We start from the raw sequence: 450,255 nt of genomic DNA, 5'->3' as shown, positions 1-450,255 counted from the left end.
GCCATGACGGTGGACAACACAACCGCGCAGACGATCAGCGCGTCGCGCGACACCATGGTGACGACCAGCCACAGCGGCAGTTGCCCGATGAAGCCCATGACGACGAACACCGAAACCAGCAACAGCTTGTCGGCCACCGGGTCGAGATAGGCGCCGAGCGTGGACTGCTGGTTGAAACGGCGGGCGATGAAGCCGTCGACGCCATCGGAAATGCCGGCGACGAGGAACCCGGCAAAGGCCCAGTCCCAGCGCGCCTGCAGCATCGCCAGCACCACCGCTGGCACCAGAACAAGGCGCAGGATGGTGATCAGATTGGGGATGGTCAACGCAATGTCCCGTTGCTTCTGTTCTGCTGATACATGATGGAGACTGGGGCCGGGTGCAACAGAGACGCGCCAACAGCCGGCCATCTCAGGCCGCGGACGCCTCAAGGATGGAAATGGGTCCTCGGGTCTGAATCACCCGTTCAAGGCGCAGCCCAGCGGCTTCGAACAAGTTTGCATATTGGACCTGCGTTCTCTCCAGACCGCCGGTAACGGCGAGCATGACCACGTCGATACCCTTGATCAGGTTCGGCTCGTCACCCGGCGGCACGAGCGTCTCGGCCACAAGCACCTTCCCGTTCGGCAGCATTGCCTTGCGGCAGTTTCGCAATATCACCACGGCACGCCCATCATCCCAATCGTGAACGACCTTCTTGATGACGTAGGCATCACCGGTGGGAACGCTTTCAAAAAAATCGCCGGCGACAAATTCGGTGCGCGGCAGGTCGCCCCCGGCACCCTGGCGTGCCGCCCCAACGCCCGAAGGCAGATCGAAAAGCACGCCGCTCAAATGAGGGTTGCTGGCCAGAATCGCCGAGAGAAGCTGACCATGCCCGCCGCCAACGTCGACGACACGCGTGAACGGCTTGAAATCATAAGCTTCGGCAACAGCCTCGTTGCTGCCTTGGCTCAAGGCGACCATGGCACGCTGAAACAAGGCAGCCTGCACCGGGTGTTCCGACAGCCAGTCAAACCTTGGGCTCCCGAACACCTTGTCGAAGGCCGGCTTTCCGGTGCGCACAGAATGCAGCAGCTGCTCGAAGGCAAGATAGGCCTCGCTGTTGATCATACGGACGAAGTCGCGGGGACCCGGCCGATCGGAGCGCAGCACGGCGCCAACCTCCGTCAACTCAAAATGACGGGGCAGTACTTCCCTAAAGACCCCTTCAGGCGCGAGAAGTCGCATTACACGATAAAGCGAGTCAGCATCAGATTGAGTGGCAGCCGCTAGTTCATCTACCGACCGCTCGCTGGCAGCCAGGAGATCGGGGATGCCGAGTTCGATAATGACGCGCAGTGCCTGTGACACGGCGAATCCGAATCCCAGCCTCATGATCTGTTGCGACGGATTGAGCATGGCTTGTCCCCCGATGCCTGATGCGTGGCAGCAGAGCACCAACAACAGCTAGACACAAGGATGCAAAGGATGAGAGCGAAGATGGAGGCGCGAGGTTTCGCCTCCGGTAAAAGTGAGGACAGGGGTTTGCACAAGGGGCGCCACCGCCGCCGAAAAACCACCGCCCACGCTTTTATCGGGGGCAAAAGCCCACCATTCCGCCGTTATCCTTGCGAGGCGAGGCCGTTCATGCGAAGAGCCCGCAAACGAGTGGAAACAGCGATGAGCAAGCGCCAGAAATGAGCAAGCGCAAGAACGGGCTCACCTATGCCGAAGCCGGCGTCGATATCGATGCCGGCAATCTCATGGTCGAGAAGATCAAGCCGCTGGTGCGCGCGACGCGCCGGCCGGGCGCCGATGGCGAGATCGGCGGTTTCGGCGGCCTGTTCGACCTCAAGGCCGCCGGTTTCACCGATCCGGTGCTCGTCGCGGCCAATGACGGCGTCGGGACCAAGCTCAAGATCGCCATCGATGCCGGCAAGCACGACACGATCGGCATCGATCTCGTCGCCATGTGCGTCAACGACCTCGTCGTGCAGGGTGCCGAGCCGCTGTTCTTCCTCGACTATTTCGCCACCGGCAAGCTCGATCCCGACCAGGGTGCCGCGATCGTCGGCGGCATTGCCGAGGGCTGCCGCCAGGCCGGCTGCGCGCTGATCGGCGGCGAAACGGCCGAAATGCCCGGCATGTATCACGGCAACGACTACGACCTTGCCGGCTTTGCGGTGGGCGCAGCCGAACGCGGCCAGCTCTTGCCCACCGACGACATCGTCGAAGGCGATGTGCTGCTGGGCCTGGCTTCCTCGGGCCTGCATTCGAACGGATTTTCACTGGTGCGCCGCATCGTCGCCGTCAGCGGCCTGGCGTGGGGCGATCCGGCGCCGTTCAACGACGAGGCGACGCTCGCTGAGGCGCTGCTCGAGCCGACCCGCATCTACGTCAAGTCGATCCTCAAGGCTATCCGCAACACGCATGGCATCAAGGCGCTGGCCCACATCACCGGCGGCGGCTTCCCGGAAAACATTCCGCGCGTGCTGCCCAAGGATTTTTCGGCCGAACTCGACCTCGAGGCGATCGACGTCCCTCCCGTGTTCTCGTGGCTGGCCAAGACCGGCGGTGTCGCGCCAGAAGAGATGATGCGCACCTTCAATTGCGGCATCGGCATGATTTTGGTGGTCGCGTCCGGCCAGGCAGCGCAGGTCGCCGCCGTGCTGCAAGAAGCCGGCGAGACGGTGACGCCGATCGGCCGCATCGTGCCGCGCCGCGACGCCGGCGTCATCTATCGGGGCTCGATCGGCCTATGAGCACGCAGAGGAAACGCACCGTCGTCCTGATCTCGGGGCGCGGCTCCAACATGACCGCGCTGATCGCGGCGGCCAGCGACCCGGCTTTCCCGGCCGAGATCGTCGGCGTCATTTCCGACAAGGCCGACGCCGCCGGCCTCGGCATAGCCAAGGCGCGCGGCATCGCCACACAGGTCATCTCGCGCGCCGACCATGGCAGCAAGCAGGCACATGACGCCGCGATCGACGCAGCGCTCGTGGCGTTCAAGGCCGAGATCGTGGCGCTGGCCGGCTATATGCGTATCCTCACCCCCGGCTTTGTCCAGAAATGGCAGGGCCGCATGATCAACATCCACCCTGCCCTGCTGCCGGCGTTCAAGGGGCTCGACACGCATGCACGCGCGCTTGCCGCCGGCATCCGCATCCACGGCTGCACCGTGCATTTCGTCACCTCCGAGATGGATGACGGCCCGATCATCGCCCAGGCGGCCGTGCCGGTGATGGTCGGTGATAATGCGGATGCATTGGCTGCCCGTGTGCTGAAGACCGAACACCGGCTCTATCCGTTGGCGCTGGGGCTGGTCGCCGAAGGCAAGGCGCGCATGGAGGCCGGCCGCACCGTGCTTGCCCACTTTGCCGACGATGCCGACAACAGCACATCGGTGGTGATGGCGCCCGATCCGCTGCGCGAGGAAACCGACCTCGAGCACTTGGCGCGCATCACACCGTGAGCCTTGCCATTGAAAACGGTAGCAATATTTGCTACCGTTTTGGTAAGGAGACAGGTCGATGGCAACAGTCGAGAAAGTCAGCGTGGCGCTTTCCCCGGAACTGCTTGATATGGTCAAGGGAGCCGTGGCTAGCGGGCAATACGGATCGGCGAGCGAAGTGATCCGCGAAGCCTTGCGAGAGTGGCGGCTGCGGCAGCCCTTGCGCGAAGCCGAAGCGGAACGGCTGCGGAAAGCCTGGACGGAAGGCATGGAGAGTGGCCCGTTCGCGCCTTTCGACATCGAGGCCATCAAGCGGAAGGCCCGTAATCGACTCGGCGGCGCAAAGTAGCGGTGGATGGCCGGCATCCCGATTGTCCGCAGTCCGGCGGCCGAGAACGACCTGATCGACATATGGCTCGCTATCGCCAACGACAGCCCGCTCGCGGCAGACCGATTTCTGGGGGCTATTGCCGATCGTATCCTGCAATTGGCGGCCTTCCCCGAATCCGGCGCGCGAAGGCCAGACATCGCCACCGAGGCACGAGCGCTAACGATGGGCAACTATCTCGCGATCTATCGTGTCACCGAGAAGCATGTCGAGATCATCCGTGTCGTGCACGGCGCGCGCGACGTGTCGACATTGTTTTGATGCTTGTCGATCTCCTGGCACGACATTCCCTTGGATTGAATAAGCCGATGAAACAGCTGTTTCTCCTGCGCCACGCCAAATCGAGCTGGGATGACCCTGGTCTCGATGATTTCGACCGTCCCTTGTCCGAACGCGGATTGAAGGCAGCGCGTTTGATGGGTCGCGAGCTTGTAGCGCGCGACTGGCTGCCGGACCTGGTGCTGGTGTCGTCGGCGCTGCGCACCCGCGACACCTGGCGGCTGGTGGCAGCGGAGCTGCCCACGCATCCCCGGGTCGCGCTCACCGAGGCGCTCTATGATGCTTCAGCGGCGGATATTCTGAGCCAGATACGTCAGGCCGACGCTTCGAGTGGCAGCTTGCTGGTGGTCGGCCACAATCCCGGCCTGGAAGATCTGGCCAAACAGCTTGCCGGGCCAAGCTCGGAGGCCAAGGCGCACAAGAGGCTCGAGGAAAAGTTCCCGACGGCAGCCCTTGCGCGTTTCGTCTTCGAGGGCGATTGGTCGGGCGTGTCTTCAGCCCGGCTGACGCATTGTCTGCGGCCGAAGGATCTGGGCTAGAATCCAGGTGCGACAGGCCCGCGCCCTCCGATTTTGTTCCTGGACGCGGAGTGTTTTTTGCCGACTGCGAAGATCGTGGCTCAAGCCGACGGCGCCGGCTGGTGCCTATTCCTCTGCGCAAAAAACAAGAGCGGCGGGCCAAGCCCACCGCTCTTTGTAATGTAATCAAGGCCTGTGTTGATCAGCGGCCCCAGATGCCCTGGCCCGACTGAGCCGGCACCTTGGCATTGGCGTCGCCCTGTGCCTTCGAGGACTTCAGGATCGAGCCGGTGTGCGAGGTGTCGAGGTTGAAAGTCGACTGGCTCGTAACCGACTGGTTCGGAACCGGCTGGTTGGCATTGTAAGAGCCATAGTTGTCGCTGCCGGCAAAGGCGCTGCCCGTGGCAACGAGGATGGCGGCGGCGGTGAGTGCGATCTTGGTCATTTTAAGTACTCCTGAATTCAAGATTGGGTCGGCAGTCGCGATTAACGGCCGAAGAGATTGCGGTCAGCACCCTGCGAAGCGGGGGCCTGGACGGTCTGCGTCGACTTCGAGGTCGAAGCGGTGACCGACTGGTCGACAGCCGCGGCGGGCTGATTGGCGTTGGCCGAGCCATAGTTGTCGCTGCCGGCAAAAGCAGTGCCCGTGGCGACGAGGATGGCGGCGGCGGTAAGAGCGATCTTGGTCATTTTATTTACTCCAGTGTTTGTTCTGTCCGTCTAGTGGCGTGCCCTTGGGAGGAATTTCGCGTCGCTCGGACCACCCCGAGATGGGTTTGCCCTGCCGTGGTACGAAGATGTTCCTCCGCAGCCCGAATCCAGGCCTTGAAATTTGCCGCAGGGCCTCGGCGGTAAGATTTTTATTAGTCAAAATCAGATGGTTATAAGAAACCGCCCAGTGCATGACGCCGTCAGTCATTGAGCCGACGTTCACCAAACATGGACGGTCCGTCAATCATAATCGAACCGAACGGTTCGGTTTTATCGAACGTGGGCGAATTCAGGCTGCTCAAAGGCGGTGGCAGCAGGCTAGTCCGCTATTTGCCTTGCGGCTGGATCGATACTATCGGTTGTTCCTGAGTATGCATTTGTACGCTGCTAGCCGCATCCTCCATGCGAGATGGCAGCCTCCCAGGACAGCGATAGAAATGCGGCTGCTGCTCGTCGAAGACAATCGCGAACTGGCCGACTGGCTGGGCAAGACCTTGCGCCAGGCGAACTATGTCGTCGACATCGTCCATGACGGCGAAGATGTGGAGCATGCACTGGCGGCCGGCGACCACGCGCTTGTCATACTCGACCTGGCGCTGCCGCGCATGGGCGGGTTGGAAGTGTTGCGCATGCTGCGGGCGCGCGGCAATGCGGTGCCGGTGATCGTATTGACCGCAAATGCCAGCCTCGATGGCCGGGTCAAGGGCCTCAATGAAGGCGCCGACGACTATCTGGCAAAGCCGTTCCAGATCGAGGAACTGGAGGCGCGCATCCGCGTGCAACTGCGCCGCGCCAATGACCGCACGCGCCTGTCGTTGCCTGCGGCGACCTCGTCTTCGACACCAACACGCGGCTGTTTTCGCTCGCCGGCGAAACGCTGGCGCTGACACCGCGCGAGCATGCCGTGCTTGAACAATTAATGGTCAAGGCCGGACGCACTGTGAGCAAGGCGGCACTGTCGGCGGCAATCTACGATTTCGAGACCGACGCCGACCCCAGCGCCATCGAGATCTATGTACACCGTGTGCGCAAGAAGCTCGAAGGGTCGCGGGTCCAGATCGCCACCTTGCGTGGTCTTGGCTATCTCTTGCGCCATGAGGATTAGCAGCCTCCGCCTGCAGTTGCTGGCCTGGGTGGTGTTGCCGCTTGCCGGGCTCGCCACCATCAACCTGTGGACCAGCCACCGCAGCGCGCAGGCGACCGCCGATCTGGTCACCGACCGGATGCTGCTGGGTTCGGCACGCGCGATTGCCGAACATGTCGCCATAGTGGATGGCGTGCTCGATGCCACGGTGCCACCGGCGGCTATCGAGATGTTCGACACCGGTGATCGCGACAGCGTCTATTATCATGTCGAGACGGCTGGCGGGCGTTTGCTGACCGGCTACCCCGACCTACCCGAGGGTCCGAGGCAGCCGAGCATGGAAGCGGTCTATCGCGACCAAGCGCTGCGGCTGCTTACATTCAGTCATGCGGTGGTCGGCGCCGGTAGCGACTCGCCAATATCCGTCACCGTTGGTGTCACGCTGGCCGGGCATGATGCGATGGTGAAACGGCTGTGGCTCAGCGCCTTTGCCCAGCAACTGGCGCTGGTGGCCATTGCCGGCATCTTCGTGCTGCTCGGCCTGCGTCGCGGCCTGGCACCGCTGATCCGGCTGCGCGACGCGGTGCGCTCGCCAAGCCGCAGTGACCTCGATCCCGTCGAAGTGCCGGGGGCGCAAAGCGAGATCCAGCCGCTGATCGATGCGCTGAACGCCTATATTGAGCGGGTGCGAGCGCAGATGGCGGCGCAGCGCCGTTTCATCGCCAATGCGGCGCACCAGTTGCGCACACCGCTGGCGCTGCTGTCGACACAGGCAAGCTACGCGCTTCGCGAAAATGCTGCCGAGGCGCGCCAGGAAGCCCTCGTGGCGCTGCAGGCAAGTACCGGCAAGCTGGCAAGGCTGGCCGAACAGCTGCTAACCCTATCGCGAGCCGAACCCGGCAGCCGGCGGCCGCGCGCCGACCGCATCGACCTGACTGACGCCGCCCGTCATGTGCTGGAGGCCCAGGCGCCGGCGGCACTCTCGCGCAATATCGATCTCGGTCTCGACGAAGCCGGCCCCGTGCCGGTCATCGGCGACGGCACCATGCTGCGCGAGATGATCGTCAACCTTGTCGACAATGCGCTTCGCTATTCCCGGGCCGGCGGCAGCGTCACGGTGAAGCTGGCGGCCATCGACGGCGAAGCCGTGCTGACAGTCGCCGATGATGGGCCCGGCATTCCGGCGGACGAGCGGGACCATGTGTTCGAGCGCTTCTACCGCATTGCCGGTTCGACCGAGGAAGGCAGCGGGCTTGGCCTCGCCATCGTGCGCGAGGTCGTCGAAAATGCCGGCGGCCGCGTCACCCTTGGAGATGGCGCGACCGGTGGTCTGATGGTTGAGGTAAGATTGCCTCTGGCCTGATCGCAGCTTGCCGAATCAGAAGCAGGAGTCACGTCCCCTGCTCGTTGAACGGCGCCGGCCGCCATTTGACGACATAGTTCTCGAAGCGAGTGATGATGAACTCCACCACCAGCGCCATCACCGCCAGGATGATCATGGCGGCAAAGACGCCATTGGCGTTGAAGGCGCCCTGCGCGGTCGAGATCAGCAAGCCCATGCCTTGCTTGGCGCCAAGGAATTCGCCGACCACCGCGCCAACCAGGGCAAAGCCGAAGCTGACATGCAGGCTGGCCAGGATCCAGCTCATCGCCGACGGGATGATGACGGTGCGTGTGATCTGGAACGGCGAAGCACCGAGAATCTGGGCGTTGGCGATCATCGCCCGGTCGGCTTCGCGCACGCCCTGGAAGGCATTGGCGAAGACGACGAAGAACACCATCACCACGGCGAGCGCCACCTTGGAAGCCATGCCGAGGCCAAGTGCGATGATGAACACGGAACCCAGCACGACACGCGGCACCGAATTGGCGATCTTGATGTAGATGGAAAAGACGTCCGCCAGCAGCCGGTTGCGGCCGAGGATGATGCCTGCGGCGATGCCGCCGACGGCGCCGATGACGAAGCCGAGGAATGTTTCCTCGAGCGTCACATAGATCTGCACCCAAAGCGGACCTTGCGACGTGCCTTCGGTGATCCACACCCAGATCTGGTCCCAGATGCCGGACGGGCTGGCGAAGAAGAACGGATCGATGATGTTGTAGTCAGCACCGAGTTCCCATAGGCCGAGGAAGACGACCAGGATAGCCAGGCGCAGGCCCGATGACCAGCGCATGACGGCGGCGCAGCCGCGCCTTCGCCCGGCCTTCGGCAACGGCGATGGAGGCATCGCGGACGGCGGCCTGGGAAGTGGTGGCGGGAGAGATGGCAGTCATGGCGGCGTCTCCTCTCAATGGCCGGTTTGCAAGGTGCGGCTTTGGCCGAGCTTCACTTCCTCGCGCAGGTCGTTCCAGATCACCTTGGCGATCTCGACGAATTTCGGGTCGTAGCGAATGTCGGCCATGACGCGCGGACGCGACAGGTCGATGCGGTAGACGCTCTTGACCGTGCCCGGTCCCGCCGTCAGCACATAGACCTTGTCGGCCAGCGCCACCGCCTCCTCCAGGTCGTGGGTGACGAAGACGACGGAAGACTTCTGCTCCGACCACAGACCCAGCAGCTCGTCCTGCATGGCGGTGCGCGTCTGCATGTCGAGCGCACTGAACGGCTCGTCCATCAGCAGGATCTTGGGCTGGTTGATGAAGGTCTGGGCGAGCGCGACGCGCTTGCGCATGCCGCCGGAGAGCTGATGCGGATAGTGCTTTTCGAAGCGCCCCAGGCCGACGCGGCCGATCCAGTCACGCGCCCGCTCATAGGCCTGCGCCTTGGGCGTGCCGCGATAGAGCGGACCGGCGGCGACATTGTCGATGACGCTGCGCCACGAAAACAGCGCGTCGGCCTGAAAGACGAAGCCGATGTCGCGGCTGATGTCGGTGACCGGATTGCCCATGACCCGGACATTGCCTGTCGTCGGCCGCAACAGGCCGGTGACGAGGTTGAGCGTCGTCGACTTGCCGCAGCCGGTCGGCCCGACGACGCAAGCGAATTCGCCACGCGCCACGGTCATGGTGAAATCGCGGATCGCCGTCATCACGTGGCCGTCCGGCGTGACGAAGCGCAGTGTCACATCGTCGATGGCGATTGCGGCATCGGCTGGCGGCGCGGCCTGAGACAGTCTCTCGGCCGCCATGGGTTGCAGTTGCATGGCACACTCCTGTCGCAATGGGGCAAGGGAGCCCACAGCGCGGCCGCGGGTCTCCAGGTGGTTCGGCAAGGGCTGTGCCGCTGCCGGTTTGATTCAAGCAAGCGGCGTAAGCCGTTGTTCTTCGATGGGCGAAGACGGGAAGCCTGTACCCATCGGGGCGAGGCTATTTGGCGGCGTCGACGAACGCCGTCGTGTAGGTCTTCGATAGGTCGATCTGCTTGCCCTGCAGGCTCTTGGAGAATGTCGAGAGGACCTTGAGCACGGTCGGTGGGCCGTCGGCCGGCATGCGGCCGTCCGGCGTGAACATCGCCTTGCCGCCGGCCAAACCCTGCACGTAGAGATCCCTGTTGCCGGCGTAATAGTCCTTCGGCATCTTGTCGGCGATCTCCTCGGCCGAGTGGGTGGCGATGAACTTCATCGTCATGACGAAGGCATTGGCGAGCTTCTGTGCCTCGTCCTTGTGGTCTTCGAGCCAGGCGGACTGGACGTAGAAGGACGCCGCCGGATAGGGGCCGCCCAGCGCTTCCTTGGTCTTTTCAGGGGTGCGCATGTCGACCAGGACACTGGCCTCGCCGGTCTTGAGCAGTTGGGCAATCGTCGGCTCGGTGGTCATGCCGGCCTGGATCTGATCCTGCTTGACGGCGGCGATGAAGGTGTTGCCGGCGCCGACTGGCAGCAGCGTATAGTCGCCGGGCTTCAGGCCGTTGCGCACGGCCAGATATTGGCTGAGGAAATCGGTCGACGAGCCGAGGCCGGTGACGCCAAGCGTGGCGCCCTTGAAGTCGGCTGGCGACTTGATTTCGGGATGCTTGGCGGAGACCAGTTCGACCTCGCCCGGCGCCTGGCTGAACTGGACGATCGACTGGATGTATTTGCCTTTCGACTGCAGGTCGACGGTGTGGTCGTAAAAACCGACGACGCCCTGCACGGCGCCGGCCAGCAGTTCATTCTCGGCCTCGACGCCGGCGCGCGAGTTGACCAGTTCGACATCGAGCCCCTGGTCCTTGAAGTAGCCGAGCTGCTGGGTGAGCACGGCCGGCAGATAGATCTGCTTTTCCATACCGCCGACGATGATGGTGATCTTGTCGGCCGCCGATGCCGCAGTGGCACCCGTTGCGGCGATAGCCAACGCCAGCGCCGCCGAGCGCAAGGCGCACTTCGAGATGATACCTGTCATGAAACTTCCTCCACCTGGGGCGGCGCGCCGACAGGCTGCGCCGCATTTCCTCCTCACCGGCCACCAAGGACCGGTCACGCGGTGAACACCGCGGCACCGTCATGGCATGCCCAAGCTTTCAGCTGGCTTTCAGCCGTTCGATGAGAGGAATAGCCGAAATCAGGCGGGATTGCGCATCACGAGGCGTTGAACCCCAGCACGTCGCGCATGTCGTATTCGCCGGGCGGGCGTCCCGCCACCCAGAGTGCGGCGGCAATGGCGCCGCGGGCGAACATGACGCGGTCGCCGGCTGCATGCGACAAGGTCACGGTCTCGCCCTCGGCGCAGAAGCTGACGCTGTGTTCGCCGATGATGCTGCCGCCGCGCACCACAGCAAAGCCGATCTCGCCGGCCGGCCGCGCGCCGATGACGCCGTCGCGTGCACGCCTTGCGACCGTGTCCAGGTCGATGCCGCGCCCGCCGGCTGCGGCTTGCCCCAGCATCAGCGCCGTCCCCGACGGCGCGTCGATCTTGTGGCTATGATGCGCCTCGACAATCTCGACATCCCAGTCGTCGGGATCAAGCGCTCTCGCCGCCTGCTCGACCAATCCGACCAACATGTTGAGCCCCAGCGAAAAGCTGCCGGAGCGCACGATGGGAACCGTTTTCGCGGCGTCGGCGATAGCAGCCAACTCGGCGGCATCGAAGCCGGTCGAGCCTATAACCAGGGCTGGACCGCCGCGTTCGGCGCAAACCCTGGCCAGGTCAGTCGATGCTGCCGGCGTGGTAAAGTCGATGATCACGTCGGCCATGGCAAGCGCCTGGTCGCGGCTCACCAGACCTTCGCCTACGATGCCCGGCCGATGGAAGCGGGCGGTGAGCGCCAGCCGCGCATCGGCCTGCACGGCGTCCGCCATCTGGCGGCCCATGCGGCCCAGCGCGCCCGAGAGGCCGATCCTGATCGGTGGTTGGGGCATTGCGCCGACCCCTGAGACTATTTCCACATGCCGCGCATGCGCGCACCGATGTCGACGCGCACCTCCGGCCGGGCCGCCCTGCCCTGTGCCGCCTGCGCGCTTGGCCACGACACCTGCTGGAACGCGGCGAGGATCGAGGCCGGGATGAAGCGGGTGCGCGAGGCATAGAGATGGCGGTCGCCGCGCGCCGCCTGGCCGTGCGGAAAGAAGCGCTGCGGCATGACCAGGTTGAGATTGTCCTTGGCCCGCGTCATCGCCACGTAGAGCAGCCGGCGCTCCTCATCGATGTCCTCCTTGGTGCCGACGCCGAGATCGGCCGGGATGCAGCCGTCGACCGTGTTGAGCACGAAGACATTCTTCCATTCCTGGCCCTTGGCCGAGTGGATGGTCGACAGGATCAGATAATCCTCGTCACGATGTGGCGGCCCGGCCTGGTCGCTGGTGGCGTCCGGCGGATCGAGCGTCAGTTCGGTGAGGAAGCGCTCGCGCGAAGCATAGCCCGAGCCGATCTGCTCGAGCTGCAAAAGGTCGGCTCGGCGCGTCGTCGCATCCTCGTGGATGCGTTCCAGATGCGGCTCGTACCACAGCCTGATCTGTTCGAGATCGGCCGGCCATTTGGCGCCGGCCCGCAGACCGGAATAGAGCGAGACGAAGCCCGGCCAGTCATCCGCCGCGCGTTGCGGCGGGCGCCAGCCGGCCAGCCCCATGGCCTCGTCCAGCGCCGTCGTCATCGTCTCGACAATCTGCGCGGCGGCCGAAGGGCCGATACCCGGCATCAGTTGCAGCACGCGGAATCCCGCGACACGGTCGCGCGGGTTTTGGGCAAAACGCAGCACCGCCAGCACGTCCTTGACATGAGCGGCATCGAGAAACTTCAGGCCACCGAACTTGACGAAGGGAATATTGCGCCGCGTGAGCTCGATCTCCAGCGGGCCGCTATGATGCGAGGCGCGAAACAGCACCGCCTGGGATTTCAGTGCCGTGCCGGCCTCGCGCTCGGCCAGGATGGTATCGCAGACGAAATTGGCCTGCTCGACCTCGTCGCGCACGGTCACCAGCCTTGGCTTGTCGGTGGATTTGCGCTCCGACCACAGGTCCTTGGTGAAGCGCTCCGAGGCTTCGCCGATCACCGCATTGGCGGCGGCAAGAATGGTTTCGGTCGAGCGATAATTGCGCTCCAGCATCACCACATCGGCGGCTTGCGCGAACTGGTTTGGAAAGTCGAGGATGTTGCGCACCTCGGCGGCGCGGAACGAATAGATCGACTGCGCGTCGTCGCCGACGACCGTCAGCCCGGCGCCGTCGGGTTTCAGCGCCAGCAGGATCGAGGACTGCAAGCGGTTTGTGTCCTGGTATTCATCGACCAGCACATGGTCGAAACGCCCACCCAAGTGCTCAGCTATTTCAGGCTCGGCCGCCATCTGCGCCCAATAGAGCAGCAAATCGTCGTAATCGAGCACGTTTTGCGCCTGCTTCGCTTCGACGTAACCGGCGAACAATTGCTTCAATTGCTCGGCCCAGCCGGCGCACCAGGGAAAGGCAGAACCCAATACCTCGTTAAGCGGCGCCTGTGCGTTGACGGCGCGCGAATAGATGGCAAGGCAGGTTCCCTTGGTGGGGAAACGCGCTTCCGTCTTCGAGAAGCCGAACTCGTGGCGGACCAGGTTCATCAGGTCGGCGGAATCCTCACGGTCATGGATGGTGAAGGCCGGGTCGAGGCCGATCTCCAGCGCATAGTCGCGCAACAGCCGCGCGCCGATGCCGTGAAAGGTACCGGCCCAGGTCAGCGCATCGGTGATCACAGCGGCATCGCGGCCGAGCACTTCGCCGGCGATGCGCTCGACGCGCCTCGCCATTTCGGCCGCGGCACGCCGAGAAAAAGTCATCAGCAGGATGCGGCGCGGGTCAGCCCCCTTGACGATCAGATGGGCGACGCGATGCGCCAGCGTGTTGGTCTTGCCCGAACCGGCGCCGGCAATGACCAGCAGCGGGCCGGCAATTTGGCCGTCGCCATGTTCGACGGCCTGACGTTGGGCGTCGTTCAGCCGGGCGAGATAGGCAGGCTGGGCGGTCGGGTCCCGAAAGGTCGAATCAGCGGTGGCGAGGTTCATCGCCCATCAAGCATCGTTTCTGCTTTGTTCGCAACGCCGATGCGAGGCAGACTTAGCCTTCCGCAGACCTAGGGGGCAAAACGAGGGAACGGATCGCGCCTAGTGTTGCGGATCGACACCCATGGCGGCTGACTGCCGGCGCAAGGTCTCACGATCATATTGCGAAGGCGGCAGCTGCAGCGGGTCGACTGAATCAGGCACGTTATCGATCATCTGCCGGGCCATGCGGTACGTGACATAGGCCAAAGCGCCGGCGATAAGCAGACGGAACATGGTTGCATACTCCATTGGAGCAGAACCAACCCGAGGGGACGGCATTTGGTTCCCTCCCCGACTATCAGGGTATGTGATCGAGAGCCGCGATCGCTTCCGCTAGCGCTCAGCCCGCTCCGGTATTTCGGCGATGCATTCCTCGAGACGCTCCAGGCGGAACTTGGCATTGCGGAGTTCGTGTCCTGCCTCATGCCGCCTATGGCGGCCCTGCGGAGAGGTCGCCATCAGGTCGCGCTCCAGTTCAGCAATGTGCGCACGCACCTGCCGGGCCTCGTCCTGACGCAACGCCTTGATCCATCCACGCCCGCGCATCGGTCTTCCTGCCAGCACCCCGAAAGGCACGCCAGACCTATGCCGGAAAGACCCTAATTCCAGGCAAGCCCGAACGCTCTAAATTTAACTTTCGCTAATTTAGCATCGGCAGGGAGGGCGATTGGAGAAGAAGGCCGGCGCCGCTTGGGAGGAGGAATGAAGCGCCGGCCAAGCGGATAATTAGGTCCGCCGCACAGCAGAACTTAGCTGAGTCTTTCCCTCGCGTCATCGGGCGATTGTCTTCGTTAAAAGCGTACCCTCGCCGCCCGTCACCCATGTGTCTTGACCATCATCCCGGCAATCTCCTTGAGGAGTTTTGCCGCCACGCCGGCGGTCAGGTTGGCGATGTCACGAGAGGGATTTAACTCAACGATATCAGCCGCCACGATCGGCTGGTTGACCGACTGAATCAGGTTGATGACCTGACGGGTGGTCAGGCCGCCGGGTTCGCGGTGTGAGACCCCTGGCGCAAAAGCCGGGTCGATCCCACCGAGATCCATCGAGATATAGACCGGCGTCGTGAGGTCGAGCCGCAGATCATCGCTGAACCGCGCGGCCTCGATGACCTCGACGCCGAACCGCTCGAACTGGTCACGATGATGGTCGTTGACTGTGCGCAATCCGACCTGGATCAGGCGGTCGGCAAGCCGCTCTTCCATGATGCGGGCAAAGGGCGAGGTGTGGGAGCGCGGATTGCCCTGATAGGCATCATACATGTCGGGATGCGCGTCGATGTGCAGAATGGTCAGGCTGGAGTGCCGGCGGCGCACCGCGCGCAGCACCGGCCAGGAGATGGCATGGTCGCCGCCGAGGCAGATCAGCGGATCGCCGGTTTCCAGCACGCGTCCAACCTCGCCTTCGATCAGATCCCATGGATCAGTGGCGGCGTCGAAACGGATGTCGCCATGATCGACCAGCCTGTCGGTCAGGTCGAAACCGGTTTCGCTCCACATGCTGTAGGCATCGCAGAACAATTCGGGACGGATATGGGCGGGTGCTTGCGCCGGCCCCTTGGCGAAGGACGAATTGTCGTCGTTGGGAATTCCCAGAAGCGAAATCCTGATCATCGGCGTGCGATCTCCGTCAATGGGAGTTCAACAAAAACTGGGGGAATTCAATAAACCCCGGTGCTGGCTGGCAATAGCAGCGGTGTTTGGGCCAGCGGCGAGCGCGGTCCGGCGATCAAAACGCGATCATCTTCCCGCCTCGCCACCCAGTCTTTGCCTGACCACGGCGACATGGAAATTCGTGCCGAACAACAGCCCGTCATCGTTGAAGTCGTAGCTGGAATTGTGCAGCGGCGCGGAAGCTTCGCCGTTGCCGAGGAAGACGAAGCAGCCTGGCACGTGATCGAGGAAGCGAGCGAAATCCTCCGAGGCGGTCATCGGCTCGCGGGCGACAGCGATGTTGCCGGGCTCGAAGACGCCTCTCGCGGCAGCGAACGCGGCATCGACCAGTTCGGCATCGTTGCGCAGCGGCACGAACTCCCTGCTGTAATTGACCTCGGCGGTGACATTGTAGGCGGCAGCTGTGCCCTCGGCGATGATGCGCATCTGCCGCTCGATCTCCGCGCTAACCTCGGGGCGGAAGCTGCGCGCATCGCCGAGAATGCGGGCAAGGCCTGGCAGTGCGTTGCGGGTGCCGTCGGTGATCAGCTCGGTCACCGAAACCACCGATATGTCGGCCGGGCTCAGCCGGCGCGAGACGATGGTCTGCAGATTGGTGACCAGCGCACAGGCGGCGACCAGCGTCTCATTTCCCGCATGCGGCCGCGCGGCATGGCCACCGAGCCCTTTAAGCACGATCTCGAAGATATCCTCGGCCGACATGACCGGGCCGGCGCGGGTCTCGAAATGCCCGATGGGCAGGCCGGGCATGTTGTGCAGGCCAAATATCTCATCGAAGGGAAAGCGCTGCAGCAGCCCATCGTCGAGCATGGCGAGCGCGCCCCTGCCCCATTCCTCGGCCGGCTGGAAGACGAAGCGCACGGTGCCGTCGAAACCACCCTCGCCGGCCAGCAGCTTTGCCGCGGCGAGCAGCATGGTGGTGTGGCCGTCATGGCCGCAGGCATGCATGATGCCGGGATTGCCTGAACGATAGGGTGCGTCCGACTGCTCGGTGATGCGCAACGCATCCATGTCGGCCCTGAGCGCAATGGCCCGGTTGCCGCGGCCGCGCTTCAGCGTGCCAACGACGCCGGTGCCGCCGACGCCCTCGGTGACATCGTCGAGGCCGAACTCACGCAATTTGGCGGCGACGAAGGCGGCTGTACGCTTCTCCTCGAAGCCGAATTCGGGGTGCGCATGCAAATCGCGCCGCCAGAGAATCATTTCCTGCTTCAGCGCCTCGCGATCGAGTTCAGACATTCTTCTGCCCCTCCTGACCTACTTTGCCAGTTGCGCGGCCACATCAAGCAGGATGTTGGCGCCGGCAACAAGCTCGGCATCGTCGGTGTGCTCGCGCGGATTGTGGCTGATGCCGTCGGCGCTCGGCACGAAGATCATCGCTGCCGGGGCAATACGCGCCAGCATCTGTGCGTCATGGCCGGCGCCTGATGTCATGCGCCTGACGCCGAGACCACGGGTCCTCGCGGCGGCCTCGATTCGTTCGACGATGCCGAGGTCGAAGATCACCGGCTCGAAGCGGGCCAGCTGCTCGACCGAGATCGTCACGTTCTCGGTGGCGGCAAGCTCGAGATAGGCGGCAAGTGCCGCCTCCGCTGCCTGCAGGCGCCGTTCGTCGGGATCGCGCAGATCGATGGTGAAGACGGCGCGCGAGGGAATGACGTTGATGGCATTCGGCTCGAAGCGGATCGTGCCGACGGTGGCGACGGTCGGCGCGTTCGAGGCTTTGGTCCGGTCGAGCAGAAAGGTGATGACCCGGGCGGCGGCGTGGCCGGCATCGTTGCGCATCGACATCGGCGTGGTGCCGGCATGGTTGGCGACGCCGTCGATGGTGACGCGTTGCCAGGAGATGCCTTGCAGATTCTCCACCGCGCCGATCGGCAAACCTTCGCGTTCCAGCACCGGCCCCTGTTCGATATGCAGTTCGAGATAGGCATGCGGCTTGAGGAAGCCGGGTTCCCGGTCGCCGGCATAGCCGATGCGGGCGAGTTCTTGCCCCAGCACGCTGCCGTCGGTGCCGACAGCCGCCAGCACCGTTTCGGCACTGACCCCGCCGGCATGGACCAGCGAGCCCATCATGTCGGGGGTGTAGCGCACGCCCTCCTCATTGGTGAAAGCGGCGACCGCGACCGGGCGCGACGGCGAAAAGCCGGATGCCTTGAGCGTCTCGATCACTTCCAGCCCGGCAAGCACGCCGTAGCAGCCGTCATAAATGCCGGCATCGATGACGGTGTCGATATGCGAACCGATGAGCAGCGGCGCCTGCCCGGTATTTTCCGGGCTTTGCCAGATGCCGAATATGTTGCCGACCCGGTCGATGGCAACATCGAGCGCGGCCTGTCGCAGCCAGCCGACGAAGAGATCGCGGCCCTGCCTGTCGGTGTCGGAGGCGGCCAGCCGGATCAGCCTGCCCTCGCTGTCCCGGCCAACAGCACCGAGTTCGCGGATACGGCCAAGCAGGCGCTGCCCATCGATGGCGATCATGCCGTTGCCTCGGCTGTCATCTTGCCGGCCAGCACATCGGCCGGGCTCATGCCAACCAGTTCGGCATAGCGATGCGGATCGGTGGCGCCTTCGGTGTTGATCACCAGCACCCGCGATTTGCCATCGAGTTGAAGCTCGGCCCGGTTGTCGGCCATCGCCCTGATCAGGCCAGCAAGGCCGACGCCACCGCTTTCGCCGGCAACGATCACAGGATCGCCGGCGGCCGGCCGCGCCAGCCGCCGCATCACCGCGACGGCGTCGGCCTCATCCACCGTCATGAAGGCGTCGGCGGCGCGTGCCAGCACCCGCCAGGCGACCGGCGAGGCCTCGTAGCATTCGAGCATGGCCATCACCGTCGGCTGGCCATGCGCGACCTTGACCGGGCGCCCGACCTGGGCGGCTGCAAAAACACAGGCGGCACGCGCCGGCTCGACCACGGTGAAGGTCGGCCTGGCATCACCGAGGACGATGGCCAGATGGCCGGCCAGCGCGGCGGCAATACCACCGACACCGGCCTGCACGAAGACATGGGTTGGCGTCCGAGGGAGCTGATTCAAGGCTTCGCGCGCGATCGCCGTATAGCCCTGCATGACCAGGCCGGGAATGCGTTCGTAGCCCGGCCACGAGGTATCGGACACGACGGTCCAGCCCTTCTCGGCCGAAACCTGGGCAGCTTGCCTGACAGAATCATCATAATTGCCGTCGACGCGGATCATCTCGGAGCCATAGCGGGCTATTGCCGCTATGCGCTCCTCGCTGACGCCGGCGTGGACGAAGATCGCCGCCCGCGCACCGACGAGTTGCGCGCCTTGCGCGACCGAGCGGCCATGATTGCCGTCGGTCGCACAGGCAAATGTCATCGCCGCGGCGACAGCCCGCACATCAGGCTGATCGAGATCGGCCACATCGACGGGTCGGCCAAGCCGGCTGCCTGCCTCCTCCAGCACCAGGCGAAAGACGGCATAGGCGCCGCCAAGCGCCTTGAAGCTGCCTAAGCCGAGGCGAAAGCCTTCATCCTTGATGTGGGTGGCGCCAAGTCCGAATTCGCTGGCGAGCGCCGGCAGCGCATGCAGCGGCGTCATCCGGTGATTGTCGCGGTGGGCAAGAAAACGCTCGACCGTGTCGGCGCCGGCCACGCCAAGGGTATCGGCGTCGGCCGGATCGAGTGGCAGGCGATGCAAGGCATTACGGTTGAGCAGGAACACTGGCGGCCTCCTTCAGCGAGAATATATTGCAGGATCGGCGCAAGGGGCGCTGTAATATGGCCTCCCAAATGCAAGTTTGTTTCGCCAGGGATATCTCCATTGCCTGTATTGCCATCCTCGCTCGACAGTTTCGATCTCGCCATCCTTGCCATCCTGCAGCGGGACAACACGACGCCGCAGCGGCTGATCGGCGAAGCGGTGAACCTGTCGGCGCCAGCGGTGCAGCGCCGCATCAAGCGCATGGAGCAGACCGGCGTCATTGCCGGCAATGTCGCGGTCGTCGAGCCGACGGCGGTCGGCCAGCCCATCACCATCTTCGTCGAGGTGGAACTCGAGAGCGAACGCGCCGAACTGATCGACGCGGCCAAGCGGCAATTCTCGGCAACCCCTGAAGTCCAGCAATGCTATTATGTCACCGGCGAGGCCGATTTCATCCTGGTCATCACGGTAGCCGACATGGGCGCGTATGAGGCGCTGACGCGAAGACTGTTCTTCGACAGCAACAATGTTCGGAAGTTCCGAACTTTTGTAGCCATGGACCGGGTCAAGGTCGGACTGACGGTGCCCTTGCCCGGCTGAGCGTTGCTGGCGGCCGAAATCCTGCACGGCCTGATCTGGCGCGAGACGAGCGGAGTTCTCGCCGGCCTCAACCTGCCGCGCGCAGCCAGACCTTGTTGTCGTGGAAGGCAGCACCGCCATAGGGCGCCGGCGCATCGGCGCCGGTCAGAACGTTGATGCCTTCGCCGCGTTCATGCGCGCTGTTTGGCCAGATGCCCTCGGCGATGACGACGCCGCGCTTGATCCCGTCAAACAGCTTTGCATGCAGCACGACTTCGCCGCGCGTGTTGCCGACCTCGACACGATCGCCGTCGGCCAGGCCAAGTGCCGCGGCATCATCGGGATGCAACAGGAGTTCCGGCCGGCCCTCCCTGGCCTTCGACACCGGCGTCTCGGAAAAGGTCGAGTTGAGGAAATTGCGCGCCGGCGATGTCGTCAGCCGGAACGGGTGCGCCTCGTCGGCGACCTCGATCAAGTCGACATGGTCGGGGAATTCCGGCAGCCGCGCCACCGGCCCGAACAGGCCCATGCTTTTCGGCGGCCGGTTGGGCGCCGCCTGCCCGGTCCAGTCGGCGCGGAAGCGGAATTTTCCATCCGCATGGCCAAATCCCTTGATGAAATGCGCGCTATCGAAATCCGGCTGCAGGTCGACCCACTTGTCTTCCTTCAAGCTGTCGAAGCTGCCCAACCCGCGCTTGCCCAGGATGATGTCGATATGCTGCTGCTCGGTCAGACCAAAACCCGGGCGGTCGGCAACGCCGAGGCGCTCAGCCAATTCCTCGATGACGAAATGGTTGGTGCGCGGCCCTTCCGGCGGCTCGATCAGCTTCGGGCCAAGCGTTATGTGCTGGTTGCCGCCGCCCTTGTAGACGTCGTCGTGTTCCAGGAACATCGTCGCCGGCAGCACGACATCGGCAAGCTTGGCCGTGTCGGTCATGAACTGCTCATGCACGCAGGTGAACAGATCGTCGCGCAGGAAGCCCTGGGTGACCAGCCGCTGCTCCGGCGCGACATTCACCGGGTTGGTGTTCTGGATCAGCATCGCCGTCACCGGCGGGCCGCCATAGAGCGCGTCGCTGGCTCCGGTCAGCACCGGGCCGATGCGCGAATGGTCGAGATGGCGGATCGAGGGATCGCGCATCTTGGTGCCTTCCAGCACATCCTGGTTGAGCTTGAAGATGCCGGAATTGGAATGGAAGGCGCCACCACCCTCATATTGCCAGCTGCCGGTGACAGCCGCGATGCAAGATGCGGCGTGCATGTTGACGGCGCCATTGCGCTGGCGCGCGAAACCATAGCCGAGGCGGAAATAGGTCTTCTTGGTCGTGCCGACGAGCCGGGCGAAAGCCTCGATCTCGGCGACCGTCAGGCCGGTGATCCCAGCTGCCCACTCCGGCGTGCGCGTCACGAGATGCGCTTCAAGCCCTTTCGGGTCGTCGGAGTATTTTTCGAGATAGGCGCGGTCGGCCATGCCTTCCCTGAACAACACATGCATAACCGCGCAGGCCAGCGCGCCGTCAGTGCCCGGCATCAGCACCAGGCCGAGATCGGCCTGCTTCATCGTCGCGTTCTCGTAAACGTCGATGACCACGATCCTGGCGCCGCGCTCCTTGCGCGCCTTGATGGCGTGGGTCATGACGTTGACCTGGGTGACCACCGCATTGGTGCCCCAGATCACCACGCAATCGGATTTCGCCATCTCGCGCGGATCGGGACCGCGCAAGGCGCCGGCGCCCATCATCCAGCCGGTCCAGGCCAGATTGGTGCAGATCGAACCGAAGAAGCCCGAATATTTCTTGGCATGGCGCAGCCGGTCGATGCCGTCACGCTGCACCAGCCCCATCGTTCCGGCATAGTAGTAGGGCCAGACCGTCTCCGAGCCGTATTTCACTTCAGCCGCAATGAATTTTTCGGCGACGAGGTCAAGCGCGGCCTCCCAACTCGCTTCCTTCCAGGCGCCGTCGCCCTTGGCACCGGCGCGGATCAGCGGCTTCAGCAAACGGTCGGGGTGGTGGACGCGGTCGGCATAACGCGCGACCTTGGCGCAGACGACACCGGCCGTATAGCTGTTGGCCTTGGCGCCATGGACGCGGCCGATGCGATTGCCGTCGAGCAACTCGACCTCAAGCGCGCAGGTCGACGGGCAATCATGCGGACAGGCCGAATGGCCGATTCTGAGGTTCGCGTGCTGGTTCATGGGGCGACACTAACGGGTTCAGAACACCGCGTGTAGGGCCAGATGTGGCGCACCGCTTTACCTCGGTGAGCAAGGCCCTTGCCTTCTCCTCTGTGGAAGAAGGCGGGGCACTGCAAAGCCGATCGGCCACTCCACACTGAGGCAGTCATTGCTTCAGGAGGCTTCCGCCCGGGGCACGCCTTCCAGGCAGAGCCATTTGTGCTTCCTGTTGGGCCAATGGAGAATTGCCGGAGCCGGGAATTCCAGGTCCTCCAGACAGCCGACAGATACCGACAGCGCTTCCGTCAGGCCCTCTGCACGCATGAAGACGATCGACCCGCATGAGGTACAAAATGTCTGCTCTAGCCATTGCCCTGACGAGCCGTTTCGTCGCCAGGATTTCGTCTCGCCTTTCTGGGCGACTATGGCGGAGTCGGCATAGATGGCTCGGTATGAGAACGCTGCCCCGGTGCATCTCTGGCATTCCAGGCAACTGCAGGCATAGACGCGCCGAGGCTCCCCGGTAAGAACCAGTTCCACGCCGCGACACGAGCAGGTCGCCCTTCGCTCGGTCTTGCCATCACGCATTCTCAGGCTCCCTGCCCTGAAGCGGCGAGCCATTTCTAAACAGGGGGAAGAGAGATGCAAAATCATCATCCGCGCGCCCGCGAGAAAGCGCCTGCTTAAAAATCCCGTCCATTGCGCGCGGCATAGCCGCGTCAAGACCTCGCTCCTGGCATGCTTCGAGCAGATGCCGGAAGGCGCTGTAATGGGCTCCCAATGAGGCGAGCGTTGCGTCGTCGCCGGCAAAACGGCGCGCCTTCGTCCGGTCAACCGCATCAAACAAGGCAGCATCCACAACCGGCTTGAATGCGGACAGATGGCTCCTGAACGTCTCCAGATCGAGCCCCTCGGCCTCCGCGACAGCCATGCCCTGGAGCGCGCCAAACAGCCCGCCCCACATCTGGGTGAGCAGCGCGGTGTCAAGCGCGGAGGCCTGGCCAGGCACCTCGCCGACATAACTCGTGCCGCCACCAAGGGCAAAAAGCAGAGTCTTGTTCGCTTCGTAGACGGCGCGGGATCCAGAATAGAGCAATGCGGTGTCCGGCTTGCCAATAAAATCCGGAGTCGCCAGGATCGCGCCGTCCAGATAGCCGGCGCCTTGCGCTTCTATCCAGCGCGCCTCCTCCCGCGCCAAACGCGCTGAGCCGGAGGTGAGTTGTATGACGGCTTTGCCGGCCAGCGCCGAAGCGACGTTGCCCTGTTTGAGCAGCGCATCGCTGGCGGCATAATCCAGAACGTTTATGATCAAGACATCGGCTGACCGGATCCCGGCCTCTACTGAAGAGACCAACCTCGCGCCAAGAGCAGCCAGGGGCTGGCACTTGGCGGCAGTACGATTCCACACGGATGTTGGATAATTCCGGTCGAGCAACGTTCGAACGATAGACGAGCCCATGCGGCCCGCGCCGAGCACGCAGACATTGGATTTCATGGTGATTTCTCCGATAGCCCTCTCGACGAGGGATTGGTTTGTGTTTGGCGCGCTTATCCAAAGATATATATTCTTGCTGCGTTGAGAAGTACGCACCTTGAGGTAAGCTATTGGAATCATGTCAGGAGTTGTCACATGAGGAGCAAGGAACCAGACAGTTGCGGCTTTGCCGCCGCGATGCAGGCAATCGGCGGAAAGTGGAAAACCTCGCTATTGTGGGAATTGCACCTGCGGCCGCACCGCTTCGCCGAACTGCACCGGCGGTTACCTGGAATCAGTGAGAAGATGCTTGCGCAACAATTGCGACAAATGGAGGCCGACGGACTCGTCAGCCGGCGCGCCTATGACGAGGTACCGCCACGCGTGGAATACTCGGTCACGACCCTGGGTATTAGTCTGAACGATGCGGTGACCGCGATGTCGGCATGGGGGAAGCGGCACGAGACATGGAAAGTTGAGCGAAAAGCCGCGTGAAAAAAGCAGGAACTCGTGCATGGTCGCGGAAGGGTTTGTGATCCGCTCCAGCCGGATCGCGGTCCGCTTCTAAACGCGGAAGGCGGCAATAGATGCCGGGCAGCGTCGTCCGGTCGAGTAAGACAAGCCGCAGCAAGTGCATCTGTGCCACAGGCCTTCAGCCATCTGCCGGATCCGCCGCTGCTCTGCACCGTCCCGGCGTTCGCAGGCAATTCATCGTGCGGCTGGCACGGTGAATTCGCTTGCGCATAGCCGGCTGCTTACTCCGCCGTGCCTTCCTCATATTCGGCCGACATGGTCAGCCACTTTTCCTCGTGGCCGGCCAGCGTCTGGGCCAGTTGCGAACGCTCCTTGGCCAGCCGTGTCGCGGTCGAGGGATCCTTCTCGTAGACCGCCGGATTGGACAGTTCGTCCTCGATGCCGTCGATGCGCTTGCGGATGCGGTCCATCAGCGCTTCAGTGGCGCGGATCTCCTTGGCCAGCGGCTCGAAGGCGGCGCGGCGTGCCGCCGCATCCCGGCGGCGATCGGCCTTTGAGGCCTTGTCGGCCTCGCGCTTGCCGCGGCGGTCGCCGGACACGCCGGTGACCAGCGTCTTGTAATCTTCCAGGTCGCCATCATACGGGTTGACCGCGCCGTCCTTGACCAGCCACAGCCGGTCGGCGGTCGCCTCGAGGAGATGGCGATCGTGCGAGATCAGGATGACGGCGCCAGGGAATTCGTTCAGCGCATGGATCAGCGACTCGCGGCTGTCGATGTCGAGATGGTTGGTCGGTTCGTCGAGGATGAACAGGTTTGGGCCCTCGAAGGCCGACAGGCCCATCAACAGCCGCGCCTTCTCGCCACCCGACAGATCCTTGGCGGCGGTGTTCATCTTCTCGGTCGTGAGACCGAATTGGGCGACGCGGCCGCGCACCTTCGATTCCGGCGCCTCGGGCATCAGCCGGCGGACATGCTCATAGGCGTTCTCCTCCGGCCGGAGATCATCGAGCTGATGCTGGGCGAAGATCGCTACCTTCAACCCGGGCGCCACCGTCATGGTGCCATTCTCCTGCTTGAGCCGGCCGGACAGCAATTTGGCGAAGGTCGACTTGCCGTTGCCGTTGGCGCCAAGCAGCGCGATGCGGTCGTCGGCGTCGATGCGCAACGTCATCTTCTTGAGGATCGGCTGCCCGTCGGTGTAGCCGACATTGACGTTGTTCAGCGCCACGATCGGCGAGGCCACCGTCTTCACCGGTTCGGGGAACGAGAACGGCCGCACCGAATCGTTCACGATGGCCGCGATCGGCTTCATCTTCTCCAGCGCCTTGATGCGCGACTGTGCCTGTCTCGCCTTGGAGGCCTTGGCGCGGAAGCGTTCGACAAAGGATTCCATATGCTTGCGGGCGGCGTCCTGCTTGACCCGGCCCTTCTCCTGCAATTCCTTCTGCTCGGTATATTGACGCTCGAACTGGTCGTAGCCGCCGCGCCAGAAGGTCAGCTTCTTCTGGTCGAGGTGAACGATCGAGTTGACGGCACGGTTGAGCAGGTCGCGATCGTGCGAGATCAAGAGCACTGTGTGGGGGTACTTCGACACATAGTTTTCCAGCCACAGCGTGCCTTCGAGATCGAGATAGTTGGTCGGCTCGTCGAGCAGCAGGAGGTCGGGCTCGGCAAACAGCACCGCGGCGAGCGCCACGCGCATGCGCCAGCCGCCGGAGAAGGACGAGGCCGGACGCCGCTGCGCAGCATCATCGAAGCCGAGGCCGGCGAGAATGGTGGCGGCGCGGGATTCGGCTGAGTGCGCGTCGATGTCGGCCAGCCGCATGTGGATATCGGCAATGCGGTGCGGATCGGTCGCCGTCTTTTCCTCTTCGAGCAGCGCCGTGCGTTCGAGATCAGCCTTGAGCACGATCTCGATCAGCGGGTCCTCGGTGCCTGGCGCTTCCTGCGCCACCTGGCCGATGCGGGTGCTCTTCGGCAGACTGATCGAGCCTGTCTCGGACGGGAAATCGCCGGTGATGGCCTTGAACAGCGTCGTTTTGCCGGTGCCGTTGCGGCCGACAAGGCCGGCCTTGGTGCCGGCCGGCAAGGTCAGCGAGGCATGGTCGAGAAGCAGGCGTCCGGCCATGCGGAGCGATAGGTCGTTGATGATCAGCATGGCCGCGCTTTTGCACCGGACATCAACGCTTCGCAAGACCTTGTGAGCCAGTTGGCCGCACAAGGTCTCGAAACGACGCCCGCGAGGGCGTCGTCAAAGCAGCCGATCAGCGGCTTGCCTACCGGCCGGCAGCGCTCAGGCAGTCGCCTTGCGCTTCGTCGCCTTGGCCACTGCGGCCGGCGCTGCTGCCGGCTTGCGGCCAAGTCCTGTCGACTTTGCCAGCGCCGATCGTGTCGCCGAGTAGTTTGGCGCAACCATCGGATAGTCCGGCGGCAAGCCCCACTTGGCCCGGTAGTCGTCCGGGCTCAGGCCATAGTCGGTCCGCAGGTGCCGCTTGAGCGACTTGAACTTCTTCCCGTCGTCAAGGCAGATGATGTAGTCGGGAAACACCGACTTCTTCGGATTGACTGCCGGAACCAGGTTTGGGGTTTCCGCGACAACTGCACCAGCGAGCTTGCGAACCGAAGCGCTGACGCTGGCAATCAACTCGGGCAGACCGGAAGCCGGAAGCGGATTGTTGCCTACATAGGCCGAGACAATATCGGCAGTCAGCTCGATAACGGTCTTATCATCGATATTTGACAATTCTTTCACCTTATTTGCGATAAAGTCATCCACCCCAGCGAAGACTTATATCGATGTATCTCTTTAACCGCGTCCCCCAACGGACTGCCAAGTCTCAAAAAGAATCAAGACTCGCCACAAATATTTGGCATGGAAAATCGACACCGTGCAAATTAGAAAATCTAATACTTTGAACTAGCAGACTTCACGGCATGGCTATCGGCTAATATCTCCAGAATACGTTTCCAGCGGGCACAACGCCCGAAATCCTTCTGCTCTATCGCCTTTTCGGCCTTCATCGCGGCGTAAAGCGGCGCCTCGGCGCCAAATTCCTTGATCAGCCAATGCGCTTCCTGAATGGCCAGACGTTCATTTTCGTCAAACATGGTTTTCGGCCTCCGAACGTTCCACCCCGACCGCGGCGCAACTGCCGATGACGAGGACAGCTCCGGCAATGGCCGTCATCGTCAGCCGCTCGCCGGACAGGGTCAACAGCAGGGTCGAAGCGATTGGCGTGAGATAGGCGACGACCGCGACCTTGCCACTGCCTTCCAGCTTCAGGGCGCGCGACCAGAAATAGTAGCCCAACCCCATCGGGCCGGCGCCGAGATAGAGGCCGAGAGCCAGGTCCATACCGACGGGCCAGGCGCCGCCATCGCGAGCGCACCACAGAAACGTCAAAGCGACGCCGATCAACGACGACGGCAGCAACAGGCGATCCGGAGAGGTGGCAACCCGTCCCACCATGATCGAATAGAAAGCCATGCACAGCGCAGAGCCGAATGCGGCGAGATAGCCGACGAGATCGCCCTGGAGCCAGGATTGGTTACGCCCTCCCGAAATCACCAGTGCAACGCCGACGAAGCCCACTACCGCGGCGAGGCCCAATAGTGCCGGGCGCCGCGGATTTTCCAAGGCGATGACCGCCGCCGCGACCATCAACGGCCACGTGTAGGCCATCAGATTGGCCTCGATCACCGGCATCGATGCGAAGGCGATGTATTGCAGCACCATGGTGCCGACCAGACCGATGAAGCCGACCGCAAGAGAGATTAGCGCGGCCCCGGCCATGACAGGTGCTACTCTTTCGCGGCTCATCAGCCGGATGACGGCAAAGACGAGCGCAGCGCCTGTGAATTGCAGGAACTGCACCTGCGACACCGGGTGGCTGGCCAACAGGGATTTGCCGACCAGCGCATTGGTCGACCACAATGCAACCGCGCCGGCAGCGAAAACCATCGCGGTCATCGAGCCTGATCCATGCCGAAACAACCGGCGTGGAGCTCTATTTTGCTGTTCGACCATGATCCTGTCCGAAAGCCGGTTCCCACTTTTCGGGATCATGGTTCATTACCATGATTCCCTGGCTCCGCCCGGAACCGGCGCATCGACGGGGGTGGGCACCGGATGCTCTGCCTCGAACCGGCGATAGGCCGGCAGCTGGTTGGCCCAGACATCTTCGGCCAGTTCGTTGACCCATTCGCGGTCATGGTCGTTGTCGGCGGCGAGATAGAACATGCGGTTGTCGTCGACATAGGGTTTTGCCACCGAGCGCTGGTTGAGCACCAGCGTGACGCGCTCGCCGAACCGGATCGGGGCGGTGCGATGCAGGACGCCCAGGAACTGCCCCAGCGTCGCGTAGTTCATCTTGTGATCGATGCGCATGACTTGGTTGCGCGGAATCTCGCGGCCGGATTCGAGGATGGCGCGGCCGGTTTCCGAATCGTCGCAGTAGATTTCGAGATGGCCGCCGACCAGCGGATTGCTGATTGATAGCGGAATGAGCTCGGTGACCGGAACGCCATCGCAATGCCATTCCACGGCGCCATCCTTGGGGTTCATGAAAGTCACTGTCGAGCCGACGATCGACAGGGGATAGGGCTCCAGCTTTGTGCCCATCATGTCCGACAGCCGCTCCAGGCGCAGCTTGTCATGCAGCAATTCCTTGATCTCGGGGATGAAGCGGTCGGCCCCGGTGATGAAAGTCAGGTCGAGGTGCTTGTGCACGGCGTGGCTGGCCTTGAGCTTCAGAGCAGCCTCCTCGATCGCGGCAAGCAGAGCCGGGTCATAGCCGTGCAGATACTGGGCGACGCCGAAACTGGACACTTTCCAGGCTGTCTCATGGCCGATGATGGCTTCACGGCTCATCGCATAGCGCAGTTCGGGAATGGTATGGGCGTTCATTGTACTTCTCCAGGATGGGGGCAACACTTGGTAAACAGTCGATTAATTCACCCACCCCTGTAAAATTAGGAATGCTGGTGCTAGTGTAAGCCCAGCTTAAGGTCGAAACCGTGCGTCTGCTCAGTCAGGTCAACCTCAATTCGCTGAAAATCGTGGAGAGTGCTGCGAGGCACGGGAATTTCACGCGCGCCGGCGAAGAACAGTTTATCACCGCTTCAGCGGTCAGCCAGCGCGTGAAAAGCTTGGAGGATCAGCTGCGCTTCAAGATCTTCCAACGCGGGGGCAATGCGGTGTCGCTGACGCCGGAGGGCGAGACCTATGTCTCGCGCGTTCGCGAGGCGCTGGAGCGAATCGTCGCCGCCAGCATGGAAGCGACCGGGCAATCGCAGGAACACGTGTTGAAGATATCGGTGCTGCCGACCTTTGCGGCACGCTGGCTGTTTCCGCGCCTGCCGCTGTTCCAGCAGCAATATCCCGATATCGTGATGCGGGTCTCGACGTCCTATGCGACGCATGAGTTCACGACTTCCGAGTTCGATCTCGAAATCCGCTATGGCGACGGTCACTTTCACGGACTGCAAGCCAATCTGCTGTTTCGGGAAGACCTGACGCCGGTGTGCAGCCGCAAGCTGTTCCATGAAGTTCTCGGCGATAGGCCACTATCGAAGGTGACACCGGACGACCTCAAGCTCTTCACCCTGCTGCATTCCGATACCTGCACCCAGAACTGGCAGTCCTGGCTTGGTTTCGCCGGCGCCAGCTTCGTGCTCAGCGAGACCAAGAGCATCTATTTCGACTCGTGCATGATGTCCTACGAGGCAGCCAATTCCGGGATGGGTTTTGCGGTGGCCAACCGTGCCTATATGGCGAGCGACATCCGCGCCGAAAGGCTGGTGGCTCCATTCGCCGTCCACCATCCGAATACGGCGGGGTGGTATTTTGTCTCTCCCCCAAAGAGCCTTGCCGCACGCAAGGTGCTGCTGTTCAAGCAATGGGTGATGGCGGAAGCGGCTCTGACGCAGTGCCAGCTGGACAGCGAAATCAGGAGCGAGGCTTCGGCCGCCGTCTGAATTTCGGGCAAGCATTTGGTTGTCTGCCGATGAGGTTCGACCGGCACGTAGCAAGTTGAGGGCCACCGGTTAATGGACGTCCAATCCATGCAGCCCGCCTTGGTCGGAGAGATCGTTGAGCTCACGCCGCTTCAGCAGGAACATTCGTCGGGGCTTCTGGGCGCGGCGGCGGATGGCGAGTTGTGGAACTTGAAGGCTACCGTGGTCCCCGGGCCGGGTACGATCGATGGATATATAGCCAGCGCCCTGGCCGGACGACAGGCCGGCAGTGTCATGCCTTATGCAATCGTCACGCGCAGCACGGGACTGATCTGCGGAAGTACGCGGTTTTGGAAGATCGATCGAACGAATAGAAAGTTGGAGATTGGGCATACCTGGCTCAGCAGTTCGGCTCAGCGCTCTGGCGTCAATACCGAGGCGAAATATCTCCTCCTGACCCATGCCTTCGAGGTGATGGGGTGTGTTCGTGTTCAATTCACCACGGACTAACTGAACGACGCGTCAAGGGCAGCCATTCTGCGAATAGGGGCAAAGCAAGAGGGGATCGTTCGCAACGAGCGGATCATGCCGGACGGCCGGAAGCGCAATTCCGTCCGGTTCAGCATCATCGATTCCGAGTGGCTGGACGTAAAGGCGATGCTGCAGCACAAAATGCAGCGATAGTCCGCGCTGGCCCCTCAATCTTCGGGCTTACAACGGCAAAACGTCACGGATCAGGCGAAAGCCCTGCCTTCCTCGGTGCGCTGGAAGAGCATCAGATCCAACCCCAGGCTTGGCCGTCCCAGGATGGTCAGAATCGTATGCGCCTGGCCACGATGGTGAGTCTGGTGGTTGAAGACATGATCCAGCGCCGGCGCCAGCCTTTGCGAGACCGTGCGCATGTCCGAGACGGTCATGTAGGTGAAGCGACCCGTCAAAGCCTTGTCGCTGAGGCCGCCGACCCAATCGATGATCCTCCTGTCCTCGGCCTCACGCGCCATCCGCAGGCCGGGCAAGCCCCGATGCAGGATGGCGTCCAGTGTCGTCGGCGCGTCGCCCTCGCTGGTGAAGCGCTTCATCCAGATGCGGTCGGCCGTCAGCAGGTGGTTAAGCGTGCCCATCATCGAGCTGAAGAAGGCACCGACGTTGCGGTTGAATTCCTCTTCGTCGAGCTCGGCGGCGGCATCATAGATGCGGCCATTGGCCCATTGATTATAGGCCGCAAACATCATGAAATGCTGTCTCATGGTTTCCCCTCGGCTCGCGTCGATGCGAGGCCTACCTAACCCGCAGGAACGCCGCCGCCAATGACCATTCTGCTCTATGACCTCGTCGGACGCGACACCACACGTCCATTCAGCCCGCACTGCTGGAAGGTGGCGATGGCGCTTGCCCACAAGGGGCTCGACACATCTACCGCGCCGACGCGCTTTCTCGAGGTGCCCGCTGTCGAGGGCGGCGTTTCGAAAACCGTTCCGGTGATCCGGGACGGTGAGAGGGTCATCGCGGATTCCTTCGCCATCGCGCTTTATCTGGATGAAGCCTATCCGGACCGGTCGACACTGTTTGGCGGTGAAGGCGGCAAGGCGATGGCGCGCTTCATCGAACGCTGGTCGCAACTAACCATCCATCCCTATGTGACCACCGCGGCGATCATGGACCTTCATGCCATGCAGGACGCGGAAAACGCCGCCTATTTCCGCCAGAACCGGGAGCAGCGTCTGGGCAAGCAGCTGGAAGACGTGATGGCCGCCCGAGAGGCCGGGCTCGGCACCTTCAGGGCCTCGCTGGAACCATTGCGTTCAATGCTCTTCTATCAGCCATTCATTGGCGGCGCGTCGCCGCTGTTTGCCGACTATATCGTCTTCGGCGCGCTGCAGTGGGCACGCATAGCCTCGCCTTACCAACTGCTGGACGACGGCGACGTGGTGGCGCAGTGGTTTGCCCGCTGCCTCGACCTGCATGGCGGGCTGGGACGAAAGGTGGCCGCGGCAGCGTGACGCCGCAACGCCTGCCCTTGCCGCAAGGCAGCATGAGGGCCGTCAATGTCCTGCGAAAAAGGTCAGCAGCGAGGAGATAGCTGGGCCTTACTTGGCCGCCGCCTTCTTTGGCTTGCTGGCCTTCGTGGCAGCCTTTGCTTCCTTGGGGGCGGCTTTTGCCTTGCCGGCGCCAGATGCCTTCGTGGTTGGCTTTTTGGCTGCCGACTTGCCCGCAGCATCCTCCTGGTCGACATCGGCTGCCGCCTGATGCCAATGGCGCTCATGGTGTCCAGCCGGCTGTCCCTCTTGCAGCCAGATCTGATGCGCGCGGTTGCGAATGCGTTCCTGACGATCGTCTGCCATGGTCGTGTTGTCTCCATGCGGGCCGACATCAGCGCGGCGCCGACACGCGAGTATAGCAAGCAATGCGTTGCTGTGTAGCCGTCTGATCTCGGCTGGTGCTCTACCTCATCAGCGCCGGCTCTCGGCGCAGAAACGCACACTGATCCGGCCCTTCGCTCTCGCTCCCTGCCCTTCGGGCGTTCAAACCCTTTGAAAGGTCCACTGGACCTTTCAATCCGCTCGAAGGCGGACCGGGCTTTCACCGTTCGTCACTCGGAAAGCCAAGCAATTGGCTTTCCGTCCGCTTCGCGGACCGTTCCTCACCTCTGTCGTTCCTCACCTCTGTCGTTCCTCACCTCTTGGCAATGGGCCGGGCGGCTTGTATAGAGCCCGCCACTCTCAATTCCATTCTCAGACAAGGACGACCCATGGCGCTCGAACGCACATTTTCCATGATCAAGCCGGACGCAACCCGGCGCAATCTCACCGGCGCAATCACCGGGATGCTGGAAGAGGCCGGCCTGCGCGTCATCGCCTCGCGCCGGGTCTGGATGAGCCGCCGCGAAGCTGAAGGCTTTTATGCCGTCCACAAGGACCGCCCGTTCTTCGGCGAGCTGGTGGAATTCATGTCGTCGGCACCGACAATCGTGCAGGTGCTGGAAGGCGAGAACGCCATTGCGCGCAACCGCGAAGTGATGGGCGCCACCAACCCGGCCAACGCCGCCGAAGGCACCATCCGCAAGGTGCATGCGCTGTCGATCGGCGAAAACTCGGTGCACGGCTCCGATGCGCCGGAGACCGCCGCAGAAGAGATCAAGTACTGGTTCTCGGACACCGAGATCGTCGGCTGAGCCGATAGTCCAAACCTTTGGATCACGTAAAAAAGGCCGGCGTTTTGCCGGCCTTTTTCATGGCCGAACTATCGGGCCTCGCGTGCGAACCGCATGTACTAGGGTGAGATATGGAGCGTATATAGCCGACAATGGAGCCTCCGCATGACCAGTGCCATTCCGGGTTTCTTCCAAGGCACAGAGATGCCGAACAGCGGCTGGTGGGAGGCGCTGTGGCCCGACCCCGCCGCCGTGCTTTCGGCAACGGGGATCAAGCCAGGCATGGAGGTGATCGATCTCTGCTGCGGCGACGGCTGGTTCACGCTGCCGATCGCCAGGGTGGCTCGTCATGTCGTGGCCATCGATATCGATGCCGATCTGCTCGAAGCCGCCAGACACAGGTTGGTCGAAAGTGGCGCGACGAATTGCGACTTTGTCGCGGGCGACGCCTATGAGCTTGCAGGACTGGTGACTCAACCCGCCGACTTCATCTTCATGGCCAACGCCTTTCACGGCGTTCCGGACCGGCCGCGTTTAGCGCGCGCGGTGCGGGCGGCACTCGGTCCGGGCGGGCGTTTCGCCATCGTCAACTGGCACCAGCGTCCGCGCGAAACAACGATCGTCCAGGGCGAGCCTCGCGGACCGAAGACCGAATTGAGGCTGTCGCCGGAACAGACCACGGCGGACGCCGAGGCGGGTGGCCTCAGGCTTGCCGAACTGGTCGAGGTGCCGCCCTATCACTACGGCGCCGTGTTCGAACAGGCCGAATGAGAGCGTCTGTTTCGGTCCGGCACCAGCGTGCCGAGATCCATGGTCAGGCCATGCGCCCAACCATCAGAATGCCTCAGCTTGCAGCGCTCAAGCGCAGGATCTCGCGGCCGTCCTTGTCTGATATGACGAGCTTGCCGGCATCGACACTGTATGACGCAGCCTTGGCCAATGCATCGAACAGCGCCTTTTCCTCGGCCATCACCTCGGGCGCGCAGGCCTTGTAGGTCGAGCCTATGTCGCTGATCGCGATCGCCTGGCCATCGACCTTGGCGGTGGCGAAATAGGTGTTGCAGGGGCCGCTGCCGCCTGCCTTGCCGGCCTCGCTGACCCTGAACGTCGCTTGCGGGGCGGTGATGGCGCCGATGCCGTCGACAAAGTCGACCAGCCAGAGCTGGTCAAAGACGGAAACCGTCGGCTCGGCGCTCGGCGTGACCATCTTCAGCACGATGGTCTGCGGCACGTCGGTCAGCGGATCGACCTGATGGCGCATGTCGGAGATGAACAGAAGCTTGTTATCAACGGTAATGCGGGCTTGCAACGCGTAAGTCATCTGCGACCGGATGACGGAGGGGTCGAACTTGATCTCGAAGCTGATCGGCACCTGGCCGGCCGGCTTCACTTTCTGCTCGCCGATGATGGTGGCCGGCGCATCGGCCAGCGACACATCGGCAAGCTGGACAGAGAGCACGGCACTGGGCGGCAAGGCGATGCGCTCGCGATAGATCACCTCGCCTCTCACGGAATTTTCGGCGGCAACAGACAGCTCCGGCACGGCCAATATGCCGACGACCAGAGGCACTAAACCGAAGACGAAGAACTCCGCGATCCTGTCCAGCATGACCATCTCCCTCGCCCTGGGCTGCCAATGCCCAAGCTGACCAACCGCGGTCAGTTGGCCAAAGGATTGCGGTCAATGCATGGCTGCGGCAGAATTTTATTCGGACGGTTTCCAGCGTTGTGCGGCCTGGTCGTCAGCCTCCTTGGCCTCGACCCAGCCGCCCTCGGAGCCGTCGATGCGATGCTCCTTCTTCCAGAAGGGTGCGCGCGATTTGAGATAGTCCATGAGAAAGTTCGCCGCCTCGAACGCAGCCTGGCGATGCGCCGAGGCGGCCACCACCAGCACGATGTTGTCGCCGGGTGCGATCTTGCCATGGCGGTGGATGGCCGTGAGACCTTGCAACGGCCAGCGCTCGACCGCCTCAGCAGCGATACGGGCGATTTCTGCTTCGGCCATGCCGGGATAGTGCTCGAGCTCAAGCGCCGACAAGGTGCCCTGCTCGTCCCGGCAAAGGCCGGAGAAAGAAACCACGGCGCCGATATCGGCGCGGCCTTGCGTCAGTCTGGCGATCTCGGCGGCGACGTCGAAATCCTGCGCCTGAATGCGCACGACAGGTACGACGGCGCCGGTCATGTCAGCCCCCGGTCATCGGCGGGAACAGTGCAATCTCGCGCGCGCCTGCGATCTTCTCGCGGTGCTCGACATGTTCCTGGTTGATGGCGACGCGGATCACGTCGGGATATTGCAGCGCGTGCTCGTAGCCCTCGCCGCGCGATTTCAACCAACGCAGGAGATCAGCCACCGTCTCGATGCCAGCAGGCAGGTTGACGTCTTCCTCAGGCACGCCGATGCGTTCACGCACCCAGGCAAAATAGATGAGCCGGGTTGTCATCTCACTCGTCCATGATGTGCTTGAGGCCGGCGCGGAAATAATCGTAGCCGGTGTAGAGCGTAACCAACGCCGCGATCCATAGCAGCACCAGCCCGGTCTGCGTCGTCAGCGGGAAGATCTTGTCGCCGGCCGGCCCGGCCAGCAGGAAGGCGATGGCGACCATCTGGATGGCGGTCTTCCATTTTGCCAGCTGCGTCACCGGCACCGAAACCTTGAGCGCCGCCAGATACTCGCGCAGTCCCGAGACGAGGATTTCGCGGCACAGGATGATGATCGCCGCCCACAGTGACCATCCGGCGATGCCGGCATGACGGTCGGTGTCTGCGGCCAGCAGCAGCAGGCAGGTGGCGACCAGCAATTTGTCGGCGATCGGATCGAGCATCTTGCCGATGTTGGAGGTCTGCTGCCAGGCGCGCGCCAAATAGCCGTCCAGATAGTCGGTGATCGAGGCGAGCAGGAAGATGATCAGCGCCGACCAGCGGGCGAAGTCGCTCGACTTCAGATGTCCTTCGAGAAAAAAGCACAGCACCACCAGCGGCACCGCGACGATGCGGGCGTAGGTGAGCATGTTGGGCAGGTTGAACGCGCGCTTGGCCATATCCGGGGGACTCTTTCTGCCTGCCTACTCAAATCAGATACGAATGTGGGGGGTCAACAGGCCAGAATCGATTGGCCAGCCGAAAATACCCGAATCCATCAGCTCTCATGGAAATGATTGTAGACCAGTTTGGCGACCTGTTCGGAAATGCCGTCGACTTTCCTCAAATCCTCGATTGCGGCACGGCTGACCGCCTTGGCGGTGCCGAAATGCATGAGCAGCGCCCGTTTGCGGCCGGGACCGATACCGCTGATCTCGTCGAGCGGGCTCTTGACCATCTCCTTCTTGCGGCGCGCACGGTGCGAACCGATGGCGAAACGGTGGACCTCGTCGCGCAGGCGCTGGACGAAATAGAGCACGGGATCGCGAACCGGCAGCGAAAACGAGTCCCTGCCCTTGACGAAAAAACGCTCGCGGCCGGCGTCGCGGTCCTGGCCCTTGGCGATGCCGATGGCCACCACGCGATCCTCGATGCCGAGATCCGAGAGGATCTTGCGCACCGCCGTCATCTGGCCCTGGCCACCGTCGATCAAGATGACGTCGGGCCAGGCCGGGAAGCTGCCGGAGATGTCGTCCTCGATATCATCGCCCGCCTGAGCTGCCACCGCATCGTCGGCCACGGCAACATCGCCATGTTCCCTGAGCAGCCGCGAAAACCGCCGCTCCATCACCTCGCGCATCATGCCGAAATCGTCGCCCGGCGTGATATCGGTCGAGCGGATGTTGAATTTTCTGTACTGGTTCTTCACAAAACCTTCCGGCCCGGCGACGACCATGGCGCCGACGGCATTGGTGCCCATGATGTGCGAGTTGTCATAGACCTCGATGCGCACCGGCGGCTTCGACAAGCCGAAGGTCTCGGCGAAACCGGTGAGCAGCCGGCCTTGCGTCGAGGTTTCGGCCAGCCGGCGGCCGAGCGCCTCACGGGCGTTCTGCAGGGCGTTGTCGGTCAGGTCTTTCTTTTCGCCGCGCTGCGGCACAGAGATCGCGACCTTGCGGCCGGCGCGGGTGGAGAGCGCCTCGGCCAGCAGTTCCTGATCCTCGACGCCATGCGACAGAAGAATGTTCCGCGGCGTCGGCTTGTCGTCATAGAACTGCGCCAGGAACGAACCCAACACCTCCGCCGCTTCCAACGCCGGATCGGCTTTGGGGAAATAAGCGCGGTTGCCCCAGTTCTGGCCGGTGCGAAAGAAGAACACCTGGATACAGACCTGGCCGCCTTCCTGATGGATGGCAAAAACATCAGCCTCGTCGACGGTCGCCGGATTGATGCCCTGGTGGCTCTGCACATGCGACAGGGCCGCAAGTCGATCGCGATAGATGGCGGCGCGCTCGAAATCGAGAGCTTCAGACGCTTGCTGCATGGCGGCCGAGATTTCCGTCTTCACCTTCTGGCTGCGGCCGGACAAAAAGTCCTTCGCTTCGCCGACCAGCTCGGCATAGTCCTGGTGCGATACCTCTCCGGTGCAGGGGCCGGCGCAGCGCTTGATCTGATAAAGCAGACACGGCCGTGTGCGGTTCTCGTAAAAAGAGTTGGTGCAACTGCGTAGCAGGAAGGCGCGCTGCAGCGAGTTGATGGTGCGGCCGACGGCACCGGCCGAAGCGAAGGGGCCGAAATAATCGCCTTTGCGCGAGCGCGCGCCGCGATGTTTGTAGATGCCCGGTGAGACATGGTCGCCGGTCAAGAGGATATAGGGAAACGACTTGTCGTCGCGCATCAGCACATTGAATCGCGGCCGCAAGCGCTTGATAAGATTGGCTTCGAGCAGCAGCGCTTCGATCTCGGTGCGGGTGACGACGAACTCCATCGTCGATGTCTCGCGCACCATGCGGCCGATGCGGGTGGTGTGGAAGCGGCCTTGCGCATAGTTGGTGACGCGCTTCTTCAGGCTGCGCGCCTTGCCGACATAAAGCACATCGCCGGCAGCGTTCATCATGCGGTAGACGCCGGGCGCGTTAGGCAGCCGCTTGACCAGCGTCTGGATCACCTCGGCGCCGACCATGCCTTCGGCGTCGCCGGCATGCGGCGTCCAATCGATAGCGGTGAAGGCGACGTCGGGACCGGCAGGTGTGACGATCTCCTCGACCGCCTCGTCCTCGAGGTCGATATCGGGGGGCAGATCGTCGGCGCCGCCGCGCGGCTTGTTTTTGTGATCCAAAGGACTCATTCCGCCATGCCTGTCACATCGGGCGTCTGCCATGCAAGATGCTGGCCGCCATCGAGCGCGATCATCTGGCCGGTGACCGAGCGCGCTTCCCAGAGATAGCGGATCGTGGCGCCGAATTCCGGCAATTCCGGGCCGCGCTTGAGGATCAAGCCATCGACCTGGGCGGCAAAATCGCTGTCGTCCTGGCGCGCGTTCTTCAGGGTAGGTCCCGGGCCGATGGCATTGACGCGGATGCGAGGGCCGAGCGATTGCGCCATCATCTGGGTGGCCGTCCACAGTGTCGACTTGGACAGAGCGTAGGAGAAATAGCGCGGCGTCGGTCGCCAGACGCGCTGATCGATCATATTGACGATTAGGCCCTCCTGCCCTTCCGGCAACGCCCGGGCGAAGTTCTGCACCAGCAGCGCCGGCGCCTTCACATGAACGGCAAAGTGCCGATCCCAGGCCCGCCAGTCGAAATCCAGAACCGAATCGTCCTCGAACAGCGACGCATTGTTGACCAGCAGCGAGACCGGTCCTAGCGCTGCTTGCGCCTGGCCGACGAGGTCGCTGACGGCGTCCATATCGGTCAGGTCGGCGACAACCACGGCGGCGCGACCACCGCTGGCGATGATTGCGGCGGCCAACGCCTCGGCCGCGACATGCGAGCGGTGGCAATGGATGGCGACGGCAAAACCGTGGGCGACGAGATCCTCGACGATTGCCCGACCGATCCGTTTCGCCCCGCCCGTCACCAGCGCCGTGGCGGTGGCCTTGCTCATGGTGTCAATCCTCTATTTCGGCCCCGAAAACATGACGCCGGCGAAATATGGCCGGGCAGGCGTTAAATGGCGTTCGCACCTTAGGCAGCATTGTGGCGAAACAGCCTTTCGGCGTCCCGACTCGCCTTTGACTCGAAGCCGCCCGAGCGGAATATAGGACGCTGGACTCCTTGCACCAAGCGGTGTGCAGCGCAGCATGGAACGGCTCCTGCCATTTCGCTGTTGCGAAGATGCAACGTCAAGGTTCCGCCTCATTCGCGCCGGGGAATGACCCAAGTTCAGGTTCGCTTCAGCCGCATTTTGACACGACATTTGGAACCGACGAACGCCAGATCCGTTTCACCCCCCGGACGGGTAGATGGCGATCGTGAGAAACAAGCCTGTGTCCTGTGGCTTAAGGAGTAACGAACAATGCAAGCCAATCTCAAATTCGCACGGCCGCTGGCCGTGGCGCTCGGGCTCTTCGCCCTCAGCGGAACTGCCTATGCTGCTGACGTGGTTTCGGAAGAGCCGCCGGCACCTGCGCCGATCGCTGAACTTCCGGTCGCTTCGTGGGCCGGCCCGTACGCCGGTCTCAACGTCGGCTATGGCTTCAGCGGCCGGACCAAGGAAAAGGATTTCGACGTTGAAACCGATACCAAAGGTTTCGTCGGCAGTGTCTTCGGCGGCTATCAGTGGCAGCAGGAGAACTTCGTCTACGGCGCTGAAGCCGAGCTCGGCTACAACGGCGTCAAGGGTGACGACAACGGCATCCACTCCAAGGGCGGCTTCGAAGGCTCGCTGCGTGCTCGTCTCGGCTATGCTGTGACCCCGGAAATCCTGCTCTATGGCACCGGCGGTCTCGCCGGCAGAAGCCTGAAGGTGGAGGACTCTGTCATTCCCGCCAGCGATACCGCAACGATGCTCGGCTGGACCGCCGGTCTCGGCACCGACATCAAGCTGACCGACAATGTCTTCGGCCGTGTCGAGTACCGCTACACCGACTTCGGCAGCAAGAGCTTCGATGGTATCGGCAAGGTCAAGGCCACCGACAACCGCGTCACCTTCGGCGTCGGTATGAAGTTCTAAGTCGTTCAAGCCACGACACGAAAGAGCCGGGCCTCGTGCCCGGCTTTTTTATGCCCGAGGGATCACGCGAGAGATCGACTCGATCAACCGGGTTAATCGGGCCGATCAACCGGGAATGCACGGCCTCAACTCTGGAAACTTCTCGTCGAAGCGCGCTGCCCACCGCGTCAGCCGGGCGCGACCCTTCTCCCATTTTCCGGCAAAGCGAAGTGAGAGATAACCAAGGCAGGCGCGCAGTGCCATTTGGCCGGCGGTGATCTTCTTCGGCAGCTTCGGCGGGTTGGCGTTGAGCAGATCAAGTGCCGCCGTGATCTTTCCCCATTGGCGATCTAGCCAGGGTTGGTAGACCATCTCCTCAGGCCGCGTGCGCCGTTCGTAGACCATCGACAGCGCGCAGTCGCAAATGCCGTCCGCCAACGCTTCCAGCACTTCCGCCTCGAGCCGCTTGTCGGGATTGCGCGGGAAAAGCGCGCTCTTCGACACCCGGTTGAGGTGCTGGGTAATGGCGCGGCTGTCATGGATGGAGCGGCCGTCGTCGAGCACCAGAACCGGGATCTTGCCGAGCGGGTTGGCGATCATCAAATCGGCTGGCTTTTCCTCGGTCTTGATCGGCACCAGATCGACGGCGATGCCGGCATAGGCGGCTGCCATGCGCACTTTGGAACTGTAGGGAGAAGACGACGCATAGAGCAGTCTGGGCATGGCAGGGTTCCTGTTTTGCAGGCGGGCAGTGTTGACCGATCAGGCGCAATCGAGCAATGGCCAGAAGCGGAAAACCCAGCCGCCAGCGAGCGACTGGTTCGGCAAGTCGGCGCCTGCATCAGCGTCGTTGACCGGGGCCGTTTAGCGAGCGCTCCATGATGACGGTGCGTTCATCGCCATGGTAGCTGACACCGCCCGCATGCGCCGCTTCCTCGACCTCTGCCATAAGTCGTTTGCCGATACCACGACCTTGCAGTTCAGGATCCACAAAGACGGATCGAACAACACTTCCATCGAGGCTGGCTGTCCAACGACCCTGCCACGCACAACCGCGACAGAAACCCTCCGCTTCCTCAAAAGCGCAGAGACAGCGGATGGGCTGAAGCTCTGCTCCACACGAGCGATGATGTCTTGCGAATAGTCTTTCGCATTGGTCTGTCGCAGAGCTGCCAGGATCACGCGGCTCACGGCTTGCGCATCGTCCTCGTTTGCTCTGCGAATCGTGAGCTCCAAAGTCACTTCACCACCAAGCAGCCGACCCGAATTCCTTGCGGCGCAGACAGCGGCGGCACGCGGATCACCGGTCGACACCAAGACTGAAAAAGCTTCGCGCCGAGATTTGATCCGCCATCGTTGACGCGGACGAAGCCCCACCGGACTTCGCCCTATGGCGAAGTCCTGGGAGCTGCGAAAAGATATCCTCCGTCCGCCTCTGTTCTCGCCCTCCAAGTGACCAAGCAGCAAGTGGGGCGCCTGTCAGGCACCCGCCCTTGACTGTCTCGGCACGGCCCCCGGCGAGGGAAGACGCGATTACTTCTTGCCGGCCTTCGCGGGTGCTGCCTTCGGCTTGGCCGCGGGTGCCGCTTTCTTCACCGGTGCTGAAGACTTCGCTGCCGCCGCCTTCTTTGCCGGTGCAGCCTTCGCTGCCGGTTTCTTGGCAGGTGCAGCTTTCGCAGCCGGCTTCTTGGCCGATGCCGCCTTCGCAGCCGGCTTTGCAGCTGCCTTGGCAGGTGCTGCCTTCTTCACTGCCGGTTTTGCCGCAGCCTTTGCAGCCGGCTTCTTGGCCGGTGCCGCCTTCGCAGCCGGCTTTGCAGGTGCTGCCTTCTTCACTGCCGGTTTTGCCGCGGCCTTTGCTGCCGGCTTCTTGGCCGGCGCTGCTTTTGCCTTGGCCGCTGCGGCCTTCGGCTTGGCAGCAGGTGCTGCTTTCTTCACTGCAGCTGCGACCTTCGCCGTCGCTGCTTTTACGGGTGCTTTCTTTGCCGGTGCCTTGGACGCCGGCGCTTTGGATGACTGCTTAGCCATGCGATGCCCCTTCCGTTGTGCCGATGGCCGTAATGACCCGGCGCGCTCATGCATATCTGACTCGCGGCTTGCTAGCCAGCGAAGCAACAGACTGATTTCTGCAGCTTAAATTTTGGTTACGGATCGCACACGATCGTGCCGATCGTCGCAAAAATCCGCTGCTGATCTTCAACCATTGCCTAGAGTGTACCGTCGACATTCTCTACATCCTGCGAGACCGTTCCTCTCGTGAAGCTCTGAAGATCAGTCAGCAGCTTGCGCATCGATCTTCGGTCTCTGACATCATGACCCGCTACCTCAGCGGTGCGATCATCTCGTGCAAGCAGACGATCTACACTGCAATGGGATGGCCGATCGCTGCATAACCTTGTCAAGCATGATCGCGCCGCCCGCTTGCGCGTAGATTGACAGACGACTCTACAACACAGAGTATTCTGCGTGGGAAAGGGAACGCTTCAATGTCGATCGCACAGGAGCAAGCGGCGCTGTCGCTGTTCGAGATTGCCGAGCCCCACGGCGGCGGCCTTGGCCGCATCGGAGCTGACCGATGAGTGCCGATGAAATCATCCACCAGAGCACACGGCTCAGGATCATGGCCGCCCTGAATATGCTGGAAAGGCGGCAAACGCTGGACTTCAGCCAGTTGAAGGCCATCATGGACGTCACCGACGGCAATCTCGGCGCGCATCTCGATACGCTGGACAGGGCCGGCTATGTCGAGATCGAAAAGCTGTTCGTCGGGCGCCGGCCGCAGACGCGCGTCAGGGCGACGACGAGCGGACGGCGCGCGTTCCGCGGCCACGCCGCGTTCCTGCGCAAAATCCTCGATCAGGCTGAGGCGGCGCCGCGCGGAAAATAGCGCGGGCGATCGGGCGAAATCTCAGCGCGTGGCGAACCGGCGCTGTTGGTGTGCCTGCTGCCCGTGCCGGCGGGTGACGCGCATTTTCGTCACGACTGATAGCCGAGGCAGATGGCGCCGAGCGCGACAATGGCGCAGGCGCCGACCCGCCGCGGCGTCAGCATCTCGCCCAGGAACAGGCGTCCGATGAAGGCCGCGAAGACGACGCTGGTTTCGCGGATCGCGGTGATCGGACCGGCCGGTCCAAGCGCGAAGGCCGCGACCACGACGCCGTAGGCCAAAAGTGCGAACAGGCCGCCGCCCAGCGCCTTCCAGGTTTCCGGCGCCCGCAGGTCGACGATGAGCCGGCCACGACAGACGACGAAGGTCGCCGGCAGCAAGGCGCCGTAGATCAGCAGGACCCAGGCGGTGTAGGCGCCGGCATTACCCGCCGCGCGAACGCCGATCGCATCGACGGTCGCATAGGCGGCGATGATCGCTCCCGTTGCCAGCGCATAGAGTATCGATGTCGTGGCGGCCCTTCCCCTTCCGAGCGAGAGACCCATGATGCCACCGGCGACCAGCGCGACACCGACGGTCTGCGGCAGGGTGAGCTGCTGGTTGGCCAGGAAAAATCCACCGAGCGTGACCAGCAGCGGCACGCTGCCGCGAACGATCGGATAGACCTGTCCCAGTTCGCCATATCTGTAGGCGGCCACCAGAAACACGCTATAGCCGACCTGCAGGCATGCCGAGAGCCCGATATAGAACCAGGCCGGCGCGGCCGGAAGGGCGTGGAAGACGGCGAACGAAATGGCAAGCGCCGTGCTGGAAAAGCTCATGACGGTGACGGTCCACAACCTGTCGGTCCCGGTTCGCAGAAAGGCGTTCCAGGTCGCATGCAGGATCGCGGCAAACAGCGCGAGCCCGATGACCAACGGGCTCATTGCGGCCTGCGCGAAGCAGCGACGATGCCCAGGGCCGCCTTGCGGGCGTCGCGAATGGCGGTGTCCGCCTGCCCCATCTGCGCCAGCAAGGTCGCACCTTCGATCAGCATGAGCAGTGCCGCCGCGACACTCCCGGCACGGCCGCGCGGCATCACCTCTTCGAGAATCGACTGCATGCGCCGCTTGAGGCCGTTCTTCTGCCTGGCGGCAGCCTTGAACACCGAATGCTCCGGATTGCCAAACTCGGCCAGCGCATGCGCGAACAGGCAGCCATGGAAATCCGGGCTGCGGAACCAGCGTTCATGCCAATCGAAGATTTTTCCGATTTTCTGCTCTGGCGTGATGCCCTCTTCGGCGAGGTGGTCGAGCTGGCCTTCAAAACGCCTGGCGCGATAGTCGAGCACCTCGACGATCAGTTCGTCCTTGCTGGGGAAGTGGCGATACATCGTCATCTTGGCCACCTCGGCCTCGGCGATGATCCGGTCGATGCCGGTGGCATGGAAACCGGCGCGCTTGAACAGCGCGTAGGCCGTTTCAACGACGTGCTGGCGTTTGTCGAAAGCAGGCGATGATGTCATGACACTACCAGTGGTGAGATAGGTCTGTATCATAGCTATGCGACAGACCGCACCTTCTGTCAACGCGGTACAGAAAAGCGCCCGCAGCCGATCAAGCCGCAGGCGCGAAAAGAGATAGGAACGGAAGCCGGGTTTAGCGCAGGACGCGGCAGCGGCCGTTGTAGACCATCCAGCGGTCGAAGCCCGAGACGCAGAATTCGACATTGTCGCCGATCGAGGCAAAACCCTGGCCTTCCTCGATCAGGTACCAGATGGTGCGGTCACGGCCGTCGGAAAGACTGACTGTGGCGCCGCAATAGCGGCGGCCGATCGGCCAGGTGTCGTTGGCCGGCAGATAGCGGTGCTGGTGGATGCGCTGGAAATCGGTGATCTGAACGTCCGGCAGATGCGGCACGTGATGCACCTGGTAGGAGAAGCGGCTGGTGATCTTGTTCAGCACCCAGGCTTCGCCGCAGACGCCGCTGTCCTCATCGGAATAGACTGTAAGATCGGCCGCCTGCACGGCCTGGGTGACGCCGAGAGGCGCGGCAAGCGGAGTGCAAAGCGAAATCAGGGCGGCAAGTGCGGATTTGGCGAAGCGAGTCATGGCAGCCTCTCAAGGTCGATTGCGCGCACTGTGCGGATTCGCTTGGCGGCGGTCAAGCGGTTGCGTCAACGATGGTTTCCCAGTTGGGAACTGCGTTGGCCAAAGCCGGTCTTGCGCGAGCCCCTGGTCGCTAAAAAGCCCGCTTTCCTCACCCTTCCGGAACGCGGGCTTTTCGCGCCTGGCGCCGAACGGCGAGATCCGAAGTCCTCCCCGTCAAGCCTATTCCCCGGCCAGCCATTCCAGCGACCAGTGGGCCGGCCTCCCCACCGCAAGCAATCTGTGCAAAGCCGGCAGCAATGCGCGCAGTTCGCCTTCCAGCGTGAAAGGCGGATTGACCACCAGCAGGCCGCTGCCGTCGAGGCTGGGCTCCGAAGAGGCCGGCCTGATCTCGAATTCTATGTCGAGCAACTTCGGGATGCCGGATTGCTTCAGCGCCTTGCGGAAGGCGATGATCGCCTTGCGGTCCTTGATCGGATACCACAGCGCATAGATGCCGCCGGGCCACCGCTTGTGCGCCCTCATGAGCCCGTCGACGAGGCGCTCGAACTCGCCCGCTTCCTCGAATGGCGGATCGATGAGAACCAGGCCGCGCTTTTCCTTCGGCGGCAGATGCGCGCCGAGCGCCAGCCAGCCATCGAGTTCGATGATCCTGGCCTGGAAATCACCGGCAAAGAGCGTCCTCAGCTTCGCGACATCCTTGGAGTGCAGCTCGATCGCTGTCAGCCGGTCCTGCTTGCGCATCAGATGACGCGCGATCAGCGGTGAGCCCGGATATTTCTGGATGCCACCCTCGGGGTTGAGTGAGCGCACCGTGTCCAGATAAGGCGCAAGCAGTGCCGCCACCGGTGCTGCAAACGGGGCATCGATCAGCCTGCCGATGCCGCCTTGCCACTCACCGGTCTTCTGCGCTTCGATCGACGACAGATCGTAGCGGCCGATGCCGGCATGCGTGTCGATGACGCGAAACGCCTTGTCCTTCTGCTTCAGATACTCGAGCAATCGCGTCAGCACGACATGCTTGACGACGTCGGCGAAATTCCCGGCATGATAGGCGTGGCGGTAGTTCACGTGGAGCCCCTGCCCCAACGCGGCGGTGGCGGCTGCGAGTTCGGATTCTCCGGCCGGCCGCCGCCAGAGCGTAGGCTCAGCAAAAACCCGATCAAGCCGATCGCCATCAGCGAGAAGCCGACCGGCCGTGCACGGCTGTCGATCTCGCCGACACCGGAGCGCAAGATGAGATCGACCGCTCGCATCGGTATGTCGTCGGCATCACCCGGTCCGACGGTGAAGATATAGGGGCCCGGGCTGACGGTCGCGATCACGCCGGCCTCATCGCGAAAAATCTTGTCGGGCAGCTGCGGGCTGGCCTGGCGCGGGTTGTCGGAATGGTTGAACTGCAGCGTCGAGGCGAGCACCGTGCGGCCATTGCTGGCGGCGGTCAGCGTCAGCACGGTGCGCTGCTGCGAGACGATGCGCTCGGCTCTTGCGGTCAGGTCGAGCAACACCCGCACCGGTGCGTCGCGGGCGGCGAGCGGTACCGTGACCGGCTTGAAGCGGCCCTGCTCATAGGCCCGCCAGGTGCCAATCTCATGGCCGGAGAAATTGCTCATCGCCCAGGGATAGATGACACCGATGCCGGTGCCGGCGAGCAAGATCAGGACAAACAGAAAGCGCATTCAGATCACCACAGCGTATCGTGACCTTGCCAATAGCGCCCTGACGATCAAAAGGCGATGGCCAGTTGCCGCAGCTACCCAGGAGGTGGATCATGCGGGTGCGGGAGCAACCAGATTGGTGACGCGGCCGCCCGACAATGCAGACAAGGTTCTACCTATGCGCTCAAAAGCCATCGCTAAAATGAGCGGTATTCCACTAAGAAATGAACGTCCATGTGCGCGTTCCGACGAAATGGGACCATTGACTTGCGCCTTGCAAATGAGTGGCCTTGATGTACAAATATTACGGTCAGCATCATGAAGAGAAGATGAAATAAAAATTGGCAATTGCAAACCAATTTGTCTACAAATCTTTGCCAATTAGCTTTCTCCCCATGCTGCCGAGCTGCGGTGCGACTGCTGTAGGCCAAGCCATCTCGTATGAATACTCATATCCGGATGTTTATATCTGCAACCCGAGCGGGTTTTGGTAACAATCTCATTGCGTTCTGAAAATTTGACTGTCACTCAGATCGTAAAATTCCGTTTTTCGGCTGAATGTTCCCAGGCTGGTGCCCCGAATTGCGCCACATGCTCATTCTTAGCGCCTCCTCGCCTCCAGCTTTGATTCTGCCTTGAGAACAGCTTGTAGCGTCCGACTACATATTTTCGAGGGCCGAGCCAATACGCTGATTCATAACGAGGATCGGCCTGGGCCACCCGCAGCTCAGCCTTGAGGAGCCGACGCGATCACATGATTAACATTCGCAAACGGATGTAGTTAAGAAAATGCTAATTTAGTTGACTATAATTTCCACAGGTATATTTTCGATGCGTTGGGATGTGCAATTTGGGCGAGCAATCGACGATGATGGCATCAGGCGTATGATCGCGGTTTCGGGGCGCAGAAAAGTGCTGAACGGCTACACATAGGTCGTGTCGTAGCACCAATTCCGCGAACCCAAAGAACAATTAACGCACATCAGTGATGGCGATTCCGCAGATGCGGAGGTTTGCCACGTTCTCAAGGACGTGGCCGGGCGATGCTTTGTCCCGGCCCGGCGGTGGCGTGTGCGTGCGAGGTAAGCATGGGTAAGCTTGTCAAGGTTCTGAAACTGGAATCCGGCAGCCAAAGGGGCGCCAACCAAAACCGAAGCCGCGCCCTGGTCGCCGGAGGCGCGGGATTTTTAGGATCGCATCTGTGCGAACGTCTTTTGCGGGACGGATACGAGGTTGTCGTGCTCGACAATTTCCACACCGGCAAGAGATACAATCTCAATGCCCTTCTGCGTAATCCGAGATTCACGTGCATCGAGCACGATATCGTCGATGGACTGCCTTCGGGCCTTCAGTGCGATGAGATCTACAATCTCGCCTGCCCAGCCTCTCCGCCGCACTACCAGGCAGACCCGATCCATACCTTCAAGACAAGCGTGCTTGGTTCGCTGAACCTTCTGGAGCTCGCGCGACAGAACAAGGCCAAGATATTCCAGGCCTCGACGTCCGAAGTCTATGGCGACCCCTTCGTGCACCCACAGCCTGAGAGCTACTTCGGCAACGTCAATACGCACGGACCGCGGTCCTGCTACGATGAAGGCAAGCGCTCGGCCGAAACCCTGTTCTTCGACTATTCGAGAACCTATGGCCTCGATATCCGCGTCGCGCGCATTTTCAACACCTACGGCCGCCGCATGCAGCCCGATGACGGGCGCGTGGTTTCGAACTTCATCGTCCAGGCGTTGCGCGGCAAAGACCTGACCGTCTACGGCAGCGGCCTGCAGACGCGCTCCTTCTGCTATGCCGACGACCTGATCGAGGGCTTTATCCGGCTGATGAACGCGCCGAGCACGCCCGCGCACCCGGTTAACCTCGGCAACCCTGCCGAGTTCACCATCATGGAACTGGCGACGCTGGTCGTCGATTACACCAACGCCCGATCGAAGATCGTGCATCGGCCGCTGCCGGTCGACGACCCCAGACAGCGCAAGCCGGACATTTCCTTTGCCAAGGCCAATCTCGGCTGGGAGCCGAAAGTCAGCCTGCGCCAGGGGCTCGCGCGTACCGTCGAGTATTTTGACACCCTGCTCTACGGAGGTCAGAGCGCCAAAGGAGCCGCGGCTTCATGACCCAGCCGGCAATCCTGGTGACGGGAGGGGCCGGCTTCATCGGCAGCCACACCTGCAAGCTGCTGGCCGCGGCCGGCTATTTGCCGGTGGTTTTCGACAATCTGAGCCGCGGCAACGAGAAGTCCGTCGCCTGGGGCCCGCTTGTCGTCGGCGATACCCGGAACCAGAATGCGCTGCAGGCGGCGATGAAGACGTATCGACCGACGGCAGTCATCCACTTTGCGGCGCTGGCCTATGTTGGCGAGTCCGTTCGCGAGCCGGCCGAATATTACTCGACCAATGTAACAGGCACCATCGCGGTGCTCGACGCGGCGCGCGCGAGTTCCATCGAGAACATCATCTTCTCCAGCAGCTGCGCAACCTACGGCGTGCCGGAAGCGTTGCCCGTGCGCGAGACCTCCGCGCAAAATCCGATCAGCCCTTACGGGCGCACCAAGCTGATGGGCGAACAGATCATCGGCGACTATGCGTCCGCATATGGAATGAAATTCGCGATCCTGCGCTATTTCAACGCTTGCGGCGCCGATCCCGACGGCGAGCTAGGTGAGTGGCATTCGCCGGAGACGCACCTGGTTCCCAGAGTGCTCATGGCCGCATCAGGCATCATCGACGAGATCGAGGTTTTCGGCACGGACTACGATACGTCGGACGGCACCTGCGTACGCGACTATATCCATGTCAGCGATCTGGCCCGCGCCCATCTGAAAGCCCTCATGCATCTTGAGGGCGGCGGACAAAGCCTGGCGGTCAACCTTGGCACCGGGCGGGGCATATCCATCAAGGAGATTGTCCAGGCGGTCAGCCGAATGACGTCAAGATCGGTTCCGGCCGTCTTCAGGAGCCGGCGCCCGGGCGACCCGGCGGCACTCTACGCCGATCCGGGAAGCGCACGCGAACAGCTTGGCTTTGTGCCGGAGCTTTCCGACATCGACACGATCGTCAGGACGGCTGCCCCATTCTTTGGGCTGGCGACGAAGCCGACGAAACTGCCGCCAACCGAGGCGGCAGCGTCTGTCGCCGCTCGACAGATCAGAGATAGCGGGGGCGGCAGCTCGCGCGTTGGCCAAACCCGCTAGGGCTGCAGATATAAGGCGAACCGCCCAGGGACGTGCCGCCATCGCCCGGATTGAAAGAGACTTTCACCGGCGCCGGCGTGCGGACTTTGATCCGCTGCGGCGATGCAAAGGCGTAATCTCTTTCAGCTTCAGCCGTGCGCACTGTGCTGGTCATCTGGATCGTCGGCTCGGCTCTGAGCGAACGCACGAAGAATCCAGCTTGTACCGGCTGGACCGCGGGCCGGCTGCGGACCGCGTGGACCACAGGCTTGATGAGGACCGAATTGGTTTCGGTCGCATCCATACCCTGACAGCCTGCAACCGCAGAGATCATCGCTACAGCACCAACAATAGATATGATATTTTTGCTTGAGCGAAATGCGCCCATTGCGGAATTATTCATCATGTGTCCCTTGTTATCAAGTATAAGCCATGGGCGCGTTGCGACATACTATGCTTTCGTCGCTTTCACGCCGCATGAGTAACCACTCGCACATCACGCGGGAACATTAGACATCACTAATTATTAAATTTCATGAAAACCTGTGGGAGGCCCACCGTCTCGTCGTTCTGTCAGATACATCTCGTCGTTCTGTCAGATACATCTCGTCGTTCTGTCAGATACAATTGAATGCGATCAATCGGCGGCCGGCGCGCGGACCGCTCCAGCCGAACCGCTTGATGCTTCACCATAAGCGATTCGCCGGTTCCTTGACAGGCGTCCGGAGGGGGATCGCGAAAATCGCTGGCTGTGTCATGGCTCATGCCGGCAATGCTTGCTGAAACACGGCCTAGATCTTGGAATCGACCAGCTTGCGGGTTTCCTCGAACTGCGCGCGCTTTGTGTCGCCTGTTTCGAATTTCCTGTGTTCGTCGGAAGTATCCTCGGGAGATCGCTTGAAACTGTACCATTCCCCGTCCGGGTCCTTGCGTTGCTCGATGTTCCCGCCCTGGATGCGATGGCTGTAGCAGGTGCGATGCTGCTCGCCGGTGTAGCTCTTCGACCGCCAGGCGAGTTCCATGCACATCTTGCCGTCCTTGGTCACCAGCCATCTGCCCTCCGCGACAGACGCCGTGTCCTGCCCCGACGTCCAGGCCTCGAGGCGTCGATTGGCCTGCGCGAAATAAGCCGCTCCGTTTTTCCATACCCATGTGCGGTCGGCATAAAGAAGCTGCAACTCGTAGGCAGTTGGAACAGGAGCGGTATCCGCTTTCGCAGGTCCGCTGTCTTTGGCGGCGGCCGCGTGCGCCGTTCCCGAAAGGGCCGTCTGACCGCAGAGGGCCAGGAGAAACATAAGCTGCGTGCAACTTGCGAACCGACGTTCCTTGCGTTGCCGACAGTCGACACCAAGCGGTGGCAATCTGGTCAGAGCTGTCGGTACAATTGGCGTTCGCATGCCTGGTTGGCCCAAGGTAGCACTATCAGCGCTCTGACAGCCGTACGTACTATTTAACAGTCGCGAGAACAGTGATGTCAACCTTTGCGAAGCGGACGGACAACAACTATTCGAGACGCGCGCGCGGCCTGCAATCGTCAAAATTAAGAATTGCGTCGTATAGTCCTCCACCTCTGACAATCGCGCACAAAAGCAACATCCGCAGACGTCAGGGAGGACGCGGTTTCAAATGACGGACGACCCGGAGTTGAATCAAGCCGAAGGTCAGCAATACCTGCAGCAGTCGACCGACCGGGGCATGGCTGCTCGCAACTACCTGAGCCCCAACACGGCGATCTTGCTGGGAATCCTGTCCATTGCAGTCGTGTTCAGGTTCCACAACATCACCTTGCCGCTGGTCGATGCCTTCAGCTGGCGCGAGACAAGCACGGCCATGATGGCCGACAATTTCCAGCAGCGCAGCTGGAACATCTTCTTCCCCGAGGTCAGCTGGACCGGACCAGGGCCAAGCTATCAGGGCCGCGAGTTCCAGATCGTCAGCTATCTGACCGCCCTGCTCTATCAACTCTTCGGCTGGCACGACTGGTTCGGCCGTATGGTTGCGGCCTTCTTCGGTCTGGTGACGGTCTTTTCGCTGCACCGGCTGACAGCCCTGTGCTGGGGCGAAACACACGCGCATGTCGCAGCTCTGGCCTACGCGCTGATGCCCGCGACAATCATGATCGACAGTTCGTTTCTTCCCGACCCCTCGATGCTGGCTCTGGTAACCTTGGGCGTCTGGCTTTTCACGAAATACTGGGTGGGAGGCAGTGAGTGGCTACTCCCTCTCGCCACAGCCAGCTTTTCCCTTGGCGTGCTTGCAAAACCACCGGGTTTGGCTGCCGGAGGTGTCATATTCTATCTGATGGTTTGCTGGCTTCTACAAAATCGGCGGAGGCAGACGGCCAAAGTATTCATAAGCGGACTGGTCAGCCTGGCCGTCATCGCTGCTTACTACAGCTGGGCCATTTATCTCGGGCGCACCTATCCGCCGTTTCATGTCGCGGGCAGCGGATACATCTGGGATTCCGGATTCTGGGCGTTTTTCAAGAACGATTTCTATTTCAAATCCGTTTGGAATACGTCGGTCTGGTGGTTTTACGGCTATCCGTTCATGATTTTGATGGCGGTAGGATTCTGGATGCCACCCCAGCCCGTCGCGGAACCGAAAGAGCGCTTGCTTTCGGCGATACCTTTCGTGTGGCTAGCTGCGGCTTTCGTGGTTTATCTCGCAGCGGCACGTGAGATCACGAACAATCCGTGGAACTACCATATATTCCACGTGCCATTTGCGATGTTTTGCGGCCGTGGCGCGCTCGTCCTGGCTACGCTTGGAGCCAAAACCATTTTGTCTCCTGGGGTCGTTGTTCGATCAGTTTGCATCGTCGCCGCTACGCTTATCTGGTCTACTTTTCCTCTTGTCGAGACGATGAAGACGCCCTTCGCCATGAATGGAAAGTTGCTTGGCGACGAGTTGGCGCGCAGGGCCCGGCCTGGCGATCTTGTCGTGGCCATCGCTCCGGAGGTGGGAGATCCTGTCGCTGTCTATTACAGCAGGGCGCGCGGGTGGGTATTTCCGCCCGGTGGCGGCGATGTCGAGTGGTCCAGGTTCGTCGAGGACGATGCCATCGCGATAGCACAACTTGAGGAACTTCGCACGCAAGGCGCGGATTGGTTTGGTGTGGCAAAGGATGCCGAAGACAGCCAAAAACGGCCGTTCCTCGAGCATCATGACGGGGTGATCGACTATCTCAACAAGATCGGGACCAAGCAGGTGGATTCAGACAACCTCCTGATTTATGAAATCAGCCGGCCTTGATCTGGTCAGGCCGTTGGGCTTATGGGCTGGGGATCAGGCAAACGTTGGAAATTCGGCGACGGTCAGTGACCTTGCGAATCCGCCCTCGCCTGCCCAATGCAGCCAGCTAAGCGAGACAAGCCGGCCAGCAAGGTCCAAGATCTCTACGCGGCTGGCGGAATTCGACGGTTGCGACCGGAGGAATTGTTGAAACGAGCGATTTCGATCATTGTGACACTGGCTTTGCTGGCCTGGCTGGCCAGCGACTCGCGCTGGCGGATGGTCGGCGACGCCTTCGACCGCGTCACGCTCGGCACGTTCGCGGTGGCGACGATCGCGTTCTTCGTCACCTATGTCTTGCGTGCGCTGCGCGTCTGCGACGAGTTCCGCGACGAGGTGCATGGCCGTTTCGGCGCCTGCCTGCGCGTCATTCTGATCCACAATGCGATGATCAACGTCGTACCCTTCCGCGGCGGCGAGACGGCCTTTCCCCTGCTCCTGCGTCAGGTCTTCGGCGTACCGATCATGCGCGCCAGCGCCTCGCTGCTGTGGTTCAGGCTGCAGGACGCCTTCGTCGTCGGCGTGCTGGCCTTGGCGGTGTGGCCGGGGCTGCATCCGGCGATAAGGGTCGCTGGCGTGGCCGCCTTGATCGCCGCCGCCTGGTACCTGCCGCGCTGGGCGCGCGCTCCGCATGACTGGGCCGGGCGCAGCAGGATCGTGGCGAAGCTCGGCCTGCTTCGCGATATCTTCACCGAGGCGACCGGGCGCTCGCGCTACGGCTGGTGGTGGACGATCGCCAACTGGTCACTGAAGCTCGCCGTGCAGGGATGGCTGCTGGCGCTGATGCTGGGGACATCGTTCACCACCGCCTTTCCAGGCGTCGTCGGGGCCGAAGGCGCCGCAATACTGCCGGTGCAAGGCGTCGCTGGCTTCGGCACCTATGAAGCGGGAGCGGCGGCGGCGCTGCTCACCTCCGGCATCGCGATGAAGAGTGGCCTGCAGGCGGCGCTGGCGCTGCATCTGTTCATCTTCTGCTCGGCTATCGCCACGGGCGCGATCGCCTGGCTGTTTCCCTCGAAATCGACGCTGCCGGGGAACCCGGCTGTCGGACCTGCAAGGAAGCCATCCCAATGAACATATTGCCGATCCCTGCTTCGGGACTGCCTGACGGCGCGGTGATGCCGAACCATACGCTGTCCATCGTCGTACCCATGTACAACGAAGCCGAAAACGTCGAGCCGCTGCTGGCGCGGATTCACCAGGCGATGGAACGCTACAGCCAGCCGTGGGAGGTCGTGCTGGTCGATGACGGCAGCACCGACGCGACGGTGAGCGAGATCAGGCGCCTGGCAGCGCATTACGGCCCGCATGTGCATGCGGTCGAGCTCGTGCGTAACTACAAGCAGACCGCCGCGATGCAGGCCGGCATCGACGCCGCGCGCGGCGACGTCATCGCCACGATCGACGGCGACCTGCAGAATGATCCCTTCGACATCCCGCGCATGGTCTACCGCCTGCTGAGCGAGGATCTCGACCTCGTGGTCGGCTGGCGCAAGGACCGCCAGGAAGGTTTTTTCATGCGCAGACTCCCCTCGCGTATCGCCAACGCGCTGATCGCGCGCGTCACCGGCGTCCGCCTCAAGGACTATGGCTGCAGCCTCAAGGTCTATCGCGGCGACGTCATCCGCAGCGTCAAGCTCTATGGCGAGATGCACCGCTTCATCCCTGCATGGCTGGCCACGGTGACGACCCCGAGACGCATCGCGCAGGAGGTGGTGACGCATCATGCCCGCATCCACGGCCAGTCCAAATACGGCATTTCGCGCACCTTCAGGGTCGTGCTCGATCTGGTGTTCATGTATTTCTTCATGCGCTATCGCACCCGGCCCGGGCATTTCTTCGGCGGCATCGGTATCGTGCTTGGGGCGCTGGGTTCGCTGATCCTTGCCTACCTGCTTTGCCTGAAGCTGTTTTTCGAAGAAGACATCGGAACACGCCCGATGCTGTTCACCGGCTTCTTCCTGCTCATCGCCGGGGTGCAGATGGTGACGTCGGGCGTGCTGGCGGAAATGCTGGCACGCGTCTATCACGAGGCGAACGGAGCATCGGCCTATGTCGCGCGGCCGCGGCCGGCGCCCGGTGACAATGACGGCTGGCACCGCCTCAGCCAGCCATCGTGACCTGACTGGAACGCCATGGAGGTTCTGCGCCCATGGTGACTGAGCAGCAGGCTTCATCGGCAGCGCACTGGAGAGGGATTTCGGTTTCAGGCGGAAGGTGCCAATCGAGGGCAAGGTTCGTCGACTGGTATCGCCAGGAATGGCGGCCGGAGGGCAAGAGGTAAGGCGCAACGTCTGCGCCAACCTCTCGCCCTCGACTCGCGCCCCCGGCGAAGACCAGAGCGGCGGACTCTTCAGTCAAATCGCGCCGCCCTTTTGGGTCTGATGTTCTAGTAACGCGAACGGCAGCTGGCGCGCTGGCCGAAACCGCTCGGGCCACAAATCCAGGGCGAACGACCCAGGAACGGGCCGCCATTGCCCAGGCGGTAGGAAACTTTCACCGGCGCCGGCCTGCCGACACGCTGCGGCCGCACGAAGGCCGCATAGGCCTCCTCCCTCGTGCGCGTCACGCTGGTCATCTGCGTGAGCGGTTTGCGGTTGATCAGATGCAGCCGCTTCTTCTTGACGTAGTGCACCTTCTTGCCGAGCGTATGCACCGCGGACTTTGTGCCGATCGAGCTGGTCTTGGTCGCGTCCATGCTCTGGCAACCGGACACTATCGAGATCAATGCAACAGCGGCAAATGCACATGCATATTTCTTGCCAATCCTTGCCCCTCGTTCCATAATTTTGTTCATCGCCATCCCCTGCCACGAATACAAGTCGCTGGAGCGCGGAGATCTATTTGCTCTTGTTTGCTTTCCGCGCCACGCGAGTAGCCCATCGCCACTCACATCATGGATTGTATATTAGGGGGGACTTATTAAAGATCATGCAAACGACATGATGAGCGCGGTCTTTCGGCGCTCGATCGGATATTATTAAAATTTGATCTTTTGAACTCGTGCCTGGCGTTGCCGCGGGTTGCCGGCCGGCTATCAAGGCAAATGCAGTTCAGGGAGCTGTTTGCGCACGGACGCCTTTTCGGCGTCAGCGTGGCGAATCCCAGCCGGGGTCAAAATGGAATGTGCGGGTTCCGATCCCGCCACGGCCGGCCCCAGAAACCGGATAGGCCACGCTGACGATGCGCACACTGCCTGCACCCTGCTGCAGCCCATATATGCCTTCCAGGCCGCGGTCATAAAACGCAGCGCCCGGGACGGAGAGCGCGACACCGGCGAGCGAGGCCTGCAAGGCGAGTTTCGCAACATTGCGCCGCAACGAAATTCTGTTCTCCATGAGGTGTCTGGCGATGATCACGACCACAAGCAACCCGTAGACGAACGCATTGAAGGCAGCGAGCCAGTAGAAGCCGGTGGCGTCCGAGGCGTGATCCACAAGAAGGACCGGCAGCGAAGCTCCGATTGCAAGCGCCACATAGGGAACGATGACGCGGGCAGGCAGCAGGTTTTTCGGGCCGCTGCCCTTGGGGGTAACGCGAAAATCGACGAACGACTTGGTCAGATAATCACGGATCGACGACAGCGTGCCCGCCAGCACCCACGGCCAACGCGCGAAGAACGAAAACAGCATTCCTTCCCAACTGATCGTCTTGGCGGTAAGCGGGCGCGACAGGCCGAAGGCCTTCAACAGCATCACCAGCATAATCAGGGAAATAGAGTTTGGCGCATAGTATAAAATGAAGTTGATATACGTCACATTGGCAAAGTTCTGCCCCATAAGAAGCGCGTATATCGGCATGGCGTACATGAAAAGCGAGAATACGGCGAACAGCGGATACCAGAGCTGGCGAAACAGGAACTGGAATTTCAGCCGTGGCGATACCTTGGAAAGGTATATGGGCGAGTATTCGAGCATGATCGTCATCAGGCTCCGCGACCATTGGAACTCCTGCGTGACGAGATCGGCGAAGGTTTGCGGGCCGTCGCCATGGGCAATGGCGTCTATCGCATGCACGCCGCGCCATCCAGCCGCAATGAACAGCATGGACGTCGAGTGATCTTCGGCCAATTCGGGGCCAAGGCCGCCGACTTGCTTCAGCGCGGCGGTTCGCACAGCATAATGCGAGCCGATGCAGAGCGGCGTTCCGTCGCCCGTGTGGCCGGACTGTAAGGGTCCGTGGAACATCCCTTCCGGAAACAGCCGGCCGCGCGCCGACCAGCTTTCCGCGGCATTGTTGTCGCAAATGCTCGGCGCCGAGACATAGCCAACCGCTGGGTCGGCAAAGGCAGCCAGGATTTCCCTGAGATAGGTTGGTGTCGGGACGTGGTCCGCATCCATCTGAGCGACGAAGTGGTAGCGTTCATAACCATAGTGGTCGTAGAAGAACGCCAGGTTCCCCTCCTTGCAGCGCGTCCGGCGCGGCCACACCTTGCGGTGATAGTCTTCCCGCCCGCGCCGCGTCGAAATCATGACGTTGTGGGCATCGCACCAGGCAACCGTTTCCTCGGAGGGGTCCTCGTCGGCCAGCCAGGTATCATGCGGATAGTCCTGCGCCAGCATTGCCTCGAGGGTTCGCGCAACCACGGAAAACGGCTCGGACGGGGCCTTGGTCACCACCATCGCGACCCGCGAATGCTTTGCGATCGCGTGAAGCCTGGACGGCTTTTTCATCGCATGCACGTTCAAGAGAAAATACATCGGCATGAACGTCAGCCATACGAGCGTGAGTGTTGCCAACATGTATGGAACGACGTGTTCGATGTGCTCGGGCTGCAGCCACCAGAACCAGAAAAATCCGAAGGTGACTGACCAGCAAGCAAGTCCCAGCCTCCAGATCTGCTGCTGGGTGGCCGACAGGACGGGCACCAGAAAAGGTGCCTTCTCCGCCGCCTTGCCCAGAGCCGCCCCATGCCGCCGTGTCGGCCTGGTCTTACTGCTGATGATTCTTACGTCCGCGGAAACACTCATACCGTACCGCCGCCATCCTGAGCAGCCGAACGACGGCTGACAAGCCTTCGAAACCCGGCCGTAGAATCCACTTACCTTTTCTTAGAGTCAACTAAATTAAGCGTTGCTTAACTATGCTTCTTAAGAGCTGGTTAACCCAACACCTTGAATCGCGAGGGCAATTCCGTGGAACATCGCCACCGACCAGCGCACTGGAATGACGAGCCGGCAAATTTTCAGCGTTGAAGAATTCGCCGATTGGGGCCAAGGCTGTCCTGTGGGGATCCGGCTCGAGGCAGCGTTACCATGTTGCGGGTGTCAGGGTTAATCAACCGTTAATTGTACTTGACTCTTGGCCGCGACAGGCTCTTAAATTAGCTAGGGATGATATATCGGAATGTTGGCGCGAATTTGTGAGTATCGCGGCGATACTTCTCTCTGTAGCTCCTCGGTGTTGGTGCCTTGAGAGATAATTTTGGGTGGGCTCCGTGCGAACGCTCGCATACCCGCCAATGGTCGCTCCGAAATCCCCGCAGATTCCGCCAATAGGGCCGATTGGTTTTGGACAGTCGTGTCGATCGAACATCGATGCGTACGGGCGAAGCTTTAACTTCCACAGGGAAGTTTAGGCCATGGGAGGTCGACATGAAGCACTCTGCAGCAAATGCACTTGCAATCGCGCTGGTATTGGGCGGGAGCGCCGCGTTCCCCACTGCAGGAGGCGCTGGCTCCGTAACCGCGACGGACCCCGTTCAGACGAGCAGCGCCGCTTCAGCGTTCGGATCCTATGATCCCTACGGGGACTTCAGCGCCGACAAGACTGCCAGTATCGAAGAGTTGTTCCTGCCTTGGGAAGACGTCGATCTGGCGACGCTGCCACTGGCCGACGCCTATGCGCTGCAACGCGGCCGTTCGCTGCTGATCACGGTCGAGCCGTGGACCTGGTCGAAGGACTGGCGCATCACCCCGCCCGAATTGCGCGACGGCATATTGAGCGGCAAATATGACGCCAACATGCAGGCAATCTGCGACCTGGTGGGACAGATGAAGAGCCCGGTGACCATTCGCTGGGCGCAGGAAATGGAGGACGACAACGGCCGCTTCACCTGGGCCAACTGGGCTCCCAAGGACTGGATCTCCGCTTACAAGCGCGAAGTCGATATCTGCCGCAAGGCTGCCCCCGCTGCCAAGTACATGTGGTCGCCCAAAGGCGAAGAGGGTCTGGAAAAATATTACCCCGGCGACGACTACGTCGACGTCATCGGCCTGTCTGTATTCGGTCTGCAAAAAAAGGATAATGACGAGGCCGGTCGTGACCGCACGTTCGCTGAGATGCTGAAGCCCGGCTATGACCGCGTCGCGGGTTTCAACAAGCCGATCGTGGTGGCGGAGCTCGGCTATGTCGGAAAGCAGGACTATGTGTCGAAGTGGCAGGACGATACCCGCAAGTCCTATGCGGAGTTCCCGGCGCTGACTTCGGTCGTCTATTTCAACCAGAAGGAAGTGTGGCCGTGGCTGGGTGGCTATGGTCTGCCCGACTGGAGGGTGACCCAGAACGTGCTGCCGTAGACGCATCGTGCTGATCCATCCCGAAGCGATCGGGATGGATCTCCAATCTCCTTGTGTGATCGTGGCCCATCCCGAACCAGTGGTCCGGGATGATGGCTGAGGCGTGGCGTAGATCAGTCTGTGGAGGAGTTTCGTGAAACGCGTAGTGGGAAATTGTCTCGGAGCGGCATTCGCCTGCTCCGTTCTTGTTCTTGCCTTCCAGGACCCTGCGACAGCCAAGGCGGTAACGAAAGTCGCCGAGCAGGCGCAAAAGGCCGCCGTGGTTCCTGACGACGGAGTCTACCAGATCTATCAGAACCATTCGTGGCTGTGGGGCAAGAAGGGCGCCGGGTTCTTTGCCGTCAAGCAGCGGCAGTTCGACGCCTGGACCCACGACAAAGGCAAGTCGGGCTATGGCGACGGCATGTGGTTCATTCCCGGCGGCGGCAAGCTGTGCTGGCGCGCGCAATGGCACGGCTCCTGGGGTGTGAAGGGCTCGATGACCTGCTTCGAGCATCGCCAGGTGGGAAAGGTTATCTACAAGCGTAAATCGCCTGATGGCGAATGGTACGTTTTCAAGAGCTCGCATCGCAACCGGTCGGACGAGTCGATGAAATTGAAATACGGCGACTACGTCACAAGGAAAATGAACCGCATCAAGGCAAAGCAGTAGATACTGTCTTCTGTGACAAGCCACTCGTCTAAAGCGGGTCGACTGAACGGTTCAGGCGACCTGCTTTAGATTTTTGTTTTTATGATTCCGTTCTCCCAAAACCGAGGTCACTTTGGGCGACATGCATTAGGCCTTGCGCTCCCAGCGGCGGTCTTGTGTCTGCTGCCAGTAGGTGACGGCATGGCCGGCGTCCTTCATCACCTTCCAGTGTCCCCGCGCCGCTTCGACCTGCGCGGCGTCGTGGCCGTCGAACAGGAACACGGCACGCTCGTAACCGCCAAGGTCGGGCGGCACCGCGCCGTCAACGAGGAACCTTATTTTAGCCTGGTTGGGATTACCGTCACCGGTGGTCAAGAGGATCGGCTGTTCGCCGGGATGAGCTTCACGATCGGTCGCGTGCGCGAGGAACGAATCGTCGCGGAAGGTCCAAAGATGCTGGTCGAGCGCATCGCGGCGTTCCTCGGTGCCGGTCTGCACCACGGCGCGCCAGCCACGGTCGACGCTGCGCTCCAGGAGGCCTGGCAGCGCATCCTCCAGCGTCGATTCGGTCAGGTGGTAGAACAGGACGTCGGCCATCGCTTCAGTCTATAGTAATTGAATTCGGTCACTGCTCATAATTGTCGCGCACCAGCCGGTCGAGCAGCCTGACGCCGAAACCCGATCCCCAGGACTGGTTGATCTCGTTCGACGGCGAGCCCATTGCCGTGCCGGCAATGTCGAGATGCGCCCAAGGCGTCTCCTTGACGAAGCGCAGCAGGAACTGCGCTGCGATGATGGCGCCGCCATAGCGGCCGCCGATGTTCTTCATGTCGGCGTTCTTGGAATCGATCAGCTTGTCGTATTCGGCACCGAGCGGCATGCGCCACAGCCGCTCCTGCGTTGCCTGCCCCGCCGCCGTCAGCTTTTCGGCCAATTCGTCATTGTTGGAAAACAGCCCGGCATAATGCTGGCCGAGCGCGACCATGACGGCGCCGGTCAGCGTCGCCAGGTTGACCATGAATTTCGGCTGGAAGCGGTCGTTACAGTACCACAGTGCATCGGCCAGCACGAGGCGGCCCTCCGCGTCGGTGTTGAGCACCTCGATGGTCTGGCCCGACATCGAGGTGACGATGTCGCCGGGACGCTGGGCATGGCCATCGACGGCGTTCTCGACCAGACCGATGATGCCGACGACATTGGCCTTTGCCTTGCGCGCGGCCAGCGCATGCATCAGGCCGGTGACCGCGGCGGCACCACCCATGTCGCCCTTCATGTCCTCCATGCCAGAGGCCGGCTTTATCGAATTACCGCCGGTGTCAAAAGTAACGCCCTTGCCGACGAAGGCGATCGGGCTGTCCTTTGGCTTGCCGCCGTTCCACTGCATGATCGCCATGCGGGCGCCGCGCGGCGAGCCTTGCGCGACACCGAGCAGCGAGCCCATGCCGAGCTTCTTCATCTCCTTCTCGGCGAGGATCTCGACCTTGACGCCGAGCGTCTCGAGTTCCTTGGCTCGGGCGGCGAATTCGACCGGCCCGAGCACGTTTGCCGGTTCGTTGACGAGGTCGCGCGCCAGAAGCACGCCATCGATCACCGCCTCGGCATCCGTGAAGGCTTTTTTGGCGGCAGCCGGATCGGCGGTGTGGATGGTCACCTTGACCGGCTTTTTCGGCTCGGCCTTGCCGTCGTCCTTGTCCTTCCTGGTCTTGTATTTGTCGAAGGAATAGCTGCGCAGAAGAATGCCCGCGGCAAGGCTTGCCGCATCCTTGCCGCTTGGTGACGCGCCGGCGAGATCGAGCACCACCGCGACATCGGTCGCCTTGCGCAGCGACGCGGCAATGGTGCCGCCAAGCTTCAGCCACCCATAGTCGTCGAGCCCCGACACCTTGCCTGCGCCTATCGCCACCAGCCTGTCGAGCGACGCGCCCTGCGGCGCCAGAACTTCCACTGTGCTGGCGAACTTGCCCGTGAACTCGACCACCGGAAAGGCCCGCTCCAGTGTCTTGCCGGGATCACAAGCTTTGGCAGCGTCGCTCAGACCGCCTTCATCCGCCAACAACACGAAGACTGTGCCCTTCTTGTTCGCCGCGGTCTGGGTTGCGGAAAATTTGGCGAAGGCGATCGACGGTCTTGGATTCATCATGTCCTGCTTTCAGAGAATGCGCAGCTTTTGGGGAAGCGGTTCGAAACGATGCGCGACATTTGGTCGTTTTCCGGCATTTGGCAAGACTTTGCCAAATTCACACCCCATATACCGATGGAATCGATGATGATTCTTCGCGGCACGGCCCCGCTTTTTTGCCGCAACCTGTTGTTAACCATCGATGTTCTCCCTTTCTTATCCATTCCCGCCGACACTCCGACCCGCCGGGGGGCGTGATGTGGGACGGAACCCGGATCGACCATCTGATGGAGCCAGTTGTGCAGGCGCTGCCGGACAGCTACCTTGTTCGGTGGCATGATGCCGTTCGAGAAAATCGAGAAAAGCCTTCATGAAGGTCGTTGAACGCTACATCATGCGCCGCGCGTTCGTGGTCTTCTTGGCAGCGCTCGTCTGGACGCTGGCCATCGTGTGGACGACGCAGGTGCTGGCAAAGATCGACCTGGTCACCGACAGCGGCCAGTCGGCGCTGACCTTCTTCGAAGTCGCTGCCCTCATTCTTCCGTCCATCATCCCGATCGTCGTGCCTTTTGCTCTTGTGGTGGCGGTCGCACAGACGCTCAGTGTCATGAATTCGGATTCCGAGCTCGCCGTCGTCAACGCCGCGGGCGCCTCGCGCTGGACGATCGTGCGGCCAATCATGCTTCTTGCGCTCGCAGCCGCCGTCTTTTCCTTTGCCGTCGACAACGGCATCGACCCTTATGCGCGGCAGAAAAACCGGGCCCTGGTGGCGTCATCGCGCGCGGATCTGTTGTCGCTGATCATCCAGGAAGGCACCTTCCGCAAGATCGAGGACGGGCTGTTCCTGCAGATCGGCGAGCGGCTTCCCGACAACCGGCTGGGCGGCATCTTCGTCGCCGATTCGCGCGAAGAAGGCGTCAACCTCGTCTACTACGCCAAGACCGGCAGCATCGTCGAACGCGGCGGCGAAAAGGTGCTGATGATGAATGACGGCGTCATCCATCGCAAAACGCTGACCGGCGATCTCTCCGTCATCCGGTTCACCTCGTATGCCTTCGACATGTCGGCCTTCATGGCGGCGGCTTCGGAGGTGACGCTCCTGCCGAAGGACCAGACGACCCAATACCTGCTCAACCCAAGCGCCAACGACAAGAATTATCAACAGACCCCCTATCAATACAAGGCCGAGGTCGACCAGCGGTTTTCGGAATGGACGTATTCCATGGTCTTCGCGCTCATCGCACTGGCGGTCGCCGGAGACGCGCGGTCGCACCGCGAGGCGCGCGTCAATCCGCTGATCACGGCCATCGCGATATCGCTGTTCGTGCGTTGGCTGGGCTTCTTTGCCGCCAGCAAGGCCGATGAGGTCCCGCAATATGCCTATATGGTCTATGGCGTGCCGATCGTGGCTTCCGCGGTGGCGATCTGGTTCATCGTCTCCAACCGGACCATGGAACTCCCGGTGGCCTGGGCCGACTGGATGACAAACTTCGCCACGCGCATCGGTGACAGCTGGAACGCTCTCAAACTGCGTTTCTCGAGACGCGGCACTTCAGGGCAAGGGGTCAGCTGATGGGCTGGACGCTGGGCCGCTATTTCTTCTTTCGCTATGTGACGATCACCATCTGGTTCTTCATTGGCCTTCTTGCGCTGGTGTTCCTGATCGATTTCACCGAACTATCCGGCCGCACCACCGGCCTGCCCGGCTTCACCTACGGAACGGCAGTGGCCATTTCGGGGCTCCGAATGCCGATGATCATGCTGCAGACGGTGCCGTTTGTCGGTCTGTTCTCTGCGATGGCGACGCTGGTGTCGCTCAACCGGCGCTACGAACTGGTCATCGCGCGTTCCGCGGGCGTTTCCGCCTGGCAGTTCCTGTTGCCCTGCTGCATCGGAGCCTTGCTGTTCGGCGTCCTGTCGGTTGGCGTCATCAATCCGCTCGCCGCCCACGCATTCTCCTGGTCCGAGCAGATCGAAACCCAGCTGCGTTCCGGCAAATCGAACACGGTTTCGGCCGACGCCGCGCCCTGGATTCGGCAGAAAACCAGTTCGGGGGACACCATCATCGGTGCACGGGCCATCCTGAACCAGGGCCTGGAGATGGCCGATGTCGTCTTTTTCATTCTCGACCCGCAAGGCAACATCGTCGAGCGCAAGGACGCAGCGCGCGCCTTCCTGCGCGACGGCTATTGGGAATTGCAGGACGTCAAGACGTTCCAGAACGGCACGATCCAGGCATCGGCAAGCGATCGCGTGCCGACCAATCTGAAGCCCGAATTCGTGCAAGAGCGGCTGGCGCGCCCCGAAACCATCCCTTTCTATGACCTGCCCGGAAAGATCGAGGTTGCCCGCTCTTTCGGCCTCAAGGCAAATGCCTTTGCCATGCAGTTTGATTCGCTGGTGGCGTTGCCGTTCCTTCTCGTCGCCATGACGCTGATTGCGGCAACGGTTTCAATGCGATTTGCTAGGATGGGGCAGTCGGCAACGATGATTCTGGGTGGCATCATCGCTGGCTTTCTGCTTTATGTCGTTTCGGTGCTGGTGAAGGCATTCGGCGTGGCGGGATTCGTGCCGACTGTCGTAGCCGCATGGGTGCCGGTCGTAGTGGCTATGTTCTTCGGGGTGACTTTCCTGCTATACAAGGAAGACGGCTAGTGAGGGAGGCGTTTTTGCCCAGCAACAGGCAGGCTCGTTTGGCGCGCCTCTATGCGGCGACCGCCTTGGCATGCGTGCTTGCCTGCGCCGTCCCGATGCCGGCGTTCGCGCAGGATGTCGGCGACATGGCGACATCGGTTCCGTCCGGCTCGCAGATGCTGCTGGCGGCCGATACGCTGGTCTACAACAATGACAACCAGACGGTGACCGCAGTCGGTGGTGTGCAGATCGATTATGGTGGCAATCGCCTTGTCGCCCAGCGGGTCGAATATAACCGCAACACCAAGCGGATGGTCGCGAGCGGCAACGTCGAAGTTATCAACAGCGACGGCACCAAGATCAATTCGGAACATATCGACATCACCGATGATTTCGCCGACGGTTTCGTCAACGCGTTGCGCGTCGAAACCATCGACAAGGCTTATTTCGCCGCCGAAAGTGCCGAGCGCATGGGCGGCGTGCTGACCACGTTCCACAATGGCGTCTACACCGCCTGCGAACCGTGCGAGGACAAGCCCGACAAAGCGCCGACCTGGCGCGTCAAGGCCAAGAAGATCATCTGGAACGGCGAGAAGAAGACGGTTCGCTTCGAGAATGCGAATTTCGAGTTCTTCGGTTTCCCGCTCGCCTATCTGCCTGCATTCGAAATTGCCGACCCGACGGTGAAGCGCAAGAGCGGCTTCCTGATTCCCAGCATCGTCTACAACGACGATCTCGGCGTCGGCGTGAAAATTCCCTATTATTTCGCATTGTCGCCGACCTATGACCTGACCGTCACCGGCACCGGCTACACCAAGCAGGGCTTCCTCGGTGAGGCCGAGTGGCGCCAGCGCTTCAACAACGGCCAGTACAGTTTGAAGATCGCCGGAATCCATCAGCAGGATCCCGATGCCTTCCTCGACACGACTGCTTTCCCCAGCACCGGTGGCCACAATGTCAATTCGGGTTCGGCGGGCGATCCCAACAAATTCCGCGGCATGATGGGAACCCAAGGCCAGTTCGCCATCAATCCGCGCTGGAATTTCGGCTGGGATGTGCTGCTGCAGACCGACAAGAACTTCTCGAACACCTACAACATCGACAAGTACAATAGCAGCGTCCACCAGTCGTCGGTCTATTTGACGGGCCTCAACGGCCGCAACTATTTCGACGTGCGTGCCATGCACTTCGATGTGCAGGAAGATACACCCGACGACAACATCTCCGCGCGAAGCGGACAACAGCCCTGGGTGCTGCCGTCGCTCGACTACGCCTATATTCCCGACGTATCGGTGGCCGGCGGCCAGCTGTCGCTCAATGTCAACGCGCGGGTCATCCGCCGCGAGGATCTCGATCAGGCTTTCTCAACCCCCTACGACTCAAGCACACTAACTCAGCGTGTCAGAGGTATAGAAGGCGAATCGGGGCGTCTCACCGCCGAGGCGGAGTGGAAGCGGAGCTTCGTCACCGATAGCGGGCTGGTGCTGACGCCGTTGCTCGCACTACAGGGCGACGTGGATTATCTCAGAGCTTCGTCGGCTTCGCTTGCCGCCATCCAAGAAATGGCAACGAATCCTGAGATAAACGCCAACGATGATATGCGCTCGTCATTTGCCCGGTACATGGCAACCGCGGGCCTCGAGATGCGTTGGCCGGTGCTGTTTTCCATGGCGAGCGGATCCAGCCACGTGATCGAGCCGATGGCGCAGGTTTTCATGCGGCCGAACGAGCAGTATGTCGGCGGTCTGGCCGTTCCCAACGAAGACGCCCAAAGCATGGTCTTCGACGCGACCACATTGTTCGAACGCGACAAGTTCTCCGGTTATGACCGCGTCGAAGGCGGTTCGCGCGCCAATGTCGGCTTCCGCTATTCCGGCTCGTACAACAATGGCTGGGGCACCAATGCGATCTTCGGCCAGTCCTATCAGATCGGCGGCGAGAACTCCTTCGCCGCGCCGGATCTGGTCAATGTCGGCGCCTATTCCGGTCTCGACACGACCAAGTCCGACTATGTCGGTCTGTTCGGCGTCAGCAGCCCCAACGGCTTCGCGGCCTCGGTCAGCGGCCGTTTCGACGAACAGAGCTTTGAAATCCGCCGCGCCGAGGTGAAGGCCGCCTATTCCGGCCTGCCGGTGTCGCTGAGCGCCAAGTATGCCTTCATCCAGGCGCAGCCACTGTACGGTTTCACGACCGACCGCCACGAGGTCACACTTGGTGCATCGACGCATCTCGCCGAGAACTGGCGCGTCTTCGGCACCGGAACCTACGACCTCGAGGAAAGCCTGCTGGTCAAGGATGGTGTCGGCTTCGCCTACAACGATTCCTGCTTCACCTATTTGATGACCTACTCGCAGTCGCGCGACATAAACACCAGGGAAGTGTCGCAGACCATCGGCTTCAATCTGTCGTTCCGCACCCTTGGCGATTTCGGCTCGTCGAGCAGTGCCATCGACACGATCCAGTAACAATCGGCGACATCGTTTCGCCGCATAGGGCTGGCACGGATTTCGCGCACCTGAAAAGATAAAAATTGGGCGGAGCCGGGATAGAATTGGGATGCCAACGATGAGGAAATACCTCTTTTCAGCAGGTTTTGCGCTGCTTGTGGCGGCGACGTGCGTGTCGATCACCGTGATGACGCCACCGGCTTTCGCCAGCGAGATCAAATACGTCGTCAACGACATTCCAGTCACCACCGGCGACATCGCCCATCGCGCCGCTTTCTTGAAGCTGCAGCGCAAGAAGGGTGATGCCGGCCAGGAAATGATCGACCAGACGTTGCGCATGGCCGAGGCCAAGCGGCTTGGTATCCGCATCAGCGACGCGCAGGTCGAGGCGGCGTATCAGCGCTTTGCGTCGAGCAACAAGATGCAGCTCAGCCAGCTCGATGGCGTCATGGAGAAGTCTGGCGTCAGCAAGGCTCACTTCAAGGAATTCATCCGCGCCCAGATGGCCTGGAACCAGGCCTTGAGCGCGCGCTACCGTTCCGGCGACGGCACCGGTGTCGTCAGCGAACAGGATCTTGTCAGGAAGATGCTCGAAAAGGGCGGCTCCAAGCCGAGCGCCACCGAGTACATGCTGCAGCAGGTCATCTTCGTGGTGCCAGCCGCCGAACGCAGCGCAACGCTGGGCAAGCGCAAGCGTGAGGCTGACGCCATGCGTGCCCGCTTCGCCGGCTGCAACACGACGCGCGAATTCGCCAAGGGCCTGATCGACGTCACCGTTCGCGATCTGGGCCGGGTGCTGGCGCCGCAACTGCCGCCGGACTGGGCCGAGCAGATCAAGGCTACCAAGGTCGGCGGCGCCACCGTCACGCGCGAGACCGAACGCGGTGTCGAATTCATCGGCATCTGCTCGTCGCGCGAAGTGTCCGACGACAAGGTCGCCCAGATGGTGTTCCAGAACGAAGGCTCCGGCGACAAGAACGCCGACGAGCTCAGCAAGAAATACGTCGATGAGCTGAAGGCGAAAGCCCGCATCGTCAAGCGCTGACGTGGACAGCAAAGTGATTGCGCTCGCGTTGAGCGCCGGCGATCCATCCGGCATCGGGCCGGAGATCGCCATCGCCGCCTTCATGGCGCGCGAGGCTGCCGCTTTGCCTCCCTTCTATCTGCTCGCCGACCCGGCGCTGATCATCTCCCGGGCGCGTCTCCTCGGCATTTCGCTGCCGGTCGTCGAAACGACACCGGCACAAGCGGCGCAAGTCTTTGCCCACGCCTTGCCGATCGTTCCGCTGGCCGCCAGCTGCATCGACAGCCCCGGCCGACCGGACCCGGCCAATGCGGCCGCCACCATCGAGGCCATCGACCGCGCCGTCGCCGCCTGCCTTGCCGGCGATGCTTCGGCTGTCGTCACCTGCCCCATCGCCAAGAAGCCGCTCTACGATGCCGGCTTTCGCTTTCCCGGCCACACCGAATATCTGGCCCATCTGGCGGCTCGGCACAGCGGCGTCGAGGCGATGCCGGTGATGATGCTGGCAGGCCCCGACCTGCGCACCGTTCCCGTCACCATCCATATCGCACTGGCGGAGGTGCCGAAGGCACTGACCACCGAACTGATCGTCGCCACCGCGCGCATCACCGCCGCTGATCTCACCGGCCGCTTCGGCATCGACAGGCCACGGCTCGCCATTGCCGGGCTCAATCCACATGCGGGCGAAGGCGGCGCCATGGGCCTCGAGGACGAGCGGATCGTGCGCCCGGCGGTGGACATCCTGCGTGCCGAAGGCATCGATGCTTTCGGCCCGCTGCCGGCCGACACGTTGTTCCATGCCCGGGCGCGGGCCGGCTACGACGTGGCCCTTTGCATGTATCATGACCAAGCGCTGATCCCGGCCAAGGCGCTGGCTTTCGACGAGGCGGTCAATGTCACGCTCGGCCTGCCCTTCATCCGCACCTCGCCCGACCACGGCACCGCCTTCGACATCGCCGGCAAGGGCGTGGCGCGGCCCGACAGCTTGATGGCGGCATTGAAGCTTGCCCGGCGGCTGGCCGACACAGACACGAGGCCGGTTGCCGCATGAGACCGCAGGCATGAGCATCGACGGGCTGCCGCCGCTGCGCGAGGTGATCGAGCGTCATGGGCTGCAGGCAAAGAAGGCGCTCGGCCAGAATTTTCTGCTCGACCTCAACCTCACCGGCAAGATCGCCCGCACCGCTGGCGACTTGTCGAATGCGACCGTGATCGAGGTCGGTCCCGGCCCCGGCGGGCTGACCCGCGCCTTGCTCGCCAACGGAGCGCGTCACGTCATTGCCATCGAGCGTGACGAACGCTGCCTGGCTGCCCTTGCCGAAGTCTCCGATCACTATCCCGGCCGGCTGGAAATTGTGTCAGGCGATGCGCTGAAGACGGATTTCACAGCCCTTGCCAGTCGAGCGGCCGGGGGCTCGGTAAAGATCGTGGCCAACCTGCCCTACAACATCGGCACGGAGCTGCTGGTGCGCTGGTTGACGGTCGGCGATTGGCCACCCTTCTACACCTCGATGACTTTGATGTTCCAGCGCGAGGTGGCCGAGCGCATCGTCGCGCCCGCCGGCAGCGACAGCTACGGCCGGCTGGGGGTTCTTGCCGGCTGGCGGACGGAGGCGAGGATCGCCTTCGATGTGCCGCCACAGGCATTCACGCCGCCGCCAAAGGTCACCTCCTCGGTGGTACATCTGGTGCCGCGCCTGACGCCCCTGCCCGCCGAGGTGAAAAAACTCGGCCGCGTCACCGAAGCCGCCTTCGGCCAACGTCGCAAGATGCTGAGGCAGAGCGTCAAAAGCCTGGGCGGCGAAGCCCTGCTGACCCGCGCCGGCATCGATCCGACAAGGCGCGCGGAAACCTTGAGCGTCGAGGAGTTCGTGCGGCTGACCAACGCAGTGTGATGCCCCAGCCGTGTCAGGCAGGGCTGCCACGCCCCGACCTCACCGCGTGGACGAGGCTGAGCATAGTCTCTATCGATTCCTCTTCTGACAGCTCCTGAGTCTCGACGAGCGATTGCCACGTCGTGAAGTCCAACGCGTGACCGATCGCGGCGACAAGGAGCCGGTCGGTTTTGACATCCGCTCCAGGCCAGGCCTCCGCAAGGATGGCAATCCCCTTGGCCAGGACTTCCCGACGGCGGACGAGTGCCGCGGCCACCACGGGCACCTCGGCGTCACGATAGAGATTGGCGAGAAGCTGCCGCTTGCGGCTGTAGTAACCGTAGAGCTGGAGCAACGCCGTCTGCAGCCGGGGCTCCGGTTCGGCGACTGAGCGCCAGGCCTCCGGGTTGGGAGGCGGGTCCTCGGCGAAGGAGTAAGCTGTGCAGGCCGAGAAGATTGCATCCTGGTCGGGAAAGTGCCTGTAGACCGTCAGCCGCTGCACGCCCGCCTTCTCGGCGATGGCGCTGACAGTCGTTCGCGCCGGGCCGATCGAACTGTGCAGGTCGAAAGCCGCGCGAGCGAGGACGAGATGGGTCTCGGCCTGCCTCGCGGCGCGGCGCTGCAATCGATAGGGGCGTTTTTTCTCTTTCAATGAACTCATGTGATCACCGATATTGACATGGGTCTCGACATCATCTAGAAATGAATGAACGTCTGTGTACACTCATTTCCGGGAGGATGAAATGGTACGCGCATTGTCCAGTTCGACTGTTGGAGCCACCAACGTTGGCGAGGTGAATGTCGCCACCATCCTGCCGCCTTCGACGCCAGCCCCGTATTCCGCTCCGGTGGTCATTCCACCCGGGGCCGGCGTCCGCGCCAACCTCGGCGGTTTCGGCATCAACTGGAAGATAGATGGCGTCCATACGGACCGGCGCTTCTCCGTCATCCAGCATCCATTGGCACCGCGCGCACTGGCGGCGCCGTTGCACCGTCACCACCTCGAGGATGAGTATTCCTTCGTGCTGACCGGAACACTCGGCGCGTTGCTCGGCGACGACGTCGTTATCGCCGAACCGGGCACATGGGTGTTCAAACCGCGCGGCCAGTGGCACACCTATTGGAACGCGGGCGACGTGCCATGCGAAATCATCGAGGTGTATTCGCCGGCCGGTTTCGAGGATTACTTCCGCGAATTGGCTCCGATCTGGCCGGACAGTACGAAATCCGCCGAGCTGCTGCGGAAATACCAGCTGGACCTGGACTTCGACAGCGTCCCTGGCCTCTGCGCACGTTTTGGCCTGACCTCCGCCCGTCCTAACTAGGTCGTGAACCCATAAACCGGAAACGGTCTAGATGGGTGGTTTGCGGTCGTTGGATTGGCTGGATCGGCCTCCGTAGGTCGGGCAGAGCTTCACCCCAAGGTCGGGGAATAAGGCGCGAGGTTTCGATCTTGATGTCCACGCGCCTGTGGCTCCGCGCTTATGAGTTTACGGCCCAGAGTATCGACGCCAAAGGCCGCTTGTCGCGTCCTGCAATCCCCGGACGAATGCTTCAATCCGTCTTCTCATCCAACAGTCCCGAGACGAAATCGAACAGGCCGGGCCGGCGATCGCGTCTTAACCGCTCGGCGACGACGATGCCGCGCACTTCGGCGAAGGCACGGTCGAGGTCGTCATTGATGATGACGAAATCATATTCCTTCCAGTGCTCGATCTCGTTGCGGGCGTTTTTCAGCCGCGTCTCGATCACCGCCTCCTGGTCTTCGGCGCGGCGCTTCAGCCGCGCCTTCAATTCCTTCATCGACGGCGGCAGGATGAAGATCGAGACGATGTCGGCGCGCATCTTCTCCTTGAGCTGCTGGGCGCCTTGCCAGTCGATGTCGAACAGCATGTCGCGCCCTTGAGCCAACGCCAGTTCGGCCGGTTCGCGCGGTGTCGCGTAGCAATTGCCGTGCACCTCGGCCCATTCGAGCAGCGAGTCGGAATCGCGCAGCCGCTCGAACTCGCGCATCGTCCGAAAATGGTAGTGGACGCCCTCGATCTCGCTGCCACGGCGCGGTCTGGTGGTGACCGAGACCGACAGTTCGAGGCTGGAATCGCTTTCCAGAAGATTGCGCGCGATCGTCGACTTGCCGGCGCCGGATGGCGACGACAGGACGAGCATCAGGCCCCGGCGGCGAATGCGGGACCCCAAATCCTTGGCAACCATCGGCTACTCCAGATTCTGGATCTGTTCACGAAACTGGTCGACCACCGCCTTCAGCTCCAGCCCGATCGCGGTGATGGCGGCGGCATTCGACTTCGAACACAGCGTATTCGATTCGCGGTTAAATTCCTGTGCCAGAAAATCGAGCTTGCGGCCGACCGCGCCGCCGCCCTCGAGCAGTGCCCGACCGGATGCGACATGCGTTTTCAGCCGGTCGATCTCTTCGCGAATATCGGCCTTGGTGGCCAGGAATGCCGCCTCCATGTGCAGCCGGGTGGCGTCGAGATTGGCGGAAGCATCCATCAGAAGCCTGACCTGCTCGGCGATGCGTTCGCGGATCGCCACCGTCTCGCGTGACGGATCCGCCTCTGCCCGCAGCGTCAGCGCCTCGATTATGTCGATATGACCCGACAGCAGCATAGCCAGCGCGCCACCCTCGCTTTGTCGTGCCTGTTCGAGCCCTTTCAAGGCCACCTCGAGCGCGGCCATGATCGCGGCATCGAGCGCGGCCCTCGCCTCTTCGGTTTCGACAGTTTCGGGAATGTCGAGCACGCCGCGCAGCGAAAGCAATCCGTCTGATGTCGCGGGCGCAACGCCGAATTGCTCCTGCAGCCGCTTGGCGAGCCCGGCCAGGTCCTTCAGGAAAGCTTCGTTGACGACCGGCTGCGCCTGCGCTCCGGCGGCACGGCCGATGGTCAGCGTCGCTTGGAAATTGCCGCGCGCAAAACGCTTCTGGAGTATCTGCCTGACGGCTGGCTCCAGCCGCTCGAAGCCTTGCGGCAGTCGCAGCCGTACCTCGACGCTCTTGCCGTTGACGGATTTGACCTCCCAGGCGATCGAGGTGCCCTCATGCTCGGCGACGGCACGTGCAAAACCGGTCATGCTCTGCAAATTCATATTGCCCACACGTCCCTGGCGCATCACCCCGAAGCCGGCTTTCCGGAGAGGAGCAAGTGCGGCTTGAAAATGACTGCGCCCCCCAGGCGCGTCGAAATCGGACACGCGGCGCTCTTCCAAATCTCAGGCGTCGCCTGGTGGGCAACGCATTTCTTCTATTCTACTGGGCAGCGCCTGCATCGCCGCCGCTGTCGTCGCCACCGTCAGCCGGCCCACCCTCAACTGGCCCACTGTCAGCCGGCCCAGTGTCAGCCGGTTTGTCGGCATTGCTGTCGCTGGCGCCAGTGGTATTGCCGGCCTTGGCAGCCTTGGCGGCGTCATCGGCCTGCTTCTTCTGCAAGGCGCGATAGCGGGCGACATTCTCATTGTGCTCGTCCAGCGTCGCGGCAAAGACGTGCCCACCGGTGCCGTCGGCGACGAAATAGAGGTCGTCGGTCTTCGACGGATTGGCCACCGCCTCCAGCGCTGCGCGACCCGGATTGGCGATCGGCGTTGGTGGCAGGCCGCTGATCACATAGGTGTTGTAGGGCGTCTGCTTCTGGATGTCCGACTGGTAGATCGGCCGGTCCGCCGGCTTGCCCTTGCCGCCGAACAGACCGTAGATAATGGTTGGATCGGATTGCAGACGCATGCCCTTGGCGAGTCGGTTCAGGAAGACGGCGGCGACCCGTGAACGCTCGTCACCCTTACCCGTTTCCTTCTCGACGATCGAGGCCAGCGTGACGAACTCTTCGACGTCGGCCAGCGGCAGGTCCGGCGCACGCCGCTGCCAGACATCCTCGACCAGCTTCCTCTGATCCGCCAGCAGCTTGTCGACCATCTGCTGGCGCGTCGCGCCACGCGTGAAACGCAGTGTGTCGGTGGCGAGGCTACCCTCTGGAGGCGTGGTCGTCGGCATGTCGCCGCTCAACGCAGGCTCCTCGGCGATGCGCTGCAGCGCCTGCTCGACCGTCAGCCCTTCGGGAACGGTCAGCGAATACATCACCGACTTGCCGCTCTTCAAAAGCTCCATGATGTCGCGCATGGAAGCCCTGGGCTTGATCTCGTACTCGCCGGCCTTCAGCGCCGAATCATTGCCGAAGGCGCGAACGCCAAGGCGGAACACCCGGGCATCGCTGATCAGTCCGCGGCGTTCGAGCTGGTCGGCAATGTCCTGGACGCCGGTGTTCGGCTTGACCAGGAAGGTGTCGCCATTGGCCGAGGGGCCGGCTTCGGTGAATTCCTGCTTGCCGAAATAGACCGCGACGCCGGCCGCCAGAACCATCAGCATCACCGAGGAGATGACGAAGTTCATGAACACGACGACCTGGCTGCGTGACGCACGCGAGCGCTTCGGCGGCGGCGTGCCGGCCTCCGGCCGCAACGCCTCGCTGGCCGTTTTCGGCACGATCGGACCCGGCCGTTGCCCGAATTCTCCGTTGCCTGCCGGATTTGTGTTCATTTCGCCCTACCGTTTGATCGCCCAACGAATCCCCAGCGGCAGAGTAGGCGCGAATATGGCAAAATTGACGGCACGCCAAAGCGTCGCCCGGCAGCCGGACGATCAGCCATTGTAGCGCTGGAAGACCAGCGACGCGTTGGTACCGCCAAAGCCGAAGGAATTGGACAGCGCCACGTCGATCTGGCGGGCACGCGGCTTGTTCGGTACCAGGTCGATCGCGGTTTCGCGCTCCGGGTTGTCGAGGTTGATGGTCGCCGGCGCGACATTGTCTCTGATAGCAAGGATCGAAAAGATCGCTTCGGCAGCACCCGCCGCCCCCAGCAGATGGCCGATCGACGACTTGGTCGACGACATCGAAATCTTCGACGCGGCATTGCCGACAAGCCGCTCGACGGCGCCGAGCTCAATCGTGTCGGCCATGGTCGAGGTGCCGTGGGCGTTGATGTAGTCAACATCGGCAGGCGTCAGCTTGGCCCGATTCAGTGCCGCCGTCATGCAACGGAAGGCACCGTCGCCATCCTCGGCGGGAGCTGTGATGTGATAGGCGTCGCCGGTGAGGCCGTAACCGGTCACCTCTGCGTAGATCTTGGCGCCGCGCGCCTTGGCGTGTTCGAGTTCTTCAAGCACGACGACACCGGCACCCTCGCCCATGACGAAGCCGTCGCGGTCGCGGTCATAGGGGCGCGACGCCGTTTGCGGCGCATCGTTGCGATCGGTCGACAGCGCCCGGCATGCGGCGAAGCCGGCGATCGACAGCCGCGTCACCGGCGCTTCGGCGCCACCGGCGACCATCACGTCGGCATCGCCCCATATGATCAAACGGGCAGCATCGCCAATGGCGTGCGCGCCGGTCGAACAGGCCGTGACGACGGCATGGTTCGGGCCTTTCAGCCCGTGCCGGATCGAAACCTGCCCGGAGACGAGATTGATGATCTGGCCCGGGATGAAGAAAGGACTGATGCGGCGCGGGCCGCGTTCCTTGAGGATCAGCGCGTTCTCGGCGATGCCTTCAATACCGCCAATGCCGGAGCCGATCATGACGCCGGTGGCGCATTGCTCGGCATGCGTCTTTGGTTCCCAGCCGGAATCCTTCAGCGCCTCGTCGGCGGCGGCAATCCCGTACAGGATGAAGTCGCCGATCTTGCGCAATTCCTTCGGCTCGAGCACGGCCTCGGGATTGAAGGTGGCATTGCTGCCATCGCCACGCGGAATGACGTGGGCGATCTTGCAAGCAAGATCCTCCACCTCGAACTCGGTGATGCGCTTGGCAGCGCTGCGGCCGGTCAGAAGTTCCTTCCAGCTGTGCTCGAAGCCCATGCCGAACGGCGACAGCAACCCAAGGCCCGTGACGACGACACGTCTCATCGCAGGTCCTCCCCGGTGGTGACTGCGGAAAGCGTCAGGCCGAAGCCTTGTCGATGTACTTCACGGCATCGCCGACCGTCAGGATGGTCTCGGCCGCATCATCGGGAATCTCGACGCCGAATTCTTCTTCGAACGCCATGACGAGTTCGACCGTGTCGAGGCTGTCGGCGCCCAGATCATCGATGAAGCTCGCCTGCTCCGTCACTTTGTCGGCATCGACGCCAAGGTGCTCGATGACGATCTTCTTGACGCGCTCTGCGGTGTCACTCATTTGGGCATCCTCGTCTTTTGTTTGTCTGTCTTCGTTAGCGGGCAGAATGCCGCTAATCAAGCTGAAAGATGGTCCTGCCGGAAACGCAACGGCTACGGACCGGTTTTTGCCCGAACCGCCGGGTTGCGGGCCGCATTACACGAAAAATAGCTGAGGTCCAAGCCGAAATGGTCTCTTTTCACAACCCTCCGGACCTTGTTCAGAATTCGCCCTGCCGAGTTATATGGTGCGGTTTTCGAGAACCGGAGCGGAGCGTACTTTCAGTTCGCGTGCGCCGGAAGCGCAGATAACCGCGGCAGATAGCCGGCGGGTAGAATTATCAACAAGGTCCGTCAGATCATCGCCATGCCGCCATTCACATGGATGGTCTGGCCGGTGACATAGGCGGCTTCGTTGGAGGCGAGATAGGCAGCAGCGGATGCGACTTCAACGGTGGTACCCATGCGGCGTGTCGGGATCGCCGCCATGATCGCCTCTTTCTGCTTGTCGTTGAGCTTGTCGGTCATCGCCGATTCGATGAAGCCCGGAGCGACGCAGTTGACGGTGATGTTGCGGGTGGCGATCTCCTGTGCCAGCGACTTGGAAAAGCCGATCATGCCGGCCTTGGAGGCGCAGTAATTGGTCTGGCCGGGATTGCCGGTGACGCCGACCACCGAGGTGATGTTGATGATGCGGCCGTGGCGGCGGCGCATCATCGGATGGGTGAGTTCGCGGGTCAGCCTGAACACGGCGGTCAGGTTGACCTCGAGCACGGTGTCCCAGTCGGCATCCGACATGCGCACGAACAGCCCGTCCTTGGTGATGCCAGCATTGTTGACCAGGATGTCGACGCCTTCGAGATCGGCCTCCGCCTTCTGGCCGAGCGCCTTGACCTCGTCGCGGCTCGACAAATTGGCCGGGAACAGCTTGACCCGGTCGCCAAGCTCGGTGGCCAGCGCTTCCAGTTTCTCGACGCGGGTGCCGTGCAGGCCGACGATCGCGCCTTGCGCATGCAGCATCCGGGCGATTGCCTCGCCGATGCCCCCCGATGCGCCGGTGACGAGTGCCTTGCGGCCAGTCAATTCGAACATGTCTTAATCCTCTTCTCAAATCGGACAGCCCGCGAATTGGCTATCTGTAAACGTCGCCGCGATGGCCTATCGTCACCACCAGAATTACGAGCCGGCTGTCCTGCACATCACAGATAATTCGGTAATCCCCAACCCGATACCTCCAAAAGGTCGCAAGTGGACCCTTCAGCGACTTGCCAGCCTCCCGTGGATTGTCGAGAGCGGCGATACGGTTCTCGATGAAGTCGCGAATTCGATTGCGTGTCTGCGGATCCAGCTTTTCGACGAATTTGCGCGCCGAGCGGGCATATTCAAGCGTCCAGGCCACGCCAGAAGTCCTCGGGCTTCACGACATCCTCCTCACCGCTTCTGATCCGCTCCAGGACCTCGGCCGCGAGATAATAGTCCTCCATGTCCTCAAGACCGCGTTCGATAAGCTCACGCAGATAGTAAGCTTTGCTCCGGCCGGTCTTGGTCGCGAGGAAATCCAGGCGTTCTTCGATTTCGGGAGCAAGTCGGATCGAGGTCGGCATACCACTCTCCTTGTGAATACATGTATTCATGTATCGTGATGATGTCGGGATTTCAAGCCCGGTGCGCGTAGGTCAACCCAACGCCGCCAATGCCGCCTCAACCTCAGCCGCGGAGCCGACCGACGCGGTAGCGATGTCGCGGTTGATACGCCGTGCCAATCCCGAAAGCACCTTGCCGGCGCCGATTTCGTAAAGCGTGGTGACGCCGTTTGCACCGAACCATTCCACCGTCTCGCGCCAGCGCACGCGGCCGATCACCTGCTCAACCAGACGCCGCGCAATCTCGTCCGGATCGCTCGAAGGCGCCACCGACACGTTGGAGACGACCGGGACGACCGGTGCGTTCTTTGTCACACCGGCGAGGGCTTCGCGCATGACGTTTGCTGCCGGCGCCATAAGCGCCGAATGGAAGGGCGCCGACACCTGCAGCATCAGGGCGCGCTTGGCGCCTTTTTCCGTGCAAAGCTTTGCCGCCAATTCGACCGCTGCTTTGGCGCCGGAAATGACCAACTGGCCGCCACCATTGTCGTTGGCGATCTGGCAGACCGAGCCTTTACCAACCTCTTGGGCAGCCTCGGCGCAGGCGGCTTCGACATCGGCCTGCTCCAGTCCGATGATCGCCGCCATCGCGCCCTCGCCAGCCGGCACCGCCGCCTGCATGGCATTGCCACGGATGCGCAGCAGCCGGGCGGCATCGGCGACCGAAATAAATCCGGCGGCCGCGAGCGCCGAATACTCGCCCAGCGAATGACCGGCGACATAGGCGACCTTGTCCTTCAGCGAGAAGCCGCGCGCTTCCAGCGCCCGGATCGCGGCCAGCGACACCGCCATCAGCGCCGGCTGCGCGTTGGCGGTCAGCGTCAACGTCTCTTCCGGACCTTCCCAGATCAGCTTCGACAGGTTTTCGCCCAGCGCGTCGTCGACCTCCTGGAAGATCCTGCGCGCCTCGGGAAAGGCGTCGGCGAGATCCTTGCCCATGCCGACTGCCTGGCTGCCTTGTCCAGGAAAGGTGAATGCAACGGCCATGCGAGGGCTCCCAAGGGCTGGTTTTGCTTGCCTGATAGACGAGTTTTTCTTGCCTGTGACGCAAGGCAGGCCGCCAAGTCAAGCCCGGTTCGACCTTACCCGGCGGCGACTGTGTCTGCCGAGTGCCTGTTCCGAAAGGCTTTTTGGCGATCACTCCTGATGAAAACCGCTCACGATTCGTTTGCTGGCTCTTCTTATTTTCGCTACAGGCGCTAGCTTTGCGTGACAATTCTATGACAATCGAGTGACGTGTTGTCGCTGGGTGGGGAAGTTAAAGTGGCAAAGAGTTACAAACGCGCCGGCAAGGCCGCGCCACAGTTCCTGGAAGACGACCCCTCCACCGGCTATCTGCCGGGCAGGAGATGGCCGGTCGTGCGCTATGGGCTGATCAGCCTAGCGATCGCTGCCGTTCTGGTGTTTGCCATCGAACTGATCGTGCGGGGCGACTTTGCCGGCACGGTCTCCTTCTTCCTGCAGCCGCTCAAGCCGGGCTGGACCACCATCGTGGTGTTTGCGCTGATCCTGATCGGCCTCGATGCGGTGCTCGGCCGCAGCCATCAGAGCCTGATGATCGTCGCGCCGCTGACGCTTTCCCTTGCCTTCGTCGGCCACCAGAAGTCGCACTATCTCGGCGATCCGCTCTATCCGACCGATTTCCTCTATGCCCGGCAGATCTTCGCGCTGCTGCCGCTCCTGGTGCGCGAGCGGCCTATGACCGCTCTGGCCATGGTCGTCGGTATCGTCGGGGGCCTGTCGCTGCTCGTCTATGGCTGGCGGCTGTGGCGCCGCAAGGTTCCCGCGCTCAGCCGCAAGGGCCGGCTTGCCCGGCTGACGCTGGCGGTGCCGCTGCTCGCCTTCTTCGTTTCGATCATGGACTATGCCACCTTCTCCTGGACCAGGGACCGGCTGCAGATCATCCCGATCATGTGGGACCAGAAGGAAAACTATGCCTCCAACGGCTTTGCGCTGGCATTTGCCCTGAACGTGCCGATGGCGCATGTCTCGGCGCCGCCCGGATATTCGGACAAGGCAATCGCTGCGATCGGCAGGCCGGATGTGACCGCCTCGGTGCCGGCCGAGAAGCCTGACATCATCATCGTCATGAGCGAATCCTTCTGGGATCCGACCAAGCTGCCAGGCGTCACCATCACGCCCGATCCGATCCCCAATGTGCGAGCGCTGCGCTCGGGCTCAATGTTCTCGCCGGAGTTCGGCGGCATGACCGCCAACATCGAGTTCGAGGCGCTGACCGGCTTTTCCAACGCGTTCCTGCCGGTCGGCAGCATCCCCTATCAGCAATATGTGCGCACGCCGACGCCTTCGCTGGCAACCTTCCTCAAGAGCCAGGGTTACCGGGCGCGCGCCATCCATCCCGGCACCAACTGGTTCTGGAACCGTGGCGCGGTCTACGCCGATTTCGGCTTCAACGACTTCAAGTCGGAAGAAACGCTGCCGCCCATGCAAAAGCGCGGGCCGCTGGCATCGGATGCGGCGATGACCGACGAGATCATCAGCGAGGCCGACGCCAGCGATGAGCCGGTGTTCTTCTTTGCGGTCAGCCTGCAAAACCACGGTCCCTACGAGCCGAACCGCTATTACAATCCGACGCACACGGTGCAGGCGCCGATCAGCCAGTGGGCGCGCGAATCTCTGCTTAGCTACGCCGAGGGCTCAGCCGATGCCGATCGTGGCCTTGAACGCCTCGTCGAATGGGCGAAGAAACGCTCCCGCCCCACCGTGATCGCCTTCTTCGGCGACCATCTGCCGCCGCTTGGGCCGGTCTATGTCGAAACCGGTTTCCTGAAGGACAATGTCGCGCCACGCAAGGAAGCGTCGCCCGAGGCTGCCCTCGAACACCACGAGACGCCGCTGGTCATCTGGTCGAACCGCACCGGACCGGCTGAAGACATGGGCGCCGTCAGCCCGGCCTTCCTGCCCTATCATATCCTGAAGACGGCCGGCATCAGCCATCCCTACTACACCGGATTTCTGGGCGAGATGAGCGAACGCTACCGCGTCGTCGACCGCAACCTGTTGCTGACGCCGGCGGGCGAGGCCACGCCCGATTGGGCGCGGCAGAAAGACATCGACCCGGCGATCCGCGATTTCCGTCTGTTGCAGTACGACATGATGTTCGGCAAACGCCACGCGGCGCCCGACTTCTTCCCCGAAACGGTCGACAAGGTTGTCGCCCATACGAGTTGAACAGACTGGTCTATCCGGATCCCGGTTCGACATCTCGGGTCGCGCGTTCAATTCGTCAATTGCAGCTTCGTGAACTTGTTGGCGATCTGCAGGAACACGTTGGGCAGTTTGGTCGGATCGTTGACGGCATAATAGTCGCTCGGATTCGAAGCGCAGGCGCTGTAAAGCGCGCGGTTGGCGGCGGTGTCGGACTGCAGCACCATGGTGTAGATTTGCACACCCTCGTCCTTTAACTGCGTACAAACGCTTTTGGTCCAGCCGTCGACATTGCGCGCCGCGGTCGTCTGGTTGTCCGATCCGAAACGGCCGCCGGCCAGGTAGCCATACGATGTGTAGTCGGACTTCGTCGGCTGGTTACTGGCGCCATAGACGACGTTTTCGCCATCGGTGAGCAACAGGACGATCTTGGTGATGCCGGGCGTCTTCCATGGCGCGCCGCCAGTGTAGGGCGCGCCTGGCGATAGTACACGCATGCCCCACGACAGGCCTTCGGAGACATTGGTGCCAGAGCCGTTCCACTCGGTCATCTCGCTGGCCGCCTTGCGCAGCTTGTCGAAATCGTCGGTCAGGGGAACGACGGGAGTCGGGCAGGACCGATTGGGGCCAACAGTGATGGGGGTGGCGGTCTCGGTGATCAGCTTGTTGGCGGGCGCGACATATTTGGCGATCTTTTCGAGGTCTGCCCCGAGCAGCAGGCTGACGACCGATTCAAGCAGCCCGCTCAGGTCAATGCCGAGAATATTGACGCCCGACTGGGCAAGCTTGGTCTTGTCGCTGATGTCGTCGAGATAGGAATTGTTGTAACCGGTGGCGGAGTTGCCGTAGGAGCCCGACGGCTTCGTGGCGTTCGCCGGATCGTCGGGCGCGAAGTATGGCACGAACAGCGTGTCGGGCCTGGTCGGATCGGGCGGCGTGTCCGAAATGTTGTAGGTGCCCGGCCGCGCTTCGACGCAGCCTTTCCATCCAGTGCCATTCCAGCCTGTCCGTTTGCCGACGGAAACATCCTGCTGAAGCTGTTTGAACAGCGCCATGTGGTTCGGCCGCTTGCCGTCGATGACAGGGAAATTGATGCCGTTGGTGGACGACTTGCCGTCCATATCGATCCAGGACGGGTCGAATTCGTCACCGTCGACATTGACGGCCGTAACGAATGGAACCAGCGAGGCGCGGATCTGGCGCGTCGGCGACTTTGTCGATTCGAGCGTGTCGAGCAATGATTTGGTCGCTGTCCTTAGCGCCGTCATGCGGGCGCCCGCCATCGAGCCGGTGTTGTCCAGCACCAGCACGACTTCGAGCTGGTTGTTCGATTCAACGGCGGAGGCATCGACCTCGATGTGCTTGTCCTTGCCGAACAGAAAGGCGAAGTTGAGATTGACGTCCGCCGAGGCAACCGCCTTTGTCTTGACGAAGTTGACGCCCTTGTCGACGGTCAACGTCGCCTTGGCATTGCTGAGTTCGCCATGGCCGACGAGGTTGGCTTGGAAATAACGGTCGAAGGCGTCATTGCGGGTGATCTCGAGATCGCCAAGATGTGAAGAGGCAAGGTTTGCCGCGTCGAGGGCATTCTGCAGATTTGTCTTTGCCCGCATGAGGGTGGAGACATCGGTTGCGAAAGCGACGGCCGTCAGGATGGCCGGCAAGGCCAGTCCCAGCACGAGTGCGAAATTGCCGCTCGTCGAGCGCCAGAATTTGTTGAGAAGCATCCTTACCCCCAGAAATGCTTTGGCGCGTTATGTGCGCGGATTATCCTGGCTTCTGCGCCTCCCATGATGAATCGACCGTTGACGGAGGGGCCTCAACCCCACACAACCTGACATTGTAGTTAAGGCCTGGTTTCGGGAAACCCCAAAGCATGGCCGTTGTTGCCGCTTGATTTTTCCGCCGCCCGCGACACAGAGAACGTCGTCTGCGCTTGCTTTGCAGTCGGATTGCTGTATAGACGCCCGCAATCTGCCGGTCCCAGCTGGGGGCTGAACGGAGGGCCGGAGGTTTTTTCGAAAACTTTCGTGTGAAGCCAGAAGTGCTTCCGCCTCCCGTGTCTCCGCTCTCGACCGTCTCGTCATGCTCCTTTCTTCCCCGTGCCCTTCGAGGTTTGCGGGTCAGAGAAGTTGCAGAGGCTTTTGCCGCCGGGAACCGGGAGAGAAACGAAGAAAGGCACTGAACCATAATGGCTCTTTACGAACATGTGTTTCTTGCCCGGCAGGACCTCTCGCAGCAGCAGGTCGATGCGCTTGTCGAACAGTACAAGGGTGTCATCTCCGCGAATGGCGGGTCCGTCGGCCGGGTCGAGAACTGGGGACTGAAGTCCCTCACCTACCGGGTCAACAAGAACCGGAAGGCTTACTACACGCTGATGGATCTGAACTGCCCGGCGGCCGCGCTCAACGAGATGGAGCGCCAGATGGGCCTGTCCGAAGACGTGCTGCGTTTCCTGACTATCAAGGTCGAGGCGCATGAGGAAGGCCCGTCGGCCATGATGCAGAAGCGCGAAGAGCGCTCGGAACGCGGCGGCTTCGGCGACCGCGACCGTGGCGATCGTGGTCCGCGCTCGTTCGGCGACCGTGATCGTGGCGACCGTGGCGATCGTCCGCCGCGCTCGTTCGGCGACGCCGGTGCCGATCGTGGTCCGCGCCGTCCGCGCGAAGGCTTTGAAGGGGGTGCAGAATAATGGTCGACATCAATCAGATCCCGACCCGGCGCCCGTTCCATCGCCGCCGCAAGACCTGCCCGTTCTCCGGTGCCAACGCGCCCAAGATCGACTACAAGGACGTGCGTCTCCTGCAGCGCTACATTTCAGAGCGCGGCAAGATCGTGCCGTCGCGCATCACCGCCGTCAGCCAGAAGAAGCAGCGCGAACTCGCCAAGGCGATCAAGCGCGCCCGCTTCCTCGGCCTGCTGCCCTACGTGGTTCGCTAAGGCCTTTTGATTTGACCATGATCTTTTCCGAAAACCGGTATCCACTTTTCGAGATCATGGTCTAGCGGGCGGTTCGCCGCCCGCTCATCTCCCACGGCGACGGGCGCCGCAGGGTTGAACATCAAATCCCGGGTTGAGGTCAAAAACCTCTAACTGCCGCGACAGGCAGGACAGCGACACCAGCGCCCCAGGCGCTCAAGCTTCCTGACCTGTTCCAGAGACATTCGGCGTCGATCTCATCCAATGATTGGCGCGCAACCGAAGGAACAAAACCATGGAAGTCATTCTTCTCGAACGCGTTTCCCGCCTCGGCCAGATGGGCGATACCGTCAAGGTCAAGGACGGCTTTGCCCGTAACTTCCTGCTGCCGCAGGGCAAGGCGCTGCGCGCCAACGAAGCCAACAAGAAGAAGTTCGAAGGCCAGCGCGCCCAGCTTGAAGCCCGCAACCTCGAGCGCAAGTCGGAAGCCAGCCAGGTCGCCGAAAAGCTCGACGGCAAGAGCTTCATCGCCGTTCGCTCCGCCGGTGAAACCGGGCAGCTCTACGGTTCCGTTTCGACCCGCGACATCGCCGATCTGCTGACGGCGGAAGGTTTTTCGATCAACCGCAACCAGATCCTGCTCAACCAGCCGATCAAGACCATCGGCGTCACTAATGTGGCGATCGCGCTGCATCCGGAAGTCGAGGTCACCGTCACGCTCAATATCGCCCGCACGGCCGACGAAGCCGAACGTCAGGCCAAGGGCGAGACGCTGACCACTGCCGAAGCCATCTATGGCGACGACATCAACGACAATGCCCGGCCGGAAAACTTCTTCGACCCGAACACCGAGTTCGAGGGCGGCGAAGACAACGCCTGATCATACGCCGCAAGGCGATTGGAGCTACGCTTCGATCACGATTAGAGCTGTGCTCTGATCTCGATTGGAGCTGTGCTCCGATCACTTTGCCGGCATCCAGCCATACTGGACCAATGCCCGGGCCTCTCGCCCGGGCTTTTTTATGCCAAATGGAACTTTTCGAACCCCTATATATTGTTGCAGACTACAGCGTCGCGCGGCCTTCGGCCGCGCAAATGACGCTGTGGAGCTTTGGTTCGGCCGATGAAAATCGATTCCGATTTTCGGGTCACGCGCCAAGACAGCCTGTCTGGCCGAGAGGGGACATTTGGTCATGAATATTCTGTTGAAGCGCGTTCTCGACCGCCTGGTGCGCACCGGCAATCTCAAGGTGACCGGTCCCAAGGGCGCGACAGTGGTTTTCGGCGATGGCAGCGGCGAACCGGTGCACATGCACATCAAGACCGCGCATGCCGAGCGCGCCATCACCTTCGATCCGATGCTGGCGGTTCCGGAATCCTACATGGACGGCGAACTCGACATCCTCGAAGGTGGCGTGCTGGGCGTGATGCGCATCGCCTTCCAGAACATGGGCAGCGGCGGCATCGACGCCACCTGGTCGAAGGCCATCGAAGGGCTGCGCCACGCCTTCCGCCGCTTGCAGCAGATCAACACCGCCTCGCGCTCGCGCCGCAACGTGCAGCGCCACTACGACCTGTCGGGTGATCTCTACCGGCTCTTCCTCGACGAGGACATGCAATATTCCTGCGCCTATTTCGAGCAGCCGGATATGACGCTCGACGAAGCGCAGGCCGCCAAGAAGCGCCACATCGCCGCCAAGCTCCGGCTGAAGGCCGGCCAGACGGTGCTCGACATCGGCTCCGGCTGGGGCGGGCTCGGCCTCTATCTCGCCAAGGCGTTCGATGTCGACGTGCAGGGCGTGACATTGTCGACCGAGCAGCACGGGGTCGCCACCGACCGTGCGCACGCGCAAGGGCTGGAAAGCCGCGTGCATTTCGAGCTCAAGGACTACCGCGAACTCAACGAGCGTTTCGACCGCATCGTATCGGTCGGCATGTTCGAACATGTCGGCGTCAACCATTACCGCACCTTCTTCGACAAGAGCGCGACGCTGCTCAAGCCGGACGGCGTCATGCTGTTGCACACGATCGGCCGCTCCGGCGTGCCGTGGGCAACCAGCGCCTTCATCCGCAAATACATCTTCCCGGGCGGCTACATCCCCGCGCTCTCGGAAGTCATGCCGGCAATCGAGAAGTCGGGTCTGGTCGTCACCGACGTCGAGATTCTCAGGCTCCACTACGCCGACACGCTGAAGCACTGGGGCGAGCGCTTCGCCGCCAACCGTGACAAGGCCAAGGCGATCTATGACGAACGCTTCTGCCGCATGTGGGAATTCTACCTGGCCGCCTCGGAAGCCGCCTTCCGCTGGCAGGACCTGGTCATCTTCCAGATCCAGATCGCCAAGAAGAACGACACGCTGCCCATGTCGCGCGACTACATGGCCAAGTGCGAAAAGGCGCTTGAGATGCGCGATATGGGGCATCGTGAAACGGCTCCGGTCAAAAAGAGCCCTGCGGCCAGGCCAGCCCGCCGCCGCAAAGTTGCGGACCAGGAATAAGCATTGCCACTTGCCATTGCCGGCTCCTGCACTGAAAAAGGTCCCGTGATCGTCTCGGGACCTTTTTCATGACGTACGTGCTCTATGCCGCTGCCGCCCTGGCCGAGATTGCCGGTTGCTTTTCGTTCTGGGCCTGGTGGCGGCTGGAGAAGTCGCTGCTGTGGCTACTCCCCGGCCTCGCCTCGCTCGCCCTGTTCGGCTTCTTGCTGGCGCTGGTCGACACAAGCGCCGCCGGACGCGCCTACGCAGCCTATGGCGGCATCTACATCGTGGCGTCGCTTGGCTGGCTGTGGCTGGTGGAGGACGTGCGCCCCGACCGCTGGGATTTTGCCGGCGCCGCGCTCTGCATTGCCGGCGCTTCGGTGATCCTTCTCGTCCCGCGGGGCGCGTGAGATGGAGTTGCCAGCGTCCCTTCGCCAAGGTGTCGAGCGCGTGCTCGAAAACGTTCCGCTGGCGACGCTGAAGCAAGCGGCAAAAACGCTGTCCGACCGTTACCGTGCCGAGTTGCGCGACGGCCGTTTGCACATGGCCGAGGACCTGGCGGTGAAGGCCTATCTGGCGACGCGGCTGCCGGCGACCTATGCCGCGATCCGAGCTAGCCTCGACGCGCTGAGCGATGCCAAGCCCGCCTTCCAACCCAAGAGCCTGCTCGATGTCGGCGCCGGCCCTGGTACGGTGCTTTGGGCCACGACCGACCTGTGGCCCTATCTCGAACAGGCGGTGTTGTTCGAAGCCAGTGCGGCAGTACGCAAGGTCGGCGAGACACTTGCCGCCGGCGCGATTGCCGCCCAGACCAGATGGCTGGCGGGTGATGCCACCGTCGACCTCGCCGACCTCAAGTCGGCCGATCTGGTCACTTGCGCCTATGTGCTGGACGAAATTGCCCCGGCGTCTCTGCCGAAGCTCATCGACCGGCTCTGGCAACTCACTGGCGACACGCTGCTGATCGTCGAGCCGGGTACGCCGGCCGGCTGGCAGCGCATCCTTGCCGTGCGACGGCAGCTGATCGAGGCGGGCGCGCATGTGCTTGCGCCTTGCCCGCATCACGCGCCCTGCCCGCTCACCGCGCCCGACTGGTGCCATTTTTCCCGCCGCGTCGCCCGCTCGCGCCTGCACCGGCTGGCCAAGGACGCCGACGTGCCGTGGGAAGACGAGAAGTTCATCTATGTCGCAGCGTCCCGAGAACTGCCCACTTCGCACCAGGCACGGGTTCTTGCGCCGCCGAAATCCGGTTCCGGCAAGGTTCTGCTCAAGCTTTGCAGGGAAGACGGCACTGCCGCCGAGCGCTTGTTCACCAAGCGCGACGGCGCCGACTTCAAGCTCGCCCGGCGGCTGGACTGGGGCGACAGGCTGGCTTCCGAATAGGCCTCAGCGGCGGTTCGGACCGCACCGAAGAAAAATTTCGGAGCGATGTCGAATCCAGGCCGTGCCGTTCGACCATTGGCGTTCTCGGACCTTTCGAGACGCCAAGAGTGTCAAACGGCATCAGCCAACAGGAGAAACGCAATGAGCTATATCGCAGGATTTGTCGCCGCGGTACCCGCCGCCAACAAGGAAGCCTATCGCAGGCATGTCGCCAAGGCGGCAGCGGTGCTGAGGGAGTTCGGCACCACCCGCATGGTCGAAGGATGGGGCGACGACGTGCCCGGCGGCAACATCACCGACTTCAGAGGCGCCGTGAAGGCAAAGCCGGATGAAGTCATCACCTTTTCGTGGCACGAATATGCGGACAAGGCGGCGGCGGATAGCGCCTACCAGACGATGATGAGCGATCCCCGCATGGCGGATATCGGCGCGTCCATGCCCTTTGACGGCAAGCGCATGATCATCGGCGGCTTCACGCCGTTCATCGACCTGAACACGACCGGCAAAACCGGCTATATCGATGGCTCGCTGGTGCCGGTGCCGGCCGCCAACAAGCAAGCCTACCTTGCCGTAGCGACGAAGCAGGCTGCGGTGATCAAGGAACACGGCGCAACCCGCGTCGTCGAAGCGTGGGGCGACGATGTTCCCGACGGCGAGGTCACCGACTACCGTGGCGCCGTGAAAGCGACAGGCGACGAGGTTGTCGTCTACGCCTGGGTCGAATGGCCGTCGAAGCAGGTGCGCGACGAAGCCTGGAAGAAGGTGATTGCCGATCCGCGCATGTATGCCGACACCATGCCCTACGACAACCAGCGCCGGGTCCATGGCGGCTTCGCGCCGATCCTCGACGCCTGATCCCAAGAATCAAGATCAAGATAAGGAACCCACCATGCGTTATGCCTGTCTCATCTACTACCACCCCAAGACGCTGTTCGGCGGCAGCCCGCAAGCCAACGCCGTGCTGGCCGAATGCGCCGGATATGACGAGGTGCTCAAAGCCAGCGGCCACTTCGTAACCGCCGAGGCCTTGGTGTTGCCGGAAGAGGCGATGACCGTGCAGGTCCGCGACGGCAAGATGTCGTCGGTCGACGGTCCATTCATGGAGACCAAGGAGATCCTGGGCGGCATCATCGTCATCGAAGCCCGCGATCTCAATGAAGCGGTGCGGGTGGCGAGCGGCCATCCGCTGGCAACGATCGGCTTTATCGAAGTCCGTCCGGTCGTCGACTTCAGCCAGCCGCCGCCGGTCCTGTGAGCACCGCCGGCCCGCGCGATGCCCTGGAGGCGGCCTACCGCACCGAGGCGCGGCGCGTGCTGGCGACGTTGATCCGCCTGCTCGGCGGTTTCGACGCGGCGGAGGAGGCCTTGCATGAGGCCTTCACTGCTGCCGCCGAACAATGGCCGCGCCAGGGTGTGCCGGCCAATCCCTATTCCTGGCTGGTCTCGGCCGGCCGCTTCAGGACCATCGACCGCTGGCGCCGGGAAGCACGGCTGGCCGGGGCTCTGCCCGAGCTCACGGCTCTGGCCGAGCCGACACCGGAGCCGGCCATGCCGGAGGACATCCAGGACGATGAATTGCGGCTCATCTTCGTCTGCTGCCATCCGGCGCTGGCGCCGGATGCACGCATCGCCCTGACCCTGCGCGAAGTGGGTGGTCTGACCACCGAAGAGATCGCCCGCGCCTATCTGACGCCGGCACCGACCATTGCGCAACGCATCGTGCGGGCCAAGGCGAAGATCCGGGACGAGGCCATCCCCTACGAAGTGCCCGACCGCGGCGACCTGCCGGCGCGTCTCGAGAGTGCGCTGCAGGTGATCTACCTGATCTTCAACGAGGGTTATGCGGCAACCGAGGGGCCAAATCTGACGCGGGCCGATCTGTGCGCCGAGGCGATCCGGCTCGGCCGGCTGATGGTCGAGTTGCTCGACCAGCCGGAGGCGCAAGGGCTGCTTGCCCTGATGCTTCTGCACGAGGCGCGGCGCGCGACGCGGGTCGATGCCAGCGGCGACCTTGTCCTGCTGGAGGATCAGGACCGCACGCTGTGGGACCGTTCGCTGATCGCCGAGGCCGACGGCCTGATCGGTCGGGCGATCGCCTCGCGCCGCATCGGACCGTATATCCTGCAGGCGGCGATTGCTTCCGTCCACGCCGAGGCGGCAGGCACGGCGGAGACCGACTGGGTACAGATCGTCGCGCTTTACGATGTGCTCGGCCGCGTCGACCCCTCGCCGGTCGTGGCACTCAACCGCGCCGCGGCCATAGGCATGCGCGACGGCCCGCAGGCCGGACTGGCGGCAATCGAGGCGGTCATGGGACAGGGCGGGCTGGACGGCTACCATCTGGCCCATGCCGCGCGGGCAGACATGCAACGCAGGCTTGGCTTGACCGAAGCGGCAAGGACCTCCTACCGGCGGGCGCTCGAGTTGACCCGGCAACCGGCGGAACGCCGGTTCATCAAGGGGCGACTCGGTCAGCTTTGAGCGGGATGGCTGCACAGGGCACCATTCTTGTTTTCCCGTTTTGTTCTCCCTATAGATGCGCTACATTCGTTCTTTCGATTCGAGTCAATTGTGATTCTTTCCACCGAAAAAACTCGGCTGTGAATCGCGGGTATCAAAGCTGATTGGACAGGCACTGGTGCAGATAAGTCAGCATGGACTTGTCACGTTCTGATATCGAGAAGCCGGGATCGCAATCGGGGACATCATGGCAGAAGCAGCGCGTAAATTCGGCGTGGCGGAAACACCGCTTTATCGTGAAGCGCCAAATAACATCGAGGCCGAGCAGGCGCTGCTCGGCGCCATCCTCGTCAACAACGACGCCTTCTACCGCGTCTCGGATTTCCTCAAGGCCAGCCATTTCTACGAGCCGCTGCATCGCAAGATCTTTGAGGTGGCGTCCGAGTTCATACGCATGGGCAAGGTCGCGACGCCGATAACGCTAAAAACCTTCCTGCCGGCCGACGAGAAGGTCGGCGACATGACGATGGCGCAATATGTCGTGCGGTTGGCGGTGGAGGCCGTGACCGTCGTCAACGCCACCGACTATGGCCGCGCCATCTATGACCTCGCCACGCGCCGCGCGCTGATCACCGTCGGCGAGGACATGGTCAACATCGCCTATGATGCGCCGGTCGACATGGCGCCCGGCGAACAGATCGAGGATGCCGAGCGGCGGCTGTTCGAGCTGGCCGAAAACGGCCGCTACGATGGCGGTTTCGAGAGTTTTTCCGATGCGTTGAAGAACGCCGTCGACATGGCCAGTGCCGCCTATATGCGCGATGGCCACCTGTCCGGCATTGCCACCGGCCTGCGCGATCTCGACCACCGCATGGGCGGCCTGCAGCCGTCGGATTTGATCATCATCGCCGGCCGCCCGGGCATGGGCAAGACCTCGCTGGCCACCAACATCGCCTACAACATCGCTGCCGCCTATGAGCCTGCCCAACAGGCCGACGGCTCCGTCAAGGCGGCCAATGGCGGCGTCGTCGGCTTCTTCTCGCTCGAAATGTCGTCCGAGCAGCTGGCCACCCGCATCATCTCCGAGCAGACCGAGATCCCATCGTCGAAAATCAGGCGTGGCGACCTGACCGAAGCCGATTTCGGCAAGCTCGTCGCGTACACGCAGGAGAACCACAAGCGGCCGCTGTACATCGACCAGACGGGCGGTATTTCGATTGCCCAGCTCGCGGCTCGCGCCCGCCGCCTCAAGCGCCAGCGCGGGCTGGACCTGATGGTCATCGACTATATCCAGCTGATGCAGGGTTCATCCGCCAAGGCGTCGCAGAACCGCGTCCAGGAAATCACCGAAATCACCACCGGACTGAAGGCGCTCGGCAAGGAACTTGGCGTGCCGATCATCGCGCTCTCACAGCTCTCGCGCCAAGTCGAAAGCCGCGACGACAAACATCCGCAGCTGTCCGACCTGCGCGAATCGGGTTCGATCGAGCAGGACGCCGACGTCGTGCTGTTCGTGTACCGCGAGGAATATTACATCAAGAACAAGGAGCCGGAGAAAGGCACGCCCGAGCACCTTGCCTGGGAGACAAAGATGGTCGAGGTCCAGGGCAAGGCCGAAGTGATCATAGCCAAGCAGCGCCATGGACCGACCGGCACCGTCAGCCTTGCCTTCCAGGGCGAGTTCACCCGCTTCTCCGACCTTGCCGAGGAGCATCACCTGCCGGAAAGGTTCGAGTGACCTATTGAGACAGGTCTCGTTCCTTGGCGCCCCCCTCTGTCCTGCCGGACATCTCCCCCTCCAGGGGGGAGATCGGATGTCATCGACCCTTTCGCCAATTTTTGGCGCTGAAAGGAAGGCGCAAGCGCTGAAGCTGCAAATCTCCCCCCTTGAGGGGGAGATGGCCGGCAGGCCAGAGGGGGGCGCTGCCCCGCTGACCTGTCACCACGTGGCGTTCCTCTGATGGCCAAGTCGCGCGTTCAATTCATCTGCCAGAGTTGCGGATCGGTGCATCAGCGCTGGGCCGGCAAATGCGATGCCTGCGGCGAGTGGAACACGCTGGTCGAGGAAGGCACATCCGGCGGCATCGGCTCGGGTCCGGCCAACACGCGCAACGCCCGCAAGGGCCGCGCGGTGGTGCTGACCACGCTGTCCGGCGATATCGAGGATGCGCCGCGCATCATCTCGGGCATCGGCGAACTCGATCGCGCCACCGGCGGTGGTTTCGTGCGCGGCTCGGCGCTACTGGTCGGCGGTGATCCCGGTATCGGCAAATCGACGCTGCTTACCCAGGCGGCCGCGGCACTGGCGTCAAAAGGCCACCGCATCGTCTATGTCTCGGGCGAAGAGGCGGTCGCGCAGATCAGGCTGCGCGCGCAGCGGCTTGGCGTCGCCTCCTCTCCGGTGGAACTTGCCGCCGAGACCAATGTCGAGGACATCCTTGCCACGATAGCCGACGGCAAGCGGCCAGACCTCGTCATCCTCGATTCGATCCAGACGCTGTGGACCGACCTTGCCGATTCGGCGCCGGGCACCGTCACCCAGGTGCGAGCCGCCGCCCAGGCGATGATCCGTTATGCGAAATCCACAGGGGCGGCGATCGTGCTGGTCGGCCATGTCACCAAGGAAGGCCAGATCGCCGGGCCGCGCGTCGTCGAGCATATGGTCGACGCCGTACTCTACTTCGAAGGCGAAGGCGGCCATCACTATCGCATCCTGCGCACGGTTAAGAACCGTTTTGGTCCGACAGACGAGATCGGCGTCTTCGAAATGTCGGACAAGGGCCTGCGCGAGGTTGCCAATCCGTCCGAGCTTTTCCTTGGCGAGCGACATGCGAAATCGCCAGGCGCCGCGGTTTTCGCCGGCATGGAAGGGACAAGGCCGGTGCTGGTCGAGATCCAGGCGCTGGTCGCGCCGTCGTCGCTCGGCACGCCACGCCGCGCCGTCGTCGGCTGGGACGGCGCCCGGCTGTCGATGATCCTGGCGGTTCTCGAAGCCCATTGCGGCGTGCGCTTCGGCAGCCACGATGTCTATCTCAACGTCGCCGGCGGCTACCGCATCTCGGAGCCCGCGGCCGATCTGGCGGTAGCGGCGGCCCTGGTTTCCTCGCTCACCGGTCTTGCCCTTCCCGCCGATTGCGTCTATTTCGGCGAAATCAGCCTTTCGGGCGCCGTGAGGCCGGTTGCGCATGCGCAACAGCGCCTCAAAGAAGCCGAAAAGCTGGGTTTTGGAAGTGCGGTTCTGCCCTCGGGCAGCGGGGAACTGGCCGGCGGGATCGGGGCCGGTTCTTTCCAGCCGACCGAGCTTGCCGACCTCGTGGCACGCATAGCCGGCTCACGCCGAAGCCGCGTGGACGTAGAAGACTAGAGCATCGGATCCTAAAGGCGGGAACCGGTTTTGGGAAAACCCGATGCTCCGCGCTATAATGCGGCTCATGGAGTGGGGCGAAAGACATGCCGATTACGCTGCTTGACGGAATTCTCGTCGGCTTCACTCTGGTCTCGGCGATGCTCGCCATGGTTCGCGGCTTCTCGCGCGAAGTCCTGTCCGTCGTCTCCTGGGCAGCGGCGGCAGCGGCGGCGTTCTTCTTCTACAAGCCGGTTGTGCCTTACCTCGCGCCCTACATCGAGAATGAAAAGGTCGCCATGGCGGCCGCCGCCGGCGTCGTCTTCATCGTCGCGCTGATCGTCGTCTCGGTCATCACCATGAAGCTCGCCGACTGGATCATCGATTCCCGGATCGGCGCGCTCGACCGTACGCTGGGTTTCCTCTACGGCGCCGCGCGCGGCATCCTGGTCGTTGCCGTCGCACTGCTGTTCTTCAACTGGCTGGCTGGCGCCAAGGCACCGGCCTGGGTCACGGAGGCCAAGTCGCGGCCGCTGCTCGAACAGATCGGCGCCAAGCTCGAAAGCCTGCTGCCCGAGGATCCGGAAAACGCCATCCTCAAGAAGCTCAATCCGAATCAGCCGGCCGCAGAGACCCCCGCGGCTCCGGACGCCCCGGCGGCGGATGCTCCCGCGGGTGGCGACGATGCCAACACGCCGGCGCCCGACGACAATGACGCCGCGACACCGCCGGCGGACAATGCCCCGGCCAATCCGGCGCCCGCGGCACCGGCAAACTGAGTAGTGGTGGGAGGCGATAGGTCCAGAACGTCGGATCAAGCTCCCGACTGGTCCTCAGGATCGTCGTCCCAGACGTCGTCGTCGTCATCAGCCCAATCGAGGAGCGTCCCTGCTCTAGACGCAAGCAGGGGCGCTATCGTTGCGGCATCCGCGGGGCCGCCGATCGTGAACTCCTCGTGTTCCTCGCCTCGGACCATTGCCGCAGCCACTTCCTTCCAACGCAAGCCAAAAGCACGGGCGGCGGCACGCGGCGTGCGGTCCGATCCGTACGGTATGTAATCGCTTGGGAGATCACCAGAGATCGCCCACCAACCGATCCACTCAGGTCGACTGACGCTCTCGATGGCCCAAATGGCAACATACGGATAGACGTGCCAAGCGGGCCATTCTCCAACCCTTCCGTGTTGCAAGTGCTCGCGGGCCAGATAGTCAATCACATACTGCCGTTGTGATTCGCACCAAGCCTCTTCTTCGGCTTCGGTGGGCTCTTCGGCTTGGTCGGGTATACTGCCCATCCGCAACGTCCTCTTTTGGAGCGAAACGCTACCGGACAGTTGATACTGCTCGCAAGCCGGCGTTCTGATTTCCAGTGGCATTGCAGGCTCGACTGCACTATATGACGCCTTTCCGCAGCGAGGCTCGAACAGATGGCAGACGCAAACGACGTGCTTTCCGCCGAGGCCGACGACCATTTCCACGACGAATGTGGCGTGTTCGGCATTTTCGGCCGGCAGGACGCGGCAGCCATCGTCACACTGGGCCTGCATGCGCTGCAGCATCGCGGCCAGGAAGCGGCCGGCATCGTTTCCTATGACGGCACCCAGTTCCATGTCGAACGCCATGTCGGCTTGATCGGCGACACCTTCACCAAGCAGCGCGTCATCGACAGCCTGCAAGGCAACCGCGCCATTGGCCACACCCGCTACGCCACGACTGGCGGTGCCGGCATGCGCAACATCCAGCCGTTTTTCGCCGAACTCGCCGATGGCGGCTTCGCCGTCGCCCACAACGGCAATCTGACCAACGCCATGACCGTGCAGCGCGCGCTGCAGAAGCAAGGCGCGATCTTCTCCTCCACCTCCGATACCGAGACGCTTTTGCACCTTGTCGCCACCAGCAAGGAGCGCGATTTGAACTCGCGTTTCATCGATGCGGTACGGCAGGTCGAGGGTGCCTTCTCGCTGGTGGCGATGACGGCCAAGAAGATGATCGGCTGCCGCGACCCGCTTGGCATCCGCCCGCTGGTGCTCGGCGATCTCGACGGCGCCTGGATCCTGGCCTCCGAGACCTGCGCGCTCGACATTATCGGTGCGCGTTTCGTGCGTGACCTGAAGCCCGGCGAGATGGTCGTCGTCACGTCCAAGGGCATTGAAAGCCTGTTCCCCTTCGAGCCGCAGAAGACCCGCTTCTGCATCTTCGAGTATGTCTATTTCGCGCGGCCGGATTCTTCGGTCGAAGGCCGCAACGTCTATGAGGTGCGCAAGCGCATCGGCGCCGAGTTGGCGGTCGAAAGCCCAGTCGAGGCCGACATCGTCGTGCCGGTGCCCGATTCGGGCACGCCGGCGGCGCTCGGCTTCAGCCAGGCGGCCGGCATTCCCTTCGAGCTCGGCATCATCCGCAACCATTATGTCGGCCGTACCTTCATCCAGCCCGGCGATTCGATCCGCCACATGGGCGTCAAACTGAAGCACAATGCCAACCGCCGCATGATCGAAGGCAAGCGCGTGGTGCTGGTCGACGACAGTATCGTGCGCGGCACCACCAGCCAGAAGATCGTGCAGATGGTGCGCGACGCCGGTGCCAAGGAAGTGCATATGCGCATCGCCTCGCCACCGACACGCGCCTCCTGCTTCTACGGCGTCGACACGCCGGAGAAGTCGAAGCTTCTGGCATCGCGCATGTCGGTGGAAGAAATGGCCGAGTTCATCCGTGTCGATTCGCTCGGCTTCCTCTCCATCGACGGGCTCTACCGCGCCGTCGGCGAGGCCAGCCGCGACAACGACCAACCGCAATTTTGCGACGCCTGCTTCACCGGCCAGTACCCGACCCGACTGCTCGACTTCGAAGGCCACGACAATGTGCGCACGCTGTCGCTGCTGGCGACGAGCGGGGCGTAGGATTGCCGGTTTATCATTTGCCTTCGCCAGTTTACCCCCCTCTGTCCTGCCGGACATCTCCCCCTCAAGGGGGGAGATCGGCTGAACTTCCGACTTTCGCCAATCGCCAAGGCTGCGAAGCCAGAGCCAACTTCGGCGGAGTCCAATCTCCCCCCTTGAGGGGGAGATGCCCGGCAGGGCAGAGGGGGGTGTTTCACGCCGACCTTACGGAAATTCTCGCATGACCCTCGACCTTACCGGCCGCGTTGCGGTCGTTACCGGCGCCTCGCGCGGCATCGGCTACTTTATCGCCAAGGAATTGGCTGCCGCCGGCGCGCATGTCGTCGCGGTGGCGCGCACCGTCGGCGGCCTGGAAGAGCTTGACGACCAGATCAAGGCAGCTGGCGGCCAGGCGACACTGGTGCCGCTCGACCTCGCCGACATGGCCGGCATCGACCGGCTGGGCGGCGCCATCCACGACCGCTGGGGCAAGCTCGACATCCTCGTCGCCAATGCAGGCGTGCTTGGCGTCATCTCGCCGATCGGCCATGTGGAAGCAAAAACCTTCGAGAAGGTGATGACCATCAACGTCACCTCGACATGGCGGCTGATCCGCTCGGTCGACCCGTTGCTGCGGCTCTCCGACGCCGGCCGCGCGATCATCCTGTCTTCCAACGCAGCGCATTCAGCGCGCGCCTTCTGGGCGCCCTATGCGGCATCCAAGGCGGCGGTGGAGACCATGATGCGCTCCTGGGCACATGAGACGCAGAGCCTGCCGTTGCGCGTCAACGCCGCCGACCCCGGCGCCACCCGCACCGCCATGCGTGCCCAGGCGGTGCCTGGCGAGGATCCCGAGACGCTGCCGCACCCCTCGGAGATCGCCAAACGCATCGTGCCGCTGGCCAGCCCGGAGCTGAAAGAAACCGGATTGATCTTCCAGGCTAAGCACAATCGCTTCGTCGCCTACAGGCAACCGGAATAAAACTTGACTGCGAGACGGATTAAATAGGCCTCCGGAAACGTTTCTTCTGACGTAACCATTCGAACCGGAGGATCGACATGCGCAGACTTCTTCTCGTTGCCGCCACCGCCATCACGGCCGCCTTCGCCGCCACCGCCGGCGCAGCCCTCTCGCAAGAGGCCACGATGAGCTTCTTCGTCACCAGTGCCGGTTCCGGCAAGGGCGCCGATCTCGGCGGCCTCAAGGGTGCCGACGCGCATTGCGCCTCGCTGGCGGAAGCCGCCGGCGTCACCGGCAAGACCTGGGCCGCCTATCTCTCGACCAGCGACACCGACGCGCGCGACCGCATCGGCAAGGGACCTTGGGTGAACGCCAAGGGCGTCAAGATCGCCGACGACGTCGCCTCCTTGCACAGTGACGCCAACGGCATCACAAAGCAGACCGCTCTGAACGAGAAGGGGGAAGAGGTGAACGGCCGCGGCGACACGCCCAACCGCCACGACGTGCTGACCGGCTCCAAGCCCGACGGCACCAAGATCGCCGACCAGACCTGCGGCGACTGGACGATGAGCGGGGCCGAGGGGGCCGCGATGACGGGTCATCACGACCGTACCGGCCTCGACGAATCGGCTGCCGCCAAATCCTGGAACTCCTCGCATGCCTCGCGCGGCGGCTGCAGTCAGGAGGCGCTGAAGGGCACCGGCGGCGACGGCCTGTTCTATTGTTTTGCCACCAACTGAGGCGATTAGGCTTCAAGAATTGGGGCTAGAACCCACCGTCACATCACACGGCTGTGATGTGACGGTGGGAGGGGGTCATGCTTTCGTCAATTCCGCGGAGTTCATAGGACCGCAGCGACTCCCCACAACAAGCGCCCAACTGGCAGAACAAGGAAATCCCCATGGCAACGACCGCAGCGCTGGTCTGGTATCTGGTAATCGCCGGCCCCCAGGGCGGCATGGTCGTGCTGCCAAGCACCTTCGACAAGCGTGAACAGTGCACCGCCGCGATCACCGAATATCAGAAGCAGCCGACACCAGCCGGCTGGTCGGTGCAATGCGTACCGAGCGCCTCTCCCTTTGCCGACGAGGGCGATGCCGAAGAACCGGCGGCACAGTAATGGGCGTGGATCTCCCCCTTTGAGTGGAGATGTCGCCGAAGGCGACAGAGGGGGTCGGCACGACGGGACGCCAGCCTTCATCTGCCGCAGGAGGCCGCATCCGGTCGAACCGACCCCCTCTGGCCTGCCGGCCATCTCCCCCTCGAGGGGGGAGATCGTCAGCGCCGAGCGCTCACCGTCAGCTCCGGCTTCTGGCTGATGGTCTGGAACACAACGCAATAGCGCTCGGTCAGCTTCAGCAGCGAATCTATCCGCTCCTGCGGCTCGTCGGTGTCGAGGTTGAAATTGAGCCGGATGGCGCGAAAGCCGACCGGCGCATCCTTGGCGACACCGAGTGTGCCGCGAAAATCGAGATCGCCTTCGGCTTCAACCGTGGCGGCGCCAAGCTTGAACTCGAGCGCCGTCGCCACCGCCTTCAGCGTCACCCCGGCGCAGGCCACCAAGGCCTCGAGCAGCATGTCGCCCGAGCAGAGCTCAAGGCCTGAGCCGCCTGTTGCCGGATGCAACCCGGCGATGGCAAGCGCCCTGCCCGTCTCCACTTTGCAGGCAACCGACTGATCGTCGATCGAGCCCTTGGCGCGAAGCGTGATTAGAGCCTGCGAAGCGTCATCGCGATAGGCCTGCTTCAGCGGCGCCTGCATGGCCTTCAATTCGGTCGCATCCATCCGCTGTCCCCTTTCGTCGGCTGTTTCCGCCACCGGCCTGACGCCGTCCGGCCGAGATTTGCGCCGATCGCCATGGAAGGCAATGCCATTCCGCAATACGGGCCAGCCGCCGCCGGCGCACAAAAACCTATATCCCAAATGGGACATTGACGGACAAGGCCCCAAAAACGTCTGATCCGGGCAAGTCGTCACTCCATTTCCGGTGATCCCCAGATGCCCCTTACCCTTTCGACAACGCCGAAACAGGATGGGTTTCGCGCGCCTGGCGAATTCGAACCCAAATCAGGCTGCTGGCTGATCTGGCCGGAGCGACCGGACACCTGGCGTCTCGGCGCCAAGCCCGCGCAGAAACTGTTCGTCGATGTTGCCGCGGCGATCGCGCAAAGCGAGCCGGTGACCGTGGCGGCATCCGCTCGCCAATGGCAGAATGCCAGAGCGCGTTTGCCTGGCCATGTGCGCGTCGTGGAGATGTCCACCAATGATTCCTGGCTGCGCGACAGCGGCCCCAATTTCGTCGTCAACGATCAAGGCGGCGTGCGTGGCGTCGATTGGATCTTCAACGCCTATGGCGGTTTCGACGGCGGCCTCTATTCGCCATGGGACCTGGATGATTTGGCGGCGCAGAAAGTGCTCGAAATCGAGAACATGGATCGCTACCGCGCGCCGCTGATCGCCGAGGGCGGCGGGTTGCAATGCGACGGTCAGGGCACGCTCATCACGACGGAGCAATGCCTGCTCAACCGAAATCGCAACGCCCATCTCGGCAAGGCCGAGGTGGAACGCCAGCTTGGCGACTATCTCGGTGTCGACACCGTCATCTGGCTGCCACGCGGCTTTGCCTTCGACGAGACCGACGGCCATATCGACGACGTCTGCTGCTTCGTGCGTCCCGGCGTGGTCGTGCTGAGCTGGACCGACAATCGGGAAGACCCGCAATACGAGATCGTGCGGGAAGCCGAGGAGTTGCTGCGTTCGGCCCGTGATGCGCGTGGCCGCGCGCTTGAGGTCCACCGGCTGCCGCATCCCTTGCCGATCGAGATGACGCTTGAAGAAAGCGACAGCGTGGACCGGCTCGCTTCGACCTGGGCGCGACCGGCCGGGAATCGGATCGCGGCGAGCTACATCAACTACTATCCGGGCAACAGCATCGTGGTCGTGCCGCAGTTCGGCTGCGATCTCGACGTGACGGCCAAGCAAAAGCTGGCCGCGCTGTTTCCCGATCACCGAATAATCGGCATCGAAAACTCGCGCGAGATCCTGCTGGGCGGCGGCAATGTCGCCTGCATCACCTTGCCGGTCTATGCCCCGCAACGGCGTTGAGGGTCGACGCATCCCGAAAACCGGCAACAGTAGCGAAAACGGAGGACACTCATGCGCGATCTGATCTTCTCAACCCTGCTTGCCGGGCTTGCCTGCGGCATCTGCGCCAGCACGGCCTCGGCGGACGAGGAAAAAGTCGTCAACGTCTACAACTGGTCCGACTACATCGCACCGGACACGGCCGAGAAATTCGAGAAGGAGACGGGCATCAAGGTTCGCTACGATGTCTATGACGGCAACGAGGTGCTCGAAACGAAGCTGCTCACCGGCGGCTCGGGATATGACGTGGTCTATCCTTCAGCCTATCCGTTCCTGAAGAACCAGGTGAAGGCGGGGGCTTTCCTGGAACTCGACAAGGCGAAGCTTGCGAACCATTCGAAGATCGATCCGCAAGCCCTGGCGCTGATCGCGGGCGCCGACCCGCAGAACCTGCATGCCGTGCCCTATATGGCGGTCACCGACGGCATTGGCTACAACGTCGCCGCGATCAAGCAGCGGCTACCGGACGCGCCCACGGATTCCTTCGCCATGGTCTTCGACGTCGAAATGGTCAAGAAGCTCTCCGATTGCGGCGTGGCCATGATCGATGCGCCGGCTGAAGTCATCCCGATGGCGATGAACTATCTTCACATCAACCCCAAATCGACCAGTCCCGACGATCTCGCCAAGGTCGAGGACCTGATGGGCAAGGTGCGACCCTACATCCGCTATTTCCACTCGTCGAAATACATCAACGACCTCGCCAACGGCGACATCTGTGTGGTGCTGGGCTGGTCGGGCGACATCCTCCAGGCAAGAACCCGCGCGGCGGAATCCACGAGCAAGCTGGAGATCGCCTATTCCATCCCGAAAGAAGGCACGCTCATCAACTTCGATACGATGGCGGTGCCGAAGGATGCACCGCATCCCGACAACGCCCAGGCCTGGATCAACTTCAATCTGCGGCCCGATATCGCCGCAGCCAATTCCAGCTATGTCTCCTACGCCAATGCGATACCGGAGTCCCTACCGCTGATGGACAAGGCGATAGCCAGCGATCCGGGCGTCTTCCCGCCCGATGCCGTGAAGGCCAGGCTGTTCGTGGTCGACAACAACGACGCGAAGCTGCTGCGATCGCAAAACCGCATGTGGACGCGCATCGTGACGGGACAATAGAGCAATTCCAGGAAAAGTGCGCAGCGGTTTTCCGTCCGGAATTGCGTCAAAACAAAAAGATAGAGCCGCGCGGAGACCGTCAATCCCGAGCGACGTCGCGGAGGGTCGCCAGCAGCTCGACCTGGGAGTGCACGCCGAGCTTGCGATAGATCTGCTTGATGTGGTTGCGGACGGTGCCGGGCGAGATGGCGAGGCTTCGCGAAATGGTCTTGGCATTGCCCCCATCGACCAGGTGCCGTGCGATCTCGGTCTCGCGCCTGCTCAACCGCGAGCGGGCGTCACCGATTGCGGCGCCCTTGTCCCGGGAGCGGCACAGATGAAGCAATCTTTGCAGAATGAGCCTTGTGGCGCTGCTTGCCGCGCAAGCCATCGCCAGATCCTGATCGCCAAAGGCCGGTGCCCCGTTTCGCCGCAGGAAGGTGACATAGCCGGCGGTCAGCCTGTCGAGATTGAACACGCCGGTTATCTCGTCGAAGCTGTCGGAGGGGCCATAGAAGTCGCGATAATAGGGTGTGCGCCGGAAGTCGCCATTGCGCAGAGCCGATAGCGGCAACAGGAAATCCTGCCTTGTGCTGGCGAACCTCTGGAAGAAGGGATCCTGGCGATAGATGTGGGCGTCGTAGTCGCGGTTCCAGCGATCGGGGCCTGCATCGTCGATGGTCAGGGACGTGATATCGCGGTGGTAGAAGCCGACATAGACGCGGTCGGAGCCAAGCAGCCCGCTCGCCGCCACCGTGAAGCGAGCCGACAATTCTTCGGGTGTCGCAGCCACCGCCGCAGCGGCGACACCACCGCTCCAGCGCCCAAACTGATCAAGGGAAACGTTCGACTGCATTCCGGCTCACACTAGCGCAAGCCGTTGCAAGTTCAAAACAGCCATTTCCTTTGACTTCGATCATCTCGGCCATACCTATGCGGGAGTCGTTCTCGCGGAGTCATCATGCCGGTCAAGCTGAAACTGATCTTCCTTATCCTGCCGATGCTTGCCGCCCTGGCGCAGCCCGTCCTGGCTGAAACGGCGGAGCGGCCGGCCCCCTCGGGCGGCGTGTTGTCCCTGCTGCCGCCGCCGCAGACCACCAATCATTCGATCACGCTGGCCGGGCGCAAGCTGGATTATCAGGCAAAGGCCGCCACCCTGTCGCTGCTTTCCGGCAAGGGCGACGTCACGGCGGAGATCTTCTATGTCGCTTACACGCTGGAGCCACCGGCAAGCGTGGCCAAAGACCCGCAGCGGCCGATCACCTTCGTGTTCAATGGCGGCCCTGGAGCAGCGTCCGCCTATCTGCATATCGGCGCGCTCGGTCCGCGTATAATCGCAACGGGAGCCGACGGCGAATTCCTACCCTCACCGCAAAGACTCATCGACAATCCGGACAGCTGGCTCGACATGACCGATCTCGTCTTCGTCGATCCGGTCGGAACCGGATATAGCCGCGAGGCACCGGGCCAGGACACGCGCGACTTCTGGGGCGTCAACCAGGATGCCAGCTCGATAGGCGCCTTCATCCGGCTCTACCTCGCGCAGAACGGCCGCACCGGGTCGCCACTGTTCCTCGCCGGCGAAAGCTATGGCGGGTTCCGCGCGGCGCTGCTCGCCAGGACATTGCAGGAAGATATCGGCATCAGTCCGAACGGCATCGTGCTGATCTCGCCGGCGCTGGAATTCACGCTGGTGCAGCCCGACGAATTCGAGCCGCTGCATTGGGCACTCGAACTGCCTTCACTGGCGGCGGTGCGCCTACGCACCGAAGGCGTCAGCGGCGATGCGTTGCGGGAGAAGCTGGCCGAAGTCGAACATTATGCGCTGGGCGATTACCTTACCGCGCTCACCAGCGGACTGGAGCAAGGCAAGCGACTGGCGAGCCAACGCGTGGCTGACATCACCGGCCTGCCGCTCGACCTCGTGCAGCGGAACTCCGCCCGCATCCCGACCGGCCTGTTCGCAAGGGAGTTCGCCCGTGCCAGCGGCAAAGTGCTCAGCCCGTATGACGCCATGATCGGCACGGCCGACATCGCGCCCGAGAGCGCCCGCATCGCCGGCCCGGATCCAGTGCTCGACCGCAGCGTGCCGGCGTTGACGTCGGCTTTCGTCGGCTATATCAGTGACGAACTGAATTTCCGCACCGATGTCAGCTATCGGCTGCTCAATGGCGAAATCAGCCACAATTGGGATTACGGGACCAGCGCCTCACGACAAGGCTATGCCGGGGTGATGGACGATCTGCAGCGCGCACGCTCGCTGAACCCTTCGCTCGGCGTCGTGATCGTCAACGGCTACACCGATCTGGTCACGCCTTACCTGGCCTCGCGCTACCTGGTGAACCAGGTCCCGTCGCTCGCCAATGCCAAACCTATCCGTCTCGATGTCGTCGAGGGCGGGCACATGATGTATTTCCGATCCGATGGCCGGCGCGCCCTGAAAGAGGCCGCTTCGGAGCTTTACCAGGCGACGCAGTAAGCGTTGCGACAGTGCGGCCCGCCACGGAACCCTGCCTCAACATAAGCACGGGGCTGGCGCTGCGCTGTACCGACTTTCGCCCGTATAGCTTGGTGCCGAGGGAGCTGAATTCCCAGGTCCCTCGTGTCGCTCCTCGCAGCATTTCTGCCGCTCCGGCAATTTTGGTCCCACGCGCCTTATGGCCGATATCGCCATTCTCGAAACACGCGAGCGGGTTCTTGCCGGCATCCTGCTGACCGGTGCGGCCTATCTCCTGTTTTCGACGCAGGATGCTTCGATCAAGCTGCTGGTCGTTGGCATGAGCGTCTGGCAGATCATGTTCTTCCGCAGCATCACCATTCTCGGTGCCTGCGCAGCGATCGGCGGGCGACAGCTGTTTGCCGACACGGTGCGCTCGCCGATCGTGCGGCCGATGCTGGTGCGCAGCGCCTTCACGCTTGCCGCCTGGCTCTGTTACTACAATGCCGCGCGCAGCCTGCAGCTCGCCGAACTGACCACCGTCTATTATGCGGCGCCAATCATCGTTACCGTGCTTTCGGTGGTGATGTTCGGCGAAAAGGTGCCGATGCTGCGCTGGCTGGCGGTGCTGATCGGCTTTGCCGGCGTGTTCGTCGCTGGCGACCCGACCCATCTCGGCCTGTCCGTACCGGTGCTGCTGGTGCTGGCGGCCGCCTTTTTGTGGGGCATCGCCATCGTGCTCTTGCGCAAGACCGCCCTTGCCGAGCGCTCGATGATCCAGCTCCTGCTCAACAATTTCTATTTTCTGCTGTTTTCGGCGGTGCCGGCGTTGCTCTGGTGGCGGACACCGGACGGGGTTCAGTTGCTACTCCTTGCCAGCGTCGGCGCGCTCGGCGGCCTCGCGCAATACCTCCTCTTCGAAGGCATGAAGCGCACACCGGCCTCGGTCCTGGCGCCGCTGGAATACACCTCGCTGTTGTGGGCATTCGCGCTCGGCTTTGCGATCTGGGGCGACGTGCCGCGCCGCGAAGTCTTCCTGGGTGCTGCGCTTATCGTCGCCGCCGGCCTGTTGATCGTCGGCACCGAGCATTTCCGCAAACGGCTATGATGTGGATTACCGTCACTGCTGACACTACGATGTCAGCACGGAACGACGTAGGCTGGTGGCATGACTGAGATTGCAGCCGCCATCGACACCGCCGCAGAGCGTACACTCGGCATCATCCTGGTGTCGTCCTCGGCGGCTGTGTTTGGCCTGACCGGCGTTCTTACCAAGTCGATCCATGCCGACCCGCTGACCATCATCTGCTGGCGCGGCTTTGTCGGGGCGATCCTGATCAGCCTGTATGTGCTGTGGCGGCGTCACCGTTCCGGGAAGCGCGAAACGCTGCGGCTTGGCTGGCGCGGCTGGCTGCTGGCGCTAGAAGGCGCGCTGGCCAGCATCGCCTTCATCTCGGCGTTCAAGTTCACCTTCGTCGCCAATGTCGCCGTCATCTACGCCACCGCGCCCTTCGTTACCGCGCTGCTGGCTTGGGTTCTGACGCGCGAACCGTTCCGACTGCAGACCATGGTCGCCGCCGCCGTGTCGCTGTGCGGCGTGGCGATCATGGTCTGGTCCGGCTTCGGCACCGGCAATCTGTTCGGCGACGGACTGGCACTGCTGATGACCATCGGCAGTGGCCTCTACATGATCATGGTGCGCGCCTTCCGCGACACGCCCGTAGTGTGGGCCGGTGCGGTTTCGGCCTTCCTGTTGTTCGTGCTCGGCTGGTTCGTCACCGATCCGCTGGCGGTTTCGCCAAGGGATGCCGTTCTGCTCGCCACGTTCGGCGCGTCCTTCGCACTGTCCTCGATCCTGTGGACGGAGGGCGCGCGGCTCATCCCGCCGGCCGAATCCGGGCTGCTTGGCTCGGCGGAAGTGCCGTTCGCGATCCTGTTTGCCTTCCTGTTCCTGGGCGAGATTGCACCGGTCGCCAGCATGATCGGCGGCGCCATCGTGTTGTGTGCGGTGTTTGCCCATGCGGGGCGGGATTGGCTGATGACCCGCTCGCAACGCATGGCGTCAAATATTTCTTAAAAAAGCGACACAGTCACGGAACCATCATCCGGGTCAGGCATTATTGGTGCGACGGGCCATCCCCAAGTCCCCCCAAACCCCTCGGCCCGTCCTACCTCCAAGCCGACCGCAAGGTCGGCTTTTTCTTTGCCACCCAGCCGACCGGAAGGTCGGCTTTGCCTTTGCCACGCGGCGACCACAAGGTCGGCTTTTTCTTTGGGCATTCAGCCGGCCGACAAGGCAAGGTTGCCGCTGAGCAGGGTTGCCAGGTCGGCTGCCGAACCATCGGCACCGGCACGCAGCCGGATGGCGAACTCAGCCATCGGAACCTGCGGCAGGCCAAGCTCGCGCGGCGCCTCGACAATGCCGGAATGGGCAAAGCGGGCCGTTCGCAGCGTCAGCGCGACACCGGCGTTCACCGCGGTGCGCACGCCGGCCAGACTGGCACTGCCGGCAGCGATGCGGTAGCGGCGGCCGGCGGCATCGAGTGCGGCAAGTGCTGCTTCGCGAAACCCGCAATACGGATCGAGCAGCGCCAGCGGCAATTCCTCTTGCCGCGAGGCCAGCCCTTTTTGTGAGCAAAGCCATATCATCGGCTCGCGCAGCACGCCCACTTCGTCCGTCGCTGCCGCCTGGCGCATGACGATCGCCAGATCGAGGCCGCCAGATTGCAGCGCCTGCGCCAGTTCGGCGGAACGGCCGACCCGCAATTCGATCCTGACGCGCGGATGACTGACGGCGAAGGCCCGCAGCAGTTCCGGCAGGCCTCTGTCGGCGAAATCCTGTGTCGTGCCGATGGCGACGCGTCCGGCAGCGCGCGCGCCCTTCAACGCCAGCCAGGCCTCGCGATGGGCGGCAAGGATGCGCCTGGCATGGCCGACGAGGTCCTCACCCGCCGGCGTGAGGCCGCGCCCCCGCCCTTGCGGTGCCAGCAGCGGCTCGCCGACGATTTCCTCCAGCCGCTGCATCTGGGTCGTCACCGCCGAGGGCGAACGGCCGACGCTTGCAGCCGCCTGGGCCAGCGAGCCGCTGTCGACGAAAGCGAGGAAGGTCCTGAGCAGATCGGGATCGAGCGTTTCCATACTTCGATAATATCGAACCTTAAGTTAAAAACAATTCGATTTTTTTGTTTCGACGACGATGACATGGTTCTTCCAACGGCGATCAGACGCCGCTCGAACCAAGGAGAAGAGAAATGCCCATCATCACCGTCAGCGTCACCGGCAAGCCTGACGCGGCTCTTTCCGCCAGCATCGCAAAGGAGGTCACTGAAATCACCGCGACGCAGCTGCGCAAGGATCCGACGATCACAGCCGTTGCCGTGTCCTATATCGATCCGCAGCACTGGTTCGCCGGTGGCAAGTCTTTGGCCGAGCATGGCACCAACACGTTCTGGCTGGACATCAAAGTGGTCGACGGCACCAACACCAAAATTGAGCTGGAAGCCTATCTGAAGGCGATCTTTACAGCCTTCGGCCGCCTGCTGGGTGGTGTGCACGAGGAAAGCTACGCCTTCGTGCATGAAGTGCCGGCCGCTGCTTACGGCTATGGCGGCAAGACGCAGGAGTTCCGTTTCATCAGCGGACGGTTGAAGGCGGCGTGAACAGTGGTCTTTGCCTCCCCCGCGAGGGGAAGCAGAAGCTCCGCATTGACCTTGCTCCCACATCGTCTAGGTTCTGGCCGAAGCGGCCGCAAGAGCCGATATGCTAAGAACGTTGGGAGAGACGCGGCATGATCCTGACACTGGCGCTGCTTGCGGGTCTTGTTCTGGCCTGGCTGCTGATCGGCGTGGTGGAAAAATTCCGCCTCGGCCTGCGCTTCACACAGGCGCTGCTCTATGTGCCGTTCAAGCTCGCCTACCGGATCGCCGACAACCGTATCAGGATCGCCCGCAAGGCGCAGGCTCCGGTCATCTACGTCGTCTCGCATCAATCGCGCTTCGAGCCGGCGCTGATGCTGTCGCTCCTGCCGGACGACACACTGCATATTCTCGACGAGGTCTCGGCGCGGTCGCCATGGCTCGAACCGTGGCGAGAGCTTGGCCGCACCATCGCGTTCAATGCCGAACATGTCTTCGTCAGCCGCCGGCTGGTGCGCGTGCTGAAGGGCAAGGGCCGGCTCGCCGTCTATCTGCCGGATGCGGTCGAGCCTGACGTCAAGACGTTCCGGCTGTTTCGCGCCGTCACCCGCATCGCCATGCAGGCCGACGCCAGCATCGTGCCGATCTTCGTCGGCGGCGCGCGCAGCCTGCCGGTGTCGTTGGCGCCGGCGGACAAGGCACCACGGCACTGGTTTCCGCAGTTGTCGATCAGCGTGCTGGAGCCGATGACCATCGCCGAACTGGTGGCGCGCAACCCCGACCAGGCCTCGAACACCAATGCGCTGTTCGACCGTGTCGCCGAGGCCCGGCTTTTCGGCACCGACCTCGATCGTGGCCTGTTCCTGGCCATGCGCGATGCCGCTGACCGCGTCGGCGCTTCGCACACGATCATCGAGGACGTCATCTCGGGTGCGTTGAGCTACCGCAAGATGTTCATCGGCGCCCGCGTCCTGGGCAGGCGCTTCGAGGCCGTCACGGCGCCGGGCGAAGCGGTCGGTGTGATGCTGCCCAACGCCAATGGCGTCGTGCTGTCGCTCACTGGCCTTCTGTCGGCCGGCCGGGTGGCGGCGATGATCAACTACACGGCCGGGCCGGCGAGCGTCACCGCGGCCGTGCGCACGGCGGTGATAAGGACCGTGATTTCCTCCCGCGCGTTCGTCGAGAAGGCCGATCTCGCCGATATCGTCGCGGCGGTCGAAAAGGGCGGCGCCAAGCTGCTGTGGCTGGAGGATGTGCGGGAGAGCGTCACCGCGCTGGACAAGCTTGCCGCCGCCTTGCTGTGGCGCTGGCCGCTGCAGCGGCAGGATGCGGCCAAGCCCGCGGTGATCCTGTTCACCTCCGGCTCGGAAGGCACGCCGAAGGCGGTCGTTCTGTCGCACAAGAACCTGCTTGCCAATGCCATGCAGGCCGAGGCGCGCATCACCATCTCGCCCGCCGACATCCTGCTCAACGTGCTGCCGGTGTTCCATTCCTTCGGCCTGACGGGTGGCACCATCCTGCCGCTGGTTACCGGGGTAAAACTGTTCCTCTACCCCTCGCCGCTACACTACAAGCTCATCCCCGAAGTCGCGCGCAAGGTGAAACCGACCGTCATGTTCGGCACCGACACGTTCCTCGCCAACTATGCGCGCACCGCCAAGGACGGCGATTTTTCCAGCCTGCGCTTCGTCGTCGCCGGCGCCGAGGCGGTAAAGCCGGAAACCCGCCGCGTCTATCGCGAGCGCTTCCAGGCCGAGATCATCGAAGGTTTCGGGCTGACCGAGGCGGCACCGGTGGTTGCCGTCAATACGGCAATCCATGGCCGCGATGGCACGGTCGGCCGGCTGCTGCCGGCCATGCGCATGAAGCTGGAGCCGGTCGAGGGCATCTCCGACGCCGGCCAACTGTGGCTCGACGGACCGAACCTGATGATGGGCTACATGACATCAGACCGCCCCGGTGAGTTGCAGCCGCTGACCGGCTGGCACGATACCGGCGACATCGTCGCCGTCGACCGCGAGGGCTTCATCACCATTCGCGGCCGCGCCAAGCGCTTCGCCAAGATCGCCGGCGAGATGGTGTCGCTGGGGGCGGTCGAGATGCTGGTGCAGTCGCTGTGGCCGGAAGAGCGCCACGCCGCGGTGGCGGTGCCGGACAAGAGACGCGGCGAGCGCATCGTGCTGGTCACCACCGCCGACGATGCCAATCCCGACGAGCTGCGCAAGTTCGGCAAACAAGCGGGTGCCGCCGAACTGATGGTGCCGAACGACATCGTCAAGGTCGAGGAAATCCCGGTGCTGGGTTCCGGCAAGACCGACTACGTTTCGACGAGGAAACTGGCGATCGACAGGCTGGGGCTCGGCGTCGCGGCATAGCGTAATCTCCCTCCTTGAGGGGGAGATGGCCGCGAAGCGGCCAGAGGGGGTCCCGCGCGTGAAGTGCCAGCCTCCATATGTAAGGAGGTCGAGCCTGGTCGTACCGACCCCCTCTGTCGCCTTTGGCGACATCTCCCCCTCAAGGGGGGAGATAACCCCCTACCCTATATCGGAGGGCGGCACCTTCTCACCCTCGCGCTTGGCGCGCTTGGAGTAGGCGCGCACGCTGAATGGCAGGAAGATCAGGTAGCCGGCGACCGAAGCGGTCAGCGTGTACCAGGGATAGGTCATCAGCAGGAGCACGTAGAGCACGACACCAAGGATGATCGGCAACACCCTGTCGCCCGGGATTCTCAGACTCTTGCCGGAATAGACCGGCAGCCGGCTGACCAGCAGGAAGGCGACCAGGATGGTGAAGCCGGTGGCGACGAAGGCCGCTGGACGACTGGGCTCCAGCCCTGTGCGCAGGAAATAGAGATAGAGCGGCAGCATCACCAGCACGGCGCCCGCCGGAGCCGGCACGCCGACGAAATATTCGGACTGCCATATGGGGCGATCGCCCTTCTCGTCGTCGAGCACGTTGAAACGGGCGAGGCGCAGCCCACAGGCGATCGCAAACAGGAGTGCTGCGATCCAGCCCGGCGAGCCGGCACGGTCGAGCAGGAAGGCATAGAGAACCAAAGCCGGGGCCACGCCGAAATTGACGATGTCGGCCAGCGAATCCATCTGAGCGCCGAATTTGGAGGTCGCCTTCAGCATCCGTGCCAGGCGGCCGTCAATGCCGTCGAGGAAAGCCGCGAGCAGCACCATCACCACCGCCGGCTCGAAACGGCCTTCGAAGCCGAAGCGGATGCCGGACAGGCCGGCGCAGATGGCAAGCACGGTCACGAGGTTGGGCAGCACCATGCGCATAGGGATCTCGCGGATACGCGGACCGCCGCTGGCATGAGCCTCGAATTTTTTGTATTGCGTGCCCACCGGTCAGGAAATCCGCACGAGGGGGGTGCCGGCGACACCGCCGAATTCGGCCAGCACGGTTTCGCCGCCGACCGCCGTCTGGCCAACGGCGACACGCGGCGTGGCGGTCAGCGGCAGGAAGACATCGACACGCGAACCGAAGCGGATCAGGCCGAAACGCTCGCCGATGGCGATCGAGCCGCCGGCCTCGGCCCAGCAGACGATGCGCCGCGCCACCAGGCCGGCGATCTGGACAGCGGCGACCGTGCCGTTGGGGCTGTCGATGACCAGGCCGTTGCGCTCGTTCTCGGTGCTTGCCTTGTCGAGTTCGGCATTGAGGAATTTCCCCGGCCGATGTTCGATTTTCGCAATACGGCCGCGCACCGGGGCGCGGTTCATATGGCAGGAAAAGACGTTCATGAACACCGAGATACGCGTCATCTCGACATTGCCGAGGCCAAGTTCGCGCGGCGGCACGGCGGGTCCGACCGCCGAGATGATGCCGTCGGCAGGGCTGACCACCAGGCGGTCGTCGACCGGCGTGACGCGCTCGGGATCACGGAAGAAATAGACGCACCAGGCGGTCAGGATAAGGCCGATCCAGAACAGGATCGAAGAGAAATAGCCAAGGAAAAGCGTTGCCGCGCCAAAGGCCGCAATGAAGGGATAGCCTTCGCGATGGATCGGTACGAACGCGTTCTTGACCGTATCGACAAGGCTCATCTGCTGTAAACGGGCTCCGTTTCAAGTCCGGCCTCAATAGCCGAAAGCCCCCCTCGCCGCAACGCAACAATCGGCAGGGCCACATTGACCGCACTGGCAAGAGTGGCGATGTGCTTGCCTGTCGGCATCATTCTCGCCAGAATTCGGGGCACCTCCGGTTCAAAGCGGGGAAAAGGCCGATTGTCCATGATCCGGAACCCGAGCAAGGCGAACCTCAACGCCAGACGATGGGCAGTCTCGGGTATCGCTCTGGTCGCATTACTGGCCTCGAACGGCAGCGCATTCGCGCAAGCCAAGCCGTCCTTCGACTGCGCCAAGGCCGCCAGCGTGGCGGAAAAGGCCATCTGCGCCGATCCTGCCCTGGCGCAAGCCGATGCCGATGTGGCGAAGACCTATGATGCATTGCTGAAGAGGCTCGATCCCCGTGCCGGCAAGGCATTGCGGGACGACCAAGGCGATTTCATTGGATATCGCGACCAGATCGCCGGCTTCAACGAGAACACGCCCAAGGACCAGCAGACTTTCGATCTCGGTGAGTTCCTGCGCGACCGCGCCACCTTCCTCGCCAGCATCCGCAAGCCGGCTGACAGCGGTTTCGTCGGCACCTGGAGCAGCAGCCGCGGCTCGGTCGAGATCAAGGCCGCAGGCGCCGGCAGGCTCGAGGTTTCAGAAGAGGTTGCCAACCCCGTCTCGGGCAGCGGCTCGTGCGAGATCGGTGGCACAGTCAAGATCGGCAAGGAATTGCGGTTGGTCGATACCGACGATAACGACAAGCCGACCGGATTTGTCTTCACCTTTCGCCGCAATGGTGATGCGCTCGTTGTCGAACAAAGCGGCACCGGCAAGGACGGCCGTTCGGAACCGCCATCATGCGGCGCCAACGGCCATGCCGATGGAACGTTCTTCCTGAGCGAAAGGCAATAAAGCTGCTGTCGGGAAACCTCCCCCTCGCCCGTCCTTGGTGAGACAGCGCTTCGATACGCCGCCAGGGGCAGATGAAGCGCGCAACGCGGAGGTGCCCGATCATGCAGACATCATCAGGCAACAAAGCTCGCGTCGTCACGGAAGGTCTCGCCTTCGGGGAATCGCCGCGCTGGCATGACGGACGCCTGTGGCTCTGCAACTGGGGCACGGGCGAGATCGTCGCCGTCGATGCCGACGGCAACAAGGAGATCGTGCTCACGGTGCCGGCTGTCCTGCCCTACTCCATCGACTGGCTGCCGGATGGCCGGTTGCTTGTCGTCTCGGGCCGCGAAGGCTTGTTGCTAAGGCAGGAAGCCGATGGGCGGCTCGTCACCCACACCGATCTGCGCAGCCTCTCGAAAAGCCCTTGGAACGAGATCGTCGTCGACGGGCGCGGCAACATCTATGTCAATGGCGGCGGCCCGGCGCCGGCGCCGGGCGAGCATTTCGGCCCCGGCACCATCGTGCTGGTCACGCCGGACAGTGCGATCCGGCAAGTGGCCGAGGACATAGCCTTTGCCAATGGCATGGCGGTGAGTCCCGACAACAAGACGCTGATCGTCGCGGAATCCCATGCCAACCGGCTGACGGTCTTCGACATCGCCGCCGACGGCAGCCTTGCCAACCGACGGGTCTGGGCCGATCTCGACGGCTATCCCGACGGCATTTGCCTCGATGCCGAGGGGGCGGTCTGGTACGCGGATGTGCCCAACAAGCACTGCGTGCGGGTGCGCGAAGGCGGTGAGGTGTTGCAGACGGTCACTGTCGATCGCGGCTGCTTTGCCTGCATGCTGGGCGGCACCGACAGGAAAACGCTTCATCCTCGCCGCCGAATGGCGTGGGTTCGAGCACATGGTCAGCGACGCCCACACCGGCCAGGTGTTCAGCGTGGAAGCGCCGGCACCTGGCGTCGGCTGGCCGTAGCAGCCTTTACCCGGGGACCCGCTGATAATTGGCGATGTCGGCGCGCACGCCGAGCCGGGCTATCGTCTCCTGCGGGTTGAAGGCGATGCGCTCGTGCGCGGCCTTGACGATCGGCACGACGTTGTCGACGGCCGCCTGGCTTTCCCATTCGACGATCGTCACAAGGTTGAATTCGCCCGGCCCCGAGAATTGCTCGAGCAGGAAATCCTGCACGAAGCCTTGTTGCAGGCGTAGCAATTCATGCGTTGTCCGGACCTTGGTAAGTATCTCCTCGCGAGCGGCGGCCGGGACCACGAATTTGTCCACCCTGAACACGCTACCACCGTTAACATTCTGATTTATGTCGTTCATTTCAATTGTTCCGTTCCTGCATGGTGTTGTGGGCTCCAGGAACGGCCTACAATCTCAACTTAAGTTGAGGTCAAGCGGAACTTCGATTGATTTGTAGAAGGGCTCGGATGGCGACGTTGCCAATCTCCCCCCTCGTGGGGGAGATTGGCACTCCATCGCCTATGACACCTCCGAGGTCCGCCGGCGAACGACGACGCCGAGCTCGTCGCCCTCGCGGGCGATGCGCAGCCGTTCCTCGGCTTCGGTCGCCTCGCGCTGGCGGTCCCACATCGAGGCGTAGAGGCCATGCTTGCGCATCAACTCGGCATGGGTGCCGCGCTCGGCGATCTGGCCGTCCTGCAGCACGATGATCTCATCGGCCGTAATCACCGTCGACAGGCGGTGGGCGATGACGATGGTGGTGCGGCCGCGGCTGACCAGATCGAGTGCCGCCTGGATCTCCTGCTCGGTATGGCTGTCGAGCGCCGAAGTCGCTTCGTCGAGCATCAGGATCGGCGGCGCCTTCAAGATGGTGCGGGCGATCGCCACGCGCTGCTTTTCGCCGCCCGAAAGCTTCAGCCCGCGCTCGCCGACCATCGACTTGTAGCCGTCGGGCAACCGCTCGATGAAGGGGCCGATCTGGGCGAGTTCGGCAGCCTTCTGCATATCCTCCTCGCTGGCGCCGATGCGGCCGTAGCGGATGTTGTAGGCGATGGTGTCGTTGAACAGCACTGTGTCCTGCGGCACCATGCCGATTGCCCCGCGCAGGCTCTCCTGCGTCACGTCCCTGATATCCTGGCCGTCGATCAGCACCTGGCCGCCCTGCACGTCGTAAAAGCGGAACAGAAGCCGCGAGATGGTCGACTTGCCGGCGCCCGAGGGCCCGACAATGGCGACGGTCTTGCCGGCCGGCACCTCGAAGCTGATGCCTTTCAGGATCTTGCGGTTCGGGTCATAGGAAAAATGCACGTCGCGGAACTCGTCCTTGCCGGCGCTGACCGCGAGCGGCTTGGCATCCGGCTTGTCGACGATCTCCTGTGGAACATCCAGCAGATCGAACATCTGCTCGATATCGGTCAGCCCCTGGCGGATTTCGCGGTAGATGAAGCCGATGAAATTGAGCGGCACCGACAGCTGCATCAGCATGGCGTTGATGAAGACGAAATCGCCGACCGTCTGCGTGCCGGCCTGCACTTCTAGCGCCGACATGCACATGACGATGACGGTGCCGAGACCGAAGATGATGCCCTGGCCGAAATTCAGCCAGCCGAGCGAGGTCCAGATCCGGGTCGCGGCGACCTCGTAGCGCGCCATCGAGCGGTCGAAGCGCTCGGCCTCCATGCCTTCATTGTTGAAATATTTGACCGTTTCGTAATTGAGCAGCGAGTCGATCGCCTTGGTGTTGGCGTCGGTGTCGCTGTCGTTCATGTCGCGGCGGATCGAGATGCGCCAGTCGCTCGCCCGCACCGTGAACCAGACATAGACCCAGACGGTGACCGCGACGACGACCACGTACTTCCAGCCATAGGTGTAGGCGAAGATGCCGGTTGTCAGCGCGAATTCGAGAATGGTCGGCGCCGTGTTGAGCATGATGAAGCGCACGATCGTCTCGATGCCCTTGGTGCCGCGCTCGATGATGCGAGACAGGCCGCCGGTGCGGCGCTCCAAGTGAAAGCGCAGCGACAGTTGGTGCATGTGAACGAAAGTGCGGAAAGCGAGCTGGCGTACCGCGTACTGACCGACGCGGGCAAACAGCGCATCGCGCAGCTGATTGAAGCCAAGCTGCACCAGCCGCACGACATTGTAGGCGACGACCAGCATCACGGGGGCCAGCAGAAAGGTCGGCAGAGGCGGCACCGATTTGGCGTCACCGGCCAGCGCGTCGGTCGCCCATTTGAAGAAATAGGGACCGGCGACCAGCGTCAGCTTGGCGACGACCAGCAACAGCGTCGCCCACGTGACCCGGGCCCTGAGATCGGCGCGGTCCGCCGGCCACATGTAGGGCCACAGGTTGAGCAGCGTCTTGAAGGTCGAGGAGTCGGAGACGGTTTTTTCGGCCATTTTTGTGCCCTTCTTTTTATCTTTCAGCGGCCGGAGCAGCAGGAATCGACGAGCGCGGTCAGCGACGCCGAGACGTCGGCGAGCGCGGCGTGGTCGATCGCGTAGCGCGAGCGCTGGCGATCAGGCTCGAATCGGACCAGCCCGGCTTCGACCAGTATCTTCAGGTGTTGTGACACGGTGGACTGCGCCAGATCGAAACGATCGACGACTTCGCGGCAGCAACAGGAGTTGCTGGCCGACAGGTGTTTCAGGATTTCGATCCGTGCCGGATGCGAAAGCGCGGCAAGCCTGGCGGCAACGGCGCGGCTGTCCGGGCTGCAGCCGGGTGCGTTTGTTTCCATGAGGGATTCTGTCATCGTTCATCGGCGATAGACGATGAGCGTGCACGGGGCAAGCTACCCCGATGGGTAGAGCGACCTAATCTCCCCCCTTGAGGGGGAGATGTCACCAAAGGTGACAGAGGGGGTCGGTACGTCCTGACGCGACGTCGATTGGAGAAAAGAGAAGGTCGGCGCTTCACGCGCGACGACCCCCTCTGGCCTGCCGGCCATCTCCCCCTCGAGGGGGGAGATCGGCGCTCAAACCCTACTTCGCCTTGGCTGGCGCCGTCGTCGCCTGCTCGCCCATCGCCTTGAGGTCGGCTGCCTCGCCTTCCTTCGACCTTTCCGGGACCTTGAACACCTGCCCCGGCCAGATGCGATCGGGATCGCTGATCTGGTCCTGGTTGGCGAGGTAGATGGTCGAGAAGCGCACGCCATGGCCGTAGACGCGCCGCGAGATCCGCCACAGCGTGTCGTTGCGGCGGATGATGACGGCGCCGTCGGCATGCTCGAGTTTGGGCGCCACCGTCTCGGGCACATCGCCTGGCGGCGTTGCCGCTGCAACGGCCGGACCCTCGGTGGCGGGAGCAGTCGTCGTGGGCGGTGCCGTCTCGGCCGGTGCCGCGGCAACGGCCGGCGCCTCGGCAGCCGGGGGCGCTTCGGCGGCAGCAGGTGCGGCCGGCTTCGGTTCGGCCGGTTTTGCTTCGGCGGGCTTGGGCTCGGCAGGCGCCACGGCGGCGATCGCTTCGCCCGGCTCGCGTTCGAACGGCACGGCGGCGCGGGCCACCACTTTCACGCCGTCGGCATCGAGACCGTCGACATGGATGGTGTAGCTGCCGACCGGAATGTCGCGCGTCGCCTCGACGAGGAAGTGGCCGTCCGGCGACGTCTGCGCGTCCCCGAGCAGGATGTCGTTGGCGTAGGCGCGCACCTTGCGGCCGGCATCGGCGAGGCCGGCGACGAAGATCTTGTTGCCGTCGATCTCGACCGCCTCGACGACGATCTTGGGTTCGGCCATGGGCGCGGCGGGCGGCGTTGCCGGTGCCGCCGGTGCCGGTGCTGCTTCGACGACGGCCGGTGCCGCCGGTGCGGCTGGTGCCGGAGCTGTGGCCGCAGGAGCAGCCGGAGCGGCAGCCTGGTCGCCGGCAGCCGGTGCGGCCGGCTTTGTCTCGGGCGCGGGAACGGTGAGCAATTCAGCCGGCTTGCCCGGCTCCTCGACCATGGCCAGCACCTGGCCGGTCGCATCCTTGGGAACCGAGACGACAGCGGTCTGCACCGAAGGCGTTACGACATCACCGGTGGTCGCGCGCAGCGCAATTGTATAGTCGCCAGGCTTCAGCGGGTCGTCGAGAATGATGACAAAGGCGCCATCGGGACCAGCGACCGTCGAGCCAAGCACAGTCGTGCCGTTGAGGATCTCGACCTTCGCGTTGGGTGCCGCATTGCCGGCAATGACGATAGAGCCATTGCTCTCGACGCGCACGACATCGAAGGACGGTGCGATCGGACCGGCCGCAGCCGGCGCTGCCGGCGCTGCCGGAGTCGCCGCATCCGTTGCCGGTGCGGCCGGGGCTGTTGCCTGGGGCACCGCGGCGGGAGCGGCCGGGACCTCCGCTGGAGGCAGCCGCGCTTCCGTGCCGGGATCAGCCGGTTTCGGCGCAGCGGGCGGCGTCAGCGCCGCCACTTCCGCCGGCGGCGTGGGATTGAGATACGGGTCAAGTGCGCCCGATACATAGGCGGTTCCCGCGGCCGCAACGGTCCCACCCGCCACGAACAGGAACGCCTTCAATGGATTAATCGCCATATTTCCCTACCCCTTAGCCACCTAACGCCGGTCTAGCCTGTTTTGCCAATACCGACAAGAAAAAGCCCGGGTTTGTTAACCCTTGGGGCTTGACCGCGCTTTCAGACCCAATCACCAATCATCGGCATGAACACGATTCGATCCGTCTGCGTCTATTGCGGCTCGTCTCCGGGCCGCGATGAAATCTATATCAAGGCCGGACACCTGCTCGGGCGCTCGATTGCCAAAGCGGGACTGCGGCTGGTCTATGGTGGCGGCACCAAAGGCATCATGGGCGCCGTCGCCGAAGGCGCGCTCAAGGCCGGCGGCAAGGTGACGGGCATCATTCCGCGCTTCCTGATCAACAAGGAGGCGACCGAAACCGCGCTTGACCGGCTCGATGAACTCTTGATCACCGACAACATGCACGAGCGCAAACACAAGATGTTCGAGAAATCCGACGCCTTTGTGGCGCTGCCGGGCGGCATCGGTACGGTCGAGGAGATCGTCGAGGTCATGACCTGGGGACAACTCGGCCATCACCGCAAGCCGATTGTCTTCGGCAATGTCGGAGGATTCTGGGATCCTATGCTGGCATTGCTCGATCACATGGCCGCCGAGGGCTTCATCCACACCGCGCAGCGGGTCAAGCCGCTGGTCGTCGACGACCCCGAAGCGATCGTCGCCGCCATCATGGTCGCTGGATCCTCCGTCGACGCCCCGACCGAAGGGGTGCAGTCGGTGATCGACAAGCTATAGGGGAATAAGGGAGTAGGGCAGTAAGGCAGTATGTGAATTGCCTGGAGTGCCTTGCCCTACTGCCCTACTGCCCTACTGCCCTACTGCCCTACTGCCCTACTGCCCTACTGCCCTACTGCCCTACTGCCCTACTGCCCTACTGCCCTACTGCGGTCTTATGTAGCAAAAGCACCAAACCTCGACGACAGGAGGGGACCGTGAGCTAGGCGGCGCGCCGTGTGGGCGCGGGCGGCGTTGGCCGCAATCATCCTAGTGGCGTTGGGTTCAAGTTGTAACGCCACCAGAAACTGGAAAATTCTCGAACACGAGATGACTGGGCGGGATTGGCTGACTGTCTACAGGCAGAGCACCACCCGGCCCGATGTTTCCCTTCAGGAGCACCGTATAGACGCGCATGGTCTGTGCGAGCTGGTGAGTGAACGGTATCTGATAGTCGATGCAGACAATCAACACGGGGACCATGATCGGAATAACGGGAAGACCTCCTCCCGGGACGACGCCTTTCAGTTGACTCCGATCGATCTTGAACGAACGCCGTTCGATTTTTTCCTCTCCGGGGAGTTGCGTAGCTTCTATAAACTTATGGTTGTTACGCATTTCAAGGACCCTGGAAATTTCTTCGAGAATGGCCCCAGAGCCAAGACTGTTCACCAATACGGCCTTAACATAAACGCCCTGTGCCGGCGTTTTGCCGATATTACTAATGTCCAGCGCGATCTCCGTTTTTACGCCTTTTTGATCGAAGGTTATTGGCGCAACGAAGGTTGGCACCACGAGAAGCCAAGGGCGCTGGTCGGCAATCAGTTGTTGTCTGGCGGTCTCGACAGCCTCATGGGAAGCAAGCAGCGATTTGCGGACGTAGAAAATACCAATGCCGGTTACTATCAAGCTGCCGCAAGAAGCGAGGAACGTGCAAAGAGCCCAAAAGCCCATATCCTTTTGAGCTTGCAGATCTTGATTGGTGGCTTGCTGTCGGTCGTAGGTTTCAAGCTTGTCGGACACGCATTTCGTGAAGGCAGGCAGATCCATCCCGAAGCAGGACTCGGCTATTACCTTCTGGGTATTGTGGCGATCCTGCTCGGCCTTTTCCTGATATCTGGAATAGGCCTCATGTACCTTGGCGTATTGGTCTAAGGTGATGGCGGATACAATCCCGACCATAAAAATCAGGACGGTTGCTGCCGCCAGCGTGAGCATAACATTCGCGTCGCGCAAAAATCGCACTGCAATCCCCCCAGAATGCACAGGCATTCATCTTGCGGGAGAAGTGGCGACTCCACAACCTGAAGGATTCCTGCTTACCTGCCGCCTATGGGGAGCATCGTCTTTAAACGACTTGCGAGTTTTGTCGTCGCAGCTGGCGGGTGGATGCTCCTTGGCGTTCGGACTGCGCTTGATTTGGTTGGCTGGTCAACTGCTCCCGATGACGTTGGCGTGGCGATGACCAGGCTAGATCAAATCCTCTCTTGGATTATCGGTCTGCCGTGGGGAGTGCCGTGGGGCTTCGCATTGATCTCGACAATGTGGTTGATGTGGGTTTCGTGGCCACGTGCAGCGCCAGCCGTAGGAACAAAGAGAGGGGCTAGCAATCAACCGACTATTGAGCCAGCGTCACGCCAATATAACGAAGACGGGTCTTATCCGAACTATTTCTTTGATCACGCCGCGCATGAGAGCCTTACTAATTTCGCCGTCGAAAAGGTGATCCCCGCGGGCTATGCGCAGGAATTGTTGCAGCGGACGATTATTGAAAAGCTTACAGACAATCCAGTCCTACAAGATTATGCTGCGCGCGGTCTATTGTATCATTATTCCTACGAGCGGACCCAGTTTCGCGACGGGTTTTCCGAGCTATCGGCCCGCCTAGCTGGCAGTCCCATGGAGTATGTCCCGTTTCAAGAACTGGTGGATTGCGTCGATCAGATCGAAAAAGGCTATAAGGACTTTTGTCGCCAAACGGTTGAGTTGGCGAAATCTTCAAAGATAAATTTGCTGGAAGATCAGTCAGTGTCTGACCCGAAAAGAAGTTGGGTGATATCAGCGGCTTGTGATTCAGTCGGTGTTGCGAAGCATCGACGGAGAATCCCATGTGGACCGATATCACCCGAGCCAAGCATGCCCGCAAAGGGCTGCGGTATTCAAGCGATTTGACGGATATGGAGTGGGCGGTTCTTGATCCGGTGATTCCGCCCCGGTCCCGACTTGGGCGCCCGCCGAAATGGTCGCGGCGCGAGATCATGAATGGACTGTTCTACGTGCTGCGCAGTGGCTTGCCATGGCGGATGCTGCCCAGGGACTTGCCGCCGGTGTCGACGCTGCAGCGCTACTTCTACGCTTGGCGCGACTGCGGCCTTTGGAGCACCATCAATCATCTGCTGCTGATGAGCGTGCGTCTGGCCACCGGTCGCCAAGCCTCACCCAGCGCCGGCGTGATCGACAGTCAAAGCGTGAAAACCACGGAGAGCGGCGGGCCTTGCGGTTACGATGCCGGCAAGAAGATCAAAGGCCGCAAGCGCCATATCCTCACCGACACCCTGGGTTTGCTCGTCGGCGCGGTCATCCATACCGCCGATATCCAGGACCGCGACGGCGCTCCCGACGTTCTGGCCTCCATTCGAGCCAGCTTTCCTTGGCTGCGCCACGTCTTCGCCGACGGCGCTTACGCCGGTGAGAAGCTTGAGACCGCCCTTCATGGGAAAGGCGACTGGACGCTCGAAATCATCAAACGATCCGACACCGCCAAGGGCTTCGAAGTGCTTCCACGTCGATGGGTCGTCGAGCGCACCTTTGCATGGTTCGGACGAAACCGACGCCTGGCCAAGGACTTCGAGGCCACGATCGAAAGTTCCACCGCATGGCTCTTGCTGGCCTCCGCTCAGCTCATGACGCGCAGGCTGGCAAACCATTGATCCGCTTCAAAAACATTATGAGTCAGACTCTCAGTTCGTGAAGCGTGGGAAGAATGGCGCGATGCGCACAACACGCTTGTTAGTGAATATGATCAAGTCAAGCGTGAATCGAAATACGGCAGGCTATATAGGCCGCAAAAACCCAGCCGATGGGGCGGTATAATCAATCTGTCTCCGAAAGATGAACCGTTGCCGTTCCTATTGCCGCCAGACATTGCAGAAGAAAAGCAGCGGTAAACCCGCCACGGCTGATTTTGTTATTCAGATTCCGTTCCGTCTCTTGGATGCCGATAATGGACAACCTATCGGCGAGTTGGCCGTAGGTAACTCCCTTCCGCTTCAATTCGGCTTTCAAGAGGTTCTTGGCCTTCGTCTCATATTCGACCGTTGCCGGGTCGTCCTTACGTGCCATCGGGTAGCCTCAAAATATCATCACATTCGATGATATAGGCCCTTGTATTTGGCGATACAAGTCCGCATATACGGTGAACAATATCACCGGATATGATGACAATGGCACAGCACTTCCTCCTTTCCGCCGAAAGCCGCACCCTCTCCCTCAAGGAGATTTACAAGGGTGGCGAGGAAAAGGCTTACGACACGTTCAAGCGCCTTCGCTGGGCTTCGACCCAAGGCGAGCCTGTTTGCCCGAAATGCGGGTGCCTGGATCATTACGACATTCCGACCCGTCGCAAGTTCAAGTGCGCCGCTTGCGGTGCGCAGTTCTCCGTCACGTCCGACTCCATCTTCGCTTCGCGCAAGCTGTCGTTCACCGATTTGCTGGCCGCGATCTGCCTGTTCGTCAACGGCTCTAAGGGCATGTCGTCGGTCCAGTTCTCCCGCGATCTGGACGTGCAGTACAAGACCGCCTTCGTGTTGTCGCACAAGCTGCGCGAAGCCCTGTCGGCTGAAACCAAGAACGAAATGCTGGAAGGCGAGGTGGAGATTGACGGCGCGTACTTCGGTGGCGTGGTGCGCCCTGAGAACCGTGTAGAGGACCGCAAGGACCGTCGCATGAAGGAACACCAGTCAGACCGCCGCCGCGTTGTCATCGCCCTGCGCGAGCGCGCTGGCCGCACTCTGACTTTCATCCGCCATAGTGAAGCCGAAGGCGTCGAAATCGCCCGCGCTCGCATGTTGGCCGGTTCCAAGCTGTTCGCTGACGAGGCGAGCCATTGGGACGCGCTAGAAGCCGATTACGCTTCTACCCGCATCAACCATTCGGAAAGCTACAGCGACGGCCACGGCAAGCATACGAACATTTCAGCCGCTTGCGTCGCATGGTCGTCGGCCAGCATCACCACGTGTCACACAAGTACCTGTACCAGTATGCTAACCACGCTGCATGGCTTGAAGACCACCGTCGCCGCTCGAATGGTGGCAACGCTTATGCGATCCTTGGCGGCGCCCTCAATCATTCCGTGAGCCGCGTTTGGGCAGGATACTGGCAGAGGGCGCTTGTGGTTTAGAGTGAGTTTAGGTAGTTATAGCGGATTCTTGCTATAAATGGATAAATTGCGAATATGGATCCCGTCCGAAATCCCTACGCGCCCGGTGCCGGTAGCCCCCCGCCGGAATTGGCTGGAAGGAAAGATGTTATTGAGAACGCGCAAATTGCGCTGCGCCGAGTGGCAATCGGTCGTCCATCACAAAGCCCGATCCTCGTGGGTTTGAGAGGGGTCGGCAAGACGGTTCTTCTAGTCCGCATCAAGCATCTTGCGGAAGCAGATAAAATCAGGACAATTTATATTGAAGCACATGAAGGCAAAACCCTTCCTGAGTTGCTTGTCCCAGGTATACGTCAAACACTTTTCGCTCTGAGCGCAATTGCCAATGCCAAAGATAAGGCGCGTCGAGGCTTAATGGTACTCAAAAGCTTCATGAGCGGACTCAAAGTGACTATTAATGACATCGAGATTGGAATCGACGCTGAAGCTGGCACGGCAGACAGCGGGGATATCGAGGCCGACCTACCAGAATTGATGTTGGCCTTGGCGGAAGCGGCGTCAGCGTCAAAGACGACTGTTGCGATTTTGATCGATGAGATGCAGTACCTCTCCGAGAAGGAATTTAGTTCCTTAATCATGTCGATACACAGGATCAACCAAAACGCTCTCCCTATAATCATGATCGGAGCAGGGTTGCCGCAGATACTTGGGCTTGCGGGGAACTCAAAATCCTACGCAGAGCGACTATTTACCTACCCTAAAATTGGAGCTTTGTCGGAGAGGGATGCAATCAACGCGATAGTCAATCCCGCTAAGTCAGAGGGGGTGCGTTTTGAAATAGGTGCCGTAAATCAAATCCTAAAGGTGACAAAAAGCTACCCGTACTTCCTTCAGCAATGGGCGTACGAGGCGTGGAATATTGCGGAAAATGACATCATAAAAGCGAGAGACGTGTTCGCTGCGCACAATAACGCTTTATCTACGCTGGACGAAAGCTTCTTTAAGGTTCGATTTGAACGTTGCACACCATCCGAGAAGAAGTATATGCGCGCTCTTGCAGAGCTTGGAAGTGGATCATTCCGGTCGGGCGATATCGCTGAGGTCTTAGGAGTGAAAACCACAAGCGTTGCCCCAACGCGTGGAAATCTCATAAAGAAGGGAATGATCTATTCTCCCGCTCACGGGGACACCGAATTCACCGTCCCGATGTTTGATGAATATATGAAGCGGGCAATGCCGAACTACAAGTTTCGTGATTAGCGGTCTGCTTCGGCCCCTCCGTGCCACCTCTTCGCGCCTTTGACACTATCCGTCACCTTGTCGGCCAGTTCGCGGTCGGCGGCATTCCAGCCCTTCACGGCCATCAGGCGTAGGGCGATTTCCCGGTTCGCGCCTTGGCCACCGTCCCTGCGCAGTAGCCTCGCCAGTTCGTTGCGCTTGAACAGCCTGTTGGCCGCCCGCCTGGGCTTGATGTCGTCCGGCGAGCGCGCATAGCCGAAGATCGCCAGCGCTTCGTCAATGGTCTGTAGCTGCGCCTTCAGGACGGCTTTCTGCCGGTCCAAGTCGAGAACCTGGCCGGCGAGTTCCGCCCGCTTGGCGACCAATGCGTGAATGACGATAGGCTCTCCCATGCACCGGATTTTATGGGAACCCACCCAAAAGGGCGCGCGGGAAGTTGGTGCGTTTGCTACATAAGACCGCCCTACTGCCCTACTGCCCTACTGCCCTACCCTCTTTCCCAGCAGCTTGCCGCAAGCCGGCGATCACCGCGCGGCGGTCATGACGCCGCCAGGTGAGATAGATGGAAACCGTGCGTTCGAACCACGGCAGGTCGCGAAACACGATCCGCGGCGGCGCGGCGGCACGCAGGCTGGCCTGCACCGTCGCCAGGCCAAGACCGGCGCTGACCAGGCCGAGCGAGGTCAACGGGTCGGCCGTCTCATAGGCAATGTCGGGCAGAAAGCCGGCTTTGGCGCATGCCGCAAGGAACTGCCCGCGATTGGTGTCGTCGGGCTGGCGCACGACCGTGATCCAGGTGCGACCGTCGAGGTGATGCGGTCCGATCTCTGATAGCTGGACAAGCGGATCATCTTCGGGGATCGCCAGCACCAGCGGTTCATGCCGCAGCGCCATGGCGGCGACATCCGGGTCGTCGTCGGCTGGCGGCGAATAGACAAAGCCCAGATCGAGCGCCCGTTGCCGTAGCCCTTCCAACTGCGCCGCCGAACGCAGGCTTCGCAATTGGAGGTGAAAATCCGGCCGCTCGCGGCGGAACTGGCGCAGCATCCCGGCGACAAGCCCGGCATGCACGGCCCCTTCGACATAGCCGATGGCGAGACGGCCGACGGCGCCGCTGGCCAGGTTGCGGCCGAACTCCTCCAGTCGTCGCGCATTGGACAGTAGCGAGCGGGCCTCGGTGAGGAAGGCGCGACCCTCGGCGTTGAGGTGGACCCGCTGTTTTGCCCGTTCGAACAGAGCGACGCCAAGCTGCTCCTCGAGCTGCATGATCTGCCGGCTGAGCGGCGACTGCGAAATATGCAGCATTTCGGCGGCGCGCCCGACATTGCCGGTTTCGGCAACGGTGACGAAATACCTGATCTGGCGCAGGTCGAACATTTTGTCTCCGGGGCTCCAAGTCCTTCCAGGTCTCAACTTTAGCCTAATCAGTCTTGGACAGTCTGACCAGCCAAGAGCGATAATCGGCCATCCCAACCAAAGGAGACCGCCATGCAGTTCTTTGCCCTTCTCACCCGCAACACCGCTGAGTTTACCGATGCCGATTTCGCCCCGCTTCTGCCCGGCGAAGCCGAGCAGCGGCGCACACTCTACGCCGAGGGCGCGGTGCGTCAGGTCTGGAACCGAGGCGACATCCCGGGCAGCGGCATGATGTTCGAGGCAGCCGATGATACAGAGGTTCGCGACCATCTCGCCACCTTGCCGCTGGTCAAGGCCGGCATGATGGACATTGCTGCAATCGTGCCGCTCAACCCCTACCCAGGCTTCGGCCCGAAGCACTGACAGGGCACAATCCGGGGGTGGCTAAGGCGTCACCACCGGATTGACGTGGGTGGTCGACAGACTGTGATCGGATGTCAAGAAACCGTCACACGAAATCGGGTTCGCTCGTGCTAGAAATCAAGCTCAGGCGGCCGCTATGCGGCGCCATGTTCGAAATCTGCATCTGGCACCGCGTCCATGGATATCGCTCTCGCCCCGGAAGGCACCGACCTGTCGCCTTACCTGCCCGACGAGCACGGGTTGTTTTTCATCTACCACTTTACCACCGAAGGCGTGAGAACTAGGGACGCTGCCGCCGCGCACTGGACATGGCGCAGCTACCAGCTCTCCGACATGCGCGCTCGCCATGAGATCGGCGCCGATCAAGCGTTGCCGGCACCGGTACGCGAAGCCTTTCTGTCCGCCAGCCATGGCTGCCACATCGACCTCGAGGATGACTGGCTCTTTGGCGACCTGCCGGATCTGCGCCACGACTATTCGGCGGAAGCAGGCGGCCTTGGCCATTTCCGCTTCGCTCTCAACGACACGATGCTGGTCGGCGCCCGCAAGCAGCCGCTGCAGTCGGTCGACAACATCCGCAAGGCGATCGAGAACGGATCGCGCAAGTTCCGCTCGCCGGCCGAACTGATCGAGGCTGTCGTCGGCCAGTCGTTCGACGGCATGGTGGCGGAACTTGCGGCACTCGGTGACAGTCTCGACGGCATCGAGGATCGCATCGTCTGCGACGCATGGCACAATGAGCGGCAATCCCTCGTCGATGCGCGCCGGCATCTGGTGGTGATCCACAGGCAGATGGCGACGCTGACCAATCTGTTTCGCCATCTCGACCACTCGCACCGCAACGACCTGCCCGATTCGATCAACGACATGGCGGCACGGCTGTCGCACCGGGCGCAGACGCTGCACTATGATGGCGAGCAATTGCAGGCACGCGCCCGGCTGTTGCAGGACGAGCTGATGGCCAAGCTGACGACGCAGTCGAACCGGCTGCTGTACGTGCTGTCGGTGATGACAGCGGTGCTGTTGCCGATGACCATCATCTCCGGCCTGTTCGGCATGAATGTAGGCGGCCTGCCGCTGGTCGACACGCCAATGGGTTTTTGGGTAGTGACGGCGGTGTCGATGGTGATCGCGGGAGCGACCTATTTCTTTGTCAGGCGGCTCGGACAGATGTAGCGGCTGCCTGGCGACTTTTATGCCGAGGCGCGAAAATCCTCGATGATCGTGCCGGCGGCGGCGATTTCCGCTTCGTGGTCGGGATCGCGCCAGGTCTCGGCAAGGCCCGCAGCGTACCATTCGCGCATCGCCGGCAAGGCAAGCAGTTGGTCCGGATAGGCGCCCGCTGCTCCTTCGAAAGAGAGCCCATAGGACTGCGCCCGAAACGCCACCGGGGCAAAGAAAGCGTCGACGGCGGTGAAATGAGCACCGGCCAGAAACGGCCCGCCGAAACGGGCAAGGCCATCATTCCAGAGATCGCCGAGGCGAAAGAGGTCCTGTTTCAGCGCGTCGGACATTGGGAACGGCTTCACCCGAACGCCGCAACTCATCGGACATGCCCCGCGCAGTGCGGTGAAGCTCGAATGCATTTCGGAGGCGGCCGAGCGCGCCCAGGCGCGCGCCCTGGCCTCGACAGGCCACACGCCATGGTGGCGCTCCGCCAGATATTCGGTGATCGCGAGCGAGTCCCAGACCGCCCAACCGTCGTCGATCAGGCATGGCACCCGGCCGTTGGGCGAGAACTGCCGGTAGAGGCTCCAACTCGATCCGGGCGGGAACGGCGTCAGCCGCTCCTCGAATGGGATATCCAGCGCGCGCATCAGCAGCCAGGGCCGCAGCGACCATGAGGAATAATTCTTGTTGGCGATATGCAGCAGGTACATCCGAAATCCCTTACCGTGTGGGCGCGGCCCTACGCGCTGTCGTCAACATCGACCAGGAATAGATCGCCAGGGCCGCCCAGATCAGCGCGAACGCAACCGCCTGGGTGGTGCCGAAAGGCTCGTCGAAGATCAAAACGGCGATCAGGAACACCATGGTCGGCGCGATATATTGCATGATGCCGATGGTTGACAGACGCAGCAGTTTGGCGCCGAAGGCGAACAGCAACAACGGCACCGATGTGACCGGACCGCAGCCGATCAGCAGCGCCGTATCGGCACCGCTGCTGGATACGATGTGATCCTGCCCGGTTGCGATGAGATAGACGATGTAGCCAAGCGCCGGCACCGACAGCAGAAGGACTTCGAGCAGAAAGCCCTGGCTCGGTCCGATCGGCAGCGTCTTGCGGAAGAAGCCGTAGGCAGCGAAGGAAAAGGCCAACGCCAGCGACACCCAGGGCAGCTTGCCGCCCTCTATGGTCAGCACGGCGACTGCGACGGCCGCCAGCACCACCGCCGCGATCTGCAGCCGGTCGAGCCGCTCGCCAAGCAGCAGCGCGCCGACGACGACGCTGACCAGCGGGTTGATATAATAGCCGAGCGCTGTTTCGACCGTGCGGTCGACGGCGATCGCCCAGACATAGATGCCCCAATTGACCGAGATCAGCGCCGCCGTCAGCGCGGCCATGGCGATGGTGCGCGGCGAACGCAGTGCCGCCTTGAAATCCGCCGTGCGGCCGGCCCAGACCAGAACGGCGGCGGCGATCGGCACCGACCAGACGATGCGATGGGCAATGACTTCGGCGAGCGGCAGATGAGCGACCGCCTTCATGTAGAAGGGCAGCAGCCCCCATAGCAGATAGGCGCCGAGTGCCAGCAGGAAGCCGCGACGGGCCTTTGAATCGGCATCCGGGATAATTGCTTCAGTGGCCATGGGCGATGCTATGGCCCACCAATCCTGGCAAGACCATCGCAAACTTCTGATGGATCAATGGACTTTCGCTGATGGTTCAAGGGGCTTGAAGAGGTTCAGAGCAACAAACGTCTCGTTTCTTCACACCCCCCTCTGTCCTGCCGGACATCTCCCCCGCAAGGGGGGAGATCGGATATCCCTTCGGCTTTCGCCAATCTTCAACGTTAATAAAAAGCGCCGTCAACGAAGCTGCCAATCTCCCCCCTTGCGGGGGAGATGTCCGGCAGGACAGAGGGGGGTGGGCGGGAACTCAGCCTCCGCTATTTCTCGCCCTACTCCGCCGCGACCAGCCCCGCCATTTCGCGGTTCTTCATCAGCTTGTAGACGATGGAATCCATCAGCGCCTGGAACGAGGCGTCGATGATGTTTTCGGAAACGCCGACCGTCCACCAGCGCGCGCCGGTGCCATCGTGCGATTCGATCAGAACGCGGGTGATCGCCTCAGTGCCACCATTGAGGATACGCACCTTGAAGTCGGCCAACTCCATGTCGGCGATCTCGCCCTGGAATTTGCCGAGGTCCTTGCGCAGCGCGATGTCGAGTGCGTTGACCGGGCCATGCCCCTCGGCGACCGACATCTTCTCCTCGCCGTCGACCACGACCTTGACGATCGCTTCGGACACCGTCTTCAGCTGGCCGTTGGCGTCGAAGCGGCGCTCGACCATGCAGCGGAACGAGGTGACGTTGAAGAATTCCGGCAGGCCGTGCAGCATCTTGCGCGCCAGGAGTTCGAAGCTGGCATCGGCGCCCTCATAGGCGTAGCCCTCGGCCTCGCGCTCCTTGACCACTGATATCAGCGCGTCGAGCCGATGATCGTCCTTCGGCACGTCGATGCCGCGCCGCTTCAGTTCGGCGAGGAAATTGGCCTTGCCGCCCTGGTCGGAAACCATGACGCGGCGGCGGTTGCCGACCGTTTCCGGAGGCACATGCTCATAGGTCGCCGGCTCCTTGGCCAGTGCAGAGGCATGGATGCCGGCCTTGGTGGCGAAGGCGGAAGCGCCGACATAGGGCGCCTGCGCTTCCGGCGCACGGTTCAAGAGTTCATCGAAAGCGCGCGACAGGCGCGAAATGCCGGTCAGCGCTTCAGTCGAAATGCCCGTCTCGAAACGATCGGCGAAGGCCGGCTTCAGCGCCAGGGTCGGCACGATCGAGATCAGGTTGGCGTTGCCGCAGCGCTCGCCGATGCCGTTGAGCGTGCCCTGGATCTGGCGCACGCCGGCCTCGACAGCGGCCAGCGAATTGGCGACCGCCTGGCCGGTGTCGTCATGGGCATGGATGCCGAGATGATCGCCTGAAATACCGGACGAAATAACCTTTTCGACGATGGCGCGGACTTCCGACGGCTGCGTGCCGCCATTGGTGTCGCACAGCACCACCCAGCGCGCGCCGGCATCATAGGCGGTCCTGGCGCAGGCCAGCGCATAGTCGGGATTGGCTTTGAAGCCGTCGAAGAAATGCTCGCAGTCGACCAATGCCTCCTTGCCGGCACCAATCGCCGCCTCGACGGAGGCCTTGATGGCGTCGAGGTTCTCTTCGTTGGTGCAGCCGAGCGCGACACGGACGTGATAGTCCCAGCTCTTGGCGACGAAACAGATGGCATCCGACCTCGATTGCACGAGTGACGCAAGACCGGGATCGTTGGACGCCGATACCCCTGCCCGCTTGGTCATGCCGAAGGCGACGAATTTGGCGCGCGCCGTTCGCTTTTCCTGGAAGAAGGCGGTGTCGGTCGGATTGGCGCCGGGATAGCCGCCTTCGACATAGTCGAGGCCGAAAGCATCGAGCAGCTTCGCGATGGCGATCTTGTCCTCGACGGAAAAGTCGATGCCCGGCGTCTGCTGGCCATCGCGCAATGTGGTGTCGAAGAGATAAAGGCGCTGTTTTGTCATTGTTGTGTGGGCGCTTGAACACCCCCCTCTGGCCTGCCGGCCATCTCCCCCTCAAGGGGGAGATTGGCAGTTCGGGGGCCCCGCCATCTCTTGCGAGGCCGAAATTATGCGAAAGCCAAGATGAAGGCCAATCTCCCCCCTTGAGGGGGAGATGTCCGGCAGGACAGAGGGGGGTGGGACTTGGCATCATTGTTTCCCCGCAAATCCATCCGTCGCGCGGATCAGCCGGTCCAAAATCCCCGGCTCCGAATAGGCGTGGCCGGCACCCTCGATCAGGTGGAAATCCGCCTTTGGCCAAGCCTTGTGCAGCGCCCAGGCATAGCGCGCCGGGCACGGCATGTCGTAGCGGCCATGGACGATGGTGCCGGGAATGTCACTCAGCTTGTGCGCGTCGCGCAGCAGCTGCCTTTCCTCAAGCCAGCCGGCATGGACGAAATAGTGGTTCTCGATGCGGGCAAAGGCGATGGCATAGTCGTCCTGCCCGAAAGGTCCGCTGGTTTCGGGCTCAGGCAAAAGCGTGATCGTCTCGCCTTCCCACAGGCTCCAGGCGCGAGCGGCCTCGATCTGCGCCTTGCGATCCGTGCCGACCAGCCGCTTGCGGTAGGCGGCCATCATGTCGCCGCGCTCGGCCTCCGGGATTGGCGCCAGGAACCGCTCCCATTTGTCCGGAAACATTTCCGAGACGCCGAACTGATAGTACCATTCGAGTTCCGCACGCGTCAGCGTGTAGATGCCACGCACCACCAGCTCACTGACGCGCTCAGGATGCGTCTCGGCATAGGCGAGCGCCAGCGTGGAGCCCCAGGAGCCGCCGAATACCAGCCATTGGTCGAAGCCGGCCATTTCGCGCAGGCGTTCGATGTCGGCGACCAGGTGCCAGGTGGTGTTGGCTTCGAGCGAGGCATTGGGCGTCGATTTTCCGCAGCCGCGCTGATCGAACAGGATGACGTCGTAGAGCTTCGGGTCGAACAGCCGCCGGTGTTTTGGCGAAATGGTGCCGCCCGGCCCGCCATGCAGAAACACCGCCGGTTTGGCGCCTTTGGTGCCGGAGCGTTCCCAATAGACCTGATGGCCGTCGCCGACATCGAGCATGCCGGAATCGAACGCCTCGATCTCGGGATAGAGCGTACGCAATTGACTGCTCATAGTTGCAAACCTTTGGTCGGCCAGTCCGCTGTTTCGTGGTCAGGGTGCTGGAAGGAGATGATGGATTCCTGCCTGTTATAGTAGTCGGGATCCTGGTGGACGGGCTGATCGAAGATCGTCTCCACCCAGGGCAACCGCGCGGCGTAGTTGACCTGGATCTGTGGGGCGAGATCGGAGCGGTCGTCGAAGGCCCCGATAGCGATCTCAAGTCCTCCGGGCTGCCGGTAGGTCAGCGGCGTCCCACAGCGGGCGCAGAAACCACGATCGATGTTGACAGACGACTGGAAATAGCTCGGCTCTTCATGGGTCCACTCGACGCCGTCCCTGGGCACCGTGACCAGCGCACCGAAGAACGAGCCGAACTGTTTCTGGCACATGCGGCAATGGCAGATGGATGGACGGCCGAGCGCCCCATGAATGCGGAAGCGCACGGCGCCACACTGGCAGCCGCCGGTTCTTACCTGATCGGTCATGATTTTTCCTTTGGCGGCCATTGTTCGGTGTCGTGGTCCGGATGCTGGTAGGAGACGAGATCGGCCAGATAGGAGGCCGACGACATGTCGGCCATCGTCTCCTCGCCCGGCAATTGCGGAATGGTGTCGACGTAGGGAAGTTTTGCCTCCGTGCCCCACTGGATCAGCGGCACGATCTCCGCCGGATTGTCGAACGCACCGATCGCGAGGCCGACACCATCCGGCGCAGTGAAGGTCAGCGGCGTGCCGCAATCCGGGCAGAAGCCGCGATCGACATGGTTGGACGAGCGGAAGTATTTCGGCTCACCACGCGTCCAGTCGAGCCTGGCGCCGCGCACCGACACCAGCGGCGCGTAGAATGCGCCGAACGCCTTCTGGCACATGCGGCAATGGCAGATCGAGGCGTCGCCGAGCGCGCCTTCGACACGAAAGCGCACTGCGCCGCACTGGCAGCCGCCGGTGTAGACGGGCCGGTTGTCGAGGCTCATCGCTGGTCACTCCGGGGCATGGCAGACGGCCTCGACATTGTTGCCGTCGGGATCGAAGACGAAGGCGGCGTAATAGTCCGGGTGATAGTGCGGGCGCAGGCCCGGCCCGCCATTGTCTTTGCCGCCGGCGGCAAGCGCCGCAGCATAAAAGGCATCGACCTCGGCGCGGCTGCGCGCGGTGAAGGCAACGTGCTGGTGATCCCTGGGCTTGTCCTTGCCCGAACTCAGCCAGAACACCGGCCGGTCACGGCCATAGCCACCGACCTTGGCGCCGCCGGTATATTCCAGCGGCACCATGTAAAGCAGCGCGGCACCCAGCGGCGCCATCGCCTTGTCATAGAAAGCCTTCGAAGCGTCGAAATCGGCAACGGTGATGCCGAGATGATCGATCATGAAATTGCCTCCCTTGCTGGTTCACGTGCCGGCCTCGCCGCGTCAGCCAAACCGGCCACGATCACGATATGCTGGCAGACATTGTCGATATCGCGAATGACGTCGTCGTTCCAGAAGCGCAGGATGGTCCAGCCGCTCGCCTTCAGATAGGCGCTTCGTTCTGCATCGCGCTCGACGTGCTCGGTGTCTGCATGCTGGCTGCCATCAACTTCAATGATCAGCTTTTTGTCCGAGCAGCCAAAATCAACAATGTATGGGCCGATTGGCACCTGCCGGCGAAAGCTTAAGCCCATTAGCCGATGCGCGCGAAGCTCGTTCCAGAGCTTCAACTCGGCGTCGGTCATCATACGACGCATGGATTTTGCGTTCTTGCGCTGGCGTGGTGAGACGAGGTCGTGACCCATCAGGCACCTTCGTACGAGAAGGTTGGCAAAGTTGCCGATCTCCCCCCTTGCGGGGGAGATGCCCGGCAGGGCAGAGGGGGGTGCTGTCCCGCCGACCTCTCAACCAATCGCAGCCACGATCTTCGGATGGTTTCCGGTGAGACTATTTGCAAGGTTGGCGTTCCTTCACACCCCCCTCTGTCCTGCCGGACATCTCCCCCGCAAGGGGGGAGATCGGCTGTCTCTAGCGCCTTCGCCAATCTTGCAAAGGTGTTTCGCGCCAACCTCACCGCTTGACCTCCCACGTCGTCACACGCTCCCCGGTGACCGGATCCTTGCCGTCCTTCAACTGTATACCTTGCGCCAGCAGTTCGTCGCGGATGCGGTCGGCCTCGGCCCAGTTCTTGGCGGCGATGAATGCCAAGCGTTCCTCGACTCGGCGATTGATGGGAGCGTCAAGTTGTGACACCAAAAGATCATAGCGCCCCATTAAGTCGGCGTCGAAGAGCCCAATTAGCTCTAACGCCTCCCCCAGTTGCCGATGTTGGCTGCCTCTTGCGAATTGTCTAACTAGGGCGAGTGCCTCAGACAAATTCAAGTCGTCCGCTAGCGCCTGCACTACTTCAGGCACATTGTCGTAGCCGAGGCCTGGCCGGAAACTGATCTCTTTCAGCTTTTCGTGCCATTCTATGACTTCTGTACGTGCGAGCTCAAAACGCGATGACGTCCAATCAATTGGGCTTCGGTAGTGGGTCTGGAGCATAGCAAGTCTCATACCCAGCCCATTCCATCTACGAACCACCTCCTGTTGCGCCATGGAAGTTTCGAGTTCGAACATCGCAAAGCGTAGTTCCGAACTCAGAATCTGATCTATCGTCAAGAAATTGCCGAGGCTCTTTGACATTTTCTGCCCTTCGACCTGCAGGAAGCCGTTGTGCATCCAGATGTTGGCCATCACGTCCGTGCCGTGGGCGCAGCGCGACTGGGCGATCTCGTTCTCATGGTGCGGAAAGATCAGGTCGAGGCCGCCGCCATGGATGTCGAACACTTCGCCGAGATAGGCGGCCGACATCGCCGAGCATTCGATGTGCCAGCCCGGCCGACCCCTGCCCCATGGGCTGTTCCAGCCCGGCTCCTCCGGTGACGACAGCTTCCAGAGGACAAAATCACCAGGATTTTTCTTGTGCGCATCGACAGCGACGCGGGCACCAGCCTGTTGCTCGTCGAGATTGCGCTTCGACAACTGGCCGTAGTCGGGCATCGACGCCGTGTCGAACAGGACTTCGCCCGCGGCAACATAGGCATGGCCGCGTTCGATCAGGCTTTGAATCAAGGTGATCATGTCGACCTTGCCGTCGGCGCGGGGCTCGACGAATTCGGTGGCGCGCGGCTCGACCGTCGGCTCCAGGCAGCCGAGAACCGCCACATCCCTGTGGAACTGATCGGCGGTCTTTTCGGTGACCCGCCTGATCGCCTCGTTGAGCGAGAGCGTGCCGGAAGCGATCTCGCCGCCGAAATCACGCAGCGCGCGGGCGTTGATCTTGTCGTCGACGTCGGTGATGTTGCGCACATAGGTGACGTGCGTCTGCCCATAGCGATGGCGCAACAAACGGAACAGCACGTCGAAGACGATCACCGGCCTGGCATTGCCGATATGGGCAAAGTCGTAGACGGTCGGGCCGCAGACATACATGCGCACATTGTCTGGATCGATCGGGACGAAATCCTCTTTCGTCCGCGTCAGCGTGTTGTAGAGGCGCAGGCCCTGCGATGCGTCAGACATTCGTGCCTTCCCGATTCAGAACTCTATTTGAATGGAGCCAGCCCTGCGCGAGACGCAAATCAGGCTCCAGCCTGCTGGCCGGGGCGTTTGTCCAATCTGGGGAAAGATGAGGCGAAAACGTCCGGACCAGCGCGAGGCTAGCCAATAATGCAAATGCCACAAATGGCGAAAGACGTTTTCATGGGCGGCTTTATCGCCTTGGCTTGTGTTGCCGTCAAGTCGCAAGTTTCGGCAAAAACGTCGCTGGATCACAGGTAATGATGCACTGAAACATTTTATTAAACATGTCGGCACAGTCATGAAACATTCGTCGGCTAGATCAGCAGGCGTCACGATTTGGTCAGAATCGGCCATCAAACGCAGACACGAAAATGTTACCTGGGAAGAGAGACATGCCCCGAAGCAAGCAGGAATCCAACCGCGCCAAGCAACCGGCGCTGGCCAACCACTATCGCGCAATCGGTCCGGCCGCGATCGTCGCCGCCCTTCTCCACACCGCGAAGAAGAAGAAGCCGGCACAGAAGATCGTATCGCCCCGCGCCGCCTGAAGCGGCATGCGGCCGGCGCCAAAGGCGCCTGGCATGAGGGCGCTGACATGCGCCTTTGAAGAACAGCTGAGCTAGAACAACGTCATCTGACTGTCGTCCGCGCCGGGTTTCTGGCGCTTGACCTTCTCGGGCTCCGGCCCGATCTCGCCCCGCTCCTGTATCTCCGGCCCGGTGTTGGCGACCTTGTTGACGAGGTCGGAGACCGGAATTGCCTCGAAGAAATCGAGCTGTGCCGGCCGTAACAGGTCGGCGACATCGCGCGGCTCTAGCGTGCGGCAATCCAGCCAACGAGCGAAATCCCTGGGATCGATCACCACCGGCATGCGGTCGTGGATATGGGCGATGTCGGCATTGGCGTTGATAGTCAGGATGGCTCCGGTGTCCATTTCCGAACCGCCCGGCTCGGCATAGGTCTCGATCAGGCCGGCGAAGGCGACCAACCCGCCATGCCTTGGGCGTATCCAGTAGGGTTGCCCTTTCTTGCCACCGGTTTGCCGCCATTCGTAAAAGCCGGAGGCCGGCACCAAAGCACGGCGATGGCGCATGGCGGCCTTGAACGAGGCCTTTTCGGCGGCGCCCTCCGAGCGCGCGTTGAACAGCAGTGGAAACTCCCTGGTGTCCTTCACCCAGGTCGGGATCAGCCCCCAGCGTACCAGCATCGGCTGCCGGTCCGGCAGGTTCGAGCCCGGAGCCCGCGGGGGGCCGGCGATCGCCGTCAGAATCGGCTGCGTCGGCGCGATGTTGTAGCGCGCCGGGAAATCCTCCAGTTCGGCCAAGCCCAGCAGGGCGGCAGTCTGGTCCGGCGTCGCGGTCAAGGCAAAACGTCCGCACATGGTCGATTGGTGCCCTTCGAATGGTTCGGTTTGAAAGTGGCGATGGAACCGGCGTTGCGCAACCGCTAAAGCTTGCCCATGCTGGGCGGTCCACAACAGACCTGCCTTCACGCCTGATCGGGAACCCATGAACGAAGCGCGCAAGACACTTCCGGCAGTCTCGGTCGCCGTCGTGCGGGCAGACACCGTGCTTCTGGTCAAGCGAGCCTGGCAACCCTCGCAAGGGCTCTATGCCTTCCCGGGCGGCAAGGTCGAACCCGGTGAGACGCTGGAGGCAGCGGCAGAGCGCGAACTTCTGGAAGAAACCGGTTTACGCGCCACCGATTATCGCCCGCTGCGGGAAATCCACATCGACGGCAGGGACGACAGCCACCCCGTCGATTATCGCCTCACGGTCTTCGGAGCCGCCTATGCCGGCGGCGAGGCGGTGGCCAGCGACGACGCCGAGACGGCCGCCTTCTATACGCTCAGTGAGATGGTGGCACTGCCGCTCGCAGGCTCCGTGTTCGCCGTGGCCGAAGACTTGTTGAAGCCCGGTGAAGACGCCGGGCCGCAGCCCTGAAAATCGCCTTGCGGGCGACAAATTGTTTCGCCACAAAGACTTATGCTGTTGGCAGAGCCAGAACGGCTTATGCCGTTCGGCAGACCACAACGGCTGACGCCGGTAGGTAGACCACAACGGCTTTCGCCGTTGGATAGAGAAGGCTTATGAATCGTCCGTCCCTGCTCCTCGCCATATCTCTTGCCGTCAGCGCGGCCGTTTCGATACGGCCCGCGCTCAGCGCCGGGTCGCCGTTCGAGCCGGGGCTGATGCGATTGGCGGAGGTTCTGGGGTCGCTGCATTTCCTGCGCAATTTGTGCGGAGAGAAGGGCGACCAGTGGCGTGTCGAGATGCAGAAGCTGCTTGATTCGGAAAATCCGGACACCGAGCGGCGCGCCCGCTTCATCGCCAGCTTCAATCGTGGCTACCGCTCGTTCGGCGGCACCTATACGCAGTGCACCCCCTCTGCGACCGAAGCCATCAGCCGTTACATGAAGGAAGGCGAGACGCTGTCGCGCGACATCGCCTCGCGTTACGGAAACTAGCATTCCGGCTGCTCGTCAACAACTATCAGGACCGTTGCTGGCGACGACTGCTACATCCGGCTTGTGCCAGGCGATATCTTGGTGCAATCCTCATGTTGCACTTCTGCAACAGTATTAACGAAACCTTACCGCGCGAAAGCGGAATTAACTCAAACTGAAGGTTTTCGCCCCGCAGGCCGCCCCAATCGGCTAAGTTTGACTCGAGCTGAACGCAGCTTCGCACAAGGCAATCGGGCTTTGTAAACGACGATCAAAAAAATGTCGTATTTACAAATACTTAATTGTCCCTGCGTGTGAAATGAACAGATCAGGCCTGATCCACGTCGACGGATCGCTGCTTGAAAGGGTGGACATTCGCTTATGGAACATGGTGTCAACGACATCGACGCGCTGGTCAGGGAAGAAAAACGCCTGACCGCCGTGGAAAGCCACAGCGAGGCCTGGGCGGAAGGTCTCTCCGCCGGCATAGAGCCCGAAATCATTGCCGAAGCAGCGCTCGAAACCGCCTTCGGCGAGATGTTGCGTGCCAATGGCGAGACCTCGGCCCTTGCCCTGCTCGACCGTATGCGTGAAAAGGTAATTGCTGGCGCCTTCGAACCTGAACGGCTGCGGCACTGAACCGACGTCCGGTTCTTTGACGGCAAAATGCCGCTCGGGCGTCATGCCCGGAAGCAGGGAGAAACGGGCAGTGAGTTTTTCGATGTCAGGCAAGCCGCGTGGCTTGGCCCTTCGCATCTGCTTCGCTGCCTGCTGCGCCGCGATTCTCCTGGTTGTGTGTCTCGCGACCAGTCCCGCCTATGCGCTGAGCGAGATCAAGCGCGAAGAGCTCCCCCCAACAGTCACGCCGCCATCGGACGACGGCATGTCACCCCCGGGAAGCACCGTACCAATGCCCAACCCGGTCGGAACGCCGCCTCCGGCCAGCCAGCCGGCTGCTCCTGAAGCCGAGCCGGACAGTCCGGCCGATGGCGGCGTGACCAGACCGCGCGTCGATCCTGACACGCCGGTACCCGAGGTTGTCTACGATCTCGGCAAGCTGCCGGAACCGGTACGGCGCATGCACGATCTGATCGTCGAAGCCTGCAAGGGCGGCGACATCGAAAAGCTGCGGCCTTTGATCGGGAAGGGCGACAGCATGACGCAGATATCGCTGACCGACATAAACGGCGACGCCATCGCCTTCCTCAAGGGTCTCTCCGGTGATCCGGACGGCCAGGAGATCCTGGCCATCCTGGAGGAGGTGCTCAATGCCGGCTACGTCCACCTCGATGCCGGCACACCACAAGAGCTCTATGTGTGGCCGTATTTCTTCGCCTTGCCTCTGGACAAGCTGGACGCCAAGCAACGGGTCGAACTGTTCAAGATCGTCACCGCCGGTGATTTCAATGACATGAAGCAGTTCGGCGCCTATATCTTCTACCGTGTCGGCATCACGCCCACTGGGCAGTGGACCTTCTTCGTCGCCGGCGATTGAACTCCGCCAGCTATCGACGGGGTCCCTCGTCGATTCCGGCATCCGGCCATTTGCGAGCGCCCTCCTCTCGAAGAAGCGAAATGGCATCGGCTGCCACGCCGGCGTCCATCTGCAGGATGTCGGCTGCGTTGCGTAGCTCGTCCTTGTCCTGAAGCTTGTTCACCACCCATGCGACCTTGTGCTGAATGTCTGGCCCGTAAGCGGTTTGCGCCTTGCCGCGCGCCTCGATCGGGATTTCGCCATAGGCGCCAATCAACATTCCAAGATCGATAGCATCACGATATGCGGTTGCGCGGTCCTGGCATCGATCGGCATTGGCCAGCAACTTCTCGGCGAACATATCTGCGGAAACAAGGGTAGATACATTCAGATCGTGGTCGAAATGGCCCTGCAGTTTGATGCGGCCCTCTCGGATAATCTCGAATCTGATCGTTTGCCCCTTCAATCGGACAACCGTCCTCAATCCATATTGGTCGATCTGGAAATCCCGAACGGCCTCAACAGGGTCGGGAAAGAACGCCTTGACGCCATGTTCGGTCGCACAGGTCCGCAGCTCGCGATAGCCGTCGGCGTCAGCACACAGAAAGTCTACATCCAGCGACCGCCGGTATTCACCGAATTTCATGACAATCGCCGTTCCGCCGCCGAACCAACACTGGTTTGCGGTCAGGAAACGGTGATCCATCAACTCGAGGGCTTCGGCAATGATCCGATGTTCAAGCTTCTTGAATTTCGTCATGATTACCGCTCGCCGTGTGTCCTGTTGATGTTCCAGCTGCGAGGTAAGGATCAGAAGAGCGAAAGGAACTTCAGACAGTGGTCAAAAGGATGCCATGACCGAACTTGTCTGCCAGAGCCTGGATAAGCAGCTTTTCACGCGTCGTAAGGCGCTTTTGATCAACAAAACGCCAATTCCGCTCGTATAGCGCAAATGCCTCCTCGGCGGGGATCGGGCGTGCAGCATCGCGGTTCCAAGCAAGCGCTTGGAGTTCCGGGAACTCAGCAGGGACAATCATGGGCGCGATATCGGCGTTCATATCCCAATTAACTTAATGGATTGTCCTTAAAAAATCCAACGCCGTGGCAACAGCTACCCCGCCAAAGCCTCGGAAAACTCCACCGCCCTGCCCTGGCTCGGCGTGACGATCTCGCCTTCCCACATCACGCGGCGGCCGCGTACAACCGTGCCAACCGGCCAGCCGGTCACTTCCTTGCTGTCATAGGGCGTCCAGCCGGCTTTCGAGCCGGCCTGCGCATTGGTGATGGTCTGGCGCCGTTTCATATCGACAATGGTAAAGTCGGCGTCGTAGCCGGCGGCGATGCGGCCTTTTCTGGCCATGCCGAAGATGCGTTGCGGGCCGTGGCTGGACAGGTCGACAAAACGTTGCAGCGTAAGCCGGCCGGCATTGACGTGGTCGAGCATGATCGGCACCAGCGTCTGCACGCCGGTCATCCCCGACGGCGAGGCCGGATAGGGCTTGGCCTTCTCGGCCAGCGTGTGCGGCGCGTGGTCGGAGCCGAGCACGTCGACGATGCCTTGCGCAATGCCGTGCCAGACGCCGTCGCGATGGCGCGCGGCGCGCACCGGCGGGTTCATCTGGATCAGCGTGCCAAGCCGCGCATAGTCGTCAGCGCTCAGCGTCAAATGATGCGGCGTCGCCTCGCAGGTCGCGACATCCTTGTGCTGTTCGAGGAACAAAATCTCCTCGGCCGTCGAGATGTGCAGGACATGGATGCGGGCGCGAGCTTGCTGAGCGATGCGCACCAGCCGTTCGGTGCAGCGCAAGGCGGCGATCTCGTCGCGCCAGACCGGGTGCGATGAAGGATCGCCCTCGATGCGTTCACCCAGACGCTCGCGCAGCCGGAATTCGTCTTCCGAATGAAAGGCGGCACGGCGGCGCGTGTTTCGGAGGATGGATGCGACGCCCTCGTCATCCTCCACCAGCAGATCGCCGGTCGACGAGCCCATGAAAACCTTGATCCCGGCCGCGCCCGGCAACCGTTCAAGCTCGCCGACATCCCCGGCGTTTTCGCGGGTGCCGCCGACCCAGAAGGCAAAATCGCAATGCATGCGACCCGTGCCGCGCCGAACCTTGTCAGCAAGCGCTGCCTCGCTGGTGGTCAAAGGGTTGGTGTTGGGCATCTCGAACACGGCGGTGACGCCGCCAAGCACGGCCGCGCGCGAACCCGTTTCCAAATCTTCCTTGTGCTCCAGTCCCGGCTCACGAAAGTGCACCTGGCTATCGACGACACCTGGCAGGATATGCAGGCCGCGGCAGTCGATCGTCTCGCCGGCCGACGCCTGGCGGAGATCGCCGATGGCAGCGATGCGCCCGTCCTTCACGCCGATGTCGCGAGCCCCTTCGCCGTCATGGTTGACCACGGTGCCGCCTGTCAGGATGAGGTCGTAGATCATGGCCATGCTCTCTTGCGGGGGGAGTGCCAGCGGCTTACGTAAAGGCCGACCGTTTTGCAAGATCAGGCTGCTTTTCCGCCCATGCCCTTTGCCCAGCTCAAAGACCGTGCCCTCATTTCCGTGTCAGGCCCGGATGCCGAGCATTTTCTGCAGAACATCCTGACCACCGATCTCGACATATTGGCTCCCGGCGAAGCCAAACCCGGTGCGCTGCTGACGCCGCAAGGCAAGATCTTGTTCGATTTCCTGATCTCGCGCGACGGTGAGAATGCATTCCGGCTCGAATGCCGGGCCGACATATCGGACGGCTTCGTACGCCGGCTGACGCTCTACAAACTGCGCGCCAAGGTCGAGATTTCCAAGGCAGATCAGGCGTTTGTCACCGTCGCGTGGGGACATGAATCAACACCCTCACAATCTGATTCAGCGGCGGCAGCCGACACGCGCTTTCCGAAGGGCGCCGTCACGCGTTTGTATGGCGAAACAGATGAGCGGAGCGACCTTGCCGCATGGCAAGCCTTCCGCATTGCCGGCGGCATTGCCGAAAGCGGCAGCGACTACCAACTTGGAGACGCCTTCCCCCACGACGTGCTGCTCGACGAAACCGGCGGCGTCGGCTTCAAGAAGGGGTGCTACGTCGGCCAGGAGGTCGTCTCGCGCATGCAGCATCGCGGCACAGCCAGGCGGCGCGTGCTGATTGCATCGGCCGACAGGCCCCTGCCCGCACCGGGCACCGAGCTAACCGTCGATGGCAGGCCGGTCGGCACGCTCGGCTCGACCGTCGGCACGACCGGCCTGGCCATTGCCCGCATCGACAGGATCAAGGCGGCGCTCGACGCGGGCCATTCGATCCTGGCGGGAGACGTGCCGGTTATGCTGGCCATTCCTTCCTGGGCCAAATTTAGCTTCCCGCAGGAAGCCGTCAGCACGGAGGGGGGCTGATGGCCGCCGACCGCGTCGGCGCGCCGGCACGCGCCTGGCAGCGCATGCTGTCGGGCCGCCGGCTTGACCTGCTCGACCCCTCGCCGCTCGATATCGAGATTTCGGATATTGCGCACGGGCTCGCCCGCGTAGCCCGCTGGAACGGCCAGACCAGCGGCGAGCATGCCTTTTCGGTTGCCCAGCACTCGCTGCTGGTCGAGGCGCTATTCTGCGACCTGGTGCCTGAGGCTTCGGCCGACGCCAGGCTGGCGGCGTTGCTGCACGATGCCCCAGAATATGTCATCGGCGACATGATCTCGCCGTTCAAATCGGTGATGGGCGGCAGCTACAAGGACTGCGAGTTGCGGTTGCAGCGCGCCATCCATCTGCGCTTCTCGCTGTCGCCGGAACCAACTGCTGCGCTGCGCAAGGAGATCAAGCGCGCCGACCAGATCGCCGCCTATTTCGAGGCGACACTGCTTGCCGGTTTTTCGACCGCCGAGGCGACCGAGTTCTTCGGCCGCCCGCGCGGCTTCGATGCCGACCGCTTCGATTTCACGCCACGCTCGGTGACCTGGGCGCAGAATGCGTTTCTGAAGCGGTTTTCCGCGATCGAGAAGTCGCGGCATCAGGTTTCGGCACCCGCAATCGGCTAAAAAACGCTAAATTAACCGGAACGGGCAACAGTGCGGTGTTCGATCACGATCCGCAGGCGCCTCATGCCCGTCGCTGATGCCAAGGATGGTTCGGCCGTCCCGGAACGGGAGGCCGAAGGCATGAATCGCTCACGCCATATGGAGGACGAGCTGCGCGAGCAGAATGAACGCTTCTCGGCCGCTGTCGAGAACATGTCGCATGGCCTGTGCATGTTCGACGCCGACGAGCGGATGATCATCTGCAACGGCAACTACATCAATATCTTCTGTCTCGACGACAAGGTGATACGACCCGGCATCCGGTTCCTCGACATCCTGCGGCACAGCGTCGACATCGGCATCGCCTCGCAAAGCGCCGATGAACTCTACGCGATCCGCAAGCCCTATATCGACCAGGCGAAACCCTCGACCTACGAGGAGACGCTGTCGGATGGCCGCATCATCAACATCTCGCATCGCCCGTTGGCTCTGGGCGGCTGGGTCTCGATCTACGAGGACATCACCGAACAGCGCCGTGCCCAACAGGATCTCAAGGAGCAGCACCGTCGCTTCGACGCGGCACTTGCCAACATGTCGCAAGGCTTGCTGATGTACGACGCCGACGGCAAGATGATCGTGCGCAACGGGCGTTTTCTGGAACTCTACAACGTCACCGCGGCGGACTTCCCGCTTGGAACGACGCACCGCGACGCGCTCGGACGTTTGCTGGAACTCGGCATCTATACGAAGATCGACGTCGACAGTGAAGTCGTCAGAACCGCAGCCTGCCTGGTGGCGGCAAAAATGCATTCGACATATCGGCATCTCACCGACGGCCGGACGGTTCTGGTCACACGCCAGCCGATGAGCGGCGGCGGTTGGGTGGCGACCTTTGACGATGTCACCGAGCGCCGCCGTACCGAAGAGCGCATGACCCATCTTGCGCATCACGATATGCTGACCGGACTGCCCAACCGCTCGATGTTTCGCGAACGGCTCGACCTTGCGCTGGAGGACGCGGCGGCCACGCCGTTGGCGATTTTCTCGCTCGATCTCGATCGCTTCAAGGTGGTCAACGACACCTGGGGGCATCCGGCCGGCGACTGGCTGTTGAAGGGCGTGGCCGAGCGGCTGCAGCGTTGCCTGCGCGGTGAAACGGACGTCGTCGCTCGCTTCGGCGGCGACGAATTCGTCATCATCCAGTTCAATTTTAAGGGCATTGCCGATGCCGAAAAACTGGCGAAGCGTATCATCGAGGCGATCGCAAAACCGTTTCGCGACAAGAGCCGCGACATACATGTCGGCATCAGCCTGGGCATCGCCGTTTTCCCCGACGATGGCGGCGACGCCGATACGCTGCTGAAAAACGCCGATACGGCGCTCTATCGGGCGAAGAGCGAAGGGCGCAACCTGTATCGCTTCTTCGAACCCGGAATGGACGCCATGGTACAGGCACGGCGCGCACTCGAGATCGACCTCGAGACAGCGCTGTCGCGCCAGGAATTCGATCTCGATTTCCAGCCCATCATGAACATAGCATCCGGCGAGATCGTCGGCGCCGAAGCCCTGATGCGCTGGCATTCGCCGACACGCGGCACCGTGGCGCCGGACAACTTCATTCCGGTTGCCGAAGAAACCGGAATGATCGTGCCGCTTGGCGAGTGGGCGCTGAGGAAGGCTTGCACGGCGGCGGCAAGCTGGCCTGCCGGCCTGCGCATCGCGGTCAATGTCTCGGCCGTGCAGCTCAAAAGCGGCAGCTTTGCCCGCAACGTCATCTCGGCTCTCGCCTTTTCCGGAGTACCCGCCGGCCGGCTGGAACTGGAAATCACCGAAACCGTGCTGATGGACGAGAGTGAAGCCGTGCTGAGGACACTGCGCCAGTTGCGCGGACTCGGCATCCGTATCGCACTGGACGATTTCGGCACCGGCTATTCCTCGCTCGGTTATCTCAGGCGTTTTCCCGTCGACAAGATCAAGATCGACCGTTCGTTCATCCACGACCTTGGCAATCGCGACACCGCGGCGATCGTTCGCACCGTCATTGGGCTGGGTGCCGAGCTTGGCATTACAGTCACCGCCGAGGGCGTCGAAACCGAGGCGCAGCTCGACATCCTGCGAGGCAATGGCTGTACCGAGGCGCAGGGCTATCTGATCGGCGTGCCATCAAAGGTGGCAGATTTCCAGCGTCTGCTGAAATCCCGCGCGTTGCACAGCCAGACCGGCTGAGGTCGGCCATCATCAATGCAGCGTCTCGATGTACTTTTCGTGGAAGCTGACATAGCCCGGCTCGATCACCTTCAAATGCCGCTCGATCAGCGCATGAAACTGCGGCAGTTGATGAAACGGTACGCCGGGATAGGCATGATGCTCGGCATGGAACGGCATGTTCCACGCCAGCTTGCGGACCAGCCAGTTGGTCAGCGTGGTCCTGGTGTTCTCCAGCATGTTGGCGACGAACGGACAACGACCGTGCTCGGCCAGCAGGTAGAGCCGCAGAAACGGCTGGCCGAGCAGTGCCGGCAGGATCCAGACATAGAGAAGCACTGAGAGCCGGAAATAAACGGCCAGCAAAATGATCACGGCATAAAAGGCAATCATGGCGCGCGCCTCGATGCGCACCTTGTCATAGCCTTTGGGCGGAACGTAGCTTTCCCGGCCGCGGTCCATCGCATTGCCATAAAGCGTCTTGAGGTGCCCCCACCACAACGGGATACCGGAGACATGGACGAGATATTGCCGCCATGTCTCCGGTTTGGGGAAAGCCAGTTCCGGGTCGTTCTGCGGGTCCTGGGTGAACCGGTGGTGGGCGAAATGGAAGTAGCGGAACCAGTCCGCCGGCAGCGCGATCGCCAGGCTGCACACCCGTGCCACGGCATCGTTCAGCCTTTGCGTTTCGAAAGCCGTTCGATGAACCGTTTCGTGCAGCAGCGTGAACAGGAACACGATGAGGATGCCTTGCGGCAGCATCAGCAGCGGCCAGAACGGCACCTTGGCGGCGATCAGCGATCCGATGATCACGATCGCACCCCAATGAGCGGCAAGCTGAACGAGGCCCGCGATGTCTGACTTGGCGGTCAGGCGGTTGCGCTCTTCCTGCGTCAACGATGAAATTATGTCGCGATGATCCACGGGATTCGATCCAGGCTGGGATTTGATGAAATCGACTGTAGCCAATGAAAAACCTTTCCAAAAACGACGATTTCTGCAATTTAGATAAGCTAAGCTTATCTATCTGGTGGTCATGGTCACACTTCCATCTCTCAAAGGACTTCAGGCCTTCGAGGCTGCGGCGCGAACGGGCAGTTTTGTTGCGGCGGCGGAAGAGCTTTCGGTCTCGGCCGCCGCCGTCAGCCAGCTCATCCGCGCCGTCGAGGAGCAGATGGGCCGCAAGCTGTTCCACCGCGTCAACCGGCGCGTCGTCCTCACCGAGGCCGGCGTCGAGATGCTGCCCAGGCTGACCATGGCGTTCCAGGAGATCGGCAGCGTCTCGCGCGAGCTGGGCGGCGATGCATTCCGCCCGCGTCTGGTGGTATCGGTACCGCCATCCATGGCCATGGGTTGGCTTTCGCAGCGTCTCGCCGGTTTTGTCGCAAGCCATGGCGCCGTCGACATATCGCTCAGAGGCGACGACGACCCGGTGCCGTTCGACCGTGAGCTGATCGACATCAGGCTCACTTATGGCCCGCATTATCGCGAGCACCCGACCGAGGACATCGTCCAGGACGCAGTCTATCCCGTGTGTGCGCCCGGGCTGGCCGATACGATCAAACCCGAAGGCCTCGCCAGCCTGCCGCTCATCCACACCGGCTGGGGACCGACCGGTGCGTCCTTTCCGTCCTGGCACAACTGGTTCGAGGCGGCCGGCATCGCGCTCGGTCGGGCAGCCCAGCGCGGCCTCTCGGCCAACTCATCGCGGGCAGCACTCGACCTTGCCATTTCGGGATTGGGCGTGGCGTTGGCGCAAGGGATCTACTGCGCCACGGCGGTGGAAGACGGTAGGTTGGTCCGGCCCGTCACCCGCGCGCTGGAGCTGCGCCAGCCCTATTGCCTGACGATCCCGGAGCGCAGCGTGAGGCGCGATGTCGTGGCGGCGTTTCGCGATTGGCTGATCGACGAATGCCGGCGCGCAGTGAATTCGCGCGCGCTCCGTTGACCTGACAGGTGGTCAGAGGTGACCGCTCAATGCCTCTACCATGTCCTTGCTTGTCGCCACGGGAACGATCTCGAATTCCACAAGATCCGCCCATTCGATGATCCAACGCTGTAGCAGCGTGACGTCATCGGCCTCCACCAGCAGGAAGCAGCGGCTCATGTCCGCCGCGATCCAGCTGTGGTGCACGAGAAGCTCGTCCGGCTTCAAGCGACCCCGGTCGCGAAAGCGGCGGTAGATCTCCTTGCGATCGCAGCCGGTAAAATCCTCGATCACGATGAACAGCATCTTTTACCCCGATCAAATTACCGCCCCGGCCGGTCCAGCCGCTCCAGGAACCACTGCGTGAGCCGCACCCAGACCTCGTCCTTCTCGCCGGAATCCTCCCAACCATGGTCGAGGTTGGGATTGTCATTCACCTCGATGACGAAGACGCCGTCCTTGGTCTCCTTGAGGTCGACGCCATAGAGCCCGTCACCGATGCAGCGCGCCGCCTTCACAGCCGTCTCGACGACATGAGCCGGGGTTTCCTTCAGCGTGAAGGTCTTGATGCCGCCCTGGTCGGGCTTGCCGTTGGCCTTGTGGTTGACGATCTGCCAGTGCTTCTTGGCCATCAGATAGTGCACGGCAAACAATGGCTGGCCGCCGAGCACGCCGACGCGCCAGTCATATTCGGTCGGAATGAATTTTTGCGCGATCAGAAGGTCGGAATCCTCCAGCCATTCGGTGGCGAGCGTCTTCAGTTCCGCGAAATTGGCGCATTTCTTGACGCCGCGCGAGAACGACGAATCCGGGATCTTCAGCACCAGCGGAAAGCCCAGGGTCTGCGCCGCCAGTTCGAGATCCGAGGTGCCGGCGATCATCACCGTCGGCGGCACCGGGACCTTGTTGTAGGCCATCAGCTCGTTGAGATAGACCTTGTTGGTGCAGCGGATCATCGACAGCGGATCGTCGATGACCGGCATGCCTTCCTGCTGGGCGCGGCGCGCGAAACGATAGGTGTGATTGGAGATCGAGGTGGTCTCGCGGATGAACAGCGCGTCGTAATTGGCAAGCTTGGCCAGGTCCCGCTTGGTGATCGGCTCGATTTCGACGCCCATCTTCTCGGCGATCTTGGCCCAGTAGCGCAGCGACGAGATCTCCGACGGCGGCAATTCCTCATGCGGATCGACCAGCGTGGCGAAGGTGTAGCGTGCCGGCGTGCGGCCCTTGGTGTCGCGCCACTCGCGGTTGGTGTAGGTCTCCAGGCACTGGATGAAGCTTTTCTCTTCGTCCTCGGTCATACGCGCCAGCGGATGGAAGCCGATCTTGCGGATCGAGGCCCATTCGGCGCTGTCCTTGATGTGGACTTCGAGCGCCGGTGCGCGGAACCAGTCGAACAGCAGCTTGGCGAAACGGTCCCAGATTTTCGACGGGCCGATGCCGAAGAAGATGCAGACCTTTTGCGGAAAGGCGCCGCCAAGATCCTTGCGGCATTTGTTGAGCGCCAGTTCCAGTTCCGGCAGCGCGTGCTCATAGAGCTTGCGCTCCGACAGGTCGATCATCGTCTCGACGGTCGGGATCACCTTGTGGCCACGCGAGCTTGCCAGCAGCGAGGCATAGTAGCCGCGGCTCTGGTAGCCGTAATTGTTGGACAGGTTGATGACCTTCGGCCGCTGGCCGCGAAACAGCGACGGATGCGCGAGATAGTCGCGATTGGTGATGATCTTGTGTGGTGTCGCCACCTGGTCGAGATCGCTCTGCCTGCCTGTAAGAATAACCCAGGTCATTGTTATCAGCGCTTTCCCAGAGTGATGGCGGCACGCAGTCCGTCGCGGCCGAACTGCGCCATATTCATGAAGATGCCGTAAGGCACGGGAATGTTGGCGGCATCAAGGATGGTCTCCTGCCTTTCGTCCTCGACCCAGGGGTCGTGGATCAGGATATGGTCGCCGTCGTCGCCGATCGCCAGCACCCAGTGCGGCACCTTCTTGCCGAACATCAGGAAGCCGCTGATCAGCACCAGCACCAGTTTTCCCCCAGCGATCGCAGCCCTGATATCATCGATGGTGAACGGACGGTAATTCACCGGGATGCCGTAAAGTTCCGCGCGCCGGCGAAAGTCGACCTGGGCGAGTTCCATCACCCGGCGCTTGTCCTCGCTGCGCACCGACTGCAGGAACAACGCGCCGTAGAAGGAAACGTAGACCTCCGCCGCAAGCCCGCTTTCGTACCCCGAGACAGCAAGACCGAACGGTTCGCATCCGCCAGGACCCGACATCATGAACACGGTCGTCGCTTCACGCCACAGACGGATTTCCATGACCGGATCCGGCACGAAGCCGCGGTCGAAATTGGCCATCGCCATCATCAGGCAGCACGGACCGCAGGTGAATTCGCAGGTCTGCTGATAGAACGGCACCTTGGTGGCGATCGGAATGTCGCCGCGCAAGGTCTTTTCGTAGCGAAGTGCTGTCCCGCCATCCTCATAGTAGCCGGGTTCACGACCGATCTTGCGATAGCCGGCCTGTTCGTAGATGCGGATCGCGCGGCTGTTGTCCTCGCGCACCTCGAGACGCAGCATCATGCGGTCATGCTCGAAGGCGGCATCTTCCGCGGATCCGAGCAGCATGCGGCCAACACCCAGCCCACCGAAAAACGGACCGGTCGCAATCGAGTAGAGGCGCGCCACGCCGCTGCCCTTGCGAAACAGCACGATCGCATAGCCGGCCACGCGGCCATCGACTTCGGCGACCAGGGTCTCGGCGGTTTCACGCTCGATGAACAGGCGGAAGGAGCGGCGGGAAATCCGGTCGCTCGAAAATACAGCTTTCTCGATGGCGGCGAGATCATCGACGTCAGACGCGCGGGCCGTGCGGATCTCGGCAGGCATGCGGGTTGAGAAAACCTCGATTGGTGGTGGGAAATGCCCTACTGAAAAACGTTCAGGACATCAGCCGAAATACTGATGGCCACAAAGCGCTATCGCACCTTGAATAGGGCCGAATTGTGACAGATTCGGCAGCAGCCCGGGCGATACAAAACGCTTTGAACAGGATCGCTATTTACAGACTGGCGTCACCACCAAAAGCGGCACCTTTCAACTGGCCAGACCGGCCAGAAGCTGGCCATAGGCGCTCTTTGCCACGACGGCCAATTGCTCGCGCGGCAGCGAGCCGACGACGGCGCAGCCATAACCCTTGTCCAGCCAATAGACGGCCCGGGGACCGTCCTGCGTCGATGCATAGGTGCCCTTGGCATTCTCCGCCGATTCCGCCGTGACGAACAGGGATATACGCTCGCCCTTGTCGTCCTCGTAGAGCAGCATCGCGGCCTTGCTCTCGCCGGCCGGAAGCAACCGGCCGCCGACCAGTTGGAAACCGTTCGCGGTCAGGTCGGGCGCCACCAGCTTCAGCCCTACCCGGTTGGACAGCCAGGTCTGCAGATGATCCTTGTCGCTGGCCGGCACTTCGACCGCATGCCGCTTTTCGGCGGCATAGATGACATGGGCCGCGATTGCCTGCTCGGCCAGCCGATCTTCCGCCGGGTCCTCCCGCCCGATGCCGTCGACGCCGGCAAGGTAGCCACCAAGCCCACCGGCGACCAGAAGCACGGCAGCAGCAGCGGCAAGCCACCAGCGTGAGCGTGGCACAGCTGCCTTGACCGGCGTCTCGCCGAGCACGCCCTTGCGCAACCGCGCCGGGACGGCTTCGTCCAGCACGCCGGCGAAGGCGGCCCGCAAGGCTGTCCGGTCGGCAGTGAAGCGGGCGCCCTTGGCCTTCATCTCGGGATTGGCGTCGAGCCAGGCATCGTAAGCGGCGCGCTCGTCGCTGGGCAGCTCGCCGTCGAGCGCCATGTGGATGTCACGTTCGGAAAAGTCGCGGCGGATCATTTCTCGACGATCCTTATGGCGCGGCGACGCGCCGTGTCGTCCAGCAACCCGCGCAATTCCTCACGCCCGCGCGCAATGCGCGACATCAGCGTGCCCGCAGGCACGCCCAGAATGTTGGCCGCTTCGGCATAGGAAAAACCTTCGATGGCAACCATGACAAGGGCTGCGCGACGGTCGGGGCTGATCGCCTGCAATGCGTCGATGATCTCGCGCGAGGCAATGCTCTCCACCTGCTCGGCCGGCCGGGCAACGGCCTCGCCCGCCTCCAGCGGCAACATCGCCGCCTCGCCGCGGCGGTTCACCTTGCGCATCTGGTCGATGAACAAATGATGCATGATCGTAAACAGCCACCTCCGGGGGCTTTCTCCTGTCTGCCAGTTGTCGAGCCGCACAAGCGCCCGCTCGAGGCAGTCCTGAACGAGATCGTCGGCAGCGTCGCGGTCGCGCAAAAGCGAGCGTGCGTAGCGGCGCAGGCGCGGTATTTCGCCAAGGATTGCTGCCTTCTTTTCGTCCATGACCGCTGGTTTTCGAGGTTGATCCCGATTGAACGCGCCTTCCGGGCGCGGCGCAAGCGGCCAGCGCGAAGCGGTCCGCCGCTCCGGTCACCCAAGCAATGAGATAACGATGGCTAATGCCGGTTTATTCCCGGCTATCGCTCTTTGCCGAAAACCGCAACGATCACCGGTGCATCAACGAACATCAGTCTTCCCACGCCTCGTCCATGAACGCCTTCATGTTGAAATTGGGATCGGACGGCCCCAGCGCAGCTGCCTGGGCCTGGAAAACGGCAATCCTCTCGCGCAGTGGTTTGCGGGCGCGGTTGCGCTCAAGCTCGTGCAGAAGCGCGATCCGCACCGCTTCCGTTTTGCTTGAGGCATTGGTCTCGCGCTGCAGTTGCGTCGCGAGCGCGTCCACCTTGTCATCACGGATATAAAGCGGCATTTCGAATATCTCCTGTGGAATATTCAAATATTCCATTTTGAGTATTCTGACACTCCAAACCCTCAAGTCTCTTTCGCCGCCCGCGTCAAAAGCCGCTGGTAGAATAGGCCAATACCGATCAGCACGGCGCCGAGGCCGATGAACGACAGCGCCCGCAGTACGCCTTCCAGCTCCGACATGTCGAAGATGAAGACCTTCAGCACGGCGATCGCGATCAGCGCGGCCGAAGCGATGCGCAGCACCTGCGATTTCAGCCAGACGCCGGCGGTGAGCAGGACCACACCGATGATCAGCCAGAGTGCCGAGTAAGTGTAGGTTTCCAACTGACCGAGGCCGCTCCACAAGCCGATGAACTCGCCCTTGAACAGGCGCCTCACCGACAGCGTGGCATAGGCGAAGGCAAGCACGGCAGCCACCACGGCCAGCATCTGCGCATACCATTTTGGCCGCTTGTCCCTCGTATAGAGCGCTAACCCGCCAACGGCGACCGCCGGCAGGAGATAGGCGAGGAACAACAGGTTGAACACCGGGATCCGGCCTGTCGATTCGTCTGACAACAGCGGATTCAGCACCACGAAATGCCGGATGACGATGAAGGCGACCGAGGCCACACCGGCGGCCATCGAACCATAGTGCAGCACCGAGCTGGGCGAGCGCATGTCGATGGCGACCAGGATGGCACCGGCGCCGATGGCGATCAGCGTGTAGATCGCCTGTTCAGCGAGCGTCATGGCACCCGTGTCGATGACGCCGCCATGCATGGCATGGCGCACCAGCATGGCGAGCGTGAGCAGCGCAAACAGCGCCGCCGCCGCTTCCATGGCGAGGCGTGGCCGACCATTGGTGGTGCGGGCGAGTTGCCAGGCGGCAAAGCCGAAGGCCAGCGCCGGTACGCCGTAGCCCGGCAGCAGCCAGTTGAAGACCGGTGTCGTCGACAGGAACTCGGCGCCGACGATGGTCGGGTCGAAGGCGACGCGGCCAAGCACCGCGATCACCGCGCCAACCGAAATCCAGCCGAGCACCGGATAGGAGCGCCAGCGCGTGGCCAGCGCCGGCACGATGGCCGCCGCACCGAGCAGGATGGTGGTCCAGCCGGAATCGAAAGCCATATGCATCAGCAGCAGGCCGGCGATCGCCGCACCGCCGAGGGCAAACGACACTGCAACGCCACCTTTGAGCGGCGGCTCTTCGGCCCGCGCGATCCACTCGCCGCCGGCAGCGAAAACGGCGACCAGCAGTGCCGCGACGGCGGCGTAGACAAGGTCACGGTCGAGATTGCCGAAGGTGAACCAGAGTGCCAGCAGGATGACCAGCGGCACGATGACGCCCCACGCTGCCCATGAGGCCGCGCGGATCTGCGTCCCGGCGGCGAACCTGCGGGCAGCCCAGAAGCCGGCGCCGATGAAGACCAGACCAAGTACGATGCCGATGCGCAATGTCAGCGCATTGGACGTGGCCACAGGCAGTCCGTCGACGCCTAGGGCACCGCCCGCAAAATCGGAAGCGATCGAGGTCGGCGGGATGATGCCGAGATAGATCAGCACCGTGACCAGTCCGGCCGCATAGAGGAGCGGCAGTGCCAGCCGTCGATAGAGCGCGACGGCCACCATTGCGACGAGGATCACGGCGCCCGGCAAGGCGTAGCCGGCGGCGGCAAAGGTCGGGTCGACCGACAGGCCCAGCGCCGAAAATGCGACGAATAGGCCAGGTACAATGGAGGGCCAGTCGAAAATCCTGGCTGGCCCGGTCTCATCGCCACGGCGAGCGAGCCAGACAAGGGCGAGCACGGCCAGCGTGACGGCGTCGATGAACAGGATGGCGGAGAGGTTCGCCCCCGGCGCATCGGTCATGTAGAGGATGGTCCAGACCCCGGTGCCGAAAAAGGCCGCCGCCATCAGCGACTTCCAGTCGCGCATGCGGGCGATGACGCCGGTGGCGGCGAGCACGATCGCGAGATAGCCGAACAGCGCCCAGGGATTGGGTGCCTGCGAGGCAATCAGCACCGGCGTCACCATGGCGCCGACGAGGCCGATGCCGGCCAGCGCCTGGCCATGGACAAGGGCGGCCGCGATCGTCGCCACGCCGATGGCGCCGAGCAGCGTGAAGGCGAGCGCCGGGCCGATGAAGCCGTAAATGCCATGCGCGGCATAGACGGTGCCGAACAGGATGAAGGCACCGGCTGCCATCAGGATTGCCGGAATATAGGCACCGGCGGCGCCTTGCACCGGCACTTTGAAGCCGGTGCGGCGGATGAACTCGCCGCCGGCGACCAGTATCAGGCCGAGAACCGCAGCCATGGTTAGTCGCACGCCGGGGCCGAAAATGCCGGCCTCGATGGTGTAGCGGATCAGGAACAGGCCGCCCAGCGCCAGTGCGATGCCGCCGACCCAGACCGCCCAGCGGGTGCCGAGCGCGGTTTCGACATCGGACTGGCGGGCGGCTTTCGCCGCTGCGGGAGCCTCCGCAGGGTTCGCTGCCTTCGGGGACGATTCTGCGGCAGCCCACGGCCCGGACACGACCTCGCCGGTTAAGTCTTCCGTTTCCGTGGCTGGTGCCTGCGCGGTGACCGGCTCGCTCACCGCTGGCGGGGCGACATCGGCCGCTGCCGCAACGGCTGGCGCCACATCGACGAGCTGTTCGAACGGCTTGGCCGTGGGCGGCACGGCGCCGGAAAGGACAAGGCTGCGCAGCGCGCCAAGTTCGCGCTCGACAAGGCCGATGCGGCTCTGCTGGCGCGAAATGATGACGAACAAGGCGATGATGGCGACAAGCCCGATCAGGCTTTCAAACATGGCGGTTCCCCCAAACCAGGCCGGTTTTCACTGACGTTCAGTCTCACTGACATTCAAATGCGGCGGCCAAACGGCCAGAAAATTCACGGTTAGAAAACTCAACGCGCCGCCAGATTGGCGGCCGGAAAGATCGAGCATGTTTCGGTGCCGAAAGCCAGCAGCTTGCCGCCGGCATCCTTCAACGTCGCCTCCGACACGGCCAATGTGGAAGAAGATGTTGTCCGACTTAACCATTAGTGGTCTTGTGGCGTCATGAAAAAACAGAAAATCAGTGAGGCACTGAGCGCCCGGGCAGCGCGTCTGCGGGAAATTTCTGAGCAGCTGTCTTTATTGGCGGATCGAATTGATCGCTCTGCACGAGACTGCACTTTCAGCTCGATTGAGCGGACAAGAAACGAAATGTCAGAAGTAGCCGCCATGATAGACGGGTTAGGCTTGGAAGAATTTGCACGACAACTAAACAGCATGGTCGCGGATATGCACCCTAACACCGACATGCTCACGAACTCGACTTACAATCGGAATTACTCTTAGCGGGTTTTCGTCCCTTGCAGAGTCGCCAATGCGGAATGGTGCCGAGGCCGAGAGGCGAGACCTGGCCTGGGTGAAGTTCGACCTCACTCATGCGGCATCCTCTCCGGCTATGGTCTTGCCGCGCGCGTGGTGCTTGCGCAAGGCGGCAAGGAAGCCGGCGCGAGCGTCAGGCGGCTCGATGCCGCGCGGCTCATAGACGTGACGGGTGAAGAAGAAGCCGGTCAGCCGGAAGGCGTCGTCGACCGCCGCCGGATCCGCGCGCAGGCCGGAGCCGCGCTGCAGGAAGGCCGGCAGAGCCAGCATCTTGTCGCGCCATGGCAAACCTGCTTCGCGCGATACCGCACGACCCGATTTTGGCGAGACATAGGCCAGGTCCTGCCGCGTTCCGGTGGCGGCGCATTGACTGAGATCGAGGCCAAAGCCGAGTTCGTCCAGCACCAGAAGCTCGAAGCGCGCCACCAGTTCGCCGGCGGCGTCGGCATCGTCGAGATGGACGATCATCACGGCAAGCGTTTCGTAGAGACCTTCATGGGCGTCGCGCTCGGGCAACAGGCGCAGATGCGCGGCCATGGTCTGCAGTCCATAGACGGCGACGGCGCTGTCCATCAGCCGGGCCGCGTTCATCTCGATCGCCTCGGCCTGGAACGTACCGAGATGCTCGTCAAGCCGCGCCCGCCACAACAGGTCGACGCGATTGCCGGGTTGGAGGACAGGCTGCTGCTTGCGCGAACGGCCGCCACGAACAAGGCCGAGATGACGGCCATGCGCGCGCGTCATCACCTCGAGAATGGCGCTGGTTTCGCCATGCTTGCGGGTGCCGAGAATGATTCCCTCGTCGCGCCATTCCATCCCCAAAGCTTTTCACCGGTTGGATGGCAAAATCAAGGGTTGGGTTTGGCGCCCGGCAGGCCGTCACCTCGCATCAGCATACAAAAAGCCGCCCGCAGCGACGTGCTGCGGGCGGTCTGGTAAGGTCAGTCGATCCGTCAGAACGAGCGCTGGAAGCGAACGATGCCGCCGACGCCATCCTCGAACTTGTCGTCGAAATTTTTGAAGTAATCGACTTCGGCCGTGATCGTGTAGCCGGGGACGATGGTGTAGGCGACGTTCGCGGCAACCGCGAAGTCCTGGAAGTCAGTGTAGGAGACCTGGGCGTTGAGCTGGACCTTCTTGTTGACGGTGTAGGTGCCGCCGCCCCAGACGGCGAAGTTGCCGGTCCACGGCTTGTAGAAGTTCGTCGCCTTGTTGTCGTCGGTGCCGTAGCCCACCATGGCGAACAGGGTCAGGTCCGAGGTCGCCTTGATGTCGAGGCGAGCCTTGCCGGCCCATTCTTCCCAGTTGCTGTTGTAAGCGCCGACCGCAGTGATCGCGCCCCAGTCGCCCTTGTACTTCACACCGCCCACGACGTGCGGAACGTAGCTGTCGATGGTCTCGGCGCCCGAACCTTCTTCAAGCGAGGCCACCGCCGAGAAGCCGTTACCGGCGTCGAAGTAGTAGCTGATCAGGTTGGTGTCCTTGAGGCCGTAAGGAATGATCGTGTCCTGGACGACGTTGCCGGCATAGCCGATGAAGGAGTCATAGGCCGTCTCGTCCTTACCGACGCGCAGCCCGCCAAGCTGGATCCAGGCGAAATGCAGATCGGCAGCCTTGTTGCCGGCTTCGCTGTCGATCGCGAAGCCATCGGCTCCCTTGGCCGTGGTTACGCTGCCGAAGTTGAAGCGCGTCTCGGTGTAGGTCTTCAACGTGCCGAGTTCGGTTTCCTGGCCGGTCCAGGTCTTCAGCGTGAAGCGCGCGTTCTTGTTCCAGGTGTCGTTGATGCCGCCATCCTGGGAATCGATGGCCTTGGTGCCGTCCAGCACGCGATTGCCGTCGCCGAAGCTGGCGTCGTAGCGGATGTAGCCGCCGATGCGCAGGCAGGTCTCGGTGCCCGGGATGTAGAAGTAGCCGGCGCCGTAGACGTCGCAGATCTTGACGTATTCGGCCGGTTCCGGTTCGGCGACGACGACAGCGTCAGCCGCGCGTGCGCCGCTGACCGCGATCAGTGCCGCGGCTGAGCCGAGAAGGAGGCTCTTGATGTTCATTTTCTGACCTCTCCAGTCAAAGTTTTAAATGGCTTCGGATTTGTGGCTGGCGGCAATGTTTTCCCGCCTCACCCCCACAACGAAAAAGGCTCGCACCGCGTCCCCTTTTCGAGGGCGAACATACCCATCGATCTTCTGCCTTCAATGACGATTTCTGAAATAACACCAATTATCTAGACAGATTAATGTTGTGTTGCACAAATAACACTTATGCATATGGCGAATGGCACAATCGGAACATCGTCATATATTCAATATATATATCCATATACTTTCGCGGCAAACTATACTTTAAACGCATCATTTTTCTACCATGACGGTCAAGATGCGAAATATCCACCCGGTTTTCCCCGAAAATGAACTGATTCCTGCCGGCCCTGCCCATCGCCGGATGACGTCCAACCGCCAATCGCACGCTGTCGTTGAGGCGAAACGCGGGGTGAGGCCTGCCAAGCCTGTCTGCCTCTTCCAAGGCGATCGAAACTCACTGGAGCGCTGTCGTGTTGCTGATTGTGAGCAACCGTTGAAGACGATTCCTCCGTGACGCCTCTCAGTCGACCTGAACGACGCAGGCGATGTGGTCCCCGCCTCGATCAGGCGGATCGGCACGCATAGGTCCGGGAAAGCATCGCTTCGGTCAGAATGTCCTTGGTCGCGTCATGCGATGGCGGATGGTTCGGCGACAGGATTTGGATCTGGTGGGCGAGAGCGGCTTAATCATTTGGCGATCACGCCCGCTGCGCGTGATCGGCAAGCACTTCGTCGATCACATGACGGGATTTTTCAACCTCGACCGGGTTGACGTCTATCTGCCCGGCGACCGTGATCAGCGCCTTCCACAGCGTCCAACCACGACCCCGCGCCCACATCGCCTCGTCTGCGGTGAGGCCGGCGCGAAACGCTTCCCGGCTTTTGCCTTCAAACAGCGTCCACGCAATCGCCAGATCGCAGGCGGGATCGCCGACGCCCGAGGTTCCGAAGTCGATCACCGCGCTCAACCGCCCTTGCCTGACCAGCAGGTTTCCCCAACTGACGTCACCGTGGAACCAGACCGGCGCACCGTGCCATGGTGCGGCAAGTGCTGCCTCCCACACCGCACTGGCTGCGTCCGTATCGATCTTGCCGTCGAGGACGGCAATCGCTTGCCGGGCCTCGCCATCGTAGACGCCGAGTGGTCCGCCGCGAAAGAAATTGTGCTGTCCCGGCGCCGGTCCGTCGGTGGCATCGGTCCGCTGCAAGGCGACCAGGAACGTGGCAAGGTCGGTCGCGAATCGTGGCAGGCTGGCGATACGCTCGCGCTTTGCGGTCTCGCCTTCGATCCAGCGGTAGACGGACCAATGCCAGGGATAATTTTCGGCCGGAACCCCCATCGCCAGCGGCACCGGGATCGGCAGCGGCAGCAGCGGTGCCAGCCTCGGCAGCCAGCGATGCTCCTTTTCCACTTGCAGGGAATAGGCCGCGGCGCTCGGCAGCCGCACGGTCCTCTCGTCGCCCAGATGGAAGGTTCTGTTGTCCCAGCCGCCTGATGCAACCGGCCTGACCGCAAGGTCCTTCCAGCGGGGAAACTGCGTGGCGATCAATCGGCTGACAAGCGCTATGTCGATGTTCGGCTTGCTGTCCATTGATCCTAGCGCGGAAACTCGAGCCCCATCTCGCGGTAGCGCTCGGGGTCGTCGCCCCAGTTCTCGCGCACCTTGACGAACAGGAACAGGTGCACCTTCTGTTCGAGGATGCCTGCTATCTCCATGCGCGCCGCCTGGCCGATGGCGCGGATGGTCTCGCCCTTGTGGCCGAGCACGATCTTCTTCTGGCTGTCGCGTTCGACATAGATGGTCTGGTCGATGCGCACCGAGCCATCCGGCTTCTCTTCCCATTTCTCGGTCTCGATATGCGAGGAATAGGGCAGTTCCTGATGCAGCCTGAGATAGAGCTTCTCGCGGGTGATCTCGGCCGCGAGCTGGCGCATCGGCAGGTCGGAGATCTGATCTTCCGGATAGTACCATGGGCCGGGCGGCAGAGCCTCAGCCAGATAATCGAGCACGTCCTTGCAGCCGGAACCAGTCAGCGCCGAAACCATGAAGGTGCGCTTGAACGGCACCCTTTCGTTCGCTGCCGCCGACAAAGCGAGCAGTGCTTCGTGCTTGACCCGGTCGACCTTGTTGAGGATCAAAACCATCGGCTGGCGCACATCCTTCAGCCGTTCGAGGATAGCGTCGGCGTCACCCCTGATGCCGCGCTCCGCATCGATCAAAAGCAGCACGATATCGGCGTCCTTGGCCCCGCCCCAGGCGGTGGTCACCATTGCCGTGTCGAGCCTCCGCTTCGGCTTGAAGATGCCGGGCGTGTCGACGAAAACGATCTGCGCATTGTCGTGCGTGGCGATGCCGCGCACGATGGCGCGCGTCGTCTGCACCTTGTGCGTGACGATCGACACCTTGGCGCCGACCAGCTGGTTGACCAGCGTTGACTTGCCCGCATTGGGCGCACCGATCAGCGCGACGAAGCCGGAATGCGTGGGGGCAGCTTCCGCTGCCGGCTCTTCGGTGGCGGTCATGCCGCGCTCCCTTCATTAGAGCGCCGCGCATCCTCTTGGACGCGCAAAGGACACTCTGGAACTTTGAAACTACGCATCGTGCTTTCCAAAAATCGAGTCCGATTTTTGGGCCGGTGCGGTGGCCCAAACGCCTTCGCGCAGAAGAAATGCCGAAGCCGCCGCTTCCTCGGCAACCCTGCGGGAGCCGCCGGTGCCGCTTATCGGCGCAAAGCCGCGAACCTGCAAGGACACAGTGAAGACGGGCTGGTGGTCAGGCCCTTCGCGCTTTTCGATCACATATTCGGGGCGCGCATCGCTGGTCTTCGCAATCCATTCCTGCAAATCGGACTTCGGATTGAGCGGCTTTGCCACGACGGTGCGCGAGCGCGGTTCCCAGTAACGCAGGACAAACCGCCGTGCGGCGTCGATGCCGCCGTCAACATAAACCGCCGCGATCAGCGCTTCGACCGCATCCGCCAGATAGTTTCCGCCCGAGCCACGCGACCGCATCTTCAACGCAGCGTCGGCCCGAACCAGATCCTCGAGCTGCATTTCGATGCCGATCTCGGAGCATGTCCGCGCATCCACCAGCGCATTGAAGCGTGGCGCGATTTCACCTTCCGGCGCGTCAGGAAACTTTTCGAAAAGCATATCGGCGACGATAAGCCCAAGCACGCGGTCGCCAAGGAATTCGAGACGCTGGTTGTTGCTGGCCGCCTTGACCGCACTGGAATGCGTCAAAGCGGTCTCAAGCAAGCGGACGTCTTGAAAGACATGGCCGGTCTTGGCCTTGACCACACCGGCCAGCATTTCGCCTGTCGGGCGCTTCAGAGCCATCAATTGACGAAGTGGAACAGGCGCGAAGCGCGCATCAGCGACGGCCATTTCCAGATTTCGAGTGGGCTCGCCTTGCCGGCGATCGAGAAGAAGACAAGGTTGGCGCGGCCAACCAGATTTTCCTCGGGAACGTAGCCGACGGTGAAACGGCTGTCGGCGGAATTGTCCCTGTTGTCGCCCATCATGAAATAATGGCCAGGCGGCACGTCGAATTCGCGCGTGTTGTCGCCAATCGAGTTCGAATTCAAGTCGAGCGTGTCGTAGCTGACGCCGTTGGGCAAGGTCTCGCGATAGACATCGATAGGGCGCGATTCCTCGGTGATGTCGGGATTATCGATCTGGCCGGTTTTCACGCGAGGCACGCCGACGCCATTGATGAACAATTGGCCGTCCTTGACCTGGATCTTGTCGCCCGGCAGACCGACAACGCGCTTGATGTAGTCGACAGACGGATCAGGCGGGAACTTGAACACGGCCACGTCGCCGCGCTTGGGCTCGGAGCCCCAGATGCGGCCCGAAAAAATGTCTGGGCCAAAAGGCAGCGAGTAGCGTGAGTAGCCGTAGGACCATTTGGTGACGAACAGATAGTCGCCTTCCAGAAGAGTCGGCCGCATTGATCCCGACGGGATCGAAAAAGGCTGGAACAAAAGCGTACGAATGACCAGGGCGAGCAAAAGCGCCTGGACGATGACGCTGACGGTCTCGCCAAGCCCGCCGGATTTCTTCTCGGATTTTTCAGCCACGCTCATGTCGTCCTCGATTGTGCGTTGGATGGTATAGAGTCTCGGCGCGCGCTGGGCAACGTCATGCCGGTCGTCAGATGCAATCAATGTGGCGCTTCTTCGACGGGCAACGCCTCGATGATCACAAAGGCTTGAGCGAGCGGGAAATCATCGGTGATGGTGAGGTGGATTGACGCCCGATGGCCCTTTGGCAGGATTTTGTCCAGCCTGGCCTGCGCCCCTCCAGTCAGCGCCATGGTCGGCGCGCCACTGGGCAGATTGACGACACCCATGTCGCGCCAGAACACGCCCTGCGCCAGACCCGTGCCCAGCGCCTTGGCGCAGGCCTCCTTGGCGGCGAAGCGTTTGGCATAAGAGGCCGCGCGGGCGCGTCGATTGTCCGAACGCGCCTGCTCGAGATCGGTGTAGATTCTCTGGATGAAGCGCTGGCCGTGACGCTCCAGCGACTTTTCGATGCGTCTGATATCGATCAGGTCACTGCCGATGCCGATGATCATCGTGCAGTGGAACCGATGCTTGCGCTGGGATGGGACGATTGCGCATGACGGACCGCGCGCTCGGCCAGGCGCTTGCGCCGCTGCTCGCGGAAAGCGTTCATACCCCAGCGCGTGACACCATAGAACAAGAGGCCGAACACCAGCCCGAGCGGCGCCGCGCCGATCAGCATCGGCTCAAGCACGGGCTTCCACAATTGCGCGAAGGAGAGGTTGTGCAGCATCTCGCCCAGATGCGCCGGCGGGCCGTGCGCCGGCAACCGGTCATGCAAGATGAGCTTGCCGGTTTCCCAGGATGCGCCCCACAGCAACGGGAAGGTCAGCGGGTTGCCGAAAAAAACCGCGCCCAGGGCCGCCGCCACCAGATTGCCGGCGATCACCCAGCACAGCACAGCGGCAATGATGAAATGAAACCCGACGGGAAAGAAAGAGGCGAAGACGCCGGCCGCAACGCCGGCCGCCACCGCATGCGGTGTGGCTTTCAGCCGCAGGATACGCTTGGAAAAATACTGAAGCGAGCGCGAAAACGAGCGGCGCGGCCAAAGGTAGGTGCGCACCCGCTCGAAAAGACCATCAGGCTTGCGGCGTCGAAAAAGCACTCTGTTCCCGTTCCACAGCTTCCGCGCCGGCAGCCTAAGCCGGACGTGACAGCCACATCTTGCGCTTGACGATCACCCAATGGCAATCGCAACCTTATATAACGACGCGCTGGCGCAAGAACAACCAAACACCGTCTGTGCGGCGCGCTCGTTGCCGCCCTTCGGGGTGGCAGGTCTTGCTTCGAACATTGGACAATCGCGGCGAATTTAAGGAACCGGCAGTCGCATCACCGAAAGGCGTAGCGTCGCCGGCGGTTAGGACAGATACACGCTGACCTCGACAAGATTGCCGTCCGGGTCGCGGAAATAGACCGACATCATCGGACCTCGGGCCCCGACACGTTCGACCGGACCGAGTTCCACCACCACACCGTTGGCCGCCAGGCTGGCGCATATCTCGGCGAGCGGCCGGGCAGCGATGAGGCAGAAATCACCTGATCCCGGCGTCGGCGACTTAGCCTTCGGCTCGAAGGTGCGGTCGACCTCATGCACATTGATCTTCTGGGTGCCGAAAGCCAACGCCGTCGGTCGGCCCGGCGTATCGATGCGCTCAAAGCCCAGCACGCGCTGGTAAAAGGCGCAGGTCGCTTCCAGCGAAGCAACCGTCAGCACAAAATGATCGATGCCGGCGATCATTTCCAATTTGTTTTCATGCATGTCGTTACCCCAAAACCGCCGCACACTTTTGGGCGACGTGCATGGTCAGATGTTGCGGCTGCCGGGCTTGATCGCCGGGATGGCGGCCAGCTCCGGCGGCAAGCGATCGGCCGGATAGGCCGGAACCTCATATTCGGCGAGCGCGATCAGCGGCACGCCGACATCCGTCTTGCCGGCCGAACGGTCGATGATGCAGGCGGCGGCAACCACTTCGGCGCCAAGCTCGCGCAGGCACTCGATGGTCTCACGGATCGACAGGCCGGTGGTGACGATGTCCTCGACGATGACGACGCGCGCTCCCCTGGCGATCTCGAAGCGGCGCAGTCGGAACTCGCCCCCTTCCCGCTCGACCCAGATCGCCGGCACGCCGAGATGGCGCGAGGTCTCGTAAGCCGGGATCAGCCCGCCAATCGCCGGGCCGACGACGTAGTCGATCTTGCCAGGCACCGCCGCTCGGATCTTCTCGGCCAGCGCCTTGCACAGCCGCTCGGTCTTGTCGGCATGCATAAACACGCGTGCCTTCTGCAGGAAGACCGGACTGCGCAGGCCCGAGGTCAAAATGAAATGCCCTTCCAGAACAGCACCCGCCTCGCGGAAAATGCCCAGCACTTCATCGGTGTTCATCTGCGCCTCTTTTTGATTGATCATGATCTTTTCCGAAAACCGGTTCCCACTTTTCGGGATCATGGTCTAGCCATTCACACGCCTTGCATCGCTGACGCTCGAATTGTCCTTGAGCTGCGACAGCAGCCGGTTGAGGTGCTTCAGATCCCAAACTTCGAGATCGATCAGCATTTCGGTGAAGTCGGGCGCGGTGCGCACCATCGACAGCGTGTGGATGTTGGCGTCGTTCGACGCAACCACCTGAGCGATATCGGCGAGCGAACCCGGCGCATTGATAGCGGTGACCGAGACACGTGCCGGAAAGCGTTCCTTGGTGCGCTCGTCAATGTCCCAGCGCACGTCGATCCAGCGCTCGGGCTGATCGTCGAACGCCTGCAGGGCCGGCGACTGGATCGGATAGATGGTGATGCCGGTGCCCGGCTGGACGATGCCGACGATGCGGTCGCCAGGTACCGCCCCTTCCGGCGCGAAACGCACCGGCAGGTCGCCACGCACACCGCGGATCGGCACGGCGCCGTCGCGCGGCAGGTCCTTATCCTTGCGCGCGGCGCGGCCCGGAATCTGGAACAGCATGCCGGCGGCGTTGCGGATCTTCGACCAGCCCTCCTCGCGCGGCTTAGGGGCGGCCGTGGTGACGCGCTCGTCCTTGTAGTCGGGGAACACCGCCTTCATGACGTCGGTGGAGGCTAGCTCGCCACGCCCAACCGAGGCCAGCACATCCTCGATGTCCTTGCGCGCCAGCCGGTGCAGCACCTGCTTCAGGCTCTCCTTGGTGAAAGTCTTGCCGGCGCGTTCGAAGGCACGTTCCAGGATACGGATGCCGAGACCCGAATACTGCTTGCGGATGGCATTCTTGGTGGCACGGCGGATCGCCGAGCGTGCCTTGCCGGTGACGACGACCGATTCCCACGCAGCTGGCGGCACCTGCGCCTTGGAGCGGATGATCTCGACCTCGTCACCGTTCTTCAGTTCCGTCATCAGCGGCATGATGCGGCCGTTGACCTTGGCACCGACGCAGGTGTCGCCGACATCGGTGTGCACCGCATAGGCAAAATCGATCGGTGTCGCGCCGCGCGGCAGCGCAATCAGCATGCCTTTCGGGGTGAAGCAGAACACCTGGTCCTGAAACAGCTCCAGCTTGGTGTTCTCGAGGAAATCCTCGGGATTGTCGCCCTCGGCAAGCTGCTCGATGGTGCGCCGCAGCCAGGCATAGGCGTTGGTCTCCTTCGATATGGCGTGGGCAGTACCATTCGTCTTGCCGCCGGTGTCCTTGTAGATCGAATGGGCTGCAACGCCGTATTCGGCGATCTTGTTCATCTGGGAGGTGCGGATCTGCAACTCGACGCGCTGGCGTGACGGCCCGACGATGGTAGTGTGGATCGAACGATAGTCGTTCTGCTTCGGCGTCGAGATGTAGTCCTTGAAGCGGCCCGGAACCATCGACCATGTCGTGTGAATGGCGCCAAGCGCCCGGTAGCAATCCTCGACCGTCTCGACAACGACGCGGAAGCCGAAAATATCGGACAGCTGCTCGAAGGACAGCGCCTTGGCCTCCATCTTGCGGAACACCGACCACGGCTTCTTCTGGCGGCTCTTCACACCTGCCTTGATCTCATGCTTTTCGAACAGCGTGGACAGCGCCTTCTCGATATCGGACAGCACATCCTTGTTGCGCTCGAAGATTTCGGCGAGCCGAGCGGTGACGGCGCGATAGGCTTCCGGATTGATGTAGCGGAAGGCGAGCTCCTCCAGCTCCTCGCGCATGCCTTGCATGCCCATGCGCCCGGCCAGCGGCGCATAGATGTCCATCGTCTCCTCGGCGATGCGCAGGCGCTTGGCCTCCGGCATATGGTCGAGGGTGCGCATATTGTGCAGACGGTCGGCGAGCTTGACCAGAAGCACGCGGACGTCTTCCGAAATCGCCAGCAGAAGCTTGCGCAGGTTTTCCGCCTGCTCGGCCTTCTTCGACACCAGGTCGAGCTTCTTCAGCTTGGTCAGCCCTTCGACCAGCTTGCCCATTTCGGGGCCGAACAGCTCGTCGATCTCGGCCCGCGTCGCGGTGGTGTCCTCGATGGTGTCGTGCAGCAGGGCGACCGCGATCGTCGCCTCGTCCATGTGCATTTCGGTGAGGATTGCGGCGACTTCGAGCGGGTGCGAGAAATAGGGGTCGCCGGAAGCGCGCTTCTGGTGGCCATGCTTCTGCATGGCATAGACGTAGGCCTTGTTGAGCAACGCCTCGTTGACGTCAGGCTTGTAGCGCTGGACGCGCTCGACAAGCTCATACTGACGCATCATGGGCGGGATCTCGCGGTGGTGAAATGAATCATGCGCCGCACTGTTGTACGGCGCATGTCCGGTACCAACTGTCGCAAATACCAGATTCATGCATTATGCCAAACGTGGCCAAAACTGCATCTGGTATTTGCGACAGTTGGTACTAGATGGCCACGAAACTGCCGATACGGAAGTGCGGAAGATTGTTCCAGCGACCTCCGCGACAATGGCTTGCTTAGTAGTCGTCGCTCTTTTCCGGCGGCACAAGGCCTTCGATGCCGGCCAGGAGGTCTTCCTCGGTCATCCGGTCGAAGGTGATGGTCTCCTCGGCGTCATCGGCGTCGGTGGCCGCAACGGCTGCGCCGGTCTGATCGGCAATCGCCTCGCCATCGGCTTCGGGCTCGTCGACCTCGACATGCTTCTGCAGCGAATGGATCAGATCTTCCTTGAGGTCGTCTGGCGACAGCGTCTCATCGGCGATCTCGCGCAGCGCTACGACGGGGTTCTTGTCGTTGTCACGCGGCACGGTGATCGGCGCGCCCTGGCTGATCTGCCGGGCGCGGTGGCCGGCCAAGAGCACCAGCTCGAAGCGGTTGTCGACCTTGTCGATGCAATCTTCAACGGTTACGCGGGCCATGGATGCCCCTTTCATGCGATGGATTTGATGGAAAACAGGCGCGGTCCATAACCCGAACGCCGCCAAAATACAAGCATCATGGCAATGGCCGGGCCGCAGGGCGCCCAATCCTTCGTTCGAACGCCCCGATTCGGCAAAACCTGTCTGTACTTATGCGTTCGGTGTCCCGATCACAATTGCTTGCAGTGCGCCAAGACGCCCTTGGATTGCCGCGAAACTGGCGCTATCTCGGATGGCGTAGAGGTCAGCCGGTTTATTATGAGCCTGACCGAACGTCGCTTTCGCATTTCGTTTAGACGGCCGTTTATTTCGAGAAGGAATATTTTCCATGTTCGACCCTCGTGAAAAAATCGCCCTATTCATCGACGGCGCCAATCTCTACGCGACGTCGCGCGCGCTCGGCTTCGACATCGACTATCGCAAGCTTCTGTCGAGCTTCCAGAAGCGTGGCTATCTGCTGCGCGCCTATTATTACACGGCACTGGTCGAGGATCAGGAATACTCCTCGATCCGTCCGTTGATCGACTGGCTCGACTATAACGGCTTCAAGGTGGTCACCAAGCCAGCCAAGGAATTCACCGACTCGACCGGCCGCCGCAAGATCAAGGGCAATATGGACATCGAGCTCACGGTCGATGCGCTGGAACTCGCCGATGTCGTCGACCACTATGTCATCTTTTCCGGCGACGGCGACTTCCGCACGCTGGTCGAGGCGCTGCAACGGCGCGGCCGCAAGGTATCGATCGTCTCGACCATGGCCTCGCAGCCGCCGATGATCTCCGACGATCTGCGCCGCCAGGCCGACCATTTCATCGATCTGACGACGCTGAAGAACGAGGTTGGCCGCGATCCATCCGAGCGGCCGGTGCGCAGGCCCGAGCCGGCCGAGGTCGATGAGGACGACTATTGAGGCCGGTCCCCTTGACCGCCCTTTCCGTCTCCGAACCCGGCCGCGACTGCCCGCTCTGCCCACGGCTGCATGACTTCATCGCCGAGTGGCGGCAGCGCGAACCATCCTGGTTCAATGCGCCGGTGCCGACTTTTTTGCCGCCCGAAGGTGACGCCGCGGTTCAGTTGCTTATCGTTGGGCTGGCGCCCGGGCTGCGTGGGGCCAATCGAACGGGACGTCCCTTCACCGGCGACTACGCCGGCGACCTGCTCTACTCGACGCTGATTTCGCACGGTTTTGCGCGCGGTGAATTCAAGGCCAGACCCGATGACGGATTGGAGCTTGTCGGAACCGCGATCACCAATGCGGTGCGCTGCGTGCCGCCGGAGAACAAGCCGGTGGGCGCCGAGATTGCCACGTGCCGGACATTCCTGGTGCCAACGATCGCCCGGTTCCCCAATTTGCGCGCCGTGCTGGCACTGGGATCGATCGCGCACCAGTCGACCGTGCGGGCACTGGGTGGGCGCGTCGCCGCCTACCCGTTCAAGCATGGCGGACAGTTGCCGGCCGGCGGCATCACGCTGTTTTCGAGCTATCACTGCTCACGCTACAACACCAACACCGGCGTGCTGACCGAAGCGATGTTCGTTAGTGTGTTCAGCCAGATAGCGGCGTTCCTGCGGACATAGCGCCGCTCCGTCTTTGTTTTTACGCAATTCCGGACGGAAAACCGTTTCACACTTTTCCTGGAATTGCTTCAGAACCCTTCAAGCACGATCTTGCCCTTGGCCTTGCCAGTCTCGATCAGCGCGTGAGCGCGCTTCAGATTGGCGGCATTGATACGACCGAACGTCTCGCCCAACGTCGTGCAGATGGTGCCTGCATCGACAAGCCGCGCCAGTTCGTTCAGATGCTCGCCCTGTGCGGCCATGTCCGGCGTCTCGAACAGCGAGCGGGTGAACATCAGTTCCCAATGGACCGAAACGCTCTTGCGCATGAACGGATTGATGTCGAGCGTCGGGGGATTGTCGATCAACCCGAAACGTCCCTGCGGTGCGATCAATTCGGCGATCTCAGCCAGGTGTTTGTCGGTGTTGGTGGTCGAGAAGACGAAGGCTGGTGCGCCGATGCGGAGTGCTGCGACTTCGGCAGCGAGCGGCTTGGAATGGTCGACAACATGATGGGCGCCAAGCCCAAGCACCCAGTCGCGCGTTTCGGGCCTCGATGCGGTGGCGATCACAGTCAGATCGGTCAGTTGGCGCGCAAGCTGGACCGCGATCGAGCCGACGCCGCCGGCGCCGCCGATGATCAGGATGGCGTTTGCGGCGGCCGTGACAGGCTTCTTCACGTCAAGCCGGTCGAACAGCGCCTCAAAGGCGGTGACCGCCGTCAGCGGTAACGCCGCCGCCTGCGCATAGTCGAGCGTGCCGGGCTTGCGGCCGACAAGGCGCTCATCGACGAGGTGGAACTCGGCATTGGTGCCTTGCGGCGCCAGCGCCCCGGAATAGAAGACATCGTCTCCGGGCTTGAACAGGCTGGCGTCCGAACCCGTGGCGACCACCCGGCCGGCAGCGTCCCAACCAAGCACGCGCCAGCTGCCGGCTTCAGGCTTGGCGCTTTTCCGTATCTTGGTGTCGGCCGGATTGACCGAGATCGCCTTCACTTCGACCAGCAGCTGACGGCCTTTAGGCTCTGGCTTGGGCAAGTCGATATCAACAAGGGACGCCTCATCGGTGATGGGGGCTGGGATCTGATAGCCGACGGCGCGCATCTCGTTCTCCGCGATTGCTGTTGAGCGTTTTCTGGAGCAGAGATGCAAACTATGTGCGATGAACGCAAGAATGCACATATTGAGCACATAGTGTCGAAAAGGATACCGTCATGCCGCGCATCCGCCATGAGCGATTCGATTGCAGCCCCGGCTGCACCGTGGAGGGCACGCTCCGCTTCATCGACGGAAAGTGGAAAGGCGTCGTGCTCTACCATCTGTTCGAGGGCACGATGCGCTTCAACGAGATACGCCGGCGGATCCCGAACTGCACGCAGCGCATGCTGACCAACCAGCTCCGCGATCTGGAAGCCGACGGGCTCATTGCCCGCAAAATTTATGCGCAGGTGCCACCGAAGGTGGAATACAGCCTGACGCCGCGCGGCAGAAGCCTGGAACCGGTGATTACCGCCCTGAAAGTCTGGGGCGATGCAAATGTGACGCTGGCGCCGGAGGTTTCCCAAGCTGCGGCATGAATAACTTCGCCGGGTTCAGGGGGATAATGGAGCCTCGGGAGCGAGCGATCCCGCCGCAGACAGCGCAGCCAGCACGGCCGGCCCACCCTGCAGAACATTCAGATCGACATCGCCGTTGATGCCGTCGACGCGCCCCCTGTTGTGATACTGCCAGTAGATCCAGTCGTCGCGATCCGGCTCCAGAAGCAAGGAGCGAAGCCAGAGCGGACGGGCAGCAATGCGCCCGGAATAGGCTTCTGCTGCATCGTCGGTCAGATAGACAATCGCAGGCTTGCCGAACGCCGCCTCGACAGGGGCAAGGAACGCCGCAAGTTCCGCGCTCAGTTGCTCGGGCGTTGGCCGCTGTGGGCAATTGCCGCCAAATTCGATGTCGACGACCGGCGGCAGCAGTGGCTGATCGTGCGGCACCACCGAGATGAAATTCTTCGCCTGGTCTGCGCCGGGCCGGCAAAAGGTGAAAAAGTGATAGGCGCCGACGGCAAGACCGGCGGCGCGGGCCTCTTCCAGATTCCTGGAGAAGGCATCGTCGACATGATCGCCGCCTTCGGTCGCCTTGATGACGGCGAAGGCGACATCGTCGGCCGCAACACGCCGCCAATCGATCTGGCCCTGATGATGGGAGACATCGATGCCCCTGACCGGATATTTATCGCGGTCCGGCGAGTATGTGCGGAAATAGAGATAGCCGCCTGCTGCGACGAAACATACCAAGACCAGGCTAGCCAAACCCAAGAGGACAATCCGGTTCTTCAAAGCCTATCCTCTTCGGCTTGCCGGCCCTCCGCTATGGCTTCGGGCGTTCGCTTTTCGTCCGCTTCGCGGACCGCTCCTCACCCACGCTCTTTTAACAGCCGGCCCTTCTCGCGCGACCAGTCGCGCTGCTTCTCGGATTCGCGTTTGTCGTGCAGTTTCTTGCCGCGGCCGACGGCGAGCAGCAGCTTGGCGCGGCCCTGGTCGTTGAAATAGATTTTCAGCGGCACCAGCGTCATGCCCTCGCGGTCGACACTCTGCGACAGTTTCGCCATCTCGCGCTTGTTGAGCAGCAGCTTGCGGCGGCGCCGCGGCTCGTGGTTGAATCGGTTGGCCTGCAGATATTCCGGCAGATAGGAGTTTATCAGCCAGATCTCGCCGCCCTCGACCGAGGCGTAGCTGTCCTGGATGTTGGCTTGGCCCTGGCGCAGCGATTTGACCTCGGTGCCGGTCAGCACCAGGCCGGCCTCGACCGTGTCGAGCACCTCGTAGGAAAACCGCGCCTTGCGGTTTTCCGAAACGGTCTTGTTGTTGGGATCGGCTTTTCTGACTTGATTCATGATGTGGAGAGGTGGCGCCTCATCCCTAATTAATCAAGCCGGCGTGCTTCATCGCCGCATCGATCTTGTCGGCGGTCGACTGTTCGACCGTCACTAGTGGTGAACGCAGCACATTTTCGACTTTGCCCAACTTCGACAGCGCATATTTCGCCCCGGAAACGCCAGGCTCGATGAAGATCGCCTTGTGCAGCGGCAGCAGACGGTCCTGCAATTCCAGCGCCTTGGCGCTGTCGCCGGACAGCGTCGCCTCCTGAAATTCCGCGCAGAGCCGCGGCGCGACATTCGAGGTCACCGAGATGCAGCCGACGCCGCCATGCGCGTTGAAACCAAGCGCTGAAGCATCCTCGCCCGAAAGCTGGATGAAATCCTTGCCGCAAGTGGCGCGCTGCTCGGAGACCCGCTCGACCTTGCCGGTGGCATCCTTGACGCCGACGATGTTCTTGAAGTCGTGCACGAGCCGGCCCATCGTCTCCGGCATCATGTCGATGACCGAACGCGGCGGGATGTTGTAGATGATGATCGGCAGCTTGGTCGCCCTGGCGACAGCTGCGAAGTGCTCGTACAGGCCGCGTTGTGTCGGCCTGTTGTAGTAGGGCGTGACCACCAGAGCGGCATCAGCACCGGCCTTCTCGGCATATTGCACCAAGCCAACGGCTTCCTCGGTGTTGTTGGAACCGGCGCCGGCAACGACCGGAACGCGGCCCTTGGCGACCTCGATGCACACCTTGACGACTTGGCGGTGCTCGTCATGCGACAGCGTCGGCGACTCGCCGGTCGTGCCCACGGGGACCAGTCCTGTCGTGCCCTCCGCGAGTTGCCATTCGACGAACGCGCGAAAGGCTTTCTCGTCGAAACGTCCGCTCTTTTCGAACGGTGTCACGAGCGCAGTAAGCGAGCCTCTCAGCATATCGTCCAACTCCTTGGGGTTTCTGGCATTTTGTGGTGCGCGCCTTCTAACCGAAAGCGAAGCGGCGCACCATAGTCTCGACATTGTTGCGCGGCAAGCATTGCCATGGTGCCAGCAAGCGCAATTCGAACGGCCTCGCTAACTCTTTGTTTACGGGCTCTTCACGACCTAAGTTTAGGCTTCGAGGCCTCTCGGCCTGCTGGTAAAATGCCAAGAAAAGGAAAGACTCAGAGATCATGCCGGGCAGTCGGCCTCACTTTCTCGCGCTGCTTGGCGCCACGCTCGCGCTGATGCCGGGCATGGCGATCGGCGGTAGCGTCGATGTGCAGGTCACCTCGGCTATTCCCATGCCAGGCTTGGCCATCCCGATGCTGCCAGGCTCGGCCATCCCGATGCCAGGCCTGCAGGACAGGGCGCAACAGGCACCCTCGCCCGGCGTCACCCTCTTGAAGAGCGGGCTGGATGCGCTGGCGGCTGGCGACATTTCCGGCGCCCGTGGCGTGCGCGAGGCCCTTCCCGCTCATTCGCTAGACCAGCATATCCTCGCCTGGGCGATCGCGCTTTATGGCGGCGACAAGGTTCCGAGCGGCGACATTGCCGCTGCCGCGAAGATGCTGCCCAACTGGCCGGGCACTGTCGCCCTGCGCAAGAACAGCGAGCGCGCGCTCTATCGCGAAAACCCTGCCCCCGACATTGCTATCAGGGCGTTCGATGGCAGCCAGCCGCAGACATTCGAAGGCGTGATGGTTCTTGCCCGCGCCTATGTGGCGTCTGGCAGCGTCAAGGCGGCGCGTTCGGTGCTGTCGCCATTCTGGCGCACCGCGATTCTGGAAGCCAAGGACGAGACGGCGTTGATCAAGGAGTTCGGCAGCCTGATCCCGGCTGCCGATCACCGTTTTCGCATGGAGCGCATGTTTTATGCCGACCGCGCGAATTCCGCGCTGCGCGTCGCCGGTCTCGCCGGTGCCCAGCAGCTCGCCGATGCCTGGGCAGCGGCGGACAAAGGTGACAAAAATGCCGCCAAACTGCTGAAGGCAGTGCCGGCGGCACAGCGTTCGGCCGGCTATTTCTTCGCGCAGGCCGAATATCTGCGCAAGCAAGAGGATTTTGCCGGCGCCGCAGCCATTGTGATGCAGGCACCCGCCGATCGCGACGCTCTCGTCGATCCGGATGCCTGGTGGGTCGAGCGCCGGGTGTTGTCGCGCGAACTGGTCGACCAGGGCGACATGAAGACGGCCTACCGGATCGTCGCCACCCATGCCGCCGAAAGTGCCGCCAATGCGGCAGACGCCGAATTCCATGCCGGCTGGTATGCGCTGCGCGGCCTGAACGACCCCAAGCTTGCCGCAACGCATTTCGCCCGCATCGCCGACCTCGCCCAGGGGCCGATGACGCTGTCGCGTGCCTATTACTGGCTCGGCCGTGCCGCTGAAGTCGGTGGCCCGGGCAGCGCCAAGGACTATTTTGCGCGCGCCGCTGCCTATGGCACGACATTTTACGGCCAGCTTGCCGCCGAACGCGTCGGCCGGCAGGCGCTGAACATTGTCTATCCGCAGCCCAGTGCCGCCGACCGGCAGAATTTTGCCGGCCGCGAAGCAGTCAGCGCCATCAAGCGGCTGCAGGAGGCGGGCTACGACCGCTATGCCGAGACACTCTATCGCGACCTTGCCGGGCAGTTGACCAGTCCGGGGGAACTCGCGCTGCTCGCTGTCCTTGCGGAAAAGCAGGGCAATCATTTCATGGCGCTGAAAGTCGGCAAGATCGCCGGGGCGCGCGGCATCGATGTCGGCGCGTTGTCGCATCCGCTCGGCGTCATTCCTGATTCGGCTGACATTTCCGGCTCGGGCAAGGCGCTGGCCTATGCGATCGCCCGCCAGGAGAGCGAATTCAACATCGGCGCAGTGTCCAGCGCAGGCGCGCGCGGCCTGCTGCAGTTGATGCCGGGAACCGCCAGGCAATTGGCGAAGAAGGCCGGGCTGCAGTTTTCGCAGACACGGCTGACCACCGACGCCGGGTACAATGCGACGCTTGGTTCGGCCTTCCTCGGCCAACAGCTTGATCGCTTCAACGGCTCCTACGTGCTGACCTTTGCCGGCTACAATGCCGGCCCCAACCGTGCCAGTCAGTGGGTGGCCAGATATGGCGATCCGCGTGGCAAGGACATCGATGCCGTCGTCGACTGGATCGAGCGGATTCCCTACACGGAAACAAGAAGTTACGTTCAGCGCGTGATAGAGAATTACGAAGTTTACAAGATGCGCATTTCCGGCAAATACGACATCGTCGGAGATCTGGTGAACGGACGGAGCTGAGGCACATGATAGGCGTGGCCGCCTTCTTGTGGCGGTATTTGCACAGCGCACAACATCTTTGAATCGAGCTCCCTCACACCCCCCTCTGCCCTGCCGGGCATCTCCCCCGCAAGGGGGGAGATCGAATGTCACGTCGGCCTTCGCCAATCTCCAACGCGACAGGATGGATTGAGCGCCGAAGCTGCCAATCTCCCTCCTTGCGGGGGAGATGGCCGGCAGGCCAGAGGGGGGTGCTGGCCCTCCAACGTACCGTCTTCGTTTGACCCTGCCCGCCCTCGCCTGTAGCAGTCGGGAGAAAACGGCAGTGGAAGGAACAGCGTTCAAATGTCGAACAGCCCCGGCTTTTCCGACTTTTTCTACAGCGCACCGGATGGGCTAAAACTTCATGCGCGCGTCTATGGCGAAGCAAATTCCGGACCATGGCCGGTCGTCTGCCTGCCAGGTCTGACCCGCAATGCCCGGGACTTTCATGAGCTCGCACTGCACCTTTCGGCGCGATCTGCAACTCCGCGCAAGGTGATTGCCTTCGACTACCGTGGACGCGGGCGGTCAGCGTATGATCCCGAGGTCAAAAACTACAATGTCGGCGTCGAGGCCGGCGACGTTCTTGCCGGGCTGGCGGCGCTGAGCATCGGGGAAGCGGCCTTCATCGGCACGTCGCGCGGCGGGCTGATCATCCATGTGCTCGGCATGATGCGGCCAGCTGTCCTGAAAGCCATTGTTTTCAACGACATCGGACCGGTGATCGAAGCGGCTGGGCTTGCTCACATCCAGTCCTATCTTGAACGCGCGCCGAAGCCCAGGACCTTCGCCGAGGCCGTGGATGCCCAGCGCAGCGTTCACGGCCAGGACTTTTCCGCGCTCACCGAAGCCGATTGGGCACGGATGGTACGGGCGCTCAACCGCGAGACGGATCAAGGCCTGTTGCCGGATTTCGACCCGAAGCTGGTCGACACCGTTGCGGGTCTTGATCTGAAGCAGCCCTTGCCGTCGCTATGGCCGCAATTCGACGCGTTGGGCGCGATCCCATTGCTCACCATACGCGGCGCCGATTCGAGATTGCTATCGACGGACACGCTACAGCAGATGCGGGAGCATCATTCCATGATGAAAACGATCACCGTCGAGGGCCAGGGCCACGCCCCTTTCCTCGAAACCGGTGACTTGCCGAGCGCCATCGCGGCTTTTCTCGATCGGGCCGAGCGACAGTACATGTAAAAGTAAACCCCAAGACCAAACAAGGTCCTGGGGTCGTTACAACAGTATAGGCTAGCTTGCCAGCCTACTTGGCTTTTGAACTTTTCCGAGGCGCTTTCGGCGAGGCCGCGGCCGGTTCGCCCTTCTGTTTCCGTGCCGCCACCGGGGACGAAGGCGTGGTCACGGGCGATGAAAACACGGACCCCTCCCCACTGCTTGCCGGCTGGTCGCGAGGTTTCTCCAGGACAACCACGCAGCCATCGAGATCGTTCGTGGCCAGATGCGCGTAGCGCATGGTCATCGACAGCGTCTGGTGGCCGAGCCACATCTGCACACGGCGGATGTCGATGCCGCCCTGAACAAGACGCGACGCGCAGGTGTGGCGCAAGATGTGCGGCACCACCTGGTCGTCGGCACCAAGGCCGACTTCGGCCTTCGCGTCGTTCCAGATGGCACGGAACTGTGCCTGGCTGAGTTTGGTGAATGGGCCTTTGGGCCGGCGGCCTTCGGTGGCTGGCAGCCTGATCACCTCCTTGACCCGCTCGGTCATCGGAATGGTGCGGCTGCGGCCGGATTTGGTGATCCAGAAACTGACACGGTGCTCCTGGATGTCATTCCAGATCAGCCCAAGCGCTTCACCGAGACGGCATCCGCTATCGACCAGGAAGACTGAAAGCCTGTACGCATCCTCGCTGCGGCTCTTGATGGCGGCGAACAGCCGTGCCTCTTCGTCCCTCTCCAGGAAACGAATCCGTCCCGCCCGCTCCTTCTGGCGGCGGAACTCGGGCAGGCTGTGGATATCTCCCATCTTATGAGCCTTGCGCAGCAGTTTGCTGAGGGCAGCCATCTTTCGATTGATGGTTGCGTTGCTGTTGCCGCGCTGGCGCAAGGTGCCGATAAGGTTATCCAGGATACTCTGGTCAAAGGCGCTGAATCGCTCCCCCAGGAGAAGCTCATCTATCTCGCCGATGAAAGAGCTGACATTGTATTTATGCCGCCCATCATCCCACAATATGTCCCGGTATGCTAAAAAAAGCTCTCCGACCCTGTACGACTTTACTTCTCTGATCTTGTTGTAACTGTATCGTATCGTCGAATTTTGAGAAGAAAACATCGAAAAATGATCAGAGGGCTCACCCTCTTGAATCGCTTCGTTCGTCATCATTTGCCACACCCCCGAGTGGGATAGATCAGCCCTATCCGCTTGGAGGCGCCCTTTCAAGAGATTTGAATCACGCAGTTGTGATTTCATCCGCCCATCAGCGGATCCCACGAAATCATTCCACGGACCCTATTCAGCTACCGTTACCCCCTGTTCCTTCTGTTTGCCTTGATCCAGTCACGAAACAAAAACAGCCCGGGCGTTGCGCGCCCGGGCTGGATTTCACCTGTAAGGAACCAGCCCTTAGAACGAGCGCTGGAAGCGGAGCATGCCGCCGATGTTGCTCTTCTTGTCGGCGTTGGTCCAGTTGGAGAAGTCGGCGTCGTCGAACTTGCCTGCATTGAGGTAGTCGACTTCGGCAGTGACCGTGAAGCCGGGAACCACATCGTAGGCGATGTTCGCGGCGATGCCGAGGTTCTTCCATTCGTCATACGAGATCTGGGCGTTGAACGAGGTCTTCTCGTTGAACTTGTAGGTGCCACCGCCCCAGACTGCCCAGTTGCCGCCCCACTGCTTGTAGAAGCCGCGGCCGCCGGCATCGAAGGCATAGGTCGGATCCGACAGATTGTCGTCGGAGCCGTAGCCGCCGATGATGAACAGCGAAATCTGGTCGGTGGCGTTCACGTCCAGGCGAACCTTGCCGGCGACTTCTTCGTAGTTGCTGTCATAAGCAACGACACCGGTGATAGCGCCCCAGCCCTGCGTCCACTTCACGCCGCCGACGACATGCGGAACGTAGCTGTCGATCGTACCCTTGCCGTAGAAACCATCAGTGCCGCCGCCCGCGCCTTCTTCGAGCGAGAGTACGGCCGAGAAGCCGTTGCCGGCATCGAAGTAGTACTGGATGACGTTGGTGTCGAAATCACCGTAAGGAACCAGCGTATCCTGGATGACGTTGCCGGCGTAGCCGATGAACGTATTGAACGCCGATTCGTCCTTACCGACGCGCAGACCACCGAGCTGGATCCAGGCGAAGTTCAGCGAGACGCCCGAGTTGCCAGCAGTATTGTCAATTGTCGGCAGTGGCGCGGCATAGTCGTTGCGGTTGCCGAAATTCCAGCGAGTCTCGGTGTAGGTCTTCAAGGTGCCGAGTTCGGTTTCCTGGCCGGTCCAGGTCTTCAGCGTGAAGCGGGCCTTCTTGCGCCAGGTATCGTTCTCGGAGCCATCCTTCACGTCGAGGGTCTTGGCACCATCGAACGAGCCGACATCGCCACCGCTGATGTCGTAACGCACATAGCCGCCGATGCGCAGGCAGGTTTCGGTGCCGGGGATGTAGAAGTAGCCAGCGCCATAGACGTCGCAAATCTTGACGTATTCAGCGGGTTCCGGCTCGGCGACGACGACGGCGTCGGCGGCGCGCGCACCGGAAACTGCGATCAGGGCCGCAGCGGAGCCGAGAAGAAGGCTCTTGATGTTCATTTTCTGACCTCCAGTCAAAAGTTAAAAAACGGGTCTGGGTATTCTTTGCTGAAGGACAGCGTTCCCTGCCCCATCCCCACTACCGAAAAAGATGCGCACCGCGCCGCTTCCTCGAAACCGACATTACCCATGAGGCGGCGGCGTTCAACCACGATCGTACCGGCGAAAGGGCTGTTCGGCTGCTATCCCCTGGCGTTGTTGCACAAATGACACGATTTGGCCTCACTCAGAAAGCTCTCGTTAACCATCCGCCCGTCCGCAACCCCTTGTTTGCCGCCGAATCCGGCGATCGGCTGACGGAATCATGGCAAGGCCCCGAGTCGCCGGCCAGGGAATCGCCGCGGAACCACCGCATCGCCGAAGGCCCGCGGTTCGATGCCTTGTTATTTTTCCATATAATGAAGCGGGCTTGTTGATTGTGCCGGCGCTTTTCTTTATCCAGCGGCGCAACGGAGAGGTGGCCGAGTGGTCGAAGGCGCTCCCCTGCTAAGGGAGTAGAGGTCAAAAGCTTCTCGTGGGTTCGAATCCCATCCTCTCCGCCATCCTGCTGCGCGCTGCGCGCTTCGCAGGACCAATCCTTTCTTTCCCATGAGCAGGATGCCCTCCGAAGCCTCGGCGAAGGAGGGCCGCAAGTACCTACGATTCCTTGCTAAAAACAGGGTTGGCGATCGTCCTTCGGCGAAGCAGGATAGCCTCGCTTTGATAAGGAGGGCGGTTCGTGTGGTACGTATATTTGCTGGAAAGCAAGGCTGCGGAAGGTGAACGCTATACCGGCGTGACTTCCGACCTGAGGCGGCGGATTGCCGAACATAACGCCGGAAAATCCAGTCATACTTCCAAGTTCCTGCCATGGCGGATCGTCACGTATATCGCCTTCTCGAATCGCGCCAAGGCGACTTCATTCGAGCGTTATCTCAAATCCGGTTCCGGGCATGCCTTCGCCAACAAACGTCTGTGGTGATGTCTGCATTGCGTTCTTCGTGACGGCGAAAAATCCAGCCAGTTTCCGTTAAAATGCAGCAATAGCAAATACTTACTTCGTAGAAATCCACTGAGGAAGGTCAGTTTTCGTTCGATTCTGACTGGAGGTCAGAAAATGAACATCAAGAGCCTTCTTCTCGGCTCCGCTGCGGCCCTGATCGCAGTTTCCGGTGCGCGCGCCGCCGACGCCGTCGTCGTCGCCGAGCCGGAACCCGCTGAATACGTCAAGATTTGCGACGTCTATGGCGCTGGCTACTTCTACATCCCCGGCACCGAAACCTGCCTGCGCATCGGCGGCTATATCCGTTATGACATCGGCGGCGGCGACGTCGGCTCGTTCGACGGTGCTCGCAGCAACGACGTGCAGGACGGCAAGAACCAGGGAACTTGGGAGAAAAACGCTCGCTTCACGCTGAAGACCTGGACTGGCCAGGAAACCGAACTCGGCACCTTGAAGACCTACACCGAGACCCGCTTCAACTTCGGCAACTCCAACGCTGATCCTGACTTTGGCTCGAACGACGCCCACAACAAGGACGTCTCACTGAACTTCGCCTGGATCCAGCTCGGTGGTCTGCGCGTCGGTAAGGACGAATCGGCCTTCGATACGTTCATCGGCTACGCCGGCAACGTCATCCAGGATACGCTGGTTCCCTATGGCGATTTCGACACCAACGTCGTGCAGTATTATTTCGACGCCGGCAACGGCTTCTCGGCCGTTCTCTCGCTCGAAGAAGGCTCGGGTGCTGGCTCTGTCGACGCGTTGGGTAACGGCAGGTACGGTGTTGGCACGATCGACAGCTATGTTCCGCATGTTGTCGGCGGCGTGAAGTGGACGCAGGGCTGGGGTGCGATCACCGGTGTCGTTGCCTATGACAGCAACTACGAAGAAGTCGCTGGCAAGGTTCGCTTGGATGTGAACGTTTCCAACGAGCTGTCGCTGTTCTTGATGGGCGGCTACGGCACGGATGACAACCTCACCGATCCGACCTACGATCAGCCTGCGGGCGGTCGCGGCTTCTACAAGCAGTGGGGCGGCAACTGGGCAGTGTGGGGCGGTGGCACCTACAAGTTCAACGAGAAGACCTCGTTCAACCTTCAAGCGTCTGCTGACGACTGGAAGAACGTCGGCGTTGCGGCGAACGTTGCTTACGACATCGTCCCCGGCTTCACCGTCACGGCCGAAGTCGACTATCTTCATGCCGGCAAGTTCGACGACGTCAGCACGGATAACGTCGCCTGGACCCCGGCCGACAAGAAGAACAGCGTCGGCGGCCTGCTCCGCTTCCAGCGCTCGTTCTAATACATTTCGACAAGTCGAGATCGAAACCCGGCGGGCAACCGCCGGGTTTTTTTCGTCGTAGCGCAGTTCGATCGGCAACTTGCACCGGCCCACCCGGCGCGTTAGCAAGAAGGCCCCTTTCAACTGAGCTTTTGCCATGCGCCAGCGCCCTCCCCTCACGCCGCTTGTCGGCGCGCTTCCCTCGACAGTGCCGTTTGTCGGTCCGGAGGCGCAGGAGCGCGACCGTGGCCGGCCTTTTCGCGCCCGCATCGGCGCCAATGAGAGCAGTTTCGGGCCTTCGCCGCGCGTTATCGCCCGCATGGAGAGCGTCGCGCGTGACCAGTGGATGTATTGCGACCCCGACAATTACGATCTGAAGCAGGCAGCAGCCCGCCATCTCGGGGTCGGCACTGAGAACGTGGTTGTCGGCGAAGGCATAGACGGGCTGCTCAGCCTGGTGGCGCGCATGTATGCAGCACCGGGTGACGCGGTGGTGACCTCGCTCGGCGCCTATCCGACCTTCAACTTCCATATTGCCGGTGTCGGCGGGCGGCTGGTCACCGTCCCCTATGAGAGCGACAGGGAAAGCCTGGACGGCCTGCTGGCGGCGGTGCGCAAGGACAAGGCGCCGCTGGTCTATCTGTCCAACCCGGACAATCCGATGGGCAGCTGGTGGGAGGCGAACGAGCTCATCCGCTTCATCGAGGCGTTGCCGGAAACCACCATGCTGGTGCTCGACGAGGCCTATGGCGAACTCGGACCTTCGGCGCTGCCGCCGATCGATATCTCGCGGCCAAACGTCATCCGCATGCGCACCTTTTCGAAGGCATATGGGCTGGCCGGCATACGCTGCGGCTATGCGGTGGCCGAAGCCCAGGTGATCCGCGACTTCGAGAAGATCCGCAACCATTACGGCGTCAGCCGCATGGCGCAGATCGCCGGCGTCGAAGCGCTCGCCGATCAGGACTATCTCAGGAGCGTGGTGGCGCGGGTCGCTGCCGGCCGGCGACGCATAGCCGGGATAGCCGAGGCGAACGGGTTGAAGCCGCTTCCGTCAGCGACCAACTTCGTCACCATCGATTGCGGTGACGATGGCGCCTTCGCACTGAAAGTGCTGCAAGGCCTGCTGTCACGCGACGTGTTCATCCGCAAGCCGATGGTGCCGGTGCTCGACCGCTGCATCCGCGTCAGCGTGGGGCTGGATCACGAACTCGACATCTTTGCCGAAGAATTGCCTGGCGCGCTGGCAGCGGCGCGGGGGAACTAGGATACCGCTCGCGCGCAAACCAGCTGCTTACAAATCCATCTCCCAGGTCTGGCCGGTCAAATCCTTGCCGAAACTGTGGTGATGCTCCTGCGAGACCAGCTTGAAGCCGGCACGTTCGTAGATCGCGCGGGCCGCGACGAGGATGTCGTTGGTCCACAACACCAGCCTGATGTAGCCGCAGGCTCGGGCCTGGTTCACGCACTCCGCAACCAGGCGTTTGCCGATGCCGAGGCCTCGCGCCGCCGCCTCGACATGCAGCAGCCTCAGCTTTGCCACCTCGTCGTCCTGATGAACCAGGAACACAGCGCCGACAGGCTGGCCACCGCGCTCGGCGATCCAGCAAAAATCGCGGCCGGGCACGAAATTGCGGATGAAATCGGCGCCGATCTCGGCGAGCATGGCCTCGAACTCGATCGTCCAGCCATATTCCTCGGCATAGAGTTGGGCCTGCCGCTGCACGACCCAGCCAACGTCGCCGACGCGGTGCGGCCGCAGCGTCACCTGGCTGTTCTCGCGGGCGGGATCGCCCAGCAATTCCCCCGTCTTGCGCAAGGCGCTGCCCAGTTCCTGCAGTTTGTCGTCGGGCACGCTTTCGATCAACCGCGCCGTATCCCGATCGGCCGCAGCCTGGAGCCCTGAAAGGGCTGCCTCGCCTCTTGCCGTGAGCGACAGAATCCGCCGGCGCTTGTCAGCCGGATCGGTCCGGGTCTCGGTCAGGCCCTCGGCGGCGAATTTACGCAGAATTCGTGTCAGATAGGCTGCATCGACACGCAATTGCCTGGCGATGTCGGAAGCAATGGGACCCATCTCCAGATGAAAACCCTTGGCGAGAAAACCCCGCTCCCCAGCAGTTTCAGAAGCCGTCGGACGATCAAGGTGGCCGAGTTCGAACAGCACGCGCGCCTCGGTCAAAGTGAATGCACTTTGTGTCAGCGTCTCGTCGAGAAGGCCAACGGTGCGCGTGTAGAAGCGATTGAAGCGCCTGATATCGGCCACCAATGCGTTTCGTTCGTCCAACATCTGCGTCCAACTCCCAACAAAGGCAGCTCCACTTTCCAAAAATTAGTGGACTGAGTCAATTAAATTTCAAAGCCAGAGAGCCCCAGCTATTGCGACGTGCGCGCAATTCTCGGGTTGCATTCCCTGGGCCATGCGTCAGATTCCAGAGAGACAGGCTTGGAGAGATTCATGGCTGGCGATCGCAGGAACGTGCGGGCGCGCGTCTACGGCAATGTGCAAGGCGTCGGCTTCCGAATCTGGGTTCGGGGCGAGGCCACAGGTCTTGGTCTTGCGGGCTGGGTTCGCAATGAAGCGGACGGGTCAGTAACGACCCAAATTGCAGGCCTCGATGAAGCGGTCTCGACAATGATCGAGCGCCTCTGGAAAGGGCCGTCCGGGGCTTCGGTTTCCAGGGTCGACGTCGAGGAGTTGGCAGCCGAAAACGCTTTTGTTGGGTTCAGGATCGTTGCATGAAGGCGGATTTAGTTCGAGCACCTTGAATTAATTGAACGTTCGTTTTATTATCTCCGCAGAGGAGCTGACATGGCACGCACCACCGGATCCGATGGCGAAAAGACCGAAGCGACCATCCGTGAGGCAGCGGTCAACCTCATCGCGCGCCTCGGCTACGAAGCGATGTCAATGCGCCAGCTTGCCGCCGAGGTCGGCGTGCAGGCAGCCGCGCTCTACCGCTACTTTCCAACCAAGGAAGAGCTTCTGTTCACGCTGATGCGCGAGCACATGGAAGGTCTGACCGATGCGTGGGAAGCAGCCCGCCCTGTCAGTGCAGATCCCGGGCAGCGGCTCTCGGCCTATGTCGAAAACCACATCGCCTTTCATATCGAGCGACGGCATGCCACGCATGTGTCGAACATGGAATTGCGCAGCCTGTCGCCCGAACGGCTGACGCAGATCCTGCGCATGCGCACGGCTTACGAAAAGGAGCTGCGCGCCATCCTGCGTGATGGCGCCGAGACGGGCGCCTTCAGCATCGACGACACCGGGCTGACGGCGATGGCGCTGATTCAGATGATGACCGGCGTCATCGTCTGGTTTCGGCCGGGCGAACGGCTGTCGGTCGCCGAAGTGACGGCGACATATCTTTCAATGACAATGCGGCTCGTCGGCGCGAAGATCGACGCCTACAGCGCCGCGCGTCCCTTCGGACGCGCAAAGGACGCTGTAGCATTTTGATTTCGCGCACGATCCCTTTCCGAAAATCAAAGTCGATTTTCGGGGTCATGCGCAGGGAGGAACGACATGTACACGAACACGCTCAGCTTCGGGCATGACGAGGAGATCGAGGCGCTGCGCGACATGGTGCGGCGCTTCGCCCAGGACAGGATCGCACCGATCGCCGCCGACATCGATCGCTCGAACGAATTCCCGGCGCATCTGTGGGGCGAACTCGGCGCACTCGGCCTGCTCGGCATCACAGCCGACCCCGATTTCGGCGGCAGCGGCATGGGCTATCTTGCGCATGTGATCGCGGTGGAAGAGATCTCGCGCGCCTCGGCTTCCGTCGGCCTCTCCTACGGCGCCCATTCCAACCTCTGCGTCAACCAGATCAACCGCTGGGCGACGCCGGCGCAGAAGGAAAAATTCCTGCCGCCGCTGTGTTCGGGCGAGCGTGTCGGCGCGCTGGCGATGTCGGAGTCCGGCGCCGGCTCGGATGTCGTCTCGCTCAAGCTACGCGCCGAAAAGCGCAACGACCGCTACGTGCTCAACGGCACCAAGATGTGGATCACCAACGGGCCGGACGCCGAAACGCTGGTCGTCTATGCGAAGACCGATCCGGACCAAAAATCGCGCGGCATCACCGCTTTCATCGTCGAGAAGGCGATGGCCGGGTTTTCCGTGGCGCAAAAGCTCGACAAGCTCGGCATGCGTGGCTCCAACACCGGTGAACTGGTGTTCGAGGATGTCGAGGTGCCCTTCGACAACGTGCTGCATGAGGAAGGGCGCGGTGTCGAAGTGCTGATGTCGGGCCTCGACTATGAGCGCACGGTGCTTGCCGGCGGCCCGATCGGCCTGATGGCGGCGTGTCTCGACGTGGCAATCCCCTATGTGCATGAGCGCAAGCAGTTCGGCCAGGCGATCGGCGAGTTCCAGCTGGTGCAAGGCAAACTGGCCGACATGTACACGACGATGAGCGCCGCGCGCGCCTACGTCTATGCCGTCGCCGCCGCTTGCGATCGCGGCCAGACGACCCGCAAGGATGCCGCCGGCTGCGTGCTGTTTGCCGCCGAGAAGGCGACGCTGATGGCGCTGGACGCCATCCAGTTGCTGGGCGGCAATGGCTACATCAACGACTATCCGACCGGCCGCCTGCTGCGCGACGCCAAGCTCTACGAGATCGGCGCCGGGACCAGTGAAATCCGCCGCTGGCTGATCGGCCGCGAGATCATGGCGGAGGGGATTTAATGCGCGCGGGTCCGCACCTTTGTCGAGCTTTCATCGACCCGTTTACGGGCAGCTTCGGCGAGCGTGTCCGACACCCATTGATTGATCGATTTGCCGTCGCTGGCGGCCGCCTTGCCCAGCAACGCGTGGATTTCAGGCGTCGTCCGCAAGGCCAGTTTGCCGGAATAGGGCCTTTGCGACTCCATGCCGCCCTCCTTGCAAAAAGCAAGATAGTCGTCGACACTTTCCTGAAATGCCTTCACCAAATCGTCCGCGTTCGCGGCCTCGAAGGTGACGATATCGCGGATGCCAAGGACACGGCCGTGGAAGACCATATCCTCGTCATCGAACTCGATCGATCCGGCGTAGCCCTTGTAAAGCTTCATGGCCTTATTCCAACGTTTGTCAAAAATTCTCGGATGTCCCGAATTGCCCATCGCTTGGTGTCGGGCGACGGATGGGGGCGATGGAGGAACAGTGTCTGGCCGGCGATGGTGAACCGGACCCGAGAACCACTTCCTTCGGACATCTCCGCCCCAAGAGCGATTAGCAACGCCTCGACATCCCGCCATTTGATCGAGCCGCTCACTGGATTCGAGAAAATCGCTTCCAGTGTCTGCCCGTGCTTTCCGCGCATGACGACCTCCATGGAAAATGATCTGGCTGGGAAGGCCGCGATCACCGTTGGCGGTCGCACGTCATGCGCGACAAGGGTTATTTTTGATAGCAAAATATGATATCAGTTCGGATTTGTCAATGACAACTCTCACCTCACAGATCTCCCCCTCCTCCGAAACCTTCCGCGCCAATGCCGAGCGCATGCGGGCGCTGGTCGCCGACATCGCGGAGAAGGCCGCAACCGTCGAGCGCGGCGGCTCGGACGAGGCGCGTGAGCGGCATGTTTCGCGCGGCAAGCTGTTGCCGCGCGAGCGCCTCGCCCAATTGCTCGACATCGGCTCGCCTTTCCTCGAGATCGGCCAGTTCGCGGCATGGTCGATGTATGGTGAGGAGATTTCTTCGGCCGGCATAATCGCAGGTATCGGCCGCGTCGAAGGCGCCGAAGTCATGGTCGTTGTCAACGACGCCACGGTGAAGGGCGGCACCTATTATCCGCTGACGGTGAAGAAGCATCTGCGCGCGCAGGAGATCGCGCTGCAGAACAATCTGCCCTGCATCTATCTGGTCGACAGCGGCGGCGCCAACCTGCCCAACCAGGACGAGGTGTTTCCCGATCGCGAGCATTTCGGCCGCATCTTCTACAACCAGGCCAACATGTCGGCGGCCGGCATTCCGCAGATCGCCTGCGTCATGGGTTCCTGCACGGCGGGCGGCGCCTATGTGCCGGCGATGTCGGACGAGACGATCATGGTGCGCAACCAGGCGACCATCTTCCTCGGCGGCCCACCGCTGGTGAAGGCGGCCACCGGCGAGGACGTCAGTGCCGAGGATCTCGGCGGTGCCGATGTGCACACCAGGCTTTCCGGCGTCGCCGACCACTACGCACTGGACGACGACCACGCGCTCGCCATCTGTCGGCGCATCGTCAAAAACCTGAATCGGAACAAGACCGTAAGCCTGACCTTACAGAGATCGATTCCGCCGCTTCATCCGGCGGATGAACTCTACGGCATCGTGCCGACCGACCTGCGCCAGCCCTATGACGTTCGCGAGGTGATCGCCCGCATCGTCGACGGTTCCGAGTTCGATGAGTTCAAGCAGAACTACGGCACCACCTTGATCACCGGATTTGCCCATCTCCATGGCATGCCGGTCGGCATCATCGCCAACAACGGCGTGCTGTTTTCCGAAAGCGCGCTGAAGGGCGCGCACTTCATCGAACTCTGTTGCCAGCGCAAGATCCCGCTTGTCTTCCTGCAGAACATCACCGGCTTCATGGTCGGCAGAAAATACGAAGCGGGCGGCATCGCCAAGGACGGCGCCAAGCTGGTGATGGCCGTTGCCACGGCACGAGTGCCGAAGGTGACGATCATCATCGGCGGCTCGTTCGGCGCCGGCAATTACGGCATGTGCGGCCGCGCCTATTCACCGCGCTTCCTGTGGATGTGGCCGAATGCCCGCATCTCGGTGATGGGCGGCGAACAGGCGGCAACCGTGCTTGCCATGGTCAAGCGCGAAGGCATCGAGCGTAAGGGCGGGGAATGGAGCACGGAGGAGGAAGCGAAATTCAAGAAGCCGATCCTGATGAAATACGAGCATGAGGGCCATCCGCTCTACTCGTCCGCACGCCTTTGGGACGACGGCATCATCGACCCGGCGAAGACGCGCGACGTGCTGGCGCTCAGCCTGTCCGCCGCGCTCAACGCCGAGATCGAGGAAACGCGCTTCGGCGTGTTCAGGATGTGACATGAACGATAGTCCGCGGATTCAGGTTCATATCGACGACATCACTAAGCTGGCGGTCGATGCCATCGTCAACGCCGCCAACACCTCGCTTCTCGGTGGTGGCGGGGTCGACGGCGCCATCCACCGCGCGGCCGGCCGTGAGCTCGAGTTCGAATGCCGCATGCTGAATGGATGCAAGATCGGCGAAGCCAAGATCACCAAGGGTTATAAACTGCCGGCGCGACACATCATCCACACGGTCGGCCCGGTCTGGCAAGGTGGCGGCAAAGGCGAAGCCGAACTGCTGGCCTCCTGCTATACCAGTTCGCTCGAGCTGGCCGCCGCCAATGACTGCCGCACGGTGGCGTTCCCGGCAATATCGACCGGTGTCTACCGCTACCCGAAAGATGAGGCGACGCGGATCGCTGTCGACACGGTCAGCAGGTTCATCGGAGAGAAAAAATTGCCGGAAACCATCATTTTCTGCTGCTTCGACGACCAAACGGCGGAAATATACCGGCAGGCCGTTGCTGCCCTGCGAAAAGGCTGAACTGTATGGACCAACCGATTCATCAGCATAGGCAGCGTCGAATCTCCGCTGGCGAACTGGCGTCGAGGCAAAATATTCGCTACCGCTCATCCTGCACAGTGCAATGGGGACAGGGCGGAAATGAAACTGAAATATTGCCGGAAGACGGCTGCTTCAATACTTTCGGGATTTCTAATATTAACGACGAGCGGCATCAGTTCGGCGGAATCGCTCGCAGGAAGCAAGGGAGACGTGCGTTTTCCGCCGACCCTAGGCTCGGGCGAATGCAACGTGGCCTACAAGGCCTACGTCGCGGCGAGCGGTCATTCGGCCTACGCCACGACCTTTTATTCACGCGTTGTCGACCTCTACATTGTCTGCGGGACGAAGCTCAACGCGCCGTCCCAGAAGGCGGCGGAGGAGATGGCGCTGCGCAACTGCCAGTCCGGCTTGACACGGTGGAAGCTCAAGACCGCGAGTGGCGGCTGCGCAATCTCGGCATCGAAATAGGCAAATGCACTTCGCGCGTAGAGCAATCCCTTGGTAAGGGAGTGCTCTACATCAAGTGCCGAACTGCAAGGCAGTATCCGGCGAAGAGAAAGCCTACCCATATAGGTTTGCGGGAGAGCGTGAAGGAACGCCTGCGTCGCTTTCAGCAAACCCTGGTTGCGGAGGCTCCATGTTCGCCAAGATCCTGATCGCCAATCGCGGCGAGATCGCCTGTCGTGTCATCCGCACGGCCCAGAAGCTGGGCGTGCGCACTGTCGCCGTCTATTCGGATGCAGACGCGAAGTCCCTGCATATCGAGATGGCCGACGAGGCGGTGCATATCGGCGCTTCGCCTGTCGGCGAAAGCTATCTGCGTGGCGACAAGATGATCGCGGCGACCCTGGCAACGGGCGCTGAAGCCATTCATCCCGGCTACGGCTTCCTGTCGGAAAACCCTGATTTCGTCGATCAAGTGGTGGCGGCGGGGCTCATCTTCATCGGACCGTCGGCCGCCTCGATCCGTGCCATGGGGCTGAAGGATGCCGCCAAAAGGCTGATGGAAAAGGCCGGCGTGCCGGTCGTGCCGGGCTACCATGGCGAGGCACAGGAGATCGTGCTGCTTGCGTCCAAAGCACGCGAGATCGGCTACCCGGTGCTGATCAAGGCGCGTGCCGGCGGCGGCGGCAAGGGCATGCGCCGGGTCGAGCATCCCGACGGGTTTTCCGAAGCGCTGTCCAGCGCACGGCGCGAGGCAAAAGCCGCTTTCGGCGACGACCGCGTGCTGGTCGAAAAATATGTCGACAAGCCGCGCCATATCGAAGTGCAGGTGTTCGGCGACAATTTCGGCAATGCGGTGCATCTCTACGAGCGCGACTGCTCGGCACAACGCCGCCACCAGAAGGTGATCGAGGAAGCGCCCGCCCCCGGCATGACGCCGGCTCTGCGCAAGGCGATGACGGAGGCGGCGGTAAAGGCCGCCAAGGCGATCAATTATTCGGGCGCAGGCACCATCGAGTTCATCGTCGATGCCTCGCAGGGCCTGAAGGCCGACCGCTTCTGGTTCATGGAAATGAACACCCGCCTGCAGGTCGAGCACCCGGTCACCGAGATGGTCACGGGCACAGATCTGGTCGAGTGGCAGTTGCGCGTGGCCAGCGGCGAAAAGCTGCCGAAGACGCAAAGCGAGATCGCGCTCACCGGCCACGCCTTCGAGGCGCGCATCTATGCCGAGGACGCGGCCAAAGGCTTCCTGCCGGCGACTGGCACGCTACATCATCTGAAATTTCCGGATGCAGCCCCCGAAGGCGCCACGATGCGCATCGAGACCGGCGTGCGTGCGGGTGACGCCATCTCGCCCTATTACGACCCGATGATCGCCAAGCTGGTCGTCCACGCAAAGGACAGGCAGGCGGCTCTGGAGGCGCTTGGCGCGGCGCTGGCGCGAATCGAGATTGCCGGCTCGACGGTCAACACCGCCTTTCTTGCCGCTCTTGCCGCCGATCCGGATTTTGCCGCAGGCGATGTCGACACCAGCCTGATCGGCAGACACCAGGAGACCTTGACGATCGCCCCGCCGCCGAGCGGCGAAACCATTGCTGCCGCCGCCCTTGCGGCCTCCGGTGCCGGCGCATCGCCGCCATCCGACGATCCGTGGTCGTCGCTTGCCGGCTATGCGCATTTCCACAGCGTGGCGCGACGCTCACGGCTGAAGTTCGGCGAAGACGATATCGTGGCGAAGGTCTCGGTGCGGCCGGACGGGCGCTTCCAGGTCGCGCTGGACAAGCCCTATGACGACACCAATTCGCATGATTTTCGCGCCACGCCGCGCCTCGCCTGCTGGCCAGGCCACATCACCGTGTTCGAAGGCGCCGTCGGCTACACTTTCGCCGTGCCGGACCCGTTGGCACGGGCCGATGAGGCGGCGGCGGGCGCGGGTAGCCTGCGCGCGCCGATGCCGGGACTGGTCAAGCTGGTGCGCGCGGCAAAAGGCGATGCGGTGATCAAGGGCCAGCCGCTGCTGATCCTCGAGGCGATGAAGATGGAGCACACCATCGCCGCGCCGCATGACGGTGTGATCGCCGAGATCGCCACCGAGGGCGCGCAGGTTACCGACGGGACCGTTCTAGTGCGGTTCGTCGAGGAGCATAACGCCGCGACCACAGCAGTGAGCTGACGGTTCGGAAGGCCAACGACAGGGCAAACAAGAAAATGGCCGGGACGAGCCCGGCCATTTCTCTATGCTATCCAGCCGCCAGGGCGGCGATTACTGCGCGATCGGCGCGTATTTGCCGTCATGCCACTGGTTGATGTCGTAGCTGGCATTCTTGAGGTCGCCCTTCTCGTCGAAAGTGACGTCACCGACAACGGTGCTGATCGGCGTACCGTTCTTCAACGCTTCGGCCACCTTGGCCGGATCGTCGCTGCCGGCGCGCTTGATGCCTTCAGCGAAAGCCTGGATGGTGGCGTAAGAGAACAGCGTGAAGCCCTCCGGCACGAAACCGCCGGCCTTGATCTTCTCGACGGCTGCCTTGGCTTCCGGCTTTGCCTGGGGATCCGACGGGAACACGAACATGGTGCCCTCGCCGGCCGGGCCAGCAACCTGCCAGAATTCGGGCGAGGCGATGGAGTCCGGCATGATCAGCTGGAACTTCAGGTTCTGTTCCGCCGACTGACGCAGGATCAGGCCGGCTTCAGGATGGTAGCCGCCGAAATAAACGACGTCGGCTTTCAAGTCCTTGAGCTTGGTGACGAGAGCCGAATAGTCCTTCTCGCCAGCGTTGATGCCGTCATAATAGACCTCCTTGAGGCCGCCGGCATTCATCGTTGCCCTGACGGCGTCAGCGACGCCCTGTCCGTAGGCGCTCTTGTCATGCAGGACGACGACGTTCTTGCCGGCAAACTTCTTGGCGATCCATGGGCCGATGAAGGCGCCCTGCGCATCGTCACGCGTATAAAGGCGCATGATCGTCGGCCAGCCGGCCTTGGCCGCCGCGTCGGTCAGCACCGGGTTTGACGAAGCCGGGCTCATCATCAGAGCGCCGGCTTCAGCATAGACGGCGGAGGCCGGAATGCTCGAACCCGAGCAGGCATGGCCGTCGATGAACTTGACGCCATCGGCGACGATGCGGTTGGCAACCGACACTGCCTGCTTGGGATCGCACTGGTCGTCTTCGATACTCAGCTTGATCTGACGACCGTCGACACCGCCCGCGGCATTGATCGCGTCGGCAGCGGCCTGTGCGCCCTGCTTGAACTGATCGCCGATGGTGGCGAGCTGTCCGGTCATCGGGCCGACCACCGCAAAGGTGATGTCGTCGGCGAATGCGACCGGCGTGCTCAACATCAGGCCGAATATGGCCGCGTTCAAAATACTCAATTTTTTCATGATGGTAGAACTCCTCCACTCACGCGCGGCCGCCCCGGCCGCGCTTCTTCCAGAGAGGCCGGACAATTTCACCCTTCATTGGGCCTGTCTAGGCGCATTGGCGCCGCTCGATTGGGCCTGCAAGACGTCATCCACGCAAAAAGCCACGCCAGCCTTGTTCCGGCTGGTCGTGGCTTTTTTGTCCGTCGAGCAATTTTCAAGCGCCCCCGCGCCTAAAAACCCCGCTCGCCTTCCCCGTATCGTGCACGACTGGGCCTTGCGGCCTACCGCGTTCTCTTTCTTCTGAGCATCATGCTCTTGGTCGTCGACCGTCTTGCGCGGCCTTCTATTCCGCCGGGTCTGGCCGTCTGTGCGGTCATGATCCCGGAGCTTCCCTGTCTTCGATAGGCCTATCTGCGATTGGCAGATCTCAGTGCATGGTCATCCATTCGCGGGCTTCGCGGAGCGCCTTGGCGATCTCGACCTTCGACATGGCCGCCGATAGTTCCGAGCGCAGTTCCGCGGCGCGGGCCGAGCCCTTGATGGCGGCGATGTTGAACCATTTGTGGGCGGCAACGACATCCGTCTCGCAATCGCGGCCGGTCGCATACATCATGCCCAGTTCGAAAAGAATGTCGGCCTGGGCAGTTGCCCCCATGGCGCCGAAACCAGCTTCAAGCATTTCAAAACGTGCCATTTCAGTCCCCTGTTTGTGGCCCCTGTCAGGCTCCCGAGAGCTGCCTTCTTTCGTCCTTGCCGGCTGCTCTTCCGATGCTTTCGAGAATGCCGTGCAGGCTTGAATCCGTCGTTAAATGGCGTGCTTAATTTGAGGAAAACAAAGCTAAAACAAGAGGTAAATGCCGAAATTCGTTAAGGATACAAAGCCAGCAATTCAGCCTGCTTGCGTCAAATTTGACGAAAATTTTGTGACGCCAAGTCAAGACTTCGCTAACCACGGGAGACAAAGGCGAAGCGCCGATCGTTTCATTTCCTTGGCCAGCAGGCGCATTCAGGCCCCTGCAAAATCGCAAAGTCTTCCGTTGCGGCACCGCTTTTGTTTTGCCGGGAGCTGGATTAGCTTACGTTTGCGTAAGCGGCAGACCGGCGAGGCGGAGCATCCGGCCGGACATCCAAAGGGAGGAAGACATGTTTCGAAAAGTGAGCCTGGCCCTCGCGGCAACAATGATCATGGCGGGTGCGGCATGGGCCGATCCGATCGAAGGTAACTGGAAGACGCAGGCCGGCGACACCGCAGCCATCGCTGGCGGCGGCTCGTTTTCCATCACGCTCAAGTCCGGCAAATATGCCGGCAAGACCATCGGCTCGCTCAAGGCGGCAGGCGGCAACAAATATGCCGGCAACATCACCGATCCGGCAAACGACAAGACCTATTCGGGCAAGGCGACCCTTTCGGGCACCTCGCTGAAGATGAGCGGCTGCGTGCTCGGCGGACTGATCTGCAAGAGCCAAACCTGGCACAAGCTCTGATTGACCGCATCATTCTGACATGAAGACGGGGCCCCGATGGGCCCCGTTTTCGTTTGTCGAGGCGCCCGCGCCTCGTTGGCCTCACGCAGCGCCTGCCGAAACCAACGCCGCCGCGCCCAAAATCCCGTCAATCATTTTGAACCGCAGATGAACGCCGGCATCAGAGCCGGTTCAGTTGCATCAGGGCATTCTCCGGCGTGTTGAAGGAGACCCGACCCAATGCTTGCTCGCCGCTTCACCATCGTCTGCCTACTGGTGAGCCTGTTTGGAATGTTCTTCGCCATCCTCGTCGCCGAAGCGGGCCGTCCGGCCCGCGCCTGGGACGAAGCCAGTTCCAGAACCTGCCGCCTCGCATGCCCCACCCATCTTCGCAACTGAACAAAGAAACCAAGACCTCGAAAAGAAAAGCTGGAAACATTATGAACCGCATCGCCGCCAACGCTCTCAAGACCCTTCGGCTTCTGCCGCGGGCGGCGCTTATCCTGACGGTTCTGGCCGCGCCGGTGCTGGCCGTGCCGATGATGCGCGCCGATACCGGCTCGACGATCGACGCGCCGGCTCTGAAGAAGTCCGGCGTCGGCTTTGTGCTCCTGGTCAGCCTGCAGCGCGGTTGAAGAAAAACGACGCTTTGGCCGCCTTCGGTCGCGACACCCCTCCCAAGTGCCGATCCAAGTCTCTATATTGAGCCATGGAAAAGCGAATCTACCCCCAAGCTATCGAATCTGTCGTCATGCCGGAGCCTTTTGGCCGGCAAAGCTTTGATAGCGCCGAAAAGGCCGTCGCGGCACTGCAGGTACTTTACGACCGCAACACCAAGTTCCTGCGCGACTCCTTTGCAGAACTGGCGGCGGCGGGCGGTGACAATGGCAAGCGCTACCGGGCCTTTTATCCGGAGATCGGCGTCACCACCAACTCGTTCACCCAGATCGACTCGCGCCAAGCCTATGGCCATATGCCGACGCCGGGGCATTTTGCCACCACGATCACCCAGCCGGACCTGTTCGAAAGGTACCTCGTCGAACAGCTGCGCCTGATTATGCGCAATCATGGGGTTGCGGTCACCGTATCGGAATCGACCACACCCATCCCGCTGCATTTCGCCTTTCTCGAAGGCACCCATGTCGACGGCGCCGCGGCCGAGCGCATCAAGCGGCCGATCCGCGACCTGTTCGATGTGCCGGATCTCGACGGTACCGACGACCAGATCGCCAACGGCACCTTCGAAGTGGCTTTCGGCGAGCCGAGGCCGTTGGCGCCCTTCACGGCGCAGCGCATCGACTATTCGTTGCATCGCCTGTCGCACTATACGGCGACCACGCCGCAGCATTTCCAGAACTTCGTGCTGTTCACCAACTACCAGTTCTACATCGACGAATTCGTCGCCCGCGCCCGCGACCTGATGGCCAATGGCGGCGGCGGATACACCGAGTTCGTCGAGCCCGGCAATGTCATCACCTTGGCCGGACAAAGCGCGCCCGGTCCCGGAGTCGCGCCGCCGCGCCTGCCGCAGATGCCGGCCTATCATCTGAAGAAGCCGAACCATGGCGGCATCACCATGGTCAATATCGGCGTCGGGCCCTCCAACGCCAAGACGATCACCGACCACATCGCCGTGCTGAGGCCGCATGCCTGGGTGATGCTTGGCCACTGCGCCGGCCTGCGCAACACCCAGGCGCTGGGCGACTATGTGCTGGCGCATGCCTATGTGCGTGAGGACCACGTCCTTGACGACGATCTTCCGGTCTGGGTGCCGATCCCACCGCTGGCGGAGATCCAGGTGGCGCTGCAGGAAGCCGTCGCCGAAGTCACCGGCCTGTCGGGCTATGACTTGAAACGCATCATGCGCACCGGCACCGTCGCCACCATCGACAACCGCAACTGGGAGCTGCGCGACCAGCGCGGCCCGGTGCAGCGGCTGTCGCAGTCACGCGCCATCGCGCTCGACATGGAATCGGCGACCATCGCCGCCAACGGCTTTCGCTTCCGCGTTCCCTACGGCACGCTGTTGTGCGTTTCGGACAAACCACTGCATGGTGAGTTGAAATTGCCCGGCATGGCGACCGAATTCTACAAGCGCCAGGTGGCGCAGCACCTGACCATCGGCATCAGGGCTATGGAGAAGCTTGCGGAAATGCCGATGGACCGGCTGCATTCGCGCAAGCTCAGAAGTTTTTCGGAGACAGCGTTCCAGTAGGCCGGTTCCATGGATCGCGTGGGCATTTCGTCATCTTGATTGGGCCGCATTTCTGCCGATAAGCAGGCGGCATGGAGAGAGCGAGCTTCGGGACATTGCTGATGTCGGTTGCATTCCTGGCAATGCTGGCCTGTTCGATCACGCTAGTGGCCGGGTTTTTCGGAACGTTGCATCCGGCCTTCGATTCCTTTTCGCATTTCCGCGTCCACCTTGCCGTGCTGATGGCGCTTTGCGCGCTGCCGTTGCTGGCCACGACATTTCGCCTGCAAGCGGTTGTGGCACTGCTTTTTGCCGTGGCGGCCTTTGCCACGACCTTGAACACTTTGCCCAGCCTATGGCCGGTTCAGGCTGCCTATGAAGCCAAGAACGAAGATCGTGCGATCTATAAGCTGCTGCAAATGAATCTGCGCTACGACAACCCTACACCGAAGAAGGTGCTGTCGCTGATCGGCCGGACCAATCCCGACGTGATCACTCTCGACGAGGTGTCGGCGATGTGGGCGACCGAGCTTGGCTATATCTCCAGCGCCTATCCCTACCGGATCCTCTGTCCTTATCCCAACGGCATATTCGGCGTCGCGCTGCTCTCGCGGCGTCCCTTTGCCGCCGGCACCGAGGCGCATTGCGAACGGCGCGGCGCCATGGCGACAGCGGCCGTCGACTTCGGCGGCATTGACGTCGATGTCGCCGCGATCCATCTCAGCTGGCCGTGGCCACGCGAGCAGTACTGGCAGATCGGCGAACTCAGGGAGCAGCTCTCCGCGCTTGGCGAGACGGCCATCATGGCGGGCGACTGCAACGCCGTACCTTGGAGTGCCGCGGTGCGGCGCGTCGCCTCGCTCGGCGGGCTGACCGTCATGCCATCCGCCGGACCGACCTGGATCCACATCAAGCTGCCGGATTTCCTGCGGCGTTTCGCCGGCCTGCCGATCGACCAGGTTTTCAGCAAGGGCGGCGTGACCATCCATTCCGCGACACGGCTGGAGGACACCGGCTCGGACCACCTGCCGGTCATGGTGGAATTTTCGCTCAGGCTGGCACAACAGAAGCCGGTCGATGGGCATGAAACCGCGACCGCGGCAATAGCCCGGACCGGCAGGACGCCAGGCTAAAAGATCAAGGTTTGATCAAAGCGGTGACGAGATGCTCGACATGGCCACCGTGGCGATGCTCGCGGGCATCGAAAGCGATCTGCTTCGCCTCATATGCGGCATAGGTGGCCTTGATACGCCGCTGCGCCTCGCGGCGTGTCTTGTAGCAGGACCGGTCGTCGGCAATCCTGAGGCCGGAGATCGATCTTTCGGTGGCGCGCATCATCTCCTTGGCGATGCGACCATGGGTTTCTTCGTGAGCGCGGACGCCGGCAAAAAACCGCGTCCAGCGCTTCTGGAGCGCCGGCGTGGTGGTCGAGGCGACACGCGGAAACGTATAGAAGAGATTGAGCGTGCCGTTGGCGCGCCGCAGGCGGCAGACGCCATTGTCCTGGCCGGCGTCAAGGTCCCAATCCACGGTGTAGCCGGTCTGCGCGATGGCGCGCGTCGTGAAGCCATGCTTCGGCCCCTTGCGGTCCATCGACTGCATCAGCGCCAGGCCCGTGGTCCCGGTGATTTCATAGGTCCGCGTCTTGACCAGCACCCTGGTGCCGGCCGAGGCCGCCGAAGCGGAACCGCACACCGCGCCGATCGTCACAAGGCATGCCAGAACCGCCACGCGCATTGGCCATCTCCGTATCGTCAGGGAATGGAACCATAAGCGCGCGGCAGTTTCAACAGTTCTAATATGTCACATGCCCCGGCGACCAGGGCCATGGCCGCCATTTTGCTCGCGACGGCCGAGACGGCCCGGTCGGCGCGTGGCTTACATACCCTGGTAGACCGGGCCTTCGCCGCCTTGTGGCGGCACCCAGTTGATGTTCTGGTTCGGATCCTTGATGTCGCATGTCTTGCAGTGGACGCAGTTCTGCGCGTTGATGACGAAGCGCACGTCCTTGGCCGCGGGATCGGCGGCGGCATTGCCGTCCTTGTCGACCCACTCGTAGACACCAGCCGGACAGTAGCGTGTCGAGGGTCCGGCGAAGACATCGTGCTCGGATCGTTTCTGCAACTCCATGTCGCCGACGAGCAGATGGACCGGCTCATTTTCCTCGTGGTTGGTGTTGGACAGGAACACCGAGGACAACCGGTCGAAGGTCAGCACGCCATCGGGCTTCGGATAGGCGATCTTCTTGTGCTGGCTGGCAGGCTCGAGCGTTGCATAGTCGGCCTTGCCATGCTTCAGCGTGCCGAAGGGCGAGACACCGAACAGCGTGTTCAGCCACATGTCGAGGCCGCCGAGACCGACACCGACGATGGTGCCGAAGCGCGACCATAGCGGCTTGACGTTGCGCACCCTCTTCAGGTCCTTGCCGATGTCGGTCGCCCGCCAGGCCGCCTCGTAGGAGGAAAGCTCGTCATTGGCGCGACCGGCACCGATCGCCGCGGCGACATGCTCGGCCGCCAGCATGCCGGACAGCACGGCGTTGTGCGAACCCTTGATGCGTGGCACGTTGACGAAGCCCGCCGCGCAACCCATTAGCGCACCACCGGGGAAGGACAGTTTCGGCACCGACTGCCAGCCGCCCTCGGTGATGGCGCGTGCGCCGTAGCCCAGCCGCTTGGCGCCCTCGAAGGTGCGGCTGATTGCCGGATGGGTCTTGAAGCGCTGGAATTCCTCGAACGGCGACAGATACGGGTTCTTGTAATTGAGGTGGAGGACGAAGCCGACCGCCACCTGATTGTCCTCGAGATGGTAGAGGAAGGAGCCGCCGCCGGTCTTCATGTCGAGCGGCCAGCCGAAGGAATGCTGGACCAGGCCGGGCCGGTGGTTCTCCGGCTTGACCTGCCAGAGCTCCTTGAGGCCGATGCCGTATTTGCCGGGCTCGCGGCCATCGGAAAGCTTGTATCTGGCGATCAATTGCTTGGCGAGCGAGCCGCGCGCGCCCTCGCCGATCAGCACATATTTGCCCATCAGCGCCATGCCGGGCGCGAAACCCGGGCCGTGCGTGCCATCTTTCTCGATGCCCATGTCGCCGGTGACGACGCCGGTGACGGCGCCTTCCTCATTGTAGAGCAGGCCGGCCGCGGCAAAGCCCGGATAGATTTCAACGCCAAGCGCCTCGGCCTTGGTCGCCAGCCAGCGGCAGACATTGCCGAGCGAGACGATGTAATTGCCGTGATTGTTCATCAGCGGCGGCATCAGGATGTTGGGCAGACGGAACGAGCCTGCAGGGCCAAGGACGAGGAAATGGTCTGATGTGACCGGCGTCTTGAAAGGATGGCCTTCCTCGTCGCGCCAGCCCGGCAAGAGCCGGTCGATGCCGATCGGATCGACGACAGCGCCGGAGAGGATATGGGCGCCGACTTCGCCGCCCTTTTCCAGGACGACAACCGAAAGTTCGGGATTGACCTGCTTGAGGCGGATAGCGGCGGCGAGGCCGGCCGGACCGGCGCCGACGATAACCACGTCGAATTCCATGCTTTCGCGTTCGATGTCGCTCATCAACCCCTCCGCACTGGCTTATCCCATTCGGGCATCTTGCTGGCTCCTGCGCTGCATAGCGCATCAATTGGCGACAGGAAACCGGCGCATACGTGACAATGCGGTTTTGGCCAAAAAGTCGCGCATTGCGAGGCTGGGCGGCCGCTTTTCGACTGGCATTCCCGCCGGCGCTTGCGTTTTTAATTGTTCGACGGCTTGCTTATCGGCCATACTTCACACCATGCGCATTCCTGGGCCAGCCGGCTTTTCATCGACGCGCGTTCTTTTCCCGCCCGGCCAGGCCTTCCGGGCGCTCCTTTTGGCCCTTCTGGTGCTTGCGCCGGGTCACGCCGCCGCGGACGAAGTGAAAGTCTGGGCGGCGGGCGCCTACTCCTTCTCAGACGAGCTTGGCGGCTTCCGCATCACCGGCGCTTCAGGCATCGGAACGAAGGACGATCCGCTGGTCATCACCGAAGAGCTGAATTCGTCAACGCCGGTCACGCTCACCATCCGCACGACAAAGCCGATCCAGGCTTTTGGCGCGGCCGGCGAATTCGCCAACGGCATCATGTATATGCGCATCGACGTGCTCAACCACAGCGGCCAGGCCTGGATCGAATTCCAGTTCGAGCTGCAGGAAATCCTGAACCGGCCAAGCGTTTTCGGCGACGGGCTTTCCTTCGACCAGCGCAACAAGACACCCGACAATATCTGGTCGAGCAATTTTGCCGATTTCGATCGCGATTTCGAACCCTATGACCGGCTGCTGTTCAGGAACGGCAAGGTCGACCCGCTGAAAACCGCCAGGTTCGAATTTTTGATGACCGACTACACGCCCAGATGGACCTTCTATCTGGTGCAGGATCCGCGCATACCAACGGGGTAGAGAAGCGGCCAGCCTTGCAAATTGCCGCCACGCGGACGAATGTGCCGGCATGACTGCCGCTTCCCCAGACAACAGACCCGATATCGCCGACCTGCTGGCCTTTTATGCCAGCGTGGGCGTCGACGAGGCGCTTGAAGACCAGCCGGTGAACCGATTCGCCGAGGTTGCGCCAAAGCCCATGGAGCGCGCGGTGGCGCCTTCGGGCGATACAGCCGCACCGCAACGTTCGACGAATATGTCTCGCCCCGAACCAAGTGACAGATCAAGTGCGCCGCCGGTTGCGCGCCCAACGTCGGCCACCGTTCCCGACGAGGCGCAAGCAGCACTTGCCCGCCAGCTGGCGACGACTGCAGTGACGCTGGACGAGCTTCGCCAGCACATGGCGGCGTTCGACGGCTGCAATCTCAAGGCCACTGCCAAGAGCCTGGTGTTCGCCGACGGCAACCCGGAAGCAGCCGTCATGCTGGTCGGCGAGGCGCCCGGCCGCGACGAGGATATCGAGGGCCTGCCCTTCGTCGGCCGCTCCGGCCGGCTGCTCGACCGCATGCTGGCGGCGATCGGGCTCGACCGCACTTCAGTCTATATCGCCAATGTCATCCCCTGGCGGCCGCCGGGCAATCGCACGCCGACGCCGCACGAAACCGGGATTTGCCGGCCATTCATCGAGCGGCAGATCGAACTGGTCAATCCTAAGGTGCTGATCAATCTCGGCGGTCCGTCGGCCAAGACCTTGCTCAACACCTCGGAAGGCATCCTGCGGCTGCGCGGCAACTGGCGCGTCCACACGACGGCGTCCGGCATCGCCATTCCGGCCATGCCGACGCTGCATCCGGCCTATTTGCTCCGGACGCCTGCGCACAAGAAGCTGGCGTGGCGAGATTTTCTCGAGGTGAAGGCGAAGCTGCGTGGGCTTAGGGAAGAGCCATAACCTCGCAGGTAATTGAAATGCGCCTTCCTCCGGCTTAGTCCTACCCCATGACATCTACCCAAACCTCCGCCGGCAGCCTCATTCGCGAATGGCGTACGCGCCGCCGCATGAGCCAACTCGACCTCGCCATGGAGGCCGAGATATCGCAGCGGCATCTGAGCTTCGTCGAAAGCGGCCGCGCCGCGCCCTCGCGGGACATGGTGCTGCATCTGGCCGAGCAATTGTCGATCCCGCTCAGGCAACGCAACCAGCTGCTGCTCGCCGCCGGCTTTGCCCCCAGCTTCGGCGAGCGCTCGCTTGGCGACGCGACATTGGCGCCGGCGATGGCGGCGGTCGAAATCGTGCTCAAGGGGCACGAGCCTTTCCCGGCGCTTGCCGTCGACCGCCATTGGAACCTGGTTTCGGCCAACGCCGCGATTGCACCATTCCTCGCCGATGTCAGCGAGGCTTCGCTGCTGACGCCGCCGGTCAACGTGCTGCGCCTCAGCCTGCATCCCGGCGGCGTCGCACCACGCATCGTCAATCTCGCGGAGTGGCGGACGCATCTCCTTGAGCGCCTGAAACACCAGAACGATGCCAGCGGCGACCCGGTACTGATCGACCTGGAGCGCGAACTGCGCAGCTACCCGTCCGGTTTGAAAGGCAGCCGGCCGGCGCCGGTCGAGCCGAATGCCATCGTGCACCCGCTCAGGCTGGCGCATGGCGATCAGGTGCTGTCGTTCATCAGCACCATCACCGTGTTCGGCACCCCGCTCGACGTGACGCTGTCGGAACTGGCGATCGAATCGTTTTTCCCGGCCGACGAGCAGACGAGGACGGTGCTGGTGCGATTGGCGAAGGAGCGGGCTGAGCTGTCGTAGTCACCCTTCAGGCAAAGATGCCTTGCGCGTGCGGGTGCGCTCCAGGCCAAGCTGACGTTCGCGCCAGATGATGAATATCCCGGCGGCAACGACGATCAGGCCGCCGACGAGCATGTGAATCGTGGCGACGTCGCCAAAGACGAGATAGCCGACGACGACACCGAGGATCATCGACGTGTATTCGAACGGCGCCACCACCGAGGCCTCGGCATGGCGATAGGCCGCCGTCATCAGGATTTGGCCGAGGCCGCCGCAGAAGCCGGCGGCAATCAGAAGAGCGGCCTGGAGCGGCGTCAGTGCCTGCCAGCCGAACGGCAGCGACAGCAAAGACATGACGCTCGCCGTCACCGAAAACCACAGCACGATGGTCGCGGTGCGTTCGCTTTGCACGAGATTGCGCACCAAAAGCATGGCAACGGCCGAGATCGCCGCGGCGACAAGAGCGGCGATGACGCCAAGCACCTCCTGATCGCCGAGCGCCTCGTCGGAACTCAACAGCGTCAATTCCGGCCACGAGATGATCAACACGCCGACCAGTCCGACCGCGACCGCACTCCAGCGATAGACGCGGATGGCTTCGCCAAGGAAGATCGAGCTGAACACCACCACAAGCAAAGGCTGCGCATAGTTCAGCGTGATCGCTTCGGGCAACGGCAGCCGGGTCAGCGCGAAAAAGCCGAGCCCCATGGCGCAGACGCCGACAACGCCGCGGGCGATGTGGTTGAGCGGACGCTTGGTCGAAAAGGCAGTGCCGAGCTTTCCCTTGAAAGCCAGAAACGCGATGATCGGGAAGATGGCGAAGAAGGAGCGGAAGAAGACGATCTCGCCCGCCGGAACGGTACCTGCCGCCTTGATGCAGGTCTGCATCCCGACGAACACCGCCACCGAGATGATCTTGAGCATGATGCCGGTGAGTGTGTTGTGCCCGCCGGCGTGCTCACTGGCTGTAACTGCTTCCGGAGCCGGCTTGGCTTTCACGCTCCCACAGCTTCCCGGATCGTTGCCCAGATGCGCGCCGGCGTTGCCGGCATGTCGATGTGCCTGACGCCATAGGCGCGCCAGAGCGCGTCGGTCACCGCGTTGAGTGCCGCCGGCGTCGAGCCGATGGTGCCAGCCTCGCCTGCCCCCTTGATGCCGAGTGCATTGGTGGTCGACGGCACGTTGCGGGTCTCGAAATGGAAGAACGGGAAATTGTCGGCGCGCGGCATGGCATAGTCCATGAAGCTGGCCGTCAGCAGCTGTCCGTCCTCGCCATAGATGGTGTCCTCGATCAGCGCCTGGCCGATGCCTTGCACGACGCCGCCATGCACCTGGCCGGCGAGCAGGATCGGGTTCACGGTGACGCCGAAATCATCGACAATGGTGTAGCGGACGATCTCGGTCGCGCCGGTGTCGGGGTCGATCTCGACCTCGCAGATATGGGTGCCATTCGGATAGGTGCACTCGTCCTGCACGAACTCGCCGAAGCCTTTGAGATCATCGGGCGTCTTGGCGGCCTTGGCGATGGCGGAAAAATCGATCGTGCGATCGGTGCCGACGATACGGGCAACACCATCAGACAATTCGATGTCGCCGGCAGAGGCTTCAAGCTCGTCGGCGGCGATGCGCCTGATCTTGTTGGCCAGATCCTCGCCCGCGCGGGAAGCTGATACACCCCCCAGCGGAATGGAGCGTGAGCCGCCGGTGCCGCCGCCGGCCTTCAATTCGTCGGTGTCGCCCTGGCGGACATGGATCTTGTCGATGTCGAGATTGAGCTTTTCCGACAGGAACTGCGCATAGGCGGTGGCGTGCCCCTGCCCGTTGGTCTGGGTGCCGATCTTCAGCGTCACCGTGCCGTCGCCATTGAGTTCGACAAAGGCCGGTTCGGAGCCCGGAAAGGCGCAGGCCTCGATATAGGTCGCCATGCCGAGGCCGCGGATCTTTCCGCCAGCTTTCGACCGCGCCAGCCGCGCTGGGAACGCTTTCCATTCGGACCGTTCAATGGCGCGCTCCATATGGCCTTCGAATTCACCATTGTCGTAGAGGCGGCCGGTCTGCGTTCGGTAGGGAAACTGCTCCGGCCGGATGAAGTTGCGGCGGCGGATCTCCTCCACCGGCAGGCCGAGATCGTGGGCGCAGGCATCGACCAGCTTTTCCAGCAGGAACGCTGCTTCCGGCCGGCCGGCGCCGCGATAGGCATCGACCGGGCAGGTGTTGGTGTAGAGGCCGGTGACCGAGACATCAAGCGCCTGGATATCATAGACACCAGTAGACATGGTGACGCCGATATAGGGAATGAACGGACCGTATTGCGAGATATAGGCGCCGATGTTGGCGAGCAGGTCCACCTTCATGCCAAGGAAGCGGCCATCCTTGTCCAGCGCCATCTCGGCCGTCACGAAATTGTCGCGCCCTTGCGCGTCGGTCAGGAAGTGCTCCGTGCGGTCGCCGGCCCACTTGACCGGACGGCCAAGCCGCTTTGCCGCCTCCAGCACCAGCGGATACTCGCGGTAGACAAAACTTTTCGGTCCGAAACCGCCGCCGACATCCGGCGTGATGACGCGCAGCTGATTCTTCTTGATCTTGAACAGACCGGCCAGGATGTACTGCATGGAATGCACGCCCTGCGACCCCGTGGTCAGCACGAAGCGGTTCTCTTCACCATTCCACTCGCCGATCGCCGAGCGCGGCTCCATGTAGTTGCAGACCAGCCGATTGTTGACGAATTCGATGCGGCTGACATGGGCGGCCTTGGCGAAAGCAGCCTTGGTCTTTGCCTTGTCGCCCATGTGGTAGGTGAAGGCGCGGTTGGAACCAAGCTCCGGCCAGACCAGCGGCGTGCCTTTGGCAAGTGCCGTTGCGGTCCCGGAGGCCGCATCTTCGCTGTCATAGTCGACGTCGATCAGTTCGGCGGCATCCTGCGCCAAGGCGCGGCTGTCGGCGACGACGAAGGCAACGGCATCGCCGACATAGTTGACCCGGTCGCGGCACAGGATGGGAATGTCGCGCGTCGGCGCCTTGGTGCCGTCCGGCTGGTCCTGCATGACGCCGGACTTGAGATCGCCGAGATGGGCAAGGTCCTTGCCGGTCAGCACCAGATGCACACCAGGTGCGGCCTTCGCCGCCTCGGTCGACCCGATGGTGAAGCTGGCCTTGGCGACCGGCGAGCGCAGGATATAGCCATGCAGGACGCCAGCCGGCTGGATGTCGTCGGTATAGCGGCCCTGCCCCTGGATGAAGGCGGCATCCTCGCGCCGCAGCACAGATGCGCCCATGCCGAATTTCGGTGTGACGACGGTCATGGATGCCTCGTGATGATGACGGGAGAAGGAACGCCTGAAATAGGCATTGCCTCAGTTTTGTCGAGGGGCCGTTTCGTGTAAAGAGCGCGGACTTCAAATTTCTTGGACCAGCGGACACAATCCGCCTCCAAGGCAATCGACAGGAAAACCCACGGAATGCGCACGGACACCGGCCAGGTCTTCAAGCTCGAAGACTATCGCCCCAACGATTACCTCATTCCGCAAACCAACCTCACCTTCCGCCTATCGCCAGACGCAACGCGCGTCACCGCCGTGCTCACGGTCGAGCGCCGTGACGGCGCCTCCGTGTCGGCACCCTTGGTGCTCGATGGCGACGGGCTGACGCTCAAGCGCATCGAGATCGACGGCAAGAAGGTAAAACCGGCGGATCTGCTGGCGACGCCTGACCAGCTGACCATTCTCAAGCCACCGGCGGCACGCCGCTTCCAGTTGCTGATCGAGACCGAGGTGGCGCCGGCGGGCAACGAAGCGCTGATGGGGCTCTACCGCTCGAGCCATGTCTACTGCACGCAATGCGAGGCCGAAGGTTTCCGCCGCATCACCTATTTCCTTGATCGACCCGACATCCTGTCGGTCTACACGGTACGGATAGAGGCCCTGCGTGATGAGGCGCCGCTGCTCCTGTCCAACGGCAACCCGGTCGACAAGGGCGACCTCGGCGACGGCTGGCACTACGCGATGTGGCACGATCCTTTTCCCAAGCCGTCCTATCTGTTCGCATTGGTGGCCGGCAATCTCGGCCAGCTCGCCGACAGTTTCGTCACCCTGTCGGGCCGCACGGTCGAGCTCGGCATCTATGTCGAGCCCGGCAAGGAGAAGCTGGCCGGCTACGCGATGGACGCCCTGAAGCGATCGATGAAATGGGACGAGGAGGCGTTTGGCCGGGAATACGATCTCGACGTCTTCAACATCGTCGCCGTGTCCGACTTCAACATGGGCGCGATGGAGAACAAGGGCCTCAACATCTTCAACGACAAATATGTGCTGGCCGACCGGGAGACCGCGACGGACGCCGATTTCGCCAATATCGAGGCGATCATCGCGCATGAGTATTTCCACAATTGGACAGGCAACAGAATCACTTGCCGCGACTGGTTCCAGCTCTGCCTGAAGGAAGGCCTGACCGTCTTCCGCGACCACGAATTCTCCGCCGATCAGCGCTCGCGCGCCGTCAAGCGCATCGCCGAGGTGCGCACCTTGCGCGCCCACCAGTTTCCCGAGGACCAGGGTCCGCTGGCGCATCCGGTGCGGCCGCGCCGCTACCGCGAGATCAACAATTTCTACACGGCGACGGTCTACGAGAAGGGCTCCGAAGTGGTGCGGATGATCCGCACAATTCTCGGGGCCGATGTCTTTCGGGCCGGCATGGACCTCTATTTCGAGCGGCACGACGGCGACGCGGCGACGATCGAGGATTTCATCAAGGTGTTCGAGGATGCGTCCGGCCGCGACCTGTCGCAGTTCGCGCTCTGGTACCATCAGGCAGGCACGCCGAACCTGACGATCAGTTCGACGCACAATCCGGCCGCGCAAGAATTCACGCTCGAAATCGAGCAGTCGGTGCCGCCGACGCCATCCGAAAGCCGCAAGCGACTGATGCACATCCCGCTCGCTTTCGGCCTGATCGGCGCCGGCGGCAAGCCCGTGGAGTATAGCGGTGTCGAGGGCGCCAGCGTCGAGGACGGCGTCATCCATGTCCGCAAGCGCCGCCACGTGGTGCGGTTTTCCGGCGTGACTGAGCGCCCGGCCGTGTCGCTCAACCGCGGCTTTTCGGCGCCGGTGACACTGTCGGTCGAGCAGAAGGCCGACGACCAGTTCTTCCTCGCCCGCCACGACAGCGACGCCTTCTCGCGCTGGCAGGCCTTCAACACATTGCTGACCGATGCATTGATCGCCGCCTTCCGCGAGATCCTCGGCGGCAAGCAGCCGGCCTTTGCGGCGCGGCTGACCGAGCTCGCCGGCAGCATTGCCGGCGACGAGATGCTGGAGCCGGCCTATCGGGCGCTGGCGCTGGCACTGCCAGGCGAAGCCGACATTGCGCGCGACATCGGCAGAAATATCGACCCCGATGCCATCTATGCGGCTCGCGAGGCGCTGGCGCTGGCGATCGGCACCGCGAACCGGGACGCTTTTTCGGGCCTCTACGGCGGCCTTGCCGACAAGGCCGCGTTCAGCCCTGACGCGGCGAGCGCCGGACGACGCGCCTTGCGCAACACGCTGCTGGATTGTCTGGCGCTGCAGCCGGGCGGAGCGGCACTCGCCGCCGGGCATTTCCAGTCGGCGACCAACATGACCGACCGCGCAGCCGCGCTTGCCGTGCTTGCGCATCGTCATCACGGTTCGCCCGAGGCGATCAAGGCGCTGGCGGCTTTCGAGACGATCTATGGGTCCGACCCGCTGGTCATGGACAAATGGTTCCAGATCCAGGCCAGCGTTCCGGGGCCGCAGACCGTCGACACAGTGCGGGCCCTGACCAGCCACCCGGCCTTCTCGATGGGCAATCCGAACCGGGTGCGCTCGTTGATCGGCACCTTCTCCAGTGCCAACCAGACCGGCTTCCATCGGGCTGACGGCGAAGGCTACTGGTTCTTTGCTCAGACTGTGCTCGAGGTCGAAAAACGCAACCCACAGGTGGCGGCAAGGCTGGCGACGGCGCTCAGATCGTGGCGTTCGCTTGAACCTTTGCGGCAGGCCAAGGCCAGGGAAGCGCTGCTTTCGATCGCCGGCGCCGAAAACCTGTCAGCGGATTTGCGGGATATTGTCGAGCGCACTCTGGCGTGAGTTCCCTCCTCAAGTCGAGCACTGCCGCAATGACCCACCCGTCCATCCGCCTTCGGCGGCTGTCCACCCTCCCCTCAAGGGGGAGGGATAAGGCAGTTTCGGCGTTATTTTAGTCGATTTTTAATCTTTTTTCGCCGGACCACTGGACAAGGCGAATCACCTTTGATTCTTTACTGACGATTCGGATGTGCGGCGTTTGCCGGATCACCAAGCAGCATAGGCAAATTCGGGGAGTGCCATTTATGGCGAAGGCGGACGCGTGGGGCGCGCCCGGAGGGACGGCTTTTGCGCATCGCGAGACGCGCAGCGACGGCCTTGCCGGGAATACGCGGCTCATCGCCGAACCGGCCTACCGGCGGCTTCTGGCCGCCGAGCCGCTGCTGCGCCGATCGATACCGGCCCTGATCATCACCTTCCTGATCGTCATCGCGGCGCTGCGCGTGCTGTCGCTGATGAACGAGCGCGACGATGTCGAGCGCAATGCCAAGGCGATCCTGACGCTGGCGGCGGGCCAGCTGGCCAGTTCGCTCGCCACCACCTCGGATACGGTGCCCGGCGCCATCCAGGATCTTCTGGAGACCACCAGCCGTCAGGGCGCGATGGGCCGCAGCCATGTGCTCGTCATCACCGACAGTGCTTTCAAGATCGTCGCGGTGACACCGCGCTCGATGCCATGGCAAGGCCATTCGCTCGACGGCCTCGTCGAGGGCGGCCAACCATTGTTCATGTTCGGCGATCGCGCCGGCGTCATGGACGTCAACATCGACGGACGGGACTGGTATGCCGCGGTCAGCCTGGCAAATGGCCGAAAGGGTGCGTCGGCGGCGCTGGTGCCGCAGGACGCGGTTTTCGATGCCTGGCGCAAGACTGTCTCGCTGAACGTCACCCTGTTCGTGCTGACGGCCGGCGTGCTGATCATCATCCTCTATGCCTATTTCGGCCAGGCGGCACGAGCGCAGGCGGCTGACCGCATCTACCTCGAGGCGCATCAGCGCATCGACATGGCCCTGGTTCGCGGCCGCTGCGGCCTGTGGGACTGGGACATGGTGCGCGGCAAGATGTACTGGTCGCGCTCGATGTACGACATGCTCGGCTACAAACCCTGCGACACGATGCTGTCCTTCGGCGAGGTCGATCAGATCATCCATCCCGAGGACGGCGACCTGTTCGAGCTCGCCAACAGAATTGTCGCACGCGAGATCGACCATATCGACCAAGTGTTCCGGATGCGGCATTCCGACGGTCAATGGATCTGGATGCGCGCGCGGGCACAAGTCATCGATCCGGAAGCCCCGGAGATCCAGTTGATCGGGATCGCCGTCGATGTCACCGAACAGCGTCATCTGGCGCTGCGTTCCGAGGCGGCCGACCTTCGCCTCAGAACGGCGATCGAGAACATCAACGAATCCTTCGTGCTGTGGGATTCGGCGCAGCGCCTGATCATGTGCAATTCCAAATACCAGCAGGACAACGGGCTTTCGGACCGCGACGTGATGCCGGGTGTCACGCGTGCGGCATTGGAAGAACGCATGCTGGCCTTTGCTTCCGAACGGCGGCTTGCCAACACCAGCGGACTGCAAGGCGGCGCCACTTTCGAGCGCCAGCTGGCCGATGGCCGCTGGCTGCAGGTCAATGAACTGACGACCCGGGACGGCGGCATCGTCTCGGTGGGTTCCGACATCACCCAGATCAAGCTGCACCAGGAGAAGCTGGTCGACAGCGAGCGCCGGCTGATGGCGACGATCCATGATCTCAGCCTCGCCCGCCGGGCGGAAGAGGAGCGCTCGCGCGAACTGGTCGATCTCAACCGCAAATACATGAAGGAGACCGAACGGGCCGAAGCGGCGAACCGGGCCAAATCCGAGTTCCTGGCCAACATGTCGCATGAATTGCGCACGCCGCTGAACGCCATCATCGGCTTCTCCGAACTGATGGAACAAGGCCTATTCGGTCCGCTCGGATCGGAGCGCTATGAGGAATATGCCACCGACATCAACAGCAGCGGCAAATATCTGCTGGGCGTCATCAACGACATTCTCGACATGTCCAAGATCGAGGCCGGCCAGTTCTCGCTGGACCGGGAAGAGATCGACCTCGGCCCGCTGATCAGCGAAACGGTTCGCGTCGTCTCGCTGCAAGCGGCGCAAAAGGCCATCACCGTGGAAACGCGCATCGCCGATGCGCTGACGCTGGTCGCCGATCGCCGCGCGATCAAGCAGATCGTCATCAACCTTTTGTCCAATGCGGTGAAATTCACCGGCCAGGGCGGCCACATATCGGTCAGGGCCCGCAACACATCCGGCGCGCTCGTGCTGACGATCGAGGACAATGGCTGCGGCATCCCCAAGGATGCGCTGGGCAAGCTCGGGCGGCCCTTCGAACAGGTGCAGAACCAGTTCTCCAAGAGCCACGCCGGGTCCGGCCTCGGCCTCGCCATCTCGCGCTCGCTGGCTGAGCTGCAGGGCGGCGCGCTGAAGATCCGTTCGACCGAAGGTGCCGGCACGATCGTATCGGTGCGCATTCCGGTGAAGAAGGCCGCGCCGGCCATCAGGGTCGCGGCCTGAGGCGTTCCGCCGGTTGACCGGGGCATTTCTCCGGCGGCAGTTTTCCGCCGGAGTTCAACGTTTGGATATTGGGGCGTTCGGTGAGGTCCGCAGCAGGTGGCCCGCCTCTGCTTACTGCACATCGCCGCCATTGCCGTCGCCGCCCCATCGATGGTGGCGACCAAAGCGGCCGCCTTTGGGCAGTTCGCGTTTCTCGATCTTGCCGTCATTGTTCTTGTCGAGCATGGCAAAGACCTTCTTCTCGCGACCGGTGATGTCGTCCGACGTCAGCGTGCCGTCGCCCTTCGAGTCGTAGCGGGCGATAATGCGTTTGGCCATCCGCTCGAAACGCGCCTTCTCAAGCGCATCGGCAAGCTGAGCGACGGTCAGCTTGCCGCCATTGTCGGCGACGAGCTTTTTCAGCCGCGCGTTCATGGCGCCGGAAAACTGGTCGAAGGTGATGGTGCCGCCGGAATCGCTCATCGCCTTGTCGAGGCGCATCATCGTGCCCTCGCGCATTTTTTCACTGGCGTTGTTTTCGGCATAGGCCGTGGTGCCGACGGCGCCGGCAAGGGCTACGAAGGCAAGGGCAAGTTTCGTTGACTTTCTCATGGTCTTCTCCTGTTGCATCGTCACCCCCGATGCGACCTGACAACCGCTTCACGGTCGTCCGGCACGAAGCAAAAGATCAAAGTCCTTCCTGACCTTTTGCGACGTCTCTTTGAGGTGTGCTTCCAACACACCGAAATCCGGCAGGTCAGTCACCGCCAGAAGCAGATCCGAAAGCCCCGGCGGAACATCGTCACGCTCAAAGGCCCCGGTTAAGCAAAGCCGCGTCATCTGGGTCAGTGCCAGATAGAGCGCGTAGGCGTCGCCAAGCTCCTGCCTTATCCCGGCAGCGGCGAAGCGCGGCGCCAGGCGCGACAGGATCTCGGCCGTGCCGGTGGCACGTGCAATTTGCACGGCCGGGGCACGTGCAATTGGCACGGCCGGGGCACGTGCAATTGGCACGGCCGGGGCACGCGGCCCGGCCTCGACCTGCCCGGTGATGACAGCCACCTGGGCGATGAATTCGAGATCGATGAGGCCGCCGGGGATCAGCTTGATGTCCCACAGATCGCGCGACGGCTTTTCTTTTTCGATCATGGCGCGCATGTCCGAGGCCTCGGCCATCACCTTGGCGGCGTCGCGCGGCTGTCCAAGCACCGCCGCCACTTCCGCTTCAACCTCGCCGCACAGGCTGGCGTCACCGGCTATGGCGCGTGCGCGCGCCAGCGCCATGTGCTCCCAGGTCCAAGCCTCCTGGCGCTGGTATTTCTTGAAGGCATCGATATGGGTGGCAACAGGACCCTTGTTGCCGGATGGCCGCAGGCGCAGGTCGAGTTCGTAGAGCACCCCCTCCGCCGTCGGCGCGGACACGGCCGCGATCAGCCGCTGCGTCATGCGGGTGTAGTAATGCGAAGGCGCCAGCGGCTTGTCGCCATCGGACTCTTCGGCATCCGGCGCGTGGTCATAGAGCAGGATCAGGTCGACATCCGATCCGGCGGTCAGCTCGCGGCTGCCGAGCTTGCCCATGCCGAGCAGCGAAACCACGCCGCCGGCAATCGTGCCGTGGCGCGCCGCGAATTCGGCCGTCACCGCCTGCAACGCCGCCTCGATGGTGAGATCCGCCAGATCGGAAAAGGCACGGCCGGCCCGCGCCGGATCGATCGAGCCGGCGAGCAGCCGGACGCCGATCAGGAATTTCTGCTCGGAGGCAAAAATGCGCAGCCGGTCGAGCACGTCCTCATAAAGCCGGTCGCCCTCGACAAAGGCGGAAAGCCGCGCCGACAGATAGGCGCGGTCCGGCAATTCGGTCAGCAAGGCCGGGTCGAGCAAGCCGTCGAAGACATGCGGCCGGCGCGTGATGATCGCCGCCAGCCGGGGTGCAGCACCCATGATCGTCGCCAGAAGCTTGAGCAGGGCCGGATTGGACTGCAGCAGGGAAAACAGCTGGATGCCGGCCGGCAGGCCGGCGAGAAACTCGTCGAAGCGCATCAGGGCCTCGTCGGCCCGGCGCGTCTGGCCGAAGGAACGCAGCAGCGCCGGCGTCAGTTCCGTCAGCCGCTCGCGCGCCTCTGCCGACTGGGTGACGCGATAGCGGCCGAAATGCCAGCCGCGGATGACGCGGCAGATGTCGCTTGGCCGCTGAAAGCCGAGACCGTGCAGGGTCTGCAAGGTATCTGGATCGTCGACATCGCCGGTGAAGACCAGATTGCCGATACCGGTCGACAGTTCCGGTGCGGTTTCGAAAAGTGCCGCGTAGTGGCGTTCGACCTGCTGCAGCGAGGCGCGGAACGCCATGGCAAAGGCAGCCCCATCGGCAAAGCCGAGCATGCGGGCGATGCGCTCCAGCCCCTCATCGTCTTCCGGCAGCGTGTGCGTCTGCTCGTCGGCAACCATCTGCACGGCATGTTCGACGCGGCGCAGGAACCAGTACTGGCGGGCCAGCGCGTCGCGCGCGTCGGCGGTGATCCAGCTGCGTGCGGCGAGCTGACCGAGCATCGGCACGGTCTCGCGGCCACGCAGTTCCGGGAAGCGGCCGCCGGCGATGAGCTGCTGTGTCTGGACGAAGAACTCGATCTCACGAATGCCGCCGCGCCCGAGCTTGACGTTGTGGCCCTTGACCGCGATCTCGCCATGGCCCTTGTGGGCGTGGATTTGGCGCTTGATCGAATGGACGTCGGCAATCGCCGCGTAGTCCATGTATTTGCGCCAGATATAGGGCTGCAACTCCTTGAGGAAGGCAGCACCCGCGGCCAGATCGCCGGCCACCGGACGCGCCTTGATCATGGCGGCGCGTTCCCAGTTCTGGCCGCGCGCCTCATAGTAGCGCAGCGCGGCCTCGACCGGGATTGCCAGCGGGGTCGAACCGGGATCGGGACGGAGTCTCAGATCGGTGCGGAAGGCATAACCATGCTCGGTGCGGTCCTGCAGGATGCGCACCAGGCGGCGCGTCAGCCGTGAAAAAAGTTCGGTGGCGTCGAGCGGATCGACGACGGCGGGCGCTTCCGGATCGAAGAAAACCACAAGATCGATGTCGGAGGAGAAATTCAGTTCATGCGCGCCGAGCTTGCCCATGCCGAGCAGGATCCAGCCCGATTGCTTCGATGGATTGTCGAGATCCGGCAGTTTGAGCTTGCCCTGGCCATGCGCGTCGCGCAGCAGGAAGTCGACGGCGGCGCGCGTGCAGGCATCGGCGAGGTCGCTCAACCGCCGTACCGTCAGCACCGTTTCGGCTTCGCCGGCAAGATCGGCCAGTGCGATCAGGAAATGCGCTTCGGCTTTCCACTGGCGCAGGTCCATCATCAGGCCGGATTCCGAGACCGCCTCGGCCAAATAGGCCCGGTCGATGGCAGCGCCGATCGCTTTCAGCCGAGCCTCGACCGTCTGGTCGAAGAGGCCGTCCAGAATCCCCGGCCGGCGGCGTGCCGTATCGCGCAGGAACGGCGACAGATCGAAGACGGCGGCGAGGAAATCCTGGCCCTCCCCCTTGCCGGCCAAAAACTTGGTCAGCCGTGTCAGCCCTCCTTCGCGTGCGACGGAAGCGATCTCGGCCAGTTCCTGCCGCGCACGGTTTTCGTCCAGCGGAGCCAGGCTGGTCGCCGGCTTCAGCAACCAATCCGTCGCCCTCGCAGCCTCGCTCATCAGTGATCCTCCCTTGCAGGGAAACTCATGACCACGGATAATCCAGGATTGCCAGGCAAGAGATCAAGCCGGCCATTGTGGAATGTCATGACGGCCTTGGCGAGGCTGAGGCCAAGGCCGGAACCCGGCTGCGAACGGCTCTTCTCCAGCCGCACGAAACGTTCCGTCGCGCGGGCACGGTCGCCATCATCGGGAATGCCGTGGCCATTGTCGGCAACCGACAGCCGAACGTCCGCACCGGCTCGCTCAACGGCCACGCGCACGGCCGGCTGGGCGGTGGCATCGGTCGAATATTTGATGGCGTTGTCGACGATGTTCGACAGGGCCTGGCCGATCAGTTCGCGGTTGCCGTTGACGAAGACCGCCTCTCGGACATCCGCGTTGAGCGACACCCCCGCCTCCTCCGCCACCGGCTCGTAGAGTTCGACGACATCGCGCACGGCTTCCGCAAGATCGACACGGTTCGTGTTCTCCGAGGAGTAGCCAGCCTCCAGCCGGGAGATCATCAGGATGGCGTTGAAGGTTTTTATCAGCTGGTCGGACTCGGCGATGGTGCCTTCCAGCGCCTGCCGGTAGTCTGATGTCTTGTGCTTGCCCGAAAGCGTCGCTTCTGCCCGGTTGCGCAAACGGGTCAGCGGCGTCTTCAGATCATGCGCGATGTTGTCGGAAACCTGCTTCAAACCTTCGTTGAGCGTCGCGATCCTGGCCAGCATGGCGTTGAGATTTTCGGAGAGCCGGTCGAACTCGTCACCGGCGCCGGTCACCGGCAGCCGGCCCGACAGGTCGCCGCCCATGATGCGGCGGCTGGCTTCCGACACGCTGTCGATGCGCTTCAGCGCGGCGCGGCCGACAAAGAACCAGATCAGCAATCCGCCAAGCCCCATCATGCCGAGCGCCAGCATCAGCGCGCGGCGTATGACGGCGCGAAACCGTTCCGGCTCGCCCAGATCGCGGCCGACCAGCATGATCATCTGGTTCGGCAGCCGCAGCACCAGCGCAATGGCGTTGTGACCCTTTTCGCCCTGCGCCTGCGCGTCGCTCTGCTCGGGTTGGGTGGTGGTACCCTGCTCGGCGGGCAGATTGCGCAGACGCTCGAGTTCTCCTTCGCCAAAGCGCTGGTAGGAGAAAGGGCTGCTGGTCCAACCTTCGGTTTCGAGAACGCCCGGTTCCAGGCTCTGCACATTGCCGGTCAGAATCTGGCCGTTGGCGTCGGCGATCAGATAGAGGTTTGCGCCGGGCTGGCGCGAGCGCGCCTCGACCACACGGACCAACACCGGCAGGCCGCCGCGTTGATAGGCGCGAGCCAGGCCGAGCACCTCGTCATTGATGGTGTCCTGGGTCTGCGCCGTCAGCATGCGCGCCGACAGGGAGGTCATGTAGAAGACGAGCGCCACCGCGCAGAGCGCGAAGAGCAGGAGGTAGAGCGCCGAAAGCCGCGCTGCCGTCGTCTTCATGATGGCTGGCACGGAAAGAGCCATGCTGCCGCTAGCCGCTCTTCAGCATATAGCCGGCGCCGCGAACCGTGTGCAGGATGGGCTTATCGAAGCCCTTCTCGATCTTACCGCGCAGCCGCGAGACATGGACGTCGATGACATTGGTCTGCGGATCGAAATGATAGTCCCAGACATTTTCGAGCAGCATGGTGCGCGTCACCACCTGGCCGGCATGCCGCATGAGATATTCGAGCAAACGGAATTCACGCGGCTGCAGCGTGATCTCGCGCGCCGCGCGGCGGACCGAATGCGACAGCCTGTCGAGTTCGAGATCGCCGACGCGGTAGACGGTTTCCGCTTCCTTGGCGCTGGCGCGGCGGTTCAGCACCTCGACGCGGGCCAGAAGCTCGGAGAAGGCATAAGGCTTGGTCAGATAGTCGTCGCCGCCGGCGCGCAGGCCGGTGACCCGGTCATCGACCTCGCCGAGCGCCGACAGGATCAGCACCGGCGTCGTGTTGCCCCTGGATCTCAGACCGGCAATGACCGACAGGCCGTCGCGGCGCGGCATCATCCGGTCGATGACCATCACGTCGTAATCGCCGGCATCGGCGAGCGCGAAGCCGGTTTCGCCGTCACCGGCGACATGCGCGGTGTGACCAGCCTCGGTGAAGGCTTTCTGCAAGTAATCCGCAGCCTCGCGATCGTCTTCTATGACGAGAATCTTCATAGGACTGTTATACGCGATTTCGCCGGAAGGTTGAGTGGCAGACATCTGCATTGTGGCCTTTGCCAAAGCGCATCGCGATCAAGATCATCCGAAGCCGTGCGCGATAAAAGTCCTTGTCCCCGATGTCGTTGGATCAGACTGCTGAAGCGCTTTGAATTGTGCGGCAGCGGGCGATGGGAGGCCCGCTGCCGCCGGGGGAAGGCGCGATGACTGACTAACGCGCGCTCCTCCATGCTTTCCCGTGCGGCGGCTCGGGGGTGTTTGAAACGGCCGCACTGGAAAAGTCGAACAGCTCCGGTTCCGGAGCCGACGTCAGCCCTTGGCGACAGGCAGCGCTACGAAACGATTGGTGTCGTCGCGGGTGATCTGCATCAGCACCGCCTTGCGGCCGGATTTGACTGCATCGGTCATCGCCTTGGTGACGTCGTCGGTGCCGTTCACCTCGGTCGAATTGACCGATGTAATGACGTCGCCCGGCTGGATGCCGCGATCGGCGGCGTCGCTGTCGGGGTCGACGTCGGTCACCACCAGCCCCTTGCCGTTTTCGGACTTGGTGACGGTCAGGCCGAGGTCGGCCAACGTGTCTGGCTTGGCCGGAGCGGCTGGCTGCTGCTGGTCGACAGACGCCTGCTTGTCACTCGAGGGCAGTTTGCCGAGATCGACCTTGACCGTCTGGCTCTTGCCGTCGCGCCACACGGTGACGTCGACCGACTTGCCAGGCGAGAAGGCGCCGATCAGCCGGGCAAGTTCCTTCGGCGAAGCAACGTCCTTGCCGTCGACCTGGGTGATCACGTCACCGGCCGTGATGCCGGCCTTCTTGCCGGGACCATCGTCCTGGGCGCTGGAAACCAGCGCGCCATTGTTGGACTTCAGACCGAGCGACTCAGCGATGTCGGAAGTGACCGGCTGGATTTCGACACCGAGCCAGCCACGCTGCACGGAGCCGCTCTTCATCAGGTCCTGAACGACCTGCTTGGCGGTCGAAGCGGGAATGTCGAAGGCGATGCCGACGCTGCCGCCGGACGGCGAGAAGATCGCGGTGTTGATGCCGACGACCTGGCCGTTGAGGTTGAAGGTCGGACCGCCCGAATTGCCGCGATTGACCGAGGCATCGATCTGGATGAAGTCGTCGTACGGGCCGGCGCCGATGTCGCGGCCACGGGCCGAGACGATGCCGGCGGTGACGGTGCCGCCGAGGCCGAACGGATTGCCGACGGCCACCACCCAGTCACCGACGCGAACCTTGGAATCGTCGGCGAAGTCGACATAGGTGAACTTGCCGACGCCGTCGACCTTGAGCACGGCGAGATCGGTGCGCGGGTCGGTGCCGATCAGCTTGGCGTCGAGTTCCTTGCCGTCATTCATCACCACGGTGAAGGCCGAGCCTTCCGAAACGACGTGGTTGTTGGTGACGAGATAGCCGTCATCGGAGATGAAGAAGCCGGACCCTTGAGCAACCGGCCGCGGCTGGTCGTTGTTGTGGTCGCGGTGGCTGAAACGTCTGTTGCCGCCACCCTGGCCGTCCTGGTCGCCAAAGCCGCGGAATTCCTTGAAGAAGCGGCGCAGCTGCGGATTGTCGGGCAGGTTGTTCATGCCATCCGGATCGTCGGACTGGTCGGAGCCGTCGTCCGCCGCCGGGCTGATCTTGGCCTTGACCTTGACGCTGACGACGGCGGGAGAAACGCGCTCGACGACATCGGCGAAGCCCGGCACCTGCGGTGCCTCGACGCGCACGGCGTCAGCCAGAACAGGGCTGGTTCCACTGGTTAGTGCGCCAATACCGATCGCACCGGCAACGGCAATGGACGCGACGGCAGCCATGAGACGCTTGCGGGTGACGGAATATGAATTGGGGGCAATATTCATGGATTTCTTATCCTCTTCAAACGGACGCTGCTTGATCGGCATCCTCGGGAAAGAGAATTAGAGAGGCGCACATTACAGCGCCATTTCCGACACATGAAACTTTGGTAATGTTTGGGGGTGACGGCGGTCGTCAGTCGCGGCGCAATATGGCGTCCAACGATGCCTGTTCTTCCGCGGACAGGGATTTTGTTGCCAGGGTGCGGCGCGACCGCGCGGTCAGCACGATGAAAACGCCGCCCACCAGCAACAGCAGGACAGGTGTGCCCCACAGCAATGCATTGCGCAGGTCGAAACGCGGCTTCAGCAGCACGAACTCGCCGTAACGCGAAACCACGTAGTCCATGACCTGCTGGTCGGTATCGCCGGCGACGAGGCGCTGGCGCACAAGGACGCGCAGGTCGCGGGCGAGATCGGCGTCGGATTCATCGATCGACTGGTTCTGGCAGACCATGCAGCGCAAGCCTTCCGACAGCGCCCGCGCCCGCGCCTCGAGCGCCGGATCGGCCAGCATCTCGTCAGGTTTCACAGCCTGTGCCGCACCGGCAAAAAAAAGCGCCAGCAGCAGGACAATCGACGTCAGAGAAAGGCGTGCGTTCATGGCAGGCTCGCGGACGTCACCGCACTCGCCTGCTTGCGCCGGCGCGACGGCGCACCGACGCGCAGGCGCCTGTCCATCAGCGACATCGCCGCGCCCGTCATCATCATCAGGCCGCCGCCCCAGATCAACGTCACCAGCGGTTTCCACCACAGGCGCACCACAACCGAGCCGTCATTGCCCTCGTCGCCGAGCGAAATGTAGAGCTGGGAGAGGCCCATCGTCCTGATGCCGGACTCCGTCGTCGTCATCTGCCGCACCGGATAAAATCGCTTGGCCGAGCTGATTTCGCCGACAGGACTGCCGCTGACGCCGATCAGTTCGAAGCGGCCGCGGTCCTCGGCGTAGTTCGGTCCCTGGGCCGGATAAAGCCCGACGAAACGCAGCGTATGGCCGGAGAGTTCGACGGTCTCGCCGGCATGCATCGACAGGATCTTCTCGGTGCCGAAGCAAAGCGTCCCGACGATGCCGAGCGTGGTCAGGCCAAGGCCAAGGTGGGCGAAGGCGGTGCCGAAAACCGAGCGCGGCAAGCCAAGCAGGCGCCTGACCATGATCCCCGCTGCAACATTGCCAAATCCCGATTTGACGGCGAGGTCGGTGAGCGCACCGAGGATCAACCAGACGGCGAGGCCGACGCCCAGGGCTGCGAATACCGAGGCGCCGTCGATGAACAGGACGGTGACCAGCGTCGCCAGGAGGGCTGCGGCGAACGCCACCATCAGGCGCTGCGCGACGGCGAAGACATCGCCGCGCTTCCAGGCCAGCAGCGGCCCGAACGGAACCACCAGCAGCAGCGGCACCATCAGCGGCCCGAAGGTGAGGTTGAAGAACGGCGCTCCGACCGAGATCTTGTCGGCTGAAAAGGCTTCGACGGCCAGCGGATAGAGCGTGCCGACGAGCACGGTCGCGGTTGCCGTGGTCAGGAACAGATTGTTGAGCACGAGCGCGCCTTCACGCGAAATCGGATGGAACAGGCCACCGGCCGTCAGCCGGGAGGCGCGCAGCGCAAACAGCGCCAGCGAGCCGCCGATGAACAGCGTCAGGATGCACAGGATGAAGACGCCGCGCGTCGGATCGGTGGCGAAGGCGTGCACTGAGGTCAGCACGCCCGAGCGCACCAGGAAGGTGCCGAGCAGCGACAGCGAAAAGGTGAGGATGGCGAGCAGCAGCGTCCAGATCTTCAGCGCCGAACGCTTTTCCATGACGATGGCCGAATGGAGCAGCGCGGTGCCGGCCAGCCACGGCATGAAGGAGGCGTTCTCGACCGGATCCCAGAACCAGAAGCCGCCCCAACCGAGCTCGTAATAGGCCCAGTAGGATCCCATGGCGATGCCGCCGGTCAGGAACATCCAGGCGACTAGCGTCCACGGCCGCACCCAGCGCGCCCAGGACGCGTCGATGCGCCCTTCGATGAGGGCCGCGACCGAGAAGGAAAAGCAGATCGAGAAGCCGACATAGCCGAGATAGAGGAACGGCGGATGAATGGCGAGGCCGAGGTCCTGCAGGATCGGGTTGAGATCGCGGCCTTCGATCGGCGCCGGGTTGAGCCGGATGAACGGATTGGACGTCACCAGGATGAACAGGAAGAAGGCGGCGCCGATGGCGCCCTGCACGGCAAGCACATTGGCGCGCAGCGTCGCCGGCAGGTTTGAGCCGAAAGCAGCGACAAGCGCGCCGAAGAAGGTCAGGATCAGCACCCAGAGCAGCATCGAGCCTTCGTGATTGCCCCAGGTTCCGGTGATCTTGTAGATCAGCGGCTGCAGCGAATGCGAGTTTTCCCACACGCTCGCCACCGAGAAGTCGGAGCTTGCATAGGCGCTCGCCAGTGCTGCGAAGGACAGCGCCGTCAGGGCAAAGCCTGTGACCGCGACCGGCCCGCCGACGGCCATCAGCCGCTGGTTGTTCAGGCGCGCGCCAAACAGCGGCACAAGCGTCTGCACCAGCGAAAGCGCGAACGCCAGAACCAGGGCGAAATGTCCGGTTTCAACCATGGACTCTTGCTCTCCTGCCGGAGCTATTCACTCTTGCTCTCCTGCCAGACGCCCTTGGCCTTCAGGCCGTCGGCCACTTCCTTGGGCATGTAGCGCTCATCATGCTTGGCGAGCACGCTGTCGGCGACAAAGACACCGTCCGGGCCGAAGGTGCCTTCGGTGATGACGCCCTGCTCTTCGCGGAAAAGGTCGGGCAGGATGCCGGTATAGGTGACCTTGACCGATTTGTGCGTGTCCGTCACCGAAAAGCCGACCGTCGCCCCCTGCCCGCGCTGGATCGTGCCTTTTTCAACCAATCCGCCCAGCCTGATGCGCTGGCCAGGCATGACACTGGCGGTGGAAAGATCGGCCGGCATGTAGAAATAGGATGCCTTCTGGCCAAGCGCATAGAAGGTCAGCCCGGTGGCCGCGCCCAGGAAAGCCAGACCACCCGCGATCACCGACAATCGTTTCTGCTTGCGCGTCATGTCTGCTTCTACTCCGTCGCCGTCAGGCCAAGCGAGGCGGCAAAGGCGGTGAATCTCTTCGCCTCGTCACTGTCGGCTCCAAAGACGGCAATGGCGCGACCGAGCGCCTCACGCGCCTGATCGGCCTTGCCCAGCACAGCATAGGAACGAACAAGCCGCATCCATCCTTCCGCGTCACGCGGATTTTGTCGCAGTTTGTCGTCGAGACCGGCGACCATGGTGTTGATCATGGCTTCCCTGTCCTGCGGCGACATCGAGGATGCGGCGTCGATATCGCCGGCATCGGGACCGTTGGTGGTGGTGCCACCGGATGCGACTTCGGGGCTGCCGGACTTGGCCAGCGCCTGCTCGACCGCACCGCGCCACGGCGAGTCCGGCGGCAAACTGCCCAGCATCGCCTGCCAGGCCGTAACGGCCTCCTTGGCGCGCCCCTCCTGCGCCAGCGCCATGGCCAGGTAGAAACCGGCCTTCGCATTGGCCGGGTCGAGCTTCAAAGCCGCCTCGAAGGCATCCTGTGCATCGGCCGAGACAATGCCGCCTGCCGCATTGGCGATCGCCTCGCCGAGACCGGCCTGGCGAACAGCGCTGTCGCCATCGAGGCGAATGGCATTGCGATAGGCGGCGGCCGCGTCGGAAAAGCGCTGCATGCGCAGATAGACCGGTGCGAGCACATCCCAACCCCTGCCATCGGCAGGATTGGCGGCCAGATGGGCTTCGGCCCGCGCCACAAGTTCGTCGACCGAACTGTCGGCCGGATTCTTGGCCAACCGCTCGCTGAGCGGTTGCGACGGCAAATCGGGTGAGCCGAGCTGACTGTAAAGGCCCCAGCTGACCAGCGGGACAGCCAGCACGGCTGCGGTGGCCACCAGCCTTGCCGCGACCGAGGCTCGGCCAACGGACGCCTTGCCGGCCGAACTATCGATGCGAAGGATGCGGCGAGCGATCTCGGCACGGGCCTCGGCGGCTTCCGCCGGCTGGATCAAGCCACGCGCGGCGTCGCGGTCAAGCTCGGACAACTGGTCGCGATAGACTTCGAGATCGTGATCGCCGCTTGACGACGCGCCCTTCGAGCTGGCGGCCAGCGGCAGCAGCACCGCCAGGCTTGCACCCAGCGTGAGAATTGCGGCTATGACCCAGAACAGCATGGTTCTTCCAATAACGGCATAGCCTTGCCCTGCCAACAGATGCATCCTGCGACGCTTTGACGGGACCGGCGCCAGGCGCCGACCGCCGGCAGACGACCGTCAGGTCAGCGGCGTCCAGCTGCCGTCGGCGTTTCGGCAAGCAGTTCCACGCGCCGTGACCCCGGCCCCACCGGTGAACACCGTCTGGGTATACTGGCGGCAGTCCTGCGAACCGACGCGATAGGGCTGTGCCGGAACCACCTCGCCGTAGCGCGAAGCCTGGGCTCCCTTCCACGTTACTTTCTGGCCACTGGCCGTGTATTCGAGCGCCTTGTATTCAGCCTCGAGCGCGCTGCGCTTCTCGGTCTCGCTGAGGCCGGTGCCGACCGACCCACCGATGAGGCCGCCGCCCATCGCCGAAATGATCGTCGTGGTGACCTTGCCGCCGGAAGGAGGCGTCGAGGCCGGTGTCGGCGCGACGGTTGGACCCTTGCCGCTCAAGGTGGTGCAGCCGGAAACGGCCAGAAGTGCGGAAACAAGCGCGACGCGAATCTTCATGCCAACAACCGGTTTTCTTGAGTTGGAGCCTGTTATGGATGCGCCGGGGGCCGCGTCATCGGAGAAGTCAGCGTGGCCATAGTGTTGATATTTGTCGGAAATTTGGCCGCTGCCGACCACTGCGGGACCAATCGACATGCCGCCAATAACATCCCACGTCGCTCGATCTCGATTGGCCCTGGTAAGCATTATTGAAGGCTCCGCAATCGCACCACCGCCTTCAATCCGCCCATGCCGGACCGTTCGAGCGCCAGGACGCCTCCATACTCGTTGACGAGGTCGGCGACAATGGCCAGCCCCAGACCTGTTCCCGGCTTTGTCTCGTCCAGACGCCGTCCGCGCTTCAGCGCCTCGCGCGCCTTGTCCTCGGGAATGCCCGGGCCGTCATCCTCGATGCCGATCTCGAACAGGCCGGCCGGATCGTCCTTGCCGGTCAAAGGCACGACCGAGACCAACACCGAACTCTTGGCCCATTTCATCGCGTTTTCGAGAAGATTGCCCAACAATTCCTCAAGGTCCTCGCGCTCGCCGGCAAAGACGATCTCCGTCGCCGGCAGCGACAGCGACAGGTTTGTCTGCGGATTGAGCTTCTGCAGAACCCGCACCATGCGCTGCACCAGCGGCGTCACCGGCGTGCGGTAGACGACACTGTCGCGTTGCGCCGCGACGCGGGCGCGCTGCAGATAGTGCTCGACCTGCTTCTGCATGGAAGCGGCCTGTTCGGCTATCAGCTGTCCCTTGGCGCCGCCAAGCGCGCGGCCCTCGTTCAGCAGCACGGCGAGCGGCGTCTTCAGCGAATGGGCGAGATTGCCGACCTGGGTTCGCGACCGCTCGACGATGCGCCTGTTGTTTTCGATCAACGCATTGGTTTCGTTGGCGAGCGGTTCGATCTCGGCCGGGAACCGGCCGTCGAGCCTCTGGGCGGTGCCTTCGCGCACCATGGCAAGCGCGTTCCTGACACGGCGCAGCGGCTGCAGGCCGAGCAGGATGGCGATGGCATTGATGGCGATCATGCCGACGCCGAACAGGCTGAGATAGGTCAGCAGGCGGCGCTGGAAGATGGAGATTTCCTGTTCGAGTTCGCTCTGGTTGCCCATGACGCGGAAACGCGCGGCGCGGTTCTTGGCATCGAGAACGAATTCGCTCTCGAACACTTCGAGTTGCTCGCCGTCGATGCCTTCGGCTGCATAGCTACGCTGGAAGCTGGAATTGAAAGGCACCTCGGCGACACTTGGCGACGGGATCGTCGTGGTCATCGACGACGAGTGGAGATCGCCATGCACGCCTTCCGAAGCGGGCTCCACCGACCAGTACCAGCCGGAATTCGGCTCCGAGAACCGGAGGTCGCCGAGGTCGGGCGCGCCGGTCAGCGCACCGTTGTCGGAAATACCGATGGAGCCGATCAGGTTGAACAGATGCGCCGAAAGCAGGCTGTCGAAGCCACGCTCACTGGCCTGGCGGTAGAGGGTGGTGATCAGGGTGAAGATGACAACGAGCGTCACGATCGCCCAGACCGTGGAAAAGGCGATGACGCGGAACGTCAGCGAACGCGGCCACAAACGCAGCGAAAGCGGCGTCCTTGCGGTTGGTTTGAGCGGTTCCGAGTTACGCCTCCGGCTCACGCATGCGGTAGCCCATGCCGCGCACGGTTTCGATCATGTCGATGCCCATCTTCTTGCGCAGCCGCCCGACAAAGACCTCGATGGTGTTGGAATCGCGGTCGAAATCCTGGTCGTAGAGATGCTCGACCAGTTCAGTCCGCGAGACGACCTCGCCCATATGGTGCATCAGATAGGCAAGCAGGCGGAATTCGTGCGACGTCAGTTTCAGCGGCACGCCGTCGACATCGGCCTTGGAGGCCTTGGTGTCGAGGCGCAGCGGCCCGCAGGTCAGTTCGGACGACGCATGGCCGGCAGCGCGCCGGATCAGGGCCCGTAGCCTCGCCAGAACCTCCTCGATGTGGAACGGCTTGGTGACATAGTCGTCGGCGCCGGCATCGATGCCGGAGACCTTGTCGCTCCAGCGGTCGCGCGCCGTCAGGATCAACACCGGCATCTTGCGGCCGCCGCGGCGCCAGCGCTCGACCACGCTGATGCCGTCCATCTGCGGCAGGCCGATGTCGAGCACGACGGCGTCGTAGGGCTCGGTGTCGCCGAGGAAATGGCCTTCCTCGCCGTCGAAGGCGCGGTCTACGACATAGCCGGCATCGACCAGCGCATCCGATATCTGCCGATTGAGATCCTTGTCATCTTCGACGACGAGTACGCGCATGCGGAGTTCGATACCTGTTGAAGAGCTATGGTCAGATATAGGCCGATTCCGGCGGCCTGGGAAACGGAGGTCTGTAAGATGGAAGATTGGGTCAGTTCAGCGGAACGACGATCTCGGAGCGACGCGGACGCTGTCCGTCCTTGCCCGGCACGAGCACGACGATGACGCAGACAGGCTGGCCGCCGCGTGTCGATTGCGAGGCCTTGGCCAGCGTTCCGCCATTCTGTTCGGCCACCTGCTGGCCGATCGCGTAGCAATCGGACGCCGCCAGCAGGATCGGGCTGGCCTGGTCGGGCGCGACGACCGGCATCGCCATTGCCTGCGACGCAAACAGCCCGGCAGCACAGAGCGCCACTGTCGCGGTTCGGAAGTGGGAGCGAAGCGTTTTCATGGTCGGCGTTGTAACGCATCGGTGCTGAACGTGAAATGAACGGTGAACGCCGCTGAAAACATCCTCGCCACACCCCTGAAACGCGAGACAACCGATCGGGATTTCGCCGCCCAACCAGGCGAAATCCGGGAAACGCCAGTCTAGACCCCGTTTCGACCATATTGAAAGCACATCAGGCATTTTCCTGCGTTATCGCGCGAAAGCGCAGCAGTCCGTGATGGACGAGGAGGTCCTCGTCATGACGGGCCTCGGCGAATTCAAGCACGAGGCGTGTCTGTCCGCGTGGGCCGATGACCAGTACCGCGTCGGCGAGGCGCGCCTTTATGCTGTCCATGATCGCATGCGTCTCGGCGTCGCCATGGGCTTTCGACCAGACATGCAGCGTGACCAGCTGATCGGCATCATTCTGGACGCCAGTGTCCCAATCGAAGGCACTTGTCTGGCCGCAAGTCACGTTGGGAAAGGCGGCATTGTCGGCTGGCTGTTCGAGCAATCCGGCGCCACCGAGCAGCGCCGACAGCGATGCATCGCTTCTCAATCTCTGGAACAATGCCTGCTGCAAATCGCCGGACGCGGTCATCGTTTCTTCCTCCCTGTCGCGGCCTTGCGGATCATTGCCACGCCAGAACCGCCGCTTAGGCGTATCCGGCTTCTGCCCGGCTTAGCCAATCAGCGGGCGCCGCGCAGCCTAACGATGAAGCTGCGAAGCGCAAGCACTCAACTACCCTGATGATGACGGCACTGCGGCCTGACAGAGCTAGGCCAGCCATGATTGGCAAGCGGGGCATGAATGTGGACACTCGGTTCCTGGTCACCTAACCTTGCCGCATATGGGCGGGTCCACATGACGGAATGTTTCTTGCCGGCTTTTGATCCACGAAGCGGTGGGCAGCGAGCGTCTCTTTTGATTTCCGGGGCTGATGATGCTTGATCCAGAAAAGGCCAGGGCTGCGTCGCAGTTGTTGGTAAGCCATTGGGACAGGGGCACCCGTCTCGACGCCATACCCCAGGAGTTACGGCCACAAACGCGGAGCGAAGGTTATGCCATCCAGTCGCATGTGATGGATCGCTCAGTGGCTCCGCTTTTCGGCTGGAAGATTGCTGCAACCAGTCTGGCCGGACAAAGGCACATCAACGTCGACGGTCCGATGGCCGGGCGTCTCCTGGCCGAAAAAGCGGTCGAGGTTGGCGGTGCCGTGTCCCTGGCGACGAGCAAGATGCGCGTGGCCGAGATCGAATTCGCTTTCCGTTTCGGCCGCCAGTTGCCGGCGCGTCCGGCACCCTACGAGATCGCCGAGGTGATGGATGCCGTGGCCACCTTGCACCCGGCGATCGAAATTCCGGACTCACGGTATGACGATTTCTGCGCCGTCGGGGCGCCGCAGCTCATAGCGGACAACGCCTGTGCCAATCTGTTTGTCATCGGCGACGCTGTGGAAGACGATTGGCGCGATGTGGACCTTGCGAAGCACCCGGTGGTCGCTTTCGTTTCAGGAAAGTCGCAGCATCAGGGAACCGGAGCAGCCGTGTTGGGCGATCCTCGCATCGCGCTCACATGGATCGTCAACGAACTGTCGGGCCTGGGCATAGCACTGCAGCCGGGACAGGTGGTGATAACCGGCACCTGCGTGACGCCGATAAGCGTCGAGGCCGGCGACGAAGTCACTGGCGATTTGGGCAGGTTTGGCCGCGTCTCTGTGCGGTTTGTCTAGTTCACCCGACATTACCTGGCCACGCGTCCGCACGTCAGTTTCCGGATAGCGGGCTTGTTCCGGCCGCATTCGAAGGGCAACATCGGACATGCCTTCAAAGCGTCCGCTTCGGTTCCACTGTGACCGAACGCGACACCATTTCCGTCGCGCTTGGTCTATGGCCGGGAGCGTCGGAGCTTTTGCTGGCCGGCGACACACTTGACCCAATCGGCCACCGCGATCCTCGAAGGCGATGGCGGCTTTGCATGAAGTCGCGAAAGAGAAACGTGATCCGTCTCCCGACGAAAGGCGGAGGCTTTCCTTGGGAAACTCGCGGAGCGAGCTTGAAGAGGAGGCAGCCCACGAGCGGATTTTGCCGAAACCAAAGCAAGATGCGAGGTCGAATGCGATGCATATCCCCCACAAAATCCCGGTTTCCATCATTATTCCGAACTACAATTACGCGCGTTTCCTTGAGCGTAGCATCGACAGCGCCCTGGAACAGGACCACGACGATGTCGAAGTCATCGTCGTGGACGATGCATCGCAGGACAATTCCACGACCATCATGGAATCCTACGGCGACAGGATCCTCGCTTGTCCGCGACGAAAGAATGGCGGGCATGCGGCCGCTTTCAACACCGGCTTTGCCGCGAGCTCGGGCAGCATCATCCTCTTCCTCGACGCCGACGATTATCTTTATCCGGAAGCCGTCTCCACAATCGTCGACACCTGGGACGCAGCAACCGCCCAGGTGCAATCCAGACTGCACATTGTCGATGACCGGCAACGCATCAAGGACGTCTTTCCGCGGCCGGAACTGCCCTTCGACAGCGGCGATGTCATGCCGAAACTGCTACACAAGGGGCGCTACCAGACGACCGTGACCAGCGGGCTGGCCTTTGACCGGACGACCCTGGAATCGATCATGCCGATTCCGGAACCGGATTTCCGCCAGGGCGCCGACGGCTATCTTGCGACGCTGGCGCCGCTCTATGGCCACGTCCAGTCCATCGATGAATGTGTCGGCGCTTACTGTATCCACGGCGCCAACCATTCGGTTTTCGGTGAAAAGCTCGCCGAGCGGGCACGCTGGCGGGTAGAGCACGATTTCCACCGCATGGAGGCGCTGTCGGACCAGGCATCGCAGGCCGGCCTGACCGTCGTGCCGGCAGACGTTGTTCGCCATGATCCGGTCCACCTGGAAGAACGGCTGGCGTCGCTGTGCGCGGACAGGCACCGGCACCCCGTGGCCGACGATTCCCGGCTGGGGCTCGCCGCGGCGGGCGCTGTCGCCAGCCTCGAAATGACGGCGTCCCTGCGCCGTCGCGCCGTGCTTGCCGCCTGGTTCCTGTCGGTCGGCATGCTGCCGCGGCAAATGGCCATGACGGTACTGTCGTGGAAGCTCGACGCATCGTCCCGGCCGACATTCCTTGCCCGCCTGTCCAGGACAATCCGCCGCGCGATGGGGTAGCCCGAAGCCCTCGTGGGCGAGATGTCCGGCGGAACGGGAGGGGAGCGCCGTCCCCGAAGGTCAAGCGGGCCTGCGTTACACTTTGCCTTCTCACTGCGCCCCGCGCTGCCTTGCCAAGAAACTGCGCATCGCCAGCACCAGCACCGTGATGATGATCAGGATCACCGACAGAGCCGCGATCGCCGGGTCGATGTTGTCGCGCAGGCCCATCCACATCAGCCTGGGCAGTGTGATGGCGTTGACCGAGGTGATGAACAGGGTGACGCCGATTTCTTCCCAGGACAGCACGAACGACAGCAACGCCGCGGTGATGATGCCGAACTTAATGTTGGGCATGATGATGCGGGTGGCGCGCTCCCAGACAGTTGCACCAAGGCCTCGCGCGGCAAGGTCGATGCGGCGGTCGAGCTGGCTGAGCGAGACCAGCATCAGCACCGTGGCGAAGGGCACCGTCATCACCGAATGAGCCATGACGACACCAAGCCAGGTGTCATAGCCGAAGAACGAGCTGAAACCCGAGATCGAGGTCAACAGGAAGTAGAGCGTGATCGCCGAGACCACAGGCGGCACCACCATCGGCAGCAGCACGAAGCCGACAAGGGCCGCGGTGAATCGCGGCTGAAACATCCACACGCCGAGGCTGAAGCAGAGCGCCAGCACGGTGGAAAAGGCGCTGCTGACAATGCCGATCCTGATGCTGAGCAGGATCGATTGGAGCCAGCGCGGATCCTCGATCAGCGCCCGGTAATGGCGCAGCGACAGTTCGCCGGATGGCATCGCCAGCATGCGGCTCGGTGTCAGCGACACCGGGATGACGGCGAGCAACGGCATCAGCAGGAACAGCGCCACGAAGGCGGCGATGATCAGCGAGACAGGACCGGGGCGATAGGTCGGCATCAGATCAACTGCTTCGGTCTGACATAGCGGAACAAAAGCGCCATCAGCGCGCCGACGAACAGCACCAGCACGACGCTGATCGCAGCACCCAGACCCCAGTCCGGACTCTGGAAGATCCTGAGATAGATCAGCTCGGCAATCATGACGCTGCGGCCGCCGCCGAGGATCGCCGGCGTGACGAAGAAGCCGAGCGAGAAGACGAACACGATCATCGCCGCGCCGATAATGCCGGAGCGCGTCATCGGCACGAACACCGTCCAGAAGGTGCGCATGCGGCTGGAACCGAGCCCGCGCGCCGCCAGCAGCACACGGTCGTCGAGGCTGCGCATGGCCGATGCCAGCGGGAAGACGGCGAACGGAATAAGGAAATGCGTCATGCCGACGATGACGCCGAATTCGTTGCGCACCAGCGCCAGCGGTTCGGAAATGAAGCCGATCGCCTGCAGCCAGGTGTTGACCAGGCCGCGATTGGACAGCAGCGCCACCCAGCCGAAGGCACGGGTCAGCACGGAAATCCAGAAGGGAACGAGAATGCAGAACTCGGCGATCAGGCGCTGTGCCGGGGTGCCGCGCACCCAGACGACGGTGATGGCGTAGGCAGCGGCCACCGAAACCACGGTGACGACCGCCGCGATGCGCAGCGTGCGGATGAACACCGACTGTACCAGATCGTCGGTGAGCAGCGCCTCATACTGGCCGAGCCCCGGCGTCGGCAGCGTAAAGCTCCATTTGACGACGCCAAGGAACGGCCAGGCATAGGCCAGGACAAGAAACAGGAGCAGCGGCGCCATCAACAGCGCCGCGCCCATCCTGTCGGAGAGATAGGATCTCATTTCGACCCGACTATCCCGGCCCTGGTCAGGCCGAGATGATCTTGGTGTATTCGTCGAGCGCCGGCCCGTAATTCTTGGCGTACCAGTCCATGTCGAGCGCGATCTGCTTCTTCATGTTCTCGGGATCGACCGGGTTGATGCGCTTCTTGTCGGCGGGGATCAGCGCGTCGGCGGCCGGGTTTGCAGGACCCTGGCCAAGCTTGTCGAACATGACCAGCTGCTTTTGCGGATCCTGGGCGCTGGCGATGAACTTCATCGCCGCGTCCTTGCCGCCGGGGTTGCCCTTGAGCACGGCGAGCGCACCGGGCGAGATCAGGCCCTGGTCCCAGATGAACTTGACCTTGCCGCCCGAGTCCTGCTCGATCAGCGAGGCGCGCGTCGACCAGACGATCGCCATCGAGGCCTCGCCATTGAGCAGCACGCTCTGGCTTTCGGCGCCGCCGCCCCAATAGGCAACGACGTTCTCCTTGAAGGCGGCGATCTTGTCATGCGCGCGCTTCAGGTCGAGCGGATAGAGCGAGGCCGGCGCGATGCCGTCGGCCAGCAGTGCGGCCTCCCAGCTCGACACGCCCCATTTGTAGAGCGAGCGCTTGCCGGGGAATTTCTTCACGTCGAAGAAATCGGCCATGCCGGTCGGCGCGTCCTTGCCATACTTCTCGGAGTCGTAAGCGATGACATAGGAGAAGAAATAGGTCGAGGCGGCGTATTCCCAGCCAAAGCCCTCGCGCATCTTCTTCTTGTCGACGATCGCATAGTCGATCGGCTCGAGAGCCCCTTGGGCGCCGAGCGTGATGGCCGAGAACGGGTCGACGTCGACGAGGTCCCAGGTCGGCGCGCCGCTCTTGAACTGCGCGGCGATGGCGCCTTCGGTCGGACCCGAACCGTCCATCTTGACGGTGATGCCGGTTTCCTTGGTGAAGGCTTGGCCGTAGGCGGCATCGTAAGCCGTGATGGCGTCGCCGCCCCAGTTGACCAGCACCAGTTCCTTGGCCTGCGCAAAGGCACCGGTTGAGCGCAGCAGCATCGGTGTGCCGGCCAGCACGAGTGCCGCCAGCTGCGTGAATTGCCGGCGCGAGATCTCGCCGCGACCTGCCCTGGCGGACAGGTTCTCGATGGCTTGTTTCTTGGTGTCATGTGTCATGTCAGTTCCCCTTTTTTTGTCATTGATAGTACCGGAAAGCGGTAAGCGCGTGTCTCCACACCGTTCGTCATTGTCCTCCACGCGGAAGGAGGAAACCCTTTTCCGCCGGCCAGGTGAGCCAGACGGAATTGCCCTTGCTAAGGGCGGCGGCGGCCACCTCGTTGGGCACCGAGACCGTGACCTTGGCGCCTTGCCGTGTCGTCAGGTCAAGCCGCGTTGCCGCGCCGAGATAGGTGGAGTTTGTCGCTGTCGCAGCGATGCCGTTTTCGCCGGCTGCCGCTTCGCCTGATATCGACATGTATTCAGGCCGGATCGCCAGGATTGCATCTCCGCGCACCGCCTCGGCCTTGCAGCGCATGGAGACCGTGCGGTCTTCGCAGAGGCCGGTCGAGCCATTGTCGGCGGGCTCGACGCCCTTCAGCGGCAACATGTTGATCTCGCCGAGGAACTCGGCGACGAAGCGGTTGTCCGGCCGGTCGTAGACCTCGTCGGGCGCTCCGACCTGCAGCAGTTTGCCATGGTTGAAGATGGCGACGCGCGACGACAGCGCCAGTGCCTCGCTCTGGTCATGGGTGACGAAGACGAAGGTGGTGCCGGTCTCCTGGTGCAGCCGCTTCATCTCGGCCTGCATCTGGCCGCGCAGGCCCTTGTCGAGCGCGGAGAACGGCTCATCGAGCAACAGAACGCCCGGTTCGAACACCAGCGCGCGCGCCAGCGCCACGCGCTGCTGCTGACCGCCTGACAGCTGCGCCGGCAGTTTTTTCTCGTGGCCCTTGAGGCCTACGCGCTCGATCATCTCGCCGACACGGCGCTTGATGTCGGCGGTCGATTTCTTGCGCACCTTGAGTGGAAAGGCGATGTTGGCTTCGACGCTCATATGCGGGAACAGCGCGTAGCCCTGGAACACCATGCCGGCGGCGCGCTGCTCGGCCGGCCGGTCGGTGATGTCGACGCCGTCGCTGAACAGCCGGCCTTCGGTCGGCTGCACGAAGCCGGCAAGGATCATCAGGAAGGTGGTCTTGCCCGAACCGGATGGCCCGAGCAGGGTCAGGAACTCGCCACGGCCGATATCGAGCGACAGATTGTCCAGCGCACGGAACGAGCCGAAGCTCTTGCCGATCCCGATTGCCTTGATCTCTGCGGCACGGCCGGGTTGCTGCATACTGCCCTTTCCCTAACGCTTGTCGAAATCGTAGGCAGGGTGCCGGCTCACCGCAACCGAATAGTTTTCGCGTGATCGGCAAATTTGATTCACGTCTGGGAGTTAATCTCCCCCCTTGAGGGGGAGATGTCGCCGAAGGCGACAGAGGGGGTCGTCTCGCGTGAAGCGCCAACTTCCTCTTTCTTTGAAAAGTCAGACAAGGCCGAGCCCAGTCGAAGCGACCCCCTCTGGCCTGCCGGCCATCTCCCCCTCGAGGGGGGAGATCAGCTGACCTCCGAGAGTTTCGACCGCAGCCATCCTGCGAACGCTTCCAGCACTGGATGCGAAGCCTTGGCGTGTTCGGAGACCAGGAAATAGGAGCGCGGCGACTTGATCGCGATGTCGAACGGCCTGACCAGCCGGCCCTCGCTCAGCGCCCGGCGGCTGGTCAATTCGTCGCCCATGGCGATGCCCTGGCCGGCAATCGCCGCCGAAAAGACCAGGTTCATGTCCGAAAAGAAGATGCCGCCCTCCGGATCAGGGTTCTCGACCTTCGATAGCGCCAGCCAGCGCGCCCAATCCTCGGTGTCGCCAAGATGCAGGAGGTTGGCGCGCAAAACATCGACTGGCTTCGAGAATCCACCAACCTTGTTGAGCAGCGTCGGACTGCACAACGGCGTGAACGAAATCTCGCACAGAAGCTCGACCGCCCGGTTCGGCCAGTTGCCTACACCAAAGGCGATGAAGGCATCGGCCTCGGCATTGCTTACATCGTCGAGCCGCCGCGGCGTCAGGATGCGCAGCGCGACATCGGGGTACATCTGCCGGAACTCGCCGATATGGGTGCACAGGAACAACGAGGCGAAGCCCGGCGTGCAGCTGACGCTGAACGAGCCGCCAACGCCGGTGCCGGCATGGCGCGTCACAGCGTCGCCCAGCACCGTCAACGCCTTGCGTACGTCACTCGCGTAGCGCTGGCCGCGCGGCGTCAGCGCCACGCCCTTGCCGATGCGTTCGAGCAGGTCGAAGCCGAGGTCGCGCTCGAGCAGGCGAAGCTGGTGGCTGACAGCGCTGCGGGTCAGGTGCAACTCATCGGCGGCGCGCCAGACGCTGCCGTGGCGGGCAAAGCTGTCGAGCGCGCGCAGCGCTTGTGTCGATGGTATGCGCAAGAAGCCTCAGGTGAACCGAATTTGCACGAACCGGGAAAACATATCACTTTTTGGCGAGCCGCTTCACTGCTTTCTTCTCCGGCCATGGAGAAAGCGGCCACCACCTCCGCGCAAGCAACCGCGCTTGCCTGCCTCGACGGCATCCAGCCGTTGCTGTCGGCGTGGACGCGCACCATTTTCGACTTCGGCGAGACCGCATGGCGCGAGTATCAATCCGCCGCCTGGTACGTGGAGCGGCTGAAGCGCGAAGGCTTCTCCGTCGAAGAAGGTTCCGGCGGCATGCCTACCGCCTTCTGTGCTCATTGGACCAACGGTCCCGGCCCGACCATCGGCATGTACGCCGAATACGACGCGGTACCGGGCAATTGCCAGGATGCTGCGACGGTCAAGCGTCCGCGCCCAGGCCTCTCCGAACATGCCGGTGGTCATACCGACCCGCATTCCGGGCTGGGCATTTCGAGCCTCGGCGGGCTGCTGGCGACCAAAGCGGCTATGCAGCGCCACGGCATATCAGGCACGCTGCGCTTCACCGGCGAGCCGGCGGAAAAGGTGCGCGGGTCAAAGCCGATCCATGCCGCCAAGGGCTATTATGACGGCCTTGCCGGCATGATCTCCTTCCATCCCTTCTACATGCTGCCGCTCTGCAACACGGCGCGCTGGGACACGCATTGCGGCGCGGCTTACGCGATGATCTATCGCTTCATCTGCGACCAACCGGAACGCTGGGCGCGGGCGGCGGGTGCAGCACCCATTCCGCAAGCGCATTCGGCGGCGCGCGCGCCCGGCGCCAACGACGCGCTGTTGATGATGTACATGGCCTCCAAGGCTCTGCGTGATTCCATGCTGCCGCATCAGGGCGGCTGGTCAATCAGCGAGGCGATCCTCACCGCCGGTCAGGCGACCGCCGACAATTTGCCGGCGGGGCTGACCGAGATCCAGTACATGATCCGCGTGCCTACGCTGGCGATGGCCGAGCAGGTCACCGCGGTGCTCGATCGCAATGCCGAGGCGGCAGCAGCGATGAGTGGTTGCCGCACCGAGCGGCATTGGGTGTCGAAGTCACGACCGGGACTTGCCAACCATGCCATGGCCGAGATCGCCTATGAAGCGCTGTCGACCGTCGGGCCGCCGCGCTGGGACGAGGACGCCAAGGCAGTCGCGCGCGAGATCCAGGTGAATGCCGGGCGCATGGCGAGCGACGAGCCGTTCATCGACGAGCTTGAGCGGCTGATCGAACCACAGGCGGCGGAAGCGATCCTGCGCCGCGATCTGCCGCCCTCGCAGGTCAATTCGACCTCCGACGATTACACCGACATGAGCTGGCATACGCCGACGGCGCGCTTCTATGTCGCCCGCCCGGCGCTGCGTTCGGAGACCGGCTATCCCTATCCAGCCTGGGTGATGAACGCGCTGGGCGGCATTCCCGCCACCATCGACCCGATGGTGGCCTGCGCCTCCCGCACGATCGCGCTCGCCGCGCTCCGCCTGCTGGAAGACCAGACCGCCCGCGATGCGGCGATGAATGAATTCGTCGCCCGCACCGGCGGCGGAATCGGCGGCTCGAACTGGATCGCGCCGCTCTGCGACTACGAGCCGCCTATCCATTTTCGCTGGCCTGAATATGTCACCACCCCGCGCGGACGCGATTGGTGGATACCGAGCATTCCCCAAGCCAAATGACCGCCGATCTGATCACGAGGAGAACCCCATGACCGTTCATGACCGCATTGTCGCCGAGCCGTTTTCGCTGCAGCGCCGCAACCCGGCCGGCGGCACCAAGCCGCTGACCGCCTGGGGCTTCGCCAACGAGACCGACGTCCTGACCGACGTCCTGCTCGGCTCGCCCAATTTCCTGCGTCATCTGTCGACCAGTTCGCTGTCGCGAAAGCATCTGCGCGAGGCGCCCTGCAACGTCCAGATCGCGCAGGCGCAGCACAAGGACCTAGTCGCCGCCTACGAGCATTTCGGCGTCAACATCCACTGGCATGAGCCGGCGCCGGAACTGCCGATGCAGGTCTATTCCCGTGATTCCAGCGTCATGACGCCCTATGGCGCCTTCATCACCGCAATGGCCAACTGGTGGCGGCGCGGCGAGAACTACGCCGCAATCCGCACCTACGAAAAACTCGGCATCCCTATCTACGACATGGTCACGGCGGGTACGTTCGAGGGCGGCGACTTCAACGTCATCGAGGATGGCGTCGTGCTGATCGGCTGCGGCGGCGCCCGTACGCAGGAGGAAGGTGCCCGCCAGGTGCAGGCCTGGTTCGACAAGGAAGGTTGGGAAACCCGCATCGCCTTCATCGACGAGTACTATGTCCATATCGACCTGATGGTGGTGCCGATCGCCGAAAAACTGACCGCCGTCTGCCTCGCCTGCACCGAACCCGGCATCGTCGACTGGCTGAAGGGCAAAGGCCACGAAATCATCGACGTGCCGTTCCAGGACACGATGGCGCTCGGCTGCAACTTCATGTCGCTCGGCAAGGACCGGGTGATCGCGCCGACCTCCAGCCAGACGCTGATCGGCCAGCTCAAGGCGCGCGGTTTCGAGGTCGCGGCCGTCGATATGAGCGAGATTTCGAAGACTGGTGGCGGCATCCACTGCATGGCACAGGCACTGAAGCGCGAACCGGCCTGAGGGGCGAAGCCCATTCGCGAGTATTGAATTGCGGGCGCGGCGCTTGCCATGGACGGGTTCTTGATTCCGATCCAGCGCATTCCTCCATTTTTCACAGGATGGACAACGCCCAGGATCGGTTTTACGAGTCAGCCCAACCAGCGGAGATGTTCGCGCGCCCCAATGAACAAGATCGATACCCACAACAACAAGGGAAGCGACGAGCGCTCGGCCGCCACCAGCCTTTTGCGGCTCGGCACAAGGTTGAAGCTCTCGCGGCAGACTCACGGCCTGACCTTGAAGGCGCTCGCTGCCGCCGCCAACTGCTCTGAAAGCCTGCTTTCCAAGGTCGAGAACGGCAAGGTCTCGCCCTCGCTTCCCATGCTTCACCGGCTTGTCGAGGTGCTTGGCACGAATATTGGCTGGATGTTTGAGGAGTCCGATGGCGAGGAAGGCATCGTCTTTCGAGCCGGATCGCGGCCGCTGATCGCGCTCGATCCGCTTCGGCGCGGCGAAGGTATTTCGCTCGAGCGTGTCATACCGTATTCGCCCGGCCATCTCCTGCAGTGCAACATCCATCATATCGAGGCGGGCGGTGAGAGCGCCGGCCCGATCCAGCATGCCGGCGAGGAAGTCGGCTATCTCCTGGAAGGCGCGATCGAATTGATGGTCGGCGAAAAAACGTTTCGCCTGTCCGCCGGTGATTCCTTCGTCTTCAACTCTGAACTGCCGCACTGGTACCGCAATGTCGGCAATGAACGTGCCAGCATTTTCTGGGTGAACACCCCGGCAACATTCTGATCCGGCGCATCCCCATTTCCTTTCGTTGGCGCTAATTCAAGTCACTTGACAAGAAATCAAGTATCTTGAATTATACCCCTGCGCTCAGGCGCCAGGTGAGCCCGATCAAGGGCCTTTTCCGCAAAACCAAGGGGAACCGGAATGCGTCTTACCAAGATCCTTTCAGGCTGCGCCGCAGCCGTCGCCATGACCCTCGCCCTCGGCTCCGCCTCCGCAATGGCCGAGACCTATGCGCTCGTCACCATCAACCAGCAGGCGCTCTTTTTCAACCAGATCAATGACGGTGCAACGGCGGCTGCAAAGGCTGCCGGCGTCGACCTCGTCATCTTCAACGCCAACAATGTACCGAGCGCGCAGAATGACGCGATCGAGAACTACATCACCCAGAAGGTCGACGGCATCATTCTTGTCGCCATCGATGTCAACGGTGTGAAGCCGGCGATCACCGCGGCCAAGGCCGCGGGCATTCCGGTCATCGCCATCGATGCGCAGATCCCGAATGGCGACAACGTCGCTTTCGTCGGCGTCGACAACACCAAGGCCGGCGAGGATATCGGCAAGTTCTACGCCGAATACGTCAAGACAAAGCTGAACGGCACCGCCAAGATCGGCGTCGTCGGCGCGCTCAATTCGTTCATCCAGAACCAGCGCCTCGACGGCTTCAAGAAGGCCGTTACCGACAGCGGCCAGAAGGTCACCTTCCTCGACACGGTCGACGGCCAGAACGTGCAGGACGTAGCCCTGTCCGCCTCCGAGAACCTTATGACCGCCAATGCCGACATGACGACGCTTTATGCGACCGGCGAGCCGGCTCTGCTCGGCGCGGTTTCCGCCGTCACCAGCCAGGGTCGCACCGGCGACGTCAAGGTGTTCGGCTGGGATCTGACCAAGTCGGCTGTGCAAGGTCTCGAAGAGGGCTGGGTGATCGCCGTCGTCCAGCAGGACCCGGCTGGTGAAGGCAAGGCCGCTATCGAAGCCTTCGGCAAGCTCAAGAAGGGTGAGAAGATCGATCCGATCATCAATGTTCCAATCACCATCGTGACCAAGGAAAATGTCGACCAGTTCAAGGACATGTTCAAGTAGTATCCTCCCCAGACCGCCGGGCCGCGCAATGATCTGATGGTCGTCTGCACGGCCCGGCGACCGATTGAACTTGTTGCCTTCAGAACTGGAACCATGATGAGCGATGGCGAGACCTACCGCGTCAGGATGACCGGTATTTCCAAACGGTACGGCCCTATCCAGACGCTGGACGATGTTTCGCTGAACCTGAAGCCTGGCGAGGTGCTCGGCTTGGTCGGCGATAATGGCGCCGGCAAATCCACCCTGAGCAAGGTTCTGTCCGGTGCGGTCATTCCGGATTCCGGCAGCATCGAGATCGACGGCGAGGCTGTCTTTTTTTCCTCACCGGCCGATGCCCGCGCCGCACGTGTGGAGATGGTCTATCAGGACCTTTCGCTCTGCGACACGGTGGATGTGGCAGGCAATCTGTTCCTCGGCCGCGAGCCGCGCCGCCGCGTTCTCGGCGTCCCCTTTCTTGACAACAAGCGCATGCATGACCAGACGCGTGAGATGCTCGAGCGGCTCGGCATCGTCATCACCGATACCAGGCTGAAGGTCGAAAACCTCTCCGGTGGGCAGCGCCAGTCGATTGCCATCGGCCGCGCCGCCTCCTTCGATCCGTCGGTGCTGATCATGGACGAACCGACGGCGGCCCTTGCTGTGGCGGAGGTCGAGGCGGTTCTGGAGCTCATCCGAGCCGTCAGCGCCCGCGGCGTGGGCGTCATCCTCATCACCCATCGGCTGCAGGATCTGTTCCTGGTCTGCGACCGCATCCAGGTCATGTATGAGGGCCGCAATGTTGCCGAACGCAAGATCGGGGACACCAGCATCGAAGAGGTCGTCAACCTCATAGTCGGCCGTAAATTCACGGCGCGTTCCGCCCGCGCCAGCCGTGATGAGGCAGCGCAGCCATGAACGTGACGTCATCGCCTAAGGATATCAGCGCCTCTCCGCCCAAACGCGCCCACAACGGCACATGGAAGGATGTGGCGACAGCCAATGGCAGTGTCGTCTCGATTGCGCTGTTCTTCCTCGTCGTATGCGTGGTCTTCTCGCTGACCACCGGCTCCTTCCTAACGACACCCAATCTGCTCAACATCGTGCGCCAGTCGGCGCCGCTGCTGATCGTGGCGGCAGCCATGACCTTCGTCATCACCACTGGCGGCATCGACCTTTCGGTCGGATCCGTGCTGGCGCTGACGGCGACGCTGTCGGCTGTCTTGCTACAGTCCGGCCTGCCGTGGCCGCTCGTCGTCCTGGCCATGCTGGCGCTCGGCGCGGCGATCGGTGCTTTGCAGGGCTTCTTCATCGCCTATGAGCGGATACCGGCCTTCATTGTCACACTTGCCGGGCTGTCCATCATCCGCGGCGTGGCGTTGCTGATCACCGGCGGCTATTCGATCCCGGTTGAGCCGACCAGCTTCTTCGTCAACATCGGCAGGGCCTGGTTTCTCGGTGTGCCGGTACCGGCACTGCTCGCCCTTGTCGTCCTGATAGTCGCCTATCTCGCGTTCAACCAGACCCCGTTCGGCCGCTATGTCACCGGCATCGGGGCCAATGCTGAAGCCGTGCGCCGCGCCGGTGTGGATACGCGCTTCATGACGTTGTTCGTCTATGTCCTGTCGGGCACGGCGGCGGCAGTGGCCGGCATTGTTCTTGCCGCCCGGCTCGGTTCCGGCTCGTCGAATTCCGGCCAGGGTTTCGAGCTCGATGTCATTGCCGCCGTGGTGCTTGGCGGCACCAGCCTGTTCGGCGGGCGCGGCACGATCATCGGCACCGTGCTCGGCGCGTTGACCGTTGCGGTTATCGGCAACGGCCTGATCCTGGCGCACATGTCGCCCTTCCTGACGCCGATCGTCACCGGCACAATCATCCTCGTTGCCATCTGGCTGAATTTCCGCCTGTTCAAGGGCGCAACGCGGAGCCGCTGACATGAATCATCTGTTCGACGAGAAGCCAAGGGAACGGGCGCCGATCGGTGTTCGCTCCGGCACCGTGATGACCGTTGCCGGCCCGGTCGCGATCGCCGACATGGGCGTGACGCTGATGCACGAGCATATCCTGCTTGATGGCGCGACATCGTGGAAATGCCCCTGTCATCCCGGCGAGAAGAAGATCGCCGAGCAGCCGGTCAGCATGGAGATCATCGGTGAGTTGCGGATGAACCCTTACATGAATCGCGACAACGTCTCGCTCGACGACAGCGACCTGGCGCTTTCGGAGCTGGCGAAATACCGGGCGCTCGGCGGGCATACCGTGGTCGATGCGACCAATATCGGCATTGGCCGCGATCCGGTGAAGCTGGCGCGCATCGCGCGCGCCTCGGGATTGCGGATCGTCATGGGCACGGGCTTCTACCTGCAGCACACCCACCCCGGCTGGCTGAAGGCGATGGACGTCGACGAAGTCACCGAATTCCTCGTCAACGATGTCGGCGGCGGGTCAACGCAGCCCGAAATCATGGCCGGCATCATCGGCGAGGTCGGTGTCAGCAAGGATTTCACCGACGAGGAACGCAAGTCACTGCGGGCTTCGGCTCGCGCGGCCAAGATCACCGGCGTGCCGCTGACCATTCATCTCCCCGGCTGGGAGCGGCTGGCGCATGACGTGCTCGACGTGGTCGAGGCGGAAGGCGCCGATCTCCGACACACGGTGCTTTGCCACATGAACCCGAGCCACAACGACCTTGCCTACCAGAAAAGCCTCGCCGCGCGCGGCGCCTTCCTGGAATATGACATGATCGGCATGGATTTCTATTATGCCGACCAGGATGCGCAGTCGCCGTCCGACGAGCAGAACGCACGGGCGATCCGCTCGTTGATCGACATGGGGCTGCTCGACCGGATTCTGCTGTCGCAGGACGTCTTTCTCAAGATCATGCTGACCCGCTTCGGCGGGTTCGGCTACGGCTTCATTCTCAAGCATTTCGTGCCGAGACTGAAACGCCATGGTGTCGAGCAGTCGGCAATCGACACGATGCTCGTCGACAATCCAAAGACTGTGTTCGCCGAGGGCCTCTGAGCAGCGGCTCCAAACAAGATAGGAAGACTACATGTCCAGGAAGAAGGTTCTTCTCGCAGGCGAGTCCTGGGTCTCGACCGCGACCCACATCAAGGGCTTCGACCAGTTTCCGACCGTGACTTATCACACCGGAGCCGATGAACTGCTGGCGGCGCTGAAGGACAGTCCGTTCGACGTCACCTTCATGCCGGCGCATGAGGCGCAGCGGAATTTCCCGCAAACCATGGAAACGCTTTCGGCTTATGACGCGGTCGTGCTTTCCGATCTTGGTGCCAACACGCTGTTGCTCCACCCGGACACCTGGATCCACTCCAAACCGACGCCGAACCGGCTGCGCCTGTTGCGCGACTATGTCGGCAATGGCGGCGGCCTGTTGATGTTCGGCGGCTATTATAGCTTCCAGGGCATCAATGGCGGCGCGCGCTATCACAAGACGCCGGTCGAGGACGTTCTGCCGGTCACCTGCCTGCCCGTGGACGACCGTGTCGAGGTTCCGGAAGGCTATGCGCCGGTCGTTGTCGGCCCGCAGAACCACCCGATCCTCAAGGGCCTCGGCAAGGATTGGCCGATCTTGCTCGGCTTCAACGAAGTCACGGTCAAGGACGGCGCGGAAGTTCTCGCCACGGTGTCTTCCGACTACCGTTCGCTGCCGCTGCTGGTGACCGGCAAATATGGTCAGGGCCGCACCGTCGCCTGGACCTCGGATGTCGGCCCGCATTGGCTGCCGGCGGGCTTCATCGCCTGGAATGGCTACAAGACACTGTTCGAACAGATGCTGGGCTGGGCAACGGCCAGGGATTAGCGATGCGCGTCCATGTCGTCGGCAATGTCTGCGTCGATACGACGTTTCGGCTGGACCGGTTTCCGGCAGCGGGCGAGACGCTGAACGCATCGGATCATGCCGACGGACTTGGCGGCAAGGGTGCGAACCAGGCGGTGGCCGCGGTCCGCACGGGAGCCGATGTCCGCTTCCATGCGGCGATCGGCAACGATGCCGCCGGAGCCTGGATCACAGACCAGTTGAGCCGCGATCTCGATGCCAGCCATCTGACGATGCTGCCACTGCCCAGCGACCGGTCGACGATCCTGGTCGACGCGCGGGGCGAGAACCTCATCGTCACCGGCGCCAGTTGCGCCGCCGCCTTCGATCCCCTGGCCGCCAGCGGTTTTATCCGATCGGTCGAACGCGGCGACATCGTGGTGGTTCAGGGTAATCTGGATCCGGATGTAACGACCGCTTGCCTAAAGCTGGCGCGCAGCGCGGGAGCGATGACGGTCTTCAATCCAAGCCCGCTTGCGGCCGGCCATACACCGAGTTTGAGCGACGTCAGCCTGGCCATCGCCAACGCAGGCGAAGCGGAGCAACTGACTGGAATAAGCGATCCTGACGCGGCAGCCCGCGAACTAATCCGTCAAGGCGCAGACACCGCTATCGTGACGCTTGGCGCGGTTGGCTGCCTAGTCGCCGATGGCAAAGGACGGGTCGACCGGCTCGTGGCGCCGAGGGTGGCTGTGGTGGATACCAGCGGCGCGGGCGATGTCTTTTGCGGTTGCCTCGCCGGCTGCCTTGCGGCCGGCATGGACCTCGCCGCGGCAGCGCGGATCGCGGTTCGCGCCGCGGCCATCTCGGTTGGATGCGCCGGGACGCTCGGCTCGTGCCCTGACAGGCGCGAGATGAAACTGCTCATGGAAACGACGGAAGCGCAAACCGCATGACAAAATCCCCCAAACCGGTCGGCCAAGTGACGAGTGATGCGCTGCAGTCGATCTTTGGCAGAAGCAAGGTGGTGATCGGCGTCATTCATCTGGCACCTCTACCAGGTGCGCCGCGCTACAATGGCGAAGCGGTCGAGGCTATCTATCAACGTGGCCTCGACGACGCAAAAGCCTATTTGCATGGCGGTTGCGATGGCGTGATCGTCGAGAACCATGGCGACGTTCCGTTTGCCAAGCCCGATGATATCGGGCCCGAGACTTCCGCCTACATGTCCGTCGTCTCAGACCGGATCCGAAGGGAACTCGGCCGGCCGATCGGAATCAATGTGCTTGCCAATGCTTCCATTCCCGCGCTGTCGATCGCAAGTGCCTCCGGTGCTTCCTTCGTCCGCGTCAATCAATGGGCCAACGCCTATGTCGCCAATGAGGGCTTTATCGAAGGCGAAGCGGCGCGTGCCATGCGCTTCCGCGCCAGGCTTCGGGCCAACGGCATCCGCATCTTCGCTGATGCGCATGTCAAGCATGGCGCCCATGCGATTGTTGGCGACCGGCCGGTCGAGGAACAGGTCAAGGACCTGGTGTTCTTCGATGCCGACGTGGTGATCGCCACCGGCCAACGCACCGGCCACGCCGCCGATCTCGGTTATATAAGGATGATCAAGGACGCCGCCGGACTGCCGACCCTTGTCGGCAGCGGGGTGACGCCCGACAACGCCAACGATATCCTCCACATCGTCGACGGCGTCATTGTCGCCAGTTCGCTTAAGCACGATGGCGTGTGGTGGAACCAGGTCGACCCTCAACGAGTGAGCGCCTTTATCCGAGGCCTCAAGCGGTGACTTTGGTGCCGGAGATCGACGGCGAGCGGCTGCTGGGCCGACTCGATGCCTTCGCCCGGATCGGCGCGACGCCAGCCGGTGGCGTAAACCGACAGGCGTTCAGCCTTGAGGATCGCAGCGCCCGGCGCCTGCTGGCGGAATTGGCTATCGAGCGCGGTTTCGCGGTCTTTCAGGATGCCATGGCGAACCTCTTCATCCGCCGCGAGGGCACGGATGCCACGCTGCCGCCGCTGCTAATCGGCAGCCACCTCGACAGCCAGCCGACCGGGGGGCGCTTCGACGGAGCGCTCGGCACGCTTTCCGCCTTCGAGACACTCGAAGCCGTGGAGGACGCGAAGGCCGAAACTCGAATGCCGATCGAGGTCGTCGCCTGGGCCAATGAAGAGGGCAGCCGGTTCGCGCCGGGTGTTATGGGCTCCATGGCCTTCACTGGAGCCGATATTTCCGCATGGCAGTCCATAGTCGGCAGCGACGGTGCGTCCCTCGCAGGGGAGCTTGGGGCAACGATCTCCGCCTTGCCGGAGGCAACCCTTCGCCCCCTGGGCATGCCGATCTCCGGCTATATCGAGCTCCATATCGAACAGGGCCCATCGCTGGAAAAGGAGCGGTTGCCGATCGGTATCGTCACCGCCGTGCAAGGCACGCGCTGGCTGGAAATTTCCATCGAGGGCGCTGCCGGTCACGCCGGTACAACCGGCCTTGCCTACCGCAGGGATCCAATGGTCGCCGCCGTTGCCGCAATGCACAGGCTGCAGACGACGATCATGCCGTTCGACAGCAGCGCAAGGCTGACGGTAGGCCGGGTCACCGCCAAGCCTGGATCGATCAACGCCATACCGCAGTCCGTGGTCTTCGCCGTCGACATCAGACATCCGCAGGTAGAGCGGCTCGATGCCATCGAAGCCGAGTTGCGCCAGGTCTGCGCAGCGGAGGCAGAGGCTCAGCATTGCACTGTAATGATCAGGCGGTCGTTCGACATGCCCGGGGCGGCATTCTCTCCCGATATGGTCAAAACCCTTGAGGAGGCCGTCAATTCCCTGCGGCTGCCGCACAAGCAGATGATATCGGGCGCATTCCATGACGCGCTGTTCCTCGCACGGGTGGCGCCCGCCGCGATGATTTTTGTGCCGTGCCGTGACGGGCTGAGCCACAACGAGGCGGAATATGTGGAGCCTGCCTACGCCGTTACCGGCGCGCGGGTACTGCTGCAGGCGGCCATCGCGGCAGCCTCGCCACGATGATCATTCAAGGTACTGCTCTAACGGGCTGATCGCGCCAATCTCGGGCCGGCCAGTTCGAGGCGCGGATCCGAGGTCGCGGCCGTCGACATGAGCGAGATTTCGAAGACGGGCGGCGGCATCCACTGCCTGGCGCAGGCGCTGAAGCGCGAACCGGCCCGAGAAGTGGTAGCGCTAGCTGCTTCGTCACATTCGCATCAGCTGATCAGCATCCTGGCGGCCAGGGGTACAAGGTCGGGCGTGCAAACCGGCTGAGATCGCCGGCTGGCGGAAACATGTGCCCCGCCAATGCGAAACTTGCACGACACCTAATATAAGAGCACACTAAAATGTCTTTGGGAGAGGGACAGCTCATCTGCAACTCGGGAGGAAACCATGAATTCCATGAGCCTCACCACGCTTGAACGCGGCAAAACGACAATCGACGCCGCGGCCCTGGAAGCATTTTCGGCACAATTGCGCGGCACTTTGCTGAGCGAAGGCGACGCCGCTTACGACGAAGCACGAACTGTCTGGAATGCCACGGTCGACCGACGGCCCGGGCTGATCGTGTGCTGCGTCGGCGCTTCCGACGTCATCAGTGCCGTGAATTTCGCCAGGGAGAACAGGCTTCTCGTCTCCGTGCGCGGCGGCGGTCACAACATTGCCGGAAGTGCGGTCTGCGATGGTGGTCTGATGATCGATCTGTCGTTGATGAAGTCGGTGCGGGTCGATGTCGCTGCGCGGCGGGCATGGGTCGGGCCTGGTGCGACGCTTGCCGATGTCGACAAGGAAACGCAGGCCTTCGGGCTGGTGGTGCCGACCGGCATCAACTCGACCACCGGCATATCCGGCCTGACACTGGGGGGCGGCTTCGGCTGGATCACCCGCAAATTCGGCCTCACCATCGACAATCTTGCCTCCGCCGATGTGGTCACCGCCGACGGCAAACTGCTCCGGGCCAGCCAGACCGAAAATCCGGACTTGTTCTGGGCGCTGCGCGGCGGCGGCGGCAATTTCGGCGTCGTCACGGCATTCGAGTTCCAGCTCCATGAGTTTGGACCGCAAGTGCTGGCGGGGCTTGTCGTCCATCCCTTCGCCGATGCCGAAAAGGTGCTGCAGGAGTATCGCAAGGCGCTCGAAACCGCTCCTGACGAGTTGACCTGCTGGGTGGTCATGCGGCAGGCGCCGCCGCTGCCCTTCCTGCCGGCGGAGTGGCATGGCAAGGAGGTGCTGGTTCTGGCCATGTGCTATTGCGGCGACATCGACGCAGGCGAAAAGGCGACGCATAAGCTTCGAGCCATCGGCACGCCGATTGCCGATGTCGTGGGCCGCAACCCGTTCACCGGCTGGCAGCAGGCATTCGACCCGCTGCTTACGCCTGGCGCCCGCAACTACTGGAAGAGCCATGACTTCACCGAGTTTTCCGAGGAGGCGGCTGCGGTCGTCACGGGGGCAATAGCCAAGCTGCCGGGACCCGAATGCGAGATATTTATCGGCCATGTCGGCGGCGCGGCAGGTCGCGTCAAGGCGGACGCAACGGCGTTTCCACAGCGCAGTTCGCATTTCGTCATGAACGTTCACGCCCGCTGGCGCGAACCGGCGATGGACAAAGCCTGCACCGACTGGGCTCGTGCTATCTACGAGGCGGCCAAGCCTTATGCCGCCGGCACCGTCTATGTGAACTTCATGCCGGAAGACGAGGTCGACCGGGTCGAAGCGGCCTATGGTGGCAACCATCAACGGCTTCTGGAAATCAAGCAGCGCTACGACCCACTGAACCTGTTCCGGATGAACCAGAATTTGCGCCCGAAAGAAAGCCTGCAAGCCGCTTGAGGCGCCCATGCTGCAGTGACAAGAAAGCTCACGTCTCCGCTGGGGGCGCGGGTTTTTTGCGTTCACGTGCTGTTGGTCATCGGGCTTTGATTGGCAGGTCGGCAGTGTTTTGTCGCTCGCGGTTCAGACAGGCTTCACCGACGCCATCGCCTCAGGATGCACATCCACTGCATGGAACAGGCGCTGAAGCGCGAACCGGCCTGAGGCGGCAAAACTAGACGCGGCGGATTCAGGCTCTATTCCCCGGCCCGCCTTCAGCAACAAACCCGCCACTGTGTCTTCACCGCCCTTGTGAGCGCTGGAAAAATGGAGGAATAGTCTCCGGAATGCATCGCCCTGAAATTGCCGGTTTGCGGTTCTCAGGTCGCGCAGTCGCTAGCCGGATTTCCGAATGGCCAGTCCTGAACCACGCAAGAGAAGAGGTCCGATCGCCGCCCGGCTGCTGGCGCTCGACGCGTGGATCGATTCCTCGCTCTATGAGATCGGTTTCAAGGCGCGCCAGTTCTGGGAATCCGCGACGATCTTCTCGCGGCGCTTCCGCGTCAGCGGCTGGCGCCGCGGCATCATCGAACTGTTGAGCGAAGGGTTTACGCTGGGCGCTGGCGGCATCGTCGTGATGCTGGCGCTGGCCATTCCGGCTTTCCAGGATACGGCCGGCGACTGGCGCGCCCAGGGCGACTTCGCCGTCACCTTCCTTGACCGCTATGGCAACGAGATCGGCCAGCGCGGCATCATCCAGCGCGATTCCGTGCCGGTCGACGAGATGCCCGATCACGTCATCAAGGCGGTGCTTGCCACCGAGGATCGCCGCTTCTTCGATCACTACGGCATCGATGTACTGGGCCTTTCGCGTGCGATATTCGAGAATGTGCGGGCGAACTCCGTCGTGCAGGGCGGCTCGAGCATCACCCAGCAGTTGGCCAAGAACCTGTTCCTCACCAATGAGCGCACGCTGGAGCGCAAGATCAAGGAAGCCTTCCTGTCGCTGTGGCTCGAGGCCAATCTGTCGAAGAAGGAAATCCTGCAGCTCTATCTCGACCGCGCCTATATGGGCGGCGGCACGTTCGGCATCGAGGCGGCCGCCGACTTCTATTTCGGCAAGAGCGTCAAGGACCTGAACCTTGCCGAGGCGGCGATGCTGGCCGGCCTGTTCAAGGCGCCGACCAAATATGCGCCGCACATCAACCTGCCGGCGGCGCGTGCGCGTGCCAATGTGGTGCTGTCCAACCTTGTCGATGCCGGTTTCATGACCGAGGGCCAGGTCCTGCAGGCCAGGTTGCATCCGGCCGATGTCGTTGACCGAGGCGAACAGAAGAGTCCGGATTATTACCTCGACTGGGCGTTCGACGAGGTCAAGAAGATCGCCAAACCGGGCCAGCACTCGCTCGTTGCCCACACCACCTTCGACGCCAACATCCAGAAAGCGGCGGAAGAATCGGTGGAGTTCCACCTGCGCCAGTTCGGTAAGGAGTATAACGTCACCGAAGGCGCTGTCGTCGTCATAGAGACCAACGGCGCCGTGCGCGCCATCGTCGGCGGCCGCGACTATGGTGCCAGCCAGTTCAACCGCGCCACCAAGGCGTTGCGCCAAACCGGCTCGTCATTCAAACCCTATGTCTACGCAACGGCGATGGAACACGGCTTCACCCCGAACTCCATCATTTCCGGCGGCCCGATCAGCTGGGGCAGCTGGTCGCCGCACAATTACAGCGGCGGATCGGCGGGCAACGTCACGCTGATCATGGCAATGGCCAAGTCGATCAACACCGTGCCGGTGCGGCTGGCCAAGGACCATCTCGGCATCGGCCCGATCAAGGCCATGGCCGAGGCGATGGGTGTGGAATCGCCGATCGAAGCGCATAAGACGATGGTGCTCGGCACCTCGGGCATGACAGTGATGGACCAGGCGACGGGCTACAGCGTGTTCGCCGACAACGGCTTCGTCGGCTCCCGGCACGGCATCAGCCAACTGGTGACCCGCACCGGCGAGGTGGTTTATGATTTCGCCAAGGACGCGCCGCCGCCACACCGGGTGCTGTCCGAGCAGGCGCTCAAATCGATGAACACCATGCTGGCGGCAGTACCCGTGATGGGTACGGCGCGGCGAGCCCAACTTCCCAACATCGTCGTCGCCGGCAAGACCGGCACCACGCAGTCCTACCGCGACGCCTGGTTTGTCGGCTTCACCGGGAACTACACGGCGGCGGTATGGATGGGCAACGACGACTTCACGCCGACCAAGAACATGACAGGTGGCTCACTGCCGGCGATGGTGTGGCAGCGACTGATGGTCTACGCGCACCAGAATATCGACCTCAAGCCGATCCCGGGCATCGACAAGCCCTTCGTCGACGAGGAGATCGCGGCCAAGGCCGAGGAAGCGCAGAAGAAGAACGCGGAGCAGGCGGCGGCCGACGTAGCTGCCGAACGGCCGCCGGTGCTGTCCAGCCGGACGACGCAGACATTGAGGGACATGACCAGGCTGTTCCAGTCGGCGCCCGTTCTCGATGCGCCTAAACCGCCGGAGACGCTGTCGGCGCTGTGATTTTCCGACTGGGCGAGTCTTTCCGACTGGCTTGGGCGGGCAAATCCATCGGCCCGCTTGCCACAAGGCCCCACGCCGCGATATCCCGAGCGGCAACTCTTCGTGTCCCCGGCCCTTCATGCTCAAAAATGCTTTCCTGACGCTGCTTTCGCTTGCCATAGCCATCGTCGGCGGTGGCGGCAGCGTCTGGTATGCGCTGAAAGTCCAGGATGGCGTCGGCGCCATTCGGATCGGCCAATGGACAGCCTTTCCCGATATCGGCACGCCGTCCGCCGATCCTTATTCCAAAGCCCGTGTGGCGCGCGAGGGCGTGCTTGCGCTCGGCCGCGCCGAAGGGCTGTCCTTCGTCGCCGAGCGCGACGCGGGCGGCGCCGAGCTCAAGCGCGAATGCACCTACACAATCGAGGGTGGATTTCCGACGGCACGGTTCTGGACGCTCTATGCCGCCGACCAGTCGCTCGGCGTGGTCGAAACCGGTAAGCCGCGGCTAGCAGCGCTGCAATCCTATGGGGTGGTGCGCCAGCCCGACAATTCGGTCATCATTTCCGCCGGCCATCATCCAATGCCGGGCAACTGGCTGCTGACCGACGGCTTCGGCAGGATGTATTTCGTGCTGACCTTCTACGACACGCCGATCGCCAGCAGCACCGGCCTGTCGGACGTCTCGCTGCCGCATATCGTCAAGGTCGGCTGCGATGCGTAGTTTTAATGCGGCGATGCGCAGACTTCTGCATGCCGTCCTGCTCGGCTTGCTCGGCGCCGGCATCGTGCACATCGCCGTGCTGCTTCTGGTGCCTGAGTTTTCCGAACGCGACGCCTGGTCGCGGCTGTCCATGGCGTCGGATCTCTACAGGATGACGCGGCTCGATGCCGAGGCCGGTGGTGCGCCCGTGGTGAAATCCGTCGATCCGCTGTTTTATGCAACGGCGTGCCGGTTCGACCTCGGCGAAGGCATGGTCCGGATCAAGGCGCCGGGACATGTCCCGTTCTGGTCGGTGTCGGTCTACGACCGCAGCGGCCACAACATCTATTCCTTCAACGACCACACCGCGACCGGCGGCGTGCTGGATGCCGTCGTGCTGACGCCGGCGCAAATGATCGACGTGCGCAAGGACCTTCCCGAAGACCTTCAGGGAGCGATCTTTGTCGAAGCACCGATCGAGGAAGGCATCTTCGTCATCCGCGCCTTTGTGCCCGATGACAGCTGGAAGCCGATCGTATCGCGCTTCTTCGAGCAGAGTTCCTGCGAGTTGCAGGATTTCTAGAGCCTGTTCCATCCCGATGGAATCGGGATGGGCTCTATCTTATTGTTTGAGCATGATCTTTTCCGAAAACCGGATTCCACTTTTCGGGATCATGCTCTAGTGATGCGGGATCGGCTTCGTCCCTGGCGACCCCGGCTTGTCGGGATCGACCGGCCGCACTTCGCCGGCATGAGACCGCTCGTAGCGGATGCCGGGAAAGATGATCACCGCCGCCGGAATTTCGGCGGTCTGCTTTGTCCGATTGCTTGGTGCCGTACGCGGCACGAAAGACAGTACCATGCCCATGGTTCGCGCATTCCTCTCGGTTTCCCCGGAGCACAACGCAACGCCTCCAAATATCATTAAGGCCGGCAGAGGGTTAACGGAGCGCTAACGGATCGTCGCTAACTTGATCTTTGTCTTGAGGTCAGGACGTCCTGACCGAGGCACTCGCGAAACCGACACAGTCCCGGTTGAGCGTGGCCAAAGTTGTGTCGAGTACGGGCGTATCCTTCGTGTCATCTTCGGACTTCAGGCAAATCGCGGTACGGAAAGACTCGGGAAAGGCCGAAAGGCTGTTCCGCGCCGCGGTGTCGGCGTTCTGCTCGCTCACCCGCCCTTCACGCCGTGAGATCGGCCAGCTCGAAGACCTGACGCTGCCGCTGTTCGACAACGTATCCGTCGAATCTCGCCGCTATGTGGCGGCCGCCCTTTCCGAATGCGAATATGCCCCCACCGCGTTGGTGCGCCGTCTCTGCGAGGAACCGGTCGACATCGCGGCCCCGCTGCTCATCCGCTCACGCGCCGTCAGCGACATCGATCTCATCGCGCTGATCGGGCGGCACGGACTGCCGCATGCGCGTGCCATTGCGCGCCGCAAGGACCTGAACCCGACCATCGCCGATCTGATCAGGGCGCTCGAAAGGCCAACCCTGGTGCGGGTGCGGGAGCCGGAAGCGAACGCCATCGCAGCAGACGAGATCGTGCCGCTGAGCACGGAAACTACTTCCGACGAGCCCGCCCGAGAACAGGCGCTCGGCATCGCCGCCGAAAATGCACGGCGCAGGCTGCGTTCGATGATGCGCACCGGCGACGAGGCGGCAGCGACGAACGCCGATCCTTTCACGGGCGCTGACACCTATGTGAAATTGCGCGAGACAGCGCTGACAGGAAACGCCGCATTCTTCCAGACCGCGCTCGCCGATGCGCTCGATATCGATTTCTCGACCGCACGCTCGCTCACCGCCAACCAGAACTATGCGTCGCTGCTTGCGGCACTGCGTTCGCTCGACCTCAGCGAGGATCGGGCCTTCCTGATCACCGTTGCCGTCTACCCCAGCCAATTCCCACATCCGCAGGCTATCCGCACCTTCCTCGACCGCTACCGCCTGCTGCATCGCGATGTCGCCCTGGGCAGGGTACGCGACTGGAAAGCCGAAACCCTCTCAAAGGTGGTTCGCGACGCAGCACCCGCAAATAGCGATAGCCGCACCGCATCGAACAGCGACGATGGGGCGGCTTCCTCCGGCCTCAAGGCGTCCTCACGGAAATAAGCTCTTCGACAGGAACGGCACCGGCCTCGATCTCGACCACCCAGATGTCGGGGTCGAATTTTTTCTCCCTTTCCAGCCTGGCATCGAGCACTGCGGCATCGTCACCGGCCCCGAGCAGACTGAAAAACCGGTCGTCGGGCTTGGCCGAATCGTAGCTCGTCTGCGGTGCCGGGCCGAACAGGGCAACCTCGCCCAGCCTGCCCCGCGCCAGCACGAAAACAGCGCCGGCTTCGGTTGCGCCGCGCTTGACCACGGCGGCAAATCCGCCGGCGCCGAAAACCCGGCGCAACAGGGCCGAGACCCACAGATCCGATGTGACGCGCATGAGAGAACTCCGCTAATGCATGTCGCTCCCGGTTTCTGGGACAACAACATGCACGCAAACAAGGCAAGCGGGTTCTCTACCGATATTTTCGCCGCTCGGCGAGCCGTCGTGTCAGCCGTCAGTTGGTCAGGCCGATCTCGCGCATCTTGACGTAGACGATCTCATCGGGTTCGCCCGTCTGCGGCAGCCCGAACAGCGACTGGAATTCCTTGATCGCCGCCTTGGTCCGTGCGCCGACGACGCCGTCCAGTTGCATGTCGTCATTGCCGAACGCCTTGAGCCCGGCCTGGATCTTGACGATGCGGGCATCGGGCGCTTGCGTGGCAGCACTCGTCAGGGCGGCATTCGTCTGCCCTGAATTCGTTTGCCCGGAATTTGTCTGCCCCGAATTTGTCTGCAAAGACACAGGAACGGCGACCGGCGTATCCGGGCGCGGCTGCGGTCTGGGTACGACGGAAGCGGTTTTCGGCGTCGCGCCCAGTTGATCGAGCAAAAGAGCGTCGATCTCGCCGGACGCACTGAGCCCGACTTTCTGCTGATAGGCCTGGATGGCCTTGCGCGTGTTGGGTCCGGAAATGCCGTCGACCGTTCCGGAATAGAAATCGAGATCCTTCAGGATGCCCTGCACCTGCTCGACCACGGGATCGCCCTTGATCGGTGCCGGCGCGCCGGATGGCCGCACGATGTTGAATGTCGTCTCCGGCTCGTCGGACGCCGCGTGTGGAAAGCCCTCGATGCTGCGAGTAGCGAAGAACGCGCCCGCATGCGGGAAAGGCTGATACCACAAGGCATTGGCGGAAACGTAGAACAGCGTCACCAGGAATGCCGTCGAGCCGCCCACCAGGACAGGATTGCGCGAGATCATGCCGCCGACGGCGACGGCGCCGTCCTGAAAGGCATTGCTGCGGCGCTTGACCGCTTTAGGCTGTTTTGCGGAGCGAGCCATTTCTGTCCCCTTTCGCCATGGCCACAGGCAAGGTCAGCACACCGGCCTTCTCCGCCTGATGCCCCTTCGGTCCGTTCACCGGCAGGCTGATGGTCACCGTGGTGCCCTCGCCCGGCATGCTTTCGATGGACATCGTGCCTTCGTGCAGCGCCACCAGGCCCTTGACCAGCGACAGGCCGAGACCGGTCCCCTCGAAACGGCGGGTATAGTCGTTCTGTATCTGCATGAAGGGCTTGCCGAGATTGGCAAAATCCTCCTCGGCGATGCCTATGCCGGTGTCCCTGACCCAGAAATGCAGACGCGAACCGATCCGCTTGGCGCCGACGACGACATCGCCGCCATCGGGGGTGAACTTGATCGCATTGGAGACGAGGTTGATGAGCATCTGCTGCACGGCGCGCCGATCGGCATTGATGTCGCCGGCGTCCGGCGCGATCTGCGCCTGCAGATCGATGTTCTTGGCCTGCGCCTGCAGCCGCATCATCGACTGGCACATGTCGACCGCTTCCGCGAACCGGAACGGTTCCGGTTCGGTCGCATAGACGCCCGATTCGATCCTGGACACGTCGAGTATCGAGGTCACGACGGCAAGCAGATGCTGGCCCGAATCCCGCACCAGGCCGACATATTCCTTCTGGCGCGGATCCTTGAAGGCGCCGAACATCTCATGCAGCAGCATGTCCGAGAAGCCGATGATGGCATTCAACGGCGTGCGCAGTTCGTGGCTGACCACAGCCAGGAAGCGCCCTTTCGCTACCTCGGCGGACGCGGCCGCCTCATTGGCCGCCGCGAGATCCTCGCGCAGCCGGGCAATCTCGTCATTCTCGCGCAGGACAAGCGTGAAGACGTCGCCCTGTTCTTCACCGCGCACCAGATCGAGCGAGAACGGCCGATAATTATCGGCGGCCAGGCCATTGCCGTTCTGAGGCAGCCTGATGCGCAATTCGAGCCGGCGTGACAGCGCGCCGTCGCGCATGTCGGCCAGTGCGCTGAGATAGGAGACGCGATCCGACAGATGGACGCGATCGAAGAAGCCGTTTCCGGACAGCAGTTCGGCCGGCAATTTCAAAAGCGTGCGCGCCTTTGGCGAAGCGTCCAGAACCTCGCCATGACGGGCGACGCGCAAGATCACCGCATCGATGATGTCTTCGAGCCGGTTGGCCGTGTCGGCGACATCAGCCGCATCGGCCGTGTTTCGGAACACCGACGCGCGCGGGATCAGTGTGAGCGCCCACGCCAACGGCACCAACCAGTGCCACGCGGCAATCTGCGCTCCTGTGAATGGGAACAGAATTCCGGCCAGAGGTTGAGCCAGGACGGCGACAGCGGCCGACACCGCTCCCCAAAGTGCTGCACGCCGCGAGGCACCGATCCACCAAGCTTCGAATGGCAGCGCCACGACAAGCATGGCGACAGGCGAACTCAGCCCGCCCGCGGCGGCAATGAGACTGCCGAGAGAAATGCCCGCCACTACCAGGGCGACCTGACTTGCTATCGCCATCTTGCCGGTCGCCGCCACCAGCAAGGCGACGAACCAGCACAGGCCAAAGGCCGCGAAGATAGCGGCCATGGTGACGGCGGCGCCCATGCCCGAAGTGACCAGCGTGACCGCGGCACCAGCGGCAAAGAAGGGAGCGGCGAGCATGACGCCGATGAAGCGGCGCTGGCGCTCGCGGTCGCTCTGCCCAAGGATGGACGGATGAACCATACGTTCGCAACCGGCGGCAATCGCGCCAGGCAATTCAACGTATCTGGCCTTGATTGAACTCAACTCAACGCACTCGCACTCGTCGTGGACAGCTCTGCTTTGCAGATCGTTCTGGTTGGCTCTGAAACTCGCATCCAGCGTTTAAGGAATGGATAAGGCGGGGCTGACCAAGGCCCCGGCCTGCGGCAAATATCGGGATGCCGGCAGCCGAAAGCCCGAGCAAATGCAGCCATAGTAAACGGAGGGTTATTCGGCGACGGCACCCATCGGGTGGCTGCACGCAGCGCCCGGACCCCCGGCTCTCAGGAAAAATGCAGGAAAAGCAGACAGATAGATGGTTATCTCGTGTTAAGAAAAAACATTCGGATTTGAGACAAGTCGATTGCAGAACGGTTCGTTTCGAATTTGCCTAAAATTTGAGGAAAATTTTCGGCTAACCTGCAAGCCGTCCTTTGCGCCTGTGTGCCAACATCCTGCCCATAAAAGAGGTCATGCCATATGGATGCATGATCCGGTCACGACGAGAGGGCAAGGGTATGGTCTTCCTGATAAGAATGGCTTTCTGGTTTTCGCTGGTGCTGCTGGCGCTGCCGCTGACTGTCGGCCCCGACGAATCGGGCCGCGAAAGCGTCGGGCCGATCCAGGCCTTGTTTGCGGCACGCGAAGCGGTTGGCGACATCGCCGGCATTTGCGAACGCAAGCCCGATGTCTGCGAGACCGGCAAGTCGGCGATGCACACCATCACCGCCCGCGCCAAGGAGACTGCCAAGATCGCGGCAGCGATGCTGGACGACAAGTCCGCCGCGGGACCTGACACATTGACGACGACCGGCAGCCTGCCGGAGGAAATCGTCTTGCCCGAGACAGTCAACCTGCCGGCGCAGAATTAAGCCGTTTCGACGGCGCACCGCGGGCTGTCTGCCCTCTCGACGCCCGCGGTGTCCTTGTTTTTTCCGTGACGCGGAGCCGCCGCGTGACTATATCCGGCATTATGACCACCACGATCCAGACGATCCGCGACGACTTCTCGTTCCTTGAGGAATGGGAAGACCGCTATCGTTACGTCATCGAACTCGGCGAGGCGCTGCCGCCGTTTCCCGACGAGCAGCGCAGCGCCGCCAACAAGGTGCCGGGCTGCGTCAGCCAGGTCTGGCTGACCACTGAACGCGGAGCTGGGGCCGATCCGGTCATCACCTTCACCGGCGATTCGGACGCTCATATCGTGCGTGGGCTGGTCGCCATCATGCTGGCGCTGTTTTCCGACAGGACCGCCAGCGAGATTCAGAAGACCGATGCGGACGCAACGTTGAAAGAACTCGGCCTCGACGAACATCTGTCACCGCAGCGCGCCAACGGCCTTCGCTCGATGGTCAAGCGCATCAAGCGCGATGCCGAAGCGGCACTCAAGCAGACCGCCTGACACTCCTCGATCATCGCGCAGCAGCCGCAAAATCAAAACGGCGCCCGAAGGCGCCGTTTTTTCGATTCGATCAGGCTAGCAGCGATTACCGCGCCTTGCGCTTGCGGCCGAGACCCATCTTCTTGGCGAGCTGGGACCGGGCAGCGGCATAGTTGGGTGCAACCATCGGATAGGTCGGGTCGAGGTTCCACTTTTCGCGATACTGATCTGGCGTCAGGTCATAGTGGGTCATCAGATGGCGCTTCAGCGACTTGAACTTCTTGCCATCTTCAAGGCAGACAATGTAGTCGTCATGAACCGAGCGCTTCGGGTTGACCGCCGGCTTTTGCTTGTCGGCAGGCGGCTGTTCGGCGGTTCCGCCCACACGCCCGAGCGCGGCATGGACATCGGATATCAGGTTCGGCAATTCGCCGACCGGCACGGGATTGTTGCTGACATAGGCGGCCACCACGTCGGCGGTCAACTCGATCAGCGCATCGCTGTTTCTGGAAGGTGTTTCGGCAATATCCATGGTCTTCAGGCCCCAACAAGAGTTACTTCGATCTGCGCCCTTTTTTACAGGCAGGGCATTGCACGAATTCTGTGCAGGTAGAGCTTCTACGATTCGTGTCGCGCGCACATCAATGAGCCTACAGACCAAGTAAGTCAATTCGTCCCTTGCGCTATATTGAACGATGTTGGTCAATTATTCCCGGATTAGCTTCAATCTTTCGTGCATTGTGTAATTTATCGATATTTCGCGCGCGAACCAGCCGCGGCTGACGTAGCGTCAGATCGCCGTTACATTCGTGGTAACTCACAAAGCAGGTTTCAATGCTTGATTTTGCTTGGCTATTGCAAGCGCAAGCTTGGTTGTTCACATCTGTCCACAAAACCACAGGTTGCCGCACGTCTGTCATGCGTGAGCAAGCTGGCGACATGCCTGTCACCCGACCGGCTCGGACCATCGCTGGCGCACCAATCAATGCGGGGCGATGTATTTGCCATAGGCCCATCCGGTGACGAAGTTGCCGTTCTGGCCCGGGTCATGCCAGACTTCGCACCAGCGGTAGCGAACTGTCTGTTCCTGCTTCCACGCCGGCTGATTGGCGATGTCGAGCAGGTTTATCCCGCCGGTGCATCGTCCGGTCATCTGCAGAACGGTCCCGTTCGGGTATGCCGCCTGCTTTTGGGATCCGCCCGAAGGGTATTTGCGCACATTGAGCGTGTCACCGAACGGCACATTGGCCACTTGCCAAGCCGCGAATACGGTCGCATGAGACTGACCGGCAAAGGCCAGAGTTAGCGAAGCAACGGCGAAAGCCGCAGCAGTCCGAGAACAAATAGTCATCATCTCTCCTCCCGGCTCATCTCCTGGAGCCGACACGACCCATACACTGCGGCTCTTGAACCCGCCCTGATCGGCGTGTTCATTCGCCATTCAAGATACTTCTAAAGCGAGACGCAATGACCAAGACTTCCACATTTCCGATCGTCAGCCCGCCAACGCCCGAGAAGCGACCGGTTTCCGACACGCATCACGGCATCACACGAACCGACGACTATGCCTGGCTGCGGGCCGACAACTGGCAGGAGATGTTCCGGGATCCGTCATTGCTCGATGCCGGAATCCGCGCTGAGCTCGAGGCAGAGAACGCCTACCAGTCAAAGCTGATGGCCGACACGACCGAGCTGCAAAAGCAGCTTTTCAAGGAGATGAAGGGCCGTATCAAGGAAGACGATTCTTCCGTGCCGATGAAGGATGGACGCTATGCCTATGGTTCATCCTTCAAGCTCGGCGGCGAGCAGCCGCGCTATTTCCGCATGCCCCGCGACGGCGGCGCCGAGCATATCCTGCTCGACGGCGACGCGGAGGCCGCGGGCAAGGCCTATTTCCGTCTCGGCGGCGTCGATCATTCGGCCGATCATGCCAAGCTGCTGTGGGCATTCGACGACAAGGGCTCCGAATTCTACACGCTTCGCGTGCGCGACCTTGCCGATGGCAAGGAGCTGGCCGACCAGATCCCCGACACCGGCGGTTCAGGCGTCTGGAACGCCGGCAATGACGGCTTCTTCTACACGCGTCTCGATCCCAACCACCGCCCGTCCAAGGTGCTGTTCCATGCTCTGGGCGACAGCCCGGAAAGCGACCGGCTGATCTATGAGGAAACCGATCCCGGCTTCTTCATGAATGTCGACGGCACCCGCAACAACGAATGGATCATGATCGGCATCAACGATCACGAGACTTCGGAATATCGGCTCTTGAGCGCCAGCGATCCGTTTGCCGAACCGAAACTGGTATCACCACGCGAGGTTGGCCTTCAGTATGACCTGGAAGAAGGCGGCGACATCTTCTTCATCCTGACCAATGCCGACGGCGCCAAGGACTTCAAGATCATGACGGCGCCGGCGAGCGATCCAGTCCGTGCCAACTGGCAGGAACTGGTGCCGCACGAGCCGGGCCGGCTGATCCTTTCGGTGATCGGCTTCAGGGACCACATGGTTCGGCTCGAACGCAAGGAAGGCCTGCCGCGCATCGTCGTGCACGACCGCACCAGCGGCGAGGAGCATCTTTTGTCCCTCGACGAGGAGGCTTTCTCGCTCGGCCTGTCGGGTTCCTATGAGTACGACACCGAGATCATGCGCTTTTCCTACTCGTCGATGACGACGCCGGCCCAGGTGTTCGACTACAATATGCGCACCCGCGAGCGGGTGCTGCTCAAGACCCAGGAAGTGCCGTCCGGCCATGATGCGGACCACTATGTCACGCGGCGGCTGATGGCGCCGGCCAGCGATGGCGAACTGGTGCCGATCTCGCTTTTGCACCATCGCGACACGCCGCTGGATGGATCCGCACCTTGCCTGCTTTATGGCTATGGCTCCTATGGCATCACCGTGCCGGCCGCCTTCAACACCAACTGGTTCTCGCTGGTCGACCGCGGCTTCGTCTTCGCCATCGCTCACGTCCGCGGCGGCAAGGACAAGGGCTATGGCTGGTACGACGATGGCAAGCGGGAGAACAAGATGAATACGTTCACCGATTTCATCGCCGTCGCGCGCCATCTGGTGACCGAGCGCTACACGGCGCATGACCGGATCGTCGCGCAAGGCAGTTCGGCCGGCGGCATGCTGATGGGCGCCATCGCCAACATGGCGCCGGATTGTTTCGGCGGCATCGTCGCCGAGGTTCCGTTCGTCGATGTGCTCACCACCATGCTCGACGCCAGCCTGCCGCTGACGCCGCCGGAATGGCCGGAATGGGGCAATCCGATCGCGTCGGTAGACGATTATCGAACTATCGCCGCCTACTCGCCCTATGACAATGTCGCAGCGCTCGACTATCCGCCGATCCTGGCGCTGGCCGGTCTCACCGATCCGCGTGTCACCTATTGGGAGCCGGCCAAATGGGTGGCGCGGCTGCGCGAGCGCAAGAGCGGCGACAATCCGGTGCTGTTCAAGATCAACATGGATTCCGGCCATGCCGGTGCCTCCGGCCGGTTTTCGCGGCTTGAGGAGATCGCCTACACCTATTCGTTTGCACTGAAGGTGATGGGTAAGGCGCAGCCTACGGGAGAAATCGACCGATGATCGATCTCGCCACATTGATCGCTTATGTCGCGGTTGTGCTCGGCTTCGTCTTTATTGCGGGCCCAGCCACGCTCCTTACCATAGCGCGGGCAACGAGTTCCGGAACCAAGGTTGGCATCGCGACCGGAGCCGGGATCGCGGCTGGTGACGTGTTTCACACGGTCATGGCGATGGTTGGCATCTCGGCGATCATCGCCACGTCGGCGACGCTCTTCAGCATCATAAAGTACATCGGCGCGGCCTACCTGGTTTATCTCGGCATTCGCGCGATCATCGAGAAAACACCGGCCAACCCGGCAGCCGGTGCGCTTGCGATCTCCGCCAGCAAGGCGTTTCGACAGGCTATCCTGACCGAAGTGCTCAACCCCAAGACCGCGCTGTTCTTCCTCGCTTTTCTGCCTCAGTTCGTGCGGCCTGAAAACGGATCGGTGATGCTTCAGTTGACCACATTGGGGGTCATCTTCGTCCTACTCGGCTTTTTCAGCACGGTCGTCTTTGCGGTGAGCGCCGGCCGGCTCGGGGCGTTCCTGCGCCGAAATCCGACAGTGTTGAGGTGGCAGGGCAAGGTTGTTGGCGGCATCTACTGTGCTCTGGGTATTCGGCTCGCGCTGCAGCAGCGCTGACCTTTTCATCCCTATTCAAGCAACCTCGCCGTCGGTCAGCGGAACGGGTGGCGAACCGACCGCCGCTGTTCCTCGACGGATTTCCAAGGTCATGAATTCTTGATTTGCGTATGATCTTTTCCGAGGCTTCATTTCGCGGTCATGCGCCGCGATTTTCTGCTCGCAATTGCCACCATCGCGCGCTACCCAATGCTCGGCTTTTTCAAAGCCGCGACTGCCAGTACTATCTCGCAAGGGCCCGCCATGCTGCTCGTTGACGTCTATCTCGACAAATCGTCCATCCAGGGCATCGGTGTGTTTGCCAGGGCCCACATTCCGCGCGGCACGCTGATCTGGAAGCTGGACCCGAGATTCGATCGGATCATCGACGTGGAAACTTATGAGAGCGAAAGCGGATCGGTGAAGAGCTATCTCGACCGCTATTCCTACCCCGACCGGCGCGACCCGAACTACATCGTCTTCGAAGCCGACGACGCGCGCTTCATGAACCATGCGGATGAGCCGAATTGCGACGTCTCCTCACCTGAGGAAACATACGCCTTGCGCGATATCGCGCCTGGCGAGGAGCTGACCTGCGACTACAATCATTTCTTTGAAACCGGCTTCGATTTCCTCGGCGACCGCCACCTGTCGCCGGAAAACTAGCTCGCCGGCTTTTTGCGCGGCGGATAGCCGTTTGGATGCGGCGGTACCGCCTTGAGATACGCGGCGATGGCCGCACGATCTTCCGGCGTTAGCTCGGTCATGTTCTTCTGCACGTCGACCATGGCGCCGCCGACGGAATCGAAATCAGGCGTAAAACCGGTTTCGAGGTAGTTGGCGATGTCGGACTCCGACCAATCACTGAGCCCGCCCTCGCCCGATGTGATGTTCGGCACGACGCCTTTGCCTTCGGCGGCCAGGGCGCCCGCCAGCCACGCGTTCTTTCTCGTACCGCCCGCAAGATCGCGCGGCGTGTGGCATTCGCCGCAATGGCCTGGCCCTTCGACCAGATAGCGGCCGGCCCTCACCGGATCAGACGTGCCATCGGGGAACGCAACGACCGGCTGGTCAGCGAGGTAGAGCAATTTCCACAGGCCGATGCCGCGGCGAATGTTGAAGGGGAAGCTGAGCGAGTTGCCCGGGGCCTTGCCGGCGACGGCTGGCAGCGTCTTCAGGAAGGCGTAGAGATCGGCAATGTCGGCCGGATTCATGCGCGCGTAGGACGCATAGGGAAACGCCGGATAGAAATGTTCGCCCGAGGGCGAGACGCCCTTCAGCATGGCATTGGCGAGATCCTCGACCGACCAGGCGCCGATGCCATCCTTGGGATCTTGCGAAATGTTGGGCGGCACGAAGGTTCCAAACGGCGTCTTGAGTTCGAGGCCACCCGCGAGTTGAAGCCGCGCATCGCCCTGCGAGCCCGGCTTTGCATGGCAAGAGGTGCAGCCGCCGGCATAGAAAATGCGCTTTCCCTTGACCGCATCACCAGGCCTGAGCTTGGCCGGGGTCTGACTGTCGAGCCGCACCGGCGCCGACAGGACCCACCCTGTAACCGCGCCGACGCCGCCCAGAACGAGGGCCACGCCGACGAGCTTCTTCAGCCATGCCATGGCTGAAATCAGCCTTTCTTGACCCTGTAGCCCTGATGGCAGGTGCCGCAATCCGAGCCTATGGCGCCGACTTGCGCCTTCAGCGCGTCAACGTCGGCGGGAGCCGCCGCGACCGCGGCCTTGACGTCGGCAACATATTTGTCATTGGCGGCCTTGAAGCCGGCCATGTCTTCCCAGATCTTCGGTGCCGCTGTCGTGTCGCCTGTATCGCTGCCCGCCGGGAATAGCGCATCGACATCGATTTTCTCGGCATTCGCCTGCAGCGCCTGGAGCTGCGTCAGCACAGCAGCGGCATCAAAAGGCTCCTCGCCCTTGGCCACTTTCGAAATGCCGCCGACGATCTTTCCACGTTCCTTCATCAGTGCCTGCCGATCGAGGATCGGGTCGGCAAGGGCCGCCGAAGCGGCGAGTGCAAGCATTGAGATGGCGATAACAAGCTTTCTCATTCATTGGCTCCATGATGAAGGCATTTCGGGACAGGACGTTAACGGATGCTACAGGGGGAAAATTCCCTTCCCCCGGATGATTTTTGCCGAACCTTTGCTGTAACGGGAACCTCTACACAGAAAAAGAAAAGCCCCGGGTATGCCGGGGCTTCTCTGAAAATCGATCAGGCTTTCGCTTTTTCGTACAGTTCCAGCACGTGATCCCAGTTGATCAGGCTGTCGACGAACGCTTCGAGATATTTCGGCCGGGCGTTGCGATAGTCGATGTAATAGGAGTGCTCCCAGACATCGACGCCGAGGATCGGCGACGCGCCATGAACGAGCGGGTTTTCGCCATTCGGCGTCTTCGAGATCGCCAGCTTGCCATCCTTGACCGAGACCCAGGCCCAGCCTGAGCCGAACTGTGTCGTGCCGGCCGCAATGAGGTCTGCCTTGAACTTGTCGTAGCCACCGAGATCGCTGTCGACCGCCTTCTGCAGGGCGCCCGGCAGCTTGTTGCCGCCGCCGCCCTTCTTCATCCACTTCCAGAAATGGATGTGGTTGTAGTGCTGGGCGGCATTGTTGAAGAGGCCGGCATTCTTGCCGAACGACTGCTTGACCACCTCTTCGACCGACAGATCGCCCATGCCGGCCTCGGCGGCGAGCTTGTTGCCGTTGTCGACATACGCCTTGTGGTGCTTATCGTGGTGATATTCCAGCGTCTCTTTCGACATGTAAGGCTGCAAGGCCTCATAGTCGTAAGGCAGAGCGGGCAATTCAAAGGCCATGGATGGTACTCCCTCGTGGAAAAATCCGGTGTCGATACCGGACTAAGATAGGTCTGGAATGGGTTGGGGCAACTCCGGAATGAAGCGCCGACCGCCTTTTTATCCGCTCAGGCGGCGGAAGTCGAATGCGCCCAATCCCAATAGAGTTCGCGCGCCTTCTTGGCCACCGGCCCGGGTTGCAGGTTGCGGTCTTCGATACGGGTGATCGGCACCACCTTGGAATGGTTTCCGGTCGAGAAAATCTCGTCAGCTTCGAGGAAATCGCGCACCGACAGCGTCTTTTCCGTGGTCTTGAAGCCATACTCGCCAAGCAGCGTTATCGTGCGCGAGCGGGTGATGCCGGACAGGAACGTGCCGTTCGGCGCCGGTGTAAAGACATGACCGTCCTTGACCAGGAAGATGTTCGAGGTTCCGGTCTCGGCGACGTTGCCCAGCATGTCGAGCACCATTGCGTTGTCGAAGCCGCGCATCTTGGCTTCGAGAATGGCACGGCCATTGTTGGGGTAGAGGCACCCGGCCTTGGCGTTGGTCGGCATGGTTTCGATGGTCGGCCGCCGGAACGGCGACACGGTCACCGAAAAGCCGGTCGGCGGGATCATCGGCGATTCATAGAGGCAAAGGCAGAAGCGGGTCGACGCGGGATCGGCCGGCACGCCCATATAGCCGCCATGCTCGGCCCAGTACATCGGCCTAATATAGACCGCCGTCTTGCCGTCGAATTTCTTCAACCCATCCCATGTCAGCCCAACGATCTTGTCGGCGGTCATCGACGGCTTGAGGCCAAGTGCGATCGCCGAGGAATTCACCCTGGCGGCGTGGAGCTCGAGGTCAGGAGCGACGCCTTCGAACCAGCGGCCGCCGTCGAACACGCTGGTGCCGAGCCACATGGCGTGGCTGCGCGGTCCCAAAATGGCGACATTTCCCTCGTGCCAATCACCATCGACGAAAGTCCATGTCGCGGATTGTGCCGCAGCCGCCAGTGTCATCGTGTTGTCCCGTCTCAATCGGTCTCGTGTGACAGCCATTGGAAGATGCTTTGGCGGGCGCCGTCAACCGGCATCGAGGAGTTTTGTTGAGGCCAGCGACGGGGCGCAATGCAATCAAGGCTTGCACCTTGTCGCGCCTGCCCTCAAAACTGTTGTCATGCAATACGCCGCCTATGTTTTCGACGCCTATGGCACGCTGTTCGACGTGCATGCCGCCGTGCGCCGTCATGCCGATCAGATTGGGCCGGACGGCCAATTGTTGTCCGAGATCTGGCGCGCCAAGCAGCTCGAATATTCATGGGTGCGCACGCTGATGGGCGCCTATGCCGATTTCTGGCAGCTGACCGAACAGGCGCTCGATTTCGCCTTGCGCAAGGTTCCCTCGGCCGATCCCGGTCTCAAGGCGACATTGCTGGACGCCTACTGGCGGCTGGACTGCTATCCGGAAGTGCCGGCCGTGCTCAAGGCGCTCAAGGCTTCGGGAGCGAGGCTGGCGATCCTGTCCAACGGCTCGCCCGAAATGCTGCAGGCGGCGGTCAAGTCCGCCGCGCTCGACCAGGTTCTGGACGATATCTATTCCGTCGATACGGTGCGGCGCTTCAAGACCGATCCGGCTGTCTACGACATGGTTGCCACCGGCTGGCGCCTTTACCCCGGCGCGGTTTCCTTCCAGTCCTCCAATCGCTGGGACATTGCAGGCGCCACCAAATTCGGTTTTCGCACGGTCTGGATCAACCGCTCAAACCAGCCCGAGGAATACCGGGACTTTCCACCGAGCCTGATCCTGCCGTCGCTCGAAGCGCTAGTGCCCGGCAGCTAAGACGCGCACATGTGTCTCTGGCGCCACAGTGGCGGCGCAGTCACAGCTTCGCCTTTGTTTGTCCACCTTCAGGCCAGAATCGGAACCGCCTATCGCCCCAGGTGTTGTCAGGCACCCGCGCAGCGGTCGGCGCATTGACGCTTTGTTGCGATTTGAGACTTAAAGAAGGCAACCATGTCCATAACCGAAATCGAATCCTATCGCCTGAGCCGTCGCGGCTTTCTCAACGCCGCTGCATTGGGCGCCGCCTCGATCGCGGTTTCCGCATGCGCCACCACCGGGCCGGGGCCGATTGAACCCCCACCGCCAACCTATGTCGAGCCGCCCCTCGCCGATTATGTGACGATGTACGCGGCCGTCAGCGATGGCGGCTTCGATTTGCCGGCCATCCCCGTCGACAAGATCGATCCGCAGTTCCTGCGCCAGATCGTTCCCGACCCGACGGGGCAGAAGCCGGGAACCATAATCGTCGATACCACCGGCCACTTCCTCTATCTGGTTCGTCCGGGCGGTCAGGCGATCCGCTATGGTGTCGGCCTCGGCCGCGCCGGCTTCGAATGGTCCGGCGACGCCGTGGTCCAGTGGAAGCAGAAATGGCCGAAGTGGACGCCGCCGGATGAAATGATCGCCCGTCAGCCGGAATTGAAGCCCTATAGCGCCGACAATGGCGGCATGCCCGGCGGCCTGAAGAACCCGCTTGGCGCGCGCGCGCTCTATCTCTTCCAGGGCAACGTCGACACGCTCTACCGTCTGCACGGCTCGCCGGAATGGCGGTCGATCGGCAAGTCGGTCTCGTCAGGCTGCGTGCGGCTGATGAACCAGGACATTATCGACCTCTATGACCGCGTGCCTTCGAAGACCCCGGTCGTCGTGACCAGCGACGCCAGCCAGCCGATGGTGGCGACGGCGAACCGCAGAGCCATTCCGATCGATGCCGGCGTGCCGGACGGATCGGTGCTGCTTGGACCGGTCAAAGAGATCACCAACTCGATCTTCTGAACCGACGAGGCAGCGGCAACGCCGCTGCCTCAAGTGTTACCGCCCCCTGGACAGACTGCCCAGTATCCCGCGCACGATTGCCCGGCCGACCGACGAACCGACCGAGCGCACCACCGACTTGATCGCCGCCTCGGCCACGGTCTGGCGATTGGACGGGCGCGGCGCAGGCGCGCGCCTGCCACCGGATTGCGGCGCGGGATCGTCGTTGCCGAAACCGGGAATGGTCCAGCGCGAGCCGCCGCTGCCGGCCTGCTGCGCCTGCTCTTCGGCGTCCTGCGCCTCCTTGGTCTTCTTCTGCAGCATCTCGAAGGCCGATTCGCGATCGACGGCCTGATCGTACTGGCCGACGACCGGGCTTTCCTGGATCAACTTTTGCCGCTCGGCCGCCGTTATAGGTCCCAGCCGCGAGGATGGCGGGCGGATCAGTGTCCGCTGCACCATGGACGGAACACCCTTGGCCTCCAGCGTCGAGACCAGCGCCTCGCCAGTGGCAAGTTGGGTAATGGCGGTCATGCAGTCGAAATCGGGATTTGGCCGGAACGTTTCGGCCGCCGTCCTCACTGCCTGCTGCTCACGCGGCGTATAGGCGCGCAGCGCGTGCTGGACGCGATTGCCGAGCTGGGCCAGGACCTTTTCAGGGATATCCAAAGGGTTCTGCGTGACGAAATAGACGCCGACGCCTTTCGAACGGATCAGGCGGACCACTTGTTCGACGCGATCGATCAGCACTTTGGGTGCTTCGTCGAACAGAAGATGCGCCTCGTCGAAGAAGAACACCAGCTTCGGCTTGTCGGGGTCGCCGACTTCCGGCAGCACCTCGAACAGTTCCGACATCAGCCACAGCAGGAAGGTCGCGTAGAGACGCGGATTCATCATCAGCTTGTCGGCGGCAAGCACACTGATGGCGCCGCGTCCGTCGCGGGTGGTGCGCATGATGTCGGCGATGCGCAGTGCCGGCTCGCCGAAGAAGTTTGCCGCGCCCTGCTGCTCCAGGACCAGCAGCGTGCGCTGGATCGCCCCGACCGAGGGCTTCGTTACATTGCCGTAGCGCGAGCCGATCTCGTCGGCGCGCTCGGCGATGTTGGCGAGCAGCGCCTGCAAATCCTTCATGTCGAGCAGCAGCAGGCCTTCCTCGTCCGCCAGGCGGAAGGCGATGTTCATGATGCCTTCCTGTGCCTCGGTCAGGTTCATCAGGCGCGACAGCAACAACGGCCCCATTTCGGAAACGGTGGCGCGGATCGGATGGCCCTGCTCGCCGAACAGATCCCAGAAGATGACCGGAAATTCCTGGAAGTCATAAGGGTCGAGCTTGATCTGCTCGGCCCGCTTGACCAGGAAATCCTGTGCCGTGCCCATCATGGCGATGCCGGACAGATCGCCCTTGATGTCGGCGCAGAAGACCGGCACGCCGGCGTTGGAAAAACCTTCGGCCAGGATCTGCAAGGTGACGGTCTTGCCGGTACCGGTGGCGCCGGTCACCAGGCCGTGGCGATTCCCATATTGCAGCAGGAGTTGCTCGGCACGCTGATAGCTGTCGTCAGGCTTGCGGCTGGCGCCGATAAAAATACTGGTGTCGTCAGCCATATGTCCGCTCTCCGCAAACTGATGTGTTTAAAGCCAGTGGCCTTGCCGCAGGTATAGTGAGGCCGTTGCACAGCGACAATGCCATTCGTTCAAATCGGTTTTTTGGAGCTTGCGGATTTTGCCGCTGTTTGGCAATCGTTCATGGTTCGTCCACGCGGACTGACCTATATCTGATGGATCGAATCCGGGCTCTGAAAGCGCATTGCAATTGCGATATCGGACCTGGGACCGTAGACTGAACCGCTCCCGGCTGGTGCGGCCGCATGAAACGAGGAGGACGGATGGGCGCCGGAGCCTTGATCGAGGACGTTGAACCCGAGAACGCCGAGCGCCAGCGCTGGCTGGCCTTGGCGGAAAAAGCGCTGGCCGGCGCATCCTTCGAGGAGAAACTGGTCTCGCATAGCGATGACAACATCCGCATCGAACCGCTCTACGACCGCAGCACCGCAGCGGAACCGATCGTGCGTGCAAATCCGAAATTGCCCTGGATCGTCAGCCAGCGCATCGACGATCCGGACATCGACCGTGCCAGTACCCAGGCACTGGAGGACGTAGCACAAGGCGCTACGGGATTGTCACTTGTCTTCGAAGGGGCACCGAACGCGTTCGGCTACGGCCTGCCGAGAACGACGAAGGCGTTGGAGACGGTGCTGGACGACGTACCGCTCAACCGCGTCCAGGTTCGCATCGACGCACATCCCTGGAGCCGCGCCGTCGCTGACTGGCTGGTGGCGTTCCTGAGCAAGCGCCGGTCGGACCCGGCAAAGCTCAACCTTTCCTTCGGCATCGACCCGGCGGCGATCTTTGCCGGAACCGGCCGGTTGCGCATGTCGATCGAGGCGCTGCAGGCCTCGATGCCGCAGTCGCTGGCACATTTCTTCTCGATGGGCGTTCCGGGCGTGCTGCTGGAGGCAGACGGGCGTGTGTTCCACAACGCCGGTGCGACAGAGGCGCAGGAGCTTGGCATCATGCTGGCTTCGGCTGTCTCCTATCTCAGAATGTTCGAAACGGCGCGGCAGCCGCTTGTCTATGCCGCACCCCATATCGGCTTTGCGCTCAGCGTCGACCAGGACCAGTTGCTGTCGATGGCCAAGGTGCGGGCCCTGCGCAGACTCTGGGCACGGGTGCAGGAAGCCTGCTCGATCCCGACATCCACCGCCAACATCCATGCCGAGACGTCGTTTCGCATGATGACGGCGATGGACCCGGAGACCAACATCCTGCGCACCACCATTGCCTGCTTTGCCGCGGCGTCCGGCGGCGCCGATTCGATCTCCATCCTGCCGCACACGATCGCGCATGGCCTGCCGGCGGGGTTTGCCCGTCGCGTTGCCCGCAACGCGCAGCTGATCATGGCCAATGAAAGCCATATCGATCATGTCGCCGACCCAGCCTATGGCTCCGGCGCGGTCGAGGCACTGACCTCGGAACTGTGCGAGCTGGCCTGGGCGGAGTTGCAGACAATCGAGGCCGAGGGCGGCGTCTTGTCCAGCCTTCAGGACGGACATATCCAGAAACGCGTCCACACGGCGGCAGCACAGCGCAACGCGGCCTATCGGGCAGGCGAGCGGACCATTATCGGCACCACGCTCTATCCCTTGAAAAACGAACGTCCGGTCGAGACGCTGGCAGCGGAACGCCGGCCGGCCTTCACCGAAGGCGTTGCCGTCTGCGAGCCCCTGTTTCCGGTCCGCATCGACCAATCGATCGGAGCCGCCTCTTGATCCCTGATTTCAGCCAGATCGGCTGGGTCCCGCCACGCCGCGCACCCGTCGAGGTCAAAGGCCAGCGGACGACGCCGGAAGGTCTTGTCGCCAAGCATCTGTACAATCAAAGCGATCTCAAGGGATTGCCGTATCTCGACACCTATCCGGGCCTGCCGCCCTTCGTGCGCGGCCCCTACCCGACCATGTATGTCCAGCAGCCCTGGACGATCCGGCAATATGCCGGCTTCTCGACAGCCGAAGAATCCAACGCCTTCTACCGGCGCAATCTTGCCGCCGGCCAGAAAGGGCTGTCGGTCGCCTTCGATCTTGCCACGCATCGCGGCTATGACAGCGACCATCCACGCGTCGCCGGCGATGTCGGCATGGCGGGCGTCGCCATCGATTCCATTCTCGATATGCGGCAGCTCTTCGACGGCATTCCGCTCGGCGAGATGACAGTATCGATGACGATGAACGGCGCGGTGCTGCCGATCATGGCGCTCTATATCGTCGCGGCGGAAGAACAGGGCGTTGCGCAGAAGGATCTTGCCGGCACCATTCAGAACGACATTCTGAAGGAGTTTATGGTCCGCAATACCTACATCTATCCACCCAAACCCTCGATGCGGATTGTTTCGGACATCTTCTCCTATATGTCGAAGAACATGCCGAAGTTCAATTCGATATCGATCTCCGGCTATCACATACAGGAGGCCGGTGCGACGGCCGACCTGGAACTCGCCTATACGATCGCCGACGGCATCGAATATGCCCGCGCCGGCGTCGCGGCGGGCCTCGATATCGACCGCTTCGCGCCGCGCCTGTCCTTCTTCTGGGCGGTCGGCATGAATTTCTTCATGGAAGTCGCCAAGCTCAGGGCCGCGCGCCTGTTGTGGGCGACGTTGATGAAGAAGAATTTTGCGCCGAAGGACGAGCGCTCGCTGTCGCTGCGCACCCACTGCCAGACCTCAGGCTGGTCGCTGACGGCGCAGGACCCCTACAACAACATCATCCGCACCATGATCGAGGCGATGGCGGCGACGCAGGGACACACGCAGTCGCTGCACACCAATTCCTTCGACGAGGCGATGGCGCTGCCGACCGACCACTCGGCGCGCATCGCCCGCAACACCCAGCTCATCCTGCAGATGGAATCCGGCACCACGCGCGTCATCGACCCGTGGGGCGGTTCGGCCTATCTCGAACGGCTGACGCACGACCTGGCAGCGCGTGCTCTTGCCCATATCGAGGAGGTCGAGGCGCTCGGCGGCATGGCCGCGGCGACCGAGCAAGGCATTCCCAAGCTGCGCATCGAGGAAGCCGCCGCGCGCACGCAGGCGCGCATCGATTCCGGCGAACAGATGCTGGTCGGTGTCAACGCGCATCGTCCCGAGACCGACATCGAGGTCGACGTGCTGAAGATCGACAATGCCGAAGTCAGGGCCCGACAATTGTCGAAGCTGCAACGGCTGAAGGGCACACGCGACGTCGGCGACGTCGAGAGCGCACTCGATGCGCTGACCCGTGCCGCGCAAGGCAATGAAAACCTGCTGGAGTTCGCCATCCGCGCCGCGCGCGCCAATGCCACGGTCGGTGAAATCTCATTTGCGTTGGAGAAAGCCTTTGGCCGCCACGTCGCCACGGTGCAGACCATTTCCGGCGTTTATCGCAAGGCCCTCGGCGATAATTCAGTGGTCGACGGACTGCAGGACAAACTTGACGCCTTCGAGAAGAAATCCGGCGGCAAGCCGCGCATCCTCGTCGCCAAGATGGGACAGGACGGCCACGACCGTGGCCAGAAGGTGATCGCCACGGCCTTCGCCGATCTCGGCTTCGATGTCACCGTCGGCGCGATGTTCCAGACACCCGATGAGATCGCCAGGCTGGCGGTGGCGCAGGATGTCCATATCGTCGGTGCTTCATCGTTGGCGGCGGGACACCTGACGCTGATCCCCGAGTTGCGCGATGCGCTGAAAAAGCTCGGCCGCGGCGACATGCTGATCGTCGCCGGTGGCGTCATTCCACCGCAGGACTATGATGCCGTGCTGCAAGCCGGCGCGGCGGAAATCTTCCCGCCGGGCACCGTCATTCCGGAAGCGGCGGATCGTTTGCTGGACCGGCTGCTGGCCACAGACTAGAGCGGGATGAGATTAGTTTCGGTCATAGCCGGAGTTTTCGAAGTAGTGTGAGCACTCTGCCGGTGTGACGCGATTGAGGGTTTGGCCGATCGCGTCGCAGACGGCTTCGACGGTTCGGCTTGCGGCCTTTCTCAGCCAGTGCTTGAGCTTTGAAAAGAGCTGCTCGATCGGATTGAGGTCGGGCGAGTATTTCGGCAGGAAGAAGAGCCTTGCGCCGGCGGCGCGTATGGCGCGGCGCACCGCCTTGCCTTTGTGCGAGCCGAGATTGTCCATGATGACTATATCCCCCGGCTGGAGGGTCGGCGCGAGAACCTTCTCGACATAGAGGAGGAACCTCTCGCCGTTGATCGGCCCATCGATCAGCCAAGGCGCATCGACGCGATCGTGGCGCAGCGCGGCCAGGAAGGTCATGGTCTTCCAGTGGCCGTGCGGCACTTTGGCCTTGATGCGCTGGCCCACCGGCGCCCAGCCCCTGAGCGGCGACATGTTGGTCTTGGTCCAGGTCTCGTCAATGAAGACCAGTCGCGTGGGATCGATCCGGCCCCGATACTTCGTCCACTGCAGCCGCCGTCGCGCGACATCGGGACGATCCTGTTCGGCGGCGATCAGCGTCTTTTTTTGTGAGTGAGCTTCTCGGCATGCACGAACTCCCATACCGAACGGTAGTCGACCTTCAGACCACGCTCACCAAGCTCGGCCACAAGGCCGCGCAAGGTGAAGTCCCCGTCGTGACAGCGCTCGATCAGCCAGTCGCGCCACGCTCCCGAGAGTTTCTTCGGTTTGTAGCCGCCCACCTGGCGAGGCGCGGCACTGCCAGTCTCTTCAACACGCTTAAGCCACGCAATGGCCGCGCTATAGCTGACGCCAAATCGAGCCGCCGCGGCGCGCCGCGAGAGCCCTTCCGTCTTAACCGCGGCGACAACCCGCTCGCGAAGGTCCATCGAATATCCTGCCATCCATACTGGCCTCCTCCAGTATGAAGGTTGAATCAGAACAAAGGTGATTTGGGAATCCCACGACTCTTACAAATCCCATCCCGCTCTAGGGCTGCTGCATCCCTGAAAAGGTTGTGCTAGACTGACACTGCAACCAAGGTGCAGTAACCGTGAAGACGACCATTCACAAGCTCGACGACGGATCAGAAGCCCTAATCTTGCCGCGGGAAGTGCTCGATAATTTGAATCTGCAAGTAGGCGATCAGCTCCAGATCGTCGAAACTGATGACGGCATCATTTTAAGACCGGTGGCCGACAGCTTCGAACGACAGATGAAGGCCGCCCGTGAAGTTATGGACAAATACAAGGCTGGACTTCAGAAGCTGGCCGAATGATCGGAGCCGATCGGCGCACCTGAGATGAAACGCGCTAGCTATCCGAGAGCTTGACGATTTCCCATTCATTGCCGTTGACGCTGGCCACGTCGCCGACCTTCTTGCCGAACAGAGCAAGCGCCATCGGGGAGACATGGGAAATGGTGCCCTTGGCCGGGTCAGCTTCATCCTCGCCGACAATCTTCCAATGCACCTTCCTGCCGTCATCGCCCTCAAGCGTGGCGCCCATGCCGAAGCGCACCAGGTCGCTGCCCGGCTCCGGCACGGAGAGCTCGGCGCTTTCGCGCCGGGCGGTCCAGTAGCGCAGATCGCGTGACACCACCGCGATGCGCTCGCGGTCCGCCTTCCTTTCGGCTTTCGCCAATATGTCGCGCAGCTCAGCCAGATTCTCCTCGATCTGTGCCAGGCCATGCTCCGTCACCAGATTGCGGTGCTGACTGATCGGCCGCTCGCCGATGCCGGCGATGGCATTTTCGCTGTCTTCCTCGCGAGTGAAAGCTCTGCTCATTCCCTGAACTTAGGCGCGGAAAGGCTGCTCGACAAGCCATTGTCGTTGCCCTCGACGGGAGAGGCAAACCGTCTGGCACGAATCCTGCGCTATCAGGGTTGAACACTGGGATCCTGTGCCGATGTTGAACAGACGAACGCTGCTGACCGGAACCGCCGGCTTTGCCGTCATGGGCCTTGCGCTTGGCAAGGCGGCGGCCGCGAGCCTGACCGACATCGAGAAAGCCTCGATGCGCGGCTCGATCAATGCCACCGAACTCGGCGTGCAGCCCGGCACCTTCGACGATCAGAGCAAGGCCTTCGCCAAGCTGCTGCGCGACGCCAACGACCGCGACATGCCAGTTTTCCTGCCGCCCGGCACCTATGTGGTGTCCAACCTCTCGCTGCCCGGCCGCGTGCGTCTTTCCGGAGTGCCGGGCGCAACGCGGATCGTCTATGGCGGCGACGGTCATCTGTTCATGGCCGAACAGGCCGGCCATATCGAACTCAGCGGGCTGGTCTTCGACGGTGCAAACCGCTCGATGGGCGATTATGCGCAAGGGCTGCTCGATCTGCGCCGGGTCGCGCATCTGGTCGTCGACAATTGCCAGATCACCGGCAGCGGCAAGAACGGACTGGCGCTGGAACACGCGACGGGCCGGGTCGAGCGCTCGGAGATATCGGGGGCTGCCGATGCCGGCATCTATTCGGTCGAGGCCGGCGGACTGGCGATATCAGGCAACACCGTCTCCGATTGTGCCAATGGCGGCATCCTCGTGCACCGCTGGCAGGCGGCGGAAGACGGCACCATGGTCACCGGCAACCGCGTCGAACGCATCCAGGCGCGCAGTGGCGGGACGGGACAGAACGGCAATGGCATCAACGCCTTTCGCGCCGGCAATGTTGTTATTTCGGGCAATATCGTCTCGGACTGCGCCTTTTCGGCGATCCGCGCCAACAGCGCCAGCAACCTGCAGATATCGGGCAACACCTGCTCGCGCTCCGGCGAAACGGCGGTCTATTCCGAATTCTCGTTCGAAGGCGCCATCATCAGCAACAACATCGTCGACGGCGCCGCCAACGGCATCTCGATCGTCAACTTCAACGAAGGCGGCCGCATGGGTGTCTGCTCGGGCAACATCGTGCGCAATCTGTCGACCAGCGGCCCCTACCCCGCCGACCCGCCAGGGTTTGGCGTCGGCATCGGTGTCGAAGCCGACACCACCGTTTCCAACAACGTCATCGAGAACGCACCGCTCTACGGCATGCAGATCGGCTGGGGTCCCTACCTGCGCAATGTCGTCGCTACGGGCAACATCATCCGCAAGGCCGGAACCGGCATCGTCGTGTCCGTGGTCGAGGGTGCCGGCACGGCGGTCATTTCAGACAATGTCATCGATGGCGCGCTCAACGGTGCGGTTGTCGGCCAGCGCTGGGCCGAGCCGGCAACGGGCGATCTCGCCTCGTCAAACGATACCGGTTATCCGCATCTGACCGTCGAGCGCAATCACGTCAGTTGAGGGCTGCGGTGGGCCTCAGCGCCCCGACCTTGGCACCGTTCCGGCTTTCTATCGGCGCGTTTGCCAGTTCGCTCAGCTTTGACGCCAAGGCCTCGTCGGCGCGGAACAGTTTGGCAAGGACGGCGGCAACCATAGCTTCGCCGGCGCGGCCGGCGCCATCATCGCATTTGAGCGCAATGCCGAGACCAAGTTCCGGAATTGCGGCACAATGGACGCCTTCGGCGCCGCCTTTCGTAAAGATCCGCCCTGGTACGGCCTCCATCAGCGCGACGTCTTCGCGACCGGTGCCGGCCACGAAGAAGGGCTCGGCCATGCAGGCGGCCAGCAACCGCCTTGCGGCCTTGGCTCGCTCGGGGCCAAAACCGTTTGTCGTGGCCATGCGGGCAAAGCCGAGCGCGAAGCTCCTGAGCGGCACCGCATAGGTCGGGATCGAGCAGCCATCGATGGCCCGCTCGTCCGCGCCATGGGCGGCGCCGGTCACCGACTGCATGGCGTCGCGCACCATCTCCTGCAGGCTATGCCCCGGCTTGACATAGCCGCGATGCGCAATGCCGGCGTGGACGCAGGTGCAGAGGAAGCCGGAATGCTTGCCGGAGCAATTGTTGTGCAATGCATTCGGCAAACCGCCGGCGCGGGCGAGCGCAATCTCGGCATTATGACTGGACGGCCAATGCGTGCCGCATTCGAGTGCCGATCCGTCCAGCCCGGCCTTGGCCAGCATGGCGCGCGCCAGTTCGACATGCGCCGGCTCGCCCGAATGGGACGCACAGGCTAGTGCCAACTCGCGGCTGCCGAAGCCATAGGCATCGGCCGCGCCGCTTTCGACCAGCGGCAACGCCTGGATCGCCTTGACCGCCGAGCGGGGGAACACCGGCTTCGACGTGTCCCCGATCTCCCAGACCGGCTTGCCGTCGGCATCGAAGACCGCAACCGCACCGCGGTGGGCGCTCTCGACGATCGCGCCGCGCAAGACTTCGATCAGAACCGGATTTGTCATGGCTACCCCGTAAAAATACGGGCTGCTTCTACCTGATCCGGTCCAATATGGAAACGTAGTTGGCGACCGCCGCACCGCCCATATTGAAGATGCCGCCGAGTTTTGCACCGGGCACCTGAATGCCGCCGGCCTCGCCGACAAGCTGCATGGCGGTCAGGACATGCATGGAGACGCCAGTGGCGCCGATCGGATGGCCCTTGGCCTTCAACCCACCGGACGGATTGACCGGCAGGCGGCCATCCTTGGCCGTCGTGCCATCCAGCGCCAGCTTTGCTCCCTCGCCCGGCTTGGCCAAGCCCATCGCCTCATACTCGATCAGTTCGGCAATGGTGAAGCAGTCATGTGTTTCGACGAAGGAGAGATCGTCGAGCGTCACGCCGGCGTTTTTCAGCGCCCGGGTCCAGGCCTGCTCGCAACCTTCGAAGGTCAGGATGTCACGCTTCGACATTGGCAGGAAATCCTGCACGTGCTCGTTAGCGCGGAAGGCCACGGCACGGCGCATCCTCAGTGCCGTCGCGGTATCGGCAAGAATGAGGGCAGCGGCACCGTCGGAGACCAGCGAGCAGTCGGTGCGCTTCAGGGGACCGGCAACGAACGGGTTCTTCTCGCTCTCCTGGCGGCAGAACTCATAGCCGAAATCCTTGCGCATCTGCGCATAGGGGTTGTCGACGCCGTTCTTGTGGTTTTTGGCGGCGATCATCGCCAGCGCGTCCGACTGGTCGCCATAGCGCTGGAAATAGGCCTGCGCGATCTTGCCGAAGACGCCGGCGAAACCCGCAGGCGTATCGCCATCCTCGGGCAGATAGGACGCCTTGAGCAGGTTCTTGCCGATCTCCGGCCCCGGCGTCGTCGTCATCTGCTCGGCGCCGACCACCAGCACGATGCGGGCGGCATTGGCGTCGATGGCACGGATGCCTTGCCGGACCGCCGCCGATCCGGTGGCGCAAGCGTTTTCGACGCGCGTCGCCGGCTTGAAGCGCAGCCGGTCGTCGGCCTGAAGCACCAGACTGGCGGTGAAATCCTGCGCCGAAAAGCCGGCGTTGAAGTGGCCGAGCACGATCTCATCGACCTCGTCGGGACCGATGCCAGCATGGTCGAGCGCGTCCGTTGCCACTTTGACGATCAGGTTTTCGAGCGTTTCGCCCTCAAGCTTGCCGAAGCGCGAATGCGCCCAGCCAACGATGCATGCGGTCATGGCGGTCTCCATCCTTGGCGCCAGCCTAGCATGTGGGCTCATGGCGCACCTCGCATTTATTGTTCAAATGTAAACAATCCTGTCCGCTTCGTGAAGGGCTGGAAGCAGACAATCGCTTGGTGCAGACGAAGCCAGTGCCGATTTTTTTGTTGATTGACCCGTCAATAAAAAATAATCCTGCTTCAAAGGACCTAGCGAGATGCCGAAAATCGGGATGGAACCGCTGCGCCGCAAGGCGCTCATCGACGCGACGATCTCGGCGATCGGCGAGCGCGGTTCGCTCGACGTCACCATGTCCGAGATCGCTGGGCGCGCCGGCGTGTCGTCAGCCCTTGCCCATCACTATTTCGGCGTCAAGGATGAGCTGATGCTGGCGACGATGCGGCATATCCTGGCCGAACTGACCATCGACATGCGGCGCGCCCTTCAATCCGCTGCCACCCCGCGCGAACGCGTTTCGGCCGTGGTTGCCGTCAACTTTTCCGACATCCAGTTCCAGCCTGAAACCATCGCCGCCTGGCTCGCCTTCTATGTCGAAGCGCAGAAATCGTCGGCCTTGCGCCGACTGCTCAGGGTCTATGCGCGGCGACTGCATTCGAACCTGATGAGCGGGCTGACCGGCATCTTGCCCAGAGCCGAAGCCGACCGCGCCGCCGAAGCGACAGCGGCGATGATCGATGGGCTCTATATCAGGCGGGCGCTGAAGGACGGCGTGCCCGACGCCGCGACCGCGATCGCGCTGGTCGAGGACTATCTCGGAACCAAACTCGGTGAGCGGTGCAAACAGTGACAATGAAGCAACCCAACTTCCTGATCGTCATGGTCGACCAGCTCAACGGCACCTTGTTTCCGGACGGTCCGGCGGAGTTTCTGCACGTACCACATCTGAAAGCGTTGGCCGCACGATCGGCGCGCTTTGCCAACAACTACACCGCCTCGCCGCTCTGCGCGCCGGGCCGCGCCTCGTTCATGAGCGGGCAATTGCCGTCGCGCACCGGCGTCTATGACAACGCCGCCGAGTTCGCCTCATCGATCCCGACCTTCGCCCATCATTTGCGCGCCGCCGGCTATTACACCTGCCTGTCGGGCAAGATGCATTTCGTCGGGCCGGATCAGCTGCACGGTTTCGAGGAACGGCTGACGACCGACATCTACCCGGCCGATTTCGGCTGGACGCCGGACTACCGCAAGCCCGGCGAGCGTATCGACTGGTGGTATCACAATCTGGGCTCGGTAACCGGCGCCGGCGTCGCCGAGATCACCAACCAGATGGAGTATGACGACGAGGTCGTGTTCCTCGCAACGCAGAAGCTCTATCAGCTTTCGCGCGAACAGGACGATGCGAACCATAGGCCGTGGTGCCTCACCGTTTCGCTGTCGCACCCGCACGATCCCTATGTCGCGCGCAAGCAGTATTGGGATCTCTATGAGCATTGCCAGGCGCTGGACCCGGAAACCGGGTTCATCGCGCATGACGAGCAGGATACGCATTCCCGGCGGCTTTACCACGCCAGCGACTATCCCTCTTTCGAGATCACGCCAGAGCAGGTGCGTCGTTCGCGGCGCGGCTATTTCGCCAACATCTCCTATGTCGACGACAAGCTCGGCGAGCTTCTGGGCGTTCTCGAGCGCACTCGCATGGCCGACGACACCATAATCCTGTTCTGCTCGGACCACGGCGACATGCTCGGCGAGCGCGGCCTGTGGTTCAAGATGAGCTTCTTCGAGGGTTCGGCGCGGGTGCCGTTGATGATTGCCGGCAAAGGCGTTCGCGCCGGGCTGATCAAGACGCCGGTCTCCAATCTCGACGTGGCACCGACGCTTTGCGACCTCGCCAGCATCGACATCGCTGCGATCGCACCGTGGACGGACGGCCAGTCGCTGCTGCCGCTCACCGCGGGCATTGAGCGCACCGCGCCTGTGTTGATGGAGTATGCAGCGGAGGGCTCCTGCGCGCCACTCGTTGCAATCCGCGACGGCAAATACAAATTCGTCCATTGCGAGCTCGACCCGCCGCAACTGTTCGATCTCGAAGCCGATCCGCTCGAGCGAAACAATTTGGCCGACGACCCGGCCAATGCTGTCTTGGTGGCGGCCTTCATGGACAAGGTCCAGGCGCGCTGGGACATGGCCCGCTTCGACGCCGCCGTGCGCGAAAGCCAGGCGCGCCGCTGGGTCGTCTATCCGGCGCTACGCAACGGCTCTTATTACCCCTGGGATTTCCAGCCCCTGCAAAAAGCGTCCGAGCGTTACATGCGCAATCACATGAACCTCGACAATCTGGAAGAGAGCAAGCGGTATCCGCGAGGCGAATGATGTCAGACCTTCTAGTCCCCTCCCTCGACCATCTCAAGCGGGCCTATGCAGTCACATCCAGGGCGACACAGATCACGCCGCTGCTGGAATCGACCGCACTGGCCCGCGAGACGGGTGCGGCCCGCGTCTTCATCAAGCCGGAATCGCTGCAATGGGCAGGCTCGTTCAAGGTGCGCGGCGCCTATTGGCGCCTGAAGCAGCTTTCGGCTGACGAGGCCAGGAAAGGCGTCGTCGCCTACTCCTCCGGCAATTTCGCGCAAGGGCTGGCGGCCGCCGGCCAGGCGCTCGGCATTCCTGTCACCATCGTCATGCCGATCGACGCACCGGCCGCCAAGCGTGACGCCACGGCGGGCTATGGCGCTCGCGTCGTGCTGACCGACCATGGCGAGCGCGCGCGGGAAGAAGTCGCGGCCGCCATGGCACGCGAGATCGCCGAGACAGAGGGGCTGGCGCTGCTGCATCCGTTCGACGATCCGGAGATCGTCGCCGGCCAGGCGGGCGCCGGCCTCGAAGCGCTCGACCAGCTTGCCGCCAAGGACGCCAGCGCTGACCTTTTGTTCTGTTCGGTCGGTGGCGGTGGGCTGATCGGCGGCGTTTCGCTCGCCTTCCACTATCTGTCGCCGGCCACTGAAATCATCGGCGTCGAGCCGGAAGGTTTCAATGGCATGGGCTCCTCACTCGCGCATGGCAGCATCGAGACGATGCCGATCGGCCCGAAGTCGATCTGCGACGGACTGATGTCGCGACGGCCGGGCGACGCGCCGTTCGCCGCGGTCAAGACCGCCGGCGTTCGCGGCATCACCGTCGACGATCAATCGGTGCGGCGCGCCATGCGGATCGCTTTCGAACGGATGAAGCTGGTGCTGGAGCCGTCTGGTGCTGCCTCGCTCGCGGCACTGCTTGGCGGCAAGGTGGACGTGCAAGGCAAGACAGTCCTTGTGGTGGCAACTGGCGGCAACGTTTCGCTCGCCGATTTCATCACGCATATGAACGATGGGCGCATATGAACCATGCTTGAAGCAGATTTCGTCATCATCGGCTCCGGCTCGGCCGGCTCGGCCATGGCCTATCGCCTGTCGGAAGACGGCAAGCATTCGGTCATCGTCATTGAATTCGGCGGCAGCGACATCGGGCCGCTGATCCAGATGCCGTCGGCGCTGTCGATCCCACTCAACATGAGCCTCTACGACTGGGGTTTTGCCAGCGAGCCGGAACCGCATCTCGGCGGCCGCGTGCTGGCGACACCGCGCGGCAAGGTTATCGGTGGCTCGTCCTCGATCAACGGCATGGTCTATGTGCGCGGCCACGCCCGCGACTTCGACCATTGGGCCGAAGAGGGTGCGGCCGGTTGGGGCTTCGCTGACGTGCTTCCCTATTTCAAACGTATGGAAGACTCGGACGGTGGCGAGGATGGATGGCGCGGTCACGGTGGTCCGCTGCATGTACAGCGCGGCTCGCGCCGCAATCCGCTCTACGGCGCCTTCGTCGAGGCTGGCCGCCAGGCCGGGTTCGAGCTGACCGACGACTATAACGGTTCCAAGCAGGAAGGTTTTGGGCCGATGGAGCAGACCATCAGCGGCGGCCGCCGCTGGTCGGCGGCATCAGCCTACCTCAAGCCGGCACTCGGGCGCAAAAATGTGAGTCTGGTCAAGGGCTTTGCGCGGCGGGTGATCATCGAGAATCAACGCGCCATCGGCGTCGAGATCGAAGCTCACAAACAGATTCAGGTCGTTAAGGCGCGACGTGAGGTGATCGTCGCCGCATCGTCGATCAATTCGCCCAAGATACTGATGCTGTCCGGCATCGGCCCGGCCGAGCATTTGCGCGAAAACGGCATTCCGGTGGTGGTCGACCGACCCGGTGTCGGCCGCAATTTGCAAGACCATATGGAGCTCTACATCCAGCAGGAATCATTGCTGCCGATCACGCTCAATTCGGTGCTGAACCCGTTCTCGAAAGCACTCATCGGGGCGCAGTGGCTGTTCCTCAAGACCGGGCTTGGCGCCACCAACCATTTCGAAGCGGCGGCCTTCGTGCGCTCGCGCGCCGGCGTCGACTACCCCGATATTCAGTACCACTTCATCCCCGCGGCAGTCCGCTATGACGGCAAGGCGGCTGCGAAGTCGCACGGCTTCCAGGCGCATGTCGGGCCAATGCGCTCGAAGTCACGCGGTTCGGTGACGCTGCGTTCGCCGGACCCGAAATCCAAGCCGGTGATCCGCTTCAACTACATGTCGCATCCAGACGACTGGACGGAGTTCCGCCACTGCATCAGGCTGACGCGCGAGATCTTCGGGCAGTCGGCGTTCGATCCCTATCGGGGCAAGGAAATATCGCCGGGCAGCCACATGCAGTCAGACGACGATCTCGACATATTCATCCGGGATCATGCCGAGAGCGCCTACCATCCTTGCGGCACCTGCAAGATGGGCCGCGCCGACGACATGATGAGCGTCGTCGATCCGGAATGCCGGGTCATCGGCATCGAGGGACTGCGGGTTGCCGATTCCTCGATCTTCCCGCGCGTTACCAACGGCAACCTCAACGCGCCGTCGATCATGACCGGCGAGAAGGCATCCGACCACATCCTTGGCCGCACGCCGCTGGCGCCGTCCAACCAGGAGCCATGGATCAATCCGCGCTGGCAGGTATCAGACAGATAGAGCATGATCCGTCGAACGTTCCGCTGGCGCATGATCCCGAAATCGGATTCGATTTTCGGAAAGATCATGCGCAAAATTGGGGTGCTGCAGCGTCCTTTGCGCGTCCAAGAGGACGCGCGGCGCTGCAGCGAAGACGATTTGGAGACCTCCCATGCGCGCCCAGCCCACGGCATCGCACTATGTCAACGGACGCTACATCGAGGACGAAGGCGGCGCGCCGCTGCCGGTCATCTATCCGGCAACCGGTGAGACCATCGCCATGCTGCGTTCGGCGACGCCGAACGTGCTGGAACTCGCCGTCGAAGCAGCGCGGGCAGCGCAGCCCGCCTGGGCGCGGCTGAAGCCGGTCGAGCGCGGGCGCATCCTGCGCCGCGCCGCCGACATATTGCGCGCCCGCAATGCCGACCTCGCCCGCATCGAGACGCTGGATACGGGCAAGGCTATCCAGGAAACGCTGGTGGCGGACGCCCTCTCGGCGGCGGATTGCCTCGAATACTTCGGCGGCGCGGTCGCCGCCTACAATGGCGAGGCGATAGATCTCGGCGGGCCGTTCGCCTATACAAGACGCGAAGCGCTCGGCGTCTGTGTCGGCATCGGCGCCTGGAACTACCCCATCCAGATAGCCGGCTGGAAATCGGCGCCGGCGCTCGCCATGGGCAACGCCATGGTGTTCAAGCCGTCGGAGAACACGCCGCTTTCGGCGTTGGCACTGGCCGAGATCTACAGCGAGGCCGGGCTGCCCGATGGGCTGTTCAACGTGGTGCAAGGCTATGGCGATGTCGGCGCCGGGCTCGTCGGACACGATGTAGTCGCCAAGGTCTCGGTGACCGGCTCGGTGCCGACCGGCCGCAAGGTGCTGTCACTCGCCGGCTCAAAAATGAAGCACGCAACGATGGAGCTCGGCGGCAAGTCGCCGTTGATCGTCTTCGACGATGCCGACATCGAGAACGCCATTGGCGGCGCCATGCTCGGCAATTTCTATTCGACCGGGCAGATCTGCTCCAACGGCACGCGGGTCTTTGTGCAGAGCGGCATCCACGACCGCTTCGTCGACCGTCTGATAGAGCGGACCAAGAAAATCCGCATCGGCGACCCGCTCGACCCCGAAACCCAGATGGGGCCGCTGGTCTCCAAGGCGCAGCACGACAAGGTGGTCGGCTATATCGAGATCGGCAAGCAGGACGGAGCGACGCTTGCTTGCGGTGGCAACGTGCCTTCGCTGCAGGGTTTCCAGGGCGGATTCTTTGTCGAGCCGACGGTGTTCACCGGCGTCACCGACACAATGCGCATCGCCCGCGAGGAGATTTTCGGGCCTGTCATGAGCGTGCTGAAATTCGACGGTGAGGACGAGGTGATCGACCGCGCCAACGACACCGAATTCGGCCTTGCTGCCGGCGTCTTCACGCGCGACCTGCCGCGCGCCCACCGGGTCATCGCCGAGTTGCTGGCCGGCACCTGCTGGATCAATGCCTACAATCTGACGCCGGTGGAAATCCCGTTCGGCGGCTTCAAGCAGTCAGGCATTGGCCGCGAGAACTCGCTGGCGGCGCTGGCGCTCTATTCGCAGCTGAAGTCGATCTATGTCGAGACCGGGGACGTGGCGAGCCCGTACTGATCCAGCCCTACGCCTTCGGGTCCGCCGTCCCATCCAGATACTGGGTCAACGCACAGACCAGATGATAGAAGATGCTGGCAGGGACGTCTGTCGCCAGCGAACGGCCGCGCTCGTCGATGCGGTCGATCCACAGGCCGAGCGGTGCGGGGTCGATATGCCAGCGGAACAGCCTGCCGACGCGCGCCTCGATCTCAGGCTTCAGGTCCGGCCCGCCTGAGCCGTCCAACGCAATCGCCGCCTTGATCGCTTCGGCCTGCGGCCAGCTGCGTGATATCAGGTCGAGCGGCAGGCCCTGCCGCGAGACGGCGCCATAGGCAAGGCCGGTGGCGCGGTTGAGGCCATTGGCGATGGCCGAGGCGTAGAGTTTCCTGGCAAAGCCGCTCAGCTCGGCCTGGCCGCTGCGCCCGGCGAAATCGACCAGCAATGAGGCCCATTCGAAATGGTGGCCGGGCTCGGTCCATGAGCCTTTCTCGCCGGCGGAAGGTTTCCATTCGGCATCGAAATACTCGCCAAGCGTCCAGCTTTCCGGATCGAAGAAATGGCTGCGGAAGAGGTCGATGATGCGCGCCGCGCGGCGCAGATGGGCGCGCTCGCCGGTCGCCTGATACCAGGCAAGAAATGCCTCGAGCAGATGCATGTGCGGGTTGGAGCGGCGCTCGCCCTCCCCGTCCGACGTTTCGAGGAAGCCGGTCATGCGGCTGTCTTCGAGATGCGCGTCGAGAAAGGCGAAGGTTTCCTCGCCAAGCCGCAAGGCGTCGGGATTGCCCGACATATGCGCGTGCGCCAGCGCCAAAAGCACGCAGGAATGATCGTAAGCATCCTCGGTGGCGTCATAGACCGAACCGTCGACATTCAGCGTGCGAACCCAGCCGCCCTTGTCGGTGCGACCTTTCCCGGCCATGAAGGCGATGCCGTGGCTGATCAGCCGGTCGGCCGGACCGTCCCAACCGCGCGCGCCGGCGACGGCGAAGGCATAGACCTGCCTTGCCATGGTGCGCATGCGCTTGGGCTTCATCAGCGGCGAGGCGTCAAGGCCGAGCGCTTCGTGAAAACCGCCATGGCGCTCGTCGACGCCTGATGTCGACCACAGCGGCAAGGTCTCCTGAAACAGCCAGTGATGCACGCGCCGGCGCCAGGCGCCGCTTTCGATGACGCGGTCATGCGCCGGCGTGAACCGGGTTTCCAGCCGGCCTGATTTTTCGAGCTGCTCGACGATCTTCTTGACGTGCTGGCTATGGCTGACCGGAGCGACGAAGGTGGCGTCCGATGTCGAGACGATGGCGACATCCTTCATGCCTATCGCCGACAGCAGGCGGCCGTCACTGCGGATGTAGGAGTTCTCGCAATCGATGGCGACGACATCGCCGATGATGACATTGCCCTTGTCGTCGGCAGGGCCAACATCGAGCAGCGACTGCCACGAGCCGAGATCGTTCCAGCGGAAGCCGGCCGGCACCATGGCGATGTCTCTTGCCCGCTCCATGATGGCGTAGTCGATCGAGTTCGACGGGATGGCGGCGTAGAGCTCAAGCGGCATATAGAGGCCGGACAGATCCGATGTCGCCGCCTTGTAGGCTGCTTCGGTGGCCTGCCAGATGTCCGGCTGGAGCGCCATAAAGGCGTCGCGCATGGCGCCGGCGCGAAACAGGAAGATGCCGGTGTTCCAGTAGAAAGTTCCGGCCTTGAGATAACTCTGCGCAGTCACAAGATCGGGCTTTTCGACAAAGCGTGAGACATCGAAGGTGCCGCCGCTTTCGGCCGCGACCTCGATATAGCCGTAGCCGGTCTCGGGCTGTGTCGGCTTGATGCCGAACACCACCAGCCTGCCCTCGCGTGCCGCCACGGAACCCGCTTCGACGCTTTGCCAGAACTGGCTTGCGGTTGATATCTCGTGATCCGACGGCACCACCAGCACCAGGCTGTCGCCGAATTCGGAGAGCGTGCGCAGCGTCGCCAGCGCGACGGCAGCGGCCGTGTTCCGGCCGATCGGCTCGAACAGCGGACCGCCGCCGGCGAGGTCGAGGCCGGCAAGGTCGGCATGGACACGGTCGGCGTGACGCTCCGCGGCGATCAGGAAGATCGGCGTTTCGCCTTGCGGCCGGGCCGTCAGTCGGCGCAAGGTCTTGGCCAGCATCGAGCCATCGCCCGACAGGTCGTGGAACTGCTTGGGATTGTCCTCGCGCGACAGCGGCCACAACCGCGAGCCGACGCCGCCGCTCATGACAAAACTGACGATCCGCTCGGTCATTCAATTACCATTCAAAAGGTCTGGTTGTAGGCGCCGACTTCGGAGCTGCGGCGCAGCACCGCGTCGACGGCGTCGAACATCTGCCGGCGACGCTGCGACGATACCGGGCTTTCGACGACCACCACGAGCTCCGGCTTGTTCGACGAGGCGCGCACCAGCCCCCAGGTGCCGTCCTCGGCTACGACACGCACGCCGTTGACGGTGATGAGATCCGCGATCTTCTGGCCGGCGAAAACCATTCCATCCCGCTTCATGGCCTGAAAGTCGGCAACCACCCGCTCGACCACGCCATACTTCACATCGTCCGCGCAGTGCGGCGACATGGTCGGTGTGCCGAAGGTCAGCGGCAGCGCGCGGTAGAGATCGGCCATCGAACTGCCGGGGTTGCGATCCAGCATCTGGCAGATGGCGATGGCGGTGACCAGCCCATCGTCGTAACCACGGCCGATCGGCGGGTTGAAGAAGAAATGGCCCGACTTTTCGAAACCGGCGACGGCGCCGAGTTCGGCGACCCGGCGCTTGATGTAGGAGTGGCCGGTCTTCCAGTAGTCGGTGACGGCGCCGTTGGCGCGCAGCACGCTGTCGGTGTTGAACAGGCCGGTCGACTTGACGTCGACGACGAAGGTCGAGCCCGGATGCTGGCTGGAAATATCCCGCGCCAGCATCACCCCGACCTTGTCGGCAAAAATCTCATTGCCTTCATTGTCGACGACGCCGCAGCGGTCGCCGTCACCGTCGAAGCCAAGGCCGACATCGGCACCTGATACCAGCACCTTGTCCCTGATGGCATGCAGCATCTGCATGTCCTCAGGATTGGGATTGTAGCGTGGGAAAGTGTGGTCGAGTTCGACATCGAGCGGGATGACCTCACAGCCGATGCGTTCCAATGCTTGCGGGGCAAAGGCGCCAGCGGTGCCGTTGCCGCACGCGGCGACCACTTTCAGCTTTCGCGTGATGCGCTTGTCGCGGGTCACATCGTCGAGATAGGTCGCGCGAAAATCGCGGACGAAATCATAGGAGCCGCCGCCGGCGAGGTCGAAATCGCCGGCCAGCACGATCGCCTTCAGCGCACTCATCTCTTCGGGGCCAAAGGTCAGCGGCCGCGCCGCGCCCATCTTGACGCCGGTCCAGCCATTCTCGTTGTGCGAAGCGGTCACCATGGCGACCGAGGGCGTATCCAAGGCGAACTGGGCGAAATAGGCCATCGGCGACAACGCCAGGCCGATGTCCCGCACGCGGGCGCCGGCGGCCATCAGGCCGGACACCAGCGCCAGCTTGATCGACAGCGAATAGGAGCGGAAATCATGTCCGGTGACGATATCTGGACCGGCGCCGAGACGGCGAATCAGCGTGCCAAGCCCCATGCCGAGCGCCTGGACGCCGATCAGATTGAGCTCCGGTAGTTGCGCGGAGCCGGGATGGCCGAACCACCAGCGCGCATCATATTCGCGAAAGCCGGACGCCTTGATCAGCGCTTCGGTTTCGAACTCGAAACTGTTGGGCCGGGCGTCGCCAACGATTTTTGGGGGCAAGACAGCAGAACTCCAGGCGGCAGAAAATACGATCTATCGAGGGCTGCTGCTTAACACACAAGGCTTTAAGCCACGTTTATCCCGGACCGAAATCCGGGCTTGGCGGAAATGCCCGATGAAAGCGGACGAAATGCGACAGAAGCGCTGCCATTGCCGCTTGCAGGAACGAAGTGTGGCGGCTATAAGCCCGCGGTCTGGTCACGGAGTGTAGCGCAGCCTGGTAGCGCACCTCGTTCGGGACGAGGGGGTCGCAGGTTCAAATCCTGCCACTCCGACCAGAAAAAACAAAGTGTTAGTTGCCTTCCCGAAAATCCACGGCAACGAATGCGGCAATGATTGAAAATCACTGCCTAACCCGCCCGGCCCTGCCGCTTGTGAATGCATCGCCGACCTCTCCTTGATGGTCCGGATGGTGGTGGCCGTAGGTCTTTTCTAACGTTTCTTTTGTCATGCCGAGATATCCGGCTGCCTGCCACATATCGACGCCGCCTTGCATTAGCCAAGTGGCCGCGGTGTGTCTCATTGTGTGGCGGACGATGCCCTTGCCTTCTTCGCCTAGCACGTCGTCCACCAAGTTGCGGAATGCGCGCTTAGGGTCTGCAGGCCGCCCGTGGTATTCAACCACGTACTTGGCGCCGAGCCGGTGCCAGCGGCGCAGGTGGGCCAGAAGGCGCCCGGGTAGGCGCACAGGAGGCGCCTGCTTATTTACGGCAACGTCCTCATCCTCCGCCGCGCGATAGTACACTCCCGCCTCAAGGTCTACGTAAGGCCGCCCTGCTTGGCGTGTAAACGAAGCCTGCCACACCCTGGCCGATCGACTGCCGGTATAGAGCGAGGTGATTAGAAACCTGGCGACATGCAGGGTTGCCTTCTTGGTCGTTGGGACGCTGCGCTGAACCTCGCGTTTGCGATAGGCAGACCAGATGAGCTTTGCCATATGGCCGCGGTCAAGATGGCGGATACGTCCTTTCGGCTTTGCAGGTAGCGTCACCGTCACGGCGTGCCGCGTCACCTTGTCTGCGATCGCCATGCGGCACGCGGCGCGCAGATCCTCAAGTTCACGCCTGGCCATCGTCTGTGACGAACGTTGCTTGGCGTATGCGGCGCAGGTGCCAGTGGTGATGTCGTCTAGGGTCTTGTCACCCCAGAAGGCGACCAGCGCACGCGCACGCGCTGCCAGTTCCTTGGGCCGACGCGCGCCGTCTTCCTTCACGAGGAGGTAGTGCGCAATCACCTCTGCGACCGACACTTCGGAAGCGGCCCTATGTTTCTCGGCCGGCTTCTCTAAGAAGCGCTTGGCGATGTGCTGGGCGAGCGCTTGCTCAGCCTGTCCGCGATCATGTTGACCGCAGCCAGTGCTATATTGTTTGCCGTCGAGGATGATCCAGACGGCCTCTCGGTCTTTGCCGCCCGGCCTGAGCCATAGCCTGGCAGGTTTGCGGGCACGAGACATTTTTGTTTCATCTCCTCGATGGCGGCCAGTGTGGTGAAATCCTTGTTGGCAATGCGCATGATTGTCAGGCGCCCTCGTCCCGCTTCTAGTCGAAGCCCACTGACCGTCATTCCGCCGTACGGAAAGGCCAGCGGTAGAGCGTCGGCAAGGCGCAGCGGGGCGGCTGATGGCTGGTTATCGTTCGCGGCTACTGTGGTCATTTCCCCCCCCTTCAAATAGCGCGTCTGTCAGGCGGCCAGCGTCCCGTTTATTTCGGAATACGATGCCGCCGCCAATATTCTCACCGATGCTGATGTGAGAAGGTCAGCCAGTTCATGCAGGTCTGTCGCCAACGTTCCGGCGCTCTCGACAAGGTCCAGCATCGGCTCGACCCTGTCAGCATGGGTGAACGATTCCCGCAATTGGTCACGCGTCTTTGTGAGCATCGCTAATGCGCTAGCCGCGATGTGGAATTCGGCGCCGGCAAGCGTCTGCGCGGCGCCCATGATCGCTATCGAAGCAGGCTCGAACTGCGCAGTTGCATAGTCTTCGGCGGTTGCCAGGTCTGTGGCATTATTAAGCATGTGGCGTTCTCCTCGTTGCGTTGCAATGACGAACGTTGTAAAACGATGTTCAGCAATCGTCAATAACTAAGTTCAACATTGTTAAACATCCTTGGAGTCAGCATGGTACGAGCGACAAGCATAGGAATTCGGCTGTCCGATGAGGTCAAGGCAGCGTTGGAAAATGCGGCTAAGTCCGACCGCAGGACGATATCCTCATACGTTGAGATCCTGATAGTCGCCGACTTGGAAGCCAAGGGCTTCCTGCCGAAGGGCGCGGCAGAATAAAAGCCGCCGCCCGAAGGCGGCGACCCTTGCCGTGCGTTATGTCCAGTAAACCTCTTGCGAGGCGCCAAAAGCCACTCGGCAATAGAAAACGCCAGTGTGTCATGTTTGGTTGCATCGATGGCGGGCCAGGCGTTCGGTTGCGAGGTTGACTCCCCTCCCGCCCGCGCGCACGTTGTGGTGGGATATACAGGGAGGGAACTATGAGTGTCGAAGAAAAACTTCGCGTTCTTGCCGAGCGTATCAAAACGCACTCAAGCGCAATGCTTACCGAGGAAGCGCTAAAGACCGCAATCGTTCTGCCCTTTCTGGCCGCCTTAGACTATGACGTTTTCAATCCGGACGAAGTCATCCCCGAGTTCTGCGCCGATGCCGTGGGAAAGAAAGGTGAGAAAGTAGACTACGCAATCAAGATTGACGGCGAGATCAGAATTCTTGTCGAGTGCAAGCCAATCACTACCGTTCTCGATCGGGTGCATCTTGCTCAATTGTATCGATATTTCTCGGTCACGAATGCCAAGTTCGCAATTCTGACAAACGGTCGCTCCTTCCACTTCCACACCGATCTAGTTGCGCCGAACAAGCTTGATGATCGACCTTTCCTCACGTTCGACCTATCCGACCTTCAGGGCCAGTTGACGTCCGAACTGAAGAAATTCGCAAAGGCCGACTTCAACGTGGATGGAATTCTCCAGTCTGCCCATCGCCTGAAGTATACGTCTGCCATCAAGAAGGAAATTGGAGGCGTGATGGAGAACCCGCCCGAAGACTTTGTCCGAATGGTCACGGTTGGACTTTACCAGGGTCGATTTACGGCGCAGGTCAAAGAGCAGTTCACACCTATGGTAAAGGCCGCATTTCGGGAGGTCGTGCGGGAGTCTGTGCAGTCTCGTCTTTCTACTGCGTTGGCTGAGACCGAAGTATCGGAGATCGGTGCAGACGGAATTGACCCCGAAGAAGAGGTTGTTACGACCGAAGAGGAACGCGAGGGGTTTATGGTCGTGCGCGCAATCGTTCGCGACTTGCTGAAACCCGCAAGGGTAGTAATGCGCGACCAGAAAAGCTATTGCGGCATCCTTGTTGACAACAACAACCGTAAGCCGCTTGCTCGGCTTTGGTTTAATAGGTCAGTCAAATACCTAGGGCTTTTTGACGGTGAGAAGGAAGATAAGGTCAAGATCGACTCTCTAGACGAAATCTACGACCATGCCGATCGGTTGCGGGCTACCGCGAAGGAATATCTTGCCGGTGTTATCGCCGCGACCTAGCGAGTTCATAAACTGCGCGGCGTCAAATCAAGCCGCGGACTTCAGCCATTTGATACATATTGCGCGAGAGCCCCGCCTGCGCAATGCTAAGGCGTGGGAGGGGATACCATTATGGAATTCTTCATTGTCTGGCTGATTTGCGCCGCCGTGACTGCAGCAATTTTGGCTCATCCAAAGGACGGAGCGGAGTCGGCTGGTTTTTCATAGGCGCCATTCTCGGCATCTTTGGGATTATTCTTGTTTGCCTGCTTGCCATCCCTTGTAGCGAGGCCGTCCGGTAGGTCGACCTACTACGATCCCGCTTCCGGAGTAAAAACGATACCCCCATCAATCGTGAAAAAATGTCCAGACTGCGCGGATGACGTGAAGGCCGACGCAAAGATTTGTCGCTTCTGCCGTCACGATTTCACTTCCGCTCGTCGTTGAAGCTTCTTCTGGCAAAGGAGCCGGCGTTCGTCGCGCCGGCTCCTTTTTGATCATACGAACGATTGATGGCCGGCTGGCGCGACGAAGACAACGCGGCGAGATCGTGACGCGCAATGCGGCGGGCGTCCGTCGCTAGGTGAAAACATTGATTGATCGCCTCCGACGCCCACCGAAACTGGCATCATAGCGATAGACAGCCGTCACGTAGAACTTGTCGAACAGAACCTCGTTGATGAAGCCCGCCGACGTATTGCGATAGACCGCTGTCACATGGAGCTTTTCCATCATGACGTTGTTGATCTGACTGGCGGCGGTCGTGTCACGGTAGGTCGACGTGACGTGAACTTTGTCGAGACTGTTACCCATGGCGGATTAGGTCCTCGACCGGACGCCCGGCTCGGACGCATTCAGTTCGGTGGGGGTCCAGTACGACGCGGTGTCCGGCGATGCCGTCCACGTATGGAAGTAGTTGGCGGCAGAGAGGGTCAACGACTGATCGCTGTCGTCCGTGTCCGTGCTGTTGACCCGGTAGAAGAGATTGAGCTTCTGCGGGCCGCTGGCGTCGCGCAAGGCATTGGCGACGACCTTGACGCTCTCTACGCGTTCATTGGCCCCGAGCGCCGGGAAGTTCCCTAGAGATACGGAGATGCGCTGATTGGCCGTGCCGCTGGTCATGTAAGTTGCGGCCGGGGTCAATTCGTTCAAGGCCGTGTAGCCCGCGCCAGTCCAAGCCGTGTAGTTGCCGTTGGCGTCCGGAACGCCCGTTACGAGCTTGCTGCCAACAGTATTCCAACTGGCGCAGATAACTTCAGAGAAGCGCACCCCGGCCCCCGATGTGACCGCAGGGCGGGCGATACGAACCGCGTCGAAGCTCGTGATGCCACCCCACGAGAGGTCCAGAGTGCTGTCGTTGAAAATGGGCACGCCATCCAGATAGACGGCGACGGTGCCGGGGTTGCCGATGACTATGTGAACATCCAGTTTGTAGAGAGTGCTTAGGGCCAGCACGTTAGCCGTGCAGGTCCCTAGAGTGCTCCAAGCACCAGCAGAATATTTGCCTACCTCCAGCGTAGCCGGAGCCGACCCTGCGGATAGACGAAGACCCAAGAGACGAGTGCCGCCCGACAGCCACATCAAAAAACGGTTCGTAGTGCTGAAGACGGTGGCCAGATAGACGTACGAATGAGTCCAGAAGTCAGTCGCGGTCGCGGAGAAGTTCCCATCCCCCACATCGTTTGTTTCGGTCGTTCCCGAGGTCGTTCCCGTGGTGGAGCCCAAGCAGACAGAGCCGCGTGTGTTGGAGGCATTGAAATGCCCGCTCGTGGTGACGTGAACTGCATTGCCCGTAACGGCGAAGTCCTGAATTTCATTGCCCTGAAAATATACGGTATCGGTCATGTCAGAGGCTCCCCAATAATGAAAGTGAAACGTTCGCCAGGGTGGCGTCAGGCGTGGCGGGTGCCACAATCGTCAGGATGTCCCCTATGGCGAAGTTGGTCAGCGATGCCATGGCGAGCGTCGGCGTGGTCCCGGCGACGGCCCATGTCGCCGTACCGACCGAGCTACCGTTCTTCTTGATGGTCAAGACCGTGCTCGCGGTCGCGGCGGCGATGGCTACGCCATGCGATCCGGTGAGCCCGGCCGGCAGACTGAACGCTCGACTGACGATGTGCTGTGCCAGAACCTCGTTGGCAAGGAACGTACTGGCGAAGAAAAGAGAGAACTCGATTGTCGTCGGTGCTGTGACGACAAGCTGTGTGAAATTGATCGCTGTCGTGTTGAGCGTGCCACCTTCGTTCGACCCGCAAACCCAGAGCGTGTTGTCGTTGACGGTGCCTTCCTCTACGATCATCAGCGACCCAGGATGCTCGTTGTAAGTATCGAATTCTGAGGATCGGGCCGGACTTGGGCCGACGACATAAATGCCGTTCTGTTCGGCTGCAGACTGGTTCTTCACCAGCACCAGGTCGCCAGTCGCGAGCGTGACGCCATCAAGCGAGTCGCCGTTGTTGAGCGCGGTCGAGATCGTGATTGTCGCGGTGGTCGCGACCCTGACCCGACCACGCTTGCCAAGGTTGAGAGCTAGCCCGTCGATATAGGTCTTTACGCCCTTCTCCGTCGTGATCTTCGCGTCGGAATTGGACGCCAGCGTGCCGTCAGTCGAAATGGCGACACCGCTGTCCTTGAGCAGCTTGCCGGTCGTGGTGTCGAACAGGGCGATGTTGCTGTTGACAGCGCTGCCGGGGCCGACCACGTCACCAGCACCGCCACCACCCGCTAGCAACGACCATGTCGATGTATCGAAGAAATAATATGCGTTGGCGTCCTGGGCGTAGGCGAGAGCGCCCTCGATCGCCGGAAGGAAGAGCCATGCAGCGTTGTAATACACAGCCACTTTGGTTGCTTGACCAGACCATGCGCCAGTTGGCGCGGCGCCAAGGCAATACGCGTCACCCTCTGCCGGCGATCCTGGCGGCGACGTATCGCCAATAGAGACAGCCGGGAAACAAAACGCACCAGCCTCGAGTTTGGCAATCGCCTCATTGACCGTGACGGAACGATTGTTCTGCGTCTCAGCAAGTTCGGTAATGCCAAGCCTGTTTGAAGTCGTCATGCCGGCACCTCGCTATCAATCGTCGCCAGGAGCAGAGTCGGCCCCAATTTGGTGACCGATGCGATTGCGGCGTCTGAGTAACCGAGAGTCCGGCATCTCGACCGAAAATCGAGGAACTGAACAATTAGTTTTCCGTCGACCATGCGCGGCTTCGCCGCGCCATAGAGCGCTGTCATTCTAGTGGATTGATTCCAACGTTTGGTGCCCGCGCCTGACGGCGGCGATGATTTTGTGTGGGTCGGCTCTCCAGACGAACGGTCGGGATTGCTGATTGTGCTCGGTGATGAAGCGATTGATGGCGGCCTGGAGATCGACGACGGAGTAGAAGACACCGTGCTTCAGCCGGCGGCGTGTGAGCTTGGCGAAGAAGCCCTCGACAGCATTGAGCCATGAGCAGGATGTCGGCACAAAATGGAAGGTCCAGCGCGAATGCCTGGCCAGCCAAGCGCGTACTTTGGGCTGCTTGTGAGTGGCATAGTTGTCGAGGATCACATGGACGGCCTTGTCGGGCGGAAGTTCAGCCTCGACGGCGTTGAGGAAGCGGATGAACTCCTGATGGCGATGGCGCTGCATATTACGGCCGATCACCGAGCCATCGAGGACGTTGAGCGCGGCGAACAGGGTCGTCGTGCCGTTGCGCTTGTAGTCGTGCGTCATTGTCGCCCCGCGACCGCGCTTCAGCGGCAACCCCGGCTGAGTGCGGTCGAGCGCCTGGATTTGGCTCTTTTCGTCGACCGACAGCACGATGGCATGAGCGGGGGGCGAGACGTAGAGCCCGACCACATCGTGAAGCTTCTCGGCAAACGCCTTGTCGTTGGACAGCTTGAAGCTGCGCCAGCGGTGAGGCGCAAGGCCATGGTCGTGCCAGATCTTCACCACCGAAGACGCCGCGATGCCGACCGCCTTCGCCATCGCGCGGACCGTCCAGTGCGTCGCCTCGTGGTCTGGCGGATCGAGTGTCAGCGCCACGACCCTGTCGACCAGCACAGACTGAAGCGGTGCAATGCCCGGTGGCCGCGTCTTGTCGCGCAGCAGGCCGTCGACGCCTTCGTTCATGAAGCGCTCCTGCCAGCGCCACACGCAGGTCTTCGACTTGGCTGTCATCGTCATGATCGCGGCGGTCCCCAGGCCATCACCGCTCAACAGAATGATCCGCGCTCGCCAGACATGCTTCTGAGGCGAACTCCGTGCTGCGACGATCCCTTCAAGCCGAATTCTGTCCGAAGCCGTGATGTCGATGCTGATACCAGTGCGCATCCCGCAATGTCGCATGCCGAAGCGATCCGGGGAATCCCAAAAAGGACTCTTCTGTCCCGATCAATCCACTAGTTTTCTCCTGAGATGTAGTGGTTTGTGGCTTACCGCCGCCTAGCGCGTGCGCATGGTTCTCTCCAGATGCGCGGCGGTTCTTGCCGCGATCTGGTTTTGCGATTCGACAAACGAATGCGCGTCCGGCGTATTGACCGTGATGGCCACGCTTATCGGTCGGCCACCCTGCGCGCCGGCTGCGTTAGCAGCGCCCATGTTGCCGTTGCGACCGCCGCCCCTTGCCCCCGCCAGTCGCTTTACAAAGCCACCGGATGCGTAGCCTGGCACGCCGGCATTCATAGCCTCGAGTAGCGGCCGGTTTTTCTTGGTCGCCTGAGCGTTGACTACGAACTCCTGCCCGTGAACAACGCCTGCGGGCTGCTGTGTGCCACCGTTGCCGGTGTAGCCGCCTTCGGCGAAGCCAAACAGTTTGCCGATCAGCCCACCGCCACCGCCACCGCCACCGAACAGATTGTCCAGAGCGATATCAAGCAGGCGGTCAGCCAGCTTGCTCACGGCATCACGCAACGCGTCAGTCAGCGACTTGCCGTGCGCCAGATCGGAGATGAACCCCTTCAGCGCGCCGGAGAATGCGTCGTTGATTTCTTCCTGCTGTGCCGCAAGGTCTTCTTGTGACTGCTTCAGCCTGTCGGCCGCCGCGGCCGCTTCGTCGTAGGCCGCAACCTGGCCGTAACGCGCATTCGCCTCCGCCTCTACGGCAGCGCGAACCTCGTCCGTAATCGTGATGCCTTGCTTCTCAAGTTCGTTCAGTGCTTCACGAATGACTCGCGCGCGCTCACGCTCGGCGTTCGACATACTCATGGCTTGTGTTTCAAAGCCGATGGTTGCCGTCTCTGCGGAAAGCGCCGCGATAGTGTCGTGGATGGCTTTCGCCTGATCCTCACGAAGCTTTATGTCCGCCTGGTCGATAGAACTCGAACCGGACAGAAACATATCGGCTTCTTGGCCGCGGCGGGTCTTGTTGATGCCGCCATTGTCGCTGCCAAGGCCCTTGATAGCCTCATAGACGGTCTGCGTATTTCCGGTCTTGATGGCCTCAACGATGCGGTCAGGAAGCGAGCCGTAATTGTACGCAATAGACGTAAGCGCGGCCTGTTGCTGTTCCGACATGCCGCGGAACGTGTCCGCTCCGATCTTGCCTTCAATGCCCGCCTGAAACTCTCCAATTCGGCGAGACAGGTCTGCATTGGCTTGCGCCAACGTGGTCGTCATGCCCTGCGTGACTTTTATGATCGAGCCGTCCGAAAGCGTGACGGTATCCGACCCATAACCGACACGATAGGCGTTGACGTCGAACTTCGCCGTCGTAATGAACCCCTCAAACTTCTTGATGAGGTCCATAGCGCTTGACGCGCTGGCGTCATTTGCCTTTACCGTCGTTTCAGCAGCAATCTCAGACTGTGCCTGAATGCGCGCAGCGGCTTCGGTTAGAGATACGCCAACGTCGTCAGCCGCCTTTAGAATGGCCGCAGTGCGGTCATCTATCTGCTTTTCGAGTTCTGCGCGGCTGGCGTCGGCATTCCTATCCCCGATGAACTTATCCCGCTCGGCGTTCATACCGCCTAGCGCGTCCATCGATGCGTTTTCGGATTGCCGGAACGATTGGCTAACGGCCGCACCGGTAACGCCGGCCTGCTTTTGGATATCAATCAGTTTGTCTAGAAGCGGATTGAGCCGTTCGGCGAGGGCTATGAATTCCGGATTGGACTTTGCAAGTTCCTCAAGCTTCCGCTTAACGTCCGCAGCCCCTTCGCCACTCTCGCCAAACTTGGCCACCAGTGCGTCCAGTGACGCAATCGCCGCGGGAGAGATCATATCCCTCGGGATATCCGCAACCGCTTCCTTGATGCCGTCCGCTAGTTTTTTTGCAGCCGGCTCGCCGTCTTTCAGGGAAGCAACAAGCTTATCAACGTTCTGTGCTGCGGCAACAATGTGGGGATTTGTCAGCTCGAGCATTTTAACAAACGTCTCGAAAGACGGTTGTTCTGTGAAGTCCTTAACTCCCTTTGTGAGACGCGCAATTTCCGTTGCCGCATCAACAAGAGACGGCGCTAGATTGATAAGCGCCTGATTGAGATTGGTTTGGATGGCGAACTGCAGAACGTCTAGTTTGTCGCTCAGTGCGTCAACATTGCTCAGCATCTCACCGGAGATGATGACGCCCATGTCGTGTCCGCGCTTGATAAATTCGTCTATGCCCTTTGACCCTTGGGCGAAAATGTCGACAAGCTTTACGCCGGCTTTTCCAAATACAGTTGCAGAGATTGCGGCTCGCTCTGCCGCGTCGCCCGTACTTCCGAGCGCGTCAGCCACTAGGCGCAGCCGTTCGTCTTGGGTTTTGGCGCTTTGGATTGCCTTGAGGAGTTCAGGATTTAGCTTCTGGAGACCGCTAACAAGCGGTCCAGCGCCAACCGCTGCAAGACCGGCGTTCTTGGCAAAGACGTTCAAAGCGGCGTTTAGTTGGTCCTGCTCAACGCCGGCTTCCCGCGCACCAAGGCCCAAGCCCTGATAGATTTCGGGTGACAAACCCGTTGGCTTAATATCGTCAGCCAACTTGCCAAAATCAGCGAGAGCTTTTTTGGCGCCGCCTATGGCCGCCGTGACCAATGCCACTGGCGCAACTATCGTCAGAAGCTGACTTTGAAGTCCACTAAAGGCGCTAGCGAAAGACGACTTGCCAAATCCGCCCATGTTAAGCGTCAGCTTCTTATTGGTGGCAGTGAACTGCCCCTCAATTTTCTTCAGCTGCGTCTGAGCCGTACGGTTGGCCTTATTAAGCGCGTTTTCGAAGCCGCGTACCTTGGCTTCCAATGAAACGACTAATTTCTCGACATCGGTTGCCATTAGCGCGCCTCGTTACGGTCGGCGATCTCGCGCAACCAAGCAGACGTTTTGGTGCGATCGGTCGCTGCGTTTGACAGGGCGGCGGCCTGCACTGCGAACGCCGCGGCAATTTCCGATGCATCGCCGCCAGCTTTAAGGAGGCGGCGCGCAAGCGCGTTCGCGCGGCGTTCGGCCACGGCAAAATCGGTCATTTGGATGTTCCTTGAAATGGAAAGGCCGCCGCGTGGGCTGGCTTGGCGCTATTGTGGTGGGCGGTGCTGCTCGGCAAGAAGTTGCCGAAGCAGCACCAGGTCATGCATGTTGTGGGTTGCCCAAGGGGGGACAGATGAACGCGGCTGAACGCTATGGTGCGATTGCGCGCCTGATAGAAGCACAACCCAACACTGGCGATATCCATGACGTCCTGCGGTGGATGGGACGGGCTCAGGCGCTCGTTGAGGGGGTCTCGCAGCGTAATGCGTCTGGCATTGCCAACGCCGGAACGTTCATGGGGAGTAACGGCACTCAAAAAACAGTCCAAAACGTCAACATGCATTTATACGCAGCACTGGCGATAGCTGAAATGGAGGCACCGCACTCGTCGCAAGGTTCATTCGTAGTCGCGGGCAAGCCATTCGACGCGATGATGGCGGTTGGAAAGGTGCTGTCTGCAGCCAAGAGCAAAGTCCGGATCGTGGACCCATACATGGACGAAAAAGCACTTACCGAATTTGCCCTCTTGGCTAACGAAGGCGTCAATATCGAACTGCTTGGCAGTCCTATGTACAAGACTGCATTGCTCCCTGCCGCTCAGAAGTTCATCCAGCAGTACGGAAGCAACAGGCCGCTAGAGGTCAGGTTGGCCGGCAAGCACGAACTGCATGATCGCTTGATCTTGGTTGACGGAAGTCAGGTATACACACTCAGCCAATCCCTCAGGAATTTCGCCGAGCGTTCTCCCGCACTCATCAGCAGGGTAGATGACCCAGATATCATCGTCTTGAAGATTGCCGCATACGATGCCTTCTGGAATGGCGCAAGCGCGATTTAACCGAACACCGGATACCCTCCCGAATACCGCGCGGTCCTAGGCGGAAACGCCCCAGAGAACCCGATAGGGGGGGCTACCGTTCCAGCCGCAATAGCACGGCCGCTACCACATCCTTGAACAACGAACCGCTATCGCGAAACAGCAACCTACCGGCGCCCTTGCGAACAGTCGGTGCCCATATCTGCCATTTCCCATCCTGCCGTTGTGCAATCTGCGCACCCGACACAACGATGTCGTCGGTATAGAAATCAAACGCAGCGTGGACGAGAGAGCCGCCTGGCCGGCGTGACCGCTCCGGCCTGACGGCGGTTATGGTAGCGCTCATCGCTCCCACGATGCTAACGGTCGGCCCGTGCTGGCATTCAGCGGCGTCACCCGCTTCGGCTCGGCCTCGGCATTGAGTGCCTCGGCAGTCTCCAGGATGCGTTTGGCCGAGCTAACCAATTCGTTTCCAAGGGCAACGGTGCGCAGGGTCCCATTCCGAACCTCGGCCTCAAGCGGCTGAGCCTGGGCGAGATCGACAATGCGTACATGTGACTGCTTCACAGCTCCGTCAGCGCAGATGCTGATCTCTTCTAGACCCGCCGCTACGATCAATTTGATATCGACGCCGCGTAAGCTTTTTGCGACGATCGTTGGTTGCCGGGCGCCGACACTCACATCGGTCCTTCCGCCCGATGCAACCATACTGGTCACCACGGCGCCGCTCTGCGTCTTCGGCAGTTCGTATTCAAACGCCAAGAAGTCCCCGGAATCGATAAAGCGAAGTCCCGCCGCGGTCAATCCGAAGTCTGTGCCCTCCATATGGTCGATGCGAATAGCAATCTCGCCCTTCAGCGCCTCGGTGAAACAGCCCGCTACGAAGGCATACAATTCGCCATCCTTCTCGAAGGTCTCGCCGTACTGGACGGCGATCCCCCGCACAGCCGGCCGCACCATCACCGACTGTGGATGGTTCGCGTACATATGGCCGGATATACCGGCACGTTTGCCGTTGGCCATTCCTGCCATTCCTGCCATTTTTGCAGCAATTTCCGCTCGAGCCGCGTGGCGGCTGAGGTCGGGGATTTCGATGATTGAATGGGCGGTCATGCAAGTTCCTTCGGAATGTCGTTTGGCTTGAGGTGGCCGGCTGTTTTGATCTCGTTGAGAAGGATGCCGATGGGGCCGTTACGCCCGCCCTCCAGAATGCGCGAAAAGTGCACGCTCATCCAACCCGACGAATAGCCCGCATCGGCCACGCTTGTGCTCATCTCGCGGCAAGACCTTGCCGCTGCATCGAGCGCGATCAGAGTCTCGGTCAGCACACCGATACGCTTTCGATATTCCGGTTTCAGCCGCTCCTGCAGAAGCGCGCTGGCGCGTGAGGTTTCTGTCTGGATGTCGCGATCAACAATCTCTCTCGCGTCGGCTAGGTCGCGGAGACGTTGGGAGATTTCGCGATGACGAGTCGATCGCATTGGCCTGCGTGGCGCAGGTTTCGTGCCTAGAATTTCGGCCAGCCGCGCTGCGCGGTTCTCGTCCGGATCGTCCGGCCCATGCGCCTGCGCAAGTGCAAAATCTTCGGCACGTAGCAGGGCGGATTCCTCGCCGATCGCCACCTTTTTGTCGTTCAAGGTCGCTAGGGTTGGGTTGAGATCGAGAATCGGCGGCACATCGTCGTCGTTCTCAGTCGGTGTCTTGGTTCGATTGAACATTGTGGTTGTCCTATTTGTTGAGCAGTTCACCGCCGATGACGACGATGGCTGCAATGGGGATGATGAAAACCGACACGAAGCCGCCACATGGCGAGCCGAACGTCCGTACGCCGTCAAGCGTACGGATCTCGACAAACCGTCCATCTTGGCTGACGGCGATCTGGCCTTCGGTGGCGTCGGCGGAGAGCAAAGCCGCTATTGCGCTTTCGACAGTTAAGCCGTCCGGTGACACAAGCCGACCAGTCGCCTTCTCGTGTTCGACCGCCCGACTCGGCGAAGGTGCCGACAGTGCGAGCAACATCCGCGCGATGTCGCGCTCCGTGATGGGCGGCGCGAATGGGCGGCCGGAGCCGATGCGGCCCGCCTCTTTTTCGCGGCGAAGTGTTTGCACCACCCGGGGGCGCGGTATTCTGGAGTTCCTTACGATGCAGTCGGGAAGCATCGCGCCGTGTATTTGAACCATCTGACCTCCGGCGCATTGCGCGGTTTACATTTTGAAGGAACTAAAAACAGCACCGCGACCGGCCGAAAAGAGCAAACGGAGGTCGCGGGCGATCAGCGCTGGCGGGATGCAAACAGCGCGATCGGATTGCCGTTCTGTACATCCGAGATACGGCAATTGAGAAGGGTGCCGTCACGTCTGGCGCCGTGAGCGGCTGCGAATAAAGAAGGGCCGCTTTCCTTTTACAGCAGCGGCCCAATTGGGAAGGCGAGCACCTTGTGGCCTTCCGATAATGTATAGTAGCAGGAAGTTCAGATACCCCTCGCTCGAACCAAGAAACGCTAACAAAATCAAGCGGCGGCGAGCATCCTATAATTGTCGTTTGCAGGCCTCAAAACGCGCATTCTTCGAGTTGCTTCGAGTTTGGAGCATTGCGAGCATGCCGCCTGCGCTATCTCGGTTACTTCCCAACGCGGTAACCAATCGACTTCTCGCTCTGCCATGCGGGCGCATATTTCCAACGCGGCCCGTAATCTGATGCGGCCGGCATCGGCTTTGTTCCGTTGCGAGAAATTCCAGGCGGGCGCGAGATCCCGCATCTCGCCGCCCTGTAGTGCTGCGACCACGACATTAGCCAGGCGTCCGAGCGTGCGGAACCGCAGACGAATGCGAAGGGATGCGTCCGCGGCGGCTTCAGCCGGCCAGAGGGCAAGGGGGTCGCGACTGCCAGAAGGTGCCATGCTGCCCGAGGAGTTGCGGCGCATCACCCCCTCGCCAGTTACCGATGCATTGGCCTCTATGTCGGCTGAAAACCAGTCGGCAGCGGTTATGTGGCGCGCGGACAGGCGACCCGACGAGTGTTCCTCGGCGAGTGGCGTGCGGTGCACTACGGGTGCCTTTACAGCGGCTGTGATTGACTCCGAAGCCATGTAGAATCGCGCCTTCGACAGGGCCGACAATGGACGTAGAAGCTCCAGCATAGTGTATGTGTCCGCCGCAGGAGATTTGGGCTTCCAACCGCGCCAATGCCGTGATGGATCGGTGTACCTCTTTGCGAAAAGACAAAGCCGGCCTAGCCAAAATTGGTCGATGGGCCGAGGTTCGTGGCGCGGTTTCGGCAGATCGGGGCGAAGGAATGCGCCGTCAGGGATTGAGCGCTTTCCGGAAGTGGGGGCTTCGTCAACAACGTAGCTGGCAGCCGGTATCGGGTCCGGTGGCGGCACCGCCGTCACGAACTCGAAAGGGCGCACCTCCACCATCGTCCGCCGATTACTCGGCTGGCCCTTGGCGTCGGCGAGCGCTATGAACGCCGGCCAACTAATGCGTTTACCGAGACGCGCGCTGAAGTTCCCGGCCGGCCGGCCGGTTAGATCCAAGATTAGCATAAAGGTGCTCTCGTTTTTGGCCGCTCTTCGTCGGCTTTATCAACGTGTGCCGGCATTGCCGGCGTGCCTTGCCGCCCTGACGACGGTCTTGGTCTTCTACTGAGAATATAGGTTTCGGAGCCAAAAACGTTAAGTCTTGGCGCACAGGTCTAACGCTGTGTGTGTCTTCTGCGCCACATGGCCAAAGGGTTATCCCCACAATCCCCAGACGACACAGCGCGGGCCATGCCAGAACTACATATGGTATTCAGTTCCGCAAATGTTCTGTTATAATGCACAAATTGTAGTCGGACATCTTCCGGCGGAAAGGAGGTGATTCGAAATGAGCAAGAACCAGAAGATTGGACGCAACGCAGGAAACGGGCAGTTCACGACCGTTAAGGCCGCCACGAACAAACCCGCCACCCACATCGTTGAGACGATTAAGCGCAAGTAGGTAGGCTATGCCAACCTAAGAGCCGGGCGGATCACTTGCCGGTTTCCCGCCCGGTTTTCTTTTCCTCCCTAGCGAAGCGAACGTCAAATCACGAATAGGCTTAGACCCTCGCGCGCTTGCGCGCACGCGAGGGAATTCCTGTATTAGCGCTATCGCTGAGTTGCGCGACCGGTCCTATGATCGGACGGCAGGCAGGACTGAACCACCCCTCTACTTTGCCGCGAGGCTTCGATTGTCGCGCAGCACCTGATAGATATGCGGCTCGCCCTGTTCCGGCCACATATAAAACGGCGATCGCGGATCCTTCCACTCGGCCTCCAGCTCATCGGCGAAATCGTCCCAAATTGCTAACATCGTTTCGTCTTCGATTAGACCTGGCCGCGGCGCAGGATCGAAGCCATATCCCCCAAGGCACTCGAAATAGTCGCGGCCGGCGCGCATAAGCAGGTCCGCGTCTTCAATCGGGATTTCACACCTTCTGACGCGTCTCTGCTTCAATCGTCTAACCATTACCGATACTCCCGCGTACGCGGCGGTCTGCTCTCGGTTGGCGCGTCGACGTCCAAAGCCAACTCGCGGACCAATCGCGCGAAGGCGATTCTTGCCGCATTCAGGATCGCAACTTCTGGCCGTTCCTTCGGCTGGCCGAAGCGATCATTGAACGTCTGGCCGTCCTTATCGAGTACGGCACGCGCTATCTGTGCTTGGTCCCAGGCCTCCGCGGCCAGAGTGAGCAACCGAACGTGGTGCCCCTCCAGAGCATAGTTTTCGGTAACGGATTTGAACCACTTTCTTGTGGCTGGCTGCAGGTGGGCGGGCGGTTTTGCCCGCTGAATCGTATCTGTTTTCATGCGATTTTACCTATGGTTTTGGCCGCAATGCCTTGCGCGGCAAGCGAGGCCGAATTTATTTTGAACCGGTCCCTTCCCAATGTGCGCGATGGGTGGGACGGCGGTATGTGGAGTCGACCCCTCTGGAGATCGAGGCTACCCCGGTGCACTGCACCACAGCCCATTGTGCACTGCATTATCGCCTCACGCCGATCGAACCTGCAGCCGCTACACAGCGAAACGAACGGACCTGCCCAGAAGGCGGCCACGTCGCCGTTGTGGTGGCCGCTGGCGAGGCATACGGCCACGGCTGGCGAGACTACCTCGGTTTCAAGACACCGCTCGCACAGCGGCTGCGCTTCGATGTAGTTGCGCCTCATACGGCGCCACCTCGTCGTCTGATAAGGGTTGCCGTTCGTTGTCATTGTCGGCCGTCAATTTCCTGAACTCGGCCCAACTCATGCGGCGGCCGCGGTGTGGGCAATCGGTTTCGGTTGGTGCTAGCGATGTCATCGGTGTTCCTCATGAGTGGGGTGCGGGCTGCCTAAGCGCGCCCTCCGTCTCCAGCCAGACGTCGCCAAGTTTTCTGCATTCGATGACGTAGACCGGCTCTCCGTCGACTGTCGTGATTCCGATCGCGCGACACGGTTGCCATTCGGACTTCATGCCGCCGTCTGAGGTCTTGTAAACCTGGCGTTCCGCGGCGAAGGGGGTAATTGCAAACATGCGTGTTCCATTCCTTGGTGTTCTCCTCTGGTTTTCGTGATGCCCATTGGGCGGGTTTTGAGTGTCCGTTCCAATATTCCAAGATTCCAAACATGCTTTCTGCGCACCATAAAAAGGGGCAGAAAAGCAGATTCAAAAGCATATTTGGAATATTGGAACGAGAGTATTTTTTATATATATCTTATTGATTATATTATCTTATTCCGTTCCAACGTGTTTGGAACGGTTTTGGAACGTTGGAATGAAAACGTCCTTTTGGCCTAGATACGTTCCAAGGATTCCAACGCCGTTCCAAGACTATTCCAAATCGGCAAGCTTGATTTTGCTCCCTCTACCTGGCTTCGTCTTACCGTTGAGATCGATGGCCGTTCCGCTATCAACGAGCCATTGTAGCGCGCTCTCAACTTCCCAAATGTCGGCTCCCGAGACGCCCCGTTTGGTCAACAACTTGGAATAGGCGATGGTCTGCCCAGACGAGTCCTCGAGCACGGCAACAATTGCTTTCCGTAGAGCCTCGGCGGGGCTGGCCGACATATGCCGCCGCAGACCATCCCTTATCAGCGCAACCGACGAATGGACGATTGCCCAAGCCCATTCCACGTCATCGAGATTGACGACGGGTTCGGCAGGGTTTCGGCTGATTGCCCGGATGGTTGCAAGGCGCACTGTATTCTCCGCGGCGCGGCCGGCCAGGTCGGTTCCTGCCGATTGCTGCCATACGAATACCTCGCCCCAGCGGTGGTAAGCTTCGCCTGCTTCGCCTCCTTCGAACGGCACGACATACTTCGGCGCGAACGGCATTGTGCTGGCCGGAAACACCGTGCGGGCGGCCTTGGCGGCGTCCACCAAGTCGGCGGGCGGTGCGGCGTCATGGTCAAGCTTCGGCGGCTTGACCGTGCCCTTGTGCGGCGCGGCGGTTACGAACAGGAACCGGTTAAGGAATCCGTCCGCGATGCTCGCCTCTGAAAGGCCGGCATAGAGGGTGTCGACGGTCGTCATCCCGAGCACGGTCAGCGCTGGGCCGGTGATAGGGGAGTCATCCTTCTTAGTCTCGGCGGAGGCATAGATACGGCCGTCAAAAACGCTGTTGGATTGGTCGTAAACGGCAAGCAGGAACTTGCGGATGCCGGCTGCAACAGAGTTCTTGTGCTTCGCGTTTACATCCTGCAGCGTAATGCCAAATTCGTCCATCACCACCACGGTGGAGGAGTTCTTTCGAAGGATGCGCTCCATCGCCGCGTATGACGTCGGGTCGCCATTGGTCACGGCGCCGACTGCACCGGCCTTGTCGCCGATTGCACGGATGGCTTTTGGCGGATGGCCTTTGCCGCTTGCCGTGCCTAGCAATGTCGTCACGTAGATATTGACGCCGGCCTTGGTGGGCGTGAGTGCTACCTTGCCGAACATTCCCGCCAGCAGGGCGATTGAAGCCATAAGAGAAAGCTCCGGCACCGGGATTATGGCGGTGGTCGTTATCCATCGGGAGATATCTGCAAGGATCCCGCCTGCGGCTTCCGGTGTGAACGGAGCGGGGTGCATGGCGGGTGCTGGAACGATGGATTTGTTGTCGTTATCGGCGAGTGCGAGAAAAGCGGCGAGGATGCGTTTTTCGCCGACCTTCGGGAATTGGACGGTAACTTTGTCGCCGTCTATGTCTGCGATTCTTCCATCGCCAAAACCCTTATGGGTTACGGTCTGGCCGATGTGGAGTTCAGGCTGCACGTTTGTCATTCGGCTTTTGCTCCTCAAGCGCGGCGAGTGCAGCGCGGGCCATTTGATCAACCAATTCATATGAAAATGTCACGATGCGCCCGCCGTGAGCGTTCGGCCCGTAAATCGAATATCCGCCAGCGGTGCGCTGGGTGATGCGCAGTCCGAATAGCCTGAGATCATCGTTGAGCGCGATATCAAACCGCGCAAGGGTATTTCCCGAGCCGCCCGGCGGCTCGCGGGTAATTCGCAGTATCTGCAAAGTCGTGATTCCTGTTGCGAGTGTTGGTTGCGGCGCCGTTCGGCCGGCGTCTTTTATGGTTACGGCAACGATTGGCAATGAATGAACGGAACAAACCGTGTTTTTCGTTGCCGAACGCCATCTCTATCTAATTGTTTTACAACGTTTTTTGTCTTAGCAACGTTGTTCGGGACGAGGGGGTCGCAGGTTCAAATCCTGCCACTCCGACCAGAAAAAACAAAGTGTTAGCGCATCCCGACTTTGGCGCTCAAACTCATATCCCGCCTGAAAATAGAGCGAGATGGCTCGCTCCTGGTGAGACAAGCTGAGAGTGTTGTCTTTCGTGTCAGCACGGCGCGTCGGTGAGCCCTCGATCTTCGGCCGATCGTCGGCGAAGCTTTCGCAGTGTCAGCTTCGGCTGATCACATTCCGCTAGAGGGTCGATGGACATCGCTCGCATCGCGCTTAGCGAAGGCCGAAAAAGCTCAATATCGCTATGACGATGACCACCGCTCCAACGAGCCAAATGATGTTGTTCATGATCTCTCTCCTGTTGCCTGGGAAAGCCCGCGCCTCTGGCGGAGAACGCGGGCCGACCAGCCTTTGCCGGCTGATCTGCAGCAGACACCTAGCCGTGGTGCCGGCTGCGAGAAATAGAACCATTAGACACACCTAATGTTCCACCGGCGAGATCGAGCGATGGGCTGGGCTGGCCGTGGGAAGACCGGAACCAAAGCGATCAGAGGCGGTTATCCAACGAAGGGCTAATTAAGAAAGTGGAGAAACTGCAATGAAAACAATGATTATGTGCGCGTTGGCGCTTTCCATGGGATTGCCCGTTATGGCTTCGGCAGCCGAGGCCGATGTGGTTATCAGAACCCACCATCGTCACCACAACAGCGTCAAGATCATCAACGAAGACGGCCAGCGCTTGCACCACCGCCGCCACGGTGCGGATGCGTTCTATGACGATGGGCGCCGGCATCATCGTCGAGACACCGTCGTCGTGACAGGTTCCGTCTCCACTCACCGCCACCATCGGCACCACCACGTCGTGATCGAAAACGACGGTTACTGATCGCCGACCCTCCGGCCCGGCTCTTGGGAGTCGGGCCATAAGAGGCCTTTAGCGCGCATACGCGATCAGTAGATAGGCTTTGGACTTCTTGAACCAAATCTGAAACGTCGGTTGCGTGTTTGGCTGGAGCCAGCATGCCTTTTTGCCATCCGGGCGCCTGTGGAAATGAGGGTTCGCCCGCCATACTCAAGGTACAGTGCCGGCGAGCGAACCCTATCGGCGCAGGAAGGGACGTAGCTGCGCCGATATGCCAAACTTTTCGCAGGCGATTCTCCTGGATGGTCAGCCAAGGGCTATTCCAATCACCAGGAAGGTAATGGCCCCGCGAAGGCAGTTGCGAGCAACCAGCGCGCTTGGCCAACACTCCGCGGCATCAGCCTTCTCCCACAACTGCAGCGGACAACGACCGCAAACGGTGGCCGTTCCGAACGGCGTACTCGGTAAGACCATTGCGTTTTGCGACCAGACTTAGGTCCAGCGCCCTGCCCTACTGAAGTCCGGCCATGGAACGTTTGCGCTTGCCCCCAGTTCGGTTGGTTGGGGTGCAGAGACAATCAAATGAAATGGATAAACATCACAATGTCGAACCGTGACACTGCACAATCCCAAGCGCTGGGGATGCGCGTGGCTGACCTCAAGGCCAAGATGCAGGACGCCCAGGTCACCGAGAGCGAAATGAAGAGCTTCCAGAAGGTCGCGGCCATCATGGAGGACCGCGCGGGCCGGATTCAGGGCGACGACCTGATCGCCGCATCTTTCGTCACCGATATGCTGCCGAGCAGCCAAAAGCCCTGAGTGACCATGCCGACAATCAGCAGACTTTTTGATTCCCATGCCCAAGCGGCCCGGGTCGCCGGCAACCTGATGGCGGCCGGAATTCCTCGGGTACAGATTGCCGTCATTGGACCTTATCGTGACGAAGCGGGATCCCTATGGGCTCCCGCTCTGGGGTCCATCCTTGGCGCTGTAGTCGGCGGGTTGGCCTGCCTGAGCGCTGTTGCAGTTCACGGCATCAATTCTCTAGCTGCGGAACTATCGGCAACAGCGGTGGCAGGCGCGGTCTTTGGCGGCGTTGCCGGCGGCCTGCTCGGAACATTCACCACGACTGCCGTGAAGACGGATGATCGCAGTCGTGCCGAGGGGATCGTTTTGGTGACGGCGTATGTCAATGAAAACGAGACCGACATCGCTCAGGCAGTGCTCGGCGGTTGCGCCCCCCCGACATTCGTCGCCGAAGCAGCGTGAGAATTTCCAGGGAAATTGAACGGATGGCCCGACAGCCGTTGTGGAAGGGACGGACGCGGTGCGAAGGTGGCTTACCGCGACCAGCTCGAGCCGCCGAAGTCGCACCATCGACCAGGGGACCGGAGCGAATCCCTGAACGACCTTCTCCAAGTGGGAGATCATCGAAATGCGCGAAATGCCCGCCCCGGCATCAGCCGAGACGGGCTCTCTTCGTTTACCAGTGATTGAACTAAAACACCCGACCGGTACTAACTTCGAGTGACCGAGAGTGTTCCTGCATTGGCCGGAAGACTCAGCGCAGTGACAGGGTCCTTCGCCATCGCAAACTTTGACGAAATGGCCCTCGGCCCTAGGTTGTTCGATGGATATGATGGGGCGATGAAACGGCGAGCCGGATGCGACATGAATTTGAATTCCACGACAGCCTCGCCACCGGCCTTGATGATTGCGCTGTTTCTTGTCGCCGGCTGTTCGTCGATCGCCAGAACCGTCGATCCGGCGAAATACGATTCGATGACCTGCACCGAACTCAACAGCACCTTGGGAGATGTCGCTCGTGATATCTCCCAAACCGCGATCACCCGCGGCAAGGTCGCGAACACCAATCTTCCGCGCTGGCTGCTGGGCGGCTCGCGCGTGAAGACCGCGGTCGCCAACCGTGAGACGGCCAGGATCGACCGGCTGAAGCAGCAACAAGACGCCATCGTTGCGGCCCGGGCAAACAAGTGCCCGAGTTCGACGGACTGAGTGAGCAGGGCGCTGTCTTGGTGCTTTGCGCCACCTGGCGGCTACTGTCTCAGGCGCTCAGGCGAAACCGCGTGACGTCGATCGCCGCGGCCATCAGCGTCTGTGTGTAAGCGTGCTGCGGATTGCTGAAGATCGCCTCGGTCGGCCCCTCCTCGACGATCTTGCCCTGCTTCATGACGATGATGTAGTCGGCCATGGCGCGCACGACCGACAGATCGTGGCTGATGAAGAGGTAGGACAGTTCGTGGTCGGCCTGCAGCTTGCGCAGCAGTTCGACGATCTGTTTCTGCACCGAGCGGTCGAGCGCCGAGGTCGGCTCGTCCAACACCACCAGCTTGGGCTTCAGGATCATGGCCCGGGCAATGGCGATGCGCTGCCGTTGGCCGCCGGAGAATTCGTGCGGATAGCGGTTGCGGGCGTTGGGATCGAGGCCGACTTCGCGCAAGGCCTCGACCGCACGCAGGTCGCGTTGCTTGCCCGAAAGGTTCGGCTCATGCACCAGCAGCCCTTCGGTGACGACCTGGCCGACGGTCATGCGCGGCGACAACGAGCCGAACGGGTCCTGGAAGACGAGCTGCATCTGGCGTCGCAGCGGCCGCATCGCCTGCCGGTCCGCCTGGGAAATGTCGCGATCGCCGAAACGGATGAGCCCGTCACTTGGCAACAGCCGCAGCAAGGCGCGGCCGAGCGTCGATTTGCCCGAGCCGGATTCGCCGACGATGCCGATGGTCTGGTTGCGTTGCAGCCGGATCGAGATGTGGTCGACGGCCCGCAGCATCAGTGGCTCGCCGGCCAGAAAGCCGCCACCGATCCTGAACGTCACTTCGACATTCCTGCCTTCGAGCAGCACCGGGGCATTGGCGGGTGGTGGCGCCTTGCTGCCGGTCGGCTCGGCCGCCAGCAGCATTTTCGTATAGGCATGCCGCGGGTTGATGAAGATGGCTTCCGCCTCGCCCTCCTCCACAACCTCGCCCTGGCGCATGACATAGACCCGGTCGGCAAAGCGACGAACGATGCCGAGATCATGGGTGATAAAAACGATCGCCATGCCGAGCTTGCGTTGCAACTCGGCCAAAAGCACCAGGATCTGCGCCTGGATCGTTACGTCGAGCGCCGTCGTCGGCTCGTCGGCGATCAATATATCGGGGTCGTTGGCGAGCGCCATGGCGATCATGACGCGCTGGCGCTGGCCGCCGGACATTTCGTGCGGATAGGATTTCATCCGCCGCTCGGGATCTGGAATATGCACCAGCCGCAGCAGCTTGAGCGCCTCTTCGTGCGCCTCGGCGGCTTTTAGGCCCCGATGGCGGCGGATCGGTTCGATCAGCTGGTTGCCGATCGAATAGAGCGGATCGAGCGAGGTCATCGGCTCCTGGAAAATCATGCTGATCTTGCGGCCACGGACCTTGTTGAGCTCGGATTTGCTCAGTGTCAGAAGGTTGCGGCCGCGATAGTCGACACTGCCTGTCGCTTCGCCGTTCGATGCCAGCAGGCTCATCGCCGCCATCATCGTCTGGCTCTTGCCGGATCCGGATTCGCCAACCACGGCAACGGTTTCGCCCGCGTTGACGTGGATGTTGATGCCCTTCACCGCCTCGACCGCGCCGTCGAGCGTGCGGAAGCGGACGCGCAAGTCCTTGACGCTGAGGATCGTTTCGGAAGCAGCCATTTCAGCGATCCCCATCTTTATCGATCCCCATCTTAGCGATCCCTTGGGTCGAGCGCGTCGCGCAGGCCGTCGCCGACGAAATTCAGGGCGAACAGCGTCGTGACGAGGAAGAAAGCGGGAAACAGGAGCAGCCAGTTGGCGGTGCCGATATTCTTGGCGCCGACCGAAATCAGCACGCCCCAGCTGGTCATCGGCTCCTGCACGCCGAGCCCAAGGAACGACAGGAAGCTTTCCAGGATGATGACCTGCGGCACCAGCAGCGTCATGTAGATCACCACCGGACCAAGCAAGTTAGGAATGACGTGGCGCAGCAGGATGCCGCGCTGGCCGACGCCCATGGCTTCCGCCGCCTGGACATATTCCTGCCGGCGGATCGACAGCGCCTGGCCGCGCACGATGCGCGCCATGTCGAGCCAAAGCACCGCGCCAACCGCCAGGAACATCAGCACGAAGTTGCGGCCGAAGAACACCACCAGCATGATGACAAAGAAGATGAAGGGTAAGGAATAGAGCACATCGACGATGCGCATCATCACCTCGTCGACCTTGCCGCCGGCGAAACCGGCCGCGGCACCGTAGACGACGCCGATGACCACCGCCACGACGCCGGCGAGCAGTCCGATGGCCAGCGATATGCGCCCGGCCATCAGCGTGCGCGAGAGAAGATCGCGACCGGTATTGTCGGTGCCGAACAGGAAATATTGTTGCTTGATCGAGGCGCTCATCGTCACTTCGAGCCCGTCAGGCGACTTGCTTTCGATCTTGGTGCCGTCAAAGGCATCGGAACGGTCGAGATAGCGGATGTTGCGGTCGTCGATCGGCTTGGTCGACTTGATGGTCACGAAGACCTGGTTGCCTTCCTGCCGCCACTCCTTGATGTCGACCCGCATGCGCTTGATCGCTTCGGTGAGCGCCGTCTCGATCATGTCGGCCTTCGGATAGGCCGACAGGCTCGGCGGCGTGCGCACATAGTCACCATAGATGGTCGTGTATTGATGCGGCACGAGTGAGGGTCCGAACACGCTGATGACCGCAATCAAAGCGAGATAAAAGAGGCTGAACATGGCGGCGCGATTGGCCTTCAGGCGCGCCCAGGCATCGCCCCAGAGCGAGCGGCCGATGACGGTGGGGGCCGTGGCTGCGATGTCAGTCATAGCGCACCCTCGGGTCGACGACCGCGTACATGACGTCGACGATCAGATTGAAGACGATGGTGAAGATGGCGATCACCACCACCGTTCCCATCACCAGCGTGTAGTCGCGGTTGAGCGCGGCATCGACGAAATAGCGGCCGACGCCTGGAATGGAGAAAATCGTTTCGACGATGACCGAGCCGGTCAGCAGCGCCGCGGCTGGGCCGGTGAAGGAGACGATCGGCAGGATGGCACCGCGCAGCGCGTGCTTGACCACCACCGACCAGTCGGAGAGGCCGAGCGCGCGTGCCGTGCGGATATGGTGGGATCGCAAGGATTCGATCATCGAGCCACGCATCAACCGGGCGACGATGGCGATCTGCGGCAGGGCGAGCGTCAGCACCGGGCCGACCTTGTTGATGAAAGCGCCATCGCCCCATCCACCGATCGGCAGCAGGCGCCAGGTCAGCCCGAACAGGAGCTGGATCACCGGCGCGATGACGAAGGTGGGGATGGTGCTGCCGGCGGTCGCCAGTGCAATCACCGTATAGTCGCCAAGCTTGTTCTGGTTGAGCGCGGCAATGGTGCCAAGCACGGAACCGAACAGAAGTGCCAGGACGAGCGCCGAGGCGCCAAGCTGGACCGAAATGGGCAGGCCCTTGGCAAACAGTTCGGTGACAGTGAAATCCGGCATGTTGTAGCTCGGGCCGAAATTGCCGCGCAGCAGATTGCCGAGATAGTGGACGTATTGCAGCCAGAGCGGATCGTTGAGGCCGAACTGGGCTTCAAGGTTGGCCCTGATCTCGGGGCTCAGCCCCCGCTCCTGGTTGAATGGACCGCCTGGCGCGACGCGCATCAGGAAAAACGCCATGGTCACGATGACGAACAGCGTCGGAATGGCAGTCAAAAGCCGCCTTAATACATATCGCAGCATCGGTGCCCCGCTTGATCCAGAGCAACGCGCGTCCAACTGGACGATTGCACTCTAGTCTTCAAATCTCGCACCGACATTGTCGAAAATCGAATCCGGTTCCCGGGCCGATGCGATGGCAAACCAGAGCCGCCGCGCATTGAGCTGCGCGGCGGCCCAGCCAAGGGATCAGTCCTTGCTGATGAAGCGGGACGGATGGATGTCCATCACATTGTCGTCGAAGCCATGCAGCTTCGAGGAAACGATGTCGTGGTAGCTGTAGTAGAGAAGCGGGATCTGGCCGACGTCATCGACGAGGATGCGCTCCGCCTCGGCGAGTTCCTTCATGCGCTGTTCGGGCTTGCCGCCGGCGGCGGCGGCCTTGTCCATGGCCGCTTCATAGGCCGGGCTGTTGTAGCTCGAATAATTGTTGCCGCTGGCCTTACGCGAGATGCCGAGGAAGGTTTCCGGGTCCTTGTAGTCGGCGATCCAGGCGGCACGCGCCACGTCGTAATCGCCCTTCTGCTCGAGGAAACCGTAATGGGTCTTGGTGTCGGTGTTGAGCAGCGTGATTTCGACGCCGAGCGGCTTCAACTGCTCCTGGATGGCGACAGCGGTATTCTTGTGGTTTTCCGAGGTGTTGTAGCGGATCTCCATCTTCAACGGATGCTCGGGGGTATAGCCGAGTTTCTCGAGGACCTTCTTGGCAGCGTCCTCGCGGTCGATCTGCGGCATGTCAGCGTATTTGGCCAGTGCCGGCGTATAGCCCTCGATGCCCGGAGGTACCATCGAATAGCCGGGCAGCATCGAATTCTGCCAGACTTTTTCGGCGAGGAAGTCGCGGTCGATCGCCATCGAGATGGCGTTGCGTAGCTCGACATTGTCCCACGGCGCCTTGTCGGTCTTGATCGCATAATAATAGGTGCCGAGATACGGCCCGACACGGATCTGGTCGCCGAATTTGGTCTTGAGATCGGCGAGCTGTTCCGTCGGCAGGTCGCCGTAGCTGTCGAGTTCGCCGGCCTCGAAGCGCTTCATCGCCGATGAGCGGTCTTCGGTCGGGATATAGTTGACGACGTCCATCTTGACGGTCGCGGCGTCCCAGAATTTCGGATTCTTGACCAGCTTCATGTGGTCGTTGGGAATCCACTCGGCCAGTGTATAGGCGCCGTTCGAAACGAGATTGCCCGCCTTGATCCAGTCGGCGCCGAGCTTGTCGATCGAGGCCTTGTTAACTGGATAAGTGGCCTGGTGAGTCAGCATCTCGAGGAAGTATGGCGTCGGCGCCTTAAGCGTCACTTCCAGGGTGTTGGCGTCGATCGCCTTGACGCCCATATCCTCGGGCTTGCCTTTCTTGGTGTTGACTTCCTCGGCGTTCTTCACGGGATAGAGCATGGAAGCGTATTCGGCGGCGGTCGCCGGATCCTCCAGCCTACGGAAGGAGTAGACGAAGTCGTCCGCCGTCACCGGGCTTCCATCCGACCACAAGCCGTCCTTGCGCAGCTTGAAGGTGTAGACGGTGCCGTCATCCGATACCGTCCAGCTTTCGGCGGCGCCCGGAATGAGGTTCGTCTTCTGATCGTGCATGACCAGACCCTGGAACAGGTCGCGTATGATATCGGCTTCGTAGACGGTCGAGGTCTTGTGCGGATCGACCGTCTCCGCTTCGGCGGCGGATCCCCTGTTATAGACCGTCTCGGCGAAAGCCGGCGTGTAGAACGCGCCGGTGGCCAGCGCCATGGTCGTGGCGAACACCGTCGCCTTCAGCATGTTTTTCAGCATGAAGTTCTCCCTGTCGGCGCTGCCGTCGGCGCGCCTTTAAGTGTTGACGCCCCGGAGCCGATATCTGACCCCTTTGAGCGCGCCGCCGGTTCCCTTCCCGCGGCTGGTGCCCAAACACTAACGCGGAGAATTTTTATTTCAACAGACTCTCTGGGTCACCCAAAGTAAGGCGGGACGAAAGCTATACCGTGGCAACCGAAACACCAGCCGAAACCAGAAGCTTGACTTGGTTTCCTCACCTCGACGCCATTTTTCACAGGCAATCCATCGCCGCGTCCGTTTGACGGAATGTGTTAATGCGTTCTTAAGCAACCGGAGGTTACATTACGGATACCTTTTATATGGTTCGATCTCGGACACGCGGCGACCATGAGCAACAGAGCAAGTAAATTGCCGAAAATTCGCCAGATAACGCGAAATTTTCAAGAAGAGTCTGGAACTTCGGCGGTTGAATTCGCCTTGCTCTCACCGATCTTCATCCTCCTTCTGCTCGGAATGGTTGCATACGGTATATATTTCGGCGCCGCCAACTCGATCCAGCAGATCGCGGCGGATGCGGCCCGCACGGCAATTGCGGGACTGAACCAGACCGAGCGCCAGACGCTCGTAGCCAGCTTCGTCACCAACAATGCCGGCGGATATCCGTTCGTGGATGCCAGCAAGTTGACCTACCAGGCCAACGACAGCACGGCCGACGGAAGCCAGTTCGTGGTGTCCATCCAGTACGATGCCCGCAACCTGCCGATCTGGAACCTCTTCCGGGCATAGCCATGCCCGGGACCACGATCAGGCGCCAGTCAACGATAAGGGTCGGGGGCATCTGAATGCTGCTGCGGACGTGCAATAGGGTCGGCCGGCTTGCCCGGTTGATGCTGGGCGACAGGAAAGCGAACTTCACCGTCATGGCGGCCCTAAGCGCGCCGGTCGCGCTGGCGCTGGCCGCGGTGGCCATCGACGAAGCCTCGATCTACACCGAGCGCCGCGAAGCACAGGCAATGGTGGATCTGGCGGCAATCACCGCCGCCTCGAACATCACCAACATCGACACCGCGGTCGTGACCACGCTGACCGACAACGGCATGCCGGGGGTTGTCGTTCAAGGCTCGGGACAGACGATCGCGGCGGCCGTCGGCAAAACCGTGGTGTCGGCCACGCCCGGGCGATACGCGGCATCCGGCGCCAATGTGAGCCAGCGCTTCCAGGCCGGCGTAACACCCTACAATGCCGTCCGTGTCACCCTGAAGAAGATCCCCGCCCGTTATTTCGCGAGTTCGCTGATCCCTACTCCCGTCATCGGCACCGAAGCCACCGCCAGCATGACACCACAAGCGATGTTCTCGGTCGGGTCGAGGCTCGCCAGCGTCAATGGCGGCATCCTCAACGCACTTCTCGGCAGTCTTCTGGGCGGCAACATTTCGCTCAGCGTCATGGACTACAACGGATTGATCTCGGCCGACGTCAGTGTCCTCTCCTTCATAAGTGCCCTTGCCACACAAGTGAACGTGACCGGCGGCACCTATTCGGATGTGCTGGCCTCCAAGGCCACTGTCGGCCAGATCGCTACCGCCATGGCCAACGTGCCCGGACTTGGCAACACGGCCAAGGTCGCCCTGCAGACGATCGCGTCCAAGTCGACCAGCACGGTCAAGATCCCGCTCAGCAGCCTTGTCGACCTCGGCCCTGTGGGCAGCCTGGGACTGGGACAATCCCCGACAGGCCTTGGGGTCGATGCAAGCGCCATGGGAATGTTGACCGCCGCCGCCGTGCTGGCGAACGGCACCAACCAGGCTCAGGTCAATCTCGGAGCCACCGTCCCCGGCCTTTTGTCCACCACGCTTACCATTGCCATTGGCGAGCCGGCGCAATCCTCGCCCTGGCTCGCTATCGGTGGAATCGGCACCACGGTGCGCACAGCCCAGACGCGTATCAAACTGGTGGCCACCGTCGGGGTCGGCACCCCCGGTCTCGGTGGCGGCATCAGCTTGCTGGCCGTCAATCTGCCGCTCAATGTGGAAGTTGCTTATGCCGAAGCCAGACTGACCGACATCACCTGTCCGACGGCGCCTTCCAGCATCAAGGTTTCCATCGCCGCGCATCCAGGCATTGCCTCGCTGCATTTGGCCAACAGCAACACCTCGGGCTTTGGCGATTTCAGCCAACCTCAGACATTCACCGACGCGGAAATCGCGGATGTGAGCCTCAAACTGCTGCTGATCAACCTTCCGCTGATAAAGGTGATGGGCTCCGCCGCCACCGCGGTCACCAACAACAACCCGACAACGCTGACCTTCGATGCGACCGACATCACCAACAAGACGATCAAGACCGTTTCGACGCGAAACATCACGCAGTCGCTCACCACGTCTCTGGTCAGCAACCTGTCGCTCTCGGTCAATGCGCTTGGCCTGGGGATTGACCTGACCGCCCTGCTCGGAACGGTCAAGCCGGCGGTGGTGGCCGTGCTGAACGGTGTAACGGCACCAGTCGACGATCTGCTCTACAATGTGCTTTCAGCGCTCGGTGTCGGTGTCGGCCAGGCCGATGTGCGCGTCACCGGCGCGACGTGCGGACGCTCGGTGCTCGTCCAGTAAACACGGCCGAGGCATCAATCGAGGCGACCAAGGAAGTATCCGAGCGCGGGCAACGAAAGCCCGGCCTCCTCGACGACCGCTGTATCGCCGTCAAGCCCTGAAACCGTTCCGATATCAGGCGGCAACGGCCAATTGCCTGGTTCGCCCGCGAAATTGAAGACACAGAGCAGTCTTTCGCCACTGCCTTCGCGGATGAACGCAAGCATGTCATCCTCAGCGTCCAGAAAGCGGATCGAGCCTGTCGTCAGCGCCTCATGCTCCTTGCGCAACGCCAGAGCGGCCCGATAGGACGTCAGAACCGAGGCCGTGTCGGCATTCTGGACGTCGACCGCGCGGGCGCGATGGCTGGCGGGTATCGGCAGCCAGGGCCTGGCCGTCGAGAAGCCTGCATTGTCGGCGCCGGCCTCCCAGACCATCGGCGTGCGGCACCCATCCCTGCCCTTGACGCCCGGCCAGAAGCGGATGCCAAAGGGGTCGCGCAGATCCTCATAGGCAAGCTCCGCCTCTTCCAGGCCGAGTTCCTCGCCCTCGTAGAGGCAGATCGAACCGCGCAGGCAGGAGAGCAGCGTGATCGAAAATCTGGCCACCGCGTCGGGGTCGCCGCCCGGCCTTGTCCAGCGGCTGACATGGCGCACCACGTCATGGTTGGAGAACGCCCAGCAGACCCAGCCATCGGAAACGGCTGCCTCGAAGGCTTCGACGCAGCCGCGTACATGCGCCGCCGAGAACTGTGGCCCCAGCAGGTCGAAGGTGTAGCTCATATGAAGCTTGTCGCCGCCGGAAGTGTATGCGGCGAGCGTCTGCAATGAGCGGCCTTCATCGCCGATTTCACCGACAGCGGCACGGTCCTCGTATTCGTCGAGCAGTGCCCTGAAACGGCGAAGGAATGCCAGGTTTTCCGGCTGCGTCTTGTCGAAAAGGTGTTCCTGGTAGAGGTAGGTGTTGGTCCCGCTGTTGGTGCCGGCGACGCTCGACGCAAGGGGTGGATTGCTGCGCAGCCAGCGGTCGTGGACATAGTAGTTGACCGTGTCGAGCCGGAAGCCGTCGACGCCACGCTCCAGCCAGAACCGTACCGTGTCCAGAAGCGCGTCCTGAACGTCCGGATTGTGGAAATTCAGGTCCGGCTGCGAGGCGAGGAAATTGTGCATGTAATATTGCCGGCGGGTCGAATCCCATTCCCAGGCCGGCCCTCCGAAGACGGACAACCAGTTGTTGGGCGCGCCGCCATCGGGCTTCGTATCGGCCCAGACATACCAGTCGGCCTTGGGATTGTCGCGGCTGGCCCGGCTTTCGACGAACCAGTCGTGCTTGTCGGATGAATGCGACAGCACCTGGTCGATGATGATCTTCAGACCCAGCCGATGCGCCTCGGCCACCAGCGCGTCGAAATCCTCCAGGCTGCCGAACATCGGATCGACATCGCGATAGTCCGACACGTCGTAGCCCATATCGGCCATCGGCGACTTGAAGAAGGGCGACAGCCAGATTGCGTCGACACCAAGCGAGGCGACATGAGCCAGCCTCGACATAATGCCGGCGAGATCGCCACTGCCGTCGCCGGTGGTGTCCTGGAAGGAGCGCGGATAGATCTGGTAGACGACGCAGCCGCGCCACCATCCGGCCTTGTCATCTGCCGCCATTGCGCTTCTCCCTTGTGCCGGCCCGCGCTCGTTCGATCATGAAGATCACCGTCCGCCCCGGTACCGGCCGCGAGATGTCCGCCGCATCGATGGCGGCTGTCCAGGAAAACCCGTCGCGCTCGGGCAGCGTGACCATACAAGCCCGCCGATCGCCGTTGATGATGACGGCAAGGCGGGGTTCGTCATCGTTGGTGCCACCCAGGATCATGACAAGGCGATGGCGCTGCGGGTCCTGCCAGCTCTGTTCGTCAAGCGGCGCGCCTGTTTCGGTCAGCCATGCGACGTCCGGTATCTCCGAGCCTGCCGGTGGCTGGCCAGCGAGGAAGCTCGTATCGGAAAACGCGGGCACCGCGCGGCGCAGCGCCGCGAGCAACGCCGTGTAGCGCTCCAGCGCCCGGTCGCGCCCGGCCCAATCGAGCCAGATGATCTCGTTGTCCTGTGCATAGGCATTGTTGTTGCCCTGCTGGGTGCGGCCGAATTCGTCGCCAGCTGTCAGCATGATGGTGCCGCGCGAGGCAAACAGCGTGGCGAGCAACGCGTGCTGGTCGTTCCGACGAGCCACAGCCACGGCCGGGTCGTCCGCATCCCCCTCCACGCCGTTGTTCCAAGACAGGTTCTCATTGTGGCCGTCGCGGTTCTGCTCGCCATTGGCTTCGTTGTGCTTGCGCTCGTAGCGCACGATGTCGGCCAGCGTCATGCCGTCATGGGCGGCGATGAAATTGACCGTGCGGCTGGCGCCTTTCCCGTTCGTGGCAAACACATCGGACGACCCGGCAAGCCGGGTCGCCAGTGCGCCGACCATGCCGGCGTCGCCGCGCCAGAAGCGTCTGACATCGTCACGGTACTTGTCGTTCCATTCGAGGAAAGACGGCGGGAAATTGCCGAGCTGATAGCCGTCCGGACCGATATCCCAGGGTTCTGCGATCAGCACGCGATCGGCCAGCAGCGCGTCGTCGCGCATCGCTCTCAGCAGCGGCGCCTCGGCATCGAATATTCCTTCAACCCGGCCCAGAATGGGCGCCAGGTCGAAGCGGAAGCCGTCGACGCCGGCATCCCTGACGAAATGGCGAAGCGCGTCGAGGATCATTTCCTGGACGACAGGATGATCGCAGGCGACCGTGTTGCCTGTGCCGGTGTCATTGGCCAGCCTGCCGTCAGACGTGTGCCGGTAGTAGGCCTGGTTGTCGAAGCCGCGCAGCGACAGCGTGGGGCCAAGCCTGTCGCTCTCGCCGGTGTGGTTGAAGACGAGATCGAGGATGACGCCGATGCCGGCCTGGCGCAGCACGGCGACAGTGCTGCGCAACTCAGCAAGACCGCCCGGCGCCAGGCGCGGATCGAGTGCCATGAACGTCACAGGATTGTAGCCCCAGGCGTTGCGCAGCCCGAGCGGCGGCAAATGCCGCTCATCGATCGACGCGGTCACCGGCATCAGTTCGACCGCACCAACGCCGAGTTTTTTCAGGTGCTCGACAACCACCGGGTGGGCCAGCGCCGCGACCGTACCGCGCAGCTTTTCCGGAATGTCCGGATGCAGCATGGTGAAGGCGCGCACCGGAATTTCGTAGATCAGGCCGCCGGGCTGGAATAGCGGCGGCGCAGCCTGCAAGGGTTTCAGCAAGGCACCGGCAATCGCCTTCGGCATCAGCGGCGCGGTATCGGCCCCCTCGCCCCGGCGCTGGGCCAGCCGCCAGTCATAGGCGTAAGACCTGTCGATCTCGACGGCGTAAGGATCGGTCAGGAGCTTGGCGGGGTCGAACCACAGCGCGCGCTCCGGTGCATAGTCGCCATCGGCGCGAAGTCCGTAGCGGGTGCCGGGGCCAAGGCCCGCGACGAACAGGGCGTGCACGCCCTCGCCTTCCGATCGCAGCTCAAGCCGTTCGATTTCCCGGTTGCCCTGGTCGTCGAAGATCGACACCCAGAGCCGACGAGCGGCTTGCGACCATGCGGCAAAGCGGATGCCGCCCTCCGAAACAAGTCCGCCAAATCGCGGCCGCTGATCGGCCGGCATCGCAGATTTCATTAAGTGATGACGCTCGGCTCGGCGCGGCCGGTATGGCTGCGAATCCCGGCAATATCATCGGCCGCGGCAATCAGATCGGCAAGGGCGGCCTGGGTGTCGAGATCGTGCCGCGACTTGTCTGGCTCATAGCGTTCGATGTAGACGCGCAACGTCGCGCCCGACGTGCCGGTGCCGGACAGCCGGAAGACGACACGCGAACCGCCTTCGAACAGAACCCTGATGCCCTGGTGCTCGCTGGTCGAGCCGTCGACCGGGTCGTGATAGGCAAAATCGTCGGCGCTGGTGATTGTCATGCCGCGCACGCTGGTGCCCGGCAATGAGCCTAGTTTGGCGCGGAGTTCATCGACCAGCGCATTGGCGCGGTCGCTCTCGACCTCCTCATAATCGTGCCGCGAATAGTAGTTGCGCCCGTAAGTTGCCCAGTGCTCAGTGACGATCTGCTTGCAGCTCTCGCCGCGCGCGGCAAGGATGTTGAGCCACAAGAGCACCGCCCACAGGCCGTCCTTTTCGCGGACATGGTTGGAGCCGGTGCCGGCACTCTCCTCGCCGCAGATCGTCGCCATGTCGGCGTCCAGCAGATTGCCGAAGAACTTCCAGCCGGTCGGCGTCTCATAGATGCCGACACCGAGTTTTTCAGCGACACGATCAGCAGCACCACTGGTCGGCATCGAGCGGGCAATACCTTTCAAACCGGCCTTGTAGCCGGGCGCCAGGCGTGCATTGGCGGCGAGCATGGCGACGGAATCCGACGGGGTGACGAAAATGCCCTTGCCGATGATCAAATTGCGATCGCCGTCGCCATCCGAGGCGGCGCCGAAATCCGGCGCGTCAGGTCCCATCATCTCGTCATAGAGGTGTTTGGCATGGACAAGGTTCGGGTCGGGGTGGTGGCCGCCGAAATCCGGCAGCGGCTTGAAATTGCGGCAGGTGCCGTTTGGCGCGCCAAGCCGGTTTTCCAGGATCTCCTTGGCGTAGGGGCCGGTCACCGCGTGCATGGCATCGAAGCGCATGCGGAAGCCAGATTTGAACAGTTTGCGCAGGGCCTCGAAATCGAACAGGCTTTCCATCAGCTCGGCATAGTCGGCGACCGGATCGATGATCTCGACCGTCATGCCGGCGGCCTTGACCGCGCCTGTTGTGTCGATGTCGATCGGCTCGATGTCGGCGATCTTGAAGCTTGAGATCGCCCTGGTCTTTTCGAAGATCGCGTCGGTCAGCTTTTCCGGTGCCGGGCCGCCATTGCCGGCATTGTACTTGACGCCGAAATCCTCATGCGGGCCGCCCGGATTGTGGCTGGCCGACAGGATGATGCCGCCAAAGGTCTTGTATTTGCGGATGACATGCGAGGCGGCCGGCGTCGACAGGATGCCGCCCTGCCCGACCATCACCTTGCCGAAGCCGTTGGCGGCGGCCATGGCGATGGCCTTCTGGATGATCTCGCGGTTGTAGAAGCGGCCATCGCCGCCAATCACCAGGGTCTTGCCCTTGAAACCGTCGAGCGCGTCGAAAATCGACTGGATGAAATTCTCGGCATAGTGCTCCTGCTGGAACACCGGCACCTTCTTGCGCAGGCCCGACGTGCCAGGCTTCTGATCGGAATAGGGTTTGGTGGGGACGGTCCGTATCATGCTTCAGGCAACCCTTTTCGAAAGCAGCGAGCGATAGAGTTCAACATATTTGTCCGCGCTCTTGTCCCACGACACATCGGCCTTCATGCCCTGGCGCTGCAGCGATTCCCAGACCGCCGGACTGGCATGTGCGTCGACGAGGCGGCGCATGGTGTGCAGAAAGGCGCCGCCATTGTTGGGTGCGAACTGGAAGCCGGTGGCGACGCCGGCCGAAACGGCAGCCTCATTGGCGTCGATGACCGTATCGGCCAGGCCGCCGGTGCGGGCGACCACCGGCACGCAGCCATAACGCAGGCCGTAAAGCTGGGTCAGCCCGCACGGTTCGAAGCGCGAGGGAATGACGATGGCGTCGCAACCACCCTGCATGATGTGCGAAAGCCCCTCGTCGTAGCCGACGACGACCCCGATGCGGCCGCGATGTCTGGCGGCGGCGGCAAGCAGCGCGCCTTCGAGACCGGCATCGCCCGAGCCCAGGATGGCCAGCCGCGCGCCCGTCGCGACAATGCCGTCGACCACCAGCGCCAATATGTCCATGCCCTTTTGCCAGGTCAGGCGGCTGACGACGCAGACGATCGGGCTGTCGTCGCGGTCAAGGCTGAAGCGCTCCTCGACGGCAGCCCTGTTGGGGGCGCGCGCCTTCAGCGTCCCGGCGGTGTAGGTGGAGACCAGATGCTTGTCGGTTTCCGGGTTCCAGATCCCGGTGTCGATGCCATTGACGATGCCATAGAGATCGCTGGAGCGCATGTTGATGAGGCCGTCGAGGCCCATGCCGAATTCCGCCGAGCGGATTTCCTGCGCATAGGTCGGGCTGACCGTGGTGATCGCCCAAGCGGCCTGCAGGCCGGCCTTGAGGAAGCCGACGCCGCCATAATATTCGACGCCGTCGAGCGCCATCGCCGCCGCCGGCAAGCCAAGCTCGCCGAAGATGCCGGCGCCGAACTGGCCCTGGAAGGCGAGATTGTGAACGGTCATCATCGACGGTATGCCGACCGCCTTGCCATAGCGCATATAGGCCAGCGTCATCGCCGACTGCCAGTCGTGGGCATGGACGATGTCGGGTTGGTAGCCCGAGATGGCGCCACCGGCAATGTCGCCGCCGACCTGGCTTAGTGCTGCGAAGCGCCGCCAGTTGTCGGGCCAGTCGACGCCAGTCGCATTGCCATAGGGGCCGCCCGGACGGTCGAACAGATGCGGCGCGTCGAGCACGAACAGCTCGAGCCCGGCGAGTTGGATAGAGTGGACAGCAGCCTTGCCGCCCTGCAGCAAGGGATATTGCATAACCGCCTTCTTTTTCTTGAAGGCGGCCATGACGGTCGGAAAGCCGGGAATGAGCGTGCGCATGGTCACGCCCTTAGCGGCGAGCGCGATGGGCAGCGCGCCGGTCACGTCGGCAAGCCCGCCGGTCTTGATCAGCGGGAAAATCTCGGGCGTGACCGACAGAACCTGCATGCACTACAACCCTAGTTTGTCGATCATGTCCTGAGTGACCAGGCAGATGCCTTTCTCGGAGACGCGGAAACGCTTGGCATCGAGAACGGGATCTTCGCCGACCACCAGCCCTTCCGGTATCCTAACACCATGGTCGATGACCACGCGCTTCAACTTTGCGTTCCGGCCGACATGAACGTCGGGCAGCATGACGACTTCTTCCAGGGTCGAATAGGAATTGATGCGCGCGCCGGTGAAGATCAGGCTTCTTTTCAACGACGCGCCTGAGACGATGCAGTCGCCCGAGACAAGTGAGGAAATGGCCGAACCGCGACGGCCATCCTCGTCATGCACGAACTTTGCCGGCGGCTTCAACTCGGCATAGGTCCAGATCGGCCAGTCGCGGTCGTAGAGATCGAGCTCCGGCGTGATATCGGTCAGGTCGATATTGGCTTCCCAATAGGCATCGACCGTTCCGACGTCGCGCCAGTAAGCCTCGTTCTCGGCGGTCGAGCGGACGCAGGACTTGGCGAAGCGGTGCGCAATCGCCTTACCGTGCTGGACGATATAGGGAATGATGTCCTTGCCGAAGTCGCGGCTCGAGCCCGGCTCGGCCGCATCGCGGCGCAACTGCTCCATCAGGAACTTGGTCTTGAAGACATAGATGCCCATCGAGGCCAGGGCAAACTCCGGCTTGTCGGGAATGCCGGGCGGATCGGCGGGCTTTTCGACGAAGGCGATGATGTTGTCCTTGCCATCGACATGCATGACGCCGAAGCCGGTGGCTTCCATGCGCGGCACTTCGAGGCAGCCGACGGTGACGTCGGCATTGGCGTCGACGTGCTGGCGAAGCATCATCTCGTAGTCCATTTTGTAGATGTGGTCGCCGGCCAGGATGACCATGTATTCGGGCCCGTAGGCCTCGATGATGTCGATGTTCTGGTAGACGGCGTCGGCGGTGCCTTCATACCACTGCGTTTCCGAGACGCGCTGGCTGGCCGGCAGGATGTCAAAACTCTCGTTTCGCTCGGGCCGCAGGAAGTTCCAGCCGCGCTGCAGATGGCGGATCAGCGAATGCGCCTTGTACTGGGTGGCAACGCCGAGGCGGCGAATGCCGGAATTCAGAGCATTGGAGAGCGCGAAGTCGATGATGCGCGTCTTGCCGCCGAAATAGACGGCCGGTTTGGCGCGCCGATCGGTCAGTTCCTTGAGGCGGCTGCCACGGCCGCCGGCCAATACATAGGCCATGGCATCGCGCGCCAGCGGCTGGGTCCGTTTCAAGTCTGCCATTTCTACCCTCCCAAGTTACTCGATCTCGACTTACTCGATGTCGACATGGCTCAGTCCCCGACGAGTTCAAGCATGATCGTCGACAGCGGCGGCAAAAGCATTGTCGCAGAGATGCTTCCTCCCTCCGCGCGCGCCTCGATCATGCCGCCATTGCCCTTGCCGGACCCGCCATATTCCGAAGCGTCGGTGTTGATGATTTCGCGCCATTTGCCGGCCGTCGGCAACGGCACGCGATAACTGTCGCGCGGCACCGGCGTGAAATTGGAAATGACGGCCACCGGGCTACCGCCCGGTGCGCTGCGCAGCCAGGCGAAAACCGAATTCTGGCTGTCATCGACGATCAGCCAGGAAAACCCTTCCGGCTCGCAATCGCGGCCGTGCAGCGCCGGGCGTGAACGGTAGAGATAGTTGAGATCGCGCACCGTCTGCCAGACGCCCCGATGCGGCCGGAATTCCAGCAGGTTCCAATCGAGCGCGCGTGTCTCGCTCCATTCGCGGCGCTGGGCGAACTCCTGCCCCATGAACAGCAGTTTCTTGCCGGGATAACCCCACATGAAGGCATAGTAGGCGCGTAGCGTCGCAAACTTCTGCCAGTCGTCGCCGGCCATCTTGCCAAGCAACGTGCCTTTGCCGTGCACGACCTCGTCGTGCGAGAGCGGCAGCACGAAATTCTCCGAAAAGGCGTAGGTCAGGCCGAAGGTGAGGTCATTGTGGTGGTGCTTGCGGAAGATCGGCTCCTTGGAGAAATACTCCAGCGTGTCGTGCATGAAACCCATGTTCCACTTGAAGCCGAAGCCCAGCCCGCCTTCATGCACCGGTGCCGAGACCTTCGGCCATGAGGTCGATTCCTCGGCGATGGTCATCACGCCCGGATGGTGGCCGTAGACCTCCTTGTTCATCTTCTGCAGGAAGCTGACCGCCTCGAGGTTCTCGCGGCCGCCTTTCTCGTTGGGGATCCATTCGCCAGCCTTGCGCGAATAGTCGAGGTAGAGCATCGAGGCGACCGCATCGACGCGAAGTCCGTCGACATGGTATTTCTCGGCCCAGAACAACGCATTGTTGACGAGGAACGACACCACCTCGCGGCGGCCGAAATTGTAGATCGCGGTGTTCCAGTCGGGATGGAAACCCTTGCGCGGATCGGCATGTTCATAGAGCGCGGTGCCATCGAAATTGGCCAGGCCATGCGCGTCGACCGGGAAATGCGCCGGCACCCAGTCGAGGATGACACCGACGCCGGCGCGGTGGGCGCCATCGACGAAACGGGCAAAGCCGTCCGGGTCGCCAAAGCGGGCCGATGGCGCGTAGAGGCCGGTCGTCTGGTAGCCCCAGGACGGGTCATAGGGGTGTTCGGAGATCGGCATGAATTCGATATGGGTGAAACCGGTCTCGACCACATAGGGGATCAACCGGTCGGCCAGTTCGTCCCATGACAGGAACGTACCGTCGTCGCGAAGCTGCCAGGACCCGGCATGGACCTCGTAGATCGAGATGGCTTCGCGCCGGGGATCGGCATTGCGCCAGAAACTGCGATGCGCCTCGTCGCCCCATGGATGCGCCGGCGGCACGGCCACGACTGAAGCAGTCGCCGGCCGCAGTTCGGATTTGAAGGCGAACGGATCGGCCTTCAGCGGCAGCCTGACGCCGTCGGGGCCGATGATCTCGTATTTGTAGGGCCGGCCGGCACCGATATCGGGAATGAACACCTCCCAGATGCCGGTGTCGCGGCGGTCGCGCATCGAGTGCCGGCGGCCGTCCCATTCGTTGAAATCGCCGACCACCGAGACACGCCGCGCATTGGGAGCCCAAACGGCGAAATGCACGCCCGTGGCGCCTTCGTGCTCGATGACATGGGCACCGAGCTTGTCGAACAGCCTGAGATGCGAGCCTTGCGCGATGTAGTAGTCGTCCATCGGGCCAAGCACTGGACCGAACGAATAGGGATCGGTCAGCCACCAGTCGCCGCCGGCATTGCGCGCGTGATAGCGAAGCGGCTGCCGCTTCTTGATCGAGAGCTTGCCTTCGAAAAAGCCGCCATCGTCACGCCTGGACAGTTCACCCGCGATGGTGCCGGTCAGCGTATAAGCGGTGACGAATTCGGCATTCGGAACAAAGCAGCGGGCCACAAAACCCTTCCCAGCCTCCTGAACACCGAGAACGGCAAACGGATCGCCATGCGTGCCGGCAACAATCGCCGCAACATCGCTGGCTGCCGCCAGTCCGTCCGGCCCGCTTGTCGCAGCGGTCGCGCGCGGCTTCTTCATCAGGCAGTGTCCCTCCCCGGGCACCGAGTGTTTGTTTCTAGTGGCGTGATCCGACTTTCAAATTCACACCACCGGGACCACATTGTTCGCGGCCTCATGCAATCATATCAGACAGGCACGTTCCAGATTTCTTTCGCATATTGGCGGATCGTGCGATCGGAGGAGAACCAGCCGACACGCGCCACGTTGCGGATTGCCCTGGCGTACCAGTCGGGACTGTTGCGCCAGACCGCATCGACCTCGCGCTGGGCGGCGGCATAGGCATCGAAATCGGCGGCAACCATGAACCAGTCGCTGTTGTAGAGGCCGTTGATGAGGTCGCGGTAACGCTCCGGATCGTCCGGCGAGAAGACGCCCGACGAGACGGCAGCGACCGCTTGCGCCAGTTCAGATGATCCTTCGATGACGGCGCGAGGGTTGTAGCCATTGTTGCGTCGCTCGGCGACCTCGGCGGTGGTCAGGCCGAAGATGAAGATGTTGTCGTCGCCGACGCATTCCTTGATCTCGACATTGGCACCGTCGAGCGTGCCGATGGTCAGCGCGCCGTTGAGCGCGAACTTCATGTTGCCGGTGCCCGACGCTTCCATGCCGGCAGTCGAGATCTGCTCGGAAAGGTCGGCCGCCGGCATCATGATCTCGGCCAGGCTGACATTGTAGTTCGGCAGGAACACCATCTTCAGCAAACCGCGCACGGCCGGATCGCGATTGATGACCTTGGCGACGTCGTTGGCGAGTTTGATGATCAGCTTGGCATTGTGGTAGCTGGGCGCCGCCTTGCCACCGAAGAATTTCACGCGCGGCATCCAGTCGCGCTCGGGATGCGAACGGATTTGGTCGTAGAGCGCGATCGCCTCGAGAATGTTCAGAAGCTGGCGCTTGTATTCATGGATGCGCTTGATCTGGATATCGAACAGCGCCGAGGGATCGACTTTGATGCCGAGCCGGTCGGCGACGACATTGGCCAGCCGCACCTTGTTGGCGCGCTTGACAGCGGCGAACTTGTCGCGAAAGGCGGCATCATCGGCAAAGGCATCGAGCCCCTTGATGGCGTCGATATCATCGAGAAAGCGGTCGCCGATCGCCTCGCGGGCGAGCGCCGTCAGTCCGGGGTTGCACTGGATCAGCCAGCGCCGCGGCGTGATACCGTTGGTCTTGTTGTTGATGCGATCGGGATAGAGCTTGTGCAGATCGGCGAACACCGTCTCCTTCATCAGGTCGGTGTGAAGAGCCGAAACGCCGTTGATCGAGTGCGAGCCGACAAAGGCCAGATTGCCCATGCGCACGCGGCGGTCGCCATTTTCCTGGATCAGCGAGATGCGGCCGATCTGCTCTTCCGAGAACTGGTTGGAGGCACGCGCCTCCAGAAGCACTTCAGCGTTGATGGCATAGACGATCTGCATGTGGCGCGGCAAAAGCCGCTCGAACAGCGGCACCGGCCAGCTTTCCAGCGCCTCGGGCAGCAGCGTGTGGTTGGTGTAGCCGAAGGTGCGCTTGGTGATATCCCAGGCATGATCGAAATCCATGCCGTGGACATCCATCAACAGGCGCATCAGTTCGGGCACCGCGATGGCCGGGTGGGTGTCGTTGAGGTGGATCGCAGCCTTGTCGGGCAGCGACTTGAGGTCGCCATACTGGCTGAGATGGCGCTGGACGATGTCCTGCAGCGAGGCGGTGGAGAAGAAATACTCTTGCCTGAGCCGCAGTTCCTGCCCGGCCTTGTGAGAATCCGCGGGATAAAGCACGCGCGACAAGGCATCGGCCTTGTTGCTTTCGGCAAGCGCGCCGATGTGGTCGCCGGCATTGAACTTGTCGAGCAGGATCGGATCGACCGGCATGCCCGACCAGAGCCGCAGCGTGTTGACGCGATTGGCCCGCCAACCAACGACGGGCGTGTCATAGGCGACGGCCAGCACATGCTCGGTCGGCTTCCAGACATGGCGTTCGAGCCGGCCGTCCTTCGAGGTGATCGATTCCACCGAACCGCCGAAACCGACCTCGAACGAGCGTTCGCGGCGTTCGAACTCCCAGGGGTTGCCGTGATCGAGCCAGGTCTCAGGCAGTTCGACTTGCCAGCCGTCGTGAATCTCCTGGCGGAACATGCCGTTGGCGTAGCGGATGCCATAGCCATGCGCGGGAATGTCGACAGTTGCCATGCTTTCCATGAAGCAGGCGGCTAGCCGGCCGAGGCCGCCATTGCCGAGCGCCGCATCCGGTTCGAGTGCGGCGATCAGATCGAGATCGACACCGAGGGACTTCAACGCCTCGCGCATATTGTCCATCAGGCCGAGATTGGAGAAGGCATCGCGCATCAGGCGGCCGATGAGGAACTCCAGCGACAGATAATAGACGCGCTTTTCCTGCTGGGCGTAGGCCTCCTGCGTCGCCTGCATCCAGTGATCGACGATGCGGTCGCGCACAACTTTGATCGAGGCGGTCAGCCAATCATGTTGCGTGGCGACATTGGTACCCTTGCCGACCCGGTATTTGAGGGCCACCAAGACTTCCCGTGCGAGTGTCTTTGGATCAGGATTTTCGAGCAGTGGCGGGAGGGGTTCGGATGTCATCGCGCTCGTCATGATGCCTCTCGTGCGGTTGCCATGATCATACCGGCTTTCATCGTTCCTCCCAGCCCATGCTAGCCGATACCGCCGCACATTCAATCGATTTAGATCAGCCCATGCTTGCTTACCCTGCGGCAATTTGACAGTTCAAGCCGCCAGCGCCACCTCCGGCGGAACCTTGGCACCCGTCATGAAGGCGACGGCATCGGACATCGTATATTGCTTGGGATCGATGACGCAGAGGCGACGGCCGAGCCGATGGATGTGAATGCGGTCGGCCACTTCGAAGACATGCGGCATGTTGTGCGAGATGAGCACGATAGGCAGGCCGCGCTTCTTGACGTCGAGGATCAGTTCGAGCACGCGGCGGCTTTCCTTGACGCCAAGGGCGGCCGTCGGTTCGTCCATGATCACCACACGACTGCCGAATGCGGCGGCGCGCGCCACCGCCACGCCCTGGCGCTGGCCGCCAGAGAGCGTTTCGACCGCTTGGGAGATGTTCTGGATGGTCATCAGGCCAAGCTCGGTGAGCTTGTCGCGAGCGCGCTTTTCCATCGCCGGACGGTCGAGCATACGAAGCCAGTCGCCCAGAAAACCCGGTTTGCGGATTTCGCGGCCAAGGAACATGTTGTCGGCGATCGACAGCGCCGGCGACAGCGCCAGATTCTGATAGACGGTCTCGATGCCGGCTTCGCGGGCCTCCATCGGCGATTTGAAGGCGACGGGTTTGCCTTCAAGCCGGATCTCGCCTTCGTCGGGCACGGCCGCGCCGGAAATCGCCTTGATAAGCGACGACTTGCCGGCGCCGTTGTCGCCGATAACGGCAAGGATTTCGCCCGGGTAAAGATCGAAGTCGGCATTGTCGAGGGCGGTGACGCGGCCATAGCGCTTGACCAGGCCACGAGCGGTGAGAATGGGGTCCTGGGTCATGGTCATGCCGAAACCTTTCTGATCCATTGGTCGACTGCCACGGCGCCGATGATCAGCACACCGGTGAGCAGCACTTTCCATTGCGGATCGGCGCCCAGCATGTTGAGGCCCATGGAGACGACGCCGACGATCATTGCGCCGAACAGCGTGCCCAGGATCGAGCCGCGTCCGCCGAACAGAGAAATACCGCCGATCACCGTCGCGGTGATCGCCTGCAGATTGTAATCGGTGACGGCGGCTGACGGCGAGATCGAGCCGTTGCGACCGATGGAGACCCAGGCAGCGAAAGCGGCGATCAGCCCGGCAAGGGTGTAGACCGTCATCAGCACCTTCTTGGTCTGAATGCCCGACAGCTTCGCCGCCTCCTGATCATCGCCAACGGCGTAGACATGGCGGCCCCATGCCGTGTGATTGAGCACGTACCAGAGGATCATCACGAGAACGACCGTGGCAATGACGCCGAGCGTCAGTACCGCCGTGCCGACCTTGAAGCTCAATGCAAACAGATGCAGCAGTGGCGCCTGGGTGTCGACGTCGGTGTCGCGGATCGTCTCATTGGCCGAATAGATGAAGTTCGTGGCCATGACGATATTCCAGGTGCCAAGGGTCACGATGAAAGGCGGCAGTTTCATGTAGGCGACAAGTACCCCGTTGAGCAGCCCGCAGGCCGCACCGGCGGCAAGGCCAATCGCCACGGCGAGCACACTCGGCATCCCGTAGCTAACCGCGCAATTGCCCATGATCACCGCTGAAATCACCATGATCACGCCAATCGACAGGTCGATGCCGGCGGTCAAGATGACCAGAGTCTGCGCGGCACCCAGAATGCCAATGATGGCGATCTGTTGCAGGATCAGCGTCAGCGTGTAGGACGAAAAGAAACGCCCTCCAATGGTGATGCCGAAGACGATGATCGCCAGAACCAGCACGATCAGCGGCACCGCGGCCGGCGTCGAATGCAGGAAATGCTGGATGCGCTTGACGACCGATTTGTGCTCGTCAAAAGCGGCAACGCTTGTGTCGCTGCTCGAGAGAACCTTCTCGAATTCCTGAGCTTGAGCCATGTTTCCTCCCCGTTGGGTGCCAGCCACGCGCCAACATCCGTCCACGCTCTTCCGGTCTATTGCCGGGATTGTTCGCGGTCACGCGAGCCATCGTCCACCCGAAGCGGCCGGGGATCAAGCCCCGACCGCTCAGGTTCGTTGTTGCCGGTCAGGCTGGCATCAGCCCCAGCACTTAGCGAGGCCTTCCTTGGTGTCGATGGACTTCACGCCAGTGGCCGGCTTGTCGGTCACCAGGTTGACGCCGGTATCGAAGAAGTCCTTGCCTTCGGTCGGCTTCGGCTTGGTTCCGTCCTTGGCGAAGGCGGCGATCGCCTCGATGCCGAGCGCCGCCATCTGCAGCGGATATTGCTGCGACGTGGCGCCGATGACACCTTCGGCCACCGACTTCACGCCGGGGCAGCCGCCGTCGACGGAAACGATCAGCACCTGGCTTTCGAGGCCGACAGCCTTGAGCGCCTGGTAGGCGCCGACAGCGGCGGGCTCGTTGATGGTGTGGATGACGTTGATGGTGTTGTCCTTCTGCAGAAGGTTCTCCATCGCCTTACGGCCGCCCTCTTCGTTGCCGTTGGTGACGTCGTGGCCGACGATGCGCGGATCGTCCTCGTCGCCGATCTTGTTGGGATCCTTCACATCGATGCCGTAGCCCATCATGAAGCCCTGGTCGCGCAGCACGTCGACGGTCGGCTGCGACGGGGTCAGGTCGAGGAAGCCGATCTTGGCGTCCTTGGCCTTGTCGCCGAGCGTGGCGGCGGCCCAGGCGCCGATCAGCTTGCCAGCTTCGAGATTGTCCGTCGCAAAGGTTGCGTCGGCCGCATCGATGGGATCAAGCGGCGTGTCGAGCGCGATCACCAGCAGGCCGGCATCACGCGCCTTCTTCACGGTCGGCACGATGCCCTTGGTGTCGGATGCGGTGATCAGGATACCCTTGGCGCCGTCGGCGATGCAGCTTTCGATCGCCGCGACCTGGCTCTCGCTGTCGCCGTCGATCTTGCCGGCGTAGGTCTTGAGGTCGACGCCGAGTTCCTTGGCCTTCGCGGTGGCGCCTTCCTTCATCTTAACGAAGAAGGGATTGGTGTCGGTCTTGGTGATCAGGCAGGCACCGACACCGGCCGCGGATGCGGACGACGCAAACGCCACCAGCCCCAGAGCCGCGGCGGCAAATACGGTCGATTTCAATAGTTTTGTATTGGTCACGATTTTCCTCCCAGTGGAACCATTCCGATGCCGGCCAACCGGCACCTGCAGCGCATCCAACGAAATTCTCCCAGCGTGGACGCTGCCTCAACAGACACTAGGCCGAAGCCTCTGTCAATAATTAAATCACTCTTATTTATTATTGACAGCCTTGCTTCATTCACCCATTCTGGCCCAAAAGCATTGAGGGGAAACGACGGGAGGAACAGGGTGGAAACCGCCATTGCGAGGCACGGTTCGCCCGAGGTGAATGACAGCCTTATTCACCGCGGCACCAACCAGAGCGGCATGCGCGACCACAACGAGCGGTTGGTGCTCTCGCTGGTGCGCCAGCACGGCAGCCTGGCGAAATCCGACATCGCCCGCATGACCGGGCTTTCGGCGCAGACGGTTTCGGTCATCATGCGCGAGCTGGAGGAAGAAAGCCTTCTGCTGCGCCAGGCGCCGTTGCGCGGCAAGATCGGCCAGCCCTCCATCCCGATGGCGCTCAATCCCGAAGGCGCTTTCTTCATCGGCCTGAAGATCGGCCGCCGCAGCGCGGAGCTGGTGCTGATCGATTTCCTTGGCCATGTCCGTTCGATGCTGCAGCATTCCTATCGTTACCCGGCCCCGCGTGAGACGGTGGACTTCGTCAGCAACGGCATGCGGCAGATGCGCGGCGAGCTGACTCCCGCACAGGACAAGCGCATCGCCGGGCTCGGCATCGCCATGCCGTTCGAATTGTGGAACTGGGCCGATACCGCTGGCGCCCCGCGCGACGTCATGGACGAATGGCGCCACCGCGACATCAGGGCCGACATCCAGGCGCAATGCGATTTTCCGGTCTACCTGCAGAACGATGCCACGTCGGCCTGCGGCGCCGAGCTCGTCTTCGGCCAGGCGGGTGCCGCGCGTGACTTCGTCTATTTCTACATCGGCGCCTTTGCCGGCGGTGGCATCGTGCTGAATGGCCGGCTGTTTGGTGGCCCGACCGGCAATGCCGGCGCGCTGGGTTCGATGCCCGTACCCGGACCGGACGGCAAACCGGCCCAGCTGATCGACGTGGCGTCCATCGCCATGCTCGAAAAGGCGCTCAATGCGCGCGGCGTCGAGGCCTCGCATCTGTGGACCTCGCCGGAAGACTGGGGCGAGATCGGACCCGAGCTCGACGATTGGATCGCCAGCGCCTCGCAAGCGCTCGCCTACGCCATCGTCGCGGCATCCTCGGTCATCGATTTCGAAGCGGCGGTGATCGACGGCTGGATGCCGAAGGCGGTGCGCCGCCGGCTGGTCGACGCCATCGTCGCGGCCATCGCCACGATCGACGGCGAAGGCTTGAAGCTACCCGCCGTTCGCGAGGGAACCGTCGGCATTCACGCCAGGGCGCTCGGCGGCGCCAGCCTGCCCCTTTCCGAACGCTTCCTGATCAGCTCGACGACGATTTCCAGGAGCGCGTGATGCTGATCGGAATCCCGGCGCTGCTCGGTCCAGAGCTTCTAGCGACATTGCGCGCCATGGGCCATGGCGACGAAATCGCCCTTGTCGACGGGAACTATCCGGCGGAACAACAGGCAACCCGGCTGGTACGAGCCGATGGTCACCACCTCATCCCGGTGCTCGACGCGATCTTGAGCGTCTTGCCGGTGGATGACGCCGTGCCGGAAGCGCTGTTTCGCGCCTCGGTCAAAGGCGACCCCTCGCTTGCCGATCCTGTCCATCATGAGATCGAGGCGATCTGCGCCAAACGTGCGCCGGGCCGCAAGGTGGTTGCGCTGGCCGGCGCCGACTTCTATGCACGGGTCAAATCGGCGCATGCCATCGTCGCGACAAGCGAGCCGCGGCTCTACGCCAACATCATCATCCGCAAGGGCGTGATCCATCCGCCGGAGACCCGAAAACCATGATCCTCTGCTGCGGCGAAGCCCTGATCGACATGCTGCCGCGCACGACGACAGCGGGTGAGCCGGCCTTTGCGCCTTATGTCGGCGGCGCCGTGTTCAACACGGCGATCGCGCTTGGCCGGCTCGGCGCGCCGGCCGGCTTCTTTTCCGGCCTGTCGTCTGATCTGTTCGGCGGTCAGTTCCGGGATGCGCTTGGGGCGAGCAAAGTCAGTTCCACCTATGCGCACACCTCGCCTCGGCCAACGACGCTGGCCTTCGTCAAACTCACCAACGGCCAGGCGACCTACACCTTCTATGACGAGAACACCGCCGGCCGCATGCTGACCATCGACGACCTGCCGCAGCTCGGCGGCGAGATCGAGGCCATGCTGTTCGGCGCCATCAGCCTGATCTCGGAACCCGCCGGCAGCGCCTATGAAGAGTTCATGCGCCGCGAGCAGGCAAGCCGCGTCATGATGCTCGATCCCAACATCCGGCCGAACTTCATCCCCGACAAGGCCAAGCACCTCAGGCGCATCCGCGCCATGATGGCGATGGCCGACGTCGTGAAACTCTCGGACGAGGACCTGAACTGGTTCGGCGAAGCCGGCTCGCACGAGGATGTCATCCGCAACTGGCTGGACCGCGGCCCGAAGCTGATCGTCGTCACCCATGGCAGCGAAGGCGCTGTCGGCTACAGCAAGGAGCACGCCGTCACGGTGATGCCGGAAAAGGTCGAGGTGGTCGACACGGTCGGCGCCGGCGACACGTTCAACGCCGGCATCCTCGCCTCCTTGCATGAGCAGGGCCTGCTCACGAAGGCGGCAATTTCCGACCTGTCAAAAGACGCCATCCACAAGGCGCTGGCGCTCGGCGCCAAGGCGGCAGCGATAACGGTGTCACGAGCCGGCGCCAATCCACCCTGGCGGCACGAGATCGCCTGAACGGGCCGCAACATGCTCAGGATTGGTTGAGCGTGTCGATCACTTTATGTTTCGCAGGGCCGATGCCAGGGACTATAAGGGCAGGATCGAGCCTGACGAAGCCCGGATTTCCGGCATCTCTCGAAGACACGCCGGAAAATTCAGGTAACAGACTGCGACACCTAGGCAATTCGCGGCTCTGCCTGCCCGGCTTTCTCGGCAGGCGCAACTCTGGTACCAGCGGCCGGTTATCTGGCTAACCCGTTTTGAGGCCGACATGCAGTTCATCGATCTTGGCGCGCAGCGCGAACGAATCCGCGACCGGCTGAAGGCCGCGATCGACCGTGTCGTCGACGAGGGCCGCTATATCCTCGGCCCGCAAGTCACCGAATTCGAGAACAAGCTCGCCGCCTATATCGGCACCAAGCATGTCGTGGCTTGCGCCAACGGCACCGATGCACTGCTGTTGCCGCTGTTTGCGGCTGGCGTCGGCCCGGGCGACGCGGTGTTCGTGCCGAGCTTCACTTTCGCCGCCACTGCCGAAGTGGTGGCGCTGGCCAAGGCCGAGCCGGTGTTCGTCGATGTCGACCCGCATACCTACAACATCGACATTGCCAGCCTCGAAGCGGCCATCGTTATGATCAAGAAGGAAGGCCGACTGAAGCCGAAGGCAATCATTCCCGTCGACTTGTTTGGCCTTGCCGCCGACTACGAGGCGATCATGGCGATAGCCAACCGCGAGGGGCTGATGGTGATCGAGGATGCCGCCCAGTCGATGGGCGGTTCGCTCGACGGCAAGATGTGCGGCGTGTTCGGAACGGTCGGCTCGACCAGCTTCTATCCGGCCAAGCCGCTTGGCTGCTACGGCGACGGCGGTGCGATGTTCACCAATGACGACGCGCTAGCCGAGCAGCTCAGATCCTTCGCCTTCCACGGCAAGGGCGAAACGCAATACGACAATGTCCGCGTCGGCATCAATTCGCGGCTCGACACGCTGCAAGCCGCGATCCTGATCGAGAAGCTGGCCATTCTCGAAGACGAGATGGTTGCCCGCCAGGTGGTGGCAAAGCGCTATGCCGACGGGCTTGGCGACGTGGTTACCGCCACCCGCAATCTGGACGGCAGCCGTTCGGCCTGGGCGCAGTATGCGATCGAGACGCCGAAGCGCGACGGGCTGAAGGCGCATCTCGGTGAAAAGGGCATTCCATCGGTCATCTATTATGTAAAGCCGCTGCATGCCCAGGTCGCTTATCGTGACTACCCGCGCACGCCGACCGGCCTTACCGTGTCGGAAGACCTGCCGAAGCGGATCCTCTGTCTGCCGATGCACCCTTATCTCAGCGAAGCCGACCAGGACCGGATCATCGAGACGATCCGCAACTATATCGGCTCGAATTCAGCGCATGTAGCGGCGGCGTAGAGGCGCCTAATCTCCCCCCTTGAGGGGGAGATGGCCGGCAGGCCAGAGGGGGTCGCCGCGCGTGGAGCGCCAACCTCCTCTTTCGCAGCAGATGGCGTCGCACCAGGACGTACCGACCCCCTCTGTCGCCTTCGGCGACATCTCCCCCTCAAGGGGGGAGATTAGGCACTGGCAATGAAATGCGGATTGGCGAAGTCCTCGTCGTCGCTTTGCCTGCGCTTGCCATAAACCAGAGGCTGGCCATCGAGCGTGCGCGTCATGCCACCGGCCGCGCGCAGCACAGCGTCGCCCGCCGCCGTGTCCCACTCCATCGTGCGGCCGAAGCGCGGATAGACATCCGCCTCGGCACTGGCGAGAAGGCAGAACTTCAAGGACGAACCGACCGAGACGATTTCGGCGGCGCCGAGGTTGCGAATATAGGCCTCGGTTTCCGGCGTGTTGTGCGACCGACTGGCGACGACGGCCAGCGGCGCCACGGCCGTTCTCACCGAGATCGGCCGGCGGCCGACGATCTTGTAATCGCCATCGATTTCGAGAGATTCCGCCCTGCCCGGCAGGCCAGAAAAGAAGCGGCCAGTGCAGGGCGCAAAGACGACGCCGACTTCCGGCACGCCGTGACGGATAAGCGCAATGTTGACGGTGAAATCGGTGCGGCGGTTGACGAATTCCTTGGTGCCGTCGAGCGGATCGATCAGAAAGAAAGCCCCGTCCAGGTCGGGTGGCACGATGCCGGCGGATGCTTCTTCCTCAGCCACGCAGGGAATGTCGGGAAATGCAGCGCGCAGTCCGGCGAGAATGATCTTTTCGCTCTCGCGGTCCGCCTCGGTCACTGGCGAGGAGTCGGATTTGCGGTCGACCGCACAACCGGCATGGAACACACGCATCACCTCGCGCCCGGCCGCCAGGGCCAGCCGCTCGAAGATTTCGAGCATCAGCCTGTCGTCAGATGCCGCCGCCGCTGTCGTATTGGTCTTCGGCAATGTCGCGCTCGTTCAGCCAGTGTTCCAGGGCGTCTACCATCTCTTCGGCCGATTTGCCGAGCGTCTTGAGATGGATTTCCGGGTTTTCCGGCGCTTCGTAAGGGGAATCGACGCCGGTGAAATTCTTGATCTCGCCATTCAGTGCACGCGCATAGAGGCCCTTCGGATCGCGCCTGGCGCATTCCTCGAAGGGCGTATCGACAAACACCTCGATGAACTCGCCGTCGGCCATCAATTCGCGCGCCATGCGCCGCTCGGCGCTGAACGGCGAAATGAACGAAACAATGACGATCAACCCGGCATCGGCCATCAAACGCGCCACTTCGGCGACGCGGCGGATGTTCTCGACGCGATCGGCGTCGGTGAAACCAAGATCGCGGTTGAGACCGTGACGGACGTTGTCGCCGTCCAGGATATAGGTATGGCGGCCGGTGGCGAACAGCTTCTTTTCAAACAGGTTGGCGATGGTCGACTTGCCGGAGCCCGACAGGCCGGTGAACCAGAACACCGCGGGCCGCTGGTTCTTCATGTCGGCGCGGACGCGCTTGCCGACATCGAGCGACTGCCAATGGATGTTTTCGGCGCGGCGCAGCGAGTGCAGGATCATGCCGGCGCCGACCGTGGCGTTGGAGATGCGGTCGATCAGGATGAAGGCGCCGGTGGTGCGGTTCTCGGCGAAGGGATCGAAGGCGATCGGCGTCCGCGTCGAGATGTTGCAGATGCCGACTTCGTTCATATCGAGCGACTTGGCAGCTTCATGGGCAAAGTCGTTGACGTTGATGCGGTATTTCAGGTCGGTGACGGTGGCACTGCTCTGGTCGGTCTCGGTGCGCAGGATGTAGGAGCGGCCGGGCAGCAGCGCATGTTCGTCGAACCAGACGATGTTGGCGGCGAACTGGTCTGCGACCTGCGGCCGTGCGGCAGGCGAAACCAGCATGTTGCCGCGTGAGATCTCGACCTCATCGTCAAGGACGAGGGTGACAGCCTGGCCCGCAGCCGCCTGGGTGAGGTCGCCACCATACGAGACGATCCGCTTGACGCGCGAGGATTTGCCGGACTTGGCGACGACGACCTCGTCGCCTGACGCAACCGAGCCGGATGCGATCGTGCCAGCAAAGCCGCGAAAATCGAGATTGGGGCGATTGACATACTGGACCGGAAAACGGAACGGCAGCTCGACCGTCGCTTCGTCGACCGACACGGTTTCGAGATGCTCGATCAGCGTCGGGCCGGAATACCATTCCATGCTTTCCGATCGGCGGCTCACATTGTCGCCATAACGGGCCGACATCGGGATCGGCACAATGGTCTGGAAGCCGAGATCGCGCGAGAATTGCCGGTAGTCTTCGACGATACGGTCGAAAACCGCCTGGTCGAAATCGACAAGATCGATCTTGTTGACGGCCAGCACGACGTGGCGGATGCCGAGCAGTGAGGCGATGATCGAATGACGCCTGGTCTGGCGAAGCACACCCTGCCGGGCATCGATCAGCACGATCGCCAGGTCGGCGGTCGAGGCACCGGTCGCCATGTTGCGGGTGTATTGCTCGTGACCGGGCGTATCCGCAACGATGAACTTGCGCTTCGGCGTGGCGAAGAAGCGGTAGGCGACATCGATGGTGATGCCTTGCTCACGCTCGGCCTCGAGACCGTCGACCAGCAGCGCGAAATCGATGTCGTCGCCGGTGGTGCCGTGCTTGCGCGAATCGCGTTCGAGCGCGGCGAGCTGGTCCTCGAAAATCTGCTTGGTGTCGGACAGCAGGCGCCCGATCAGCGTCGACTTGCCGTCATCGACGGAACCGCAGGTGAGGAAGCGCAGCAGCGACTTCTTCTCCTGCGCCGCCAGATAGTCGCGGACGCCGTCGGTGGGTGCGAGGCTCTTTGCCATGATGTGGCGCATGGTCAAAAGTATCCCTCGCGCTTCTTCTTTTCCATCGAGCCAGCTTCATCGCGGTCGATCAGGCGACCCTGCCGTTCGGAGGTGCGCGCCGTCAGCATTTCACCGACGATGGCCTCCAGCGTGTCGGCATCCGATTCGATGGCGCCGGTCAACGGATAGCAGCCGAGCGTGCGGAACCGCACCAGCCGGTTCTCCACCGTCTCGCCGGGACGCAGTTTCATGCGCTCGTCGTCCCGCAGGATCAGCATGCCGTCGCGTTCCACCACCGGCCGCTCCTTGGCGAAATAGAGCGGCACGATCGGGATACTTTCCTGCAGGATGTACTGCCAGATATCGAGTTCGGTCCAGTTCGACAGCGGAAAGACGCGGATCGATTCACCCGAAGCAATCCGGGTGTTGAATATCTTCCACATTTCGGGGCGTTGGTTCTTCGGGTCCCACACGTGCTGGGCGTTGCGGAAGGAAAAGATGCGCTCCTTGGCGCGCGATTTCTCCTCATCGCGACGAGCGCCGCCAAAGGCCGCGTCGAAACCGTATTTGTCGAGCGCCTGGCGCAGCGCCACGGTCTTCATCACATGGGTATGGGTGTTCGAACCATGATCGAAAGGATTGATGTTGTCGCGCACGCCGTCTTCGTTGACATGAACCAGGAGATCGAAGCCGAGTTTCTGTGCCATCTGATCGCGAAAGGCGATCATCTCGCGGAACTTCCATGTCGTGTCGACATGAAGAAAGGGGAATGGCGGCTTGGCGGGATAAAACGCCTTCATCGCCAGATGCATCAGCACGGATGAATCCTTGCCCACCGAATAGAGCATGACCGGCTTGGCAAAGGCAGCCGCAACCTCGCGGAATATGTGGATGGACTCGGCTTCAAGCCGCTGAAGATGCGTAAGCGCTGTTGTCATGGACTGTGGGCGTTCTTTCGTACCTTCCGACAGAAGACCTTGCCTCAAATCATCGAGCTTTTTGTGCCCGGTTCAAGTCCTGCTTCCGGACAATCTTTCGTGCCGGCGTTCTAGCAGATCGCCATTGTCAAGAACAATGCTGGACTGACCCGGCGACACATGGTTCGGGAATGAATTTTCCATAGATCCCGCAAAACCCGGAAATTCCTGCTCTCAAGCCCGATGGCTGAGAAAACACCGGAAAAATATTGCTTGAATAGGCTGGCTGCGGACCTTCCGGGGACGCCCTCAGATCGGCCGGCGCCGTCTACCGATTTTTCGGTAGCAAATCGGTCCCGACACACTATCGAAAAGAGAGCCCAGCCGTTATACAGCGTCGGGAAGCGGGCAATGCATGATGAGCTATGGGGAATTTCGAGGCGAGCGCATTCTACTTCGCCAACAAGATCCGCTGCATGAAACTGGCCGAAAATAGCGAGCCCGAAAATTGAGCCGGCTTTCATCCCTGAGACAGCAATTCACGCCTTCGCAGGTGAATATCTACTTCTCCATTCTTTGCTTCTTTTTTCCACCGGTTCTGGGATCGGTGGTCAGCTTTGTGTTCAACGGCGGAGGGCTTTGGTCCGCCCTGCTGATTGCTTTGAAGAAAAGGCGCTTCAACGCCGACCGGCCCATGATCTGGCTTACGGTCGCGATCTATGCCTACTGCGCGGCCAATCTCCTGGCTTCCATCGTCAACAACTCGTTCGTCCGCGATGCGCCGCATCTTATCCCGCTCGTGACCTTCCTGTTTTTCCCCGTCTCCTATTCGACCTGGAGCATCACGCAGAAAGCCACGCTTGCCCGCATCGTCGTGCTCAGCAGCATGGCCGCCTGTTTTGTCGCGCTGCTCATGGCCGTCATCCAGCAATATTGGATTGGGGTCAGGGCCGAGGGTGGGGCCGGAAATCCAATCGTCTTCGCAACCGTCGTCTGCCTTGCCGTGGTGATCTGTGTAGCCGGCGCCTTGTCTGACATAGAGCGAGCCCGCAACCCCCTCTTCTACGCCACGCTGGCCGGGACGATCGCCATCATCTATTCCGGTTCGCGTATTGTCTGGTTGGCACTGCTGATCGCTGGCGTCGCCGTTATGCTGATCAACCGGCACAGGCTCAGAGGCAGGAATGCCGTTCGCCTGCTGCTGCTGCTGACGGCGGTCGGCGTCGTGATCGCCGCTTCCAGCTTCCAGGCGATATCCGGGCGCGTCGACTTTTTGCGCTCCGATTGGGGTGCGCTTGGAGCTAGCGGCAACTACGACACCTCGTTGGGAATACGTGTTGCGCTTTGGGAGATCGGCCTCAAAGCATTCCATGACATGCCGGTGTTCGGGCACGGTGTGGGTGCAAGCCAGCTTTTGATCAAGCAGGGCTTTCATGACCAGTTCGCGATGGACACAGGCTTCAACCATTTCCACAACGGCTTCCTGACCGCCTTGGTGCAAGCAGGAATTCTGGGCGCCGTGACGCTGGCGGCGATCTTTGTCGTTGCCGCTGGAAATGCCGCCTGGGTCTTGCGAAACAGCAGCGATCCTGTCGAGCGGTTCGGCGCGACCATGATTGTCATCGTCGTGATCACTTATCTCACGGCCGGCATGACGGGCATCCTGATCGGCCATGACATTCTGGACTCGGTGCTGATGGTCTTCCTGGTGTGCGGGACCTACCTTGCCTCCGGACGTCGGGTTGCGTTGGTGCAAGAGCCGGCGCCTCCACCGCTCATGGAAGAGCGGCTCTTCCATCAGCCAGCCAATAGCCGGGCCAAGCAATGAAGGTCCTTGTTACGGGTCCGACGGGTTTCATCGGGCGGCTGGTCGTGCATCACCTTCGCCAAACCGGTGCTGAGCTTCGCCTTGCCTCCCGCCATCCGGAGAGATTTGGGCTGGGGGATGGCGCGGTGCCGATGCCCAATTTCGATGCGCCGGCCGCGGCTTTCCTGGCACTCACCAGGGATGTGACCCATGTCGTCCATTGTGCCGGCCTCAACAATGATCAGGGCGATGCCACCGAAGCCGATTACCAGGCGGCCAATGTGGAATTGAGCGCGCGGCTGGCACATGCCGCGGCCGCCCAGGCAAGCGGACGCTTCATCCATCTCTCCTCGATCAGGGCCGTGATCGGCGCTCGCATCAGCGCGACGATCGACGAGAACACGCCCCCTGCCCCGCAATGCGCCTATGGACGCTCGAAGCGCGAGGGCGAGATCAAGGTTTTGGACGCCTATGCGTCGCATGGCCGCTCCGACGCCGCCGTGTTGCGCCTGCCCCCGGTCTATGGAAGCGGCATGAAGGGAAATCTGGCGACACTAATGCGCCTGGCCGATACGGCGCTGCCGCTGCCGACGGGCGCCTTGACGGGAATCCGCTCGCTGATGTCCTGCGAGGCAGCAGTGCGAGCAGTGTCGCACCTGCTGGGCCATTCGCGGTCACTTCGCCCGATCTATGTTGGCGCCGATGTGCCGCCGGTCGCCGTCGAAGCCATCATCGCCGCCTTTCGCAGAGGTTTCGGACGGCCGATGCGCCTGATGACCGTGCCGGCCGGCCTGATGCGGCCGGCAGCAAGCGTGCTGGGCAGGCAGGCGTTTTGGGATAGCCTGACCGCGACACAGATATGCGATCCTGCCCTGCTGATATCGCAGGGGTGGACGCCTGAAGCCAGCACGCTGGAGCGGCTGGCCGAGCTAGCGCGGCTTGGTAAATCCTGACTTCGTGTTGTTTGTCCATGATGGCCTATCAGCTTCGGTAGAGCGTTCCAAACAGGATCCGAAGGTCGAGCCAGAACGACGCTGTGCGGAGATAAGCGGCATCCGTTTCGGCCAGAAGTTTCGGGTTCGACATGTCGATGCCCTTGATCTGGGCCAGGCCGGTTATGCCCGGAAGCGCTGCCAAAACGCCCAGTCGCCTGCGACACTCGATCAATTCCGTTTGGGTCGGCAGGCAGGGGCGCGGCCCGACCAGGCTCATCTCGCCCTTCAAAACGTTCCAGAACTGCGGCAGCTCATCGAGCTTGAACTTCCGCAAGACCTTTCCAACCGATGTCACGGAACTCGCGGGCGCCTCATGCGAGGGCAATGACGGCGTGCCGACATACATCGTGCGCAACTTGTGACAGCGAAAAAGCCGGCCGTCGCGGCCGACCCGAATCTGCGAAAAAATAGCCGGACCAGGCGACGATGCCCGAACGGCAAGGACGGTGAGCGCCAAAACAGGAGATGTGGCCAGCAGCAGCAGAGCCGCACCGGCAAGATCGAAGATTTGCTTGGCTGCCTTCATGAATGGCCGATAGTGCTCCCTGCCAAAGTCCCGAGGCAACGCCGCAGGCCAAGCCCGTCAATCCGGTCGACGTAGCATGAGCTCATCTCTTGACCAAGCGCGCCACGCAGCCGTTCGATGCTCAGATGCGCCCCAGGATGAAAGCGAGATAGAGCCCCAGGGTCCCGGAGAAAGTCTGCCGATAGACACCGCTTTTGCGCAAGGCTGCCAAGCGGCGGAAAAGACCGCCCTGCCGCCCGCTGGTGAACAGGTCGAGGCATGCCGCCGCATCCTCGGTCAGGAGGTCGCGATTGACGGCAAGGCCGTCAAGATTGAGATCCGTCCAGCCGGCGAACTCGCCCTTGAACAGGCGGCCAAGCCGGGAAACCCTTGCCCTCCACGATACGTTGGCGCCAACCAGGTTTGCCGCGTGCTGCCGGTAGCGCACCAGCGGCCGCGGATCGTAGCGGACGATGCCGCCGGCGGCGGTCACGATGAGATAGGCCCACCAGTCGTGGCTGACGAACCCGGTGCGCGTGGAGGCCCTGGCCAGCATGTCTCGGGCCGCGGCGTTGAGCAGGATGGTGTTGCCGCCGGCGATGCTTTGCACAAGCGCGTTGCGAAAGGATGGCGGCCGGGCAAACAGCGGCGAATGGCTGACAACGGTTCCCGTTTCCGTCATGGTCGCGGTTCGCGAGCAGAACATCAGCGGCGTTTTTGCGTCATGGGCCCGCATCCAGCCGATAGCGCTCTCTAGCTTGTCGGACTCCCAGATATCGTCCTGGTCGCAGAAGGCATAGCAGTCCGCATCGATGCGTCGATCGAGGATCATCGATCGGAAATTGGCGGCGAAGCCTTGCCGCGGCCCCTCCATCAGGGTCATTCGCCCCTTGGGCCAGCGGGATTTCCATGTCTCGATGATGGCGGTCGTGCCATCGATGGAGCCATCGTCGGATATCCACAGGTCGACCAGAGGGTGCGACTGCGCGAGCAGCGATTGAAGCTGCTCATCGATGAAGGCGGCGCCGTCTTTCGTACCCATCAGGACTGCGATGCGCAGATATGCTTCATCCACGAACGTCAAACACCTTGCATATGCCCGAGATTTTCAGATCCCCGAATCATGATCGCGTCGGCAGAAGAGCCGAGGCCTAGCTCGCCTGCCCGATCGTTTTCGGGAGCGCGTCCTGATGAAGGCTTCCCCTGGCCTTCTTGGCGTGGTCAAGGCCTGCCAACACGGCGAGCGCGGCAGCCTTGTCCTGGTTTTTCGCCGTATGCTGCAGCGCCGTGAGAGCGATCTGGACATCCGACCATTCCACGACGTCCGTGCTGAGGCCAAAAATCTTCGAAATGCCGAGTTCGACGAGTTCCTCATCTTCGCCATGCAGCGTTTCGTGGAGTTTTTCGCCCGGCCTTATGCCGGTGAACCGGATTGCGATGTCCTTGTATGGGCTCTTTCCCGACAAGCGGATCATCGTTTCGGCCACTTCAAGAATCGGCACCGGCTTGCCCATGTCGAGCATATAGACGGCATAATCTTCCCCGCTCTGCCGCGACGCCGCATCGGCCGCCGACATGATGACGAGATCGACGGCTTCGGCCACTGTCATGAAATAGCGTGTCATGCGCCGGTCGGTGATGGTGACCGGTCCCCCAGCCTCGATCTGCGCCTGGAATATGGTCGCTACCGAACCGTTGCTGCCAAAGACATTGCCGAACCGCACGGCTATGAACTTGGTGGCGGAGCGACGTCCGCCCGGCTCGCCCGAGGGCATCCCATGCAAGGCGCTGACGATCTGTTCGGCGGCCCGCTTCGTCATGCCAAGCACCGATGTCGGATCCACCGCCTTGTCGCTCGATATCAGGACAAATTGCGCAACCCCGCATTTGGCGGCAACCTCGGCGCAGACGAGCGTACCGAAAATATTGGTCTGGATGGCCGAATCCCAGTTTTCCTCGAGCAGCGGAACGTGCTTGAGCGCCGCGGCATGAAAGATGATGTCCGGCCGGAATTCGGTAACGACACGCGTTATCTGGCGCCGGTCCGCGACATCGACGATGCGGACCTTGAGACGGTCGTGGTCCTTCTCGTCGATGTACTGGCTCAGCTGGAAAATGCCGAACTCGGAGTTGTCAGCGACTAGCACCGCTTCCGCTCCCAGCTCCAGCGACCGTTTGACCAGCGTTTGGCCGATCGAGCCGGCGCCGCCCGTCACCAGAACGCGTTTGCCGCCCACAAAGGCGCTGATGTGCTCGATATCGGACGCGACTGTTGGACGGCGCAGGATCGTTTCCATCTCGACGGTGTCGAGAACCAGCTTTCCGTGCCGTTCCAGCTCCGAAAGACCGGAGAACTGCACGACATTTATGTCACCGTGCCGGGCGACGCGGACGAGTTCCGAATACTCCTCGATCTCGTGCTCGGCGCCGCTACCGAAAATCAGCAAGTCCAGGCTTTTGGTGCCGCTCGCGTAGTCTTCCAGGACGTCGATCAGGCGCGGCGGGGTCGCCACCACGGGAACACCCTGGATTCGCGTGCCCAACGGCGCGCCGCGTTCGGTCGCCATGATGCCTGCGATGGAATAGTCCGCCGGCTGCGCCGTGCGCGTGAAGCGAATGATCAGGTCGGCCTCGCCGAGCCGGCCAACGAACAACGCTCGCTTAGCCTGAATCTTGTCGGTCTTGCGGGTCAGAATGCCCCAGCTCGCGCCATCACGCAGGAAGCGGTAGAACAGCCGGGGCGCCGATATGATCGTGAAGGACACGAGGAAGAAGACGATGAATTGACGCTCGTTGAGCCCCTGCACAGGCTGGAAAGAACGAACCAGCATCGAAGCGGCATACAGGGCGATCGTCAAAATCGCGCAGCTCTTCAGGATATTGAAAAAGTCCGGCGTCGAGGCAAAGCGCCAGACGGTCGTGTAGAGGCCACAATATCTGAATAGCAAATGGCTGATGATAACAATGCCCGCCCAGGTTGCCAGCCCCTGGTTGGAGAGCGCTTCGAACGAAAGATTCGACCGCGAAAGCACGAGGCTGAGCGCCACGGCGACCAGGACCATGACCACGTCCTGGACCATGATGAAGGCGCGCCGCATCTGTGGCCTGAGCCCGAATACTGCTTCGAGGTAAGAATTCATTGGACGGCACTAGACTCCAGGCTCAAGGGTATGATGGACACCGCAAAGTGCGAACACGAAGATACTTCGTGGCCGATCACCTTTCTCAAGGCGCCATCCCCGGTCCCCCCGTCCTGTATCGCATACTGCGGGGCGCGAGGCATAGCCAGATGTTTTTTGGGAATAAGCCTGGCTGAGCGTTGCTCGATCGATTGGAGGGCGTGTGCCCTAGGATGAAACTACGCTGCGGCGGTACCGAAGCCGAAGTCGGTAAAATTATGGACTATCTGAACTATTGTATCCTGCCCATCGCCAGCGATGGGCTATCAGACTGTTAAAAAGTCGCTTGTTCACCGAACCCTTCAGGCGAGGCCAATGCTCGCAAATTTCGCAACCTCCGGGCGAAGGGGCCCAAGATAAATTATGTCAAAGGACGGCTGAACGTATCCGCGTTGGAAAATTGAACGGTACTCCGCATCGAACGTGGAAAACTGGACCTTCCCTGACGTTGCGATACCACCGTGGACCTGATGAAATGTCATGTCTGACAGCAAGCATACGTTTTTAGCATCCGGACGCTGAACGTATCGTGCAAAAATCTCGAGATTGGCCAAGCCTCCGCCTGGAGAAATAAAGCCCACATGATATCCGCCTATGGCATCGAGGAGATGGCGCGGCAGCGAAAACGCGTTGCTCTCCTGAATCGGGTTCCAGAAGCCGTTACTGGAAGAGCCCGCAAACACGGAAATATCATAGAGAGCGTATGGCTTCGAAGGCCAGCCGCTTTCTGCAATAAGCCGATCTTCCACTTCTTCGTTGTAGCCTTGGGTGGTCGAAACCATCTGCACGCTCGGCCCGAGGTGACAACCGAGGGTATAGACAAATGCATCGGGACACATCGAGTGTGCCCTCAGCGTATTCGCGATCAATTGATCCGAGAAGATTCGAGCCCCATCGATCGCAAACAGAATATGAGTGCCTCTGGCCACGTGCGTTGCCGCCCAATTGAGTGCAAAGACAGGTGAAGGTTGCGGGTTAGGCATTCTTACAATCTGGGGCCGCGGCAAGAAATCAGAGCTATCGAGCGAGGTAAAGGGAAGCGCTGAACCATTGTCGACGACAATGACCTCATAGTCGTCCGGCGAGACATTTTTTTGATAAGGGCAGCAAGCAGACAGAATTGTACGCGGAGCCTCTCGCTCCATGTCGTAGATGCAGATGATCACCGACAGGAAAGGGCGTCGCTGTTGGGGGAAAGAGCTCATATTTTTCGCAGATAGCCGTTGGGATTGTAGGTCATATTCTGACCGAACATATCGCAGTAAGCGACGTCGATCTCAAAAGACTGCGGCTTTCTCGCAAGAAACTCTGCAATCGCTCTGTTGGGGCCACCCTGATAACGTCCCGACAACCCAAGTTCATCCAGCACTCCGTCCTCCATAACAAGATACTCGCCAAAGCAGAGATGCTCTTCGAAAAACTCCAAGACCGAAGTGCATACAGCATAGCTATGAGCTGAATCCTCGATAACCAGCCAAGGTCGAGGCAAATCGAAAAGTCCGTGCTGACGAAATGGAATCTCAAGACTTGCCGCGTCGCCCTGAAGGAAACTAATACCTTCTGAAGCAGACAAGGCTGGGGGGGCTAGATCGATCGAGACGATCTGGGTTTGGATATCCATCGCGCGACACATGTCGCGGAATAGCAGGGCACTCCCTCCGTGTTTCGATCCGATCTCGATGATTGACGCCGGCCGCCGTTCGCCAAACAATCTCAAGTATATTGCAATATCGACGGCACTTTTTAGACACGGAATATCGCGATATCGATAATTCATCACCCCATCTTGATATTTAGCGAGATTGGGATGAGTGAAGCCTGTTTCATAATTTCGCTTTGAGCGGAGTTCGTCTAATCGCACGAGCTCAGCGCCCAACGACGTTGTCGGGTGCGGCGCAACAACGCGCGCGATCTCCTCAATCGTTTCCGGTTGGTAGTCACCACGTAAAATGCTCGCTTCGATATCAGGATAAGCGTCCATCAACGTTGTGTCTCCTGGCCGCAATCCGGAGACGACGCATATCCCCTTGATCTCGACATCGTATGTTTCTACGATCAGGTCAGGTCGAAACTTCCGCAAGATCGCAACCAACTTATAGACATCGCCGGTCCACACTTGAGTATTCCTGACACGGCTCGCGTGAGCAATGTCGCGCGGCAAAACATCATCGATCACGATGACGCCCTCAGCGTGGCTGGTGCGTTCACAATTGATGAAATCGCGGAGCGCGAATTCCGCATTGTGCATCCCATCAATAAAGGCAAGATCGATCGGGCCCCCCATCAACGATGCGACGTCACGCTGGAAGAATATATCGCTTGTCTCAGCGAATAGCCGAGTCGGCGCCCGAAGTGGCACTCTGATTTCATAATCCGGATCGACCCCGATCGACGGCGCTTCTGACAAAGCAAGACTATGGCCGAAGCGACATCCAATTTCGAGATAATTCCTCGGTCGCAATATCTTGTGAATCAATGAGAGAGCTTCAAGATATTCCATGTCACGCTGCCTTACGAAACCAGACGCCAGTCCAATCGACCCCATGCATCTGCGGAAGGTCGCAAGACTTTCGCGCAAAGTATTCTGCGACTGCCAGACGGCATTGTTCTATTGCGTAATCATCGATAATTACGATTCCACCTGGTGAAACTTTTTCGTAGAGCGCCTCAAGGGAGTCCATTGTCGATTCGTAAAGGTCGCCGTCCAGGCGCAGCAGCGCAATTTCACGCGTCTGGAGCAGAGGGAGCGTATCCTTAAACCAACCCTTTACAAACACGACAACCTCAGAATCCAGTCCGTAAACTCTAAAGTTCTCACGAACAGTTTCGTCGTCGACCGCAAGCTCAGGGTATATCTCTTTGCTCAGGTCCAGCCCCATATCCTGCGCAAGGCTCGGTGGAGGCAACCCTTCGAAACTATCCGCGACAAATACTCGGCTCTTTCTGCCTGGATTTATTTTGAGATACCCCGCCATAAAAATACAACTACCGCCGCGCCAAACACCGCACTCGACAAAATCTCCGGGAATGTCATCGCCCACCACTTTGTCAAGACAGCTGTGGAGCATGTCCAAACGCGCTCGTCCGATCATTGTATGGGAATATCCCGCATTGCGGATGTCGCGACCAAAGAATCTGCCGTCAGAACGCCCCGCCGTCATCTCAGCATAAGCGTCGGACCGCTCACGGCGGATATCGTGCAGGACCCGGGTATCGAACAGTTCGGACCCCGCGATACAATTTCGCAGATAGATGATGCGAAGCTCGTTGTCGAGATACACGTAGTTAAGCAGCGAACGCTTCAAGAGATCGAGATAAAGGTCGCCATGGTCCGTCACGTAGAAAACTCCTGCACATCTTCATTGAAGGCTTCCATAGTGATCGATTGCATCAGAATGCTGACCAACCCTTGACCACGTGCGATGAACAACGTGGAAGAAAATGGCATCTTCAGCGCGATGCTGCTTGGTGTGTTCAGTTTGGGCTTCCGACCCGCGACCCTGTCGCGTTTTTCAACCCTGCGGAAATGATCGACCCAGACCGGGTGCGGTGGCGCCAGCCTTCTGCACGCCCGCAACGATTAAGCCCAACTGAGGCTGGTTCGACGCATCTGCTCGCATGCCAGGGGCTACTTCTTTGTCACGACTGTCTCTTCCTCCAGCGGGCGAAAGCGCCCGGCAGTGACACTAGATACCTGGCAGGGTACGTCAACCTCCACCAAGAGCTGCTTCTGATTTGATGAATCTCGACCCTCAAGCGTTCATACTCTATCTTCAGGCGTCCAGACTCTACCTTCAAGCGCTCAGACTCTTCGATCAGATCTCGAACCCGCTTTTCCGCGCCATCGGCGCGTCGCGCTTCATAGTTGGCCTGAGCTACCAGATCAACTTCGCGAGCCGCATTCTCGACGGCCAGAAGCTGGAGATTTCCCAGCTGGTACGTCAGTTGAGTTTCTCGCGTGTCAGCTTCGATACAGGTCTCTTCCAACTCCATCACACGCTGATCCGCCGCCTGCCGCTGCTGCTCGAATCGCTCGGCCGCTGCGCTTTCGCGTGCCGACATTTCCGAAAAGAACGCATCTCCGAAAACTGTGCTGAGGCTGTCGAAAGAACCGCGCACCGTATCAAGTTGCAGCATGGCTGCTCCATCAGCCGGATCTTTTTCCAGCGCCTTCATGGCGCGATAGGCCTGCTTGATCCAGTCATTGATGTCCGGATCCGCTTCCAGCTGATATGCGCTGGCTACATGGTGCCGGTGATTTTCCGAAAAATGATTGGAAAGTGTCGCCTGCCATTCCATTTCGGAACGCGGCCAATTAATGCCGAGGGCACTGGTGATTGCCTCGATCCCATCCTGCCAGTCATCGAGCATGTCCTCATAGGACAGAAAGACGCGTGGCCGCCCCCGTGTCGCACGCTCCGCCTCCAGCCCATGGCGCAACCAAAGAAGCGCACTGAAGCACATGGTGAACCTGTCGCGCTTGGCAAGCGAAGCGATCACGGCCAGCGGGTTGCGCTCGATCAAGACATAGCGAACATCGACGTGCATTCGTTCCATGATGTCCGCGTACAGCGGCACGAAACGCGAGATGCGCGGATCTTTGAGAACGAAAAGTGGGGCGCTGCCATACTCCTCGTCGATCAACCGCTCGATCTCGGCGGTGTAGAAGTGCAAGCGGGATGCGCCGAGATCGGACGGCTCGAAAGGTCGCCAGTCATCCCATCGGCTGCTGGCCTCGGCAAGCATGCGGTCATGAAGCTCCATCAGCCGCAGGGGCTCCCAGTGGCCCGTTTCGTTGGTCGGGTTGGCGCCAAGCATGTTCTTAGGCAGCTCAGCACCGAGCAGGCTGATTGCCCTGGTCAGGGCGCTGGTGCCCGAGCGGTGCATGCCGAGCACCACGATGCAGGTGCGCCGGACCGCAGTCGGCATCACTTCGCGAGCTGTCGGCGGCACCTCATCGCGCATATTTTCCGATGATGGATGCTTGATCATGCGGTCAAAGCTCGTCGAGGCCAACCGCCACTGCGCCCATGACGATCCCCAATCATGACATTTGTAAGCGGCATCCTCGGGCGAAGGCCGGACCGGGTGGGCACTCCAGGCGCAAAACATGGGTACCGACTGGGCACCAGAACGATCATCCGCTCACCGGTTACATTTTTGATATGTCAATCCCCAGCCCCCGCTATGTGTATCGAATATCCCGGAGTTGAGGCCATCGCCAGAGATTTTTTGGAATCACCTGTGGTTAAGCGGCCGCGCACTTGGTATGAGCGAGCGTTCCAGAATGGCACGATGAATTCCCAACCAGGCCAACTCTTCGGTGCAATGCCCAGATCTCCAATCGATCGCCGCCCCCTCCAGCTTTGAGAATCGCTGGAAGCTTCACTACGACGCAGGGTCATGTCATATGACCGCCCCAATGACTATGAAGAGGTTATTGGCGGTTCATAGTAGCGGCCAGAATCCATGAAGTCCCGGAAACAGCAGATGCGATATAATCAACTATGATTGCGGCACTAAGCGGCGCTGTCGACGACATCAGCAAAGCCCTGAAGCTGCATCGGGTCTGGATCGCGCTTGCCCATGAGGACATTGGCGACCAGCACAGGCGCACGACGCTCGGCCCGCTTTGGATGCTGGTCAATTATCTGGCATTCATCGGCACTTTCATTTTCGTTTTCAAGACCAAAGACACGGACTCGGCCGGGTACACGGCCTATGCATCGATCGGCCTCGTTGTCTGGTTCTACCTCATGGAAATGATCAGCCTGAGCGTGCCCCTGTTCTCGCGCGAAGCCAGTTTCATTCAAGGCACGAGGCTGCCGCTCTTCGTGTATGTGATGCGGCTGACGGTGCAATGTATCATCCGAGCGACCTATTCAGTGGCGGGTTGCATCGTCATCCTGCTGCTGAGCGGCTTGGGGATCAGCGCAGAGTGGCTTTTGTCGATCCGGGGTTGTTGCTGATTGTGCTCGCGACGCCTGCAATCGTAACGGTCTTCGCGTTCCTGGGCGCTTTCTTTCCCGACGCTCAGTTCATCGTCGGCAACATCATGCGAGTCGGTACATTTCTTACGCCCGTCTTCTGGGCCTATCATGGGCAAGGCGGCATACAGAACTATGCCTATCATTGGAATCCGTTCACATATTTCCTGGAAGTCGTACGCGCGCCAATCGCGAGCGGCGAATTCCCAATGCATCCCTTTGTTGTGACAGCGTACATCTCCTTGGCTTTCTGGGCGATTGCATTGCTGCTGCTGGGCAGATATCGCAAGCGCGTCGTTTTCCTGATCTGAGTTCGAAATGATTTCCGTCAAGCTGGACAATGTCGGCCTCGCCTATCGCCTCTACGAGAAGTTGACGCTTACGGCGCCTGATCGGCGCTTAGGTGGTCTTGGGGGCAAAATCGGACGCTCCGGAGGCAAGCAGGTCGTGCAAGCGCTCGAAGATGTCAGCTTTGAACTCAAAGCGGGCGACCGGTTGGGCTTGGTCGGCCCAAACGGCGCAGGCAAGACGACACTGCTCAAGGTATTGTACGGCATCTATCAGCCGTCGGCCGGCACGGTATCCATCGAAGGTAAAGTCGACGCCTTGTTCAACATCAACATAGGATTTCGCCCCGAAGCGACGGGACGGCGAAATATTGTTCTGAGAGGTTTGATCAGCGGGTGGACGGAGGCCGAGATCCAGGAAAAAATGCCGGAGATCATCGCCTTCAGCGAACTTGGAGACTTTATCGATGTTCCGTTCAAAACCTACAGCCAGGGTATGGCCGCGCGCCTTGCTTTCTCGGCGGCGACAGCCCTTGACCCCGAAATTCTGCTGATGGACGAGTGGATCGGTGCTGGCGACGCCCAATTTCAGGAAAAAGCCAAACGACGCATGGATGAACTGGCAGAGAAGGCGGGCATCATCGTCCTGGCGACCCACAATGAGAGCCTGCTCGAAAGCGTATGCACGAAGAGAATGACGCTTAAGAACGGAAAGGTGGAATCCTTCATCACGAAGCCTACAAAGAAGGTTGGAACGCGAGCCAAGACTTAAAGGCAATCTTCCGGAATCCATCTCTCACTTACTGTTAAGGCGGAGCGCATCCTGCACAGCCTAGCAAAAGTCCGTTGCAGTGATGTCAGAACCCCAATACATGGGCCGGTGCTTCTACACGCTCGCAATTCAGATTCCCAATTCGCCGCACCTGCTGTAGTTGAGCACGCCATGCGTTACGCCCTGCGGACGTTCCTAAAATGAAATTAAGCTCGAGCCGTTGAGTTACCGATGACGAGACAAGAATCTGTTCCGATGAATGATCTGAAGCGTCTCTATCAACGCTATCAGGTCGAAATCGAGCATGCAGTAACCAGCACTTTACGTTCGGGATGGTGGCTCAATGGCGCGGTGGGCAAAAAATTTGCGGCAAATTTTTCCAGGTTCATAGGTGTCTCGGAATGCGTCCTCGTGGCCAATGGGACGGATGCGCTCGAACTTGCATTGGCTGTAGTGACCAAGCGCAACGGTATACGCGGGCGTGAAGTCATCGTTGCGGCGAATGCCGGAGGCTATGCCAGTTGCGCCTGCTGGCACAACGACCTCATTCCGCACTATGTCGACATCGAACCAGCCAGCCAACTCGTAGGCTTTCAATCGGTACTAAAGGCAGCCAGCGCAAACACCGCTGCGATCGTCGCCACCCATCTCTATGGCGGCGTGGTCGACGTCCGTGCCATCAGGCATGGACTGGCCGAGGCTGGCCTCTCGCACATCCCGATTGTGGAGGATTGCGCGCAGGCGCATGGAGCAACGATCGGAAGCGACGTTGCAGGCTCGCTGGGAGATATCTCCACGTTTAGCTTTTACCCAACCAAGAATTTAGGGGCCATGGGGGACGGGGGCGCTGTTCTTACCTCCGACACGGCAACAGCCGCGCATGTACGGCAACTGCAACAATATGGCTGGAGTTCAAAATATCATGTCGGCGTGCCCAACGGCCGCAACTCTCGCATGGATGAGGTTCAAGCCGCGATACTCGACGTTTTGCTGGGCGATGTGGATAGCCGCAACCAGCAGCGGCGTGGCATCCTAAACCAGTACAAGTCGGTTGCCGGGCGTCGATTGCAGTTCCTGGAAGGTAGCGACGGCGCTGTCGCGCACCTCGCCGTCGCACTTTGTGACGACCGGGACGCCTTCAGGGCATTCATGAAAGAGCGCGGCATCGACACCGACATTCACTATCCGGTGCTGGATTGCGACCAGGTCGGCTGGGCAGATCTGCCAATGAAAGGGACAGAAAACCTCGCTGTTTCAAGAGCCAGCGTCGGCCGTCTCTGCTCGGTCCCCTGCTATCCCGATATGAGGGAAGACGAGGTAGAGCAGGTTTGCCTGGCCCTCCGCGAATGGGAGGCAATGTGACAACACGCTCGATCGTTTTCCCGATCTATCGAAATCAAGCGAACATCCCTTCCCTTTTGCAAGCAGTCGCCGATTTCCAGTCCAGATATCTAGGCGACATCGAATTCATCTTCGTTGTCGACGGATCGCCGGACGAATCCGGCCCGCTGCTGGTCAAGGAATTGAAGGGCTCGGGCTACGACTACAAGATTATCTTTCATAGCCGGAACTTTGGCTCGTTCACCGCCATTCGAACCGGGCTCGAACACGCGTCGGGTGACCAGATCGCGGCCATGGCCGCCGACCTGCAGGAGCCGCCTGAACTGATCGTCGAATTCTTTTCGAAGCTGGAAAAGGATGAGGCTGACGTCGTGTTTGGGCAGCGAACCGGGCGTAGCGATCCGCCCTTGACCAAACTTCTGTCGAGGGCTTTCTGGACGGCCTACCGCAGGCTCGTTCTGCCCAGCATGCCGAGTGGCGGGGTGGATATCTTCGCCTGTAATCGCCAGGTTCTGGAAGCGATCCTGTCGATCGAGGAGCCGAACAGCTCACTGGTCATACAGCTGTTCTGGGTCGGCTTCAGGCGGGAATTCGTGCCTTATCGGCGGCGCGAACGACAACACGGGACAAGCGCCTGGGGCATGGCGCGGCGATTCCGATACATGATGGACAGCATTTTCTCGTTCTCCGACTTTCCGATCATGCTCACACTCTGGGTGGGTTTTGCGGGCTGTGTCCTAAGTCTTCTATTTGCAGTCATTACCGTGATTGCGCGGCTGCTTGGCAACATCGATCCCGCTGGCTATACGACACTGGTGCTGCTGATAACGGGCTTCGGTTCAGCCGGTCTTCTGGTTCAGGGGATTCTTGGTTGCTATCTCTGGCGGGCTGTTGAAAACACCAAGTCGCGCCCACTCAGGATCATCAGCCGCGTCATTGACGGAACTGCCAAATGACCGACAAGCCCTTTTTCGTCCATGAGCGTGGCATTTGCGAAAGCACCCATATCGGCGACGGGACACGCATCTGGGCCTTCGCGCACGTCCTTCCTGGCGCTGTGATCGGCTCGAGCTGCAACATCTGCGATCACGTCTTCATTGAGAACGACGTGATCGTCGGCGATGACGTGACCATCAAGAGCGGCGTCCAACTGTGGGATGGGGTACGCCTGGGCAATCGTGTGTTTGTCGGCCCGAATGCGACCTTCACCAACGATCGCTTCCCGCGCTCCAAGGAATATCCCGAGACGTTTCTGCTGACGACGGTCGAGGACGGCGCGTCCATCGGCGCTAACGCGACAATCCTGCCGGGCATTGTCGTCGGCCGCCAGGCGATGGTCGGCGCCGGCGCCGTGGTGACCAAGAATGTCCCTGCCAACGCCGTTGTGGTCGGAAATCCCGCCGTCATTATCGGCTACCAGACAGGTCCGCAGATCGTGCCCGCGGTTACCCAGACCTTCCCAGGCACGGTAGGCGAGAAAATGTCGCTTGGGGTCGGCGGCAGCGAACTCTGGCGGCTGCCGCATTTTGGCGACCTGCGGGGCGAACTCGCCCCGCTTGAATTCGGTTCGAATCTCCCGTTCAAGCCGGCCCGGTCCTTCCTGGTTTATGGCGTGCCGTCCGACAAGGTCAGAGGGGAGCATGCGCATCGCGAGTGCCATCAATTCCTCATCGCGGCCCATGGCCGCCTTTCGGTTGTGGTCGACGACGGCCATGACAGAAAAGAGGTTTCGTTGACCGAACCGTCGATCGGCCTCTACATGCCGCCGGGCATTTGGGGAATTCAGTATAAATTCCAGCCAGATACCGCGTTGCTTGTGATGGCTTCGCACAATTATGATGCTGGCGATTACATCAGGGACTATGCGGATTTCCTGGATACGGTCAGGCAGGATGGCCGCTGACCGCATTGGCGGGGACGCCGTCCGGTTCCTTGTAGCCGGCGGCCTGAACACCGCCCTCACCAGCCTCGTCTATTTTGCCGGTCTCTTCGTGCTCCCTTCGACTTGGTCTTACGCGCTCGCCTGGCTGGCAGGCTTGGTGTTTGTGATGGTGTTCTATCCCGATCGAGTCTTTCCCGGTGGCCGCACAGGCATCGCCGATCGACTGGCGATCGGCGCCTCCATTGCCGTCGTATTCGTGCTCGGACTGGCAACCCTTAAAACCCTCGAAAGCGTGCTGCAAAACACTGCAGCGGCCTTCTTCGTCACCCTTGCCATCACGACCGTCCTCAACTTCGTGATTTCTCGATGGATACTCCGCAGATCATGCTGACGCGCCAAACCACAATACGACCCGCCATCAATCTCTTTGCGATTTTCGTCGCGATGTATTTTTCTGAATTGGCTTCCTTTCCGCTGTCAATCGATGAAGAAGTGACTGCCTTTAGAACGGACGCGTCGGTCTGGATCATTCAAGGACGCTGGGGCGCGTATCTGATCGAGAGGTTCCTTATTCCTCATCCGGTCATGCCTTTCTTGTCTCCGGCAGTCTTTGGTGCCGGTTGCGTAGCCGCCTACCTCCTCGTCATGGATGTCATCAACAAACAAGAGCTCTCCATCGCGGAGTACGCATGTTTTGCGATTTTCTGTGCCTTCCCGACCTGGTTCTTCATCGTCGAGTTCTATTCGAACATTGCCGCGATCGGGATCGGCCTGTTCGCCACCGCCCTTGCGCTTTGGCTGATCGCCAAGGAGGACGTTTCACCGCTCAGCCCACGCTTTCTCGGAGCTGTAGCAGTCGGCGCCTTCGCAATCTCGATCTACCAGAGTTTCGCGCCAGCAATTCTGGTCCTGGGCATTGCGATCTCAATTCTGCAAGTACGGGCCGGCAGCAGCAAATCGTTGCCCAAAGACCTGCTTCGGACCGGTATTCTGCTGGCTGGTGCCATCTTGCTCTATGTCATCGGCGATGCCATTTTCAGATCGTTCGCCCCCGCTAGAAACGAGTATTTCGACTCGCTTTCCCAGCCAGGCTTTCTGCTTCAACATCCTGTTACAGTTATTGAGCGCGTGCTAGGTGCGATAGGCGGGATCTACGGTCTGGACAAGCGCACATATGACGTTGCATTGTGGGCAATCCCGCTCTTGCTGGTCCTGGGCGGCTGGGCGCTCTTGAAGGAATTGCCCCGCACAAAATTGCTGGTGACGGCAGTTGCCCTTGTTTCGTTGCTTGTTCCCTTCGGCTTTCACTTCCTCGCCGCGGGCAGCATGCCTGTCAGGAGCCTCGTCGGGGTGCCGATCGCCGTATGGCTGTTTGCCTATGTCGCGGTGACGAGCGGAGAAACGAGAACCCGCGTGGCCTCGGCCATCGTCCTGGCCGTGGCAATTTTCCAGATCCTGGTGGTCCAGAACTATCGTCAGGCGTCCAACTATCTGGTCGACAAGCATGATACCTTAATGGCGGGAGCCATATTCGACAGGCTGTCGGCCGCGCCCAGTTTTGATGCAAAGCGCAGCTATGCGTTAAGCGTGTTTGGCGCCCTGCCATTTGTGACCAACTACCCCAAGCCGCCCGGTTCGACTGTCGGTTACTCCTTCTTCGAATGGGACGGGGGCAACGCCTGGCGAATCGCCTACTACATGAAATTGCTCGGCTATTCCAATTTAAGTGGTTCTAGCCAAGAACAGGTGCTTCAGACGATCGTCCATCTTTCGACCATGCCTGTCTGGCCGGCTCTCGGTAGCCTGGAGCTCAAAGATGACATTGTCCTGATAAGGCTCGGTGAGACGCCTAGCTACGCAAATCAGCAAGCCCTTAAGGGGGTGGCTAGCCGTTGAGTATCGCGAAGCACCGGAAGCAAGACCGCAAGGCAGTCGAGGGCAGGATGAACGTCGAGAGCGAGAGGACGCACGTACTAGAGGATGCCCATTCGCGAATTGAGCTCCCGGGACTCCTAGCAATGCGCTGCTACGCGGCGATATCGATTGTCCTTGTTCATCTGATTGCACTGCCAAAACTGCAGATCCCCGGCTACCTATGGTTCGTGCCCACGCATTTTGGCAACGGAGTGCCACTGTTTTACATAGTCAGCGCATTCGGTCTCTTTGTCGGGTATAGTGGCAGGATCGGAACGCGGCAAGAATTGCGCGAATTTTACCTTCGGCGTTTCCTGCGCATTGCGCCGCTATTCTACTTCATAATGCTGTTCTATATCCCGTTCTGCCGGGCGATGTGGGGGACGACGATCCCTCTTTCCCAGTTCGTCAGCTCGGCACTGTTCGTCTTCAACTTTGTGCCGAACCACGTCACCGGATTCGTTATGGCATCATGGTCCATCGGCGTCGAAATGGCGTTCTATGCCATCCTGCCGCTGCTGGTTTTCGCTATCACGGGACTTGCTCGTTCTCTGGTGTTTCTTGCGGTAGCAGTTTTCTTGGCGGCCAACTGGGGGTTGGCATTCCAAGGAACTGAGGGCGCATTAGCGCTCTTTGCCCACTTCTCTCTGATGGCGTATCTGTTCTACTTCGCGGCAGGGATAGCGGGATACTACGTTTGGCTGAGGATTCGTCGCACTTCGCCTCGGATTGGCCGAATAGTCTTTGCCGCCAGCCTTCTGGCAATCGTTGGCCTGATCTTTTTTGCAAGCCAGATCGCAGCATTCTTCGGAACGATACTGGGGCAAGGCGGCAGCTCCGGCGTCAAAACCGCTTGGGCGGTAACATTGGCAAGCGCAGTCGTGGGGGTTTCCCTGCACCCGCAAAGATGGTTCGTAAACCCTGCAGCGAAACTACTTGGCAATGCCAGTTTCAGCATTTACCTATGGCATCCGGTCGTTATCATGATCCTGGATCGCTTGGGCCTGTACCGGGTGATCTACGCATGCTTCGATGGAGCGTCCCTGCCGTTCCTTGCCTCAGTGATAGCAACCTTTGTGGCGTTGATACCATTGTCGTTACTTAGCTATCGGTATATCGAGCGACCTGGCATGGCTTTGGGTGCTCGCTTCAGCGTTCTCCGGCCAGCCTGATGGCTTTTGCATAAAGGTCGTCGCTACCGCATGGTTCTCCAAGCTCAAGCAGTTCCGCCGCGTAGCAATCCGCTTCGAGAAATCACTCGCAACTACCGAGCCGTTGTCCCTCTCGCCGCAATCGCCCTATGGCTGCGGTAAATGTCCACACGACCTAGCAGGCTGTTGAAAAAGGATCGGAGATACCCGGTTTGACTCTGATTTGTGCTTGGTCTGATTCTGATACGTTCCGTGAACAAAACAGTTTTTCAACAGCCTGCTAGAGGTATCTTCACCAGTCCAAGCGACTTCGCGGCGTCAAACTGTTGCCGGCTATTACTTCGGCACGTTCACAGCCTTACACGCTTGCATGGTAGCGGTCATTGCCGCATGTCGCTGGGGTAGACGACTTCCGAAGATCGTTGGCAGGGTGCGTCTGTCCGATACCAGCCTCCAATCCGGGCCACCCTCCCCGACCAAACGCGAGAAATTACTTAAACCGCAGATTATAATCTCAATTAGGCAGAAAATACTCTAGCGGGTGCGCTTGTGCGCCAAATATACTTCGGTGAATTCGCCTATTATGCCGTGCCAGTGATCCTGAAAACGGCACACCTCGACATCCATTCCTGACCACCGGTGGATCAGTTCGGGAAGGTCATAGCCATAGTGAAATGTTACCAGCGAGCCAGCGTCGCTCACTGGATTCCCATGATATTCCGGCTCGCCGGTGTGCTGGATCGTTCCGTCCGGCCTATAGAGAGCACGGCGCTCACTGTCGGTCTTGCCCTTGTAGGTGGGAACGGTGAAAAGATAAGCGCCGCCAGGTTTCAGGGTCCGGGCAACCTCCTTTGTCACCCGCTCCGGCATATTCACATGCTCCATGACATCAAGTGTTACCACGACATCGAAAGTCGCATCGCCAAACGTCTGCGCTTCCAGATTTTCGTTTCGGAAGCCCTTGATGGACGAGCCCAAACGCTCTCCCGGAAAGTACTGAGATTCAACATAACCCGCACATTCCCGCTTCAACTTCGGAGAAATCCCCCGAGGGGTGGGAGACGATTCATGAATAGCAAGGTTTCGCCAATGAGGGATATATCGCGTAAGCGTAAGAGCCAAAGCGCGCTCGCGCGGGATCGATCCGCATCTGGAACAGAGCAGGTGATCGCGATACCAATCATAATTGGCAGTAAACTCAACGTTAGCTTCACAAATCGGACAGTAACCGGCCCGACGGTAAACTGGACGAGACTCAGGATTCATAGAGCACCATTAGGATTTTCCAAAACGAAGCCGCAAAAAGGATGCTGCTCTTGTTACGACGTCGGACAACGGCGAAACAGCACCATCTCCGTGGTGCTGCTCCAGCCTGTGGCTGATCCCATTCTCCGAAAGGAACTGGGCAAAACGATCATATAGAACGGTGTACTTGCGCTGAAACCCATCATAGTCGCTAGCCCGCACAAGATAGTGGACGTCCAGTTGTCGTACTTTACCGACCGGGACGTGCGGGATGCTCATAAGTTCCGCCATTTCCGTCGTCCTTGAGTCATGGGAAATTATGGTCGCAGGAACTCCGTTGGTTAACGCGATCAGATTTCCGTGAAAACGCGTCCCTACCGAATAGTCAAACTTTGATATGTACGCATCCCACTCCGCCAAATCGAAGAACATTTTTGCGTTCTCTTTAATATGCTTTACATAGAGCGACGGATCCATGTCCATGCCCATCTGCGCGAGCACTGCCTGGGCGACCTCCAAATCATTTTCGCGCCCATCTCTGGCAAGCAGCATTTTCATTTCAGGTTCTTCGTTCTGAAGAACATACGGATACTGTTTATGGACCGATAACTTCAAAAGGTCAGCTTCAACGCGGCGGGCAGCTTCGGGATCGGCCGAATGCAAAAATACATTTCGTGATCCGTTCACTGCAACTCTCAGCCCGTCGCCTCTTCTCAGCTTCTTTATCTCCAAGCTGCGACGCAATTTGCGAAACAGACTTGGGCATCCAACCTCTCTGACATTTTTTATCCCGAAGTCATTCATGACCTCAGCCGTAAAATGGCCACGTACGCCCACGGTCTTGCTGCGCTCGGATATGATACGAAGGAAGCGCTTACTACCCTCGGGAATGTCAGTGACCTTGTCACCAATGGCAGGCGCTTGCGCACCGAGGCCTGCGACCACGCATGGCAGTTTGGTCGGTTCGATAAAGTCAGCCAAGTAGGACAAATCAAAATCTTTGTAAATGAAGTTTGCCGCGGCGATGGCTATGATATCGAAACGTTCGTTTGCCTCTTGCGGGGAATAGCTCAATCCTTGCCCGAATTCTTCAAAGCGAAGCTCCTCGAATAGAGACTGCCCTATCAGAAGGTTTCCTGTGTTACGTCCGATAACTTCGAATTTCTTTTCAAAGGCAATCTGCGGCTCAGGATGCGAAGCTATTGGTGCTCCGAGAAAAAGTATCCTCACTAAAATTCTCCTCGACGCTCTAACCACATTTAATATTTGACAGTGGCTAGCGTCGTTATTCGTGAATTGGGATGCCAAATCGTTTACTGAGTTCACGTTCATAGATGCTTGCCCGCTTAAGCGCGGCAGGTCCAAGGTCATGGCTGCGTATTGTCTCAGCCTGCACCCGTCTAATCTCCTGGAGATGCCTGAGATCGAAATTTCCTATGGTTACGCTCGACTGATGCCGGCGGTGAGAATTGAGCGAACGCGGCGAAAAAGCGATCGATCCATTCTCAAGTAGACGCAAATATGTCACCCAATCCCCGGCGTTACGCAGCGACATGATCTCTTCGCCATGTCTGGCCAACGCATTCTTGAGCGCATTCCTTCGAAACAAGACGCCACTGACGTTTGGAATGGTGTTCTTGAGGTAAAGCGCCTCGGCGATTTCCTGGCGGCCGTCCACGACGTAGGGCCTCGTCCAGCGAGACCGGTCAATATCGGACACGTAGTCGAGATAGTGCTCGGACAAGATGCGGCCCGCGCCATCTATCTGGCGCGACTGGCAATAGCTCATCACCACTTCCTTGCGCTCGAAGGCGGGCAGAAGTTCGGCCAGAAAATCGGGATCTGCGAGATCGTCGGCTTCGGCGATCCAGACGTAATCGCCGCGCGCCATTTCGACCCCACGCATCCATTGGCGGAATACCGAGCCCGAATTTTCGGCGTTCACGACCAACCTGCACGGAATGTCGCAACCGGCCAGAAATTTCTCGATGACTTCGACACTTTCGTCGGTCGAAGCATCGTCAAGCACGATCAACTCGTAGGGCCTTGTCGTCTGCTCGACGATCGAGCTCAGGCGCGCACCCAGATATCGGGCGTAGTTGTAGTTCGGCACGACGACCGACACCCGCGGCAGCGGCTTTTCGGCGTAAATCAGCAGGTCGTGCAGGTAGTGGCTGAAGCTGAATTCCTGGCGGACAATATCACGGCCAACGCTGGCCAGACGCCGGGCTTCACCTGGATTGTCGAGCAGATTGCCGATGACCCTGGCCATCTCATCGGTGTCGAAGGCTGGCACAAGGATTCCGCAATCACGATTCAGCAGATCCTGAAAGCCGCCAGCACCTTCGAAGGCAACGACCGGCACTGTGGCATCCAGCGCCTCAAGCACTACCGAGGGGAACGGGTCCTCACGCGAGGTCAAGGCGTAGATATCCGCGGCGAAATAATATTCCTGCGGATTTTCCACCAAGCCGACAAAGACGAAGCGGTCCTCTAGTCCCGCTTCTTTCACTCGTCGCATTTGCTTGGCGTGAAAGACACGATCGACGTGGCCGACCCAGACTGCAACCGCATCCAGCCTGGAGCCCATAACCTTGAGGCAAGCATCAACGAAAAGGTCAACGCCCTTCCGATGATCGGCGTAGCCCGCACACAAAATGATGCTGGCATTTTTCGATAGCTGCAATTTCGCGCGGACCGCCTCGCGGACCCGCTGGCGATCGTCAGCGTGGTAGGGCATGCGCAAATAGAGGCCTTGCGGTCTGACCACCGACTGGCTAACCGGCCGGCCAACAAACTCTTCGAATCCGGCCTTGACGATCCCGGCTGGGAAAACGACGCTGTCGGCGCTCTCGACAATGGCCGCGGCGGCGTCAGCGAGGCCATAGGACGCCAATATTCCGGGCAGTTCGTGGACGAGGCAAACCGTGCGGAACCCCGCCTGCTTCAAAAGCGGGACGAGCTTGCCGGATACGGTGGTGTTCACGACGGCAACCTCGGCGCCGGCGTTCCTGATGGCGGTCAGGCGATTCAACGCATCGGCGTCGCCCCGTCCGGGTACGTCGATCCTGTGCACGGTTGCGGCGTCGGCGAAACGGCCGAGCAGCGGCCCATCACCCAGCACAATGAGATCGGGATCAAAACCAAGCTGCTTGAATCCCTTGGCCAGATTGAGAGCCAGCAATTGTGCTCCATGCGGATGGGCGTCGTGGGAAACGATCACTATCCGGGGCTTGGATTTCCTGTTAGCCGCCTCCAAAGCATCGCGGGTCGCTTGCAGGTAGGCGTGGCCGTTTACACTATCGGGCTCCAGATGAGCGCCTTCCGCCCACTCGTTCCAGGCATTGACGAAAACCAGCCGCTCGGATGGCTCACTGACATGGGCCAAGGTGTCTTCAATGGCGTTGTCCAGCCATCGGCGGTAGAGCGCAGGGGTGTTGTTGATGAACACGGTGCCGCCGCGCTTGCGGCGTGCGGTGTTGTCCCAGCCTGGGCAAACCGAGCGGAAGAGCTTGTATTTGCGGGATGAATAGGTCTCGCTGCGTTGCGGAAAAACCGACCAGTCATAGACGATCGAGGCAAAATCCTGGTGCAGCGGCGTCACTGTATGCGTGACATTTGGCGGCGCGGAATTGTTTGGCGGAAATTCCACGGCGGCATCAAACCCGTAGCGGTCGGGGGGCACGGATTCGAACGATTGGGTGTAGGCCAGGAAAATCTCGCCAATGCCGTTCTCCCGGCACCAGGTCCGCCAGCGCCGGGCCGTCTCGGCTGCCGCCGGCAGCAGGCTTGGGCGATAGACCAGCAGCAGCGGCTTGCCGTCGATGCGGATGTAGCGAGGGTCGCGAAGATAAGGCGCGACCTCGGCGATAAAGGCGAGATCGTCCTGGGGGGAGTGATCCTGGGCGATGAGGATCTCCTGGTCCATCCCGTCCCAGCGGCGCGACCAGTTCTCGTTGGCCCAGCAGACGCAGAACGGCATGTCGAGGCTCTTGTCCTCGAGCCAGTTCTCGAGCGGCTTTTCCAACAGCCGCTTGCCCGCGAACCAATAAAAATAGAAGCAGAAGCCCTCCACGCCATAGAGTCTTGCCAGTTCGATCTGGCGGTGCTGCACGGCGGTATCGCGCAAGTCGTAGTAGCCGAGCGCATCCGGCACATGCGGCTGTTGGTGGCCGACAAATTGCGGCTCTGTGGGCCTGACATTGGTCCATTCGGTGAAGCCCTGCCCCCACCATTCATCATTTTCAGGGATCGTGTGGAATTGTGGCAGGTAGAACGCGATGACGCGCACCGGCTTCTGTAGCAGCGGCGGCGCCTCGAGAAGCGGCACATAGACGGGTTCGGGCGCGAAGATCGGGCCGGAGCTGACCAGTGCCCTACGCAAGACCATTCCATTGTCGCCGATAGGCGCGTCGGGCGCTTCCAGGCTTCTCCAGGCGCGGTAAGCATTCGTAACGCCAAACAGCGAGGGGAACGTCGAAAACACCGCTCTCTTCATCTTTCGCTTGACGTCGATAGGCAGCGGCAGATTGTGCCAGCAAGCGTAAGCGCCGCGAGCCAACAGGTTGCGAGCCAACATGGGTGTTTTGCCGATGGCGCGGGCGCGGTTCCTGGTCCCGCGCAGAGGTCCGGTCAGTCGCCAGGACGTGCTGTCATAAACGGCATCGAGAACACCATGCAACCGGGTTTCCTCAGAGCGCGCATTCTCGCGGTCCGCAAGCAGCGCGCTCCTCGCCGTGTGCGCCATCGACAGTTCTTCTTGCAAGGCCTGGATCTCTTCGCCCATCGCGATGGCCTGGGCATTTGTCCGCGCGACCTCTTCGGCTCCAGCGGCAATCTGTGCCCTTATCCGCACGATCTCTTCGTCTTTCGCGATGACCTGTGCCCTTGTCCGGACGATCTCGTCCTCGTTGACCCGGATTTGCTCGCGTATTTCGATTATCTCGCTGGAGAAGGCCTCGATGCGCATTCCATGGAGTTTTATCAGCTCTCTGTTCGTTGGAATCTCCTCTTCCATTGTCATCGACTTCAACGACCATGGGTTTCCGGCTTGATTGGCCGCTTTGCTCTCCGTGCCGTCGAGGGGAACCACGCTCTCCTCAGCGAGCGCAACCTGGCCATGCACGCTGCGAGGTCCCAGTACATTTTCCTGGGTCGGTCGCTTCGTCACAACGCAGAGCGAATTCAGAAACTCAATGGAATGGACCGACGCGAGAGAAGCTTCCTCGAATGCGATCTCATACTCTTTGGCAAAAGTGACTAAAGCATCGGATTGAGGACGGTCCAGTCCCCAGTGCTCATGGTTGACCACGTCGAGCAGACGCTTGAAGAATGACATGGAGGAGAGAGGATCGTAGAGACCCCCGCCAAATTCCCGCCAGTAGCTGCAATGCAAATCCTCGGCTATGTATACCCCATCTTCGGAAAGATGAGGAAAATAACGAGCGAACGATCGTATTATATCCGACGAACTATGTGATCCGTCGTCAATTATAATATCGAATTTCTCGGATCTCGCAGCAATACTTCGTTCAACCTCATCCGTATTGGCATCACCGACGACAACGGCGATCTTCTCATCGTCGAAAATCAAATTACCGCACGCTAAATTGATATCACAGCCGAGAACAAGCTCCGCCTTGGCAAAATATCGTCGCCAGATTTCCAGCGAACCGCCGTTCTGAACTCCAATTTCCAGAATTCGAACCGGCTTGTTCCGATACTCTGAAAAAATTCGGTCATATGCGCTGAGATAGATCGACCATTTGTCCGACACCTTGCCGCTATGCGCATTGTAAAGATCACGCAGTGAAACGTCGTGTTCTCCAAGCGGCGCGATTTTCGCCCGTACCCGCTTTTTCGGCGCCGCCTCGTCAACAACCTGCGAGCCAGGTTTCGCATCGCGCATGTTTTCGGGTGACGGATGCTTGCTCATGCGGTCAATGCCTGTTTCGTCCTACCGACGAGAAGCTTGTGCACCACGGCTTCCGTCGATTGCCGCCAGTCCGGCGCATTCCAGTTGAAGACGGCGGCGAATTTCGCGCTCGAAAGCCGCGAATTGGCGGGGCGTCGCGCCTTGGTCGGATAGTCCGCCGTGGCAATGTCGCGCACCCGCGCGTGTGGACCACCAAACGCGCGGCTTGTGTCGAGGATATGACGGGCAAAGCCGCTCCAGCTGGCCTCACCGGTTCCGGCCAGATGATAAATGCCGGACGCACCAAAGCTCTTGTTGCCATGCAGCTGTGCTGCCGCATGCAGGATCGCGTCGGCGATATCAAGCGCTGAGGTGGGATTTCCCCACTGATCGGCCACCACCGCGATCTCGTCGCGGTCGGCGGCGAGCCGCAGCATGGTTTTGACGAAATTCTTGCCGAACGGGCTGTAGACCCATGCGGTGCGCAGGATCAGATGGCGCGGATTGGCTGATGCAACCGCCTGCTCGCCAGCAAGCTTGGAGGCGCCGTAGACGCTGCGCGGCGCGGTTGCGTCGGTCTCGACATAGGCACCAGGAGCGCTGCCGTCGAAGACATAGTCGGTCGACAGATGGATGACGGGAACGCCAAGCCGCGTTGCGGCTTCCGCCACCTTGCCGGCGCCGACGGCGTTCACCGCAAATGCCAGATCGGGCTCATCCTCCGCCTGATCCACCGCCGTGTAAGCGGCAGCCGACACGACGATGTCCGGCTTCGCGGCCGCAATGGCTTCGATGACGGTATCGGGTTTTGCCAGGTCTAGTTCCGGACGGCCAATGGCGATGACCTCAACGCCGGCGCGCGCCTGGCCGGCCTCCAGAAGGCTTGCCGCGACCTGGCCCTCGCGTCCGGTAACAACGAGCCTCACACGACCTCCTTGCGTGCTTCGCCCAACCGCTCACCGGCATAGCGCTGCTCGCGGATCGGCCCCCACCACCATTTGTTGTCGAGAAACCAGTCCACGGTTCTCGCCAGGCCACTATCGAAATTCTCCTTCGGCGCCCAGCCCAGGTCTCGGCTGATCTTCGATGCGTCGATGGCATAGCGACGGTCATGGCCGGGACGGTCGGTAACGAAAGAGATCAGGCCGCGATAGCTCTTGCCGCCTGCCCGCGGACGCCTGATGTCGAGCAGATCGCAGATCGTTTCGACGACGCCCAGGTTCGTGCGTTCCGAATTGCCGCCGACATTGTAGCTTTCGCCCGGCTGTCCCCTGGTTGCGACAAGTTCGAGCGCGCGCGCATGATCCTCGACGAACAGCCAGTCGCGCACATTGGCGCCGACGCCGTAGACCGGCAGCGGCTTTTCGTCGAGCGCGTTGAGGATGACCAGCGGGATCAGCTTTTCGGGAAAGTGATAGGGTCCGTAATTGTTCGAGCAATTGGAAAGCACGACCGGCAGGCCATAGGTTTCGTGCCAAGCCCGCACCAGATGGTCCGAGGCCGCCTTCGAGGCTGAATAGGGTGACGACGGCGCATAGGGCGTTTCCTCGACGAACATGCCGCCATCGAAAGGCAGATCGCCGAACACCTCATCGGTCGAGACATGATGGAAGCGGAAGCGGCTCTTCCTGTCCTCGGACAGTCCGCGCCAATATTCCAGGGCGGAATTGAGGATCTTGTAGGTGCCGACGATGTTGGTCTCGATAAAGGTGCCTGGCCCATCGATCGAGCGGTCGACATGGCTCTCGGCGGCAAGGTTCATGACGATGTCGATATCGTCCCGGTGGAGGATGTCCAGCACCGCCCTCTCGTCGCAGATATCGGCCTGAGCGAAGCGGTAATTGTGGGCATTCTCGATCGGCCGCAGCGAGGCGAGGTTTCCCGCATAGGTGAGCTTGTCGAGATTGGTCACCCGATAGGCCGGGTTGGCGCACAGATGCCGGCACACCGCCGAACCGATGAAGCCAGCACCGCCTGTCACCAGAAAATTCATACCGCTGTCCTCGTGCAATCCATCAGGCAAACACCTCGGCGGCAGCCAGCAGCGGCGCCTTGAGGTCCTTGTCAGAAAGTTGGAACCCGCCAGCCAATGACGGCCATTCGATGCCGATGGCGGGGTCGTCGAAGCGGATCGACCGGTCATGCTCCTGTGAATAGGTGTCAGTGACCTTATACAGGACCTCGGTGTCGGGCACGAGCGTCACGAAGCCGTGCGCGAAGCCTTTCGGCACCAGAATCTGGTTGCCCCTTTCGGCCGATACTTCGATCGCGACCCATTTTCCGAAGGTTTTCGAGCCGCGGCGAATGTCGACCGCGACGTCGAGGATGCTGCCACGGATGACGCGCAACAGCTTGTCCTGGGCTCGCGGCGCAAGCTGATAATGAAGCCCTCGCAAGACACCCGCCGCCGCGGAGTAGGAATGATTGTCCTGCACGAAAGCCAAGTCTATGCCAGCCTGCGAAAAGCGCTCGGCATTGTAGGTTTCCACGAAAAAACCGCGCGCATCACCGTGCCGCTTCGGAACGATTTCCAGCACGCCATCGATACCAAGGAGCCGAACCTCCAACACCTAGCTCTCCGACAGATCGACGACACGTCGGCGCAGATAAGCGGCATATTCGTTCTTGCCCAGGCGGTCGGCGCGCCGCAGAACCTGATCCACCGTCAGCCAACCCTGTTCCAAGGCGATCTCTTCGGGGCAGGCAACCTTGATGCCCTGGCGATGCTCGATCGTGCGCACGAACGAAGAGGCCTCATGCAGGCTGTCATGCGTGCCGGTGTCGAGCCAGGCATAACCGCGCCCCAACCTGTGCACATGCAACTGGCCACGCTCCAGGTAGACATTGTTGACCGCCGTAATCTCAAGCTCGCCGCGCGCCGAGGGCCGGATAGCGGGGGCGATGTCGACGACGTCGTTGTCATAGAAATAGAGACCGGTGACAGCCCAGTTGGATTTCGGGTTCTGCGGCTTTTCTTCGATCGTCAGCGCCGTTCCGGTGGCCTTGTCGAAGGATACGACACCATAACGCTGGGGATCCTCGACATGATAGGCGAACACCGAAGCGCCCTTTTCGCGCGAGGCTGCGGCGCGGCAAAGCTGCGACAGCCCATCGCCGAAATAGATGTTGTCGCCGAGGATCATCGACACGCTGTCCTTGCCGATGAAATCGCGGCCGATGATGAAGGCCTCCGCAAGCCCGTTGGGTTGCGGTTGCTCGGCATAGGACAGGTCGAGCCCGAACTCCGATCCATCACCAAGCAGATCGCGAAAAACCGGCAGGTCGCGCGGCGTTGAAATGACCAGAATCTCGCGAATACCCGCGAGCATCAAAACGCTCAGCGGATAATAGATCATCGGCTTGTCGTATATCGGCAGAATCTGCTTAGAGATTGCTAATGTTAGCGGATAAAGACGCGTTCCACTGCCTCCAGCAAGGATAATTCCTTTCAAGAAGCTCTCCTTGACATGCCCAGGCCCCCCGGCCCTTGCCGCCCGTGCTTAGGTTCCAAGCAATGGCTTGTCAATCTCGGCTCTCGACAAACGATCGAACATGCCCCGGCATCGATCCCATAGCCAAACTTACTGCTCTCATCTTACCAAAGCCGGCCTGACGGGAACAAGCAGATCGTCATCATGGTGACGACCCTCGGTGGACTCGCCTCTTTGGCTCAACCGTTCAGCAAAGCCTCTGTGGAAGATGATCCCATTCATGTAGGCAAAAGTCATCGCAAGCGCTGCTGTTCGCAAGGGATAATCAACCAAGGAATGAACGAGAAGAAACAATACCGAGAGAAACGCCGCTTTCTGCAGCGGATCCCGTCGACCCCCAACAGACGACGCAAGAAGCAACATCAGATAAATCGCCATCAGAAAAACAACAGGCGCGCCACCCTCAATTGCCAGTTCCAGATAATCATTATGAGCGTGATTCACGTAGGGCTTGAAGATCATCTCGCCCTTTTCGTAAATCTGATAGACCTTCGGAAAACTGCCGAAACCCACTCCTGTCGCCCAGTTCTCTTCAATTCCCGCGATCGTCGTGCGTGCAAACTCGGCTCGTCCAAAGGCCGGATCGACCACCTCTGCATCGATCTTTGTCCACGCGCCTATCGTGTAGAGCGAAAGACCGATGAAGACTGCGGGGATGCCATATCCGCCCAGCCTCGAGCGAGCAGACAGGAAGACAACCGATATTATGGTGATCGCCAGCCCTATCAGAATACCGGCGCGCGAACCGGCGGCCAGAAGCAGCAGCAACAGCACTATCAAACCCAGCGATCCAGACAGAAGGTGCCCCCGGAACAGACCGTAGTAGACAACGAAGGGGATGGAGACGAAGAGCAAAGCTGAAAAATGGTTCTGGTTGGCAAACAGTCCCGCATTGATCGTGAACGGCAACAACCCCTCTATGGCAACCGTGTCGGTGAGTGAATACTGGATCGCCGCGGCCAGTCCGTTACAGATGACACCCATGAAAAAGAAGGGCAGAAGACCGTAGACCTGATCCGGGCGCAAGCGGGTGACGCCCAGGAAAAATGCTGCCGCCGCCGCGAAATACAACAGACACTCTATCGTGCGCCCGACGCCGACGCTGACGAAGCGCAGCCCGGTTTCGCCGATCAGCCATGGACTTGCGAGCAGCACCTCAGGCCGCAACCCGCTCAACAACGCTGCAGGCAGCGGCATGATTTGAAAACAGAACACGGCAAGGGCTATCGCAAGCAGCCATAGAGCCGAATGAGGGATCCTCTGCCCCGATGACCTCGACAAGACGACTGCGGCCGAGACAATCGCTGCAATTTCGATCAGCGTTTCGGTGTATAGGCCGCTCGCCGTGCCGCCACCAATCAGCAGCGACAGGAAAAGAACTGACCCAAGCAGATACTTTTCCCACTCCGTGGACCGGGTTGACCGCTCTCTCAAGATGAAACTCTTTCGATGCTCAGCTTGTGCATGACCAATGTGCCGACGTATCGAAATCGCCAACTCTCGGCGATGGCGGCTGTTTCCAGCCGCAACAACTGCATGGGACATGCGCTTGGCCCGATGGCGAAATCCAGGCTCAAATCCTGCCGGTTGAATGTGCCTTCCGGAATGTTGAACCGGGCTATTTCGGCTGCCGGATCTGCGCATCTGATGGACCAGAACAATTGCTTTGGCAGCTTGAGGTTTCTCGCCGAGGCGATCAGGGAAATCCTGTAGGAGCCGGGAGGCAGTTCAACATATTGCTGGAGCGCAGCGTTCTTCACCGGCGTATTCAGAAATCGAATAGTCGCTCCGCTGTCGCTTTCGCCGACATCGCCCGACCCGGCAAAGGTAATTTCCAGACCGGACCGATCGTGAAGCTGCCAATCGAATGGCTTGCCGCTGCGGACCGGCTCAAAGCCGCCGTTGAAAATGTATCCGCCGAGCGTCCGCTCCTGATCGGACAGGCTGAAAAGGAACAGCCTATAGGCCGCCTCGTATTCCTTTTGCCTGATGTAGCCGTTGATCACGGCAGACAATTCCTTCGATGTCGGTGGTGAACCCGATCCGGCAAGGTCGAGCAGCAGCTGATTTGCGGCCCGCAGGCCCCGCGGATCCTGGCCGAGAGCAGAGAAAAGATTGGCTCTCCACGGTGCCCCGGCTTTTGTGGCTGCCAGGACAGCCTGATACCCGTTTGGATCTGAAAGAATGGCCGGCATGCCCGCCGCGATGACTGGAAACCGCTCCGGCCACCGGCGCAGTAAGGTGTCGATCTCGCCGACAGCCTTTGACAGATCGCCCATTCGATCGAGCGGTCGATCGACCGCTGAAGCGCATGGATCTCGGTCTTGGACAGCCTTCGAGCCTGATCGAAGAGTTCAAAAGCCTCGTCTTTCTCGCCTTGCCGGTACTCGATCTCACCGATCAGGCTGTAGAGCCGGGCGTCTGCGACATCGAAGCGAAGCGCGCCCCTCGCCTTGGCAGCCAAAACGCCGAGATCAGCACCGTTGCCTGTTTCGTTCAGCTGACCGGTAATTTCACCTATCAAGGCCTCTATGTTCAACGGGTCGAGCGCAAGGGATACGGTCGGCGTTTCGCTCTCAAGAAGCCGACTTAGCCCGATCGACGAAGCCGCCAACACCAGAACGAAGGCGACGAACCAGACGCCTGAACGCCGGAGATTTTGCGTGAGCGGGCTGGCCTGCTCCGTCATCGACTTTGCCCTCAATTTTCGGGGTACTCGCGCCGTAGTCGTAGTACTGGTAGTTCATGTATTTGTAGGCGTAGTTGTAGTCGAACTTGTTCACCGCAAATTTCGACATCGCCGCTCCGATCACATTCGCACCGGCTGCGCGCAGACGCTTGAGCGCCGTCTTGGCTGATTTGCGTGTGACCTGGTTGGTGGAAACGACCATCAACGTGCCTTCGGCAAGCCGGCTGAGGATTGGGGCGTCGGAAAGACCGACGACCGGCGGGGCGTCGATGATGACCAAATCGAAGCGTTTGCCGAGATTGGCCAAGATCAACGCCATCTTCGGCGAAGAGAGCAGGTCGGCCGGATTCGGCGGAATCGTTCCGGATGTCAGCACGGTTACATTGGGGTATTTTGTCGTCCTGAAAATGCCCGCCAGATCGTCCTTGTGAACGGTATTTGTCAGCAGGTTGCTCAATCCGATCGCATTGTCGAGACCGAACAGCCGATGCAGGTTGGGTTTGCGAAGATCGCCATCGACAAGCAGAACCCTGGCGCCCAGCGCGGCGAAATCCTGACCAAGCTTGAACGAGGTGGTCGACTTGCCTTCCGAGGGTTCCGAACTGGTCACCAGCAACGATCGAGGCGCGCCTTCGGCGCCGGAGAACTGCAGCGATGTTCGCAGTGAACGATAGGCCTCGGAGAGCCCGGATTTCTGATCGGCGATGCTGGCAATGAGCTCGCGGTCATCGACAAGCGGCAGGATACCGAGCATCACCAGCCCCAGCTCTTTCTCGACCTGCTCCGGATTGGTGAAGGTGTTGTTCAGCAACTCGATGATGTAGATGATCGACGCAGCCAAAGCCATGAAAAGCGCCAGAGCGATTGCAAGATTGATGCTCAGCCGCGGAGAATAAGGGGCCACAGGCAACGAGGCGAAGTCGACAATCGCAGCAGTTTGCGTCTTCAGTTCGGAGCTAACCCCAACCTCGTTCAGCTTGGTGATAAGGCTGTCATACTGCGATCGGTTGGAATCGACTTCGCGCTTTAGGATCGTGTATTTGATATTCTTGTCGTTGAAGACGACCTGCTGTCTCTCCATCTCCGCGAGCTTGGACTTGAGGTCGGTCTCCTTGTTCTGCGCTTCCTGGTATTTCAGCCGCAACGAATCGGTTATCGCCAGCACGCCGTTATTGTAGAGTCGCTGCAGTTCCTTGATCTGCGCTTGCAATTGCTGCATTTCCGGAAAACCAGGCTTCAGGATGCCCAGTTTCTGCTGATACTGGCTGGTCAGATCCGCGAGCTTTTCGCTGAGCTTCTGCAAACCTACGCTTTCCAGAACCGGACCGAGGCTCGACCCGCGGCCCTTTTCTATCTGATCCACCACCCGCCCCGCATCAAGGCGCTCCTGGATTGCCGTAGCCAGGGCGGTATTCAGGGCTTCGATATTCGAGCCGATCAGCGATTTGTCGTCGGCGGTAACCGTGATGCCGGCATCTTTTGCATAGGTGACCAATTCCTCCTCGGAGGTCTGCAGCTTTTGCTTCACCTGCAAAACCTGTTCCTGGATGAACTGCCTTGCCAGATCAGAGGTCTCGCTGGTCTGGTCGAGGCGCTGATCGATAAAACTCTGCGCGACCTGGTTGGCTACGTCGCTTGCATATTTCGGCTTCTGATCGACAAAGGTGATCGACAGCAGGCTTGTGTTGGTGACCAGATTGACAGTCAGGTCTTCCTGGACGCGCTTGATGGCAATTGCCTCACGCTCTTCGGGACTCTTCTCCTCGATTGAAGGCGACTTGGACATCCCGAACGCCCGGTAGACAATATTGCTCAGCGAAAAGCTCGGCGTCGGAAACAGGAAGTCCGGCTTTTCGCCAAGCCCCAGCTGGAACACCACGCGCTGAGCGAGCGCCCGGCTCCTCAGCTTCTCACGCGCGGTCAGGAAGGCCCTGACGTCGCTGGTTTCGGAAACAACCTCAATGTCCTGAAAAACCTTCGCCGAAGGGACTAGAACTTCGAGCTGCGTCGTTGCCTGATATTTTGGTGTCTGCATCATCGTCACGATGACGCCGGCAACAAGCCCGGCCGCCGCCATCATGACGATCAGCCAGCGGTATTGGACAATGTAGAAAAGCAGCTTGAGCGGGTTGAACCCCTCGTCCTGGCCGGCATAGTCGCGACCATAAGGACCGTAGTTTTGCGGCACGTCGTAATAGAGGTCCGCAGACAGGGCCTGGCCATGTCCGGCAAGTTGAGGCTGTCTGTTACGATCGAGCATGCGCGAGGATCCTAGGGTTGTCCGTATCGTGACCTGTCCTACGGAATGACCGCAATGCGGGCCGCGCTAGAGGCGAGGCCCAGGGCATCCTTCAAATTGTTCATCGCGATTTTCGATTTCGAAGCAAAAATGACGATCACGTCACCACCGTAGATGCGGGGGTTGCGATTCTTACCGGCGCGGATTTCCTCGACATTGTAGTTTGCGACCAGCTTGTTTTGGCCGATATCGCGATAGACGAAGACCTTGCCGGCATCACCGACCGCATTGAAGCCTCCCGCAAGGGCGATCGCATCCAATAGGGAAGCGCTGCTGGACACCGGATAAATGCCGGCCTTGTTGACTTCACCATCGACCGTGATGCGCTGGCCAATCGATTCCTTGACGAAAATCGTCACATCCGGCGATTGCAGGTATTTTTCACCATAGGCGGTCTCGATTTCCTTCTCGAGTTGGCGAACGGTCTTGCCGGCCGCGGTCATCGTCCCAATCAGCGGGAGCGAAATCTGCCCGCCCGCGTCGACCTGAACAGTCCTGTTCAAATTGTCGACCTGGAACACGCTGACCTCGAGCACATCGTTGGCGGACAGGGGCTGCTCGCTGCCATTGTGGGTATTCTGCGGCGCAGGCAAATCCTTCAGCATCTGCAGCGTGCCACCGCCAGCAAGGGCCGTCGAGGACGACACCGGTTGAAACGCACTGACAGGGCTCGTGGACGATGTCGACGCAGTGTTGGCGCAAGCCGATATCGCAAGCGAAACAAGCAACGCAGGCATGGTGCCGGCATGATGTCTTGCGAGATCGAAAATGCCCATCACAGAGATCCGCCCTTGAACAGCCGGCCAAATCCGCCGAAACGGCCCACGCTGCCGACAGCAGGTGTCGGCTCTCGACTACCGGCTGACGGCGTCATCGTCATCCTGCATGCCGATAGCAAGTGCCGCGGCACCACCAACCGCGGCGCCCCCCAGGAGAACCGGCAACATGCCAGGCTCCGAGGTGGCCGGCACGACCGTCGCAGCTGGCGTATAGAGCGAAACACACATGCCGCCTTCGACAGGATCGACCTTGATCGTGGCATTGGCCGGAATATCGAATGCGCAATTGGTGCCGATAGCCAGTGAAGCGGACGCCTGCGTCCCGGTCATGATGCGCGCGCCTGAGTAGACCGGCGCCTCCGAGCCCACCCCCGCATAGCCGCCGGCCTGGGACATCTGGACATCACCATGAACCTGCGTAAGACGACCAATCGCACCGGCGGACGCAGGCATGGTCGCTAGACAGGAACAGGTTTGCTGAGCGAAAGCCTCGGGTGTGGCAAACAGGACGCCCCCTGCAGCGAGTACAACAAAAGAGAAAGCAGCCCCGAACCGACGACGATTCGTCATTTTTTACCCCACCAACCTGCAACTCACCCTCCTGGGACGAATTACACCCGTTCCACCCTAAGAAATCCCCAGCCCGCTGCCGGTCAATTCAGTCCGGGCAAACCCACCACCATAGCGTCAAACGCCGCTGCCTCTCCGTCAGCGGCTGACGCCGCTGTCGTCCTGCGTCGCCGAAAGTACGCCATTCGTCAGAAGCACCCCGTCGAAAATCGCCTCCGGCGGACCGAATCCACCGCCACCACCGGACAGCTGAACGGCGGCTGTCTGTTCGGAGCCAACGAGGTTGAGGCAAATGCTATTTCCGGCGCGGGAAATATCGAGACTCGAATTGGCCGGCACATCCAGGCCGCAGCCGCCGATCGGATTTGCCGGGCCTTGATAGGTCGCGCAGCTGCACGAGGCGTCCTGGGCGAAGGATGAGACCGGATCAAAACCGATTGACGCCACAAATAAGGCAAGCGTGGTTTTAATCATAAGGTTCATCTGTCTTTGATCCCCTCTTGCTGCATCACCTTCGGACGCACCAATTCAAAGATAGTAAATCAGCGCGTATCAGTTTTTTGCCACAATTCCAACTCGTTTCGCGCGATCGAGGCAATTTAATCTGATTCGTGCCTGTCCGAGCGCAGTACTTTAGCCAAACCGCATGTATAATTTTCGACTGCCTGTCACAGGTTTCTTATTCTCGGGTAGAAAATTGCGATGTCCCGTCCCCCGTGACTGAGTCGATATGATTTGCTCAAAGTCAGCGTGCCAAGCCATTTTCGCCAAAATCGCCTAATTTGTTGATTTATCAATACATTTTTTCTCTAGATCTTCCCTCGATGGCAGCCGCGCGATTTCGACCATTGGTCGTGCTGACAGCCTGTAATTCGAGATCGACTCGATACTGACCGCGGCTAACGGGTATGCCAACTAAGCCACCCGTTCCGAGCTTCGGACAGGGATCGTTTTTTGCAAGGAACCGATCTTCAATGTCATACCCAAAACTCAAGACCCAGCGTTACCCAATAGAAGACCCATAAATACCCAAATGCCGGAAACTGGTCTGGTCGGCGTCAGGAACAGATCCACTCATTTCGCCGCAAGGGCACTCAGTCTCTCTATCTGCCGTATGTACTTCTCGATAACGATCGTTTCCGAAAATTGCCGCTCGACCTTGTTTCTGCTCTGCGCCCCCATCCTGGCCCTGGATGCATCATCCATCATCGCAAACTCGATCATCTTGCTTGCCAGATCATCGGGGTCCCTCACCTTGCACAGGAAGCCGTTGACGGCGTGGTCCACCACCTCCCTGCATCCGGGCACGTCGGTCGCGATCAGCGGCTTGCCCATGGCAGCCGCCTCGAGTAGCGAGCGCGGCGTTCCCTCCCTGTAGGAGGGCAAGACGACACAATCGGCAGCACGCAGGAAAGGCCGCACATCGTCGGTGGAGCCGAGATACTCGACCAATCCCTCACCGACCCATTGCTCGACGTTCTGCCGGCTGACCGCGGTTCGATTCTCGACATCAAGAAAGCCGAGCAGCTGGAAACGCACACCGGGCAGCTCCTGGCGAACCAGACGGGCCGCCTCGATGAACTCGCCGACGCCCTTGTCCCAGAGAAGCCGGGCCACGAGAAGAAACACAATCGCATCAGACCGGGTGCGCACTTCGGACGACGGGGCAAAACGCACGAGGTCGATGCCGGAGCCAGGCAAAAGCCCGGTCTGCTCCTTGCGAACCAGATGCCCATCGACGAACAGAATCCGGTCATCGTCATTCTGAAAGAAAACCATTTTGGAACGGGCCAGCGCCACCCGATACAGGGCCTTGGCAGTTCTGAGCAGGAGGCCACCGCGGACGAATGCCGTCCCCAGCCCGGAAATGTTGTTTATGACTGGAACACCGCTCAAATTGGCCGCGATGGAGCCGAACACATTGGGCTTGATCGTGAAGCCGACGAACGCCAACGGTCTCTCCCGCCGCAATAGACGCCAGTAGCGCCACAGAAGAACCATATCCCGCAACAGCGACGTGCCGGAATTGTCCATGTCAAGTTCGACATGGCGGCAGCCCATGGCCGCTATCAGCGAAGAATACTCGTCTCTCGGCGCGACGATGACGACGTCGTAGCCACGGCTCCGCAACGCCTCGATCAGACCCTTGCGGAAATTGACGACGTTCCAGGACGTGTTTATCGAGATGATTATCTTGTTGCGAACTGCGGGCATCATCTCCGCCCACCCGGATATGACGAAGGCGCTCCCAACAGCATATCCGCAAATCGCCCGGGCGACCTTTCCGACAAGGTCTTTGCATATAAGGTCGACCGATCGCCGCCGTGAACGACCTTCAACAGTGCATCCGCAATTTCGAACGCACCAAAGCCGGCCGAAATCTCCAGACCAGACAGCATGTCCAGATCTCCCGCACAGGGCGTGGTGGCGATGCCGGGAACCCGGCACGCCATCATTTCCAGAAGGACGTTTGGAAATCCCTCCGTCGCCGACGTGAGCAGGCCGGCGCGCGACGCGCGAAACAGCGGAAATGGATTGTCTCTCTGACCGAGCAGATTTACGCGCGAGGCCAGATCGAGCTTGCCGGCGTAGGCCCTCAGCTCCGCTTCCATGGGCCCGGAGCCAACCATGGTAAGCTCATAATCTTCGCCGGTCCTTCGTCTGACCTCGGCAAGCACATCAACCGCGATCGTTGGGCGTTTCACTTCAATCAGCCGGCCGCACCAGACTATCTGTGGACGGCGGGAAAATATCTTGGCGTCATGCTCAGACAATGTCTCCTTGGACATTCTGATGATGAGATCTTCATCGACCGGATTTGGCAAAGTACACAGTTTATCGATTGCCCGCCGGGGCAATACGTCACGCAGGCGTTCATTCATGTAGCTCGTTTGCGCGACAACCATGTCCTGGCTGCCATAGGCAGCGTAGAGCGCCCTGTAAGCCAGTGCGCGAGCGCCTTTGAAGCGATCCAGAAGTACGGTGGACTCGCGAGTGACCAGCCTGCGGCTTCGAAGAACTCCAACACTTCGGGCGGCAGCCAGGAACGAATTCACGCGCGCATGGCTCGACAATACCAAATCGTACCGATGCCGGATCAGCTGCGGGACAAGCAAAAGCTCGCTCATCGCCTTGCCGCCGCCAAAGCCGTAGCTGGGTCGAATTCCATCCTGATATGATCCAACGGCTTCCCCCGCTGCCTGGCCACCCAAGAAGCCGATTTCGACGTCCCAGTCGGGTCGGCTCGCAAGTGCACGCGCAACCAGTTTCAGGAGGGTTTCGGCCCCACCACTGATGTCGAGCGGAATGGCGATCAGCGCGAGCTTCGTTTTCATTGAGCTGCGGGGGGTCACTGTTTTCGCCGAAAGACGTAGGCGTAGGTTTCGGCAGCATCCTTGCCGAGAAACAGGGCTGAAACGCCTAGCCAGATGCGCCAGGCGAGAAAGGCCGGCACGAAAAAATAGAAATAAGAACTCTTCCAGAACAGACGGCGCTCGATGAGTTCCAGGCCGTTCCGCCTTGCGATCGCTTCGACGTCACTGGGCAGGCACTTGTCGTAGAAAGCCGGGAACCCGTCATGACCCATGCCTTTTTCGGGATAGACCGCAAAAAGCAGCCGTCGTTTCAGCCTCTCCGGCAGAACCCGGTTGAGCCTGGCGAAAACAGCGTTGCGCGAGGGCGAGAAAATGGCAACCACGCCTCCCGGCTTCACGCAACTGGCAATGCCACGCAAGGCACCCTCACCGTCGTGGACGTGTTCGAGCGTCGCTTGACAAATCACAACGTCAGCATCGCCCCTTCCCTCAAACGAGGTAAGGTCCGCTTCAATCTCCTCGTCGTATATTCCGCGCGGCGCTTTCGACAACTCTTCCGCGTCCAGGTCGAGCCCAACGACAAAAAGCCTCAGGCGCCGCTTCTCCGAGAAGCCCACGAACGGCCTGGCACCCCCGCCAAGATCGTAAACCCGCGCGTTTGAGGTAAGTAAGGGAGGTGCTATCTCCGTTGCAAAGGTCCGATTGCCGTCGATGCGAAGGCGCAATGGCAGAGCCCGGTCCAGGAACTCGGAAACGGCCACGTTAGCGCGAACAAACTTTCGCAATATCGACACTGCTTCACCATCGATTTCGTTCGCCGATCCGTGCCCATTCGCACTCGACATCCGCGCTATATCCTATGGAACACATAGAGCCGCGTATGATGCGAAAATGGGCCGAGCAACCGATCGGCAGCAGCCCGCAAACCCCTCAGGACGCCGTTGCTGCTGTCGTACCAGGCCTGCATTGGCTTGGCGAAAAATGTCTCGTCCTTCAACCCCTTGAAGCCGCCCCTTGGCCGCGACTCCAGAAGCTTGAAGCCGTGCTGTTCGAACCTGGAAACAATTGAGGATGGCTCAAGGACGAACTGGTAAAATCCGGCCCGTTCACCCGAAAACCTGGGATAAAGACCCATTCTGATCTTCGATCTTCTGAGAGGAGAAATGCTCGGCACCGTCACGAAAGCAATTCCTCCGGACCGGATGATACGCCTCATCTCCAAGACGATCTCGTCATAGCCGTCGAAGAAGTGCTCGATCACACCGAGAGACCACACCCCATCGAAGAATTCGTCCGCGAAGCCTGTTGCCCGAACATCCCCAACCGTCACTTGCAAATGCGGTGCAGCGCGGTTCACCATCCCTACGGTCCTCTGCGCAAAGTCGATTCCATAGGCGGAAAAGCCTGCCTGATGCAGGCCATAGACCGTGTTGGCCAGGCCACATCCGGCGTCCAGGACCTTGGCCGAGCCTGTCAGGTATCGCTTGGTCGTTTCGACGACAAAGCGATCCGGCCTCAAGACAATCCCTTCGGCCCAGTGGGAATCCCAATAGTCGTCGTCGGCTATCGTGCCGACGTGGACGAGGCGGCTATTCTTCTCGTCATAGAATGCTTTCTTCTCATTCATTCACGGCATCCGACCCAGCCATCAAGAAGGCTCGCTGTGTTGCATCAGGCCCATTGTCTGCAATCGCCTTCCTCAACGCGAAAAACGAACAGGCAGCGGCAATGAGATACCCGAACAGAAATGCCATTTCACTGCCAAGCGGCAGGCGCCACCACAAGCTCAATGCCGCCAAGCAACAGCAAGCCAATGCTCCTGCCAGGTAAGAATAGGTCAGCGTCATCGCGTTGTTCGAGCGGAGAGCAAACGGATCTATGATCACCTTTTTCGTTCTGTTTATCAGAACAGCACAAGAAACGATCGCAAACACAGCGGGATCAAATGACCTTCCCAGCCATCCGGATGCATAGCCGGAAAAAAACAGACCAATTATTCCGGCCGCAGACGCAATCGCAAAAAACAGCGCAATGGCCGCCCCCTCAAACAATCCGCGCCGAAACTCCCCAACGTTTCCATTTGCGGCACTGAGAAACGCCCTTGGCACAAACACGAAACTGGCCGCGTTCATGAAGAAGCCGACGGCGCGTTGCGAAAGATCGACACAAAACGAGAAGACGCCGAGATGGGTCGGGGAGCCAAAGATCAAGATAACGTACCGAATGCCGACAAAGATGCCGCTCTCGGCCAGATTGCTCAACACCAATCCCCAGCCCGTGGTCAGCGACCCGCCAAGATAGGAAAGGCGAGGCCGCCTCAGATTCATTGGCCCCAGGAAGGCCAGCGAAATCAGCGCGCCGGCGAAGTAGCTGAGCGAAAAGGCCGTAAGGGCGGAGCCTATTTTCGCATCTCCGACAAGCAAGGCTACAGCTCCCGCCTGGTATGCGACAGCCTGGCCAATCGCCGACCAACCGTATGCCCACAAACGCAGTCGTGACCTCAGGATCTCTTGAAGTGCGGTGTGCAAGCCGAATGAAACGATGATGGTTGCGGCAACGGCGTTGCCAAACCCGAACCACGCCAGGGCCAATCCGACCAGGATGACAAACAACGCCACAATAGAAAGAGCAGCCAAAATAGACGATACGTACTCTCTACCCAATCCCGCGGCATGCATTTTCGCAGAAACCGGCATTATGGAATAAGTTGCAACTCCAAAGACAAGCGTCGAAATAAATGAAACCGTCGCAATCGTTGTGCTGAAAATCCCGTATTGCCCGATTTCCAGATGCCTGCCAATGTATAGCAAAGTCACTATATTGAGCAGACCAGGCACAATTCGTATTACGATGGACTCCACGAATTTCCACAGGCTGTCTCTTTTCATGAGGTCACCTGTGCGAATGACCTCTTGAGCAAGAATGGGAAACTCAAGACACCAAAGCTCAGGCAGGCAAGGGCCGCCTTGCCTAGTGGATTGATCGGGACAGAAGAGTCCTTTTTGGGATTCCCCGGATCGCTTCGGCATGCGACATTGCGGGATGCGCACTGGTATCAGCATCGACATCACGGCTTCGGACAGAATTCGGCTTGAAGGGATCGTCGCAGCACGGAGTTCGCCTCAGAAGCATGTCTGGCGAGCGCGGATCATTCTGTTGAGCGGTGATGGCCTGGGGACCGCCGCGATCATGACGATGACAGCCAAGTCGAAGACCTGCGTGTGGCGCTGGCAGGAGCGCTTCATGAACGAAGGCGTCGACGGCCTGCTGCGCGACAAGACGCGGCCACCGGGCATTGCACCGCTTCAGTCTGTGCTGGTCGACAGGGTCGTGGCGCTGACACTCGATCCGCCAGACCACGAGGCGACGCACTGGACGGTCCGCGCGATGGCGAAGGCGGTCGGCATCGCGGCGTCTTCGGTGGTGAAGATCTGGCACGACCATGGCCTTGCGCCTCACCGCTGGCGCAGCTTCAAGCTGTCCAACGACAAGGCGTTTGCCGAGAAGCTTCACGATGTGGTCGGGCTCTACGTCTCGCCCCCCGCTCATGCCATCGTGCTGTCGGTCGACGAAAAGAGCCAAATCCAGGCGCTCGACCGCACTCAGCCGGGGTTGCCGCTGAAGCGCGGTCGCGGGGCGACAATGACGCACGACTACAAGCGCAACGGCACGACGACCCTGTTCGCCGCGCTCAACGTCCTCGATGGCTCGGTGATCGGCCGTAATATGCAGCGCCATCGCCATCAGGAGTTCATCCGCTTCCTCAACGCCGTCGAGGCTGAACTTCCGCCCGACAAGGCCGTCCATGTGATCCTCGACAACTATGCCACTCACAAGCAGCCCAAAGTACGCGCTTGGCTGGCCAGGCATTCGCGCTGGACCTTCCATTTTGTGCCGACATCCTGCTCATGGCTCAATGCTGTCGAGGGCTTCTTCGCCAAGCTCACACGCCGCCGGCTGAAGCACGGTGTCTTCTACTCCGTCGTCGATCTCCAGGCCGCCATCAATCGCTTCATCACCGAGCACAATCAGCAATCCCGACCGTTCGTCTGGAGAGCCGACCCACACAAAATCATCGCCGCCGTCAGGCGCGGGCACCAAACGTTGGAATCAATCCACTAGGAACCGAACCGACCGATACCGTCCAATCCAGAATGCTCTGATGTAATTCAAGTTCAGCAACAACATCGGATACGCATTTTGCCGCTGAAGAAACCGAATTTTTGCTGTCATCCCCTCCGGCAAATACCTCTTTCGCCCGATATCGACGTTGACACAGATAACGTCGTATTCGATCGCCAATCTGGACCAGAGAAGAGATGTTGGAACACGGCGGAACCGCCCTGCGGGTGGCACAGCAACCCGTTTCAGCAACGGAGTTCTGATGATCTCCTTCTTGTCGCCGACCACACCTTCGTCAGCCCGCATCTTGATCAGGTTTGTGCGCTCTGATGGAAACTGGTTTGCTCTCACATCCGATTCACTCAGAACCATCGAGAACACAAAACCGGCAATCCTCTCGTCGGTACTTTGCTCGGAGAGACGCTCACAAATCTCGGGCAAGCGATCGGTGAAGAGATCGTCGTCATCATCGAAAATCATGCAATAGTCGCCAGTGGCGGAAGCGATCGCCGAAAACATTGCGACCCCTCTGCCGCCATTTGGACCAGTGGTGACCACCAATCTGGCATCGCGCGACGCGATTCCCGCTAGCGCATCGCTTGTCCCGTCGGTCGAGCCGTCGACATGGACACATATTTGCAACGGGCATTCCGCGCGCAGCAGCTCCTGAACCAGCGCGGTAACGCGATCCCGCCGATTGAACGTGGGGATGCAAACGCTCAACAGTGCCTGGGACTGCAATGGATTGCAGGCTGCCTGCTGTTTGCGAGCCGTATCGATTCCATCTCCTCCTGGTTGCGTGGTCATGGAACAGGGCTATGCGCGGATCAGCCGGGAATCGCCAAGAGCAGGCCTATCCCCGTCCAAAATACGCCTGGTACCACTCGACAAATCGCCCGACGCCCTCGGTCACCGTCGTCGTTGGGCGGTAGCCGACCGCCTGCTCCAGCGCCGACGTGTCCGCGAAGGTGTCGGGCACGTCGCCGGGCTGCAGCGGCAGCAGTTCGACGATGGCTTTCCTACCCAGCGCGTTTTCCAGCGCCTCGACATAGGCGGTCAGCTTCACCGGATTGTTGTTGCCGATGTTGAAGATGCGCCACGGGGCGTTGCTCGTCGCCGGATCCGGACGGCTGGAGTCCCAGGCGGCATTGCCCGTGGCCGGGCTGTCGCTGGCCCGGACGACGCCTTCGGCGATGTCCTCGACATAGGTGAAGTCGCGCGTGTGGTTGCCGTTGTTGAACAGCTTGATCGGCTCACCAGCCAGGATGTTTTTGGTGAACAGGAACAGCGCCATGTCCGGGCGCCCCCACGGGCCATACACGGTGAAGAAGCGAAGCCCGGTCGTCGGCAGCCCGAACAAATGGCTGTAGCTGTGCGCCATCAGTTCGTTGGCGCGCTTGGTCGCGGCGTAGAATTGCAGCGGATGGTCGGCCGGCCGGTGCTCGGAAAACGGCATATCGGTGTTGGCGCCGTAGACGCTCGAGGTGCTGGCATAGGTCAGGTGCGCCACGGAGTTGTTGCGGCAGGCCTCCAGCATGTTGGTGTAGGCGATGATGTTGCTTTCAACATAGGCGTGCGGGTTTTCCAGGCTGTAGCGAACCCCGGCCTGCGCGGCGAGATGGATCACCCGGTCGAATGCGTGGTCGGCAAAGCAGGCATCGACCACGCTTTTGTCGGCGAGATTGCCGCGGATGAAATGATAGCCCGCATTGGTCTTGCGGCTCGCCTCGTCCAGCAGCCGCAGCCTCGCCTCCTTGATCTGCGGATCGTAGTAGTCGTTGACGTTGTCGATGCCGACGACCTCGTCGCCGCGCTCCAGCAGCCGCTTCGACACGTGATAGCCTATGAAGCCGGCAGCGCCGGTGACCAGAACCTTCATCAGAAGCGCCCATCCGTAACATGCCTGGGGAACAGACCCTTGATGTCGTAGATGACGCCCGGGGTCTTGCAAAGCGCCTGCAGGCCATCGACGCCCAGCGCGCGGAACTGCCTGTGGCCGACGGCCACGATGACGCCGTCATAGCGCTCGTCGGGAATGTTCTTCATGCTCGCCACACCGAAGGCGCGCGCGCATTCCTGCGCGTCGACCCAAGGGTCCCAGATGTCGATGCCGGCATTATATTCCTTCAGCTGGGCGATGATATCGGCGACCTTGGAATTTCTCAGGTCCGGACAATTTTCCTTGAAAGCCGCGCCCATCACCAGAATCCGGCTGCCGACGACAGGTATCCCCTTGCGCATCATCAGGCGGGCCGTCTGATCCGCCGCGTGCTGACCCATGCCATCATTGATACGGCGGCCGGCAAGAATCACCTCCGGATGATAGCCGAGTTCCTGGGCCTTGTGGGTGAGATAGTAGGGATCGACGCCAATACAGTGACCGCCGACGAGACCCGGCGTGAAGCGGAGGAAATTCCATTTGGTGCCGGCGGCTTCCAGCACTTCGGACGTGTCGATGCCCAGCTTGCCGAAGATCAGCGACAGCTCGTTCATCAGCGCGATGTTGAGGTCCCTCTGGGTGTTCTCGATGACCTTGGCCGCTTCGGCGACCGCAATACTCGAGGTACGGTGCGTGCCCGCCGGCACGATCGACGCGTAGAGCGCATCGATGGCTTCCGCCGCTTCCGGCGTGGAGCCGCTGGTGACCTTGACGATCGTCTGCAGCCGATGCTCGCGGTCACCCGGGTTGATGCGCTCGGGGCTGTAGCCGAGGAAGAACCCCTCATTGTAACGCAGACCCGAATGTTTCTCGATCAGCGGCGCGCACACCTCTTCCGTACAGCCGGGATAGACGGTCGATTCGAAGATCACCACCGCGCCTGGCGAGATGACCTCACCGACCAATGTCGATGCCATGATCAGCGGTTTCAGATCCGGCCGATTGGCCCTGTCGATCGGCGTCGGCACCGTGACGATGAAAATCCCGCAATCGCGCAGATCGGCCTTGTCGGTGGTGAAGCTCAACCGCGACGCAGCAGCAATCTCATCGCTGCTGGCTTCTAGCGTATGGTCGTCGCCACGCTTCAGCGCGTCCACCCTCGACTGGTTGATGTCGAAGCCGACGACATCCCTGGTGGCGCCGAAGGCGACCGCCAGCGGCAGGCCAACATAGCCAAGCCCGATGATCGCTATTTTCCGGGAGGCGAGATCCATCAGCTTCCTGCGCTTATCCAGAGTCATGCTTCGCTTTGGCTATCGGGCGCCAAAGCCGGTAAGCATCGTTTTCATCGTCTTGAGAGTTATCAAGACATCCAGCCAAGGCAAAAAGTTCTTTATGTAATAGAAATCATAGTGCAATTTTTCCATGACATCGTCGACGGCCGCCACATGCCCCTGATTTACCTGCGCCCACCCGCTTATACCTGGCCTGACAATATGCCTGTAGCGGTAGAATGGCAGCTCGGCCTCGTACCACTGCGACAGCACGACAGCTTCCGGCCGCGGTCCGATCCAACTCATTTCGCCACGCAGGATGTTGATGACCTGCGGCAGTTCGTCGATCCTGAACTTTCGCAGGAAACGCCCGACGCGGGTGATGCGATCGTCGTCGCGCTTGGTTATCGCCCTCTCCTTGTCGCTGCCGGCGCCAGCGTGCTGCCGCATCGAGCGAAACTTGTAGACCGTGCAGATCTCGCCCCGGTAGCCCATGCGTTGCTGCCGAAACAGCACGGGGCCTTCGGAATCCAGCCGGATCAGCAGCGCTATCAACGCCAGAACAGGGGAAAGAACGATAATCAAGACAAGCGCGGAGACCCAGTCGGCTGCCTGCTTGATCTTGAGATAGGCCTGGTTCGGATTGAGCGAACCAAGCGTGTTTTCCGACAGATGCTCGATCTCGACCTGACCCGTCAGCGACTCCCTGACCTGCTTGACGTGGTATACGGGCGTTCCCGAAAGGGCCCGATCCGCGATATATCGTTCCCACTCCGCGCCAAGATCGGCACGCAGGTCAACGACCACGCCGCTGGCTCTCTCAATGATGGTGTTGGTCGACTTGATCCAGAACCAGTGCACCCCCGGCAGCGTCTTGAGGCGCTCGACATCTCCGCCGGGAACCACGGCGAGCCGGTATGGGTCGAGACGGCGCGTCAACAGGCTCAGGCCGAAATACCAGAGCGTGGACTGCGTGAAACTGGCGGCGGCTTGAAACCGGCTGTACTCGAACCGGAAAAAGAAAATGGTCAGGAAAACGGCCCCGTAGGACAGGGCAAATGTCGGCAAGATGTAACTTGCCGCGGCCACGCCCGGGAAGTTTCCGATGCGCCGATAGGAGAGAAAACCCGCAAGATGCGCAATCGCAGCGGCGGTCACCGTCACCTGAAGGTTGGCCGAATAGATAAACTCAGGATTGAAGGCTATCCGGATAATCGCCGGCGCAAAAATCGCGAATGTCAGTCCGCCAAGCAACTGAAATCGAATCCGGAACAGGAAATGCCGGCTTCCGACAATAGTTGACGCTGCGACATTCAACGCCTTGCCCTTCCCCCGAAGTTGCCGTGCAGGCGATGGGCCATTTGCGATGATGCGCTTGGCTTGCCCGTTCGTTTGCAAAGCGAATCAGGCATCTCGCTTTCGGCGATTCGACACAGTCGAAGATCAAGGGCTACGACAGTGCGGCGGCACCAGCAAGCATCTATTTCACGTCAATGGTTGGTGGAAGTTTTGATCAACCGCATTGTTGGATTCTGTAGAAAAGCCGCGGTGCGCGCAGCGCCGATGCTGGGATGATTGCTGACGCGCTGCAGTTTTTCAGCACCGCTTCGGCGATCGCATCCCTTAGCGAGTCGCGCGCGAGCTTGGACCGATAGATTTCGAGAGCAGGATTTTGTGTTCCCGAAGCCGCTGGATTTTGCGGCGTCGTTGTCCCATCTTATCCCACGATCGTCGAAGTTCGGCCAAAGGATCGGCCAAATATTCCGGGCGACCGCGGCTTTGTGCATGGTTTATCAGCGCGTTAGGCATGCCGAACATCGGCCACCATGATCATCATCGGCATCGGCAACATCGCTGAATGCCCAATACCTGCAGCGGTGACAGATGCCTATGGCCGGCGGAAACCGACAGGGTGCCCGATGATCGGCCAGAAGATCGGCCAAATATCCTAGCGAATTCGAAATATATCTTTATAATTACGTATTTAGCGAAAGCCAAGATCGGCCAGCCATGGAAGAAAGCGTACAGCGCATCGAACCGGCACGCCTGACGGATGTATCTGAAATTATATCGGATGCGCTGGCGGAGCTATCGGCCACGTCGGCCATTTTGGGCCAAAGCCTGCACCCACGTACCGCTGCCAACCTCGCCGATCTGGTACGCATCATGAACACCTACTACAGCAACCTGATCGAGGGCCATGATACGCGCCCGCGCGACATCGAACGGGCGCTGGCCGGAAATTTCGATCGAGACGAGAACCGCCGCAACCTGCAGCTAGAGGCGGCCGCCCATGTTCGCCTGCAAGCCGAGATCGATCGTATGGCCGCCGAGAAGCGGTTGCCTGAGCCTGCATCCACCGAGTTTCTGCGATGGCTGCATGCGGAATTCTACCGCGATGCAGAAGCGCCCATGCTGACCATCAAGGGTGCCGGCCGCGAATTCGTCATGGCGCCAGGCGAGTGGCGATCGAAGCCAGTGCATGACGTCGCCGTCGGCCGGCATGAGCCGCCTTCGAGCGAGCGCGTCGACGACTTCATGCAGTATTTTGCCATGCGCTATCGCTTCGGTGGGCTGGGCAAAGCCGGACGGATCCTGGCCATTCCTGCCGCGCATCACCGTTTCAACTACATTCACCCGTTCCCCGACGGCAATGGCCGCGTCAGCCGTTTGATGAGCCACGCCATGGCCCATGAGGCCGGGATCGCCGCGCATGGGCTGTGGTCGATCTCACGCGGTCTGGCGCGCGGCGTGAAAAGCCGCACGGACTACAAGCGCATGATGGATCATGCCGATATGCCCCGCCAGGGTGATCTCGACGGACGGGGCAACCTCTCCGAGCGCGCACTCGGCGACTTTACGCTATGGTTCATGCTGGTGTGCATCGATCAGGTGAACTTTATGACCGGTTTGTTTGATCTCGACACGCTCGCGAAGCGGCTGCGTCGCTACGTCGAGCGCAGCGGCCTGAAACCCGAAGCCGGCCGCTTCCTAGAGGAAGCGCTAATGCGCGGTGAATTTGAACGCGGCGAAGCATCACGCATTAGCGGACTGCCCGAGCGCACGGCGCGTCGCGTATTCAATGAGGTGATCGCGCTCGGTCTGTTGGCGTCGGAAACACCCAAAGGTCCGGTGTCGCTACGCTTCCCGGCCGACGCATTGGATTCACTGTTTCCGAAGCTGTTTCCAGAAACCTAAGTGAGATTACTTGGCGGACGCCACGCCGAAATCCGCCAATCACGCCATGCCAGCCAAGGCTTGATTGCTCAAGTCTTTGGCCCTGCTCGCGCTTCAGCCGCGCTTCAGCAACGTCCAAACGGCCGGCACCAGGCTTGCCGCCAGAGCAACCTTGATCAGGTCGCCGACGATGAACGGCACGACGCCGAACTGCCACGACTTTTCCGGGCCGATCAGCAGCGCCAGCCAGGCGAAGCCCATCGCCATCATGACGACCTCGGCAACCAGCATGGCGTTGAAAAGCTTGATCGGATGGCGATCCCAGCCGCGATCGGCGGCCCAGCCGACGATTGCCGCCATGACCACGAAGCCGGCGAGATAACCGCCGGTCGAGCCGAGCATGTAGGCAATGCCGAGACCCTTTTCCGGGGTGCTCTGGAAGACGGGCAAGCCCATGGCGCCCTCCGCCATGTAGAGCAGCAGAGTGGCGACGCCGAGCCGCATGCCGAAGGCGGCGGCGATCAGCAGCACGGCCAGCGTCTGCATCGAAATGTCGACCGGCCCGAGCATCACCTTGGTCTTAGCCGACAGGGTCAGCACCAGCGTTCCGGCGATGGCCAGGAAAAGCTGCGTTACCAGCCGCGCCGCGGCATTTTGCGGTAAAGCCAGAGAAACAAGCGGACGCATCGTAGTTGCAATTGCCATGGTATTTCCCCAATCCGATTGCCGCTATCAGATGTTCGCGGCCTCACATCCTCCTATATTGGCTTGCGTGTTATGCGGCAATCGGTTTTGCCGTTTCCTGAAACAAGGCACCGATGCATCCGCCATGGCACTCAAATTCGATACCGGCTTCGACCCCTTCTATGGCCAGGGGGTAAATGTCGCGCCCGATATCCAGCGCATCACGGCCCGCAATCCGAGCCCCTTCACCTTTCACGGCACCAACAGCTACATCGTTGGCCGCGATACGCTGGCGGTGATCGATCCGGGGCCGGATGACGAGGCGCATCTGCAGACCCTGCTCAAGGTGATCGCAGGCCGGCCGGTCAGCCATATTTTCGTCAGCCACACGCATCGTGACCATTCTCCGCTGGCGGCCCGGCTGAAAGAGCGCACCGGCGCCGCCGTGCTGGCGGAGGGGCCGCACCGACCGGCAAGGCCTTTGCATATCGGCGAAACCAATGCGCTCGACGCCAGCGCCGACATGGCTTTCGTCCCCGATATTACCCTTTCCGACGGCGAGGTGGTCGACGGCGACGGCTGGTCGATCAGGACGGTTCTAACCCCGGGTCACACCGCCAATCACGCGGCATTCGCGCTTGAGGGAACCGGCATCCTGTTTTCTGCCGACCATGTCATGGCCTGGGCAACCTCCATCGTCGCCCCGCCGGATGGAGCGATGGCCGACTATATGGCCTCGCTGGACCGGCTGATCGAACGTGGGGACCGCTTGCTGTTGCCAGGACATGGCGGGCCGGTGACAGCGCCGCGCGCATTCATGCGCGGGTTGAAGACACACCGCAAGATGCGCGAGCGCGCCATCCTGCAGCGGGTCAGAGAGGGCGACCGGACGATCGTGGACATGGTCAGGGCGATCTACAGGGACACCGACCCACGGCTGCATGGCGCCGCCGGATTGTCGGTGCTTGCCCATCTCGAGGACCTAGTGGCGCGCGATCTGGTCATGACAGACGCCGCGCCGGCTATTGACGGCATTTTCACGCCGGCTGGCTAAAGCCTTCGGCGCCATCCGCTCTAGAAACGGCTGGAGCGCTCTGCTGGCTGAGGCGACTTCAAACCCTGGCAAGAGCATTCGGGATCAGTTGGAAGTCGTGCCGCGGTCTCCAGAGCAACCCGCGAGGCTATCATAGAGAGCTTCGGCAGCACGTCCTTTTGCAACAATTCCTGGCGGTTGCGGTCCATATAATCGTTGAAACCCGCGGTCACGAACGCACATGGCACGAAGCACGCGCCGATCTCGCGCGACAGGGTCGCCTCAGGGGCGATCGAATGATTGAGCACATCCGCTCCCATGCTTCGATACGCCAAAGCCTCGGCTGGGGTTGTCAGTCGAGGCCCATAACAATGGGCAGCCACCAACTGCTGTTCGATGCCATGAACGCGGCATTCGGCTGGCCAATGACGGCGGGCCGTCTCAACCAGAACCGCCGCACATCTTGGACATACGATCTGCTTGCCCGAGCAGTCGAAGCTCTGGCGGTCTGGAAGCAGTGAAAAAGGCGTCTGCGTCAGTTCGATGATATCGGCAGTCACCACCATGTCGCCGGGTTGGATCGCCTTGTTGACGGCGCCAACAGTCGAGCAGGCCAGGACTTGCTTTACGCCTGCGTTCATCAACACCCAGAACGCGCGGCGATGGCAGGAATGGTCGATATGGTCGCGCGGATTGCCGTGCGAATACATGCACAACGCACGTTTCGTTCTGCCTTCCGCGGTAATTGAGGCATCGAACTCGATCAGCTTCCAGTTGTCGCTGCGGCCGAAAGGCGTTTCAAAACTCATGTCACGCCGCAACGTACGCACACCATCGAATTCGACATCTTCCGGAAAGGCCAGTCCCCAGTTCGCCGACCCGGTGATGATGGCCAGTCCTACCTGAGGTATGTCCGCTGAATGATCCGCCGGCGCACCGGCTGCGTGCAGATTTGTGAGCATGTTTCCAATCTCGGTCAGGATTTTTGGCGTAACGTCACGATCAAGACGACGACCACGACGATAGCGGTCCACACCGTTGAGATCGCCGCAATGGTCGGATCGATCTGATCGCGCAGAGATATGAACATGAGCTTCGGCAGCGTGCTGTTTTGACCACTCGAGACGAAGATCGAAATGACGGACTCGTCGAGTGACGTCAGGAAGGCCATCAATATGGCCGACAGCAGACTGATCTGAAGTTGCGGGACAATTATGCCCCCAATGGCTCTCGCCCAGTTCGCGCCGAGGCTGCGCGCCGCCTGAACCTGGTTCCAGTCAAAGCGGGCCAGAGCGGGCAACAGCACAATGCACACGACAGGAATGGCCAGCACCACATGCCCGACCAGCACACCGAACAGCGTTCCGACCAGATGTTGCGCCGCCAGCACAAAGAAGAGACCGATCGCAAGCAGGATTCCTGGGACGATGGACGGGCTGAGCAGAATGCCCTGAATGGCAACAGCGGCCTTTCCGCCGAGCCGATTTATCGAAATGCAGGCCAGCAGCCCCAAGGGCACCGCGAGCATCGCCGTCAATGTCCCAAGGATCAGGCTCGTCCTGAGCGCCGCCATCCACGTCGCCGAACCGAAGAAATGCTCGTACCAGCGCAATGAATATGCGCGTGGCGGGAACTCGAGAAGGTCGGACGCCGAAAAGGACAGCGGCACGACCACGAGCGTTGGCAGCATCAAAAACGCCATTACGAGTGCGGAAAAGCCCCACAGAAAAATGCGGGACAGCCTGTTGTCCGGATAGGCCTCAAGCATGGGCCGCACCGTTGCGCGTCAGCAGTCGCCGTGCCGCCAGGAACATCACACCGATCAGCGCCATGACAACGAGGAGCAGAATGCCCAGGACGCTCGCCGAACCCCAATCCTGAAAGGTCGATAGCGTGCGCTCGATCCGGGTGGAGAGAGGATTTACCTTGCCGCCGCCCAGCACGGCCGGCGTGATGAAGAAGCCTAGCGTATAGATGAAGACGATGATCGACCCCGAGAAGATGCCGCCGGCCGAAAGCGGCAGAATGACCGTGCGGATTGTTTGGCCGAGAGTGGCGCCCATGCTCGCCCCCGCGCGAACGAGGTTTGCGTCGATATCGCGCATCGCGGCATAAACCGGCAGCAGAAAGAGCGGCAGCATGTAGTGAACCATGCCGATGAGCGTTCCCGTGAAGTTGTAGACCAGCGGCAATGGCTCAGCTGTCAGGCCTGAACCCGTCAACGCCGCGTTGATCAGGCCATCGCGCCGCAAGAGCACGAGCCAGCCATAGGTGCGCACCAGAATGGAGGTCCACAACGGCAGCATGACGAAGGCCATCAGCAAATTGGCCACTCTTGGTCTGGCGCTGGCCAGAGCGAGCGCCAGGGGGGTACCGAGAAGAATGCAGATCGCCAGCGTGCCCAGGGACAATTCGAGGGTTGTGACGAGTGCCGACCATGTCAGCCCGCTCGAAAGCACCTTCTCGTAGTTGCCGACGGTGTACTCGCTCCCCGTGGTCAGGAAGGATTGCCGGATGATCCACAGGATAGGCAGTATCGCCGCCAGCCCAACGATGAACAGCGCTGGCAGCGAAAGTGAGAGGAAGAACCGCCGCTCTCGTCGTGCGTCTGCCGCGAGCGCGGGATCCGCCATGACGGTCACGCTCTTGCTCCCGGTATCGCGTGAACTTTCGCGGCTGGCGCATAGGCGGTCATCCGCTGACCTGTGGCAAGCTCGCCGCAGCCGCTGGCCAGGGCTGCCGGAATGCAGACAAGAACCTCTTGGCCGCCGTCAAGCGCCAGCGTCAGAAGCCAGTTCTCGCCGCGAAACGCCTTGGCGTGCAGTGTTCCTTCGAGCGCGACGCCATCTCGCCCCACGAGCTTCTGATCAAGATGGAAGCTTTCCGCGCGGATCATCAGGGCTTCGGGCGATGCATCGGCGCCGTCGATTCTGCGCACCAAGCCTGGGGCTATAATGTTGGCCTCGCCCATGAATTCCGCGACGAAGCGGGTCGATGGATGATTATAAATACGCTGTGGCGTATCGATCTGCTGGATGCGGCCGGAATTCATCACGGCGATCCTGTCAGACATGATCAGCGCTTCTCGCTGATCATGCGTCACATAGATGGTGGTGATGCCAAGATCATCGTGCAGACGCCTGATTTCATACTGCATGGTTTCGCGCAGGTTCTTGTCGAGCGCCGACAGAGGCTCGTCCATCAACATCACGCGTGGCTCGAAGACGATCGCCCGCGCCAGTGCTACCCGCTGGCGCTGTCCGCCGGATAGCGCGGCAATGTTGCGCTCCGACAGACCTTCCAGCTTCACGCGGGCCAAGGCCTCAAACGCCCGCTTTCGGACCTCCGCTCTCGGCGTCTTGCGCAGCACCAACGGATATTCGACATTCGACAGGACGTTCATGTGGGGAAACAGGGCATAGTTCTGAAACACGATGCCGATGTCCCGCTTGTTGGGCGCCAGGCGGGTGATGTCCCGATCCCCCAACAAGAGCTTACCGCCGTCGGGCCGGACAAATCCGGCCAGGGCCATGAGCAACGTGGTCTTGCCCGATCCGGATGGCCCCAGCAGGGTCAGGAATTCGCCAGCCTTGATGTCGAGCGAAACATCGTCCAGCGCGACGTAGGACCCATAGGTTTTGCGAACGCTGTCGATGGTGATCGCGAGCGACTTCATCATGTGCTCCAGCCTTAGAGCTGATGTGTTCGAGACTCAGCGGCTCATCATCTCATCGAAGGCCTTTTGGGCAGCCTCGCCGTTCTTGACCCACCAGTCTGCTTTCGAAAACACCGAAGTACCGGCGTTTTCAGGCGCGGTCGCAAGGGTCTTCAGACGGTCTTCGGGGATGAGGCCACCCTCATATGCCGCAGGATTGACTGGGCCGTAGGCAATAAAATCGGTCAGCTTGGCCACGCGCGCAGGCTGTGTCATCGCTGCTATCAGCTTCATGGCCGCTTCCTTGTTGGGCGCCCCCTTCGGCACTCCGAGACAGTCGGTGCCAATGACGGAACCCTTGAACGTGTAGTCGGCCGCGCCGCCATCTTTTTTCACAGTCTCTGCCCGTCCGTTCCAGGTAATGATCAAATCCGCCTCACCGTCTTTCAGCAACTGCGCCGACTGAGCGCCCGAGGTCCACCACACCGAGACATTTGGTTTGATCGCTTCGAGCCGCTTGATGGCGCGATCCAGACCCTCCGGCGTGCTGAGCACGGGATAAATGTCCGCCGGTGCCACGCCGTCGGAGAGCAGCGCGATCTCGATCGAGTCTTGTGCATTGGCGCGCAGAGCGCGACGGCCCGGGAATTTGGCAACATCCCAGAAATCCGCCCAGCTCTTGGGCGGGTTCTCGCCATAGGTCTTGGTGTTCCACGACATGACGGTGCCATAAGAGTCGAAGGGATAGCAGTAGTCGGACTTTGCGCCGTCCGGCACAGACTTGGGATCGATGATCTTGTAGTCAAGCGGCTCCAGCAGCGACTGTGCGGCCGCCTGCGCGCCTTCCGGTGAGCCAAGGTGAATGACGTCGGTCGTGATGGCCCCAGAGGTGACCTGCATCTTCAAGGCGGCCAGGCCGTCGCTCAGGGTCTCTTCTCGGACATCGTAGCCAAGCTCTTTTGCAGCAGGGGCCCACATGGCTTCCTTCATGGCGTTACCATAGTCGCCGCCAGCGGTCGTGATGGTGACCGTCTGGGCATGGACGGGCAAGGCAGCTGAGATTGCGAATGCTGTTAAGGAAATGCGCAGCCAAGACATAGGTCTCCTCCCCAATCTTTATCAAATGTCGCCGAAAAGGCCCATTTATTTGTAATCGTAACGTTACGATTTCATCTTAACACAACGGAGTCAAGCTGCTTTCCTGGTGAGGTCGGATTGACCGGAATGTCGAATCCGGTAACGTCGCGGCGGTCAGCAAAATCAGCCGGCGCTTTCGCAATGAAGTCGGGCGAACAATGGCCAATCTAAAGCAGATCGCGGCTGAACTTTCCCTCTCGGTGACCACGGTGTCGCGCGCTCTGAAGGATGGGCCGGAAGTACAGCCCTCGACCATAGCCCGCGTCAAGGAGGCGGCTAAGCGGGTTGGCTATGTGCCAGATCATCATGGTCGTGCGCTCAAAACCGGTCGAACGCTGACTCTGACGGCAGTGCTTCCAATGGAGACACGAGACCATCTGTCCGATCTGTTGAAGCTCCCCTTGATCGAAGGCATGACGCTGGCAGCGCGGCAAGCCGGTTACAGTCTGTCCATCTATTCCACCACTCCCGACGACGATCCCGTCGAGAGTGTGCAGCGGCAGCTTCAGGCCCGCAGCACAGACGGACTGATCATCACGCGCTTGGTGTCGGGCGATCCGCGCGTCAAGCTGCTGCTGGATCGACGCATGCCATTCGTCGCATTTGGAAGAACCGACCTGGACATCGCATACCCCTATGTCGATGTCGACAACGAACAGATTGCCTACGAAGCGACCCGACGGCTGATGGATAAGGGCTGTCGACGCATCGCGCTGCAACTTCTCGTTCCGGAAGATCAGGCGAGTGCCATGCGTCTTTCCGGGTATGGAAGGGCAATGGCCGAGGCCGGTATTCCGATCGACCAATCGCTGATCGGTCATGGCATGTTCACGATGGAATCGAGCGCAGGCTGGTTTGATCGCTTACTGGCGTCGTCACATCCGCCGACAGGCTTGGCATGCGCCAACGAACTGGGCCTTCTCGGGGCGTTACATGCTCTTGGCAGAAGAGGTCTCGTGCCAGGAAGCGACGTCCACATTGTCACTCGTGACAGCACGCGGCTGGCACGCTTCCTGCCGGCAAAAATCGGAGTTCATTTCGTGGATATGGCGGCGGTTGGACGCAAACTTATCGAAGTCCTGGAGAGCCGGATCATCGATCCGCTTGGGCCGGTCGCGACGATCTTGCTGCAGGGCAGATTCGAGCCCTCCGAATAGTCTGACGCAGACTCAAGCTGCATTCTGCGGCGACATGCGGATCCGCCTACAACAAGTTCTGAACATCACTCGGCCGGCGCCGCGCCAACCTGGCCGGCGACTTCCTGGTCGAGTTCCGCCAGGAATTCGGTGATGCGCGCGGCATTGTCGCCGAGGTCGTAGCGGCCGTAGCGGGAGGCCGACCGCATGTCGACAATGATCGTGTCGCCATCGTCGGTCACGCGGATCGCCACATCGGCTGGAAGACCGATCACGAAACCCCTGGCCAGCGCGGTGATGGTCACCTCGCTTTGCCCGCTGAGGTCGGGATAGGGTTCGGTAAGGTCCCAATCGCGCCGGTCGAGTACGGTTTCGACGGCATTGACGACGGTCTCGAACGGCAGGTCGTAGCTGCGTGCACTGACCAGCGGATAGCTGTCGGTCTGCAGCCGCTGTTCGCCCGGCGTCGACAGGGAGAGCACGTTCATATTCTTCGTCCGATCGCTCACGTCGAGCGCCGGCGGTTCCTCGAAATCCGTCGAGATATCCCTGAGCGGCGGATAGATTGTCGCCCAGTAGGCGGCAACCCCATAGGGCGCGAGCACCAGCAGCGCCAGCAGCGCGCCGACCGTCAGGTCGCGACCGCCGCGGTCGCCGAAATTCCACAGCCGCGAAAAGGCAAACCCGGCAAACAACAGCGCCATGGCCGCCAGCAGCGCGACAATGCCCAGCACCCACAGAAAAGCAGGGGTTTCAACGAGACCGAAGCGATGGCCGACGAAGACCGTCAGCAGCAACACCAACGAAAAAGCGGCCGTGCGCCGCGACCAGCCGGCCGCCCTCGACGTTTGCCGTTCAGGAATACTTGCCATCGATTGCCGCACCACCCCAACCCGAACGGAGACTTGGAGCGGTTCACCGTTTCACGGAAACGCGGAACCGCTCCATCTCTTTGTTTGTCGCAATTCCGGACGGAAAACCGTTTCACACTTTTCCTGGAATTGCTCTAGAACCTTTTTGCGATGGCATGAAGCCGAAACACGCACCATCGCGTCAATCCGTCGGCAAGCGATAGTCCTTGAACTGCTGGCGCAAGGTGATCTTCTGGATCTTGCCGGTGGCGGTGTGCGGAATTTCGCCGACGAAGGCGACATCGTCCGGCATCCACCATTTGGCCACCTTGCCATCCATGAAGTCGAGAATATCAGCCTTGGTCGGTTCCTTGCCTGGCTTGCGGACGACGACCAGCAAAGGCCGCTCGCCCCATTTCGAATGATGGACGCCGATTGCGGCCGCCTCCGCGACATCGGGGTGGCCGACGGCCAGGTTCTCGAGGTCGATGGTCGAAATCCATTCACCGCCGGACTTGATGACGTCCTTGGCGCGATCGGTGATCTGCATATAGCCGCCGGCGTCGATGTGGGCGACGTCGCCGGTGTCGAACCAGCCATCCTCGTCGAACTGTTCCGGGCCGGCGCCGCCATAATAGGTGCGGGCAACGGCCGGTCCGCGCACTTTCAGGCGGCCAAATGTCTTGCCATCCCAGGGCTGTGCGTTGTTGTCGTCGTCGGTCACCTTCATTTCGACGCCGAAGGGCGGGTAGCCCTGTTTCTGCTGGATATCGAGCCGGGCTTCCCCCTCAAGACCGGCATAGTCCGGCTTCAAGGTGCACAGCGTGCCGAGCGGCGACATTTCGGTCATGCCCCAGGCATGGATGACCTGGACATCGTAGTTCTGCTGAAACTTGGTCATGATCGCGCGCGGGCAGGACGAGCCGCCGATGACGACCTTGTGGAGATAGGGAAGCTTCTTGCCGGTCTCCTCCAGATGCTGCAGCAGCATCATCCAGACGGTCGGCACGGCAGCGCTGAAGGTCACCTTCTCGGTGTCGAGCAGTTCGTAGATCGAGGCGCCGTCCATCTTGCAGCCAGGCATGACCAGCTTGGCGCCGATCATCGGCCCGCTCTGGGCAAGGCCCCAGGCATTGGCGTGGAACATCGGCACCACCGGCAAGATCGTATCGCGCGACGACAGGCCCATGGCATCGGGCATGGCGGCGATCATGGCGTGCAGCACGTTCGAACGGTGGCTGTAGACGACGCCTTTGGGATCACCGGTGGTCCCGGACGTGTAGCACATGCCGGCGGCGGTGCCTTCGTCGAAGGTCTTCCAGGCGAAGTCGCCATCGGCCTCATCAAGCCAGTCTTCATAGGCGACCACGTTGGGCAATGTCGTCTGCGGCATGTGCGCCTTGTCGGTCAGCACGATCACCTGTTTCAGCGACTTGACGGCGCCGGCGATCTTCTCGAGCAGCGGCATGAAAGTCAGGTCGACGAAGACAGCCTTGTCCTCGGCATGGTTCATGATCCAGACGATCTGCTCGGGAAACAGCCGCGGGTTGAGCGTATGGTAGATGGCGCCGATGCCCATGATGCCATACCAGGCCTCAATGTGACGCGCGGTGTTCCAGGCCAGTGTGGCGATGCGATCGCCCAACCCATAGCCGTCACGCTCCAGCCGCTGGGCGACCTTCAGGGCGCGACGATGGATGTCCGCATAGGTGGTGCGCACGATCGGCCCCTCGATCGAGCGCGACACGATCTCGCGCACGCCATGCTGCCGCTCGGCATTGTCGATGAGCTTGTGGCAAAGCAGCGGCCATTCCTGCATCAGTCCTAGCATTCGGTCCTCCCTCACGCTTTTGCGTTATGATTTTTGTGCCATTGTGGAGCGAACCGCCGGATTGTCCAGCCGCCAGCACGGCCGAGTGCTGCATTGGTGGAAAACCGCCACAATCCGGCCATCGTCGGCGTTAAGTTTCGTTAACGGGCAAAGGGGTGCGATTGGCGACTGAAAGAGGTTCGCATGGACGCGCAGCTCGACGACAAGGCTCTCGAGAGTACGCTTGCCGAAAGTCTGGCCGATCTGGTGCCGGATACAAAGACTGTTTCCGAAGACGAATTTGTTGAAGTTGTCGGCGGCGCGCTGGAAGCGGTCGGCGGCACACTGCTGTTCAAGATGTGCGTCCAGAACCAGGGCGAAGGCCAACACGTCGCGGCCGCATCCGTCGGCGACGGCGGCAACCGCCAGTTCCTGCTGCTCACCTTGCCGACCGGCGGCGGCTCGTTGAAGGTCGAAACCGCGTCGAGAAGCAGCAACCCGGTGGCCGGCATTGCTGCCGCTTATGCCGGGCTCATGGATGCGTTCAAGACCGCAGCCTGACTGCTTTGTTTGACGCAATTCCCAAGGGAAAGCGCGTCTTTCCCTGGAAAATCGTTTCACACTTTTCCCGGAATTGCTCCAAGCGGAGAAGTATTTCGGAGGTACGATCCGTTGGTATCGGCCTAGGTAGGGCTTGCGTGTTGCATGGTGACAGCAGGCCTTGAACAACGCCCTTGCGCGACACATTTGGAAGTCGAAGCAAGGAGAACCCGTCTTGGATCAGATCGCCAATCCCGCCCCCGGTTTTCAACGCAATCCCGACAAGATCATCACCATCGAGCCCTATGCCGGCACCGTCACCGTGCGCGCCGGAGACGTGGTCATCGCTTCATCGATGACGGCCAAGGTGCTGACCGAGGCCCCTTATCCCGCGGCGTTCTACATTCCGTTCGCCGACATTGATTTCGGCAAGCTCAGCAGCACCGAACACTCGACCCATTGCCCCTACAAGGGCGACGCAAGCTATTGGAGCGTGCTGCCTGCCGGCGAGACCGGCCACAACGCTATGTGGGCCTATGAACGGCCTTTCGACGAAATGGCTGAAATCCGCAACCACGGCGCATTCTACGCCAGCAAGGTCGCGATCGAAGCCACGCCGGCCTAAGCAAAACCGCCTTCGTACTGGAAGCATGATCTTTCCTGGCCGTACCCATGCTCCAAGGTATGTTGAGATTCAGGTCAGGCCGCGCCGAGAATGGTGGTTTGCGAGAACCGGAGCGGAGCGTGCTTAAAGTACGTAAGTACCGGCCTACGCCGGCCATAGCCTTAACGGCCACGCCCACTCATGAGTGCTTCGGTCGGCGAAAGCCGGAAGCGCAGGAAGCCGCCGTTCGCAGGCCGGCTGAATATCGATATGCCTTAGTCGGTGGTGCCGTTATTGCCGACGCCCTCGGCATCGTCGAGCCGCACAAAGGTCAAGCCCTTGGCCTTGAGCGCCAGCAGCCCCTGCACCACGCCTTCGCCGGCGGCATGGGTCGGCTGGTTGATGTGCGAGATAATCACGTCACCGTCCTTGGCCGCTGCAATGCGCCGCGCGGTTTCCTTGGCGCCAAGCAATGAGCCGCCGTCGCCGTTTATCGAGAATCCCGCGATCTTGAAGCCAAGCTTGCGGATCATGGCGATTGCCGACGGGCTGTATTCGGCGGTTGCGCCACGAAACCATTTCGGCGCCGGCTCGCCGGTCCCGGCAAGAGCGGCGGCACCCGACTGGACCTCGGCCAGCACCGCGTCCGGGCTGCCGGCGCTGCGGATGCCGTAGATTTTCTGCGGCGTATCGACCGCCGGGATATGATGGCCGCCGTGATTTTCCAGTTCGAACAGCTCGGGATGGGCCCGCATGATCTCGACGGCGGCGGCGTTTCGCTTCAGCCAGATGCCGGTCACGAAAATGGTGGCGGGGATCTTGTTTTCCACCAGCGCCGAGAGGATCCGATTGTCGGTCTGTCCGCCGCAGGCATCGAGCGTGAGCGCAACGCGGCCGGCTCCGCTCGCCTCCGGCCTGATGTGCAGCGTCGGCTCGACGAGCGGCGCGGCACGGGCGGCGGATACCATCGCCAACGACATGGCGATCATGCAGAGATTTTTTTGCGGGCGCATCAAACCGAATTCCTGACGGGTTATTTCAAGCAGGCATCCCAAGACCCGCATGAAGGCGGAAATCGGGATGGCGCATAGCGGAAAAGCGCCCGGCGCGACAATTTGACCGTTCGTGTTGACCGTTCGTGGTGAGCCGGCCATTCCACGACGGCGGCAGCGCTTGCCCGCGCGGCGCATGATCTCAGACGGCGCGTTCCCGCTTCATTTCGGTACGCGAAAGAATCTCGCGCACCGCGTCGACGACAGGCTTGACCTCCAGGCCCCAGACGCAGCAGGCCTTGCTGGGATCCGGCGCGCGGCAGAGGTCCTTGGCCACGCAGGCGCAAGGCATCGGCGGCCGGAGCGAGATGCTGGGCACGCCAACGGGACCCCAGCGCGCCGGATCCGTCAGACCGAACAGCCCGACAACCGGGGTTCCGGTGGCAGCGGCCATATGCATCGGGCCGCTCTCATTGCCGAGAAACAGCCGGGCCTGTTTCAGCACCGCCAGCAGGCTTTCAAGCGACAGATCCCCGACCAGATTGACGACCGACGGCGCGGTCCTGGCGACGATACGTTCGGCAATCTCCCGCTCGTCCGGCCCGCCCACCAGGACGACGTCCAGGCCGGTTTCACCGGTAATTTCGACGATCGCCGCGGCAAACCGCTCCGGCTGCCAACGTCGCCCCTCGAAGCTTGCACCGGCATGCACGGCGATGAAAGCGTTTGGCCGCAGATGGTGCTTGCCCAGCAGCGCCAATGCTTTCGCCGTCTCCAGCGGCAGCGGCTGAAGGCTCGGAATCACCGTGCGAAGTTCGATGCCGAGCGCTTCGAGCGGCGAGAGGTAGCGGTACAGGAAATGCTGGCCATCAAAGCCGTAAGGCATGGCAAAGACATTGGCGGGCTGCCGCTCCAGCATACGCAAGGGTCTTTCGGAAGGATTGTAGCCGACGCGGGTCTTTGCGTTGACGAGCCCGCTGACGATGCGCGACGTCTTTGAATCGGTGATGTCGATCGTCAGGTCGAAGCGGTAGCGGCGCAACGCCCGTATCATGGCGTAAAGCTCTTTCCCGCGCTCGAGGTTGGTGCCGCGCATGCGGGCGCGCCTGAACGTGACCACCTCGGAAGCGATGCCATGGGCGATCACGAAGCTCTCGAAGCGGGCCTCGCAGAGAAACACAATTCTGGCGCCGGGGAATTCGAGCCGCAGGTTTTTGGCAAGCACCGAGGCGAGAACGAGATCTCCTATGAACTTCGTTTGAATGACCAGGATCGAGTGGAACGGTGCGGGTGAGGTCTGCAACATCTGTTTCCGGGCGCAATTGTCGGGACGTCGCAAATTGGGCGGAAACATTGTCGAGATTATGCAAACCCGTCAGCACGTTCGCGTGACTTGTTTTACAAAACGGTAAGCTCGGCCTGGATAGGCCTAACCGCGGTCTGCCTTCGCGACCAGCACCGCTGCCTGCGCGGCCGCCAGCCTGGCGATCGGCACGCGATAGGGCGAGCAGGACACGTAGTCGAGGCCAACCTCTTCGCAAAAGCGGATCGAGGCCGGGTCGCCGCCATGTTCGCCGCAAATGCCGAGCTTGATGTCAGGCCGCGTCGCCCTGCCCTTTTCGACAGCCATGCGCACCAGCTCGCCGACGCCGTCGATGTCGAGCGAGACGAACGGATCCTGATCGATAATGCCCTTCTGGCGGTAGGTCTCCAGGAACGAGGCCGCATCGTCGCGCGAAATGCCGAATGTCGTCTGGGTCAGGTCGTTAGTGCCGAACGAGAAGAATTCGGCTGACTCTGCAATGACATGCGCCCGGATCGCCGCGCGCGGCAGTTCGATCATGGTGCCGGTGAGATAGTCGATCTTGACGCCGGTTTCCTCCATGACGCTCTTGGCGACGGCATCGATGCGCGCTTTGACGTAGTCGAGTTCCTTCGCCAGTCCGACCAGCGGCACCATGATTTCGGGGACAACCAGCGCACCGGCCTTCTTGCCGGCCTCGACGGCCGCCTCGAAAATGGCGCGCGCCTGCATCTCGGCGATTTCGGGATAGGAGACGGCCAGCCGGCAGCCGCGATGGCCGAGCATCGGGTTGATCTCGTGCAGCGCCTCGGTGCGCTGCCTGAGCTTGTCCGGCGACACCTTCATGGCGGCGGCAACCTCGGCCACCTCCTCCTCGGTCTTGGGCAGGAATTCGTGCAGCGGCGGATCGAGCAGGCGGATCGTCACCGGCAGGCCGGCCATGATCTCGAACAGTTCGAGGAAGTCCGAACGCTGCATCGGCAAAAGCTTGGCGAGTGCGGTACGCCGGTCCTTTTCGGTGTCGGCCAGGATCATCTCGCGCATGGCGACGATGCGGTCGCCATCGAAGAACATGTGCTCGGTGCGGCAAAGGCCGATGCCTTCGGCGCCGAAGGAGCGCGCCATGCGCGCGTCGAGCGGCGTTTCGGCATTGGTGCGCACCTTCATGCGGCGTACCGCGTCCGCCCACTCCATGATGGCGGCGAAATCGCCGGAAAGTTCCGGCTGCAGCATCGGCACGGCGCCCTTCAGCACCTGGCCATTGCCGCCATCGATGGTGATGATGTCGCCTTTGCGGAAGGTCGAGCCCATCGCCATCAGCGTGCCGGCCTTGTAGTCGACACGCAGCGAGCCGGCGCCAGACACGCAAGGCTTGCCCATGCCGCGCGCCACCACCGCGGCGTGGCTGGTCATGCCGCCGCGCGTGGTCAGGATGCCTTCCGCCGCATGCATGCCGTGAATGTCTTCGGGGCTGGTTTCGATGCGCACCAGGATCGCCTTGCGGCCTTGCGTCTTCAACTCCTCGGCGTCGCCAGAAGAAAAGACGATCTCGCCGGTGGCAGCACCTGGAGAAGCCGGCAGGCCAATGCCGATGACGTCGCGCGCTGCCTTGGGGTCGATGGTCGGATGCAGCAGCTGGTCGAGCGAGGTCGGGTCGATGCGGGCGACCGCCTCTTCTTTCGTGATCAGTCTGTCCCGCGCCATCTCGACGGCGATTTTCAGCGCCGCCTTGGCGGTGCGCTTGCCGGAGCGGGTCTGCAGCATCCACAATTTGCCGCGCTCGATGGTGAATTCGAGATCCTGCATGTCGCGGTAGTGCTTTTCCAGGCTGTCGGAGATGGTGACGAAGGACTGGAACGCGTCCGGCATCAGCTTCTGCAGCGACGGCTTGTCCGAGCCCGCCGCAATGCGCGCCGCCTCGGTGATGTTCTGCGGCGTGCGGATGCCGGCGACGACGTCCTCGCCCTGTGCGTTCACCAGGAACTCGCCATAGAGCATCTTTTCGCCGGTCGACGGGTTGCGGGTGAAGGCAACGCCGGTGGCCGAGGTTTCGCCCATATTGCCGAACACCATGGCCTGGACATTGACCGCCGTGCCCCAGCTTTCGGGAATGTCGTGCAGGCGCCGGTAGGTGATGGCGCGGTTGTTCATCCAGCTCGAGAACACGGCGCCGATCGCGCCCCAGAGTTGCTCGTGCGGATCCTGCGGGAACGGCTTGCCGAGTTCTTCCTCGACCTTGGCCTTGTAGAGCGCGATGACACCCTGCCATTCGAGCGCCGTCAGTTCGGTGTCGAGCTCATGCCCAAGCCCGCCCTTCTGGTCCTCCAGGATTTCCTCGAACACCTCGTGGTCGAGGCCCATGACGACATCGGAATACATCTGGATGAAGCGTCGGTAGCTGTCATAGGCAAAGCGTGCATCGCCGGAATCGGCGGCGAGCGCCTCGACCGTCTCGTCGTTCAGCCCGAGATTGAGCACGGTGTCCATCATGCCGGGCATCGAGGCGCGAGCCCCCGAACGCACCGACACCAGCAGCAGTTTCGACGGGTCGCCGAACCGACGGCCGGTCAGGTGTCCGATATGATCGAGCGCAACCGCGACATCGGCTTCCAGTCCCTCCGGATAGGTACGGCCATTGGCATAATAGGCGTTGCAGACCTCTGTGGTGATGGTGAAGCCCGGCGGCACCGGCAGCCCCAGGCTGCACATCTCGGCCAGGTTGGCGCCCTTGCCACCCAGCAGATTCCTGTCGCCGGCACGGCCTTCCGCCGCACCATCGCCAAAGGTGAAAACCCACTTGGTCATGCTCTGCCTCTCCGGTTGCAGGAGATTGGAAAGATTGGCGAAACGGAAAGTTCCGCCGTGTGCCGACTTTGGAGCGATATGATGCTGCAGTGCGAAAGGCAAGGCGTCGGCAAAGCCGCGCGGCCCCTACAATCGATTAAGCAAAAGCTGTGTCCAAAGATGCGGCAAAAAGACTTGCTATGCGGGGGAATTTGGCATAGAACATAAAGGGAACAAATAGGTGGTCCATGAAACTGCCCGGAAAACTCGACTATCTGGAAATGCCGGCAACCGGTGGAACGCTGGACCGGCTCAAAGCTTTCTACAGCGCTGCTTTTGCCTGGTCGTTCACCGATTATGGGCCGACCTATTCGGCCTTTGCCGAGGGCCTGGATGGGGGTTTTCAAGCCGATGCCGCCGAAGCGCCATCAAAGCCGCTGCCTGTGCTCTACAGCAGGGATCTGGAGCAAACCCTCGACGCCGTCGAAAGCGCCGGCGGCACGATCGTCAAGCCGATCTTCGCGTTCCCCGGCGGCCGCCGCTTCCACTTCGTCGATCCGGCCGGCAACGAGATGGCGGTGTGGTCCGAATAGCCCGCTGCATATCATTTGGCAGCGCTGCATTGCCTGCCCAATTCGAGCGTTCCCACCGTCACTCATAAGGATTGTGCTTTTCGGCTGCTCTGCTAATAACGCGCCGCGCAAGCGACTCTGACGGCAATTGGGGCGTCGCCAAGTGGTAAGGCATCGGTTTTTGGTACCGACATTCCCAGGTTCGAATCCTGGCGCCCCAGCCATTCCGTTCTGGTCCGTTCCGGACTCGTAGGGTCGGGAATAGCGTTGCGATCTTCCCATGGTGGCTAGTAATTCTACTGTTTCATAAGTTCGGGAGAACCCACCCAAATCGCGGCGAATCGGGGACGTCACTTTGCGCATGATCTGGACAGTGTCGCCTTGAACATCTCCCTCTTTCCATACATAGGTCGACCGGGAGGGTGGCGGCTTAACATGGAACTTCAATGAACCTCCCTATCTTCGCCATCAACCTCGATCGCGAGACCGGTCGCTGGAGCGAATTGTGCGCCAGTGCCGAGGCGGCCGGCCTGACCTTGCAGCGCATTGCCGCCATCGACGGCCGTGCGCTTGCCAAAGAGGACTGGACGGAGATCGATCTTCCAGCCGCGCGAAAGCTGAGCGGGCGCGACATCTTGCCCGGCGAATATGCCTGTTACCGCAGCCATATCCAGGCGCTGGAGGCATTCCTCGCGGGTGGCGGCGCCTATGGCCTGATTGTCGAGGACGACGTCCTCTTCAGCGAAAACACCATACGGCGCATCGAGGCCATCATCGCGGCGGTGCCGGATTTCGATGCCATCAAGCTGACCAACCATCGCATGAGCTTCTTCATGCGCGCCGTCGAGACGACGGAAGGCGACGAGATCGGTCGCGCGCTGCATGGCCCGCAAGGCTCGGCGGCCGCCTATCTGGTGACGCGGGAGGGGGCGCAGGGGCTGTTGTCGGCGCTCGCCGTAATGAAAATGCCATGGGACGTCGCACTCGAACGATTTTGGGATACCGGCCTGAAAGTCTATTCGGTCCGCCAAAACGTGCTTGGCTTCGCCGCCAGCAGCAAGATTTCCGGCATAGCCGGTCCCTCGGGAAGCTACAAATTCGCAAGGCTTGGCGGGCCGAGCCGGCTAAGTGCCGGGGCGTTGCGGGCCGGCGACGAGCTGCGCCGCCTGCATCACGTCCTGCTGCGGCCCCCCTTGCCGCGAGAAACCCCGGACTACGCCAGGGACGATGCGCCGCGCAACAACCTGCTTCTGTTGCTTGCGGCGCTCGCCATTCTCGCTTTGGTCTCCGCGGTCTGGCGCGAGGCCGACACCTACCGCTATGCAGGCCTGGCGCTGGCCTTGGTCGCAGTCATCCGGTGGTTCAGGGTGGATTTGTGGACCTACAGCAAACCGCTGATCGGTTGGGTCGGCGGTCTGTGCGTGGGTTGGTCGCTCTATGTCTTCATCCGACTGGCGATCGTCTATTTCGGTACCCACCAGTTGGGTGGCGCCGAAGGCATTTACCTGTTTCCGCTGTTCTACGCGACAACCGGCTTCGCGTTTCTGCTGTTTGTCAGGCAGCCCGCGCGGCTCGTGCTCTGGTTCATGATCCTCAGTCTTGTCTTCCTGGCGGCGGACACCTTCTATTCGGACATGTTTCAAGGCATCCAACCGACCCCGCGGCTTTTCAACAATCCCATCCACGCGTCGGTGGCGGCCGGTTTCATCTTCCTTTGCGCACTGCAATTCACGGCTTACACGGCCCAAAGAACGGACCTGAGGAAAGCAACCAAGAACCTGCATTGGGCGCTGTCGGCAGCTGTCCTGCTGTTTGCCCTCGTCAACATCATCGAGATGCGGTCAAAGGGTGTCTGGCTTGCGCTTGCGCTCGTCCTGCTCTTGTTGGCGGTCATGACCCTGGCGAGAGGCCATCGCCGCGAACTGTTGGTTTCGTGTGGCGTGCTGGCGATCGTGGCGGCCGGCGTTGGTGCAACACACAACATCTTCTCGTCCACCGCCGGCGACACCATGACCTTCGCCAAGGCCTTGGTTCCGGATGTCTTGAGGCATGGCGTCCTCCCGGCCTTCGACCGCGCCATCGCGAGCGATACGGTCCCGCTTGCAGCCAAGGAACGGCTGATGCTGTGGGCGGATGCGCTCGAGATCTGGAAACGCCACCCGATCTTCGGAGCCAGCTCAAGCTGGCTGACCGAATGGCAGCACAGAACCTATCATCCCATGATCTTCAACGTCTTCCACAACGGTTATCTGGAGATTGCCGTGCGTTATGGTGTGGTTGGACTGGCGTTCTTTGCCTTTCTCTACACCTGGTCGGCCAGGCAGGTTCTCCTGGCCATGCGCGCCAAGCTTATCGCTCCGGCCGCATGGTCCTGCTACATCTCAACACTGGTCTTCTTCGCCCTAACCATCCTTACCAATTCAAACAACCGGCTGGCTATGGGTGAGGCCTTCATGTGGTTCGCTGCAGCGTTCGGCTTCTATTGTTTTTATATTCGCCAGCAGAAGAACCTTGTCGCGCCGCGAACCTATTTTTAGGGCCGGCATGTCGCGCAACCGCGTGGCACCGGTGACGGTACAGGCGACAAGGTGCTCCGTGCTCAAATCCGATCGAACTCAATCGGCCGGTCTCAGCCTCGAAACTCGGAATTGCAGCTGCCTCTAACTAGCCGAATGGTTTGGAAGTGTCGGCACATGTTCAAGCTGGCCGAGCATGACGCGAATCTCAGAGGGCGAAAGGGATCGATCCTTCGGAACGAAGGTCGCGATCGAGGCCGGTCCAACATCGTCGGCCTGATTGGGAACCTTCTCGCCGTGCAGGATCGCGAACGGAACAATTTGGGTCGTCCTGCTACGCGACGAAACGGACCACGCCGCCATCCACCCGTAAAGCCGCGCCGGTTGTCGCCGAAGCCTGCTCCGAGCATGCATAGATGATCATGTTGGCCACCTCATCGGTGGTCGCGAAACGTTGGATGAGGGTGGTCGGACGCATCGCCTTCAGGAAGCCCTGCTCGGCTTCCTGCTGCGTGATCCCGTTTGCGTCAGCCTGCTTCGCCATGAAGTCGCCCAGGATCTCAGAGCGGGTAGGTCCCGGCAAGACGGCGTTGACGGTGACGCCCGTGCCCGCGACCGCCTCGGCAAGCCCGCGCGAGATCGCGAGTTGAGCTGTCTTAGTCATGCCGTAGTCAAGCATTTCCTTGGGGATGTTGACTGCGGACTCGCTACTTACAAACACGACACGGCCCCAGCCTTTCGCCACCATCCGCGGCAGGTAATGACGGGTCACCCGCACGCCACTCATTACGTTCAACTGGAAGAGGCCAAGCCAGTCCTCGTCGGGGATCTTCGCGATGTCCTCGACGCCACTGTAGTCCCGGATGTGAGCCGTGCCCACGTTGTTCACAAGGATATCGGCGTCTGGCGCCTGCGCGATCAAGGTCTCGGCACCCTCCGATGTCGCAAGATCGGCGGCGATGCCCGAGATGTCGCTTCCGGGAAAGGCCTGCCGCATCTGCCGCACCGCCTCGTCAATCCGGGCTTCTCCACGGCCGTTGATGACGACCGATGCGCCGGCACGGGCCAGTCCCTCCGCGGTAGCACGGCCGATGCCTGCCGTTGACCCCGTAACGATCGCCTTGCGGCCCTTGAGTTCGATATTCATGTTATTTCATCTCCAAATTATAGGTGAACAAGGCGATCGATCCACTCATCCAGGCTGGAACAGATCGTCGCCCGTCGAGTACCGGCAGCATCCGGACGAAGGCAGCATTGCGAAGCGTTGAAGCGTGGACAGCGCCAGGACAGGGGCGTCAGCTCGCTTTCTTTGCTGCTTCGGCCTCCGCTGCGCGGGCGAGGCTTTCGACCCACTCCTGGTGATAGCGGTAGAGCGCGCCGGGATGCTTGTGCCCGAGCAAGTCCAGAAACCAGGCCCCTGTTGCGTCTCCTCGGTCAGGACATGGCAGCCATCGTAGGTCGGCGTGATAACCCAGCCGTGATATGCGCTCGAGCCGGTCGCATCGTCGTCGACTGTCGTCGCCCAAGCGAGCCGGCGCAAGGGCTCGAACTCGGTCACTATAAGGCTCATCGGGAATCCGACAGTGACTCGACTGTACCTGGTTCCGAGCGCCAGTTCCGCCTCACCTGTCAGGATCTTGACCTGATCCTCGGCAGGAAAGTAGCTCAGCCAATTCTCGGCATCGACGAGCAGCTTCCAGACCACTTCAGGCGGCGCCTTAATGTCGATGTCGTTCAGCGCATAGATGGCCGACGTTCTGGGGTCATACCGCTCCGGCCAGATTACATGGTCGTACATGGTTCATTTGTCCTTTTTGAACAGGTCCTGGAAGATCAATGGTGCCCAGCTCTTGTCCCGCGCCTGCACGAGCTGACCGCCTTCCGCGATCTTGCCGAGGCTAACCGGCGCGTAGCCGAGCCGCTCGACCAGGGCGGCGACTGTGGCAGTCGTGCTCTCGTCATCGCTCGATAGGAATACGACCCGTCGTCCGCCCGTGATGGCCGGATCTTCCGCGAGGACGCCTGCGGGCAGGTGGTTGAAGCCCTTCACGAACTGAGCACCGGGGAAGGCCTTGGCGATGACGGCGGAGGATGGAAGACCGTCCAAGTCTTCAACGGGAACGCCAAACGCGTTCGTTGCGTCGATGACTGTCTTGCCCCGCCAACTCGCAAAGGCCTTCGCGACCTTCCGGTGTTCCCAGAACGGGACCGCCAAGATGATGGCGTCAGCCTTGATTGCATCTTGCAGCGCCTTGGGGAGGACCGTGGGTCCGATCGCCCGCGCCTGCGGCGCGAGCGCGTCGGGTGCCCGCCGGCTGGCGACAGCCACTTCGATGTTCTTACGGGCGAAGGCGCGGGCGAGGGCTTGGCCCACCGCGCCGAAACCTACAATTGCATAACTCATGCTGGTTCTCCGATCTGCGTTGATGTTGATTGTCCCGGGCAGTTACCGGCTCGGACCCTTATCGCGTGGGAGACTCGCCGCCCTGTGTGGCGACCTTCGCGAGATCTTCCAAAAGCGTTTGATGCGTGCGCCAAAAGATGTCGGGAGCCTGCTTCGCCAGCTCGATCCACAGCGGTCCCTGCATCGTTTCTTCGGTCCAGAGGTGGGTCCCATTCGGCGTGGGCGTGATGATCCAGGCGTGATAGGCCTTGGACTCGAGCGACGCCTTGGGGCCGCCGGCCCAGGCGATGCGCGTCATCGGCTCAAATTCCTGCACGGACGCATAGACGTCCTGGCCGGCCAGATTGGTCTCGAAGCGCGTGCCGAGGCGCAACGACTCATGCCCGCCCAGCAATTCGACATGTTCGACACCCGGGTAGAAGCTCGGCCAGGCGGCGGTATCCACGAGCAGCGACCAGATCGTTTCAGGAGATACTGCGACCTCCAGCTCGTTTGTGAAATGAATCGGCGATCGGCTGGGAGTCATGTCCTGCGGCCATCTGATTGCTTCGTACATTTCTACCTCTATTTCTCGCTTGATCTTGGTAAGGAGGCTGCCTGACCGCGAAGCACTACGCAGGCCACCTCCTCATCGTGGAGTTATTTGGGGGAGTGCACGACCGAGCGGTACCGCAGAATCCTCGACATCGGTTGTGCATATATGCACCGCCTGTACGGCGCCGCTTATCGAGCCAAGCGGATAGCCGCTATCGCAAGCTTGTCCATCGATCCGCTTTCGACCGCGGAGTCGTTCGTTAGGGGGTAAAGATGCCGTCCGTTAGTCGCTGGAAACTGCAAGACCCGCGAGAAGTGGCTAAAGCGTGTCGTGCCTGAACGGATTCACGCGACCGCTTAAGGTCTTTGTTTTATGCATGTCGTTCTCCCAAAACCGGGGTCATTTTAGGCGACATGCATTAGCCCGGATCGATCAGCTCGCTTCACGCATCGCTTCGGCCGCCTGCAGGTCGACCGACACCAGCTGGCTGACGCCCTGCTCGGCCATGGTCACGCCGAACAGCCGGTTCATGCGCGCCATGGTGATCGGGTTGTGGGTGATGATGACGAAGCGCGTCTCGGTGGTGGCGGCCATTTCGTCCATCAGGTTGCAGAAGCGCTCGACATTGTGATCGTCGAGCGGCGCGTCGACTTCGTCGAGCACGCAGATCGGCGCCGGATTGGTCAGGAACACAGCGAAGATCAGCGACATCGCCGTCAGCGCCTGCTCGCCGCCGGACAGCAGCGTCATGGTCTGCGGCTTCTTGCCGGGCGGGCGGGCGAGGATTTCGAGGCCGGCCTCGAGCGGATCGTCGGACTCGATCAGCTGCAATTCCGCCGTACCGCCGCCGAACAGATGTGAGAACAGCCGCTGGAAATGGCCGTTGACGACATCGAAGGCGGCCAGCAACCGCTCACGGCCTTCGCGGTTGAGGCTCTGGATCGCCTGCCGCAACTTGCGGATCGCCTCGATGATGTCCTCGCGCTCCGACACGATCGCCTCCAGCCGGTCGGAAAGCTCCTTCTGCTCCTCCTCGGCGCGCAGATTGACGGCGCCCAGCCGTTCGCGCTCGATCTTCAGCCGGTCGAGCTGACGCTCGATCTCGGCCATTTCCGGCATCGGGCTGTCAGCCTCCAGACCGGTATGGCGGATGACCAGATGCGGCGGCGTGTTCAGCGTCTCCTGGATGCGCGCCTCGACCTCCAGCCTGCGTTCGTCGGCCGCCGTCAGCCGCTCTTCGGCGCGAACGCGGGTCTCGCGCGCCTCGGCCAGGAACTGGATGGCGCCGGTGGCGGCCTTGTCCAGTTCGGATTGCCGGTTTTCCGCCTCCTGCAAGCGGTCGGCCGCCGCCTTGCGCAAGGTCTCGGCCTCGGTGAGCTGCGACAGCAGCGCGCGCCGCTTGGCGTCGATTTCATCGGGCGCATCCGCCAGCCGCTCGCGTTCGGCCTCCGCCTCGGCCTTGCGTTCGCCAAGCGAGGCGATCTGCGTCGAGGCGTTTTCGGCCCGCTCCAGCCAATTGCTGCGCTCGGCGCCAATGGCATCGAGCCGGCGCGCGCGCGCCTCGGCTTCGCGGCGCAGCCCCTCATGCACGGCACGCGCATCGGCAAGCGTGGCGCGGTCGCGGGCGACATTGGCGGAGGACTGTTCGAGCTGCAATTGCAGATCGCCAAGATCGGGCGCGTCCTGCAGCAGCATTTCCGCCTCGGCGAAGGCCGCCGAAATCTCCTCATGGCTGTCGACGATGCGGGCGCGTGCCTCATCGAGTGCGGCGCGCCGGCTCTGCAATTCGCCGCCGGCCCTTTCGGCCTCGGCCAGCGCATTGCGGGCAGCGTCCAGCCGATGCTGGGCGTCGCGACCGGCCTGGCGCGCGTTGCGCTCTGCCTCGCTTGTGAGGCGAAGCGCCTGTTCGGCCTCTCCCAGCGCCTCCTCGGCCTGGCGCAGGATGAACGTCGCCTGTATCGCCTCGGCATCGAGCTCGGCCAGCCGGTTCTTCTGCGCCAGCCGTTGTGCTGCGGCGGTCGGCGCGTCGGCACTGGCGGTAAAGCCATCCCAGCGCCAGAGCGCGCCCTCGTGGCTGACCAGCCGCTGGCCGGGAGCAAGCAGTGCCTGCAGCCGGCGGCCGTCGCCAGATTCGACGATCCCGATCTGCGCCAGACGGCGGGCGAGCTGTGCCGGCGCATGGACCACGCTGGCAAGGCTCTTGACGCCTTCCGGCAGAGCCGCGTCGCCGGGCTGGATTCCGCTTTCGCCCCAATGCACCGGCGCGCTGCGATCGAGCGGCACGTCGAGGTCTTCGCCAAGGGCCGCACCCAGCGCCGTCTCGAAACCGCGATCAACACTGATCTGTTCCAGCACGGCCGGGAAAAGATCGCCGCTGGCGGCGTTCAGGATTTTTGCCAGCGTGCGCGCTTCCGTCTCGATCCGCGCCAGCTCGGCCCTGGCATCCTGAAGCGGTGGCCGGGCAGCACTTTCCGTGGCGCGGGCATCGATGACCGACTGCTCCGCATCCGATACGGCAGCCTCGGCCTCCTCCAGCAGCGCCACGGCCTGTTCGACCAGCACCCGCTTCTCGGCGGGATCCGGCAGGCCGGCGACCTTGGAGAGTATCTCCGACAATTCGCGGTCGACATCGGCAAGCTGACGGGCGAAGCGGTCGCGGCGCTCGGCCGTGTCGCGCAGCGTCCGTTCGATCTGGTTGCGCGAGGCGGCAGCCTCCGCCCGCTCGGCGGTCAGCGCGGCGAGCTTGGCTTCGCTTTGTGAAAGCGTCGATGCAGCCTGCTCGAACGCAGCGCGGGTGGTGGCCTCGCGCTCGGCAGCACCGGCATTTTCGGAATTCAGCGTGGCTTCTTCGGTGCGAAGGCGCTCAAGGATGTCCGCATTGTCGCGGACCATGCGCTCCTCACGCGCGATATCGCCATCGAGCTGCTGCAGCCGGCGCTCGAGTTCGCTCTGACGGGCGCGGATGCGGCCGGCTTCCTCCTCGATCTGCGACTTGGCGATCGACAGGCGCTGGAAGGCAGCGGCAGCGGCGGCTTCCGCGTCGCGCAGGTCCGGCAGGCGATGTGCGCCGATGCCTTGTTCCCTGGCGGCGGCCATCTGGGCGGCGGCGCGGTCGCCCACCAGCGCCGTGGCAACCGCCAGCGCCGAGCGTGCCTCGCCTTCCTGGGTCTTGGCCAGCGACCAGCGCAGATGCAACAGCGTCGCTTCGGCCTTGCGGATATCGGCGGACAGGTTCTTGAAGCGGGAGGCCTGGCGCGCCTGGCGCTTGAGGCTTTCGATCTGGCTTTCCAGTTCGCCGACGACGTCGTCCAGCCGTTCGAGGTTCTGCTCGGCCGCTTTCAGCCGCAGTTCCGCCTCGTGGCGGCGGGTATGCAGGCCGGAAATGCCGGCCGCCTCTTCGAGCAGGGCGCGGCGTGCCTGCGGCTTGGCCTGGATCAGTTCGCCGATACGGCCCTGACCGACCATCGACGGCGAACGGGCGCCGGTCGACTGGTCGGCGAACAGAAGCTGCACGTCCTTGGCGCGGGCCTCCTTGCCGTTGATGCGGTAGAGCGAGCCCGCCTCGCGCTCGATGCGGCGCGACACCTGCAGTTCGTCGGCATCGTTGAAGGCAGCGGGCGCCGAGCGATCGCTGTTGTCGAGGAAAAGCGTGACTTCGGCGGTGTTGCGTGCCGGGCGCGTGCCCGAGCCGGAAAAGATGACGTCGTCCATGCCGGATGCGCGCATGTTCTTGTAGGAGCTTTCGCCCATCACCCAGCGCAGCGCCTCGACAAGGTTCGACTTGCCGCAGCCGTTCGGCCCGACAATGCCGGTCAGTCCGCGTTCGATGACGAACTCGCCGGGCTCGACGAAGGACTTGAAACCGAGGAGGCGAAGGCGCGAAAACTTCATTCGCGCCGCCCACTAAGCGGATTTCCGCGGTCTCGCGAAAGCAATTCGCGGCGCGACCAGAAGCCGCGCGCGCCGAAGCGCGGCAGTCTCAGTGCTGCCCGAACGTCAGAGCAGAGGGTCGATGATGGCCGATATTTCCTCAATCGACATCGCCCCTTTGTAGGTCTTACCGTTGATGAAGAAGGTCGGCGTCGAGTCGACCTTGAATTCATTGGCGCCGCGCTTCTGGACCGATCTCACATCGTCCAGAAGTTTCTGGTCCGTCAAGCAGGCCTCGAAGGACTCCTGTGTAAAACCGGCGAGCTTCGAGATTTGCAGCAGTGCATCCTTGGTGTTCTGAACGCCAGCCCAGTTCGCCTGCTGCCTGAACAGGACGTCGACCATAGGGTAGTAGTTGTCCTTGGCGCAGCGCGCCAGCATGAAACCGGCTTCGGCACTCGGATCGAACGGGAATTCGCGCAGGATGTAGCGCGCCTTGCCGGTGTCGATGTATTTCGTCTTCAGATCCGGAAAGGTGGTCTCGGCAAAATGCGCGCAGTGCGGGCAGGTCATCGAGGCGTATTCGACGATGGTGACCTTGGCGTCGTCCTTGCCGAGCTGCTTGTCTGGCAGCGCACCCGGCTTCATCAGTTCCGCCATATCCACGGTGCCCTGGGCTTCCGGCGCGGTAGCGGCGGCCGGCGTGGCGGGCTTCGCGGGAGCGGCCGGGTTCGCGGGCTTCACATCCGCGGCCTTCGCCTCCTCGCCAGAGTCGCTGCAGGCGGCGAGCAGGGCAACCGCAGGAATGGCGGCCAGCGAAGACAGGATGTTTCTGCGAGAAAAGCTTTGGCCGAACGGGGGACGGTTCATACGAATCACCTGACAAGGGTTGGATTTTGCAATGCAAAGGCACGAAAAGGCGAGAGTTGGCGCGAATTAAGGCATCTCGATCCCCAATCCAATCGCGAAACCTGACAAGAGCGATCACGAATGCGAGATATTGACGACAAATCCATGATTCTCTTCGAGAGACCTATGACTTTCTCTCCCCGATAATGGTCGCGCCAAGTTTTTCCAGCGAGGCGCGCAACTCATCATTGTCGACCAAGCCGACGGTTCCGGACAATTTCGTCTTCTCGGCCGCCGTCAGCGGCCTGAGGGCCGGTCTGCGCCTTCCTTTGGCGGCTGTCACCGGCTTCTGCAGTATCCTGATGCGGCTGATGGCGGTGAAACCGAGGAAGGCATTGACCCGGTTGATGATCTCGCCGGTCTCGTGCTGCAGATGAAGTGCAGCCATGCCTTCGCAGGCAATGACCAGGATCGCCGGCTCGAACGGGTCGTCCTCATGCATGCGGCGCGGCCACTGGATTTTTTCAGGGCGCGAGTGGCTGGCCAGCCGTGGGCCGGCAATCTCTTCCCATGACTGGACGAGGCCGATCGAAATGCCGGCCCGCTTGCGCAGCACCGGGTCGAGGATCTTGGTCGCAAGATCGCTGACCGGGACGGGATTGCCGTAGTGCGTTCTCCCTGCCATGTACGTTCTCCAGCCACGACCCCAGCAGATACCGGCCAGGCCAATACAAGATCAATGGCATCAGCAGACCAGACCCGCAAGACCGCATCCTGGGATAGTGGCAAAGCCACATCCGGGGATATCGCGTCCCGCCTGCTCGACTGGTACGACGTGCATCATCGCGAACTGCCGTGGCGGATCACGCCGCGCGAACATGCGAGGGGGGCAAGGCCTGATCCCTACCGCATCTGGCTGTCCGAAGTCATGCTGCAGCAGACCACCGTCGAAGCGGTGAAGGCCTATTTCCGGGTTTTTGTTGAGAAATGGCCCGATGTCGAGGCATTGGCCGCGGCGTCCCCCGAAGACGTGATGAAGGCCTGGGCCGGGCTCGGCTACTACTCCCGCGCCCGCAATCTCAAGGCCTGTGCCGATCTGGTGGCCCAGCGCGGCGGCCGGTTTCCCGACACGGAGACGGGTTTGAGAGAATTGCCCGGCATCGGCGCCTATACGTCGGCGGCGATCACGGCGATCGCCTTCGATCGCCCCGCCGCCGTTGTCGACGGCAATGTCGAACGCGTCATCTCCCGGCTGTTTTCGATCACAACGCCGCTAAGCGAGGCCAAGCCAGAAATCCGCGCCCATGTCGAGCGCATGGTGCCAAGCAAAAGGCCGGGCGACTTCGCCCAGGCGATGATGGATCTCGGCGCCACCATCTGCACGCCGCGCCGGCCGCGCTGCATGCTGTGCCCGTTGCGTGAAGACTGCAGTGCCGTCGTTTCAGGCGATCCCGAGCACTTCCCGGTGCGCCTGCCCAAGGCCGACAAGCCGCTGCGGCGCGGCGCTGCCTTCGTCGCGGTCAGAAGCGACGGTGCTATCCTTCTACGCAAACGCGCGGAAAAAGGACTGCTTGGCGGCATGACAGAAGTGCCGACGACAGGCTGGACCGCGCGGATCGATGGGGCGACCACGGAAGCAGCCGCGCCCTTGCCCGCCGACTGGCGGCATGCAGGCCGCATTGCGCATATCTTCACGCATTTCGCTCTCGAACTCGAAGTCTTTCACGCCCACATCAAAGGTGATGCGCCGGCGGGACATTTCTGGTCGCTGGTCCATGAAATTTCCGGGGAAGCGCTACCGACCGTCATGAAAAAGGCAATTGAAGTGGCGATACCCGGCGCGACGAAAAAACCGTCGCCACACAGTGCAAAGAGGCCCCATGACTGAAATACGCCACATCGTTTTCGACATCGGCAGAGTGTTGATCCACTACGATCCCAACATTCCGTTCGGCCGCCTCATTCCGGATGCCGAAGAGAGAAAGTGGTTCTTCGACAATGTCTGCACGCATGACTGGAACATCGAGCAGGATCGCGGCCGGACCTGGGAAGAGGCCGAGGCGCTGCTGATAGCAGACCATCCCGATCACGCGGAAAACATCCGCAGTTTCCGCCGCCACTGGCACGAAATGGTGCCACATGCCTATGAAGACAGCGTCGCCATCATGGTCGGCCTGATCGAAAGCGGCCACGACGTGACCATGCTGACCAATTTTGCCAGCGACACGCTGGCCGAAGCCCGCGAGCGCTTCGATTTCCTCGAACGGCCGCGCGGCGTCACCATCTCGGGCGAGATCGGCCTGATCAAGCCGGATCGCGGCATTTATGATCATCACGTCGCTGCCTTCGGCCTCGAACCGGCCGCGACGCTGTTCATCGATGACAGCCAGAAGAATGTCGACGGCGCCAAGGCGGCAGGCTGGCAGTCGGTGCTGTTCACCGACGCAAAGACGCTTCAAGCAGACCTTGAACGCCTCGGAATCAAGGCGTGATTTGAATCGCTTCGAGCGATCTGTTGAACCTTTGAATCAACGGAATTCGAAGCCATTGGCAGGGGCTCAGGCCCCTGCCCGCTCCATGCCAAGCCGTGCAATGCGGCGAAGCTCGTCGATCGGGGTCAGGCCGCCGCTGCGCTCATAATGCCAGAAGGTCCAGCCGTTGCAGGCATCCAGCCCCTGCACTTCGGCGCCGATCTTGTGGATCGAGCCGGCGCTGTCGCCGATCGCCACCGTACCGTCGGCGCGTACCTTGGCCGCCCAGCGCTTCTTGGCGTCGTAGAGTGTCGCACCCGGCATCATCAGCCCGGTGTCGATCAGACTGACGAAGGCAACGCGCGGCTCGGCGCGCTTGCCGGTGAGCACGGTGAGATCGGCACCATCCAGCGGCCGCACCGCATCGATGCGCTCGTTGGCGGCGTCGATATAGGCCTGCTCGCGTTCGATGCCGACGAAATGGCGGCCGAGGCGCTTGGCCACCGCTCCGGTGGTGCCGGAACCGAAGAAGGGATCGAGCACGATGTCGCCCGGTTTGGTCGAGGCCATCATGATGCGGGCAAGCAGTGCTTCCGGCTTCTGCGTCGGATGCAGCTTGTCGCCATTGTCGTTCTTCAGCCGCTCACCGCCGGTGCAGATCGGAAACAGCCAGTCGGAGCGCATCTGGATGTCGTCGTTGGACGCCTTCATCGCTTCGTAGTTGAAGGTATAGCCCTTGCCCTTCTGGTCGCGCGTGGCCCAGATCATCGTCTCATGCGCGTTCTGGAAGCGGCGGCCGCGGAAATTCGGCATCGGGTTGGTCTTGCGCCAGACCACGTCGTTGAGGATCCAGAAGCCGAGATCCTGCATCTTGGCGCCGACCCGGAAGATGTTGTGGTATGAGCCGATGACCCAGATGGTGCCATTGGGCTTCAAGACCCGGCGCGCCGCTAGAAGCCAGGCACGGGTGAAGGCGTCATAGGCCTCGAAACTCTCGAACTGGTCCCAGTCGTCGTCGACGGCGTCGACCTTCGACTGGTCGGGCCGGTGCAGGTCGCCGTCGAGCTGCAGATTGTAGGGCGGATCGGCGAAGATGACGTCGATCGACTTTTCTGGCAGCCGGTCGAGCGCGGCGACGCAGTCGCCCTTGAGGATCGTGTCCAGCCACTCGGATTGCTGGGGAGCGTGGGATAGCTCGTCGAGAAGACGCACGGCAGACATTCTGACACCCTAGGCACGCGTTACTGTTTTACTCTCTGTTATGGTTACCGATCAGCGTAAATATTCGGTGAAGGCCAAGGGATGGGTCTGCCGAATTTGCGAAGGTGGCCCCGTTGGTGTATGCCGCGCCGCCTGAGCCTTCCGAGGCCACTTCATCCTCCCATTGTCCGGATCACCATGCCCCAGCCAGACCTTGTCATCTTCGATTGCGACGGCGTGCTCGTCGATTCCGAAATCATCGCCGCACGCATCGAGGCGGAACTGCTGACCTTGGCGGGATACGAAATATCGGCCGAGGAACTTGCGGAAACCTATGCCGGACTGACCTTCAAGGACATCATGATGCGGGTCGAGGAGAAATCCAGCATCCCGTTCCAGGCCTCGCTGATCGACCGCGCCGAAGAGCTGGTCGACCGCAAACTGCGCAGCGACGTCCGCGCCATCGACGGCGTGCGCGAGGCGGTCGCCGCGGTGACGGTGCCGCGCTGCGTGTGCTCGAATTCACGCTCCGAGCGGATCGAATTCATGCTGGAGAAGGTGCATCTTTTGCCGTTCTTCGCCGGTCGGATTTTCTCGGCGATGGAAACACCGACCGGGAAAACAAAGCCCGCCCCCGACGTGTTCCTGTTCGCGGCGGAGAAACTCAACGCCAACCCGGCGAACACGTTCGTCATCGAGGATTCCGTGCACGGCGTGCACGGCGCCAGGGCGGCAGGCATGCGCGTGATCGGCTTCACCGGCGCGGGACACAGCTATCCCGGCCACGCCGACGCCCTGACCGAGGCCGGCGCCGAGACGGTGATCCGCCGCTGGGCGGAGCTGAAAAGCGTGATCGCGGCGCTGTCGGAGTGGTCGGACGCCTGAGAAGCGTGCGCCGCGACGCACGCCTCGTGCAAATGCCGCGAGATCTAGTTCGTCGCGGCGGCTCTCTTCCTCTGCTTCTTCTTCGGCTTGTCCGTCGTTGCCTTCGGCGCGTTTTCATCATAGCCGGCAAAGGCCTGATAGTCCTGCGCCGTCGGCTCGGGCACAACGACATTGGAATCGGTGAAGACGAACTGCGTCGCGACCGAGGGGTCGGTGACCTGGATCTGATAGGGGTGGATCTGCGAATAGAGAACATCGGTGCCATGCATCACCGCGACGCGGATCGGCATGGTGATGGTGCCTGGAGAAAACTTCGGTCCGGGCACGACCTTGCCGGCGACCGCGATCTTCATCGTCAGCTGCCCGTTGGCGCGGCTGCAGTCGCGTGTCACGTCGCTGATCGATGCCTGGTAGATGATGTTCGCCGACTCGTCGGGCGGAGTAGCAGCGGCGGCGTCAGCCGCAGCCTGGGCCGCGGCATCTTCCGCGGCGTCGCCGGTCTTCTTGAGCTTGGGCTTGGGCTTCTGGGTGTCCTTGGCGTAGGTGTTGAAGAAGGCCGTGCCATCGCGCACCGTCACTCTGGGACAATAGGCCTGCAACTGGCTGGCCAGTATCTTGGGATCCTGCGGCGGCGGCGGCGCCGTCGGGTCCTTCTTGCCGATGCCGAGGTTCAGGATGCCGTTGTCGCCCGATTGGCAGCCGGCGGCGGCAAGCATAAAGCCGGTGAGCGCAAGACCCGCCAAAAAGCGACCACTGAATGTACGAAACGCCATGAAACTGCACTTCCCTCTCGCAAAGCTGGTGACGTATATCAACCGCGCGGCAAAAATGCGACTGAGCCTGCGCAGAAATTAACCACCTTGCGGTGGACCGAAAAGCCAAGCAGTAACGGATTTGTGACATGCAATATGTGAGCACCCGCGGGGAAGCCCCCATTCTTGGATTTTCCGACGCCGTGCTGGCTGGGCTGGCGCGCGACGGCGGGCTCTATGTGCCGCGCGAGTGGCCGCAGTTTTCCGCAGCCGAGATCCGCGCCATGCGCGGCCTTGCCTATCCCGATCTTGCCATCCGCATCCTGACGCCATTCCTCGGAGGCGAAATCGCAGCACCCGTCTTCGAACGGCTGGTGCGCGAAGCCTATGCCACCTTCCGCCACGAGGCCGTCTGCCCGCTGGTGCAGACCGGCCCCAACACCTTCATCCTGGAGCTTTTCCACGGGCCGACGCTCGCCTTCAAGGATGTGGCGATGCAGCTTCTGGCCCGGCTGATGGACCATGTGCTTGCCGAACGCGATCAGCACGCCACCATCGTCGGCGCCACCTCGGGCGACACCGGCGGGGCGGCAATCGATGCCTTTGCCGGGCGCAGCCGCACCGACATCTTCATCCTTTTCCCGCACGGCCGCGTCTCGCCGGTGCAGCAGCGGCAGATGACAACATCGACGGCTGAAAACGTCCATGCGCTGGCGATCGAAGGCAATTTCGACGATTGCCAAGGCCTGCTCAAGGACATGTTCAACGATCACGGCTTTCGCGACCGGGTTGCGCTTTCGGGCGTCAATTCGATCAACTGGGCCCGCATCATGGCCCAGATCGTCTATTATTTCTCCTCGGCGCTGTCGCTCGGCGCGCCGGACAGGCCGGTCTCCTTCACGGTGCCGACCGGCAATTTCGGCGATATCTTCGCCGGCTACGCCGCCAAGAAGATGGGCCTGCCGATCGAACGGCTGGTCATCGCCACCAACGACAACGACATCCTGGCGCGGACCTTCGCGACCGGCGAATACCGCACCAAGGGCGTCTTTGCGACCACCTCGCCGTCGATGGATATCCAGGTGTCGTCCAACTTCGAACGCTTGCTGTTCGAGGCCTCCGGCCGTGACGCCGCGACCGTGCGGCGCTACATGGACGGTCTGAAGCAGTCCGGCGCTTTCACCATCGAAACCCCGCAAATCGCCGGCATGCGGTCCGAATTCGACGCCGGCAGGGCTGATATGGACGAGGTTGCCGCCACCATCCGCTCGACGCTCTCGACCAGCAACTATCTGCTTGATCCGCACACCGCGGCAGCCGTGCATGTCGCGGCGGGCAAGGCGGCGGGCGCCGTGCCGATGGTGGTGCTGGGCACCGCGCACCCGGCAAAATTTCCGGCCGCCGTCGAAGCCGCCAGCGGCGTCTCGCCCGCCCTGCCTGCATGGCTAGGCGGGTTGATGACAGCGGAGGAAAAATACACGGTACTTCCATCCGACCTGAAAATGGTGGAAGATTATGTCGGCCGCCACACACGGGCGGCGCGTTAGGGAGTACTAGCCATATGGGTGTTGAGGTAAGCCGTCTGTCGAACGGCCTGACAGTCGCCACCGAAACCCTTCAAAGCATCGAATCGGTTGCCCTTGGTGCCTGGGTCAAGTCGGGTGCCCGCAATGAACGCGAAGACGAGCATGGCATGGCCCATCTGCTCGAGCATATGGCGTTCAAGGGCACGAAAAGGCGAAGCGCCTTCGAAATCGCCTCGGAAATCGAGGACGTCGGCGGCGAGATCAACGCCGCCACCAGCGTCGAGACCACCTCCTACTATGCCAGGGTGCTCTCCGACGACGTGCCACTGGCCGTCGACATTCTTGCCGACATCCTGCAGGAGTCCGAATTCGACCCGCAGGAACTCGAACGCGAGCAGCATGTGATCCTGCAGGAGATCGGCGCCGCGCACGATACGCCCGACGACATCGTGTTCGACCGTTTCACCGAGACGGCGTTTCGCCACCAGACCATCGGCCGCTCGATCCTGGGCACGCCGGAAACCGTCAAATCCTTCACCTCGAAGCAGTTGCACGATTTCATCGAACGGCAATATGGCGCCGAGCGCATGGTGATTGTCGCTGCCGGCGACATCAAGCACGACAATTTCGTGCGCGAGGTCGAAAAGCAACTCGGCGGCTTCCGCAGCAAGGCCGACAGCACCATCCCGCAATATGCGCAATATGTCGGCGGCGACTTCCGCGAGGACCGCGACCTGATGGACGCGCAGATCGTGCTGGGGTTCGAGGGCCGCGCCTATCATGTGCGGGATTTCTATGCCTCGCAGGTGCTGTCGATGATCCTCGGCGGCGGCATGTCGTCGCGCCTGTTCCAGGAGGTCCGCGAGAAGCGCGGCCTGTGCTATTCGGTCTATGCCTTCCATTGGGGCTTTTCCGACACCGGCGTCTTCGGCGTCCATGCCGCCACCGGCCAGAGCGACATCGCCGAACTGGTGCCTGTCATCATCGACGAACTGCAGAAGGCCGGCGAGAAGATCCTGCAGGAGGAACTCGATCGCGCGCGCGCCCAATATCGTGCTGGGCTGATCATGTCCGCCGAAAGCCCGGCCAGCCGCGCTTCGCAGATCGCACGGCAACTGCTTCTGTTTGGCCGGCCGATCGCCAAGGAGGAACTGATGGAACGGCTGTCGGCGCTGACGATCGAGCGGCTGACCGATCTGTCGTCGCGATTGTTCTCGACCAAGCCGACGCTTACCGCTGTCGGGCCTGTGGGTACACTGGCGCCATACGAGGCGATCCTCGAATCGCTCGCGGGCACGCAGACCACGGCTCGCAAGCTCGCCGTCTAAGCCCCTCAAAGCGCCATGTTCGCGCTCCCTTTCTTTCGCCGTGACCTGCCGGCACTGAAAGGTGACCGCGTCACGCTGCGCGTACCGTTCACCAACGACTACCGCGAGTGGGCGACGGTGCGCGGCGAAAGCCGGGCGTTCCTCGAACCATGGGAGCCGCGCTGGACGCCGGATGAACTCGACCGCAACGCATGGCGGCTGCGCATCAGCCGCTACCGCGAAGATTATGCGCAAGGGACCGCGATCGCCTTCTTCATCTTCGAGAGGAGCAGCGGCAAGCTGGCAGGCGGCATAACGCTCGGCAACATACGCCACGGGGTCTCTCAAAGCGGCCATATCGGCTACTGGATCGGCGAGCGCTTCGGCGGTCGCGGCCTGATGACCGACGCGGTCAAGGTGGTGACCCGCTTCGCCTTCGATACGCTGAGGTTGCACCGGATCGAAGCGGCCTGTATTCCCGACAATATCCGGTCGATCCGCGTGCTTGAAAAAGCCGGATTCCGGCGCGAAGGACTTCTTCGATCCTATCTCAGGATCAACGGCATCTGGCAGGACCACTATCTCTACGCCCGGATCGCGGACGATCCGCCGGGCGTTGGAACGAAGGACTGATTTTTGACGAATTTCCTGCGCAACGGGCCGCTGTTCGCCTTTGTCCTCGCGATAATCCTGACGCTGGGCGCGGCATCGTCGGCCTTCGCCGTCGAACCGATCAAGATTGCCCGCGACGACGTCGCGCTCGACCTTTCCGGCGCCGTCGAGATCTACCGGAACCAGGGCGAGAATTTCCAGGTATCGACGGCGCCCGGGCCGGACGGCATCGTGCGGCGCATCGAGGTCGAGGCCAATGATGCGCGTTCGACCGGCGATTGGGCGGTGTTCGCGCTCGCCAACACCACCGACCAGCAGCTCGACAGGCTGATCGTCGCACCGCATTTCCGCCTGGTGAATTCCGGTATCTTCTGGCCGGATCTCGGCTCGACCCGCATCGCCGCCATCACGCCCAGCGAAGGCTTCGCGCTCGACCGCCAGACCAGCCCCGACGCCGACGTGTTCCGGGTGACGCTGAACCCCGGTACGGTGATCACCTTCATCGCCGAGCTCGCCTCGCCTAAGCTGCCGCAGGTCTATCTGTGGGATCCTGAATCCTACAAGGACTCGGTCAATTCCTACACGCTGTTTCGCGGCATCGTCATCGGCATCGCCGGCCTGCTGGCGCTGTTTTTGACCATCCTTTTCGTGGTCAAGGGAACCTCGATGTTCCCGGCGACCGCGGCACTTGCCTGGGCGGTGCTGGCCTATATCTGCGTCGATTTCGGCTTCCTCAACAAGATCATCGAGATCTCGCCCGGCAATGAGCAGATGTGGCGAGCGGGAACGGAGGTGGCGCTGGCGGGAACCTTCGTGGTGTTCCTGTTCGCCTATCTCAACCTCAACCGGTGGCACGGCCATTTCAGCTATGGCGCGCTGGTCTGGATTCTCGGACTGCTGCTGATCGCCGGCGTCGCCATCGTCGATCCGGCGGTCGCCGCCGGTATCGCCAGGCTGTCCTTCGCCGCCACCGCGCTGACCGGGCTCGGCCTGATCATCTTCCTCGGCATACGTGGCTATGACCGCGCCATCATGCTGGTGCCCAGTTGGGTCATGGTGCTGTTGTGGCTATGCGGATCGTGGATGGCGATCACCGGCATGCTCGACAACGATATCGCCCAGCCGGCGCTGGGTGGCGGGTTGATCCTGATCATCCTTTTGATCGGCTTCACCGTCATGCAGCATGCCTTTGCCGGCGGCGCGCTGCATCAGGGCCTGTTTTCCGACCTCGAGCGGCAGGCGCTGGCGGTGGCCGGATCTGGCGACACGGTGTGGGACTGGGACGTGCTGCGCGACCGCGTCGTCACCAAGCCCGATGTCAGCATCCAGCTCGGCCTGGCGCCCAACAGCCTTGGCGGTGCGGCGCGCAACTGGCTGCCGGTGCTGCATGCCGACGACCGCGATACGTTCCGCACGACGCTCGACGTCGTGCTCGAACACCGGCGCGGCCGGGTGTCGCAGAACTTCCGCCTGCGCGGCGCCGACGGCCATTATCACTGGTTCTCGCTACGCGCGCGCCCGGTCATCGGGTCTGACGGCGAGGTCATTCGCTGCGTTGGCACCATGGTCGACGTGACCGAGCAGAAGAAGTCCGAAGAGCGGCTGCTGCACGATGCCGTGCACGACAATCTGACCGGCCTGCCGAACCGCGAATTGTTGATGAACCGGCTGGAAGCGATCATCTCGATCGCCCGCACCGAAGAGAAGGTGCGGCCAACCGTCTTCGTCATCGACATCGACCGTTTCAAGCAAGTCAATGACGGGCTCGGCATCTCGGCCGGCGACACCATCCTTTTGACCATTGCGCGCCGCCTGCATCGGCTGCTCAAGCCGAAGGATTCGCTGTCGCGCTTTGCTGGCGACCAGTTCGCGCTGATGCTGTTGTCCGAACAGGACCCGGCCCGCATCGCCGCCGTGGCGGACGCCATCAAGCATGCCATCAACAACCCCATTACCTTCGCCAAGCGCGAGATCGTGCTGACGGCCTCGATCGGACTGATCACCTGGAACTCGCCGCAAATGTCGGCCGAGGACATGGTCAAGGATGCCGAGCTTGCCATGCATCAGGCCAAGCGCTTCGGCGGCGACAGGATCGAGCCGTTCCGCCCGGCTTTCCGCACCGTCGGCACCGACAGGCTGCAGTTCGAATCCGACCTGCGCCGCGCCATCGAACGGCGCGAATTCACGCTCGCTTACCAGCCGATCGTGCGGCTTGAGGATGGCAGCGTCGCCGGCTTCGAGGCGCTGCTGCGCTGGGACCACCCGCGCCGCGGCATGATCCCGCCGGCGGATTTCATTCCGGTCGCGGAAAGCTGCGGGCTGATCGTGCAACTCGGCCTGTTCGCCATGCAACAGGCAGCGGAAGACCTGGCCGGCTGGCAAAAGCAGATCGGCGACGCGCCGCTGTCGGTCTCGGTCAACCTGTCCAGCCGCCAGCTCATCCGCCGCGACCTGGTCAGCGACGTCCGCTCCGTCATCGCGCGAGCCAACCTCAAGCCACGCTGCTTCCGGCTCGAACTCACCGAATCGCTTGTCATGGACAATCCCGAGCAGACCGCCCATGTGCTGACCAAGCTGAAGCAGCTCGGCATCGGCCTGTCGCTCGACGATTTCGGCACCGGCTATTCCTCATTGGCCTATCTGACGCGTTTCCCCTTCGACACTATCAAGATCGACAAGAGCTTCGTCGACGACAACACGCCGAAGCGCGCGGTGCTGCTCAAATCCATGGTCAACATGGCGCATGAGCTCGGCCTGTCTGTCGTCGCCGAGGGCATTTCGGACGAAAGCGATGCGCTGGAATTGCGCCAGATGGGCTGCGAATATGTGCAGAGCTTCATGTTCGGCGCGCCGATGCCGGGTGACCAGGTGCTGAAGACGCTGAAGGAACAGTATCCGCTGACGCAGGCGTGAGAGCCCGCTTGGAAACCCGCTCCGATACGGGGCTCAGGCGTGTCCGGCGGCGAGGCTGAGATGCGCGAGATCGATGCCGATCGAGGCCAAGATCCTGTCGTATTTGCGCTCGATGTCGGTGTCGAACAGAAGCTCGGCATTGGCCGGGCAGGTCAGCCAGCCATTCTCGGCGATCTCGGTCTCCAATTGGCCGGCGCCCCAGCCGGAATAGCCGAGCGCCATCAGCGCGTGACGAGGCCCGCGGCCGGACGAGATGGCGCGCAATATGTCGACGGTCGCCGTCAGGCAGATGTCGTCCGAAACGGTCAGCGACGATTCCACCCGGTAGTCGCCCGAATGCAGGACAAAGCCCCGGCTGCGATCCACAGGCCCGCCATTGCGCACGACGAAGTCGCGGGCTTGCGCCGGCAAGCGGATCGCCTCCTGTTCGTTCATGATGCCCAGTTGCACGAGCAGGTCCGGAAACAGCATCTGCTGCGTCTGGTTGATGATCAGGCCCATGGCGCCTTCATCCGAGTGCGCGCAGACATAGATGACCGAGCGCGTGAAACGGTCGTCCTTCATGCCGGGCATGGCAATCAGGAACTGATCGTCGAGAAAGCCGCGGCTGGCGACCGTCTTCTTGTGGCGCAACAAGTCCATGAAAGGGAGCGTAACGCGTTTCCAAAGCGCCGAAAAGATGCGCCGTGCGGGATTCGACGAAAGCCTATGCCGCCGGCTCGAGCATTCTTCTCCCTCGAGGTCACGCAAATATGATACCGGCAAGGCCATGAAATCATTGCGCGGCCACGAACGGACGATCAAATCACCGCTATGCAAAGCTTGAAAATCCTGCTGCTCAGCGCGGCCATCGGATCGGCAACCGCTCTTCCCGCCGCCGCCTCCTCATCGGCGTGGTACAACAGCGAAGGCGGCAAGGTCCGGCTGGTGACATCAGGCAAAGCCGATGACGCCGGCCGCATCCAGGGCGTTCTCGACATCGCGCTCAAGCCCGGCTGGAAGACCTACTGGCGCGATCCGGGCGACGCGGGCGTGCCGCCGCAGCTCGACATTTCAGCCAGCACCAACATCGCCGACGCCGCTCTGTCGTTTCCTGCCCCCCAACGCCATGACGACGGCTATGGCAAATGGGCTGGCTATAACTATCCGGTTTCGCTGCCGGTGACATTCACGCTGGCGACACCGAACCAGCCGGCGGTCATCGATGCCGACATCTTTCTCGGCATCTGCGAAACGATCTGCATTCCGGTGCAGACGCGGCTGACCGTCGACCCCGCCTCCGATCCGGACAATGCCGAGGACGCGGCGCTGGTGAAGGCGAGCTTCACGGCACTGCCGGCGCCCGCGAGGTCCGACTTCGGCATCAATGTGCTGCCGGGCGATCACGAGACGCTGATTGTCGAGGCGAGCTTTCCCGGCGATTCGGAGGCGGCGGATTTCTTCGTTGCCGGCGAGCGGGATTACATGTTCGGCACCCCTGCGCGCAGCGAAAAGGACGGCAAGCTGATCTTCACCGTGCCGATCCTCGATCGCCCGTCGACGACGCCGACGGATGGCGGACTTCACTACACCCTGACGAGTTCGGCGGGCGCGGTCGAAGGGGTTCTGCCTTTCCCTTGATCCAGCCTGCCCGAACGGTTGCGGGAAGCCGTTGAGTTCGCTACGCAAAGACACGTCCTTCCCCATTTTCCCAAGCGAGGAATTCATGACCATTTCCGTTGGCGACAAGCTGCCTGACGTGACCTTCAAGACGATGACCGCCGATGGCGCCAAGCCGATCACCGGGGCTGAGATTTTTTCGGGAAAGAAGGTTGTGCTGTTTGGAGTTCCCGGCGCCTTCACGCCCACCTGCAGCAACAACCATTTGCCGGGTTATCTCGAGAACCATGACGCCATCCTGGCGCGCGGCGTCGACACAATAGCCGTGGTTTCGGTCAATGACGTCCACGTCATGGGCGCCTGGGCGCGCTTCACCGGCGGTGAGGGCAAGATCCTGTTCCTCGCCGACGGCGGTGGCGATTTCGCCAAGGCGACCGGCCTCGACTACATCAGCAACGATATGGGACTGCGTTCGAGGCGCTTCTCGATGGTCGTCGACGACGGCAAGGTCACTGCGGTCAATGTCGAGACCAAGCCCGGTGTCGACGAGTCCGGCGCGGCTCATATTCTCGGACAGCTTTGAACTTCAGCGACTGCGTCGGGCGTGGGCCTGCAACGATCACGCTTGCAGTCCAAGGCTTGTCTTTGGGGGGACCCTATCGATGTTTGACATCTTCTGGCGCGCTATCGCGATCGGCATCGGCGCCACCGTGCTGATGGATCTCTGGGCCATCTTCCTGCACAAGACGTTCGGCCAGCCACGGCCGAACTGGGGGCCGGTCGGTCGCTGGGTTTGGCACCTGCGCAACAAGGTCTTTCACGACGATATCGGCGATGCGGCGCCTTACGCGCATGAAAAGGCGCTGGGTTGGGCCTTTCACTATTTTGTCGGCATCGTCTACGGCATCGTCCTGGTCGTGCTGGCCGGAGCGGGCTGGCTTGCAGCGCCGACATTCCTGCCGGCCTTCATCCTCGGCATCGTCACGGTTGGTGCCGGCTGGTTCCTGCTGGCGCCCGGCATGGGCGCCGGCTGGGCAGCATCGAGGCGCCCCAATCCGATGCAGATCCGGGCGCTGAACCTGGTATCGCACACGGTGTTCGCACTCGGGCTCTACGGCACGGCGCTGCTGATCCGCTAGACTAGACTAGGTGCCCTGTCTGCCTGCCCTATCCGCCAACAACGGCAAGCCGGGCTGGGGCTGACCGGCGACAACTCGCGATTCGGTCATGCGCGCGCTCGCGTCTATGAGTCGCCAAGTCTTCCCCCGCGATGCCCCATCATCATCCGGGAAGCATACATCGTGGGTGAGCGCTTACCCGGCAGATTGGCATCGAGAACGATCTGTTCGACGAACCCCTGGTTCGTTTCGAATTCAATGCACTCATCAAGCTTGTCGACTATCCAAAGCATGTATCTATCCTCGACACTCGTATCTTGGCTGTTTTTCTTGTCATAGCCGCAATCGTCGAGTGGAATTTCTTCAGGAAAGGCTGGGACCAACATTATTTTCGGTTTTGGTAGATCATAGCAATGTCCCTCATAAGAATAACTTACAATAATACCACAAGAAAGCAATTTTCCTTCCCCTATCGCCTCTTCGATTGTTATCAATGTTGATAAAGCAATTTTTCCAAACTTTCGCGTGTCGAGTGCAATTTGGTACGACATTCCTATAGGCCACGGAAACGACGGCAGAGTAATAAGTTTTTTGAAAATTTCTTCGTCAGATAATTTATCTTTTCCTTTACCTCTTAATTCTTCTACCATCTTTTTTAGTTTTTCGTTTGCCTCCTCATCTTTTTTTGGATCAGCTGTAGATATATTTGAAGAAATACTTGTGTTTTTTGTGCCAACGGCCTTTGAACTTCCTGGGAACACGAGACCCCTACTCCGGGAATGCCGTAGAGCCTTACTTGGCTGGCGTTATATACGCCACCGGGAAAAGTCAGTGTCGGTCGGTGAAAATCGTCGCTCATGTTGTTACTCCTCCGTTGCAATCACCAGTTCATAAAATTTCCCGCCATCTGAAGTTCTCTTCGAAGCTTGCCGCTAGCGCCGGGCGGATGCGGTCGGACACTTCGATGATGGTGGAGGCCGCGACTGCGAATGTGAGATGATCGGCATCGAGGCGCGTCCACGCGCGCGCGAGCGCGAGCGCGACATCGTCGCGCGCCTTGATTAGCTCGGTCTTGAAAAGGAACGGACGGGCTCGGAATGCATCGCCCGTGAAGTTAGAAATGCGCCGCATGTCGGCTTCGCCAACCTGCCTGATGTCGAAACCAAGCAGGCGCTCGTCGGCCAGGCCCTGTCGCACCAAGCCGGCGTGATAGAGATCGACCAGTGTATCGAACACAGCTCCCGTGAATGGGCGAGACCTGTCATGAATCTCTTCGGTCACTTCCGACATCTTGCGCGAGTTGCTGGCGATGCGGATCTGGCTGTCGCCCGTCAGCTCGGCGATGCGGTTGAGCTCGTTGAGGACAAGCAGGTTTGCCTGGCTGTGCCGTAACAATCGATCCATCCCGCTGTCGAAATGCAGGAACGAAAGCAGCGAAATCAGATCGGCGTTGGCTTCGTGGAACGGCCCAAAGTCGCTGTCCTGCAGGCCTTCCGTAGGCACTCCGAAGAGAGAAAAGAGTATGGCGTGACCCATTTCATGCGCGATCACGTCGAAGTTCAGGGCGTACGGATGGCCGCGCCCGTCGGCTCCACGCTCGCGGCCAAGCTCCAGATATCCAAACCCCGATTGTGCATTCTCCCAGTCAACCCAGGGAATGATCTCAAGCCGCTCGTATGTTTCGGCGAAGTACCAGACAATCGGCTTGCCCAGATAGCTTTCCCAGATGTCCAGCACCCGACTCGCAGCCGCGAACGCATGCGCTGCCAGGAACTGGCGCGACTGAGGAGAGAGGTGGTCGAAATGACCATCAAAGCCGGGTTCGGCTGGTGGGAAACAGGCGCCAACGAAGGGCGGCAGGTAGGGATACTCGTACGGCTGCTTGTCCAGCACGGGATCAAGCACGTATATGCGATGATCTTCCGGGCCCGGATGGATCAAACCGGGCGATGTTGAAATCCAGACCGCCTCGGGTTTTTCGTACCCGGAAAGGTGAGGCGCTTGTGGGTATAGCAGGAAGCGTGTTCCGACCGACATCGCCGCCCGACCGGCGACATCGAGCGCGTCCAATTGCCCGGCCCCTCTCATGGTCCGCGACACTAGCACGAGGCTTGTACTTCGTAAATTGCACCAAGTATCACCAGCAACGCTGTCGTCAGATTGCCAAGCCGGCGTCCTCCAAATCTTGAAGAAACGCGATCGTCATTTTGAAATTCGTCAATTCCGCCGGCACCAATGCATTTTCGCGCATAAGCTGCAGAGCTGACAGTGCGTCGCGTTTCTTTTGCTGAACGAAAGCTCCTGCGAGGATTTGCCGGCAGACTTCGATATCATGGTCACCGGCTTCCGGTGATGCCTCGCGGACCATTCGCGACAGCGTACGTTCCCGAAAATTGAGGTTCCGGGCCGCATTCTCAAGCTTTCCTGACAAGTCGGCGGAGATCAGGTTCCGCCTCCAGGCGGCGCGGACTGTCATTCGCAAATCAACCAAAGCGTGGGTCAGTGGCGAAAAATTCACCACCTTCGGACCATACAGCACTGCCACTGCGTCATCAGGCAGGAAAGCAAAGCGGCGGTACCATCGATAGATAAGGCCAACGCCGTGCATGTATGGGTAAAGCTCGGCGGCTCGCAAGGCTCCCATGCTTCCAGCACCAATCACCGGGATGGCCTGGCTGATCGCCCACAGTATCTCCTTGTGCCTCACTGCCGGCTCAGCCTGGAAGGCGCCGTCGATAATGATGATGGCAGCCGGGTCGTAGCGTTGCACGGCGGCTATGATCGATCCCTGCACGGCGGGCGCCAGGCAGATCACGTCGGCCACCTGCAGTGCCTCCGCATGCGATAGCGTGGGTCCTGCGAAAAGAAGCCAGGGCCGCATCCGGTCACTCCACCAGCGGGTACAATTGGGGGATAATTATCCTGACGGCCGACAGCCGGTTCCAAGGGCTGGTGTTAAGGCGGACTAGGTACACAGCGCAAATTCCGCTTTCCTCCAGCCTGGTGAGAAGGCTGCACAACAAGGTCTCGCCGCCCGCCGCTCGATAGGCAGGCTGGCTGGCGAAACTCACATCCTTGCGGCCGCCGGTGATCAGCTGCCGGTGTGCCGCGATAAGCTGCCAGTCCGGATATTTCGGATAAAACGCCCGGGTAATGTCATCGCGCGCACCCGATATCGCCGCAAGCCTTGCCTGCGCCGCCTCATGGATCGCTTGGACGACAGCTGCCGCCGGATCGAATGCAGCGGCCGAACCATCGGCTGGCAGATTGAGCAGTGCCGTTTCGCGAGGATTGCTTTCCATCAGATGGCACCAGATCACTGGCAGGCCGACAGGCGACGGCGCGAGCCAAAGGCCGACGATTATGTCTTTTCGTGCAAGTTCATCCAACAGCGTCAGGACCCTTGCGTCATCGATGGTCGCCGGATCGATTCGCTCATGTTGCAGAAAGCCATGCGTCTTGAGGGCGCGGGCGATCGCATCCCGTTCGACGCATTCCAGTATGCCGTGCGTGACGGCGTCTGTTTCATCAAGCGCGGCCGCCAGTCCGGTTGTCGTTGGCGTGAAAATTCCGTCACAGGGGCTGGGCGGTACGAGATAGGCCGTGTGCACCAATTCCAGCGGAACGAACTCGCAGCTGCCGCTTAGCAGGTTCTCCGCTGAGACCCAGGCCGTTTCCTTGTCTCGCCAATCAGCAAGTGCGGGCTCTCGCAGCCAAGTTTCATATCGCCCGGAGGGTATCTCGAGCGACTTGGCCGAACCGTGGACGACGTCAAAATATTCGATGCGCTCGGCGAAAAACCCTTCAGCGGATTCCAAAATGGCCGATATCGCGGCGCGAGCCAGGCTGGCGCCCTTTCCCTGCGCAACTGCGTTTGAAAACGAGAACGGCCTCGTTGCCTGCACGACCGGGATGCCAACGCGGTCCAAGCCGGTAATATCTGCAATACGGGTGATGCCCAACGCTTGTCGCATCGACATCAGATACGTCAGCGCCTCGTCTGCAGGAGGACCAATGCGCTCATACTGTTCCACTATCGGCTGGCCCGCAGTTCCGGTTCGGGGTTCACGATCAGCGGTTCGCCGGGCTCGGCTGACTTCCTTGCCGTTTCGACACGATCGCTGTAGCGACGGAGCAGTTCGGGCGAGACATTCGATGATCTGAGCGTCTCATAGGTTCCGATCAGGATGGGTACGGCGTTTTGCTCGGCTGCAGTGGTGAGGCTCCTCTCAAAGGCGGCTGCCGCCTGGCTGGCTTCCGCCTTGACGAGGACGAGAAGTTGCGCGATTCGCCGGTGCAGTTCCGCCAGCCAGTAGCGACTGCCGCCCGCCTCGGCCTCGGCTACAGCTGAATGAAGCAGCGCGAGCGCCTGGTCAGTCTCACCCGAGCGCGCTAGAAGTTCCGCCAACATACCGCAATAGACGGGCTCGTCCTCCGGCGTCTGCACCTTTCCATGCAGGCCGAGGCCCTCGCGCATCTTGTCCTTGCCTTGCTCGAGATGGCCAGCGTTGCCATCGCACCAGCCCTCGAAGATTTGCGCCGAGACGGCGAGCGAAGGCAGGTGATAACGCGCGGTCAGCTGTCGTAGATCCGCAATCACGTGACGCAGCGCTGCGAAGTCGCGGCGATAGCAACTGAGCATGGCGTCATTGATGCAGGCATGCGTAATGCTGCTGACATGGCCGGTCTGCTGCGCCCAGCGCCGGGCCTCGGACATGGACCGGAGAGCGCTTGTTGCACGCCCCGAGAACCATAGCGACAATGCACGATGCGCCAAGCCGCACACACGCGCGTCATGCCCCCCGAAACGGGTGGCATTCGCGTGCCCCTGGCCCACGTCATAGAGCGGCAATCCGGCATCAATCGCAGCTATGCATCCGCTATGGTCTCCGCGATTGAAATCGACCGCCCACAAGCAGTGCCTGGCCTGCAACTGGATCTCTGGGTCATTGACCTCCTTCAGGTCGCTGACGACGGCCTGCGCCCGCTCGCCATCGACGATCGAGCCAGTGAACCACCAACCCCAATAGATCGGGAACCACTTGGCGCGCTCCGCCATCGGCCGCCGCCGTGCGATCTTTACGCCGTCGTCATAGAGCTTGCGGGCGTGCTCGGAATTCGGCCCTTCGACGGCCGTCAGTATCGGCCCGAGCGCCACCATCGCCGAGAGCCGTAGCGCGTCCTGTCTGTCATGATCGGAAATCTGCTCGCAAAGTCCAATGGCGTGCTCGAGCAGCTGCCTCGCCTCGGTCATGGCCGAACGGGACGAGCTTTCCATGCCGGCATTGACGAACTCGCCGATCGCCTCCTCCAGCAGGCCTCCTCGCTCGGCATGGTCGGCAAGTGCTGCCGTCGTCAGCCATCTGGCGAGGCTGCGGTTGCCGTTAACCGCCGCATAGAGACGCTGATGTAGAGTCTGCCGTCGCTTCCGCAGCGTTCCATTGTAGATCGTCTCTTGGATGAGTGCATGCCGGAACGCGTACAGCGAAACGCCTGCGTGCCTGGCGCGAACGAAGCCTGCCTCGCCCAGGGCATCGAGCGCCGCGGAGATTGTGCCCTGGTCAAATTCCGGCAAGAGCGCCGACAGCAAGTCCAGGCTGGACCTGCCGCCGGCGACGGCGGCCGCTCGCGCTACCTCGCGGGCGCGGCCGAGAGGCTCCAGCCGGGCATCCAGCACAGTTTCCAACACCGACGCGCGGCCGAGCGAAGCGCCTTGTGGCAGGTGCTCCGTGCGGTTGGCGATATCCTCCGCCATCCATTGGCAAACCTCTTCGATGAACAGTGGCACACCGCCGGTTACGCGCTCGACCAACTCTATCAGCTCAGGCTCAGGCGCGAGCGCTCGCTTGCCCTGAGGCCACATCGTCGCGATTGCCTGCAAGGTGTCGGCATGCTCGAGGGGCGCGAGCAGGACATGTTTGCTTCTTCCGTCCAACCAGTCGCCAAATCCAGGCCTCGTCGTCACGATCAAGAGCACAGGACAACTGGGAACCAGCTTTGCAAGCTCGCCGAGCAACTGCTTCGACGTCAGGTCGATCCAGTGAATATCTTCAACGAATAAGACCAGCGGGCCACCGGCGCACATTGCTTGTAGCGCTCGGCGCGCGGCCCAGTCAGCCTTCTCTCGGATTACGTCCGGATCCATCTCCTGGAACCCGGAACTTGCGCCTTCCGCACCCAGCAGAAAAGAAAAGATGTCGACGACTTCACCGTCGTGAACGTCATGCGCGGCGAACACCTCGGCCACAAGCGTCGAAGTCAATGCAGGCTCGCCGGCGTCGAAATTTCCCACCATCGCCTGCCGTAGTGGATACAGCGTCGAGCGCGAGTCGCCTGGCATACATTGGAAGAGGAGCAACTTGTCGCGCTGGAAGCGCGTTCGCCGACGCACCTCGTGCAGGATGCGCGACTTGCCAATGCCGGCTTCGCCCTCGATCAGGATGACCTGGCCCCGTCCCGAAACGGCTTCGGTCCAACATTGATGTATCAGCTTGGCCTCATCCGTACGGTCGATCAAGGGGCTGGCGAGGCGTCCGAACGCGAAGAAGCGGTCTACCTTCCGCTTGTGGCTCAGCGCCTGCCAGACCTGCTCGGGTTGCGCGAAACCTTTGATCAGGTGAGCGCCGCAGAAGCTGAATACGTGTGAGCGGCGTGTCAGATTGCGTGTATCGTTGGAAACGAGGACGGTGTCTGACCGGGCGATTGCCTGCAGCCTGGCTGCCAGCGCAAACGCAGGGCCGGTGACGGTGTCCTGCGCTGCGGCGGTGTCGCCCTTCAGGATCAGCGCCATTGAGGTCGCCACGCCGACCCTTACATGCAGGTCGCTCCTCCCTTTCTCCGCCGCGAGGCGCTTGCACGCCTTGACGATCGCAAGCCCGGCGCTGATTGCCAGCGATGCCGAATCCTTCGCGCCCAGATCGACTGGGAACATTGCGACGCCGCCATCGCCGACCTCGACCCTCACGGTGCCGGAGCAGGATGCGATCGCTTCCTTGGAAGCCAGCTGAAACGCCAGGATCAGTTCCTCGAAATCCTCGATACCAAGCAGTCCGAGCAACTCGGTGGAGCCGACGAGATCGTAGCACAGCGCGGTCAGGACACGCCGCTCGTGACGGGCTTCAGCACCATCGTCGATCAAGCCCGCACCGACCGGAAGGCGCGAACCGGTGCCGGCCCTCGGAACATCAACTCGGCTCCTATCCGACATGTCACCCTCGCTGACAGGGCATACTATCAAAAGTACGACAGAGCACAAATTACAGAGCGGCGATCGCCGAAACGTGCGACGGCTGCCCAGGACCTCTCGCCTGTGGGTTGGCGGGGGGCTGGATCATGGGAGTGCAGACAACCATGCGCGTCGTCTTCACACTCGACTACATCCCCCTGTCTGAGAGACCTATATCACTGACGCGCATCTAGTCTGGTCTGAGCGTTTACGGCTGCGCCGGCCCGTCGATCGGCCGCCATCCGTCGACGACACGGCCTGCGCCGATATCGTAGGCGAAGCAGTTGCCGCCGCCGGCCGGCTGATCCGCTTCGCGGCTGATCTCCCGACCACTGAGGGACAGCAGCAGCAGCGTTCCCACGCCGCCATGGCCGACGAAGGCAATGTCGTCGTCACCATTGGCGCGGAGCACGGTGTCGACCTCGCTCATGATACGCTGCTGGGCATCGATGGCTCTTTCCCATCCGCGAATGCTTTCGTGTGGATTTGCGAAGAACTGGTCCGCGACCGCTTCGAACTCCGGCGGCGGCAGGAAACCTGTTGCCGATCGGTCGTTCTCATGCATCCGTTCCCTCACCTCGATGGCAAGACGCAGGTGCGTTGCGAGGATCTCGGCGGTTTCCATCGCCTTGCGTTCAGCCGACGACACGATACGCCGGATCGACCCGACAAAGGGCTGATCGAGCATTGCAAACGCTCTCGCGCGTCCGATGTCGGATAGTCCCCATTCCGGCACGGGAACTTTGGCATCGACCTGAACCTGGGGATGCGTGACGTAGTAGAGGATCGGCACGATAGAAATCCCCTGCCTGAGATCCGTCCGACTCCCGGAATCAATAGCTCTGGGTCGACCGCCGCACCTTCGCGATTGCCGGCTGTTTTGCCTGCGCAGCCGGCTTTGGCGCTGCTGCGGGCTTGAACGGGCCTTTCTTGAACGGCGCCATGCCTTCGCGCGCGAGTTCGTCGGCGCGCTCGTTTTCGGTATGGCCGGCATGGCCCTTGACCCAGTTCCAGGTGACCTTGTGGCGCTTGTTGGCTTCGTCGAGCGCCTGCCAGAGTTCACCGTTCTTCACAGGTTTCTTGTCGGCGGTCTTCCAGCCGTTCTTCTTCCAGCCGTGGATCCACTTGGAGATGCCATCCATGACATATTTGCTGTCGGTGTGAAGCTCGACCGTGCAAGGTTCCTTCAGCGCATTCAGCGCCGAGATGGCGGCGAGAAGTTCCATGCGGTTGTTGGTCGTCTCAGCCTCGCCGCCGGAAAGCTCCTTGGTGGTGCCGTTGAAGCGCAGGATCGCGCCCCAGCCACCCGGGCCGGGATTGCCCGAACAGGCGCCGTCGGTGAAGATCTCAACCTGTTTGCTCATGATACCCCATATCAGGCCAATCCATATTCCGAAGGAGATCCGATCGCCCGGTGGAACCGCATCCTGCGGATATACTCGGTCGGATCGCGTTTCATCACCAGCCCGCCATCGGGAACGGTAAGCCAGTCGTACAGCCGGGTCAGCATGAAGCGCAACGCCGAGCCGCGCGCCAGCATCGGCAGCGCCGCCTTCTCCTGGCCGCTCAGCGGACGCACGCTCTGATAGCCGGCAAGCAACGCCTTGCCCTTGGTGAGGTTGAAGGAAAAATCCTTCTCGAAGCACCAGGCGTTGAGGCAGGTGGCGACATCGTAAGCGTAGAGGTCGTCGCAGGCAAAATAGAAGTCGATCAGACCGGAAAGCTTCTCGCCGAGGAAGAAGACGTTGTCCGGGAAAAGATCGGCATGGATGATGCCTTGCGGCAGGTTCTTCGGCCAATTCCGCTCGAAATCGGCGAAATCGGCATCGACCTCGGCCGCCAGGCCCGGCTCGACCTCGTCGGCGCGATTGCGCGCTGCGCCCCAAAGCTTGCGCCAGCCGTCGATGGCCAGTGCATTCGGACGCGTCATCGAAAAATCGGCGCCGGCCAGATGCAACTGCGCCAACGCCTTGCCGACCTCGGCGCAATGCGTTGCCGCTGGCCGCCGTAGCGAAAGCCCTTCGAGGAAGGTGATGATGACCGCCGGTCGGCCGGCGAGCGTGCCGATGACGCTGCCGTCATGCGCGGTCACCGGCAGCGGGCAGGACACGCCTTTGTTGGCAAGATGGCCCATCAGGCCGAGGAAAAACGGCAGATCCGCCTTCTCGACCCGTTTTTCATAGAGCGTCAGGATGTAGGAGCCGCTGGAGGTGTGCAGCAGGAAGTTCGAGTTCTCGGTGCCTTCGGCGATGCCCTTGTAGGACAGGAGATCGCCGACCGGATAGTGCTTCAGGAACGCGCCGAGTTCGCCTTCCGCAACGTCGGTGTAGACCGCCATGTGCCTTACGCGGCTCCATTGACGAAGGCCATGTCGGCCCGCGTCAGTTCGACATCGCGCAGTACCCGCATGACCGGAAAATCCTCCGTTTCCGTGGCCGTGATGGCCAGGTCGATCGTGACATCGAAGCGTTGCCGGAACGCGTCGATGATCTCGTCGACGATGATTTCGGGCGCCGACGCGCCGGCCGACAGGCCGAGCGTCGAGATGTTGCCGATGTCATTCCACGGAATCTCGGCGGCGCGCTGCACGAGAAGCGACATCGTGGCGCCAGCCCGTTCCGCCACTTCGACAAGGCGCCGCGAATTGGAGGAATTGGGCGCGCCGACGATCAAATAGAGATCGGCGCCCGGAGCGGTGTCCTTGACCGCCTCCTGGCGGTTGGTGGTGGCGTAGCAGATCGATTCCGCCGCCGGAGCCTGCAGGGCTGGAAAGCGATCCTGCAAGGCGCGGATGATGCCGGCGGTGTCCTCGACCGACAGCGTGGTCTGGGTAACGAAGCCGAGCGCCTGCGGATCGGCGGGCGCAAGCTTGGCGGCATCGGCTTCGGTTTCGATCAGCGTCACCGCTCCGTCCGGCAGCTGGCCCATGGTGCCGATCACCTCGGGATGGCCGGCATGACCGATCAAGAGCACATGGCGGCCGAGCCGCTGATGGCGCATCGCCTGCTTGTGGACTTTCGACACCAGCGGACAAGTGGCGTCGAGATAGAAGAGGTTGCGCGCCCGGGCATCCGCCGGCACCGACTTCGGTACGCCATGCGCCGAGAACACGACCGGGCTCTGGCGGTGTTCGGCCGGGATCTCGGAGAGTTCCTCGATGAAGACGGCGCCAAGGCTTTGCAGCCCCTCGACGACGTAACGGTTGTGCACGATCTCATGGCGGACATAGACCGGCGCGCCATATTTCTTCAGCGCCAGCACGACAATCTGGATGGCACGGTCGACACCGGCGCAAAAACCGCGCGGCTGGCAGAGCCGGATCGTCAGAGGTGGCTTGGTCTTTGTTTGAAGCATGAATCCGGGCCGGTTGATCAGAGCCGAAATGAGGTGCCTACCCCCGTCCTGTCAAGGGCGATGGCCCTGTCAAGGGTGTCGGTCGCGTTCACTCCTCTTTCGCGGGGCGGCGAAGCCGCAAGATGAGCACGGCGGCGAGCGCTGCAGCAAGGCCATACCAGGTCATCGCATATTGCAGATGGCTGTTCGGCAGGTCGATGATGGTGACGCCGCCTACCGGCAATCCGCCTGGATTGAGCGTCTTGTCGGCGTCGATGAAGATCGGCACCAGCGCAGCACCAGCCGGCAGCCCGGCGCTCGCCGCCATCACGTCGCGGTCCTTCCAGTAGAAGATGTTCTTCGCCACGTCGTTGTCGGGAAGCATCATCGACGGCTTTGCCGGCAGCGGATTGCGGGCAAGTCCGGTGACCGTCACCTTGCCTGTCACCTGTCCCTTGGCGCGCTTGGCGGCATCCTTCAGATCGTAAGGCACGAAGCCGCGATTGATCAGGACGAAGCGGCCATCGTCGAGCGCCAGCGGCGTGTAGACGTTGAAGCCCGCGTCGCCTTCCCAGGTCGCGTAGAAATGCCGCTCGCCTTGATGCAGGAAAGTGCCGGTGACGGTGACCGGCGTGTAGTCGACGTCCCCGGTGGCGGCGAATTCTTTCTCGACCTCGGCCAGCGGCCGTGGCGCTGAATGGGTGCGCCGGTCGATGGTCTCAAGAAGACCTTCCTTCCAGTACAGGCGCTGGACCTGCCAGCTGCCGAGCGCCAGCAGGATCAGGAACAGCACCAGGCCAAGGCTGAAAAGCAATGCCGTCCGTGGCCGCGAACGGCCATCGGCCTTGACGGATGCCTCGCTCATTCGCCGCGATCCAGCCGGCCCTCAGCCGCCTTGTTGCGGTATTGCAAGGTGAGCAGCACGCCCTTGATCAGCCGCAGCGCCGTCAGGCACAACACGACAGCCAGCGGGATCCAGATCAGCAGATGCAGCCAGAGCGGTGGGCTCAGCGTAACTTCAACCCAGAGCGCCAGACCGACAATGATGAAACCGATGATCAGGATGACGAAGACCGCCGGTCCGTCGCCGGCATCGGCGTAGGAATAATCGAGGCCGCAATTGACGCAGCGCTTGCCGACGGTGAGGAAACCGGCAAACAGCCGCCCCTCGCCGCAGCGCGGACAACGGCCGTGCAGGCCGGCCGAAATCGGTTCGATCGGCGGCCAGATCGCCTTATCTTCACTCATGGAAGCGTCGTCGCTCATTGCTTACCGCTCGATCTCGATCGGTGTCCCATCGGCCACCAGTGCCCAGATTTCGTCCATGTCGGTGTCCGTAACCGCAATGCAGCCGTCGGTCCAGTCGACCAATTGTAGCAGCCAGCCCCACCAGCCATAACCATTTGGCTGGCCATGGATCATAATCATGCCGCCTGCGTCGACATTGCGCGCCTTCGCGGCCGCCAGGTCGTCGGCATCGGGGTACGAAATATGGATCGATCTGTGCGCGATGCTGTTCGGGTTGCGCCAGTCGAGGACATAGTTGCCCTCGGGCGTGCGTTGATCGCCCTCCTGGTGCTTGTGTCCGACAGGATCGCCGCCCAGCGCGATGCCATAGCTTCGCAAGACCTTGCCGTCGCCGATCAGTTCCAGCCGCCGTTCCGACTTGTCGACACGCACAAGATCGACCCTTGCCGCGGCAAGGGCCGGGAATGCCGCGATCATGAATACGCAAATCGCCCAGGGAATTGTCAGCCGCATGGGCTATCGATCGGCAATCATTGCGCCGAAAAGAAGAAGGCGGCCACGTCGCCGCGGCCGCCCCTCCCCAAATCGATACCCTCAGTCCGGGATCAGTGGCCTTCGATCACCGCGCCGACCGATCCCCAGACGTAGATCGATGCGAACAGGAACAGCCAGACCACGTCGACGAAGTGCCAATACCAGGCGGCCGCCTCGAAGCCGAAATGCTGCTTGGGGGTGAAATCACCCTTCATAGCCCGGAGCAGGCAGACAGCCAGGAAGATGGTGCCGATGATGACATGGAAGCCGTGGAAGCCGGTCGCCATGAAGAAGGTGGCGCCGTAGATGGAATCCTTGAAGCCGAACGGAGCGTGCATGTACTCATAGGCCTGCACCATGGTGAACAGCATGCCGAGGCCGACGGTCAGCACCAGGCCGTTGATCAGCCCCTTGCGATCGCCATGGATGAGCGAATGGTGCGCCCAGGTGACCGTGGTGCCCGACAGGAGCAGGATGACGGTGTTGTAGAGCGGCAAATGGAAGGGATCGAGAACTTCCATGCCCTTCGGCGGCCAGACACCGCCGGTGAACGCGGTGCGGGCATATTGCTGCACTTCGCTCGGAAACAGGCTGGCGTCGAAATAGGCCCAGAACCAGGCAACGAAGAACATTACCTCCGAGGCGATGAACATGATCATGCCGTAGCGCAGATGGAGCGACACAACACGCGTGTGATGGCCCTCATGCGCTTCCTTGATCGTGTCCGACCACCAGGCGAACATGGTGTAGAGGACGATCACCAGGCCGATGAAGAACAGCCACGGATTGGCGATGTTGAAGCCGAAGATCGGGAAGCTGCCGCCCTTCAGGTACTCCATAAAGCAGACGCCGCCAAAGGCGGTGACGAGCGCGCCTACCGATCCCAGGAAAGGCCACGGGCTCGGGTCGACGAGATGATAGTCATGCTGTGGTTTTGCGTGCGCGTCTGCCATATCAACCCCCGAGATTTGCTTCGGTATTCGAAATTGTCTTGCTGTTGCCCTTGGCCGGCTCCGAGGAGGCGACCGGCTTGGTCTTCTCGACCGGGAACATCGTATAGGACAGGGTGATCGTCTTCACGTCCTTCAGTTCCGGCACGTTGACGATATCGGGGTCCACATAGAAGAGGACCGGCATGTCCAACGTCTCGCCAGGCTTCAGCGTCGTGTCGGTGAAGCAGAAGCACTCGACCTTGTTGAAGTAGGGCCCTGCCAGTTCCGGCTGCACATTGAAGGTGGCGCGGCCGGTCACGGGGCGATCGAACTTGTTGGTGGCCTTGTAGTGGGCCTGCACCGTCTCGCCGATCTTCATGGTCATCGAGCGTTGGACCGGCTGGAAGTCCCACGGCACGCCGGCGATGTTGGCATCGAAGCGAACGGTGACCTCACGGTCGAGCACGCGGCCGGCATACTGCTTCTCGGCACGCTGCGTCGTGCCGCCATAGCCTGTCGCCTGGCAGAACATCTTGTAAAGCGGCACCGCGGCATAGGCCATGCCGATCATGCCGGTGAAAAAGGCAAGGCAGACAGCCGCAACGATGACGTTGCTGTTCTTGCCCGTCGTTTTCTTGGACGTCTCGACGCTCATCACATCGTGCCCAAATTGTGGCCGAACTTCACGATCGTCGCGATGTAGAAAATGACGACCAGCAGCGCCAGCGCCACGCCAATGGCGATGGAACGGCTACGCTGGGCCTTCTTCTGACGCTCGGTCAACGTGATAGTCTCGAGCTTTTCCTCGATCATAGTCATGCTCCACCCATGGCAAGCGCGCGTTCGACAACGCTATCGGCCAGATAGGCAGCGAAGATGGCGAAGAGATAAAGCAGCGAATAGGCAAACAAGGCCTTTGCCGGTTTCATGACGCGGTCGTCATCGGCCATGCCAAGCACTTTCCATGCGTACCAGACAAAACCAACTCCGAGCAGTACGGCGGCCACGCCATAGACCGGCGTGGTGTAGCCAAGCAGCCATGGCAGCACGCCGACCGGCGCCAGCACCAGCGCGTAGGCGAAGATCTGACGGCGAGTCGAAGCGTGTCCAGCGACGTTCGGCATCATCGGGATGCCGGCCTTGGCGTAGTCCTCGGACTTGAACAGCGCCAGCGCCCAGAAATGCGGCGGCGTCCACAGGAAGATGATCAGGAACAGGATCAGGCTTTCAAGGCTGACCGATCCGGTCACCGCGGCCCAGCCGATCACGGGAGGAATGGCGCCGGCAGCACCACCGATGACGATGTTCTGCGGCGTCCAGCGCTTCAGCCACATCGTGTAGACGACGGCATAGAAGAAGATGGTGAAGGCCAGCAGCGTCGCCGACAGCCAGTTGACCAGCACGCCGAGCGTCATCACCGACAGCACCGACAGCACCAGCCCGAAGGTCAGCGCCTCATGCGGCTGGATGCGACCGGCCGGGACCGGACGGCTGGCGGTCCTGGTCATCACGGCATCGATGTCGGCGTCGTACCACATGTTGAGCGCGCCGGAGGCGCCAGCACCAATCGCGATCGCCAGGATGGCGATCACCGCCAGCAGC

426 protein-coding genes, 3 tRNA genes and 9 pseudogenes (2 of these 438 running past the window's edge) are annotated in these 450,255 nt (G+C 61.7%); 180 read left to right on the top strand and 258 right to left on the bottom strand.

From position 1 onward, the window contains the following. Together ACFOJ9_RS11700 and ACFOJ9_RS11695 are read right to left on the bottom strand one after the other, a co-directional pair. Positions 1-326: the 5' portion of a CDP-alcohol phosphatidyltransferase family protein gene (locus ACFOJ9_RS11700; RefSeq protein WP_378979017.1), read on the bottom strand. Its footprint begins 232 nt before the window's first position; only the first 326 of its 558 coding nucleotides appear in the window; the start codon lies at positions 324-326; its stop codon lies off the left edge, out of view. 85 nt (positions 327-411) lie between these two features. After that, positions 412-1,401: a methyltransferase gene (locus ACFOJ9_RS11695; protein WP_378979016.1), complete on the bottom strand. Its 990-nt coding sequence runs from the start codon at positions 1,399-1,401 to the stop codon at positions 412-414. Between the two features lie 278 nt (positions 1,402-1,679). Here ACFOJ9_RS11695 and purM point away from each other — a divergent pair, with 278 nt between their 5' ends. The 5 genes from purM to ACFOJ9_RS11670 are packed head-to-tail and all read left to right on the top strand — an operon-like array spanning position 1,680 to position 4,639. After that, positions 1,680-2,744 (top strand): phosphoribosylformylglycinamidine cyclo-ligase, encoded by a 1,065-nt coding sequence (gene purM / locus ACFOJ9_RS11690; RefSeq protein ID WP_378979015.1) that lies wholly within the window; start codon positions 1,680-1,682, stop codon positions 2,742-2,744. Further along, positions 2,741-3,454 carry a phosphoribosylglycinamide formyltransferase gene (gene purN / locus ACFOJ9_RS11685; RefSeq protein WP_378979014.1) on the top strand — a complete coding sequence of 238 codons (714 nt, stop codon included), beginning with the start codon at positions 2,741-2,743 and terminating at the stop codon, positions 3,452-3,454. The genes purM and purN overlap by 4 nt, the downstream gene beginning before the upstream one ends. A 58-nt stretch (positions 3,455-3,512) precedes the next feature. After that, positions 3,513-3,782 (top strand): type II toxin-antitoxin system ParD family antitoxin, encoded by a 270-nt coding sequence (locus tag ACFOJ9_RS11680; protein WP_378979013.1) that lies wholly within the window; start codon positions 3,513-3,515, stop codon positions 3,780-3,782. 6 nt (positions 3,783-3,788) lie between these two features. Then, positions 3,789-4,082 carry a type II toxin-antitoxin system RelE/ParE family toxin gene (locus ACFOJ9_RS11675; RefSeq protein WP_378979012.1) on the top strand — a complete coding sequence of 98 codons (294 nt, stop codon included), beginning with the start codon at positions 3,789-3,791 and terminating at the stop codon, positions 4,080-4,082. A gap of 47 nt (positions 4,083-4,129) precedes the next feature. Beyond that, complete coding sequence (locus tag ACFOJ9_RS11670) at positions 4,130-4,639, top strand: SixA phosphatase family protein (RefSeq protein ID WP_378979011.1); 510 nt, start codon at positions 4,130-4,132, stop codon at positions 4,637-4,639. Positions 4,640-4,820: 181 nt separating this feature from the next. Here the strand turns inward: ACFOJ9_RS11670 and ACFOJ9_RS11665 are convergent, their stop codons facing one another. Together ACFOJ9_RS11665 and ACFOJ9_RS11660 are read right to left on the bottom strand one after the other, a co-directional pair. Next, positions 4,821-5,063, bottom strand: coding sequence for a DUF680 domain-containing protein (locus ACFOJ9_RS11665; protein ID WP_378979010.1), 243 nt, complete (start codon positions 5,061-5,063; stop codon positions 4,821-4,823). Positions 5,064-5,104: 41 nt separating this feature from the next. Next, positions 5,105-5,308, bottom strand: a complete 204-nt coding sequence (locus tag ACFOJ9_RS11660) for a DUF680 domain-containing protein (RefSeq protein WP_378979009.1) — start codon at positions 5,306-5,308, stop codon at positions 5,105-5,107. Positions 5,309-5,766: 458 nt separating this feature from the next. Between ACFOJ9_RS11660 and ACFOJ9_RS11655 the strand changes: the two are divergent. Both ACFOJ9_RS11655 and ACFOJ9_RS11650 read left to right on the top strand, forming a co-directional pair. Beyond that, positions 5,767-6,434, top strand: a pseudogene (locus tag ACFOJ9_RS11655) (response regulator). Next, a complete protein-coding gene (locus ACFOJ9_RS11650; RefSeq protein ID WP_378979008.1) occupies positions 6,424-7,776 on the top strand; it encodes a sensor histidine kinase in 1,353 nt (450 codons plus the stop codon). Before ACFOJ9_RS11655 ends, ACFOJ9_RS11650 begins: the two are co-directional and overlap by 11 nt. Before the next feature lie 28 nt (positions 7,777-7,804). Here ACFOJ9_RS11650 and ACFOJ9_RS11645 read toward each other — a convergent pair. The 11 genes and pseudogenes from ACFOJ9_RS11645 to ACFOJ9_RS11595 form a co-directional block, all read right to left on the bottom strand. Next, a pseudogene (locus ACFOJ9_RS11645) lies at positions 7,805-8,687 on the bottom strand (ABC transporter permease). Positions 8,688-8,701: 14 nt separating this feature from the next. Next, complete coding sequence (locus tag ACFOJ9_RS11640; protein ID WP_378979007.1) at positions 8,702-9,556, bottom strand: ABC transporter ATP-binding protein; 855 nt, start codon at positions 9,554-9,556, stop codon at positions 8,702-8,704. 163 nt (positions 9,557-9,719) lie between these two features. Further along, positions 9,720-10,733 (bottom strand): ABC transporter substrate-binding protein, encoded by a 1,014-nt coding sequence (locus ACFOJ9_RS11635; protein WP_292567462.1) that lies wholly within the window; start codon positions 10,731-10,733, stop codon positions 9,720-9,722. 176 nt (positions 10,734-10,909) lie between these two features. Beyond that, positions 10,910-11,689 (bottom strand): 4-hydroxy-tetrahydrodipicolinate reductase, encoded by a 780-nt coding sequence (gene dapB / locus ACFOJ9_RS11630; protein ID WP_378979006.1) that lies wholly within the window; start codon positions 11,687-11,689, stop codon positions 10,910-10,912. A 17-nt stretch (positions 11,690-11,706) separates the two neighbouring features. After that, positions 11,707-13,800, bottom strand: a complete 2,094-nt coding sequence (locus tag ACFOJ9_RS11625; RefSeq protein ID WP_378979005.1) for an ATP-dependent helicase — start codon at positions 13,798-13,800, stop codon at positions 11,707-11,709. Positions 13,801-13,899: 99 nt separating this feature from the next. Further along, positions 13,900-14,073, bottom strand: coding sequence for a hypothetical protein (locus ACFOJ9_RS11620; protein ID WP_378979004.1), 174 nt, complete (start codon positions 14,071-14,073; stop codon positions 13,900-13,902). A gap of 99 nt (positions 14,074-14,172) precedes the next feature. After that, positions 14,173-14,385 carry a hypothetical protein gene (locus ACFOJ9_RS11615; RefSeq protein WP_378979003.1) on the bottom strand — a complete coding sequence of 71 codons (213 nt, stop codon included), beginning with the start codon at positions 14,383-14,385 and terminating at the stop codon, positions 14,173-14,175. 269 nt (positions 14,386-14,654) lie between these two features. After that, the gene (locus ACFOJ9_RS11610; RefSeq protein ID WP_378979002.1) at positions 14,655-15,452 is read right to left on the bottom strand and encodes an arginase family protein; all 798 of its coding nucleotides are present in this window, start codon (positions 15,450-15,452) and stop codon (positions 14,655-14,657) included. 126 nt (positions 15,453-15,578) lie between these two features. After that, entirely contained in the window at positions 15,579-16,751 is a 1,173-nt protein-coding gene (locus ACFOJ9_RS11605) for an amidohydrolase (RefSeq protein WP_378979001.1), read from the bottom strand. An 18-nt stretch (positions 16,752-16,769) separates the two neighbouring features. Continuing rightward, complete coding sequence (locus ACFOJ9_RS11600) at positions 16,770-17,993, bottom strand: Zn-dependent hydrolase (RefSeq protein ID WP_378979000.1); 1,224 nt, start codon at positions 17,991-17,993, stop codon at positions 16,770-16,772. Further along, positions 17,990-19,198, bottom strand: coding sequence for a diaminopropionate ammonia-lyase (locus ACFOJ9_RS11595; protein WP_378978999.1), 1,209 nt, complete (start codon positions 19,196-19,198; stop codon positions 17,990-17,992). Before ACFOJ9_RS11595 ends, ACFOJ9_RS11600 begins: the two co-directional genes overlap by 4 nt. Before the next feature lie 99 nt (positions 19,199-19,297). On the opposite strand from ACFOJ9_RS11595, the gene ACFOJ9_RS11590 reads away from it, so the two are divergent. After that, positions 19,298-19,777 (top strand): Lrp/AsnC family transcriptional regulator, encoded by a 480-nt coding sequence (locus ACFOJ9_RS11590; RefSeq protein WP_378978998.1) that lies wholly within the window; start codon positions 19,298-19,300, stop codon positions 19,775-19,777. 67 nt (positions 19,778-19,844) lie between these two features. Here the strand turns inward: ACFOJ9_RS11590 and ACFOJ9_RS11585 are convergent, their stop codons facing one another. The 3 genes from ACFOJ9_RS11585 to ACFOJ9_RS11575 form a co-directional block, all read right to left on the bottom strand. Beyond that, complete coding sequence (locus tag ACFOJ9_RS11585; protein WP_378978997.1) at positions 19,845-21,953, bottom strand: molybdopterin-containing oxidoreductase family protein; 2,109 nt, start codon at positions 21,951-21,953, stop codon at positions 19,845-19,847. 153 nt (positions 21,954-22,106) lie between these two features. Then, complete coding sequence (locus ACFOJ9_RS11580) at positions 22,107-22,520, bottom strand: GFA family protein (RefSeq protein WP_378978996.1); 414 nt, start codon at positions 22,518-22,520, stop codon at positions 22,107-22,109. Continuing rightward, entirely contained in the window at positions 22,513-23,427 is a 915-nt protein-coding gene (locus ACFOJ9_RS11575) for an NAD(P)-dependent oxidoreductase (protein ID WP_378978995.1), read from the bottom strand. Before ACFOJ9_RS11575 ends, ACFOJ9_RS11580 begins: the two co-directional genes overlap by 8 nt. A gap of 135 nt (positions 23,428-23,562) precedes the next feature. On the opposite strand from ACFOJ9_RS11575, the gene ACFOJ9_RS11570 reads away from it, so the two are divergent. Then, the gene (locus ACFOJ9_RS11570) at positions 23,563-23,901 is read left to right on the top strand and encodes a winged helix-turn-helix transcriptional regulator (RefSeq protein WP_378978994.1); all 339 of its coding nucleotides are present in this window, start codon (positions 23,563-23,565) and stop codon (positions 23,899-23,901) included. Positions 23,902-24,161: 260 nt separating this feature from the next. Here the strand turns inward: ACFOJ9_RS11570 and ACFOJ9_RS11565 are convergent, their stop codons facing one another. The 5 genes from ACFOJ9_RS11565 to ACFOJ9_RS11545 all read right to left on the bottom strand — a co-directional run bounded on the left by ACFOJ9_RS11565 (position 24,162) and on the right by ACFOJ9_RS11545 (position 28,787). Continuing rightward, the gene (locus ACFOJ9_RS11565) at positions 24,162-26,039 is read right to left on the bottom strand and encodes an ABC-F family ATP-binding cassette domain-containing protein (RefSeq protein ID WP_378978993.1); all 1,878 of its coding nucleotides are present in this window, start codon (positions 26,037-26,039) and stop codon (positions 24,162-24,164) included. 135 nt (positions 26,040-26,174) lie between these two features. Next, positions 26,175-26,624 carry a MucR family transcriptional regulator gene (locus tag ACFOJ9_RS11560; RefSeq protein ID WP_378978992.1) on the bottom strand — a complete coding sequence of 150 codons (450 nt, stop codon included), beginning with the start codon at positions 26,622-26,624 and terminating at the stop codon, positions 26,175-26,177. 161 nt (positions 26,625-26,785) lie between these two features. Further along, a complete protein-coding gene (locus ACFOJ9_RS11555; protein WP_378978991.1) occupies positions 26,786-26,989 on the bottom strand; it encodes a hypothetical protein in 204 nt (67 codons plus the stop codon). After that, a complete protein-coding gene (locus ACFOJ9_RS11550; RefSeq protein WP_378978990.1) occupies positions 26,982-27,851 on the bottom strand; it encodes a DMT family transporter in 870 nt (289 codons plus the stop codon). Before ACFOJ9_RS11550 ends, ACFOJ9_RS11555 begins: the two co-directional genes overlap by 8 nt. A gap of 102 nt (positions 27,852-27,953) precedes the next feature. Further along, complete coding sequence (locus ACFOJ9_RS11545) at positions 27,954-28,787, bottom strand: hypothetical protein (RefSeq protein ID WP_378978989.1); 834 nt, start codon at positions 28,785-28,787, stop codon at positions 27,954-27,956. A gap of 110 nt (positions 28,788-28,897) precedes the next feature. On the opposite strand from ACFOJ9_RS11545, the gene ACFOJ9_RS11540 reads away from it, so the two are divergent. Together ACFOJ9_RS11540 and ACFOJ9_RS11535 are read left to right on the top strand one after the other, a co-directional pair. Further along, positions 28,898-29,857 carry a LysR substrate-binding domain-containing protein gene (locus ACFOJ9_RS11540; protein ID WP_378978988.1) on the top strand — a complete coding sequence of 320 codons (960 nt, stop codon included), beginning with the start codon at positions 28,898-28,900 and terminating at the stop codon, positions 29,855-29,857. Between the two features lie 72 nt (positions 29,858-29,929). Further along, positions 29,930-30,346, top strand: coding sequence for a GNAT family N-acetyltransferase (locus ACFOJ9_RS11535; RefSeq protein WP_378978987.1), 417 nt, complete (start codon positions 29,930-29,932; stop codon positions 30,344-30,346). Between the two features lie 224 nt (positions 30,347-30,570). On the opposite strand, the gene ACFOJ9_RS11530 is transcribed toward ACFOJ9_RS11535, so the two are convergent. Next, a complete protein-coding gene (locus tag ACFOJ9_RS11530; protein ID WP_378978986.1) occupies positions 30,571-31,083 on the bottom strand; it encodes a DinB family protein in 513 nt (170 codons plus the stop codon). A gap of 60 nt (positions 31,084-31,143) precedes the next feature. On the opposite strand from ACFOJ9_RS11530, the gene ACFOJ9_RS11525 reads away from it, so the two are divergent. Further along, on the top strand, positions 31,144-31,836 hold the full coding sequence (locus ACFOJ9_RS11525; RefSeq protein WP_378978985.1) for a glutathione S-transferase family protein: 693 nt from the start codon (positions 31,144-31,146) through the stop codon (positions 31,834-31,836). Between the two features lie 87 nt (positions 31,837-31,923). Here ACFOJ9_RS11525 and ACFOJ9_RS11520 read toward each other — a convergent pair whose 3' ends face one another. Further along, on the bottom strand, positions 31,924-32,178 hold the full coding sequence (locus tag ACFOJ9_RS11520; protein WP_378978984.1) for a DUF2934 domain-containing protein: 255 nt from the start codon (positions 32,176-32,178) through the stop codon (positions 31,924-31,926). 407 nt (positions 32,179-32,585) lie between these two features. Here ACFOJ9_RS11520 and ndk point away from each other — a divergent pair, with 407 nt between their 5' ends. After that, complete coding sequence (ndk, locus tag ACFOJ9_RS11515) at positions 32,586-33,008, top strand: nucleoside-diphosphate kinase (RefSeq protein WP_378978983.1); 423 nt, start codon at positions 32,586-32,588, stop codon at positions 33,006-33,008. 144 nt (positions 33,009-33,152) lie between these two features. Beyond that, positions 33,153-33,758: a class I SAM-dependent methyltransferase gene (locus ACFOJ9_RS11510; protein ID WP_378978982.1), complete on the top strand. Its 606-nt coding sequence runs from the start codon at positions 33,153-33,155 to the stop codon at positions 33,756-33,758. A 73-nt stretch (positions 33,759-33,831) separates the two neighbouring features. Here ACFOJ9_RS11510 and ACFOJ9_RS11505 read toward each other — a convergent pair whose 3' ends face one another. From ACFOJ9_RS11505 to ACFOJ9_RS11480, 6 genes are all read right to left on the bottom strand, one after another. Beyond that, positions 33,832-34,596 (bottom strand): YbaY family lipoprotein, encoded by a 765-nt coding sequence (locus ACFOJ9_RS11505; RefSeq protein ID WP_378978981.1) that lies wholly within the window; start codon positions 34,594-34,596, stop codon positions 33,832-33,834. Between the two features lie 96 nt (positions 34,597-34,692). Next, positions 34,693-35,169, bottom strand: a complete 477-nt coding sequence (locus ACFOJ9_RS11500; protein ID WP_378978980.1) for a molybdenum cofactor biosynthesis protein MoaE — start codon at positions 35,167-35,169, stop codon at positions 34,693-34,695. A 1-nt stretch (position 35,170) separates the two neighbouring features. After that, the gene (moaD, locus tag ACFOJ9_RS11495) at positions 35,171-35,428 is read right to left on the bottom strand and encodes a molybdopterin converting factor subunit 1 (RefSeq protein ID WP_378978979.1); all 258 of its coding nucleotides are present in this window, start codon (positions 35,426-35,428) and stop codon (positions 35,171-35,173) included. A 1-nt stretch (position 35,429) separates the two neighbouring features. Continuing rightward, entirely contained in the window at positions 35,430-36,026 is a 597-nt protein-coding gene (gene pgsA / locus ACFOJ9_RS11490; RefSeq protein WP_023673449.1) for a CDP-diacylglycerol--glycerol-3-phosphate 3-phosphatidyltransferase, read from the bottom strand. 98 nt (positions 36,027-36,124) lie between these two features. Further along, positions 36,125-38,194: an excinuclease ABC subunit UvrC gene (gene uvrC / locus ACFOJ9_RS11485; protein ID WP_378978978.1), complete on the bottom strand. Its 2,070-nt coding sequence runs from the start codon at positions 38,192-38,194 to the stop codon at positions 36,125-36,127. After that, positions 38,191-38,955, bottom strand: a complete 765-nt coding sequence (locus ACFOJ9_RS11480; protein WP_378978977.1) for an SDR family oxidoreductase — start codon at positions 38,953-38,955, stop codon at positions 38,191-38,193. Before ACFOJ9_RS11480 ends, uvrC begins: the two co-directional genes overlap by 4 nt. Before the next feature lie 411 nt (positions 38,956-39,366). On the opposite strand from ACFOJ9_RS11480, the gene ACFOJ9_RS11475 reads away from it, so the two are divergent. After that, the gene (locus ACFOJ9_RS11475) at positions 39,367-40,023 is read left to right on the top strand and encodes an outer membrane protein (protein WP_378978976.1); all 657 of its coding nucleotides are present in this window, start codon (positions 39,367-39,369) and stop codon (positions 40,021-40,023) included. A 105-nt stretch (positions 40,024-40,128) separates the two neighbouring features. Here the strand turns inward: ACFOJ9_RS11475 and ACFOJ9_RS11470 are convergent, their stop codons facing one another. The 3 genes from ACFOJ9_RS11470 to ACFOJ9_RS11460 form a co-directional block, all read right to left on the bottom strand. After that, the gene (locus ACFOJ9_RS11470) at positions 40,129-40,725 is read right to left on the bottom strand and encodes a glutathione S-transferase family protein (RefSeq protein WP_378978975.1); all 597 of its coding nucleotides are present in this window, start codon (positions 40,723-40,725) and stop codon (positions 40,129-40,131) included. Between the two features lie 118 nt (positions 40,726-40,843). Then, the gene (locus tag ACFOJ9_RS11465) at positions 40,844-41,101 is read right to left on the bottom strand and encodes a GNAT family N-acetyltransferase (protein ID WP_378987723.1); all 258 of its coding nucleotides are present in this window, start codon (positions 41,099-41,101) and stop codon (positions 40,844-40,846) included. A 434-nt stretch (positions 41,102-41,535) separates the two neighbouring features. Beyond that, a complete protein-coding gene (locus ACFOJ9_RS11460) occupies positions 41,536-42,027 on the bottom strand; it encodes a hypothetical protein (RefSeq protein ID WP_378978974.1) in 492 nt (163 codons plus the stop codon). A 547-nt stretch (positions 42,028-42,574) separates the two neighbouring features. Between ACFOJ9_RS11460 and ACFOJ9_RS11455 the strand changes: the two genes are divergently transcribed. Further along, positions 42,575-42,886 (top strand): transcriptional regulator, encoded by a 312-nt coding sequence (locus ACFOJ9_RS11455; RefSeq protein WP_378978973.1) that lies wholly within the window; start codon positions 42,575-42,577, stop codon positions 42,884-42,886. An 89-nt stretch (positions 42,887-42,975) separates the two neighbouring features. Here the strand turns inward: ACFOJ9_RS11455 and ACFOJ9_RS11450 are convergent, their stop codons facing one another. The 5 genes from ACFOJ9_RS11450 to ACFOJ9_RS11430 form a co-directional block, all read right to left on the bottom strand. Next, the gene (locus ACFOJ9_RS11450) at positions 42,976-43,812 is read right to left on the bottom strand and encodes an EamA family transporter (protein ID WP_378978972.1); all 837 of its coding nucleotides are present in this window, start codon (positions 43,810-43,812) and stop codon (positions 42,976-42,978) included. Next, positions 43,809-44,390, bottom strand: a complete 582-nt coding sequence (locus ACFOJ9_RS11445) for a TetR/AcrR family transcriptional regulator (RefSeq protein ID WP_378978971.1) — start codon at positions 44,388-44,390, stop codon at positions 43,809-43,811. Before ACFOJ9_RS11445 ends, ACFOJ9_RS11450 begins: the two co-directional genes overlap by 4 nt. 133 nt (positions 44,391-44,523) lie before the next feature. Then, positions 44,524-44,976: a hypothetical protein gene (locus tag ACFOJ9_RS11440; protein ID WP_378978970.1), complete on the bottom strand. Its 453-nt coding sequence runs from the start codon at positions 44,974-44,976 to the stop codon at positions 44,524-44,526. Between the two features lie 219 nt (positions 44,977-45,195). Beyond that, positions 45,196-46,044 (bottom strand): 23S rRNA (adenine(2030)-N(6))-methyltransferase RlmJ, encoded by an 849-nt coding sequence (locus ACFOJ9_RS11435; RefSeq protein WP_378978969.1) that lies wholly within the window; start codon positions 46,042-46,044, stop codon positions 45,196-45,198. Further along, positions 46,041-46,652, bottom strand: a complete 612-nt coding sequence (locus tag ACFOJ9_RS11430; protein ID WP_378978968.1) for a hypothetical protein — start codon at positions 46,650-46,652, stop codon at positions 46,041-46,043. The genes ACFOJ9_RS11435 and ACFOJ9_RS11430 overlap by 4 nt, the downstream gene beginning before the upstream one ends. 1,067 nt (positions 46,653-47,719) lie before the next feature. Here ACFOJ9_RS11430 and ACFOJ9_RS11425 point away from each other — a divergent pair. Both ACFOJ9_RS11425 and galE read left to right on the top strand, forming a co-directional pair. Continuing rightward, complete coding sequence (locus ACFOJ9_RS11425) at positions 47,720-48,757, top strand: UDP-glucuronic acid decarboxylase family protein (protein WP_378978967.1); 1,038 nt, start codon at positions 47,720-47,722, stop codon at positions 48,755-48,757. Beyond that, the gene (galE, locus tag ACFOJ9_RS11420; RefSeq protein ID WP_378978966.1) at positions 48,754-49,833 is read left to right on the top strand and encodes a UDP-glucose 4-epimerase GalE; all 1,080 of its coding nucleotides are present in this window, start codon (positions 48,754-48,756) and stop codon (positions 49,831-49,833) included. The genes ACFOJ9_RS11425 and galE overlap by 4 nt, the downstream gene beginning before the upstream one ends. Here the strand turns inward: galE and ACFOJ9_RS11415 are convergent. After that, a complete protein-coding gene (locus tag ACFOJ9_RS11415) occupies positions 49,787-50,215 on the bottom strand; it encodes a hypothetical protein (protein WP_378978965.1) in 429 nt (142 codons plus the stop codon). The two genes, galE and ACFOJ9_RS11415, sit on opposite strands and share 47 nt — an antisense overlap. A 388-nt stretch (positions 50,216-50,603) precedes the next feature. Then, positions 50,604-51,107: a DUF995 domain-containing protein gene (locus ACFOJ9_RS11410; RefSeq protein WP_378978964.1), complete on the bottom strand. Its 504-nt coding sequence runs from the start codon at positions 51,105-51,107 to the stop codon at positions 50,604-50,606. A gap of 331 nt (positions 51,108-51,438) precedes the next feature. Between ACFOJ9_RS11410 and ACFOJ9_RS11405 the strand changes: the two genes are divergently transcribed. The 3 genes from ACFOJ9_RS11405 (at position 51,439) to ACFOJ9_RS11395 (ending at position 55,226) form a co-directional block, all read left to right on the top strand. Next, the gene (locus tag ACFOJ9_RS11405; protein ID WP_378978963.1) at positions 51,439-53,067 is read left to right on the top strand and encodes an ArnT family glycosyltransferase; all 1,629 of its coding nucleotides are present in this window, start codon (positions 51,439-51,441) and stop codon (positions 53,065-53,067) included. A 186-nt stretch (positions 53,068-53,253) separates the two neighbouring features. Beyond that, on the top strand, positions 53,254-54,180 hold the full coding sequence (locus ACFOJ9_RS11400; protein ID WP_378978962.1) for a lysylphosphatidylglycerol synthase domain-containing protein: 927 nt from the start codon (positions 53,254-53,256) through the stop codon (positions 54,178-54,180). Positions 54,181-54,224: 44 nt separating this feature from the next. Beyond that, entirely contained in the window at positions 54,225-55,226 is a 1,002-nt protein-coding gene (locus ACFOJ9_RS11395) for a glycosyltransferase family 2 protein (protein WP_378987720.1), read from the top strand. Positions 55,227-55,495: 269 nt separating this feature from the next. On the opposite strand, the gene ACFOJ9_RS11390 is transcribed toward ACFOJ9_RS11395, so the two are convergent. Next, positions 55,496-55,804, bottom strand: a complete 309-nt coding sequence (locus tag ACFOJ9_RS11390) for a hypothetical protein (RefSeq protein WP_378978961.1) — start codon at positions 55,802-55,804, stop codon at positions 55,496-55,498. Between the two features lie 391 nt (positions 55,805-56,195). Then, the gene (locus ACFOJ9_RS11385) at positions 56,196-58,076 is read right to left on the bottom strand and encodes a glycosyltransferase family 2 protein (RefSeq protein WP_378978960.1); all 1,881 of its coding nucleotides are present in this window, start codon (positions 58,074-58,076) and stop codon (positions 56,196-56,198) included. Positions 58,077-58,700: 624 nt separating this feature from the next. On the opposite strand from ACFOJ9_RS11385, the gene ACFOJ9_RS11380 reads away from it, so the two are divergent. Together ACFOJ9_RS11380 and ACFOJ9_RS11375 are read left to right on the top strand one after the other, a co-directional pair. After that, positions 58,701-59,624 carry a glycoside hydrolase family 26 protein gene (locus tag ACFOJ9_RS11380; protein ID WP_378978959.1) on the top strand — a complete coding sequence of 308 codons (924 nt, stop codon included), beginning with the start codon at positions 58,701-58,703 and terminating at the stop codon, positions 59,622-59,624. 133 nt (positions 59,625-59,757) lie between these two features. Further along, positions 59,758-60,276: a DUF995 domain-containing protein gene (locus ACFOJ9_RS11375; RefSeq protein WP_378978958.1), complete on the top strand. Its 519-nt coding sequence runs from the start codon at positions 59,758-59,760 to the stop codon at positions 60,274-60,276. Positions 60,277-60,402: 126 nt separating this feature from the next. On the opposite strand, the gene ACFOJ9_RS11370 is transcribed toward ACFOJ9_RS11375, so the two are convergent. Further along, the gene (locus tag ACFOJ9_RS11370; protein ID WP_378978957.1) at positions 60,403-60,852 is read right to left on the bottom strand and encodes a DNA polymerase III subunit chi; all 450 of its coding nucleotides are present in this window, start codon (positions 60,850-60,852) and stop codon (positions 60,403-60,405) included. 28 nt (positions 60,853-60,880) lie between these two features. Then, complete coding sequence (locus ACFOJ9_RS11365) at positions 60,881-62,392, bottom strand: leucyl aminopeptidase (protein WP_378987717.1); 1,512 nt, start codon at positions 62,390-62,392, stop codon at positions 60,881-60,883. Positions 62,393-62,744: 352 nt separating this feature from the next. Here ACFOJ9_RS11365 and lptF point away from each other — a divergent pair, with 352 nt between their 5' ends. From lptF to rsmA, 6 genes are all read left to right on the top strand, one after another. Next, on the top strand, positions 62,745-63,947 hold the full coding sequence (lptF, locus tag ACFOJ9_RS11360) for an LPS export ABC transporter permease LptF (protein ID WP_378978956.1): 1,203 nt from the start codon (positions 62,745-62,747) through the stop codon (positions 63,945-63,947). Beyond that, complete coding sequence (lptG, locus tag ACFOJ9_RS11355; RefSeq protein ID WP_378987714.1) at positions 63,944-65,029, top strand: LPS export ABC transporter permease LptG; 1,086 nt, start codon at positions 63,944-63,946, stop codon at positions 65,027-65,029. Before lptF ends, lptG begins: the two co-directional genes overlap by 4 nt. Further along, positions 65,029-67,473 carry an LPS-assembly protein LptD gene (locus tag ACFOJ9_RS11350; protein ID WP_378978955.1) on the top strand — a complete coding sequence of 815 codons (2,445 nt, stop codon included), beginning with the start codon at positions 65,029-65,031 and terminating at the stop codon, positions 67,471-67,473. Before lptG ends, ACFOJ9_RS11350 begins: the two co-directional genes overlap by 1 nt. A 91-nt stretch (positions 67,474-67,564) precedes the next feature. Continuing rightward, positions 67,565-68,500, top strand: a complete 936-nt coding sequence (locus tag ACFOJ9_RS11345) for a SurA N-terminal domain-containing protein (protein WP_378978954.1) — start codon at positions 67,565-67,567, stop codon at positions 68,498-68,500. A gap of 13 nt (positions 68,501-68,513) precedes the next feature. Beyond that, positions 68,514-69,530, top strand: a complete 1,017-nt coding sequence (gene pdxA, locus ACFOJ9_RS11340) for a 4-hydroxythreonine-4-phosphate dehydrogenase PdxA (protein ID WP_378978953.1) — start codon at positions 68,514-68,516, stop codon at positions 69,528-69,530. 10 nt (positions 69,531-69,540) lie between these two features. Continuing rightward, positions 69,541-70,374, top strand: a complete 834-nt coding sequence (gene rsmA / locus ACFOJ9_RS11335) for a 16S rRNA (adenine(1518)-N(6)/adenine(1519)-N(6))-dimethyltransferase RsmA (RefSeq protein WP_378978952.1) — start codon at positions 69,541-69,543, stop codon at positions 70,372-70,374. A 13-nt stretch (positions 70,375-70,387) separates the two neighbouring features. Here rsmA and ACFOJ9_RS11330 read toward each other — a convergent pair whose 3' ends face one another. Next, on the bottom strand, positions 70,388-71,077 hold the full coding sequence (locus ACFOJ9_RS11330) for a TetR/AcrR family transcriptional regulator (protein WP_378978951.1): 690 nt from the start codon (positions 71,075-71,077) through the stop codon (positions 70,388-70,390). Between the two features lie 19 nt (positions 71,078-71,096). Between ACFOJ9_RS11330 and ACFOJ9_RS11325 the strand changes: the two genes are divergently transcribed. After that, positions 71,097-71,678 (top strand): cupin domain-containing protein, encoded by a 582-nt coding sequence (locus ACFOJ9_RS11325; RefSeq protein WP_378978950.1) that lies wholly within the window; start codon positions 71,097-71,099, stop codon positions 71,676-71,678. A gap of 229 nt (positions 71,679-71,907) precedes the next feature. On the opposite strand, the gene gmk is transcribed toward ACFOJ9_RS11325, so the two are convergent. From gmk to mltG, 3 genes are all read right to left on the bottom strand, one after another. Next, positions 71,908-72,564 (bottom strand): guanylate kinase, encoded by a 657-nt coding sequence (gmk, locus tag ACFOJ9_RS11320; RefSeq protein WP_378978949.1) that lies wholly within the window; start codon positions 72,562-72,564, stop codon positions 71,908-71,910. Positions 72,565-72,567: 3 nt separating this feature from the next. Further along, on the bottom strand, positions 72,568-73,458 hold the full coding sequence (locus tag ACFOJ9_RS11315) for a YicC/YloC family endoribonuclease (RefSeq protein WP_378978948.1): 891 nt from the start codon (positions 73,456-73,458) through the stop codon (positions 72,568-72,570). Between the two features lie 160 nt (positions 73,459-73,618). Continuing rightward, positions 73,619-74,752: an endolytic transglycosylase MltG gene (mltG, locus tag ACFOJ9_RS11310; protein WP_378978947.1), complete on the bottom strand. Its 1,134-nt coding sequence runs from the start codon at positions 74,750-74,752 to the stop codon at positions 73,619-73,621. Between mltG and ACFOJ9_RS11305 the strand changes: the two genes are divergently transcribed. Further along, entirely contained in the window at positions 74,751-75,014 is a 264-nt protein-coding gene (locus ACFOJ9_RS11305; RefSeq protein WP_378978946.1) for a hypothetical protein, read from the top strand. The two genes, mltG and ACFOJ9_RS11305, sit on opposite strands and share 2 nt — an antisense overlap. Here the strand turns inward: ACFOJ9_RS11305 and fabF are convergent. From fabF to fabD, 6 genes are all read right to left on the bottom strand, one after another. After that, positions 75,002-76,264: a beta-ketoacyl-ACP synthase II gene (gene fabF / locus ACFOJ9_RS11300; RefSeq protein ID WP_378978945.1), complete on the bottom strand. Its 1,263-nt coding sequence runs from the start codon at positions 76,262-76,264 to the stop codon at positions 75,002-75,004. The genes ACFOJ9_RS11305 and fabF overlap by 13 nt on opposite strands. A gap of 34 nt (positions 76,265-76,298) precedes the next feature. Continuing rightward, positions 76,299-76,535, bottom strand: a complete 237-nt coding sequence (locus ACFOJ9_RS11295; protein ID WP_006203723.1) for an acyl carrier protein — start codon at positions 76,533-76,535, stop codon at positions 76,299-76,301. Positions 76,536-76,867: 332 nt separating this feature from the next. Further along, positions 76,868-77,605, bottom strand: coding sequence for a 3-oxoacyl-[acyl-carrier-protein] reductase (fabG, locus tag ACFOJ9_RS11290; RefSeq protein WP_378978944.1), 738 nt, complete (start codon positions 77,603-77,605; stop codon positions 76,868-76,870). A 40-nt stretch (positions 77,606-77,645) separates the two neighbouring features. Further along, a complete protein-coding gene (locus ACFOJ9_RS11285) occupies positions 77,646-77,912 on the bottom strand; it encodes a type II toxin-antitoxin system RelE family toxin (protein WP_378978943.1) in 267 nt (88 codons plus the stop codon). Next, the gene (relB, locus tag ACFOJ9_RS11280; protein ID WP_378978942.1) at positions 77,896-78,117 is read right to left on the bottom strand and encodes a type II toxin-antitoxin system RelB family antitoxin; all 222 of its coding nucleotides are present in this window, start codon (positions 78,115-78,117) and stop codon (positions 77,896-77,898) included. Before relB ends, ACFOJ9_RS11285 begins: the two co-directional genes overlap by 17 nt. 72 nt (positions 78,118-78,189) lie before the next feature. After that, entirely contained in the window at positions 78,190-79,143 is a 954-nt protein-coding gene (gene fabD, locus ACFOJ9_RS11275; RefSeq protein ID WP_378978941.1) for an ACP S-malonyltransferase, read from the bottom strand. A gap of 252 nt (positions 79,144-79,395) precedes the next feature. Between fabD and ACFOJ9_RS11270 the strand changes: the two genes are divergently transcribed. After that, positions 79,396-81,348 carry an LTA synthase family protein gene (locus ACFOJ9_RS11270; protein ID WP_378978940.1) on the top strand — a complete coding sequence of 651 codons (1,953 nt, stop codon included), beginning with the start codon at positions 79,396-79,398 and terminating at the stop codon, positions 81,346-81,348. A gap of 47 nt (positions 81,349-81,395) precedes the next feature. Here ACFOJ9_RS11270 and ACFOJ9_RS11265 read toward each other — a convergent pair whose 3' ends face one another. Further along, positions 81,396-83,051: a pilus assembly protein TadG-related protein gene (locus ACFOJ9_RS11265; protein WP_378978939.1), complete on the bottom strand. Its 1,656-nt coding sequence runs from the start codon at positions 83,049-83,051 to the stop codon at positions 81,396-81,398. A 464-nt stretch (positions 83,052-83,515) separates the two neighbouring features. On the opposite strand from ACFOJ9_RS11265, the gene rpsF reads away from it, so the two are divergent. The 12 genes from rpsF to ACFOJ9_RS11205 all read left to right on the top strand — a co-directional run bounded on the left by rpsF (position 83,516) and on the right by ACFOJ9_RS11205 (position 94,688). Continuing rightward, entirely contained in the window at positions 83,516-84,016 is a 501-nt protein-coding gene (gene rpsF, locus ACFOJ9_RS11260) for a 30S ribosomal protein S6 (RefSeq protein WP_013532520.1), read from the top strand. Next, positions 84,016-84,264, top strand: a complete 249-nt coding sequence (gene rpsR, locus ACFOJ9_RS11255; RefSeq protein ID WP_006203718.1) for a 30S ribosomal protein S18 — start codon at positions 84,016-84,018, stop codon at positions 84,262-84,264. Before rpsF ends, rpsR begins: the two co-directional genes overlap by 1 nt. Before the next feature lie 274 nt (positions 84,265-84,538). Next, complete coding sequence (rplI, locus tag ACFOJ9_RS11250; RefSeq protein WP_378978938.1) at positions 84,539-85,123, top strand: 50S ribosomal protein L9; 585 nt, start codon at positions 84,539-84,541, stop codon at positions 85,121-85,123. Positions 85,124-85,436: 313 nt separating this feature from the next. Then, positions 85,437-86,741, top strand: coding sequence for a class I SAM-dependent methyltransferase (locus ACFOJ9_RS11245; RefSeq protein WP_378978937.1), 1,305 nt, complete (start codon positions 85,437-85,439; stop codon positions 86,739-86,741). 68 nt (positions 86,742-86,809) lie between these two features. Further along, a complete protein-coding gene (locus ACFOJ9_RS11240) occupies positions 86,810-87,133 on the top strand; it encodes a YnfA family protein (protein WP_378978936.1) in 324 nt (107 codons plus the stop codon). Position 87,134: 1 nt separating this feature from the next. Continuing rightward, entirely contained in the window at positions 87,135-88,106 is a 972-nt protein-coding gene (locus ACFOJ9_RS11235) for a small ribosomal subunit Rsm22 family protein (protein WP_378978935.1), read from the top strand. Between the two features lie 141 nt (positions 88,107-88,247). After that, positions 88,248-88,961 carry a DUF1428 domain-containing protein gene (locus ACFOJ9_RS11230; protein ID WP_378978934.1) on the top strand — a complete coding sequence of 238 codons (714 nt, stop codon included), beginning with the start codon at positions 88,248-88,250 and terminating at the stop codon, positions 88,959-88,961. A 34-nt stretch (positions 88,962-88,995) separates the two neighbouring features. After that, on the top strand, positions 88,996-89,361 hold the full coding sequence (locus ACFOJ9_RS11225; protein ID WP_127289273.1) for a YciI family protein: 366 nt from the start codon (positions 88,996-88,998) through the stop codon (positions 89,359-89,361). Then, a complete protein-coding gene (locus ACFOJ9_RS11220) occupies positions 89,358-90,587 on the top strand; it encodes an RNA polymerase sigma factor (RefSeq protein ID WP_378978933.1) in 1,230 nt (409 codons plus the stop codon). The genes ACFOJ9_RS11225 and ACFOJ9_RS11220 overlap by 4 nt, the downstream gene beginning before the upstream one ends. A 226-nt stretch (positions 90,588-90,813) precedes the next feature. Further along, positions 90,814-92,304 (top strand): replicative DNA helicase, encoded by a 1,491-nt coding sequence (locus tag ACFOJ9_RS11215; protein WP_126068580.1) that lies wholly within the window; start codon positions 90,814-90,816, stop codon positions 92,302-92,304. A gap of 222 nt (positions 92,305-92,526) precedes the next feature. Beyond that, positions 92,527-93,930 carry a DNA repair protein RadA gene (gene radA, locus ACFOJ9_RS11210; protein ID WP_109662807.1) on the top strand — a complete coding sequence of 468 codons (1,404 nt, stop codon included), beginning with the start codon at positions 92,527-92,529 and terminating at the stop codon, positions 93,928-93,930. Between the two features lie 86 nt (positions 93,931-94,016). Further along, positions 94,017-94,688: a CvpA family protein gene (locus ACFOJ9_RS11205; RefSeq protein ID WP_378978932.1), complete on the top strand. Its 672-nt coding sequence runs from the start codon at positions 94,017-94,019 to the stop codon at positions 94,686-94,688. Positions 94,689-94,723: 35 nt separating this feature from the next. On the opposite strand, the gene ACFOJ9_RS11200 is transcribed toward ACFOJ9_RS11205, so the two are convergent. After that, complete coding sequence (locus ACFOJ9_RS11200; RefSeq protein WP_378978931.1) at positions 94,724-95,284, bottom strand: DUF4826 family protein; 561 nt, start codon at positions 95,282-95,284, stop codon at positions 94,724-94,726. Between the two features lie 51 nt (positions 95,285-95,335). On the opposite strand from ACFOJ9_RS11200, the gene purF reads away from it, so the two are divergent. From purF to ACFOJ9_RS11180, 4 genes are all read left to right on the top strand, one after another. Further along, entirely contained in the window at positions 95,336-96,805 is a 1,470-nt protein-coding gene (gene purF / locus ACFOJ9_RS11195) for an amidophosphoribosyltransferase (protein ID WP_378978930.1), read from the top strand. Between the two features lie 220 nt (positions 96,806-97,025). After that, complete coding sequence (locus ACFOJ9_RS11190) at positions 97,026-97,766, top strand: SDR family NAD(P)-dependent oxidoreductase (RefSeq protein WP_378978929.1); 741 nt, start codon at positions 97,026-97,028, stop codon at positions 97,764-97,766. Positions 97,767-97,843: 77 nt separating this feature from the next. Next, positions 97,844-98,485 (top strand): hypothetical protein, encoded by a 642-nt coding sequence (locus ACFOJ9_RS11185; RefSeq protein WP_378978928.1) that lies wholly within the window; start codon positions 97,844-97,846, stop codon positions 98,483-98,485. Positions 98,486-98,646: 161 nt separating this feature from the next. Beyond that, the gene (locus ACFOJ9_RS11180; RefSeq protein ID WP_378978927.1) at positions 98,647-98,865 is read left to right on the top strand and encodes a hypothetical protein; all 219 of its coding nucleotides are present in this window, start codon (positions 98,647-98,649) and stop codon (positions 98,863-98,865) included. A gap of 158 nt (positions 98,866-99,023) precedes the next feature. On the opposite strand, the gene ACFOJ9_RS11175 is transcribed toward ACFOJ9_RS11180, so the two are convergent. After that, positions 99,024-99,530: an OsmC family protein gene (locus tag ACFOJ9_RS11175; protein WP_128303063.1), complete on the bottom strand. Its 507-nt coding sequence runs from the start codon at positions 99,528-99,530 to the stop codon at positions 99,024-99,026. A 213-nt stretch (positions 99,531-99,743) separates the two neighbouring features. Between ACFOJ9_RS11175 and aguA the strand changes: the two genes are divergently transcribed. Together aguA and ACFOJ9_RS11165 are read left to right on the top strand one after the other, a co-directional pair. Further along, positions 99,744-100,850, top strand: a complete 1,107-nt coding sequence (gene aguA / locus ACFOJ9_RS11170; RefSeq protein WP_378978926.1) for an agmatine deiminase — start codon at positions 99,744-99,746, stop codon at positions 100,848-100,850. Between the two features lie 51 nt (positions 100,851-100,901). Continuing rightward, positions 100,902-102,005 (top strand): polyamine ABC transporter substrate-binding protein, encoded by a 1,104-nt coding sequence (locus ACFOJ9_RS11165; RefSeq protein WP_378978925.1) that lies wholly within the window; start codon positions 100,902-100,904, stop codon positions 102,003-102,005. A gap of 79 nt (positions 102,006-102,084) precedes the next feature. On the opposite strand, the gene ACFOJ9_RS11160 is transcribed toward ACFOJ9_RS11165, so the two are convergent. Then, complete coding sequence (locus ACFOJ9_RS11160) at positions 102,085-102,840, bottom strand: helix-turn-helix transcriptional regulator (RefSeq protein ID WP_378978924.1); 756 nt, start codon at positions 102,838-102,840, stop codon at positions 102,085-102,087. A 105-nt stretch (positions 102,841-102,945) separates the two neighbouring features. Between ACFOJ9_RS11160 and ACFOJ9_RS11155 the strand changes: the two genes are divergently transcribed. The 3 genes from ACFOJ9_RS11155 to ACFOJ9_RS11145 all read left to right on the top strand — a co-directional run bounded on the left by ACFOJ9_RS11155 (position 102,946) and on the right by ACFOJ9_RS11145 (position 106,498). Further along, positions 102,946-104,463: a S10 family peptidase gene (locus ACFOJ9_RS11155; protein ID WP_378978923.1), complete on the top strand. Its 1,518-nt coding sequence runs from the start codon at positions 102,946-102,948 to the stop codon at positions 104,461-104,463. A 178-nt stretch (positions 104,464-104,641) separates the two neighbouring features. Further along, entirely contained in the window at positions 104,642-105,529 is an 888-nt protein-coding gene (locus tag ACFOJ9_RS11150; protein WP_378978922.1) for a DMT family transporter, read from the top strand. Positions 105,530-105,589: 60 nt separating this feature from the next. After that, entirely contained in the window at positions 105,590-106,498 is a 909-nt protein-coding gene (locus ACFOJ9_RS11145) for a DMT family transporter (protein ID WP_378978921.1), read from the top strand. Between the two features lie 203 nt (positions 106,499-106,701). On the opposite strand, the gene ACFOJ9_RS11140 is transcribed toward ACFOJ9_RS11145, so the two are convergent. Next, entirely contained in the window at positions 106,702-107,559 is an 858-nt protein-coding gene (locus ACFOJ9_RS11140; protein ID WP_378978920.1) for a LysR substrate-binding domain-containing protein, read from the bottom strand. 113 nt (positions 107,560-107,672) lie between these two features. Here ACFOJ9_RS11140 and ACFOJ9_RS11135 point away from each other — a divergent pair, with 113 nt between their 5' ends. Both ACFOJ9_RS11135 and ACFOJ9_RS11130 read left to right on the top strand, forming a co-directional pair. After that, positions 107,673-108,080, top strand: coding sequence for a tautomerase family protein (locus tag ACFOJ9_RS11135; protein ID WP_378978919.1), 408 nt, complete (start codon positions 107,673-107,675; stop codon positions 108,078-108,080). Positions 108,081-108,208: 128 nt separating this feature from the next. Further along, a complete protein-coding gene (locus tag ACFOJ9_RS11130) occupies positions 108,209-110,431 on the top strand; it encodes an AMP-binding protein (RefSeq protein WP_378978918.1) in 2,223 nt (740 codons plus the stop codon). Between the two features lie 159 nt (positions 110,432-110,590). Here ACFOJ9_RS11130 and ACFOJ9_RS11125 read toward each other — a convergent pair whose 3' ends face one another. From ACFOJ9_RS11125 to ACFOJ9_RS11115, 3 genes are read right to left on the bottom strand one after another with little or no spacing between them, the layout of a single operon-like run. Further along, positions 110,591-111,409: a CDP-alcohol phosphatidyltransferase family protein gene (locus ACFOJ9_RS11125; protein ID WP_127268236.1), complete on the bottom strand. Its 819-nt coding sequence runs from the start codon at positions 111,407-111,409 to the stop codon at positions 110,591-110,593. A gap of 3 nt (positions 111,410-111,412) precedes the next feature. Then, positions 111,413-112,111, bottom strand: a complete 699-nt coding sequence (locus ACFOJ9_RS11120) for a phosphatidylserine decarboxylase (protein WP_378978917.1) — start codon at positions 112,109-112,111, stop codon at positions 111,413-111,415. Continuing rightward, positions 112,108-112,455 carry a hypothetical protein gene (locus tag ACFOJ9_RS11115; protein ID WP_378978916.1) on the bottom strand — a complete coding sequence of 116 codons (348 nt, stop codon included), beginning with the start codon at positions 112,453-112,455 and terminating at the stop codon, positions 112,108-112,110. The genes ACFOJ9_RS11120 and ACFOJ9_RS11115 overlap by 4 nt, the downstream gene beginning before the upstream one ends. On the opposite strand from ACFOJ9_RS11115, the gene ACFOJ9_RS11110 reads away from it, so the two are divergent. Further along, positions 112,439-113,035: a lysozyme inhibitor LprI family protein gene (locus ACFOJ9_RS11110; RefSeq protein ID WP_378978915.1), complete on the top strand. Its 597-nt coding sequence runs from the start codon at positions 112,439-112,441 to the stop codon at positions 113,033-113,035. The two genes, ACFOJ9_RS11115 and ACFOJ9_RS11110, sit on opposite strands and share 17 nt — an antisense overlap. Before the next feature lie 101 nt (positions 113,036-113,136). Further along, positions 113,137-113,998 (top strand): annotated as a pseudogene (locus ACFOJ9_RS11105) (SMP-30/gluconolactonase/LRE family protein). Positions 113,999-114,004: 6 nt separating this feature from the next. Here the strand turns inward: ACFOJ9_RS11105 and ACFOJ9_RS11100 are convergent. The 4 genes from ACFOJ9_RS11100 to ACFOJ9_RS11085 all read right to left on the bottom strand — a co-directional run bounded on the left by ACFOJ9_RS11100 (position 114,005) and on the right by ACFOJ9_RS11085 (position 118,513). Then, on the bottom strand, positions 114,005-114,349 hold the full coding sequence (locus ACFOJ9_RS11100; RefSeq protein ID WP_378978914.1) for an antibiotic biosynthesis monooxygenase: 345 nt from the start codon (positions 114,347-114,349) through the stop codon (positions 114,005-114,007). Between the two features lie 159 nt (positions 114,350-114,508). Next, on the bottom strand, positions 114,509-116,389 hold the full coding sequence (locus ACFOJ9_RS11095; protein WP_378978913.1) for an ABCB family ABC transporter ATP-binding protein/permease: 1,881 nt from the start codon (positions 116,387-116,389) through the stop codon (positions 114,509-114,511). A 23-nt stretch (positions 116,390-116,412) separates the two neighbouring features. Continuing rightward, positions 116,413-116,745, bottom strand: a complete 333-nt coding sequence (locus ACFOJ9_RS11090; protein WP_378978912.1) for an ArsR/SmtB family transcription factor — start codon at positions 116,743-116,745, stop codon at positions 116,413-116,415. 229 nt (positions 116,746-116,974) lie between these two features. Then, positions 116,975-118,513, bottom strand: coding sequence for a LysM peptidoglycan-binding domain-containing protein (locus tag ACFOJ9_RS11085; protein ID WP_378978911.1), 1,539 nt, complete (start codon positions 118,511-118,513; stop codon positions 116,975-116,977). 126 nt (positions 118,514-118,639) lie between these two features. Here ACFOJ9_RS11085 and ACFOJ9_RS11080 point away from each other — a divergent pair, with 126 nt between their 5' ends. Continuing rightward, entirely contained in the window at positions 118,640-119,251 is a 612-nt protein-coding gene (locus tag ACFOJ9_RS11080) for an LOG family protein (RefSeq protein ID WP_378978910.1), read from the top strand. Between the two features lie 264 nt (positions 119,252-119,515). On the opposite strand, the gene ACFOJ9_RS11075 is transcribed toward ACFOJ9_RS11080, so the two are convergent. Then, positions 119,516-120,448, bottom strand: coding sequence for a hypothetical protein (locus ACFOJ9_RS11075; RefSeq protein WP_378978909.1), 933 nt, complete (start codon positions 120,446-120,448; stop codon positions 119,516-119,518). 171 nt (positions 120,449-120,619) lie between these two features. Here ACFOJ9_RS11075 and ACFOJ9_RS11070 point away from each other — a divergent pair, with 171 nt between their 5' ends. Then, entirely contained in the window at positions 120,620-121,402 is a 783-nt protein-coding gene (locus ACFOJ9_RS11070) for a hypothetical protein (RefSeq protein WP_378978908.1), read from the top strand. Then, entirely contained in the window at positions 121,339-122,160 is an 822-nt protein-coding gene (locus ACFOJ9_RS11065) for an IS5 family transposase (RefSeq protein ID WP_378976343.1), read from the top strand. The genes ACFOJ9_RS11070 and ACFOJ9_RS11065 overlap by 64 nt, the downstream gene beginning before the upstream one ends. Positions 122,161-122,323: 163 nt before the next feature. On the opposite strand, the gene ACFOJ9_RS11060 is transcribed toward ACFOJ9_RS11065, so the two are convergent. Continuing rightward, positions 122,324-122,572, bottom strand: coding sequence for a DUF6471 domain-containing protein (locus tag ACFOJ9_RS11060; RefSeq protein WP_378978907.1), 249 nt, complete (start codon positions 122,570-122,572; stop codon positions 122,324-122,326). Between the two features lie 101 nt (positions 122,573-122,673). Here ACFOJ9_RS11060 and ACFOJ9_RS11055 point away from each other — a divergent pair. Together ACFOJ9_RS11055 and ACFOJ9_RS11050 are read left to right on the top strand one after the other, a co-directional pair. Then, a pseudogene (locus ACFOJ9_RS11055) lies at positions 122,674-123,629 on the top strand (IS1595 family transposase). A 54-nt stretch (positions 123,630-123,683) separates the two neighbouring features. After that, positions 123,684-124,868 (top strand): AAA family ATPase, encoded by a 1,185-nt coding sequence (locus ACFOJ9_RS11050; RefSeq protein WP_378978906.1) that lies wholly within the window; start codon positions 123,684-123,686, stop codon positions 124,866-124,868. Here the strand turns inward: ACFOJ9_RS11050 and ACFOJ9_RS11045 are convergent. Both ACFOJ9_RS11045 and ACFOJ9_RS11040 read right to left on the bottom strand, forming a co-directional pair. Continuing rightward, the gene (locus tag ACFOJ9_RS11045; protein WP_378978905.1) at positions 124,865-125,239 is read right to left on the bottom strand and encodes a hypothetical protein; all 375 of its coding nucleotides are present in this window, start codon (positions 125,237-125,239) and stop codon (positions 124,865-124,867) included. The two genes, ACFOJ9_RS11050 and ACFOJ9_RS11045, sit on opposite strands and share 4 nt — an antisense overlap. 79 nt (positions 125,240-125,318) lie before the next feature. Further along, on the bottom strand, positions 125,319-126,224 hold the full coding sequence (locus ACFOJ9_RS11040; RefSeq protein WP_378978904.1) for a LysR substrate-binding domain-containing protein: 906 nt from the start codon (positions 126,222-126,224) through the stop codon (positions 125,319-125,321). 111 nt (positions 126,225-126,335) lie between these two features. On the opposite strand from ACFOJ9_RS11040, the gene ACFOJ9_RS11035 reads away from it, so the two are divergent. Both ACFOJ9_RS11035 and ACFOJ9_RS11030 read left to right on the top strand, forming a co-directional pair. Next, a complete protein-coding gene (locus ACFOJ9_RS11035) occupies positions 126,336-126,626 on the top strand; it encodes a muconolactone Delta-isomerase family protein (RefSeq protein WP_378978903.1) in 291 nt (96 codons plus the stop codon). Positions 126,627-126,803: 177 nt separating this feature from the next. Continuing rightward, positions 126,804-127,802, top strand: coding sequence for a transporter (locus ACFOJ9_RS11030; RefSeq protein ID WP_378978902.1), 999 nt, complete (start codon positions 126,804-126,806; stop codon positions 127,800-127,802). 17 nt (positions 127,803-127,819) lie between these two features. On the opposite strand, the gene ACFOJ9_RS11025 is transcribed toward ACFOJ9_RS11030, so the two are convergent. The 10 genes and pseudogenes from ACFOJ9_RS11025 to cysS form a co-directional block, all read right to left on the bottom strand. Continuing rightward, complete coding sequence (locus ACFOJ9_RS11025) at positions 127,820-128,506, bottom strand: glutathione S-transferase family protein (RefSeq protein WP_378978901.1); 687 nt, start codon at positions 128,504-128,506, stop codon at positions 127,820-127,822. Between the two features lie 10 nt (positions 128,507-128,516). Continuing rightward, positions 128,517-129,437 (bottom strand): EamA family transporter RarD, encoded by a 921-nt coding sequence (rarD, locus tag ACFOJ9_RS11020; RefSeq protein ID WP_378978900.1) that lies wholly within the window; start codon positions 129,435-129,437, stop codon positions 128,517-128,519. 311 nt (positions 129,438-129,748) lie between these two features. Next, positions 129,749-131,365, bottom strand: coding sequence for a citramalate synthase (gene cimA / locus ACFOJ9_RS11015; RefSeq protein WP_378978899.1), 1,617 nt, complete (start codon positions 131,363-131,365; stop codon positions 129,749-129,751). A gap of 186 nt (positions 131,366-131,551) precedes the next feature. Next, positions 131,552-132,511, bottom strand: coding sequence for a prolyl aminopeptidase (gene pip, locus ACFOJ9_RS11010; protein ID WP_378978898.1), 960 nt, complete (start codon positions 132,509-132,511; stop codon positions 131,552-131,554). Continuing rightward, on the bottom strand, positions 132,508-132,984 hold the full coding sequence (locus tag ACFOJ9_RS11005) for a GFA family protein (protein ID WP_027038010.1): 477 nt from the start codon (positions 132,982-132,984) through the stop codon (positions 132,508-132,510). The genes pip and ACFOJ9_RS11005 overlap by 4 nt, the downstream gene beginning before the upstream one ends. Then, the gene (locus ACFOJ9_RS11000) at positions 132,981-133,472 is read right to left on the bottom strand and encodes a GFA family protein (protein ID WP_378978897.1); all 492 of its coding nucleotides are present in this window, start codon (positions 133,470-133,472) and stop codon (positions 132,981-132,983) included. The genes ACFOJ9_RS11005 and ACFOJ9_RS11000 overlap by 4 nt, the downstream gene beginning before the upstream one ends. Positions 133,473-133,478: 6 nt before the next feature. Next, the gene (locus ACFOJ9_RS10995; protein ID WP_378978896.1) at positions 133,479-133,865 is read right to left on the bottom strand and encodes a VOC family protein; all 387 of its coding nucleotides are present in this window, start codon (positions 133,863-133,865) and stop codon (positions 133,479-133,481) included. Beyond that, positions 133,862-134,269, bottom strand: a complete 408-nt coding sequence (locus ACFOJ9_RS10990) for an endonuclease domain-containing protein (RefSeq protein ID WP_378978895.1) — start codon at positions 134,267-134,269, stop codon at positions 133,862-133,864. Before ACFOJ9_RS10990 ends, ACFOJ9_RS10995 begins: the two co-directional genes overlap by 4 nt. Positions 134,270-134,534: 265 nt before the next feature. Next, a pseudogene (locus ACFOJ9_RS38840) lies at positions 134,535-134,678 on the bottom strand (cysteine--tRNA ligase); the annotation flags it as partial. A gap of 296 nt (positions 134,679-134,974) precedes the next feature. Continuing rightward, a pseudogene (gene cysS / locus ACFOJ9_RS10985) lies at positions 134,975-136,031 on the bottom strand (cysteine--tRNA ligase); the annotation flags it as partial. A 392-nt stretch (positions 136,032-136,423) separates the two neighbouring features. Here cysS and ACFOJ9_RS10980 point away from each other — a divergent pair. Then, positions 136,424-136,579, top strand: coding sequence for a hypothetical protein (locus ACFOJ9_RS10980; protein ID WP_109662740.1), 156 nt, complete (start codon positions 136,424-136,426; stop codon positions 136,577-136,579). 71 nt (positions 136,580-136,650) lie between these two features. Here the strand turns inward: ACFOJ9_RS10980 and ACFOJ9_RS10975 are convergent, their stop codons facing one another. Further along, positions 136,651-137,412 carry an SOS response-associated peptidase gene (locus ACFOJ9_RS10975; protein ID WP_378978893.1) on the bottom strand — a complete coding sequence of 254 codons (762 nt, stop codon included), beginning with the start codon at positions 137,410-137,412 and terminating at the stop codon, positions 136,651-136,653. 127 nt (positions 137,413-137,539) lie between these two features. Between ACFOJ9_RS10975 and ACFOJ9_RS10970 the strand changes: the two genes are divergently transcribed. The 4 genes from ACFOJ9_RS10970 (at position 137,540) to ACFOJ9_RS10955 (ending at position 139,972) form a co-directional block, all read left to right on the top strand. Beyond that, positions 137,540-137,974, top strand: coding sequence for an NUDIX hydrolase (locus tag ACFOJ9_RS10970; RefSeq protein ID WP_378978892.1), 435 nt, complete (start codon positions 137,540-137,542; stop codon positions 137,972-137,974). Positions 137,975-138,120: 146 nt separating this feature from the next. Continuing rightward, complete coding sequence (locus ACFOJ9_RS10965) at positions 138,121-138,498, top strand: TIGR02301 family protein (RefSeq protein WP_378978891.1); 378 nt, start codon at positions 138,121-138,123, stop codon at positions 138,496-138,498. A gap of 360 nt (positions 138,499-138,858) precedes the next feature. Beyond that, on the top strand, positions 138,859-139,116 hold the full coding sequence (locus ACFOJ9_RS10960; protein ID WP_008874920.1) for a hypothetical protein: 258 nt from the start codon (positions 138,859-138,861) through the stop codon (positions 139,114-139,116). Positions 139,117-139,186: 70 nt separating this feature from the next. Then, positions 139,187-139,972: a hypothetical protein gene (locus ACFOJ9_RS10955; RefSeq protein WP_378978890.1), complete on the top strand. Its 786-nt coding sequence runs from the start codon at positions 139,187-139,189 to the stop codon at positions 139,970-139,972. A gap of 10 nt (positions 139,973-139,982) precedes the next feature. On the opposite strand, the gene ACFOJ9_RS10950 is transcribed toward ACFOJ9_RS10955, so the two are convergent. The 3 genes from ACFOJ9_RS10950 to ACFOJ9_RS10940 form a co-directional block, all read right to left on the bottom strand. Beyond that, complete coding sequence (locus ACFOJ9_RS10950) at positions 139,983-140,711, bottom strand: nucleotidyl transferase AbiEii/AbiGii toxin family protein (protein ID WP_378978889.1); 729 nt, start codon at positions 140,709-140,711, stop codon at positions 139,983-139,985. Positions 140,712-140,781: 70 nt separating this feature from the next. After that, positions 140,782-141,009 (bottom strand): hypothetical protein, encoded by a 228-nt coding sequence (locus tag ACFOJ9_RS10945; RefSeq protein WP_378978888.1) that lies wholly within the window; start codon positions 141,007-141,009, stop codon positions 140,782-140,784. Between the two features lie 53 nt (positions 141,010-141,062). Continuing rightward, positions 141,063-142,394, bottom strand: coding sequence for a dihydroorotase (locus ACFOJ9_RS10940; RefSeq protein WP_378978887.1), 1,332 nt, complete (start codon positions 142,392-142,394; stop codon positions 141,063-141,065). 75 nt (positions 142,395-142,469) lie between these two features. On the opposite strand from ACFOJ9_RS10940, the gene ygfZ reads away from it, so the two are divergent. The 3 genes from ygfZ (at position 142,470) to ACFOJ9_RS10925 (ending at position 146,170) form a co-directional block, all read left to right on the top strand. Beyond that, positions 142,470-143,330, top strand: coding sequence for a CAF17-like 4Fe-4S cluster assembly/insertion protein YgfZ (gene ygfZ, locus ACFOJ9_RS10935; protein ID WP_378978886.1), 861 nt, complete (start codon positions 142,470-142,472; stop codon positions 143,328-143,330). Next, entirely contained in the window at positions 143,330-143,965 is a 636-nt protein-coding gene (locus ACFOJ9_RS10930; RefSeq protein WP_378978885.1) for a hydrolase, read from the top strand. The genes ygfZ and ACFOJ9_RS10930 overlap by 1 nt, the downstream gene beginning before the upstream one ends. A 63-nt stretch (positions 143,966-144,028) precedes the next feature. Beyond that, a complete protein-coding gene (locus ACFOJ9_RS10925) occupies positions 144,029-146,170 on the top strand; it encodes a putative bifunctional diguanylate cyclase/phosphodiesterase (RefSeq protein ID WP_378978884.1) in 2,142 nt (713 codons plus the stop codon). 12 nt (positions 146,171-146,182) lie between these two features. On the opposite strand, the gene ACFOJ9_RS10920 is transcribed toward ACFOJ9_RS10925, so the two are convergent. After that, entirely contained in the window at positions 146,183-147,073 is an 891-nt protein-coding gene (locus ACFOJ9_RS10920; RefSeq protein WP_378978883.1) for a fatty acid desaturase family protein, read from the bottom strand. A 112-nt stretch (positions 147,074-147,185) separates the two neighbouring features. On the opposite strand from ACFOJ9_RS10920, the gene ACFOJ9_RS10915 reads away from it, so the two are divergent. Further along, positions 147,186-148,097, top strand: a complete 912-nt coding sequence (locus tag ACFOJ9_RS10915) for a LysR substrate-binding domain-containing protein (RefSeq protein WP_378978882.1) — start codon at positions 147,186-147,188, stop codon at positions 148,095-148,097. Positions 148,098-148,109: 12 nt separating this feature from the next. Here the strand turns inward: ACFOJ9_RS10915 and ACFOJ9_RS10910 are convergent, their stop codons facing one another. The 8 genes from ACFOJ9_RS10910 to ACFOJ9_RS10875 form a co-directional block, all read right to left on the bottom strand. Next, positions 148,110-148,382, bottom strand: coding sequence for a DUF3303 domain-containing protein (locus tag ACFOJ9_RS10910; RefSeq protein WP_378978881.1), 273 nt, complete (start codon positions 148,380-148,382; stop codon positions 148,110-148,112). A gap of 17 nt (positions 148,383-148,399) precedes the next feature. Continuing rightward, positions 148,400-149,863 carry a RimK family protein gene (locus ACFOJ9_RS10905; protein WP_378978880.1) on the bottom strand — a complete coding sequence of 488 codons (1,464 nt, stop codon included), beginning with the start codon at positions 149,861-149,863 and terminating at the stop codon, positions 148,400-148,402. A gap of 5 nt (positions 149,864-149,868) precedes the next feature. Next, a complete protein-coding gene (locus ACFOJ9_RS10900; RefSeq protein ID WP_378978879.1) occupies positions 149,869-150,966 on the bottom strand; it encodes a peptidase C39 family protein in 1,098 nt (365 codons plus the stop codon). A 207-nt stretch (positions 150,967-151,173) separates the two neighbouring features. Then, positions 151,174-151,965 carry an anti-sigma factor family protein gene (locus tag ACFOJ9_RS10895; RefSeq protein ID WP_378978878.1) on the bottom strand — a complete coding sequence of 264 codons (792 nt, stop codon included), beginning with the start codon at positions 151,963-151,965 and terminating at the stop codon, positions 151,174-151,176. Then, the gene (locus tag ACFOJ9_RS10890) at positions 151,962-152,480 is read right to left on the bottom strand and encodes a sigma-70 family RNA polymerase sigma factor (protein WP_378978877.1); all 519 of its coding nucleotides are present in this window, start codon (positions 152,478-152,480) and stop codon (positions 151,962-151,964) included. Before ACFOJ9_RS10890 ends, ACFOJ9_RS10895 begins: the two co-directional genes overlap by 4 nt. 184 nt (positions 152,481-152,664) lie before the next feature. After that, positions 152,665-152,907 (bottom strand): type II toxin-antitoxin system VapB family antitoxin, encoded by a 243-nt coding sequence (locus ACFOJ9_RS10885; protein ID WP_136621223.1) that lies wholly within the window; start codon positions 152,905-152,907, stop codon positions 152,665-152,667. 62 nt (positions 152,908-152,969) lie between these two features. After that, entirely contained in the window at positions 152,970-155,699 is a 2,730-nt protein-coding gene (locus tag ACFOJ9_RS10880; protein ID WP_378978876.1) for a DUF2339 domain-containing protein, read from the bottom strand. Positions 155,700-155,726: 27 nt separating this feature from the next. After that, positions 155,727-155,933 (bottom strand): hypothetical protein, encoded by a 207-nt coding sequence (locus tag ACFOJ9_RS10875; RefSeq protein WP_378978875.1) that lies wholly within the window; start codon positions 155,931-155,933, stop codon positions 155,727-155,729. Positions 155,934-155,951: 18 nt separating this feature from the next. Here ACFOJ9_RS10875 and ACFOJ9_RS10870 point away from each other — a divergent pair, with 18 nt between their 5' ends. Further along, the gene (locus ACFOJ9_RS10870) at positions 155,952-156,233 is read left to right on the top strand and encodes a hypothetical protein (protein ID WP_378978874.1); all 282 of its coding nucleotides are present in this window, start codon (positions 155,952-155,954) and stop codon (positions 156,231-156,233) included. Positions 156,234-156,320: 87 nt separating this feature from the next. Here ACFOJ9_RS10870 and recO read toward each other — a convergent pair whose 3' ends face one another. From recO to rpoZ, 12 genes are all read right to left on the bottom strand, one after another. Further along, positions 156,321-157,082, bottom strand: a complete 762-nt coding sequence (gene recO, locus ACFOJ9_RS10865; RefSeq protein ID WP_378978873.1) for a DNA repair protein RecO — start codon at positions 157,080-157,082, stop codon at positions 156,321-156,323. Between the two features lie 137 nt (positions 157,083-157,219). Beyond that, positions 157,220-158,314, bottom strand: a complete 1,095-nt coding sequence (locus tag ACFOJ9_RS10860) for a porin (RefSeq protein WP_378978872.1) — start codon at positions 158,312-158,314, stop codon at positions 157,220-157,222. Positions 158,315-159,042: 728 nt separating this feature from the next. After that, on the bottom strand, positions 159,043-159,936 hold the full coding sequence (locus ACFOJ9_RS10855; protein ID WP_378978871.1) for an aminoglycoside phosphotransferase family protein: 894 nt from the start codon (positions 159,934-159,936) through the stop codon (positions 159,043-159,045). 5 nt (positions 159,937-159,941) lie between these two features. Next, a complete protein-coding gene (gene era / locus ACFOJ9_RS10850; RefSeq protein WP_378978870.1) occupies positions 159,942-160,868 on the bottom strand; it encodes a GTPase Era in 927 nt (308 codons plus the stop codon). Between the two features lie 69 nt (positions 160,869-160,937). Then, complete coding sequence (gene rnc / locus ACFOJ9_RS10845; protein ID WP_378987710.1) at positions 160,938-161,684, bottom strand: ribonuclease III; 747 nt, start codon at positions 161,682-161,684, stop codon at positions 160,938-160,940. After that, positions 161,684-162,433: a signal peptidase I gene (lepB, locus tag ACFOJ9_RS10840; RefSeq protein WP_109663347.1), complete on the bottom strand. Its 750-nt coding sequence runs from the start codon at positions 162,431-162,433 to the stop codon at positions 161,684-161,686. Before lepB ends, rnc begins: the two co-directional genes overlap by 1 nt. Positions 162,434-162,510: 77 nt before the next feature. Beyond that, a complete protein-coding gene (gene acpS / locus ACFOJ9_RS10835; RefSeq protein ID WP_378978869.1) occupies positions 162,511-162,924 on the bottom strand; it encodes a holo-ACP synthase in 414 nt (137 codons plus the stop codon). Further along, positions 162,921-163,520 (bottom strand): DUF2062 domain-containing protein, encoded by a 600-nt coding sequence (locus ACFOJ9_RS10830; protein ID WP_378978868.1) that lies wholly within the window; start codon positions 163,518-163,520, stop codon positions 162,921-162,923. The genes acpS and ACFOJ9_RS10830 overlap by 4 nt, the downstream gene beginning before the upstream one ends. 255 nt (positions 163,521-163,775) lie before the next feature. After that, a complete protein-coding gene (locus ACFOJ9_RS10825) occupies positions 163,776-164,177 on the bottom strand; it encodes a VOC family protein (protein ID WP_378978867.1) in 402 nt (133 codons plus the stop codon). Positions 164,178-164,222: 45 nt separating this feature from the next. Continuing rightward, positions 164,223-164,801, bottom strand: a complete 579-nt coding sequence (pyrE, locus tag ACFOJ9_RS10820) for an orotate phosphoribosyltransferase (RefSeq protein ID WP_378987707.1) — start codon at positions 164,799-164,801, stop codon at positions 164,223-164,225. A gap of 66 nt (positions 164,802-164,867) precedes the next feature. Next, positions 164,868-167,096, bottom strand: coding sequence for a RelA/SpoT family protein (locus tag ACFOJ9_RS10815; RefSeq protein ID WP_378978866.1), 2,229 nt, complete (start codon positions 167,094-167,096; stop codon positions 164,868-164,870). Between the two features lie 214 nt (positions 167,097-167,310). Next, entirely contained in the window at positions 167,311-167,712 is a 402-nt protein-coding gene (gene rpoZ / locus ACFOJ9_RS10810) for a DNA-directed RNA polymerase subunit omega (protein WP_378978865.1), read from the bottom strand. Positions 167,713-168,040: 328 nt separating this feature from the next. Between rpoZ and ACFOJ9_RS10805 the strand changes: the two genes are divergently transcribed. Next, positions 168,041-168,622 (top strand): LabA-like NYN domain-containing protein, encoded by a 582-nt coding sequence (locus tag ACFOJ9_RS10805; RefSeq protein ID WP_010915096.1) that lies wholly within the window; start codon positions 168,041-168,043, stop codon positions 168,620-168,622. 11 nt (positions 168,623-168,633) lie between these two features. After that, complete coding sequence (locus tag ACFOJ9_RS10800) at positions 168,634-169,290, top strand: uracil-DNA glycosylase (protein WP_378978864.1); 657 nt, start codon at positions 168,634-168,636, stop codon at positions 169,288-169,290. A 68-nt stretch (positions 169,291-169,358) separates the two neighbouring features. On the opposite strand, the gene ACFOJ9_RS10795 is transcribed toward ACFOJ9_RS10800, so the two are convergent. Further along, positions 169,359-170,372 (bottom strand): zinc-binding alcohol dehydrogenase family protein, encoded by a 1,014-nt coding sequence (locus ACFOJ9_RS10795; protein WP_378978863.1) that lies wholly within the window; start codon positions 170,370-170,372, stop codon positions 169,359-169,361. A 110-nt stretch (positions 170,373-170,482) separates the two neighbouring features. On the opposite strand from ACFOJ9_RS10795, the gene ACFOJ9_RS10790 reads away from it, so the two are divergent. Then, positions 170,483-170,845, top strand: a complete 363-nt coding sequence (locus ACFOJ9_RS10790) for a winged helix-turn-helix transcriptional regulator (RefSeq protein ID WP_378978862.1) — start codon at positions 170,483-170,485, stop codon at positions 170,843-170,845. A 15-nt stretch (positions 170,846-170,860) separates the two neighbouring features. Here ACFOJ9_RS10790 and ACFOJ9_RS10785 read toward each other — a convergent pair whose 3' ends face one another. The 3 genes from ACFOJ9_RS10785 to dapA all read right to left on the bottom strand — a co-directional run bounded on the left by ACFOJ9_RS10785 (position 170,861) and on the right by dapA (position 173,062). Further along, entirely contained in the window at positions 170,861-171,598 is a 738-nt protein-coding gene (locus tag ACFOJ9_RS10785; protein ID WP_378978861.1) for a glycoside hydrolase family 25 protein, read from the bottom strand. Between the two features lie 77 nt (positions 171,599-171,675). Continuing rightward, a complete protein-coding gene (smpB, locus tag ACFOJ9_RS10780) occupies positions 171,676-172,155 on the bottom strand; it encodes an SsrA-binding protein SmpB (protein ID WP_013532594.1) in 480 nt (159 codons plus the stop codon). A 25-nt stretch (positions 172,156-172,180) separates the two neighbouring features. Beyond that, positions 172,181-173,062, bottom strand: a complete 882-nt coding sequence (dapA, locus tag ACFOJ9_RS10775; RefSeq protein ID WP_378978860.1) for a 4-hydroxy-tetrahydrodipicolinate synthase — start codon at positions 173,060-173,062, stop codon at positions 172,181-172,183. A gap of 236 nt (positions 173,063-173,298) precedes the next feature. On the opposite strand from dapA, the gene ACFOJ9_RS10770 reads away from it, so the two are divergent. Beyond that, positions 173,299-175,374 (top strand): lytic transglycosylase domain-containing protein, encoded by a 2,076-nt coding sequence (locus ACFOJ9_RS10770; RefSeq protein ID WP_378978859.1) that lies wholly within the window; start codon positions 173,299-173,301, stop codon positions 175,372-175,374. 324 nt (positions 175,375-175,698) lie between these two features. After that, on the top strand, positions 175,699-176,592 hold the full coding sequence (locus ACFOJ9_RS10765) for an alpha/beta fold hydrolase (protein WP_378978858.1): 894 nt from the start codon (positions 175,699-175,701) through the stop codon (positions 176,590-176,592). Between the two features lie 64 nt (positions 176,593-176,656). On the opposite strand, the gene ACFOJ9_RS10760 is transcribed toward ACFOJ9_RS10765, so the two are convergent. Continuing rightward, a complete protein-coding gene (locus ACFOJ9_RS10760; RefSeq protein WP_378978857.1) occupies positions 176,657-177,736 on the bottom strand; it encodes a tyrosine-type recombinase/integrase in 1,080 nt (359 codons plus the stop codon). A 240-nt stretch (positions 177,737-177,976) separates the two neighbouring features. Further along, a complete protein-coding gene (locus ACFOJ9_RS10755; protein WP_378978856.1) occupies positions 177,977-179,152 on the bottom strand; it encodes a porin in 1,176 nt (391 codons plus the stop codon). Between the two features lie 451 nt (positions 179,153-179,603). On the opposite strand from ACFOJ9_RS10755, the gene ACFOJ9_RS10750 reads away from it, so the two are divergent. The 4 genes from ACFOJ9_RS10750 (at position 179,604) to ACFOJ9_RS10735 (ending at position 182,682) form a co-directional block, all read left to right on the top strand. Then, positions 179,604-179,694: transfer RNA gene (locus tag ACFOJ9_RS10750), tRNA-Ser, on the top strand. Positions 179,695-179,870: 176 nt separating this feature from the next. Beyond that, the gene (locus tag ACFOJ9_RS10745) at positions 179,871-180,113 is read left to right on the top strand and encodes a GIY-YIG nuclease family protein (RefSeq protein ID WP_378978855.1); all 243 of its coding nucleotides are present in this window, start codon (positions 179,871-179,873) and stop codon (positions 180,111-180,113) included. A 135-nt stretch (positions 180,114-180,248) separates the two neighbouring features. Further along, on the top strand, positions 180,249-181,436 hold the full coding sequence (locus ACFOJ9_RS10740) for a porin (protein WP_378978854.1): 1,188 nt from the start codon (positions 180,249-180,251) through the stop codon (positions 181,434-181,436). A gap of 136 nt (positions 181,437-181,572) precedes the next feature. Further along, a complete protein-coding gene (locus ACFOJ9_RS10735; protein WP_378978853.1) occupies positions 181,573-182,682 on the top strand; it encodes a pyridoxal phosphate-dependent aminotransferase in 1,110 nt (369 codons plus the stop codon). 27 nt (positions 182,683-182,709) lie between these two features. Here ACFOJ9_RS10735 and ACFOJ9_RS10730 read toward each other — a convergent pair whose 3' ends face one another. Further along, positions 182,710-183,702, bottom strand: a complete 993-nt coding sequence (locus ACFOJ9_RS10730) for a bifunctional helix-turn-helix transcriptional regulator/GNAT family N-acetyltransferase (RefSeq protein WP_378978852.1) — start codon at positions 183,700-183,702, stop codon at positions 182,710-182,712. Positions 183,703-183,870: 168 nt separating this feature from the next. Between ACFOJ9_RS10730 and ACFOJ9_RS10725 the strand changes: the two genes are divergently transcribed. The 3 genes from ACFOJ9_RS10725 (at position 183,871) to ACFOJ9_RS10715 (ending at position 186,105) form a co-directional block, all read left to right on the top strand. After that, complete coding sequence (locus tag ACFOJ9_RS10725; RefSeq protein WP_378978851.1) at positions 183,871-184,155, top strand: acylphosphatase; 285 nt, start codon at positions 183,871-183,873, stop codon at positions 184,153-184,155. Positions 184,156-184,224: 69 nt separating this feature from the next. Continuing rightward, entirely contained in the window at positions 184,225-184,875 is a 651-nt protein-coding gene (locus tag ACFOJ9_RS10720; RefSeq protein WP_378978850.1) for a TetR/AcrR family transcriptional regulator, read from the top strand. A gap of 66 nt (positions 184,876-184,941) precedes the next feature. After that, positions 184,942-186,105, top strand: a complete 1,164-nt coding sequence (locus ACFOJ9_RS10715) for an isovaleryl-CoA dehydrogenase (protein ID WP_378978849.1) — start codon at positions 184,942-184,944, stop codon at positions 186,103-186,105. Here the strand turns inward: ACFOJ9_RS10715 and ACFOJ9_RS10710 are convergent. Next, on the bottom strand, positions 186,102-186,470 hold the full coding sequence (locus tag ACFOJ9_RS10710; RefSeq protein WP_378978848.1) for a type II toxin-antitoxin system HicB family antitoxin: 369 nt from the start codon (positions 186,468-186,470) through the stop codon (positions 186,102-186,104). The genes ACFOJ9_RS10715 and ACFOJ9_RS10710 overlap by 4 nt on opposite strands. Continuing rightward, positions 186,467-186,721, bottom strand: a complete 255-nt coding sequence (locus ACFOJ9_RS10705) for a type II toxin-antitoxin system HicA family toxin (RefSeq protein WP_378978847.1) — start codon at positions 186,719-186,721, stop codon at positions 186,467-186,469. Before ACFOJ9_RS10705 ends, ACFOJ9_RS10710 begins: the two co-directional genes overlap by 4 nt. 119 nt (positions 186,722-186,840) lie before the next feature. Between ACFOJ9_RS10705 and ACFOJ9_RS10700 the strand changes: the two genes are divergently transcribed. The 4 genes from ACFOJ9_RS10700 to ACFOJ9_RS10685 all read left to right on the top strand — a co-directional run bounded on the left by ACFOJ9_RS10700 (position 186,841) and on the right by ACFOJ9_RS10685 (position 191,618). Next, on the top strand, positions 186,841-188,448 hold the full coding sequence (locus tag ACFOJ9_RS10700) for a carboxyl transferase domain-containing protein (protein WP_378978846.1): 1,608 nt from the start codon (positions 186,841-186,843) through the stop codon (positions 188,446-188,448). Position 188,449: 1 nt separating this feature from the next. Then, a complete protein-coding gene (locus ACFOJ9_RS10695) occupies positions 188,450-188,977 on the top strand; it encodes an O-acetyl-ADP-ribose deacetylase (RefSeq protein ID WP_378978845.1) in 528 nt (175 codons plus the stop codon). 120 nt (positions 188,978-189,097) lie between these two features. Then, positions 189,098-189,466, top strand: a complete 369-nt coding sequence (locus tag ACFOJ9_RS10690) for a hypothetical protein (RefSeq protein ID WP_378978844.1) — start codon at positions 189,098-189,100, stop codon at positions 189,464-189,466. A gap of 169 nt (positions 189,467-189,635) precedes the next feature. Continuing rightward, positions 189,636-191,618: an acetyl/propionyl/methylcrotonyl-CoA carboxylase subunit alpha gene (locus ACFOJ9_RS10685; protein ID WP_378978843.1), complete on the top strand. Its 1,983-nt coding sequence runs from the start codon at positions 189,636-189,638 to the stop codon at positions 191,616-191,618. Positions 191,619-191,708: 90 nt separating this feature from the next. Here ACFOJ9_RS10685 and ACFOJ9_RS10680 read toward each other — a convergent pair whose 3' ends face one another. Both ACFOJ9_RS10680 and ACFOJ9_RS10675 read right to left on the bottom strand, forming a co-directional pair. Beyond that, positions 191,709-192,830, bottom strand: coding sequence for an ABC transporter substrate-binding protein (locus ACFOJ9_RS10680; protein WP_378978842.1), 1,122 nt, complete (start codon positions 192,828-192,830; stop codon positions 191,709-191,711). A gap of 409 nt (positions 192,831-193,239) precedes the next feature. Next, positions 193,240-193,506 (bottom strand): sel1 repeat family protein, encoded by a 267-nt coding sequence (locus ACFOJ9_RS10675; protein ID WP_010915070.1) that lies wholly within the window; start codon positions 193,504-193,506, stop codon positions 193,240-193,242. A 449-nt stretch (positions 193,507-193,955) separates the two neighbouring features. Between ACFOJ9_RS10675 and ACFOJ9_RS10670 the strand changes: the two genes are divergently transcribed. The 5 genes from ACFOJ9_RS10670 to ACFOJ9_RS10650 all read left to right on the top strand — a co-directional run bounded on the left by ACFOJ9_RS10670 (position 193,956) and on the right by ACFOJ9_RS10650 (position 197,603). Then, positions 193,956-194,297, top strand: coding sequence for a DUF2147 domain-containing protein (locus tag ACFOJ9_RS10670; RefSeq protein ID WP_378978841.1), 342 nt, complete (start codon positions 193,956-193,958; stop codon positions 194,295-194,297). 219 nt (positions 194,298-194,516) lie between these two features. After that, entirely contained in the window at positions 194,517-194,675 is a 159-nt protein-coding gene (locus ACFOJ9_RS10665; RefSeq protein WP_023812838.1) for a hypothetical protein, read from the top strand. 41 nt (positions 194,676-194,716) lie between these two features. Then, positions 194,717-194,911: a hypothetical protein gene (locus ACFOJ9_RS10660; protein ID WP_027162961.1), complete on the top strand. Its 195-nt coding sequence runs from the start codon at positions 194,717-194,719 to the stop codon at positions 194,909-194,911. A gap of 116 nt (positions 194,912-195,027) precedes the next feature. Next, positions 195,028-196,491, top strand: coding sequence for an AMP nucleosidase (locus ACFOJ9_RS10655; protein WP_378978840.1), 1,464 nt, complete (start codon positions 195,028-195,030; stop codon positions 196,489-196,491). 101 nt (positions 196,492-196,592) lie between these two features. Next, complete coding sequence (locus ACFOJ9_RS10650; RefSeq protein WP_378978839.1) at positions 196,593-197,603, top strand: endonuclease/exonuclease/phosphatase family protein; 1,011 nt, start codon at positions 196,593-196,595, stop codon at positions 197,601-197,603. A 4-nt stretch (positions 197,604-197,607) separates the two neighbouring features. On the opposite strand, the gene ACFOJ9_RS10645 is transcribed toward ACFOJ9_RS10650, so the two are convergent. The 3 genes from ACFOJ9_RS10645 to ACFOJ9_RS10635 all read right to left on the bottom strand — a co-directional run bounded on the left by ACFOJ9_RS10645 (position 197,608) and on the right by ACFOJ9_RS10635 (position 200,238). Beyond that, positions 197,608-198,207: a DUF922 domain-containing protein gene (locus ACFOJ9_RS10645; protein ID WP_378978838.1), complete on the bottom strand. Its 600-nt coding sequence runs from the start codon at positions 198,205-198,207 to the stop codon at positions 197,608-197,610. 141 nt (positions 198,208-198,348) lie between these two features. Then, positions 198,349-200,028, bottom strand: a complete 1,680-nt coding sequence (locus tag ACFOJ9_RS10640) for an electron transfer flavoprotein-ubiquinone oxidoreductase (protein ID WP_378978837.1) — start codon at positions 200,026-200,028, stop codon at positions 198,349-198,351. 63 nt (positions 200,029-200,091) lie between these two features. Further along, positions 200,092-200,238 carry a hypothetical protein gene (locus ACFOJ9_RS10635; protein WP_378978836.1) on the bottom strand — a complete coding sequence of 49 codons (147 nt, stop codon included), beginning with the start codon at positions 200,236-200,238 and terminating at the stop codon, positions 200,092-200,094. Positions 200,239-200,248: 10 nt separating this feature from the next. On the opposite strand from ACFOJ9_RS10635, the gene ACFOJ9_RS10630 reads away from it, so the two are divergent. From ACFOJ9_RS10630 to ACFOJ9_RS10620, 3 genes are read left to right on the top strand one after another with little or no spacing between them, the layout of a single operon-like run. After that, the gene (locus ACFOJ9_RS10630; protein ID WP_378978835.1) at positions 200,249-200,893 is read left to right on the top strand and encodes a hypothetical protein; all 645 of its coding nucleotides are present in this window, start codon (positions 200,249-200,251) and stop codon (positions 200,891-200,893) included. Positions 200,894-200,942: 49 nt separating this feature from the next. Then, on the top strand, positions 200,943-201,821 hold the full coding sequence (locus ACFOJ9_RS10625) for a uracil-DNA glycosylase (protein ID WP_378978834.1): 879 nt from the start codon (positions 200,943-200,945) through the stop codon (positions 201,819-201,821). A gap of 47 nt (positions 201,822-201,868) precedes the next feature. After that, positions 201,869-202,681 carry a helix-turn-helix domain-containing protein gene (locus ACFOJ9_RS10620; protein ID WP_378978833.1) on the top strand — a complete coding sequence of 271 codons (813 nt, stop codon included), beginning with the start codon at positions 201,869-201,871 and terminating at the stop codon, positions 202,679-202,681. Here the strand turns inward: ACFOJ9_RS10620 and ACFOJ9_RS10615 are convergent, their stop codons facing one another. After that, positions 202,682-203,584, bottom strand: a complete 903-nt coding sequence (locus tag ACFOJ9_RS10615; protein ID WP_378987704.1) for a DMT family transporter — start codon at positions 203,582-203,584, stop codon at positions 202,682-202,684. 71 nt (positions 203,585-203,655) lie between these two features. After that, the gene (locus tag ACFOJ9_RS10610; protein WP_378978832.1) at positions 203,656-205,962 is read right to left on the bottom strand and encodes a xanthine dehydrogenase family protein molybdopterin-binding subunit; all 2,307 of its coding nucleotides are present in this window, start codon (positions 205,960-205,962) and stop codon (positions 203,656-203,658) included. Between the two features lie 156 nt (positions 205,963-206,118). On the opposite strand from ACFOJ9_RS10610, the gene pepN reads away from it, so the two are divergent. Together pepN and ACFOJ9_RS10600 are read left to right on the top strand one after the other, a co-directional pair. Beyond that, positions 206,119-208,764, top strand: coding sequence for an aminopeptidase N (gene pepN, locus ACFOJ9_RS10605; protein WP_378978831.1), 2,646 nt, complete (start codon positions 206,119-206,121; stop codon positions 208,762-208,764). 242 nt (positions 208,765-209,006) lie between these two features. Then, entirely contained in the window at positions 209,007-211,328 is a 2,322-nt protein-coding gene (locus ACFOJ9_RS10600; RefSeq protein WP_378978830.1) for a PAS domain-containing sensor histidine kinase, read from the top strand. A gap of 111 nt (positions 211,329-211,439) precedes the next feature. Here the strand turns inward: ACFOJ9_RS10600 and ACFOJ9_RS10595 are convergent, their stop codons facing one another. From ACFOJ9_RS10595 to ACFOJ9_RS10530, 14 genes are all read right to left on the bottom strand, one after another. Continuing rightward, positions 211,440-211,919, bottom strand: a complete 480-nt coding sequence (locus tag ACFOJ9_RS10595; RefSeq protein WP_378978829.1) for a hypothetical protein — start codon at positions 211,917-211,919, stop codon at positions 211,440-211,442. A gap of 48 nt (positions 211,920-211,967) precedes the next feature. Continuing rightward, the gene (locus ACFOJ9_RS10590; RefSeq protein WP_378978828.1) at positions 211,968-214,994 is read right to left on the bottom strand and encodes a bifunctional [glutamine synthetase] adenylyltransferase/[glutamine synthetase]-adenylyl-L-tyrosine phosphorylase; all 3,027 of its coding nucleotides are present in this window, start codon (positions 214,992-214,994) and stop codon (positions 211,968-211,970) included. Then, positions 214,994-216,472 (bottom strand): sensor histidine kinase, encoded by a 1,479-nt coding sequence (locus ACFOJ9_RS10585; protein ID WP_378978827.1) that lies wholly within the window; start codon positions 216,470-216,472, stop codon positions 214,994-214,996. The genes ACFOJ9_RS10590 and ACFOJ9_RS10585 overlap by 1 nt, the downstream gene beginning before the upstream one ends. Before the next feature lie 7 nt (positions 216,473-216,479). Beyond that, entirely contained in the window at positions 216,480-217,154 is a 675-nt protein-coding gene (locus tag ACFOJ9_RS10580; protein WP_164548653.1) for a response regulator transcription factor, read from the bottom strand. A gap of 312 nt (positions 217,155-217,466) precedes the next feature. Then, entirely contained in the window at positions 217,467-219,020 is a 1,554-nt protein-coding gene (locus ACFOJ9_RS10575; RefSeq protein ID WP_378978826.1) for a Do family serine endopeptidase, read from the bottom strand. Between the two features lie 130 nt (positions 219,021-219,150). After that, complete coding sequence (locus tag ACFOJ9_RS10570; protein WP_378978825.1) at positions 219,151-219,618, bottom strand: cytochrome c-type biogenesis protein; 468 nt, start codon at positions 219,616-219,618, stop codon at positions 219,151-219,153. After that, positions 219,615-221,606 (bottom strand): heme lyase CcmF/NrfE family subunit, encoded by a 1,992-nt coding sequence (locus ACFOJ9_RS10565; RefSeq protein ID WP_378978824.1) that lies wholly within the window; start codon positions 221,604-221,606, stop codon positions 219,615-219,617. The genes ACFOJ9_RS10570 and ACFOJ9_RS10565 overlap by 4 nt, the downstream gene beginning before the upstream one ends. Positions 221,607-221,629: 23 nt before the next feature. Further along, positions 221,630-222,073 carry a cytochrome c maturation protein CcmE gene (gene ccmE, locus ACFOJ9_RS10560; RefSeq protein ID WP_378978823.1) on the bottom strand — a complete coding sequence of 148 codons (444 nt, stop codon included), beginning with the start codon at positions 222,071-222,073 and terminating at the stop codon, positions 221,630-221,632. Between the two features lie 8 nt (positions 222,074-222,081). Beyond that, a complete protein-coding gene (gene ccmI, locus ACFOJ9_RS10555; protein WP_378987701.1) occupies positions 222,082-223,218 on the bottom strand; it encodes a c-type cytochrome biogenesis protein CcmI in 1,137 nt (378 codons plus the stop codon). Positions 223,219-223,317: 99 nt separating this feature from the next. After that, a complete protein-coding gene (locus ACFOJ9_RS10550; RefSeq protein ID WP_378978822.1) occupies positions 223,318-223,755 on the bottom strand; it encodes a hypothetical protein in 438 nt (145 codons plus the stop codon). A gap of 188 nt (positions 223,756-223,943) precedes the next feature. Next, positions 223,944-225,377 (bottom strand): ATP-binding protein, encoded by a 1,434-nt coding sequence (locus ACFOJ9_RS10545; protein ID WP_378978821.1) that lies wholly within the window; start codon positions 225,375-225,377, stop codon positions 223,944-223,946. Next, entirely contained in the window at positions 225,361-226,026 is a 666-nt protein-coding gene (locus tag ACFOJ9_RS10540) for a response regulator transcription factor (RefSeq protein ID WP_023812809.1), read from the bottom strand. The genes ACFOJ9_RS10545 and ACFOJ9_RS10540 overlap by 17 nt, the downstream gene beginning before the upstream one ends. Before the next feature lie 91 nt (positions 226,027-226,117). Further along, the gene (locus ACFOJ9_RS10535) at positions 226,118-226,417 is read right to left on the bottom strand and encodes a hypothetical protein (RefSeq protein WP_378978820.1); all 300 of its coding nucleotides are present in this window, start codon (positions 226,415-226,417) and stop codon (positions 226,118-226,120) included. A 172-nt stretch (positions 226,418-226,589) separates the two neighbouring features. After that, entirely contained in the window at positions 226,590-226,997 is a 408-nt protein-coding gene (locus ACFOJ9_RS10530) for a DUF3168 domain-containing protein (protein WP_378978819.1), read from the bottom strand. 343 nt (positions 226,998-227,340) lie between these two features. On the opposite strand from ACFOJ9_RS10530, the gene ACFOJ9_RS10525 reads away from it, so the two are divergent. Together ACFOJ9_RS10525 and ACFOJ9_RS10520 are read left to right on the top strand one after the other, a co-directional pair. Next, positions 227,341-228,129, top strand: a complete 789-nt coding sequence (locus ACFOJ9_RS10525) for a 2-keto-4-pentenoate hydratase (protein WP_378978818.1) — start codon at positions 227,341-227,343, stop codon at positions 228,127-228,129. Between the two features lie 388 nt (positions 228,130-228,517). Continuing rightward, complete coding sequence (locus ACFOJ9_RS10520; RefSeq protein WP_378978817.1) at positions 228,518-229,582, top strand: glycosyltransferase family 2 protein; 1,065 nt, start codon at positions 228,518-228,520, stop codon at positions 229,580-229,582. Between the two features lie 90 nt (positions 229,583-229,672). On the opposite strand, the gene ACFOJ9_RS10515 is transcribed toward ACFOJ9_RS10520, so the two are convergent. The 5 genes from ACFOJ9_RS10515 to ACFOJ9_RS10495 all read right to left on the bottom strand — a co-directional run bounded on the left by ACFOJ9_RS10515 (position 229,673) and on the right by ACFOJ9_RS10495 (position 234,763). Next, positions 229,673-230,479: an ABC transporter permease gene (locus tag ACFOJ9_RS10515; protein ID WP_378978816.1), complete on the bottom strand. Its 807-nt coding sequence runs from the start codon at positions 230,477-230,479 to the stop codon at positions 229,673-229,675. Further along, a complete protein-coding gene (locus ACFOJ9_RS10510; protein WP_378978815.1) occupies positions 230,479-231,312 on the bottom strand; it encodes an ABC transporter permease in 834 nt (277 codons plus the stop codon). The genes ACFOJ9_RS10515 and ACFOJ9_RS10510 overlap by 1 nt, the downstream gene beginning before the upstream one ends. Before the next feature lie 25 nt (positions 231,313-231,337). Continuing rightward, a complete protein-coding gene (locus tag ACFOJ9_RS10505; protein ID WP_378978814.1) occupies positions 231,338-232,453 on the bottom strand; it encodes an ABC transporter substrate-binding protein in 1,116 nt (371 codons plus the stop codon). A 67-nt stretch (positions 232,454-232,520) separates the two neighbouring features. Continuing rightward, the gene (locus tag ACFOJ9_RS10500; protein ID WP_378978813.1) at positions 232,521-233,615 is read right to left on the bottom strand and encodes an ABC transporter ATP-binding protein; all 1,095 of its coding nucleotides are present in this window, start codon (positions 233,613-233,615) and stop codon (positions 232,521-232,523) included. Between the two features lie 263 nt (positions 233,616-233,878). After that, entirely contained in the window at positions 233,879-234,763 is an 885-nt protein-coding gene (locus ACFOJ9_RS10495; RefSeq protein WP_378978812.1) for a LysR substrate-binding domain-containing protein, read from the bottom strand. Positions 234,764-234,847: 84 nt separating this feature from the next. On the opposite strand from ACFOJ9_RS10495, the gene ACFOJ9_RS10490 reads away from it, so the two are divergent. The 16 genes and pseudogenes from ACFOJ9_RS10490 to ACFOJ9_RS10415 all read left to right on the top strand — a co-directional run bounded on the left by ACFOJ9_RS10490 (position 234,848) and on the right by ACFOJ9_RS10415 (position 251,685). Then, positions 234,848-236,443, top strand: a complete 1,596-nt coding sequence (locus ACFOJ9_RS10490) for an amidohydrolase (protein WP_378978811.1) — start codon at positions 234,848-234,850, stop codon at positions 236,441-236,443. 28 nt (positions 236,444-236,471) lie between these two features. Further along, complete coding sequence (locus tag ACFOJ9_RS10485; protein ID WP_378978810.1) at positions 236,472-237,404, top strand: dimethylarginine dimethylaminohydrolase family protein; 933 nt, start codon at positions 236,472-236,474, stop codon at positions 237,402-237,404. Between the two features lie 162 nt (positions 237,405-237,566). After that, entirely contained in the window at positions 237,567-238,184 is a 618-nt protein-coding gene (locus tag ACFOJ9_RS10480; RefSeq protein WP_378978809.1) for a cupin domain-containing protein, read from the top strand. A gap of 141 nt (positions 238,185-238,325) precedes the next feature. Continuing rightward, complete coding sequence (locus ACFOJ9_RS10475; protein ID WP_378978808.1) at positions 238,326-239,267, top strand: ABC transporter substrate-binding protein; 942 nt, start codon at positions 238,326-238,328, stop codon at positions 239,265-239,267. Between the two features lie 93 nt (positions 239,268-239,360). Continuing rightward, entirely contained in the window at positions 239,361-240,161 is an 801-nt protein-coding gene (locus tag ACFOJ9_RS10470) for an ATP-binding cassette domain-containing protein (protein ID WP_378978807.1), read from the top strand. Further along, on the top strand, positions 240,158-241,177 hold the full coding sequence (locus ACFOJ9_RS10465; RefSeq protein WP_378978806.1) for an ABC transporter permease: 1,020 nt from the start codon (positions 240,158-240,160) through the stop codon (positions 241,175-241,177). The genes ACFOJ9_RS10470 and ACFOJ9_RS10465 overlap by 4 nt, the downstream gene beginning before the upstream one ends. Before the next feature lies 1 nt (position 241,178). Next, positions 241,179-242,267, top strand: a complete 1,089-nt coding sequence (locus ACFOJ9_RS10460) for a phosphotriesterase family protein (RefSeq protein WP_378978805.1) — start codon at positions 241,179-241,181, stop codon at positions 242,265-242,267. Between the two features lie 31 nt (positions 242,268-242,298). Beyond that, the gene (locus tag ACFOJ9_RS10455) at positions 242,299-243,069 is read left to right on the top strand and encodes a glutamine amidotransferase (protein ID WP_378978804.1); all 771 of its coding nucleotides are present in this window, start codon (positions 242,299-242,301) and stop codon (positions 243,067-243,069) included. 2 nt (positions 243,070-243,071) lie between these two features. After that, positions 243,072-243,983, top strand: coding sequence for a ribokinase (locus ACFOJ9_RS10450; protein ID WP_378978803.1), 912 nt, complete (start codon positions 243,072-243,074; stop codon positions 243,981-243,983). Continuing rightward, positions 243,980-244,822, top strand: coding sequence for a BtpA/SgcQ family protein (locus ACFOJ9_RS10445; protein ID WP_378978802.1), 843 nt, complete (start codon positions 243,980-243,982; stop codon positions 244,820-244,822). Before ACFOJ9_RS10450 ends, ACFOJ9_RS10445 begins: the two co-directional genes overlap by 4 nt. After that, positions 244,819-246,063, top strand: a complete 1,245-nt coding sequence (locus ACFOJ9_RS10440) for a Zn-dependent hydrolase (protein WP_378978801.1) — start codon at positions 244,819-244,821, stop codon at positions 246,061-246,063. The genes ACFOJ9_RS10445 and ACFOJ9_RS10440 overlap by 4 nt, the downstream gene beginning before the upstream one ends. Positions 246,064-246,123: 60 nt before the next feature. After that, positions 246,124-246,219, top strand: a pseudogene (locus ACFOJ9_RS10435) (dimethylarginine dimethylaminohydrolase family protein); the annotation flags it as partial. A 216-nt stretch (positions 246,220-246,435) separates the two neighbouring features. Beyond that, positions 246,436-247,875 carry an FAD-binding oxidoreductase gene (locus tag ACFOJ9_RS10430; RefSeq protein WP_378978800.1) on the top strand — a complete coding sequence of 480 codons (1,440 nt, stop codon included), beginning with the start codon at positions 246,436-246,438 and terminating at the stop codon, positions 247,873-247,875. Between the two features lie 391 nt (positions 247,876-248,266). After that, positions 248,267-250,420 (top strand): transglycosylase domain-containing protein, encoded by a 2,154-nt coding sequence (locus ACFOJ9_RS10425; protein WP_378978799.1) that lies wholly within the window; start codon positions 248,267-248,269, stop codon positions 250,418-250,420. Positions 250,421-250,538: 118 nt separating this feature from the next. Continuing rightward, positions 250,539-251,123 carry a DUF1214 domain-containing protein gene (locus ACFOJ9_RS10420; RefSeq protein WP_378978798.1) on the top strand — a complete coding sequence of 195 codons (585 nt, stop codon included), beginning with the start codon at positions 250,539-250,541 and terminating at the stop codon, positions 251,121-251,123. Then, positions 251,116-251,685, top strand: a complete 570-nt coding sequence (locus ACFOJ9_RS10415) for a DUF1254 domain-containing protein (protein WP_378978797.1) — start codon at positions 251,116-251,118, stop codon at positions 251,683-251,685. Before ACFOJ9_RS10420 ends, ACFOJ9_RS10415 begins: the two co-directional genes overlap by 8 nt. 96 nt (positions 251,686-251,781) lie before the next feature. Here ACFOJ9_RS10415 and ACFOJ9_RS10410 read toward each other — a convergent pair whose 3' ends face one another. Further along, complete coding sequence (locus ACFOJ9_RS10410; RefSeq protein WP_378978796.1) at positions 251,782-251,970, bottom strand: hypothetical protein; 189 nt, start codon at positions 251,968-251,970, stop codon at positions 251,782-251,784. Positions 251,971-252,179: 209 nt separating this feature from the next. Here ACFOJ9_RS10410 and ACFOJ9_RS10405 point away from each other — a divergent pair, with 209 nt between their 5' ends. Beyond that, on the top strand, positions 252,180-253,217 hold the full coding sequence (locus tag ACFOJ9_RS10405) for a hypothetical protein (protein ID WP_378978795.1): 1,038 nt from the start codon (positions 252,180-252,182) through the stop codon (positions 253,215-253,217). Here ACFOJ9_RS10405 and ACFOJ9_RS10400 read toward each other — a convergent pair. The 3 genes from ACFOJ9_RS10400 to ACFOJ9_RS10390 all read right to left on the bottom strand — a co-directional run bounded on the left by ACFOJ9_RS10400 (position 253,195) and on the right by ACFOJ9_RS10390 (position 256,196). Next, positions 253,195-253,542, bottom strand: coding sequence for a DUF1491 family protein (locus ACFOJ9_RS10400; protein WP_378978794.1), 348 nt, complete (start codon positions 253,540-253,542; stop codon positions 253,195-253,197). The genes ACFOJ9_RS10405 and ACFOJ9_RS10400 overlap by 23 nt on opposite strands. 118 nt (positions 253,543-253,660) lie before the next feature. Beyond that, on the bottom strand, positions 253,661-254,488 hold the full coding sequence (locus ACFOJ9_RS10395) for a peptidoglycan-binding domain-containing protein (RefSeq protein ID WP_378978793.1): 828 nt from the start codon (positions 254,486-254,488) through the stop codon (positions 253,661-253,663). Further along, positions 254,463-256,196, bottom strand: a complete 1,734-nt coding sequence (locus tag ACFOJ9_RS10390; protein ID WP_378978792.1) for a sensor histidine kinase — start codon at positions 256,194-256,196, stop codon at positions 254,463-254,465. Before ACFOJ9_RS10390 ends, ACFOJ9_RS10395 begins: the two co-directional genes overlap by 26 nt. 536 nt (positions 256,197-256,732) lie before the next feature. Between ACFOJ9_RS10390 and ACFOJ9_RS10385 the strand changes: the two genes are divergently transcribed. Together ACFOJ9_RS10385 and ACFOJ9_RS10380 are read left to right on the top strand one after the other, a co-directional pair. Further along, positions 256,733-257,086, top strand: coding sequence for a DUF5330 domain-containing protein (locus ACFOJ9_RS10385; RefSeq protein WP_378978791.1), 354 nt, complete (start codon positions 256,733-256,735; stop codon positions 257,084-257,086). Between the two features lie 101 nt (positions 257,087-257,187). Continuing rightward, positions 257,188-257,616 (top strand): SufE family protein, encoded by a 429-nt coding sequence (locus ACFOJ9_RS10380; protein ID WP_378987698.1) that lies wholly within the window; start codon positions 257,188-257,190, stop codon positions 257,614-257,616. A gap of 85 nt (positions 257,617-257,701) precedes the next feature. Here the strand turns inward: ACFOJ9_RS10380 and ACFOJ9_RS10375 are convergent, their stop codons facing one another. Both ACFOJ9_RS10375 and ACFOJ9_RS10370 read right to left on the bottom strand, forming a co-directional pair. Then, the gene (locus tag ACFOJ9_RS10375; protein WP_352659699.1) at positions 257,702-258,127 is read right to left on the bottom strand and encodes a MucR family transcriptional regulator; all 426 of its coding nucleotides are present in this window, start codon (positions 258,125-258,127) and stop codon (positions 257,702-257,704) included. Between the two features lie 450 nt (positions 258,128-258,577). Then, on the bottom strand, positions 258,578-258,946 hold the full coding sequence (locus ACFOJ9_RS10370; RefSeq protein ID WP_378987695.1) for an SH3 domain-containing protein: 369 nt from the start codon (positions 258,944-258,946) through the stop codon (positions 258,578-258,580). Positions 258,947-259,062: 116 nt separating this feature from the next. Here ACFOJ9_RS10370 and ACFOJ9_RS10365 point away from each other — a divergent pair, with 116 nt between their 5' ends. From ACFOJ9_RS10365 to ACFOJ9_RS10355, 3 genes are all read left to right on the top strand, one after another. Next, on the top strand, positions 259,063-261,186 hold the full coding sequence (locus tag ACFOJ9_RS10365; protein WP_378978790.1) for a S9 family peptidase: 2,124 nt from the start codon (positions 259,063-259,065) through the stop codon (positions 261,184-261,186). Then, a complete protein-coding gene (locus ACFOJ9_RS10360; protein ID WP_378978789.1) occupies positions 261,183-261,809 on the top strand; it encodes a LysE family translocator in 627 nt (208 codons plus the stop codon). Before ACFOJ9_RS10365 ends, ACFOJ9_RS10360 begins: the two co-directional genes overlap by 4 nt. Positions 261,810-262,052: 243 nt before the next feature. Next, the gene (locus ACFOJ9_RS10355; protein WP_378978788.1) at positions 262,053-262,454 is read left to right on the top strand and encodes an SET domain-containing protein; all 402 of its coding nucleotides are present in this window, start codon (positions 262,053-262,055) and stop codon (positions 262,452-262,454) included. On the opposite strand, the gene ACFOJ9_RS10350 is transcribed toward ACFOJ9_RS10355, so the two are convergent. The 4 genes from ACFOJ9_RS10350 to ACFOJ9_RS10335 all read right to left on the bottom strand — a co-directional run bounded on the left by ACFOJ9_RS10350 (position 262,451) and on the right by ACFOJ9_RS10335 (position 265,600). Then, entirely contained in the window at positions 262,451-263,401 is a 951-nt protein-coding gene (locus tag ACFOJ9_RS10350; RefSeq protein ID WP_378978787.1) for a cytochrome c, read from the bottom strand. The genes ACFOJ9_RS10355 and ACFOJ9_RS10350 overlap by 4 nt on opposite strands. 8 nt (positions 263,402-263,409) lie before the next feature. Continuing rightward, positions 263,410-263,847 (bottom strand): c-type cytochrome, encoded by a 438-nt coding sequence (locus tag ACFOJ9_RS10345; protein WP_378978786.1) that lies wholly within the window; start codon positions 263,845-263,847, stop codon positions 263,410-263,412. 164 nt (positions 263,848-264,011) lie between these two features. Then, positions 264,012-264,614 (bottom strand): superoxide dismutase, encoded by a 603-nt coding sequence (locus tag ACFOJ9_RS10340; protein ID WP_378978785.1) that lies wholly within the window; start codon positions 264,612-264,614, stop codon positions 264,012-264,014. 107 nt (positions 264,615-264,721) lie between these two features. Continuing rightward, the gene (locus ACFOJ9_RS10335) at positions 264,722-265,600 is read right to left on the bottom strand and encodes a branched-chain amino acid aminotransferase (protein ID WP_056580708.1); all 879 of its coding nucleotides are present in this window, start codon (positions 265,598-265,600) and stop codon (positions 264,722-264,724) included. Positions 265,601-265,757: 157 nt separating this feature from the next. Here ACFOJ9_RS10335 and ACFOJ9_RS10330 point away from each other — a divergent pair, with 157 nt between their 5' ends. Both ACFOJ9_RS10330 and ACFOJ9_RS10325 read left to right on the top strand, forming a co-directional pair. Further along, on the top strand, positions 265,758-266,420 hold the full coding sequence (locus ACFOJ9_RS10330) for a haloacid dehalogenase type II (protein ID WP_378978784.1): 663 nt from the start codon (positions 265,758-265,760) through the stop codon (positions 266,418-266,420). Positions 266,421-266,594: 174 nt separating this feature from the next. Further along, complete coding sequence (locus ACFOJ9_RS10325) at positions 266,595-267,419, top strand: L,D-transpeptidase (protein ID WP_378978783.1); 825 nt, start codon at positions 266,595-266,597, stop codon at positions 267,417-267,419. A 36-nt stretch (positions 267,420-267,455) separates the two neighbouring features. Here the strand turns inward: ACFOJ9_RS10325 and ACFOJ9_RS10320 are convergent, their stop codons facing one another. Then, positions 267,456-269,003 carry a helicase HerA-like C-terminal domain-containing protein gene (locus ACFOJ9_RS10320; RefSeq protein WP_378978782.1) on the bottom strand — a complete coding sequence of 516 codons (1,548 nt, stop codon included), beginning with the start codon at positions 269,001-269,003 and terminating at the stop codon, positions 267,456-267,458. Between the two features lie 281 nt (positions 269,004-269,284). On the opposite strand from ACFOJ9_RS10320, the gene ACFOJ9_RS10315 reads away from it, so the two are divergent. Together ACFOJ9_RS10315 and scpA are read left to right on the top strand one after the other, a co-directional pair. Next, a complete protein-coding gene (locus ACFOJ9_RS10315; RefSeq protein ID WP_378978781.1) occupies positions 269,285-270,727 on the top strand; it encodes a methylmalonyl-CoA mutase subunit beta in 1,443 nt (480 codons plus the stop codon). After that, positions 270,724-272,847, top strand: a complete 2,124-nt coding sequence (scpA, locus tag ACFOJ9_RS10310; protein WP_378978780.1) for a methylmalonyl-CoA mutase — start codon at positions 270,724-270,726, stop codon at positions 272,845-272,847. Before ACFOJ9_RS10315 ends, scpA begins: the two co-directional genes overlap by 4 nt. A 12-nt stretch (positions 272,848-272,859) precedes the next feature. On the opposite strand, the gene ACFOJ9_RS10305 is transcribed toward scpA, so the two are convergent. Beyond that, positions 272,860-273,803, bottom strand: a protein-coding gene (locus ACFOJ9_RS10305; protein ID WP_378977816.1) for an IS630 family transposase whose coding sequence is annotated in 2 segments (ribosomal slippage) — positions 272,860-273,468 and positions 273,471-273,803 — 942 coding nt in all. Because the reading frame shifts where the segments join, the coding sequence is not laid out codon by codon here. Between the two features lie 149 nt (positions 273,804-273,952). Between ACFOJ9_RS10305 and ACFOJ9_RS10300 the strand changes: the two genes are divergently transcribed. Beyond that, positions 273,953-274,177 carry an AbrB/MazE/SpoVT family DNA-binding domain-containing protein gene (locus ACFOJ9_RS10300; RefSeq protein WP_378978779.1) on the top strand — a complete coding sequence of 75 codons (225 nt, stop codon included), beginning with the start codon at positions 273,953-273,955 and terminating at the stop codon, positions 274,175-274,177. A gap of 34 nt (positions 274,178-274,211) precedes the next feature. Here the strand turns inward: ACFOJ9_RS10300 and greA are convergent, their stop codons facing one another. Then, a complete protein-coding gene (gene greA / locus ACFOJ9_RS10295; RefSeq protein ID WP_378978778.1) occupies positions 274,212-274,685 on the bottom strand; it encodes a transcription elongation factor GreA in 474 nt (157 codons plus the stop codon). Between the two features lie 121 nt (positions 274,686-274,806). Between greA and ACFOJ9_RS10290 the strand changes: the two genes are divergently transcribed. Beyond that, the gene (locus ACFOJ9_RS10290; RefSeq protein ID WP_378978777.1) at positions 274,807-276,183 is read left to right on the top strand and encodes a TIGR03808 family TAT-translocated repetitive protein; all 1,377 of its coding nucleotides are present in this window, start codon (positions 274,807-274,809) and stop codon (positions 276,181-276,183) included. On the opposite strand, the gene ACFOJ9_RS10285 is transcribed toward ACFOJ9_RS10290, so the two are convergent. Both ACFOJ9_RS10285 and ACFOJ9_RS10280 read right to left on the bottom strand, forming a co-directional pair. Next, on the bottom strand, positions 276,176-277,180 hold the full coding sequence (locus ACFOJ9_RS10285; RefSeq protein ID WP_378978776.1) for an asparaginase: 1,005 nt from the start codon (positions 277,178-277,180) through the stop codon (positions 276,176-276,178). The genes ACFOJ9_RS10290 and ACFOJ9_RS10285 overlap by 8 nt on opposite strands. A gap of 28 nt (positions 277,181-277,208) precedes the next feature. Next, positions 277,209-278,375: an acetyl-CoA acetyltransferase gene (locus ACFOJ9_RS10280; protein ID WP_378978775.1), complete on the bottom strand. Its 1,167-nt coding sequence runs from the start codon at positions 278,373-278,375 to the stop codon at positions 277,209-277,211. Positions 278,376-278,574: 199 nt separating this feature from the next. Here ACFOJ9_RS10280 and betI point away from each other — a divergent pair, with 199 nt between their 5' ends. From betI to betB, 5 genes are all read left to right on the top strand, one after another. Then, complete coding sequence (betI, locus tag ACFOJ9_RS10275) at positions 278,575-279,165, top strand: choline-binding transcriptional repressor BetI (protein ID WP_378978774.1); 591 nt, start codon at positions 278,575-278,577, stop codon at positions 279,163-279,165. Further along, complete coding sequence (betC, locus tag ACFOJ9_RS10270; protein ID WP_378978773.1) at positions 279,162-280,691, top strand: choline-sulfatase; 1,530 nt, start codon at positions 279,162-279,164, stop codon at positions 280,689-280,691. Before betI ends, betC begins: the two co-directional genes overlap by 4 nt. Continuing rightward, positions 280,691-281,698, top strand: a complete 1,008-nt coding sequence (locus tag ACFOJ9_RS10265; protein WP_378978772.1) for a threonine/serine dehydratase — start codon at positions 280,691-280,693, stop codon at positions 281,696-281,698. The genes betC and ACFOJ9_RS10265 overlap by 1 nt, the downstream gene beginning before the upstream one ends. Positions 281,699-281,701: 3 nt before the next feature. Beyond that, the gene (betA, locus tag ACFOJ9_RS10260) at positions 281,702-283,354 is read left to right on the top strand and encodes a choline dehydrogenase (protein ID WP_378978771.1); all 1,653 of its coding nucleotides are present in this window, start codon (positions 281,702-281,704) and stop codon (positions 283,352-283,354) included. A gap of 151 nt (positions 283,355-283,505) precedes the next feature. Continuing rightward, a complete protein-coding gene (gene betB / locus ACFOJ9_RS10255; protein ID WP_378978770.1) occupies positions 283,506-284,969 on the top strand; it encodes a betaine-aldehyde dehydrogenase in 1,464 nt (487 codons plus the stop codon). 7 nt (positions 284,970-284,976) lie between these two features. On the opposite strand, the gene ACFOJ9_RS10250 is transcribed toward betB, so the two are convergent. Together ACFOJ9_RS10250 and ACFOJ9_RS10245 are read right to left on the bottom strand one after the other, a co-directional pair. Next, positions 284,977-287,217: a mannose-1-phosphate guanylyltransferase/mannose-6-phosphate isomerase gene (locus tag ACFOJ9_RS10250; RefSeq protein ID WP_378978769.1), complete on the bottom strand. Its 2,241-nt coding sequence runs from the start codon at positions 287,215-287,217 to the stop codon at positions 284,977-284,979. A gap of 11 nt (positions 287,218-287,228) precedes the next feature. Next, positions 287,229-288,749, bottom strand: a complete 1,521-nt coding sequence (locus ACFOJ9_RS10245; RefSeq protein ID WP_378978768.1) for a phosphomannomutase/phosphoglucomutase — start codon at positions 288,747-288,749, stop codon at positions 287,229-287,231. 201 nt (positions 288,750-288,950) lie between these two features. Between ACFOJ9_RS10245 and ACFOJ9_RS10240 the strand changes: the two genes are divergently transcribed. Next, positions 288,951-289,027, top strand: a tRNA-Pro gene (locus tag ACFOJ9_RS10240). A gap of 65 nt (positions 289,028-289,092) precedes the next feature. On the opposite strand, the gene ACFOJ9_RS10235 is transcribed toward ACFOJ9_RS10240, so the two are convergent. Both ACFOJ9_RS10235 and ACFOJ9_RS10230 read right to left on the bottom strand, forming a co-directional pair. Continuing rightward, positions 289,093-290,202, bottom strand: a complete 1,110-nt coding sequence (locus ACFOJ9_RS10235; protein ID WP_378978767.1) for an integrase — start codon at positions 290,200-290,202, stop codon at positions 289,093-289,095. Between the two features lie 227 nt (positions 290,203-290,429). Continuing rightward, positions 290,430-290,828: a hypothetical protein gene (locus ACFOJ9_RS10230; RefSeq protein ID WP_378978766.1), complete on the bottom strand. Its 399-nt coding sequence runs from the start codon at positions 290,826-290,828 to the stop codon at positions 290,430-290,432. A gap of 404 nt (positions 290,829-291,232) precedes the next feature. On the opposite strand from ACFOJ9_RS10230, the gene ACFOJ9_RS10225 reads away from it, so the two are divergent. Next, the gene (locus tag ACFOJ9_RS10225) at positions 291,233-292,297 is read left to right on the top strand and encodes a type I restriction enzyme HsdR N-terminal domain-containing protein (RefSeq protein ID WP_378978765.1); all 1,065 of its coding nucleotides are present in this window, start codon (positions 291,233-291,235) and stop codon (positions 292,295-292,297) included. Between the two features lie 333 nt (positions 292,298-292,630). After that, positions 292,631-292,723, top strand: a complete 93-nt coding sequence (locus tag ACFOJ9_RS10220) for a zinc ribbon domain-containing protein (protein WP_378978764.1) — start codon at positions 292,631-292,633, stop codon at positions 292,721-292,723. A gap of 132 nt (positions 292,724-292,855) precedes the next feature. On the opposite strand, the gene ACFOJ9_RS10215 is transcribed toward ACFOJ9_RS10220, so the two are convergent. The 6 genes from ACFOJ9_RS10215 to ACFOJ9_RS10190 all read right to left on the bottom strand — a co-directional run bounded on the left by ACFOJ9_RS10215 (position 292,856) and on the right by ACFOJ9_RS10190 (position 299,701). Beyond that, positions 292,856-293,089 carry a hypothetical protein gene (locus ACFOJ9_RS10215; protein ID WP_378978763.1) on the bottom strand — a complete coding sequence of 78 codons (234 nt, stop codon included), beginning with the start codon at positions 293,087-293,089 and terminating at the stop codon, positions 292,856-292,858. A 6-nt stretch (positions 293,090-293,095) separates the two neighbouring features. Continuing rightward, on the bottom strand, positions 293,096-294,121 hold the full coding sequence (locus ACFOJ9_RS10210; protein ID WP_378978762.1) for a hypothetical protein: 1,026 nt from the start codon (positions 294,119-294,121) through the stop codon (positions 293,096-293,098). A 1-nt stretch (position 294,122) separates the two neighbouring features. Then, positions 294,123-295,337 carry a DUF2793 domain-containing protein gene (locus tag ACFOJ9_RS10205; RefSeq protein ID WP_378978761.1) on the bottom strand — a complete coding sequence of 405 codons (1,215 nt, stop codon included), beginning with the start codon at positions 295,335-295,337 and terminating at the stop codon, positions 294,123-294,125. Positions 295,338-295,514: 177 nt separating this feature from the next. Beyond that, positions 295,515-296,594 (bottom strand): IS630 family transposase, encoded by a 1,080-nt coding sequence (locus tag ACFOJ9_RS10200; protein WP_378977646.1) that lies wholly within the window; start codon positions 296,592-296,594, stop codon positions 295,515-295,517. A gap of 111 nt (positions 296,595-296,705) precedes the next feature. Further along, positions 296,706-299,510, bottom strand: coding sequence for a lysozyme (locus ACFOJ9_RS10195; RefSeq protein ID WP_378978760.1), 2,805 nt, complete (start codon positions 299,508-299,510; stop codon positions 296,706-296,708). After that, positions 299,510-299,701, bottom strand: a complete 192-nt coding sequence (locus ACFOJ9_RS10190; RefSeq protein WP_378978759.1) for a hypothetical protein — start codon at positions 299,699-299,701, stop codon at positions 299,510-299,512. The genes ACFOJ9_RS10195 and ACFOJ9_RS10190 overlap by 1 nt, the downstream gene beginning before the upstream one ends. An 11-nt stretch (positions 299,702-299,712) precedes the next feature. Here ACFOJ9_RS10190 and ACFOJ9_RS10185 point away from each other — a divergent pair, with 11 nt between their 5' ends. Then, positions 299,713-300,540, top strand: coding sequence for a phosphatidylserine/phosphatidylglycerophosphate/cardiolipin synthase family protein (locus ACFOJ9_RS10185; protein ID WP_378978758.1), 828 nt, complete (start codon positions 299,713-299,715; stop codon positions 300,538-300,540). 321 nt (positions 300,541-300,861) lie between these two features. Here ACFOJ9_RS10185 and ACFOJ9_RS10180 read toward each other — a convergent pair whose 3' ends face one another. The 8 genes from ACFOJ9_RS10180 to ACFOJ9_RS10145 all read right to left on the bottom strand — a co-directional run bounded on the left by ACFOJ9_RS10180 (position 300,862) and on the right by ACFOJ9_RS10145 (position 308,028). Next, a complete protein-coding gene (locus ACFOJ9_RS10180; RefSeq protein ID WP_378978757.1) occupies positions 300,862-301,632 on the bottom strand; it encodes a hypothetical protein in 771 nt (256 codons plus the stop codon). Then, positions 301,629-302,237: a hypothetical protein gene (locus ACFOJ9_RS10175; RefSeq protein ID WP_378978756.1), complete on the bottom strand. Its 609-nt coding sequence runs from the start codon at positions 302,235-302,237 to the stop codon at positions 301,629-301,631. The genes ACFOJ9_RS10180 and ACFOJ9_RS10175 overlap by 4 nt, the downstream gene beginning before the upstream one ends. A 10-nt stretch (positions 302,238-302,247) precedes the next feature. After that, positions 302,248-302,700 (bottom strand): hypothetical protein, encoded by a 453-nt coding sequence (locus tag ACFOJ9_RS10170; protein WP_378978755.1) that lies wholly within the window; start codon positions 302,698-302,700, stop codon positions 302,248-302,250. A gap of 329 nt (positions 302,701-303,029) precedes the next feature. After that, on the bottom strand, positions 303,030-303,659 hold the full coding sequence (locus tag ACFOJ9_RS10165) for a hypothetical protein (protein ID WP_378978754.1): 630 nt from the start codon (positions 303,657-303,659) through the stop codon (positions 303,030-303,032). Between the two features lie 1,051 nt (positions 303,660-304,710). After that, positions 304,711-304,941, bottom strand: coding sequence for a hypothetical protein (locus ACFOJ9_RS10160; RefSeq protein WP_378978753.1), 231 nt, complete (start codon positions 304,939-304,941; stop codon positions 304,711-304,713). Positions 304,942-305,009: 68 nt separating this feature from the next. Next, entirely contained in the window at positions 305,010-305,351 is a 342-nt protein-coding gene (locus ACFOJ9_RS10155; protein WP_378978752.1) for a P27 family phage terminase small subunit, read from the bottom strand. Positions 305,352-306,353: 1,002 nt separating this feature from the next. Then, entirely contained in the window at positions 306,354-307,787 is a 1,434-nt protein-coding gene (locus ACFOJ9_RS10150) for a DUF3987 domain-containing protein (protein WP_378978751.1), read from the bottom strand. Further along, positions 307,768-308,028: a hypothetical protein gene (locus ACFOJ9_RS10145; protein WP_378978750.1), complete on the bottom strand. Its 261-nt coding sequence runs from the start codon at positions 308,026-308,028 to the stop codon at positions 307,768-307,770. The genes ACFOJ9_RS10150 and ACFOJ9_RS10145 overlap by 20 nt, the downstream gene beginning before the upstream one ends. A 769-nt stretch (positions 308,029-308,797) precedes the next feature. Between ACFOJ9_RS10145 and ACFOJ9_RS10140 the strand changes: the two genes are divergently transcribed. The 4 genes from ACFOJ9_RS10140 (at position 308,798) to ACFOJ9_RS10125 (ending at position 311,077) form a co-directional block, all read left to right on the top strand. After that, a complete protein-coding gene (locus tag ACFOJ9_RS10140; protein ID WP_378978749.1) occupies positions 308,798-309,085 on the top strand; it encodes a hypothetical protein in 288 nt (95 codons plus the stop codon). A 579-nt stretch (positions 309,086-309,664) separates the two neighbouring features. Further along, the gene (locus ACFOJ9_RS10135) at positions 309,665-309,880 is read left to right on the top strand and encodes a hypothetical protein (RefSeq protein ID WP_378978748.1); all 216 of its coding nucleotides are present in this window, start codon (positions 309,665-309,667) and stop codon (positions 309,878-309,880) included. A 6-nt stretch (positions 309,881-309,886) separates the two neighbouring features. Continuing rightward, positions 309,887-310,330 carry a hypothetical protein gene (locus ACFOJ9_RS10130; protein WP_378978747.1) on the top strand — a complete coding sequence of 148 codons (444 nt, stop codon included), beginning with the start codon at positions 309,887-309,889 and terminating at the stop codon, positions 310,328-310,330. 402 nt (positions 310,331-310,732) lie between these two features. Continuing rightward, positions 310,733-311,077 (top strand): hypothetical protein, encoded by a 345-nt coding sequence (locus tag ACFOJ9_RS10125; protein WP_378978746.1) that lies wholly within the window; start codon positions 310,733-310,735, stop codon positions 311,075-311,077. Positions 311,078-311,126: 49 nt separating this feature from the next. On the opposite strand, the gene ACFOJ9_RS10120 is transcribed toward ACFOJ9_RS10125, so the two are convergent. From ACFOJ9_RS10120 to ACFOJ9_RS10105, 4 genes are all read right to left on the bottom strand, one after another. After that, a complete protein-coding gene (locus ACFOJ9_RS10120) occupies positions 311,127-312,746 on the bottom strand; it encodes an ABC transporter ATP-binding protein (RefSeq protein WP_378978745.1) in 1,620 nt (539 codons plus the stop codon). Positions 312,747-312,778: 32 nt separating this feature from the next. Continuing rightward, positions 312,779-313,900 (bottom strand): ABC transporter permease subunit, encoded by a 1,122-nt coding sequence (locus ACFOJ9_RS10115; protein ID WP_378978744.1) that lies wholly within the window; start codon positions 313,898-313,900, stop codon positions 312,779-312,781. Further along, positions 313,893-314,813 (bottom strand): ABC transporter permease subunit, encoded by a 921-nt coding sequence (locus tag ACFOJ9_RS10110; RefSeq protein ID WP_378978743.1) that lies wholly within the window; start codon positions 314,811-314,813, stop codon positions 313,893-313,895. Before ACFOJ9_RS10110 ends, ACFOJ9_RS10115 begins: the two co-directional genes overlap by 8 nt. Positions 314,814-314,978: 165 nt before the next feature. Further along, positions 314,979-316,571, bottom strand: coding sequence for a peptide ABC transporter substrate-binding protein (locus ACFOJ9_RS10105; RefSeq protein ID WP_378978742.1), 1,593 nt, complete (start codon positions 316,569-316,571; stop codon positions 314,979-314,981). 369 nt (positions 316,572-316,940) lie between these two features. Between ACFOJ9_RS10105 and ACFOJ9_RS10100 the strand changes: the two are divergent. Both ACFOJ9_RS10100 and ACFOJ9_RS10095 read left to right on the top strand, forming a co-directional pair. Beyond that, a pseudogene (locus ACFOJ9_RS10100) lies at positions 316,941-317,395 on the top strand (TadE family protein). Then, positions 317,396-319,162: a hypothetical protein gene (locus ACFOJ9_RS10095; RefSeq protein ID WP_378978741.1), complete on the top strand. Its 1,767-nt coding sequence runs from the start codon at positions 317,396-317,398 to the stop codon at positions 319,160-319,162. It abuts the pseudogene before it with no gap. 14 nt (positions 319,163-319,176) lie between these two features. On the opposite strand, the gene bglA is transcribed toward ACFOJ9_RS10095, so the two are convergent. The 10 genes from bglA to ACFOJ9_RS10045 form a co-directional block, all read right to left on the bottom strand. Next, positions 319,177-320,802: a beta-galactosidase BglA gene (gene bglA / locus ACFOJ9_RS10090; RefSeq protein WP_378978740.1), complete on the bottom strand. Its 1,626-nt coding sequence runs from the start codon at positions 320,800-320,802 to the stop codon at positions 319,177-319,179. After that, entirely contained in the window at positions 320,789-322,810 is a 2,022-nt protein-coding gene (gene glgX, locus ACFOJ9_RS10085) for a glycogen debranching protein GlgX (RefSeq protein WP_378978739.1), read from the bottom strand. The genes bglA and glgX overlap by 14 nt, the downstream gene beginning before the upstream one ends. Before the next feature lie 11 nt (positions 322,811-322,821). Continuing rightward, positions 322,822-324,450: an alpha-D-glucose phosphate-specific phosphoglucomutase gene (locus tag ACFOJ9_RS10080; RefSeq protein WP_378978738.1), complete on the bottom strand. Its 1,629-nt coding sequence runs from the start codon at positions 324,448-324,450 to the stop codon at positions 322,822-322,824. Positions 324,451-324,453: 3 nt separating this feature from the next. Continuing rightward, entirely contained in the window at positions 324,454-325,899 is a 1,446-nt protein-coding gene (gene glgA / locus ACFOJ9_RS10075; RefSeq protein WP_378978737.1) for a glycogen synthase GlgA, read from the bottom strand. Positions 325,900-325,902: 3 nt separating this feature from the next. Next, on the bottom strand, positions 325,903-327,168 hold the full coding sequence (gene glgC / locus ACFOJ9_RS10070) for a glucose-1-phosphate adenylyltransferase (RefSeq protein ID WP_378978736.1): 1,266 nt from the start codon (positions 327,166-327,168) through the stop codon (positions 325,903-325,905). Positions 327,169-327,218: 50 nt separating this feature from the next. After that, a complete protein-coding gene (glgB, locus tag ACFOJ9_RS10065; protein WP_378978735.1) occupies positions 327,219-329,432 on the bottom strand; it encodes a 1,4-alpha-glucan branching protein GlgB in 2,214 nt (737 codons plus the stop codon). A 107-nt stretch (positions 329,433-329,539) separates the two neighbouring features. Beyond that, the gene (locus ACFOJ9_RS10060) at positions 329,540-332,008 is read right to left on the bottom strand and encodes a glycogen/starch/alpha-glucan phosphorylase (protein WP_378978734.1); all 2,469 of its coding nucleotides are present in this window, start codon (positions 332,006-332,008) and stop codon (positions 329,540-329,542) included. A 132-nt stretch (positions 332,009-332,140) separates the two neighbouring features. Continuing rightward, positions 332,141-332,950 carry an ATP-binding cassette domain-containing protein gene (locus tag ACFOJ9_RS10055; protein WP_378978733.1) on the bottom strand — a complete coding sequence of 270 codons (810 nt, stop codon included), beginning with the start codon at positions 332,948-332,950 and terminating at the stop codon, positions 332,141-332,143. After that, complete coding sequence (locus ACFOJ9_RS10050) at positions 332,926-333,987, bottom strand: ABC transporter permease (protein ID WP_378978732.1); 1,062 nt, start codon at positions 333,985-333,987, stop codon at positions 332,926-332,928. Before ACFOJ9_RS10050 ends, ACFOJ9_RS10055 begins: the two co-directional genes overlap by 25 nt. Positions 333,988-334,146: 159 nt before the next feature. Further along, complete coding sequence (locus ACFOJ9_RS10045; RefSeq protein ID WP_378978731.1) at positions 334,147-335,181, bottom strand: sugar ABC transporter substrate-binding protein; 1,035 nt, start codon at positions 335,179-335,181, stop codon at positions 334,147-334,149. Positions 335,182-335,391: 210 nt separating this feature from the next. Between ACFOJ9_RS10045 and ACFOJ9_RS10040 the strand changes: the two genes are divergently transcribed. The 4 genes from ACFOJ9_RS10040 (at position 335,392) to ACFOJ9_RS10025 (ending at position 339,383) form a co-directional block, all read left to right on the top strand. Further along, positions 335,392-336,618 carry an ROK family transcriptional regulator gene (locus ACFOJ9_RS10040; protein ID WP_378978730.1) on the top strand — a complete coding sequence of 409 codons (1,227 nt, stop codon included), beginning with the start codon at positions 335,392-335,394 and terminating at the stop codon, positions 336,616-336,618. After that, the gene (locus tag ACFOJ9_RS10035) at positions 336,618-337,064 is read left to right on the top strand and encodes an RbsD/FucU family protein (RefSeq protein ID WP_378978729.1); all 447 of its coding nucleotides are present in this window, start codon (positions 336,618-336,620) and stop codon (positions 337,062-337,064) included. The genes ACFOJ9_RS10040 and ACFOJ9_RS10035 overlap by 1 nt, the downstream gene beginning before the upstream one ends. Continuing rightward, entirely contained in the window at positions 337,061-337,984 is a 924-nt protein-coding gene (locus tag ACFOJ9_RS10030) for a carbohydrate kinase family protein (RefSeq protein WP_378978728.1), read from the top strand. Before ACFOJ9_RS10035 ends, ACFOJ9_RS10030 begins: the two co-directional genes overlap by 4 nt. A 256-nt stretch (positions 337,985-338,240) precedes the next feature. Continuing rightward, positions 338,241-339,383 (top strand): DegT/DnrJ/EryC1/StrS family aminotransferase, encoded by a 1,143-nt coding sequence (locus ACFOJ9_RS10025; protein WP_378978727.1) that lies wholly within the window; start codon positions 338,241-338,243, stop codon positions 339,381-339,383. A gap of 161 nt (positions 339,384-339,544) precedes the next feature. On the opposite strand, the gene cysQ is transcribed toward ACFOJ9_RS10025, so the two are convergent. The 3 genes from cysQ to cysD are packed head-to-tail and all read right to left on the bottom strand — an operon-like array spanning position 339,545 to position 343,171. Beyond that, on the bottom strand, positions 339,545-340,315 hold the full coding sequence (gene cysQ, locus ACFOJ9_RS10020) for a 3'(2'),5'-bisphosphate nucleotidase CysQ (RefSeq protein ID WP_378987692.1): 771 nt from the start codon (positions 340,313-340,315) through the stop codon (positions 339,545-339,547). Between the two features lie 10 nt (positions 340,316-340,325). After that, positions 340,326-342,263: a sulfate adenylyltransferase subunit CysN gene (gene cysN / locus ACFOJ9_RS10015; protein ID WP_378978726.1), complete on the bottom strand. Its 1,938-nt coding sequence runs from the start codon at positions 342,261-342,263 to the stop codon at positions 340,326-340,328. Positions 342,264-342,265: 2 nt separating this feature from the next. Continuing rightward, entirely contained in the window at positions 342,266-343,171 is a 906-nt protein-coding gene (gene cysD, locus ACFOJ9_RS10010; RefSeq protein ID WP_027035869.1) for a sulfate adenylyltransferase subunit CysD, read from the bottom strand. A 487-nt stretch (positions 343,172-343,658) separates the two neighbouring features. Here cysD and ACFOJ9_RS10005 point away from each other — a divergent pair, with 487 nt between their 5' ends. Together ACFOJ9_RS10005 and ACFOJ9_RS10000 are read left to right on the top strand one after the other, a co-directional pair. Next, entirely contained in the window at positions 343,659-344,978 is a 1,320-nt protein-coding gene (locus tag ACFOJ9_RS10005; RefSeq protein ID WP_378978725.1) for an O-antigen ligase family protein, read from the top strand. Continuing rightward, positions 344,975-345,910, top strand: a complete 936-nt coding sequence (locus tag ACFOJ9_RS10000; protein WP_378978724.1) for an NAD-dependent epimerase/dehydratase family protein — start codon at positions 344,975-344,977, stop codon at positions 345,908-345,910. The genes ACFOJ9_RS10005 and ACFOJ9_RS10000 overlap by 4 nt, the downstream gene beginning before the upstream one ends. Positions 345,911-345,938: 28 nt before the next feature. Here the strand turns inward: ACFOJ9_RS10000 and ACFOJ9_RS09995 are convergent, their stop codons facing one another. The 7 genes from ACFOJ9_RS09995 to ACFOJ9_RS09965 form a co-directional block, all read right to left on the bottom strand. Next, the gene (locus ACFOJ9_RS09995) at positions 345,939-346,478 is read right to left on the bottom strand and encodes a sugar transferase (RefSeq protein WP_378978723.1); all 540 of its coding nucleotides are present in this window, start codon (positions 346,476-346,478) and stop codon (positions 345,939-345,941) included. Positions 346,479-346,599: 121 nt separating this feature from the next. Further along, complete coding sequence (locus ACFOJ9_RS09990) at positions 346,600-347,532, bottom strand: glycosyltransferase family 2 protein (RefSeq protein WP_378978722.1); 933 nt, start codon at positions 347,530-347,532, stop codon at positions 346,600-346,602. Positions 347,533-347,608: 76 nt separating this feature from the next. After that, positions 347,609-349,597, bottom strand: coding sequence for an SDR family NAD(P)-dependent oxidoreductase (locus ACFOJ9_RS09985; RefSeq protein WP_378978721.1), 1,989 nt, complete (start codon positions 349,595-349,597; stop codon positions 347,609-347,611). Between the two features lie 341 nt (positions 349,598-349,938). Continuing rightward, positions 349,939-350,841, bottom strand: a complete 903-nt coding sequence (locus tag ACFOJ9_RS09980) for a glycosyltransferase family A protein (RefSeq protein ID WP_378978720.1) — start codon at positions 350,839-350,841, stop codon at positions 349,939-349,941. Further along, positions 350,838-352,136, bottom strand: a complete 1,299-nt coding sequence (locus ACFOJ9_RS09975; RefSeq protein WP_378978719.1) for a class I SAM-dependent methyltransferase — start codon at positions 352,134-352,136, stop codon at positions 350,838-350,840. The genes ACFOJ9_RS09980 and ACFOJ9_RS09975 overlap by 4 nt, the downstream gene beginning before the upstream one ends. Position 352,137: 1 nt before the next feature. Continuing rightward, complete coding sequence (locus tag ACFOJ9_RS09970; RefSeq protein ID WP_378978718.1) at positions 352,138-352,974, bottom strand: TylF/MycF/NovP-related O-methyltransferase; 837 nt, start codon at positions 352,972-352,974, stop codon at positions 352,138-352,140. Between the two features lie 301 nt (positions 352,975-353,275). Further along, positions 353,276-354,628 (bottom strand): sulfotransferase family protein, encoded by a 1,353-nt coding sequence (locus tag ACFOJ9_RS09965; RefSeq protein WP_378978717.1) that lies wholly within the window; start codon positions 354,626-354,628, stop codon positions 353,276-353,278. 515 nt (positions 354,629-355,143) lie between these two features. On the opposite strand from ACFOJ9_RS09965, the gene ACFOJ9_RS09960 reads away from it, so the two are divergent. The 9 genes from ACFOJ9_RS09960 to ACFOJ9_RS09920 all read left to right on the top strand — a co-directional run bounded on the left by ACFOJ9_RS09960 (position 355,144) and on the right by ACFOJ9_RS09920 (position 362,991). Next, positions 355,144-355,605, top strand: coding sequence for an ABC transporter permease (locus ACFOJ9_RS09960; protein WP_378978716.1), 462 nt, complete (start codon positions 355,144-355,146; stop codon positions 355,603-355,605). Continuing rightward, on the top strand, positions 355,575-355,934 hold the full coding sequence (locus ACFOJ9_RS09955; RefSeq protein WP_378978715.1) for an ABC transporter permease: 360 nt from the start codon (positions 355,575-355,577) through the stop codon (positions 355,932-355,934). The genes ACFOJ9_RS09960 and ACFOJ9_RS09955 overlap by 31 nt, the downstream gene beginning before the upstream one ends. A gap of 7 nt (positions 355,935-355,941) precedes the next feature. Further along, positions 355,942-356,682, top strand: a complete 741-nt coding sequence (locus ACFOJ9_RS09950) for an ABC transporter ATP-binding protein (protein WP_378978714.1) — start codon at positions 355,942-355,944, stop codon at positions 356,680-356,682. A 255-nt stretch (positions 356,683-356,937) separates the two neighbouring features. Further along, positions 356,938-358,044 carry a DegT/DnrJ/EryC1/StrS family aminotransferase gene (locus ACFOJ9_RS09945; protein ID WP_378978713.1) on the top strand — a complete coding sequence of 369 codons (1,107 nt, stop codon included), beginning with the start codon at positions 356,938-356,940 and terminating at the stop codon, positions 358,042-358,044. Then, positions 358,041-358,979: a glycosyltransferase family 2 protein gene (locus tag ACFOJ9_RS09940; protein WP_378978712.1), complete on the top strand. Its 939-nt coding sequence runs from the start codon at positions 358,041-358,043 to the stop codon at positions 358,977-358,979. Before ACFOJ9_RS09945 ends, ACFOJ9_RS09940 begins: the two co-directional genes overlap by 4 nt. Next, the gene (locus tag ACFOJ9_RS09935) at positions 358,976-359,926 is read left to right on the top strand and encodes a WxcM-like domain-containing protein (protein WP_378978711.1); all 951 of its coding nucleotides are present in this window, start codon (positions 358,976-358,978) and stop codon (positions 359,924-359,926) included. The genes ACFOJ9_RS09940 and ACFOJ9_RS09935 overlap by 4 nt, the downstream gene beginning before the upstream one ends. After that, the gene (locus tag ACFOJ9_RS09930; RefSeq protein WP_378978710.1) at positions 359,916-360,296 is read left to right on the top strand and encodes a GtrA family protein; all 381 of its coding nucleotides are present in this window, start codon (positions 359,916-359,918) and stop codon (positions 360,294-360,296) included. The genes ACFOJ9_RS09935 and ACFOJ9_RS09930 overlap by 11 nt, the downstream gene beginning before the upstream one ends. Continuing rightward, positions 360,290-361,801 carry a glucosyltransferase domain-containing protein gene (locus ACFOJ9_RS09925; protein WP_378978709.1) on the top strand — a complete coding sequence of 504 codons (1,512 nt, stop codon included), beginning with the start codon at positions 360,290-360,292 and terminating at the stop codon, positions 361,799-361,801. The genes ACFOJ9_RS09930 and ACFOJ9_RS09925 overlap by 7 nt, the downstream gene beginning before the upstream one ends. 122 nt (positions 361,802-361,923) lie before the next feature. Beyond that, positions 361,924-362,991 (top strand): acyltransferase family protein, encoded by a 1,068-nt coding sequence (locus ACFOJ9_RS09920; RefSeq protein WP_378978708.1) that lies wholly within the window; start codon positions 361,924-361,926, stop codon positions 362,989-362,991. A gap of 513 nt (positions 362,992-363,504) precedes the next feature. On the opposite strand, the gene ACFOJ9_RS09915 is transcribed toward ACFOJ9_RS09920, so the two are convergent. The 9 genes from ACFOJ9_RS09915 to ACFOJ9_RS09875 all read right to left on the bottom strand — a co-directional run bounded on the left by ACFOJ9_RS09915 (position 363,505) and on the right by ACFOJ9_RS09875 (position 375,899). After that, on the bottom strand, positions 363,505-363,948 hold the full coding sequence (locus tag ACFOJ9_RS09915; RefSeq protein ID WP_378978707.1) for a class I SAM-dependent methyltransferase: 444 nt from the start codon (positions 363,946-363,948) through the stop codon (positions 363,505-363,507). A 297-nt stretch (positions 363,949-364,245) separates the two neighbouring features. Beyond that, complete coding sequence (locus ACFOJ9_RS09910) at positions 364,246-365,445, bottom strand: polysaccharide pyruvyl transferase family protein (protein ID WP_378978706.1); 1,200 nt, start codon at positions 365,443-365,445, stop codon at positions 364,246-364,248. A gap of 55 nt (positions 365,446-365,500) precedes the next feature. Then, positions 365,501-370,150, bottom strand: coding sequence for a glycoside hydrolase family 99-like domain-containing protein (locus ACFOJ9_RS09905; RefSeq protein WP_378978705.1), 4,650 nt, complete (start codon positions 370,148-370,150; stop codon positions 365,501-365,503). Then, positions 370,147-371,055, bottom strand: a complete 909-nt coding sequence (rfbD, locus tag ACFOJ9_RS09900; RefSeq protein WP_378978704.1) for a dTDP-4-dehydrorhamnose reductase — start codon at positions 371,053-371,055, stop codon at positions 370,147-370,149. Before rfbD ends, ACFOJ9_RS09905 begins: the two co-directional genes overlap by 4 nt. Next, positions 371,052-372,122: a dTDP-glucose 4,6-dehydratase gene (gene rfbB, locus ACFOJ9_RS09895; protein WP_378978703.1), complete on the bottom strand. Its 1,071-nt coding sequence runs from the start codon at positions 372,120-372,122 to the stop codon at positions 371,052-371,054. The genes rfbD and rfbB overlap by 4 nt, the downstream gene beginning before the upstream one ends. Before the next feature lie 22 nt (positions 372,123-372,144). After that, positions 372,145-372,699: a dTDP-4-dehydrorhamnose 3,5-epimerase gene (gene rfbC / locus ACFOJ9_RS09890; RefSeq protein WP_378978702.1), complete on the bottom strand. Its 555-nt coding sequence runs from the start codon at positions 372,697-372,699 to the stop codon at positions 372,145-372,147. Then, a complete protein-coding gene (rfbA, locus tag ACFOJ9_RS09885; RefSeq protein ID WP_378978701.1) occupies positions 372,700-373,581 on the bottom strand; it encodes a glucose-1-phosphate thymidylyltransferase RfbA in 882 nt (293 codons plus the stop codon). Positions 373,582-373,719: 138 nt separating this feature from the next. Further along, the gene (locus ACFOJ9_RS09880; RefSeq protein WP_378978700.1) at positions 373,720-375,054 is read right to left on the bottom strand and encodes an O-antigen ligase family protein; all 1,335 of its coding nucleotides are present in this window, start codon (positions 375,052-375,054) and stop codon (positions 373,720-373,722) included. After that, positions 375,051-375,899 (bottom strand): hypothetical protein, encoded by an 849-nt coding sequence (locus ACFOJ9_RS09875; protein ID WP_378978699.1) that lies wholly within the window; start codon positions 375,897-375,899, stop codon positions 375,051-375,053. Before ACFOJ9_RS09875 ends, ACFOJ9_RS09880 begins: the two co-directional genes overlap by 4 nt. Before the next feature lie 32 nt (positions 375,900-375,931). Here ACFOJ9_RS09875 and ACFOJ9_RS09870 point away from each other — a divergent pair, with 32 nt between their 5' ends. Further along, positions 375,932-376,213, top strand: coding sequence for a hypothetical protein (locus ACFOJ9_RS09870; protein WP_378978698.1), 282 nt, complete (start codon positions 375,932-375,934; stop codon positions 376,211-376,213). On the opposite strand, the gene ACFOJ9_RS09865 is transcribed toward ACFOJ9_RS09870, so the two are convergent. The 9 genes from ACFOJ9_RS09865 to ACFOJ9_RS09825 form a co-directional block, all read right to left on the bottom strand. Beyond that, entirely contained in the window at positions 376,197-378,569 is a 2,373-nt protein-coding gene (locus ACFOJ9_RS09865) for a GumC family protein (protein WP_378978697.1), read from the bottom strand. The genes ACFOJ9_RS09870 and ACFOJ9_RS09865 overlap by 17 nt on opposite strands. A 38-nt stretch (positions 378,570-378,607) precedes the next feature. Beyond that, positions 378,608-379,384: a polysaccharide biosynthesis/export family protein gene (locus ACFOJ9_RS09860; RefSeq protein WP_378978696.1), complete on the bottom strand. Its 777-nt coding sequence runs from the start codon at positions 379,382-379,384 to the stop codon at positions 378,608-378,610. A gap of 78 nt (positions 379,385-379,462) precedes the next feature. Continuing rightward, positions 379,463-379,783, bottom strand: coding sequence for a hypothetical protein (locus tag ACFOJ9_RS09855; RefSeq protein WP_378978695.1), 321 nt, complete (start codon positions 379,781-379,783; stop codon positions 379,463-379,465). 312 nt (positions 379,784-380,095) lie between these two features. Continuing rightward, on the bottom strand, positions 380,096-380,440 hold the full coding sequence (locus tag ACFOJ9_RS09850) for a hypothetical protein (RefSeq protein WP_378978694.1): 345 nt from the start codon (positions 380,438-380,440) through the stop codon (positions 380,096-380,098). 591 nt (positions 380,441-381,031) lie between these two features. Continuing rightward, positions 381,032-382,171 (bottom strand): glycosyltransferase family 4 protein, encoded by a 1,140-nt coding sequence (locus ACFOJ9_RS09845; RefSeq protein WP_378978693.1) that lies wholly within the window; start codon positions 382,169-382,171, stop codon positions 381,032-381,034. Next, positions 382,171-383,292 carry a glycosyltransferase gene (locus ACFOJ9_RS09840; protein ID WP_378978692.1) on the bottom strand — a complete coding sequence of 374 codons (1,122 nt, stop codon included), beginning with the start codon at positions 383,290-383,292 and terminating at the stop codon, positions 382,171-382,173. The genes ACFOJ9_RS09845 and ACFOJ9_RS09840 overlap by 1 nt, the downstream gene beginning before the upstream one ends. Positions 383,293-383,306: 14 nt before the next feature. Then, the gene (locus ACFOJ9_RS09835) at positions 383,307-384,116 is read right to left on the bottom strand and encodes a class I SAM-dependent methyltransferase (protein WP_378978691.1); all 810 of its coding nucleotides are present in this window, start codon (positions 384,114-384,116) and stop codon (positions 383,307-383,309) included. 5 nt (positions 384,117-384,121) lie between these two features. Next, a complete protein-coding gene (locus ACFOJ9_RS09830) occupies positions 384,122-384,898 on the bottom strand; it encodes a class I SAM-dependent methyltransferase (protein ID WP_378978690.1) in 777 nt (258 codons plus the stop codon). After that, on the bottom strand, positions 384,891-386,159 hold the full coding sequence (locus tag ACFOJ9_RS09825) for a hypothetical protein (protein WP_378978689.1): 1,269 nt from the start codon (positions 386,157-386,159) through the stop codon (positions 384,891-384,893). Before ACFOJ9_RS09825 ends, ACFOJ9_RS09830 begins: the two co-directional genes overlap by 8 nt. A gap of 154 nt (positions 386,160-386,313) precedes the next feature. On the opposite strand from ACFOJ9_RS09825, the gene ACFOJ9_RS09820 reads away from it, so the two are divergent. Then, on the top strand, positions 386,314-387,393 hold the full coding sequence (locus ACFOJ9_RS09820) for an IS630 family transposase (protein ID WP_378977646.1): 1,080 nt from the start codon (positions 386,314-386,316) through the stop codon (positions 387,391-387,393). Here ACFOJ9_RS09820 and ACFOJ9_RS09815 read toward each other — a convergent pair. The 4 genes from ACFOJ9_RS09815 to ACFOJ9_RS09800 are packed head-to-tail and all read right to left on the bottom strand — an operon-like array spanning position 387,382 to position 391,800. Beyond that, positions 387,382-388,200, bottom strand: a complete 819-nt coding sequence (locus ACFOJ9_RS09815; protein ID WP_378978688.1) for a glycosyltransferase family 2 protein — start codon at positions 388,198-388,200, stop codon at positions 387,382-387,384. The two genes, ACFOJ9_RS09820 and ACFOJ9_RS09815, sit on opposite strands and share 12 nt — an antisense overlap. Positions 388,201-388,246: 46 nt before the next feature. Beyond that, positions 388,247-389,272: an NAD-dependent epimerase gene (locus ACFOJ9_RS09810; protein WP_378978687.1), complete on the bottom strand. Its 1,026-nt coding sequence runs from the start codon at positions 389,270-389,272 to the stop codon at positions 388,247-388,249. Next, on the bottom strand, positions 389,272-390,546 hold the full coding sequence (locus tag ACFOJ9_RS09805) for a nucleotide sugar dehydrogenase (RefSeq protein ID WP_378987689.1): 1,275 nt from the start codon (positions 390,544-390,546) through the stop codon (positions 389,272-389,274). Before ACFOJ9_RS09805 ends, ACFOJ9_RS09810 begins: the two co-directional genes overlap by 1 nt. Positions 390,547-390,585: 39 nt before the next feature. Continuing rightward, positions 390,586-391,800, bottom strand: coding sequence for a sugar transferase (locus ACFOJ9_RS09800; RefSeq protein WP_378978686.1), 1,215 nt, complete (start codon positions 391,798-391,800; stop codon positions 390,586-390,588). Between the two features lie 756 nt (positions 391,801-392,556). On the opposite strand from ACFOJ9_RS09800, the gene ACFOJ9_RS09795 reads away from it, so the two are divergent. Further along, complete coding sequence (locus ACFOJ9_RS09795; RefSeq protein WP_378978685.1) at positions 392,557-393,744, top strand: Fic family protein; 1,188 nt, start codon at positions 392,557-392,559, stop codon at positions 393,742-393,744. A 93-nt stretch (positions 393,745-393,837) separates the two neighbouring features. On the opposite strand, the gene ACFOJ9_RS09790 is transcribed toward ACFOJ9_RS09795, so the two are convergent. Beyond that, positions 393,838-394,428 carry a biotin transporter BioY gene (locus ACFOJ9_RS09790; protein ID WP_378978684.1) on the bottom strand — a complete coding sequence of 197 codons (591 nt, stop codon included), beginning with the start codon at positions 394,426-394,428 and terminating at the stop codon, positions 393,838-393,840. A 124-nt stretch (positions 394,429-394,552) separates the two neighbouring features. Here ACFOJ9_RS09790 and ACFOJ9_RS09785 point away from each other — a divergent pair, with 124 nt between their 5' ends. Further along, positions 394,553-395,461, top strand: a complete 909-nt coding sequence (locus ACFOJ9_RS09785) for an MBL fold metallo-hydrolase (RefSeq protein WP_378978683.1) — start codon at positions 394,553-394,555, stop codon at positions 395,459-395,461. Positions 395,462-395,481: 20 nt separating this feature from the next. Here the strand turns inward: ACFOJ9_RS09785 and ACFOJ9_RS09780 are convergent, their stop codons facing one another. Genes ACFOJ9_RS09780 through ACFOJ9_RS09760 form a run of 5 tightly spaced genes read right to left on the bottom strand, consistent with a single transcriptional unit; the run spans position 395,482 to position 400,193 of the window. Continuing rightward, positions 395,482-396,402, bottom strand: coding sequence for a phosphorylase family protein (locus ACFOJ9_RS09780; protein WP_378987686.1), 921 nt, complete (start codon positions 396,400-396,402; stop codon positions 395,482-395,484). A 14-nt stretch (positions 396,403-396,416) separates the two neighbouring features. Continuing rightward, positions 396,417-397,208: an ABC transporter permease gene (locus ACFOJ9_RS09775; protein ID WP_378978682.1), complete on the bottom strand. Its 792-nt coding sequence runs from the start codon at positions 397,206-397,208 to the stop codon at positions 396,417-396,419. After that, a complete protein-coding gene (locus tag ACFOJ9_RS09770) occupies positions 397,201-398,082 on the bottom strand; it encodes an ABC transporter permease (protein WP_378978681.1) in 882 nt (293 codons plus the stop codon). The genes ACFOJ9_RS09775 and ACFOJ9_RS09770 overlap by 8 nt, the downstream gene beginning before the upstream one ends. Beyond that, complete coding sequence (locus ACFOJ9_RS09765; RefSeq protein WP_378978680.1) at positions 398,079-399,116, bottom strand: ABC transporter ATP-binding protein; 1,038 nt, start codon at positions 399,114-399,116, stop codon at positions 398,079-398,081. Before ACFOJ9_RS09765 ends, ACFOJ9_RS09770 begins: the two co-directional genes overlap by 4 nt. 36 nt (positions 399,117-399,152) lie before the next feature. Further along, the gene (locus ACFOJ9_RS09760; protein ID WP_378978679.1) at positions 399,153-400,193 is read right to left on the bottom strand and encodes an ABC transporter substrate-binding protein; all 1,041 of its coding nucleotides are present in this window, start codon (positions 400,191-400,193) and stop codon (positions 399,153-399,155) included. A gap of 197 nt (positions 400,194-400,390) precedes the next feature. Here ACFOJ9_RS09760 and ACFOJ9_RS09755 point away from each other — a divergent pair, with 197 nt between their 5' ends. Then, positions 400,391-401,389: a LacI family DNA-binding transcriptional regulator gene (locus ACFOJ9_RS09755; RefSeq protein ID WP_378978678.1), complete on the top strand. Its 999-nt coding sequence runs from the start codon at positions 400,391-400,393 to the stop codon at positions 401,387-401,389. Positions 401,390-401,454: 65 nt separating this feature from the next. Here the strand turns inward: ACFOJ9_RS09755 and ACFOJ9_RS09750 are convergent, their stop codons facing one another. Both ACFOJ9_RS09750 and ACFOJ9_RS09745 read right to left on the bottom strand, forming a co-directional pair. Next, a complete protein-coding gene (locus ACFOJ9_RS09750) occupies positions 401,455-402,240 on the bottom strand; it encodes a DUF1499 domain-containing protein (protein ID WP_378978677.1) in 786 nt (261 codons plus the stop codon). A gap of 181 nt (positions 402,241-402,421) precedes the next feature. Then, complete coding sequence (locus tag ACFOJ9_RS09745) at positions 402,422-404,050, bottom strand: fatty-acid--CoA ligase (protein WP_378978676.1); 1,629 nt, start codon at positions 404,048-404,050, stop codon at positions 402,422-402,424. Positions 404,051-404,233: 183 nt separating this feature from the next. Here ACFOJ9_RS09745 and ACFOJ9_RS09740 point away from each other — a divergent pair, with 183 nt between their 5' ends. Continuing rightward, entirely contained in the window at positions 404,234-404,590 is a 357-nt protein-coding gene (locus ACFOJ9_RS09740) for a hypothetical protein (RefSeq protein WP_378978675.1), read from the top strand. Positions 404,591-404,804: 214 nt separating this feature from the next. Then, positions 404,805-405,194, top strand: a complete 390-nt coding sequence (locus ACFOJ9_RS09735; RefSeq protein ID WP_378978674.1) for a DUF427 domain-containing protein — start codon at positions 404,805-404,807, stop codon at positions 405,192-405,194. Positions 405,195-405,448: 254 nt separating this feature from the next. Here the strand turns inward: ACFOJ9_RS09735 and ACFOJ9_RS09730 are convergent, their stop codons facing one another. The 3 genes from ACFOJ9_RS09730 to ppdK all read right to left on the bottom strand — a co-directional run bounded on the left by ACFOJ9_RS09730 (position 405,449) and on the right by ppdK (position 410,273). Continuing rightward, positions 405,449-406,186 (bottom strand): polysaccharide deacetylase family protein, encoded by a 738-nt coding sequence (locus tag ACFOJ9_RS09730; RefSeq protein WP_378978673.1) that lies wholly within the window; start codon positions 406,184-406,186, stop codon positions 405,449-405,451. A 181-nt stretch (positions 406,187-406,367) separates the two neighbouring features. Further along, positions 406,368-407,471, bottom strand: a complete 1,104-nt coding sequence (locus ACFOJ9_RS09725; protein WP_378978672.1) for a glycosyltransferase family 9 protein — start codon at positions 407,469-407,471, stop codon at positions 406,368-406,370. A gap of 123 nt (positions 407,472-407,594) precedes the next feature. Beyond that, a complete protein-coding gene (gene ppdK, locus ACFOJ9_RS09720) occupies positions 407,595-410,273 on the bottom strand; it encodes a pyruvate, phosphate dikinase (RefSeq protein WP_378978671.1) in 2,679 nt (892 codons plus the stop codon). A 227-nt stretch (positions 410,274-410,500) separates the two neighbouring features. On the opposite strand from ppdK, the gene ACFOJ9_RS09715 reads away from it, so the two are divergent. The 3 genes from ACFOJ9_RS09715 to ACFOJ9_RS09705 all read left to right on the top strand — a co-directional run bounded on the left by ACFOJ9_RS09715 (position 410,501) and on the right by ACFOJ9_RS09705 (position 413,361). Further along, a complete protein-coding gene (locus ACFOJ9_RS09715; protein WP_378978670.1) occupies positions 410,501-410,845 on the top strand; it encodes a VOC family protein in 345 nt (114 codons plus the stop codon). A gap of 128 nt (positions 410,846-410,973) precedes the next feature. Then, positions 410,974-411,048, top strand: a tRNA-Gln gene (locus ACFOJ9_RS09710). A gap of 222 nt (positions 411,049-411,270) precedes the next feature. Then, a complete protein-coding gene (locus ACFOJ9_RS09705; protein ID WP_378978669.1) occupies positions 411,271-413,361 on the top strand; it encodes an O-antigen ligase family protein in 2,091 nt (696 codons plus the stop codon). Positions 413,362-413,502: 141 nt separating this feature from the next. Here the strand turns inward: ACFOJ9_RS09705 and ACFOJ9_RS09700 are convergent. The 8 genes and pseudogenes from ACFOJ9_RS09700 to ACFOJ9_RS09665 form a co-directional block, all read right to left on the bottom strand. After that, positions 413,503-413,664 (bottom strand): annotated as a pseudogene (locus ACFOJ9_RS09700) (tyrosine-type recombinase/integrase); the annotation flags it as partial. Between the two features lie 10 nt (positions 413,665-413,674). Then, a complete protein-coding gene (locus ACFOJ9_RS09695; protein WP_292642081.1) occupies positions 413,675-414,487 on the bottom strand; it encodes an SDR family NAD(P)-dependent oxidoreductase in 813 nt (270 codons plus the stop codon). 45 nt (positions 414,488-414,532) lie between these two features. Next, positions 414,533-415,138, bottom strand: coding sequence for an SRPBCC domain-containing protein (locus ACFOJ9_RS09690; RefSeq protein WP_378978668.1), 606 nt, complete (start codon positions 415,136-415,138; stop codon positions 414,533-414,535). A gap of 3 nt (positions 415,139-415,141) precedes the next feature. Continuing rightward, positions 415,142-415,744 carry an NADPH-dependent F420 reductase gene (locus ACFOJ9_RS09685; RefSeq protein WP_378978667.1) on the bottom strand — a complete coding sequence of 201 codons (603 nt, stop codon included), beginning with the start codon at positions 415,742-415,744 and terminating at the stop codon, positions 415,142-415,144. 58 nt (positions 415,745-415,802) lie between these two features. After that, a complete protein-coding gene (locus tag ACFOJ9_RS09680) occupies positions 415,803-416,300 on the bottom strand; it encodes an SRPBCC domain-containing protein (protein ID WP_378978666.1) in 498 nt (165 codons plus the stop codon). Between the two features lie 411 nt (positions 416,301-416,711). Then, positions 416,712-420,170 (bottom strand): chromosome segregation protein SMC, encoded by a 3,459-nt coding sequence (gene smc / locus ACFOJ9_RS09675; RefSeq protein WP_378978665.1) that lies wholly within the window; start codon positions 420,168-420,170, stop codon positions 416,712-416,714. A 105-nt stretch (positions 420,171-420,275) separates the two neighbouring features. Further along, positions 420,276-421,019 carry a DsbA family protein gene (locus tag ACFOJ9_RS09670; protein ID WP_378978664.1) on the bottom strand — a complete coding sequence of 248 codons (744 nt, stop codon included), beginning with the start codon at positions 421,017-421,019 and terminating at the stop codon, positions 420,276-420,278. 163 nt (positions 421,020-421,182) lie between these two features. Further along, complete coding sequence (locus ACFOJ9_RS09665) at positions 421,183-421,683, bottom strand: DUF721 domain-containing protein (protein ID WP_378978663.1); 501 nt, start codon at positions 421,681-421,683, stop codon at positions 421,183-421,185. A gap of 54 nt (positions 421,684-421,737) precedes the next feature. Between ACFOJ9_RS09665 and mutY the strand changes: the two genes are divergently transcribed. Both mutY and ACFOJ9_RS09655 read left to right on the top strand, forming a co-directional pair. Then, positions 421,738-422,886 (top strand): A/G-specific adenine glycosylase, encoded by a 1,149-nt coding sequence (gene mutY, locus ACFOJ9_RS09660; RefSeq protein WP_378978662.1) that lies wholly within the window; start codon positions 421,738-421,740, stop codon positions 422,884-422,886. Then, entirely contained in the window at positions 422,879-423,490 is a 612-nt protein-coding gene (locus ACFOJ9_RS09655; protein WP_378978661.1) for an HAD family hydrolase, read from the top strand. The genes mutY and ACFOJ9_RS09655 overlap by 8 nt, the downstream gene beginning before the upstream one ends. A 66-nt stretch (positions 423,491-423,556) precedes the next feature. On the opposite strand, the gene ACFOJ9_RS09650 is transcribed toward ACFOJ9_RS09655, so the two are convergent. Beyond that, positions 423,557-424,690, bottom strand: coding sequence for a site-specific DNA-methyltransferase (locus tag ACFOJ9_RS09650; RefSeq protein ID WP_127290830.1), 1,134 nt, complete (start codon positions 424,688-424,690; stop codon positions 423,557-423,559). Between the two features lie 177 nt (positions 424,691-424,867). Here ACFOJ9_RS09650 and ACFOJ9_RS09645 point away from each other — a divergent pair, with 177 nt between their 5' ends. Then, positions 424,868-425,554 (top strand): HAD family hydrolase, encoded by a 687-nt coding sequence (locus tag ACFOJ9_RS09645; RefSeq protein WP_378978660.1) that lies wholly within the window; start codon positions 424,868-424,870, stop codon positions 425,552-425,554. Between the two features lie 44 nt (positions 425,555-425,598). Here ACFOJ9_RS09645 and ACFOJ9_RS09640 read toward each other — a convergent pair whose 3' ends face one another. Next, complete coding sequence (locus ACFOJ9_RS09640; RefSeq protein WP_378978659.1) at positions 425,599-426,327, bottom strand: hypothetical protein; 729 nt, start codon at positions 426,325-426,327, stop codon at positions 425,599-425,601. 128 nt (positions 426,328-426,455) lie between these two features. Here ACFOJ9_RS09640 and thrC point away from each other — a divergent pair, with 128 nt between their 5' ends. From thrC to ACFOJ9_RS09620, 4 genes are read left to right on the top strand one after another with little or no spacing between them, the layout of a single operon-like run. Next, positions 426,456-427,853: a threonine synthase gene (gene thrC, locus ACFOJ9_RS09635; protein WP_378978658.1), complete on the top strand. Its 1,398-nt coding sequence runs from the start codon at positions 426,456-426,458 to the stop codon at positions 427,851-427,853. Between the two features lie 14 nt (positions 427,854-427,867). Beyond that, positions 427,868-429,160: a M16 family metallopeptidase gene (locus ACFOJ9_RS09630; protein WP_027035927.1), complete on the top strand. Its 1,293-nt coding sequence runs from the start codon at positions 427,868-427,870 to the stop codon at positions 429,158-429,160. A 15-nt stretch (positions 429,161-429,175) separates the two neighbouring features. Beyond that, a complete protein-coding gene (locus tag ACFOJ9_RS09625) occupies positions 429,176-429,772 on the top strand; it encodes a GNAT family N-acetyltransferase (protein WP_378978657.1) in 597 nt (198 codons plus the stop codon). 3 nt (positions 429,773-429,775) lie between these two features. Next, on the top strand, positions 429,776-432,664 hold the full coding sequence (locus ACFOJ9_RS09620; RefSeq protein WP_378978656.1) for an EAL domain-containing protein: 2,889 nt from the start codon (positions 429,776-429,778) through the stop codon (positions 432,662-432,664). A gap of 33 nt (positions 432,665-432,697) precedes the next feature. On the opposite strand, the gene ACFOJ9_RS09615 is transcribed toward ACFOJ9_RS09620, so the two are convergent. Next, entirely contained in the window at positions 432,698-433,306 is a 609-nt protein-coding gene (locus tag ACFOJ9_RS09615) for a YqgE/AlgH family protein (RefSeq protein ID WP_023808594.1), read from the bottom strand. 171 nt (positions 433,307-433,477) lie between these two features. Here ACFOJ9_RS09615 and ACFOJ9_RS09610 point away from each other — a divergent pair, with 171 nt between their 5' ends. The 3 genes from ACFOJ9_RS09610 (at position 433,478) to ACFOJ9_RS09600 (ending at position 435,402) form a co-directional block, all read left to right on the top strand. Then, positions 433,478-434,284: a protein-disulfide reductase DsbD domain-containing protein gene (locus ACFOJ9_RS09610; RefSeq protein WP_378978655.1), complete on the top strand. Its 807-nt coding sequence runs from the start codon at positions 433,478-433,480 to the stop codon at positions 434,282-434,284. Between the two features lie 85 nt (positions 434,285-434,369). Further along, complete coding sequence (locus ACFOJ9_RS09605) at positions 434,370-434,846, top strand: peroxiredoxin (RefSeq protein ID WP_378978654.1); 477 nt, start codon at positions 434,370-434,372, stop codon at positions 434,844-434,846. A gap of 79 nt (positions 434,847-434,925) precedes the next feature. After that, entirely contained in the window at positions 434,926-435,402 is a 477-nt protein-coding gene (locus tag ACFOJ9_RS09600) for a DUF2938 domain-containing protein (protein WP_378978653.1), read from the top strand. 104 nt (positions 435,403-435,506) lie between these two features. Here ACFOJ9_RS09600 and ACFOJ9_RS09595 read toward each other — a convergent pair whose 3' ends face one another. From ACFOJ9_RS09595 to ACFOJ9_RS09520, 16 genes are all read right to left on the bottom strand, one after another. Then, the gene (locus ACFOJ9_RS09595) at positions 435,507-436,142 is read right to left on the bottom strand and encodes a hypothetical protein (protein ID WP_378978652.1); all 636 of its coding nucleotides are present in this window, start codon (positions 436,140-436,142) and stop codon (positions 435,507-435,509) included. Between the two features lie 127 nt (positions 436,143-436,269). Beyond that, positions 436,270-437,469, bottom strand: coding sequence for a hypothetical protein (locus tag ACFOJ9_RS09590; protein WP_378978651.1), 1,200 nt, complete (start codon positions 437,467-437,469; stop codon positions 436,270-436,272). A 67-nt stretch (positions 437,470-437,536) separates the two neighbouring features. Continuing rightward, positions 437,537-438,205, bottom strand: coding sequence for a TfuA-like protein (locus ACFOJ9_RS09585; protein WP_378978650.1), 669 nt, complete (start codon positions 438,203-438,205; stop codon positions 437,537-437,539). Between the two features lie 61 nt (positions 438,206-438,266). Continuing rightward, on the bottom strand, positions 438,267-439,415 hold the full coding sequence (locus tag ACFOJ9_RS09580; RefSeq protein ID WP_378978649.1) for a YcaO-like family protein: 1,149 nt from the start codon (positions 439,413-439,415) through the stop codon (positions 438,267-438,269). Next, positions 439,415-442,519, bottom strand: coding sequence for an ATP-binding protein (locus ACFOJ9_RS09575; RefSeq protein ID WP_378978648.1), 3,105 nt, complete (start codon positions 442,517-442,519; stop codon positions 439,415-439,417). Before ACFOJ9_RS09575 ends, ACFOJ9_RS09580 begins: the two co-directional genes overlap by 1 nt. Positions 442,520-442,814: 295 nt before the next feature. After that, entirely contained in the window at positions 442,815-443,399 is a 585-nt protein-coding gene (locus tag ACFOJ9_RS09570; RefSeq protein WP_378978647.1) for a histidine phosphatase family protein, read from the bottom strand. 40 nt (positions 443,400-443,439) lie between these two features. Then, on the bottom strand, positions 443,440-443,970 hold the full coding sequence (rnhA, locus tag ACFOJ9_RS09565) for a ribonuclease HI (RefSeq protein WP_378978646.1): 531 nt from the start codon (positions 443,968-443,970) through the stop codon (positions 443,440-443,442). An 11-nt stretch (positions 443,971-443,981) separates the two neighbouring features. Continuing rightward, positions 443,982-444,944: a homoserine kinase gene (locus tag ACFOJ9_RS09560; protein ID WP_378978645.1), complete on the bottom strand. Its 963-nt coding sequence runs from the start codon at positions 444,942-444,944 to the stop codon at positions 443,982-443,984. 5 nt (positions 444,945-444,949) lie between these two features. Continuing rightward, entirely contained in the window at positions 444,950-445,960 is a 1,011-nt protein-coding gene (gene ispH, locus ACFOJ9_RS09555; protein ID WP_378978644.1) for a 4-hydroxy-3-methylbut-2-enyl diphosphate reductase, read from the bottom strand. Between the two features lie 88 nt (positions 445,961-446,048). Next, positions 446,049-446,804, bottom strand: a complete 756-nt coding sequence (locus ACFOJ9_RS09550) for an SURF1 family protein (RefSeq protein WP_378978643.1) — start codon at positions 446,802-446,804, stop codon at positions 446,049-446,051. After that, complete coding sequence (locus tag ACFOJ9_RS09545; protein WP_378978642.1) at positions 446,801-447,187, bottom strand: DUF983 domain-containing protein; 387 nt, start codon at positions 447,185-447,187, stop codon at positions 446,801-446,803. Before ACFOJ9_RS09545 ends, ACFOJ9_RS09550 begins: the two co-directional genes overlap by 4 nt. A 21-nt stretch (positions 447,188-447,208) precedes the next feature. Further along, positions 447,209-447,700 (bottom strand): L,D-transpeptidase family protein, encoded by a 492-nt coding sequence (locus ACFOJ9_RS09540; protein WP_378978641.1) that lies wholly within the window; start codon positions 447,698-447,700, stop codon positions 447,209-447,211. Positions 447,701-447,792: 92 nt separating this feature from the next. After that, positions 447,793-448,674 (bottom strand): cytochrome c oxidase subunit 3, encoded by an 882-nt coding sequence (locus ACFOJ9_RS09535; protein ID WP_378978640.1) that lies wholly within the window; start codon positions 448,672-448,674, stop codon positions 447,793-447,795. Between the two features lies 1 nt (position 448,675). Then, a complete protein-coding gene (locus tag ACFOJ9_RS09530; protein ID WP_378978639.1) occupies positions 448,676-449,308 on the bottom strand; it encodes a cytochrome c oxidase assembly protein in 633 nt (210 codons plus the stop codon). Beyond that, positions 449,308-449,466 carry a hypothetical protein gene (locus ACFOJ9_RS09525; protein ID WP_109662257.1) on the bottom strand — a complete coding sequence of 53 codons (159 nt, stop codon included), beginning with the start codon at positions 449,464-449,466 and terminating at the stop codon, positions 449,308-449,310. The genes ACFOJ9_RS09530 and ACFOJ9_RS09525 overlap by 1 nt, the downstream gene beginning before the upstream one ends. Positions 449,467-449,468: 2 nt before the next feature. Continuing rightward, a protein-coding gene (locus tag ACFOJ9_RS09520) for a heme o synthase (protein ID WP_378978638.1) crosses the window boundary here: on the bottom strand, positions 449,469-450,255 show its 3' portion. 158 nt of this gene lie beyond the right edge of the window; 787 of the gene's 945 nt are visible here — the last part of the coding sequence; its start codon lies beyond the right edge, outside the window — the gene reads right to left on this strand; the stop codon is at positions 449,469-449,471.

This window comes from Mesorhizobium cantuariense (assembly GCF_042647205.1).
In the GTDB taxonomy this organism is placed as follows: Bacteria; Pseudomonadota; Alphaproteobacteria; order Rhizobiales; family Rhizobiaceae; genus Mesorhizobium; species Mesorhizobium cantuariense.
This window is presented reverse-complemented; position numbering and strand designations above follow the sequence as displayed.

What these genes read in the sequence shown, in the direction of transcription:
- ACFOJ9_RS10905 (WP_378978880.1), bottom strand. Translation starts at nt 149,863, where the DNA reads ATGACCTGGGTTATTCTTACAGGCAGGCAGAGCGATCTCGACCAGGTG.
- ACFOJ9_RS10740 (WP_378978854.1), top strand. Translation starts at nt 180,249, where the DNA reads ATGAACATCAAGAGCCTTCTTCTCGGCTCCGCTGCGGCCCTGATCGCA.
- ACFOJ9_RS09705 (WP_378978669.1), top strand. Translation starts at nt 411,271, where the DNA reads ATGAACCTCCCTATCTTCGCCATCAACCTCGATCGCGAGACCGGTCGC.
- ACFOJ9_RS10885 (WP_136621223.1), bottom strand. Translation starts at nt 152,907, where the DNA reads ATGCCGCTTTATATCCGTGATGACAAGGTGGACGCGCTCGCGACGCAA.
- ACFOJ9_RS11065 (WP_378976343.1), top strand. Translation starts at nt 121,339, where the DNA reads ATGTGGACCGATATCACCCGAGCCAAGCATGCCCGCAAAGGGCTGCGG.
- ACFOJ9_RS10890 (WP_378978877.1), bottom strand. Translation starts at nt 152,480, where the DNA reads ATGGACGAAAAGAAGGCAGCAATCCTTGGCGAAATACCGCGCCTGCGC.
- ACFOJ9_RS09975 (WP_378978719.1), bottom strand. Translation starts at nt 352,136, where the DNA reads ATGGAATATCTTGAAGCTCTCTCATTGATTCACAAGATATTGCGACCG.
- ACFOJ9_RS09810 (WP_378978687.1), bottom strand. Translation starts at nt 389,272, where the DNA reads ATGAAGGTTCTGGTCACCGGCGCTGCCGGCTTCATAGGCTATCACGTG.
- ACFOJ9_RS09725 (WP_378978672.1), bottom strand. Translation starts at nt 407,471, where the DNA reads ATGTTGCAGACCTCACCCGCACCGTTCCACTCGATCCTGGTCATTCAA.
- ACFOJ9_RS10025 (WP_378978727.1), top strand. Translation starts at nt 338,241, where the DNA reads ATGCAGTTCATCGATCTTGGCGCGCAGCGCGAACGAATCCGCGACCGG.
- ACFOJ9_RS11525 (WP_378978985.1), top strand. Translation starts at nt 31,144, where the DNA reads ATGACCATTCTGCTCTATGACCTCGTCGGACGCGACACCACACGTCCA.
- ACFOJ9_RS11095 (WP_378978913.1), bottom strand. Translation starts at nt 116,389, where the DNA reads ATGGCCGAAAAAACCGTCTCCGACTCCTCGACCTTCAAGACGCTGCTC.
- ACFOJ9_RS11695 (WP_378979016.1), bottom strand. Translation starts at nt 1,401, where the DNA reads ATGCTCAATCCGTCGCAACAGATCATGAGGCTGGGATTCGGATTCGCC.
- ACFOJ9_RS11165 (WP_378978925.1), top strand. Translation starts at nt 100,902, where the DNA reads ATGCGCGATCTGATCTTCTCAACCCTGCTTGCCGGGCTTGCCTGCGGC.
- ACFOJ9_RS10585 (WP_378978827.1), bottom strand. Translation starts at nt 216,472, where the DNA reads ATGGCTCTTTCCGTGCCAGCCATCATGAAGACGACGGCAGCGCGGCTT.
- ACFOJ9_RS11545 (WP_378978989.1), bottom strand. Translation starts at nt 28,787, where the DNA reads ATGAACGCCCATACCATTCCCGAACTGCGCTATGCGATGAGCCGTGAA.
- ACFOJ9_RS11030 (WP_378978902.1), top strand. Translation starts at nt 126,804, where the DNA reads ATGGATATCGCTCTCGCCCCGGAAGGCACCGACCTGTCGCCTTACCTG.
- ACFOJ9_RS09535 (WP_378978640.1), bottom strand. Translation starts at nt 448,674, where the DNA reads ATGGCAGACGCGCACGCAAAACCACAGCATGACTATCATCTCGTCGAC.
- ACFOJ9_RS10110 (WP_378978743.1), bottom strand. Translation starts at nt 314,813, where the DNA reads ATGCTGCGATATGTATTAAGGCGGCTTTTGACTGCCATTCCGACGCTG.
- ACFOJ9_RS09850 (WP_378978694.1), bottom strand. Translation starts at nt 380,440, where the DNA reads ATGAACCTTATGATTAAAACCACGCTTGCCTTATTTGTGGCGTCAATC.
- ACFOJ9_RS10645 (WP_378978838.1), bottom strand. Translation starts at nt 198,207, where the DNA reads ATGCGCGTGGCGGTTCTGGCATGCCTTGTGACGATCGGCGCGGTGTGC.
- ACFOJ9_RS11185 (WP_378978928.1), top strand. Translation starts at nt 97,844, where the DNA reads ATGCGCAGACTTCTTCTCGTTGCCGCCACCGCCATCACGGCCGCCTTC.
- ACFOJ9_RS11225 (WP_127289273.1), top strand. Translation starts at nt 88,996, where the DNA reads ATGCGTTATGCCTGTCTCATCTACTACCACCCCAAGACGCTGTTCGGC.
- ACFOJ9_RS10960 (WP_008874920.1), top strand. Translation starts at nt 138,859, where the DNA reads ATGGAACATGGTGTCAACGACATCGACGCGCTGGTCAGGGAAGAAAAA.
- ACFOJ9_RS11510 (WP_378978982.1), top strand. Translation starts at nt 33,153, where the DNA reads ATGACCAGTGCCATTCCGGGTTTCTTCCAAGGCACAGAGATGCCGAAC.
- ACFOJ9_RS09745 (WP_378978676.1), bottom strand. Translation starts at nt 404,050, where the DNA reads ATGCTAGGACTGATGCAGGAATGGCCGCTGCTTTGCCACAAGCTCATC.
- ACFOJ9_RS11625 (WP_378979005.1), bottom strand. Translation starts at nt 13,800, where the DNA reads ATGAACCTCGCCACCGCTGATTCGACCTTTCGGGACCCGACCGCCCAG.
- ACFOJ9_RS10790 (WP_378978862.1), top strand. Translation starts at nt 170,483, where the DNA reads ATGCCGCGCATCCGCCATGAGCGATTCGATTGCAGCCCCGGCTGCACC.
- ACFOJ9_RS11500 (WP_378978980.1), bottom strand. Translation starts at nt 35,169, where the DNA reads ATGACCGGCGCCGTCGTACCTGTCGTGCGCATTCAGGCGCAGGATTTC.
- ACFOJ9_RS11075 (WP_378978909.1), bottom strand. Translation starts at nt 120,448, where the DNA reads ATGCTCACGCTGGCGGCAGCAACCGTCCTGATTTTTATGGTCGGGATT.
- ACFOJ9_RS10625 (WP_378978834.1), top strand. Translation starts at nt 200,943, where the DNA reads ATGACTGCCGCTTCCCCAGACAACAGACCCGATATCGCCGACCTGCTG.
- ACFOJ9_RS10915 (WP_378978882.1), top strand. Translation starts at nt 147,186, where the DNA reads ATGGTCACACTTCCATCTCTCAAAGGACTTCAGGCCTTCGAGGCTGCG.
- recO (WP_378978873.1), bottom strand. Translation starts at nt 157,082, where the DNA reads ATGGAATGGCGCGACGAGGGAATCATTCTCGGCACCCGCAAGCATGGC.
- ACFOJ9_RS11665 (WP_378979010.1), bottom strand. Translation starts at nt 5,063, where the DNA reads ATGACCAAGATCGCACTCACCGCCGCCGCCATCCTCGTTGCCACGGGC.
- ACFOJ9_RS11295 (WP_006203723.1), bottom strand. Translation starts at nt 76,535, where the DNA reads ATGAGTGACACCGCAGAGCGCGTCAAGAAGATCGTCATCGAGCACCTT.
- ACFOJ9_RS10525 (WP_378978818.1), top strand. Translation starts at nt 227,341, where the DNA reads ATGCTTGATCCAGAAAAGGCCAGGGCTGCGTCGCAGTTGTTGGTAAGC.
- glgA (WP_378978737.1), bottom strand. Translation starts at nt 325,899, where the DNA reads ATGCAGGTTCTGTCGGTCACGCCCGAGATTTTCCCGCTGATCAAGACC.
- ACFOJ9_RS11050 (WP_378978906.1), top strand. Translation starts at nt 123,684, where the DNA reads ATGGATCCCGTCCGAAATCCCTACGCGCCCGGTGCCGGTAGCCCCCCG.
- ACFOJ9_RS11505 (WP_378978981.1), bottom strand. Translation starts at nt 34,596, where the DNA reads ATGCTGGACAGGATCGCGGAGTTCTTCGTCTTCGGTTTAGTGCCTCTG.
- ACFOJ9_RS09645 (WP_378978660.1), top strand. Translation starts at nt 424,868, where the DNA reads ATGCCCCAGCCAGACCTTGTCATCTTCGATTGCGACGGCGTGCTCGTC.
- dapB (WP_378979006.1), bottom strand. Translation starts at nt 11,689, where the DNA reads ATGCCCCAACCACCGATCAGGATCGGCCTCTCGGGCGCGCTGGGCCGC.
- ACFOJ9_RS10380 (WP_378987698.1), top strand. Translation starts at nt 257,188, where the DNA reads ATGACCACCACGATCCAGACGATCCGCGACGACTTCTCGTTCCTTGAG.
- ACFOJ9_RS10795 (WP_378978863.1), bottom strand. Translation starts at nt 170,372, where the DNA reads ATGCGCGCCGTCGGCTATCAGATCCCAGCCCCCATCACCGATGAGGCG.
- ACFOJ9_RS10150 (WP_378978751.1), bottom strand. Translation starts at nt 307,787, where the DNA reads ATGACAAACGTGCAGCCTGAACTCCACATCGGCCAGACCGTAACCCAT.
- ACFOJ9_RS11635 (WP_292567462.1), bottom strand. Translation starts at nt 10,733, where the DNA reads ATGACAGGTATCATCTCGAAGTGCGCCTTGCGCTCGGCGGCGCTGGCG.
- ACFOJ9_RS10250 (WP_378978769.1), bottom strand. Translation starts at nt 287,217, where the DNA reads ATGACCGAGCGGATCGTCAGTTTTGTCATGAGCGGCGGCGTCGGCTCG.
- ACFOJ9_RS10655 (WP_378978840.1), top strand. Translation starts at nt 195,028, where the DNA reads ATGCCGGAGCCTTTTGGCCGGCAAAGCTTTGATAGCGCCGAAAAGGCC.
- ACFOJ9_RS10335 (WP_056580708.1), bottom strand. Translation starts at nt 265,600, where the DNA reads ATGACACTGGCGGCTGCGGCACAATCCGCGACATGGACTTTCGTCGAT.
- ACFOJ9_RS10570 (WP_378978825.1), bottom strand. Translation starts at nt 219,618, where the DNA reads ATGAACGCACGCCTTTCTCTGACGTCGATTGTCCTGCTGCTGGCGCTT.
- purN (WP_378979014.1), top strand. Translation starts at nt 2,741, where the DNA reads ATGAGCACGCAGAGGAAACGCACCGTCGTCCTGATCTCGGGGCGCGGC.
- rarD (WP_378978900.1), bottom strand. Translation starts at nt 129,437, where the DNA reads ATGGCCACTGAAGCAATTATCCCGGATGCCGATTCAAAGGCCCGTCGC.
- ACFOJ9_RS10685 (WP_378978843.1), top strand. Translation starts at nt 189,636, where the DNA reads ATGTTCGCCAAGATCCTGATCGCCAATCGCGGCGAGATCGCCTGTCGT.
- ACFOJ9_RS11520 (WP_378978984.1), bottom strand. Translation starts at nt 32,178, where the DNA reads ATGGCAGACGATCGTCAGGAACGCATTCGCAACCGCGCGCATCAGATC.
- rnc (WP_378987710.1), bottom strand. Translation starts at nt 161,684, where the DNA reads ATGGCTCTGAAGCGCCCGACAGGCGAAATGCTGGCCGGTGTGGTCAAG.
- ACFOJ9_RS10925 (WP_378978884.1), top strand. Translation starts at nt 144,029, where the DNA reads ATGCCCGTCGCTGATGCCAAGGATGGTTCGGCCGTCCCGGAACGGGAG.
- ACFOJ9_RS11175 (WP_128303063.1), bottom strand. Translation starts at nt 99,530, where the DNA reads ATGGATGCGACCGAATTGAAGGCCATGCAGGCGCCGCTGAAGCAGGCC.
- ACFOJ9_RS10095 (WP_378978741.1), top strand. Translation starts at nt 317,396, where the DNA reads ATGCTGCTGCGGACGTGCAATAGGGTCGGCCGGCTTGCCCGGTTGATG.
- purF (WP_378978930.1), top strand. Translation starts at nt 95,336, where the DNA reads ATGGCAGACGCAAACGACGTGCTTTCCGCCGAGGCCGACGACCATTTC.
- ACFOJ9_RS09730 (WP_378978673.1), bottom strand. Translation starts at nt 406,186, where the DNA reads ATGCGCCCGCAAAAAAATCTCTGCATGATCGCCATGTCGTTGGCGATG.
- ACFOJ9_RS10700 (WP_378978846.1), top strand. Translation starts at nt 186,841, where the DNA reads ATGACAACTCTCACCTCACAGATCTCCCCCTCCTCCGAAACCTTCCGC.
- ACFOJ9_RS09995 (WP_378978723.1), bottom strand. Translation starts at nt 346,478, where the DNA reads ATGAAGGCAGCCAAGCAAATCTTCGATCTTGCCGGTGCGGCTCTGCTG.
- ACFOJ9_RS11470 (WP_378978975.1), bottom strand. Translation starts at nt 40,725, where the DNA reads ATGCCCAGACTGCTCTATGCGTCGTCTTCTCCCTACAGTTCCAAAGTG.
- ACFOJ9_RS10060 (WP_378978734.1), bottom strand. Translation starts at nt 332,008, where the DNA reads ATGACGAGCGCGATGACATCCGAACCCCTCCCGCCACTGCTCGAAAAT.
- fabD (WP_378978941.1), bottom strand. Translation starts at nt 79,143, where the DNA reads ATGGCCGTTGCATTCACCTTTCCTGGACAAGGCAGCCAGGCAGTCGGC.
- ACFOJ9_RS09750 (WP_378978677.1), bottom strand. Translation starts at nt 402,240, where the DNA reads ATGGCAAGTATTCCTGAACGGCAAACGTCGAGGGCGGCCGGCTGGTCG.
- ACFOJ9_RS10175 (WP_378978756.1), bottom strand. Translation starts at nt 302,237, where the DNA reads ATGTTCAATCGAACCAAGACACCGACTGAGAACGACGACGATGTGCCG.
- pip (WP_378978898.1), bottom strand. Translation starts at nt 132,511, where the DNA reads ATGAGCAGTCAATTGCGTACGCTCTATCCCGAGATCGAGGCGTTCGAT.
- ACFOJ9_RS10930 (WP_378978885.1), top strand. Translation starts at nt 143,330, where the DNA reads ATGGCCGCCGACCGCGTCGGCGCGCCGGCACGCGCCTGGCAGCGCATG.
- ACFOJ9_RS11135 (WP_378978919.1), top strand. Translation starts at nt 107,673, where the DNA reads ATGCCCATCATCACCGTCAGCGTCACCGGCAAGCCTGACGCGGCTCTT.
- galE (WP_378978966.1), top strand. Translation starts at nt 48,754, where the DNA reads ATGACCCAGCCGGCAATCCTGGTGACGGGAGGGGCCGGCTTCATCGGC.
- ACFOJ9_RS11115 (WP_378978916.1), bottom strand. Translation starts at nt 112,455, where the DNA reads ATGGCCTTTTCCGCCACGCTGGCGGCCTTGGCGCAGTCGAAGGACGGC.
- ACFOJ9_RS09820 (WP_378977646.1), top strand. Translation starts at nt 386,314, where the DNA reads ATGCGCACTGGTATCAGCATCGACATCACGGCTTCGGACAGAATTCGG.
- ACFOJ9_RS09685 (WP_378978667.1), bottom strand. Translation starts at nt 415,744, where the DNA reads ATGAGTTATGCAATTGTAGGTTTCGGCGCGGTGGGCCAAGCCCTCGCC.
- ACFOJ9_RS11265 (WP_378978939.1), bottom strand. Translation starts at nt 83,051, where the DNA reads ATGCTTCTCAACAAATTCTGGCGCTCGACGAGCGGCAATTTCGCACTC.
- ACFOJ9_RS09780 (WP_378987686.1), bottom strand. Translation starts at nt 396,402, where the DNA reads ATGCTCACAAATCTGCACGCAGCCGGTGCGCCGGCGGATCATTCAGCG.
- ACFOJ9_RS10875 (WP_378978875.1), bottom strand. Translation starts at nt 155,933, where the DNA reads ATGGTTAAGTCGGACAACATCTTCTTCCACATTGGCCGTGTCGGAGGC.
- ccmE (WP_378978823.1), bottom strand. Translation starts at nt 222,073, where the DNA reads ATGACGCGCAAGCAGAAACGATTGTCGGTGATCGCGGGTGGTCTGGCT.
- ACFOJ9_RS10375 (WP_352659699.1), bottom strand. Translation starts at nt 258,127, where the DNA reads ATGGATATTGCCGAAACACCTTCCAGAAACAGCGATGCGCTGATCGAG.
- ACFOJ9_RS10705 (WP_378978847.1), bottom strand. Translation starts at nt 186,721, where the DNA reads ATGCGCGGAAAGCACGGGCAGACACTGGAAGCGATTTTCTCGAATCCA.
- ACFOJ9_RS10125 (WP_378978746.1), top strand. Translation starts at nt 310,733, where the DNA reads ATGAATTTGAATTCCACGACAGCCTCGCCACCGGCCTTGATGATTGCG.
- bglA (WP_378978740.1), bottom strand. Translation starts at nt 320,802, where the DNA reads ATGGCGGCAGATGACAAGGCCGGATGGTGGCGCGGCTGCGTCGTCTAC.
- ACFOJ9_RS10115 (WP_378978744.1), bottom strand. Translation starts at nt 313,900, where the DNA reads ATGACTGACATCGCAGCCACGGCCCCCACCGTCATCGGCCGCTCGCTC.
- ACFOJ9_RS10630 (WP_378978835.1), top strand. Translation starts at nt 200,249, where the DNA reads ATGCGCATTCCTGGGCCAGCCGGCTTTTCATCGACGCGCGTTCTTTTC.
- ACFOJ9_RS10490 (WP_378978811.1), top strand. Translation starts at nt 234,848, where the DNA reads ATGGAGAAAGCGGCCACCACCTCCGCGCAAGCAACCGCGCTTGCCTGC.
- ACFOJ9_RS09775 (WP_378978682.1), bottom strand. Translation starts at nt 397,208, where the DNA reads ATGCTTGAGGCCTATCCGGACAACAGGCTGTCCCGCATTTTTCTGTGG.
- ACFOJ9_RS09550 (WP_378978643.1), bottom strand. Translation starts at nt 446,804, where the DNA reads ATGAGCGAGGCATCCGTCAAGGCCGATGGCCGTTCGCGGCCACGGACG.
- ACFOJ9_RS09670 (WP_378978664.1), bottom strand. Translation starts at nt 421,019, where the DNA reads ATGAACCGTCCCCCGTTCGGCCAAAGCTTTTCTCGCAGAAACATCCTG.
- betA (WP_378978771.1), top strand. Translation starts at nt 281,702, where the DNA reads ATGCTTGAAGCAGATTTCGTCATCATCGGCTCCGGCTCGGCCGGCTCG.
- ACFOJ9_RS10395 (WP_378978793.1), bottom strand. Translation starts at nt 254,488, where the DNA reads ATGGCTCGCTCCGCAAAACAGCCTAAAGCGGTCAAGCGCCGCAGCAAT.
- ACFOJ9_RS10600 (WP_378978830.1), top strand. Translation starts at nt 209,007, where the DNA reads ATGGCGAAGGCGGACGCGTGGGGCGCGCCCGGAGGGACGGCTTTTGCG.
- ACFOJ9_RS09765 (WP_378978680.1), bottom strand. Translation starts at nt 399,116, where the DNA reads ATGAAGTCGCTCGCGATCACCATCGACAGCGTTCGCAAAACCTATGGG.
- ACFOJ9_RS11395 (WP_378987720.1), top strand. Translation starts at nt 54,225, where the DNA reads ATGCCGAACCATACGCTGTCCATCGTCGTACCCATGTACAACGAAGCC.
- betI (WP_378978774.1), top strand. Translation starts at nt 278,575, where the DNA reads ATGCCGAAAATCGGGATGGAACCGCTGCGCCGCAAGGCGCTCATCGAC.
- ACFOJ9_RS09610 (WP_378978655.1), top strand. Translation starts at nt 433,478, where the DNA reads ATGCAAAGCTTGAAAATCCTGCTGCTCAGCGCGGCCATCGGATCGGCA.
- cysD (WP_027035869.1), bottom strand. Translation starts at nt 343,171, where the DNA reads ATGACAACAGCGCTTACGCATCTTCAGCGGCTTGAAGCCGAGTCCATC.
- ACFOJ9_RS10465 (WP_378978806.1), top strand. Translation starts at nt 240,158, where the DNA reads ATGAACGTGACGTCATCGCCTAAGGATATCAGCGCCTCTCCGCCCAAA.
- ACFOJ9_RS09855 (WP_378978695.1), bottom strand. Translation starts at nt 379,783, where the DNA reads ATGTCCCAGGCCGGCGGCTATGCGGGGGTGGGCTCGGAGGCGCCGGTC.
- ACFOJ9_RS10515 (WP_378978816.1), bottom strand. Translation starts at nt 230,479, where the DNA reads ATGCCGACCTATCGCCCCGGTCCTGTCTCGCTGATCATCGCCGCCTTC.
- ACFOJ9_RS11385 (WP_378978960.1), bottom strand. Translation starts at nt 58,076, where the DNA reads ATGAGTGTTTCCGCGGACGTAAGAATCATCAGCAGTAAGACCAGGCCG.
- ACFOJ9_RS09840 (WP_378978692.1), bottom strand. Translation starts at nt 383,292, where the DNA reads ATGAAAACGAAGCTCGCGCTGATCGCCATTCCGCTCGACATCAGTGGT.
- ACFOJ9_RS10725 (WP_378978851.1), top strand. Translation starts at nt 183,871, where the DNA reads ATGGCTGGCGATCGCAGGAACGTGCGGGCGCGCGTCTACGGCAATGTG.
- ACFOJ9_RS09790 (WP_378978684.1), bottom strand. Translation starts at nt 394,428, where the DNA reads ATGGCAATTGCAACTACGATGCGTCCGCTTGTTTCTCTGGCTTTACCG.
- glgX (WP_378978739.1), bottom strand. Translation starts at nt 322,810, where the DNA reads ATGCCGGCCGATCAGCGGCCGCGATTTGGCGGACTTGTTTCGGAGGGC.
- ACFOJ9_RS09815 (WP_378978688.1), bottom strand. Translation starts at nt 388,200, where the DNA reads ATGACCACGCAACCAGGAGGAGATGGAATCGATACGGCTCGCAAACAG.
- ACFOJ9_RS11585 (WP_378978997.1), bottom strand. Translation starts at nt 21,953, where the DNA reads ATGAACCAGCACGCGAACCTCAGAATCGGCCATTCGGCCTGTCCGCAT.
- ACFOJ9_RS10910 (WP_378978881.1), bottom strand. Translation starts at nt 148,382, where the DNA reads ATGCTGTTCATCGTGATCGAGGATTTTACCGGCTGCGATCGCAAGGAG.
- ACFOJ9_RS09680 (WP_378978666.1), bottom strand. Translation starts at nt 416,300, where the DNA reads ATGTACGAAGCAATCAGATGGCCGCAGGACATGACTCCCAGCCGATCG.
- ACFOJ9_RS10190 (WP_378978759.1), bottom strand. Translation starts at nt 299,701, where the DNA reads ATGACCGATTTTGCCGTGGCCGAACGCCGCGCGAACGCGCTTGCGCGC.
- ACFOJ9_RS11670 (WP_378979011.1), top strand. Translation starts at nt 4,130, where the DNA reads ATGAAACAGCTGTTTCTCCTGCGCCACGCCAAATCGAGCTGGGATGAC.
- ACFOJ9_RS10665 (WP_023812838.1), top strand. Translation starts at nt 194,517, where the DNA reads ATGCTTGCTCGCCGCTTCACCATCGTCTGCCTACTGGTGAGCCTGTTT.
- ACFOJ9_RS09835 (WP_378978691.1), bottom strand. Translation starts at nt 384,116, where the DNA reads ATGTCGAGTGCGAATGGGCACGGATCGGCGAACGAAATCGATGGTGAA.
- ACFOJ9_RS10855 (WP_378978871.1), bottom strand. Translation starts at nt 159,936, where the DNA reads ATGGACAGCAAGCCGAACATCGACATAGCGCTTGTCAGCCGATTGATC.
- ACFOJ9_RS11415 (WP_378978965.1), bottom strand. Translation starts at nt 50,215, where the DNA reads ATGAATAATTCCGCAATGGGCGCATTTCGCTCAAGCAAAAATATCATA.
- ACFOJ9_RS10995 (WP_378978896.1), bottom strand. Translation starts at nt 133,865, where the DNA reads ATGATCGATCATCTCGGCATCACCGTTGCCGATTTCGACGCTTCGAAG.
- ACFOJ9_RS09760 (WP_378978679.1), bottom strand. Translation starts at nt 400,193, where the DNA reads ATGTCTTGGCTGCGCATTTCCTTAACAGCATTCGCAATCTCAGCTGCC.
- ACFOJ9_RS11100 (WP_378978914.1), bottom strand. Translation starts at nt 114,349, where the DNA reads ATGAACGACATAAATCAGAATGTTAACGGTGGTAGCGTGTTCAGGGTG.
- ACFOJ9_RS11660 (WP_378979009.1), bottom strand. Translation starts at nt 5,308, where the DNA reads ATGACCAAGATCGCTCTTACCGCCGCCGCCATCCTCGTCGCCACGGGC.
- ccmI (WP_378987701.1), bottom strand. Translation starts at nt 223,218, where the DNA reads ATGCTGTTCTGGGTCATAGCCGCAATTCTCACGCTGGGTGCAAGCCTG.
- ACFOJ9_RS11570 (WP_378978994.1), top strand. Translation starts at nt 23,563, where the DNA reads ATGAGGAGCAAGGAACCAGACAGTTGCGGCTTTGCCGCCGCGATGCAG.
- ACFOJ9_RS10695 (WP_378978845.1), top strand. Translation starts at nt 188,450, where the DNA reads ATGAACGATAGTCCGCGGATTCAGGTTCATATCGACGACATCACTAAG.
- ACFOJ9_RS09600 (WP_378978653.1), top strand. Translation starts at nt 434,926, where the DNA reads ATGTTTGACATCTTCTGGCGCGCTATCGCGATCGGCATCGGCGCCACC.
- ACFOJ9_RS09650 (WP_127290830.1), bottom strand. Translation starts at nt 424,690, where the DNA reads ATGTCTGCCGTGCGTCTTCTCGACGAGCTATCCCACGCTCCCCAGCAA.
- ACFOJ9_RS11235 (WP_378978935.1), top strand. Translation starts at nt 87,135, where the DNA reads ATGGAGTTGCCAGCGTCCCTTCGCCAAGGTGTCGAGCGCGTGCTCGAA.
- ACFOJ9_RS09590 (WP_378978651.1), bottom strand. Translation starts at nt 437,469, where the DNA reads ATGAGAGGGGCCGGGCAATTGGACGCGCTCGATGTCGCCGGTCGGGCG.
- ACFOJ9_RS10235 (WP_378978767.1), bottom strand. Translation starts at nt 290,202, where the DNA reads ATGTCTCGTGCCCGCAAACCTGCCAGGCTATGGCTCAGGCCGGGCGGC.
- ACFOJ9_RS10050 (WP_378978732.1), bottom strand. Translation starts at nt 333,987, where the DNA reads ATGGCTCAAGCTCAGGAATTCGAGAAGGTTCTCTCGAGCAGCGACACA.
- ACFOJ9_RS10195 (WP_378978760.1), bottom strand. Translation starts at nt 299,510, where the DNA reads ATGGCAACCGATGTCGAGAAATTAGTCGTTTCATTGGAAGCCAAGGTA.
- ACFOJ9_RS10120 (WP_378978745.1), bottom strand. Translation starts at nt 312,746, where the DNA reads ATGGCTGCTTCCGAAACGATCCTCAGCGTCAAGGACTTGCGCGTCCGC.
- ACFOJ9_RS11675 (WP_378979012.1), top strand. Translation starts at nt 3,789, where the DNA reads ATGGCCGGCATCCCGATTGTCCGCAGTCCGGCGGCCGAGAACGACCTG.
- ACFOJ9_RS10265 (WP_378978772.1), top strand. Translation starts at nt 280,691, where the DNA reads ATGTCAGACCTTCTAGTCCCCTCCCTCGACCATCTCAAGCGGGCCTAT.
- ACFOJ9_RS10505 (WP_378978814.1), bottom strand. Translation starts at nt 232,453, where the DNA reads ATGACACATGACACCAAGAAACAAGCCATCGAGAACCTGTCCGCCAGG.
- ACFOJ9_RS09830 (WP_378978690.1), bottom strand. Translation starts at nt 384,898, where the DNA reads ATGAATGAGAAGAAAGCATTCTATGACGAGAAGAATAGCCGCCTCGTC.
- ACFOJ9_RS11205 (WP_378978932.1), top strand. Translation starts at nt 94,017, where the DNA reads ATGCCGATTACGCTGCTTGACGGAATTCTCGTCGGCTTCACTCTGGTC.
- mltG (WP_378978947.1), bottom strand. Translation starts at nt 74,752, where the DNA reads ATGAACTTCGTCATCTCCTCGGTGATGCTGATGGTTCTGGCGGCCGGC.
- ACFOJ9_RS11150 (WP_378978922.1), top strand. Translation starts at nt 104,642, where the DNA reads ATGGCCGATATCGCCATTCTCGAAACACGCGAGCGGGTTCTTGCCGGC.
- ACFOJ9_RS10880 (WP_378978876.1), bottom strand. Translation starts at nt 155,699, where the DNA reads ATGTTTGAAAGCCTGATCGGGCTTGTCGCCATCATCGCCTTGTTCGTC.
- ACFOJ9_RS11580 (WP_378978996.1), bottom strand. Translation starts at nt 22,520, where the DNA reads ATGCGTGATGGCAAGACCGAGCGAAGGGCGACCTGCTCGTGTCGCGGC.
- ACFOJ9_RS10970 (WP_378978892.1), top strand. Translation starts at nt 137,540, where the DNA reads ATGAACGAAGCGCGCAAGACACTTCCGGCAGTCTCGGTCGCCGTCGTG.
- ACFOJ9_RS10415 (WP_378978797.1), top strand. Translation starts at nt 251,116, where the DNA reads ATGCGTAGTTTTAATGCGGCGATGCGCAGACTTCTGCATGCCGTCCTG.
- uvrC (WP_378978978.1), bottom strand. Translation starts at nt 38,194, where the DNA reads ATGAGTCCTTTGGATCACAAAAACAAGCCGCGCGGCGGCGCCGACGAT.
- cimA (WP_378978899.1), bottom strand. Translation starts at nt 131,365, where the DNA reads ATGACAAAACAGCGCCTTTATCTCTTCGACACCACATTGCGCGATGGC.
- ACFOJ9_RS10870 (WP_378978874.1), top strand. Translation starts at nt 155,952, where the DNA reads ATGAAAAAACAGAAAATCAGTGAGGCACTGAGCGCCCGGGCAGCGCGT.
- thrC (WP_378978658.1), top strand. Translation starts at nt 426,456, where the DNA reads ATGCAATATGTGAGCACCCGCGGGGAAGCCCCCATTCTTGGATTTTCC.
- ACFOJ9_RS11555 (WP_378978991.1), bottom strand. Translation starts at nt 26,989, where the DNA reads ATGTTTGACGAAAATGAACGTCTGGCCATTCAGGAAGCGCATTGGCTG.
- ACFOJ9_RS10660 (WP_027162961.1), top strand. Translation starts at nt 194,717, where the DNA reads ATGAACCGCATCGCCGCCAACGCTCTCAAGACCCTTCGGCTTCTGCCG.
- ACFOJ9_RS10535 (WP_378978820.1), bottom strand. Translation starts at nt 226,417, where the DNA reads ATGAAAACGCTTCGCTCCCACTTCCGAACCGCGACAGTGGCGCTCTGT.
- ACFOJ9_RS11610 (WP_378979002.1), bottom strand. Translation starts at nt 15,452, where the DNA reads ATGATCAGGATTTCGCTTCTGGGAATTCCCAACGACGACAATTCGTCC.
- pgsA (WP_023673449.1), bottom strand. Translation starts at nt 36,026, where the DNA reads ATGGCCAAGCGCGCGTTCAACCTGCCCAACATGCTCACCTACGCCCGC.
- betB (WP_378978770.1), top strand. Translation starts at nt 283,506, where the DNA reads ATGCGCGCCCAGCCCACGGCATCGCACTATGTCAACGGACGCTACATC.
- ACFOJ9_RS09980 (WP_378978720.1), bottom strand. Translation starts at nt 350,841, where the DNA reads ATGAGCTCTTTCCCCCAACAGCGACGCCCTTTCCTGTCGGTGATCATC.
- ACFOJ9_RS10815 (WP_378978866.1), bottom strand. Translation starts at nt 167,096, where the DNA reads ATGATGCGTCAGTATGAGCTTGTCGAGCGCGTCCAGCGCTACAAGCCT.
- ACFOJ9_RS11600 (WP_378979000.1), bottom strand. Translation starts at nt 17,993, where the DNA reads ATGATCGCCATCGATGGGCAGCGCCTGCTTGGCCGTATCCGCGAACTC.
- ACFOJ9_RS09740 (WP_378978675.1), top strand. Translation starts at nt 404,234, where the DNA reads ATGGACGCGCAGCTCGACGACAAGGCTCTCGAGAGTACGCTTGCCGAA.
- ACFOJ9_RS10580 (WP_164548653.1), bottom strand. Translation starts at nt 217,154, where the DNA reads ATGAAGATTCTCGTCATAGAAGACGATCGCGAGGCTGCGGATTACTTG.
- ACFOJ9_RS10320 (WP_378978782.1), bottom strand. Translation starts at nt 269,003, where the DNA reads ATGGCTGACGACACCAGTATTTTTATCGGCGCCAGCCGCAAGCCTGAC.
- ACFOJ9_RS11680 (WP_378979013.1), top strand. Translation starts at nt 3,513, where the DNA reads ATGGCAACAGTCGAGAAAGTCAGCGTGGCGCTTTCCCCGGAACTGCTT.
- ACFOJ9_RS10105 (WP_378978742.1), bottom strand. Translation starts at nt 316,571, where the DNA reads ATGCTGAAAAACATGCTGAAGGCGACGGTGTTCGCCACGACCATGGCG.
- ACFOJ9_RS09630 (WP_027035927.1), top strand. Translation starts at nt 427,868, where the DNA reads ATGGGTGTTGAGGTAAGCCGTCTGTCGAACGGCCTGACAGTCGCCACC.
- ACFOJ9_RS10610 (WP_378978832.1), bottom strand. Translation starts at nt 205,962, where the DNA reads ATGACCGTCGTCACACCGAAATTCGGCATGGGCGCATCTGTGCTGCGG.
- ACFOJ9_RS10160 (WP_378978753.1), bottom strand. Translation starts at nt 304,941, where the DNA reads ATGCGCGCCGGCCGCGACTATTTCGAGTGCCTTGGGGGATATGGCTTC.
- ACFOJ9_RS11090 (WP_378978912.1), bottom strand. Translation starts at nt 116,745, where the DNA reads ATGACAGAATCCCTCATGGAAACAAACGCACCCGGCTGCAGCCCGGAC.
- ACFOJ9_RS11240 (WP_378978936.1), top strand. Translation starts at nt 86,810, where the DNA reads ATGACGTACGTGCTCTATGCCGCTGCCGCCCTGGCCGAGATTGCCGGT.
- ACFOJ9_RS10565 (WP_378978824.1), bottom strand. Translation starts at nt 221,606, where the DNA reads ATGGTTGAAACCGGACATTTCGCCCTGGTTCTGGCGTTCGCGCTTTCG.
- ACFOJ9_RS10330 (WP_378978784.1), top strand. Translation starts at nt 265,758, where the DNA reads ATGCAATACGCCGCCTATGTTTTCGACGCCTATGGCACGCTGTTCGAC.
- dapA (WP_378978860.1), bottom strand. Translation starts at nt 173,062, where the DNA reads ATGCTGAGAGGCTCGCTTACTGCGCTCGTGACACCGTTCGAAAAGAGC.
- ACFOJ9_RS10365 (WP_378978790.1), top strand. Translation starts at nt 259,063, where the DNA reads ATGACCAAGACTTCCACATTTCCGATCGTCAGCCCGCCAACGCCCGAG.
- ACFOJ9_RS11410 (WP_378978964.1), bottom strand. Translation starts at nt 51,107, where the DNA reads ATGTTTCTCCTGGCCCTCTGCGGTCAGACGGCCCTTTCGGGAACGGCG.
- ACFOJ9_RS11455 (WP_378978973.1), top strand. Translation starts at nt 42,575, where the DNA reads ATGAGTGCCGATGAAATCATCCACCAGAGCACACGGCTCAGGATCATG.
- ACFOJ9_RS09540 (WP_378978641.1), bottom strand. Translation starts at nt 447,700, where the DNA reads ATGCGGCTGACAATTCCCTGGGCGATTTGCGTATTCATGATCGCGGCA.
- ACFOJ9_RS10690 (WP_378978844.1), top strand. Translation starts at nt 189,098, where the DNA reads ATGAAACTGAAATATTGCCGGAAGACGGCTGCTTCAATACTTTCGGGA.
- ACFOJ9_RS10760 (WP_378978857.1), bottom strand. Translation starts at nt 177,736, where the DNA reads ATGATGACGAACGAAGCGATTCAAGAGGGTGAGCCCTCTGATCATTTT.
- ACFOJ9_RS09690 (WP_378978668.1), bottom strand. Translation starts at nt 415,138, where the DNA reads ATGTACGACCATGTAATCTGGCCGGAGCGGTATGACCCCAGAACGTCG.
- smc (WP_378978665.1), bottom strand. Translation starts at nt 420,170, where the DNA reads ATGAAGTTTTCGCGCCTTCGCCTCCTCGGTTTCAAGTCCTTCGTCGAG.
- ACFOJ9_RS10945 (WP_378978888.1), bottom strand. Translation starts at nt 141,009, where the DNA reads ATGAACGCCGATATCGCGCCCATGATTGTCCCTGCTGAGTTCCCGGAA.
- rsmA (WP_378978952.1), top strand. Translation starts at nt 69,541, where the DNA reads ATGAGCATCGACGGGCTGCCGCCGCTGCGCGAGGTGATCGAGCGTCAT.
- ACFOJ9_RS10155 (WP_378978752.1), bottom strand. Translation starts at nt 305,351, where the DNA reads ATGAAAACAGATACGATTCAGCGGGCAAAACCGCCCGCCCACCTGCAG.
- ACFOJ9_RS11565 (WP_378978993.1), bottom strand. Translation starts at nt 26,039, where the DNA reads ATGCTGATCATCAACGACCTATCGCTCCGCATGGCCGGACGCCTGCTT.
- ACFOJ9_RS11550 (WP_378978990.1), bottom strand. Translation starts at nt 27,851, where the DNA reads ATGACCGCGATGGTTTTCGCTGCCGGCGCGGTTGCATTGTGGTCGACC.
- ACFOJ9_RS10425 (WP_378978799.1), top strand. Translation starts at nt 248,267, where the DNA reads ATGGCCAGTCCTGAACCACGCAAGAGAAGAGGTCCGATCGCCGCCCGG.
- era (WP_378978870.1), bottom strand. Translation starts at nt 160,868, where the DNA reads ATGACCGCCACCGAAGAGCCGGCAGCGGAAGCTGCCCCCACGCATTCC.
- ACFOJ9_RS10215 (WP_378978763.1), bottom strand. Translation starts at nt 293,089, where the DNA reads ATGGGTAACAGTCTCGACAAAGTTCACGTCACGTCGACCTACCGTGAC.
- ACFOJ9_RS10035 (WP_378978729.1), top strand. Translation starts at nt 336,618, where the DNA reads ATGCTGATCGGAATCCCGGCGCTGCTCGGTCCAGAGCTTCTAGCGACA.
- ACFOJ9_RS10170 (WP_378978755.1), bottom strand. Translation starts at nt 302,700, where the DNA reads ATGGTTCAAATACACGGCGCGATGCTTCCCGACTGCATCGTAAGGAAC.
- ndk (WP_378978983.1), top strand. Translation starts at nt 32,586, where the DNA reads ATGGCGCTCGAACGCACATTTTCCATGATCAAGCCGGACGCAACCCGG.
- ACFOJ9_RS11325 (WP_378978950.1), top strand. Translation starts at nt 71,097, where the DNA reads ATGGTACGCGCATTGTCCAGTTCGACTGTTGGAGCCACCAACGTTGGC.
- ACFOJ9_RS10595 (WP_378978829.1), bottom strand. Translation starts at nt 211,919, where the DNA reads ATGAGAAAGTCAACGAAACTTGCCCTTGCCTTCGTAGCCCTTGCCGGC.
- ACFOJ9_RS11530 (WP_378978986.1), bottom strand. Translation starts at nt 31,083, where the DNA reads ATGAGACAGCATTTCATGATGTTTGCGGCCTATAATCAATGGGCCAAT.
- ACFOJ9_RS10200 (WP_378977646.1), bottom strand. Translation starts at nt 296,594, where the DNA reads ATGCGCACTGGTATCAGCATCGACATCACGGCTTCGGACAGAATTCGG.
- ACFOJ9_RS10055 (WP_378978733.1), bottom strand. Translation starts at nt 332,950, where the DNA reads ATGGATCAGAAAGGTTTCGGCATGACCATGACCCAGGACCCCATTCTC.
- ACFOJ9_RS10670 (WP_378978841.1), top strand. Translation starts at nt 193,956, where the DNA reads ATGTTTCGAAAAGTGAGCCTGGCCCTCGCGGCAACAATGATCATGGCG.
- ACFOJ9_RS10650 (WP_378978839.1), top strand. Translation starts at nt 196,593, where the DNA reads ATGTCGGTTGCATTCCTGGCAATGCTGGCCTGTTCGATCACGCTAGTG.
- ACFOJ9_RS10805 (WP_010915096.1), top strand. Translation starts at nt 168,041, where the DNA reads ATGTTCGACCCTCGTGAAAAAATCGCCCTATTCATCGACGGCGCCAAT.
- relB (WP_378978942.1), bottom strand. Translation starts at nt 78,117, where the DNA reads ATGCCGACCTCGATCCGACTTGCTCCCGAAATCGAAGAACGCCTGGAT.
- ACFOJ9_RS11425 (WP_378978967.1), top strand. Translation starts at nt 47,720, where the DNA reads ATGGGTAAGCTTGTCAAGGTTCTGAAACTGGAATCCGGCAGCCAAAGG.
- ACFOJ9_RS11160 (WP_378978924.1), bottom strand. Translation starts at nt 102,840, where the DNA reads ATGCAGTCGAACGTTTCCCTTGATCAGTTTGGGCGCTGGAGCGGTGGT.
- ACFOJ9_RS10180 (WP_378978757.1), bottom strand. Translation starts at nt 301,632, where the DNA reads ATGACCGCCCATTCAATCATCGAAATCCCCGACCTCAGCCGCCACGCG.
- ACFOJ9_RS11615 (WP_378979003.1), bottom strand. Translation starts at nt 14,385, where the DNA reads ATGCGCGGGCGTGGATGGATCAAGGCGTTGCGTCAGGACGAGGCCCGG.
- ACFOJ9_RS11345 (WP_378978954.1), top strand. Translation starts at nt 67,565, where the DNA reads ATGCCAACGATGAGGAAATACCTCTTTTCAGCAGGTTTTGCGCTGCTT.
- ACFOJ9_RS10315 (WP_378978781.1), top strand. Translation starts at nt 269,285, where the DNA reads ATGGGCGCCGGAGCCTTGATCGAGGACGTTGAACCCGAGAACGCCGAG.
- ppdK (WP_378978671.1), bottom strand. Translation starts at nt 410,273, where the DNA reads ATGACCAAGTGGGTTTTCACCTTTGGCGATGGTGCGGCGGAAGGCCGT.
- ACFOJ9_RS11620 (WP_378979004.1), bottom strand. Translation starts at nt 14,073, where the DNA reads ATGTTCCGTCTGCTTATCGCCGGCGCTTTGGCCTATGTCACGTACCGC.
- ACFOJ9_RS09530 (WP_378978639.1), bottom strand. Translation starts at nt 449,308, where the DNA reads ATGAGCGTCGAGACGTCCAAGAAAACGACGGGCAAGAACAGCAACGTC.
- ACFOJ9_RS11460 (WP_378978974.1), bottom strand. Translation starts at nt 42,027, where the DNA reads ATGGCTAAGCAGTCATCCAAAGCGCCGGCGTCCAAGGCACCGGCAAAG.
- ACFOJ9_RS09945 (WP_378978713.1), top strand. Translation starts at nt 356,938, where the DNA reads ATGAATGATCTGAAGCGTCTCTATCAACGCTATCAGGTCGAAATCGAG.
- ACFOJ9_RS11230 (WP_378978934.1), top strand. Translation starts at nt 88,248, where the DNA reads ATGAGCTATATCGCAGGATTTGTCGCCGCGGTACCCGCCGCCAACAAG.
- ACFOJ9_RS10615 (WP_378987704.1), bottom strand. Translation starts at nt 203,584, where the DNA reads ATGCTCAAGATCATCTCGGTGGCGGTGTTCGTCGGGATGCAGACCTGC.
- ACFOJ9_RS10205 (WP_378978761.1), bottom strand. Translation starts at nt 295,337, where the DNA reads ATGACGACTTCAAACAGGCTTGGCATTACCGAACTTGCTGAGACGCAG.
- ACFOJ9_RS11640 (WP_378979007.1), bottom strand. Translation starts at nt 9,556, where the DNA reads ATGCAACTGCAACCCATGGCGGCCGAGAGACTGTCTCAGGCCGCGCCG.
- ACFOJ9_RS11145 (WP_378978921.1), top strand. Translation starts at nt 105,590, where the DNA reads ATGACTGAGATTGCAGCCGCCATCGACACCGCCGCAGAGCGTACACTC.
- greA (WP_378978778.1), bottom strand. Translation starts at nt 274,685, where the DNA reads ATGAGCAGAGCTTTCACTCGCGAGGAAGACAGCGAAAATGCCATCGCC.
- ACFOJ9_RS09525 (WP_109662257.1), bottom strand. Translation starts at nt 449,466, where the DNA reads ATGATCGAGGAAAAGCTCGAGACTATCACGTTGACCGAGCGTCAGAAG.
- ACFOJ9_RS10225 (WP_378978765.1), top strand. Translation starts at nt 291,233, where the DNA reads ATGAGTGTCGAAGAAAAACTTCGCGTTCTTGCCGAGCGTATCAAAACG.
- ACFOJ9_RS09935 (WP_378978711.1), top strand. Translation starts at nt 358,976, where the DNA reads ATGACCGACAAGCCCTTTTTCGTCCATGAGCGTGGCATTTGCGAAAGC.
- rnhA (WP_378978646.1), bottom strand. Translation starts at nt 443,970, where the DNA reads ATGAGCAAACAGGTTGAGATCTTCACCGACGGCGCCTGTTCGGGCAAT.
- rplI (WP_378978938.1), top strand. Translation starts at nt 84,539, where the DNA reads ATGGAAGTCATTCTTCTCGAACGCGTTTCCCGCCTCGGCCAGATGGGC.
- ACFOJ9_RS10400 (WP_378978794.1), bottom strand. Translation starts at nt 253,542, where the DNA reads ATGCGCGTCACATCGGATCTGTGGGTCTCGGCCCTGTTGCGCCGGGTT.
- ACFOJ9_RS11000 (WP_378978897.1), bottom strand. Translation starts at nt 133,472, where the DNA reads ATGAGCCTCGACAACCGGCCCGTCTACACCGGCGGCTGCCAGTGCGGC.
- ACFOJ9_RS10030 (WP_378978728.1), top strand. Translation starts at nt 337,061, where the DNA reads ATGATCCTCTGCTGCGGCGAAGCCCTGATCGACATGCTGCCGCGCACG.
- ACFOJ9_RS10135 (WP_378978748.1), top strand. Translation starts at nt 309,665, where the DNA reads ATGTCGAACCGTGACACTGCACAATCCCAAGCGCTGGGGATGCGCGTG.
- ACFOJ9_RS10770 (WP_378978859.1), top strand. Translation starts at nt 173,299, where the DNA reads ATGCCGGGCAGTCGGCCTCACTTTCTCGCGCTGCTTGGCGCCACGCTC.
- rpoZ (WP_378978865.1), bottom strand. Translation starts at nt 167,712, where the DNA reads ATGGCCCGCGTAACCGTTGAAGATTGCATCGACAAGGTCGACAACCGC.
- moaD (WP_378978979.1), bottom strand. Translation starts at nt 35,428, where the DNA reads ATGACAACCCGGCTCATCTATTTTGCCTGGGTGCGTGAACGCATCGGC.
- ACFOJ9_RS10640 (WP_378978837.1), bottom strand. Translation starts at nt 200,028, where the DNA reads ATGAGCGACATCGAACGCGAAAGCATGGAATTCGACGTGGTTATCGTC.
- ACFOJ9_RS11140 (WP_378978920.1), bottom strand. Translation starts at nt 107,559, where the DNA reads ATGGAAACGCTCGATCCCGATCTGCTCAGGACCTTCCTCGCTTTCGTC.
- ACFOJ9_RS10385 (WP_378978791.1), top strand. Translation starts at nt 256,733, where the DNA reads ATGGTCTTCCTGATAAGAATGGCTTTCTGGTTTTCGCTGGTGCTGCTG.
- ACFOJ9_RS10710 (WP_378978848.1), bottom strand. Translation starts at nt 186,470, where the DNA reads ATGAAGCTTTACAAGGGCTACGCCGGATCGATCGAGTTCGATGACGAG.
- ACFOJ9_RS09875 (WP_378978699.1), bottom strand. Translation starts at nt 375,899, where the DNA reads ATGGGCGATCTGTCAAAGGCTGTCGGCGAGATCGACACCTTACTGCGC.
- ACFOJ9_RS09655 (WP_378978661.1), top strand. Translation starts at nt 422,879, where the DNA reads ATGACTGAAATACGCCACATCGTTTTCGACATCGGCAGAGTGTTGATC.
- ispH (WP_378978644.1), bottom strand. Translation starts at nt 445,960, where the DNA reads ATGCTTCAAACAAAGACCAAGCCACCTCTGACGATCCGGCTCTGCCAG.
- ACFOJ9_RS11365 (WP_378987717.1), bottom strand. Translation starts at nt 62,392, where the DNA reads ATGAATCCAAGACCGTCGATCGCCTTCGCCAAATTTTCCGCAACCCAG.
- cysN (WP_378978726.1), bottom strand. Translation starts at nt 342,263, where the DNA reads ATGCGCCACATCATGGCAAAGAGCCTCGCACCCACCGACGGCGTCCGC.
- ACFOJ9_RS09870 (WP_378978698.1), top strand. Translation starts at nt 375,932, where the DNA reads ATGGATCTCGGTCTTGGACAGCCTTCGAGCCTGATCGAAGAGTTCAAA.
- ACFOJ9_RS11200 (WP_378978931.1), bottom strand. Translation starts at nt 95,284, where the DNA reads ATGCCACTGGAAATCAGAACGCCGGCTTGCGAGCAGTATCAACTGTCC.
- ACFOJ9_RS10680 (WP_378978842.1), bottom strand. Translation starts at nt 192,830, where the DNA reads ATGAAAAAATTGAGTATTTTGAACGCGGCCATATTCGGCCTGATGTTG.
- ACFOJ9_RS11245 (WP_378978937.1), top strand. Translation starts at nt 85,437, where the DNA reads ATGAATATTCTGTTGAAGCGCGTTCTCGACCGCCTGGTGCGCACCGGC.
- ACFOJ9_RS10990 (WP_378978895.1), bottom strand. Translation starts at nt 134,269, where the DNA reads ATGGGTCACGACCTCGTCTCACCACGCCAGCGCAAGAACGCAAAATCC.
- ACFOJ9_RS11390 (WP_378978961.1), bottom strand. Translation starts at nt 55,804, where the DNA reads ATGGACGCGACCAAGACCAGCTCGATCGGCACAAAGTCCGCGGTGCAT.
- lptF (WP_378978956.1), top strand. Translation starts at nt 62,745, where the DNA reads ATGAAGGTCGTTGAACGCTACATCATGCGCCGCGCGTTCGTGGTCTTC.
- ACFOJ9_RS10520 (WP_378978817.1), top strand. Translation starts at nt 228,518, where the DNA reads ATGCATATCCCCCACAAAATCCCGGTTTCCATCATTATTCCGAACTAC.
- ACFOJ9_RS11650 (WP_378979008.1), top strand. Translation starts at nt 6,424, where the DNA reads ATGAGGATTAGCAGCCTCCGCCTGCAGTTGCTGGCCTGGGTGGTGTTG.
- ACFOJ9_RS10480 (WP_378978809.1), top strand. Translation starts at nt 237,567, where the DNA reads ATGAACAAGATCGATACCCACAACAACAAGGGAAGCGACGAGCGCTCG.
- ACFOJ9_RS10895 (WP_378978878.1), bottom strand. Translation starts at nt 151,965, where the DNA reads ATGATCCGCCGCGACTTTTCCGAACGTGACATCCACATGGCGCTCGAC.
- ACFOJ9_RS10735 (WP_378978853.1), top strand. Translation starts at nt 181,573, where the DNA reads ATGCGCCAGCGCCCTCCCCTCACGCCGCTTGTCGGCGCGCTTCCCTCG.
- ACFOJ9_RS11080 (WP_378978910.1), top strand. Translation starts at nt 118,640, where the DNA reads ATGAACACGATTCGATCCGTCTGCGTCTATTGCGGCTCGTCTCCGGGC.
- ACFOJ9_RS10825 (WP_378978867.1), bottom strand. Translation starts at nt 164,177, where the DNA reads ATGCATGAAAACAAATTGGAAATGATCGCCGGCATCGATCATTTTGTG.
- ACFOJ9_RS10420 (WP_378978798.1), top strand. Translation starts at nt 250,539, where the DNA reads ATGCTCAAAAATGCTTTCCTGACGCTGCTTTCGCTTGCCATAGCCATC.
- ACFOJ9_RS10360 (WP_378978789.1), top strand. Translation starts at nt 261,183, where the DNA reads ATGATCGATCTCGCCACATTGATCGCTTATGTCGCGGTTGTGCTCGGC.
- glgB (WP_378978735.1), bottom strand. Translation starts at nt 329,432, where the DNA reads ATGAAGAAGCCGCGCGCGACCGCTGCGACAAGCGGGCCGGACGGACTG.
- ACFOJ9_RS09960 (WP_378978716.1), top strand. Translation starts at nt 355,144, where the DNA reads ATGATTGCGGCACTAAGCGGCGCTGTCGACGACATCAGCAAAGCCCTG.
- ACFOJ9_RS10340 (WP_378978785.1), bottom strand. Translation starts at nt 264,614, where the DNA reads ATGGCCTTTGAATTGCCCGCTCTGCCTTACGACTATGAGGCCTTGCAG.
- ACFOJ9_RS09860 (WP_378978696.1), bottom strand. Translation starts at nt 379,384, where the DNA reads ATGGGCATTTTCGATCTCGCAAGACATCATGCCGGCACCATGCCTGCG.
- ACFOJ9_RS09605 (WP_378978654.1), top strand. Translation starts at nt 434,370, where the DNA reads ATGACCATTTCCGTTGGCGACAAGCTGCCTGACGTGACCTTCAAGACG.
- ACFOJ9_RS09715 (WP_378978670.1), top strand. Translation starts at nt 410,501, where the DNA reads ATGAAACTGCCCGGAAAACTCGACTATCTGGAAATGCCGGCAACCGGT.
- ACFOJ9_RS11005 (WP_027038010.1), bottom strand. Translation starts at nt 132,984, where the DNA reads ATGACCGATCAGGTAAGAACCGGCGGCTGCCAGTGTGGCGCCGTGCGC.
- ACFOJ9_RS11450 (WP_378978972.1), bottom strand. Translation starts at nt 43,812, where the DNA reads ATGAGCCCGTTGGTCATCGGGCTCGCGCTGTTTGCCGCGATCCTGCAT.
- rpsR (WP_006203718.1), top strand. Translation starts at nt 84,016, where the DNA reads ATGGTCGACATCAATCAGATCCCGACCCGGCGCCCGTTCCATCGCCGC.
- ACFOJ9_RS11120 (WP_378978917.1), bottom strand. Translation starts at nt 112,111, where the DNA reads ATGAGCCTTGTCGATACGGTCAAGAACGCGTTCGTACCGATCCATCGC.
- gmk (WP_378978949.1), bottom strand. Translation starts at nt 72,564, where the DNA reads ATGGTTGCCAAGGATTTGGGGTCCCGCATTCGCCGCCGGGGCCTGATG.
- ACFOJ9_RS10450 (WP_378978803.1), top strand. Translation starts at nt 243,072, where the DNA reads ATGCGCGTCCATGTCGTCGGCAATGTCTGCGTCGATACGACGTTTCGG.
- ACFOJ9_RS11475 (WP_378978976.1), top strand. Translation starts at nt 39,367, where the DNA reads ATGCAAGCCAATCTCAAATTCGCACGGCCGCTGGCCGTGGCGCTCGGG.
- ACFOJ9_RS10390 (WP_378978792.1), bottom strand. Translation starts at nt 256,196, where the DNA reads ATGGTTCATCCGTCCATCCTTGGGCAGAGCGACCGCGAGCGCCAGCGC.
- pyrE (WP_378987707.1), bottom strand. Translation starts at nt 164,801, where the DNA reads ATGAACACCGATGAAGTGCTGGGCATTTTCCGCGAGGCGGGTGCTGTT.
- ACFOJ9_RS11535 (WP_378978987.1), top strand. Translation starts at nt 29,930, where the DNA reads ATGGACGTCCAATCCATGCAGCCCGCCTTGGTCGGAGAGATCGTTGAG.
- ACFOJ9_RS10345 (WP_378978786.1), bottom strand. Translation starts at nt 263,847, where the DNA reads ATGAGAAAGCTTGTTATCGCCATCTCAATGCTTGCACTCGCCGCTTCG.
- ACFOJ9_RS10280 (WP_378978775.1), bottom strand. Translation starts at nt 278,375, where the DNA reads ATGACCGCATGCATCGTTGGCTGGGCGCATTCGCGCTTCGGCAAGCTT.
- ACFOJ9_RS10140 (WP_378978749.1), top strand. Translation starts at nt 308,798, where the DNA reads ATGAAAACAATGATTATGTGCGCGTTGGCGCTTTCCATGGGATTGCCC.
- cysQ (WP_378987692.1), bottom strand. Translation starts at nt 340,315, where the DNA reads ATGCTCGAAATCTTCGAGCGGCTGGCCCTGGCGGCCGGGCGCGAGGTG.
- ACFOJ9_RS11070 (WP_378978908.1), top strand. Translation starts at nt 120,620, where the DNA reads ATGCTCCTTGGCGTTCGGACTGCGCTTGATTTGGTTGGCTGGTCAACT.
- ACFOJ9_RS09865 (WP_378978697.1), bottom strand. Translation starts at nt 378,569, where the DNA reads ATGCTCGATCGTAACAGACAGCCTCAACTTGCCGGACATGGCCAGGCC.
- ACFOJ9_RS10210 (WP_378978762.1), bottom strand. Translation starts at nt 294,121, where the DNA reads ATGACCGATACCGTATATTTTCAGGGCAATGAAATTCAGGACTTCGCC.
- ACFOJ9_RS10675 (WP_010915070.1), bottom strand. Translation starts at nt 193,506, where the DNA reads ATGGCACGTTTTGAAATGCTTGAAGCTGGTTTCGGCGCCATGGGGGCA.
- ACFOJ9_RS09925 (WP_378978709.1), top strand. Translation starts at nt 360,290, where the DNA reads ATGCTGACGCGCCAAACCACAATACGACCCGCCATCAATCTCTTTGCG.
- ACFOJ9_RS10940 (WP_378978887.1), bottom strand. Translation starts at nt 142,394, where the DNA reads ATGGCCATGATCTACGACCTCATCCTGACAGGCGGCACCGTGGTCAAC.
- ACFOJ9_RS10715 (WP_378978849.1), top strand. Translation starts at nt 184,942, where the DNA reads ATGTACACGAACACGCTCAGCTTCGGGCATGACGAGGAGATCGAGGCG.
- ACFOJ9_RS10540 (WP_023812809.1), bottom strand. Translation starts at nt 226,026, where the DNA reads ATGCGCGTACTCGTCGTCGAAGATGACAAGGATCTCAATCGGCAGATA.
- ACFOJ9_RS09665 (WP_378978663.1), bottom strand. Translation starts at nt 421,683, where the DNA reads ATGGCAGGGAGAACGCACTACGGCAATCCCGTCCCGGTCAGCGATCTT.
- ACFOJ9_RS10455 (WP_378978804.1), top strand. Translation starts at nt 242,299, where the DNA reads ATGTCCAGGAAGAAGGTTCTTCTCGCAGGCGAGTCCTGGGTCTCGACC.
- ACFOJ9_RS09625 (WP_378978657.1), top strand. Translation starts at nt 429,176, where the DNA reads ATGTTCGCGCTCCCTTTCTTTCGCCGTGACCTGCCGGCACTGAAAGGT.
- ACFOJ9_RS11085 (WP_378978911.1), bottom strand. Translation starts at nt 118,513, where the DNA reads ATGGCGATTAATCCATTGAAGGCGTTCCTGTTCGTGGCGGGTGGGACC.
- ACFOJ9_RS09845 (WP_378978693.1), bottom strand. Translation starts at nt 382,171, where the DNA reads ATGCCCGCAGTTCGCAACAAGATAATCATCTCGATAAACACGTCCTGG.
- ACFOJ9_RS09695 (WP_292642081.1), bottom strand. Translation starts at nt 414,487, where the DNA reads ATGAATATCGAACTCAAGGGCCGCAAGGCGATCGTTACGGGGTCAACG.
- ACFOJ9_RS10860 (WP_378978872.1), bottom strand. Translation starts at nt 158,314, where the DNA reads ATGAACATCAAGAGCCTCCTTCTCGGCTCAGCCGCGGCACTGATCGCG.
- ACFOJ9_RS09930 (WP_378978710.1), top strand. Translation starts at nt 359,916, where the DNA reads ATGGCCGCTGACCGCATTGGCGGGGACGCCGTCCGGTTCCTTGTAGCC.
- ACFOJ9_RS10080 (WP_378978738.1), bottom strand. Translation starts at nt 324,450, where the DNA reads ATGATACGGACCGTCCCCACCAAACCCTATTCCGATCAGAAGCCTGGC.
- ACFOJ9_RS11305 (WP_378978946.1), top strand. Translation starts at nt 74,751, where the DNA reads ATGAACACGACGACCTGGCTGCGTGACGCACGCGAGCGCTTCGGCGGC.
- ACFOJ9_RS09805 (WP_378987689.1), bottom strand. Translation starts at nt 390,546, where the DNA reads ATGGATCTCGCCTCCCGGAAAATAGCGATCATCGGGCTTGGCTATGTT.
- fabG (WP_378978944.1), bottom strand. Translation starts at nt 77,605, where the DNA reads ATGTTCGAATTGACTGGCCGCAAGGCACTCGTCACCGGCGCATCGGGG.
- ACFOJ9_RS11155 (WP_378978923.1), top strand. Translation starts at nt 102,946, where the DNA reads ATGCCGGTCAAGCTGAAACTGATCTTCCTTATCCTGCCGATGCTTGCC.
- ACFOJ9_RS10900 (WP_378978879.1), bottom strand. Translation starts at nt 150,966, where the DNA reads ATGCCTGCCGAGATCCGCACGGCCCGCGCGTCTGACGTCGATGATCTC.
- smpB (WP_013532594.1), bottom strand. Translation starts at nt 172,155, where the DNA reads ATGAATCAAGTCAGAAAAGCCGATCCCAACAACAAGACCGTTTCGGAA.
- ACFOJ9_RS09825 (WP_378978689.1), bottom strand. Translation starts at nt 386,159, where the DNA reads ATGAAAAGAGACAGCCTGTGGAAATTCGTGGAGTCCATCGTAATACGA.
- ACFOJ9_RS10590 (WP_378978828.1), bottom strand. Translation starts at nt 214,994, where the DNA reads ATGAGCGAGGCTGCGAGGGCGACGGATTGGTTGCTGAAGCCGGCGACC.
- ACFOJ9_RS09545 (WP_378978642.1), bottom strand. Translation starts at nt 447,187, where the DNA reads ATGAGTGAAGATAAGGCGATCTGGCCGCCGATCGAACCGATTTCGGCC.
- ACFOJ9_RS10460 (WP_378978805.1), top strand. Translation starts at nt 241,179, where the DNA reads ATGAATCATCTGTTCGACGAGAAGCCAAGGGAACGGGCGCCGATCGGT.
- ACFOJ9_RS11130 (WP_378978918.1), top strand. Translation starts at nt 108,209, where the DNA reads ATGATCCTGACACTGGCGCTGCTTGCGGGTCTTGTTCTGGCCTGGCTG.
- glgC (WP_378978736.1), bottom strand. Translation starts at nt 327,168, where the DNA reads ATGGCAGACTTGAAACGGACCCAGCCGCTGGCGCGCGATGCCATGGCC.
- ACFOJ9_RS11025 (WP_378978901.1), bottom strand. Translation starts at nt 128,506, where the DNA reads ATGTACCTGCTGCATATCGCCAACAAGAATTATTCCTCATGGTCGCTG.
- ACFOJ9_RS11190 (WP_378978929.1), top strand. Translation starts at nt 97,026, where the DNA reads ATGACCCTCGACCTTACCGGCCGCGTTGCGGTCGTTACCGGCGCCTCG.
- ACFOJ9_RS10720 (WP_378978850.1), top strand. Translation starts at nt 184,225, where the DNA reads ATGGCACGCACCACCGGATCCGATGGCGAAAAGACCGAAGCGACCATC.
- ACFOJ9_RS10550 (WP_378978822.1), bottom strand. Translation starts at nt 223,755, where the DNA reads ATGAAGATTCGCGTCGCGCTTGTTTCCGCACTTCTGGCCGTTTCCGGC.
- ACFOJ9_RS10290 (WP_378978777.1), top strand. Translation starts at nt 274,807, where the DNA reads ATGTTGAACAGACGAACGCTGCTGACCGGAACCGCCGGCTTTGCCGTC.
- ACFOJ9_RS11440 (WP_378978970.1), bottom strand. Translation starts at nt 44,976, where the DNA reads ATGACTCGCTTCGCCAAATCCGCACTTGCCGCCCTGATTTCGCTTTGC.
- ACFOJ9_RS10950 (WP_378978889.1), bottom strand. Translation starts at nt 140,711, where the DNA reads ATGACGAAATTCAAGAAGCTTGAACATCGGATCATTGCCGAAGCCCTC.
- ACFOJ9_RS09785 (WP_378978683.1), top strand. Translation starts at nt 394,553, where the DNA reads ATGGCACTCAAATTCGATACCGGCTTCGACCCCTTCTATGGCCAGGGG.
- ACFOJ9_RS10475 (WP_378978808.1), top strand. Translation starts at nt 238,326, where the DNA reads ATGCGTCTTACCAAGATCCTTTCAGGCTGCGCCGCAGCCGTCGCCATG.
- ACFOJ9_RS10410 (WP_378978796.1), bottom strand. Translation starts at nt 251,970, where the DNA reads ATGGGCATGGTACTGTCTTTCGTGCCGCGTACGGCACCAAGCAATCGG.
- ACFOJ9_RS10575 (WP_378978826.1), bottom strand. Translation starts at nt 219,020, where the DNA reads ATGAATATTGCCCCCAATTCATATTCCGTCACCCGCAAGCGTCTCATG.
- ACFOJ9_RS11045 (WP_378978905.1), bottom strand. Translation starts at nt 125,239, where the DNA reads ATGGGAGAGCCTATCGTCATTCACGCATTGGTCGCCAAGCGGGCGGAA.
- ACFOJ9_RS09920 (WP_378978708.1), top strand. Translation starts at nt 361,924, where the DNA reads ATGCGCTGCTACGCGGCGATATCGATTGTCCTTGTTCATCTGATTGCA.
- ACFOJ9_RS10000 (WP_378978724.1), top strand. Translation starts at nt 344,975, where the DNA reads ATGAAGGTCCTTGTTACGGGTCCGACGGGTTTCATCGGGCGGCTGGTC.
- ACFOJ9_RS10765 (WP_378978858.1), top strand. Translation starts at nt 175,699, where the DNA reads ATGTCGAACAGCCCCGGCTTTTCCGACTTTTTCTACAGCGCACCGGAT.
- rpsF (WP_013532520.1), top strand. Translation starts at nt 83,516, where the DNA reads ATGGCTCTTTACGAACATGTGTTTCTTGCCCGGCAGGACCTCTCGCAG.
- ACFOJ9_RS11380 (WP_378978959.1), top strand. Translation starts at nt 58,701, where the DNA reads ATGAAGCACTCTGCAGCAAATGCACTTGCAATCGCGCTGGTATTGGGC.
- ACFOJ9_RS09640 (WP_378978659.1), bottom strand. Translation starts at nt 426,327, where the DNA reads ATGGCGTTTCGTACATTCAGTGGTCGCTTTTTGGCGGGTCTTGCGCTC.
- ACFOJ9_RS09615 (WP_023808594.1), bottom strand. Translation starts at nt 433,306, where the DNA reads ATGGACTTGTTGCGCCACAAGAAGACGGTCGCCAGCCGCGGCTTTCTC.
- ACFOJ9_RS10980 (WP_109662740.1), top strand. Translation starts at nt 136,424, where the DNA reads ATGCCCCGAAGCAAGCAGGAATCCAACCGCGCCAAGCAACCGGCGCTG.
- ACFOJ9_RS10430 (WP_378978800.1), top strand. Translation starts at nt 246,436, where the DNA reads ATGAATTCCATGAGCCTCACCACGCTTGAACGCGGCAAAACGACAATC.
- ACFOJ9_RS10130 (WP_378978747.1), top strand. Translation starts at nt 309,887, where the DNA reads ATGCCGACAATCAGCAGACTTTTTGATTCCCATGCCCAAGCGGCCCGG.
- ACFOJ9_RS09560 (WP_378978645.1), bottom strand. Translation starts at nt 444,944, where the DNA reads ATGGCGGTCTACACCGACGTTGCGGAAGGCGAACTCGGCGCGTTCCTG.
- rfbB (WP_378978703.1), bottom strand. Translation starts at nt 372,122, where the DNA reads ATGAATTTTCTGGTGACAGGCGGTGCTGGCTTCATCGGTTCGGCGGTG.
- radA (WP_109662807.1), top strand. Translation starts at nt 92,527, where the DNA reads ATGGCCAAGTCGCGCGTTCAATTCATCTGCCAGAGTTGCGGATCGGTG.
- ACFOJ9_RS11315 (WP_378978948.1), bottom strand. Translation starts at nt 73,458, where the DNA reads ATGAATTTGCAGAGCATGACCGGTTTTGCACGTGCCGTCGCCGAGCAT.
- purM (WP_378979015.1), top strand. Translation starts at nt 1,680, where the DNA reads ATGAGCAAGCGCAAGAACGGGCTCACCTATGCCGAAGCCGGCGTCGAT.
- ACFOJ9_RS10635 (WP_378978836.1), bottom strand. Translation starts at nt 200,238, where the DNA reads ATGGCCGATAAGCAAGCCGTCGAACAATTAAAAACGCAAGCGCCGGCG.
- pepN (WP_378978831.1), top strand. Translation starts at nt 206,119, where the DNA reads ATGCGCACGGACACCGGCCAGGTCTTCAAGCTCGAAGACTATCGCCCC.
- ACFOJ9_RS10445 (WP_378978802.1), top strand. Translation starts at nt 243,980, where the DNA reads ATGACAAAATCCCCCAAACCGGTCGGCCAAGTGACGAGTGATGCGCTG.
- aguA (WP_378978926.1), top strand. Translation starts at nt 99,744, where the DNA reads ATGCCCCTTACCCTTTCGACAACGCCGAAACAGGATGGGTTTCGCGCG.
- ACFOJ9_RS10730 (WP_378978852.1), bottom strand. Translation starts at nt 183,702, where the DNA reads ATGTTGGACGAACGAAACGCATTGGTGGCCGATATCAGGCGCTTCAAT.
- ACFOJ9_RS10470 (WP_378978807.1), top strand. Translation starts at nt 239,361, where the DNA reads ATGATGAGCGATGGCGAGACCTACCGCGTCAGGATGACCGGTATTTCC.
- ACFOJ9_RS11370 (WP_378978957.1), bottom strand. Translation starts at nt 60,852, where the DNA reads ATGGCCGACGTCCTGTTCTACCACCTGACCGAATCGACGCTGGAGGAT.
- ACFOJ9_RS09950 (WP_378978714.1), top strand. Translation starts at nt 355,942, where the DNA reads ATGATTTCCGTCAAGCTGGACAATGTCGGCCTCGCCTATCGCCTCTAC.
- ACFOJ9_RS09755 (WP_378978678.1), top strand. Translation starts at nt 400,391, where the DNA reads ATGGCCAATCTAAAGCAGATCGCGGCTGAACTTTCCCTCTCGGTGACC.
- ACFOJ9_RS10485 (WP_378978810.1), top strand. Translation starts at nt 236,472, where the DNA reads ATGACCGTTCATGACCGCATTGTCGCCGAGCCGTTTTCGCTGCAGCGC.
- ACFOJ9_RS11060 (WP_378978907.1), bottom strand. Translation starts at nt 122,572, where the DNA reads ATGGCACGTAAGGACGACCCGGCAACGGTCGAATATGAGACGAAGGCC.
- ACFOJ9_RS11035 (WP_378978903.1), top strand. Translation starts at nt 126,336, where the DNA reads ATGCAGTTCTTTGCCCTTCTCACCCGCAACACCGCTGAGTTTACCGAT.
- ACFOJ9_RS11405 (WP_378978963.1), top strand. Translation starts at nt 51,439, where the DNA reads ATGACGGACGACCCGGAGTTGAATCAAGCCGAAGGTCAGCAATACCTG.
- ACFOJ9_RS10965 (WP_378978891.1), top strand. Translation starts at nt 138,121, where the DNA reads ATGAATCGTCCGTCCCTGCTCCTCGCCATATCTCTTGCCGTCAGCGCG.
- ACFOJ9_RS10350 (WP_378978787.1), bottom strand. Translation starts at nt 263,401, where the DNA reads ATGGCATGGCTGAAGAAGCTCGTCGGCGTGGCCCTCGTTCTGGGCGGC.
- ACFOJ9_RS10620 (WP_378978833.1), top strand. Translation starts at nt 201,869, where the DNA reads ATGACATCTACCCAAACCTCCGCCGGCAGCCTCATTCGCGAATGGCGT.
- ACFOJ9_RS10165 (WP_378978754.1), bottom strand. Translation starts at nt 303,659, where the DNA reads ATGCTGGAGCTTCTACGTCCATTGTCGGCCCTGTCGAAGGCGCGATTC.
- lepB (WP_109663347.1), bottom strand. Translation starts at nt 162,433, where the DNA reads ATGAGCGTGGCTGAAAAATCCGAGAAGAAATCCGGCGGGCTTGGCGAG.
- ACFOJ9_RS11430 (WP_378978968.1), bottom strand. Translation starts at nt 46,652, where the DNA reads ATGCGCTTTCTGTTTGTCCTGATCTTGCTCGCCGGCACCGGCATCGGT.
- ACFOJ9_RS10355 (WP_378978788.1), top strand. Translation starts at nt 262,053, where the DNA reads ATGCTGCTCGTTGACGTCTATCTCGACAAATCGTCCATCCAGGGCATC.
- ACFOJ9_RS09795 (WP_378978685.1), top strand. Translation starts at nt 392,557, where the DNA reads ATGGAAGAAAGCGTACAGCGCATCGAACCGGCACGCCTGACGGATGTA.
- ACFOJ9_RS10370 (WP_378987695.1), bottom strand. Translation starts at nt 258,946, where the DNA reads ATGACTATTTGTTCTCGGACTGCTGCGGCTTTCGCCGTTGCTTCGCTA.
- ACFOJ9_RS11445 (WP_378978971.1), bottom strand. Translation starts at nt 44,390, where the DNA reads ATGACATCATCGCCTGCTTTCGACAAACGCCAGCACGTCGTTGAAACG.
- mutY (WP_378978662.1), top strand. Translation starts at nt 421,738, where the DNA reads ATGGCATCAGCAGACCAGACCCGCAAGACCGCATCCTGGGATAGTGGC.
- ACFOJ9_RS11575 (WP_378978995.1), bottom strand. Translation starts at nt 23,427, where the DNA reads ATGAAATCCAATGTCTGCGTGCTCGGCGCGGGCCGCATGGGCTCGTCT.
- ACFOJ9_RS11180 (WP_378978927.1), top strand. Translation starts at nt 98,647, where the DNA reads ATGGCAACGACCGCAGCGCTGGTCTGGTATCTGGTAATCGCCGGCCCC.
- acpS (WP_378978869.1), bottom strand. Translation starts at nt 162,924, where the DNA reads ATGATCATCGGCATCGGCAGTGACCTGATCGATATCAGACGCATCGAA.
- ACFOJ9_RS11480 (WP_378978977.1), bottom strand. Translation starts at nt 38,955, where the DNA reads ATGAGCAAGGCCACCGCCACGGCGCTGGTGACGGGCGGGGCGAAACGG.
- ACFOJ9_RS09905 (WP_378978705.1), bottom strand. Translation starts at nt 370,150, where the DNA reads ATGAGCAAGCATCCGTCACCCGAAAACATGCGCGATGCGAAACCTGGC.
- ACFOJ9_RS10975 (WP_378978893.1), bottom strand. Translation starts at nt 137,412, where the DNA reads ATGTGCGGACGTTTTGCCTTGACCGCGACGCCGGACCAGACTGCCGCC.
- ACFOJ9_RS10500 (WP_378978813.1), bottom strand. Translation starts at nt 233,615, where the DNA reads ATGCAGCAACCCGGCCGTGCCGCAGAGATCAAGGCAATCGGGATCGGC.
- ACFOJ9_RS10325 (WP_378978783.1), top strand. Translation starts at nt 266,595, where the DNA reads ATGTCCATAACCGAAATCGAATCCTATCGCCTGAGCCGTCGCGGCTTT.
- ACFOJ9_RS09985 (WP_378978721.1), bottom strand. Translation starts at nt 349,597, where the DNA reads ATGAATTCTTACCTCGAAGCAGTATTCGGGCTCAGGCCACAGATGCGG.
- fabF (WP_378978945.1), bottom strand. Translation starts at nt 76,264, where the DNA reads ATGAGACGTGTCGTCGTCACGGGCCTTGGGTTGCTGTCGCCGTTCGGC.
- ACFOJ9_RS09965 (WP_378978717.1), bottom strand. Translation starts at nt 354,628, where the DNA reads ATGATCAAGCATCCATCATCGGAAAATATGCGCGATGAGGTGCCGCCG.
- ACFOJ9_RS10530 (WP_378978819.1), bottom strand. Translation starts at nt 226,997, where the DNA reads ATGACCGCGTCCGGCGATTTGCAGCAGGCATTGTTCCAGAGATTGAGA.
- ACFOJ9_RS10285 (WP_378978776.1), bottom strand. Translation starts at nt 277,180, where the DNA reads ATGACAAATCCGGTTCTGATCGAAGTCTTGCGCGGCGCGATCGTCGAG.
- ACFOJ9_RS10510 (WP_378978815.1), bottom strand. Translation starts at nt 231,312, where the DNA reads ATGAGATCCTATCTCTCCGACAGGATGGGCGCGGCGCTGTTGATGGCG.
- ACFOJ9_RS11215 (WP_126068580.1), top strand. Translation starts at nt 90,814, where the DNA reads ATGGCAGAAGCAGCGCGTAAATTCGGCGTGGCGGAAACACCGCTTTAT.
- ACFOJ9_RS10755 (WP_378978856.1), bottom strand. Translation starts at nt 179,152, where the DNA reads ATGAACATCAAGAGCCTTCTTCTCGGCTCCGCTGCGGCCCTGATCGCA.
- ACFOJ9_RS11605 (WP_378979001.1), bottom strand. Translation starts at nt 16,751, where the DNA reads ATGTCTGAACTCGATCGCGAGGCGCTGAAGCAGGAAATGATTCTCTGG.
- ygfZ (WP_378978886.1), top strand. Translation starts at nt 142,470, where the DNA reads ATGCCCTTTGCCCAGCTCAAAGACCGTGCCCTCATTTCCGTGTCAGGC.
- ACFOJ9_RS11040 (WP_378978904.1), bottom strand. Translation starts at nt 126,224, where the DNA reads ATGTTCGACCTGCGCCAGATCAGGTATTTCGTCACCGTTGCCGAAACC.